Here is a 461,373-nt window from a genome sequence, read left to right on the forward strand (position 1 = left end):
AAACAAGTGCGAAACGACAGCTTTAAGTGTTTGAATAACATCTCTTATATTACTTAACAGTCTCTAAAAAAGTCCGCTTTCCGTGGGAACAACAAATCGCAGGCTTACAATAGCTACCAACTATTACGAAAAAATGATTATACAAAAGAATGCCGCTTAATACTAGCGTCGGAAATGTACGTAGACTCCTGTGGGAACAGCACGGGCTGAAGATCCACTTTGTAAAGTGATCTTTACTTTACGAAGTTAGCTGAAGTCGTGCCCACGGAAAGCGAAGTATATTTCCAAAGCGGTATGTCGCGTTATCATTATCTATCACGTTCGTAAAATCAATCGCAATGTTGCTTAAAAATAAGGAGGATAATAATGACTCAAAAAATAATCAAAAATGGAACAATTGTTACGGCATCAGATACGTATCAAGCTGATTTATTAATTGAGGATGAACAAATTGCTTTAATTGGTCAAGGGTTGGCTATAGAAGGTGCTGAAATAGTTGACGCTTCAGGTTGTTATGTTTTTCCTGGTGGAATTGATCCGCATACGCATTTAGAAATGCCATTTGGTGGAACAGTGAGTAAAGATGATTTTGAAACGGGTACGATTGCAGCAGCTTTCGGTGGAACTACGTCACTGATTGACTTCTGTATTACGAGAAAAGGGGAAACGTTAAAAAATCCTATTAAAGAATGGCATGCTAAATCAAAAGACAAGGCTGTTATTGATTATGGGTTTCATTTAATGATTAGCGAGATTAATGAGAATGTACTAAATGAGTTACCATCTATTCTAGAAGATGAGGGGATTACTTCATTTAAAGTATTTATGGCCTATAAAAATGTGTTTCAAGCAGATGACGGTACATTATTCCAAACATTGAAAACGGCAAAAGAACTTGGAGCACTTGTTATGGTTCACGCTGAAAATGGTGATGTGATTGATTATTTGGTCAATGAAGCATTAGAAGCTGGTAACACAGATCCCATCTATCACGCTTTAACACGTCCGCCTGAAGCGGAAGGTGAAGCAACCAGTAGAGCAACTGAGTTAACGGGTTTAGCTAATTCACAGTTATATGTGGTTCACGTATCTTGCGATGAGAGCGCACAGAAAATTAAAGCAGCCCGTGAAAAAGGTTATGATGTCTGGGGAGAAACTTGTCCACAATATTTAGTTCTTGATCAATCTTATATGGAGAAACCTAATTTTGAAGGTGCTAAATATGTGTGGTCACCGCCGCTTAGGGAAAAGTGGAATCAAGAGAAATTATGGATGGCTTTAAAGAATGGATATTTACAAACGATAGGTTCAGATCAATGCTCATTTGACTTTAAAGGGCAAAAGGATTTAGGTATCGATGATTTCACGAAAATACCAAATGGAGGTCCGATGATTGAGGATCGATTTAGTATTTTGTTTTCAGAAGGAGTGAAAAAAGGCCGGATTACATTAAATCAATTTGTTGATATTACCTCGACTCGAAGTGCAAAACTATTTGGTTTATATCCTAAAAAAGGAACAATCGCTGTTGGCAGTGATGCTGATATTGTTATTTTTGATCCAAATGTAGAAAGAACTATCTCTGTTGATACGCATCATATGGCTGTAGATTATAATGCATTTGAAGGGATGGAAATAACAGGAGAACCTGTTACCGTATTCTCGCGTGGTGAATTCGTTATTCGAGACAAACAGTTTGTCGGAAAGCTAGGGGCAGGAAACTATTTAAAACGGGCACGCTACGGTGATATGTTGACGAATAATAGTGATAAATTAACCGTGTAAATGTATTGCTAATGAAGGGGGTGTTCCTTTTTGTCAGAGTATGAAGAATTTGCTAAAGAAAGAGAGACAATTGACGATTTGTTAAAAAAAGGATATGTCATACTGGGTTTAAAAGATAATTTAGATGGAGCAATGGTTGTTTTTGAAAAAGAGAAAGAAACGCCTGAAAAACTACATGTATTTATGGCTGATACTCGAAAATATGTTTCTAACTTGATTTTTGGGTATCAGCAGATGCCTAAAATATGACTTGTAAAAAAGTTTCGGAGAATAGTAGTTATTCTCTGAAACTTTTTTTATATAGGCAGATTACCTTACAAATCAATCGTAGTCATCTGGAATAAATGTTACAGTAGTACAAAGCTAATAACTGCGATTTAGGCAGGGATATACGTTCTGCAGTTAATCAAAATCAACGATTCGGTGTGGGGGGATTATTATTGGGCTCATTTCAATTAACTGTTAGAGATGTCTTGCAGCATAAGTGTTTTAAGAATGCGAAGGTAATAGCTGGTGAAGATGGACTTGATAATGTTATTCGTTGGGTTCATATTATGGAGGTAACAAATTTTGAAGAATTATTAAATGGTTCTGAACTCATTCTTTCTACAGGTATAGGATGGAAGGATTTTAAAAAAACAAGTGTTGATTACTTGGAACGATTAATTAGAGCTAATGTTTCAGGTCTTTGTATTGAACTTGTAAAGTATGCAAACGAAATACCAGAGAAAATGATTGAACTTGCTAATAAGCATAATATGCCAATTATCGTTTTTTATCAAGAAGTACGGTTTATTGATATAACGCAAGATATTAATACAGAGCTAATGAATAATCAATATAAGATTTTATCTGATTTAGAAGAGTTTTCGAGAAAACTTAACTATACCATGTTGTTACCTAATGCTTTCAAACGTGTGTTGAAACTGATAAATCAATACTTAAATGTACAGGTGATTTATCTAGCGAAAAACACAGAAGAAACTATTTTTGTTCCTTTGCAACATGAAATGGAACAAATAAAATTAATAGAAACAGTGAAAAATTTCAAGGAAAAAAGACTCGTCAATCGAAATAAACAATTTATTGCAGCTAATGGCTCCTATGTTGGTCAACCTGTGCAAGCGCTCGATCATAAGTTTGCTGACTTAGTTATTTTTCCGAAATATAAGAATGCTACTGAGTATGAATTACTTGTTTTAGATCGATGTGCAAATGCTATTTCTCAAGATTTGGTTCGGATACTTTACATGGAAGAACAAAGAAAACAAAAGGAACAGCAATGGGTTTATGAATGGCTGAATGGCGAATATCACGCCGAAGAAATACAACAATATATATCTTCTCTAGATTCTACTTTAAAACCTAACGGTGCTACAGTATGTATTTGTCGATTAAATCAAGTACTTGATGACTCCAAACACTCCTATTTTTTAGCCATCCTTAGAAATGTATTACAAAGTCACGGCTATTTCCTGATATCACTATATGACCATAAGCAGTTTACACTTATTTTTATTAATCAACGTTCCTTAACGGATTGGAAGGAGAGATTGAAAAAAGCTTTGAATCATGTTAATCAAATGAATTTATATGAGATAGAGGCATCTAACCATGCGCTATTTGGCGTTGGTAAGATGATCGTAGACCTTGAAAAAATTCAAGAAAGTTATGACACAGCAAAAGAAGCGCTCCTAATTCAAAATCAAGCAAAACTCAGTGATGAGATTTTTTATGAGGATTTACATATTTATCGGCTAGTTTCAAGTTTAAGTAAAACAATTAACTTACATGATTATATTAATGAATATATCGGGACTGTTATAGAATATGATCAGATGCATAATAGTGAGTTACTCTATACTTTACGAGTATTTTTGGAATCTAATGGGTCAAAAAATGATGCAGCAAAACGCTTATTTGTAGTGAGACAAACGTTATACCATCGCCTAGATAAATTGAAAGAGTTATTAGGTGAGGATTTCATGGATGCTTCTAAGCGATCAACAATCGAATTTTCTCTTCATGCACATCGCTATATGAATCCACCTAAAAAAATTGTTGAAACTACATCGATTAATGCTATTGAAAATTAAAAACATTAACTGAGATTGTGTTTAAAGACACGGTCTTTTTTTTGCGTTCAACAGCACATTATAATTGTGAAATAGATTCTTAAAACCTTTAACGCTTTGTCTAATGATATAGGTATTTGAAAAAATCTATAATAGATGTAATCAGATAATATCTAAGGAGGATGCACATATGTCATTGCTTCAACAAAACCTAGCAACAATAAAAAACTTTGTAGGCGGTAGTTGGATAGATTCGACTACGAGTGATTACCAGGAGGTAATTGACCCCTCTAATGGAAATGGCATCGCAAAGGTTCCTATTTCAACAGAAACAGATATTAATAACGCGGTAGAGATAGCTCATAAAGCTTTCAATAAATGGAGAAAGGTTTCTGTACCTAAAAGAGCGCGGATTCTATTTAAATATCATGAACTGCTAACAAAAAATCATCAACAATTGGCTGAACTAGTCTCAAAAGAAAATGGAAAGAGTTATAAAGAGGCATACGGAGAAGTGTTGCGTGGCATTGAATGTGTTGAATTTGCAACTGGAGCTCCTTCATTAATGATGGGAGAGAATTTATCTACAATTGCAACGGATATAGATTCTCAATTTTTTCGTTATCCGATAGGTGTAGTGGGTGGTATCTCGCCCTTTAATTTTCCCATGATGGTACCGTGCTGGATGTTTCCATTAGCAATTGCGTGTGGGAACACATTTATTTTGAAACCATCGGAAAGAACGCCGCTACTCGCAAATAAATTAGCAGAGTTGTTACAAGAAGCTGGCTTGCCTGATGGGGTATTTAATATTGTTCATGGTGCACATGATGTTGTAAATGGGTTAATTGAGCATGAGCAAATAAAAGCTATATCATTTGTAGGATCTGAGCCAGTAGCGAAATACGTCTATAAAAAGGCAGCAGCTAACGGCAAACGTGTTCAGGCTCTAGCTGGTGCTAAAAATCATCATATCGTTATGCCTGATGCAGATAGGAAAATTGCAATTCAACATATAATAAGCTCTGCATATGGAAGCGCAGGACAACGTTGTATGGCATGTAGTGCCGTAGTTGCTGTTGGTGATAATGCTGATGCATTTATGGAAGCATTTAAAGCTGAAGTTGACCAAGTGAAAATGGGTAATGGCATGGATGAAGAAGTTACGTTAACACCGATTATAAGTAAAGAGAGCGTAAAAAATGCGCTTAGCTACATTGATAAAGGAATTGATGAAGGTGCTGTTTTACTGCGTGATGGAAGAAAAGAAATGGAATTATTCTCTGAAGGGAATTTCTTAGGTCCAACTATCTTTGATTACGTAAAGCCAGAGATGGCCATAGCAAAAGATGAAATTTTCGCACCCATTGTAAGTGTAATGAGAGCGGCTGATTTGGATGAAGCTTTAGAAATCGTAAATAACTCGCGATTTGGAAATTCCGCTACTATTTATACGGATAGCGCTAAGGCTGTAAGACAATTTAGAGAGGATGCAGAGCCAGGTATGTTGGGTGTGAATATTGGTGTTCCTGCACCAATGGCCTTCTTTCCGTTTTCAGGTTGGAAGAATTCATTCTTTGGGGACTTACATGTTAACGGTAAAGACGGCGTTTCATTTTACACACGAAAAAAAATGATTACTTCTAGATTCTAATAGAATGGAGTGAAGAAAATGGTCATAAGTCAAGAAGAAGATCTCTTGCAGAAAGATACCAAAAATGTTTGGCACTCCATGAAAAAGTATGCACCAGAGTCTACCATGATCATTAAAGAAGCAAAGGGATCTTGGATAACAGATGTTGACGGTAAACGTTACATGGATGCAATGAGTGGATTGTGGTGTGTAAATGTTGGTTATGGAAGAGAAGAATTGGCAAAAGCAGCGTATGAACAAATGGTCGATCTTCCTTATTATCCACTGACACAAAGTCATTTACCAGCTATTAAGCTGGCTGAAAAATTAAATGAATGGCTTGATGATGACTATGTTTTTTTCTTCTCCAATAGTGGTTCGGAAGCAAATGAAGCTGCCTTTAAGATAGTCAGGCAGTATCATCATCAAAACAACCAGACAGAACGTTATAAATTTATTTCACGTTACCGCGCTTATCACGGTAATACAATGGGCGCGCTAGCAGCTACTGGTCAAGCTGCTCGAAAATTCCGCTATGAACCACTTGCACAAGGTTTTTTACATGTTGCGCCACCAGACTGTTACCGTAGTTCTCATGCTCCAGATGGTACATGTTGTGCAGAAAGTGCAAAAGAGATTGATCGTGTTATGACTTGGGAGTTTGATAAGACTATTGCTGGTGTTATTATGGAACCGATTATAACCGGTGGAGGGGTATTGATTCCTCATGACAATTATTTAAAAGAAGTTCGAAAGATTTGTGATGATCATGGTGCATTATTAATTATAGATGAAGTAATCAATGGATTCGGCAGAACTGGGGCTCCATTTGGATTTATGAACTATGGGATTAAACCAGACATTATCACAATGGCGAAGGGTTTAACAAGCGCATATTTACCTTTGGCTGCAACGGCAGTTCGACGAGATATCTATGAGGCATTTAAAGGATCAGAAGAATATGATCATTTTCGTCATATCAATACATTCGGAGGGAATCCAGCGGCATGTGCTGTTGCTTTAAAAAATTTAGAAATTATCGAAAGGGAGCAGTTAGTAGAAAGGTCTAAAAAACTAGGTGAAAGATTAAAGTTAGAAATGGATGAATTAAATAATCATCCAAACGTAGGTGATGTTCGAATTAAAGGATTATTAATAGGAATTGAGCTAGTAGAAGATAAACAGACGAAAGTGCCAGTTCAACCTGAAGTTCTTCAAAGGGTAATTAAGAACTGTAAAGAAAGAGGGTTAATTATCGGGAAAAATGGGGATACAGTTGCTGGTTTTAATAACGTTATTACACTTAGTCCCCCACTCAGTATGACTGACGAAGATTTTGAGTTTATGGTCGTAACAGTAAAAGCCTGTATTTGGCTTATTTAATCAAATAGGATAATAAGGAGGCGGCACTCGTGGACATTGGTATCCCAAAAGAAATAAAGAACAATGAAAATAGAGTTGCTATAGTTCCATCAGGTGTGAGTCATTTTACAGAGTCAGGCCACGATGTTTTTGTTCAATCTGGAGCAGGTATAGGTTCTGGATTTACGGATGAAGACTATCAAAAAAATGGGGCAAACATAGTATGGACTGCTAAAGAAGCATGGGATCAGGAAATGGTTATGAAAGTTAAGGAGCCATTGCCTGAAGAGTATCCATTCTTTAAAGAAAACATGATCTTGTTTACTTATTTACACCTTGCAAATGAACCAGAATTAACAACCGCATTACTAAAACGAAAAGTAACTAGTATCGCCTATGAATCAATTCAACTGCTAAATGGCTCTTTACCATTACTTACACCAATGAGTGAAGTTGCAGGTAGAATGGCAACACAGATTGGTGCACAATTATTAGAAAAGATAAATGGTGGTAAAGGAATCTTGTTATCGGGTATTCCAGGTGTTAGTAGAGGGAAAGTTACCATTATTGGTGGGGGAGTTGTAGGTACCAATGCAGCTAAAATAGCAATCGGGCTTGGTGCAGGTGTAACTATACTAGACGTTAATCCAGAAAGATTAAGAGAATTAGATGATTTATTTGGTAACTCGGTTCAGACTATGATTTCTAATCCGATGACGATTGCCGAATCAGTTAAGCAAGCAGACCTAGTTATTGGTGCAGTACTGATACCAGGTTATAGAGCACCAATTATTATAACAGAAGACATGGTTAAGTCTATGAAAGAAGGAACTGTTATTGTTGATGTGGCAATCGATCAAGGAGGAATTGTTGAAACAATTGATCGCATAACAAATCACGATTCCCCGACATATATTAAACATGGTGTTGTGCATTATGCTGTTGCGAATATGCCTGGAGCTGTTCCTAGAACGGCTACGTTAGGACTAACAAATGTAACGACCCCATATGCAATAATGATTGCGAATCATGGTATAGAAAAACTAGTTTCAGCAAATCGAGTTTTATTGAACGGCATTAATACAATGGACGGATTTGTTACGAATCGCGCAATAGCTGAAGTCCATGGTTTAAAATATTATGAAGTGGCAGCATTAATGATGGAGTTAACGTAGTAGTCAAAGCTTTTTCACAAAACTAAAAGTAGAAATCAATTTAACAATTGCTTCTACTTTTAGTTTTGTTTATTTTTGGTCATATTGATAAAAATGAGTGAAAATTTCATAAACAGTTGTTTTTAAAGAGAAAAAGGGTGAGAATAAGGGTTAAATCAAAAACTATTGTAAAAGAAAAAGGAGATTCATTATTATGCCAGGCACGATTCGAAATAATATAAAAATAGGCGCAAAGGTTAGAGTTGTTCAAAAACAGGACCAGTCTTCGGGGAAACTTACTGAGGGCGTTGTTTCAAGATTGCTGACTAATTCGCAAACACATCCACATGGTATCAAAGTAAAATTAGAGAATGGGATCGTTGGTAGAGTAAAGGAAATAGTGTATTAATAGACTATAGTTTATACAAAGTCTCTGCATCTATAGATGTAGAGACTTTTTCTATATCCTATGTAACACTCTATTTATTTTTTCATAGGATATAGAAAAAGAAATAATGGAGTGAATCATATGGTCAATCAAGATAAGTCTAAATTAAAGTTATTAATCCTAATTAAGGATTTTGATAAAATATATCTTAAACATAAAATGAAGTATGAAATGATTCGGGCCTTAGAACAATTCGCAGATGTGTATTACTGGAAACGTGATGGAGATATCTTGGATATTATTAAACAGATCGGAGTTAGACCAGATTTCATTCTACATTATGATATAGGATGGGAGAATTTCTTTTCACCAAAAATAACGAATCTAGATAAAATTGATATTCCAAAAGGTTGTTATGTTATTGATACGCATTGGTATAAGAAAAAAAGAGTAGACTATTTTACTAGTAATAAAATTGACTTAATCTTCTCGGTTACGAAGGACTCCTTTCTAAAGCACTTTCCTACTTTTGAGTCAAAGTTTAGATGGACTCCCTTCTCTATTTCACCTGATGTATTTAAAGATTGGGAGCAGGAAAAGACAATTAAATTTCTACTTATGGGATTAGTATATGATGGAACACGTAGAAGTCCTGCTAAAGGTCAATACAAATTTAGAGAAGAAGTACAGAGGCAAATGGAGAAAGTGGAAGGTTTTAAATTCATTCGACATCCTGGTCATCGCACACGAAAAAATCACATGGTGAATGAAGGGTTTGCTAAAGAACTAAATAGAGCTGAAATTTTCTTTACCTGCGGAGGTGCTAGGCAATATCCTGTTATGAAGTTCTTTGAAGTACCTGGGTGTAGAACACTACTTCTAGCAGAACCAAACCCCGATATTTTAGAACTAGGATTTACCGATAAGGAAAACTTTATCGCTTGTGATTCTAATGACTTATATGAAAAAGCACTCTATTATAGTGAGAATGAAATAGAAAGAAACAAAATAACGGATAATGGTTACAACTTTATTCATCAATACCACACAAATGCAGTTCGAGCGAAGCAGTTTATTAATTTTATGGAAGAATTTATTGAGGAAGGCAAATAATTCGGAAAATGATTCTCACATTTATGGTCATGTCTATCTTCAAGGTAGCAGTGCCTTGAGGTTGTAATATTATAAAAAGTGTAATGTTTTTTCTGACTTTTTATTTTATTGGAGGAATACTGCCTATTTTCGGTTCTGTTGCTATCCATACTAAGCCTAATACAATAACAAAACCACCAACGATCTGTGTAGTTGATATAATTTCATTAAAGAATAAAACACCTGTAGTAGTAGCGGATGCAGGGACAAAATACCGAAAGAAATTCGATTTTGTAGCGCCAACGTTTTTCATGGAAAGATTCCAAATTACAAAGGCAAAAACCGTACAAAAAAGGACATTATAAATTATTGCACCAAAAGTTATAGGTGAGAGTTCACCCCACGGGATGCTATCCCATCGACCAATTGTAAATGGGATTAAAAATAACGAGCCAAACAATATATACCAAGTTGTTACACGCATTGGGGAGTACTTAATCATTAGAGGCATACAAGCTAAATTAAATAACGCACCTATCAAACTAATAAATAGAGCAAGTAGATTCCCAAACATATATTCTGAACTTAAGTCAAAACCAGCCTTTCCACCCAAAATAATAAGTGAGACACCTATTAGAGCAACAAAGCCACCAATTGCTAAACGCACTGTCATTTTTTCTCGAGTAAATAAGGGTGCAAACAGAGCTGCGAAAATAGGCCAAGGTGCCACATTTAATAAGGAAGCATTAGCAAGGGTCGTATATTTAATCGAATACATTAGAAGTAATTCGAGAGTAGTTACGCCAATAAACCCAATAATCGCGATTTTTATAAGATCTTTCTTCATTACACCTACACTGCCTTCAGTAAGTTTTAGAATTATAAATAAAAAAGGCAGTGCTAATCCAAAACGTAACAGTACAAAAATCTCTGCAGGAAAAATATCCATTGCCCAGCGTGAGATACCGAAATTAACTCCCCAAATAATAGCTACTAAAATAAGTCCTATGTAATAAATTAGTTTTGATTGCACTGTAAATACCACCTATTCGTCGATAATATAGCAATTTTAAAATGTAACCGCTGTATTTTATTATATCAGTTGTTGCTTTAAAGAGTGTAATAAGAATAAGATTGTTTAAAAATATAAATTCCCATGTTGTAGAAAAAATTACATTTGTTAAGTTTTCTTTAAGCTTTTATATGTATTATCAGCTTAAGATAACAGGTCAAAAGAAATAATATGTAATGAGGGAGTTTTATAAATGAGCAAAATATCTAGATACATTAAATTATTTATTATTTCAATATGTGCAATGGTTTTGTTTGCGTGTAGTAATGATAATACATCTGAAACGGAAAGTAGCACAGAAACAGAAGTTGCAAGTGCTGTTGTGACGGAAAACGTGAGTGATTTGGTTAGCTATGATGACGATGATTACTTAACTGAATGGGATGAGGATGACGCAACATATATCGAATTAGATGGTAGTGAAATCCAAGCAGAAGGCGATGTTATCATTTCAGATGGATCGATAACGATAAAAACATCTGGAACTTATGTAGTCAGTGGTGAGCTAACTGATGGACAGATCATTGTTGATGCAGAAGATGAGGGTACAGTTCACTTAGTGCTAAACGGTGTAAATATTACGGATTCCAATAGCGCACCTATTTATGTGAAGCAGGCACAAAAAACGATTCTAACCATTCAAGAAGGTACAGAAAATGTGGTGACTGATGGTACAGAATATGTTTATGATGATGAAGAAGCAGAAGAACCAAATGCTGCAATATTTAGTAACGATGATTTAACAATTAATGGTACTGGGACATTGTCGGTACAAGCTAATTTCAATAATGGTATTACGAGTAAGGATGAATTAAAAATTGTTGAAGGTACTATTGATATTGTAGCAGCAGATGATGGATTAATGGGAAGAGATCTATTAGCAATCAAGGATGGTAGTTTTACGATTGATGCTGCCGGTGATGGTCTAAAATCAACACAGGATGAAGATGAAGAAAAGGGTAATATTGTAATCGAAAATGGAACGTTTGATGTTATATCTGGTAGTGACGGTATTCAAGCAATCAATTCCCTCTATATTGTTGATGGTACCTATAATTTTGTTTCTGGTGAAGGTAGCCCAGATACAATTGAAACAGGTGGCGGTATGGAACAAGCTTGGGGTGAAGAGGCAGCAACTACAACAACAGAAACAGAAGAACCAAGTACAAAAGGTATTAAAGCAACGGTTGATATTACAATAATTGGCGGAACATTTACAATGGATACACTAGATGATGCTGTGCATAGTAATGGAAGTGTTACGATCGCGGACGGTTCGTTTACTATTGCAACTGGCGATGACGGGGTGCATGCTGACTCAACAATTGACATATTAAATGGAACGATAAATATTACAAAAAGTTATGAAGGCATTGAGAGCAATATTATAACCATAGAAGATGGCGAAATTAACGTGGTAGCAAGTGATGATGGAATTAACATTGCTGGCGGTGACGCTGCAGCAACAGTAGAAGGTTACTCTGAATCAGAGGCTAATGGTTTAAATATCAATGGTGGATTTATAACAGTAGATGCTGAAGGTGATGGTTTAGATGCCAATGGATCCATTTATATGTCTGCTGGAACGGTGATCGTTAACGGTTCAACTAATGGTGGGAATGGTTCGCTTGATTATGATGGAGAATTTGAAATAACTGGTGGAACTCTCGTTGCAAGTGGTAGCTCGGCTATGGCGTTAGCAACTTCTGACTCATCCACGCAGAATGCGATAATGATGACTTATACGGAAACACAAGTTGCTGGTACAACAGTACATTTAGAGGATGAATCTGGAAATATAATCGTAACGTACACACCAAGTAAGGATTACCAAACTGTACTCATTAGCAGTAAAGATCTAGAGACAGACACAAGTTATACTTTATATACTGGTGGCTCCTCGACGGGTACTAATATTGGCGGTTTGATAACTGATGGTGATAACTATCAAGATGGTGAAGAGGTTGTAACTTTCACCCCAACAGAGACGGTTCAATGGATTGATGAATCGGGTACGACAACTGCTGGAAGCACTGGTGGTATGGGTAATATGGGCGGTAGGGGAGGAGCCGCCGGAGAGAGACCAGAAGGAGATTTTGGTGTGCCCCCTGAAGATGGAATGGAAAGAGGAGAAATGCCAGAAGGTGGATTTAATCCAAATGACACCAGTGAAACGGAAGAGAATACAGAAAGTTAAAAAACAGAAAAAGCCGCTGATAGCGGCTTTTTTCGTTTAAATAATCCCAAACAAGATAAAACCAATTGTATTAATGGCTAAGTTAGCACTTAAGTGAATCATCCATGAAGGATAGATAGTCTTGCTTTTTTCATTTACCCAATTGAATAGTAATCCTGCAATAAATAAACTAATAATTATCAAGATAAATAACAAAGGGGAGAACCAGCTTGTCATTATGGAAACGTGATATAGAGAGAATGCTCCAGCACTAAATACGTAAGCAACCTTTCTACTAGTAACACCTTTAAGTGATAAAAAAGCAAACCCTCGAAAGAAAAATTCTTCTAAAAGTGAATTAATAATAGATATGTAAAGGGCAACAAAAATAAAATTCGATTTTGATACGCCAATGTTGTTCTCTAAGGTTGCAGTTATATTTGAAAAATCAAAATAAGGACCGATGAGTAAATAGCTTCCGAAAATAAAACAATAAACTCCTATTGCTAATAGTATCGGGAATAGTGTCTGTCCCTTCTTTAACTGAAACAGCTTGCAAAAAGATGTATTTTTATCAATTAACGCATAACTGGCAGGGATAAGAAAAAATAGAATAAGTTTAATAGCAGATTTTATTGCGTAAATAGGTGATAGAACACTATCTATCCAAGCCATTATTAAACAGCCTAGAATAACAAGAATGAATATGGAAATTATGCTTTTATTTCTTTCCATGAGAAAAACCTTCTTTAATCTACGGATTTTATAAAGAATATAAATTCAATTTTATCATGTTACCAATATCCTTCATAATAGCTTGTGAAAATATAGTATCACAATCTTTTTTATAATAAATAATTTTCAATTTTAATGATATTACAGACAGATTAATGATAATATGGTTAATATATGCATTTTTAAAAGGAGGTAATGTAACATGAAGACAACATTTAATAACAAACCAAAAGGATTTGGAGAAATTCTTGATCTAACATTCCGAATTATCAAGAACCACTTTTCAAGTCTATTTCTCATTATGATTATATTCATGGGTCCAGTATTTCTTCTTCAGGCGATTAGTCAATTAATTGGTGGGAGAAATTTTTTTAGAGAGTTAGAGACTGGTGGAAATGTATTTGACCAGATTCTTAATTCGTACACGCAAACTGCTCAAGAAGTACCAATAGTAGAGAGTATGGGTACTATATTTATAGGATTACTTGCTATTTTATTCTATCCAGTTGCCTATGCAGCTATTATTATTTTAGTTAAGCGAATTAAAAACGATGAAGCTTATACAGTTGGTTCAGTAATAAGATCTGCATTCACACGTTTTTGGCCACTTTTATGGAGTACCTTATTGATTGGATTAATTGTTTTCGCAATTGTATTTATTCCACTCGTGATAGTTATTTCAATTTTAGCTGGTGTTGCATTTTTTGATCCAACTACTGGTATAGCGCCATTTATTGTTGCGTTAATATTATTTATTATTGTACTAATAGGTATGGGTATCGGACTTGGTTTATTATTTACTAAATGGAGCTTTTACTTGCCAGCTGTAGTCTTCGATAGAGTTGCACCAGGTTTATCGAAAAGTTGGATGTTAACAAAAAATAGAACATGGAAACTATTTGGTTTATATGTTGTACTGAGCTTAATTATAGCTGGTATTTCTATTGCAATTGAAATTCCTGCAAGTTTTTTGGGGATGAGTGTGCTATATAGTATTATCATAAATTTAGCAACATTAATTACATCAATTATCTTTACAGTAGGTTATGCTGTTATGTATTTTGATGCCGAAACACGCAATACAGCTGGTGATTTGAAAGATATGATCGATGAGTATCAAGATGATGTTGATCAATAAGGCAATTGTAATCAGTTAGGGTGAGAAAAATGACAAATATGAAACAAGCTAAAGATTCGATAGAAGAGATTTTGAGCCAACAAGAATATCAAGTTTATTATGAGGACAATAGGAATTTTATTCAAGTTTTGTGGGATGAAATTAAAGATTGGATTGAAGAGTTATTATCAAATTGGTTTTCAACCCTTCAGCCTACAAGCAGTATTGGTGATGCACTCATAATATTAGCATTACTTGTTGTTGTCATTCTTGTGTTGTTAGTTATCTTCTTATTAAGTCGAAATTGGGTTAGAAAGAAACGTTTAAACTACCGTCAACCACTACATCAGTTAAATGAGAAAAATTGGTTAAGTCATGATCATTTAAAGGAAGCGAATCGATTAGAGCAGAAAAAAGCATATAGTGAAGCGACACGTCACCTTTTTTTAACCTTTCTCTTGGTATTACATGAGAAAGAATGGTTGCAAGCCCGGATGTGGAAGACGAATTGGGAATATCACGATGAATTAAGACTGATCAAAAGTGATCTTGCAGATGATTTCTATCAGTTAGCTCTGTTCTTTGAAGAGGTAACATATGGAGAATATAATATTGAAGAAAAGGATTATCAGATCTATCGTGAACAAATTGAAAAATGGTTAGCCGAACTAAAGTCTATTAATTCATCAATAGAAAGAGAAGAGGGGTGAAGATAGCATGCCACAAGGGTATACACAACGGAATATTTGGATTTGGCTTGTTAGTCTGCTCGTTCTTTTTATTCTATTAAGTTTCTTTTTATTTAAAGAAGGTCCAGAAGAATATCCGGCTTATATTTCTGAGTCGCCAGCTCCAATGGGAACAAAAGCATTTTATACGTACTTGAACCAAGAGGGGTTCGATGCAGAACGTTGGATAAATTCACCAGAATCGCTTGCGCAAACTGAAGAAAACGAGCTTTTATTTATGATAGCCCCCCCTTTGTTTGCTGATGAAGTAGAACAGGAAAGCTATCAGACATATATGGAGGCTGGTAATACGATTGTTTTGTTAAGACAAAATCCAGATGGTATGTTTGATCTTGATACATCTTACATAGAAGGTGAATTAACGGAGGAATCTACAACACTTAATGGTATTGGAACATACGAAGCGCTTCTGCAGTCTCCTTTTAGAGTGAAAACAAAAGACGATGATAATGTGTTACTAATGGATGAGGAAGGCGAAGCAATCGCTATTGAACGCGATTATGGTAAAGGTAAATTAATTGTTATTACAGAACCTAATTGGTTAACGAATGAAACAATAACAGAGAACGAACATGTTGATATCGTGTTAAATCTTGTTGATGTTTCTACTTATTCATCAATTAAATTTGATGAGTATGTTCATGGAGCAGGAGAACGAATTTCTATCTTCACATTATATCCTCGTTGGCTTTTAACTTTTACAGTTGAATTAATCATATTGACCCTTTTATGGTTATGGTTAAAAGGTAAACGCTTTGGTCCAGTCATCGAGCCACGTGAAGCGACTGTGCGTTTTAGTGATGAGCGTCTAAAAGCGTTAGCGATTTGGTACATCAAAGGAAAAAGGTATCAAGATGCATTAAGCGTTCAAGCAAGTTACAATAAACAATTGCTACAAGAGAGATATGGAATCCCTTATCGAAAAAGTTGGGAAGATAGTATAGATGCGATTCATCGAGCCTTAACAGATATGTCTAGAAAAGAAATAGAAACGTATATTAACGGATTAAATGAAATCTTGGTAAAAGAGAAAATAACGAAACAAGAGTTTGTAGCTTGGTCTCAAAAAAACGATCGCATACGGAAAGAGGTGGAGGAAGGATGAGAGAACAATTAACATCCTTATTAGAACAATATGAAGCTCGAATTATTGGGCAAAAAACAAATCTTCGACTATTACTAACAGCATTACTAGCTGGTGGTCATGTATTAATCGAGGGTGTTCCTGGAACAGGAAAAACACAAATGGTAAAAACGTTAGCTAAGCTTGTTGGGGGAGACTTTAACCGAATTCAGTTTACGCCAGACCTTCTTCCAAGTGATATAACTGGGAGTACTATTTATAATATGAAAGAAAGTACATTTCAAACGTTAAAGGGTCCTATATTTACAAATGTATTGTTGGCTGATGAGATAAACCGGACACCAGCAAAAACGCAAGCTGCTCTTTTAGAAGCAATGGAAGAACAACAAGTTACTATCCAGGGCGAAACCTATCCTTTGTCAGACATGTTTTTTGTTGCAGCTACCCAAAATCCAATTGAGTTTGAAGGGACATACCCTCTTCCAGAAGCACAACAAGACCGATTTTTATTTAAGTTATTAATTGATTTTCCAAGCTTAGAAGATGAAACAAATGTATTAAAACAGGTGATTGAAGCCCAAATAGAACCTGAAGTGGAATCGTCTATATTTACCCCTGAATCTTTACAAAAGGTAAAACAAGAAGTGAGAAAAATTGTTATACAAGACAGCATTGCTGATTATATTATGCGAGTTGTCCGAAAAACAAGAGAAGTGGAAGCAATTCAATTTGGGGCAAGTACACGTGCTGCTATTGCAATTGGTAAAACAGCACAAGCTTGGGCTTATTTAGCTGGAAGGGATTATGTAACACCGGATGATGTTAAGATTTTGGCGCGCCCAAGTTTACGTCATCGTGTACAATTATCTCCTTATGCAGAATTGGAGGGAACGAACCTTGATGAGATTATTCAAGAATTGGTGGGCTCGATTCCTGTTCCAAGATAGAGGCATTCTTCCAACGTTTAAACTGCTTTTCATTACACTTATTGTGGCAACAGTTATTACATTTTCAGCTATTTGGCAGGTATCTTGGATTTTTATTGGTATTGCTAACGGACTATTTCTGTTAACAACGTTGATTGATTTATTTTTCTCACCTAATCGAAACCAATTAGAAGCGACACGTGTCATTGCACAGGAAATGGAACGCTATGAAAATCAAAAAATAACGATTAAGATTGATAATCAAAGCAAGTTTTCTTGTAATGTACGTTTTGTTGATGGTATTCCAACATCTTTTCAAACAATTTTCCCGGTCGATCAATCAGTTGTTTCTGGTCAGAATGTTATAGATTATAACGTTTTTCCACTTGTAAGAGGAAGTTATAAAATTGATAAACTTTATCTGCGCTATAAAAGCTTATTTGGATTGTGGGAAAAACAAAAGACATTTAAACTTGAGGAAACAATCAAAGTCATACCGAATTTATCAGAAACAAAGCGATATCTAGCGAGTTCCCAACGCTATCTGTTGCATGAAGGGTTGAAAGTGCGTAAACAAAAAACCGGTGTCGGTGAATTTGCTAAAGTTAGAAATTACGTAGTAGGTGACGATCCAAGAAAGATTAATTGGAGGCAATCTGCTAAATTACAAGAAGTTATGACAAATGATTATGAGCCAGAACACGGAAAGTATGTAACAATTCTTATTGATTGTGGAAGAATGATGGGTATTGAGTTACAGCATGGTAATCGCTTAGAGAAGTCAATCGAAGCAGCGATTACTGTAGCTGCAGCAGCATTGAAGAATGGGGATTATGTAGCAGTTGTTGCTTTTTCAAAAGACATTAAAGCTTTTGTGCCAGCAGACAAAGGTTTGGCACATCTAGATGTTATCTTAAAAGCAATTTATCACGTTCAAGTAGATGCTAGTGAATCTAATTACGTAAATGTTTTACAATATTTGCAAACGGTTCAAAAGAAAAGAAGCTTGTTTCTATTATTTAGTGATGTTCGCACGTTCATCCATGAAGACCATACTTTATTGTTTGTTAAGCAAGTGCGAAAAAGGCATTTATTTATGATGATTGGTATTGAAGATGAGCTTTTAAATAGAAAGGTAAAAGCTCATCCGGAAACAGCTGTAATCGCAATGCAAAAAACGGTAGCACAGAAGAATGTACAATTCAAAAAACAACAAATGATTAAGTGGGAAAATCAAGGTATGATAATGCTAGAAGCCCCAGAAGACAGGTTAGCAGTTACAGCTGTTTCACATTATATTGAGCAATTAAATCGTGGTATGCTTTAGGTTGGGCGCTTCTGTAAAAAGAAGTGCCCAACCACCATATATAGAATAAAACCAATTAGTGTTAAAAGTGCAACTACATATTTTATCTCAAGTGATAAATCAGCAGGTGTTATAAATCCTTCAATAATACCAGCAAGAATAAAAATTGGGATTGTACCGAGTAAAAGTTGTACAGAGCGAATTGTTTGAATCTTCAATTGATAGAGTCTTGATAAATTACCGGGCACAAATAATTTATAGCCCATTAATAAGCCTGCTCCACCGGCGATAAAAATCGCTAGTAATTCAATGATGCCATGTGGAACAATATATGCCCAAAATATATATGAATTACCTGAATTCCAAAACAAGGCAGCAAGTGCACCAATAATAACGCCATTATATATTAAGAGATAAATGGTTAAAAGACCAAAAGTGATACCACCAGCAAAGGCGAGAATAGCGACGCGAATATTATTTGTCATAATCTCTGCTGACATTAATGAAGCATTTACTGAACCTGCATTTTCTTCTAACTCACTCGGATCAGCAATACTTTGTGCCATATCATTAGGTAGAATACCGTTTATATGTAAGGGATTATCCAAAACAGATAAAAAGCTAGCTAATCCTCCAAAAAAGAATAACAACATTGCGATAACAATGGGTTTCCATTGATCAAGTAGCAAACCGACAAACTTTGTACTGAAGAAATAGTGTAACTGCTTCCAAGAAGATTGTTGCTTCTGATACAGAACGTTGTGTGCTTTAGAAACCATTCCATTTAGATAACCTGTTACTTCTTCATTTGGATAATAAGTTTGACAATACGATAGATTTTGTGCAGCTTTTTGATAAAGATGATCAAATTTATCAATAGTAGTACTTGTAATTTGGTTTCTTTTTTGTAAATCACTAGTTAATTGCTCAAGTTCTTGCCAATCTTTACGATGCTGCTGAATAAATTGTTTTAATTGCATGTAAACCACACCTACTTTTATAGAGATTGTATTATTTCTATTATATAAGCTATATAGTAAAATGAATAGCCTTTTGGAATAATTTTACTTGGAAGGAGCGAGAATTATGGAACAAGAACAAGTAAGTATAAAAACACCAGAATATGTTTCACTACAATTTTCAATCGCGGGATTAGGAAGTAGATCAGCAGCTTTTATAATAGATCAGTTATTTTTATTTCTATTGAATGGTTTAATCTTTCTAGGTTTATTTTTTTTGCTGGAATCTGATCTGGATCAAGATCTTATACTTTTATTTAATGGTTATGAAACATTCATTGCTGTTATAATCGTTATTATTTTTGTTTTAAACACGGGTTACTATTTATTTCTAGAATATTTTTGGGGCGGTCGTACGATAGGGAAAAAAATAATCGGCCTTCGAGTTATTCAAGACAATGGACACAGTATCACATTGCTTTCAAGTTTTATCCGAAATTTCCTGCGCATAATTGATTCGCTTCCAGCGGCTTATTTTGTTGGCATGTTACTCGTCTTTTTACATCCGAAACATAAACGGTTAGGTGATTTAGCTGCGGGTACAATTGTAGTTCATGAAAATATAACAAAACGTAAAAAGAAGAGAAAAAAATCGATTGAAAAGATAATATCTGCACGTGGTCTATCTAAAGAAAATCTTGTATTAGAAAGTTGGCAACAAAAAGCACTTGATCAAAAAGATTGGCATTTAATAAAGACCTTCTGTGAACGTTATGAAGGTTTGCCTATGCATGAAAAGTATCAACTTACCAACCAAGTGGCAACTATTATTTTCCCTAAAATAGATCGAACAGTTGATAACAAGGATACTGTTTATATAGAAAATACTTTATTTGTTTTATATCTATATATGAAAGACGAATGGGAATTTGAATTGTAAATGTTAATCTGTAAACAAGAAAAACCTATCTCTCAAGAAATTGAGAGATAGGTTTTTAGTTAAATAGAAAGAATCGACAAATGTATTACGACCATAAATATGTTATGCAATCCTTTAATTGATTAATGCTTGGAGTGGAGCAGGAATTCTACCACCACGTTGAATCATTTTTGCGGAACTGAAAGGATTGACACCCATAACAGGTGCACGACCTAGTAGACCACCAAATTCAACAACGTCTCCTTCTGTTTTTCCAATTACAGGAATGACACGAACTGCTGTCGTTTTTTTATTGATCATGCCAATTGCTGCTTCATCTGCTATGATTGCTGACAATGTTTCTGGTGTTACATCTCCAGTAAGTGCAATCATATCAAGGCCTACGGAACAGACACATGTCATCGCCTCTAATTTAGAAAGACTAAGGGAATTATTCTCAATTCCACGAATCATACCGTTATCCTCACTAACAGGAATAAATGCACCGCTTAATCCACCGACATAAGAACTTGCCATTGCTCCACCTTTTTTAACTGCATCATTCATTAATGCTAAAGCCGCTATTGTTCCATGTGTACCAACACTTTCTAAACCAATTTCTTCTAAAATTTCAGCTACACTATCGTTTGTAGCATTTGTAGGTGCTAATGAAAGATCCATAATACCAAATGGTACATTTAGTCGCTCGGCAACAACACGTCCTAACAATTCACCAGCTCTTGTAATTTTAAATGCTGTCTTTTTGATGATGTCGGCAACTTCACCAAGATCAGCATTTGGAAACCGTTTCAATGCATTTAAAACAACGCCAGGACCACTTACCCCTACACTTAATACCGCTTCACCTTCACCGGCGCCATGAAATGCTCCAGCCATGAATGGATTATCTTCAACTGGATTACAGAAAACAACGAGCTTCGCACAACCGATACTACTATTGTCTTTTGTTAATTCAGCAGTTTCTTTAATGATTGTACCCATTTGTTTAACAGCATCCATATTAATACCTGTTCGAGTTGTTGCGATGGATATGGAGGCACAAACACGTTCTGTCACACTAAGTGCTCTAGGAAGTGCATCAAGCAGTGTCTGATCGCCTTTACTAATGCCTTTATGTACTAAAGCAGAATACCCACCAATGAAATCGACACCCAATTTTTTGGCTGCTTTATCGAGCGTTTGCGCTAATTCAACTGCTTGATCAACAGTTGCTTTTCCTAAAATTTCAGCTACAGGTGTAATAGCTATTCGCTTATTAATAATTGGAATACCATATTCTTTTTCTACTTGCTCTGCAATCGGTTTTAGTTGATCCGCATATGAAGTGATCTTATCATATACATTTTGTTTTACTTTTTCAAAGTCTGAATCAGCACAATCTCTCAGGCTAATCCCCATTGTAACGGTTCTAATATCAAGACTTTCCATTTGTACCATCCGAATTGTTTCTTGGATTTCCGTAAAAGCTATTGCCATTATATTGTCACACTCCTTTAGATCCGATGCATTGCTTGAAACACGTCTTCAAGCTGTATGCTAATAGTTAATCCTAATTCTTTTTCAATTTCTTTAAATTGTTGAAGTAGTGCATCTAAATCTTCTCCACTTTCAATTTCTACTAGCATCATCATGGTGAAAAAATCCTGTAAGATTGTTTGGCTTATATCTAGTACATTCATTTTGTTTTCTGCTAATACATTTGTCACTTTTGCAATGATTCCTACTTGATCTTTCCCGATTACACTTACTACTGCACGCTTTTTCATGCAAATCACCTCACTATATAATTTAGAGTTATTTCTATAACCAATTAAAAAAGATTGGAATCTTTCTCCAATCTCAGTGATAATAACAGTAAACATAAAGGTTATGTCTAGTTTCTTCTGTCCTGTTGCCTGAGATTGTGAATCCTTCGGCGTCGTTTAAAAACGATCTCTCCAGAAGCTGCTCCTATTATAGTGTTACCCATAATAATCACTGCGATTATAAAATAAATAGATAAACAGATCGTACCAGTTTAGAACGTGGTCGTCAATATAATCTAAAGAAATTGGAAAGGGGTACCTTTCAGTTGAAAGGTACCCCTAGAATAACTTGCCATTTTCACAAGTAAAAATTTTATTTAATTTCTATTTATCTCATTAAATTGCCGCGGTATCTCCACCTGGAAGTTTTTACTAACCTAAACGATGTAAGCCCTACCTCTCCTACATCCTTACGACTCCAAAGTCGATCCAGTGTGAATAAGTCTTGCTAATTGTATATGGTTCCTTCATACACTTTCAAAAAACATTGGCAGATGCCATAATTTTAACTTGCTTCATTTTAAATTGCTTGGCTAAGCTCTAGAAAATATTTTATTACAAAAGCGTTGATTTGTCAAGTTGGTAGCTTTTTAAATAAGGTTTTGATTCCATTAGTAAGTTATGCACATAGTTATTTTGTAATTAAATTGATGTATTAATAGAATTTTTCAAAAAATTCAATTGCAAGATAAGCTAGCTTGTTATAAGTTTATAGAGGGAGTGAAATAATCCTTTAGATAACTAGTACGGCAGAGTTGCAAGGTAAAGAATTTCAACGTATGATAGAAAGAGGATTTTTAATTAAAAAAGGAGCGAAAATACTATGGTAAAACAACAATTCGGAGTAATCGGTTTAGCTGTAATGGGGAAAAATGTTGCCATGAATGTGGAGAGTAGAGGATATTCTTTATCTGTATATAACAGAACATTCCAAAAAACAGAAGACTTTTTGAAAAATGAAGCAGAAGGAAAAAACTTCTTTGGTGCAAAATCAATTGAAGAATTTGTTGATTCATTAGAAAAGCCTCGTAAGATCTTACTTATGGTTCAAGCAGGTGCTGCTACTGATGCAACAATAGAAACATTGAAACCTCTTCTTGATAAAGGTGATATCTTAATTGATGGTGGAAATACCTTCTTCAAAGATACAATTAGAAGAAATAAAGAATTAGATCAATCAGGTATTCACTTTATTGGTACAGGTGTATCTGGTGGAGAAGAGGGTGCACTTAAAGGACCTTCTATTATGCCAGGTGGTCAAAAAGAAGCGTATGATCTTGTTTCTCCTATCTTAGAGGCTATTTCAGCTAAAGTAGACGGCGAACCTTGTGTCACTTATATTGGGCCAAACGGAGCAGGTCATTATGTTAAAATGGTACATAATGGTATTGAATATGGAGATATGCAATTAATCGGTGAGGCGTACTTCATGCTGAAGAATATTCTTGGTTATGATGCTGATCAATTACACAAGGTGTTCGCTGAATGGAATAAAGGGGAATTAGACAGTTATTTAATTGAAATAACGGCAGATATTTTCACGAAAAAAGACGATGAAACAGGTAAGCCAATGGTTGATATGATTCTTGATACTGCAGGTCAAAAAGGTACAGGTAAATGGACTAGTCAGAGTTCGTTAGACTTAGGTGTTCCATTACCAGTTATAACAGAATCTGTATTTGCTCGGTTCATCTCTGCTATGAAAGATGAACGTGTGAAAGCAAGCAAAATATTAAGTGGCCCTTCAGCTCAGGATGCACCTTATGAAGGTGATAAGGATGAGTTAGTAGAAGCAATTCGTAAAGCACTTTATATGAGTAAAATTGTTTCATATGCGCAAGGTTTCGCACAAATGCGTGCAGCATCAGATGAGAATGATTGGAACTTACGTTATGGTGATATAGCGATGATCTTCCGTGGTGGCTGTATTATTAGAGCGCAGTTCTTACAAAAAATTAAAGAAGCTTATGATCGTGAACCTGCTTTAGCAAATCTATTATTAGATTCATACTTCAAGGGTATCGTTGAGGACTATCAAACATCGTTACGTAAAGTTCTTTCTATTGCGATGGAACGGGGTATTCCTGTACCAGGCTTCGCTAGTGCATTAGCTTATTATGATAGTTACCGTACAGAAACGTTACCAGCCAATTTATTGCAGGCTCAACGTGATTACTTTGGTGCACATACGTATCAACGAATTGATAAAGAAGGTACTTTCCATACAGAATGGTTAAGCTAATAAAAGTGAAAAGAAGCTATTCATCATCATGATGAATAGCTTCTTTTCTTACATTTAATTTAAGTTAAATTGTCCACCAATGAAAACCATCATTTTCTAATAGTTCGTCGGCTGCTTTTGGTCCGTTTGTTCCAGAAGTATAGTTCGGAAACTCATCGGAAGACTTTTCACTCCAAGCTTTGGAGATTATATCAACATATTGCCAAGATAATGCCACTTCATCCCAATGAACAAAATTAGTAGAATCCCCGTGTAAGCAATCATTGATTAATACTTCATAAGCTTCAGGACTATTTGATTTCTCTAATCCATTTTTCTCATATTGCATAACTATAGGTGTACTTGTTGTATCATAATCACCTTTTTTAGCGTTTAAATGAAGTGTGATGCCTTCATCAGGCTGAACACTAATTACCAATAAGTTTGGATCAATTGTGTCTCCTTTATCGGCATAAAGGTTCATTGGTAAGTCTTTAAATTGTACCACGATTTCAGTTGACTTTTTCTTCATGCGTTTGCCAGTCCGAATATAAAATGGAACACCGGCCCAACGGAAATTATTAATTACAAATTTACCAGCTACATATGTTTCTGTATTAGAAACTGGATCAACGCCGTTACTCTCTCTATATCCAATTTGTTCTTCGCCATTTATTTCACCTTTATCATATTGTCCTCGAATAAAGTGATCATCCACTTCTTCTACTGCTAATGGTTTTAGACTACGCAATACTTTAATTTTTTCATAACGAATGTCATCAGGATTTAATTTTGCTGGTGGCTCCATTGCCAATAAGGAAACAATCTGTAACATATGATTTTGAACCATATCTCTAAGCGCGCCAGAACCATCATAATAGCGTCCGCGCTCTTCAACACCTAATATTTCACTGGATGTAACTTGGATATTCGCGATATATTGATTGTTCCATAAAGGCTCAAATAAAGAGTTAGCAAAGCGAATGATTTCAATATTTTTAACCATTTCCTTACCAAGATAATGATCAATGCGGTAAATTTGATCTTCAGAGAACGCTTGTCGTATTTGATTGTTTAGCTTTTGAGCAGTTTCATAATTGTGTCCAAAAGGTTTTTCAATTACGAGTCTAGACCAACCAACAGTTTCTGTAAGACCTTCTGCATTTAAGTTGGCAGCTATTGTTCCAAAGAAATTAGGAGCCATTGCTAGATAAAATAGGCGGTTTCCTTCTGTTTCATGTTTCTCATCTAACTCGTTTATAAAGTTGTCTAATTTCTGATAGTGAGTCAGATCTTCCACATCAAATGGGTTATAATGAAAATGAGATGCAAACTGATCTGGATCAATATTGTCATCTTTAAACTCTGCTATTGACTTTTTAATATTCTTTCGGAAATCTTCATTTGTTAATGGTCTACGTGCGACACCGATAACAGCGAAGTTTTCGGATAATTTACCATTCCGATATAGACGGTATAAAGAAGGATATAGCTTTCGGTTGGCCAAGTCTCCTGTAGCCCCGAAAATAATGATTACTGCTTTTGGCGTATTAAGTGTCATGGACTTTTACTACCTCTCTTTAATCTAATATTTTGTTTAATATACGAAAAGATCCCATGTATATTAATTGAAAGTAAAGCTTCGTTAAAACGTAGGACCTCTGGATGTATAAAGTATTTGTGTTAATAGCTTCTTATACAATATCATGTAAGCTGTTATTGATAAACTATTTTACATTATGTAACGCTAAAGTTTATAATTTACTTTTAGTGTGTATGTACTATATTATCATGTATTCTGAAAATAACAAATAGTTTAATCGGAGGTTACTAATGAAAAAATACAAAGGTTTTTTAATCGATTTAGATGGAACTGTTTATAAAGGAACTGAAAAAATTGACGAAGCAATTCAATTTGTTAAAGAATTAGAAAAACGTAATTTACCATACTTATTTTTGACTAATAATTCTACAAAACATCCAAGAGATGTTGCACAAAAACTACAGGATATGGATGTTCCAGCAACAACTGAACATGTTTTTACAACGAGTATGGCAACAGCGACATATGTCGCTGAAATAAAACCAGGGGCACGTGTATACCCAATAGGTGAAGAGGGTTTGCATCTTGCTTTAGAAGAGCAAGGTTTAATAATTGCGAATGAAGCTGTCGACTTCGTTGTAATGGGCTTAGATCGAGCCATTACATATGAAAAATTAGCAATTGGTGCTTTAGAAATAAGAAATGGTGCTGCTTTTATTGCGACAAATGGAGATGTTGCTTTACCATCTGAACGAGGTTTTTTACCAGGGGCAGGTTCGCTAATTTCCGTTTTATCAGTAACAACAGGTGTAGAACCAAAATTTATAGGTAAACCTGAGGGGATTATTGTGGAACAGGCGTTAGAAGTTTTAGGAACAACTAAAGAAGAAACCATTATGATTGGTGATAATTATGCTACTGATATTTTAGCTGGAATTAATGCCGGCATCGATTCGTTATTGGTTCATACTGGCGTGACAACAAAAGAAGATTTAGTTAAAATTCCAGTTAAGCCTACATATACAATTGGTAGTTTATCTGAATGGACATTAGAATAAATAGTTCGGATTTTTCTAGGAGAGGTGAGGTAGATGGCAGATTTAAATTATGAAATTATTGAAACGATTGGTGTAATATCTGAATCGGCTAAAGGGTGGAACAAAGAGCTGAACCTTGTTTCCTGGAATAAAAGAGAACCCAAATATGATTTACGTGATTGGTCTCCTGATCACGTAAAGATGGGTAAAGGAATTACTTTGACGAAAGAAGAGATGGAAAGTCTTCGAGATTTACTTAATAAGGATTAAATATTTATTAAGCTTTGGTAAGCATCATTGCGTTTCATCTTACGAACTTGATGATAAAAGCAATGTAACTTAGCGCGTTTGAAATATACTGCTGTTCCCACGGAAAGTGAAACTATTTGCTGACGTAGCGAGTAAGACCAGAACGTTACGTCGGAGTCTATAGTTGTTTCGTAATATACTACAATCTTTTAGAAAGCAGCCTCTTCTTAGGATTGTCAAGCAATATGACAGCTATTCGCTAAGCTTAAAACAGTCAACGAGTAGCACTTATGTTTTGTGAGAAAGTTGAGGATTTGGTTAAACGGAAGAAAAGCTTGGACTATTTTTTAGTCCAAGCTTTTTCTTTCATTAGATTACTTTACGGCCTTTTGCAACTTGTTTATCATTTTTAATGAGCGTCCTGTTCCAATTGCTACTGATTCCAAAGGATTTGGTGCAAGATGTACAGGTACGTGGACTTCTTTTTCAAGCCATTCTTGCATACCATGTAATAATGCACCACCACCAGTGATTGTAACACCGCGATCAACAATGTCTCCACTTAATTCTGGAGGACAACTTTCTAAGGTAGCATGTATTGTCGCTAAAATAGATTCTAATGATTCACGTATTGCTTCTTGTACTTGTGTGGAGGTTACAGTGATAACTCTAGGCAATCCTGTCACAAGGTCACGGCCTCTAACTTCCATTGATTCCTCTTTATGGTCAATTAAAGCATGTCCAATTTCTATTTTTACATTTTCAGCAGTTCGTACACCAATTAATATATTGAATTTCCGACGGATGTATTGAATGATTTCCTCATCCATTCTATCCCCACCTGTTCGGACAGATCGACATGAAACCACGCCGCCAAAAGAGATTATAGCAACTTCACTCGTTCCTCCACCGATATCGACAATAACACTTGCAATTGGTTCCTCAACTGGCAGGTCAGCACCAATTGCAGCTGCGATAGGCTCTTCAATTATATGAACTTCTTTAGCCCCATAGCTCTTGACGGCATTATGAATGGCACGACGTTCAACTGAGGTACTACCTGAAGGAGTGCAAACCACAATAGTAGGTTTACGCATGGATACACCAGCCACTTTGCTTACTTTCTTTAAAATTTCTTTTAATAATTGTGCCGTAATATCATAATCTGCTATTACGCCATCCTTCAAAGGCCGAATGGGTACAATATTTCTTGGTGTTTTACCGACCATTTCCTTTGCTTCTTTGCCAACAGCTATTACTTGATTATTTCTAGTATCAATAGCTACCACGGAGGGTTCATTTAAAACAATTCCTTTTGATTTCGTATAAACCAATATATTCGCAGTACCTAAGTCAATTCCAATTTCTGCATTTGAAAACATGATGTTCCTCCAATGATGTTTATATTACTATTCATAGTTATTCTCTTTAATTGCATTTTTTATGGGGGCTAAATCACATGTTTTTATATGAATTTTACTAAAGTGTCATCTAACCTCAATTTAGCTATTGTAACATCTAAGAAATTACATACAAACTAGGATGTTCTCTTATATAAAAAATAATATATAATAAGAATAAAGGATGTGAATAAATTGAAATATCAAATTGTTTCTCTAAATATTGGACAACCCAAAGTTCGTGAATTACAAGGGAAAATGGTTGAAACTGGATTTATTAAGGAACGTGTTACGGAATCTATCTGGTTATCGAAAACAGGTTTTAATGGAGATGGTCAGGCTGATCTGAAAAATCACGGTGGGCTAGATAAAGCAATCCTGCTATATCCTTATGATCATTATGCTTTTTGGGAGGGAAAATATAATCGTAAATTTAATATCCCTGCCTTTGGTGAAAATCTAACAATCGAGGGATTAACGGAAGAAACAGTTTACATTGGTGATGAATTTGAGTTAGGTGAAGCAATTATTCAAGTTTCTCAACCACGACAACCTTGTTTTAAAATAGCTGGTGTACATCAATTAAAGGATATAACAGCTTTGGTTACTGAAACAGGTTATGGAGGTTATTATTGTCGGGTGATCAAGGAAGGTTATGTTTCTTCTAAAGATACTTTAAAATTCAAAAAGAAATATAAAAGGGAATTCTCAATTAAGAGCGTACATAATCTTTTATTCCACGATCGTGAAAACCAACATGCTATGAAAGAGTTGTTGCAGGTTGATTCACTAGCAAACAGTGTTAAGCGTACATTGAGTAAACGTATAAAATAAGTTGAAAATGGTCTTAACCCATGAATAATATGAATAATATGAATTATCTGATAACTAATTCTATTAATAAAATTATAGAAGCTTTTTTTTCTGACAGACTTTATGTATACTTAAACAATAGGAATTACATAAATTGAGATAAAAGGTGAAAATATGACAATATACCCTGTAGACAATGTTTCCATTTATCAAAAGTTAGAGACCTTAATTGAACAGCTTCAAGCTACATCAAATAAGGAAGATATAAAAGAAATCGCACTAAAAATAGAAACGTATTTAAAAACAGGTATACAAAAAACACAAGCGTTAAATGGAGCTGTTAGTGAAGCATTCCGACTGATGATCATTGATCAGAAAGGTTACATTACATACATTGATGATGATTTTTGTGAACAGCTTGGCTATGAGAAGGAAGAATTGTTATACCATCATTATCGGACGCTTCATGCTGGTGTCCATGATGCATCTTTTTATGAGAGTATGTGGATTACAGTTGAATCAGGCAAGGTATGGCAAGGGGATATCTGTACAGAAACAAAGAAGGGTGCGATGGTTTGGTACCGGACGAAATTAGTACCACTAGTTGATCCGACAAACCACACAAAAACGTTTGCTGTATTTCGTACATATATTGATGATATAAAAAAAGATGAAACACAGCTGGTTGAAGCTTTAAATGATGATTATCATAAGGTTTTTCAACAATTGATGAACTTAGTTTTTCGTGTTCAAAAAAACAAACAATCTGGAGAATATCGTTTTTCATTAATTGAAGGAAAATTAACAAAAAAATTAGCTATTTATAATGACTATACATACGATCAACCATTAGATGCTGTTTTTGGAACTACTGATCATGAATGTATTATAGAAAAATTTGATCGTGTTTATGCTGGAGAAGAAGTTACTTTTAAACATCAACATGGATCGCTTTATCTTTATTCTATGCTTTCCCCAATCATGGAAAATGGTGAAGTTATTGAGGTAGTAGGATCTTCAGTTGATATTACCTCATTAGAAGAAGCAGAACAGCAAATAAGACATTTAGCCTTTCACGATCCACTAACAGATTTACCAAATCGAAGTAAATTAAGAGAAGACATGAAATCATTAGTAAAGAAGGCAGAACAGTCAAGTTCTTTTGCAGTCTTGTATTGTGATATCGATCGACTCAAGTACATAAATGATACGTTAGGTGAATTTATTGGAGATCAAGTAATCCAAACGATTGCCAAGCGGTTGGAAAATACAATAGATGATAAAGGTAAACTATATCGTTTTGGTGGAGATGAGTTTGTTGCTTTAATAGAAGGCTCAAAAACTGAGATCAATTTAATGAGTAAAGCATTATTGAACCAAATAAAACAGCCACTAACACTTCATGGTAATGAGTTTTTTGTAACTTGCTCTATCGGTATAAGTTTCTTTGGCGACGATGCAACAACTGCAGATGAGTTAATGAATCATGCAAGTATTGCTGTTCATTATTGCAAAGTCAATGGTAGAAACAGTCGTTTAGTGTATACGCCGAGTATGGATGAAATGTATAATGATATTCTTCTCATGGAGGGTGAAATTCGCAAAGCATTATATCATGATGATTTTCAGTTATACTATCAACCGCAAATTAATGTGGAAACAGGGGAAGTAATAGCTTTAGAGGCATTAATTCGGTGGTCTCATAAAGAAAAGGGGTTTATACCACCTAGTGAATTTATTCCTCTTGCTGAAGAAATTGGTGTAATAATACAACTAGGGGAATGGGTAGTTCGACAAGCATGCATGCAACATGTTAAATGGGTTGAAAAAGGTTATAAGCCCGTTCGAATTGCAGTAAATGTATCTGCAATTGAATTGCAACGATTTGATTTTGCTGATCAAGTAGCCATGATAATTCAGCAAACGAATATGGATCCAAATTACTTAGAAATTGAAATAACGGAAAATAGTGTGATGCAGAATACGGAAGATTGTATTAAAACAATGAATACATTACGTGCTATGGGGATTTCGTTATCAATTGATGACTTTGGAACAGGTTATTCATCATTTGGTTATCTGCGGAAATTCCCAATCAACTATTTGAAAATAGACCAATCATTTGTCAAAAATGCATTGACTGAATCTAGCAGTGCGGAAATTATTAAAGCAATGATTCAAATTGCACACACTTTTGGTTTAAAAGTTGTTGCAGAAGGTGTAGAAGAACAAAAAGTGCTAGATCTATTACAGAATCAAGAATGTGATTATTATCAAGGTTACTTCTTTAGTAAACCAGTACCAGCTGATGCACTTGAAAGATTGTTATATAAAAAAACTTCTTAGTCATATACATATTCAACCAAAAAAACATTTTAAAATATCTTAGATTAAACAAATCCCTCATCCTACTAGTAGGATGAGGGATTTGTTTAATTACATATTTACTGTTTGTTTTTTGGTTCTTTTCTCTTCCTTGATAATTTTTAAGAAATGTTTTGTTTCTGCTATAACAACTCCAGATAATCCAAGCAATCCAATCAAGTTAGGGAATGCCATTAATCCATTCATTATATCTGCAATACCAAAAACCACATCTAAGCTAGCAATTGATCCGACAAATACAAAGACGATAAATGCTATCCGATAATAAGTAATAGCATTATCGTTAAACAAATAGCTAAAACATTTTTCGCCATAGTAGGACCATCCTACAAGAGTAGAAAAAGCAAAAAATATTATACCAATTGTAACAATATAGCCACCTGCAGAACCTAGAAATGCTTCAAAAGATGCAGAAGTTAAGTCACCACCTTCTAAGCCAGTCATATAGAGGTCTCCCATCACAATTGTTACACCTGTAATAGTACAAACAATAATAGTATCTATGAACACCTGTGTCATCGATACAAGTGCTTGGCGTCCAGGATAGTCTGTTTTTGCTGCCGCAGCCGCAATGGGTGCTGATCCAAGACCTGCTTCGTTTGAGAATACACCACGTGCAACACCATAACGTATAACTGAACCTAAAATACCACCACCTAGCGCACTTCCTGTGAATGCATCATTAAAGATAACTTGAAAAGCACTGGGAATTAGTTCGAAATTTAAGATCATAATAATTAGTCCACCAATTACATAGAAAAGTGCCATAATAGGTACAAAAAATGCGGTAACTCGACCAATACTTTTAATGCCACCTAATATAACTAAACTAGTAAGAGCTACAAGAATGATTCCAGTTACCCAAGTTGGCATATTGAATGTTGTTTCTACAGCGCTAGCAACAGATTGAGCCTGCACCATGTTGCCAATTCCAAAAGCGGCAATTGATCCAAAAATAGCAAATAAAACACCTAGCCATTTCATTTTCAATCCGTGTTCAAGGTAATACATTGGTCCGCCTGACATTTCGCCTTTACTGTTGGTGGTCCGATATTTTACTGCCAAGAGTGCTTCGGCATACTTGGTTGTCATACCAAATACAGCAGTGATCCACATCCAAAATACTGCTCCTGGTCCACCGAGTACAATTGCAGTTGCTACACCAACAATATTACCAGTTCCGATCGTAGCGGCCATTGCAGTTGACAACGCCTGATAGTGACTAATGTCACCCTTCTCATCTTTATTCTTTGAAGGAGAGAAAGCTAACTTTAATGCATAAGGTAATGCCCTTATTTGCAAAAATCCTAAGCGAAACGTTAAATAAATACCTGTTCCGACTAATAGGATAAGTAAGGGTGGCCCCCAAACCCAACCGCTGATTTGATTGATTGTATCTAATAGCAAATTATTTTCCTCCTTTTCTTTACTGTTTAAATTTTCTGAAATTTTAGAACGAAAGTCAATAGGTATTTTTGTCGAATTAAACTTTCTTCTATAATTAGGTAAAATTTTAAAAAAACGATATAGTTGCGTATAATAGGAGTAAATCTAATCGATTGGTGGTATATAAAAATGATAAAGGTTTTATTTGTTTGTTTAGGAAACATTTGCAGGTCGCCAATGGCGGAAGCTTTTTTTCGTGATTTAGTTGAAAAAGAAGGACTGGCCAACCAATTTATAATAGATTCAGCAGGAATCGGTGCATGGCATGTTGGGCTACCACCACATGAGGGGACAAGAAAAATGTTGGATGAAAAGCAAATTTCTTATCATGGAATGAAAGCTAGACAGGTTTCTGAAGCTGATTGGCAAGAATTTGATTATATTATTGCGATGGATGAGCAGAATATTCATGACTTGGAAGAAATAAAGAAGAATGCTGAGGGAGTTAAAGTTGCCAAGTTAATGGACTATGTTGATGCGGCAAAGGAAAGAAATGTACCAGATCCATATTTCACGAAGAAATTTGATTACACATATCAGTTAGTAGAAAGTGGTTGTGAGGCTTTGTTAAAAGCAATTAAACAAGAAAAACAAATAAAAGGGGCGTTATAAATGGCAAAAGGATTAATGTATAAAGGTATGTTGTTAGGTGCGATTGTAGGAGGATCAATAACTTTATTAGACCGTACTACACGAAAAGAAGTGATAACTGGACTAAAGAAAACAAAAAATAAAACATTTTATTATCTAAATCATCCATCAGTTTATATGGGTAATTTGCGAATGCAATGTGAATCTGCTACAAATACACTTTTAGATGGTATGAATACGACAATCAAACTAATTAACAAAGTTCAAGAAACGCTGGAGGAAACAGAAAATAAATCAGTAAAATAGATGGTGGGGATAATGTGCAAAATATAATCACATTCGCAAAACAATTATTCAAACGATTTAATGATGATGATGTTATTGGCCTATCCGCACAGTTAGCATATTTCTTTTTATTATCTTTATTTCCGTTTTTGATATTTTTAGTTACCTTAATAGGTTATTTACCATTAGATTACCAGGATATACTAAACTTTATGGCAACGTATCTACCTGCTGGAACTTTTGAACTTATTGAAGATAATATCGAACAGATCGTTAATCAAAGAAATGGTGGTTTGTTGTCTATTGGTATTATTGGTACGTTATGGTCTGCTTCAAATGGAACCAATGCTATAATGAATGCTTTTAATAAAGCTTATGATGTGGAAGAAAACCGTTCATTTATTGTCTCGCGTCTGATAGCGATTGTTTTATTGTTGGCAATGTTGTTAGTTATTATTGTTGCTTTTCTATTACCGATATTTGGTAAGGCGATAGGAGTATATGTATTTTCGTTTGTTGGGATATCAGGTGGATTCCTAGAAGTTTGGGATGCCTTGAGATGGATTATCTCTTCAATGGTTTTCTTTATTGTGTTTTTAGCTTTATATATGTTAGCACCTAATAAACGTATTCATATAAAAGATGCTGTAATTGGAGCGTTATTCGCAACTATAGGTTGGCAAATGGTTTCTTTAGGGTTCTCGTACTATGTAAGTACAATAGGAAATTATTCAGCTGCATACGGTAGTCTTGGTGGTGTTATTGTTTTAATGATTTGGTTCTTTATTTCAGGGGTTATTATTATTACTGGTGGAGAGATTAATGCAATATTAAAACGAAGAAGAGGAGAGAAGAGCTGATTAGTCAGCTCTTCTTTATTTAAACGGAATCTAAAAACTAATTACGTATAGTACAGACGGAATATTTTTTTATAACAGAAAGAATAATTATTGTAATAGTGGGAATAAACTGTTATATTTTTAATCAGGAAATAATTATAACAATAAAAAGTGAGGTATGTTTATGTTTAAAAAGTGGTTTTTGTTAATAATGATAATGGGTTTAATGACCCTTACCGCATGTGGACTTTCAAATGGTGATGAAGATACATCAGAAAGTGTTCCATCTGAATCAACGGCTATTTGGGATGAAATTCAAGAAAAAGGTGAAATTGTCGCTGGAACATCTGGTACTTTAATTGCTGCATCTTATTACCCCGAAGAGTCAGAGGATGTATTAACAGGCTATGATGTTGAGGTTATGAGAGAAATCGGGAACCGACTTGATTTGGACGTAACTTTTGAAATTATGGGAATAGATAGCATGTTACCTGCTGTTAATAGTGGTCGTATTGATGTTGCAGTAAATGATATCGAAGCTACAGATACGCGCAAAGAACAATTTAACTTTTCAGAGCCATACAAATATTCTTATTCAACAATGGTTGTAAGAAAAGATGATTATTCTGGAATTAACAGCTTAGAAGATTTAGAAGGTAAAAAAGCAGGTGGTGGAGCAACAACAATCTACAGCCAAATTGCAGAGCACTTTGGTGCTGAAGTTGTCACATATGGAAATGCTCCAAATGAAGCGTACTTAAGAGATGTTAATAATGGAAGAACAGATGTAATTGTTAATGATTATTATTTATCAAAGTTTGGTGTAGGTGCCTTTCCTGAATTTGATATCATGCTACATCCAAATTTAAAATTCCATCCGACTGAACAGGCTGTTATAATGTCATTAGAAGCAACAACATTGCAAGAAAAGATTAATGAAGTTTTAGCAGAAATGCGTGAAGATGGAACGTTAACCGAATTAGCAACTGAGTTCTATGGAGAAGATGCCTCTCAAAAACCAGAAGGTGAAATTGAAGAAATTGAAGGTCTTGATTTGTAAAGGAGTAGCTAAATGAATTTCATAACGAAGATTTTTGATGTTGAATCAGCGATCGCCAATTTTCTGTTCATTTTAAGTGGTCTACCAATGACAATTGCTGTCTCTTTCTTAGGGATGGCACTTGGTTTAGTCTTAGGGTTGTTTCTTGCATTAGGTAGGAGTTCAAAGCGAAAGTTTTTACGATATCCATCTAGAGTCTATATTTCATTTATGCGTGGTACACCCATCCTTGTGTTTTTATTTATCTTGTATTTTGGTCTACCAGAAATTGGATTGGAATTCACAGCATATCAAGCAGCGGTGCTTGGATTTGGTTTAAATAGCGCAGCATATATCGCTGAAATAAATCGCTCTGCCCTAAATAGCGTAGATGACGGTCAATGGGAAGCGGCTTTAACGCTCGGTTTATCTTATGGAAAGACACTAAGAGGTATTATCTTACCACAAGCAGCCCGAATTGCTATTCCTCCGTTAACAAATATTTTCTTAGATTTAGTGAAAGCAACATCACTAGCAGCCGTTATTACCGTACCAGAGTTATTTCAAAAAGCGCAAATCGCTGGTGGGAGAACATTTGATACGCTAACCATGTATATTGTAGTGGCTTTAATCTATTGGCCTTTATGCATTCTAATTTCAATTTTCCAGGAAAAGCTTGAAAAAAAGTACAGCCGTTTTGTAAACTAGAGTTAGCTTAAAAGAAAGCGGTGTAAATAATGGGAGAACGTGTGGTTGTTTTAGGTAGTTTAAATATGGATATTGTGGTATCAGCAGCACGGAAACCAGAAGTTGGAGAAACAGTTCTCGGTGAAAGTGTTCGTTATGTACCTGGAGGAAAAGGTGCAAACCAAGCTATAGGATTAAAACAGTTAGATGCAGATAAAAAAATGCTTGGTGTAATTGGTGATGATATTTTTGGTGAGAAAATAATGCAACAGTTACATCAGTTGACGATCGATCGTCAACATATTAAGCAAGTAAATGGTACTGCTACAGGAATTGCGACTATTATACATACACCTAAAGATAACAGTATTATTGTTGTTCCAGGTGCAAATACTGCTTGTACAACAGCTTATGTAGATGAGGTAGAGGCTGTCATTGCAAGCGCGGATGTTTTACTTATGCAGTTTGAGATACCATTAGAAACAGTGAAATATGCACTGCAATTAGCCAAAAAGAATAATGTTACTACGATCGTTAATCCTGCACCTGCACAAGAATTGACCGAAGATTTGTTGAGATATATTGACTATATTACACCAAATCAAAGTGAACTAGCTGTTTTATTAGATAACGCAAATGAAGACCTTGAAACAATATTTAAACAATGGAATCGAAAACATACCACGGAGCTAATTGTTACATTAGGTGAAAAGGGTTGCGCTTATTGGGATGGTGAAAATGTAATAAAAATTGCTGCAAAGCAACTAGGTGAAGTCCGTGACACTACAGGTGCAGGTGATGCCTTTAATGCAGGATTAGCTTATGGTATTTCGAAAAGATGGACAATCAGACAGTCCGTTCTTTTAGCAAACACGGTTTCTGGATTAGCTGTAACCAAATTTGGTGCACAAGCAGGTATGCCAACCAAACAAGATGTAAATAGATTTTGGATTAATAAATTGTAAGAAAAAGAGACAGTTACTGTTATGATGCGCGCATAACGTCAACTGTCTCTTTTTTTGATGCAATGGCTAGCATTACAATTAATAATAAAGCTATAATAACATAAAAAAACGATGTATTAGGAAATAATTCAATAAACTTTCCACCGAGAAACGGACCGGTAATACTTCCTAAACTAAAAGCAATACCGCACATAATATTCCCTGCGGGTAATAAGGCTTTAGGTAGTAAATCAGCCATATAGGAGACTCCAAGTGAATAGAGTGAACCAAGGAACATGCCAGCACCTGCAAACGTGACAAATATCCATACAACCGAGTCTTCTAATAGTGCACCAATAAAGAAAATGAGGATGCCACAAGTGATTACTAAAAGTAGCATTCGTTTTCTACCTATTTTATCACTAGCTATTCCTAAAGGAATTTGAGTAATTAAACTAGCTAATGAAAAGAAGGGGATAACGAGAGAAATTAGATTGACATCATGTCCAATTCGTAATCCATAGATAGGGAAAATACCGTGTAAGCTTGCCTCTAAAATTCCATAGGCAAAGGGAGCTAATAAAGCAACCCAAGCAATTTTACCAGTCTTGATAAAACGTCCAATGGAGGACTTCATTTCAACTGTTTCAATCCCATCATTTGTATTTACAAATTCATTTCGAACGAAAAACATTAATGACCAGACGATAAAACAAAGAGTTGCTGCAACAATAAAAGGAAGGCTCTCGTGAATGGTGAGCAATCTTGTCATGGTCGGACCTAGTGAGAAGCCTAGACTAAAAAACAACCCATAATAGGCAATTATTCTACCACGACGCTCAGGTGGTGCAGTCGAGGTAATCCACGTTTGTGTTGCAAAGTGTAACATGTGATCACCAATTCCAACTAATAAACGTAGAATGAACCAGAACCATAGTGCTTGCCAAATTGGAAAGAAAGCCAGTGATGCTACTACTAAAAATCCACCAATTAATATAATTGGTTTATACCCTAGTTTTTGTAAAGGTTTCTCCATGAATGGTGATGCAAGTAAAACACCAATATAAAGGCCTGTAGCATGTAAACCATTTACCGAAGATGATACCCCGTTTTGTTCTAAAATAATCGCAAGTAAGGGTAATAACATACCTTGTGAGAATCCGGAAATTGTAACAAAACTAATTAAAATCCCAAAACGTACCTTAGATGACACCAATTCTTCGTACCTCCGATCTCATCTGAATAAATTATGTAAAAAAAACACGATAATTATAATTTAAAGCTTTTTATGTCAAAGGTCAATTTGAAGTTAATTGCTAAAATACTGTGTAATAGTAATTTAAAAAGGGAACAGACTAATACCATAGTAATAAAGGAGTGGTATAGATGGAATTTCAATATAAGGAAGCTGGAATGAGGGTCAATCTCCCTTATGGTATGTTAAATATTTCAAGCGATGAAGATTTTGGATTTCAACCTTCCGAATTGATGGTAGCGTCAATTGCTGGTAATAGTGCATCTGTATTTATGAAAGTTTTAGAAGAACAAAGGGTAAAAGTAGATGATATATTTATTCGTACTGAAATCACTAGTAATCCAGAGGAAACAGATCGTATTGAAAAAATAAACATACATTATGTTATTAAAGGGAAAAATCTGAGTGATGATAAGTTATATAAGCATTTAGCTGTAGCTAGAAAGAAATGTTCCATGATTCGTTCAGTTGAATCAAGCATTGAAATTGAAGAAAGTATTGAATCGATCGAATTAAGCATATAAACTGAAAGAGCCTATTCATTTCATTTTGGATAGGCTCTTTTTTACATAAGAAGTATTATAAAAAAAGTAATTGATGGGGAGACGAGGAAGTAATGAAGAGCTTTAAAGTTCGTTCAATCTTTTTTTTAGTTGGTATAGTTATTCTATCTTTTGGTATCTCGATGACGATAAAGGCAGATCTAGGAGCTGGGGCTTGGGATGCGTTAAATGTAGGATTATCTAGTGTAATTGGTTTAACGGTAGGAAGTTGGGTAATTATTATTGGTTTGCTTTTAATGCTAGTAAACGCTTGGATTGTGAGAGAACGACCTGATTACTTTGCGATTATTACAATATTAGTGATAGGATTGATGATTGACTTCTGGTTATTGATTGTAATGGAGTCATGGAATTTCTCTGGTCTAATAGAACAATTATTTCTGCTACTTATAGGTATATCTGTATTAGGATTTGGAGTGTCTATCTATTTACAACCAAAATTTTCTCTGAATCCAGTTGATGGTTTCATGGTCGCGTTGAAGAAGAGGTTTCATTTAAGTACAATGGTTGCTAAAACGTTGACAGAGGCTACTGCTCTTGTTATCGCATTTTTAATTGGTGGTCCTATCGGTGTTGGAACATTTATTATATTATTTGGTGTTGGTCCTGCTATTCAGTTATTTGAGCCAACAGCAAATCGTATGGCTACCTATTTAGATAATGGTCAAAAAACCATCTAGTGTATATTTTAGTTAATTAAGAAAAATACTATCCCTAAATGTTTAGGGAAGGAATTGAAAGTATGAGAAATAAGTTGGTAATTTACATGACACTATTAATTGTTTTTAGTTTTCCTTTTAGTAGCGATGCGAAAGACTCTAAATCTAATGAGGAGAACAAATTAGAAATTCCAAATTATGTTTTAACAATATCAAAGGAGAATACGTACCCGAATTCAACTGAAGATGAAGTAACTTTGGAACCGAGTGAATTTGTTGAAGAAATGATAAACGAGTCAGATATACCGATAGATAATCCAGATCTGATTAAGATGCTAAACGAAACAACGATAAAAACCTCACCATTTGCACTTGGTTATCGTGGCAGTATATTTTTAGGACATTGGCCTTTAAATTATAAGTCAGATGAAACAAATGTGAATTGGGAATACCAAAAAATCAATACAAACGAAATGAATAACATTTCCGGTGATGCACAAAAAACAATGAGTTACAATCAACTGGAAAAATCAGATGTAAAAGGCGCACTAACTGCAAAAATAGATAGACCTGATCAAATTAAAAAAATGATGCTACTTGAAGCTAAAAAAAATATTGCATTACCACTCTCCTTTCACACTATATTTGGAAAAGATACAAAAAAGGCAAATACGTATGCAGTTCCGGTTAAAAAGATTGGTTATTTAAATGCATTTGCACCAGCGCTCAGTGAAAAAGGGGAAGTTACTTTTGGTGAGGTATATATAGAACTAAAAGGTTCAAAGAAGAAAATAGTTGTAAAAAACGTGACAAAACAAGGAATTGGTGCTTGGATTCCGATTCAAGATCATGTTTCATTTTCTTTTGAATTGAAATAAAAAAAGGTTTCTGCATATGCAGAAACCTTTTTTGTTATAAACTAGTTTTTATTCGAATTTACATGAACATGTTGTTCAGCCATTTGAATTTGATTATCATACATTGTTTGTGCAATGATTTTTCGTGTTTCTTTTGCAGCGGCAAAATAAGCTAGATCGTGACATAATCCAGTGATAGTATATTGGTAGCCATGATTCTGGTCATTTAAAGAACCAAGCCCAAAGAGAGTAAAAGGCTCTACAGGACTCCCTGTGAGATCCTTTTTTAGATAATCGGCTAGTTCAACATTTAACCTTATACATATATCTTCTAGGATTGTAAAAATCTTCTTTGGATCTTCATAAAAACTGATCGTTACACTTTCTATTACACGCATTTTATTTACATTAAAGTTTTCAATAGTTTCTACTTGTCCATTACTAATTGTCACCAATATACCCGACCATTGGCGTACTTTGACTACCCGAAATCCAATTTCTTCAACAAGACCTTCATAAGTATTGTTAACCTTAATCCAATCCCCTTGCTGTAGTTGCTTTTCATAGAGCATGAAGATACCAGCTAATAAATCCTTGACTAAACTTTGTGCGCCAAAACCAATCACAATACCAAGTACCCCAGCACCAGCAAGCATGCTTGCTGGATTAAATCCAAAAATAGTCAGGACGTAGAAAATGTATCCAATTGTAGCGATATATTTTATAATCGAATTTAACATCGATTCAATGGTTTTTTCCTTTTTATCATCAACAAATCGCGTTCGTTGGAAAAAGGAACGTATTATTTTACGTAAAACAAAAACAATAACTAATAATAAGAAGCCACCAATTATGACTTGGGCTATATCACTTTCTAAAACATTATTTAGAAATACTAAGATGTTATCTAGATCCAATGTCGTTACCTCCAATTACAGAATTCGATACTATTATAGCATGAATTGGACATGTGTTTCTTTTTTTCGTAGTATGAAAAGAGTAAATGAATATATGAGGAGTTATATTATGAATCAACAAGACAAGATTACACAATTAAAATTACAGTTACAAACATTTTCAGATCAATTAGATAATCTAGATCCAAGTAAGACATCAATTGAAGATATTGATCGCTTAATTAATATGATTGAAGAGATGGAAAAAGAGTTAACCTAACAGGCAGCAATCCTTTTAATGAAGGATTGCTTTTTTTTGATCGATCCTTTATCATAGTAAATTGCTATATCGATAAAACTTAGGGAGAGGATAAACATGGCTTGGGTAGTAGTTATTTCTGTGTTAGTTATGATTATATTAAGTTTAGCACGTGTACATGTTATTATTGCAATTCTTACAGCAGGTTTAATTGCTGGTTTAATGGCTGGACTGAATTTAGTTGAGTCGATAACTTTACTTGTTGAGGGAATGGGTGGTCAATCTAGTGCGGCCTTAAGTTATATTCTGTTGGGGGCTTTTGCTGCAGCAATTAGTTACACAGGTATAACGCATTTATTAGTTCGGTATTTAATTCGCGTTTTAACAGGAAAGAGAACAATGCTTGTCCTTGTAATTGCTGGAATTGCTTCTTTATCGCAAAATCTTGTACCTGTTCATATCGCTTTTATTCCAATTTTAATTCCGCCATTATTAAAATTATTTGATCAAATGGATTTGGATCGACGAGCAGTAGCAACGGCTTTAACATTCGGATTAAAGGCTCCATATGTAATGATTCCAGCAGGATTTGGTTTACTATTCCATGAAACTATATTAAAGGGAATGGCAAATAACGGAGTAGATATTTCAACAAATGAGATTGCGTTAGCTTTATTAATTCCTGGTTCTGGAATGATTGTTGGTTTATTGATTGCTGTCTTTATTACATATCGCAAACCTAAAAAAGCTGATAATCAATCATTAAATAGTAAAGAAGATGAATTGGATCCGGTAGTAACATTTAACGGTAAACATTGGCTAACAATTATTGCAATTATTGGTGCATTAGTTATGCAACTTGTAACAGACAATTTAATTATTGGTGCTCTAACTGGTTTGATTCTAATGTTTGCTTTCTTAGTCGTGCCGTTTAAAAAAGGCGATTTTATCATGACAGAGGGTATTACGATGATGGGTACAATTGCTTTTGTTATGTTAATCGCTTCAGGATTTGGTCATGTTTTGAGTGAGACTGGAGCTGTAATTGCTTTGGTTGAAGTATCTTCAGATCTTTTAGGTGATAATAAAGCGCTTATTGCAGTGGTTTTATTATTAGTTGGTCTACTGATTACAATGGGGATAGGTTCATCATTTGGAACAATACCAATTCTTGCTGCATTATATGTACCAATATGTATTGCGACAGGTTTTTCGCCGATGGCAACTGCAGCATTAATTGGAACAGCGGGTGCTTTGGGTGATGCTGGTTCTCCTGCAAGCGACAGTACACTAGGTCCTACTTCTGGACTTAATGCGGACGGAAAACACCATCATATTTGGGATACATGCGTTCCAACTTTTATTCACTTTAATATTCCGTTATTTATTTTTGGATGGATAGCTGCATTGGTTTTATAGAATTTGTATAAATCACTTGGTTTCTTGACAAACTAAAAGAAAAAACAGGGTGATTGCTATGAAAAAAATAATTATGTTACTTAGTTTTTCGTTAGTTTTAATGGTTACTTTAATGCCAACTATCGCAGAGGGTTCAAGTTATGGCTGGGGCTATAAAAAAGGAACCAATCATAACCCTCCAGAAGTTGGTAGTTATGGGCAAATATTAGAGAATAATGGTGGCTACTATCTAGATAAGTCTGGTGATAAAGTTGTCTACCTGACATTTGATAATGGTTATGAAGCTGGATATACAGAGTCCATATTAGATGTACTAAAAAAAGAAGATGTTCCAGCAACTTTTTTTGTGACTGGTCATTATGTTAGAAGTCAACCTGATTTAGTGAAGCGAATGGATGCTGATGGTCATATTATTGGTAATCACTCCAATCATCATTCCGACTTCACGACGATATCAAAGGAAAAAATGAAACAAGAATTAGCGACTTTAGATGAGGCAGTAGGTCTAATTACAGATCAAAAGGATTTACAATATGTTCGTCCACCTAAAGGTATCTTTAATCCAGAAACAATTAAATGGACAAATGAATTTGGTTATATAAATGTATTTTGGTCGTTAGCTTTTGTTGATTGGCAAACAGATCAACAAAAGGGCTGGGAAAAATCGTATCAACAAGTAATGGATCAGATTCACCCAGGGGCAATTATTTTATTGCACACTGTGTCAGAAGATAATGCTGAAGCATTACAATACTTTATCGAAGATCTTCACAAGCAGGGATACACGTTTAAAAGTTTAGATGATTTAGTATTAAAAAACACCATACCAAAAGAATTAATTAGCATGTAAAAATGTGTGACGTAAAAAGACTAACCGTTTAGTACTGCAGTCCAATTTATTGGAAGCAATACATACTTGGTTAGTCTTTTTACTTATTCTTCATCGTCCATTACTTGATAGGCCATATCATAAAGAAGCATTTGACTGTTACAGTCAGCTTCATCAATATTTGCTTTCACATAATAGTAGTTACCATCAGAAGCTTGTTCACGTGATTTAAGATTGTCTTGTAAGGAAATATCAAGAATGTTCTTTATCCGTTCTTTAATCGATGTATCATAAATTGGAAACATTAATTCTACGCGTTTAATCATATTCCTTGTCATCATATCGGCAGATGATAGTAGTATTCTTTCATCTCCATCACTGTGGAAATAATATATGCGACTATGCTCTAAAAAGCGACCAACAATGCTACGTACTCGAATGTTTTCACTAACACCTTGGATACCAGGCTTTAAACAACAAATTCCACGAATGATTAAATCAATTTTAACCCCTGCTTGAGAAGCCTCATATAATTTCGTGATTAAGGGTTTATCAGTTAATGAATTCATTTTAAGCATGATGTGGCCATTTTCTCTTTTACGATGAAAACTAATTTCTTGATTAATATAACGAATAAAGTCTTCTCTAATTGTGTATGGTGCCATTGACAAATGATGAAAATGTGGTTTATGGGTAAAGCCACTAAGGTAATTGAAAAAATTAGTAGCATCAATTCCAAATTTACGTTTGGTTGTAATTAACGACATATCTGTATAAAATGCAGCAGTTTGATCATTATAATTACCAGTTCCTAAATGAACAAATCTTTCTATTCTACCCTCATATTTCCGTACAATCAGTGTGATTTTACTATGTGTTTTTAGAGAGCTCATCCCATAAATAACATGACAGCCAGCTTTTTCAAGTTCTTTTGCCCACTGTACGTTTTTCTCTTCATCAAATCGCGCTTTTAGTTCAACTAAGACGGTTACTTGCTTCCCGTTTTCCGCAGCTTGTTTTAATGCTTTAATAATCGGTGAGTCACCGCTAACACGATATAAGGTTTGTTTAATAGCGAGTACATCAGAATCAATTGACGCATCACGAAGTAACTCCACAACAGCCTCAAAAGATTCGTATGGATGGTGTAGAAAAATATCCTTCCGTTTAGCTGCATCAAAGATACTTTCATCGCTATCAATATCCTGTGATGGTTGTGGTATCAATTTCTGGTAAACAAGGGGTTCATATTCTGTTGCCAATTTATTATAAAATTGAAAGAGAAAGCTTAGATCTAAAGGACCAGATATAACATATAAGTCTTTTTTGTGTATTTCCAGCACATCTAATAAAAAATTCACAACCTGTTGATCATAGGCACCTTCTTTTACTTCTAAACGAACAGCAGCTCCCCATTTTCTTTTTTTTAGTTCTTTCTCAATCTCTTTTAATAAATCACGCGCACCTTCTTCATGGATAGTCATATCAGCATTTCTTGTGATACGAAAGATGGTTTTTGATCGAACATGATACCCTTTGAAAAATTTATAAATAAAGTAAGAAATAACTTCTTCTAATAAAACGTAATGATCGTTATCATCTACTTGAATGAATCGATCTAATAATGCAGGTACTTGTACAATTGCTGATTTAGTAGTTGTCACGTCATCGTCAATTGAATCGGTGTTATCTTCTGCTTCTAAAACTACTGCAATATTAATTGACTTATTAAGTAGCATTGGAAATGGATGATAAGCGTCTATAGCCATTGGCGTTAAGACTGGAAATATATTCTCTTCAAAATAGCGTTCTAATGTCTCTTCTTGTTGATAGGAGAGTGAATCAACAGATACTATTGCAATGTCTTCCTTATTTAATTGCAACTGTAAAGATTGATATATATTATATTGTTCAGATACAAGCACATGGTTTTTTTCGGCAATTTGATCCAACTGTCTCTTGGGTGATAATCCAGATTTATTGTCTTTTTTATTGAAACCAGCTTTAACCTGGTCTTTTAACCCGGCAACCCTAACCATGAAAAATTCATCTAGATTGGAAGCAAATATAGCAAGAAAGCGAAATCGTTCTAGCAACGGATTGGTACTGTCGGAAGCTTCTTGAAGAACTCTTTCATTAAAGGATAACCAGCTTAATTCCCGATTATTATAGTAAGCTGGATTATCCAGTTTTTGTTGATAGTCGGTTAGTATCATTCTTCATCATCCTTTGTAGATCATCTCCCTTTTATCTTAACAAAAAAGAAAGAATTAAGAGAGATATCGACGTAAAGTTTTTGTAAAGTTTACTACTAAGCATATGATGAAAAAAGATGCTTATTCATTTTTAGTTAGAGATGAAGTGAATTTCAATTAATTTGTGCAGAGATTTTTCCAAATGTTTTTTTTGCTTCTCACTTTGATATGCTTCAGGCATCCAGTTTTTATCGCAATAAAAGGTTAGGTGGATAACATCTTCTTTAATAACTAAATCTAGATCTGTTATAACTTGTCTTTTTGTTGCATCAAGGGAAGAAGTGAATTTTAATAACGAACCTAATAATTTCATCTTTTTCCGTTCTTGTTTTAAGAACCAATTCTTATAAGGTCGTATGAATTGTTTAAAGACAGTTTTGTTTTTAAAAGAAGCAATCAGAGCAATTTTCAGACGATCAACATGCATTAATCCATCAATAGTACGATTTGCTAAAAGATAAAAAGTATGCTCGGCACTTGATTCAGAATCAATGTAATCACCTAAATTAAATACTTGGCTGGCTCTTTTTATTAGTTTCCAATCTTGGTTGGAAAGGGAAACTATACCTGTTTCTTTAATTTTATCGAATAATGACTTAGTTAAATATTGTACATGCGAGATATTCTCAGGGTTTAGGTTATAATCATTCATTAATTCCTGAATACTGTCTTCTAATACATTAGGAAATAAAATATCATCGTTTTTAGGAGCTAATAGTTCATAAAAAATGCCATCACGTAATCCTTTTCTACTCAATACAAAACATTCAGCTTCCATGGTAATATATAAACAATGGAAGGCCTCGATTGCTGGCAAAATAATGTCTGAGCGATCCTTTGATAACCCTTCAACTTTTTGTAATTTCTTTAACGAAAGAGATGATAAATAGTTACTAATGCCAACGATATCACTATAATCCATTTTATATTGATGTAAACCAGCTAATGGATAGGCTTTTTGATTCTGATCAATTTGTACTAAGTTTCGTGCACTACCGCCTATTCCAATTAATGGGATGGCTTTTCGAGTAAGCCAGTCCAATGATTTAAATTGATGGAATAAGTATTCCCTTAAATCCTTAAGATTTGATTCAGGAGAGCCTTCTTTCTCAAAAAAAGTTCGAAGGGTTAATGCCCCAAAAGGAAAACTATGAGCATGGATGAGCTGACGATCTTTAAAATACGTAACCTCCGTACTTCCACCACCAATATCTATCGTAATACCTTCTTTGATAGATGTTGAATTAACTACCGCTAGATAACCGTAGAATGCTTCTTCTTGTTCAGATAAAATACGCATTTCCCAATTAAGGTGGTCTTTAACTAACTTCTTTAATGTATATTGGTTTTTGGCTTGACGGATGGTTGCTGTAGCCACACAAACGAAATTGGTTAAATCATATGTTTTTAATACATCTCGAAAGTTTTGTAGGGTATGGATAAGAATATCTGAGCCCTCAGGAGCTAAGTTCTCATCTTGATCTAGATGGTTACGAAGACGGGCGACGGCTTTAACATTTTCAACTTCACGAAGCCTTCCTGCTTTTTCTTGTACATAAATAACTAAACGCATCGTGTTAGAACCAATATCTATAATGGCATAATAGTTTTTTTTCATGTTAGCACCTACCTAAATTTGAATTGTATAATTATTAGTAGTATATCATATGAGAATCATTTGAAGACTTAAAGTAGAGGCAGGTGTAAGTGGAACAAATTATTAAAGGTAGCCAACATATTATCTAGTTGGCCACCTTCTTTTTTGGATATGAAATTGGCTTTAACCATATTTTTGCGTTTGAATAAGTAGGTTTTGATAAGTCTTTGCCTCTGTATGATTGCCTAATTGCTTATATAAATTAGCTAAGGCTTGAATAGCCTGTGTACTATTCGGGCTTAACTCAATTTCCCACTTAAAACAGTCGATTGCCTTCTCAAATTGATTAAATTTTATGTATAATTCTCCAAGAAGAAATTGGTTATCAGGATCATCTTGTAAATTGTTCATTTTAGTTAAAGTTTGTTCAATTGAGAAGTGATGCTCAACTTCATGAAATGGAGTAAACCATTTGCGAACTTCTGAAATACTATAATCCTCCAAAAAGGTTTTTATAAAAGGCGTAATAAGTGTCTCGATTTGTTTTGCTGTAAGATGTTTACTTAATTGAACGAGTTGCTGATTGGAATGATTAAAATAGCTAGATATTACTTTAGGATCTGCTTGTGTTAAATGATCAACAATTTGATCTAATTGATTCTCTTGTGGTTGATAATTGTGTTCCATGATAAAGACAACAAGATCATTGTGGTGAGAAGATCCAATTAATTTATTTGTTAATGCTTTTTCAATATCTGCATGTTGACTTGATTGATATATATCAAATAGAAGCGTAATTTGTTCATTGATAGTGAATGTTTTCAATGATTGCTCAAGAGCGTTCCATTGCATTTCTTCAAACTTATTTTTTAATAAGTGTGTGCGAATAATCAGGGTATCAATCCACCGATTTTCTGTGTGGAGAAGCATCAATAAATAATGCAATGCTATCTTATTTTCCAAGTTGGTAAAACAAGAAGACTCTAAATATAGGGGGTCAATCTTTACTAATTGTTCATAGTCTTGGTATTGGGTTGCATAACGTTGGAATTGCATATTTTCAAGCATATCTTTGGCAAATTGGTTCTTTTGGTCATGTGCTGCCAATAGTTTTAATACTTGAAAAGCCTTAAGCATTTTACCGTTTCGGCGAAAATCATAGAATGTTTTCTTTAGCAACTGTGTAGCTGATCCTTCAGCAGTGAAAGAATCAAAAAATGTAAAGATTAAGGCTGTTTCAATTGGTGAATAGTCTTGTTGAACTTTTTTATATAATTGATTAAAACGTATGAGTGGGAGTTTTTCATTTTTTGTGAGATGGTGGATGATAGGGTGTTCAGCATCTATTCTTATTCCTGACGTAAATGCTTGATGTATATGAGAGTTTAATTTTATATGATCTGTTTTCATGCCATTCATGTAAGTATCTTTATAAAAAACGAGGTAATAGTAATTATTATGTTCATCAAATGCTTCCATGACTTTACTTTGCTTATAAAGGTATAATTGTTTAACTGTAACATTTATTGTTTTTTTATTGGACTGTAATTCAATATACATGTGAACGCCCTCCTTTAATTCTAATTCCATCATAACATATTCCCTGATCAGATAGCTGTGTAAAAGTTATAGAAACTTTTGATTTAGACTATTTTCTAAAAGATTCTTGATCATGAATAATTTTTCATGAAATTCGAAATACCGTTCCTTGCTTTGAATTTACCATCAACTGCGACACAACAGAATTACCTGAACCGCTTCTCAAGTAAAATTGACTCCCTTTCCGCAGGCACGGCTTCAGCTAACTCGGAAACAAAGAACGTTCCGAGTGGATCTTCAGCCCGCGCTGTTCCTGCAGGAGTGTCGCCAATTTCACTTGATACGCTAATATTCATCTTTCCATCACTAACAGAGAGTATAAGTCTGCACATAAAAATGAACTGTTTTAAATCTTGTTTTATGAAATTAGCATGTAACTGATATCATTTGTAAAATTAGAGACCAGCGAAGGAAGCAAATGGATGACACTCCTGTGGGAATAGCAAATGTTTTCGATGGGATGAGTAATCGCAATCCCACAAGTTGAGGATCCACTCGGAAAGAGACCTTTGCTTATTAGAAGAAAGCTTGAGACTGTGCTCACGGAAAGGGAATCCATTTGGGGTGCATTACAATTACTCGCCCCCAGCAAGATCGTTTGCTGACGTAGCAGATAAGGAAGTTTAAGTAAATTCCTTTGCTCAATTGTTAATTACTGATATAATGACATGTAATTAGTACCTACTACTAAAAAAGAAGGGTGACATATGAATAAACAAGAATTAATAGCCCCAGAATATTATAATATTGCAATGGAAATGGAGAAATACGCACAAGATCCCGAGCGTATTGCACTAATTTGGCAGGATGATCAAGGTCAGGAAAAGAAAATCACCTATAAAAAACTATTAGAAAATGCTAATAAAATTGGAAACATATTTTTAGAAAATGGTTTGCAAAAAGGGGATAAAATTCTAGTGATGATGCCCCGTTTAGTTGATACATATGAAGTCTATTTAGCTGCTTTAAAAACAGGTATTATTCTGATTCCTAGTTCAGAAATGTTGCGAACAAAAGATTTACAATACCGTATCACACACGGAGAAGCAAAAGGTATAGTAAGTTATTATCCATTTGCTGAACAATTTAAAGAAATCGAACAATTGACTACTTTGAAAAAATTCACTGTTGGTGCAGAGGTATCCGAATGGACATTTATTGATAAAGAAAAAGAGTTGGCTTCCAATCAATTAGAAATAGTAGATAGTAAAAGTGATGACATTGCCTTTTTACCATATACGTCTGGTACAACCGGAAATCCAAAAGGTGTTATGCATACGCACGCATGGGGATATGCACACTTACGTACTGCTCCAGCTAATTGGCTCAGCATTAAGGAAGGGGATAAAGTTTGGGCTACGGCTGCCCCTGGCTGGCAGAAATGGGTATGGAGTCCATTGCTGTCTGTACTAGGTTCAGGAGCAACGGGTTTTATATACGACGGAAAATTCGATCCGAAAAAGTATTTACAATTACTGCAAGATCAAGAGATAAATGCACTATGTTGTACCCCAACAGAATATCGGTTAATGGCAAAAGTAGATAACCTGTCTGATTATAAGTTACCGAAGCTGCACAGTGCAGTTTCGGCAGGTGAACCGCTGAATCGCGAAGTAATTGATACATTCGAACGTCATTTTGATATAACTGTTCGAGATGGTTACGGTCAAACAGAAAGTACTTTACTATTAGGTTTTCTAAAAGGAATGAAGGTAAAAGCTGGTTCAATGGGTAAACCTACACCAGGTAATGAAGTGGTATTAATCGATGAAGAATGTAACCAAGTACCGGTTGGTGAAGTTGGTGATATCGCAATACCATTGGATACACCTGCTTTATTTAAAGGTTATTATAAAGATGAAGAACGTACGAAAAAAGCGCATCGAGGTAATTATTTTGTTACAGGTGATCAAGCAACAATGGACGAGGAAGGTTATTTTTGGTTCGAAGGCCGTAGTGATGACATTATTGTTAGCTCCGGATATACAATTGGACCCTTTGAAGTTGAAGACGCATTAGTAAAACATAATGCAGTAAAAGAATGCGCGGTAGTTGCTAGCCCGGATGAAATTCGTGGTAATGTTGTAAAAGCTTATATTGTACTTCAAGATAATATTGATAAGAATGATGATAAATTAGTAAAAACGTTGCAGGATCATGTAAAAAAAATGACTGCACCATATAAATATCCAAGAAAGATTGAATTTATAGATGAGTTACCAAAGACATCATCAGGAAAAATCAGACGTATTGAATTACGTAAACGTGAGGAAAAATCATTATAGTGTGTGTGTTGTAAGAAGAGGATCGAGATCCTCTTCTTTTTTATTATTATATTTTTTAAAATAATGAAGCAAAATACTTGAAAGTCAAAGATAGTCAAATTATAATGGTATCAAAGGTCAAAGATAGTCAAAACAATCTTGATCTATTAAAAACTTTACTTACTCTTCTGAAGGAGGAAGATATTAATGAATTGTCAAAACTGTGGAAATCGTCCAGCTAATATTAATGTAGCCCTTAAATATAATGAACAAATGCAACAATTGCATGTATGTGAAACGTGCTTTAAAGAACTTCAACAAAATGCCAAGAATTCTCTAAATAATTTTGGAGGTCAAGGAGGGGCACAAGGTTTTGAAGACTTCTTCTCTGGTGCTAGTCAAAATAGTGAACAACAAGCTAGTGGCAAGAAAGAGGGCTTATTAGATGAATTAGGAAGTAATTTATCCCATGCTGCTAAAGCTGGAATTATTGACCCAGTAATTGGTCGTGAAAAAGAAGTAAAACGTGTTATGGAGACATTAAATAGAAGAAATAAAAATAATCCAGTATTAATTGGTGAACCAGGTGTTGGTAAAACAGCTATTGCAGAAGGTTTAGCTCTAAGAATTGCAGAAGGTAATGTACCATCTAAATTAGTGAATAAAGAAGTTTACTTACTAGATGTAGCATCACTTGTAGCTAATACTGGTGTGCGTGGTCAATTCGAAGAACGTATAAAGAAATTAGTTGCTGAACTTCAAAATCGTAAGAATGTAATTTTATTTGTTGATGAGATCCACCTACTAGTTGGTGCAGGTTCATCAGAAGGTTCACAAATGGATGCGGGAAATATTTTAAAACCTGCATTAGCAAGAGGTGAGTTACAGTTAATCGGTGCTACTACACTAAAAGAGTATCGTCAAATTGAGAAAGACGCTGCTTTAGAACGTCGTTTTCAACCGATTATTGTAAAAGAGCCGTCAGTAGAAGAAGCGGTACTTATTTTGCAAGGTTTACAAGATCGTTATGAAGTGTTTCACAATGTAACATACACACCTGAAGCAATAGAAAGTACTGTAACGTTATCTCAACGTTACTTGCAAGATCGATTCTTACCAGATAAAGCAATTGATTTAATGGATGAAGCAGGGTCTCGCTTGAATTTAGCAAATGAAGATTCTGATAAAGAGTCATTGCAAAAACGAATTGATGAAATAGCCAAAGAGAAACAAGAAGCTGCTGAAAAAGAAGACTATGAAACGGCAGCTAATTTAAGACATAAAGAATTAATGTTAGAGAAAAAAATCAATGATACAACAGAACAAACGAAAGCTTCGGTAACAATTGAAGACATTCAGTTAATTATTGAAGAAAAGACTGGTATACCAGTTCGAAAAATTCAAGCAGACGAGCAATCAAAAATGCAACATTTAGCTGAGAATTTAAGTTCAAAAGTAATCGGACAAGAAAATGCAGTCCAAAAGGTAGCTAAGGCTGTGCGTCGTAGTCGTGCAGGAATGAAATCAAAATATCGTCCAATTGGTTCTTTCCTATTTGTTGGTCCTACAGGTGTTGGTAAAACTGAGCTAACGAAAGCATTAGCTGAAGAGCTATTTGGTACAAAAGAATCCCTAATTCGTGTAGATATGAGTGAATACATGGAAAAACACGCTGTCTCAAAAATAATTGGTTCTCCACCAGGATATGTTGGACATGAAGAAGCGGGACAGTTAACAGAGCGTGTTCGTCGTAACCCATATAGCCTTATATTATTGGATGAAATTGAAAAAGCACATCCGGATGTACAGCATATGTTCCTACAAATCATGGAGGATGGACATCTAACAGATAGTCATGGTCGAACAGTGAGTTTTAAAGAGACGGTGATTATTATGACAAGTAATGCAGGAACAGGTGTTAACAATATCAGTGTAGGATTTAATAGTACGAATAATGAAGCAGTTTCCACATTGGAAACACTAAGTGACTATTTCAAGCCTGAATTTCTAAATCGTTTTGATGCGATTATTCCGTTTAACGAATTAAAACAACAGGATCTAATCCAAATTGTTGATATCATGTTAAATGAATTAGAAGAAAACGTTGAAGATCAAGGATATACAATTACTGTTTCAGAAGACACGAAAAAATTCTTAGCTAACAAAGGATATGATTCAAGATTTGGTGCTCGACCGTTACGTCGTGTGATTCAGGATACAGTGGAAGATGGCATTACAGACTTAATGCTAGATGACGAGAACAATGATATGATCAATATTCAAGTTGAAATTGTCAATGATGAAGTGCAAGTTAAGAAAATAAATTAATATAGCTACATGCGGCATCCATTAGGGATGTCGTATTTTTTATCATAATTTTTAATTTAAATAGCAAAATAGAAGGTAAGATACTTTAATGACTTTGTAAGGAGGTAAGAAAAATCAAAAAATATGTCATTTATCTTCTTATTTTTTGCATGACTTTTATTGGATATACAAATGAGTTAGAAGCAACAGAGCAAGAAATGCTTGTTCATTTTATTAATGTTGGCCAGGGGGATAGTATTTTGATTGAAACACCAAATCAAGAGAATATCTTAATTGATGGCGGTCCACCAGATGCAAGTGAAAAAGTTATTGCTTATTTAAAAGAACAAAATATAAAAGAGATTGATCTATTAATAGCAACACATCCAGATATCGATCATATAGGTGGTCTACTTAAAGTTATTGATCAATTTAAAATTAAAGAGATTTGGGATAGTGGTAAATTTTATTATACAAGAACTTATCATCGCTATTTTCGAAAAATAAAAAATGGGAATATCCCGATAGAAATTGCTAAGGTAAATACAATGAAAACATTAGGAGACAATATTTCGCTGATAGTATTAAATGCAAATTCTATTTTGAAAACAAACAATCAATCCTCACTAGCACTGTCCTTAACCTATGGATCAGTCGATTTCTTGTTAATGAGTGATGTTGAAAAGAAACAAGAAATTAAGTTGATGCAACGAACAGATGTGGAATCAGAAGTATTAAAAGTTGCCCATCATGGTTCTGATACATCAAGTTCATTTGCCTTTTTGCAAGCAGTTGACCCTGAGATTGCAATTCTTTCATATGGGGAAGATAACACATATGGACATCCCGTAGGTACAACAGTTAATAAATTACTCGACGTAGGTGCGACATTATATTCTACTGCAAAAGCTGGTGATATTGTGATAGCGACAGATGGCGAGACTTATCGTATTGATGTATCGGGAGTTGGAAGACTAATCAATAAACCAATTCGTTAAATTCTGGTATAATTAATAGTATAGATATAAAAAAGGGAGGTCGTTCTTGTGGAAATGAGTTCGCGAGGAAATGTAATGTGTGATACAGAATATGGTATTTTAGAAAAAGTGATTGTATGCTCACCAGCCCACATGAAAATCGGTAAAATTATTAATGAAACGCAAAAGCATTATCAAACAGAAAATATTGATACCAAAATTGCAACCGAACAGCATGATGGATTTGTAAATGTATTAAAAGCCCATGATATTGAAGTTATTGATATTACACCGCAAATCGAGCTACATGAACAGGTCTTTACACGAGATATAGGTTTTTGTATAGGTGATACCCTAATTACGGCTAAAATGGGTGATAAAGTGCGCATGCCTGAGGTGTCGCATTTAGAGGATGTTCTACGAGAACAGAATATTGTATACAAGTCATTTGCGCAAGAATCAATTGAGGGTGGGGATGTGATAGTTGATGGTGACAAAGTTTGGGTTGGTATCAGTGAGCGCACCACGTTTGAAGCTGCTGATGCTCTCCAGTCCCTATTACCAAATCATCAAATCATTAAATTACCAATTGCAGATAGAATATTACATTTAGATTGTGCATTTAATTGCTTAGCGCCCAATTTAGGCATTATTTATCCGAAAGCATTCACCGAAATAGATTTACAAAAGATAAAAGAACACTATGAACTAATTGAAGTGAGCGATGAGGAAGAATTCACTCTGGGAACAAATGTATTATCTATTGGTAACAAAAAAGTTATTAGCTTACCAGAGAATAAATTAGTTAATCAACAGCTCCGAGATTTAGGTTACGAAGTGATAGAAGTAGAATTTAATGAGATTATCAAGTCTGGTGGTTCATTCCGCTGTTGTAGCTTGCCATTAGTTAGAAAGTAAAGTTTTTTATCAATGAAAATCAAGTCATACATAATTAGTTCCTAAATGAAGATATTACATATATATCATCATTTAAAGGAGAAAATGTATGGATTATATTTGGGAAGCATTTTTAATGGTTATTTCTGGATTCCTTCTTTTGCGGCTATCTGGCCGTAAATCACTCGCACAAATGACGGTTACTACAACAGTGGTAATGATCTCGATAGGGTCTATTATTGTGCAACCAATTATAGAAGACAGTGTAATGAGGACAATTATAACGATTATTATTTTTATAAGTGTACTAATTTTAATTGAATATCTTCAAGTGAAGTCCAATGCGTTGGAGAAATTAATGACTGGTAAGGCAGTGTCAGTTATTGAAAATGGTCAAATTAATCTAAAGAATCTCAAAAAGCTTCGGTTCACTGTTGATAAACTGGAAATGCAGATGCGACAACAAGGGATTTCAAATATTTCGGACATAAATAACGCAACAATTGAACCAAATGGGCAATTAGGTTATGAATTAAAGGCAGACTCTAAGCCACTTACTGTCGGTGAATTTAAGAAACTGATGGGCTTACTCATACAACAGCAAAATCAATCACCTGATAGTGACGGGAATTTATTCTATGAAGTGATCAACAAAGAACATGTTATGCCTCATCGTGATGATTTGAAATAATGCTGTACGGGCAAGACGCCAGGAACTCCTAACATCAGGAGTTTCTTTTTTTATGTGAAAAGGATTGACTTTACGTATTTATGGTTATATAGTTAATTGCATAAGTAACTAACAAAAGAAGTAAGGTGATAAGATGAAGCATACAATAGATGACAGCAAACCAATATTCCAACAAATTAAAGAGCAAATTGAAGACATGATCATCAATGATACGCTATCAGAAGATGGACGTGTACCTTCAACAAATGAATTTGCGAATCATTATAAGATTAATCCTGCTACAGCTGCTAAAGGTATTAATCAATTAGTGGATGAAGGCATAATTTACAAAAGAAGAGGTGTGGGTATGTTTGTTACCAAAGAAGCGAAGGAAATTGTCTTTCAAAAAAGGAAGGATGCTTTTTTTAAATCTTATGTTATTCCACTGCAGATGGAAGCAAGTAAGTTAAATATTTCTGTTGAAGAACTACAAGAGATGGTAATAAAGGGAGGACTTTCCGATGGAAATTAAAGTGAATAATGTGTCAAAAGTCTATCAAAAAAAACATGCATTAGCTCAGTTGGATTTTTCATTAGATAAACCAAAAATATATGGCCTTCTCGGACGAAATGGTGCGGGTAAAACAACAATTATGCAACTACTTGCTGGCTTTATGCTCCCTACAAAAGGAGAGGTAACAGTTGATGGACAAAATCCATTTGATAATCAAAAGATTATGGAAGCTGTTTGTCTAATTAGTGAAGGAGATAATTTTAAAAAAGATCTAAAAGTTAAAAATGTCTTAATGATAAGTTCATTATTTTATCCAACATGGGATCAAAAACTAGCGGAACAATTACTAGCTGAGTTTTCACTTGATCCAAGTGCTAAGGTTAAAACTTTATCAAAAGGTATGGAATCAGCTTTGGGTATTATTGTAGGACTTTCAAGTAAAGCACCAATAACTATTTTCGATGAGCCTTATATAGGTTTAGATGCCTCATCAAGAACCAGGTTTTATGAATTATTAATTGAACAGTATCAAGAACAGAAACGGATGATTATTTTTTCAACACATTTAATTGATGAAGTGAGTGCCCTGTTTGAGGAAGTATTAATCATGGATGAAGGTAAGGTAATCTTGCAAGAGGAAACAGATAGGCTAAGAGAAAGGTGTTATTCTATTACAGGGTCAAAAGAGAAAGTAGAAAAATTCATAGCGGAGAAACAAGTAATCCATCAAAAAATGTTTATGGGTGAGATGACTGCAGTACTTTTGGAAGATGATAAACAAGCAGCTGTAGCAGAAAATTTTGTGATAGAAAGTGTACCGATTCAACAAGCGATCATTTATTTAACGAGTCGAAAGGGGCTAACCCAGAAATGAAACGTCAACTAAAAGCAATGTTGTATTTTTTTATCACAGATATGCGATATTCCTATTCTATTTTTTGGTCAGTGCTTGGATCCATTATCCTGCTATCATTAGTGGTCACTTACTTGCTTAATAATTTTGAGGAGACAGTAATGTATCTGGCGATATCGATCGCAGTTTATGTCTATGCGGCAATTCTTGGTTTTATAACGGTGAAAGAAAGTCTTTCATTTTCAATAAAAATGGGAGGTACCAGGAAGAATTATTTTGCTAGTATTGGGTTATACTTTATCGGTTTTTCTATTGTGACTGCTTTTATTGAGAGTACATTACATCTAGTGACTGTAACCAGTACTAAATTATTTTCAATTTCAGAATTTAATTTAATTCATCCAGCTGCCTTGTTAGGTGAAGACGGGTCGTTTATTTATCGATTCGCAATTGATGCGATTATAATCTTTTTATGTGTAACACTGTTTTTCTTAATAGGATTAATTTTTTATAAATATAATTTAGTTGTAGGTTTATCTTTGATTGGTTTAATTATCTTAACAATAGTTGGAGCAGCAGCTAGGGGAACACTATTAGACTTAATTGAAAAGTTAGTACTAGAACCAAGTTTCTCTTACTTTTTAGTCACATTAGGTATTAGTTTAATCATCTACTTGCTTTCATGGCCACTGCTATATAACATTACTGTTAAGTCAGCACGTTTGAGTTAAAAAAGAAGCCTTCAATTTTTCTTTGTAAGATAAATTGAAGGCTTCTTTTATGCTAATTCTTTTTTATTAAAGGTGAAAAAGGATAAAAATAGTAAAGCAATTATGAATGTTACAGTAACAAATGAAGTTCCCCATAATGCTGTAGGAATTTCTCCTGTATGCAATAGTTGGCGGATATGGCTACTTAAGCTATTTGGAAACCAAGTTAACTTATGTGAGAAAATACTGTTAATCGCAGACATACTGAGTATGGTCCCAATCGAAAGTGCCCCTATTAATCCAGGTGTTTTGAGCAAAGTGTTATAGAAAATGGTAATGGTCACAACAAGAATTAACCATAATCCATAAAATAAAAAGGTTTGAATAAATGCTAAAATTGTAATGTCCCCAAATAATAAATTGACATAATACCAACTTGCTAAAAGACCGATTAGATAAGCTGTCAGGATGAGCGTTATTTTTGCGGCCCACTTACTTGAAATATAGTGGGAATAACGTACAGGCTTCACTAAAACAAGTTCGACAACACCACTTTTTCTTTCTCCAGAAATAGTTCCCATAGTAAGTAGTACAATAATTAATACGCCAAACATACTAAACTCTTGTAAACTCATCATTAGTGCATCTGCAGCTGCAATATCTGGCATCTCAATTGATGTTCCTTCTGGAAGACCCCCAACTGTATCAAGAATAATAGGCATATAATAAGTAGTTAGTGGATCCATAATTGCGAGTAGAATAAAAACAACGGGAACCCATATCCAACTGAAATTACGCCAGTATTCAAGCATTTCTTTTTTGAAAATTATTGTCCATTGCATTATTTTTTCACCACTTTCATAAATAAATCCTCTAGCGATGTTCGGCTAACTTCAAATTTAGTCAATGGCCAATTCTCTGTTGTAGCTTTATTCAAAATCGTTTCTCTAGCTAGATCAGTATCCTGGACAATACAAACTAATTCATTACGATCAACGATCACATCTGAAATAGATGAGATTTCCTTTAATGCTTGTATGAAGTTTTCGTTAGATTCTTTAAAAGCTATATTAATTTTAGCGGTTTGGTGCTTTTTACGAAGATCATTTAAGGATCCAGATTCGACAATTTCACCTTGATGCATGAGTAATAGTGCATCGCTAATTTCCTCTGCATCACTTAAAATATGTGTTGAAAAGAGAATAGTTGTTAGTTCTTTTAATTCTTCCATCAAGGTAAGCACTTCTCGACGACCAATTGGGTCTAAAGAAGATACTGGTTCATCTAGCATGATCATTCGTGGTCGGTGAATCATTGCCTGGGCAATACCAAGACGTTGCTTCATTCCGCCAGAATACTTTCCGATTCGCTGGTTTTTAGCTTCTGAAATACCAACCCTCTCCAGGTAATAATCAGCAAGCTCGTTTACATTTTCTTTAGCCAAATTTGCTAACTGTCCAACATACACGAGAAACTCTTTTCCAGTCATCCAATTATGAAAAACAGGGTATTGTGGTAGATAACCAATATGCTCACGAATGTCAGCACCGGGTTTCATTCCTTCGAATTCAATCGTTCCACTGGTAGGTTTTAGTAAACCGGAAAGTAACCGTAATGTAGTTGTTTTCCCGGCACCGTTTGCTCCAAGCAATGCTACACAATTTCCAGGACTCAAAGAAAAAGACACGTCTTTAACTACAGCATTTCCGTCAAATTTTTTCGTGAGATTTTGCGTATTAAACATCGGATTAATCCTGTCTCCTTCCAAAGATGAAAAATAAAATAGGTCCAATAATACCAATAACAATTATAACAAATAACCAGAGCCATTTTGATCCATTTGTTTTATCTGTTTTAAACCAAGCAACTATACCTACAATTGCTAAAATACCTTCCAACAATATAATGGGAAATAATATAGGGAGTAAATCTGCCATATACTTCACCTCCAATACAATTATAATAAGTATACGATTCATTTCATTAAAAAGTTTCAATTAGCATTGTTTGATTGATTAAAATTCGTTATACTATCTAAGTACCCAATTTAATAAGGGGCATTAGCTCAGCTGGGAGAGCGCTTCGCTGGCAGCGAAGAGGTCAGCGGTTCGATCCCGCTATGCTCCATATGAAAGAAAAAGCCTGTAACCATCATACTATGATTGTTACAGGCCTTTTTTGTGCTTGATTTTCTTTCTTTTTTCTATATTTTCAATTGTTTCGCCACTAAGTGTATTATAGAGGTGACTCTTTGGTTCGTGTATTTTTTGAGAAGGCCATAATCCATGGTGTCCTGCAAATATGTAACTAACGATACATACAATAAAAAAGTACTGTAAAGCTTCTCCATTAAACATTTCCATTGATAATAAAAAAGCTGCAATTGGTGTGTTAGTTCCACCGCTAAAGGCTGCAATTAAACCTAATGCAGCTAGAAAAGAAAGAGGTAAACCAATATATGTATGTAAAGTGTTACCTAATGTAGCACCCATAAAAAATAGGGGAATAGCTTCACCACCGACAAAGCCTGTTCCGAGGGTGACTGCTGTAAAAACCAGTTTCGCAAGGAAAGCAAAAGGATGAACCTCTTCGATAAAAGATTGTTCAAGTACATGTAATCCACGTCCATTATAATCTTGTGAACCTACTAGTAATGTCAATCCGACAATGATAAGTCCACCAACAAACGCTCTTTTCATATGATTTTTGTTAAATAGCTTCTCTGTCAAGCTTTGTATGCCATGTCTTAATTGGCAGTAGGTAATAGTTAGTAGACTAAAAATGACTGCAACGAAGATAACTTTTGCAAACAAGAGAAGAGAGGCTTCAGGTACGGTTTGAATAAGAAGAGTTTCGTGTTTCACTCCCCATGCTGCTGTTGTCATATAATGCCCAACAAAGCTAGCGACAAGACATGGTACGACTGCTTCGAATTTTATCTTTCCTAACGCAGCCATTTCCATTCCGAAAATCGCTCCTGTTATTGGAGTTCCGAAAGCTGCTCCAAAACCAGCACTTATCCCACTCATCAGCAAAATTTTATTGTCTAGTATATTTACTTTGAAGTAATTATTTACTGTCTGAGCTACACTGGCCCCCATTTGAACCGCTGCACCTTCTCTTCCAGTCGAACCTCCAAATAGTACTGTTATGAAGGTTGCAACATATACAATTGGTCCTGTCCTTCGCAGCATCTTTTTTTCACCATTAACGCTGTCGATTACTAGATTATTTAATGCTGCAGAATCATGTATGGTATCATTTATTGATACTTTCCCCAATTTCATGTATATGTAGCCCACTATGATCCCTGCTAAAGGTAGAAAGAAAATAAGCCAATTATGTTTCTCTTCACGTAATTCACCTAAAGAGTCATTTGTTTCTAATAGTAGTGCAGTTGTAGAGCCTATAAAGATTCCAATAATACTACCCCACAATATCCATTGACCAAGTAGTGAAAATAACGTTTTATAATTAATTTTTGTATACAAAACAGTCAATACCTCACTTCAAATGTTCTGGTGGTTCTTTCAGATGTTTGTTATTTTTAACTTCTTTAAAAATGTCATCTCCTGATTTTTTTTGTTGTGGAACTGTTACGTTGATAGGTGGATTCGTTTGGTTTAACTGAATCATCGCCATAAGTTTTTGAATATCTTCTTTAGTAGCCGGTTGTTTATTGGGTTGTAGCATATATCCTAATTGCCCATTTGTTTCTATAGTTGCCCATTTTACATCACTAATCTTTTGAATATTTTGTTGCCTTAATCTTAATTCAAGCATATCTACGGTTAAGCGTAATTTTTTAAGGTGATTCTCGTTGATTTCTCCATTTTCGACGACCAGAAGTGATTTACCGGAAATAAAAGTTTCAAGTTTATCGGATTTTAAAACGACATATTCAATGAATATAAGTGTCATAACCATTAGGAATGTAATCACTAACGTAATCCATATGTTTCTTTCACTTACTGGTTGGATAATTAGTGAACCAACAGCTACCATCATTACCGTTTGGGCTACTGTAAGTTGTGAGATTGACTTTCTCCCAGCTAACCGAAGTATAAGAACGCCACCGATGACAATAACAATAGATTTCCAAATAAAATGTAAATCCAAAAATATCCCCCCTTGTTCAAAGAACCCATATCCTTATCATGCTTAAGAATAATTTAAAATATGCGTAATGTAGGAGGTAGATTAATTGAATTTAAAATAAGATGACGGTATAGCTAATTCTTACCAGCTGCAAAGAAGTTTAAAAGTAGTTCGTTCTATCAAGACTAAAAGGGAAATTAAAACGAGGAGTGAAAATTCGATGACTAATTTTTCGCAATATAGGGTTGTTCTGACAGATACCGGATGCGAATTAATCCTTTATATAGATACTAATACCGAGTTTTCAAGTGAATTAGGAACTGAGCCAATAGTATATAAGAGTCTGAAAAGCCAAGTGCAATCATTCATCACTTCAAGAAAATTAGCTATGGTGCAAATATCAAGAGTAACAATTATGCAGGATACGATGCTAATCACGTCTTTTAACCCGAATGATTAAGACATAAATAATTCCTTGGATTACAAAGCAAAAAGCAACCGCATATGCGGTTGCTTTTTGCTTTAATTATTTCATTTGTTTGTAAACATTTAAACGATTATTTTCTCCAATTACATCACTACCACCTAAAAAGTTCACTTTCGTTATGTCTGAACTCATGTTATTTGCTATCCAATTAGAGACTGTAGAAGGAAGCTTATCTTTATCAACCAAGATAACAGGTGCTTTTTGTATTGCTGCTAAAGGAGAACCGGATAGTGCATCTACATAGCTCTGCCCACTCGTAAAATAAACATTAGATATGTCGAACTCCGCTTTAAAATTGTTAGCAATCTCAACACTTGTGGCATAGCGATCTGGACCAGAGATTCGATTGACTTGTGAAACACCAATACTTTTTAACTGATCTTGTATATTGGCAGAAACAACATTTTCTCCACCAATAATGGTAACCTTTGCTATGTTGCCATTTTGAATCATTTTTTTTACTTCTGATGTAAGGCTATCCGTCTTTGTTAATAATATTGGAATTTGCTTCATACTGGCATATGGAGCTATGGATAATGGGTCTGGTGAGTTATCTCCTGTGGTTAAGAATATTTCATTTGTTGTACCGACTTCAGTTGCTATATTTGTTGCCGTGGCATAGCGATTTTCTCCACTAATTCTTTTAACATTTATCCCTCTACTTTCTAAATCCTTGACCACAGCAGATGAAATTGCGCTCTCACCACCTAGAACGATTACATGCTTAGGATTGAGACGGCTAATTTCAGTACTAATCTCACTTGGTAGAAAGTCCGTTTTTGTTAATAACAATGGTGAATTATATTTTTTTGCTAGAACACTTCCTGTAAGAGAATCAATCGGGTTGTCTCCTCTTCCTAATACCACATAATCGCTGGTTTCTTCCCAACCACTATTAGATACAGCCACACTCGTACCATATCTAGTTTCCCCTTGGATTTCTCGTACTTGAAGGGGCTTCAATAAGTCAGATTCCATATAACCTCGTGTTCCATCGGTAAGTTTTACTGGATACCAATTTTGATTGATTATCTCACCAATTATTTGTATAATATTACTACTGTAAATCGTCTTTAATATAGGGCCACTTAGTGAAGAGTTTGTCCTCATGTTAGCGGTTGTTGTTGTTAAAGCGATCTTACTATCTGTAACCTGTTCTTCTTGTGGAAGCCAGGTTTTAAAGGCTGGCCATAGCAATTGGTTTTCTTGTCCTAAAGCCCAGTTCCCAGTACCTTTTAAACCATAATTATTTATTAAATTAACTTTTGCCTTTATTGATTGTTCGTTTTCATACCAGATGGTGTAGGTTCCAGGTACCAAAGCTTTATTATTGATATACATAACAGGATCTTCTTGTTTAATTGTTACAGTAGCTTTTGGTGATTGACTCTTTTCGTCAAAAGTTATCGAGCTTTGATATTTGGTTAGCATTTCTTGAATTCTTTGATTGGTAATACCTGTTCCACCAATACTTTGACCTTCTAGCCAATACCTACCATAGTGTGGGAGTCCTAAGACGATCTTTTCATTGGGTACGCCGTTTGCGAATGCGTATTGAATAGATCTATCGACAAAAGAAATACTAGCAACAGGACCTGGGGCACTGCCATACCAACTTTCGTCATAAGCCATAATCATTAGGTAATCTGCATATTCAGCTAACTTTTTATAATCATAAGATCCATGCCAACCTTTTGTCCAATTACTTGGATTTGCTGCCACAGCTACAGAAACTTCTTTATCTTCTGGTAGCTTTTCTCTTAATAAACGTACTAAATCGGTATAATTATCTCTATCTATTTCTGTGACATTTTCAATATCCACATTGACTCCATCAAGGTTATATTTGGCAATTGAATCTGCAATTTGCTGAGCCAATACTTCCCGGTTCTCCAATGCAGCCCTACCAAGTTCTCTATCCCAATGATTACTTAAGAATGGAACAACTTTAATACCACGACGATTCATATCACTGATGAAAATTTCACTTAAATTTGAAGTGTCTAAGCTACCGTCTTCGTATATATCAAAATAACTTGGGGAAGTTTGGTTAATTACACTTTCAGTTTGATCGACAAAAGAAATTTGTGTGTTAGGAGATCCATAGTACAAGTAGCCCATATTAAAGTCAGTTGCAGCTTCTACGTCAGTGGGATAAAGATATAATGTTGTAATAACAACTGTCCCAACCATTACCTTAACTGTTCGAATATGAGCACCTTTCATTTTTTCTTGTATCGTTCTTCTAATAAATTGATGAAGGGACACGGCTTGCTTTTTACTTAATTTATCTCCTTTTAATTCAAGTGAGAATTCACTTAATAAAGGGTCTAATCTTATTGTTAATGTGTTTGTCTTTTCATTAAAGCTAAGATTTTGTAATTCGAACATACAAATATGATCCTTTCCGCTTCTATCTTTAGGCATAGGATTCCCTAAGTGAGAAAAAGTATTTGCATTATTATAGAACGAAATTAGTTTGATGATTTAAATACTCGCATGATAAAAAGGTGATCCTACTATTTCAGAATCTGTCATAAGGTAAGGATAAGTTTTCATCATCTCTATATGTAAATCCGCTGAAATCATTGACGCTTTGTATGCACGTATAAGTAGCATATTATTGGTTCCATTCTTTTTAAGTGGATTTTCTACTAGATGTAGCCAATCATCTTGGCAATATTTTTTTTCAGATAACCAGATTCGTACAGTTTTGGCATTTTCAAACTCTGATTGTATAACACTTAGTTTATCAATAATTTCTTTTGGACCATGCTGATCAAGATCTGCTTTATTAATAAAACAAACGGAATTTATTAATTCGCTTTTTGATAAGATGGTTTCTAGATTTTGTTGAATTTTATTATAGTTCTGATAATTATCAATGATTAAGCAATAACTATTTTTTTCTATACCAGATATAAGGAAAGTAATAACATGATGATAATAATCGTCCAAACTATTATATAAATACAAAATTTTTCCGTTATCAAGACGTTTAAAATGTTCTACTATTTCATACCGCATAAACTCGTTTTGAAGTGTATTCTTACTGAGATTATTTCGAAAGAAAATTATTGGATCAAAATTCAGTGCCGCAGCAATATTGATTGCTACATTGAAACTAGGGTTGCGTTTGCCTGTTTCTATTTGTGAATAATATGCTCTATCGATAAAAGCTCTTGAAGCAACTTGTGCTTGTTTCAAGCCTTGCGATTTACGAGAGTTGATCAACCATTCTCTTTTCATATATCTCCTCCAGTCTAACCAGTTACCATGTATAGAATGCTCAGTTTAAGATTGAATCTAATTCTTAAACTGAGCATTAAAATAATATATATGCATCAAAATCTTTAATAGTTTGGTTTAGGTATACTGCATAAATTCTATCAAATATTGAATCTATGAAGTGTGGCTTGTTGCCACATTTATATACCACTTTAGATATATCCATTGATTTTTATTGAGCAAGTATTAGTATGGAGTATAATTGTCTTGAAGTACTTATATATCTTGATTTTCCTATCCACTTCATTTCAACTCATGGACGACATTTTATATTCAACTACAGAAAAGGAGCGGATAGAATTGGCTCATAGCAAAAAAGAGCAATTAATTAAACAGATTCAGTTGAAACAAGAGGAATTAACCAAAGTTGGTTTATCAAAAGGAGTTAGTCACGAAGATACAATTCTGATAAGTACAGAATTGGATATGTATATATATGAATTGCAAAAAATGGAACTTGCCGATAAATAAAGAAGCTTAGCTTTGGACATAATTACAATATATAAAAAGATCGCGACTATATACGTAGTCGCGATTTTTTTGATCTATACGTTTTAAATAGTAACCAGTTGTCTAACAAGCCGATCACAAAATTGTTTTACGCGAATGTAGTCTTCCCTTTGTGGCATTAATTCTACTTTTAAGGTAACTGCGAGATCTGTGTGAACATAGAGCATATCCCGGAATAACTCTACGGCACCACAATAATAGGGATAGAAACTGTCACCAGTACCAAATATTCCTGTACTAATATGTTTAACTTGCTGTGTTTCAAATGCTGTAAATAGTTCTTCCATCTCAAGCGGAATCTCTCCATTGTCCCATGTATAGGTTCCAACTGCGACGATATCATAATTAGTTAACGTATCATAATGAAAATCATCAATTGCTATCAGTTCTGCTGAAATACCAGATGCATACATTTCTTTATAGACTTGCTCTGCTAGCACATCCGTATTTCCAGTGATAGACGTATAGATAATTGCTGCTTTCATAATAAATGATCCCCTTTATAATTCGTCAAATTCGTTTGAAGAAGAAACTTTCGTATAAGTTCTGGACTTTTGCTCAAAGAAATCTGATTTCGTTTCGTTTAACATTTCATCACTAAATACATGTATCCACGCCATTGGGTTTTCCCGGTCTGGGTAATAGTTATCCAAGCCTATTTGACGCAACCTTTTGTTAGCCAAATATTCAACGTAATCATGAAATTCATCTAGATCAATGCCATCAATATCTTTTAGAATATAATCTGCCCATTCTTTTTCTAACTGAACAGCTTTATCGATTGTTTGATAGACGTATTGAATATTTTTATCTGTATTTAAATCTGGATTTTCCGTTAGTAAAATTCGAACAAATTGAGAGACGAAATAGGCGTGTTGCATTTCATCGCGTTGGATATAACTGATCATCGTACTCGTTTTTAACATTTTTTGTTGACGAGCCAAATGATAGAAAAAGGCAAAACCAGCGTAAAAATAAATACCTTCTAAGTTAATCGAGTTAATTGCTAATTCAAATAGACGTTGTGGAGTTGGGTTCTCGTTAAAAGCATCATAACTGTCTAATATAAGTTGATTCCTTTTTTGTACAACTGGATCCTCTTTGGCTTGATTGAAACGATCGTTCTGTTCGCTTAGTGGCACAATTGAACTTAAAATATAAGAATAGGACTCATTGTGAACTGCTTCTTGTTGTGAGATTACAGCAAAAATTGCTTTGAAACTAGAATCTGTTACGTAGTCCATAACGTTTGTCATCGTAGGTGTTTGCAAGCTATCGAGTGACGCCAATTGCGTGTTGATTCTTAAAAATATATCTCGTTCTGTATCTGTTAGGTGATCCCATTGTTTAATATCATCTTGCATATTAATTTCTTGTGCTTTCCAAAAATTCGATAATAGTGTTTGATATAAATCATACATTTTTGGATAGGCAATATCGTTCCAGTTTAATAGACCAGATGATTGGCCATTAATTAATCCGGTTGATTTATTTGGATATGTTGGATTTAAAAGTTTTATTTTTGATAAAGGTTGATCGATTTGAGTCAACAGATTACCCTCCTTATGAATATATGTAGTATGTCCCCTATTTCTTGCTAGAGAGATAGGGGACTATGAGTTAAGCTTAAGAGTAAGATGTTTCTAGCTATGACAAGCTTCACATTCCTCAATCTGTGTTTGAGATGTGCTTCTAACATAATACGTTGTTTTCAAGCCACTTTCCCATGCAGTTAAGTGCATATTGAGTAATTCCTTTGCTTTAACATCATGGCGTACGTAAAGATTAAAACTGATACCTTGATCAACATGACGCTGTCTAGCAGCATTTTGTTTAATGCTCCATGTTTGGTCTAATTCATGGCGAGCTCGACGGTAGTAATTGTATGTTTTATGATCTAAGTCTGGTGCTGTTACTTTGAATTTAAAGTTTTTCTTTTCTTCAGCAAACTCAACTGCATATATCGGGTCAATTCCATCTGTTGAACCACCAATTTTAGCTGTAGAAGAGTTTGGTGCAACGGCCATTAACCAACCGTTTCTAATCCCTGTTGTTGCTACATCTTCTTTTAGGTCTTGCCAACGTTCGCTATCATAGTTACGACGTTCAAAATAGCGACCCGTTTCCCACTCAGAACCGGCAAATTGGCTATAGGTGCCTTTCTCTTTTGCCAATTCCATTGAAGCTTTAATTGTATAGTATGCAATGTCTTCATAAACTTTATCAGCATATGCTACAGCTTCGTCTGACTCCCAGTGGATATTTTCTAATGCGAGTAGATGATGCCAGCCAAAAGTTCCAAGACCAACTGCGCGGAATTTTTTATTTGTAACTTCCGCTTGTCCAACACTGATTGTATTTAGATCAATTACGTTATCTAACATTCGCACTTGAACACGAATCAATCGTTCTAAAACATCTCCACGTACGGCATTTGGTAAATTAACAGAAGACAGATTACAAACAACAAAGTCCCCTGGTTTACGAACAATTACAATATTCCCATCTTCATCTTGGTACTCACGAACAATGGTAGTAGGTGACATATTTTGAGCAATTTCCGTGCATAAGTTACTACAATAAATAGATGTTCTACCAATTCCACGGCCATGTTTATTTGGATTTGAACGATTTACTTCATCACGGTAAAACATATATGGTGTTCCAGTTTCTAATTGTGCAACCATGATACGTGCCATTATGTCCATTGCACGATATGTTTTTCTTGGTAATAATGGATGATTAACAGCTTCATTGTATTTTTCCGTGAAGTATTTCTCATCAGTCTCATCATAAAAATCTTCTAAGCCAAGCGGATTTCCTTCAGCATCTTTCCAACCCATTACTTGTTTTACTTGATGTGGACAGAAGGTATGCCATTGTCCAATTCCTTTACCAGATTCATCAACGATTTTTAATTGTTGCATAAATAAGTCTGGAATAGAGACACCAGTGAAGATATCATGTGCTTTACGACGCTCATCACCATTGTTTGTTTTCAAATCTAAAAAGCCATTCATAATATCTTTATGGAAGACATCCAAGTAGATTGCTACGGCACCTTGTCGTTGACCAAGTTGATCAACACTAACGGCAGTGTCATTTAATAAGCGAATCCAAGGTACGACACCAGATGAATTCCCTTTAAACTTCTTAATATCAGATCCAAGTGCTCGAACTTTTCCATAATAGATTCCAATACCGCCACCATCTTTACTTAAGCGAGCAATATCCCAGTTGTTTAAATAGATACCATCTAGTGAATCATCAACTGTATCGATGAAACAAGAAGAAAGTTGGCCGTAACTTTTTCCAGAATTAGAAAGTGTCGGTGTTGCAACAGTCATATATAGATTACTAAGCGCCCAGTAGGCCTCTTTAATCAATTCTACACGTTTTTCGGGTGCTTCATTTTGCATTAATGTCATCGCGATTATCATAAATCGTTCTTGTGGTAATTCATAAAGATTCCGTTCATGATCACGAGCTAAATAGCGATCAACTAGTAGAAATAAACCAATATAATTGAAGATTTTATCACGATCGGGCTGAATTTCTGCTTGTAATTGGTCAATTTCATCTTTGGTATAAGCCTCTAATAGACTTGTTGAATAAATACCTTCATCAGTTAATGTAGTAATTAAATTATAAAAATTTCCATATTGTTTTGTTGCATCATATGAACGATTCTCAGCTGCATCTTGATAAATTTGTTCCAAATAAAAATGAGAAGCAACGAATGTCCAATTTGGTTGATCCATAGATATTCGATTTAAGGCGTAAAATAGCGCTTCTTGATTTGGGTCTTTTTCGGAATTAGCAATATCAATAATTCGTTGCTTAATATCGTTAATATCCATCCCATATTTCGCGTTAGCCTCGGTTAGTCCATCTAACACGGTTTGTGTCATGCTTTTTGCTTTAGTAGTCATAAATAAACCTCCTATATAGATACAAAAAACGCTCGAATACTGAGCGATTTAGTTTTACAAGTATGTAATTTAAAAAACAAAAAATACAATATATAGTTATTTTATTAATAAAATAACTATATATTGTATGATATCCTATAACTATAAATTTAGCAATCAATTTGCAAGATAGTTTTTTATGTTTTTCGTTCAAGAAGTATATAATCATTATCGCAATGTTTATGATAAAACGGTATAGGTAAATGATACTATATATCTAATAAATTAGAATGATTAGGAAGAGCAGATGGTTGTAATTTCGACATAATCAGCTTAAAAACGTGTGTGCCTTTATAGGAGAAAGACACACACGTTTTTACATTTATATTATTGATAGACAGCTAATTCTTCTTCAATAGCTACTCTTATTTTAGCAATACAATCGTCAATATCTTTACCTCGGATTCTTCTTCCATTAACAAGTGCGTATGGTTTTAGTCGGCATAACCCACAAAAGCTGAGGCAATCACTTTCTAACACTGCTACCTCTGGATATTCCGATTCAAATAAATTTTCTGTATTTATTGTTTGAAGCAAATTACTCTCACATATTTCTACAATCACGATTCCGATCAGAATCACCTCTTTTATTGCTTTCATTCTATAGTGTATTACCTAATTTGTGAAAGTGTATAACAGTATCTATGATAAACTGCGTGATAAAAGTAACGTTTATTCACAACTTTGTCAACTTTTAATTAAAAAAACAAAGTTTGTTATTTACTTCACAAACTTATTTAAGTAAAATATAAATAAGGGTAGGTGGTGTAGATGGTAAAAGAAATGTCCACTCGGCAAGCAATATTAGAACTTCTTAAGAAGCAGCGAGAATTATCAGTGAGTGGCTTAAAACAGTTTTTAGATATTACCGAAATGGCAGTGAGAAAGCATTTGGTTAAGTTAGAGGGCGAGTATTTGATTACCTCGCGCACGGTTCGACAACCAATGGGAAGACCTGTAATTTTTTATACATTAACTGAAGAAGGAAATAAGATATTTCCAACAAACTATGATGCAATTGCTGTTGAACTTCTACAAGATATACAGGAAAGTATGGGAACAGATGCGATTGATACGCTATTTGAAAATCGGGAAAAACGAATGCGTAAAAAATACATTCGCCAAATTTTTGATGACGATTCCCTAGAAGAAAGAGTAAGTGCGTTAGTTAATGTGCAAAACGAAAGTGGCTATATGGCAGAATATACTGAAGCTGGTGAAAATGAAATAAGTTTCTCGCAGTACAATTGCCCGATTGCTGCAATAGCAGCTCGTTACGATAAACCTTGTGAATGTGAACTAGAGTTATTTAAGCAAGTATTAGGAACAGACCAAATTAAAAGAGTTACGTGTATCGCTAAAGGTGAGAAGAGTTGTCAGTATATTGTAAAACACACAAGCAACGTTGAATCGGAATAATGCTGAAGCTAAAACAATCAAGAGCACTTTTAAACTTATATCTAAAGTAACCCTTGAGAGATAAACTATTCCTCAAGGGTTATTGTGTTAACTTATTATTTCTTGACTAGATGTAGTGTGTCTAAAGTAGCTGTCTTTAGTAATGAAGAACAGGTCATAACTATTTTCTTTCGTTCTGTCCATATTTATAGCCGTATAAATGTGAGGGTACAACGCCATAGCATTTTCCACATAAGGTAACTTTGTGTTCGCTTTTTGTGAACGGATATTTGTCTGCCGTATTTTCATAAATACTTTATCAATTGAAGTAGTAAAAAATAATTCTTGAAAGAAAGATGTTTTTGCAAGTTGATTGTATCCTTTCCCGAAATATTTCGCACCAATCCACGTTGATAGAAAACCGGCATTAGCTTGTATATCAAAAAGACTTATGATACCTATTGGCTGATGGTTATCACTTAAAATTGTTCGTGATATGATTTCACCATTTTGCTCTGCTTCAATCGACTGCTTTGTTAGAAAGTAATATTGATCGAGTGTTTCAGCTTTCTCTCTTACATAAGGAAAGACAGCTGGGTCCTTTACTAAGTCAAAAAGCTGTGGAACATCTTGCATTTCTCTCATCTTTAACACAAAAAACCCTCCATTCATGGAAGGTGATTGCTCTAAGAATTAGGAAGCCATTTCTTGTGCATCACCCTCGAGCTTGGGTGGGAATCGAACCCACTAGAACCAGTGCTTAGATCACTGGTGGCGCACCAATTGCCTTCCTAATATATTATTATGAGATTATTTTAGCTTATTTTTAATCAAAATAAAATCTTTTTTTTGTAAAGTTTTTGTTTAGTTAATTTGGTGATAGATTTCGTCTAGTGCTTGCTCAATTTCTGGATATTCAAATGAATAATGGTGTGCTTGTGCTTTCTTTGGAAAGACTGCTTGCCCATCGACAACTAACATGCTCATTTCACCTAAAAGCGTACGTAAAAAGAAAGCTGGAATAGGTATCCAATCTGGACGATGAAGTTTGTTTGCTAATTGCTTACTAAACACTTTTTGCTGAATAGGGTGAGGAGCCGATGCATTTAATGGGCCATTAATCGAATTATCTTCAATAGCATGAAGAAATAATGCAGCAACGTCTTTAACATGTATCCAGGAAATCCATTGTTCTCCTGATCCTATTTTACCCCCAACAAAGAACTTATAAGGTAATGCCATCAATTCAAGTGTACCTTTCTTACCAAGAACAATCCCCAGTCGCGCGCATACAACACGGACATCTCTTTCTGTAGCTTGATAAGCTACAGATTCCCATTTTTGAGTTACTTCAGCTAGAAAGTCATCTCCACTCTTTGTTGTTTCTTCAGAGAACATTTCCGTAGTTGATGTACCATAAAAACCAACTGCAGATGCATTAATAAGAACTTCGGGCTTTTTCTCCATCCCATCAATTAATTTAATCACACTATCTGTTGCTTTAACCCTACTTGATACAATTCGCTCTTTTTTATCTGAAGTCCAATAACCAAATAAAGATTCACCAGCAAGGTTAATGATTGCGTTACAATCTGTTAGTGATTGCTCTGGAGTATATCTTTCGCTTAACCATCCGACATATCGGATATTCTCTGTTCCCAGATATTTTTCGGGTGAACGTGTTAAAATATATACTTGGTGTCCTTTCGAGACAAGTAAATCTGTTACGTGCTTTCCTACAAATCCTGTTCCGCCTGCAATAGCTATTTTCATAATAATCCTCCAATTTGTTTTTATATTCGTGTTAAAATAATAAATGAGGTGAGACAACTTGCAAAAAATTTCGCGTATTACCGTACAAAAAAAGAATAAAAATCGGTATAATATCTTCTTAGAAAAAGATAAAAATGAAGTCTATGGATTTAGTGTCCAAGAAGATACACTTATTGCTGAACGGCTCCAAAAAGGTATGGAATTAGAGGATACAACAATTGATTCCCTATTAGCAAAGGATACTATACATAAAGGGTATTCCCTTGGATTGAACTTTTTAAGCTACCGAATGAGATCTGTTAATGAAATGGAACAGTATTTAAAAAAGAAAGAAATAGATGAAGAACATATTTCAATTATTATTAAACGTTTAAGCAATGAAAAATGGTTAGATGACGCTGTATTTGCTGAAGCATATGTTCGAACGAAAGTCTTAACGACGAGTAAAGGTCCTTTAATAATAAAAAAAGAGTTACTTGAAAAACGAGTGGCTGTAGATAAGGCGGAAGCTGCACTTGTTCATTATCCTGCAGAAGCACAATTAGAAAAAGTAATAAAATTCATTGAGAAAAGTGCTAGAAAGAGCGCAAAGCAATCCTTTTTTCAACAACAAAATAAACTGAAACAGAACTTAATGCAAAAAGGATTTCCGCAAGCAATTATCCAAGAAGCTTTCAATCAAGCCACACAAGAGAAAGATCAGGAACAGGAGTGGGATGCAGTAGTATTTCAAGGTGAAAAATTATTACGAAGACATGCAAGTAAATTAGAGAAAAGAGAATTAAAACAAAAAGTGAAAGGTGCGCTTTATCAAAAAGGTTTCTCACTGGATGAAATAGAAAAATTCATTGAAAGTTATATTGAACAAGCAGAGGAATAAGGAATCCGAATATTGGATTCCTTTTTGGTTGTCTTAATATAGTTCTTGCCGTTTTAAATCAGATATTGCTTCATGGACATAGTCAACAACCTTCGACGCATGTTTTTTGACATCTGGATGGGCAGAAGAAATGGCGTAACTATGTGGTGTCATTTGTAACATAGAGATATCGTTAAAAGAGTCTCCGATAACAGCTATTTCCTCTGGTTGAATAGCTAATGTCTTGATTAATTTAGTTAAGCCCATACCTTTATTAATACCTTTTGGCACAACATCAACACAGCGCTTATCGGATAAGTAACTATCAATAGCTACATCTAAACGTTTATGTATTACGGTTTGTACGAAAACAATCTTTTCTGTTTCGCCTACGATCATAAATTTGGATGGAAGGATATTTTGACCAATCTCAAAAGAAAAATTATTCTCTATTTTTAATGGAATAAAGAAAAGATGTTCAAATTTCCTCATAAAGGGTGTTAATTCTTTAATGAAGATATCATCAGCTGTGGATACTAAGTAGTCTACTTGTTCTTCTTCGATGAGTTCATATAGTATTTTACTTACTTCATTTGGGAATACGCTAGTATGTATGATTTCATTTTGTTTATTATAAACAAAACTTCCGTTCTGGCTAATGCGGTGTCCTATTTGTTCTACTAGCTTATATATTTCTTTTATCTCATTATCTGCACGTCCTGTTGCAATAGCAAGTTCTACTTGATGTTCTGCTAATTCGTTTAATGCCCTTTTATCTTCTGCTAAGATATGATTGTTTTCTTGTAATAAGGTCCCATCTAAATCAGATGCAAATAATTTAAGCATTGGAAATCCCTCCTCTGTTCTCTTATTTAAATTATACACATGTTTCTTGATGATTGACAAAAAAGTAGCATCTAGTCATTGACTAGATGCTACTTTACTTATTAGGTGCGTTTCTTCATTTGTACTGCAGTGATAATTTCAGCCTGACTTTTTCGAGTCTCTCCATTTACTTGATGGGAGGCATGCTTCGGGTTTGCACGTGGAGATTGAAATGGATTTTTGTCATTTCTACTATGATTACTCATGATAATCCCCCTCAGATTGACGCATACGTTCTTGTGGCTGTGTATTAATTGTTCCATTTGGTCTTAGCGAATGGTTTTCTGCTTTTGCTTTTGGATGGAGATTTTTATTCGTGATATTAGGAAAGTCTTTTTGTTTATTACGCATTATTAAACAACCTCCCATTTTTAATAGGTACACAATTTTCTGTGCGTTATTAGTATGGGATGTGACGGTTAAAAATATGTAGAAAAAAAGAAAAGCCTTTGCTTTTCTTTTTTAAGATAGTGTTGGGCCATCTTCTGTCCATAATTTATCTTGTAATTTTTTCTCTGAAAACACCCAACCCGTATACGAACTGATAATTTTTAAATTATCGTCCATTTGAACAACAGCTACAAATGGGTAATGCCCTTTTGAACGGTAACGAAGATCGACAAAGCGAACCTCTGTGTAATCGTCATATGCATTAATTTCCCAGCGATAAACGGGAGAAAATGATAAAAATGCTGAAATGTTTTTATCTTGTTTTGCGGCAGCAATTAGCTTATTATTTGGTAATGGTATACGTTGAAACTTATCAACAATTTGAATATTACCAGAAATAGCCCGAGCTACATAAAAGCTATCTTCTGTGGTAATTGCTAAGCGCCAAATATTTTGTTTAATCGTTGGAGAAGTAGCAACTTTCTCTACATTTCCATAAAAGCGATGAATTTTCTTAATCAATGCTTTTTTATGCAAGTAACGTTTGATATAGTATAAGATTACAACAAAGTATATGATTACCCATGTGATACCAGGATTTGCCCCGAATAACCATGCAGAAATACCTATAATATGTAATCCGAAAATAATTGGATCGAAAGTATTGATGAATCCATAGGCGACCCACCTATCTGTGAATGGTCTATAAGCCTGTGTACCATAAGCATTAAATATATCAACAAACACGTGTAGAAATACTGCTAAAAATGTCCATAACCATAAGTGTAAGAAATCGACTGATGGTGTAAATGCATATATAATACCTGAAATTAAAATTCCCCATCCTAACATGGCGGGAATGGAATGTGTGATGCCACGGTGATGCCGTAAGTAAACAGCATTATTTCTTAATTTAAGTACCGTATCAAAATCAGGTGCATGGGAGCCTACTATTGTTCCGATCATGATTGCTTGAAAGAGCATTGGGTCTTGTTGGACAGCGGGATCAAGCGTTGCAAGTCCTCCGAGCGCAATCCCCATAGTAATGTGGGTTCCAGTATCCATCTTTGGCACCCTCCTTTGGTGTGTTATTCCGAATCGTCGTTATATTTATATATTTTAAGCCAATTTCATAATTTTTATGTGATAGTTAACGATTTATTCCAGTGCAACCGAGATTGAAGTTTCACTTTGTGGGACGTTATGTGAACTTATATTAATATTGTAACATGAAGGATGAGTAGAAGTGAAAGATATCGATTTAGATGAATTATTAAAAGAAATTAACATAAATGCGTTTCAAAATGATTTAATTAATTGGTTTCAAAACGAACAAAGAATGCTTCCATGGCGAGAGAATCAAGACCCTTATAGGATTTGGGTATCTGAGATTATGCTACAGCAAACAAAAGTAGATACGGTTATCCCATATTTCTTGAACTTTATGGATAAATTCCCCACCATCTCATATTTAGCAGAAGCACAAGAACAAGAGGTGTTAAAAGCATGGGAAGGATTAGGATATTACTCAAGGGCGCGGAACTTACAACAAGCAGTTCGGGAAGTTGCAACTACTTATAATGGAAAAGTTCCAAGTAACCCGAAACAACTTGCTGATTTAAAAGGAATAGGTCCATATACAAAAGGAGCAATTTTAAGTATTGCTTACGATATACCAGAACCTGCAGTCGACGGCAATGTAATGCGTGTATTATCTCGTATCCTACGAATTGAAGAAGACATTGCCAAACCCAAAAGTCGCCGTATTTTTGAGAATATTGTTGTAGAGATTATTTCACAAGATAATCCATCAAGTTTTAACCAAGGTTTAATGGAATTAGGTGCTTTAGTTTGTACACCTAAATCACCATCTTGTATGCTTTGTCCTGTTCAACCTCATTGTAAAGCGTTTCGTGACGGAGTGGAAACGCAATTACCTATCAAGTCAAAGGCAAAAAAACAAAAAAAATTAGCATACTATACGTTTGCAATAAGTAATGAAGATGGCGAATATATAATTGAGCAACGGCCAGAAGCTGGTTTATTAGCAAGTATGTGGCAATTTCCGATGGTGTTAAAAGAAGAGGTTGATGAAGAGCATATCATGACGTGGTTAGAACAAAAATATGGCGTGTCTGTAACATTGGATGAAGTACTAAAACCAATTAAACACGTATTTTCCCATGTGATTTGGGAAATAGATGTTATACATCTACATGTAAATGAAAATAAAGCTGAATTAAAAGATGCACGATTTGTAAATATAAATAAAATAGAACAGTATCCCATTCCTGTACCACATCAAAAATTAATAGAGCAACTTATTGATGGAAAGTAAAAACAACCTTCTGCAATGAATTTTATATTTTTCAAATTTGTTTGGATAACAAAGTTGAAATTGGTTAAATTAAAAGTTGCGGAGGTGATATGAGATGGCTAAAAAACAAAACAATCAACAGCCAAACGAAACTGTTACTGGAACAAATGTTCAAAAAGTTAAGCAACAAAATCAACAAGCGAAACAAGGTCAAGGTCAATACGGAACAGAATTTGCTTCTGAAACTGATGCACAACAAGTAAAAAAACAAAATCAAAAGTCTCAACAAAAGAAATAACATTACCTAACGATTGAAGCAAGACAAAAGGGCGCTCACTGTTAAATGTGAGCGTCCTTTTAATTTATTTAGCTGAAGCCGTGTCCGTGGAAGCGATCGTCTGTAACTGGAGTGAATACACACATTTGGTAAATGTATTGAAAGAATACTTTGAGGGGTTAGAACTAGCAGATATATTTTAACTTAAAAAAGGCCAACGAGTAACACTTATTTTTGATGAGAAAATAGCGTAATTAATAAACGACAGATTTTTTATTTTCTTTTACGTAACAGAAAAGTTATAATACATATAACGATACATAAAAATAAAAGAAAAGCTAGAAAGGAAGATACGATGGCTGGCCTAGAACCAGGTACATCCATGCAAATACATAGTTATAAACATAATGGTCAGCTCCATCGCATATGGAAACAAACCAGTATACTAAAATCAACTAGTACGATGATAATAGGAGCAAATGACAAAACACTTGTTACAGAAAGCGATGGGCGTTCGTGGGTTACACGTGAGCCTGCAATATGCTTTTTTTATACGAAGTATTGGTTTAATATTATTGCTATGCTACGTAATGATGGTATTCATTATTATTGCAATATAAGTTCTCCATATGTATTTGAAGACAACGCGGTAAAATATATTGACTACGATTTAGATGTGAAAGTATTTCCAGATATGACCTATACATTATTAGATGAAGATGAATATGAGTTGCATCATCAACAAATGAATTATCCTGGTGTATTAGATAGGATATTAAAAAGTAATGTAGACTTTCTATTGTATTGGATAAGACAAAGAAAGGGTCCATTTTCACATGAAGCTATTGAACAATGGTATGAATTGTTTTTGACTTATCGTTCATGAAAGACTAGTATAGTTTAAATGGTAAATAGAATGTTTATATAATCGTGTTTACAGATACCCTTGTCTTATAAGACAGGGTTTTTGTATGTCCGTTATAAAAGTAAGATAGCAAAGAGGTGAAAGATTTGGGAAGTATTAAACGCTATATGGAGTTCGTTAAGCCATATAAATGGCGGATCATATTGACCGTAATTATAGGAGTTTTTAAATTTGGCATACCACTATTAATGCCATTAATAGTTAAATATGTAATTGATGATATTATTGGAGCTGAGCAATTAACCCAAACAGAAAAAATAAATGAGTTACTTGTAGTTGTTGGTGGTGCTTTTATAATTTTTGCTGTGTTACGTCCACCTATAGAATATTACAGACAATATTTAGCGCAATGGACAGGAAATAATATTTTATTTGATATTCGTGAAAATTTATTTGATCATATCCAAAAGCTCAGTTTAAAATTTTATTCCCAAAACAAAACTGGTGAAATTATTTCTCGTGTTATTCATGATGTTGAACAAACGAAAAATTTTGTATTAACCGGTTTAATGAATATTTGGCTTGACCTAGTCACAATTATAATTGCAATTGTTATTATGTTGACAATGGATGTATGGCTTACTGTAATATCTATTGCATTATTTCCTTTATATGGTTTGGCTGTGCGATTCTTTTATGGCAAATTAAGAAACTTAACAAAAGATCGTTCACAGGCACTGGCAGAAGTGCAAGGACATCTACATGAAAGAGTGCAAGGTATACCTGTTACAAGAAGTTTTGCCTTAGAAGATTATGAAAAAGAACAATTCGGTTATCAGAATAAGAACTTTTTAGATAAAGCAATTGATCATACGACATGGAATGCGAAGACATTTGCTGTGATGAATACCATTACAGACCTCGCACCATTACTCGTTATTGGCTTCGCAGGTTATTTTGCAATAACGAGTGGTTTAACTGTTGGTACAATTGCTGCTTTTGTTGGTTATATGGATCGTGTGTATAGTCCACTTCGTCGTTTAATAAGTTCATCTACGGTTCTTGTGCAATCAATTGCTTCTATCGATCGTGTATATGAACTTATTGATGAGAAATATGATGTGAAAGATAAACCACATGCAAAAGATATCACTGATATTAGAGGTGATATTAATTTTGAACATGTTACTTTTCAATATGAAGAAGAAGAAGAGTTAGTTCTGAAAGACATTTCACTCGATGTCAAACAAGGAGAAACTATTGCTCTAGTTGGTATGAGTGGTGGTGGAAAATCAACCATTATTAGTTTAATTCCACGTTTTTATGATGTTACAAAAGGTGCGATTAAAATTGATGGGGTTGATATAAGAGATGTTCAAGCAAGATCACTAAGAGATAATATAGGTATGGTATTACAAGATAATATTCTATTTAGTGAATCAATTGCAATGAACATTCGAATGGGAAAGCCAGATGCAACAGATGAACAAGTAATCAAAGCAGCAAAAGAAGCAAATGCACATGGATTTATTTCGAATTTAACTAATGGTTATGAAACATTGGTTGGAGAACGTGGTGTAAAATTATCTGGTGGCCAGAAACAACGTATAGCAATTGCGCGTATATTCTTGAAAAACCCACCTATCCTAATTTTAGATGAAGCAACTTCAGCGCTCGATTTAGAGAGTGAACACCTTATTCAAGAAGCGTTAGAGAAATTAGCATCGGATCGTACAACGTTTATTGTGGCACATCGATTATCAACGATTACACATGCAGACCGAATCGTCTTAATAGAAAATGGTCAAGTTACAGAACAAGGAACACATGAACAATTAATGAAAAAACAAACTGGTTATTATAATTTGTACCAAGTACAACAACTAAACGATGATAATACTAGATCTTTAAAATAAGGAAAAGCAGGCTAAACCTAATAAAACGGTAGCCTGCTTTTTTTATTTACTATAGGAAGACTTCGTTAAAAACTCCAACTTTTCATCTTGATGATACTTTTGATAACTGTGTAAGAGTGTTTGTAAATGTGTTAAGTGATAATGATACTCCATTAATTGTGATGCTAATGGTAAAAATAATAAGCGATCTTCCTCGGTATCTTGATAAAGTTCAATCAGTGTTTCAACTAAATGCGGAATATCTGGTTCTGAAATATCTTGTAATGATTCTCTGTTCTTCTGTTTAATACGTCCCATAAAGCTCAGTAATAATCTTTCATGTGAATGAATGACGATATCTAATTCTTTGACTAAAGCTGTTTGGAAATTAGATGGTATGGATTTAATACTTTCATCTAAATGATGAAATGCTTTTAATACGTCAAAGCTTTTCCGTGTAGTTGCAATTAATTGTCGAAATACAATAATCTTCCTTGCTTTAGAAAAACGATTCTTCTTTAAATAAGTACGTTCTTCGGAAAATAATAAATAGGTATGATCCATGCGACGGATATCTTCTTGAATTCGTCCAATCTCCCCTTTAAGTGATGGGTTATCTGATAAATGTCTAGTTGTAATTCGTAACCACTGCAATATATCAGTAGTGATTCGATCAACTTGAAAAAATAAATTTGTTTCGTATTTTGGAGGGAGGAAAAACAAATTCACTAAAAATGCTGAAAAGATACCTAACATCAATGATGAGAAACGCATTAAGGCAAATTGATATACTTCCATATCAGTTGTCTCCATGACTGCGATAACCGCAATCAATGCGATAGAAACAGTACTTTCCCCCATTTTAAAGTAGCGACAGGCACCAATTACAATTAATGCAGTAAAACCGACAACAAATGGATCATTTCCGAAAGCGTAAACCATTATTGTTGCAAGAATTACACCAATAATGTTTGCTTGTAACTGCTCAATAATCGTTTGAAATGATTGATAGATTGAGGGTTGAATAGCAAATAATGCGGCAATACCTGCGAATACCCCGGAAGGAAACCCGAGTAATGATGCAGCATAAAGTGCTATTGCAATAGCTAGTCCCGTTTTTAACATGCGTGCTCCTAGTTTCATAATCTACATCCTTTTAGTTTACCTAGTTAACCTATAACTATGCTGTTATATGAGAAACATGTATTACTTATAGTAATTATAACAAACTATTTATCTTTAGATGGAACATTATTAATATAGTAGTTTTTTGTATAAAAAAGAACCCCAGCATGAGTTAACATGCATGAGGCTAAGTGTTCATGCTTTGAAGGGAAGTCATACAAAATTGACAATAAAAAGCATGAATTGAAAATAAATAAATTTTCAGAATAATCATATCATATTACTAGGGTGGAATCAATTTAAAATTAAATAATTATTCACAATTTTGCATAATTATTTAATTTCCTGCTAATGTATTAAATGTTGAATCAACAGCCACTAATGTATGGTCGATATCCTCTTCTGTGTGAGCAATAGTTAAAAACCATGCCTCGAATTTTGATGGAGCTAAGTTAATGCCTTGACGTAACATTAAATGAAAGAACTTACCGAACATTTCTCCATCCGTAGCGTTAGCTTGTGCAAAATTTTCTATCTTTTCATTTGTGAAATAGACAGTTAACGCACCTTTTAATCGATTTATTGTTAGTGTAATACCATGTTTTTCAGCTAGTTCTAAGATGCCTGATTCTAATTTTCCCCCAAGCATATCAAGTTTTTCATATGTACCAGGTTGCTTTAATATTTCCAAACATGCGATGCCAGCTGACATGGAAGCTGGATTTCCAGCCATTGTACCAGCTTGATATGCTGGACCAAGTGGTGCAACTTGTTCCATGATTTCTTGTTTACCACCATAAGCACCGATTGGCAAACCTCCACCAATAATTTTCCCTAGCGCCGTCATATCAGGTTCGACACCAACAAGTTGTTGTGCACTTCCGTAAGTAAAACGAAAAGCAGTAATAACTTCATCATAAATAACTAATGCACCTGCATCGTGCGTAAGATCATTTATTTGTTGCAAGAAACCGGGCTTTGGTTCTACAATACCGAAATTACCAACAATAGGTTCAACTAAAACAGCAGCAATTTGATCACCCCAAAGTTCTAGAGCATCTTTATATGCTTGTATATCATTAAATGGAACAGTAATTACTTCTTGTGCGGTCGCTTTTGTCACACCGGCTGAATCAGGATTTCCTAATGTGGAGGGTCCAGATCCTGCTTGAACCAAGACAATATCAGAATGTCCGTGATAGCAACCGGCAAACTTGATGATTTTTTCTCTATTGGTATATGCACGAGCGACTCTTATTGTGGTCATCACTGCCTCGGTTCCAGAATTCACAAAACGCACCTTGTCTAATGATGGGATTGCCTCCTGTAACATTTGGGCAAATTGGTTTTCTAAAGCTGTAGGTGTACCAAATAGCACACCATCTTGTGCCACATTTGTAATTGCCTCGGTTATATGTGGATGTGCATGGCCAGTGATGATAGGACCGTATGCAGCAAGGTAATCAATATATTTGTTTCCATCAACATCCCAAAAGTATGCGCCATCCCCTTTTTTCATATAAACAGGCGTTCCACCACCTACCCCTTTATAGGCACGAGATGGTGAGTTAACGCCTCCGAGAATATGTTTTTGTGCTTCGTTATGTAATGCTTCTGATTTAGAGAACTGCATGTATTTCCCTCCATTAATGTAATATGCCTTATTATAGCACTTGTTGAAGAAGTTAAAAACGTTGTAGTTTTATTAAAAGTTAGCTGTTTTTGGCATTAGATTATTCTTGTTTCGTAAACTAATAGTAAGACAAGTTAGGTGGGGGGGGGATTAGTTTGCTTGCGGTTGTTTCTATTACTATTATTTTAATATTGATGGGAGCGAGTTTATACTCCTTTGTCTTCGAAAAAACATATAAACGTAGTTATTTTTCTTATGAAATTTTTTATGCTTTAATAGCTGTCTACTTAACAGTATTGGTTAGCTTTGGAATGATTTATTTTTTGTTATCCTTTCAAGGCGCCTTGTTATTGGAACACGGAAAATTGGAAAATGTGGATATACTTGAATCGTTAGCGCACTCCCTCTATTTTAGTGGCGTTACACTAATGACGGTTGGATATGGAGATATTACTCCAATTGGTTGGGCGAGACTACTTGCCTTGGTAGAGGCTATGGTTGGCTATATTCTTCCAGCAGCCTTTTTTCTAAAAGTATGGCAACAAGCGAATTTTGAACGTACGAACAAAAAACAAGCAAAGCAAAAAAAGCTTAATAATTTGTAAGTTGGGTTCATTTTGGTTACGCTAAGATAAATAGTTATTAGGAGGCGGAACATATGGCGATGAAAATTGGCGAAAAGGTACCTGATCTTGTTCTAAAGACAAGTGAAGGAAACAAGGTGAAATTAACAGATTACGCTGGAAAAAATATTGTTTTATATTTTTATCCAAAAGATAGTACACCTGGTTGTACGTCAGAAGCATGTTCTTTTAGAGATAATCAAGAAAGCTTTGCCGATTTAAATGCTGTTATTCTGGGTGTTAGTCCAGATTCAGAAGAAAGTCATCAAGCGTTTAAGGAAAAACATGAGCTTCCGTTCACGCTACTGGTTGACGATGAACATAAGCTTGCAGAGAGTTTTGGTGTGTGGAAATTGAAGAAGAAACCAGATCGTGAGTATTTTGGAAATGAACGCTCGACTTTTATCATTGATAAAAATGGTGTCGTACAAAAAGAATTTCGTGAAGTGCAAGTAGAAGGACATACAAATGAAGCGTTAGCCTTTATTCGTGAAAATTTAAACTAATACGTGAACCGTTAACTTTTGAAAAACTAAATTACTTCTAGTCAACTAGGTGATGTTGCTATACAAGATCAGTCACGCAGCATAAAGTAAATAGAAAGCAAATAACCTTCTCTTTCCATCTCAAACAAAAGTCCAAGAATATATTCTTGGACTTTTGTATATTCTTAAACGTTTTTATTTTCAATAGAGGAAAAAAGCGATATCATAGGTAATATGAGACGAATCTTAGGAGGTTTTAAGATGTACGCTTTATCTACTACAAAGTTAACAAAAGAAATCAGAGAACAATTAATTAAAAATTATCCATCTGTTGAATTTGAATTTGTTGAGTCTATTGATCAAGCAGAGACCGCTTTATCAAAAACAGATATCTTATTGACTTATGGAGAAGATCTAACTGCAGCACATATAGAAAAAGCGGAACAATTAAAATGGATTATGGTTATTTCAGCTGGGATGGATGAGATGCCGTTAGAAGTTATTAAAGAAAAGGGTATTCAAGTAACAAATGCTCGGGGTATTCATCAAATACCAATGGCAGAATACGCTATTTCCATGTTATTACATGTTTATCGACAAGCGGATACATTTAGGCGTAATCAATTTGCACACCATTGGTATCGAGGTGTGGGTATACAAGAAATTTCATCTAAGACAATGACAATTGTAGGCGCGGGTGCAATTGGTGAAGAGTTGGCTAGACTTGCTAAAGCATTCCGGATGAGAACTATAGGGGTATCAAATAGTGGAACAGATAAGCCATATATAGATGAAATGTTTCAAACAAATAATATTCATGAAGCTTTAAAAGAGGCAGACTTTGTCATATCAATCTTACCAAGTACAGAGGAAACGTATTACTTTTATAGACAAGCCCATTTTAAATCAATGAAAGATAGTGCGATTTTTCTAAATATGGGTCGGGGTAATGCAGTACAAAGTGAAACATTAATTATGGCACTTGATCAAAAACAAATTGCGCATGCAGTTTTGGATGTATATGAACAAGAACCTTTACCGAACACACATCCACTATGGGATCATCCTAAAGTAACGATGACTCCACATGTATCCGGAAAGTCACCAGATTATATCCCAAGATCTATTACTATATTTGAGGAAAACTTAAAAGCTTATTTAAAGGATCAAAGCCTAGTGGTAAATTTAATTGATCTAGATCGGGGGTATTAAAACTGCGAATCTATACACGATCAGGTGATGATGGTACAACTTCACTTATATACGGAGAACGAGTTGCTAAAAATGACATTCGAGTGGAGGCTTACGGGACATGTGATGAAGCAAATGCAATGGTTGGATTTGCTTTAAGTCATCTAAATGATAATTTAAAATGGTCAATTAAAGAACGTAAAGAATTTCAAGAGAGTGTTGAAATAGTGCAAAACTTGTTGTTCCATGTTGGTTCAGAACTTGCAACACCAAAAGGAAAAAATGTGGCATGGCAGATAAGTGAAAAGCATATAAAAGATCTAGAGGCAAAAATTGATGAGTGGGATAACCAATTAGAGCCACTTAAACAATTCATTCTTCCCTCTGGACATCCAACTGCTGCAGCTTTGCATAATGCAAGAACAATTGTTAGACGTGCAGAACGTATAGTAGTTAGCTTAAACGGGGAAACCTCACCAACTGTTCTCACATATCTAAATAGGTTATCAGATTATTTATTTGTGGGAGCGCGTTATGTAAATAAATTCAGTTCATATGAAGAAACTATTTTAAAGATACAAAAATAAAGATTTTCAAGTCAATTACCATACTTATATTGACAGAATGTTTCTTTAGCGGTTACACTAATTATAAGAATTATAAGATAATAATTGTAGTAGAAGGAAATATTCATACAATTAATCTCTATTGAAAGTGAGGTGCATGACGGTGACTGAGGTTAGAATTCAAGAAGCTGTTGATCGATTGAAGGAATCTGGCGTGCGAATTACACCACAACGTCATGCGGTGCTAGAGTTTTTAATAAGTGCAGAGATCCATCCAACCGCTGATGATATTTATAAGGCGTTGGAAGGGAAATTTCCTAATATGAGTGTAGCCACCGTATATAATAATTTACGTGTTTTTAGAGAAATAGGTATCGTTAGAGAATTAACCTATGGCGATTCTTCCAGTCGTTTTGATTATAATACAACGAAGCATTACCATATTATCTGTGACTCTTGTGGGAAAATAGTTGACTTTCACTATCCTAGTTTGGATGAGGTTGAGTCTCTAGCTGAACAAGTAACAGGTTTTGATGTAAGTCATCATCGGATGGAGATTTACGGAATATGTTCATCTTGTAAAACAAAACACTAAGTTATGTACCCTTTCAAATGCCTTATAAGGTTAGAAGGGGTATTTTTAATTGTCTATAGAATAAAAACGCAATTTATAATTTTAAAAAGGATTTTAGTCTTTTTTGTCGAAATAGTATTTATATAAATAAGAAGTAATTGTTTGGAGGGTGGAGCAATGGAAGATTTATTACGTCCAATTTACCAAGAAAGAGCAAGCCAACCGCACACATTGGGTATATTAATGGTAGAGAAGAAAAAACGGGTGAGTCCAGTAACTGATAATTTTGATGTGATATTATTAGTAATTGTCTCCCAAGCAGATCAATCTTGGTATGTTAAACATTATCAGTTTGAAGAGCAAACAGCAGCAATGCATATTGTTGAAGAAGACCAATTACATCGTTGGATAGATACAAGTTCATATCGACGAGCAGTAGAATGGATCGTAACTGGAAAAATATTATTTGATCGAAATGAGTACATCTCGAATTTAAAAGCAGAGTTAGACAATTTTCCTATTGAAAAAAGACAGCTGAAATTAACTATCGAATTTGCGAAACTTACGCGTAATTACATTGAAGCGAAAGATTTACTTAGTTCTGAGAACGATCTTGATGCGTATAGTAAAGTTTTGAGTTCGTTACATAGCCTCGGTAGGCTTTCAATTATAGAGAAAGGTTATCATCCAGAAGTGGTTGTATGGAATCAGATTAAGCGAATTGATCCGCAAATATATAAGCTATATGAAGAGTTAATTAATAGTCATGAGAATGTTACTAAACGAGTTGAGTTAATGATAATTGCAATTGATTTTTCATTGAGGTCACGTGCTAAAATATCTGCTGCACATCTATTTAAGATTATGCATACCTCTAAAGAGGCGTGGAGTTTTGGTGATTTGAAGACCCATCCAGCTATTCGTGCTTATGCTTTAGATTTAAGTACGATGATTGATTACTTATTAAAATTAGGGCTTTTATCTGTTGAACTCGTACAAACAAAAGGTGAAAAGGTCTTTCATCGTAATTATAGGGTCAGGGAAGACTGAATATATAAGTAGTCTTTTGTATCAGTATTTGGTTATAAAAAGAAAAGCAAGAAGTGTATTGACGTATGTTATAAATACATGATATATTAATATGCGTCGCTTTGAGTGATTCGAAAATTAGTTATTGACATTACATCAGCAAGCATGCTATATTAATTAGGTCGCTTTAAGCGGTTAAACTTTTACAAAAAGAATTTCGTTAAGAAAGTTATTGACTAATTAACTTAGAAGTTATATAATACAAAAGCTGTCGCAAATAAACGGCGAAACAAATTGATCTTTGAAAACTGAACGAAACACACAGTATGTTAAGTAAGTAGAAACAATAAGCTAGTTAAGTATTTGAGCAGCAAGCTCGCATTTTATGGAGAGTTTGATCTTGGCTCAGGACGAACGCTGGCGGCGTGCCTAATACATGCAAGTCGAGCGCATGAAATAAGTGAATCCCTTCGGGGTGAAACTTATGGATTGAGCGGCGGACGGGTGAGTAACACGTGGGCAACCTGCCTGTAAGACTGGGATAACTCCGGGAAACCGGGGCTAATACCGGATAACACTTTTCTTTACCTAAAGGGAAGTTGAAAGGCGGCTCTTTGAGCTGTCACTTACAGATGGGCCCGCGGCGCATTAGCTAGTTGGTAGGGTAATGGCCTACCAAGGCGACGATGCGTAGCCGACCTGAGAGGGTGATCGGCCACACTGGGACTGAGACACGGCCCAGACTCCTACGGGAGGCAGCAGTAGGGAATCTTCCGCAATGGACGAAAGTCTGACGGAGCAACGCCGCGTGAACGATGAAGGTTTTCGGATCGTAAAGTTCTGTTGTTAGGGAAGAACAAGTACCGTTCTAACAGGACGGTACCTTGACGGTACCTAACGAGGAAGCCCCGGCTAACTACGTGCCAGCAGCCGCGGTAATACGTAGGGGGCAAGCGTTGTCCGGAATTATTGGGCGTAAAGCGCGCGCAGGCGGTTCTTTAAGTCTGATGTGAAATCTTGTGGCTCAACCACAAGCGGTCATTGGAAACTGGGGAACTTGAGTACAGAAGAGGAGAGTGGAATTCCACGTGTAGCGGTGAAATGCGTAGATATGTGGAGGAACACCAGTGGCGAAGGCGACTCTCTGGTCTGTAACTGACGCTGAGGCGCGAAAGCGTGGGGAGCAAACAGGATTAGATACCCTGGTAGTCCACGCCGTAAACGATGAGTGCTAGGTGTTAGGGGGTTTCCGCCCCTTAGTGCTGCAGCTAACGCATTAAGCACTCCGCCTGGGGAGTACGGCCGCAAGGCTGAAACTCAAAAGAATTGACGGGGACCCGCACAAGCGGTGGAGCATGTGGTTTAATTCGAAGCAACGCGAAGAACCTTACCAGGTCTTGACATCCGCTGATAACCCTAGAGATAGGGCGTTCCCTTCGGGGACAGCGTGACAGGTGGTGCATGGTTGTCGTCAGCTCGTGTCGTGAGATGTTGGGTTAAGTCCCGCAACGAGCGCAACCCTTGATTTTAGTTGCCAGCATTTAGTTGGGCACTCTAAAGTGACTGCCGGTGATAAACCGGAGGAAGGTGGGGATGACGTCAAATCATCATGCCCCTTATGACCTGGGCTACACACGTGCTACAATGGATGGTACAAAGGGCAGCGAAGCCGCGAGGTGAAGCAAATCCCATAAAACCATTCTCAGTTCGGATTGTAGGCTGCAACTCGCCTACATGAAGCCGGAATCGCTAGTAATCGCGGATCAGCATGCCGCGGTGAATACGTTCCCGGGTCTTGTACACACCGCCCGTCACACCACGAGAGTTAGCAACACCCGAAGTCGGTGAGGTAACCTTTACAGGAACCAGCCGCCGAAGGTGGGGCCAATGATTGGGGTGAAGTCGTAACAAGGTAGCCGTATCGGAAGGTGCGGCTGGATCACCTCCTTTCTAAGGATAAATGAAAAGCGTAAGCACGCGTTTAACGACGTATGAACTGGACTGAACCGAAGGAGATAAAGAAAACACAACGAACGAAAGTGAGTTGATGTTGCCTTATCGTACGGAGGAGAAGGAAGTTTACTAGTCGTTGCGTGCTAGAAGCTGGACATATAGGAAAACATACTGTGTGGTTTGGTTCAGTTTTGAGAGATCAAGTATCTTTCATTTTATGTACCTTGAAAACTAGATAAGAAGTTAGGAAGCGAGAAGGATTGTACTTTGTACAAAACAGAACGTGAGCCTAACATATGACAAGACATCATATCAAAGTAAGAAGAACCAAACGCTTTTATTAACTAATATAGTTAAGTAAGAAAGGGCGCACGGTGGATGCCTTGGCACTAGGAGCCGAAGAAGGACGGGACAAACACCGATATGTCTTGGGGAGCCGTACGTAGGCATTGATCCAGGAATTTCCGAATGGGGGAACCCCCTGCTCGTAATGGAGTAGGACACTTTACTGAATACATAGGTAAAGTGAGGCAGACCCGGGGAACTGAAACATCTTAGTACCCGGAGGAAGAGAAAGCAAATGCGATTTCCTGAGTAGCGGCGAGCGAAACGGAATCAGCCCAAACCAAAAAGCTTGCTTTTTGGGGTTGTAGGACACGCTATACGGAGTTACAAAGAAACGTTTTACATGAATCGATCTGGAACGATCAGCCGAAGAAGGTAAGAGCCCTGTAATGAAAAGGACGTTTCCTCCAGCGTGGATCCTGAGTACGGCGGAACACGAGAAATTCCGTCGGAATCCGGGAGGACCATCTCCCAAGGCTAAATACTCCCTAGTGACCGATAGTGTACCAGTACCGTGAGGGAAAGGTGAAAAGCACCCCGGAAGGGGAGTGAAAGAGATCCTGAAACCGTGTGCCTACAAGTAGTCGAAGCTCGATATTTTCCTTCGGGAAAAAGAATGAGTGACGGCGTACCTTTTGTAGAATGGACCGGCGAGTTACGATTCTTTGCAAGGTTAAGCCGCACAGGTGGAGCCGCAGCGAAAGCGAGTCTGAATAGGGCGTGATAGTAAAGGGTCGTAGACCCGAAACCGTGTGATCTACCCATGTCCAGGGTGAAGGTCAGGTAACACTGACTGGAGGCCCGAACCCACGCATGTTGAAAAATGCGGGGATGAGGTGTGGGTAGGGGTGAAATGCCAATCGAACACGGAGATAGCTGGTTCTCTCCGAAATAGCTTTAGGGCTAGCCTCAAGGAACGTATGTTGGAGGTAGAGCACTGATTGGACTAGGGGCCCTTACCGGGTTACCGAATTCAGTCAAACTCCGAATGCCAATCATATTGCCTTGGGAGTCAGACTATGGGTGATAAGGTTCATAGTCGAAAGGGAAACAGCCCAGACCGTCAGCTAAGGTCCCAAAGTATACGTTAAGTGGAAAAGGATGTGGCGTTGCATAGACAACCAGGATGTTGGCTCAGAAGCAGCCATCATTTAAAGAGTGCGTAATAGCTCACTGGTCGAGTGACGCTGCGCCGAAAATGTACCGGGGCTAAACGTATCACCGAAGCTACGGATTCCAAGAAGTATTGCACTTCTTGGATTGGTAGGAGAGCGTTCTAAGTGCAGCGAAGTCAGACCGTGAGGACTGGTGGAGCGCTTAGAAGTGAGAATGCCGGTATGAGTAGCGAAAAAGAAGTGAGAATCTTCTTCACCGAAAGCCCAAGGTTTCCTGAGGAAGGCTCGTCCGCTCAGGGTTAGTCGGGACCTAAGCCGAGGCCGAAAGGCGTAGGCGATGGACAACAGGTTGATATTCCTGTACCACCTCCTTTCCGTTTGAACAACGGGGGGACGCAGTAGGATATGGAAAGCGCGCTGCTGGTTATGCGCGCCCAAGCAGTGAGGCTGTTGGATAGGTAAATCCGTCCAATGTAAGGTTGAGCTGTGATGGGGAGGGAACTTAAGTACCGAAGTTCCGGATTTCACACTGCCAAGAAAAGCCTCTAGTGAGGAAAGAGGTGCCCGTACCGTAAACCGACACAGGTAGGCGAGAAGAGAATTCTAAGGTGATCGGGAGAACTCTCGTTAAGGAACTCGGCAAAATGACCCCGTAACTTCGGGAGAAGGGGTGCTTCTTTTACGAGAAGCCGCAGTGAAAAGGCCCAAGCGACTGTTTAGCAAAAACACAGGTCTCTGCGAAGCCGTAAGGCGAAGTATAGGGGCTGACACCTGCCCGGTGCTGGAAGGTTAAGGGGATGCGTTAGCTTTCGGGCGAAGCGCTGAACCGAAGCCCCAGTAAACGGCGGCCGTAACTATAACGGTCCTAAGGTAGCGAAATTCCTTGTCGGGTAAGTTCCGACCCGCACGAAAGGTGCAACGACTTGGGCACTGTCTCAACGAGAGACCCGGTGAAATTATACGATGCGTGAAGATGCGCATTACCCGCGACAGGACGGAAAGACCCCGTGGAGCTTTACTGTAGCCTGATATTGAATGTCGGCACAGCTTGTACAGGATAGGTGGGAGCCGTTGAAGCGTGAGCGCTAGCTTACGTCGAGGCGCCCGTGGGATACCACCCTGGCTGTGTTGACCTTCTAACCCAGAACCGTGATCCGGTTCGGAGACAGTGTCAGGTGGGCAGTTTGACTGGGGCGGTCGCCTCCTAAAGAGTAACGGAGGCGCCCAAAGGTTCCCTCAGAATGGTTGGAAATCATTCGAAGAGTGTAAAGGCAGAAGGGAGCTTGACTGCGAGACCTACAAGTCGAGCAGGGACGAAAGTCGGGCTTAGTGATCCGGCGGTACCGTATGGAAGGGCCGTCGCTCAACGGATAAAAGCTACCCCGGGGATAACAGGCTTATCTCCCCCAAGAGTCCACATCGACGGGGAGGTTTGGCACCTCGATGTCGGCTCATCGCATCCTGGGGCTGTAGTCGGTCCCAAGGGTTGGGCTGTTCGCCCATTAAAGCGGTACGCGAGCTGGGTTCAGAACGTCGTGAGACAGTTCGGTCCCTATCCGTCGTGGGCGCAAGAAGTTTGAGAGGAGCTGTCCTTAGTACGAGAGGACCGGGATGGACACACCGCTGGTGTACCAGTTGTTCTGCCAAGAGCATCGCTGGGTAGCTACGTGTGGAAGGGATAAGTGCTGAAAGCATCTAAGCATGAAGCCCCCCTCAAGATGAGACTTCTCATCTTTTTAGAGTAAGATCCCTCAGAGACGATGAGGTTGATAGGTTCGAGGTGGAAGCGTGGTGACACGTGTAGCTGACGAATACTAATAGATCGAGGACTTAACTATAATACTATATGGTGTCTTGTTGTAATTCTTATCTAGTTTTGAAGGTATAATTAATTTTATTCTTTTAAACTCTTGATTTTTTATGAAAAACAGGTATAATACTTGTTGTCATTAAAATTCAAAATACACTTGGATGTATACTCTAAATGATCTGGTGACAATAGCGAAGAGGTCACACCTGTTCCCATGCCGAACACAGTAGTTAAGCTCTTCAGCGCTCATGGTAGTTGGGGCTTTGCCCCTGCAAGAGTAGGACGTCGCCAGGCATATATCCATTATTCCACAGTAGCTCAGTGGTAGAGCAATCGGCTGTTAACCGATCGGTCGTAGGTTCGAGTCCTACCTGTGGAGCCATATGGAGAGCTGTCCGAGTGGCCGAAGGAGCACGATTGGAAATCGTGTAAACCGCTAACGCGGTTTCGAGGGTTCGAATCCCTCGCTCTCCGCCACTTACATACAACTCATTGTATAATTAATTTAGGCCCGTTGGTCAAGCGGTTAAGACACCGCCCTTTCACGGCGGTATCACGGGTTCGATTCCCGTACGGGTCACCAATGGAGGATTAGCTCAGCTGGGAGAGCACCTGCCTTACAAGCAGGGGGTCGCAGGTTCGAGCCCTGCATCCTCCACCATTTTAAACAAGTAATTTTATAGTAGAATTATTTAATTCTACATTATCGCGGGGTGGAGCAGTCTGGTAGCTCGTCGGGCTCATAACCCGAAGGTCGCAAGTTCAAATCTTGCCCCCGCAACCAAATTATTGGTCCGGTAGTTCAGTTGGTTAGAATGCCTGCCTGTCACGCAGGAGGTCGCGGGTTCGAGTCCCGTCCGGACCGCCATTTTTATAAAACTACAATTATTTTACTTGGCTCGGTAGCTCAGTCGGTAGAGCAACGGACTGAAAATCCGTGTGTCGGCGGTTCGATTCCGTCCCGAGCCACCTTTTTTTATTTGGAGGGATAGCGAAGTTGGCCAAACGCGGCGGACTGTAAATCCGCTCCCATCGGGTTCGTAGGTTCGAGTCCTACTCCCTCCACCATTTTTGAATATATTTATATAAGAATATAGGGGTATAGTTTAAAGGTAGAACAGAGGTCTCCAAAACCTCCGGTGTGGGTTCAATTCCTACTACCCCTGCTTTTTTTATTGTGGCGGTCGTGGCGAAGGGGTAAACGCACCGGATTGTGATTCCGGCATACGTGGGTTCAATTCCCACCGGTCGCCCTATTTTTTTACATTGGGCTATAGCCAAGCGGTAAGGCAACGGTTTTTGGTATCGTCATGCGCTGGTTCGAATCCAGCTAGCCCAGCCATCATCTTGCGGAAGTAGTTCAGTGGTAGAACATCACCTTGCCAAGGTGGGGGTCGCGGGTTCGAATCCCGTCTTCCGCTCTCTTTTCATATAGTTTTATTATAATGGCGGTATAGCCAAGTGGTAAGGCAGAGGTCTGCAAAACCTTTATCACCGGTTCAAATCCGGTTACCGCCTCCAAATAACATGCCGGTGTGGCGGAATTGGCAGACGCGCATGACTCAAAATCATGTTCCTTCGGGAGTGCCGGTTCGACCCCGGCCACCGGTATTTAAGTTTTTTGTTCAGGTATGTCAATTAACTGTTAATATTTTGTAATATCAAGTGTTTCCTACATTTTGGGAAACGCTTTTTATTTTGAAAAATGTTCCTTCTAGAATGTGAGTCGAACCTATACCATAGCTATTATAAACATATCATTTAAGCAAGAAATATTAACGTTTCTCAGATTGTGAGAGACGTTTTTTTTATTTTTATTTAACAAAAATCTAATTTTATATTTAATAAATATTTTTTAATCTATCAAAAAATGCTATTCATACGCTGGCAAATGTAATTTAATTAATTTCTCTTTTTTCATTGACATTAATTATGAAAGCGGTATATAATTTATATTATAGAACAGAGTTCCATTATACGGAACGTAAATTAAATCTTTTATATTGAATATTTATTTTATTATTCAATGTATAAAAAATGTACTTACCAAATATAATCATGAGAACATAGATAGTTAGTTCTATATTTTTTGCATACATTTGCAAAAAAGGGCTTCTAAAGAGGCTACTACTATTAGTGAGGAAGATGTTTTATGAGTAAAAGGATAGTTACAATTGGTGAGGCTATGGGCTTATTTGTAGCTGGTGAAGTAGGACGGCTTGAAGATGTAAAGACATTCACTCGATCAATAGCAGGTGCCGAATTAAATGTTAGTGTTGGCTTAGCTAGATTGAATCACGAAGTATATTATACGACCAAAGTTGGCAATGATCCACTTGGAGAATCAATCATAAATTTTATAAAAAAGGAAAGAATCCATAATGATTTTGTCTATCAAAGTAAAAAGGATTTGACTGGATTACAATTAAAGGAAAAATCTATCGAAGGGGATCCGAATGTAGCAAGTTTTCGAAAGAATAGTGCGGCTAGTAAAGTTAGTTTAGCTACCATACAGGAAGTGGATTTTTCTATTTTTGATTTTGTTCATCTAAGTGGCATATTCTTAGCTTTGTCTTCTGAAACAAAAGCTGTTTCTCATTATTTTGCTGAGGAAGGAAGAAGAAACGGGGCATGTATAACCTTTGATCCTAATCTTCGTCCTAATTTGTGGAGTAGTAAGAAAGATATGATTATAAATATAAATGAATTGGCAGCAAAATGTGATATCGTTCTTCCAGGTATTTCTGAAGGGGAAATTCTTACTGGATATAAAGAACCAGAAGATATTGCAAACTTTTATTTAGAAAGGAATGCAAAGTATGTTGTTATCAAGCTTGGTGAAGAAGGTGCATATGTAAAAGGACATGATAGAGAAGGTAAATATATTGAAGGCTTTAAGGTTGATAAAATTGTGGATACTGTTGGGGCTGGAGATGGATTTGCAGTAGGTGTAGTCAGTGGGTTAGCTGAGGGATTATCGATTGAGGAATCTGTTATTCGCGGAAATGCAATTGGTGCTATTCAACTACTTTCATCAAGTGATAACGAAGGATTGCCAACTCGAGTTATGTTAGAAAAATTTTTAAATACATCAAAGCATCAAAAAATTTAAAGTTAAATACAACTATTTTCATAATCTATAGGAGGCTTTAAAAATGGAAAAAAGATATGCAACACATCCAGAACACGCAAAAACATTTGGTACAGAAGAATTACGTCAGCATTATTTGATTGAGGAACTATTTGTGCTTGGGCAAACTAAAATGGTCTATTCGATGGAAGATAGAACAGTTATAGGTGGTGTAACACCTACTGAGGAAGCGATCTCTTTAGAAACAGATGAGGAAATAAAGGCCAATTACTTTCTAGAGCGAAGGGAATTAGGGATTATTAATGTAGGTAATTCAGGCAAAGTTTTAATTGATGGTCAAGAATTTCTGATGGATAATAAAGACTGTTTGTATGTTGGAAAAGGAAATAAAGAAGTTTTATTCTCTAGCACTGTAGCGAGTGAACCAGCAAAGTTTTACTTGTTTTCTGCACCCGCTCATAAGGAATATCCGATTCAAAAGGTTTCTTTTAATAGTATTGACGGTGATCAATTAGGAACAAATGAGAGTGCAAATGAACGTGTTCTTCGCCGTATGATCCATAATGATGGCATACAAAGCTGCCAAATTGTTATGGGAATGACGCAATTAAAATCAGGAAGTGTATGGAACTCTATGCCAACGCACACACATGACCGCAGAATGGAAGCATACTTATACATCGATTTAGACGAAAATGCTAGAATGGTTCATTTAATGGGGCAACCGAGTAATACTAGACATCTTATAATGAAAAATGAGCAAGCGGTAATTTCACCTCCTTGGTCTATCCATTGTGGAGCTGCTACAAGTAATTATACGTTTGTATGGGCTATGGCTGGGGAGAATAAACAGTTCACTGATATGGATCATGTACAGATGGATAAATTAAGATAGTCTAGTAGATGAATAGTAATATAACTAGAAAATAAAAAGAATGGGGTTTGGACCATGACTTTAGAAAATTTTTCATTAGATTTTTTTTCATTAGCAGGTAAAGTTGCGATTGTTACAGGAGGAAATACAGGACTAGGGCAAGGTTATGCAGTTGCTCTTGCTAAGGCAGGCGCAGATTTATTTGTGGTAACATATGGTACTGATTGGGATGAAACGAAAGAGCTTATTGAAGAAACTGGACAAAAGGTTACTTTTTATCAAGCAGACCTTTCAAACAGAGATAGTATTAAACAAGTTGTCGATACATGTGTAAATACCTTTGGTAAGGTTGATATTTTAGTCAATAATGCAGGAACAATTCGTCGTTCTCCATTACTCGAATATAAGTCTGAAGATTGGGATGCCGTGATGGAAATTAATTTGAATTCCGTTTATTTCTTAAGCCAAGAGGTAGCAAAGGTAATGGCGAAGCAGGGTAATGGTAAAATTATAAATATAGCTTCTATGCTTTCCTTTCAAGGTGGTAAATTTGTTCCATCATATACAGCAAGTAAGCATGCAGTAGCAGGTATTACAAAGGCATTTGCAAATGAGTTGGGTGAAAAAAATATTCAAATAAACGCAATAGCGCCTGGATACGTAGCGACTAATAATACAGCTCCTATTCGAGCAGATGAAAAACGCAACGCAGAAATTCTAGCGCGTATCCCAGCAGGACGTTGGGCTCAACCAGCTGATTTAATGGGTGTTGTTGTATTCTTGGCTAGTCAGGCTTCTGATTACATGAATGGGCATATCCTTGCTATTGACGGTGGATGGTTAGCTCGTTAAACTAATTATATATAATTAGAGATGTAGTGCACTATTGGTGTATAAAATGAGTATTATAGGTGAACGATTAGTGAGCGTTAAAATAACCTTATTAATCGTTCATTTTTTTATAGCGTTTCATATTATATTGCTCCTTTCTCCTAAAAATTTATAATTGTGTCATCTTTGCAAAGTTTTCCATATATCTGTAGACCAAATATATAAGTGATGGTAAACTAAAAATAACAACGTTGTTATTGTTGACAAGAATAAGTTTGGAGGGATAATAGTGATAAAAATATCAAAAGAGGTTTTCGAGAAAAAACTTTATCCAGAGCGTGTTTTACAATTTGGAGAAGGGAATTTTATGCGTGCTTTTGTTGATTGGCAAATCGATATCATGAATGAAGCTGGTGTGTTTAATGGAAGTGTTGTTATTGTACAGCCTATCGAGAATGGAATGGTTGATAAATTAAATGAGCAAGATGGGTTGTACACGGTAATTTTGGAAGGTGTTAAGGATGGTTCTATTGTTAGAGAAAAGCGGGTAATTCAATCAATTAGTCGTGGCGTTAATCCATATCAGGATCTTGAAGGTTATCGTGCATTAGCGGAACTGGAAGATTTGCAATTCATTTTCTCTAATACAACGGAAGCTGGAATTGTTTTTAATGAGGATGATCAATTAGATGACCCATTACAAAAGACTTTTCCTGCAAAGCTAACCGCATTTCTTTACCGCCGGTTTTTACACTTTAATGGTGATATAAATAAAGGATTGACTATCATACCCTGTGAACTTATTGATCGTAATGCAGACTACTTAAAAAAATATGTTTTACAGTATGCCTCATTGTGGAAACTTTCGAAAGCGTTTACAAAATGGTTGGATAGTGCAAATAGGTTTTGTTGTAGCCTTGTAGATAGGATTGTACCTGGTTTCCCTAAAGATAGTTCAACTAAAATAGAAAACGAATTAGGATATCGAGATGAATTAATGGTTGTAGGTGAGCACTATCATCAATGGATAATTGAAGGGGCGGAGTCTTTGAAGGAGAGCTTTCCAGCAGACAAGATAGGATTAAATACTATTTTTGTTAGTGATTTAGATCCTTATCGAACGCGTAAGGTGAAAATACTAAACGGTGCCCATACAGCAATGACGCCTGTTGCTTATCTATCTGGTGTTGATACCGTACAAAATGCAGTAGAAGACAAACTCATCGGTAAATATATCGAATCACTTCTCTATCAGGAAATTTTGCCAACAATTAATTTTCCTGAAAGTGAGCTACACACGTTTACCGAGAATGTACTTGATCGTTTTCGAAACCCCTTTATTGAACACTATTTGATAAGTATCTCTTTGAACTCTGTTGCAAAGTTTAAGGCGCGAGATCTACCTACTTTATTAGATTACATTACCTTGAAAAATGAAGTTCCGAAAAAGTTAACTTTTGCATTTGCAGCACTATTTTATTTTTACCGAGGGAAAAGAGGAACGGAATCTATTGATCTAAAAGATGATCCTGAAATAGTAGCATATTTTAGAACACAATGGAATAGTTATGATGGGTCAAGTGACAAGATGGTGGATATTGTCCGTAATATACTAGCAAAACAAGACTGGTGGGGAAGGGATCTTAACAAATGTGTTGGTCTAAGTGAATTAATAGCCACTAATCTTTATACAATGGATAGACAAGGTGTAAGGAAGGCATTGTTAGAACTAATGGAGGCTGAGGCACATGCATAAATTCATTCAATTACAGGAAGATGATAATGTAGTAGTAGCACTGTGTGATTTAAAATCGGGTACTACACTAACGGTTGATAATGTATTAGTCACACTTAGAGAGGATGTGCCACAAGGACATAAGGTTGCAATTTTACCTATTGATAAAAATAAAGATATTATCAAATACGGCTATCCGATAGGACATGCAAAAGAAGCAATTGAAGAAGGCACGCATGTACACACAAAAAATATGAAAACAAACCTAACTGGAATTGAGGATTATACGTATCTACCAAAATTGACAAAGAACCTTTATTCAAATGAGAATCATTTTTTTCAAGGATATCGAAGGCAAGATGGTAATGTTGGTATTCGTAATGAGTTATGGATTGTTCCGACTGTAGGATGTGTAAATGGTGTCGCAGATAGAATACTGGATAAATTTAAAGCTGATGTAGGAGATATTACTCCTTTTGATCAAGTATTGGTGATGTCACATCAATATGGATGCTCACAACTAGGAGATGATCATCAAAATACTAGAAAAATTTTGTCTGATATTGTTCTACATCCAAATGCTGGTGGTGTCCTTGTTCTAGGCCTTGGATGTGAGAATAATGTTGTAGAAGAATTTGAACAAGGACTAGGCAACTATGATCAGAGTCGTATTCGTTTTCTTGTTTCACAGCTTGTATCGGATGAAATAGAAGAAGGTGTCAAGGTACTAAAAGAGATTTACCAAGAGGCAAAACAAGATAAACGTGAATCGATTCCATTATCTGAATTACGTGTAGGTCTAAAATGTGGCGGATCAGATGGTTTATCTGGTATTACAGCCAATCCATTAGTTGGAAATTTTTCAGACTATTTGGTTGCACAAGGTGGGACGACAGTATTAACAGAAGTCCCGGAAATGTTTGGTGCTGAAACGATTTTAATGGAGCGCTGTATAGACGAACAAATTTTTCAAGATACAGTTTCTATGATTAATGATTTTAAGCAATATTTCATCAAAAATGAACAACCGGTTTATGAAAATCCTTCTCCAGGAAATAAAGCAGGTGGAATAACGACATTAGAGGATAAATCACTAGGTTGTACACAAAAAGCAGGAATATCGGTTGTCAAAGGCGTATTGAAATATGGAGAGCGTCTTAAAGAGCATGGCTTAAACTTGCTAAGTGCACCTGGTAATGATTTGGTTGCAGCTTCAGCACTTGCTTCAGCAGGATGTCACCTTGTTTTGTTTACAACTGGAAGAGGCACGCCATTTGGAACTTTTGTACCAACATTAAAAGTCTCGTCCAATACATCATTATTCGAAAGAAAACCACATTGGATTGATTTTAATGCTGGAATATTACTAGATTCTCCAAATGAAGTAGTATTAAATGACTTTGTCAATTATGTAATCGAAGTAGCGAGTGGTAAGGAATCAAATAATGAAGTGAATGGTTACCGAGAACTAGCAATTTTCAAAACAGGGGTGACACTTTAACAATTGGAGGATGGGAAATGAGAGTACTTTATTTGGATTGTTTTTCAGGTATAAGTGGTGACATGACTATAGCGGCACTACTTGATGCGGGGGCAAGTTTGGATTTGTTAGAAAGAGAATTAAATAAGTTAAACATAACTAGTGAATACGAATTAAAATGTGAGAAAGTTATTCGGAATGGGATTACCAGTAGCAAATTTGATGTAATTTTACTGAATGAGAAAAATAATAGTGATAACCATGTGCACACACATACAGAAGAGCATGCGCATGATCATGCTCATTCCCATAATCACGATCATCACCAACGTACGTATAAGGAAATTGTTAAGATGATTAATAATGCGAGTTTGGTTGATCGCGCAAAAGAATATGCACTAGCCATTTTCAAGAAAATAGGAGAAGCAGAAGCTTCCATCCATGGTGTGTCGTTAGAGGAAGTTCATTTTCATGAAGTCGGTGCGGTCGATTCGATTATCGATATAGTTGGCACAGCAATATTGATAGATCAATTAAAGATTGAAAGGATAATAGCTTCATCTGTTCCAGTTGGCTCAGGGCACATTCACATTGATCATGGGATATATCCAGTGCCTGCACCAGCAACCTTAGAAATGTTAAGAGGTGTTCCAATTGCAACTAGTAATGTCCATGCAGAATTAACAACACCTACAGGGGCAGCTATTGTTTCTGTACTTAGTAGTGATTTTGGAACCTTCCCTGAGATGAAAGTTAATGAGATCGGTTATGGCGCGGGCACGAAAATTTTTACTAATCATCCAAATGTATTACGAGTAGTAATAGGAGATAAAGAATAGAATTGAACTAGTCAAACGGAGGGGTAAACATGGAATTAGGGATTTTCTCAGTTATGTCGCTTGGGTTTATTTTAGGAATAAAACATGCAATAGAACCAGATCACGTTATTGCTGTATCAACGATAGCCAGTCGTAGTAAAAAAGTATTGCGTTCGTCATTAGCGGGTGTTTTTTGGGGTATAGGTCATACTGCAACGTTATTTATAGTAGGTCTGATTTTTATATTAATGAAAGGTGAAATATCCACACCGTGGATGATGTCTCTAGAGTTATTAGTGGGCCTAATGCTTGTATATCTAGGTTTTACAACTGTTATTTCCTATAGATATCATAGTCATCACGTACAAAAGAGCGATAAGAACTCTTTTCGTAAATCTATGTTAATTGGATTAGTACATGGACTTGCTGGAAGTGGTGCGATGATTTTATTAACAATGAGTACGGTAGATAATGTCTGGTTAGCAAGTGGATATATTATTATTTTTGGAGTGGGTACGGTGATTGGTATGCTTTTATTTACAACTTTGATAGGGATACCATTTGTCGTAAGTAAAAACAAACAATATCTAAATAAAGTTCTTACACAATTAACTGGGGGAATAAGCGTATTGTTTGGAATCTATTATATATATAATTTAGGTGTCAAAGATGGTTTATTTACTATTTGGATGCAAGCGCTGTAACTTTTTTATAATAGCTTCCATTCAAATAAGGAGGGTCATAATGGGAATAATTGAAGAATACTTAGATAACTTATACAAGGAAGTTTCTCAAAGCAAACCTGTTAAATACGATCCAGTTTTGAAAGATCAGTTGTGTAAAGATGTTTCACGATCCTTAGGACATTTTGATTACGTTTCTAAGGATGTTCAAACCATTTTACTCGAAAAAATAGAAATGGATAGTTACACAAGAATGCGACTACAAATTAAGACTGTTGGTTCACTGCATATGTGTTTTTATTTATTATTACCACAAATAAATGAGTGTAAAAAAATTCCAGCAGTTATGGCTGTACATGGTCACGGTTATGGTAGCAAAGAAATAATTGGTCTAGATCGAGATGGAAATGAATCAGAAGAGCGAGGTATATATAAAGATTTTGCAGTGGAATTAGTGAAAAAAGGTGTGGTGGTAATTGTTCCAGAATTGGTGGGATTTGGTGATCGAAGGCTTGAGGAAGATGAAAGTGCAGATAATTCATGTTATCGAATTGCTAGCCAGTTATTACTTTACGGTAAAACATTAGCCGGACTACGTGTTGCTGAATGTAGAAGGTTACTAGACTACATGGAAAGTCATGATGTGATTGATACAAATAGGATAGGGATCATGGGTTTATCAGGTGGAGGACTTGTTGCTGGATTTACCTCAATTCTTGATCAAAGAATTCAGGCGACCGTAATTAGTGGTTATACAAATACATTTAAAAATGGGATCATGGCTAGAAGGCATTGTCTCGACAATTATATTCCAAACATTTTATCATGTGGCGAATTGCCGAATTTAATAGGTTTAATTGCACCAAGACCGCTATTCATTGAAGCTGGTAAAGCGGATCATTTATTCCCAATTGAAACAGTTAAGACTGCAATGGAAAAACTAAAAAAAATCTATCACCTGCAACAAGCTGATAATAATTTAACAAGTCATCTATTTGAAGGTGGCCATGAAATTAGTGGGGAACTATCCTATCAATGGCTAATAGAACAGTTAACTACTGGATAAGGCTTGCAAGGTATTTTAATATATTAAACAAAAAGCTATTTCTATGCTAATCGATTAGCATAGAAATAGCTTTTATTTGTGCTTATGATCCGTTCTGTACTTTCCTGGTGTAATGCCTTCTATTTTTCTAAAGGAACGAATGAAGTTTTGAGAATTATTATATTGCAAGTTAGCAGCAATTTCTTTTACAGATAAATTGGTCTCGACAAGCCATTCCTTTGCTTTGTTCAGACGATACATTAAAAGGTATTCACTAAAAGAACGCTTAGTTTCTTTTAGGAAAATATTACTCAAATAATTAGGGTTATAGTGAAGTTGTGCTGCAATTGAATCCAGTGAAATATCTTTGTCATAACTGTCTTGAATGATGTGAATTATTTTATCTGATAATGACTTATTATCAGTTTTAGTACGTTTGTCTACTTTTTCAATTATGGGATGTACGAGTTGTTCTTTAAACCAATCTTGAATAGTTTGTAATGTTTTTAAATCGTAAATTTCCATTAAGAAAGGACGATTGTCCAATTCAACTATTTCTATACCTAATAATTGCTTTAGCTCCATTAAGTCATATAAAAACCGTGTGAGAATAACATTATAATAATTATGGTGCATGTCACCATTTGAAATATATGCAAAAAAGTTATTTAGCTCAGTATTTGCTTTTGTTTTATCTGCTAGCTTAATAGCATCAAATAGTTTGTACTTAATGTTAGAAGGATAGTCAATAAAAAATTGATAGTTTCTGTTTAAGTTATCATAAAAAATTATTGACTCTTTCCCGTGTTTTATACGATATTTAAGAGCTTCCTGGCTTTCATTGAAGGCTAATTTTGCTTGTATTAAGTCTGAAAAAGGGCGACTGATTCCGATACTAATAGATAAATGAAAAATATTTTTAATTTCTTTTTGGACCAAAGCAGCTTGCTGGTTAATATAAAATGTATGTTCATTTTCTTTTTCAAAATCAGTAACTAGAACTGTCGCTTGTGTCTGATTAATAACAACAGGCGTTAAGCGGCTTTCTGAATCAATCAAATCTTCAAGGACGTTATTAATTGCAAACAACAAAAGGTCTGTATCACTTTTATTAAAAGTACTATTCTCAAAAGTATCAATTTGTAACGCGAAAACGCTTAGTTGCTTCCAAGATTGTTTGTAATTAAATGATGTCAGTTTAATTGGAATTTCATGATTACCTACTTTACCTTGCAACAATCGTATAATGAATAATTGTTTTAATTGATTTACCTGTCTTTGCATTTTGTTTTCCAAGTCATTATTTTTACTTAACAACTGGTTAATATGTGATTCAATTAATTCAAATTCATTATGTTTTGTTTTCTTCATGTCGCTTTTATCAGGATTGGAATTTCGAACAAGTTCTTGGATGTGACGGATTGGTTTATAAATGTTTCTACTCCCCAATATAGAAAATGTCAGAGTAAGACAAAGAAGAATGGAACATATGACTATTGTTAACCATCGAATCGAGCTTAATTTACTGTTTAAGTCACTAATTTTCACAAAGGATAAGTAGGTCCAGTCGTTATACTCTGAAGTTCGATAGGTGACTTTATAATCGATACCATCAATTTCATTATTAAATTGACCATCCTCAGATGAATTATTTATTTTAGAAATAATAGTTTCAGGAATTTCAAAGTTATTTCCAATATATCCAGGATTACTGTGAGCGATTATTTTGTTTGAATCATCAACTATTACAAAGGATTCTGAATCGATTTTTTCTGCCATAATATTGGTTAAGGAACAACTTGGAATAAAGACAACGACCATTCCAGTTTTATTAGACTGTAGTAAAGGTAGTTTTTTCACTAGATTTATATAGTGAGAACAACTATTCTGGACATTATTTTTAACGACAATCGAATCAAACTCTTCAAGCAACCAGGAAGATTTATCAGGTAATGACATATATTTTATATACATAGCATCGTTCTCTTCTTTACTAATAAAGGAAAGACCATTATTGTTTATTAACCAGTTGTTCTCAAAACTAACTAAAACGATATCTTCAATACCTGTATCTAATGTTTGTATATGATTCAGGTCACTTTTGATTGTTTGATAATTATAGAATACCTCAGCAGACATTTCTTCTCTAATAAATTGTTGGGTTTGTGAAGTTCTAACGAAATAAGTGACCGAGTGATCAATATTTTTTAGAACTTGCTCTACATTTGTTTGGATTTGATAAACATTTTGTACTTTCTCCTGTGTGGAATACTCTTGAATGGCTTCAGCTGATTTCCAAAAAGAAAGTGAACCTGTAATAATGACAGGAACTGTGCTCAGTATGATGAATAAGATTATTAATTTATAATAATGCTGTATAACTCCTTTTTTCATCAAATCGACTCCCCAACATGATTTATATAAATTTTGAAGTAAGTTTCCATGACAACTTTATTTACACAGATATATTTGAATCGATTTGAGAGCGCTGCTTCTTTATTAAATTGTTAAAGGATAGATTGGCAAAGTACATAGTAATATAAGCGCTTACACTAAAACTAAAAAATAAAGTGATACCAGGTACTTTCATAGATGAGTAATAAATGCTTGATAATGCTATTAAAATTGCAATAGTATAAAGAATATTAGTGGCACCAATCATGATGGAATAAGTAATATATCTTCGAATAGATAAATTATAATGTACATAAACCGGCGCTATAAAAACAACTAGGATGAGATATAGAAAACTAGCTATAAATAAGATACCTAAAAATATGTTGTAATAACCACTATCCCTCATAAAACCTGTAAAACGTATGTCAATAAATAAAAGTGAACCTAATATAACAATTATAGCCATGATCCAGTTCGTTTTTAAGAATTCCTTTTTATAAGTAAAAATAAAAGTTTGAAATATTGGAATATCATCTTCTTTCAGAATCCATTTCCTAACAACAGTAAACATACTGATGGTTGCAGGCATGATTCCGAATACTACTAAACCAAGAATCGTCGCAACTATCCAAAGCAAATTAAGGTAAGCCAAACGACTTATTATCACACTCATTCTATAAAATGCTCCCCATAATCCTTTCAATTCCATATTAATCCCTCATTAATTAAGATATTTAATTTCCATTTTATTATAACATGAATGTATAATAATGTAAGAAAGTAATAATAATCATTAGATTAGATATTAATCTATTTAATTATATATAATGATTACTATGAAAATAAATCCAAAATATTTGTTCAATATAACAATTTAATGTTTGGATTTTTAGATGCAGTGAATTTTATTGAATTGCTAAAACGTTTTCTCGAAAGGATGATTTTGTAACAATTATTACGGATGCAACTTATAATTATATTTTAGGATAGTTAGATATCTATATTTAACTATCCAGTTATTGAAGGTATTAGGACATGAGAAAAAACTAGAAATATAATCAGCTATAAAAAATGGGTTGATTGTTTCCTCCATGACTGGATTATGATATCTAGGAATAGAATAATCATTATGTAAGATACTTGATAATATAAAATATGTATTATGCAAAAATAAAAGGCTCAACCTTTTGAATAATGAGGTAATACTTGGGATTTCAAACGTTGTTATTTATATGTAATATTGATTATATACAATTTTTAACTTATGAAATAAGATTGGAGATGCAACAAATAATTGTATATCTATGGAGGTTAGTACAATGAGTATTTGGAGAAAGCTTGGTTTAGTCACATTGTTTTTAGTAGCAGTAGTAGTATTATTTGCATGCAATAATGAAAGCGCTTCCGAACAAGGTGGTGAAGAAGGATCAGATAACACCTCGGATACAGAAAATGGGACATATGAGTTTTCAATCATGGCGAATTTACACACACCTGAGGTGCCATCAGAAAAGGTACTAGAAGAAATTGAGAAATTAACAAACACAGATATTGAGATGCAGTGGATTCCTGATAACAATTATGAAGATCGTTTAAACACTGCATTTGCAACGAATACTTTGCCAGAAGCGGTATTTTTGAAGAACCAAAGCACATTTGTCCAATTTAGGGATGCTATTCAGGATGATCAGTTCTGGGATCTAACGGAATTGATTGATGAATACGAAAATTTAAGTAAATTAAAAGAAAATGTTGTAGATAATACAAGGGTTAACGGGAATGTTTATACATTATATCAAGGGCGACCTTTATCAAGACAAGGTATAATTTATAGAAAAGACTGGGCGGATAACTTAGGACTAGAAGCGCCAACGACAACAGAAGAATTTTATGAAATGGCAAGAGCTTTTACTGAAGATGATCCTGATGGGAATGGAAAGGACGATACATTTGGGATAACTGACAGGAGTGATTTGATTTATGGAGCATTTAAAACTGTCTCTTCTTGGTTCGGTACGCCTAACTATTGGGGAGAACAAGATGGAGAGTTGGCTCCTGAATTTATGTTTGATGAATACGTTGAAACAATGGATTTCTTTAAAGACCTACATGAAAACGGATATATTAATCAAGATTTTCCTGTAACAAGTAAAATTGATCAACAAGAATTTATAAAAAATGGAACTGCTGGTATTTACGTAGGTTCCATGGGTGACGTAGGCAGTCTTTATGATGATGCAGTTGCGATTAATCCTGATCTTGAATATGATGTCCAAAATCATATAGCAGGTCCAGATGGTGAATTTGGAATATGGTCAATTCCTGGTTATGGTAACTTGGTTATGTTTCCTAAAAGCGCAATCGAAACAGAAGAAGAGTTGAAGAAAATCTTGGGCTTTTTCGATCAGTTTATGTCACCAGAAGTTATGAACTTAGCTTATTGGGGAATTGAAGGTGAGCATTATGAAGTGACTGATGGAAGTGCGCTTCCTGTGGATGATGCATCATTATTTGAACGAGAAGTTAAACCATATCAGTCAATTGAAATTGGTGAACCTGCAACAAATGGCCGTTATGAAGGTGCATTTGATTATGATGTCAAAGCTAAGTCAGAGGAATTAAATTTAGATAATGAAAAGTATCTAATTGATGATCCTACTGTTCCGTTATACTCTGAGACATTTGCTCAAGACGGCGCTAGATTGCAGCAAATTATTACAGATGCAACTTATCAGTATATTTTAGGACAGTTAGATATGGACGGCTTTAACGATGCAGTTGAAAATTGGAAGTCACAAGGTGGAGATAACATTATTACTGAATATAATGCGGAGTATAGTGCGAATTAACCTTGTAATTTACTTTATGGCGAAATAAGTTTTTGGAGTGCCTGGTTCCTTCGATTTAATAAGGAGGCAGGCATTTTATTTAATCGTGTTAATTATCATAAAAGATTTTAGTCTTTCTTCTACTTCAAAGCTATATACTTTCAATTGAAAGACGTTCACAACTACATCGTGCTTAACATCTTTCCATCTAGAATTAGAGCATACATCATTTATGATTTTTTGTGCTAATAAAGCCAGTAATTGATGCTAATAGTTTAAAAAAGGTAGAAGGAAAGGTGAGAATTCTATGAATGTAGTAGGTAAACGAATTGGCTATCTTGTAATAGTAGCAATGCTTTTGTTTATTTCTGTTTCTTCTGCAATACAGCCAGTAAAGGTACTTGCAAAAGACGTTGTTGTTTTTCAAACTGATTTTAACGATGATACAACTGGTGATATACCAAAAGATATTGATGTGACGGAAAGTGGGGGAACGGTTCGTGTTGTGGATCTTCCTGACGAAAATAATAAGAGCGCTTTTTTAAATGATATTAGTGATGCAACTAATGTTAGTATCAGTAAATCTTTTGAAGACTTAGAAGGTATAGTGACAGTAGAAATGGCATTTATGCAACCGACGTATACAAGCTCGACAAAGGTCATGAGGGTGAAAGGTGACGCAACGCCAGTTATTATTGAAACGAAGAATGGAAGTATAACTTATCGGACTGGTGATAACTATCAACCTTTAATAGAGTTAGTAGAAAACCAATGGTACAAAATAAAAGTGACTATTAATTTAGATACACAAAAGGCAGATGTCACTATTAATGATGAACTTTTATTAGAAGCGACTTCATTAAATGAAGCGGCGACGAAAGTGAACTTTATTGAGACTTTCACACCAAATAGTAGTACAGATGGGCACTATATCGATGATATCAATATTCAGGGATCCTCATCAGAAGAAGAAGAGGAACCAACAGATCCAGAACCAACAGAACCAGAGGAAGATGGAATTAATGGAATTTATGAAGCTGAATATGCAGCGCTTAATGGGGCAATTGTGGATAATCAACATATTGGTTTTACGGGAATAGGTTTTGTTGATTACAATCCAAATGCTCCTGGTGGAAGTATCGAATGGAAAGTTGATGCTCCAGTAGACGGAGAGTACAATCTTGATTTTCGTTATGCACACGGTGGTACAGATTTACGTCCTGCAGAGATAATGGTTAATGGAAAGGTAGTGAATGAGGAACTAGTATTTGATTCAACTGGCGGCTTTGCAATATGGGATTATACATCAATTAAAGCAGAGTTAAAAGCTGGAGAGAATACCATTGTTGCAAAAGCTACAGGTGCTAGTGGAGGAGCAAATATTGATCATTTAAAAATTTATATGGAAGTTGATGATATTTATGAAGCGGAAGAAGCAACATTAGAGCCTGACACAGTTATTGTTGATAATCAACATATTGGATTTACTGGCACTGGCTTTATTGACTATAATCCAAATACACCTGGAAGTTGGGTTGAATGGACAGTCGATTTACCAATTGAAGGAGAGTATTACTTGGATTTTAGATATGCTCATGGCGGAACAGATTTCCGTCCAGCTGAAATAATGGTAAATGGTGAAGTAGTTGAACCAGAATTAGCATTTGACCCATCTAATGGCTGGGCAACTTGGGTTTATACTTCTACAAAAGCAAATTTAAAAACAGGTGAAAATACTATTCGTGCAACTGGTGTTGGTGCAAGTGGAGGAGCAAATATTGACCATTTGCGAATTCATAATAAAGATGAGGTAGATACCGAAGCACCAGTTGAGGTAGAAGATGCTGAAATAGCAGAAATCGTTAGTGGATTGGAATTGAAGAAACTGAAAGAGTTAGGAATGGTTGTTGATCAAACAGCTACTGATGAGCAATCGATTACTAGAATTGCCTTCATGTCTCTAATTAATGAAGCCTTTGGATACGTAGAAGAGGAGAAATTTAAAAACCTCAGTAACGATACACACGTTTGGGAAGTTTCTCTTGAAGAATGGTATTCTTATGTACTGAAAGTAGCAAAGCAGAAAGGATATATGGACAGTCTAGTTGTGGATGGGAATATTAATCCTGATAAAGAGTTAACAAAACAGGAAGCTCAAGATATTATTGCTACTATTCAAGGAGAGTCAACTAGTTCTGTCGGTGAAGATATATTGACATGGGGAGAAGCAAAAGAATTAGTAGAACCTCTTCGAGAAAGTAATAGTAGTGAACAAGTTAATATTGTTGGGGTTCATGCAGTAGCGACTAATCTTATGGTGGTAACGTTTGACGGCTACTTTGAAACATTTGATGTATCTGATCTTGATGTTGTTATTCCAACAAATGAGTGGGAGCTATTGTCGCCAGGTTTTAAAAATTTACGTATTGATAAAGCTGCTCAAGGAATCAATGAATTTGGGCAAACGGTAGTGGTCTTACGCAGTTTAGATGAGTGGGATGAATATGCGGAATATGAGCAACAAATAGAGGAAGTTAGATTTTCGGGTGATCTTGATCAAGCGATTGAAGAAGCAGATAATCTATTAACTTGGCAAATGGACCACGGTGGTTGGACTAAAAATTGGCCGCAAATATACACACGCCCATGGGATGGTTTAGAGTCCCGTTCGGAATGGATAGAAGATGGTAAAGAATTAGGAACGATTGATAACAATGCCACAATTACAGAAATGTTATATCTTGCACAGGTGTATCAGGAAACAAAAGATTCAAAGTATCAAGACAGTTTAGAGAAAGCTTTGGATTTTCTATTTGAATTACAATATCCAACTGGCGGTTTTGCACAAGTATATCCAGCTAGAGGGAACTACTCTGACTATGTAACTTTTAATGATGAGGCAATGGTCAATGTTTTAGAATTAATGGATCTAGTAGCAGAACGCAAATATCCATTTGATTCTGATTTAATTAGTGATGAGTATCTTGTTAAAGTTAATAGTTCAATTGATTTAGCCGTTGATTATATTCTTCAAGCACAAATCGAAGTTGATGGAGTATTGACAGCATGGTGTGCGCAACATGACCCAATCACATATGAAGCAAAAGAAGCTCGCTCATATGAACATCCATCCATTTCTGGTCAGGAGTCAGTCGGCATTATTCGTTATCTAATGTCTAGGCCGCAAACAGTGAGAATTAATCAATCGGTTAAAGCAGCATTAGAATGGTTAGATGAAGTGAAACTTGAGAACACGCGTTATATTAGTGGGGATCCGAATGATGAATACTTTGTAGAAGATACAAATTCGACAGCTTGGTATCGTTTTTATGAAATTGGAACGAATAAACCAATCTTTTCAGGTCGAGATGGTGTTATTAAATATGACATTATGGAGATAGAAGAAGAGAGACGTAATGGCTATTCTTGGGGTGGTCATTGGGGAACATCGTTACTAGATATTGCACAGCAAACTGGTAATTACACAAATAAAGTATTTGTTCAAGTGGCTGAAACGAAGTCAGTTGACACATTTGGTAGAACATTAGCCGAAGGAAATGTAAAGGAGTTGGAGGGACAAATGAAGAGTTTAGCCGAAATTGATAGCACAATTACAGTGGCACAAGATGGAAGTGGAGATTATGATACAGTGCAATCTGCAATTGACGCTGTACCTAGTAACAACAGTCAAACTGTAATGATATATGTAAAAAATGGGACGTATAAAGAAGTTATTACTGTTCCAGCTAATAAACCTTTCATTACATTAATTGGAGAAGACGAAAAAGAAACGGTTATCACGTATGATAATTATGCTGGTAGAGATAACGGAGTAGGTGGCACTCTTGGCACAAGTGGCAGTGCAAGTGCATACCTTCGTGCTGATGATCTGATTGTAGAAAATATAACATTTGAAAATTCTTTTGATGAAACAACAGATACTACTGGAACACAAGCGGTTGCGTTATACGCAAGTGGAGATCGACTTTATTTTAAAAATGTAAGTTTTATTGGCAATCAAGATACATTGTATGTAAATGCTGGTACGCATTATTATGACAATGTTTATGTGGAAGGAGATGTAGACTTTATTTTTGGAGCCGCTAGAGTAGTATTTGCTAATTCAGTGATACATTCCTTTGATAGGGGCTCTGAGTCTACAAATGGATATGTTACCGCAGCTAGTACTCTGATTTCAGATGAGTATGGCATGATGATTATGAATAGTAAATTAACTAGTGATGCAGCAGCCGGTACGGTTTATCTAGGAAGACCGTGGCCATCCGGTGGAAATCCCAATGCAATTGGAAGTGTTTTGATTAAAAATAGTGAACTGGGCGCACATATCAATCCAGATGGATGGACATCAATGAGTGGTTTGCAACCTGAAGATGCGCGATTATTTGAATATAAAAATACTGGTCCAGGCGCTGTAGTAAATGACTCCAGAAGACAACTAACAGATGAAGAGGCAGCTGAGTGGACAGTTGAAAATGTATTGAAAGGTTGGAATCCAGTTCCAGATCAAGAGGAACCGGAAGATAATCCTGATGTGGAACAACCAGAAGATGATCCTATTGATGAAAATGAAGAACTGGAAGAGAAGGAAGATGAAGCCGTAGATGAAAATCAGCAAGACATAGAAGATAATGAATCTAGTCAGGGTGAAGATTTAGAAAAGGAAAAACAAGAAAGTGCAGTCACTGATAATAACATAGAAGATATTAATTCAAGTGACAAGAATGAAGAAGAAATAAAAGATTCAAAATCTTTGCCAGAAACCGCAACATCGATGTTTAATTGGTTATTGATTGGACTCGTTACATTATTCGCTGGTGTAGTTTTGTATAAGTTGAATCGTAGGAATAAACTAAATTAATTATTAAGGAGCATTCACACATATGAATGCTCCTTTTAAAGTAACGACCTATAACCAACGTGAATATAGGATAATCATTATCTTATATTCACGTTTAAATCATCCTTTCAATAATGTAAACGCATACTTAATTATAGTTAATAACATAATGATTATTTACGTAGTCATTATCTTACTCTACATTGATTGTAAGCAAGGATTGATGGGATAAAGAAAAAATTATAGAAAGGGTTTTGCTAATGGCTAATACAGTAGTAACAGAAGCTAATACAAAAATACCTGTTGATTACAAGAAAAAACGAAGACAAGAATTGTGGAGGCGTACGAAAAAAAATAAAATGCTTTATCTAATGATTCTTCCAGGGATTATTTATTTTCTAATCTATAAATATCTTCCTATGTATGGATTAATCATCTCCTTTATGGATTATAAACCGTATTTAGGTATAACAGGTAGTGAATGGGTGGGGTTTGAACACTTCCGTCGACTATTTTCCAGTCCAGAGTTTTGGAGTATTTTTAGAAATACGCTAGTATTATTTGCTTTACAAATATTCGTATTTTTTCCGATCCCAATTATTATCTCTCTTATGTTAAATGAGGTAAGACATTCATTTTATAAGCGAGGCATCCAGACATTAATTTATATTCCGCATTTTATGTCTTGGGTTGTTATTGTATCTATCAGCTTTGTAATGTTTACTTTGGACGATGGTATTATCAATTCAATGTTAGAAGTTTTTGGATTTGAGAAAATTAATTTTCTGATGAGCTCTGATTGGTTTCGTCCAATGTATATTCTCCAAGTTATATGGAGAGAAGCTGGCTGGGGAACAATTATTTTCTTGGCAGCAATAACAGCAGTGGATCCGCAGTTATATGAAGCTGCAAAAATAGATGGTGCCACTCGTCTTAGGCAAATGTGGCATATTACACTTCCGGCAATTCGAAGTGTCATCATAGTATTACTTATTCTTAAAATTGGTGATGTACTTGAACTTGGTTTTGAGCATGTATATCTATTGTTAAATTCTTCGAATCGAGAAGTAGCTGAAATCTTTGATACGTATGTATATGTCGCTGGTATACAGCAAGGACAATTTAGCTACAGTACAGCCGTTGGATTTTTTAAAGGAGCTGTAGGGTTGGTGATGGTAATATTCGCTAATAAGTTAGCTAAGTTATTTGATGAAGAAGGAATCTATTAATTGGCATAAGGAGTGAAAAACATGACAAAAAAACGAAGAAAAAATAGAGTGTCAGTCGGCAGTAAGGTATTTGATACATTTAATTATATACTGTTGGGACTTATTGGGCTGATAACTATCCTACCATTTATTCATGTATTGGGAAGTTCTTTCGCCACAAGTGCCGAAATTGCTGATACGACGTTTTTACTATTTCCGACTGAATTTAGTTTGAATGCTTATCGTTATATTTTCTCCACTGATACTATTTTTAAAGCATTAGGCGTTTCTATTTCAGTAACGATTGGTGGAACTATATGGAGTATGTTCTTATCAACATTAACTGCTTATGGTCTTTCGCGTAGGGATCTTATAGGTAGAAGGCATATAAATTTTCTTATTGTTTTTACGATGTTATTTAATGGTGGGATGATTCCAACGTTTTTAGTTGTTCAACAGACGGGGTTGTTAGACTCACTTTTGGCACTAATTGTACCTGTTTCGATTAATGCTTTTAATATGATTATTTTAAGGAGCTTTTTCCTTAATCTCCCACAAGGTTTAGAAGAGTCCGCAAAAATAGATGGTGCCAATGACTTTGGTATATTATTTCGAATCGTAATTCCAATTTCATTGCCAGCCATTGCAACGATTTCACTTTTTTATGCAGTTACGTACTGGAACACTTATATGCATGCGATTCTTTACTTGAGTGATGCAGGAAAGTGGCCAGTTCAAGTTCTTTTAAGACAAATTGTGGTACTTGCAAGTGGTATTAGTTATGATGGATCGTCATTTACAGATGTCCCACCACCAGAGGTTACTGTAAAAATGGCAACAATTGTTGTCGCAACAGTCCCAGTTTTATTAGTATATCCTTTCTTACAAAAGTATTTCACCAAAGGTGCATTGCTAGGATCTGTAAAAGGTTAACAAAGAATAGTTGCTTTTCAATATTCAGACTTGATATATAGTACGACGTAGTGAAACTTTCTTAAAGCTATGTCAGTAAACGGATTCCCTTTCTATGCCTGTGGAAAGGGAGCCAATTTAATTTGAGAAGCGTGTAATTTACGTTGGAATATATAACGATTTATGTCATGAACAACAGTCTTTTAGAAAGCGGGTGAGAGGATGTCTACTTACTCAAATGGTTATCTGGGGTTATTAGATAAGATGGATGATTTATTTCCAGATTTGTTTTCTTGGTTAGCAAAGCAATATGATCCAAGTACTGGTGGATTTTATTATGCAAGAAGTTCGAAGACAATCGATGGATTGATCCCAGATATAGAATCAACTGCTCAAGGATTAAATATTTTGATCAGAAATAACTTATTAGATAGTCTATCTGCGGATATGAAAGAACAAATGATTGTTTTCTTTCAAAAGAAACAAGATAGTAAAACGGGCTACTTTTTTGATGACAATCGAGCAATGAGAAATGATGAAGTTATGGTTCACCGTGCTATTAGTTATGCAACAGGTTCATTAAAAAATCTAGGTGCTGGACCTTTGTATCCATTACCAATGGATCAAGATACAGCTCCAGCGTATGTGAAAACAACCGCTTCTTACTTAGAGAAATGGAAAAGTATTGATTTACGTAATAGTTGGCGCGGATGTGACTTATTTGCAAATTCTTGTGTTTATATACGTGAGCTTAAAGAAGAACAACAGCAAGTATATCTAAACCAAGCGGTTTCGTATTTGAAAAGTATACAAGATAAACAAACAGGATTATGGGGTCAAGGTAGTTTATATGTAAGAATTTCTGGGACGTTTAAACTACTGACGTTTTATAATAAATTCCGATTAAAAATGCCTAATCCAGAGTGTATTTATCAAAGTATTTTACAATGTCTTCGTACAGAAGAAGCGGAGGACATGTGTTATATCCGTAATCCTATTAATCTCCTTTCTTACTTGGATATAGCGATACCACCGCCTGATTTAAAAGAGATTATCGAGATAACTATTAATAATATGAAAAAGTTTAAAAAGAAGGATGGAGGATTTTCTAGAGAAATAGTTTGTTCGCCATCTGCACCAAATGTTGCTCAAGTAAAAAGCGGTGAATATTATCCTGATATGCCAGACCCTGTACATTTAGGATTAGGTTTAGAAGAAGGGGATATGAATGCAACTACACAGGCTACATTGATACGCCTGCAACTTTACCAATTGTGTAAAAAAGAGATTCTACCGCTACCAGAAGTGAGTGAATTTCACCATTATCTCAGCAAATATTAATTGAAAGAAGTGCATGAAATAAATGAAAAAATGGAAAATGAATCGAAAGAAGAAATTGTCTTCACAAGCGGTGCAAATTCTATTTAATCATGGGATTTATCAATTTGGAAATTCTTTATCAATTATATTTGTCAATCTATACTTATGGCGCCTTACAAATAGCTTATGGATTAGTGGAATGTACAATTTAATTGCGATATTGGCACAAGCGGTAACAACGATCTTGATAGGAAAGCGTTCTAAAAAAATTGGACGCACGTTGATGTATCGGTATGGAATTTTACTAACCGCACTATTTTATTTATTTATTGTTGTATTACAGGAAAATATAATTCAGCACTTTTATTGGTTCGCATTGATTAAAGGAATTGCTCAGGGTATGTATTGGGTAGCGTATTTCACTATTGTTCATGAATTTTCTTCTGATCAAAATAGGTTTCGTTATTTGGGATGGAACCAAATTGTGATGGGTGGATCTAATTTACTTGGTCCCGCAATTGCTGGTTTTATTATTAGTTTATCAAATGAGCTTAGCGGCTATATGATTGTATTTTCATTAGCATTTTTAATGTTTGTTATTGCTACAATAGGTAGTTTTCAAATTCAAAAGGAAAAGATGCCACACAAGTCATATTATATGAAATATTTAAAATTGATCATTATTCGAGAGCCAAACTTTTTAAAAGCACTTATTGGCTGGTTTGTTCTTGGGTTTCCACAAGGTATTCTCATGTACATTCCACCAATTTTGATTTATAGCATTTTTAATAATGAAAGCGTTGTAGGTTATTTAAACATAGTGTTTTTAAGTTTATCAATCTTATCTAGTTATCTAATTTCTAGATTAGCAGAGATTGAAGCAACAAGAGGATATTTGTTACTTGCTGCTTTAGGGTTTATTTTAGCTAGTCTGTTTTTAATTTGGGATATAAATATGATTACAGTAATTTTGTTTATGTCTGTGCATCATTTGTTTAAACCATTACAAGGAAACGCCTATGCGGCTTTTTACTTCCAATGGATAGATTTGTTGCCACTAAAAGGTGCGTTTCGCGTAGAATCTATTGTGCTTCGTGAAACGTTTATCAATTTGGGTAGGGCGATGGGAATTATTACTTTTATGATTTTTTCAGCAGAGATTGATGGTTCGATTGTAGCCTACGTTATTCTCGCAGTGATGTTGATGCAATTGATCCTTCCTTTCTTTGCAAAGAATAGCCCACATAAATGAGGAGGAATTGTTATGTCGCATATTGGTGAATGGGAAATAGTGGATCCAGGAGTCACGAGAAAGATTCATCCGACTGGTAATGAATTAATGATGATGGAAGTGAAATTTGATGAGGGAGGAGTCGGAAAGATACACAGTCATCCGCATGAACAACTGACATACTGCTTAAAGGGAAAGCTTGAATTTACATTAAATGATTCGATTCATATCTTATCAAAGGGAGAGTCACTGTATATTCCAAGCAATACGGAGCATGGTGTGATTGCATTAGAACCAAGTAGTCTATTAGACACATTTACACCATTACGTGAGGATTTACTTTCTTAGCAATACGTGAAGGGTATAAATAAAGGAGGTCTAAACCATGTATGCTTATAATGTTGTAGAATTTGGAGCGATAAATGATGGTCAAAAAGATAATAGTCTGGCGATTGCAAACACAATAAATGATTGTAGTAAGAATGGCGGTGGGATTGTTTATTTTCCAGCTGGCACTTATAAAACAGGTGTAATTCAGTTAAAAAGTAATATTACTTTGTACATTGATGCTGGTGCAAAGATTTTATTTACGGATGACTTTACTACGTATGATCCTGTACAGACGAGATGGTCTGGCTATCAATGTTATGGATTTTCTCCACTTGTTTATGGAAGAGGATTGAAAAATGTTGCAATTAAAGGTGATGGTGTCATTGATGGGCAAGGGATGGCATGGTGGGAAATTAATAAAGAATTGAAAAATGGTGTCGATTATCAATCTGAAATGACAGATAAAATTAGAGAATTAAATAAGGATTTTACCGAACCAAATGAAACGAATTTAGTTGAGTGGCCGTCACAATTTCTACGACCACCATTAGTACAATTGATTGATTGCGAACAGGTCAAATTAGAAGGTGTTACGTTACAGAATTCTCCTTTTTGGAACACCCATCTAGTATATTGTAATAATGTAACTGTTCGAGATCTGACTATTAAAAATCCATCAGATACCCCGAATGGTGATGGATTAGACATTGACTCATGTTCGAACATAAGAGTGTCTGATTGTCATTTTGATGTTGGGGACGATTGTATCGCAGTTAAATCTGGAATTAATGCAAATGGTAGAGAGATTGGAATACCATCTGAAAACATAACAGTTACTAACTGTACCATGTTACATGGCCATGGCGGAATTGTTATGGGGAGTGAGAACTCTGGAGGAATAGAAAATGTTACTGTATCAAATTGTGTTTTTATTGGTACAGATAGAGGAATTCGGATAAAAACAAATCGTGCGCGTGGTGGCTATATTCGTAATATTCTAGTTAATAATATCGTAATGGAAGATTGTTTATGTCCGATAGCTATCAACGCATTTTATCGGTATGGTGTCGACTTAGATGATCCTTCGATGGTAAAGCCTGAGCGAATACCTGTAAGTGAGAAAACGCCGGTAATTGAACACATTCAATTAAGTAATATAAACGCTAAAAACTGTCGCGCAGCAGCTGGTTTCATTTATGGATTGCCAGAGATGCCTATAAAAGATATTTCATTAAATCAGATAACAATAGAAATGATTACGGATGTAGATGCAGTAGGCGGTGAACCTGATATGGTAAAAGAACAACTATATATGGTTGGTGATGGCATCTATGGAAGATACATTGATGGAATTGAATTAGACAGGATTCGGGTAGAGACAAGGCAAGGATCATCTTTATTATTAGAGAATACCAAAAATGTTGACATAAATAATTTCACAACCAAGACCGTTCATCTTGATACGCCAATTATTCAATTAAATCAAGTCAAAGGTGTAAGTATCACTGGTAGACAATTCACTAATCTATCAAAAAGTTATTTAAAGTTAGTGAAAACTGATCTTGATAACGTAATCTTCTATTAATGAGAAGAAGGAGGAAATAAATGAAAACGTTTAAAAACCCAATAATTGCAGGCTTTTACCCAGATCCATCAATTTGTCTTGTTAACGATGACTACTACTTGGTGACATCAACATTCGAGTACTTCCCAGGAGTTCCAATCTTTCATAGTAAAGATTTAGTTCATTGGAAACAGATTGGCCATGTTTTAGACAGACCTTCCCAACTGAACCTTGATGAAACGCCATATTCTAAAGGTATTTATGCACCAACGATTCGATACGACGATGGTATTTTTTATATGATTACGACTTTTGTAGTTAGTCAAACTGGTGCAAGGAAAAATTTTTATGTTACTGCAACAGATCCAGCAGGTCCTTGGTCTGATCCAAACTGGTTAGTCGATGCTCCAGGAATAGATCCGTCTTTGCTTTTTGATGATGACGGAAAAGTATATTATACCGGTAATCGTCGCCCACCTAACGGCAGTGAATATCCGAAACATAATCAAATATGGTTGCAAGAGCTTGACCTAGAGCAGAGAAAACTAGTTGGTCCAACTTTTGCTTTATGGGAAGGTGCATTGAAATATGCGCATGCGCAAGAAGCACCACATCTATATAAGATTGATAATTACTATTATTTGCTGATAGCGGAAGGTGGAACTGGTTTTACACATGCAGTAACGATCGCACGTAGTGAAAATATAACAGGACCATATGAGTCAACCGAGACAAATCCAATTTTAACTCACCGTCACCTTGGAAGGGATCATGAGATCGCTAATGTTGGTCATGCAGATATCGTTCAAACCCAAACAGGCGATTGGTGGATGGTTTGTCTTGCTTCACGTCCATATGGTGGTTACCGAAACCTTGGTAGAGAAACCTTCCTTGTTCCATTTAAGTGGGAAAACGGTTGGCCAGTAGTTAATCCTGGAAAAGGAATGATTGAATCTGAAATGGCATTTCCGAATTTATCAGAACACAAGTGGCCATCGTTGCCTGCTTGTGACCCATTTGAGAAAGAAGTGCTTGATTTACGATGGAACTTTTTGCGAACACCAAGAGGAGATTTCTGGTCATTGACGGAACGACCTGGTTTTCTAAGGTTAAAGCCAAAGAAGGAAACAATAATGGAAGCTAGTAATCCAGCTTTTGTTGGACGACGTCAACAAGATATTAGTTTTTATGCGAGTACAGTAATGGAATTCAAGCCAGAAGACCCTAGTGAATCAGCGGGATTAGTATTGCTACAAAATGAGGGTTTCCAGTTTCGTATGGAGCGAATTTTAAAAGATAATAAACAATATATTCAACTCGTACGTCGAGAAGCTGGTAAGGATGAATTAATTGCTTGTCAGGAACTAGATGATCTAAAAAAACTGTATCTAAAGGTAGAAGCATATGGTCAAGCATATAGTTTTTATTATGGAACAATAGTAGATGAGTGGAGAGCACTAGCAACTGATCTAGATGGAACAATTCTTAGTACGGATAAAGCGGGAGGATTTGTTGGAGCGTATATTGGCTTATATGCCAGTAGTAATGGAAATACAAGTAGTAATTATGCTGATTTTGATTGGTTCGAATACAAAGGCACAGAGTGAAAAACAACTTGTAAGGAGGCAGAGAAATGAGGGAATATCAAGGGAAAACAGGATTGGGTTGGGCAGAAACAGCTTGTCGTAGTTTAATGGATCGATATGAACCAAACTTCCTTCCACCTAAAAATCGTTGGCATTATCACCAAGGGGTTTTTCTTTGTGGTATGTATGATGTATTTTTGCAAACAAAAAACAAAATCTATTTTGATTATGTAAAAGAATACGTGGATAAGTTAGTTGATGAACAAGGGAATTTTCTTTTTGCACGGGGTGAATTAGATGCAATTCAACCTGGGTTACTATTACTACCTTTGTACCAAGAAACCGGTGATAAACGCTACCAATTAGCCGCTCTAAAGCTAAGAAGCTTATTGAAGACATTGAATCGAACGAAACAAGGTGGATTTTGGCACAAAGACAAATATCCATACCAAATGTGGCTCGATGGCTTATATATGGCTGGTCCATTCGCTATTCAATATGGCCAAATGTTTCGGGAACCTGAATTAATTGATTTAATCATGCATGTGGAAAAATTGATGAGAGAGCATACAATGGATGAAAAAACAGGATTGTATTTTCATGGTTATGATGAAAGTAAAGAAATGTCGTGGGCAACAACTAAGGGCCATGCTCCTGAAATATGGGGACGTGCGCTCGGTTGGTATAGTATGGTGTTAGTTAACCTTATTGAACTTTTGGAAGAAGGACATCCAAAAAAAGAGGAGTTACGTGTAGTAGTGCAACAATTAATAGACCGTTTACTACATTATCAGGATAAAGAAACGGGTTTATGGTATCAGATAATAGATAAAGGAGAACGAGAGGATAACTGGCTTGAGAGTTCATGCTCCAGCTTATTTGTTTATGCGATAGCCAAGGCTGTTAACAAAGGCTATATTAGTGAAAAATATTTTAAAAGTGCAAAAATCGGTTATGAAGGTATTTTGAAACATAAGGTGAGTTTAGATGAAAGCGATGGATTTCAGCTGCATGGTATTTGCATTGGAACGTCTATTGGAGAATATGATTACTATATTAATAGAGAGACGAGCGTTAATGATCTTCATGGTGTAGGTGCTTTTATTCTTGCTAGTGTTCAAATAGATCAACATGATGCTGTCTAATATTCCAACTTTCTCATCAGAAAAAAAATGTGAAGCGTTGACTACTTTATTTAAGTTTTAATTACATCTCTTATGTTACTTGACAGTTTCAAAATAAGCCTGCTTCCGAGTTAGCTGAAGCCGTGCCTGCGGAAAGGGAGTCAATTTCATTTGAGGAGCGGGTAAGAAAGAATGACTACAACGGATTTCTTTAATTTCGTAAGATGAAACGTAATAATAATTACAAAAGGAGCAACAAGTCAATCTCAACTTTGGATTGTGAGACTTTATAGTATTACCATGACTTGAAGGCCTGTTTTGCGACACGAAAGTTGAGTAGTAATATTTAACTAAGGATTTCTAAAGAAGGGCAGGTTGAAGATGATGCAGATTTTTAAACGATGGACAATACTTATAGCTTTTAGCTTCCTATTGGCAGGCTGTGGTGATAATGAGGAACAAGTGGATTTACTGTTTTTTACAGATATCGAAGAGACGGAAGTAGAAAAATTACGCACAACGGTTCAAGGACAACTTGATGATAGTCTAAGTCAATCAATCGATCTAGAAGTCTATTCACCTGTCTATGAACGACTAATTTCAGAGATTGCAACTCATAATGGAGACGTTATTCTAGTGGAAGCAGATATGATTTCACCTGCTGTATTAGATCCTGAAGGTTTGGTTGAGCTCGATGATATCGTTACAGATAGCCAAACATATATAGCAACAAATCCAAAAACTGAAGAAGAACATGTATACGGCATAACTATAAGTGCAAGCGAGTACAGTAGCCATGAGCTTGTAGCACTTATACCAATATATAGTGATTATGCAAAGCAGGCTATTACGGTTTTAGAGAAATTGAGCGAGTAGAGGTAAGGGAGGGCGTGAAAAAATGAACGTATTTTTAGCTGGTGACTCGACGATGTCTTATTATCCAGTAGAAAGATATCCGAGAACTGGATGGGGCCAAGTTTTTCAGGAATATTTTAATGATGACGTAATGGTTATTAACGATGGAGCTTCAGGACGATCTACGAGGACGTTTATTGATGAGGAACGTCTAGATAAGATTGATGGGCAACTTAGAGCAGGAGATTATCTATTTATTCAATTTGGTCATAATGATGCAAAAGCAAATAGTGAGCGATATACAGAACCACAAACAACGTATAAACAGAATTTAACTAAATTTGTTGAAGTTGCTTGGAAACGTCAAGCGAATCCAATCTTGTTAACACCAGTACAAAGAAGAAACTTTTATGCTGATGGTACAGTACTAGATTCGCATGATCAATATGCTATCGCTATTAGAGAACTAGCAGAAGAATTAGACGTTCCTTTACTTGATATAACCAGATCAAGTACGGAACTACTTGAGAAAATTGGTGACGAAAAGTCAAAAAAATTATTCATGTGGATAGAACCAAATCAATATGAATATTATCCTGATGGAGAAAAGGATAATACCCACTTTTCTAGAGAAGGTGCAAAGGAAATTGCTAAATTAGTTATAGAGGCTATTAAACAGCAACAACTTCCATTATGTCATTACTTGAAAAAAACGTGGGATAAACAACAACTACCGACTTTTTCAGTTAATAGTCCAGATATACCTAGTAAACAATTTGATATAACGGAATTTGGTGCAATTGGAAACGGAATTTTTGATAATACAGAAGTGATTAAGAAAACAATTGATGCATGTGTTAAAGCTGGAGGAGGAAAGGTGATTGTTCCTGCGGGTATTTGGCTCACTGGATCAATTCAGTTACAAAGTAAAATAAATTTTCATGTAAAAAGTGGTGCTCTTGTACGATTCACAGATAACTTTAATGATTACCCATTAATAGTGTCTAGCTTTGAAGGTAAGGAGACAGTCCGTTGTCAGTCACCAATAGATGGAGAAGGACTTGAGGATATTGCAATCACAGGAAAAGGTATATTTGATGGGGCGGGTCATCAATGGCGACCAATTAAAAAATGGAAGATGACAGGATTACAATGGAAGGAATTAATTACGTCAGGAGGAGTGATTGATGAACAAGCACAGATTTGGTGGCCTACAGAGAATGCTAAGAATGGGGCAAGGATAGTTGATGAACTGGAAAAAAGATCAAATATAAAGATTGATAATTTCTTGCCTGTACGTGACTATTTAAGACCTAATCTTGTAAGTATAAGAAAATGCACTAGAGTATTATTAGACGGTCCAACTTTTCAAAATTCACCAGCTTGGAATATCCATCCGTGGTTATGTGAGCATGTAAAGATCAAAAATATAAAAGTTAGGAATCCTTGGTATGCTCAAAATGGAGATGGATTGGATTTAGAATCATGTCGTTATGCAATCGTGTCTAAATGTGAATTTGATGTAGGTGACGATGCTATCTGTATCAAATCTGGTAAAGATGAAGTTGGGCGCAAGTTGGCAGTACCTAGTCAAGATATATTAATCGAAAAATGTACTGTTTTTAATGGTCATGGGGGTTTTGTTATTGGGAGTGAGATGTCAGGAGATGTACGAAATATTCAAATAAAGGATTGTGTTTTTTCAGGAACAGATAAAGGTGTTCGTATAAAAACAGCAAGAGGTCGAGGCGGTATTATTGAGAGCATTGTAATTCAAAATATCAAAATGCATGATATCTCTAAAGAGGCAATTATTATACAAATGTATTATGAAAGTGAACAAGTTGGAGATGCACAACCATTTACTGAAAAAACACCTATCATTCGAAACATATGGTTAGAAAAAATTAATTGTTATGCTGCAAAAGTAGCAATTGTCTTAAAAGGGCTACCAGAAAGTCCAATAACCGCAATAACCTGTAAAGAAATGTCGCTCACATCTCAAGAAGGGATAACATGCTTATACACAAGTTCCTTGAGACTAGAATCTTTTGAAGGGAATATTGCTCATGACCCTTTGATTCAATTAGATAATTGTGATCATATCCAGATTAGAAAATTCAGAAACAAAAACAAGGTAAAAACATTGGTCAAATTAACTGGCAAAAACACGGAATTAATTGATTTTTCAGGACTTCTTGATACCGAACAATTAGTTGAGATCGGTAGAGAAGTTGATGTTAATCAAATTGTAGGATCCAATAAATAAAGTTACTCACAAAAATGGTAGGTGATCAAATGGAATTAAATCTAGGAATACGGGCACATGATATTAATTATCATACAGCAGAGGAAATAGCTAATGAAGTGGCGAATAAAGGATTATCAGCAATTCAATTAGCACTTCAAAAATCATTTAATCAACTTTCGTTTGAGAAGGGTTTTTTAAATCCTGGCTTTGCAAAACATATAAATAAATCGTTTCAAAATAAACAAATCGATATCGCTGTCTTAGGTTGTTACATTAATATGATCCATCCGAATCAAGAAGATAGAAGGAAAGCATTAGAGCGATTTAAAGAACATATTCGCTTTGCACGTGACTTTAATTGCAGTGTTGTAGGTACGGAAACTGGGAATGTTCATGCGAAAATGGGTTATACAACTGATAATTTCACTGAAAAACCTTTTCTTGCTGTTGTTGATAGTGTTAAGGAACTCGTCAACGAAGCAGAAAAATTCGGAGTTATTGTTGGGATTGAAGGTGGTGTTAATCATCCAGTCCATACTCCCGAATTAATGAAAGAACTAGTAGACCGTGTTGACTCAAATAATCTACAAGTAATCTTTGATCCTGCGAATTATATTACGATTGATAATTATAAACAACAGGAAAAGTTATTTCAAACAGCAGTAGATTTGTTTGGAGATCGAATCGTAATTATTCATGCTAAAGATTTTATAGTTGAATCGAATCAAATTAAGATGGTGCCTGTTGGAGAAGGGCTACTAGATTATCACCAGATTTTCTCTTGGGTAAAAAAAACCAAACCAGCTATTCATGTTTTATTAGAGAATACTAAAGAACCATATATTGAAGCAAGTATTAGTTATTTAAAACAAACATTTGAGATCAGCAAGTAAATAAAAGAAAGGGGTGTGGAGGAGTAATGGGAATTTTACAAGACTTACTAAAAGATATTCCAATTCCGCAAATGGCAGCAGTAAAGCAAACATTTGCAAATCAGCAAATTGATAATTTGTCTGAGGAACTACGTAGTCGTCTCGATCAAGACGGATTAAAGGAGCAGATAAAACCAGGAATGGAAATAGCGGTGGCTGTCGGTAGTCGTGGTCTTGATCGACTTGTTGAATTAACGAAAGAGACGATTCTTTTTTTACAAAGCTTAGGAGCAAAACCATTCATTGTGCCAAGCATGGGTAGTCATGGCGGTGCAACTGGAGAGGGACAAAAGGCAGTACTTGAACATTTAGGGATAACACAAGAGAGCGTCAACGCTGAAATCCGTTCATCGATGGAAGTAATAGAAGTGGGAAAGTTACCTAATGGATTACCAGTTTATATCGACAAACTAGCAGCAGAAGCAGACGGTATTGTTGTGATCAATCGAGTCAAACCTCATACTGCCTTTCGCGGACCAGTGGAAAGTGGCATTATGAAGATGATTAGTATTGGTTTGGGTAAACAAAAGGGTGCTGAAGCCTGTCATCAACTAGGGTTTAAACACATGGCCGAACATGTACCAGCGATGGCAAAGTTAACCTTAGCAAGTATGCCGATTCTATTTGCTGTTGCAACCGTGGAAAATGCATTTGATAAAATTGCTAGGGTTGAAGTTTGGAAACCAGATGAAATTGAAGAAAAAGAAGCAGGTATGCAAGAATTATCGAAACAGTTGTTACCAAAACTGTTCTTTGAAAAAATTGATGTACTCGTAATTGACCAAATTGGAAAGAACATTAGTGGTGATGGTATGGATCCAAATATTACGGGACGTTACCCTACACCTTATGCATATGGAGGACCAGAAGTAACGAAAATGGTCGTACTAGATTTGACTAAGCAAACTGAAGGAAACGCCAATGGTGTTGGTACGGCTGATTTCACAACTCAAAAACTAGTAGATAAAATGGATCGGGATACAACTTATGCTAATGGCTTAACGTCGACAGTTGTAGGACCGACAAATATATCAACAACACTTCCAAATGATAAGCAGGCAATTCAAGCAGCGATCAAAACGTGCAATATTTTAGATTTTACAAAAGTAAAGCTTGTACGAATTAAAAATACGTTGGATATAGGAACAATAGAAGTATCTGCAGCGTTATTAAATGAAGTGGAACAACATGATAATTTAGAAAAACTAACTGATTTGAAGGATATGAAGTTTAATAGTTTAGATGATTTACTGTGATGAACCATAAATGGAGGGGTATAATGAGTGATTTATTTAATTTAAGTGGTAAAGTAGCGGTTGCAATTGGTGGAAATAGCGTTTTAGGTGGCGCAATAGCCAAAGGTTTTGCTGAACATGGTGCAAAAGTAGCGATAGTGGGGAGGGATTTAGAGAAAGCTGAATTGATAGTGAAAGAGATTATCGCAAGTGGTGGTGATGCAAAAGCATTTCAAGCAGATGTAAGTGATTTAAAAACCGTCGAACAAGTGGCAGAAGAAATAGAGGATTGGAGTGGAGGTTGGGATATCATCCTTAATGCACCAGGGCAAAACAGCGCTACACCATTTATGGAATTAGAACCAGATGAATGGGATAGCATTATGGACGTGAATTTAAGAGGACTTGTATTTTCAACGCAAATATTTGCTAAACGAATGATCAATCAAAAAAGAAAAGGTAGCATCATTAATATATCATCTGTTTCATCTACGACTCCTTTATCTAAGGTCTTTACGTATTCAGCCTCTAAAGCTGGTGTGAACAACATCACCCAATTTTTAGCGAAAGAATTTGCCGCAAATGGAATTCGTGTCAACGCGATTATTCCAGGCTTTTTCCCAGCGGAGCAAAACCGTAAAATTTTAAGCGAGGATCGGGTCAATTCAATTATGAATCACACGCCGTTAAATCGTTTTGGTGTTCCTGAAGAATTAAAAGGAGCTGCAATTTATTTAGCTTCAGATAAGGCTTCAGGATTTGTAACAGGTACATTCTTACGCGTGGACGGTGGATTTGGAAGTATGACGATATAATGGTTGAATTGAAAGCGTTTAAAAGAAGAAACGTTGTTATTGGTGTAGATATTGGTACAACGAGTACGAAAGCAGTATTATTTGATTGCAATGGAGGTTTCATTTTTCAAGCAGAAGAGAAGGTAACAACACTTTATCCTGAACAAGGTTATGCCGAGCAAGGACCTGAAGAAATTGAGCATAAAACAAAACAAGTTTTGCGACAGGTAATTGAGCAAGTTGTCTCTAGAAATGAAAAACTACTAGCGATTGGATTAGCAACAGCAATGCACTCTTTAATTTGTGTCGATGAGAAGAAACAAGCACTATCTAACGCAATTATCTGGTCTGACAGTAGAAGTAGTAAGCAAGCTTCGGAACTGAATAACGATGAAGGGAAGGAGTTCTATTGTAAAACGGGCACACCAATTCATCCAATGTCTCCATTTCTGAATCTAATTTGGATGAAGGAAACAGAGTATTATGCCTATCAAGAGGCTTCCTATTTCATGACAATCAAGGATTATCTGGTATGGAAATGGTTTGATGAAAGATGGATTGATGAAGCGATGGCCTCATCAACAGGATTATACAATCTAAAGAAACATGCTTGGGATCGTGATGCTTTACAGTTAGCGGGCATAACAGAAGCACAATTATCCAAAATAGTTTCGCCAGATACAGTTTTAACTTCCGTCCAGATCGCTAAAGAACTTGGAATAGGAGTAGATATACCATTTATAATTGGGTCTGCTGATGGCCAGTTGGCAAATCTTGGTGACGGCATGATTTTACCTGGTGAAGTTGCAATCTCAGTCGGGACTAGTGGTGCTATTAGACAGTTTATCGACGGTACAGAGGTTGATCCGTTTGAGGAGACTTTTACCTATGCTTTTACAAAGGAGACATCAATTGTTGGTGGTCCGACGAACAATGGTGGAATTGTTCTTCAATGGTTAAAAAATTTATTAGAATTTGAAGGTAGCGACCAGCAATTGATTGCATTGTCAGATGGAGTGAAACCAGGTGCTGATGGTTTGTTCTTTTTACCATATATAAACGGGGAACGTGCACCGTTTTGGAATCAAGATGCAACAGGAAGTTTTGTTGGATTAACAATTAGACATAAAAAAGAACATTTAGTCAAGGCGGTATTGGAAGGTATTTGCTTTAATTTATATCATATCGGTGAGTCATTAGAAAGAGTTGCAGGCGTACCAAAACAGATTTGTGCAAATGGTGGCTTAACCCAATCAGAAAAATGGGTGCAAATTCTTGCTGATGTATTCGGAAAAGAAATTCATCTATCTGAGACACATCATAGTGTTGCGTGGGGAGCGGCTTGGACCGCATTATTTGGTATAAAAGAAGTTGCATCATTTGCAGCGATTAAGGAGAAAAGTGGTCCACAAAAGGTGGTGCAAACAATACGAGAAAACCATCAACAATATCGTCAAATTTATCAAAAATATCGAGACTTAACAAAACTTTTATCGTGAGTTTAAAATTGTAGTTTAACTGAGGTGTTGAATATGCTAGAGGATATTTTACAACAAGTAAAAGCAGGAACGTTAACTGTTAAAGAAGCAAGTAAAAAGCTAGGGTCTTATGAGAATCTTGGTTTTGCGAAAATTGATCATCAAAGACAACAGCGTACAGGATTTCCAGAAATTATTTATGGAGAAGGTAAAACAATTGAACAACTTAGTACGATCATTGAAGCAATTAAACAAAAAAAAAATACCGTTTTAGCTACACGTATTTCGGAACAAAAAGCTACAGCGATTTTAGAGCGTTTTCCGTCTTGTGTCTATGATGCATGTTCACAAATTCTATTTTGGAAAGAAGAGAAAGAAGAGAAAAAAACAAAAGATGGTTATATTGCTATTATTTGTGCTGGTACTTCTGATTTGAAAGTAGCGGAAGAAGCGGCGATCACAGCTGAGGTATTAGGTAGTCAAGTTCATCGAATATATGATGTAGGTGTCGCAGGTTTACATCGATTACTAGATAATTTAGAAGAAATTCAAGGGGCTACCGTTTCGGTTGTCGTTGCAGGAATGGAAGGGGCACTTGCTAGTGTTGTAGGAGGTCTTGTGGCACATCCGGTACTTGCCGTTCCAACTAGTGTCGGTTATGGGGCTAATTTTCAAGGATTATCAGCGCTATTGGCGATGTTAAATTCGTGTTCTTCTGGGATCAGTGTTGTTAATATCGATAATGGTTTTGGGGCTGCTTATAATGCGGTTATGATAGATCGCTTAGCATATTCACATGATTATGCTAAATAAAATATCAAACTTGGAGGTAGCTAAATGGTGAAAAGACATCCCCCTGATCATGAACACGTTGATGACAAAATGATGAAAATGGAGATTAACTTAGACGATACACCGAGTGAATGGCTTGGTTATGTTATGGAACTGCTATTTGAAGCGGGAGCTAATGACGTTTACTATACCCCCATCTATATGAAAAAAAACAGACCTGGAATTCAAGTACAGCTTCTTTGTGCAAGTGATCAGGTTGAACAGATGAAAGAGATTTTATGGAGAGAGACTACTACTCTAGGAATCCGTTATTATCCTTTAACTGTCCATCGTATGGCGCGGAGATTTATTAAAGTAGCTACTGAGTGGGGAGAGATAACAATAAAACAAGGAATAAGAAACGGAGTAGTTTGGCAAAGTGCACCAGAATATGAGGAATGTAAAGCAATTGCTATAAAACACCAAGTACCACTAAAACAAGTCTATCAAGCTGTTTGGGAGAATACCAAAGTTCGAGAAGAATAAATGAGAGTGAGGAGAATAAAAATGCTAGAAAAAAACCGAAAATTAGGAGAAACACTTTGTGAGATGAGACGTGTGCTTGTTGCTTTTTCTGGAGGAGTGGACAGCACATTCTTATTAAAGAGAGCGCATCAAGAATTAGGTTCTGATAATGTTTTAGCAGTTGTTGTAGCATCTGAATTATTTCGTAAAGAAGAATTTAAAGGGGCAGTTAATCTAGCAAAACAAATGAATATTCCTGTTTTAGAAACAGAAATAAAAGAACTGGAAGACGATTCTATCGTAGCAAATTCACCAGATAGTTGGTATTACAGTAAAAAAATGCTATATAATCACCTCAATAAATTAGCGAAACAAAAAGGTTTTCACTATGTACTGGATGGCATGATTGTGGATGATTTAGATGATTTCCGTCCTGGATTAAAAGCGCGAACCGAAGCGGGCGTTAGAAGTATACTTCAGGAAGCTGGCCTTTATAAGCGAGAAATTCGTATCTTAGCAAAAGAACTAGAAGTCCCTGTTTGGGATAAACCAGCATCTTGTAGCTTAGCTTCTCGGATACCTTATGGAACAGTAATAACGAAAGAAAAAATTGATCAAGTCAATCAGGCAGAACAATATATTCAGTCGCTAGGGTTTAGTGTTGTACGTGTACGTCATCATGGGGATGTTGCAAGAATTGAAGCTTTACCAGAAGATATAGAGGCTTTACTTGCGTGTAAAGAAAGGATAGGACAGAAATTACAATTGTTAGGATTTACGTATGTTTCTGTTGATCTATTTGGCTATCGTGTAGGAAGTATGAATGAAGTTTTAGATGAGAAACAGAAACATTCTGAAGTTAGTTAGACGAGGTCTTTATAATAAAAACTAACAAGAGGCGTCTCTAGTAATTATCGAGTAGCGCCTCTTATTATATGTTAGGATAGAATCAATTTTTTACATATGCGCATGAAGATCTCTCTACTAGGGTTGGATTCATTTTTTTTGTAATTGGATTTACCTGTTCTGTGTCTATCAAAGCGATCATTGCTTCAACAATTTCTTTAGCTAGTTCTTCGAGTGACACACCAATTGCTGTTAAAGGTATTTCCAGTGTTTCCATTTGTGGGATATTGTCATAGCTAATCACTGACATATCCTTAGGAATACTAATATTGTTCTCTCTTAAGCAACGGATAACACCGCCACTTATATCATAACTGCCACTCACAATAGCGGTAGGTAATGGATTTATGTTGATTAGTTTTTTAATTGCTGTATAACCATCATACCAATTCAGCCCATTTGTATTTATTACATGACTATTATCAAAGAATAGTTGATGCTGCTTTATCGCAGTTTCAAAACCTCGATACTTTTCCATTTGTAGTGGATCAGTGGGAGAAATATTCCCGATATAAGTTATTTTTCGATGTCCTAATCGATATAAATAAGCAATGGCTCTTTTCATTGCTTGTTCATGATTAGCATCAATTATTGGGTAGGTAGCCTTTTTTTTACTTGATACACCATAAGAAATGAGTGGGATATTCTGTTCACTAATCGCAACGTTGTTATTTTCTTCAAATAATATAATGCCATCAACCTGAAACTTTCTAAATGTTTCAAGAGCTTTAGGAACAGGATCTACTGATAGAATCATTGAATAATCGGTTTTATCGATTTCATTACTAATGTTCGTGACAAGCGTTGATAAAACGGTTCTTTCTATTGTAGGCCATATTAAACCAATTATTTTTGTTTTCTTACTTACAAGCTGTTGGGCGGCAAAGTTGGGCTCATACCCCATTTTATTTGCTAGAGTAACAATTTTTTCTTTTGTTACTTTTTTAACAAGCGGGCTATCATTAAGAGCTTTGGAAACTGTTGAATAGCTAACACCTGCAACACTTGCTATGTCTTTAATTGTTACTGTCATTTTACATCACCTATCGACTTATATTCTTTTATATCGAGTTATACCTATAATGTACCATAACTTTAATGCGTTTTCACTTAAAAAAATATAATCTTAAATTTACTAATAAAAACTGTTGTTGAATCATTTTAAATAGGTTATTATTAAAATAACAACGTTGTTATTTTAAATTATAAAAAGGAAAATCAATTATTTGAAAACGGTATCAATTGGGGGAGTAAAAATCATAATTAAAGGGAGAAGTGGAGAAATGGATTCTTTAGTTACAGTACTTCAAACATTAGCAGAAGGAAAAGTTGCCATCTCGAATGAACAGGTTAAAGTTTATCGCGACTCTTTTACAGAATATAAAAAAGATAAGTTGATCATGGTCAAAGATTTAGAAGCGAAATGGATCTTAGCTGTAGGAGATGGTGTACTCTATGAATCACTAACAGGTGAAACGCTAAAGGGATATGGAAAAAGATGTGCCTTATCTCATGAAAATCGTCTAGTCTTAAATCAGTATTTTCCATACACAGTGCCACAGGCTTTTGGAACTGAAATAGCAACAATGGGATTAGGGGATCGTCTTGGATTAGCCTCACCTGGGCATATTGAAACAATTAAACCGTACCGCGTTAAACCGATTTTAGCTCAACAAAGTATTCGTGAATTAACGCTTACTAATCGATCCATGATAGATATTCTCGATGCAGCTGCCTTTGCCGTTTTTCAAGAAGGTTATAAAGATGGGTATGGTGCAGATGGAGATCATATTAAGCTCGAGAAAGATATTGAATATGCACTATCTTTAGGTATATCGTTTCTTACATTAGATTGTTCTGATCAGATTAGAAACGACCTAGAAACTATATCTGTTAGCGATATAGAAGGAGAATACGAGAAGTTGCCTGCAGCAACAAGGGATTATTACTATGAAACCTATTTTAATAAACAATTCGATGTGAATGGGTTAGAAATTGACTATGATAAAGTAGATGTAATTAAGAATGCATTATTATATGGCGAAGCTTTAGATTATACAGAGCACGTCTATAAAACTTATATTCAAAATGCTGAGAAACAAATAGACTTCGAGATATCAATTGATGAAACCGAAACGATAACCTCACCTGCAGCTCATTTTTTTGTTGCTAATGAGTTAATAAGAAGAGGCGTTAATGTCACTAGCTTGGCCCCAAGGTTTTGTGGGGAGTTTCAAAAGGGAATTGATTATATTGGTGATATTACTCAATTTGAAAAGGAATTAAAAGCACATGCGATAATTTCCCAATACTTCGGTTATAAATTAAGCATCCACTCAGGAAGCGATAAATTTAGTGTGTTCCCTAGTATTGGCGAACATACAAATGGATTACTTCATATTAAAACGGCAGGAACGAACTGGCTTGAAGCAGTCAGAGTTATTGCTGCTATTAATCCTGAATTATATCGAAGAATGCATGTTCATGCCCTAGAACATTTTGAAGAAACACTACAATACTATCATATCACGCCAAACCTAGATACAATTGCGCCGTTGGAAGAGCAAACGGATGAATTGTTACCTGCATACATGAATCATGATGCTGCTCGCCAGTTATTTCATGTCACATATGGTATTTTGTTAACGGAAAAAAATGATCAAGGTAAATTTCTATTTAAAGACGCCTTCTTTCAAACATTAAATGGAAATGAAGACGCTTATCGTCAAGCGCTTGTTAAACATATCGGAAAACATCTTGAATTATTGGGATTATAATCTTAGCGACAGAAAGGAAATGTGGAATGAAGCAGTTTATGGATGAAGATTTCCTATTGGAAAGTGATTTAGCTAAAACGCTATTTAATGATTATGCGAAGGATCTGCCAATCATTGATTATCACTGTCATTTGAGTCCGAAAGAAATATATGAAAATAAGATGTTCAAAAATATTACGGAAATATGGTTGTACGGGGACCACTATAAATGGCGAGCAATGCGAGCAAACGGTGTTGATGAAGCATATATAACAGGTGATGCGAATGACTATGATAAGTTTATTGCCTGGGCAAAAACAATTCCAATGCTGATTGGTAATCCATTATATAATTGGACGCACTTAGAGCTCCAACGTTTTTTTGATATTGATACTGTATTTAATGAAGAAACAGCTCCAGATATTTGGGGAGCGGTTAATAAAAAGTTAACGAGTGGTAAGTTCGGTGCCCGTAATTTAATTGAAATGTCGAATGTAGAAGTGATTTGTACAACGGATGACCCGATTGATGATTTGCAATATCACCAAAGACTACAACAAGATGATAGCTTTTCGGTTAAAGTTTTACCAAGTTTCCGTCCAGATAAAGGATTGGAAATAAATCGAGACGGTTTTCAAAATTGGACGAAATCATTAGAAGAAGTATCTGGCGTTGCGATTGCGTCTTACGATGATTTTTTAAAAGCGCTAGAATCAAGAGTGGAGTTTTTTCATGCTATTGGTGGTCGAGTTTCCGATCATGCACTTGACGCAGTGATGTATAGCGAGTCTACGAAAGAAGAAGTAGAGGCAGTTTTCAAACGTGCTATTAATGGAGAAAAAGTTTCCGAAATAGATGAAGGTAAATTTAAAGCGCAAACACTTTTATTCTTGGGAAAACTGTATACCAAGTTTAACTGGGCGATGCAATTTCATATCAATGCGTTTCGAAATAACAATACAAGAATGTTTAATCAATTAGGTCCTGATACAGGTTACGATGCAATGAATGATGGTTTAATTGCCAGACCATTAGTTAAGTTACTCGATTCGTTAGAAAGAGAAAATGCTCTTCCAAGGACAATTCTATATTCACTAAATCCAAAAGATAATAGCACCATAGCAACAATTAGTGGTAGTTTTCAAAGTGGTGGAATTCCAGGCAAAATTCAATTGGGAACTGCATGGTGGTACAACGATACAAAAGCTGGAATGTTAAGTCAGATGGAAACCTTAGCGAGTATTGGTGTATTCAGCCGTTTTATTGGTATGTTAACGGACTCCAGAAGTTTATTATCCTATCCAAGACACGAGTATTTTAGAAGACTAGTATGCTCGTTAATTGCAAAGTGGGTAGAAAATGGAGAAGTGCCAGAAGACGAGGAATCCTTAGGAAAAATTGTTAAAGGTATTTCTTACTATAATGCAAAGAATTATTTTCAATTTGAGTAATGCCACAATTAATATTTTTTAAGACTCTTGTTTAATAAAAGCAAGGGTCTTTTTTTGTCTTTGAAAGAAAAGAAAGAATATAATCTTAGTGCCATTATGTAGTTATTTTATCCGTAGGTCTGGCTACGGAAATACACTAAGCGTTCCTGGGACATAACCTCAGCTAATTTTCAGAAGAAGATCGCTTCTGAAAATGGATCTTCGGTTCGTGGGATTGCGATTACTCATCCCATCGAAAACATTTGCTGTTCCCAAGGAGTCTCCGTGTATTTCCTTCGCCATGATCATGTTGATTGCTTAAAAAGTAAAACACTAGATGTTAACTCTTCTTAGTTTTTTTGTGATAATTACAAATCAACGGGCAATGATAAAAACAAGTGAACAAGAGAAGGGAATTAACCGTTAAATGAAAAAAATCGCAATTATAGGTGGTTCTGGAACCGTAGGCCAGATTTTATACAAAGGTTTAAGTGAAATACATGATTGTTATGTGTTAGATAATCGTATTGAAATGGATCATGCTCATTTTATTTATGTTGATGCTACTGACTATCAGCAACTCTTAGAGAAGATTCCCTCACAAACAGATGTGATTATAAATCTACTCCGGATGGAAACAGATCATGCAATTGAGAATATCGAAGCATTTGATAAAATGACAGCTGTCTTCTTTCAAGCGAGCTATTATATTTTACAGGCTGCAAATCAATTAAACATCTCTAAGGTCATTTTTGCTAGTAGTAATCATGTATCGGATTATTATGAAGAAGACGGGAATTCGTTATTAAATCGAGAAATTAATGTCAAGGATTACCCGTATCCAAAAGGGTTATACGGTGTTCTAAAGCTAGCTTCTGAACAGCTTGGATTTATTTATTATTTAAATAATGACATGTCAATTATTAATATTCGGATTGGTTCTGTACCTGCTGAAAGTGAGCAAAAGGCTATTGAGGAAAATAGCCGCTTAGAAAAGACAATCCTACACAAGGGGGATTTGATTGACTTATTTTCGGCAGCTATTACAGCAAAAGTTAGGTTTGGAACCTATTATGGCGTATCCGATAATCCAGATAAGCCATGGGATATTTCGAATGCGGTAGCAGAACTAGGCTATCAACCAGAGTGAAACAAATATTCTTACAGACAAAATAGACAGGTGAATATATTTATGTCAGTACATTAATATCCAATTTTATATTAGTGTTCTGTCTTATAAAAGTGCATTTTAATTTATTAAAGATATTGGTTCATACTATCAATGGGTGATGTATATGTTTTGTCAAACAAATAAGGAGTTAGAAGCATTAGTGGAGGAAGCAAGGAGTTACACACAATATGGAAAAGTTGCAGATTATATTCCGGCACTAGGAAAGGCAAATCCAACTGATTTATCAATTTCTATAAATTATCCTGATGGTCGTTGTGTATCAGCTGGAGATGTTCAGAAGAAGTTTACGCTTCAAAGTATCTCAAAAGTGATTAGTTTGGCTTTCGTCCTGATGGATAGGGGATCAAGCGAAGTATTTGAGCATGTTGGAATGGAACCAACTGGAGATCCATTTAACTCTATCGCTAAACTAGAGAAAATGATTCCGGCTAAACCGCTTAATCCGATGATAAATGCAGGGGCGCTTGTTGTGACCCACATGATAAAAGGAAATTCAGTAGAAGATAGATTTAAACGGCTTTTATCCTTTATTCAGGAGTTAGCAAACGATGCGACGATTAGTTATAGTGAGGGGATAGCACAGTCTGAGTTTGAAACAGCTGATTTAAACCGAGCATTATGTTACTTTTTAAAACAACATAATCGATTGGATGGGAGTGTGGATGATCTCATTAAACTGTATACAAAACAGTGTGCAGTTGAAATGAACTGTTTGGATTTGGCTCACATTGGTCTAGTATTTGCAATGAACGGATTTGATCCACAAACCAATAAACAAATTATACCTCAGAATGTAGCACGTATTTGCAAAAACTTTATGGTAACCTGTGGCATGTATAATGCTTCGGGTGAGTTCGCAATGAAAATAGGTATCCCAGCAAAAAGTGGTGTGGCAGGTGGTATTATGGGTGCGACACCTGGAAGATTTGGTATTGGAATCTTTGGACCGTCTTTAGATGAAAAAGGTAATAGCATTGCAGGCATACAGTTATTAGAGATGTTATCAAAGAAATATAGCTTGAGTATGTTTTGAGGGGATCCATACGTTTTCAAGATTATGATAAATAAAAATGAGGCTGGGACAAAACCCAGATAAACAATAAAAAGTTGCACCTTTCCAAATTTATGGTTGGAGGGTGCAACTTTTTTATAAAATTGAAACAATTTAAGTAAGTAAAAAAGGATACCTTCTGATAAAATTAAAGTGACGAAACAATAACTATCGGAGGTATCCTTATGTTTAAAGATTATAACATGAATCAAGTAATTTTGCCGTTAGATTTAGAAATGAAATTGCAAAAAAATGATATTGCCTATACAATCCATGACTTAGTTGAACAAATACCAGATAAAGCTTTTTCTGTTTTCTTACATGAAACAGGTTGTCCTGCTTATCATCCACGAATGATGATGAAGGTTATTTTATGTGCTTATACGCAATCTGTTTTCTCTGGGAGAAAAATTGAAGCATTACTGAAAGATAGTATACGTATGATGTGGTTAGCGCAAGGTTATGAGCCAAGCTATCGTACAATTAACCGTTTTCGAGTCAATCAAGAAGTACAAGACCTGTTACGCCAATGTTTTGTGCAATTTCGATGCCAGCTGGTGAAAGAAGAACTGATTGATGAAGAAGCGATCTTTATTGATGGTACCAAGATTGAAGCAAATGCCAACAAATTTACGTTTGTTTGGCGAAAAGCGATTGAAAAATACAGTGCCAATTTGGTGGAAAAATCAAATCAAATGTATGATGAATTGCTAGCAAACGAAATTATCCCAAAAATCGAACGTGAAAGTATGGAAGAACTAACCACCCAGGAACTCGAAAAAGTTTTGGAGAAACTAGAGAAGACGGTTGAAGCATACGACAAAAAGATCGAAGAAAGTGAAGATGTAAGCGAACGTAAGCAACTTCGTTCTGAACGCAAAACACCAAAACAATATCGCAAACGGTTTAAGGATTATGCAACACGCAAACAAAAATACGAAAATGATATGGCCATATTTGAAGAGCGTAACAGTTATTCAAAGACAGATCATGATGCCACATTTATGCGAATGAAAGACGATTATATGAAGAATGGCCAATTGAAAGCTGGTTATAATGTCCAAATTGCGACAGAAGGACAATATGCACTCGCTTATGATGTATTTCCTAATCCAACCGATGTACGCACATTCATTCCTTTTCTAGATAAAATCGAGGAAAGCTTCTTTGAGCTTCCCAAATATATCGTCGCTGATGCAGGTTATGGAAGTGAACAAAATTACGATGATGTCCTAATTAATCGGGAGCGCATTCCACTAATTACATACAATATGTATCGAAAAGAGAAGACAAAGAAATATAAGCAAGATCCTTTTAACACAAAGAACTGGGAGTATGATGAAGCGACTGATTCCTTCCTCTGTCCAAATGACAAAAAAGTAATGTTCCAGTATCTGTCCAACCGGACAGGTAAAGACAACTTCACTCGAGCGTTTAGAGTCTATGAATGTGAAGATTGTTCGGATTGTCCATTACGCTCACAATGTACAAAAGCAAAGGAAGGAAATAATCGAAAGATATATTACAACGAAAAATGGGAACAACAAAAAGCATACACAAAACAACAACTTTCAGAAAAAGAAACCGGTAAAATCTATGGTAAACGAAAAATAGATGTGGAACCAGTCTTCGGATTTTTGAAGGCTAATTTGCGTTTTACTCGCATGTCGGTAAGAGGCAAAAAGAAAGTAGAAAATGAATTAGGATTCGCGTTCATGGCGGTGAACTTGAGAAAGTACACCGCTAAACATGCGAATGGTACAACAACGCCTGAATATAATCTAACAAAAAAAGGTTCCGACCATCTTTCTATGATGATTGGAACCTTTTTCGTTATTTTTGGCTAGTTATGTCCCAGCCTCTTTTTTATTTAAACTAATGAATTAAAGTGTTCAATAATTTTTCTTTGAGTTGCTTGTGTTGCTTTAGCAGAAGGTGCCCAATCTTTCTCTTTTATAAAGTTACTAATGTAATTCATGTAGGTAGCCTGTTGAACAGCCATATTATAATGAACATGTTTAACATTTTCATTCTTCATCATTAAAGCTGAATTAAAATTTGTATGCGCCATCGATCTTCAGCCACGTATCTAAAAAAAATAGTAACTATACAGCAAACGTTACTTAAAACACACATCCGCGTAATGTTAGAATTATTAAATCTCTAGAGAGTTACTATTTAACTCTCACATAGGGTTTCTTCGTTCGTTTCTTATTTGGTAGCACGTCAAGCGTAGATGAACAATTTGGACAAATAATAGCTTGGTTAGGTATCATTGTACAACAATATGTACACTCTTTTTTAGTCATGGCATCTAATGGACTTTGGTGTGGTTTTTTCCATCGATTAATTTGACGGATTACAAGGAAAACAACAAATAACACAATGACAAAACGAACTGACGCGGTGATAAATAAGCCATAATTAACTGTTGCAATACCAGCTTCCTTTGCGTCAGCCAAGGAAGAATAGCGCGTACCACTTAGACTAATGTACATATTCTCGAAATTCATTCTTCTATATATAAGACCAATAGGTGGGAGTAGGATATCTTTAACCAACGAATCAATAAAACCACTAAATGCAGCACCTAATACTACCCCAACTCCCATATCGACCGCATTTCCTTTCATTGTAAATTGCCGGAATTCGCGCAAGAGTCCCATACTAATCCCTCCTCTTAATAATTCTATGAGTGAATAGGACAGACTATGAGAAAGTCATGCTGCTAATTTAGTTTTTGCTTTTTGTGTAAGGTATGTTTCGTACCCCATTCATGCATGGCTTCTAAAATAGGCTCCAAACTCCGACCATAATTTGTAATAGAATATTCAACTTTAGGTGGAACTTGTGCATAAACAACACGCTCGATAATATCTTCATTTTCTAATTCACGTAATTGTTTTGTTAACATTTTTTGCGTAATTCCTGGCATACTACGTTTTAATTCATTGAAACGTTTTGTGCCATTCTGTAATAAGTGTAATAAGATAACTGGTTTCCATTTTCCAACTAAAATTCCTAATGCATCTTCTACACGACAATATTCTGGTGCCTTGTCCACGTTAACTCCTCCAATAGTATCTTTTTGTATACTATACCACTATAAAGTGCTTACTTACTAAAATGTATTATATATTCTATAATAGTAACATAACATAAAAAAGGATTGATATATATATGGAAAAATATCGGATTGATCAAAGTAAAGGGTTAGAGTTTGGGATATATACGTTAGGTGATCATTTGCCTAATCCATTAACAGGAGAACGAATTTCTGCGGAACAACGGATTCATGAAATAATTGATTATGCGAAGCTGGCAGATCAAGCAGGCATTGATTTCTTTAGTGTAGGTGAAAGTCATCAAGAATATTTCGCAACACAAGCACATGCTGTTGTGTTATCTGCTATTGCTCAAGCAACAGAAAAAATTAAAATTGCAAGTTCATCAACGATCATTAGTACGTCAGATCCAGTACGTGTATATGAAAATTTTGCAACGTTAGATTTAATTTCAAAAGGTCGAGCGGAAATTATTGCAGGACGTGCATCAAGAGTAGGGCTGTTTGACTTATTGGGTTATAACATTAGAGATTACGAAGAGCTGTTTGAAGAAAAATTTGACTTATTACGACAGATTAATGAAGAAAATATTGTTAATTGGAGTGGAGAATTTCGTGCCCCTTTAAGAGACGCACAAGTTCTTCCACGTCCGCAAAGTGGATCAATGCCAATTTGGCGTGCGGTTGGTGGCTCACCTGCAAGTGCAATGAAAGCGGGTTATGCTGGTGTTCCAATGTTTATGGCGCATTTAGGTGGACCGGTTAGTGTTTTCAAACAAACAATTGATGCCTATCGTGGTGCTGCTGAACGTGGTGGTTTTGATCCAACAGAACTACCTGTTTCAACTGCAGGTTTTTTCTATGCGGCAGAAACATCTCAGCAAGCGTTAAAAGATATGTATCCTCATATTAACGAAGGTATGAAACGAACAAATGGACAAGGATTTCCTAAGCAACACTTTGCACAGGGTGTAGATCCACAAAACGTTATGAATATCGGTAGCCCACAAGAAATTATCGAAAAGATGCTCTATCAACATGAACAATTTGGACATCAGCGTTATATTGCTCAAATAGATTTTGGTGGCATGCCTTATGATAAATTAATGAAAAACATTGAAATTATTGGTACGGAAATTTTACCAGCAATTAAGAAACACACTGCAAAAAAGTAGGAGGTTGAGATAATGAAGATTGTAGGATTGTCAGGATCAAATGTAGGGTCTAAAACGCGAACCGCTATGGATTATACAGTTAAATCAATTAAAGAAAATCATTCAGAAGTTGAAGTGACACTAATCGATTTAGCGGACTATGATTTGCAATTTAGCGATGGTCGTAATTATTTAGAATATAAAGGAGATACAGGATATGTTGTACAAACGATAATGGAGGCAGATGCCATTATCATTGGTACACCTATCTTTCAGGCCTCTATTCCTGCTACACTGAAAAACATTTTTGATTTATTACCTGTTAATGCTTTTCGTGATAAAGTAGTTAGTATGTATGCAACGGCTGGTTCACAAAAACATTATTTAATCATAGAACAACAATTAAAGCCGATAGTAAGCTATATGAAAGCTCAAATTGTTCAGTCCTATGTATTTATTGAAGAAAAGGACTTCCAACGAAAAGAAATTATCAATGAGGATGTGTTCTTTCGAATTGATCGTTTAGTAGAAGATACAGTAGTACTTACAGAAACATATAAAAAAATCCGCGAAGCCCAAGAGGCTGCATATGATTTTTAATAGAATAAATAAATAACCTTAACAGTAGTTAAGGGTATTTTAAGGTTTTGCGCTTAGGCTATGATTATAGGAATAATAATCATAGGAGTTGAAAACGTTGAATATTTCATCAGTTGGTATAAATAATAGTACATCACAAAGTACTTCGATTACTTCAGTTAGTGACTTAGAAAAGCAAAAAACACAGCTTCAAAAAGAAATAAATGAAATTAATGCCTCATCTCAAGATGCTGAAACAAAACAAGAAAGCCTTAAGCAATTGCAACAAAAAATGCAACAAATAGAAACTAAAATACAACGTTTAAAAGCAAATACAGAGGAACAGGTTGAAGTAACTAAGAACAAGGATCCCCAAGATACTCTTGAAATTAGTGATCAGGCAAATTCACTATTTCTCGAGTTACAAGGAGCAGATTAATTAATAAACTTTATTCTAAAAGATCGTTGATTTTGGAGAGTAACTTACCTTGCGTCGGAATAACCTTCAACAGCGACACAACTTATACAGTTACTACGCTCTGAAAATCCACTATGCTTTCCGCAGGCACGTCTTCAGCTAACTTCATAAAGCAAAAAACGCTTTATGAAGTGGATCTTCAGATCGCACTGTTCCTGCAGGAGTCGTAGTGGATTTTCATCGCTGGTCGGTAATAAGTTTATTGATGAAGTTACAATATCAACAATTACAGACCTTTTCGGACTTTAAATTCTTTCTAGCGAAGGAAGCAAATGGTTGAGACTCCTGTGGGAACAGCACAAACCGAAGATCCTCTATAGAAGCGATCTTTGCTTCTATAGATAGCTAAGGTTGTGCCCACGGAAAGCGAAACCATTTGCTGACGAAGCGGGTAAGACTCTTCTGTTACGTCACAGTTTCTATCTACTGTGTCTCTTAATAATTTGACAGGGTTTTATAAAAAAGCAGTGGTTTAATAAGCTGTTATAAAAACACAACGTTTACTTATAGCGTTGTGTTTATTATCTATACTTTTAATTATGGTTTAAATAGCTGCGTTTTACTTCTAACTATTTAAAAAAGGCCTCTTACCATTTTAATTACGGGCCCTGCTTGGCTTGCTACGCCCATAACATTTCTAAAACCTTTCCCTACTTTGCCCATATCTAATTTCCCATTTTCATCTGTTATTAATGATCCTAATCCTTGTGTAAAATTGTTTTGACCTTGAAGTTGTTGTCTTTGTGGGGTCATGAAATCTCCTCGAAATGGACTATTGACCTGCCCAAACGGGCTATTATTTTGGAATGGAAAAGCATTTGGTGGTAAAGCTCTTCTACCTTGTCGCTGATTACGATAAGGACGACGTTGTGGTGTGGGTCCTAGCTGTAACATATTATCTCCTCCTTCCTATCTTCAAGTACTTTGATCCCATGGTATGTTTAATCAATTGATAGTGGCACGGTAAAAGAACTAGTTTAAAATTTTGAAATTTGCACCTATTTAACTCAAGTTTTTGATACTATAGTAGTATATGGTATAAAAAGGGAGAGCATAGTATGCAAACGCTATTTATTTTATTTGGTATTTTTATATTAATACAAATTTTTCTTAATATATGGTTGCGCAAAAAATTAGAAGTTAGAAAGAAAGATTGGTTCTCTTATAATCATGTAAATAAGCTACATAAATGGCTTGATTGGTCATTACGACTCGTAATGGTGTTTGTTTTACCAATTAGTTATTTTATACCTTTTACTGTTGAAACGAATGAATACGCTGGGCTACCATTCATTATTCTCATGGTATATTTTATTTTAGACGGCTTGCTAAGAACGTTTATGGAGTGGAAATACTATCCTGGACGAAAAGATTATATTGTGACATTGGTTAATACGATAGTTTTATTTTTCTTTGTATGTATACTTTATATTTGGATTATCTATCAGTTCTAACACTATTTCTTTTATTAAATACTATACATAAGTTTTAAAAAAATCCTCATAGTATAGATATTCCTATACAAAAGAGGAGGACTACCGAAATGGATAATGAAATGTCATACGGAGAAGATTATAAAGCAATTCCTGCTACATCAATAGGTAGTGGTGTTGGAGTTTCTGTTTTACCGGATTTATTTTGTTATACGGTACAGATTGTGAATGTCTGTTTATTTGGTGATGAAGAATCAAATGATTTTGTTTTAATTGATGCAGGTATGCCAAACTCTGCTGAAGAAATTATTAAGATGACTGAAGATCGCTATGGTGTTAATAGTCGACCAAGAGCTATCATTTTGACGCATGGCCATTTTGATCATGTAGGAGCTATTTTGGAATTGATTAACTATTGGGATGTTCCAGTTTATGCTCATGAACTAGAAATACCGTATTTAACTGGGAAAAAGAGCTATCCTAAGCCGGATCCGAGTGTTGAAGGTGGTCTGATTGCGAAGTTTTCTGGACTTTTTCCAAATGAACCGATAAATATAACGGGCCACGTAAAAGCACTACCAGAAAATAACAGTGTTCCTCATATGCCAGGCTTTCGTTGGGTACACACGCCGGGACATACAGCAGGGCACGTCTCGTTTTTTAGGGAAAAAGATAGGGTGCTTATTGCTGGAGATGCGTTTGTAACTGTTAAACAAGATGCATTATATAAAGTCTTCACACAAGAAATAGAAATAAGCGGTCCGCCGAGGTATTTGACACCAGACTGGGAAGCAGCAAGAAGATCGGTTGAGCAATTAGCGAAACTAAAACCATCAATTGTGGTTACAGGTCATGGACAGCCAGTTTCTGGGGAAGAACTAACAAAAGGGTTGAAAAAATTAGTTGATAATTTTGAAACAGTTGCAATTCCTGATTATGGTAAGTATTTAAATTAAAAAAAAGAGGCTGGGACAAAACTCAGATAAACAATAAAAAGTTGCATCTTCCAACGGTAGTTGGAAGATGCAACTTTTTTATAAAATCGAAAATTTTAGTAAGTAAAAAAGGATACCTTCTGATAAAATTAAAGTACCACACAATAACAATCGGAGGTATCCTTATGTTTAAAGATTATAACATGAATCAAGTAATTTTGCCGTTAGATTTTGAAATGAAATTGCAAGAAAATGATATTGCCTATACGATCCATGACTTAGTAGACCAAATACCAGATAAAGCATTTTCTTTTTTCTTACATGAAACAGGTTGTCCTGCTTATCATCCGCGAATGATGATGAAGGTTATTTTATGTGCTTACACGCAATCTGTTTTCTCTGGGAGAAAAATTGAAGGATTGCTGAAAGATAGTGTCCGTATGATGTGGTTAGCGCAAGGCTATGAGCCAAGCTATCGCACGATTAACCGTTTTCGAGTCAATGAAGAAGTACAAGAACTGTTACGCCAATGTTTTGTACAATTTCGATGCCAACTGGTGAAAGAAGAGCTGATTGACCAGGAAGCGATCTTTATTGATGGCACCAAAATAGAAGCAAATGCCAATAAATTTACGTTTGTTTGGCGAAAAGCGATTGAAAAATACAGTGCGAATTTGGTGGAGAAATCAAATCAACTGTACGATGAATTATTGGCAAACGAAATTATTCCAGAAATAGAACGCGAAAGTACGGAAGAACTATCCACTAAAGAACTCGAAAAAGTAGTTGAGAAACTAGAGAAGACCGTTGAAGGATACGACAAACAGATCGAAGAAAGTAAAGATGTCAGCAAACGGAAGCAGCTTCGCTCTGCAAGGAAAACACCAAAAAAATACCGCAAACAGTTTAAAGATTACGTAGCACGCAAACAAAAATACGAAAAGGATAGGCTTATATTTGAAGCGCGCAATAGTTATTCAAAGACAGACCATGATGCCACCTTTATGCGCATGAAAGACGATTATATGAATAATGGCCAATTAAAAGCAGGTTACAATGTACAAATTGCGACCGAAGGACAATATACACTCGCATATGACGTATTTCCCAATCCAACTGATGTACGCACATTCACTCCTTTTCTAGATAAAATCGAGGAAAGCTTCTTTGAACTTCCCACATATATCGTAGCTGATGCAGGGTATGGAAGTGAACAGAATTATGAAGATGTCCGCATTAATCGGGAGCGCATCCCGCTGATTACCTACAATATGTATCGAAAAGAGAAGACAAAGAAATATAAGCAAGACCCTTTTAACACAATGAACTGGGCGTATGATGAAGCGAGTGATTCTTTCCGTTGTCCAAATGATAAAAAAGTGGCTTTCCAGTATCTATCTAATCGAACAGGTAAAGATAACTTCACCCGATCCTTTAAAGTCTATGAATGTGAAGACTGTTCGGATTGTCCGTTGCGTTCCCACTGTACAAAAGCAAAGGAAGGAAATAATCGAAAAATTTATTATAATGAAAAATGGGAACAACAAAAAGCATACACAAAACAGCAGCTTTCAGAAAAAGAAACCGGTAAAATCTATGGCAAACGAAAAATAGATGTAGAACCAGTCTTCGGATTTTTGAAGGCTAATTTGCGTTTCACTCGTATGTCAGTAAGAGGCAAGAAGAAAGTGGAAAATGAATTAGGATTTGCATTCATGGCGGTGAACTTGAGAAAGTACACGGCTAAGCATGCGCATGGTCCAACAAATCCTGAAAATAATCCAACAAAAAAAGATTCCGACCATCTTCCTAAGATGATCGGAATCTTTTTCGTTATTTTGGCTAGTTATGTCCCAGCCTCTTTTTATGATTAACGATCTGCAAATTGTATCCGATGTAAGTTGGCGAAGATACCATCTTTGTTTAATAGTTCTTGATACGTACCTTGTTCTGCAATCCCGTCATTGGTTACTACGACAACACGATCAGCATCACGAATAGTAGCTAGGCGGTGAGCAATAACTAGTGTTGTACGGTTTAGAGCTAGTTGATCTAATGATTTTTGAATTATTTTTTCCGTCTGTGTGTCAAGTGCCGATGTTGCTTCATCCAATATTAAAATTGGTGGATTTTTCAAGAATGTTCGAGCGATAGCTAGGCGCTGTTTTTGTCCACCAGATAGTTTAAGGCCACGCTCACCGATTTGTGTATCATAGCCATTTGGTAGGTCTGCGATTACATCATCTAAGTGTGCTTGATGGGCAGCTAATTGTATTTCTTCGATTGTTGCGTCTCTTTTTCCATATGCGATGTTTTCACTTACTGTTCCAGCAAATAAAAATACGTCTTGCTGCACGATACCTATTTGTGAGCGAAGCGATTTTTTAGTCATATCGCGTATATCTGTCCCATCGATGGTGATTTCGCCTTGATCAATATCATAAAAGCGCGGAATTAAGGAACAAATAGTTGTTTTCCCTGCACCGGATGGACCAACGAACGCAACGGTTTCTCCAGGCTGAATCGCTATATTAATATCTTTCAAAACATTTTTATGTTGGTCATAAGAAAAACCAACCTTGTTAAATTTAATATTCCCTTCAAAAGTTTCAACATCTATTGCATCAGGACGATCTTGAATGTCTGGCTCTTGTGCGATTAGTTCTTGGAAACGTTTAAATCCAGCCATTCCTTTTGGATAAAGTTCTAACAGTGCACTTACTTTATCAATTGGTTTAATTAATACATTCGTATAAAGGATGAAACTAACTAATTCACCGTACGATAGATTATCATTAAAGCTAAGCCATGCCCCAACAACTAATACGAGCAATGTTAAAAGTCGTGTCATCATATAAATACTAGAATGGGTACCAGCCATGACACGGTATGCTTTTATTTTTGCGGTACGAAATAGTCCGTTATCTTTTTTAAAACGTTCAATTTCAAAATCCTCGTTTGTAAAAGATTGGACAACGCGCACACCAGAAACTGCATCTTCTACGCGACTATTCACATCGGCAATTTTCCCGTACATATTATGCCACGCTTTGTTCATTGCTATATTGCAATAAGTAACCAACGCAATAAGAAATGGCACCATTACAAGCGCTATTAAGGCAAGAGTGGGATTAATCGTGAACATGATCCAAAACGCACCAGTAAAAGTCATAATAGAAATAAACAAGTCCTCTGGTCCGTGATGGGCAAGTTCACCAATATCGAACAAATCATTCGTAATTCTACTCATGATATTACCTGTTTTGGTATTATCAAAAAAACGAAAGGACTGTCGTTGAACATGACCAAATAATTCCTCACGCATGTCGGTTTCAATATTAATACCTAACTTATGACCAAGGTAGCTAACGATGTATTGTAACAACGTACTAAATAAGTAGATGACGAGTAATAGAATACTAACGGTCACAATAACATGCCATTTACCTTCGTCTAATAAATCATCGATAAACCATTGGACAGCCAGAGGGAATGCAAGTTCCAATAGTGCGACGATTACTGCACTGCTGAAATCGATGATAAATAAGCGTTTGTGCGGTTTATAATAAGAGAAAAATTGTTTTATCATGTATGTAACTCCTTATCTAATTCAAATCTTACATATTATATCAAAAATTGACGCAAGATGCTTGAATATTGCTATTTTCCTTATTCAAAGATAAGTTCAAATGTTACAATAGTATAGATGTTAAGCGTACAAGGGGAGATAAGGATGTTAAAAGAGAAGTTATTATTAGTTGATGGATTTAATCTATTAAGTAGAGGCTATTTCGCTACAGCATATAACAAATCAGAAGAAGATCTAACTAAAACAAGTGACGGTATCTATACAAACGCACTACGTGTATTTTTTCAAAAGTTGTTTAACTTGATTGATCAACATGATATTAGTCACCTCGCGATTGCTTGGGATGTAAAGCGTGAAGAAACAAGTAGAAGAGTAAAATACGACTTTTATAAGGCTAGTCGTAATGCATTACCTGAGCCACTTATCCAGCAATATGAAACATTAACACGTGTTCTGGAGGCTATTGGCATAACACAACTGGTCGTCCCACCGTATGAAGCGGATGATGTTATTGGGACGTTATCAACAAAATGGTCCAATGATACGGATAATCACTGTCTTATTTATAGTAACGATAAGGACCTGTTACAGTTATTAGATAAACAAACAACGCAAATCATTGCACAAAAACGGCAAGAAACACTCTATACTATCGATCATTTTCAAACGGAATATGGAATTGATTCAAGTCAGTGGATTGATGTCAAGGCATTATTAGGCGATGCAAGTGATAATATTCCAGGATGTCCAGGAGTCGGAGCGAAATCAGCACTTCCGTTAATTCAGCAATATTTAAATGTCGAGCAATTATTTGAGCAATTAGATGGTTTAGATCCAAAATTCAATCGGTATAAGAAGAAATTAACTGACGGGAAAGAATCTGTTTTTATTAGTAAAGAGCTTGCGACAATAGAAAGAGATATTTCTCTATTCGATACGTTTGATTTAAATGAATTGAAGCTTGAAGTGGAACATCATATGGTAGAAGAAGCAATGAAAGGATTGGAATTACGGATTAAATACAAAGGAAAACAAGTGGGATGAATCTTATTAGTAAAGGTTCATATCTAGGGAAATATATACTTCTTTCGGTATATAATATTAATGATCAAGGAGGAAAGAGATGAAACCTGTAACAGTTTATCATTATGATGCATTTAGTTCTGAAAAGAATAAGGGAAATCCTGCAGGAGTGGTGTTAGATACAGAAGGTCTAAAAGAAGTGGATATGCAAAAAATTGCTCTTGAAGTAGGTTTTAATGAAACTGTGTTTGTAGGGCCATCTTCAGTAGCGGATTATCATTTGCGTTTTTTTACACCAGGTCATGAGATGCCTTTATGTGGTCATGCGACGATTGCGTCCATCTATGCTTTACAAACAAAAGGCATCTTGAAAGACAAAGTAGACATTACAATTGAAACAAAAGCAGGTATTTTACCGATTTATATAGTAGATGATCCATCGGCTAAAAGAATATATATAAAGATGGAACAGATAGCACCGAAGTTTAAAGACTTCAATGGTTCAAAACAAGAATTAGCAGAGTCAATGGGACTATTAGTAGAAGATATTGATCACGACTTACCAATTGTATATGGCAATACGGGAACATGGACACTTCTGGTTCCAATCAAAAAGTTAGCTAGTTTTGTAGAGATGAATCCGGATAATAATCGTTTCCCAGCGATTTTAAATGAGATGCCACGTGTCTCTGTTCATCCGTTTTGTTTCGAAACACATGATGCAAAAGCTACAATGCATGCACGTCATTTTTCATCACCTTTTTCAGGAACAAAAGAAGATGCTGTTACAGGTACTGCATCAGGTGTAATGGGTGCATACTATGCTACCTATGTCGCACCAGCTAGCTCTGAATTTAATTTAATCGTCGAGCAAGGATTAGAAATGAATAAAGACGGGCGTGTTCATGTATATGTCAAGAAAAAGCAGGCAGAACTTGCTGTCAGTATTCAGGGGACTGCTGTTTATGTAACAAGCTTTATAGTGAAAATATAACTTGACAAGTATTTCTATTAATCGTATGATGAATTTAATATTAAAGGGGAGTAGCTGCTACAATTATGTCGTCATTACGAGAAGAATCTCCGGCATAGTTGGCAACCGACGTTGTTAGCAAGACCTTTATCGTTTGTGTTTACAAACGGTAAAGGTCTTTTTTTTATTGGTTTTAATCTGCAGTTTTGGTTTAAACTATATCTAATAGGGCTAATGATGGAAATAGCAGTATTTTGGAAAAGGATATTAGAAATAGCAATTTATTAATAGCACTTAACTAAAAGCTAGTAGATTTAAGAGGAGATGATAAAACAAATGGAATTTTATCGTGCAGATAAAGATACTGTTCTAAAAGAAGTTGAAGCAACGGAAGAAGGACTCTCATCAGCAGAAGTAACACAGCGGGTGGAACGAGATGGTTATAACGAATTTGAAGATAAAGAAAAAGTACCGACTTGGAAATTATTCTTAGAAACATTTAAAGATGCCATGGTAATTGTCTTATTGGTTGCAGCAGGTGTGCAGCTGTTACTAGGTGAGGTTGTTGAAACAATCGTCATTGTATTTGTTTTAATAATGAATGCAATAATTAGTGTTGTGCAAACTAAGAAAGCAGAAAGTTCACTCGATGCTTTAAGGGATATGTCTGCACCGGAAGCAAAAGTTATGCGAAATGGAACGAAACAAACTGTTCCAGCTAGGGAATTAGTTCAAGGAGATATTGTATACTTAGAAGCTGGTGATTTCATTCCAGCAGATGGCCGCATTTTAGATAATGGTTCCTTAAAAGTAAATGAAGGAATGCTTACTGGTGAATCAGAAGCTGTCGAAAAAACGGTAGGCGTAATTGAGGAAGAATCCGCATTAGGTGATCGAACAAATATGGTATTTAGTAGCTCCCTTGTGGTATACGGACGTGCAACTTTTGTTGTAACAGGTACAGGCGAGAAAACTGAGATCGGTAAAATAGCAACTTTACTATCTACAGCCGAACAAAAACAAACACCACTTCAGCGTAAATTAGACGTATTTAGTAAAAAATTAGGAATTGGAATCTTACTATTATCCGTTGCCATTTTTGCTATACAAGCAGCACGTATTTGGTTAGGTGATGAAAATGTTGATGTAACAACAGAAATATTAAATGCTTTGATGTTTGCAGTAGCAGTAGCTGTTGCTGCAATTCCAGAAGCGCTTAGCTCGATTGTAACAATCGTTTTATCTGTAGGAACGAATAAAATGGCAAAGCAACATGCGATTATCAGAAAGCTTCCTGCCGTTGAAACACTCGGTTCTACAAGTGTTATTTGTACAGATAAAACAGGAACATTAACACAGAACAAGATGACGATTACAGATTACTTTATTCCTGGAGATGGTGAAAAAGAACATCTTCCTGAAAGTCCAACTAATTGGAATGAATCAGAACGTCTATTAGTTGATATTGCAGTTCTTTGTAATGATTCATACATCAATAATGATGGAAAAGAAGTTGGCGATCCAACAGAGGTTGCGTTAATAAACTTTGCTAATAAGAATAATCAAGATTATCAAGAATTGCGTGATACGTATAAGAGGGAAGCAGAATTACCTTTTGACTCTGATCGTAAACTGATGTCTACACTTCATACGATTAAAGGCGAGAAATTGATGCTAACAAAAGGTGGACCTGATGTTGTCTTCAACCGTGCAAGCTATATCTTAGTTAACGGCGAAGAACAACCACTAACAGACGAATGGAAAGAAAAACTGCATATAGCGAATGAAGATTATTCTAAACAAGCATTGCGTGTATTAGCTTACGGTTATAAACGATTTAATCAAGATAAAGATACAGTAGAACTTGATGATGAATATGATTTAGTTTTAGTCGGTCTTACGGCAATGATGGATCCGCCACGGGATGCTGTCTTTGGATCAATTGAACAAACGAAAAAAGCTGGTATTAAAACGGTTATGATTACTGGCGATCATAAGACGACAGCAGAAGCAATTGGAAGACAAATTGGTCTGATGGATGAGGATGACATTGCCTTAACTGGACAGGAACTAGATGCTTTATCAGAAGAAGAACTGAATGAAAAATTAGAAAAAATTTCTGTTTATGCTCGTGTATCTCCTGAAAATAAGATTCGGATTGTTCGCGCATGGCAGAATAAAGACCAAATTAGTGCGATGACAGGTGACGGGGTAAATGACGCACCAGCTCTAAAACAAGCCGATATTGGTATTGCAATGGGAAGTGGAACAGATGTAGCAAAAGACTCTGCTGCAATGATACTAACAGATGATAATTTTGTATCAATTGTTAGTGCAGTTGGTGTAGGTCGTACTGTCTTTGATAACATCAAAAAAGCAATAGGTTATTTATTTGCTGGAAACTTAGGTGCGATTATTGCTATATTATTTGCTGTTATATTCGGATGGGCAAATCCATTTACAGCGTTACAACTTTTATTCATTAATCTTGTAAATGATTCATTACCAGCAATCGCGCTAGGTATGGAAAAATCAGAACCAGATGTAATGAAACGAAAACCGCGTCGTGTTGATGAAGGGATTTTTGCAGGTGGAACAATGCGGTCGGTTGTGACACGTGGAACCTTGATTGGTATTGCGGTAATAATTTCTCACTTTATTGGTTTACAACATTCCGATGAAATGGGTGTAGCGATGGCATTTACGACGTTGATTTTATCTCGTACCCTACAAACGTTTGCCGCTAGATCAAATACACAAACAATTTTTGGTGTTGGTCTATTAACGAATAAATATGTACTTGGTGCTGTAGCTCTTTGTTTCGCTTTGTATAGCCTAACAATCTTACCGTTCACGCGTGATATTTTCGCTATTCCAACAACATTTGGTTGGAATGATTGGATTATTGCAACTGGACTAGCTATTGGTGCAGTAATTATGATGGAAGTTGTGAAAGTTATCTTTCATAAATTCAAAAAATAATATCAAAAAAATCCTTGGTTAAAAGCCAAGGATTTTTTTTGGTATTTTCAATATACTATAATGTAGTTATCTGATTATTAGTGTTATAATTGATATAGGTAAAAATTACTATTTGAATATTTTTTTATAAAGGGGTTAGCTACTTGAACTACGATCAACTATGTTACCAGGATGTTTTAAATGGAATACAGGATATGGTGTTTGTAATGCGTGTCAGTGACGATCTAGAATATTTTTACTATGAGTTTGTTAATAAGCGAGCGATGTTAATGACTGGTTATAAATCAGACGTAATTGGACAGGAAATAGCTAATGTTAACTCACATAATCTTACAAAATTCTTATACGAAAAATATAGAGAAGTAGTCAAAGGAAGAAAACCACTTACATATGAAGACAATTTCCATTCGAATAATAGAGAAGAAAAAATTAGTGAAAATACCTTAACCCCATTAATTGTTGACGATAAGGTTGTAAGAGTTGTTACTGTAACACGTGATATTACGCAACTAAAACGGGCAGAACTGAATAGAGAAAGATCAGATGAAAAATTAAAGATTAGTCGGCAACGCTATAAATCATTATTTGAACACAATCCAGATGCCATTCTCCATTTAGATTTGAATGGTAAATTAATGCGAGAAAATCATGTGTTTAAACACCTTACTGGAAAGAAACCAGGAAGTTTAAAAGGTATTTCGATGCTTAAACTTATTGCTGAAAAGGATAAAGATAAAGTTAAACAAGCATTTGCTGAGGCAATTAGAGGAAAACCAACTTATTTTGAAACGATCCTATCTACAGCTTATGTGAAAGAGGCGTTTTTACAGGTTAAATTAGCACCTATTATTTTAAAAGATACAATTAACGGCGTCTATGCGATTATAAAGGATATGACAACAGAGCATAGGGCGAAAGAGAATTTAATTGAAAGCGAAGAAAAGTTTCGTCTTATTACGGAGAATTCTTATGATTTAATTACGCTAGTAAATAAGTGTGGGAAGATAATTTATGCGTCACCCTCACATACATTTGTTCTCGGTTTCCCTTCACAAGCTTTTATTGGTAAGTCATTATTACATTTAGTTCATAAAGCTGATGAGCCTCTAGTTGAAAAGGCATTAGCAGAATCTATTAAGGATAAATTTTCATTTTCTATTGAATTTAGAGTAATGAATAGTGAAAAGGAATGGCTTTGGTTTGAACTAAATGGACAACCAGTATTCTCACAAAATGGTGAACTAAAGCATATGGTTGCTGTTGGCCGAGATATTACAGTTAGAAAACGATATGAAGATAGTTTAAAAAGATTAGCATATCGTGACTTTTTAACAAATTTACCGAATCGACGTTTGTTTCAAGATCATTTATATAAACTACTTGCTTCTTATGAGAGAAATGAAAAAGAATTTGCTGTTATGATACTTGATTTAGATGATTTTAAAAAGATAAATGATGAAATGGGTCATGATGCTGGAGATGAAGTGATAGTTGAATTTGGACGTCGTTTGCAATTTTCCACTCGAGAGATGGACATAGTAGCTCGGATGGGCGGGGATGAATTTCTCATTTTATTAACAGAAATAGAAGCGGATAAAAATGTAGTACATGTAGTTGAACGAATCGAATCAGAAATTTCAAAACCTTGGGAAATAGCAGGGCGGATGTTTCACATGAGTTCAAGTATTGGGGTGGTCATTCCAAAGTGTAAAGGCTTTACAGTAGAGGGGTTAATTAAACAAGCTGACCTAGCGTTATATCAAGCCAAAAACACTGGAAAAAATAAGTCAATAATCACTGTTTGTAATAGTAAGTAAAAGTGATTGAAATTATATGGTATCCTTTTTACCATATAATGTGTCATAATATATGGTAACGCTTACTTGTAATATAAATTAACTTGGAGGAAGAAAATGATGAATAAAAGGATTGTATTTATAGGTGACAGTATTACAGAATGGGGGAAAGAACAGGGTCTAGACAATATAGGAACTGGTTACGTAAAATATATTTATGACTATTTGTTAGTAAGCGATCCACAAGATTTCCCTGAAATAATTAATTGCGGAATTGGTGGAGATCGAATTACAGATTTAGCTAACCGTTGGCAACAAGATGTAGTTGATCTTCAGCCAGACATATTATCTATTTCTGTTGGAATAAATGATGTTTGGAGACAACTTGATGAACCAGAAATAGAACAAGTTATGCCAGAGAAATTTGAATTGATTTATCGAGAGCTTTTGCTAAAAACATTAAAAGAAACAAATGCAACGATTATTATTATGGAGCCAACAGTTATTGGAGAAGAAATAAAATCTGAAGGTAATAAAAAACTACAAGCGTATGTACAAATTATTGCTAAACTTGCAACTGAATTTAATCTTATAGTTGTCCCAACACATCAAGCTTTTCTTACTTATTTACAAGCTAACAATGAGCATGAGCTCACAATAGATGGAGTGCATATGAATGATGTTGGTAATCTATTAATGGCAAAAACATGGTTAGAAACATATAATAAATTAAATGCTTAACAAAAGAAAGTGAGCGATCAAGGCATAAAAGATTAAACTTTGATCGCTCAAGACTTTCCTTTATTAAATTCACTATCTACGCAACATTTTGGCAATAAATACAACCAAAGCAATTACTAGTAGAATGTGGACAAGGCCACCTGCAACTTCAAATGCAAACCCAAGTATCCATGCTAGTAATAAAATTCCTATAATAGTCCAAATCATTTATTTTCACACTCCTTTATACTTCATAACTTACCCGTATATACTAAAAGTAAACTATTTGGATATTTTAGTGAGAAAAGTTTTTGTTTGTTTTGGAGAAGTGAATTCTAATAATTGGGCATGCTGAGCACTATTCAAGCGTTCTCGAATTGATGGTAGTTTATCTTTTTTAAATCTAGCAACCCAGAGAAAAAATTCTAAGTCTATTTTCTCTGGACAATCTTTACCCATGTCGGGTCTTGTTTTACCTTGATATTGAATTCTTCTTTTAGTAATACCATAAAGACACCGTAATGTAGAATAGTTGAGAAAGATAACCGTGTCGCAAGCTTGTAGCCGTATATCCATTGTCGCACTATAGTTTCCGTCAATAATCCATCTATCTTGCGTTATAAACCCTTCTTGTAATCTAGCTAGCTCGGATCTTTCAATCGGGTTCCAACCAGGTTTCCAAAAATAAGCATCCAAATGGTAAACTGGTATATCTAGAATTTCTCCTAAAGTTTTAGCGAGTGTAGATTTACCAGAACCACCACTTCCAATTATCATTATTTTTCGCATAGTCTGCTCCTTTTTACTTAAGTAGAGAAGAAATAAGGCCAGCATCTAGTTGGTAGGCTGCTTGTAATGCTCGTGTTATCGATCCAGGTTGTCCATTTCCAATCTCTGTTTGATCTACCTCAACAATTGGCATCACTTCAGCTGTACTACTCGTTAAAAAAACTTCATCTGCATAGGCTAAATCATCCGTTACGAACGCAGTTTCAGCTAATTCCATATCTAAAGCGTGAATGAATGTCTTTATTCGATCTCGCACACATCCATGCAATATTTGATTTGTTTCTGGATGTGTATAAATTATATTGTCTTTTACTAAGTATACGTTCGAAGAGCTACATTCTGTTACGATTCCATCGCGATGTAATATCGCTTCAAAACATCCTTGTTCAAACGCTTCTTGTTTAGCCATAACATTTGGTAATAAATTCAAACTTTTAATATAACAGTTTTGCCAACGGATATCAGGTAATGTAATTGCCTTCACACCAAATTGAAGCTTTTCAACGGGACGTTCTAATTCCTCCACATAGGCATAGAAATTCGCTTCAACTGCTGGGAAAATATGATCACGTTTTGCCGATCCGCGTGTTACTTGCAAATAAATTTTCCCGTTAGTAGTTAATTGATTAACCTTTACTAGTTGTTTTAACTCAATTCGTACTTGCTCTTTGGTGAAAGGTAAAGTTAGCTTAATTGCTTCTGCTGAACGAAATAAACGATCGATGTGCTTTGAAAGCAAATAACAATCTCCATTATAAACGCGAATTACTTCATAAATGCCATCCCCGAATTGTAAGCCGCGTTCTTCGAATGGATAATGCAATTGTGTACTATTTATTAATCCAGTCTGGGTCAGGATCATCGGATTATCAATCATTATTATCAACTCCCTTATTCATTAATTTAGTAAAGTTTATTATAACAAAAATTTATAATAATAGCGTGAGAGTTTACTAACTCTCACGCTTTACGATAGTTTCAATGGTTTTGTATTGTCGTTTCTTTACGTTTCGAACGATTATGCCAAGTTTTAAATAAAATACCATGCTTCGGACTAAAGAAAAAAGCAAGAGCGAATAAGATACCAACTGCTGTTGCCATTGAACCCGCAATCGAAACATTCCAATAGACAGCTCCTAGATATCCTAATAATGCAGATACAACACCAATTACTCCGCTTAGTATTAAGATATTTAAGAAGCGGTCTGTTAACAGATAAGCAGTTGCACCAGGTACAATTAACATGGCAACGACAAGTATTGCACCTACACTATCAAATGAAGCAACAGTCGATAAAGAAACCATTGTCATTAGTAAATAGTGCATAAAGACAACGGGTACCCCGATTAACGTGGCAAACTGTGGATCAAATGTAGAAGTTTTAATCTGTTTATAGAATAAACCGATTAATATGAAGTTTATCACTAAAACACTGCCTAGCATCCAAACTGCTTTGGGCCCATAATCATTACCGTTAATTTGAACAGTATCCCACGGTACAAAAGCTATTTCTCCCATTAAAGCATGTTGTGTATCAAGGTGCACTTGATCACCAATAAAGGAAATAAATACAACAGCTAAAGCGAATAATGTGGTGAAGACAACGCCGATTGCTGCATCGGACTGAACGCCTGAGTTATCCAATGCTTCTACTAAAAATGCGGTTACCAAACCAACAATAGCTGCACCAATCAGCATTGGAATGCCATTTAAGGATTGTGTAATAAAGAATGCACCGACAATTCCTAAAAGGACAGTATGACTAATTGCATCTGCAATCATAGACATTTTTCGTAAGACTAATAAGGAACCAGTTACCCCACAAGTTAGTCCTACAAGGCAGCCTGTAAGAACAATCCAAAATGTATAGGTCATACTATTCTCAACCCCTTTAGTAAAATGCCTTTACGCTTACCAAATAACAAACTAATGAAAAAAATAAAGGAGGCACTTAAAACGATCATAGGTCCAGTTGGTAAGTCACTTATAACTGTACTCATACTTGCACCAACCATCCCGGAGATACCCCCAAATATTCCTGCTAACCAAGCCATAACACTCAGATTTTCAGTCCAATATCGAGCAGCTAATGGAGGAGTAATTAATAAGGCCGCAATTAATACGACACCTACCATTTGAATTCCAATCACAACAATCCCGACAATAAGAAAAAGTAAAACGCCATTAAAGAAGCTTACAGGTATACCTATCCCACGTGCGAATGATGGGTCAAAAATACTTATCTTAAACTCTTTAAAACAAAAAGTGGTAACAATCATTAATAAAAGGGAACTAACAGCAATTAATTGAACGTCGCTTTTAATTAAAGAGGCAGCTTGCCCAAAGATAAATGAATTTAATCCTGCTTGATTCCCACTAGAGTTTTGTTGAATATATGTTAATAAAACAATTCCAAAGCCAAAGAATACCGAAATAATGATACCTATTGCTGCATCTGTCTTTATTCTAGAGTGCTTGATAATAACCTGAATAGCTTGTGTAGCTAGCAAACTTGTAATAGCAGCACCTATTAATAACAATGGCATCGATTTTTCTTGAAATATAATGAAAGCAATACAGACACCGGGAAGTGCAGCATGTGCCATAGCGTCACTGATAAGACTTTGTTTTTTTAACAAAACAAAACTTCCTATCATGCCACTTGCAAATCCCAATAATAAACTGCCCATTAAAACCCATTGAACATTTGCACTTGAAAACAACGAGACAACTTCAGTCCACATCTTACAATCCTCCCTGAAGTACGATTGGAGTCTTTTGTAAGAATGATATTTTCCCGCCATATGTTTGTTCTAAGTTATCTAAGGTAAAAACTGATTGTGTCTCACCGTATGCGATTGGAGTTTTATTAAGCAACAATACGTGATCAAAGTAATCTTCAACTGTTTGTAAATCATGATGGACAACTAGAACTGTTTTTCCTTGATCTTTCCATTCCTTCATTAATTTTATAATTGCCTTTTCTGTTGCAGCATCGACTCCAGCAAAAGGTTCATCCATAAAGTAAATTGTCGCATCTTGAGCAAGTGCCCGTGCTAAGAAAACCCGTTGCTGTTGTCCACCTGAAAGTTGACTGATTTGTCTCTGTGCATAATCTAACATACCAACTTTATCTAGACATGTTCGTGCCCAATCTATTTCTTTCTTTTTTGCTCTTTTGAAGAATCCAATTTCACGATATCTGCCCATTAAGACAACATCCAGTGCATTTGTCGGGAAATCCCAATCAACTTCACTTCGTTGTGGAACGTAACCGATTAGTTGCTTTTGTTGTGCATAAGATTTCCCAAAAACTTGTACATCGCCTGCTTGCATAGGAATGAGGCGTAATATTGATTTAATTAATGTTGATTTACCTGCCCCATTTGGACCGATAATACCTGTAAGTGATCCAACTGGTACACGAAAAGAAACATGTTCAAGTGCGGGTTGTTTATCATACAAGACTTTCAGGCCATTTATTGTTAAAGCATCCATTTTTCATATACCTCCTTTATTTTAGTGCCTCTACAATCGTATCAACGTTATGTTTAAACATTCCTGCATACGTACCTTCTTCAGTTCCAGCTTCACCCATAGCATCAGAATATAATTCTCCACCAATGGAGACATCATGACCTGCTTCTTTTGCGCCTTCAACGACTGCGTTGATAGAACGGTCAGAGACACTACTCTCAACAAAAACACCTTTTACATTTCTATCAATTAATAGATCAATAATTTTTTGGACATCATTCACACTATAATCGGATTCGGTGCTTAAACCTTGTAAACCGACCACTTCAAATCCGTAAGCTTTGCCAAAATAATTAAAAGCATCATGAGCTGTTACTAAAACTCTACTTTCTTCAGGGATTTCTTCAAAACGTTCTTTTGCGTAGATATCTAACGCTTCTAACTCAGCTAAGTAGTCAGCGGCATTTTGACTATAGCTTTCTTCGTTGTCTGGATCGATATTGATTAAATCATCACGTACTGCCTCCACACTATATGACCACATCGATATGTCGAACCAGACGTGAGGATCAGTGATAGTAGGGCTCTCTGGATCACTTAATAATTTACTTTCGGGAATGTTTTCTGACACTGGTGTAGTTGTTTTATCTTGTTCCATTTGTTCAAAGATTTCCCCCATTTGGCCTTCCAAATGAAGTCCGTTATAAAAGATGATATCAGCTTGATCCAGTGTTTGGATGTCTCCTTGAACTGCATTGTATAAATGGGGGTCAACACCAGGACCCATAAGGCTTGTTACATCTACATGTTCTCCTCCAATATTTTCAACTGCATCTGCAATTTGTGCGATGGTGGTGACTACTTTTAGTGGTTCTTCTGATTTATTAATTGTTTCCTCATCTTGAGTAGAGCATCCAAATAGTCCAACTAAAAGGAATCCTATACTAACAATTAAGCGTTTTTTCATTTAAACTCCTCCTTATAAATTAGCTTTGCTTAAATTTTATGTGTTAAACTAAAAAAGTTTCCTTAAGGCAAATTATATTCTTTAAGGAAATAAAGTCAAGAGGTATTCTGGAATTTTACAAAGAATTAATTGTTTAAAGTTAAGCATGTAAATAAACAAATGATAATAATTGTTATTTTACAAAGAAAATAGTCAAAGTTAGCAAGAAGGGGTTGCATTCATAAATTTAGGTAGGTATAATAGAAAACATCATTTCAAACAGCGACAGATTATGTGACAATGAATTTTTGGAGTCCCATTTAAAAATGCGGGTGTAGTTTAGTGGTAAAACCTCAGCCACGAGCATAAGCTTCATGAATTAACATCGAGTTGTCCCGAAGCATGAATCATCACTGAATAAGCTAGAAGATACAGGGACATGATTTGTGGGTATAGATTAAAGAAAAAGAACAATTTATAATGCGGGTGTAGTTTAGTGGTAAAACCTCAGCCTTCCAAGCTGATGTCGAGGGTTCAATTCCCTTCACCCGCTCCATACATATGTGTACAACGCAGTGTTTCGTTGATTTACAACGAAGTATTGCGTTTTTTAATTTGGTGTTACCAAGTGCCTCAACTTTTTCACAGAAAATAAACCGCGACGTAACTTGCTAGACACCTGCTACGTCAATAAAGGCTTTCGCATATATAGTTAATTAGATATATTACTTGATACATGCTTAAGAAAGGTTGTATTCTAAGAGGGCACAATGTATGAGAAGGTGGTTTGAAAATGAAACAATTACAAGAAAAGTTACAACAAATAGATGGTAAAGGTTATAAAGCATATAAATCAATTTACGGGAGATATTCATTTCATCGATTTGAATTATGTGTGGATTATGTTCAAGGAGATCCATATGCTACTCCATCAAAAGTACGAATAATTATACCAACAGCTTACCGGAAAATCAGATCGGACTGGAAGGAAGACCGTAATCGGAAAATATATGTAGAAGATTTGATTGCGCGAAGTTTAGCGAAGTCTATTACTGAAAACACCTTAAATAATAGAGAAAAAGGTTTAATTACTATTGATGAACCAGGACAAGAAATTTTAGAACGTACTGCAGTGTCAGTTGATGCCGAACATGTAACGATTTGCTTAACTGTTAACCTGCCAGCAAACGGTCGTCGAATTAATGGAAAAGAAGCAAAATATCTTTTCTTTGAAATGATGCCCAATGTATTAACAGGATCGATTTTTGCTATTAAAGATGAATCGTTTCAAGAAGTAGTAGAATTATCTGATCAACACCAAGCTATCAGAGCTGAAATGAAGAAGAATAAGTGGATTACCTTTGTTGCAGATAATGCAATTCTGCCGCGGGAAAGTGGTATTAGTAACCGCCCATTAAAGAACGCTGTACCGTTTAAGAGTCCAATTGCTAATCAGGTGAAGATAGACCTGCCAAATCAGGAGGAAGCAATTTCTGGATTGGCGATATCGGAGGGAATTACACTTATCGTTGGCGGAGGATATCATGGTAAAAGCACACTATTACAAGCGATGGAGCGTGGTGTTTATCATCATATAAAAGGCGACGGACGTGAATATGTTCTAACTGATCCTACTGCTGTAAAAGTACGCGCTGAAGACGGCCGAAAAGTTAGTGGTGTGAATATCTCTGCTTTTATTAAGCAGTTACCACATCAGCAACATACAACGAAGTTTACAACAGATAATGCAAGTGGAAGTACTTCACAGGCAACAAACATTATGGAGGCTCTTGAAGCGGGAGTAGGTACGTTGTTAATTGATGAAGATACGAGCGCAACAAATTTCATGATCAGAGACAGACGGATGCAAGAATTGGTTGCGAAAGAAAAGGAACCAATTACACCCTTTATAGATAAAATTAATCAATTAAAAGATCAACTAGGAATATCAACAATATTTGTTATGGGTGGATCTGGTGATTATTTTGACATTGCTGATCAAGTGATTATGATGGATGAATATAGACCGAAAAACGTAACGAAATTAGCGAAAGAAATAGCTAGTAAGTATCCTGCAAATCGTTTAGAGACAAAAGAAACAGATTTTGGCGACATACCAAATCGCATTCTCTTACAAAATAGTATACAAACGTATAAAGGCAAGAAATCAAGAGTACAAGCAAAAGGGCTGTCAACAATTATTGTTGGAAACACAGCTATTCAATTGGATTATCTTGAACAGCTTGTTGATAGTTCTCAAACGAATATGATTGCTATGCTTATTCATTATTTGGATAAAAATCAAATTTTAAAAAGTGAAATGACAATAGCCAACTTATTAGATGAAATAGAAATGCAATTTGAAACAGAAGGTCTTGCTTCATTTGCTCCTTTTGCTGATAAACATCCAGGTGAATTAGCTAGACCACGTCGGTTTGAAATAGCTGGTGCTTTAAATAGAATGAGAACTGCAATAGTAAAATAGCGTTTATCAAGGATAAAGAAAGGAGGTAATATGATGGCTTATGAACAATTAAAAGCAGAAATCATTGCGTATAGTAAAGAGATTGGTATTGATAAGATAGGATTTGCTGCTTCAAATGAATTTTCAGAAATGAAATCCCGTTTGAAGTTACAACAAGAAGATGGCTATCAGTCTGGTTTCGAAAAAGGAACGATAGAAGAGCGAACAGAGCCAGAACTTTTGTTAGCTAATGCGCAGTCAATAGTAGCAATTGCAGTAGCTTACCCCTCCAGATTAAAGAACCCGCCAAATAGTAAAAAAGGAGATCGCCGTGGTAATTTTTGTCGAGCTTCATGGGGAACGGATTATCATACAGTTCTAAATGAAAAGTTAGATAAATTGAGTGCCTTTATTGCGACAAAAATAACAGGATTCCAATTTCGATCAATGGTAGATACGGGTGAATTATCAGATCGAGCGGTAGCAGAGCGAGCAGGTATTGGTTTTAGTGGAAAAAATTCAATGATTATTACACCCGAGTTTGGATCTTATGTCTATTTGGGTGAGATGATAACAAATATTCCGTTTCCTCCCGATCAACCAGTTGATGATAGTTGTGGTGAGTGTACAAAATGTTTAGATGCTTGTCCAACAGGTGCACTAGTTGCACCTGGAAGGTTAAATGCACAAAATTGTATTGCATTTGTTACACAAACAAAAGGATTCTTGCCAGATAAATATCGTGAATTGATGGGCAATCAATTATATGGCTTTGATACATGCCAGTTAGTTTGTCCGAAAAATAAGCAAGTGGATACCCACCTACATCCTGAATTAGAACCTGATCCAGAACTTGTAAAGCCTAAATTACTTCCATTACTCTCCATGTCAAATCGTGAATTTAAGGAGAAATTTGGTTCAATGGCAGGAAGTTGGAGAGGGAAAAAGCCAATTCAGCGTAATGCTATTATTGCATTAGCTCATTATAAAGATGAAACAGCACTAGATGAGTTAACACGCTTAATGAAAGAAGATCCACGTCCGGTAATACGAGGAACTGCCGCATGGGCTATTGGGAAAATTGGTGTAACTTCAGGTTATGATGCAATTCGTGCTGCTCAATTAAACGAAGTGGATGGGGAAGTTTTAGAAGAAATGGAAAAAGGATTAAGATTTGAACAAACAAAAGTGAATGTATAACCTCAATGTTCATGCTCTTCTCACTAAGTTCATATAGATAGTGTAGAGGAGTTGATATAAATGCCATGGACAAAAAAACTTCAACACTATTGGCAAGAACAATTAGCCGTAGATCGTGCTTCAGTAGCCGATAATTGGATTGTATCAAAGAAAAAGTTACATGAACAAAGAGGTAATAAAGTACCGCACATGTATGGGCAAGGTAAAGTTATTAGAAGTAGATCAATAAATCAAAAAGAAGTACAAATTGACTATTTGTTAAGTGTCACGTTCTTAATTAAACAAGAATCAGATTTCTATCAAGAAGAGGAACAATGTGAACATCAATGTTCCTTCTATAAAGGAACGCTAGTAGAGGATAAACCTAAAATTGTAGAAACGACGCCATCAAAGGAAGTAGTTAAGACAGGTGCAGATGAACCGTTGCTAAAGATAAGAGAACAGCGGTTTTCTTATGATCGACGTAAAGCTGTTCAATATGCTGAACGTTGGTGGAACGATTATAATCCAGCATACAAAAAATTTGATGTAGATTGTACCAATTATGTTTCCCAATGCTTACATGCAGGGGGGGCTCCAATGAGGGGGTATTCTAATCGTTCCAATGGTTGGTGGTATCAAAATGAAAATTGGAGCTACAGTTGGGCTGTTGCCCATTCACTTAGGTGGTATTTAAGTGGATCGTCACAAGGTTTGAAAGGAAAAACCATTGAAGAGGCAAATCAACTACTTCCAGGTGATGTTATTTGCTATGACTTTGAAGGTGATGGGAAATGGGACCATAACACGATCGTTGTTAGTAAAGATGAAAGTGGAATGCCTTTAGTAAATGCCCATACAAACAATAGTAGACATCGGTATTGGGATTATCAAGACTCTTATGCATGGACACCAGAATGCAAATATAAGTTTTTTCGAATTGGTGAAGATTAAATGAATTTTATGCTATAATAAGCTAGTTATTATTGTTCTAGAGGTGAAAAAAATGGGCTTGCATGTCGTATTATATCAACCAGAGATCCCTGCCAATACAGGAAATATTGCACGGACTTGTTTAGCAACAAATGCAACATTACATCTTATTCATCCATTAGGATTTTCCACGGATGATAAAATGCTTCGTCGTGCTGGGCTCGATTACTGGCAAGATGTTAAAATTATGTATCATGATTCAATTGAAGAGTTATATGAGAAATTCCCTGTAAGTGAATTTTACTATATTGAGAATTTTGGTAAGAAGTATTACAGTGATTTTGATTTTAGTGATGCAGAAAAAGAACTTTTCTTTGTATTCGGTAGAGAAACAAATGGCATACCGAAATCTTTATTAGAAGGAAAAGAAGATCGCTGTTTACGAATTCAGATGGCGCAAAATGATAAGGTTCGCTCACTAAATCTCTCTAATACTGCAGCAATAATTGTCTATGATGTTTTAAAACAACAAGGGTTTCCAAATATGCATTAATAAAATAAGTGCGATTCATTTAGTGACAGACTAAATGAATCGCACTTATTTTATGCTAACAAGCATTCATTTTCTTTCGTCACCCGACATAGAATAAAAGTATCTAGTGAAAGGGATACTTAGGGAGGCAATTGGATGGACATATTGCGTAAAGTTAGAGAACATCGTGAAGAACAGGAAACATTAAAATGGGAAGGCACATTGGAAGATTATTTAGAACTTCTAAAGGAACGGCCTTATTTGGCTCAATCGGCACATTCACGGGTATATCAGATGATTCAGGATCAAGGAATAGAAGAAATAGATGGCCACAAACAATATAACTTTTTTAAAGATCAAATTTTTGGTTTAGAAGAGTCATTGGAACGGTTAATTGAAGAATACTTTCATCCAGCTGCAAAAAGACTTGATGTAAGAAAGCGAATACTATTATTGATGGGCCCTGTTAGTGGTGGTAAATCAACATTGGTTACTTTGTTGAAAAGGGGACTAGAGGAATATACCTTTACAGATAAGGGGGCAGTGTATGCTATCAAAGGTTGCCCAATGCATGAAGATCCGCTTCATCTAATTCCACATCATCTACGAGCCGAATTCGAACAAGATTATGGAATTAGGATAGAAGGTAATCTATCACCGCTTAATGTGATGCGTTTAGAAGAAGAGTATAAAGGTAGGATTGAAGATGTCTTAGTGGAACGAGTCTTCTTTTCAGAAGATAAACGTACCGGGATTGGTACTTTTAGTCCATCAGATCCTAAATCACAAGATATTGCTGATTTAACTGGTTCAATCGACTTCTCTACAATCGCAGAGTATGGTTCAGAGTCTGATCCGCGTGCTTATCGCTTCGATGGTGAATTAAATAAAGCAAATAGAGGGATGATGGAGTTTCAGGAGATGTTAAAATCTGATGAAAAATTCCTTTGGCACTTATTATCTTTAACACAAGAAGGAAACTTTAAAGCGGGAAGATTCGCACTGATTTCTGCAGATGAATTGATTGTTGCTCACACAAATGAATCAGAGTATCGCTCCTTTATTTCTAACAAAAAAAATGAAGCATTACACTCACGGATGATTGTAATGCCAATTCCATATAATTTAAAAATGAGTAAGGAAGAACAAATTTATCAGAAAATGATTCAAGAAAGTGATATCAAAGATGTGCATATCGCACCGCATACTTTGAAAGTGGCAGCTATGTTTACTACCCTAACGCGTTTAAAGGAATCAGCAAAAGGTAGCATAAGTTTACTTAAAAAAATGTATCTATATGATGGTCAAACCGTTGAAGGTTTTAGTGATACAGATGTACCAGAGTTGAAAAAGGAATTTAATGATGAAGGAATGAGTGGAATTGATCCAAGGTATGTTATTAATCGTATTTCATCTACTATTATAAAAAAAGAGATGAATTCCATTAATGCCTTAGATGTGTTGCGTTCATTAAAAGATGGTTTAGATGCCCATGCTTCTATTTCAAAAGAACAAAGGGAAAGCTATTTAAACTTTATTTCTATTGCGCGCAAAGAATATGACGAATTAGCGAAAAAAGAAGTACAAAAAGCATTTGTTTATTCATACGAAGAATCAGCTAAGACGCTTATGGATAATTATTTAGATAACGTGGAAGCATTTTGTAATAAATCAAAGTTAGAAGATCCTTTAACGGGCGAGGAAATGCAACCAGATGAAAAGCTAATGCGATCTATTGAAGAGCAAATTGGTATCTCTGAAAATGCAAAAAAGGCGTTTCGTGAGGAAATTTTAATTCGGATTTCTGCCTATGCGAGAAAAGGAAAGAAATTTGATTATCAATCACATGAACGCTTACGTGAAGCAATTCAGAAAAAACTTTTTGCGGATCTAAAAGACGTAGTGAAAATTACCACTTCATCGAAAACACCAGATGAACAACAATTGAAAAAAATGAATGAAGTTGTTGCAACATTGATTGATGAATATGGATATAATTCAACGTCTGCAAATGATTTGTTACGTTATGTTGGAAGTCTTTTAAATCGTTAATCCTCCATATGGGGGGATTTTTTTTATTGTTTACAAAAAACACAAAAATTTGGACGAATATCACATTGTTTCCATGAAAAGAATAGGTTATATTAAGAAATAAGAGTTACTTAGAAGACATGGAGGGATTTCACGTGACGAAAAGAGAATCAAAGGAGCGATTCTGGCGCAATATTCATGCTGCTAACAGAAGCTACATCGAAGAACAATATCGCATGTTTTTACAAAACGCTACTAGCGTTCCTACATCCTTTCGTGACATGTTTGAGCAATATGGTGCCCCTAATTGGGCTGACCAGTCTATAAATGAAGAAAATAGAAACGATATATCGTTTGATATGATAAAAAAGGTAACTGCCACCATACAACTTGTTGAAGCCATTCGGCGATATGGACATCTAGCAGCTAAGATCTATCCTGTAGGGAGAAAGAAAAATCGACATTCGACATTAATATTACCTGTGAGCTATGGTTTGACTGAAGAAGATTTAATGGCTATTCCTGCAACACTAATTTGGGAAACACCTCAACTTGGGCTTGAGACAGCACATGATATTATTGAGATGTTAAAAAGCTGTTATTCTAATACGATATCTTTTGAATATGATCATGTAAATCAACATGAAGAGCGGAAATGGTTACAGGACCAGATTGAATTAGGAGATTATAGGGTTCCTTTTTCAGAAAGTAAGAAAAAGAATTTATTAACAAATTTAATTGAAGTAGAGGGATTTGAAAAGTTTCTTGGGAAAACATTTGTTGCACAAAAAAGATTCTCTATTGAAGGTTTAGATGTTATGGTCCCGATGTTAAATTTACTTGTTCAACAATCTTTATATGATGAGACAGAAAATGTCATGATTGGTATGGCCCATCGTGGCCGATTAAGTGTCTTAACACATATTTTAGGTAAACCATTTGATTTATTATTCTCTGAGTTTCATCATGCACAGAACAAAGCATTACTTCCAATTTCTAATACGCATTCTATTACGTATGGTTGGACTGGAGATGTTAAATACCACTTTGGGGCAAAGCGTGATATTGGTAAAGAGAAACCTTCTCCAACTCGAATTACGTTAGCGCATAATCCATCACATTTGGAATTTGTAAATCCAGTGGTAGAAGGTTTTACACGTGCTTGTCAAGATTATCGTTTTCAATCGGGGTACCCAAAACAGGACCAAGATAAAGCGTTTAGTATTCTAATCCATGGTGATGCTGCGTTTATTGGGCAAGGTGTAGTCGCCGAGACACTTAATTTAAGTGCTTTACCGGGTTATCAAACCGGCGGAACCATTCACTTAATTGCTAATAACCAAATCGGCTTTACAACAAATCATGAACAGAGTAGATCGACGCGTTATGCTAGTGACTTAGCCAAGGGATTTGAGATTCCAATTGTACATGTTAATGCGGATGATCCAGAAGCGTGTCTTTCGGCAATGAAATTGGCATGTGCTTACCGTAAGAAATTCCATAAAGATTTCTTGATTGATCTTGTTGGTTATCGTCGCTACGGCCACAATGAAATGGATGAGCCTAGAGCAACGCAACCAGCACTTTATCAAGAAATTGATCAGCATCCAACAGTCACAGCACTTTATGCTAATAAGTTAATAAAAGAATCGATTATAGATGCTGGTGCATTCCATTCTATCCAACAAAAAGTATGGAATGATCTGCAAGAGATATATGAAAACATGAAAGAAAATAATAATGATACGTATGAACCAAAGGCTGCACCAACAGCGTTAGCTTATGGATTGGAACAATTTAATACTGCAGTGCCATTTCAATTACTAGATCAATTAAATAGTAAGTTACTAAATCGTCCAGAAGGTTTTACTACATTTCAAAAGTTGGAAACAATTTTAAAGAAGCGGGCCAGAGCATTTGATGAGAATCAAACAGTTGATTGGGCAAGTGCAGAGGTTTTAGCCTATGCTTCGATTTTGACAGATGGTATTCCAATTCGTTTGACAGGTCAGGATACAGAACGTGGAACATTTGCGCATCGTCATCTCATGTTACACGATGTGCATACTGGCGATCGTTATTGTCCATTGCATGGTTTAGGTAATAGCACAGCATCATTTTCTATTCATAATAGTCCATTATCAGAAGTTGCAGTATTAGGATTTGAATATGGTTATAGTGTTGAAGCACCAAAAACACTGGTTATATGGGAAGCCCAGTTTGGCGATTTTGCAAATGTGGGTCAAGTTATGTTCGACCAGTTTATTTCGTCAGGCCGAGCGAAATGGGGAGAAAAATCAAATATGGTATTTTTATTACCACATGGTTATGAAGGGCAGGGGCCTGAACATTCGAGTGCTCGACTGGAACGTTTTTTATCTTCAGCTGCAGAAAACAATTGGATTATTGCAAACGTCACAACAAGCGCACAATACTTCCATCTATTACGAAGGCAAGCAGCCCTGGTCGACAGTGACGCAGCTCGTCCGCTCATTGTGATGACGCCTAAAAGCTTGTTACGACATGCTGCTGTTGTTTCGCACATCGATCTATTGTCAGAGGGTAGATTTGAAACTTGTATGTCAACTAGTAAAGTAGACGGGGATTATAGTAGCGTTAAACGTATTATAATTGGTAGTGGTAAAGTTATGATTGATTTGAATGAAGCGTTAATCAAATTAGACAATACAGATTGGGTACATGTCATTCGTCTAGAGCAAATCTATCCATTCCCAAAGAGTGAAATTGATTATATTTTCGCTGCTTGTGAAGGTTTAGAGGAAGTGATTTGGATTCAGGAAGAACCAGAAAATATGGGGGCATGGAATTTTGTGAAAGATAGGTTATACCGTCTATTGCCAGAAACAGTCAGACTACGATTTGTTGGTAGATGGGAAAGATCAGCACCTGCTGTAGGTGACTTGTCTATTCATAAAAACGAACAAAAGCATATTATTGAAACTGCTCTAGAAGACAGAACAAGTGCTTTTCAGAAACCTGCATATTTTGTTAAATAATCTTAGGCGGGAGGGTGTCCTGATGATCGAATTGAAAATTCCAGAGTTGGCTGAATCTATTACAGGTGGAACAGTTGTAGAATGGCTTGTAGAAACAGGAGATACAGTAAAAAAAGGAGATCCTGTTTTAGAAATAGAAACGGATAAAATTAATGTAGAAATACCCGCAAATGCTAGTGGTGTCATAACATCTATTCATAAGCAAGTGGAAGAAGAAGTACTAGTCGGTGACATTGTTGCTATCATCAATGATAAGGAAGAATTAACTGGTAATAAACCAGGTAAAGATGAAAAAGAATCTAGATTACGAGAGCGTGCCATTCATACTGGCGAATTTAAAAAGGCTGAGGATTACATTGTAGCAACGCCTTCAGTTAGGAAAAAGGCGCGACAGTTAGCTATCGATCTAAGAGAATTAAATGGACAAGATCACATTAAGAGGATTCAGCATAGCGACATAGAAGCGTTTGCTAAACAAAAAGATTTAATAGTAGGAAATAAATCTCTAACAAACGCTTCTGAAGAAGTAGAAAAACAAGTAACGAATACATTCATAAAAGAACCTACTAAACAGATCGAAAGAGTTAAAATGAGTCCTCGTCGTCGTACGATTGCCAAACGATTAGTGGAAGCACAACAAGAGGCAGCGATGCTAACAACATTTAATGAAATTGACTTATCAGTTGTGATGGAGATTCGTGCCAAACGAAAGGATGCATTTTTAAAGAAACATGGTGTTAAGCTAGGTTTGATGTCATTTTTTACGAAAGCAGTTGTTATGGCACTTAAGGAATTTCCGATTTTAAATGCAGAGCTACAAAGTGATGAAATTTTATTGAAGAAGTTTTATGATATTGGAATAGCAGTATCTACTAATGATGGTTTAGTTGTACCAGTACTTCGCGAAGCAGATAAACTTGGATTTGCTCAAATTGAAACAGAAATAAGCCGATTAGGTGAGAAAGCAAAGGCAAGGAAGTTAGAACTAAGCGATTTACAGGGTGGAACGTTTACTATAACAAATGGTGGGGTATTTGGTTCATTATTTTCAACACCTATTCTAAATGCACCCCAGGTCGGGATTTTGGGAATGCACACCATTCAGAAAAGGCCGGTTGTATTAGAAGACGATACCATTACAGTTAGACCAATGATGTATGTTGCACTTTCATATGACCATCGTATTATTGATGGAAAAGATGCTGTTCAATTTCTGATGTATGTAAAACGATTACTTGAAACACCATATGATCTTTTATTAGAAAGTTAATTCCAAGAGTCACATTAGATGTGACTCTTTATTTTTATGTTAATTAAATTAATTGATTTTTCTAAAATCTTAATCAAAACAATATCTACTGCATATAATAAGAAAACACACACAATAAGGAGGGGATTTACACATGTCTAAAAGTTTCTTGATTTCAGAAGATGACTGGTCACTTCATCGCAAGGGATATGATGATCAAAAGCGTCATCAAGATAAGATTAAAGATGTTCTTAAGCAGAAGCTCCCCGACCTCGTAAGTGAAGAAAGTATTGTTATGTCTAGAGGGAAAAATATTATTCGAATTCCAATTCGTTCATTAGATGAATATAAAATCCGCTACAGTCAGGAGAAAAATAAACAAGCAGGGCAAGGTGATGGTGAAAGTAAGGTTGGTGACACTGTTGCAAAGGGTGGAAAGCCTAAACAAGGTAATGGAACAGGTGAAGGAGCCGGTGATCAACCTGGAACGGATTATTATGAGGCTGAAATATCTATGGAAGAGTTACAAGAAGCTTTTTTTAGTCAACTAGAGTTACCTAATTTACAAGAAAAAGAGAAAGATAATATCGTACTAACTGATGTAACCTTTAATGATATTCGAAAAAAAGGTTTAGAAGGTAATATTGATAAGAAACGTACTTTATTAGAAGCCTACAAACGAAATGCAAGGCAAGGAAGTGCTGTATTTCATCCAATTTATCCCGATGATTTACGATTTAAAACGTGGAATGAAATTGAAAAGCCGCAATCTAAAGCAGTTGTCTTAGCAATGATGGATACGAGTGGAAGTATGGGGCAATTCGAGAAATATATGGCACGTAGCTTCTTTTTTTGGATGACACGTTTTCTTCGGACTAACTATGCAACAGTAGATATTGAATTTATAGCGCATCATACGGAGGCTAAAGTAGTAGATGAAGAAGCATTTTTTTCTAGAGGTGAAAGTGGAGGAACCATCTGTTCATCAGCTTATAAAAAGGCATTAGAATTGATTGAATCAAAATATGATCCTGCGCAATATAATATTTATCCTTTTCATTTATCTGATGGTGATAACCTTACCTCAGATAACAGACGTTGTGTAGCATTGGTAAAAGAACTGTTATCATACGCAAGTTTATTCGGTTATGCGGAAGTAAATCAATATCAGCGTCATTCTACATTAATGCAAGTATTTAAAGAATTTGATCAACCAAATCTTGATCATTTTATTTTGCGAAAAAAAGAAGATGTTTATTATGCGATGCAACACTTCTTTAAAAATGATAAAAAGGAAGTATATGCATAATAGATTTGTAATAATATATCAATTTAAAAGACCAAATCGAACATTGATTTGGTCTTTTATTGATTGATAATAAATAGATAAGTTTCCTATATATATATGCTAAAATAAATTTAAAAGAAAACAAGGGAGAGCGAAAAATGTTAATACATAGGATTGATGGAGAAGTCTCATTGAGAATGTTTAATGAAAGTGACGCTGAAGAATTTTACAATTTAACGATTAGTTCAAAAGACTATCTAAGAGAATGGCTTGGATGGCTTGACTATATTGAAAGTATAGAAGATACTACTCAAAATATCAAAACGAGATTAAAGGCTTTTGCAGAAAATGGTGGCTACCCAAAATCTTTTGCGATAATTTATAAGGGAGATATTGCAGGAACAATTGGATTTAATACTCTTAATAAAAACGATAAAATGGGTGACATTGGTTATTGGTTAGGTAAAGATTTTCAAGGTAATGGTATTATGACAAGGGCTTTTATGTCTATAATTGATTATGGATTTAACGAACTTGGACTTAATAGAATTGAGATAAGCGTCGCTACTGATAACAAAAAAAGTAGAGCTCTTCCTGAACGTTTTGGTTTTAAAGTAGAAGCTGAATTAAGACAAGCAGAATGGCTGTATGACCATTATGTAGACCACGTTATTTATGGACTTTTGGCGGAAGAAATAGAAAAAATCCATGTTTAAAAAATAAAAACGCTCAACGTACTTGAAGAATTCCAAGTGTGTTGAGCGTTTTTCTAGTTTTTAAGGTGTCCAATATGTGTAATCATCGCTTTCCCATAAAGTAAGGAATAAATCATTCCATTCTGTTGCTAATGTAGTATTTTCAATGGAAAAAAGAAGTTCTTGATTTTCTTCACTAGAGTTGTCTGTATAATTAAATGAACCAGCCACTACTGTTGTTTGATCTGCAATTGTTAATTTTAAATGCATTTTAGTTTCGGTATTTATCTTGATTGGAATACCAGCTTCCGAAAGTGAGGTAAAAATCTCCTCACTATCTTCATTCGTTATCTTTTCTTGATCTGTTATTATCTGAATAGCTACACCACGCTGATTTGCCTCAAGTATAGCCTCTGAAATAACTGTATCATCAAGATTATAAATAGCTATATCAAGGCTTTCGGTTGAATTGTTAATGATATCTAGCAATTGTTGTTCGGGATCTCCCTCCAAATTACTGAGAGAATAGGAGATTTTGCTTCCATTTGCATCTATTTCATTTGTATTGTTATCAAAGATGAAATAGACATTTAACAGGATGGAAAGTGCCAAAAAGACACTAAAAATTTTATTCATAAAATGTTCCTTTCTTAGGTGAGATGATATCCTCTACATTACCGATTATAAGATTCATTTCTTAAAAATCCCTTAACTGCCAATAGTATATTTATTTAAAAGATAGTTTTTTCAGAATATTGTATTTACTTTTTGTCAGAAAGTGTTACTATATGTATACTTTACGATTTTAACAGGGGGAAATGGATATGGTAACATTTTTACTTGCATTATTTGCACTTATACTTGGTTATATTTTTTATTCTAAATTTGTCGAGAAAGTTTTTGTAGTAAACGATGAAACAGTTACACCTGCATATAGTAAGCGTGATAATTTAGACTTTATTCCAATGAGTTGGTGGAAGGGAAACTTGATTCAATTGCTTAATATTGCGGGATTAGGTCCAATATACGGAGCGGTTGCTGGCGCTCTGTATGGGCCAGTAGCATTCTTTTGGATTGTGTTAGGTAGTATATTTGCAGGGGGCGTACACGATTATTTTTCAGGAATGATGTCCTTACGTCACGGTGGGGCACAATTTCCAACGCTTGTTGGCCGATATTTAGGAAAGTATATCAAGTCATTTATTAATGTTATTTCACTTGTTTTAATGATTTTGGTTGCAGCAGCATTCACTGCTGGACCTGCACAATTGATTTCGCAAATTACACCATTAAGCTTTTTTGTTGCCTTAGTAATTATCTTTGCTTATTTTGTTATAGCAACTGTATTGCCAATTAATCGTGTTATTGGACGAATCTACCCAATTCTAGGAGCGATCTTGTTAATAATGGCAGCTTCTGTTGGAATTGCCTTGCTGTTTTCAGGAAAACCAATCCCTAATATTACATTGCAAAATTTGCATCCTGGTGATTTACCTATTTGGCCTTTATTAATGGTTACAATATCGTGTGGAGCAATTTCTGGTTTTCACTCGACACAAAGTCCAATTATTGCGAGTACAATGAAAAAGGAAACAGATGGGCGTAGAATTTTTTACGGAGCAATGATCACTGAAGGAGTTATTGCATTAATTTGGGCAGCTGCAGGGATGACTTTCTTTAATGGAACTACTGGATTACAAGAAGCATTAGCCGCTGGAGGTCCGTCAGGTGTTGTTAACGAAATTTCAACGTCATTACTTGGAGTTACTGGTGGGATTCTAGCGATATTCGGTGTAATTATTCTGCCAATAACCACTGGGGATACTGCATTACGATCATCACGAATGATTTTAACAGATATGCTTTCGAATATATTTGATATGAATAATAAAATTAAAGTACTACTTATTGCAATTCCAGTTTCTATTCCTGCATTCTTTCTAGCGACCATTGATTATACATTCTTATGGCGGTATGTTGGCTGGACAAATCAAGTGGTTGCAACAGTAATGCTTTGGACAGCTGCAATGTATCTAGTTGAAAGTCATAAATTTCATTGGATAGCAGCAATACCGGCTATTTTTATGACTGGTGTATCGACAACATACATTTTTTATGCTCCTGAAGGATTGGGACTTGATTATAGTCTTTCTTTAACAATTGGTTTTATTTTAACTTTATTAGTAGTAGCGTGGTATATAATCCAATTAGTTAAATATCAAAGAATTAAAAAAAGAAGTGCACAATTAAACATAGCATAACTAAAAGGTACCTTCTAAAGGTGCCTTTTTAAAGTTAATTTATTTAAATTAGAACTACTAATTTAGAACATATTATGATATTATATTTAAGCAATTATAACTATATACTTTGGCAAACTTATTGAAAAATGAGGACGCAAAGCCACGAATCTAAAGCTTTAGAGCAAAGATAGTCGAGCTGCATTTAGTCATTTAGCACGTATTAAAATGATTGTGAGCCTACAAATGTTTTTGTAGGCTTTTTTGCGTACATGGTATAAAAACAGGGGGAAAGTGTAATGGAAAAGTATAGTATTAAGGTTGATGAAACAAATAAGAAAGTAGACATGATTGTAAGTGGTTCATTTGAGCCTGCAGATGTGGAGCAGTTCGTGAAAGATTATCAAACAAAAATAGGTGCTATTACAACTAATCAATATACATTAGATGTTGATTGTACCACTATGAATATACTGACAAAAGATATGGTGCCGAGTTTAGAAAATTCATTTAAAATGTACAATCAATCAGGATTCGAAAAGATTCTTTTCACAATCAAGAAAAATCCTGTAATAAAAATGCAGTTGAAACGAATTGCTAAAAATTCAGGTTTAACAAATTCTGAAGTAGTCGAGATTGCATAAAACTAATTTAATGATATTGGTTTAAGGTGGGTATTGTTCGTGGAAAACATTAGAATTAAAGGGATAGATATTTATCATCCGGGTAAAATTCTGGATAATGCATATTTCATTAATCATTTTGCTGAGAGAGATAAAGATATAGAGAGATTTTTAACACATATGGGTAGAGATAAGAGATATGTGATTGATAATTCAGAAGAAAATGGATTGACAATGGGAGTCGCTGTTGCACGAAAATTATTAAAAAAACTAAATCTCACTGGTAAGGATATCGATATGATTGTATTTTCAACGCAAGTACCAGAGACTACTTTTCCTACTAATACGATGTTTTTACATGCTGCAATTGAGGCAAATAGTGAGACGATAATATTTGACTCTAATGCTAATTGTGCTGGCATGACAGTTGCTGTAGAACAAGCGTCTTATTATATGAAAGCAAATGCTCGAATAAATAAAACACTTGTTGTAGGCTCTGACTATAATTCGCTTATTAGCAATCCAGAAGATGAGATTACATATGCTAATTATGGTGACGCTGCTGCGGCTGTAGTGTTGGAGAAAACAAAAGAAGATTCTGGTTTCATTGATGCTATCTACCATACTGATTCAGTTAATCGTGATAAAATTATGTATCCTGGAAATGGCTTATCGAATATAAACAGTGAAGAAGATAAATATATTAAATGGCTTCCTTTTAATGCCGATTTGGCAATGCCACCGACTTATAGAATGTTAGAAAGACTATTAGAAAGAAATAATCTAACAACAAATGACATAAAAGCCTATTGCTTATCCCAATTCTCTTTAGCTAATATCTTGAAAATTCAAAATAAATTTGCTTTAGATCAGAAACAATTGATTTATGTTGGAGATCGCTTTGGTTATACAGGTACCAGTAGTCCATTTATTGCTTTACATGAAGCAGTAGAAACTGGCGTTGTAACACGCGGAGATTATGTTGTTTTTTGGACGATAGGTGCAGGTTTTCAACTTGTCGCAATGTTGTTTAAATATTAGTTTAAATGATAGAATGTTGTTAGAGGTGAATTATGTATGCGAGCAGTTCTTTATATATGCCATGGTAGTAAAAACGATCAAACGAATAAACAATTTCAATTAGAATTGGAACAGATGGAACAATACATCAATGCTCCAATCCAGATTACAGCTTTTCTTGAAGCAGAGCCATCAATTATTGAAGGTGTTACAAAATGTTCGGAGCAAGGTGCGACAGAAATTATTCTTGTGCCTATTTTTCTATTACCTGGAGTGCATGTAATAAAGGATATTCCTAATGAAGTGAAAATTGCACAACGCACATTTCCCGAGATACCTATCCATTTAGGTGAACCATTAGGTGCTAGTGAACAACTTATTTTAAATACTCAAAAGCGTATAGTAAATAAGCGTTTGAAGGGTAAAGAAAAAAGAGAAGCAGTTCTCCTTGTTTCACACGGTAGTAGGTATTTAGAAGCAAGTAATACATTTACTTATTTTGCACGTGAATTAGAAAATAGATTGCTAGAATTACCTGTCTTCGAATCTTATTTGAATTCGAACAAACCAAATTTCGAATCTGAATTAAGACGTTTATTGGCAGCTGATTATGAGGTTATTTATCTAGTGCCACACTTTTTTTCAATAGGGTTTTTCCCTGAAAAGATAAAACAAACAGCATCATATGTTCAGGGGAATCAAGAACAGACAGAAGTTATTTATGTAGATCCTATTACGTTTGATCAGGATATTTATGCAAATATCAAAACTAATTATAACAGAACAATTATCCGATAAATGGATATTAGTTCTGTTTTTTTTATATAAACTGAAACGGATCGAACGATTTCTACGTCTAATAAATAACACGTTTTTTGTTGAAAAAATAGAAGGAGGGACGAAAATTAATGAAAAAATATGTTTTCTTGTGTATGATAAGTTTTTTTACACTGATTGGTTGTAAACAACAGGTAGCGATTCCTGAAGGTTATTATGCTTATGAAAATTCGGAAGTAGAAAAAGCTTTAGAGGGACTTTCATTCAATCCTGAAACACCGGAATTCGTCCCTATTCAAGTGGATTTTATTATTTCAGATCAGTATGTAGTTAATGATACAAATCAAGAGGCTGTAGATATTAGTTTTTATTCCCAAGAAAATGATCTTTTAACGTTTCAAGCAGTTGAGGGAGAATTTAAGAATCTTATTGACGGGGATCCGATTAAATTGGAAGGAGAAATAAGCGGCTCTTACATTGATAATAACTTCGCAAAAACACTTCATTGGAGTAAAGCAGGTATATCGTATAAATTAGTTTACCGTTCTGGTATTGTTAAAAAAGAAGAAGTTTCCAATAAAATAACAAAAAGTGAATTAGTAAGAGTGGCAGAATCATTTCAATCATAAAAATATCAGTTCTTTTTTCTAATAGTAATTGTTTCATACATATTTGCGTTCCTTTTATGATAAAATCCGTATAGAGTACTGTGAAAAAAGAGAGGATTTTATTAATGAGTAAAAAGTCTATTGTATTTACTGGTGGCGGAACAGCTGGTCATGTTATGGTGAACATTGCAATTATTCCTACCTTTTTAGAACAAGGTTGGAAAGTTGATTATATTGGATCGAAAACGGGAATTGAGCGTGAGCTAATTGGGAAATTAGAAGGTGTTACATATCACCCAATTTCAACAGGAAAGTTACGTAGATATATGTCTATGGAAAACTTTAAAGATCCATTTAAAGTATTAATAGGTATAGAGCAAGCGTATCGAATTTTAAGAAAAGTAAAGCCACAAGTTATTTTTTCTAAAGGTGGATTTGTTTCTGTACCGGTCTTAATAGCAGCTCGAATGAGACGTGTGCCAGCTGTGATACATGAATCAGATATTACCCCTGGATTGGCGAACAAACTGGCAATGCCGTTTGCTAAAAAAATTCTTGCAACCTTTCCTGAAACGATGCAACATTTGCCTGAGAAAAAAGCTGAATGGATTGGAGCGGTTGTGAGACCAGAGCTTTTGCAGGGAAGCAAACAAAAGGGATTAGCATATGCTGGACTACAAGGTATAAAACCTACACTACTAATTATGGGAGGTAGTGCGGGAGCGCAGCAAATCAACCAAACTGTAAGAGCTGAATTAACGACACTAACCTCAGAATTTGAGATTATTCACATTTGTGGAAAGGATAATGTTGATCACACTATAAGTGTTTCAGGGTATAAACAGTTTGAATATGTCCACGAACAATTAAGTGACCTATTTGCTGCTACTGATTTTGTTTTATCACGAGCTGGCGCCAATGCGATTTTTGAATTTTTAGCATTGCGAAAACCGATGCTTTTAATACCATTATCTCGTCGAGTAAGTCGTGGTGATCAAATATTAAATGCTGATTCTTTTAAGAATCAAGGCTATGCACATGTATTAGAAGAAGAAGAATTAACCGGAGACACGCTAGTAAATGCGTTACAAAAGTTAAAAGAAGAAGGACCGATTTTTGAAAAAAATATGCGCAAGTATGAAAGTCGTCAAGCACGAGACGAAGTAATTACTATCATTAAAACTACAGCAAAATAGTAAGTAAATATAAACTCGCAAACGATTGGTTGCGAGTTTTCTATTTTTTTCATAGGATAAGTTCGATAATTCGTTTTTTTTCTGATAAAATTGTTGTTTATGATTAAATTTTTTTAGACACTGACGTAACATTTCTTGCGTCAAAGTTATCTTCAACTGCGACGTAACCCGCCATGTTGAATTTCGCTTCGGTCAGTCGCTTTCCGCGGGCAAGTCTTTTCGATGGGTCGAGTAATCGCAGACCCAACGCTTCAACTTCCTCGGAAGCAAAATACGCTTCCTGCGGGATTTTCAGCTGTTGCTTTTCCCGCAGGAGTCGACTGTCCTACGCTACACTCAATCAGCATAACGTGAACAACTGTCATAAGCACAATAAAAATTCTGACCAGTAGACGATAATATATTACTTTTAACACCTATCCAGCGGAGCAGTGAAATGGGTGAGACTCCTGTGGGAACAGCACGGGCTGAAGATCCACTTAGTAAAGCGTTTTTTGCTTTACTAAGTTAGCTGAAGCCGTGCCCACGGAAAGCGGAGTATATTTCCAAAGCGGTATGTTATGTCACAGTTTCTCTCTATTTCGATTTAAAATTGATTAAAATTTAAGTGCAAGAAGGTTTTTTGATAGTTAATTGATTTCAGGAAGTTAATTAATTTTTAATAAGTTTAAAAAGATTGTTATAATTAACAGATTGAAGGGAGAAAAGTGATGAAATTAATTATATGTCCATATTGTAAGAAACCAATTGAAAAACGAGACGAACTTGTTACCGTAAGTAACATGTTTCGTATTCGACCTTATCATTATGTTTGTTATCAGAAAGTAGAACTAGAAATAAAGGCTATTTGGAGTCTTTGGACACCTTTAAATGGTATTTCAGGAACTGTCCGATTTATAATATTGTTAGGTATAGCCATCTGGTTACTAACGACTAACAAATTCGGTCTAGGTGGGGAATTATTAGGTTTATTTGCTATGTATAATGTTATTGTGCACATTACTGCTTACTTAATGTATGACCGACGTCTACCAAAGTTATAACTATACTTTAGCTAATAGCTTGTTATATATAAATAAAAGGTGACATGCATAAATATAATATGCATGTCACCTTTTATTTTCTGATTAACTTTTAGTATCCTTTGATAACTAAATCCAACTTACCTGTATGAGGATCTATTACTAACCCATGAACAGGAATATCTTCAGGTAATAGGGGATGACTCTCTATAACGGAAACAGAACGTTTAACGGATTCGTCTACATGACTAAAACCTTCTAACCACTCTGAAGCGTTTACTGGTAATTGTTCTAAATTATCTTCTGTAATTCCTTTTGATTTCATTTTTGTTATTAGTGTCTCTGTGTCTAGGTTATTCATTCCGCAATCATGGTGCGCAACAACAAAAACTTCTTTTGCCTGCAATGCGTGAATAGCAATTAGGATGCTTTTCATTACACTGTCATAAGGATCTGTAAGGATTGCTCCTGCCGATTTAACTATTTTGACATCACCATTTTTAAAGTTTAGTGCTTTTGGTAATAATTCGACTAAACGTGTATCCATGCATGTCAAAATAACTGCCTTTTTATTTGGCAGACTGTCTGTTGCATATTGTTGATAGGATTTACTTTCAACAAACTTTTGGTTAAAAGTAAGTATTTCTTCTAATAACATATTTAGCCCCCCTTTAATTTAACACTCCTTATATAATAGTTGATACAGGCTATATGTTTCAAGTTTTTTGTCTTAAATTCTCATTATGGTGAATTTTTGCAATTTTCATTGACTGAAGAAATAGTTAAGCTTATAATATGTATATTGAATTCATGAGAGGAGGTCATTAAAATGAAAATGCATAAAACTTATTCAGTTGTAGTTTTCACTAATTTTATAAAAAACGTGACCTCCAAAGCGAAATTAGGATTTGATTGAATTGTTTGATCAATTCTATTGAATAAGTAATTGTATTACTTTGGTCACGTAACTAGTCCGTGACTTTATAGGTATTTGTGATAAGCACATACGTCTTCGGGCGTATGTGCTTTTTATATTATGTAAAATTTTTCTAATAATAGGTACAAAACTGGTAATGCAGTTTTTATCATAAATAAACAAAGAAGGAGTGAGGGTAAATGTTTAAATTTATTGGTTTACAACAACATGTAATGGTGAGGAAAGATGGCGGTTGACTAAATTGAATATTGGATGAAACGGGTGATTTTGTGATAGTTGAAAAAGAAAATAAAGAGTTTGTTTTAAATCGACTACTTAAACGATATGTATTGATATGCGTGATTTTCAGAAAAGAAAACCGAATAGGAATAGATAGAATTATTTTTATTATATGTCGAAAATAATAATTACAAAGGAGATATAAGAATGGAAACAGGTCATTTAATAAAAAGAGGAATAACAAAAACAAAATGTTGGAAAGATAGTGGCTAGTAACCCTCAACCATTCTATTTCCCAGGAAATAAATGTCGAAAGTATTATTAATAACTCGAAAACAACAGTCATATTAAGTTTAATCTGTTAATGTTAGAATGAAGCTAGAGTTTGTTAATAATGGGGTGAGACTTTTTGAATGGTGATAAAGACAAATCCGATATGATTGACAAGGATTTATATGAAGACATAGATGAAGAAGAATTAATAGAAATTTTTGATAAAAATCGTAAAGAAGTGAAAGATGATGATGTAGAAGAAAAAAAGACAAAACGTCCTATTCCTAAATGGGCATTTTGGCTAATTGCAGGTTCATTGTTTTTGAATGTAATAGCCATACTTCCCCAAACATTTTCTATACCAGCAATTGAATTTTTGATAACATCAACAAAGTTGTCTGCTGATTCATCTATTAGCACTTATAAAAAGGCAGTCGTTGTAGTAGAAGCTGGTGATAGTAAGGGCACTGGTTTTTCGATTACCTCTGATGGTGTGATTCTTACTAATAATCATGTGATTGATGAAGAAGAACAAATTTCTATTTCATTCCCTGATGAGGGGTTGTTTGCAGCCGAGGTAATTGAATCTTATCCTGCGATCGATTTAGCCGTTTTACAAGTAGAAGCAAAAGACCTACCTTACTTAGAATTAGCTGAGGATGTAGATTTTGAAGTAGAAGAGAAAATTAATTTTATTGGTAACCCGCTCCGCTTTAATGGGATAGCCAATCAAGGGAATATAATCGGTTATACGAATTTGGAAAGTTGGGATCAAGAAGTACTTATGTTAAAAGCACCAGTATATCGTGGTAACAGCGGTAGTCCAGTTATCAATAGTCAAGGGAAGGTTATAGGTGTTATTTTTGCTACTATGAATCATGAGCAACATGGTAAAGTCGGATTAGCTGTTCCAATTGATTATTATAAAAATATAGAAAAAGAGTGAGAAACCCCGCAGACAGCAAGGATAAAATGTCTGCGGGGTTTTAAATGGATAATTTTAGTGTTGTTCTCTATTTATGACTAATTATTTTCATTTAGATGATAAAATAGGTGAATGGCACTATTTTTTGATATACACTTTTAAGAATTTGTAAAGTTCCTGTGATGGTTTCCTTCCTATTTCTCTTGTATCATTTGATTAGATAGAAAATTACTGAGAACAATAATTCGATATAAGTAAACTGGAGTTGAATCAAGATGAAAAACTTAATAGATATGGAAACTGATACATTAGAAAAACAAGTTCATCTTGTACAATTAGGTGACCGTAAGTTACAGAATAAACTATTGAAAGCCTATAAGCCGTATATTGCGAAATGCGTTTCAGAAGTGTGCAAAAGATATATTAATCCTACTAGTGATGACGAGTTTAGTATTGGTCTGTTTGCTTTTAACGAAGCAATGAATTGCTATTCACAGGATAAAGGAAGTTCTTTTTTAAGTTTCGCTAAATTAATTATTAAACGAAAAACAATAGACTATATCAGGAAAGAAAGTGCAAGGTTAAGGGTGACCTCATTAGATGAAAACTTTGACGAAGTAATGGTAGATAAACCAATTGAAATACAAGTTGCTAATGAGATGAATAAATTTAAAGTGGATCAATGGAATTGTCGTAATGAAATTCTTGTGTTTGCAACACATTTAAGTTATTATAACCTATCATTTTCGGAATTAATGCGGATATCACCAAAACATAAAGATGCCCGTGAATCAGCTATTCAAGTTGCACGAACTTTGTATCAAAATGAAAAAATGCGCCAATTTGTTCAAAGTAAAAAGAAGATACCTATTACAAAATTAATGGAATACGTTACGGTAAGTAAAAAGACGCTGGAGCGTAATCGTAAGTATATTTTAGCAATATTTATCGTATTGGATGGGGACTTTCTTTATATCAAGGAATATATAAATGGAGTTGGCTGCTTGAATTAAAAGATAAATAAAAATGGCAATTCCTTCATAAGTTCATGCTATACTGTGCTTATCTATTGATTACAGGAAGGTGAATGCAATGAAAAGGAAAGTTCGTGTTGGTGTAGTTGGGCTGGGAGGAATAGCACAAAAAGCGTATTTACCAATCTTAACGAAACAGGAAGATTGGGATTTAATTGGTGCGTATACACCAAATCAGGAAAAGTTAAAAAGAATATGTACGAGCTATCGTTTACAACCTTTTTCGAGTATGGAAGCTTTAAGTAAGGAATGTGATGCTGTTTTTGTTCACAGTTCAACAGAGACACATTATCAAGTAGTTGATTATTTATTAGATCAAGGCAAGGATATATATGTTGATAAACCTTTAGCATCAAGCATTGAAGAGGCGGAGCTATTAGTAGAAAAAAGTGAGAAACTAGGCTTGAAGCTGATGGTTGGTTTTAATCGAAGGTTTGCCCCAGTTTATCAAGAAGCGAAAGAATTGGCAGGGGATTTTGACGCAGTGCACATTGAAAAGCATCGTCCTTTTGGAATAGGCCCCATGTCTTTTAATGAGACCATGTTAGACGATTACTTACATGTAGTGGATACGGTTCGTTGGTTAGCAGATGATGATGATCTTTTGGTTAAAAATTTTTTCGCCAAGCAAACAGCTCAAAAGGAAATGATATTTGCTAATCACATTTATGAAAGTAAAACTAGTTTATTTACAACATCCATGCACCGTCAAGCTGGTTTGGATTTGGAGAAATTAGAATTTGTATCAGATCGTTCGATTATTCGTGTGTGGAATATGCGTGATTTAGAAATTAATGAAGAGAAGCTCACAAAGAAAAGAACTTCTGGATCATGGCAAACAGTGGGTGATATTAGAGGGTTTGAAGGTGCAATAAAACACTTTATTTCGTGTGTTGAAAACAATACAACGCCAATTGTAGATGGAGTGGAAGCTCTTAAATCACAACGTTTACTGCAACTAATGTTAGATCATGCCAGATAAAAATTTAATTATAAAGAAGGGAAGAATACTTCTCCTGAGTACTCTTCCCTTGTTAATTTTACAGCATCTCTATTTCAGCAATTGGTGTATACCCCATCGCATGATCAATATAATGCAATAAGGAATCATGATCGGTCATGATTTGCTGCTCATTGTGACTATAATGAAAGGCGTGTAGAAATGCCTCGATTTTTTTTGACAAGATATCATCATGGGTGCGTACCATTAGCACTAGTAGATCATCCCACTGGCCCCAAAGCGTAAAGTATAATGCTTTATCATAATCGGGTATTCCCATCATCCGTCACCCCTCTTTCAAGTTTATTCCATGGTATTTGGAACAGTATCTAAAGGGCTACTGTTAGTATGGCTTACTTCTTTAAATTAACGATGCCACATTCTTGGTTCTCTTACCATTTATTAAATCATATGCAGAGAATAAGTATTAAGTGCAAATATTTAGTGTAAGATGAAAGGTTTTACTGTTCGTCATAGATGAATAAAGAAATACTTCATTCACATACTAGTCATGACTCTTAAAAAATAAGGAGGAGTTAAGTATGGAATGGAAAAAAGTAAGTATCGCATTATTAACTGTATCAACGTTAGTTGCTTGTGGTGCACAAGATAATAATGAACTGGGTCAGCGTGGTACAAACAACCTTGAACCCGTTCGTAATGAAAGTACGTTAGATGCGCCGTTCGGAAATCGAAATGTACAAAACGGGCAAATGAACAATGGTACAAATGGTAATAATGGAACTACCTATGATGGTACGTATCAGCGTGGTACAGATTTAACAGCAGATAATGTTAGACAGAATAATACAAACGGAAATCAAAATAACACTAGTAGTAGACATAACACGAGTGGCAATCAACAGGGAAATAATGAATATGAAGTAGCTGACAAAGCTGCAGATCGTATTGCCAAAGAAGTAGATGGTGTTGATCGTGCTTATGTTTTAACGACTAATAATAACGCATATGTAGCAGCTGAATTGAATGAAGGTAATGGAGAAAATGGTAACAACAATGGTGAAGTAAGTGACGAAGTGAAAAAACAGGTTACAAAAGCTGTGAAAGCTGAAAATGATGATATTGATAATGTGTATGTTTCAACAAATCCGGATTTTGTTAATTTAACAACAGGCTATAGAAATGACGTTGAAAATGGTGAACCAATTGAAGGTTTTTTTGATCAATTTGGTGAAATGATTCAACGTGTATTCCCGAATCAAGCAGATTAATTAATATCAGAAAAGTGACTGTTATATACAGTCGCTTTCTCTTTACATACAGCTTATTTCCACGATTGCCTTTTTTGTGTTATCTTATTTCTATAGTAAGATAAATGCTTAAAGGAGCTGAGGAGAAATGGTCGAAAAAATGAATGTAGAAAGTTTTAATTTAGATCACACAAAAGTGAAAGCCCCTTATGTACGTTTAGTTGGTGTTACTACTGGTCAAAGTGGGGATAAAGTATATAAATATGATGTTCGTTTTTGTCAACCGAATAAAGAACATATGGATATGCCAGGCTTGCATTCAATTGAGCATTTGATGGCAGAAAACATTCGCAATAATATAGATGATGTCTTGGATATCGGACCAATGGGGTGTCAAACAGGTTTTTATTTAGCGATATTAAATAATGACAGTTACGATGCTATTTTAGTTGCTCTAGAAAAGACGTTAAATGATGTACTAGATGCTACTGAAGTGCCTGCTTGTAATGAAGTACAGTGCGGTTGGGCAGCTAATCACAGTTTGGAAGGTGCAAAACAGATTGCTTCACGTATGTTAGAACAGAAAAATGAATGGCACATTGTATTTGCTGAGTAAATAATCATAAAAGAAAGAAGAGCTGGTACATGATTGTGCTGCTCTTCTTACGTTTATTATGAAAAGGAAGTGTATGGAACATGACAGAAAACGTCCTACAATATTTAAAAGAAAATAGGGAAGCACAACTAGATGTTTTACATAAATTTTTATCAATTCCTAGTGTTAGTACGGAAAGTTCGCATAAACAAGATGTGAACAAAGCTGCTCAGTTTGTGGCTGATTATTTAAAAAGTATTTCGTTTAATAATGTAGAAGTAAAAGAAACAAAAGGTCATCCACTTGTATATGGAGAGTGGCTTGGTGCTGGTGAAGATGCTCCAACTGTTTTGTTGTATGGTCATTATGATGTGCAACCCGCTGAGCCTTTAGAGTTATGGGAGAGCAAACCATTTGAGCCGGAAGTGCGGGATGGCCGTTTATATGCTCGTGGAGCGAGTGACGACAAAGGACAGGTATTTATGCATTTAGCTGTCTTTGAAGCATTTATCAAGACAGAAGGTGCTATACCAATTAATGTAAAGGTTTGTATAGAAGGAGAAGAAGAAATTGGTAGTGAGAATTTATATGCTATCTTGAAAGAGAAAAAAGAATTGTTTCAGGCTGATTTTGCAGTTATTTCTGATTCCGGAATGGTGGCAAGTGGACAACCTACGATTTTATACGGTTTAAAAGGTTTCACAGGACTTGAATTTACATTGGAAGGTCCATCTAGTGATCTTCACTCTGGATTATATGGTGGTGCTGTAAGGAACCCTGCTATGGCAATGGCTCATCTTTTAGCATCCTTAAAGGACCAGGATGAAGTAGTCCAAGTAGATGGTTTTTATCATGATGTAGAGCCATTGACAGAAGAAGAGAAACTGTTAATTGCGGATGTTCCTGGTGAAGATTATCAACAATCCACCGGTGTCACAAAAACAATATCTGAAAAAGGCTATACTGCAAAAGAACACACAATGGCACGTCCAACTTTAGAATTAAATGGAATATATGGTGGTTATCAAGGTGAGGGAACAAAAACAATAATCCCAGCTTCTGCAACTGCAAAAATTACTTGTCGTTTGGTTCCGGGCCAAGAACCTGAAAAAATTCAAGATTTACTAATTAAACATTTGGAGAAATATGTACCAGATGGAGTGAGATTGCATGTGAAGCGCGAAGCATTATCAGCAAAAGCATATAAAGTAGATCCTAATCATTATCTTATTAAAAAGACGGCAGAAAGTTATACAAAAGCGTTTGGAAAGGAAACGGTCTTTGTAAGAATGGGTGGTTCTATCCCAGTTGTAGAATGGATTGATGCCATTTATAAAATGCCAATTGTTCTATTAGGCTTTGGTACTCCAGAAGATCGGTTACATTCACCGAATGAAAGCTTTCCCCTTGAAAGCTTTGATAAAGGTTTAGAAACGCTTGTGCATTATTGGAATGCAGTGAAGCTAAAATAATGTAAATGTTGGGGTCCTAAGTTAATTTAGGGCCCCTTTTATAACGTAACGCACAGATAAGTTAAAGCAACATAAAATAGGAGGAAAAATCATTTTTATTGACCTTATACCTATAAGGGTATAAAATAAATTACGTATGATAAAGTATTAATAATTGGAGTGATATAATTGATGATACTAGTGGTATTTCTGTTAGTGATTATAGGATATATGCTATATGCTCGATATTATCCTGTCAAAGGTGTGCCGTGTATGGACGAAAAGGAATCAAAAGGTAAAAACGCTAGTATTACTTTAGATATTCGAGATTATAATACTTCATCAAAAGAGTCGTTAAATGATTCAATTTTTATTCCTATAGCATATTTAAAAAGATATCATCATGAAATACCATCCAAGTATATATATTTAATAGCTTCTGATAAAATAGAAAAGAACTTAGGTATTCGATTATTGAGTCAAAGAGGATATCAAGTAATTGGGTATAAGCTAGCTAATTGCAACTGCAAAGATAAACTAAGGAATTTAATATAATCACGGAAAGAGACGGAGGAAATATGATGGAATATACAGATCAAATGAAAAATAGAGTGAAGCGGATAGAAGGACAGTTACGTGGAATTTTAAAAATGATGGAAGAAGGAAATGATTGTAAAGATGTGATTACACAAATGTCTGCTGCTCGTACAGCGATGGATCGTACGATGGGAGTTGTGGTAAGTTCTAACTTAGTTGCTTGTGTTAAAAAGGCTGAGGAAGAAGGAGAAGACACAGCTGAGTATGTTAACCAAGCTGTTAATTTATTAGTGAAAAGTAGATAAAGAAGTATTAATTGCAATCCATTTATAAAAACAAGTCCAACACTCTTCATCATTCATGCCCGCGAATCATATACTGAGGATAATCCAGTCAAAGGGAGCGATCATGAATGAAACAATCAGATCAGAAACAATTGGAATACGCGATTGACGAGATCACAGAAATTGCGAAAGGTTTTGGACTTGATTTTTTTCCTATGCGTTATGAAATTTGCCCCCCCGAAATAATCTATACATTTGGTGCCTATGGCATGCCTTCTCGATTTTCCCATTGGAGTTTTGGCAAACAATTTCATATGATGAAATTACAATATGATCTGGGATTGAGTAAAATATACGAACTGGTAATTAACTCAAATCCCTGTTATGCATTTTTGTTAAACTCAAATAGCCTTGTTCAAAACAAACTAATTGTTGCACATGTTTTAGCACATTGTGATTTTTTTAAAAACAATGCTCGTTTTCAGAATACGCAACGTGATATGGTAGAAAGTATGTCAGCAACAGCAGAACGAATAGATACTTATGAAAAACAGTACGGTGTCCATGAAGTTGAAATTTTTCTAGATGCAGTATTAGCTATTCAAGAACATATTGATCCTTCTTTGATGAAATCAAAATTCGATTGGAAATTAGATGGGATAGAAGAAGAGGAAGAAGTAAAAAGGGAAACTGTTTATGACGATTTATGGAAATTAGATGAATCATCAAAAATTGGAACTGAACCGATTAAAAAGAAAAAAAAGCAGTTACCGCCTAAGCCAGAAAAGGATATCGTTTTGTTTATTGAAGAATATAGCCCTCACTTAGAAGATTGGCAACGGGACATTTTAACGATGATGCGAGAAGAAATGCTATATTTCTGGCCGCAATTAGAAACGAAAATTATGAATGAAGGATGGGCTTCATATTGGCATCAACGAATTCTAAGAAGTTTGGATTTAACAAGTGACGAAGCTGTCGAATTTGCTAGTCTGAATGCAGGAGTTGTTCAACCTTCTAAAACCCAAATTAATCCTTATTATTTAGGAGTTAAAATGTTTGAAGACATTGAAAAAAGATTTGATAACCCTACAGAAGAAATGAAAAAGTGGGGAGCGGTTCCTGGAAAAGGACGAGAGAAAATGTTTGAAGTTAGAGAAATCGAATCAGATATTTCATTCTTACGTAACTATTTAACAAAAGACTTTGTTGAGAGAGAAGATTTATACTTATTCCAAAAACAAGGGAATGACTATAAAGTTAGTGATAAAAATTGGGAAAACGTCCGAGATCAATTAATTTCAATGCGAATCAATGGAGGTTTTCCTTTTATTACGGTTTTAAATGGTGATTATGCTGGTAATGGAGAGCTTTATTTGAAACATAATTATGAAGGTGTTGAGTTGGATATGCGTTATCTTGAAAGAACGATACCATATATTTATCAACTATGGGGAAAATCCGTGCATATGGAAACAGAGTTGGAGGATAAACGCGTTGTATTTAGTTACGATGGGAAAAAGGTAAGTAAAAAACAATTGTAATGTGGAAAATGAAAAGGGAAGCAGTTTGAAAACAACTGTTTCCCTTTTATTCATGTAAAGCATGATCTATAGTTTGTTGTAATGTTTTCATGACATGTTCGTCGTCATGTTCATAATACATTGTTTTACCATCACGTCGATATTTAACTAAACGTAAATTTTTCAAGAACCGAAGTTGATGTGAAACGTTTGATTGCTTTAATTCAAGGCATTCTGAAATCTCGGTAACAGAGCATTCCTTTTTAGAGAGTAAATGTAAGATGCGTATGCGAGTTGGATCAGCTAATGCTTTAAATGTTTGAGAAACAATAAATAAAGTTTCTTCATCAAGACCGTTATAATCCTTCTTTATTAATTCATCCACTACGAACAACTCCTATTTCAATCTAATTACAGCAATCTTCATGATCTTGTATCGCGGAACCTTCTCCTTCAATTTGGATGGTTGTGTGGTTTAATTTAAAATTCTCCAATAATAACTTTGAAGCTACTTGTAAGATCACATCTCTATTGTGGTTTTGATCGACAATTAAATGACAACTAAGGGCAGGGAAGTTAGATGTTATTGTCCAAACGTGCAAATCGTGCATATCTACTACACCATCGATTGACAGTAGGCATTTTTCTACTTGCGTAATATCAATTTGATTTGGTATGCCTTCCATTAAGACATGGAATGAGTCCTTCGTTACGCGCCAACCACTAAATAAAATTAAGCTAGCAACAATTACACTTGCAATTGGATCAGCAATATTCCAATTAAATAATAGGATGAGTATCCCTGCAATAATAGCTCCAACTGATCCAAGTAAATCTCCAAATACATGTAACAGCGCACTACGCATATTTAAATTCTCTTCTGTATCTCCACGCATTAGAATCCAAGCAACTAAAATATTAACCAAAAGACCAATAATGGCAATTATCATCATGCTTCCATCTACATTTGGAGGCTCTAAGAAACGATTATATGCCTCCCAAAAAATATAAACGGAAATGGCTAGTAATGTAATGCCATTGATAAATGCTGCTAATATTTCAAAACGTTTATAACCATAAGTTTTAGTAGAAGTTGCAGCTCTTTCACCAAACTTAAATGCGAATAAACTTAATCCCAAGGCGGCAGCATCGCTTAACATATGCCCTGCATCAGATAATAATGCTAAGCTATTCGTTAGTATTCCTCCGATAACTTCAACAACCATGAAAGTAGCAATGAGAATAAAACTTAATAATAATGCTTTTTTATTTGCATGATGTCCGTGTTGGTGGTCATGTCCATGACTATGCTCATGTCCCATACTTATCTCTCCTATACATTCATATGTTCATGTATTCATACTATAATATTTTAAATTAGAATACAACCGACTTCGGCTAAAATACATTTAATTATTAAAAGGATTTGTTGGTTAAAATGAAAAAGATAATTTAAAATTGATTTAAAAGAAAACCGCCAAAAGCCCCAATTAATACAATCAACCAAGCGGGAAATTTCCAATATACTAACATACTGAATAAAACTGCAGCAAATGCAAAATCAATAGGGGTAATAATCGCAGTTCTCCAAATTGGTTGATAAAATGCAGCAATTAAAATGCCGACAACAGCAGCATTAACACTTATAAATGCTGCTTTCATTTTAGTGTGATTGCGTAGTTGATCCCAGAAAGGCAATGCTCCGAATATTAATAAGAATGATGGCAAGAAAATAGCAACTGTTGCGATCAAGCCTCCTAACCAACCTGATTTTATAGCCCCAATATATGCAGCAAACGTGAACAACGGACCAGGTACAGCTTGTGCAGCACCATATCCAGTTAAGAATTGTTGTTCTGTTAAAAATCCATTGGGTACAAATTCTCTTTCTAATAAAGGCAATACAACATGTCCACCACCAAAGACTAGCGCTCCGGATCTATAAAAACTATCGAACATTGCAATCCAATTGGTTCCAATTACTTCGCGAAGTAACGGTAAGACACCTAACAATCCGATAAATAGTACAAGACAAATGCCTGCAACTTTTTTTGAAATGGCAACAGTAATCAATGTTCTATCTTCTTCTATTTCATTACTAAATAAAAAAAGGCCAGCAAAAGCTGCTAATAGGATAACAACCACTTGTGATAGAGTGGTTTGCCATAAAAGTGTAGTAAGAAGTGCAAGTAATGCAATTAACTTATGGGTGAGTGTAGGTGTTAGTTTTTTCCCCATATTTAAAATAGCATGTGCAACTACCGCGACTGCTACAATTTTCAAACCTTGGATAGCTCCTGATTCTGCGATTGAAAAAGCATTCAAAAAGTAAACAAAAAGAATAAGTGCTATCACAGATGGTAATGTAAAACCAATGAATGAAACAATACCACCTAACATACCGCCTCTAATAATACCGATTCCCATACCAACCTGACTACTTGCTGGTCCAGGTAGAAATTGGCATAAAGCAACCAAATCAGCATAACTTTTATCGTTCAACCATTTTTCCTTTTTTACGTACGTATCGTGAAAATAGCCTAAATGTGCAATTGGACCACCGAACGAGGTTAAACCCAATCGAGTTGATATTTTTAAAATTTCCCATAAGGTTGCAATTTTTGTTTTATTTTTAATCGTAATCACTCCTAATCATTAATTAATAATCTTTTTATAGGTAACGCTTTTCGTTTAAAGTGTAAGGCAGTGCTGGTATTTTATCAATAACAATAATGTAAATTATAATTTATTAAATAAAGCGTAACGATTACTATTTACAATACGTAATGATTACGATATAATCCATATAAAGCAAATATACGGGGGAGAGACTTAAGAAATGAAATTATTAATGCGATTTACATTATTTATGTTAGTTGGTGGACTATTGGTAGCTTGTGGTAGTGAGGAACAAGCGGAGTCTGAGTCAGAAGCAGTATCTGGAACCGATTCAGAAGAGGAAAAACTACAAATTTATACGACCTTATATCCATTAGAATATTTTGCAAACGAAATTGGTGGCTCATATGTTGAAGTAACTTCTATCTTACCCGCTGGAGCAGACGCACATACATATGAACCAACATCGAAAACAATGGTTGATATTGCAACAGCAGATTTATTTATTTACAATGGTGCTGATTTAGAGGCATACGCTGAAAAGATTCAACAAGCTTTAATTGATGAAGATGTAGAAATGGTTGAAGCTGCAGAAGGTTTAGATCTATTAAACTACGAACACGAACATGAAGAAGAAAGCGAAGAACACGCGCACGATGAAGAAGAAAGTGAAGAGCATACATACGAAGAGGAAGAAGCAGAAAGTACAGAGGATGATGGTCACGATCACGGAGATGTTGATCCACACGTATGGCTAGACCCAATGCTTTCCGTTTCGCTGGCAGAAAACATTAAAGAAGAATTAGTAGCAAAAATGCCAGAACAAGAAGAAACTTTTGAAGCGAATTATCAAGACTTAGTTTCAAGATTGGAAAGTTTAGATAGTAATTTCCATGACACGATTGAAGGTTATGATCAAAATGAAATTTTAGTCTCACATGCAGCTTACGGATATTGGGAAAAGGCATATGGAATCGAACAATTGGCGATTTCTGGTATAACTTCTTCAGATGAACCATCACAAAAGGAATTAGAGAATATCATTGAGGAAGTTGAAGAAAATGACATTCACTATTTGTTTTTTGAGCAAAATATCACACCAAAAGTAGCAACTGTTATCCAACAAGAAACTGGTGTTGAGTCATTAGAATTGCATAATCTTTCTGTATTAACTGAGGAAGATATAGATAATAGTGAAGATTACTTTACATTAATGGAACGGAATTTAAAAGCAATTGAAACAGCGTTAGCTGAATAATAAAAGCGTGTATCTTCTTAAAAGTAGAGGGTACACGCTTTTTGTCGAACAAATAGAACTTTGTACCTAATTAAACCTATTTAAGTTAATTTAGCTTGTAGATTACGCCTTTTTTGAACAATTTATGCAAGAAAATTTGTAAATATGATTTTATAATAGGTCATTTTACCTAATTATGTTAAAAGTATTCAAAAAAATTGATTTGAATTATCTTATAATTAGCATTAATGTATAAATATATACAAATTTGTATTTAGATTTTTGATGTATTGTTTCTTATTAAAGTTCAGTATTGGAGAAAATTATATGGTATATGATGGTATTTTATTTGCTATAATTGTTGGATTTATCCGAAAAGGTAATTTAAAGTTTTTAACAGAGCCTTTATTTCGTTGGGGATGGATTTTTCCGATTATCTTAATCATTCAAATTTTAGTTTTTAATTTTCAAAACCAATTACCTATTCTAGGTGAATGGAGCAACACAATATTTATCTTTGTTTATATAGTTGGTTTGTTCTTCCTTTGGCTTAACCGAAAAAATGCCGGTTTTAATCTAATAATGATTGGTGTGTTATTAAATTTCATTGTTATGGCCATAAATGGTGGGCGCATGCCAGTTTCTGAAGAGGCTTCTACAATATTAGATCCAATGTATATGGAAGCAATTAAAAATGGATTCTATGGAAAGCATGCGCTTTTAACAGAATCTACTAGACTAGCATTTTTGGGTGATATTATTCCTATCACATCACCTTATCCAAGAGATCAAGTTATTAGTATTGGTGATGTCATTATGAATATTGGTATTTTCTTCTTTATTCAAGATAAAATGTTGAAGGACAAGCCAACAGAAGAGGAAATTATCTCAATGCAACTTAAAGGAGGTGAAATCAAATGAAAAAAGCTATGCAAAGCAACACTGGAATTAAAATTACTGGAGTAGTAATCAATGCTATTATTATTGGTACACTTTTGGTAGGATTAACGTCAGGATTCAGATTGATTTAAGAGTCATCAATTTTTATATTAATAATCTAATTGAGAGTGGTGTTGAGAGTTGATATCTTTTAAAAATTATACCCATCTATATATTGCTAGTATAGGATTGGTTGGAATTATTGCGTATTTGATGGTAGGAGATATTGGCTTTCAATCGCTCTATGATTGGATTATGGGATACGCCTTGATTGGTGTTACTTTGCTTCTTTTTAAGTATGTTATTGTTTTACCACCAAAAGGAAATTCATTATCTATGGATACTGCAATATTTCTGGCTTGCCTTTTTCTATTTGGTATTGAATTTTCTTTAAATGTGTTGTTATTTAGTAGTTTAATATATTCTTTCTATGAAAAACGAATAAATTGGAGTAAACATCTATTTAATTTCTCAGCGTATACTATTATGTTAATAAGCACTTATTATGTATTTTTATTTTTTAATGGTACTATTGGTTCAATAAACTTCATTAATTTATTTGCATACTTAGCGTCATTTTTGATTTACTTTTTCGTGAATTCATTAATAATATCGACGTACTTTTGGATATCTGATAAAAAGAGTTTAATAGGTGTATTAGATGGCATGTTAAAGGGTACTTTAGAAAGTTATGTTGTCACACTAGTATTATCTTTAGTATTAGGATATTTAATGGATTCTTCAGGGGTTTTTGGGTTGGCGTTATTTGCAGTTATATCAATATTGTTATCGATTGTTTTCAAGCAATATTTCTCTCTTTACGAGTCAGTAAAAACCAAGGCAAATATGGATCACTTAACGGGTCTTTATAACCATGGCTATTTTAAAGAAATACTAAATGAAAAGTTTGAGGAAATGAAACAGATTACTATCAACAAACCGTTATCTATGGCTATGTTGGATATTGATGATTTTAAGATATTTAATGATAGTAATGGACATATGAAGGGTGATCATGTATTAACTTTATTTGGCGAAATATTGATAGAAAAATGTAAAGAGAAAGATTATGTAGTGGCAAGGTATGGTGGGGAAGAATTTGTGATTTTAATGCCCGAAACGACAGAAAACCAGGCTAATGATTTTATTGAGTGCATTAGAAAAGAATTAAATAATACATATGTAGATGGAGTAGAAAGGTTACCATACGGATGTTTATCATTCTCAGCTGGTATTATAGAGTGGAATATAGAAATGTATAATCCGACTGAATTTTTAACGCATGCAGATCAGGCGATGTATTATGCAAAAGAACAAGGAAAAAACAATACACACATATACGGTCACGAATTTGAGCCATTGGAAATTACAGCTTCTTTAGAAGAATTGGAACAGCAGTTAAAATTACTATTAGCAAAAGATATCTATACATATAGACATAGTAAACGTGTATTTAAGTTTGCAGTAGAGTTTGGTAAATATCTATTACTTAATGAGCAAGATAAAAAGATACTTTCCCTAGGGGCACTTGTTCATGATATAGGAAAACTTGAGGTACCTAGAGAAATTATTAATAAAACTGGTAAATTAACAGCTGAAGAATGGAATACTGTGAAACAACATGTTACATGGGGAAGAGAAATTATACAAGTTGATAAAAAAAATGCATCATTAGTACCTTTAGTTGAATTGCACCATGAGCGATTTGATGGAAAAGGTTATCCATATGGTAAAAAAGCTGAAGAAATACCTAAGTTAGCTAGGATATTATGTGTTATTGACTCATTTGATGCCATGACTACTGAAAGACCTTATCAAAAGACGAAATCATATAATGATGCATTAGATGAATTACGTGATTGCGCAGGAACTCAATTCGATCCATTTTATGCTACAGCTTTTATAGATTATTTTAATAAAGAGTATATGCAGGTTGAGGAAGATATAACTACTATATAAGAATGGAAATGTTGCTTGGATTAATTTATCCAGGCTTTTATTATGGGAATAAATCTGTCTTTTTTTGGAATCGTGTTTTGTTTGTCAAAAAATAAATGCTAAATCTATAAATATTATGGTTTAGTTTTTTTAAAACTTTTTCTCAAATATGAACTTTTTGTGACACTTTAATGTAATGTGTTACTTATTTGCGGATAATTGTTAGAATAAGATTTGGCAACACTATTATTTACACTTTGTGTTCATTTAAGTATAATAACTCTTGTTATGTGCAAAAATCTGTAATAGATTACTATTTGGTTGAAAGAAAGGAGAAGATGTAATGAAGCGTATTCGTACTATATTTTATATCACGGCAATACTATTAGCTACATTAACGTTAACTGGTTGTGAATCAACGCTTACGGTTTTTGATCCACAAGGACCAGTGGCACGAAATTTAACTGAATTAATTATATTCTCTATTATTTTCATGCTATTAATTGTTATAGTAGTATTCGTTTTATTTGGTTTCATTGTTTGGAAGTATCGTGCAAAACCAGAAAATGAAGATTATGAACCTCCACATGAGGAGGGAAGTACAGCGTTAGAAATCACATGGTTCTTAATTCCTGTGTTGATCGTTGTTGCTTTAACTATACCAACTATAATTACAATTTCAGATGTTGAAGATATTCCAGAGGGTTATGATGATCAAGAACCTCTAGTTATTCACGTTACTTCTGCAGACTGGAAATGGATTTTTAGCTATCCAGAGCAAGATATTGAAACAGTAAATTATGTTAATATTCCTGCTGATCGCCCTATTCAATTTAAAATGACATCTGCTGGAACAATGCAATCGTTTTGGGTTCCGTCTCTTGCAGGCCAGAAGTATACAATGGCTAACATGCAGACACAACTGTATCTAGTAGCTGATCGTCCAGGTGAATATATTGGAAGAAACACAAACTTTAACGGTGAAGGTTATGCACATATGTCTTTTGAAGTTGTTGCGGAATCAGCAGAAGACTTTAATGAATGGGTTTCTGATGTAAAAAACACGGCAAATGTCTTAACGGAAGATGAATATCGAGAAATTCTTACGCCAAGTATTATTGGACGTAAGACATATAATGAAACACATCTACAATGGATTGACCACGCACATGGTGGTTCAGAAGAATACATTAATCCAGAAGATTATGAAACACATCTTTATGAACAAGAAGGCGAGATAGATGAAGAAGATTCGGACGTATCTATTACAGATACTGAGACTGACGAAGAGCAAGATGAGTCTGAATCAGAACAAAGTAATGAAGAAATGGATATGGATGAATCAGAACATGAAGGACATGATGGACATTAAGTTGGGGGTGAGAAGCATATGAAATTAGATGAATTTTTTGTAACTGGTGATCCGATTATTTTCTTATCCCAAATTGCGATTGGTTTAACAATTATCGGATTGGTTGCACTTATTAGTTATTTAAAAAAATGGAAGTATCTTTGGCAAGAGTGGTTTACTACAGTAGATCATAAGAAAATCGGAATAATGTATATTATTGCCGGTGTGTTAATGTTTTTCCGTGGTGGAGTAGATGGTCTGATGATGCGTGCACAAACATCACGGCCTGGATTGGAACTTTTAGACGGACAGCATTATGATGAGATATTTACAACACATGGTGTCGTAATGATTCTATTCATGGCTATGCCTCTACTGATCGGTATTATGAACGTGGTTCTACCTTTACAAATTGGAGCGCGTGACGTTGCATTCCCGAAATTAAATGCTTTAAGTTTTTGGTTGTTTTTCGGTGCTGCAATGTTATTTAATATTTCTTTTGTAATTGGTGGTTCTCCCGATGCAGGTTGGACAAATTACTTTCCGTTAGCAGGTGTGGAATTCTCACCTGACATAGGAAATAACTTCTATGCAATTGCACTGCAAATTGCTGGTATTGGAACACTTGCAACTGGAATTAACTTTATTGTAACGATTCTTAAAATGAGAGCTCCAGGAATGACATTGATGAAGATGCCTATGTTTACGTGGACTTCATTAGTTACATCGGTTTTAATTGTAGCTGCATTTCCGATTTTAACGATCGCTTTATTAATGATGACACTTGATAGAATGTTTGGGGCTCATTTCTTTACAGTAGCAGCTGGAGGAGACCCAATGCTATGGTTAAATCTATTCTGGCTTTGGGGACATCCTGAAGTGTATATAGTAGTTTTACCTGCGTTTGGTATGTATTCAGAAATTATTGCAACTTTCTCAAGAAAGAACTTGTTTGGTTATAAAACAATGGTAATTTCTATTGTAGCTATTGCATTTTTAAGTATGCTAGTTTGGGTACACCATTTCTATACAATGGGTAATAGTGCAGCAGTAAACTCAGTCTTTTCGGTAACAACGATGATGATTGCGATCCCTACTGGTGTCAAAATATTTAACTGGCTATTCACGATGAGGAAGGGCCGAATCCAATTTACCAACGCGATGATGTGGTCGCTAGCATTTATTCCTTGTTTCACTATTGGTGGGGTAACTGGTGTTATGTTAGCAATGGCAGCGGCTGATTATCAGTATCACAACACAATGTTCTTAGTGGCACACTTTCACTATGTATTAATTCCTGGTGTTGTATTCGCAGTATTTGCTGGTTTATATTATTGGTGGCCAAAAATGTTTGGATTCACTTTGAATGAAAGAATTGGTAAATGGCATTTCTGGTTATTTGTAATTGGATTTAACATGACATTTATGCCAATGTTCTTTGTTGGATTAGATGGAATGTCACGTCGTATGTACACTTATTCAGAGAGTACAGGTTGGGCACCGTATTTAGGATTCTCAGCTATTGGCTCTTTAGTGCTAGCAGCAGGTTTTGCTGCCTTAGTTTATAACATTTATTGGAGTTTCCGTTATGCATCGCGTGATATCGGAGGAGATCCTTGGGATGCGCGTACCCTAGAATGGGATACAGCATCACCTGTTCAAGAATATAACTTTGCTGTAACGCCTGAAGTAACTGAATTAGATCAGTTTTGGAAAAATAAAAAAGAAGGCAAGAACAAGCTGAAGAAAGAGGAGATAAAAGATATTCATATGCCAAGTAACTCAGGAATTCCAATTATCATGAGTGTGGCATTTGGTATTGTCGGTTTCTTCTTAATATTTGAATGGTTTACCTTAGCAGCTATTTTCTCTATTGCGATAATTGCTGGTTTGATTGCTAGTTCATTTGATTATGATGACGGTTATCATATCCCAGCTAAAAAGGTATTAGAAACAGAACGTAAGTGGAGAGGTGATCTATAATGGCATCACAAACATCAACACCGTTAGAGTATAGTACGCATCAAAATGAAATGAATATTTTAGGTTTTTGGTTATTCCTAGGTGCAGAGATTGTCTTGTTTGCTACTCTATTTGCTGGCTACTTTGTATTAGAAGGTGGCACAGCTGATGGACCAACATTAGCTGAAATCTTTGTCTTAAATGACGTATTAATTGAAACCTTTTTACTTTTAACAAGTAGTTTCACAATGGGATTGGCGCTGCATCAAATGCGTCATAACAACCTTAAGGGGATGCTCATTTTTACTGTGATTACCTTGTTACTTGGAGCTGGCTTCATGTATATGGAAATTAATGAGTTCATTCATTATGTGCATGAAGGTGCGACGTTGCAAACAAGTGCATTTACATCTGCTTTCTTTACCTTATTAGGTACACACGGGGCACACGTATCGTTTGGTATTGTTTGGATCACGATGTTAATCATTCAATTGGTTCAAAGAGGTATTACACCAGTGACTTCTCGTAAATTCTTTATAGCAAGTCTATATTGGCACTTTTTAGATGTTGTTTGGATCTTCATCCTTACCTTTGTCTATTTGAGAGGAGTGTTGATGTAAGATGAAAAAACAAACTTTATTTCCGATGAATCACGTAGTTGGTTTTGTTTTGTCAATTGTATTAACAGTCGCAGCAGTATTAGTTGTTTATGAAACTACTTTTGCAGCATCGGTTAAGATGGTCATTATCGGTATTTTAGCTATTTTTCAAGCCTTAGTTCAGCTAATTATGTTTATGCATGTTACTGAAGGTAAATCAGGTGGTATTAACATTATTAATGTTGCATTTGCTATTTTCATGGCGCTTGTTATCGTAGCAGGTTCAATATGGGTCTTAACTACTGGACATGCAGCACATTAATTTAATCAATAACCCGTTGTTATCTCATTGAGATAACAACGGGTTATTTTTTTTGGTCTGAGAAAAAAATCAGTCCACAGACGTAATCTAATTCAAGCTTACTATGGTTTTGAAAGCTATTTATAAACGATACACTTATATTATCAAGAAAAGGAAGGAGGTTAAATCTTTTGTGTAATGTTTATGAATTAGAGAATCAGATTAATGACAGGCGACCGAAGTAGAAACCTAATTTAGGAATGGAGGTACATTGATATGACGGCCGTCATAAATAGGAGTAAATAAAAGCTATTTCCATGTATTATTTGAGGAAATGGCTTTTATTTATTTCTATTTTTAATCGTGATATACTAGTGTGAAAGTATTAAGAAAAGGGACCGATCAAAGAATGGAAGACTTCACACAGGTTATTATTGATATCATTCGAAATATACCAGAAGGAAAAGTTATGTCTTATGGTCAAATAGCACGTGTAGCAGGAAATCCAAGAGCGGCAAGACAAGTATCCCGTATTTTACATAGTATGAGCAAGAAGTACAAATTACCTTGGCACCGTGTGATAAATAGTAAAGGTGAAATTAGTTTGCAAGGAGAAGGTTATGCATCACAAAAGTGGTTACTTGAACAAGAAGGTATTCTATTTCATAAAACATCTAAAATTGACTTAACTGTCTATCAGCATCAGATGGAAGAAAAGATGTAAAGAATGGTTTTATTCTTCATAGTAGGATAAAGTAGTAACTAACACGTTAAAAGGGGAGAGAGAATAGTGGGTCAACAATTCGATACAAAGTCCGTGCATTTAGCTTTAAAAAATAAGAACGTTATAGATAGCAAAGTAACACCAATTTATCAAACAACAGCTTTTAAGTTTTCCGATTTAGATGATTTAGAGGGTTTTTATCAGGGGGAAAAAGACTATTTGTATTCAAGAGTGGGTAATCCGAATACTGATGAACTTGGATCTGCTGTTGCCCAATTAGAAAGTGCACCTAAAGGGCTTGCAACTTCTTCTGGTCTTTCAGCTATTTTAGTCGGAATTTTAGCTATCGCTAAATCAGGGGATCATATTTTAGCATCTACAGATATTTACGGTGGGACTTATCAGTTGTTAGCACATGAATTAGCTGATTTTGGGATAGAAGTTACCTTTGTTAATTTTGAAAAGGTTGATGAGTTGGAACAACATATCCGTGAGAATACGAAGCTATTATATTCCGAGTCTGTAACAAATCCATTACTTCGTGTTGAAGATATAACGTCTCTTGTTAAGCTCGCTAAAAAGAATGATATATTTACCATGATTGATAATACATTTGCTACACCCTATTTATGTCGTCCATATACAGATGGAGTTAACTTAGTTGTACATAGTGCGACTAAATATTTAGGCGGTCATAGCGATGTAACAGCAGGAGTACTTGTTGGTGATGTAGATTTAATTGATAAGGCCAAATCAAAGGTCGTGAATATCGGTACGAACTTAAGTCCGTTTGAGGCTTGGTTAGCATGTCGTGGTATTAAAACACTTAGCGTACGAATGGAACGGCATGTAAAAAATGCACAGGCATTAGCTGATGCATTAGCTAAGAATAATGCTGTTACTAAAGTTTATTATCCTAAAAATGTTGCTACTAATGGAAATGGAGCAATTGTTTCTATTGATGTTACAGGTAATTGTGATATTAATAAGTTCTTTCAATCATTAGATTGGGTAAAGATTGTGCCAACTTTAGCGGGTGTAGAAACATCGGTTTCTTATCCATTGACCACATCTCATCGCGCTTTACCTAAAGAATCACAGGATGAGTTAGGTATCACAGAGGGACTAGTTCGTATATCTGTTGGTATTGAGGATGCAGCAGATATTATTGATGTATTTGAACAAGCAATTAAAGTCTCAAAATTATAAAGGAATGCACCTCCCAAAATTTGGAGGTGCATTTTTAACTGGAAGTTGTTTCACCAAAGTATTACCATTATGTATAATAGAATGAACTAGGAGGTTGAAGGATGAAATATGCAGTTATAACAGGTACTTCAAGAGGCTTAGGAGCGTCCCTCGCTAAACTATGTATTGAACAAGGAATGCATGTATTTGGGATTTCTAGAAAAATGGATAGTAAATTAAAGAAAATGACTGAAAGTTCACCAGGAACGTATGAACACCATGCATGTAATTTAGCAAATGCAGAACAAGTAGAAAAAGTGTTTTCAACAATTGCGGAACAGCTATTTAAAAGAAAGACTGCCTACGTATACCTTATTCATAACGCAGGAGTAGTTAATCCTATTGACACTTCTGATAAACACACAATGGAAGCTATAAATTCCCATATGCATGTTAATTTAATTGCACCGATGATAACGACTAGTTTATTTTTAAATAAAGCCCAAAAAACAGATATTCCACTAATTATTGCTACTGTTACATCTGGTGCAGCAGATCGCTCCGTCTATGGCTGGAGCGCATACAGTGCAAGTAAAGCAGGATTAAATCGTTTTACGGAATCTGTCGCATTAGAACAAGCACAATTGAAAACGAAAAATAAAGTCATTTTATTTGATCCTAGTATTATGGATACAGAAATGCAAAGCGAAATCCGTTTATCAAGTAAAGAAGCATTTCAAGATGTTGAACAGTTTAAGCAATATAAAACCGAAAATCAATTAAGAAATACTGATGCAGTTGCAGAAGTTCTAACTTCGATCTTATTTAAACCAGAACAAGTAATCAATGGTAAATATTATAGTGTAAAAGACTTCCTTTGATTGGTAAATATACCATATAATACGCTTATGAAGGGCTAGAAACGTTTAAAACTAAGTAAAACACCCATTTTTTTCGTTTAGACTTCCATTCTGGGGCTTATTACATATTCTATAAGTGTAATAAACAAAGGAGGGGTTATAAAGATGAGTGCAGGATATAGTTATGGTTCTGGATTTGCGTTGATTGTTGTTTTATTCATCTTACTAATTATCATTGGTGCTTCATGGGGCTTCGGTGGATACTAAATTACCATAAAAGCATCTAGAAAAAAGAGGCTGGGACAAAACCCAGATAAACAATAAAAAGTTGCACCTTTCCAAATTTATGGTTGGAGGGTGCAACTTTTTTATGAAATCGAAAATTTTAGTAAGTAAAAAAGGATACCTTCTGATAAAATTAAAGTGACGAAACAATAACTATCGGAGGTATCCTTATGTTTAAAGATTATAACATGAATCAAGTAATTTTGCCGTTAGATTTAGAAATAAAATTACAAAAAAATGATATTGCCTATACAATCCATGACTTAGTTGAACAAATACCAGATAAAGCTTTTTCTGTTTTCTTACATGAAACAGGTTGTCCTGCTTATCATCCACGAATGATGATGAAGGTTATTTTATGTGCTTATACGCAATCTGTTTTCTCTGGGAGAAAAATTGAAGCATTACTGAAAGATAGTATACGTATGATGTGGTTAGCGCAAGGTTATGAGCCAAGCTATCGTACAATTAACCGTTTTCGAGTCAATCAAGAAGTACAAGACCTGTTACGCCAATGTTTTGTGCAATTTCGATGCCAGCTGGTGAAAGAAGAACTGATTGATGAAGAAGCGATCCTTATTGATGGTACCAAGATTGAAGCAAATGCCAACAAATTTACGTTTGTTTGGCGAAAAGCGATTGAAAAATACAGTGCCAATTTGGTGGAAAAATCAAATCAAATGTATGATGAATTGCTAGCAAACGAAATTATCCCAGAAATCGAACGTGAAAGTATGGAAGAACTAACCACCCAGGAACTCGAAAAAGTTTTGGAGAAACTAGAGAAGACGGTTGAAGCATACGACAAAAAGATCGAAGAAAGTGAAGATGTAAGCGAACGTAAGCAACTTCGTTCTGAACGCAAAACACCAAAACAATATCGCAAACGGTTTAAGGATTATGCAACACGCAAACAAAAATACGAAAATGATATGGCCATATTTGAAGAGCGTAACAGTTATTCAAAGACAGATCATGATGCCACATTTATGCGAATGAAAGACGATTATATGAAGAATGGCCAATTGAAAGCTGGTTATAATGTCCAAATTGCGACAGAAGGACAATATGCACTCGCTTATGATGTATTTCCTAATCCAACCGATGTACGCACATTCATTCCTTTTCTAGATAAAATCGAGGAAAGCGTCTTTGAGCTTCCTAAATATATCGTCGCTGATGCAGGTTATGGAAGTGAACAAAATTACGATGATGTCCTAATTAATCGGGAGTGCATTCCACTAATTACATACAATATGTATCGAAAAGAGAAGACAAAGAAATATAAGCAAGATCCTTTTAACACAAAGAACTGGGAGTATGATGAAGCGACTGATTCCTTCCTCTGTCCAAATGACAAAAAAGTAATGTTCCAGTATCTTTCCAACCGGATAGGTAAAGACAACTTCACTCGAGCGTTTAGAGTCTATGAATGTGAAGATTGTTCGGATTGTCTATTACGCTCACAATGTACAAAAGCAAAGGAAGGAAATAATCGAAAGATATATTACAACGAAAAATGGGAACAACAAAAAGCATACACAAAACAACAACTTTCAGAAAAAGAAACCGGTAAAATCTATGGTAAACGAAAAATAGATGTGAAACCAGTCTTCGGATTTTTGAAGGCTAATTTGCGTTTTACTCGCATGTCGGTAAGAGGCAAAAAGAAAGTAGAAAATGAATTAGGATTCGCGTTCATGGCGGTGAACTTGAGGAAGTACACCGCTAAACATGCGCATGGTACAACAACGCCTGAATATAATCTAACAAAAAAAGGTTCCGACCATCTTTCTATGATGATTGGAACCTTTTTCGTTATTTTTGGCTAGTTATGTCCCAGCCTCATTTTTATGAGTTACTTGGTAATTTTGATTGAGATACACAGACGGTGCCATTCCTGTAACTTTTTTAAAAACACGGCTAAAGTAAAAGGCATTTGAAAAACCTAATTTTTCACTTACCTCCGAAACATTATTTACTTCCGTTTTGAATAAATCCATCGCTTTTTCAATTAATATTTCATTCTGAAACTGTGTAATACTTTTACCTGTTTCTTTTCGAAATATAGTCGATACATAAGCATAATTCATATCCATTGCTTGACTAATTTCTTTACCAGATAGTTTCTTTGAGGCCTGTCTGCATATTTTTGTTAATTGCGCAATTATCCGCTGTGTTCTTGGAAGAACTTTTGATTCCTTTGAGTGCTTATATAAGTTAATAAATAATGCATAAGTCATTTGTGATAAAAGAAGGGGTCTAATTTCATCTTGGCTTTTATCTTGCTCAATTAATTTATCTAATTGCAATGTGTAGAAATCAGGTTGAGTTACGCTACCCTTTTTTGGTAACTGTAGTTGTTGGTTATATGTTTCTTCTGCAATTAATGAGGTTTGTTGGAAATTATGATAATCCTCTAACGGAACTATTACCGTTGGTGGATCATAAAAGTGAATATAATACCAACTTGTCCCTGGAAGATAGGAGCCAGCACCCCAATGAGTTATGTTTTTTCTTAAAAAAAGATAGGATCCAGCTGATAGTTCATAGAAATTATCATCTTCAATTACTTCTATTTTTCCTTTAACAACAAAAATAAAGACATTAATATTATCTAGTTTACGATGGGGATGGTTTAAAACCCCTTTTTCATCAGTCATAAAACCAACTTCTCTAACTAAAGGTAATTGATAGGTAGGTAGTTTTATTGCGTACATATAAAGCCTCCACGTTTCTTTTTAGTATAGCATATAAAAACAAAAATAAGATATGTTTTCTATATTTAGGTGTATTCCAATCATGTATGTTAACACGCATAATAGAAGTAAATTATGGTGTGAGGAGAATAGATATGAATAAGGTCGTTTTAAATAGTGGTCTTTTTAAGCAGTCAGAAGAAAAAGGTAAAAGTTATTTATTATATTTAGATGTTGATCGATTAGTGGCCCCTTGTTATGAGGCGATTGGTAAAGAACCAAAGAATAAGCGATATGGTGGTTGGGAATCGATGGAGATTGCTGGTCATTCAATAGGTCATTGGCTCTCTGCTGCAGCCATGATGTATCATGTAACTGGTGATGAAAAGATGAAAGAGAAATTAGATTATGCTGTCGCTGAGTTATCCTATTTGCAATCATTTGATTCGGAAGGATATGTAAGCGGATTCGCTAAAGATTGTTTTGAAGAAGTATTTACTGGTGATTTTCGAGTTGAAAGCTTTGGATTAGGTGGCTCTTGGGTTCCTTGGTATAGTATCCATAAAATTTATGCTGGTTTAATTGATGCATATCGCCTAACAGGTAATATTCAGGCACTAGCTGTAGTTAAGAACTTATCTGATTGGGCATATAAAGGTTTGTCAAAGTTAACGGATGAACAGTTTCAAAGAATGTTGACTTGTGAATATGGTGGTATGAATGAAGTGATGGCTGATATGTATGAGATTACGAATGATCCTCGATATCTTGATCTGGCTATCCGTTTCTGTGATCAAAGTATTCTCAACCCATTAATTGAGGGTGTTGATCATTTAGAAGGACAACATGCAAATACACAATTTCCAAAAGTGATAGGTGCTGCGAAATTGTATGATGTAACAGGAGATGAAGTTTATAAAAAACTCGTAACCTTTTTTTGGGAGCAAGTGATTAATCACCGCTCATACGTAATAGGTGGCAATAGTAATGCAGAACATTTTGGTCCAATTGATACAGAGCCACTAGGTGTTCTGACAACAGAAACATGTAATACGTATAATATGTTAAAGCTTACCGAGTATTTATTTGATTGGAGTCCAGATAGTAGGTATATGGATTATTATGAAAATGGTCTATATAATCACATTTTAGCTTCACAAGATCCTGATTCTGGAATGAAGACTTATTTTGTCTCAACAGAACCAGGACATTTCAAGGTATATTGTTCACCAGATGATTCGTTTTGGTGTTGTACAGGATCAGGTATGGAGAATCCTGCACGATATACAAAAAATATATATACAAGAAAAGACAATGCACTTTATGTGAATTTATTCATTAATTCTACTATTACCCTAGAAGACAAAGAAATTCAATTAGTACAAGAGACAACTTTTCCAACAGGAAATAAGAGTGAAATTCTAGTTAAAGAGGCAAATGGAGCAGAATTATCAATAAAAATTCGTGTTCCGTATTGGCTAACAGGTAATATGAATACGCGTATAAACGATGAGTTAGTTAATGGAGAAGTTATAAATGGTTATCTTGAGTTGAAACGGGAATGGACTGCAGGAGATCGGATTGTATTCGATTTACCAATGAAGTTACACAGATACGTGTCGAAAGATGATCCGCAAAAACAAGCATTCATGTATGGACCAATTGTTTTAGCGGGTGCGTTAGGAAAGGAAAACTTCCCTGAAACAGATATTGTCGCTGATCATCAGCAATTTAATAATTATAAATTGATAGATGTTCCCACACTTGTAACAGCAGAAGATGATTTAGATAAATGGATTAAGCTGATTGATGATAAAACATTGACCTTTGAGACAAAGGCTATTGGTCAACCTGGATCTGTCATAGTGAAAATGGTTCCGTTTTATGCACTTCATCATGAACGATATACATTGTATTGGAAAGTGATGAATGAAAAAGAATTTGCTTCCTTTGTGGATCACGAAAAAGAAGCAATGGAAAAATTGCGTGCGATCACTGTTGACCACGTGCAACCTGGAGAACAACAGCCTGAAAAGGATCATCAGGTAAAAGCGAAAAACTCAGAAACGGGTTATTTAAATATTGTACATCAAAGCTGGCGTGACGCAAAAGATGTTGGCTATTTTAGTTATCAAATGGCTGTTGACGGTAAGTTGCCAATGTTTTTACTTGTAACGTATTATGGTGGAGATGGTAAGCATTATATCGACGGTAAAGCCTATCAAAGAGATTTCACTATCGAAGTGGATGGTAGTCACGTTGCGAAACAAACATTAATATCGAGTAAAGCTGGTGAATTAATAGATGTTTGTTATCCAATTCCAACTGTGCTAACAAAGAGTAAAGAAAAAGTAGAGGTGAAATTCACTTCTACCGAGGGAAATATTGCTGGAGGTATTTATGGGGTTCGTATAATAAATGCAAATACAGAAATATAATAATAGACTTAAACTGCTGATTGATGCACTTTCATCAATTAGCAGTTTTTTGTGCAAAATGGTCATGGAAATATCTATTTTGTGATAAACTTATTGTAATATTGGATACATAATAGAAATAAGAAAATATGATATAGTAAGTAATGAATGAAAGGGAGTATGAACGATGATCACACGAAAAAGTACAAGAGAGGTAGCTATGATGGAAGAGGCAGGTAAGCTATTAGCATCTTGTCATAAAGAAATAGCTAAAATGATGAAACCAGGTGTCACAACAAAAGAGATTGATGACTTTGTTGAAAAATATCTAGCAGATAATGGTGCAACTCCTGAACAAAAGGGATATAACGGTTATGAATATGCAACATGTGCATCTGTAAATGATGAAATTTGCCACGGATTTCCCCGAAATGAGCCATTAAACAATGGTGATATTGTAACAATTGATATGGTAGTTAATTTAAATGGTGGTTTGGCGGATTCTGCTTGGACGTATGTTGTTGGAGAGGCGGATGAAAAGACAAAACGGTTTTTGGATGTCACCAAAGAGTCGCTTTATAGAGGGATCAAAGAGGCAAAAGCCGGAAATCGTATTGGAGATATAGGACATGCGATTCAGCAATATGCAGAGGCAGAAGGTTATGCAGTAGTACGCGACTTTACTGGGCACGGGATTGGTCCAACTATTCACGAAGAACCACATATTCCTCACTATGGTTTAGCTGGTAAAGGCCCTCGTTTGAAAGAAGGTATGGTGATTACGATTGAGCCAATGTTAAATGAAGGATCTTGGCATAGTAAGATGGATAATAATAATTGGACAGCAAGAACTGTAGATGGAGAAAGATCAGCACAATTTGAACATACAATTGTAGTAACAAAAAACGAACCACTAATTATTACAGAACAAGAATAGTATAAATCTAGGAAGTGAGGTAATAATTACCTTGCTTCTTTTTAAATTTTCAACTGAGCAGTAGATGAAAATTGCGACATAGTGAAAATTCCTTACCCGCTACGTCAGCAAATGGTTTCGCTTTCCGTGGGCACGGCTCATAGCCGTCAAGCTAAGCACTACGGTTTAAAGAACTAGAAAAATACGATACCCTAACGGATAAGAAATAGTTATTTGGAGGGGATGTCGATGTATTTCAAGAAAGAAATGGAGCCATTTATTCAAGGCATTCATCAAGTGTTATCAGTCTCTGAGGTGCGTCAATGGGCGCGTGAAATAGGGTTTGTTCAACGCCAAAATAAATTAAAGCCAGAAGATTTCTTAAGTATTTGTGCCTTTTTAAAAGAAACAGTAGGCTCTAGTGGTTTGGGGAATCTATGTTCAAGTATCACGCGCATATCCGGTGCGGATATATCTAAACAGGCCCTACATCAACGTTTCGATGCGAAAGGTGTTGCCTTTCTCCAGGGGATTTTTAATCAACTAGCTGAACAACAAGCTATTTTTATGCGTCCATTATATATAGATCATTTATTTTCTCGTATCCGTATTTTAGACGCCACTTCTTTTGGTGTACCTAAAAATGATCCAGATCATCCGGATGGTGCCAAAATCCAATTAGAATATGAACTATTTGAAGGGAAATTTCTGCATACATTCCTTTATGACCAAACAAAAAGCGACCAACATGCAGCACGGGAATTGGCAGACACAATTGAACCAGGAGATCTTATCTTGCGCGATTTGGGTTACTTTTCTGGGGAACACTTGAAGAAAATAGATCGTGCAGGTGGCTTTTATATCTCACGTGTCCCTGCCAATATGACGTTTTGGACATGGGATAAAAAAGGGAAGATGATGCAAATCAAACCAGAAGAAGATGCAAAAAAATTGGAACATGGAGAAGCGATAGATTATGGGCACATTCAAATCGGAAAGAAAGGGAAAAACACACTCCAAACACGTCTGGTCGTGCAACAATTAACCGAGGAACAGAAAATGAAAAGAGAGGGGTATTTACAAAAGAGAAGACGGAAAGGGGGTCACACCCAATCCGCCACCAAAAAAAATCAAATCCAAATCCTTGCCACCAATATAACATCGGATCAAGTAGATATGCAAGGGTTATACCCAATCTATTCCTTACGTTGGCAAGTGGAAATTCTATTTAAAACATGGAAATCATTATTTCATATCGACAAGGTGCGCGCAATGAATCCTGAACGATTTTCGTGCCATTTATATGGTACGCTAATTCATATTCTTCTATCATCTATGATTGCTTTTCAATGTCGTTATTACCTCTATCAGAAGCATCAGATCGAAGGCAGTGAGTTCAAATGTATCGACCATGTGAAAAGCGCCATTGAAGAGGATCAAGGCCAAGCGTTGTATCATAGCACTTCCTTTATTACATTGATAAAGAACATCTATCAAAATGTCTACAGGCATGGAAGGAAAGATCATCGTTATCAACATAAGAGTCCTTTTGACATTCTATATCTTACGTATGAACAAACCTTCCAAGCAGTATAGGATTACGTTATACATTTTTTTAAAATAGTAAAGTGGCTTATTATTACGCATACATCTAATTGGAAAATAATTCAACTTTATGTTAGAAGTTAGTTGCGTAATGTTTGTTTTTTCTATAGTTTATCCTTAGCTTGACGGCTATGGGGCACAACCTCAGCTATCTATAGAAGCAAAGATCGCTTCTATAGAGGATCTTCGGTTTGTGCTGTTCCCACAGGAGTCTCAACCATTTGCTTCCTTCGCTTAATAGTGTACCTTTTCGATATGTAATAAATTTATTCTCTTCTAATATTGCAGTGTAATAAACTAGCGGATCAAGTGAAATTGACGACACTCCTGCAGGAACAGCGCGGGCTGAAGATCCACTTGGAGGCGTTCTTTGCTTCCAAGTTAGCTGAAGCCGTGCCTGCGGAAAGGGAGTCAATTTCACTTGAGTAGCGGGTCATTCAGGAGATTCTGTGGTGTCGCAGTTGATGGTTATACCGAAGTGTTTGAGGAAAGTGTCGTGTATTTTTAGAGCCAGGTAAGAGTTTAGTTGGGTATTTTGAGAAAGGTATTATTTTTCACAATTTCACATGGTGCAATAATATGTTAAAGTATCATACATAAAGCAACACAGGGGGTATGGTAATGGCCAAAGTAATGATTGAGCGCCATTCATCACAAAAAATAAAAATGATTCAAAATGGTTTTTTGACTGGTTTACCTATAATGTTCGGTTATTTACCGATTGCGATTACATACGGTGTTCTTGCCTCACAGTCAGGTATGACATTAATGGAGTTAACAGCAATGAGTGTATTTGTTTATGCAGGAGCAGCACAGTTTATGGGCGCTAATATGATTGCGATTGGTGCTGGTTCTATTGAAATCATTATTGCAACATTTGTACTAAACTTCCGTCATTTTGTAATGAGCTTATCTTTTATGAATAGGTCTAAAAATCTTGACTTAAAATGGAAGGCTCCGCTTTCTCTGGGACTAACAGACGAGTCGTTTTCAGTAGCGTCTTTACATACTAAAGAAGCAAACGAAAAGAATGGTGGATACTTCTATGCAAGCTTAATGCTAACTGCTTATTTATCATGGGTGTTAGGGTCTGTTTTGGGTGGTATATTGGGCGATGTTATACCTGAATCTCTAAGTATGAGTATGGGAATCGCATTGTATGCTATGTTTATTGCGCTGTTAATTCCATCAGTTAAGGTCGAAGTGCGTTATGGTGTTATTGCCGTTTTGGCAATGATTTTTAATTATTTGTTTAGTATGCAAATGGATCAAGGTTGGGCCATTGTATGTAGTACATTATTAGCCAGTTTTATTGGTACACTTTTCGTAAAGGTGGTAGAAAAATGATTATGTTTACGATTATTGGTATGGCACTTGTGACAATTATACCAAGGCTGATTCCTGCTTTCATAGTGGATAAAATAATTTTTCCTGGTTGGGTTAACAAATGGCTCAATGTAATACCTTATGCTGCATTAGGGGCATTAATTTTTCCAGGTATTTTAACCGTCATACCTGAAGCACCTTGGATAGGTTTTTTTGGCGGGCTAATTGCGATAGTATTAGCTTTATTTAGATTAAATATAATTCTTGTTATATTGGGTGCTTCAACTACAGTATTTCTATTAACTATCTAAAAAAAGTAACGAGAGATTATCTCCTCGTTACTTTTTTTTAGATGGATAGGGTTCAATATGAATGTGTGCATGTGGTACGTCATGTTTCTCAGATAATAAATCTTCAATTCGATCTGTAATGTGATGACTTTGTTTTACAGTTAATTCTGGATCGACATAGATAGTGATCTCGATTAATGCTTGGTTCCCATGCAAACGTCCTTTCATATCCTTCACTTCTATCACTTCTTCATCACTTATTATACTCGCTCGAATGATATCTAGCTTTTCTTCGTCAAATCCATCCGTTAATGTATGACTTGCGTTTTTAAAAATATCCCAAGCTGTTTTACATATGATGAAACCAACAAGTAGTCCTGTGACAGGGTCAAGCCAATATAAACCAATTTGTGCACCGACAATGCCGATAAATGCACCAATACTAACAAGTGCATCCGCTCTGTTATCTTGTGCAGCGGCATATAATGATGTGCTATTTACCTTTTTTGATAGTTGCAAGTTGTAGTGATAAACACCAAACATGACAAACGCTGCGGTTAAAGCAGTCCAAGCAGTTAACCAACTTGGCTGAGTATAGTTTGTTTCAATTATAGATTGAAATGAACCAATGATAACTTGTAATCCAACGCTGATCATAATAAACGCTGCTACTAGTGACGCAATTGTTTCAGCACGAAAATGACCATAATGGTGATCTTCATCTGGAGGCTTTCTCGATATACGAAGACCTATTAAAACAGCAATTGACGCAATGACATCAGTTGTATTATTTAGTCCATCCGCTCTTAAAGCAGCTGAACCACCAATTGTTGCAATGATCAATTTAGAAGAGGCTAGAGAGAGGTATGCGATGATACTTACCCAAGCTCCTTTTTCTCCTTTTTTATAATTATCATACTGGCTCATGACGTCTCCTCCAATAGTTTCTAACTAGCATACATAGCTTACCAAATATACTATTAATGAGTCTAGAGAAAAAAAGCTTCGGCAGGCAATATCAATTGGGATATAGCAAGGATGTTTGCTTTACGAAACAAATTCCATAACCTATAGCTTTTTTGTTGTTATGGTGAGAGTTTGTATCTTTTTTCATAAAAAATACATGAAATAGATAGGAAGAAAGCATAATAGCTTATAGTAAAACGCATGTTAATATATATTACTTTATAATTAAGATTAGGAAGGGATGACTTTATGGCTCGAAATAAATCGGGAACTGGTCAAGATGAAGTACACGAAAAAAGGTGGGCAATTGTTTCGTTAGCCTCTATCCCCCTTATCATGACATTAGGAAATTCAATGCTTATTCCGATATTACCGTTAATGGAAAAAGAGCTAGATATTTCAAAAATTCAAACAAGCTATATCATAACGGTTTATTCTCTGGTTGCAATTGTACTTATTCCAATAGCAGGTTTTTTATCCGATCGGTTTGGAAGAAAGGCAGTTATTATTCCTTCGTTGTTAATATCAGGTGCAGGAGGATTATTGTCAGGTTATGCTGCTTGGAAAATGGAATCACCATACATGGTCATTATAATCGGAAGGATATTGCAAGGCGTAGGTGTATCTGGTACTGCACCGATTGTTTTACCATTGGTAGGAGATATGTTTAAACGTGAAAAGGACGTCAGCGCGACATTAGGACTTGTAGAAACATCGAATACATTTGGGAAAGTATTAAGTCCAATTTTAGGTGCTGGGTTAGCAAGTTTTTTTTGGTTTTTACCATTTTTATCTATACCGATTTTCTGTGTAATTTCTGCAATTTTAGTGTTGTTTTTAGTGAAAAAACCAAAGAATGAACAAAAACCAGTAGCAGTTAAGATTTTTTGGAAAGATACAAAAAAAGCTTTTAAGAAACATGGAAGATGGCTAATTGCTGTGTACATTATTGGTGCAATCTTAATGTTTATCTTATTTGGAATCTTGTTTTACTTATCGAGTATGTTAGAAGATAAATATGCTATTACGGGTATAAAAAAAGGTTTTTACTTAGCTGGGCCATTAGCTGCTTTATGTTTGGCATCATATCTGACAGGTAAACGAATTAAGTCTCATGTAAAAGTAATGAAATGGACAGTGTTTTTTGGGCTTCTTATATTAGCAACTGCAGTAGTTGCTATATATTTTTCGGATCATTTCATTTATATTTTAATCGTTTTTTTAATTGGAGGAGTTGGAATTGGTGTTGGATTGCCATGTTTAGATGCGATTATTACGGAAAGTATTGATAAAGAAGTGAGAGGAACAATCACTTGTTTCTATAGTTCAGCACGTTATTTAGGTGTAGCAGTCGGACCTCCAGCAACAGCTTTTTTAATGCGCTATGACGTAATTTGGATGGTAATAACATTCAGTGTGTTTATTGCAATTGCAATCTATTTTGCTTTAGTGAAGATAAAACCAAAGCGTAAAAGTTCATTATTTTAATGTTTAATTATTTATATTCTGGGGTAATATTTAAATAAATATTCTGAAAATTGTGCGTTAAACTATTGCATTTAAACCTGAAATCTAGGATAATGGAAAAAAGGGACTAGGAGGCGTGTTCCATGAAGAAGCAAAAAGTGAATTACACGTTGAGAGCATTTAATGGTAAGAAAGACAAACCAATTGAAGCAAAACGAGAAATTTCATTTGAGATCAAACTTGCATCAACATTAATCTTGGATTCATTGGTTTCACAATGGAATAAATCTAATTTAGAGAACAAAATTAATGATTCAATTGACAAGCAGGATAAAGAGACGTTTCTTCATTTAAGCAAAGAATACCAAGCATACTCATGGGAATATTAAAATAGTCAGTCCTTGTCCATTAATGACAGGGGCTTTTTTTGTGCAAAAAAAAATGCTTTAAATTTCCTCTCTCACGAATATTAGAATATGTTATAGTAAGTAAGAATTTAAAATAGTAATCGAAGGGATTTTTAGTATGCGTTTATGGTTATTTCCACTTATTTTATTTAGCCTTTTGTTTATTACTGCGTGTGAAGAGAGTAATAACGAGCAAGAACCTATAACTCAAGATGATACAAATCAAAATGAAACTGTTCAAGAGGAACAAGAAGAGAATACGGTAGAGGAAGAAAACGATAGTATGGAAGAATTAGAAGAAGAGCAAGAAGATGAAGTAAATAAACATATAGCAGAGGTAGAAGATGACACAGGTCTACATGTAGTAGATAATCCGGAAAGTAACCAAGTTTATCTTAATAAACAACGTAAGCTTCCAGATGGTTATGAACCAGCTGATTTAGTTGTTCCAAATGTGCAACATTATGCAGCAGAAGGTGATCCAAAACGTCAAATGCGAGAAGAAGCGGCTAAGGCATTGGAATCATTATTTACCCGTGCTCAAGAACAAGGAATTGAACTAATTGCTGTATCAGGCTATCGTTCTTATGATCGACAGAAACAAATTTATGATAATAGTGTTGCAACTAATGGACAAGAATACGCTGATAAATACTCCGCTAGTCCTGGTACAAGTGAACATCAAACAGGTTTAGCTATGGATATAGGTTCTTCGACCGAAACAGTGGCAACTTTATTAGAAGAATCATTTAAACAAACGAGTGAAGGAACATGGCTAGCAGAAAATGCCCACCAAGAGGGATTTATTATTAGATATCCAGAAGGAAAAAGTGAAATAACTGGATATAATTATGAACCATGGCATATTCGTTACGTTGGTAAGGAAATTGCTACTGAAATTCATGATCAAGATCTTACATTAGAAGAATATTTTGGTTATGACTATTAATTTATAATGAAATCCTTTCTCAAAAATATGAGGAAGGATTTTTGTGTGTAGTTATCAGAGAATAAACACGGTAGAATAGAAAGTAAATAGTGAATATAGAGGGAGTGTTGTTAACGTGGATTACCGGGTAGAAAAAGATACATTAGGAGAGGTTAAAGTACCAATAGATAAATTTTGGGGAGCTCAAACACAACGAAGCATAGAGAACTTTCCAATTGGAACAGAGAAAATGCCAATAGAAATTATTACAGCTTTCGCATTATTAAAACGAAGCGCGGCCATTGCGAATCATAAATTAGGTATATTAGAAGCGGATAAAATGGAAGCGATTGTTTTTGCAACAGATAAAATAATTACCGGCGAGTTATCTGCTCACTTTCCATTAGTAGTATGGCAAACAGGCAGTGGAACGCAAACAAATATGAATATAAATGAAGTAGTTGCCAATGTGGGAAACGAATGGTTACAGGCTAAAGATAGTAAATATACGATTCACCCAAATGATGATGTTAATAAATCACAAAGTTCAAATGATACGTTCCCGACTGTTATGCATATAGCTGCTATTCAACAAATTGAAAACCAATTATTACCTAGTATAGACAATTTAATAACCACATTAGTGGGCAAGATGGAAAAATATCAACACGTGATTAAAATTGGTCGAACGCATTTACAGGATGCAACACCATTAACATTTGGACAAGAGATAAGCGGTTGGCATCTTATGCTCATCAAAACGAAAAAAATGATTGAAGATAGTAGTAGTTATTTATTAGAATTAGCAATTGGCGGTACAGCAGTAGGAACTGGCTTAAATGCACCTGATCAATTCTCGGAAATTGTATGTGAAATTATTAGTGATTACACAAAAATACCATTTAAAGCAGCACCAAATAAGTTTCATGCATTAACAAGTCATGATCAAATTGTACATACGCATGGAGCGCTAAAAGCATTAGCTGGTGATTTAATGAAAATCGCTAATGATATCCGTTGGCTAGGGAGTGGACCTCGAGCAGGTATAGGAGAAATCAAACTTCCTGTTAATGAACCAGGAAGTTCGATTATGCCAGGTAAAGTAAATCCGACACAGGCTGAAGCAATGACGATGATCGTCTCGCAAGTAATGGGAAATGATACAACAATTGGCTTTGCAGCAAGTCAAGGTAACTTTCAGCTTAACGTATTTAAACCTGTAATCAGTTATAATTTTTGGCAATCTGTACGGTTATTAGCTGATGGTGTGTCATCTTTTGATAAACGATGTATCCAAGGGATGGAGCCAATTGAAGCACAAATGGAGGCACATCTAAATAATTCTTTAATGCTTGTTACGGCATTAAATCCTCATATTGGTTATGAGAATGCAGCTAAAATAGCAAAAAAAGCCTTTCAAGACGAATTAACCTTAAAGGATGCGGCCGTAATGTTGAAAATAGTAACAGAGACTGATTTTGATAAATTTGTTGATCCAAAAAAAATGATTTAACCAGTTAAGGTTAATTTTCCAGAAATTGAGTTTAATAAGATTAGCGATTCTGTTTACACTATTTATTGTAGGAGGTGAACAGTTGATATGGCACAAAGTAACCAATCAAATCAATTACTAGTACCGGGAATCGAGCAAGCTCTTGACCAAATGAAATTTGAAATTGCACAAGAATTTGGTGTATCTCTAGGAGCTAACGAAACATCTAGAGCTAACGGTTCTGTAGGTGGCGAAATCACCAAGCGTTTAGTTCAACAAGCAGAACAACAATTTAACACTCCACAACAATAATTAAATAAAATATGGCAGTAAAAAAGGGGCACATTATGTGCCCCTTTTATTTTAAAATTGTTAAAACAAAAAAAAGGTTTTACGTTGACAGTACTTGAAAGAAGTTGATAACTTGTATATGTGTCCTATCTGTAATGGATTAACAAAAATTGATACGATTTGTTCAACATGTGACACACAAATGAATGAGAAAGGTCGTTTAATTGAACAGTTAGGTGATTATGCTCCTTACTTAGATAATGAAGGTATGAAACTCTTTGATGGAGATATTAAATCACAAGCTAATCATACCTGTGTACATGTATTTTTTTGTCCCACGTGTGAGAAAGAACAACTAAAATCGATTCAAGAAGTAATTATATAATGTAGAATAAGAACAAAAACATAACGGATTCGTAACAAACTTTTTACATGAAAAAAAAGCCTCGTTTAATTTAAACGAGGCTTTTTGTTTTATTATTTGATTCGTAATTCTGTTTCTTGATCAAAGAAATGTGCTTTGTGCATATCAAGTGCTAGTTCAATTGTTTCCCCACCATTTATGTCTGTACGAGAATCGACACGAGCAACAAAATCTTGATTAGCTAATTTTGAATAAAGGAATGACTCTGCACCCATTAATTCTGCTACATCAATAACAGCAGATATCTTAGAGTTTGGATTAGCATCAATGAAGATTGGTTCATCATGCATATCTTCAGGACGAATACCTAAAGCTAATTCTTTTCCTACATATCCTTGTTCACGAAGAATTTTCATTTTACCTTCAGGAACATTAATTTTATTATCATCATTTATAGCAAATTGGCCGTCTTCCAATAAACCAGTAAAGAAGTTCATAGAAGGTGAACCAATAAATCCACCAACAAAGATATTGTCAGGTTTGTCATATACTTCTTTAGGAGCACCAACTTGTTGTATGATACCATCTTTAAGGACAACAAGGCGTGTTGCCATCGTCATTGCTTCTGTTTGGTCGTGTGTTACATAAACAGTTGTTGTCTGTAAACGCTTGTGTAGCTTTTGTATCTCTGCACGCATCTGCACACGTAATTTTGCGTCTAAGTTAGACAAAGGTTCATCCATTAAGAAGACTTTAGCATCACGTACAATTGCACGTCCTAATGCTACACGTTGACGTTGTCCACCAGATAAAGCCTTTGGTTTACGATCTAAGTATGCTTCTAAGCCAAGTATCTTAGCTGCATTATTAACACGTTTTTCAATCTCGTCTTTTTTAAATTTACGAAGCTTAAGTCCAAAAGCCATATTGTCACGTACAGTCATATGTGGATACAATGCATAGTTTTGGAATACCATTGCAATATCGCGATCTTTAGGTGCTACATCGTTCATTAACGTATCATCGATGTAGAACTCGCCTGATGAAATTTCTTCCAATCCTGCAATCATTCGAAGTGTTGTTGATTTACCACAACCAGATGGACCAACGAATACTACAAATTCCTTATCTTTTATTTCAAGATTAAAGTTATCAACTGCTTTTGCTGCATCTTTCTCGTAAATTTTATCAATATTTTTCAATGTTAGTTCAGCCATGTGAAACCCTCCTGTTTTTGTAAGCGTTTTATCTTATGTGTATAGTCTACTGAATTAAGGCGTTTACGTAAATGGCAAACATGCACAAAAAAATGATGGCTTGTTTGTGCACGCTTACATACTTTGTTTTAATTTCTTTTTAAGTAAAAGTGTTAAGTACACAGATAGAGCTCCTTCAAATTGTTTCACATCAATATTTGTTTTTTCGATAAATTTATCAATTCGATATTGTAAACTATTCCGATGCATGTACATTTTTTTTGCGGCTAAGGAGGTATTCGAATTGCATTCAAGAAATATTTGAATTGTTTTAAGCAATTCTTCATCTTGATCTGTATCTTGTAAAATGGAATCAATCATCATTATATAGTCAGTCTCTAATAATGAGGCACTTACTAAATAAGGCACAGCTGTAACATAATTCATAACTGTCTTTTTCTCATATTGATGTACGGTATGAAAAGATTTTTTAATCCATTGATAGTAATGTGGACTCTTTTGTAAATCAGTAAAAAAAGGTCCAACATAAAAAAGGATATTAATGTAGAAGTCACTCATAAATACATCAATAATCTGATCGTATGATGTATCCTCTTCCAATGTAGGTTTACTTTCTTCAATAATAACGCCTTCTTGCTGGTTTTCCCAAATAATAGGCACTTGATCTGGAAATAAACCATGTATTGCTTCTTGAAAAGCTAGTGGATCAATTGGTTCAGATAATGTGAAATAAACAAAACGATATGTATCAGGCGGGGCTTCCAATTTTTCTTTGTTATTTTCAAATAGCAATTGTATCCATTGTTTCTCCCTATTTGTGTTAGTAGGGGACTCATTACCGTAGTATGGGGTTAAAAAAGTATCAAGTAATTGCTTTTCTTTTGTATTTATCTCTTTTTTATCTATACCAATTATTTCATTATTATTTGTAGTAAACCAAAGGTATCCTTTTTTAGGGGTTAGATCTTCCTTTCCCCAAAGTAAGGATGGGAATACTTCTTTTAATTTTTCTAACATTTAGATACCTCACTTTCTATATTTGTTACTCTTATTATAACAAATTGAGTGATATAGAGTGTGATAACTTTTCATGTAATTGAATTATCATTATAATGGTACAATATAAACTGAAACTTCAAGCAGCAGAGCTTTTTTTGCTCTACTACAATGTTAACAGCTTCGTTAGGGTTGTACAGCGGATAAAAGTATAATCATTCAGAAGGGAAGTTGGTGCACAATGTCACCCATAGTAATAGTTTTAGTAATGATTGGAATTGGAGCTCTTATTGGTGGTATTACGAATTCCTTAGCGATCAGAATGCTATTTCGCCCACATGAGGCAAAATATATTGGTAAGTTTAAAGTTCCGTTCACTCCAGGCTTGATTCCAAAAAGAAAAGACGAGTTAGCCAAGCAATTAGGAAAGATGGTGGTGGAACATCTCATAACTGTTGAGGGCATACAAAATAAATTATTTCATGCTGATTTTAAAATTCAAGTGGAAAAGTGGTTAGCAAAAGAATTAGATACTTTGATGAATTCAGATCAGACTGTTCGTACATTCGTTAAAAAAGTGAATTTGAATATAGACGAGGTGCAAATAAAACAAAGCTTACAAAACTGGCTACATAGGTATCAAAAGGATTGGATGCACAAAAATGGTTCGAAACAAATGAGTGAAATTATTGGTCAAGATATGCAAGATAAGGTAGAAGATTTCCTCACGGATAGTGCAACAATGATTCAAGAAAAGGTAAATCAATATATTGCAGGAAAAGCTGCTGCAAATAAAATGCAGGAGTTACTCGATACATACTTTGCTGACAAGGGATTTTTCGGGAATATGTTAGCTTCGGTCTTTGGCGGTAAAACAGTTGTGGATAAAATACAACCGATATTCGTAAACTATACAAAATCTGATGATATGTATGAGGTAATTGAGAAGCTATTGCGAAAAGAATGGGAAAACGTGTTATTCCATTCTGCTAATCAAGTCGAAGAAAAAATAGGACAAGATCGAATTACGACTGCGATCGATTACTTAGTTAATAATTATTTCCCAGTAAAAGAAATAGCAGATAAACCGATTCGGGTTTGGTTAAGCTCATTATCTCCTTTTGTCGATCAAATCGTCACAGGTGCTACGACTCAATTCTTACACGTTGTACAAAAAAGACTAGCTCCTTTACTACATACCCTTGGTTTAGAAGAGATTGTTGAAAAGGAAGTTCAAGCATTTCCTTTGAAGAGAGTAGAAGAGCTCGTATTAAATATTTCACGTAAGGAATTGAAATTAATTACGTATTTAGGAGCATTGTTGGGTGGTTTAATTGGATTAATTCAAGGAATTATTATCGTATTGGTTGGATAATTAATATAGGTTTGTTATAGTAAATGAGTGAGTAATAAAGAAGGATCAAACGTAGGAGGATTTTATAAAAATGTCAAATATTCAAGATAGTGCACACGACTTAGAAAACGCAATACGAAACAGTGAGGAATTTCAAGATTTAAAACAGGCATATGAAACTGTTATGGCGGATGAAGTTGCGAAAAAAATGTTTGAAGATTTTCGTAATACACAAATAGAGTTACAAGAAAAACAAATGCAAGGACAAGAAATTACAGAAGAAGAAGTTGAGAAAGCGCGTAAAGTTGTTGAAACTGTTCAACAACATGAGCAAATTTCTAAATTAATGGACCAAGAGCAACGTTTAAATGTTCTAATTAATGATGTTAGTAAAACAATCACGAAGCCTTTAGAAGAATTATACGGTGCACAAGAATAAATATAAGATTAAAAAAACTTGCTGATGACAGCAAGTTTTTTTAATTGAGAAAGTATTGACAGTTTGCATATTTAACTACATTCTATAATACGTAAGATTAAAGCCATAGAAGATAATGTGAAACTTTTTTGAGTTTAGGCCGTATTAATAAGTAGACAGATTTTTAATAAGAGAGGAGAAATGAAATTATGACGTTAAAGTTAGAACGAGTTACTAAAAAGTTTGGTGACTTTACTGCTGTTAATCAATTGTCAATAGAAATACCAGAAAAACAAATTTTTGGTTTTCTAGGAGCTAATGGTGCAGGTAAAACAACTACTTTCCGAATGATTCTTGGATTGATGGACGCTACTGAGGGAAAAGTTAGTTGGAATGGTGAAGCGATAGATTATAGTAAAAGTGATCAAATTGGCTATTTACCAGAAGAAAGAGGATTGTATCCCAAACTCACGGTAAAAGATCAAATTATTTATCTAGGAAAACTTCGAGGTATGCAAAAGAAAGCTATTGTTACTGAATTAGAAAAATGGTTAGAACGATTTAAAGTTCCTGAAAATATCGATAAAAAGATTGAAGAATTATCAAAGGGTAATCAACAGAAAATCCAGTTTATTTCTGCTGTCATACATAAACCTAAATTACTTATCCTGGATGAACCGTTTTCTGGATTAGACCCTGTTAATGTTGAAATGATGGTGCGCGCAGTTACTGATTTAAAAGAGCAAGGTACATCGATTGTCTTTTCTTCGCACCAGATGGAGGTAGTTGAAGAATTGTGTGAACACCTTTGTATTATGCAACATGGTAAACCAATTGTTCATGGCGCGTTAAAAGAAATTAAACGGTCATTTGGTAAGAAGAACTTATTTATTCACGCTGATTTTGATTTAGACTTTCTGAAAGATATTGCGGGTGTTCTCACACTAAAGAAATTTCCAGAAGGTTGTAAATTACAAATCGAAAATGAAGCAGTATCACAAACTGTTTTTGCAGCAATTCAAAATAAAGGCTTTGTTCGTAGGTTTGAGTTAGAAGAACCTTCTTTAAATGATATCTTTATTGAGAAAGCAGGTGAAGCATATGAATAAATTTTGGATTGTCTTAGGACATACGTACTGGACACGATTTAAATCAAAATCATTTATCATTACAACAGCCATTTTCCTTGTGTTTATTATTGGATTAGCCAATGTGCAATCGATTATAGATTTATTTGATAGTGATAATGAGCAAGATGTAGTTGCAATAATTGATGAAACTGAGGAAGTATACAACCTACTTGCTGAAAATATGGCATCAGATGATAGTCTAGAATTAGAGCTATTTAATGGAACAGTAGAAGAAGCGGAAGAAAGCGTACAAGAGGAAGTTTACGTTGGTGTATTAAACATTGAATTGGATCAAGATAATTTGCCAATTGCAACATATCATACTGCGCAGCTATCCAACAATTCCATTCAAATGCAATTAGAAACGCAATTACAGCAAATTAAAGTTGCATTAGCTACTAATCAAGCTGGTATTGATCAAACTGTCTTGGAATCTATTTATTCACCTGTCAGTTTTGATACAGTAGCAATTGAAACAGCAGATGGAACAACAGCAAAAACAGAAGAAGAATTAAGTGGTGCGCGTGGTCTCGTTTATGTGATTCTTTTCTTGTTATACTTTGCAGTTATCACGTACGGCAATATGATAGCGCAAGATATAGCAAATGAAAAATCCTCTCGTGTAATGGAAATATTAATTTCTAGTTCATCACCAGTAAGTCAAATGTTTGCGAAAATAATTGGAATTGCACTACTGGGCTTAACTCAAATTGGTTTGTTTATGGTAGTAGGTTTTGTCATGCTTCAACAAAAACAAGATGAACTAGCAGGTGGTTTTTTTGATGCCTTTGGCTTGTCAGACATTTCGATTGCAACCTTTGTCTATGCAATAGTTTTCTTTTTGTTAGGTTATTTACTATATGCAACTTTGTCAGCAATGCTAGGTTCACTAGTTAGTCGAATAGAAGATGTGCAGCAATTAATGACACCAGTCATTTTACTCATAGTGGTTGCATTTATGCTAGCAATGTTTGGTCTCAGTGTACCTGAATCGACTGTAATTACGGTGACTTCTTATATTCCATTCTTTACACCAATGGTTATGTTTCTACGTGTAGGGATGTTGGATGTGGCATTCTGGGAAGTTGCTATAAGCATTGGAATTATGGTTGTAACGATAGCAATTTTAGCGATTATCGGAGCTAGAGTTTATCGTGGCGGTGTTCTAATGTATGGTCGTAGCGCCTCGTTAAAAGATTTTAAAAAAGCTTTTCAATTATCAAAAAAAGAATAGGTTAAAAAAGCTTGTAACTTTGTTGCAAGCTTTTTTTATTAACTCAATTATCTCAGTTGGCTGATTTAAGCTTGGAGTATACCTACTATATTGTTCGGTAGTCTTAAAATAAGCTGTTTCTAAAAGACTATGTTTTATTACGAAGCATCCATAAAATCCAACATAATGTTCCATGTGTCAGATTTATCATCAACTACGACGTAACAATCTGGTATTACTCGCTACGTCAGCAAATGGTTTCGCTTTCCGTGGGCACAACCTCAGCTATCTATAGAAGCAAAGAACGCTTCTATAGAGGATCTTCGGTTCGTGCTATTCCCACAGGAGTCTCAACCATTTGCTTCCTTCGCTGATTAGTGGATTTATTTTTAAGTGTAAGACAGAATCATGTCGAAATATTTTCAAGAAACTAATGATTAATGTGTTTATTTGTAGTTCATAAAATGTTTAAAGACAAAACTAGCGGATCAAGTGAAATGGGCGACACTCCTGCAGGAACAGCAAATGTTTTCGATGGGATGAGTAATCGCAATCCCACGGGCTGAAGATCCACTCGGAAGCTTTTTTTCTTCCGAGTTAGCTGAAGCCGTGCCTGCGGAAAGGGAGCCCATTTCGCTTGAGGAGCGGGCATAAATTCTGTTGTATTGCAATTTATATAAAGAATGTTATGTCGCAGTTTCTATCCAATTTGCCAGAGGAGTTGCCATGTTGAGTGCGCAAATTAAACTTCAAATTTGGTTTTTGAGATTTTCTTGTTATGTCAACACATATATATAAATTTCACTTTACGAAAGTTGCATATTTATAATAAACGAACGTGCATTCGTTCTGTCTGTCTGCTACAATAAAAGTAAAATTACATGTAAAACTAGAGAGGAATTTTTTTATGCAAGAAAACATTTCTTTTATCCATTGTGCGGATTTACATATAGATAGCCCGTTTGTGGGCCTAAGTTATTTACCAGATAAACTTTTACAAGAAGTGAAAAAGAGTACATTTGACGCATTAAACCGCTTGGTTGAAACAGCTATTGCCAAACAAGTCGACTTTGTTCTAATGGTTGGGGATATCTTTGATCAAACAGTGCAAAGTGTTTATGCACAAATGCAATTTTTGAAAGCATGTGAAGTTTTAGAAAAAGAGAATATTATGGTATATGTTTCATTTGGAAACCATGATTATCTTAATCGTAATTTATTAACTTTCCAATTTCCAGATAATGTTCGATTGTTTACAGAAGAGAATGTTCAATCTTTTATTTTTGAAAGAGACCAAAAACAAGTGGCGACTATATATGGATTCAGCTATTTGCAACGAGCCGTTATAGAGAACAAAACAGAGCAATATAAAATAGTAAGTGATACACCTTATCATATTGCCATGCTTCATGGTAGTGTGGCACAGCAAACAGACCATGATACGTACGCACCATTTCAATTAAGTGAATTGACGGAAAAGGGATTTGATTATTGGGCATTAGGTCATATACATAAACGGCAGCAACTTAAAAATGACCCGCCAGTAGTATATGCCGGAAATACACAAGGACGTTCTAAAAAAGAAACAGGAGAAAAAGGCTGTTACCATGTTGAATTAGGGGAAAACAGTAATTCCTTGACATTTTGCCCACTTCAAGTAATTCGTTTTGAAGATATTGAAGTTGATTTAAAAATGTGTACGAGCTTACAAGCTTTAGAGCAAATTGTTGATGAAGAAGTCCAGCAAATAGCTACTCTATTTGGAAAATCAGTTATTAGGTTGCGTTTTTATAATTACATAGAAGATGTGGAAACATGGTACTACGAAGAGATGTTAACAGATGTGATTGAGTTTATTAATGAGAAAATGATGAGTTATCAAGACTGGGTGTGGATTCAAGAAGTTAAACTATCTAAACAGAATCGTACAGATAAGGAGAAATTGCGTCAAGGCGAGGATTTCCTAGGGGAATTATTGCGAACTTTTGACGAAGATAAGGATTTTGATGAAACAGTTAAATCTGTATGGAAACATCGTCAAGCAAGAAAATTCCTAGAAAAGTTAACAGACGAAGAAAAGATGGAAGTTAAGACAGAGGCAGAAAATCTGTTAATCTATCAACTGTTAAGGAAGGAAGAAAGATGAAAATATTAGAGGCAAATATATTTGGATTTGGCAAGTGGAAGCAAGTTACTTTTGATCTATCAGGTGCTTCTTTTATTGTAATTGCTGGACAAAATGAATCAGGGAAATCAACGTTAAGACAATTTATGCTATTTATCTTATTTGGAATGCCACCTAAACAGCGTAGTCAGTTTCTACCGAAAACTGGAGGGGAAATGGGTGGTACGTTAAAGATTCAGACAAAAGATGTAGGGGTTTTTACAATTGAGCGCATTCATGACCGAAACAAAGCACAGGCAACCTGTTATGATCAAGATGGTATGGTACATGGAGAAGAGTGGTTAAAAGAAAGACTAAGTGGTGTGGATGCACAAACATTTGCTGATATTTTTTCTTTTGATTCTATTTCTCTTCAACGCTTACAACAAATAAAACAAACAGATATTGGCGAAGTATTGCTAGGTGTTGGTATGACGGGAACGGATCAAATATATTGGACAGAAAAATGGTTAGATCAACAATTACAAGATTTGTTTAGGCCACAAGGAAAAAAACCAGCGATGAATCAATTGATTGATACAATGGAAGAAAAAAGAAAACAGTTAGAACAAATGGAACAAGAGACACAACTTTATAAAGAGAAACAAAAAATTAAAGTATCTTTAGAAGAGACAGTAGCAATTTCCCAAGAAAAAAGTGAGCGTTTACGTAAAGAAAAGCAAAAAACGGAACAAAAACTACAGCTACATGAAGTGATTGAAGCTTTTCATCACACACAAAATAAGTTAAGCGATTTACCAGAAGAGATTTCTTTTCCAGAGAATGGCCTGGAACGTTATCAGCAGATAAAAGAACAAATATTACCATTAAAAAGTGAGTTAACCGTAATAAACTTGAATATAGAAAAAGAGACAAAGCAACTCCAAGAGATAAATAATAAACAATTATCTACAGCCTCAATAGATGAATTAGAAAAGCTTAAGGACCAACGTTATGTGTATCATGAGAATTTAAACAAGTATTCATTTAACGTACAAGCACAAGAAGAATTAGCTAGACAGTTAACGCATGAAATGGAACAATTACAGATCGGTCTGACTTTGGAGCAATTATCAGATTTATCCTTACCGTTTGCTACAGAGGATATATGGCAGCATTTAAAAGAAGAACAAGAAGACGTAAGGGCAGGGTTAGCTCAGATAGAAACAGAATTAAAGGAGATCCAAGAGAATAAAGGATTATTAGAAAAAGAACGAGAAACACTTGAAAATAAACAACTCGATCAAGCTACTATCAACGAATTGAACAAACAAATAGAGGATTATCAAAAATCACTGTCTAGCAATCAACAACAGAATAATAATTGGGAAACGCTTAGAAACAAGAGATTGAAGAGTACAAACCGTTTTAGTTTTTATAGTTTAATTCTACTAGTAATAAGCACTATAGCGGGATTTCTATTATCTAATTACTATTTATATGCTATAAGTGCATTTTTTTTAGTAATTGGTTCGATACATCAGGTTTTTACACGTCAATCTATTCAGGCTATGGAACCGCTATTTGATCGTCATAAACAAGTGGATACCAATCATGCTAGTAGTACAGAGAATATTAAGGAAACAGAAAACGTGATAGCCGAACAAGTTGAATTGAACAAAAGATTAACAAAAATAAATGATAGTCTAAGAAATATTCAATTAGCAAAGTTAAAAGCAGATGAAAGAAGACAATTTTTCATACAAAGAAAAACTATCTTAGAATCAAAAAGTAAGGAGCAAATGGAACAATTTCCTTTTCTAAAAGAAATATCAGTCGGTTATTGGTCAAAGCTTTTTAATCATCTAACAAAAGTAGTAGAAAAAGTAGACAACTTGGACAAACTAAATAAAGATATCTTGCAAGCAAGTAAGGATATTAATAATTATGAACAGTGGTTAGCGAATGTTTTTCATTTGAATTATCAAACACAATCACATCAACCTACTAAAATGCTTGAGTTGATAATTGATGAAGTTGATAATCAAAAACACTTAAAACAAAGAGAAAAACTGTTACATAATAATAGAACAAATTTAATAACACAACGAGAAACAATTGAATCAAGAATCAAGCCATACGAGCATGAGATTAATCAATTATGGAATAAGGCAAACGTAAGTGATGAAGAAAGTTATATAGCTAAAGGATATCAAAAGGAAGAATTAGTAAAAAAGAGTACAGATTTAAAGTCGTATGAACGGCAAATTAATACGTTTTTATCTAAAGAAGAATGGGAAAGATTATTAGCAGGAGAGCAAATTCAAAAGCATGAGATAGAAAATGCACTATATCAAATTACAAATAAGTTAAAAGAAGTACAGAGTCAAATCGAAATGAATCAACAACGATTAGCAGACATTCATTCTGAAATAAGGCGGGTTGAAATATCGACGTCATTTCAAGATGAGAAACATCACTATTATGAGTTGAAAAATGAACTACAGGAACAGGCAAAACAATGGGCTACCTATCAATTAGCTAAGGAAAAATTACAAGAGACAAAAAATATTTATCAACGCTCTTTTTTACCGAAAGTATTGGAACAAACAACCGAACACTTTAAAAAATTAACAGACGAAAAGTATAAAAGTGTTTTCCTTACAGATCAAGAGTCAATGTTACAAGTAGAAGATGTTTTAGGATTACGTTTTATCGTGACTGAGTTATCACAGGGAACAAGAGATCAATTGTATATTGCCTTGCGCATTGCTTTAAGTGAAATGATACAAAAAAAACAACAAATGCCATTTTTTATTGATGATGCATTTGTTCATTTCGATCCAAATCGTTTGGATAAGATGTATGCGATCTTTAAGCAACTAAGTACGAAACAACAAATTATCTTATTTACTAGTGACTATAATTGGAGTAGTGAAACAGTCTATGATGGGTATGACTTTCAATTGGTTCGAATTTAACTTATTATTACACATAATTTAATATTTTTATTAAATCATGTGTAAACTATTGGAAAAGTTAGCGTTTGCATTTAAGATAGGTAGTGTCAGATTAAAAATTTTCACATGTTGGAGGAGCAAATAGTGCCAAGTTATCAAGGTAAAGAGGAATGGATAGGTTATGAAGAGATAATGGATAAGTTTATCCAAGTAATAGCAAAGAATATGAATCTTTATGGAATTACACCATCTGTTGGTCGTTTATATGGCACATTATATTTCAATGATGGTCCAATGACTTTGGATGAAATGCGTGATGCCTTAGAAATGAGTAAGACAAGTATGTCAACAGGTGTAAGAGCGTTGTCAGAAATGAAAATGGTTGAACCTGCATTTAAAAAAGGTGAAAGAAAGGATTTATATAAATCTGAAGAAGACTGGTATAAATCATTCACATCTTTATTTGGTAACCGTTGGAGTCACCATACAGAATCAAACATTGAAGAAGCAGAAGAAACAATCCAAGCATTAGAACGGATTCGTCAACAGACAGATGAACAAGATTTAATTGATAAAATCACATTGGATATTGATCGTCTGCGCTATGCTCAAAATTACTATAAATGGTTAATAAGGTTTATTAACGTTGTTGAATCTGGTGAAATTTTTAATTTTATACCAAAAGATGATATTGAGTGAAAAAATAAAGTAGGTAAGGAAAAGGATCCTTAACCTACTTTATTTTTTCAGTGTTTTCATAACGGCTGTCTAAATAATCAACGATGTGTATGATATAACCCTCCATTGTTTGCGGTTGTCTGACCGCAGCTCCCCATTCAGGTAAGCCATGGTGGCAAAGGATACAATGTGACATATTGTGGATTGCCTCAATAGGAACGACTATTTTATCCGTTTCAATTACTTTTGTAAGTAATAAGACACCATAAGGGATATGACCAACGAGAACACCTAATGGGTCCATCGTTATACCGGCCTGTTTTCGGTCTTGTGTAATGCTCATATCCGCTGTCGGATACAAAAAGGAAAATGGATCAAACGATTTACCTGCATAATCATATTCTAATAATTTCCCTATATCATGATATAAAATACTTGTGATTAATAGATCAGCATTAAGTGGTGTTTCATGGTGCTTCATCATTCCTTGCAACATGTGATAAAGGTGGTCAATTGTATCTTTCCATACTGTAGCATGTTGATTGTCTATTTCGTCTTGAAAGTTTGACCATAACTCATTTTTATAGGCCTTTTCCACAACATTAATTAATTTTATCGTTGCTTGAAAAGGATTGGCATCCAATGTTGTAATATAACGTGCAAAACGCATTAACCCAACAGTATGTTTTAATAAGCCCCCTAAATAATTATGATGGTAGCCTTTTGCAGCAGGTGCCATACGAAAGTCTTTCCAAAATCGTCGCAAAGCGGCAAATGCAATTTCCTTATATGGATCGGATAATTCAGATAAGTAAGCAAATAACTCTGTTGTTAAATCTTCTAAGCTCTGTTGTGTGTAAGGTAAAAGCGTAAATGGATTTACTTCTTCTTTACATACTTGTATCTTTTGAATAGTGACCGATTTATTACCTAGGAACGCATCAACAACTCCCTCAATGTCAAATACAGTATATTTTTCTAGAAGAGGTAGGTTCTCTGTGATTGCCCCTTGATTATCCCACATTTTAGCTTGTATCATTCCGTTATTATTACTGAAAGATAAACGTAAATATTGTTTGTTTGTTTTCGTTAACTTCACCTCAAAATCATTTAACAACAAACGTTCTTTTACTTTAGTACCCTGTTCTTCTTCTTGGATATTGAAGAAAGACTCCCCATTAGGCAAATTAGGTGGGGGAAACGATTCAAGGATTTCTTGTTTCTTTTCTGCTGAAATAGAATATGTTATTGGTACAAATTGATAAAAGTATGTTGTATCTTCTGGCATGCTCTATCACTCCATTATAAAAAAAGATCAGTAGTTCATTTTTGTGTTTAAATAAAAGCTAACATTAGAGTGGTTTAACAAAGACTAAACCCTTTTGAATTAGTGTAACTTCATTGTATCGTAATTAGAGACGATTGCGTAGAAAAATTGTAATAAGTAGAAAAAAGACTAGCATCATTTACTCTAATGCTAGTCTTTAGTCTTATAATTATTCTGTAGCAGTTTCTTCTTCAGCTGTAAATAAGTCTTCGAATTCTTCGATTTTAACATCGATATCAGCGTCTTCCATTAATTGATCTAATTTCTCTTGTGCAGCTGTATCGTCAACCTTAGTTAAAGCAATTTCATCGCGAATATCATCACGAATGTCTTCTAAAGGTTCAGGAGCTTCTTCTGCATCACGCTTGTCCGTTACTTGAATGATGTGCCATCCATTAGTTGTTTCTACAGGGTCGCTGATTGCGTCAACTTCCATGCTGTAAGCAGCTTCCTCAAATTCTGCTACCATGTCGCCAGCAGTGAAGTAGCCTAAACTTCCACCTTCAGCAGCAGAAGCTGTATCGGTAGAATTTTCTTCAGCTAATGTAGCGAAGTCAGCACCATCATCTAATTGTGCTTTAATGTCAATTGCTGTTTCTTCATCAGCTACTAAAATGTGACTTGCTTCAATTTCAGTTTGCATTCTCTCATAACGTTGCTCGATTTCTTCATCTGTAACTTCTATATCTTCAATTAAAGCCTCTTGTTGTAAAAGTTGAAGTTTTAAATCTTCACGAAAAGCCTCTTCATCAGCATAACCACTTGATGTTAAGATTGTTTCCCATTGATCGCCGTATTGATCTTTATATACTTGTAATTGTTCATCTAACTGATCTTCATCTACTTCATAGTTGTCTTCTAAAATAGTTTGGGTTACCATCTGCTCTAAAACAGTACTTCCACTAAGTTCTTTTAACTCCTCATAAAAGGCCTCTTGAGTAATGTTACCTGAAGCTGTTTCTACTACTGTTTCGGAATCGTCGGATGAACATGCAGATAATGTGATCATCCCAGCTGCTATAGTTGCTGCGATAGCTAGTTTTTTCATTCTATTACACTCCTAATCTCTATTCTAATTTTATATGGCTAATTAGTGCGCCCATGAGATAATATAACACATTTCAAAAAAAAAAAAAACACTCTACATTGAAATTACTCACTTTTTACATATTTTAAAATCTTTGTCTATATACTACTGTGATCAACTTTAACTAGAGGATAAAAGCGTATGTGATTTAAAAATAGAAAGAGGACACGATAATTTATCGTGTCCTCTTTCTATTTCATTATATAGAGTGATTGTCATGTGTATATGATCTCTATGTACGAAGAAATTAATAAAATCGTAATTAATACATTAATAGTACGAAATACATTTGGTTGTTTTTCATTAGACATTTCCGTCTGTAAACATAAACGATATGTCAAGGAATTGAACAAAAATAATATAAATAACGCAAAAGGAACGAAAAAGAATAACATACCAAAAACCTCCTTTTTCTTGTATAACAACTTTATCAAAAAAAACACGTTTTGAACAGTCTAAAGTATATAACATAAAAAGTGTCTTTCAGTAGAGAAAGACACTTTAGTGATTATTAAACCAAAATATCATAACCTGTTCCATCATTTTCAACCATACATTTTCTAGGTGCGCGGATGAATTTACTTGTATAGATGAAATCGGTATAGGAAATACCAATATTTACTGATGAGAATATTAGAAAATAAGCAAAGTAATCTATAAAAAGATAACTGGCTATAAGACCTGGTAAAGTTAGTAAAACAGTTGGCGCCAATAACGTGATAATAGAAGTTCTTTTAGACATTCTTGCAATAGATAATACAGAAATTATCGGGAATTTCATTTTATTAAATCTAAATTTTAATTTAAACGAACGTTTGGTTAATAATAATGGAATGAAATGAACTACTTTATGAATAATAGGTAATAAAGCCAAACCTAGAATTAAAGGGAATATTCCTTGATCTTTTAATGTATACCCTTGATGAATGGAAGCAAATGGTAAGAACAAAAAGATAAATGATAATACGCCTACTAAAAATGATAGTAAATAAATTCGATTAATGCCTACTTCTTTCTGCACGTTTACAGATTTCCAACAATTCATCATGAAGCCCCCTAAAGCTAGTTAAGATAGTCTGAATATATCCTTCAATGACTATAGTATGATTTAGGAGAAAAGGCAATAGTTTTCATAAAAAAGTAATACAAAAAAGCATAGTTTATGACATTACTATGCCTTTTAAAATTATTTTATAAAAATCACTGGTACTTTGTTTCAGGTTTCATTGATTGAAATGTATCTTTAATAAGTGTTTGAAACGTAATAATGTCAGTAAGTTTTTTTTCTAAAAGGGTGTGAGAATCTGTCACTGACTTTTCCTCATTATTATCTTTTTGTATGTCGTGCGCAATTTCTTCTAATGATTGTAGTTGAGTCGATGCGTGATTAATCCATCTATGAATGTAGACATTCATAAATTTACGATAAAGATTGGGATCTGTTGTATATAAATCTTTACGTACCCCTTTTTTCCAAACACGCTCTACAAGGTTCAGTTCTAATAATGTGCGAATTCCAGTACTAACAGAAGTTTTACTTTTCCCTGATGCTACGCTCATTTCATCAAGAGTCATTGGAGAGTCTTCAATAAATAAGATGGAAAATAAACGCGCTTCAGACGAAGGTATATCAAACATCTCAATAGTTTTTGTGAATTCATTAATGATCAGCTGTTGCTTGCTTTCCTGTGCATTAATATCCATAGTACCTCCTCTAAAATAAGAAGCTACACTAAGATTACACTAAAAGATAAAGGAATGGAAATAGGTGTTTCAGGAGATAATAGCAGTAAAATGGAGAAAAGGTAAGTAAATATTGATACAACTTTGTACAGTTGAAACTGTACGTAAAATACGTACGAAATTAATGGTATTTATCGTTTGAATTTTATATCTTAAAAAGGATATAGTATTAAGGTAGCATATTATGCTCGGAAATGTGCAGTATACAAATACAACTATAAAATGTTCAAATGTGGTTTGGATAGTCATAGTTAAAGGGTACTGTTAATTAATAAGTAAAAAGAGGTGAATGTAATGCCGGTTATATCAGTAGAAGGCTTATCCAAAGTTTTTGGTAAAAATGCGAAAGAATCATTAAAGCTTTTAGATGATGGTAAGTCAAAAGATGAAATCTTAAAACAAACTGGTGATACAGTTGGGGTTAATCGGGTTTCCTTTGATGTGGAAGCTGGAGAGGTTTTTGTTATTATGGGTTTATCTGGAAGTGGTAAATCTACATTAGTAAGATTAATTAATCGTTTGATTGAACCTACTGAAGGAAGTGTATTGGTAGACGGTGAGAATTTAGCAACAATGAATAAAGACGATCTTCGTCGAGTTAGACGTGAGAAATTAAGTATGGTATTCCAAAGTTTCGGTTTATTTCCTCATAGAACTATATTAGAGAATGCTGAATTTGGTTTGGAAATACAAGGTATAGACAAAGAGGTAAGAAAAAAGAAGGCAAAAGAAGCGTTAGAAATGGTTGGCTTAGGTAATTATATCAATCAATTACCAGAGCAATTATCAGGTGGTATGCAACAACGCGTTGGTTTAGCTAGGGCGCTTGCAAATGATCCAACTGTACTATTAATGGATGAAGCATTTTCAGCATTAGACCCATTAATTCGTAAAGATATGCAGGATGAGTTATTAGAGTTACAAGAATCAATGCAAAAAACAATTTTGTTCATTACACACGATTTAGATGAGGCATTACGTATTGGTGATCGTATCGCTTTAATGAAAGATGGTGTAATTGTACAGATTGGTACACCAGAAGAAATTCTGATGAACCCTGCTAATGATTACGTAGAACGATTTGTTGAAGATGTAGATCGTTCAAAAGTATTAACTGCTGAACATATTATGAAACGTCCAGAGACAATAAATATAGAAAAGCATGGACCGCGTGTTGCGTTAGAACGTATGCGTGAAGAAGGACTTTCTAGTATTTATGTAATTGATGGTAAACGTACTTTAAAAGGTTATGTTACCGCTGATGATGCCTCTGAAGCTCGTAAAAACGAGGTTAGAGACATTAAAGAAATTTTGAAGACAGATGTTCCAACAGTAACAAAAGATACACCGTTACATGATATTTTCGAGATTATCCACAATTCACCAGTTCCTATTGCTGTGGTAGAAAATGAAAAGTTACTTGGGATTATTGTAAGAGGTGCTGTTATAGCAGCATTAGTAAGTGATAGTGAGGTGAATTTAGAAAATGCTTGATTTTATTTCAAAAATACCAATAGCCGAGGGAGTTAGTTCATTTACTGACTGGCTTACAAACACATTTGCGTTCCTATTTGATCCAATAAAAAACCAGTTTGGTGATTTTATGGAGTTGGTTGCAGATAGTTTAGCTGCTGTTCCCCCAATTATAGTTATCTTAATCGTTGCTATTTTAGCATTTTTCGTTACTGGAAAAAAATATGGTTTAGCTGTATTTTCTATTGTAGGTTTGTGGTTAGTATATAACCAAGGCTTATGGGAAGAGTTAATGTATACTTTCTCCTTAGTTTTAATAGCAAGTGTATTATCGATTGTCATTGGTGTTCCAATTGGAATTCTAATGTCTAAAAGTAAGATTGCAGAAACAATTATTGAACCAATTCTTGATTTCATGCAGACAATGCCGGCATTTGTATACTTAATTCCTGCGGTTGCATTCTTTAGTATTGGAATGGTCCCAGGTATCTTTGCATCATTAATATTTGCTACACCACCGACAGTTCGTTTTACGAATCTAGGTATTAGACAAGTTTCTAAAGAATTGGTTGAAGCATCTGATGCATTTGGTAGTACTGGTTCGCAAAAGTTATTTAAAGTTGAACTGCCGATGGCAAGAGGAACGATTATGGCTGGGATTAACCAAACAGTTATGTTATCCTTGTCAATGGTTGTTATAGCATCGATGATTGGTGCTCCAGGTTTAGGTCGTGAAGTATTATCTTCACTTCAACGTGCTCAAGTAGGTACTGGTTTTGTTGCTGGTATCGGAATAGTTATTTTAGCAATTATTATTGATCGCTTTACTCAAAACTTGAATAAGTAAAGTAAAATAAGGTAGTTGGATCACTTTTCATTTTGAAGAGTTTACCATAAAAATATACATTAAGGAAAAGGGGATTTTAGAATATGTTTAAATTAACATGGAAACATTTAGGCTTAGCACTTGTACTTATGCTTTCGTTAGTACTAGCTGCATGTGGCGGCGAAGAAGATGAAGAAACTACTGAAGATAGTGGTGATACAGAAGAAGCAACTGGTGCTGATTTAGGTAATGAAGAACTTGAATTAGTTTATGTAGAGTGGGATTCTGAAGTTGCATCTACAAACGTAATTGCACAAGTATTAGAATCACAAGGTTATGATGTCGATGTTACACCGATTGATAATGCAGTAATGTGGCAGTCAGTAGCTTCTGGCGATGCTGATGGTATGGTAGCTGCATGGTTACCTGCAACACACGGTGATTTATTTGATGAATTTGGTGATCAAGTAGAACAATTAGGTCCGAATTTAGAAGGCGCTAAAATTGGTTTAGTAGTACCTGAGTACATGGACATTTCTTCTATTGGTGAACTTGCTGATGTTGAAGGTCTTGACAATACAATTACTGGTATTGAGCCTGGTGCTGGTGTAGTGCAAGCTGCAGAAACATCAGTTGAAGATTATGCTTTAGATGGTTGGGAAGTTCAAACATCTTCTAGTGGTGCAATGGCAACTGCTTTAGGTGAAGCGGTAGATAATGAAGAACCGATCGTAGTAACTGGTTGGACACCACACTGGATGTTTGCTGCATATGACCTTAAGTATCTAGAAGATCCTGAAGAGTCATTTGGTGGAGCAGAAACAATTGAAACAATGGTACGTCAAGGACTAGAAGAAGACAGTCCTGCAGCATATCAAATTCTTGATCAGTTTAACTGGGAAGCTTCTGATATGGAAGAAGTAATGTTAGAGGTTTATAATGGTACGGATATTGAAGAAGCAGCAGCTAACTGGATTGAAGCTAATCCAGATAAAGTTGACGAATGGGTTGCTGGCTTAGAATAATAACTACATTTCGTTTTATAAAGAGCTATCTTTTCATACTAAAGATAGCTCTTTATTTTTTTTGGAAAGGAATTGCTAAAAATGATAAAACGAAATTACGTTGTTGGAATGTTAATATTATTGCTCCTTTTCATAACTGCTTGTGGGGAAGATGAGCAACAAGAACAAACAGTTGGAGAAAAATTGGATTACACGATTACGGGTATTGAACCTGGCGCTGGTGCAACATCATTAGCAAGAGAAGCTTTAGAAGATTATGATAATCTCGCTGGATACACGTTAGAAGAAGCATCAACTGCAGCAATGGTAACAGCTTTAGGATCAGCAATTGATAATGAGGAACCAATCGTTGTAACAGGATGGACACCACATTGGAAATTCGCGAAGTATGATTTAAAATTCTTAGAGGATCCAGAAGGTAGTTTCGGTGGTGCAGAAAATATTAATACAATAACGCGTCTTGGTCTTGAAGAAGAGATGCCCGAAGCCTACAGCATTTTAGATAATTTTATGTGGACAACAGATGATATGGAACAAGTTATGTTACTTACCCAAGATGAAAATCTTTCATTTGAAGAAGCTGCAAAACAGTGGATTGGGGAAAATGAAGCTTTAGTTGCGAATTGGACAGATGGAGTAGAAGAGGTTGATGGAACTAAGATTGAGATTGTATCAACTCCTTGGGATACTGAGCGGGCATCTACAGCTGTTATTGTAGAAGTTTTAACGAGACAAGGCTATGAAGTAACGGATACACCTGTTGATCCATCTGTTATGTTCCAAGCAGTTGCGAGTAATGATGCTGATGCATCTGTTGCCCCGTGGTTACCTGCAACACACGGTGCCTTTTATGAGCAATATAAAGATGATATTGTAGATTTAGGTGAGAATCTTCAAGGTGCAAAAATTGGTATGGTGGTACCGACATATATGGATATTGACTCCATCGCAGATTTAGATCCTGCTAAATAATAAGTAAAAAAACTTGCCCTAGAAACTAGTAGGGCAAGTTTTTTATGCGCGTTTGCTTGTTTGATCTTCTAACTCTTTTAGTCGTTCTTCAATTTGACCTAGATATTTTTGGATATTTTTTTGATGTGGCTCAATTGTATTCTTCCAACTTTCAATCGAGTTCTTTACATCATTCGATAATTCTTTAATTAGGGCTGCGCCTTCTTTAGAAGTATTTGCAATCTGTTCCGTTAACAGTTTCCCATCATCTTTAATTCGATCGAGTGAATGTACGATATCATCACTACGCGTTTTAACATCTTCACGTAATTCTTTACCTGATTTTGGCGCGCTCAATAGTGTGGCAGCTGCACTAACAACCCCACCTGCTAAAAATCCGAATAATAATGCTTTACCATTTGCCATCGCTTACACTCCTTTCCCTTATATTATACTACTTTCTCTTCTTTTATCAGCTTCAAACATAAAAAAAGAATATTTTTTTTATATAAAGTAAAAAGTGCCTTCATATTTTTTATGAAAGCACTTTTATAAGATGTATCAAACAGTAGATATTTGAGAACGTTTCATAATTTTTTGTAAAATAGGATATAAAATGATAGTTAAGACAGTATTAATAACTATCGTTGGTAAGACAACTGTTACGAATAGTACGGAAAATGTACCTGGCATTTGTCCGAGTACAAATATTGCCATAGTTAAAAATATAGTTCCACTTACAGCGGTACCAATCGCTACTAAAACAGGTGCAGTTATATTTTTGTTTACTTTGCTAGGTATTAACAATAATAAAACAAAGAATATGAGTGCTGTAATCGGTTTATCTACTAAATTAGAAATTTGTCCGCCTGGAGCATTTGTCGTCATTGCTGAAATAATTCCAGTAGCAATTGCTAATAAGAAGACATATTGGACCTTTGGAAATAATATGATACCTAAGAACATCATGGTGAGCATGATATCTGGCTTGACCCCAAAAATTGGTGGTGAAACGATGTGTAGTACAGCGCCAATTGCAATAAATAAAGATAATAAAACTAATACTTTTGTCTTCATACATTTCTCTCCTCTGCTCAACTAAGCTAAACTATTATATTACTCCCAGTCGTGCACTATTGCCGAATGCGAAGTATCTAATTATTATAACAAATCTAGTATTGAATAAACAGATTAAATTTACGTTCTTTCGCGAAATTGTTCCTTTTACTATTCGAACTTGATAAAAACTTAGACTTTATTACCCGCTACGCTCCACAAGTAAAATGGGCTCGCTTTCCGTGGGCAAGGCTTCAGCTAACTCGGATAAGCAAAAGTCGCTTTCCGAGTGGATCTTCAACTTGTGGGATTGCAATTACTCATCCCACCCTAAAACATTTGCTGTTCCCGCAGGAGTGTCATCCGTTTTCTTCCTTCGCTGGACAGAACAAATATAATACAAAATACGATATCTACTGGCTCCGAAATTTTTAATACGCTTATGATAGTGTTTAGTTAGAATATCATAAAAGGCCTGTTATCGTTGATGAAGCAAATTCATCAATAAACATATCACCGACTAGCGATAAAATATACGACGACTCCTGCAGGAACAGCGCGATCTGAAGATCCACTTCGTAAAGTGCTTTTTCTTTACGAAGTTAGCTGAAGACGTGCCTGCGGAAAGCGTCGTGTATTTTTAGAGCGAGTAGTAGATGGTAATTCAGAAGCAATTTTTAAGAGTGTAGAGTAGTTATTTGAGGGTGATATCTAATTTAAATACTATTCAGTTCAATTCGGTCTTTATCTCTTGGGGAAATCTTACACGCTTGTGGTCAGGAACTTCGTCGTATTAATAGAAAGAATTAGATAATAAAAATACACCTGAATCAATTCAGATGCATTCCTATAATTAAATATTACTGTTTATATCTTGTGAGATTGCAATAAGATCATCTTGGCTATAAGCATCACCGTTTGTTTTCCAAACCGGGTTAAAGCCGTCGTCTTTTCCATACCGTGGAATTAAATGCATATGTAAGTGAAAGACGGACTGGCCTGCAGCTTCACCGGTATTACTGAGCATATTAATGCCAAGCGGATGAAAGGTCTCTTTAATAGCCTTTGCGATTTTAGGTACACGAGCAAATAGGTCGCCTGCAATCTCATCTGAAGTTTCATAAATATCTTTTGTGTGTGTTTTAGGAATTACTAGGGTGTGGCCTTTTGTAACCTGACCTAAGTCTAGAAAGGCGTATACAACATCATCTTCATACACTTTAGAAGAAGGAATCTCTCCTGCAATTATTTTACAAAATATACAATCAGTATGTTCCATTATATCCTCAGCTCCTTTTTTTGAATTGATCTTTATTTTATCATTGTAAAGAGGAGAATAGCAAAAGACAAAAAACAAGTGGGTTGCCTGTCACAATTAAGCCTACAAAAGACTCTCTTGTTTCTAGACAACCCACCTGCCGAAGGAGTAGGATAGATACTATTTCGTTAAAAAGAATCAGGGGAATGATTCAAACGATTTTGCTAAAAAACAACCAATGTCAACACCTCATTTAATGTTGTTTTACCTTTCGATGGAAAGGGGGGTTAGTTTTAAAAGCGTAGTATATCTTTCACCGACACCTCATTTCGTAGTAAACCACTATTTCATGTTGTGTTGTAAAAGTGTTAATCCTAACTCCTTCTAAAGTCTAGTATGAACATTTTATAAAAAAATATACGATATATTTTTGGATTTATTATAAGAAGATGGTAAAATTTGATTAAGTGATAAATCAATAGATGAACGCCAGGAGGTTAATGGAATTGAATCCGTTATTACATATTGAAAATTTAGAAGGTGGCTATACAAATAAAAACGTTTTACATGGTGTCTCTTTTAATGTTTATCCAAATGAGATTGTTGGTTTAATTGGTTTAAATGGAGCCGGAAAGAGTACAACAATTAAACACATTATTGGGTTAATGCAAGCAAAAAAAGGTAAGGTTGAGATTAAAGGCAAGACATTTAACGATTCACCTGAAACATATAGACAACATTTTTCTTATATACCTGAAATGCCATTATTGTATGATGAATTAACACTTTATGAGCATTTGCGATTAACGGCTATGGCCTATAATATTGATGAGCAAACTTTCGAAAAAAGATTGCAACCATTATTGAAATCTTTCCGCTTAGAGAAAAAACTAAAATGGTTTCCCATCCACTTTTCAAAAGGAATGAAACAAAAAGTAATGATTATGTGTGCATTCTTAGTTGAGCCAGCTCTGTATATTGTTGATGAACCTTTCGTTGGATTAGACCCATTAGGCATCAAAGCATATTTAGAATTAATGGAAAGTCAGAAGAAAAATGGTGCAGGTATATTAATGTCAACACATATATTAGCAACTGCTGAACGATATTGTGATCGATTTATTATTTTACATGAAGGAAAAATAAAAGCACTTGGAACCCTTGACGATCTTCGTGAAGAGTTTGGTATGAGAAATGCTTCGTTAGATGATCTATATATTCAGTTGACAAAGGAAGCAGATTATCATGTTTAATGCTAATCACTTGTTTAGAGAACGTTTCCGTGCGTATCTAAAAGAGACGAGCAGATATATACAATATATGTTGAATGGGCATACTGCGATTGCGATTCTGTTTTTTATTTCTGCAGGTGCATATTATTATCAGCAGATATTAGCAGATTTACCAGCTGACTTTCCAACTGCATGGTTAATGGCGATGTTTTTTTCGCTGGTAGCAACTTACAGTCCTAATCAGACTTTTTTAAAAGAGGCTGATCTTGTCTTTATACTGCCAGCGGAGCATCGAATGGGTGTATATTTTAGAAATGCACTCCTCTATAGTTATATCGTTCAACTTTATCTTGTTGTTCTAGTCCTTGCGGCGTTGGCTCCGTTGTATTTCACTAGCTTTCCTGCGCAAACTGGTAGTACTTATATGTTATTTGTATTGGTACTATTAATAATAAAGGCGTGGAATTTAATAGCAAGTTGGTGGATGTTAAAAATTAGAGATAAAAAGAGTCGTTTAATCGATCATTTCGCTCGATTTTCCGTTCAGCTTGTTTTGTTTTATTTCTTTATTAATGGCGAACATATTTATGCTGCGATTACAACAATAATCCTTTTTGGCGTATTTGCTTATGATTTTTATTTATCAAACAGACAAAATGTCCTGGCATGGGATTTATTAGTGGAAAAGGATCGTATGCGCATGCGGAGCTTTTATCGACTAGCAAATATGTTTACGGATGTACCTCATTTAAAGACACAGGTTAAAAAAAGACATGCCCTTGCCTTCTTCCTTACAAGATGGTTACCCTTTAAACAAGTAAAGACGTATGATTACTTATACCGTATTACGAGTGTCCGCAGCGGCGATTACTTTGGCATGTACGTCAGACTCTTGATTATTGGTGGGGTGGTGCTTTATTACGTTCCAAACCAATGGATGGCAATCCTATTTGGTGTCCTATTTTTATACTTAACAGGACTACAACTTATGGCCATGTGGCGTCATCACCGAACGATACTATGGATGGACTTATATCCGGTAACAAAAGCCGTACGCAAACGGTCATTTATTACCTGGTTATATCAATTAATGGTTATTCAAATAATCATATATGCACTTGTATTTGTTTTGTTAACAGACATTACTAGTATGGTTATGATGTTAGTCGGGGGAGTTGCGTTTTCAATTTTATTTGTACATGGCTATGTTAAAAACAAACTAATATAACAAAAAGTCCAAGTTACGATTTAAATCGCAACTTGGACTTTTATATATTATTGGTATTTTTTTATCAATTCTATAAATGTTTTTGCTGCGATAACCATTGCCCGTTCGTCTATATCAAATTTAGGATGATGATGTGGTTGGAAATCATTTTCTTTTTGAGCTCCAGTAAAGAAGAAGGCGCCTGGTTTTTCTAATAGGTAGTAAGCGAAATCTTCTCCGGTCATACTGGGTTCAACAAGTTCAGCTTTTGTTACTTCTTCCACTTGATTTGCTGCCTCTATTACCATAGTAGCTTCGGTTGGATGGTTAACTACTGGCGGATATCCCTTGTCATATTCAAATGAATAGGTTGCGCCATAACTTTGGCAAGTTCCTTCAGTAATAGTCTCCATTTCATCAATGATTTGGGTTTGTAAGTCCTTGTCAAATGTCCGAACTGTACCTGTAATCGTCGCTGTATCCGCTATAATATTAAATGTATTTCCAGCATGGAATGTACCAATGGTTAATACTGCTGTTTGTAGCGGATCAATTCTTCTGCTAATAATTTGTTGTAAGTTTGTCACTAGCTGAGAGCCGATTACAATGGCGTCTTTGGTTTGATGAGGCATCGCACCATGTCCACCTCTTCCTTGAATGGTAATACTAAAACGGTCTGCGCCAGCCATGAATTCTTTTGGCGCTGTTTGAACAGTTCCGTATGGTGTGTTCGTCCATAGATGCGTACCAAATACGAGATCGACATCATCTAAAATCCCGCTATCAATAATTGGCTTTGCTCCACCAGGTGCTAGTTCTTCAGCATGTTGATGAATGAACACAATTGTACCAGCTAATTCTTCTTGGTAATCTTTTAGTTTTTCAGCTACTGTTAGAAGGGTAGTGGTATGTCCGTCGTGTCCACAAGCATGCATAACGCCAGGTACGTTTGATTTATAAGGTACTTCTTTTTCATCTTGAATCGGAAGTGCATCAAAATCAGCTCGTAAGGCAATAGTCTTTCCGGGTTTCCCGCCAACTAGACGAGCAACAACTCCATTTCCTCCAACTTTTGCTTGATAAGGAATACCTAATGATTCATATGTATTAGCAATAAACTTCGCTGTATTTTCTTCTTGAAATGATAATTCAGGATTTTGATGTAAGAAACGCCTCATTTTTACCATGTCATCATAGTGTTGATCGATGTTATTGATGATATCAGTCCACATAAAAAAACCTCCTATAATTATTACCTTATTATATCATATAGGCATTCGAAATCTTAAAAAGAAAGACCTTCAAAATCTGAAGGTCTTTAACTTAATACACTGATTTAGTTAGAAAAAGCACTATCTTTTAAAAGTCGAGCTAATTCTTCTTTATGTCCTGTCTCGTCTTCAATCATGTCATCTAAATGGATTGCCAATTCAGATAAGCCAAGTTTTTCAGCCTGCTCTTTTCTTTCTTCATAACGTTTAATGGTATCTTCCTCTGCTTTCACGGCAGATTCTAACATTTCTTTTGGATCATTAAATTGATCTACTTTTGCTGGTGTTGTAGTAGGGGTTCCACCAAGAATTTTTATCTTATTTGATAAATATAAGGCGTGGCCCATTTCATCTGTAATCTCACCTTCAAAAAAAGGTTTAAGAATCGGACGATACATTCCTTCAATTACTGAAGCGTTGTACGTGTACATAATAGCAGCTGAATATTCATTGGCTAGGTCTACGTTTAGTCCATTAATTAAATTTTCTAATTCATCGTTTGTTTTCATTTGTCTAACATTGTCTCCCATAAAAAACATCCTTTCGTTTTTTTATAAAAAGCTCGCTCTATAAATACAATTCCCGAATCTACTTTTTTAAAACATCTATACATAGTTCACGTATCTTTAACGTATATGTTGTTAAGGATAAAGATTGTTTCAAAATAAATAACATGAGAAACTATAGTGGAGGTGATAACGTGAAGAAACATAGTAAGGGTAAAATAGTAACATTTTTGTCCTTTCTTATTACTGCTTTGATCGTCTTCTGGGTTACAACGAGTGTTCAATCTAATCGAATGCCTGCAGTAGACAGTTGGTCTGCTCCTATAGTGGAAGAATTAAATCATAATGGTGTGTTCATGTTCTTTCGTTGGATTACAGAATTAGGATCAGGCACATTTGTTAGCCCATTTATTAGTGTATTTGCTATTGTATTTTTTCTATTTACTCGGAACTGGCTTGCTGGTTTAATAATACCATTAGGATCATTCTTAGGTTATCGATTGAATTATTGGATAAAGCTTTTTGTTGAAAGGGAGCGACCTAGTCTATTTCCAGAGGCAGAAGGTGTTGGTTTTAGTTTTCCATCTGGCCATGCGATGGGTGCAATGATCACATATGGTTTAGTTGTTTATTTCTTAACAATTTATATGAAAGAGGGGAACCGTCGATTAACTGTTCAGCTCTTTTTTGTGATACTGATTTTATTAATTGGAATGAGCAGATATATGATTCAAGTCCATTATCTGACAGACGTTGTAGCTGGTTATGGATATGGTTTCTTGTTTTTAGTTTTATGGATTTTGTTGTATCATTTTATAAACAAATTGATAACAAGAAAAAAGCGCATGTCTCCGCCTAAAGTCTGAGACGAAACCAAACTGTCGTAGGTTACCAATCGACAGTTTTTTCTATATAATAAGAAGATAGTGATGCATATTTTATTAAAAATTTAAATTCTAATATAATTAGATAAGGATGATAGAAGTAATGAAAAATAATTTCTTTCGTAATATACTAGCGATTATTGTTATTTTACTAGGTATTGCTTTAATACTAACGAATATCGACGTAGTTACTTGGGAGTTTGCAGAAACATGGTATTATATTTATCCCGCGTTTTTAATCATATTAGGGATAAAATGTTGTTGGGATGGGCTAAAAGGACAAGGTGGTATTAAGTCAGGATCGTTTCTTGTTATTTTCGGTTCGCTATTGTTGCTGGATAGGTTTGAATTGATTAATTTTACATTTTGGGACTTTTATAGATTATGGCCTTTATTAATTGTTTATATTGGATTTAGTTTCCTAGGAACTCCTAATAAAAAAAAGAAAAAGAAAAATTTCCAAATTATATTTGATTCAGACGATCATAAGAATAGTGAAACCATGTACACAGGTAAAAAACAAAAATTTATGATAGGCGATCACAAATTTAACACACCAAATTGGAAAGTAGAACCAATGGAACTTTGGAATGCGGTTGGTGACTATCATATAGACTTTACGAAAGCATTTATACCTGATAAAAATGTACCGATTCAAATCCATGGTTGGGCTGGTGATATTCAAATATTGATGCCTGAAAATATTGAATTCTCTGTAGAAGCAGAGGTTAAAGCAGGTGATATTATCGTATTTGATCAGACATCTGAGGGAATTGGACGCCATCTTTCTTATGAGTCAGAAAATTATCAAGAAGCAACACGAAAGCTAACAATGGATTTTAAATTAAAAGCTGGTTCGATACGAATCGATCGGGTTTAAGAGGAGGGTTGGTTTTGTTACAACAATTGAATTCAATCCGCTATACGTATATTCGATCACATTTACATGCTTTACTATTAACAGCACTAACCTTGTTAGCAATGTTGTTGACGATTCATGTAGTTTTCGATCCTAATTGGTTAAGTACTGCTAGTATATTTATCTTTATTGGTACATATTTTGTCATAGCGTTTCTTTTTTCACTATATGTTGGTTTCAGATCAAGTGGTGATATTAAAACGAGAATGGATTATCTTTCTGTCTTGATTGCGCAAATGTCACGGGGGAATTATACAACAAAAGTTTATGATATTGGTGATGACGAAATTGCCCGGATTGGTGAAGAATTAAATGAACTGGGTCAAAAAATGCAAAGTCAAGTAAAGTCTTTACAGCGACTAGCAGATGAAAAGGCTGAGTTTGCAAAATCAGCACATAAGGCAGCAACCATTGAAGAAAGACAGCGATTAGCGCGGGATCTACATGATGCTGTTAGTCAACAATTATTTGCCTTAGCAATGATGTCACAGACAACTGTACGTTTAGTAGAGAAGAATCCAATAAAAGCTAAAGAACAAATTAGAGAAATAGCTGATACAGCTTTAAAAGCACAAACTGAAATGCGTGCTTTATTATTGCATTTACGTCCTGTTCACCTTTCTGGGGATCGATTGCCAATTGGTGTTAATCAGTTAGTAACAGAATTAGAACAGAAATGTCCAATAAAATTTCAATTACATATTGATGAGATTGATGGGTTATCTGAAACGACGGAAGAGCACTTATTTCGAATTGTCCAGGAGTCCTTATCAAACACATTAAGACACGCAGATGCATCAGAAGTAACAATTGAAATACAGCAACATCAACGCGATGTTTTTTTACATATAGCTGATAATGGAAAAGGTTTTGATCTGGCGGCAGATGAAGATAAAATGGCGTCTTATGGATTGAAAACAATGAAAGAACGTAGTGAGGAAATTGGTGGAACATTTGCAATCCGCTCTAAACAAGGAGAAGGAACGCATATTGATATTCGAATTCCATTGTAACTGAGGAGGATGGTCAGTATGATTCGTGTCGTGGTAATTGATGATCATGATATTGTTCGAAAAGGTATAATTGCTTATTTGGAAACTGAAGATGAACTAGATATTGTTGGAGAAGCTTCAAGTGGAAATGAAGGTGCAAAGATGGTCTTGGAATTAAGACCTGATGTAGTACTAATGGATTTAATTATGGAAAACGGTAATGGTATTGATGCTACTAAAGTGATCATGCAGCAACTATCAGACTGTAAGGTTATCATATTAACAAGTTATTATGATGATGAACAAGTATTTCCTGCTTTAGAGGCGGGTGCTTTTAGTTATATGTTGAAAACCTCTTCTGCGGAGGAAATTGCTTTAGCTATTCATAAAGCCCATCGAGGAGATACAGTGATAGAAGCGAAAGTCGCTAATAAAATGATGACAAGTTTTCGTGGTCAACAAGATAAACCACATAAACAATTAACAGATAGAGAACTTGAGGTATTAATGTGTATTGGAGAAGGATCAACAAATCAAGAGATTGGTGATCAGTTATTTATTGGAATTAAAACAGTTAAAACGCACGTTAGTAATATCTTGAGTAAACTTAGTGTGCACGACCGTACACAAGCAGCAGTTTATGCACATCGAAATGGACTAATTCGCAAATAATTAAATCGCTACACTTTTCATAAACTGATATTTTTAAGATGTCGCAGTAGATAGAAACTGTGACGTAGATTCCTTACCCGCTCCACAATTGAAATGGGATCGCTTTCCGTGGGCACGGCTTCAGCTAACTCGGATAAGCATAATTCGCTTTCCGAGTGGATCTTCAGCCCGCGCAGTTCCCACTGGAGTCTCACCCATTTCAATTGCTCCGCTGGATAGGCGTTAAAAGTGATACATCGTCTACTGGTCATAAATTTTAATTGCGCTTATGAAAACAGCTATTCACGTTATGCTCATTGATTGTAGCGTAGGACAGTCGACTCCTGCGGGAAAAGCAACAGCTGAAAATCCCGCAGGAAGCGCTTTTTGCTTCCGAGGAAGTTGAAGCGTTGGGTCTGCGATTACTCGACCCATCGAAAAGACTTGCCCGCGGAAAGCGACTGACCGAAGCGAAAATCAACATGGCGTTTTACGACATAGCTGATGATAAAAGTGATGTAAGACTCGATATTTGGGCGGAATATATCAAGTTTTTCTAAAAATCAAAAACGTAGAGGTAATCTAAATTACTTCTACGTTTTTTAAAATTGATTTTAGTTTTAATCTTTGTCTTGTTCTCGCTCTTTTTTAACTTCATCCCAATCTACCATTTTATAAGTCGTTCGAAAAGACTTTCCTGCACGATATTTCGGTTTAATATCCTTACCATAATTTTGGTTATAAACATCAGAGTCTCTCCATACTTGATATCTCTGTTCACTATCCCACTGAATAAGAAGAACATACGTGTTTCCATGTAATGGTCGTAATACTCGAAATGCATAAAATCCCGGAACTTTTTCAATTCTATCAGCACGTTGTTTGAATTCAGATTCGAAAATTGGTTTGCCATCATCCGTAACGGGAATGTGATTCATTACGACATAACCATCCTCTTGTATGCTACCTCTGTCGGAAATAACTGTATAGCTTCTAGCTTCTTGAAATATTGGTGCACTTGTATCTTCATAATAAACGGTAGTAGATGTATTATTACGCATGAAATGCATTGTGATAGCAGGATGGTTATCTTTTATTTGTTCTAAATACTCTAATGTACCATTTGTCATATAAGCTTTCACCCTAATCACTCCTAGATAACTTTTCTTACCATTTTAAAACTTTTCTTTTGTTTTGTATACGATTTTGAATTAAATGAGCCAATATATATATATTTCTTTATGTAAAAGTATAACTGTCGTATAATGGTGCGATGATAGCAAGAGTTTGTCGAAATATAGTTATTCTGAAATAACTAAAGAGGTGAAGATATGAAGAAGTATCGATTGAATTTAAAGAAATTTACCGCTAATCCTTGGATCAAGTGGCCATTATTAATCGTCGGAACAATCATTTTACTTGGAATAATTGGATTTTTATTTATTATATATGGAGGTCGATTGGTTGTAGATGAGAAGCAACTTATTTTACCAGCTACAACAACTGTAGAAACAGATGATGGTTTAGTAGTAGGAAAGTTATATGAAGAAAATCGGGAACTTGTATCGATTGATCAAGTACCTACACATGTCCAAAATGCATTTATTGCTGTTGAGGATGTCCGTTTCTTGGATCATGCTGGAGTGGATTTTCAATCTGTTATGCGTGCGGTTTATCGAGACATAATTGCGCTAGATAAGGTCGAAGGGGCCAGTACGATCACACAACAATTAGCAAAGAATTTATTTTTAGCTAATGATAAAACATTTATGCGAAAAACGAAAGAAGTTATGGCATCAATTTATTTAGAAAGACATTTCAGTAAAAAAGAGATATTAGAGTTATATGTAAATAAAATCTATTTTGCACATGGAATATATGGTATCGGTACAGCGGCGGAATATTATTTTGATAAGCCTGTGGAAGAATTGACGGTGTCAGAAGGGGCAATGCTTGCTGGTTTAGTTAAGGCACCCAATAATTATTCACCTTATATAGATGAAGATAGTGCAAAAGAGCGACGTGATATTGTGCTAGCACAAATGGGCAGAGCAGGCATGTTAGAAACAGAGGAAATGTTGACACTTCAAGGTAATACATTAGGTATTACTGAACAAACTACAGAAGAGGAACCATGGTTAGACGATTATCTTGATATAGTCATTCGTGAGGCAGCAGAGAAGTATCAATTAACAACTGCAGAGTTAAAGCGCGGAGGTTATCGTATTACTGTTCATCTTAATGAAGGTGCACAGCAGATTGCCTATGAGACCTTACAGAATGAAGAATATTATAGTGGTTCACAACCTGGTGTAGAGGCATCGTTTGTGTTAATGGAACAAGAGACCGGTGAATTAGAAGCTGTAATAGGTGGGCGTGATTTTCAAATTGGTGACTCTCAACGTGCACTAGTAAAACGACAGCCTGGTTCGGTGATGAAACCATTAGCGGTTTATGGACCGGCGATGATGGATGATTATCAACCGTATGATTTTTTAGAAGATGTTGCACAGGAATATGACGGTTACATTGCAACCAATGTCGACGGTCAGTATAGCCAAGAGGTTACCATGTACGACGCGATACAAGATTCGAAAAATGCTCCAGCTGTTTGGTTATTAGATCAAATTGGCATTCCATATAGTAAGGAATATTTAGAGAAAATGGAAATAGCACTGGAAGATGATGGTTTGGCAATTGCACTAGGAGGATTAGAGACTGGTATTACACCGATGCAAGTTGTGCAAGGATATCGGACATTTATTCATGAGGGATCATTTATTGAAGCACATACTATTGCTGAAATTAAAAATCGAAATGGTGAGGTAATAGGGGAAGCTGATACAGAAGAGACTACAATTTTCTCAAAACAAGTCGCATGGAATATGATACGTATGCTAGAAAATGTTGTAGAGAACGGAACTGCTCAATCTGGGTCTTATCAAAAGGCGTTAGCAGGCAAGACTGGTTCCACACAACATCCCACTGTAGAAGGACAAGTAAAAGATGCTTGGTTTGCAGGGATAACGCCTGAATATGTGACAGCTTTATGGATGGGCTATGATAAAACAGACGAAGCACATTATTTAACAGAAGGTAGTGCAGCACCTACTCGTGCTACAAAGGCAATTTTGGAAAGTTTAGATCAACAACAAGAACTAGCTAGTTCCTTTATAAAACCAAGCGGTGTTGAAGAACTAGAGGATCCTATTTCTTTGCCAACTATTACAAATTTAGAAGGCTCTTATAAAATAGGTGGTTGGTCTCTTGTACAAGGGGAGTTAAATTGGAAAGCTGCGACTGATGATCGTGTAATATATCGTATTTACCAAGTGACAGAAACAGGTGATAATAAAATAGGAGAAGTTACTGGGAAAGGAGAATATTTATTGACAGAGGTCTCTTTATTTCAGTCTTCCACGTATTATGTTGTTCCCTATAATAAGCTTACAAAAAAAGAAGGAGAACCTTCGAATCAAATTACTTTATCATTTGGTAGGTAATCGGGTATAATTACAAGTGTTATTTGTTTATAATAATTATAATTTGGCGATTTAGTGACAATATGTTAAAACCACTATTCAATTAAGAAAGACATCGGTATAGTAGTGTTTGGATGAAGATTACGACTAGAAACACAAGAATTATTGTGATGTAAAGGGTGAAAGTGTAGTGAGAGAAAAGAATGAGACGATTTTAAAAGCGTTTAGGGGAGAAAAAACAGATTATACACCTGCATGGTTTATGCGGCAGGCAGGAAGATCTCAACCAGAATATCGTAAGTTAAAGGAAAAGTATTCTTTGTTTGAGATTACACATCAACCAGAGCTATGCGCTTATGTTACACGTTTGCCAGTAGAACAGTACGGTGTTGATGCTGCAATATTGTATAAAGATATTATGTCACCTTTGCCAGCTATAGGTGTGGATGTTGAGATTAAATCGGGGATTGGACCAGTAATTGATAATACGATTAAATCGTTAGCTGATGTCGAGAAATTAGGTGTAATTAATCCTGAATCAGATGTTCCATATGTATTGGATACTATTCGGTTGCTAACAAAAGAACAATTAGATGTTCCGTTGATCGGTTTTAGTGGAGCGCCATTCACTTTAGCTAGCTACATGATTGAAGGCGGTCCATCAAAAAATTATCATCAAACAAAAGCAATGATGTATCGCGATCCTGCTACATGGTTTGCTTTGATGGACAAACTAGCAGATATGACAATCACCTATGTAAGAGCACAAATCAAAGCAGGAGCACAAGCCATACAAATTTTTGATTCATGGGTTGGTTCACTGTCTGTAACCGATTATCGCTATTACATTAAGCCGATAATGGAGCGTATTTTTACTACACTCAAAGAAGAAAATGTTCCTCTTATATTGTTTGGGGTTGGAGCAAGTCATTTAATCATGGAATGGAATGATCTTCCGGTTGATGTCATTGGAATTGATTGGAGAATCTCAATTAAAGAGGCAAGAGATCTTGGTATTACTAAGCCATTACAAGGTAATCTAGACCCTGCATTCTTATTATCAGATTGGAAAACAATTGAAGCTCGAACAAAAGAAATTATTGATCAAGGAAGAGAAATGCCTGCACATATATTTAATCTAGGGCATGGTGTTACACCTGAAATATCCCCTGCTACATTGAAAAAAGTAACAGATTTAGTTCATCAGTATTCAAAGAAATAGAAAGGGTGCTTTAAATTGACAAAGAAAAAGGTAGGATTACTAATCATGGCGTATGGTACACCATACGAAGAGGCAGATATAGAAAGGTATTACACAGACATCAGACATGGACGTAAACCAACTCCAGAAATGTTACAAGACTTAACGGATCGTTATCGTGCGATTGGTGGTATTTCACCACTTGCAGAAATGACAGAACTACAAAAAGAGGCAATTACAAAAAAAGCGAATGAAACACAAAGTGAAGTTGAATTCGTTCCATACTTAGGTTTAAAACATATTGAACCGTCTATTGAAGAAGCGGTTCAACAAATGGTTGATGACGGAATTGAAGAAGCAGTATCACTTGTACTTGCGCCTCATTATTCAACATTTAGTGTCAAGGCTTATAATGGACGTGCCCAAGCAGAAGCTGAAAAATTGGGTAAACCTGTTATCAATTCTGTAGAAAGTTGGTATGACGCACCTGGTTTTATTGACTATTGGAAGAAAGCAATTTTAGGTGAGTATGCGAAAATGTCTACAGATGAAAAAGACAAAGCAGTTCTTGTTATATCTGCCCACAGCTTACCAGAGAAGATTTTAAAAGACGGTGACCCGTATCCAGAACAATTAAAAACTACTGCAAAATTGATTTCAGAGGCTACCGGAATTGAGAATTATGAAATTGGATGGCAGAGTGAAGGGAATACACCTGATCCATGGTTGGGACCAGATGTACAAGACCTAACAAGAACGTTATATCATGAAAAAGGCTACCGTACATTTGTGTATGCACCAGTTGGTTTTATTGTCGATCACTTAGAAGTACGTTATGACAATGATTATGAATGTAAAGTAGTTTGTGATGAACTTGGAGCAGGTTATTATCGACCACCAATGCCTAATGTTTCTGAACAGTTTATTGAAACATTAGCAAAGGTTGTTGTGAATAAATACAAAAGTACGGATAAGGCATGAGTAAACAGAAAAAAATTGCAATTATTGGTGGCGGAATAACAGGTTTAACCGCTGCCTATTATTTGCAAAAAGAGATTAAAACAAATAATTTACCATATAAGATAGATTTAATAGAGTCTTCTGACAAGCTAGGTGGAAAAATGGAGACTATTAAACAAGATGGTTTTACCATTGAACGAGGCCCAGATTCTTTCTTGATTCGTAAGGAATCTGCAGCACGTTTGGCACATGAAGTTGGAATTGATCATGATCTGGTTAAAAATGGAACTGGTAAAGCTTATGTTTTAGTTGGAGATAAACTTCATGAAATGCCAAAAGGTTCGTTTATGGGAATCCCTACGCAATTGGCACCATTTTTACTATCAAATATGTTTTCTTTAAAGGGTAAGGTTCGAATGTTATCTGATTTCGTATTACCTAAAAGCACGATCCAGTCAGATCAATCAGTTGGAGAATTCTTTCGGAGACGTTTCGGTAATGAGCTATTAGAGAATTTAATTGAACCGCTCTTATCTGGAATTTATGCTGGAAACATTGATCAACTTAGTTTAATGGCTACTTTCCCTCAATTCTATCAGATGGAGCAAAAACATCGTAGTTTAATAAAAGGCTCGCGTGAGACATTACCGAAGAAAAAGGATAGACCAGTCAATAAGACGAGTAAGTTTTATTCACTGCGGGGTGGGTTGCAGTCTTTTATTGACGTAATTGAAAAGGAATTGGATCCGGCTATTGTCTCTATACATAAGGCAACATCGGTTGATCATATTGAGAAAAAAACAGAAGACTATCACTTGTTATTAGATAATGGGGAAGTAAATAAAGCGGATAGTCTGATTCTTACAACCGCATTTCCAGTTGTGAAACGTATTTTCAGTCAATATGACTTTTGGCAGGTTTTTGGTGAAACAAAAGCTACCTCAGTTGCTAATGTTGTATTAACTTTTGATGTAGATTCGATTCCTAGTAATTTAGATGGCACAGGATTTGTCGTATCACGTAATAGTAATTATCGTATTACCGCGTGTACGTGGACACATAAAAAGTGGCCGAACACAACACCTGAGGGAAAAGCAATGTTAAGATGTTATGTTGGTCGCCCAGGTGATGAAGGTGTTGTTGATTTAAGTGATGCAGAAATTGCAGAAATTGCTTTAAAAGATTTGAAAAAAATCATGGGAATATCAGGAAAACCTGATTTTCATGTTGTGACACGTTGGCGAGATGCAATGCCGCAGTATACAGTTGGGCATCTTGATCGACTTAACGATCTAAGAGTTCAAATGGAAAAAGAGTTACCTGGTGTCTTGTTAGCTGGCAGTGGTTATCAAGGAATTGGTATTCCTGATTGTATTGATCAAGGGGAACGAGCAGTCGCAGATATCTTGGAATTTTTACAAAAATAAGCTGTTTTAAAATTTGATGCTGCACCCTTTAAGATAGAGATGAAAACTCTACTTAAAGGGTGTTTTTTTGGCTTGTGATCATTTTAGCTGAAGTTTTACTTTATTAAGTAATTAATGGAATTATGTTACACTATTTTTACCGAATAAAGTTTAGTAGAGGTGACGAAATGAAAGTAACGGTTGTTGGTTTTTGGGGTGCATATCCGGAAATAGGAGAGGCCACGTCTAGCTTTTTGTTAGAAAAAGATGATTTTAGCTGTTTAATTGACTGTGGGAGTGGTGTATTAGCTCAATTACCAAAGTATACGGACCCGATGGAACTAGATGCGGTTATCTTATCTCATTATCATAACGATCATATTGCAGATATAGGAGTCCTGCAGTACAATTGGCTTGTCCAAAATCAAATTCATAATACAAGTGACATTTTACCGATCTATGGTCACACGGATGACAAGACTGCTTTTGAAAAACTTACGCATCATTTTACCGAAGGAATTGGTTATGATCCGGAAAGAACGTTACAGGTTGGACCATTTACGATTACATTTTTGAAAACTGAGCATCCAGTTACTTGTTACGCAATGCGGATTACCGATGGGGACAAGGTTATTGTCTATACTGCGGATTCCAGTTATATGCGACAATTCATTTCATTTAGCAAGAACGCGAATCTGCTTATTGCGGATTGTAGTTTCTATCAAGGACAGGATGGATCAAAAGCGGGTCATATGAACAGTTTAGAGTGTGCCACAATCGCAGAAGCGGCTGGCGTACGTCAATTATTATTAAGCCATCATCCACACTTTGGTGATCGAACGGACTTAGTTAAAGAGGCAAAGCAAAAGTATTCGGGAATTATCGCGTTAGCGCGTTCCAGTTATATCTGGGACGTATAGATTGTAAAATTGCCTTTTTATCAGGAATATTTTACACTAGTAATTAGAAAAAAGGAGGTTGTTCACATGAAATTTATTGATAATGAAGGTGTAACAGATCCACACATTAACTTAGCAATTGAAGAATATATATTAAATAATTTCGGTGAAGAGGATACATATTTATTGTTTTACATTAATAAGCCATCGATTATTATTGGAAAAAACCAAAATACGATTGAAGAAATTAACACAAAGTATGTTGATGAAAAGGGCATTAAAGTAGTTCGAAGATTATCTGGTGGTGGCGCAGTTTACCATGATGAAGGAAATTTGAATTTCAGTTTTATCACAAAAGATGATGGCGATAGCTTCCATAACTTTGCGAAGTTCACGAAACCTGTTGTTGATGCGTTACAGAAGTTGGGTGTTCCGGCAGAGTTGAGTGGTCGTAATGATCTGATTGCTGAAGGACGTAAAATATCTGGTAATGCACAATTTACTACACGTGGTCGCATGTTTAGTCACGGTACATTGATGTATGATTCTGAAATTGAACATGTGGTGTCAGCTTTAAACGTAAATGCAGAAAAAATTAAATCAAAAGGTATAAAGTCAATCCGCAGTAGAGTTGCAAATATTTCTGAATACATGGAAGAAAAATTACCAATGGATGCGTTTAAATCATATATCCTAAAATACATTTTTGATACAGAAAATGTTGAGGATGTTCCACGCTACCAGTTAACAGAAGAAGATTGGAAAAACATTCATCAGCTTTCAGAGGACCGTTATCAGCAATGGGATTGGAATTTTGGTAAATCCCCTAAATTCGACATTCAAAAGTCGCATAAGTTTGATGCAGGTTTAGTTGATGTTCGGATGGACGTATCAAAAGGTATCATTAAAGATTGTAAGATTTATGGCGATTTCTTTGGTATTGGTGATGTGAATATTATTGCAGAACAATTGGTCGACACACGCTATCAGCGTCAAGCGCTAGAAGAAGCACTAGACGACATAGATGTTCCACACTATCTTGGTAAAATAACAAGAGAACAATTAATTGATTTAATTTATTAAATTTAGTAAATGGAAAACTATCCTTATCTTATTTAACAAATGATAGGGATAGTTTTTATATCGAATAAATTGGAGCGGTAAAATGTGAAAAAAATACTCTTGTCTTACTTCGTCTATCTTGTTGTTGTGTTTGGTTATTTTCTTTTTTTGTATCCACTACAGATACTTAGTGAAACTAAGTATGCAGCAATTGCCCATGCGATATTCTTTGGTAAGTTACCACTAATTTTCATCCTATTATATGGTGTTATTACATATGAATGGATTCGTAAGTGGCAGGGAGTATTTCAGTGGCGTAATCACTTCATAGAAACTGGTTTCGTTGGATTGTTCCTCTTATTCATTTATCAATTCATTCAATTACCATTCGATCTCGTTTGGTTTTATGTAACACATGCTGTCGGAACAAGTAATCAATCACTAGTAGATTGGATTTGGGAGTTAACGCTTGATTTATTCTTTTTATGGATAGGTTTAACTTTACTTTTATTAGCATTTCAGTGGTTGGTTAAAAAACGAAAAAAAAGTTGGCCTGTTATTCTGTGGCTTATGACGATTCCTGTGGCTGTCTTTGTTGTGTATATTCAACCGGTATGGATTGATCCGTTATATGAGAATTTCACTCCGCTAGCAGAAGGAGAATTACGTCAGGCAATTGAAGCATTAACAACAGATGCTGGTTTACAGGATGCGACATTGTTGCAAGTGAATATGAGTGAAAAGGTAACAACCTTTAATGCTTATGTAACAGGTATCTTTGGAAATGCTCGTATAGTATTATGGGATACAACATTAGAAGGTATGAATCAGTCGGAGATTTTGTTTATCTTAGCACACGAAATTGGTCATTATGTTATGCACCATGTTTATTATGGTGTTATAGGTTATTTGGTGTTTGCGCTTGTTTTAATTTTATTAATTGCTTATTTTTATCGTCGTATTATGTACCGGAAATTTCGGCAAATGGAACTATTTGATATTCGAGCAATACCAGTTCTTCTTTTTATAACCATGTTCTTCTTAACGATTAGCCAGCCATTGACATTGTTTGTTTCGCGGCAAATGGAGGAACAAGCAGATGCCTATGCTGTTGCACACACCGAAGACTTGGAACCGGCTATTGAAGGGTTTGTTCGTATGTCTATCCAATCTAAAAGTGATATCAATCCAGCTTTTTGGGTGAAGTGGATGCGCTATAGTCATCCTCCGATGCAGGAACGGATTGATAATATCGAACGTGTCATGAAAGAACGTGAATTAGAATAGGTAGTATCTGTTTAGGGGATATCCAAGTTTCAAAGTGGATATTCCCTTTTTGTTGGTTAATTTGGTCGTATATTCGTAATGAGGTTTTCTTCATCGGTTATATAGAATTCTTCATGAGGACGATAATTCAATAGGTGTAGTTTTTCTAATTTATGATAACTTACTTTATGATAAGGGTCACCATGAATAATAGGTAGCTCGTTTGTTTGCTGGATGTACGCATCAACTGCACGTTGGACGTTATCAAAGTACTCAGCTAACTGTTGATCTTGTTCTTCAAATAATTGATATGTTTCGATTGACATGTAGTAGGTTCTGCTAGGTATACCATTTAAAACGGGAGCAAGTAATTCGTAATCAATGCTTAAGTCATCATTTATTAAAATACTTAAAGGAATTTCTTTTGGAAGAGCCATTCCATATTCATGGATGGCATGTTTTAGTTCTGCTAATGAAATATCTATGATTGGATAATGTCTTTTTTTCTTAGGTTCCTGTGCCTGTTTTTTTTTGAATAGATGCCACATAAATTCACTCCTTCCTCTTAATAATTTATATGTTCAGTATAACAAAAGAAGGCTTTGGATACACAAATGTGACAAATTTAGGTACAAATGGCTATTTTAGTACACAAATTTACATTTTGGTAGTATATTCTATTTATGTTTTTGAATAATTGAGATTATTCTTAAACAAAATTGAATAAAGGAGTGGATGAATATGGAGAAGGATTATGAAATTAATCCGGTAACTATAGCTATTATTGCAGAGAAATTGAATGGTATTTATGTTTCTAGAGTGTTAGAAATTAGTGAGGATGCTCCCTATTATATTAAGGGATCACCTTGTAAGTTAATTGATGCTGCTTGTAAATACTTTGGTAGTAGTTTGAAAGGAAGGCAGGAAGGAGCACGTACTGTTTGTGGAATTAAACATAAAGTACCAATATCGATTGATCCTTCAAGTGGTATGTACTTTTTCCCTACTTCTTCACCTCAGAATCCTTATTGCTCATGGATTTCACACACACATATTGACCGCATACGTAAAGCTCCAGATCGGGGGACAGAATTTATTTTTAAGAATGGTATGACTCTCATCTTAGAAGTTTCTTATGGCTCGATGATTAATCAACTACAACGAACAGCACAATTCCGCTACCTACTAGAAAAAAGAATAAACCCAACTCCACCACGACCAGACAAAAGAAAAGATGATGACTTTTTCGTCCTTACTTAATTCAGATTGATCAAGATAGTTGTTTATGTTTCTTGCGTATGAGTTTAATTACGAGACAACCGCCATGTTGATTTTTGCTTCAGTCAGTCGCTTTCCGCGGGCAAGTCTTTTCGATGGGTCGAGTAATCGCAGACCCAACGCTTCAACTTCCTCGGAAGCAAAGTGCGCTTCCTGCGGGATTTTCAGCTGTTGCTTTTCCCGCAGGAGTCGACTGTCCTACGCTACAATCAATCAGCATAACGTGAACAACTGTCATAAGCACAATAAAAATTTTGACCAGTAGACAATATATCACTTTTAACACCTATCCAGCGGAGCAATTGAAATGGGTGAGACTCCAGTGGGAACAGCAAATGTTTTCGATGGGATGAGTAATCGCAATCCCACAGGCTGAAGATCCACTCGGAAAGCGGTTTTTGCTTATCCGAGTTAGCTGAAGTCGTGCCCACGGAAAGCGATCCCATTTCAATTGTGGAGCGGGTAAGGAATCTATGTCACAGTTTCTCTCAATTTCGAATATTGAAAAGCAACAATATTTGCGAAAAGAGGATTAATTTAAAATGTAAACAATGAAGGAACTCATTTAATGATGGGTTCCTTCATTATTTAGTGAAACGGGGATAATTATTAGCTTGTTAGTGTATGGTTTGAAGGTGTATGGACGCTTTCCATCAACTCACGAATTATTTTTTCTACATTTTTCCGAATGGTAGGATTAAAGTAATTCCGCTTCTCTTCTCGTCCTTGGCAAAGGTATAAATAGGATGAGAAGGTATCCGTTTTTTCCAAAGCAATTACTTGTAACTTTTTCTGTACCATATATTTACGTAGTTGCTGTCTTTCTGCTACAGCTCTTTTTTCCATTCTTTGAAGCAATTCCAAATAAGGTTCTTTTATCTTAAATCCTTTTTCCTTTTCAATCTGTACTAAATCCTTTTGTATGACGACAATTGCCATGGATAAGAATAAAAACCGGGATCCTAATGCATATTCTGAATCATGTAAATAGCGCATCTTTGCCCTCCTTTATAGAACGTTTGTTCTTATTATAACCTAATTTAATTGAAATTCAAATGGATAGTTTAAAACTTTATTGGTAAAAAACGAAATAATAGGAAAAATCGGTGTTTTACATTAAGATAGAAAGTGTAAACTAAGTATAAGTAACTGTTTCAATAGAGGAGTCCGTCAACGATGATTTTATTTAATACAATAAATTTGAATATAAATTCTATGCAAGAATTAATTGAAGATAATCAATTCGATACACTTTTAAAACAGCTATTGAAAACGTATGAAAGTTTTGGGCCTTTACCTGGTTTACTTTTACCGTTCATTGAGGCATTTCTTCCTTTCCTTCCATTGGTAGTATTTGTTATAACGAATGCAGCAGCTTATGGTTTATTAGAAGGGTTTTTACTTTCTTGGGCTGGTGCAAGTGCTGGGGCAATAGCTGTATTCTTTATTGTCCGTAGGTTAGGCGATAAACGCTTTTTTGTTTGGATACGTCATAATAAACAAGTTAAACGTGTTACGCATTGGTTAGAACGTCACGGATTCGGTCCATTATTTTTATTGATGTGCTTTCCTTTTTCTCCGTCGGCTATTATTAATACAGTAGCTGCCTTGTCAAAAATCAGTATGTATCAATTTGTCCTAGCTGTGTTGTTAGGGAAAACAGTTATGATTTTTTCTATTGCTTATGTAGGCAGCAGTATCGCATCTTTTGCGCAAAATCCTGTTAAAGCCATTGTAGTAGGTATTAGTATTTCGTTATTTTGGTTACTTGGTAAATTTATTGAAAGATTCCTACATAGAAGAGGAAAAATGGGCGCTAAATAGGAATGAAAAAGGATTAAATTTCCTACCTCCTGGGTATAATAGTATAAGTAATACCTTGGAGGAATCCAGATGAAACGAAAAAAATGGAATCGTTGGATTGTGTTGCGAACAATTTTAATTGCAGTAATCTTTGCTATGTTTTTTCGTTCTTATTTATTTGCAAGTTATGTAGTAGATGGAAAATCAATGGAGCCAACATTGTATGATGGTAATTTAATTATGGTAAATCAAGTATTATATGATTTTTCAGATGTGTCCCGTTTTGATGTTATTGTGTTTCATGCAAATGATAAAGAAGATTATGTGAAACGGGTAATTGGAGAACCGGGAGATCAAATTAGAGTAAAAGATGATAAATTGTATATTAACGAAGAATATGTCGAAGAAGCTTATTTGCAGGCATTTCGTGATCGAGTAACAGGAACATTAACAAAAGATTTTACTTTAGAAGAAGTAACAGGTGAAAATCAGGTACCTGAAGGGAAACTATTTGTACTAGGCGATAATAGAGGGAATAGCTTGGATAGTCGTTATTTTGGTTTTATTGATCAAGAGACAGTTGTGGGAAAAGTTGATATTCGGTATTGGCCTGTTTCCCAAGTAGGATTTCATTTTACAGATTAGGTTAAAGTGTGGACACAAATAGGTGTCCACACTCTTTTTTTTGGGGCAGACATGTTAAAATAGATTTAGTCGATCCAATGATAGGAGAGAAGAAATTATGGGAATACGATTTCTATTAGGGAATGCAACAACTTCAAAGAGCAATCAATGCTTAGCTGAAATAAAAAACAAGTTAAAAAGTGACCCGATGGGCCCAGCAATTATATATTTAGTTCCAGATCAAATGACATTTCAACAAGAATATGCATTAATACAGGATGAAGCAGTTAGTGGAAGCATTCGTGCACAAGTTTTTAGTTTTTCTAGACTTGCTTGGCGTGTTCTCCAGGAAACTGGTGGTGCGACGAAGCAATTTATTAGTTCGATTGGTGTACAGATGATGCTTCGGAAAATTATAGAAGAACGGACAACTGATTGGCAAATGTTTCAGAAGTCAATTGAGAAACAGGGTTTTATTGATCAAATGGAAACAATGATTACGGAGTTTAAACGCTATTGTATTACACCAGACATGCTATCTGTGCAAATAAGCGAAATGGATCGTTTTCACCATCTCGAACCAAATGAAATAGGACTTAAACAAAAATTAGAGGATTTACATTATATTTATGATAAGTTATCAAACGTATTATATGGAAAGTATATTGATAGTGAAGACCAATTAGCTTTATTGGCAGAGAAAATAGCAGAAACAACTTTTTTAGAAGATGCTGTTGTATATATAGACGGTTTTCATCGATTCACGCCACAAGAGCAATTGGTTTTAGAAGCAATTATGAAAAAAAGTGACGATGTAACAGTAACATTAACAATGGATCAGGCTACAGATGAAACAGTCTCCCAATTTGATTTATTTTCTCAAACAAAAGAGACATATCAAACATTAAACCAATTGGCAGATAATCTAGCAATCACAAAAAAAGTTGAATTAGTCAAGCCAAAAGAAGGAGAGATAGCCCCTTACTTTGCCCATTTAGAAAAATATTTCGATAAACGTCCTGCTCCTGCTTATCATGCTGAAGTACCGATTCAAATAGCCCAAGCTGTACATCCACGAGCAGAAGTAGAAGGAGCAGCACAAGAAATTCTTCGATTAGTCAGAGAAGAAGGTTATCGTTATCAAGATATGGTTGTATTAGTTCGAGAAACCGCGATCTATCATGACTTGATTGCTACGATTTTTCAAGATTATCAGATTCCCGCATTTATTGATGAGAAACGAACGATGCTTCACCATCCATTGATTGAATTAATACGTTCTGCATTGGATGTTGTGAGCGGAAATTGGCGTTATGATGCGGTTTTTCGTTTGTTGAAGACGGGGTTAATTCCTGCCCAAAATCAAAAAGATCCCTTAGATGAGAATGCTGTTGATACATTAGAGAACTATGTGTTGGAATATGGTATACGTGGAAGAAAGCAGTGGCTTGGCGAAAAGCCTTGGATTTTCCAACGTTTTCGTGGGTTTGATCATGCGACACAAACAGATCAAGAAAGACAAATGCAGCAACAAATTAACCACTATCGCAAACAAATTATCCAGACAATGAAACCATTAGATGATAGCTTACGAGCAGCAAAGACGATTGAAGAAAGGGCTATCATTTTGTTTGCATGGCTAGAATCATTAGATATTACCAAACAACTAGAAGAAATTCGCGATCAATTAGATGAAAACGGTCAGATTGAAGCAGCGCGTGAGCAAGGACAAGTATGGGATGCTGTTATGCAATTGCTTGATGAAATGGTCGAGATTACAGGGGATGAAAAGATTTCCTTACAGTTGTTCCAACAAAGTTTAGAAACGGGATTTGAAACGTTAAAATTTTCCCATGTTCCACCTAGTATTGATCATGTCGTGATAGGAACAATCGATCGGTCACGGGTAAGTGGAATTAAGTCCGCCTTTTTACTTGGGGTCAATGAAGGTACGTGGCCGATGAAGCCAAGTATTGATGGAATGTTATCAGAAGAGGATCGGAATGCTTTAGAAGAGCATGGATTAAAATTAGCGGATGGAGAAAAGCAACAATTATTAGATGATTGGTTTTATGTTTATTTAGCTTTCACTGTAGCAACAGAGAGGCTATGGATCAGTTATCCACTTAGTGATGCGGAAGGAAAGGGCAAGATGCCATCTTCTTTGGTCAAACGAATAAATGACTTATTTCCTGCAAATTCTGAAAGTATTTTATTACCTGATCCAGAGGAAATGACCGATTCTGATCGATTTGTTGCAACACCAACAAAAACGAGATCAGCTTTAACAGCTCAATTGGCAAAGTATCAACGTGCTTATCCAATTGATCCAATTTGGTGGAGTGTGTTTAATTGGTTTGTTATAAACCATGATCAACATAGTAAAACAAATACGATTCTAAAAAGTTTATTTTATCAAAATAGCACAACGAATTTATCAAAAGAAACTGTTGAAGCATTATATCCAAAACAAATAAAAGCAAGTGTATCGCGGATGGAAATGTATCATCGATGTTCTTACCAACACTTTGCTCAATATAGCTTAGGTTTGGAAGAAAGACGAACATATAAATTAGATGCACCTGATATCGGTCAATTATTTCACGAAGCGCTCAAGCAAATCACCGATTGGATTCAAAAAGAAGGTCGTGGGTTTGTAGATGTTTATCAATCAGAAGCAGATCAATATGCACAGCGAGCTGTGAAGCAACTTGCTCCGATCTTACAACATCAAATTTTACAAAGTTCGAATCGTTACGAATATATGAAAACAAAATTAGAGCGAATTATTTCACGAGCAACGTATGTCTTAAGTGAACAATCGAGAAAGAGTAACTTTTCTCCTATTGGATTGGAAATGGGCTTCGGATTACCCGAAAGTCAATTAGATCCCTTGCAATTAGACTTACCAAATGGACATGAGCTCGTTTTACGTGGAAGAATCGATCGCGTGGACCGCGCTAATATAAAAGATGCCCTTTATTTGCGAATCATTGATTATAAATCAAGTGCTCAAGGGCTGAATTTGGTAGAAGTGTATTATGGCTTATCCCTACAAATGCTTGCATATTTGGATGTTATTTTAGCGAATTCAGAAAAATGGTTAGGAATTCAAGCTACTCCAGCTGGGGTTTTGTATTTTCATGTTCATAATCCAATCATATCAGAAACAAAAGCATTAGATGAGCAATCACTTGAGGAAAATTTATTCAAGAAGTTTAAGATGCAAGGCTTGTTAATCGAGGATGAAGAAGTGGTCCAACTGATGGACACAGATTTAGAAACAGGTATGAGTCCAGTTATTCCAGCAGGATTGAAAAAGGATGGAACGTTTAGAAGTGGTTCCCAAATTACATCCAATGAAAACTTTAGTCATCTACAAGGCTATGTTCGGCAATTAATGACTGAAGCGGGTGTTGATATAACAAATGGTGGTGTTCATTTAAATCCGTATCAACAAAAGCAACAAACAGCATGTAGCTTTTGCTCATTCCGCTCTGTTTGTCAATTCGATGCAACGTTACCAGAGAACAATTATAGAAGATTGCAAACGTATAAAGAAGAGGAAGTATTACAAAAAATCATCACAAAGGGGGAATTCTAATGCCACAATGGACGAAGGAACAAGAAGATGCCATTTACACACATGGTAGCGATACGCTAGTAGCAGCCGCGGCAGGATCAGGGAAAACAGCAGTTCTAGTAGAGCGTATTATTCAAAAATTGTTGAACCAGGATAAGCCTATTGATATAGATTCCCTACTAGTTGTGACGTTTACAAATGCTGCTGCACAAGAAATGCGAAATCGTGTTGCAGAAGCACTTGAGAAAGCATTAGAAGATAACCCTGAATCGTTCCATTTGAAAAAACAATTATCTTTACTACAACAAGCGTCGATTCAAACATTGCACTCTTTTTGTATGGATTTAATCCGTCGCAATTCTTATTTACTGGATATTGATCCAGGTTTTCGAATTGCTGATAGTGTCGAAGGGGATTTGATGCGTCAAGAGGTATTAGAAGATTTGTTTGAGGAGTGGTATGGCAAAGAGCCAGCTGAACAGGATGCATTTTTTGAAGTAATTGATCGTTTCTCTAGTGATCGTAGTGACTTAGAAGTAGAAGCGCTTGTCTTAAAATTGTATAATTTTGCAATGCAAAATCCTTGGCCAGAACAGTGGTTAGACAATCTTGCGGCAATGTACCAAGTTAGTCCAGATACAGATGAGAGTCAAATTAATTGGTTACAGATCTTAAAAAGAGATGTAAAAAGTCAGCTTTTTGCGATGCGTTCAGAGGCGGAGTCAGCTCTTGCGTTAACAAGAGAAAGTGATGGCCCTTACCATTATGCAGATGCAATTGATGCTGATTTGGCTATGATTCAAGAAGCGAGTACTCAATTGGAAATGGGCTGGGACATGGTCCAAGCAATATTTAAAAATTCAAAGTTCACCGCATTATCCCGTAAGAAAGCGGATTTTGATGAAGCTAAAAAGGAAAAAGTGAAAGAAATACGAGCTAAATATAAAAAACGCTGGAATGACCTTGCCACAGACTGGTTTTCGCGAGAACTTTCTAGTTATTTAACCGATATGCAGCACTTGTATCCAACGATGAAGCAACTCGTGATCCTTGTAAAGGAATTTAAACAAAATTATGCTATCTTAAAAAAAGAAAAGGCGCTCGTCGACTTTTCTGACTTAGAACATTATGCTCTAGCGATTTTATTAGCAGAGGAATCAACGGAAGTTGAAGCAAAACCGTCAGAAGTAGCCCATGCGCTACAAGCGAAATTCTCAGAAGTCTTAGTAGATGAATATCAAGATACGAACTTAGTACAAGAAACGTTATTAACATTAGTTACGCAAAAAGATCCTGGTAATATGTTTATGGTTGGGGATGTGAAACAAAGTATTTATCGTTTTCGTCATGCGGAGCCATCTTTGTTTATTAATAAGTACAACCAATTTGCTGCAAAGAGCCATCCAGCACACCGAATTGACTTAGCGCGAAATTTCAGGAGTAGAAAAGAAGTACTGTCAGCAACAAACTATATTTTCAGGCAGCTAATAGATGAAGAAGTTGGCGAGATCGCCTATGAAGATGATGCAGCTTTAATTTATGCAAACCTTATGTATGATGATATTGCTCTAATGGACGCAGATGCGGAAGTTGTAATTATTGATCGTGAAACACAAGAAGATCCAAACGAAGAACAAGCAGAGAGTTTAGAAGACTTAGAAAAAGCACAGATCGAAGCGCGTGCTTATGCAACACGGATTCAGGGATGGATTGGAAATAAAGACACACCACCAATGCAAGTAATTGATAAAGCAACAGGAGCGAAACGAAATATTGAATATCGTGATATCGTGATATTAATGCGGTCAATGACATGGGCATCTACCATAATGGAAGAACTTAAACAACAAGGGATTCCAGTTTATGCGGAGCTAGCAACGGGTTACTTAGAAGCAATTGAAATTAAGATTATGCTTAGTCTATTAAAAGTAATTGATAATCCAAAACAAGATATCCCTCTAGCTAGTGTATTGCGCTCTCCAATTGTTGGACTTAATGAAGAAGATCTTGCCCAAATTCGGTTATCTAAAAAACGAACAAGTTATTATGAAGCATTACAAACGTTTGTTAACCAGACAACTTCAGACGTGAAAAGAGCCCAAATTGAATTGTTTTTGACACAGTTAAAAGATTGGCGTTTGCAAGCACGTCAAGGTGCTTTAGCAGAATTGATTTGGCAGATTTATCGTGACACAGGTTATTATGATTTTGTTGGTGGCATACCTGGTGGACGACAAAGACAGGCTAACCTACGTGCCTTATATGATCGAGCACGCGGGTATGAAGCGACATCCTTCCGTGGGTTATTCCGATTTTTACGCTTTATTGATCGCATGGAAGAAAATGGAGATGATTTAGGTGCAGCACGTGCATTAGGTGAACAAGAAGACGTCGTACGCATTATGACGGTCCATAAAAGTAAGGGATTAGAGTTTCCAGTCGTTATTTTAGGGGCAATGGATAAGCAATTTAATCAACAAGATTTACGTCAGAAATACCTTTTGCACAAAGATCTAGGTTTTGGTAGTAAATATATTGATCCTGAAAAGAGAATCATGTATCCAACACTTGCTTATCATGCATTAAAACAGCAAATGCAGCGAGAGTTATGGGCTGAAGAAATGCGTGTTTTATATGTTGCATTAACACGTGCAAAAGAGAAACTTGTTATGATAGGAACGATAGCTTCTTTTGAGAAAAAACAAGCGAAGTGGCAAGAAATAACAGAACATAGCGAACTAGTTTTGCCAGCACATTATCGTTTGGAAACGAACACGTATCTTGATTGGGTAGCCTCAACATTAATCAGACACCAACAGGCTACGGTCTTACGTGATACTGAATTGAGTGAGAAAATTCCGCTTGTAATTCAAAACGATGAATCAAAGTGGAAAATACAAGTAGAGAATGCCGATGTTTACCGAACAATTGTAGAAAAGAAAGAAACGGCTTCAGTGGATTTGATTGATAAAATCAAGAATTGGCAAACGATTCCTACTACAGATGAAGATTTAGATGTGAAAGTGCGGGATCGTTTGAATTTCACTTATCCCCACAAACAAGCAGCAAGTTATCGTGCGAAACAGACGGTAACAGAAATTAAAAGACAACATGAAGTAAAAGATGATTATAGTGATACCAAGCTAGTTGAAACTTTCCAAACACCAATTATGAGACGACCAGCTTTTATGCAAAAAGAAAAAAAGTTGAGTGCAGCAGAAGTCGGAACAGCAATGCACACGGTAATGCAACATTTTCCATTTACAAAACAGTGGCAAGAAGCGGAACTTGCTGAAGAGGTACAAAAAATGGTCGTAAGGGAAATCTTAACACAAGATCAAGCTGATGTTATTAATTTACCTGCTATTCTTAATTTTTTCCAAACGTCTATTGGTAAGCAAGTAGTAGAGACGGAGACGTCAGCGATGCATCGTGAAGTACCGTTTAGTTTGACTGTAGATGCAAGTGAGATTTATCCTGATTGGAATAAGGAAGAAAAGGAACGTATATTCATTCAGGGTGTAATGGATTTATTGATACCTTTGGATGATGGTTGGATATTAATTGATTATAAAACAGATAAGATCCAAGGAGATGTAGATGAAAAGGTATTACTTGAACGCTATAAAGTTCAAATGAATTTATATTCACGTGCATTAGAAGAAATTTGGAAAAAGCCAGTCAAAGCAAAATATCTATACTTCTTCGATAAAGCAATAGTAATCGAAGTGACATAATTTTAAGCTGATGCGATAATAATGCATCAGCTTTTCTTTTTCAAATTCGCAGTAGATCGAAACTGCGACGTAGTTAGACTTTATTACCCGCTACGCTCCACAAGTGAAATGGACTCGCTTTCCGTGGGCACGGCTTCAGCTAACTCGGATAAGCAAAGACCGCTTTCCGAGTGGATCTTCAGCCCGTGGGATTGCGATTACTCATCCCATCGAAAACATTTGCTGTTCCTGCAGGAGTGTCGCCCATTTCACTTGATCCACTGGTTTTGTCTTTAAACATTTTATGAACTACAAATAAACACATTAATCATTAGTTTCTTGAAAATATTTCGACATGATTCTGTCTTACACTTAAAAATAAATCCACTAATCAGCGAAGGAAGCAAATGGTTGAGACTCCTGTGGGAATAGCACGAACCGAAGATCCTCTATAGAAGCGTTCTTTGCTTCTATAGATAGCTGAGGTTGTGCCCACGGAAAGCGAAACTATTTGCTGACGTAGCGAGTAAGACCAGATTGTTACGTCTTAGTTGATGGTTATTCGGCGATGATCTAGTTGGGTTTATCGTTTTGTTTAATAATTAATTGTTATGTAAAAGTGGGGTTCCCCACTTATTTTATGCGTTACCACTAACTACTTGATCTACGACATCTGGATCAATTGCATTTGTTGCGTTAAAGCCAGTGTTTGTATTGATAAAGTCTCCAGTGTTAAAAGCCCCAGAACCAGCAGCTGTTTTGGAGGCGCTCTTTGGTGCTAAATAAAAACTATCACCGAAATTAATTACACCACCAACTTCGTTAATTTTAATCGGTCCAACAATCGACGGCATTTTGACACACCTACTTTTTCGTGTATTTATCATATCGTATGCATATATTATTTGTTTGTTCCTTGTAGAATCCGAATATGCTTTATCCTTGCCTCAGATTGGATTGATTTTAGATTTCCTACTTGCATAACGGAAGAAGCACTTAGCCCTGTAACGTCAACAGAATTCACTGTAATCATTGCTTTGTGATTGGTTGTTCTTCTTATTACTGGTGTTCCAGGTGTAAATGAAGGGGACGGTCTTTCAAATATAGGGAAATCCGAAAACGCGATTCCTTCATCTGATTGTATGTCACTTTCCCTCTGAATAGCGATCGCTTTACTTGTCTGTTTGGAACGTTTTGCATCACCAATTTCTAGAATAGAAGAATAACCAATAGAATTGACACGTACTAGCTTGACATTACTCGTGTGTAACATTATTTTCTCCAACATCCATTCGACTAAGTGGCAACAATGAGCCAACAATATAGGAGTCTGGTGGTGTATCGTAATACGATTGGAGTTGCATCGAATCATTGTCTCCAACTAAGAAAACGGATGAAGAAGATATTGCTGTGATATCTACATTACCAACGTGTAATTTCCAATTATGCACTTCAAAATTCATAAGAACTAATCTCCTTTATTTGTTTTTTTCTCAAAATAGAGACGTAAGGAATGTGGAATTTCAGCTTGAATTTGTTGCTGAATGTAAGTCTCTAATTGTTGATTATTTTTAATTTGTTGCTTTATTCCTTCCTGTTCATAGTAAGTTACACGTCCTGGTAGTTGTTTTCGAATATCTTCTAAAAGCAACTGTCTGTTAGACTCATCTAGTTGGTACTGATATTCATGAACGAGTTGTTGCAACATCGTATCTCCTTCACGTGTTAGATAATTATCTAATTCATGGATTAACTGTTGATGATTTTGTTTTTGACTGCGAAGTGGAAGTGAAAAATTATCCATTTTAGTGAAGTCTTCTGGTGCTAAACCAATATGCAATGTGCCGTCCATCCGTTCAATTTTTAATTGATCGAAATGATATTCTAACTTTTCAATTGTAGTTTGTTGGTTTGTGGGTTGTTGATATTCCATTTGATCAAGTCTTTCTGTAAGTGTTTGAATTTTTTTATCTTGTTCTATTATATGTTGATGCAGTTGCTGAATGTATTCATACCATGCGGGATCGTTCACACCTTACCCCTCCTCGCTACAAGTCAAGTGTATAGTTATCTTCTACTAATATATGTGTCAGTAGCCCAATTGTGCTTACGATGGGGGAATAAGTGGTACTAGTGGTGTATCTACACCAGGCTGTAATTCAGCGGGTTCAGCGAGATCTTGGTATTCACCTGTGTTATAGAGCTGGGATGAGGCTTGGATTGATCCAGCGCTTCCAATTTGAAGAACAGAAGAGTTTGAAATACTGCCGATCTTCAACATATGAATAGCTATTGATTGATGAACGGTTAAATCCACTTCTCACACCTCAATCTTTATAAACTCGATATCACTTGATCGAATTTGTCTTGGTCATTTATTGTTGTATTCGTTTGATCTAACTGAATGGTAATACCGTCTCCAGTGTTAAAGGAACCACCACCTGCAAAAGTTTTTGCACTAGAATTGGGTTGCATCATGTAAACATCACCTATATGAAAAATACTTGATGTACCAATCGTTATTACTTTCACAGCGCCGACTATAGCAGGCATTTTAACTCCTCCTTTTTTAGCAGTTTATGAAACTGATTCAATTCTGTGTCATTTTCCTATACAATAGAATGTATGACAGTTTAGATGATTAGGGAGAGGCGATTTTATGAATCAACAGGTATCACCTTTAACAGAAAAAAAGCGATTAACCTGGATTGATGCAGCAAGAGGATTTGCTATTCTTGGAATATTTATGGTCAATGTACCTGCTTTTAATGCTCCTTATTTTTTGTATGGTGGGGAGGATACCTTTTGGACATCTGGTATCGATCAAAGCATTCAAGTATTTATTGATATTTTTTTTCAGGCTAGTTTTTATACGTTATTTTCCTTTTTATTTGGATTTGGAATTCAAGTAATAGTTGAAAATATCAAACGAAGAGAGCAGCCTGTTAACAAACTGATTTTTCGACGTTTAGTCATACTAATTGGTTTCGGTTTGATTCATGCGTTTTTAATCTGGCATGGGGATATTCTGCTTACATATGGCATTATTGGTATGTTTCTGTTTTTATTCTTTAAAAGATCGAATCGGACATTGATTGCCTGGGCAATTAGCTTATTAACCATTCCGACGTTGTTATACACGTGGGCTTTGTATCCTTTTCGTGACCAATTGGGTGGCTATAACCTCACTGCGATCGAAGAAGCAGTTAATCGCTATGGATCAGGAAGTTTACTAGATATATGGGCACAGAATTTGCAAGATTGGTCTTACAGCAATGGTGTTTTCACTTACTTTATCTTAGCATGTAATCTGTTACCGTTATTTTTACTAGGAATGGTAACAGCTCGAAAGAAATGGTTGCATAATGTTGAAGCACACCAATCATTTTTGCATAAAGTCTGGTTCGTTTCCTTGGTATTGTTTGTTGGCATAAAAGCAGGATTATATATATGGGGGAATCCAGCATGGTTATCCATGATTCAAGATAGTATTGGTGGGTCAGCATCAGCGATCTTTTACTTGACGACAATTACATTAGCGTATCAACGAACATTCTGGCAAAAAGTATTTAAGCCATTTACGTATGTAGGTCGAATGTCATTATCGAATTATATCTTCCAATCAATTGTATGCTTTTTCTTGTTTTATTCGACTGGATTTGGGTTATATGGTAATATAAAACCACTTGGAAGTATCGGTATCGTATGCGCAGTTTACCTTGTTCAGATCTTGCTCAGCAGTATCTATGTGAAACGCTATCGTTTTGGTCCAATTGAGTGGGTATGGCGTCGTTTCATGTACATGGAGAAGTTACCGAACAAACGATAAATCTATAGTATAGGAGGAAAAAAGAAATGATTCATTTACACATCACAGCATGGGTTCTAGCACTTATTTTATTTGCAGTTACCTTTTCATTCTACAAAAACAAAAAACAAAAAACAAAAACCAGCGAAAATAATGCATATGATTACAAGACTTACCTATCTATTAATCTTATATTCTGGAGGCGACTTATTCTATAATTATATTGTCTCAGGTACTTGGAATAGTTATATGGCGGAGTTGATTATCAAAGCTGCTGCAGGACTATGGGTAATCGCTTGCTTGGAAATCCTGTTAGTTCGATATGCAAAAGGGAAACCGACGAAAGGATTCATGGTCCAATTAGCTGTCTCATTAGTAATTGTGCTTGCATTAGGGTTTGGCCGATTACCATGGGGATTTTTACCCTTATAAGATTGGAAGAAGAGAGAGTTTTACTCGTATTATATGAGTGGAACTCTTTTTATTTTGTTTCTATTAATTTTTCTGAAAGGTGCATATAATTTGCGGAAGGGATCATATATTTCGCTGAAGGACGCATATAATTATCTAACGGCTCATATATTCCTTATTTAGATAATTATGAGCCTTTAATAGTTGGCACATTCCCCGCCGCCCATCATATAAATAGACATAAGATTTATTTTTCAATATGCGAGAGGATGTGGTGATCAAATTATGTGCGGTATAACAGGATGGATTGATTATCAAAAGGATTTAACTAAGTCCGAGCAAACAATAAAAAATATGGCAAATGCCTTGCAACATAGAGGGCCAGATGAACAAAAAGAGTGGATCGATACACATGTAGCGTTTGGACATAAGCGTTTGGTTGTTGTTGATCCTGCTGGTGGAAAGCAACCAATGCATTGTCTAAAAGAAGATAATGATTATGTGCTTGTTTATAACGGAGAACTCTATAATACCGAGGATATCCGAACTGAATTACAAACACGCGGGTGGCACTTTGATTCACATTCTGATACAGAGGTATTGTTGAAAAGCTATATCGAGTGGAAGGAAGAGTGTGTAGAGAAATTTAATGGGATCTTTGCATTTGCTATTTGGGATTCTAAGAATGAAAAACTTTTTCTCGCTCGTGATCGTTTAGGTGTTAAACCATTATTTTATACCGAAAAAAATGGTTCATTTCTTTTTGCTTCGGAAATCAAAGGACTACTAGCACATGAAGACGTAAAAGCCGTTCTAGATCAAGATGGAGTGAGTGAACTGTTAGCTCTTGGACCATCTAGAACACCTGGTAATGGCGTCTTTAAGGGTATTAATGAATTAAAAGCTGCACATGTTGGTATAGTCGACCGTAACGGTTTTCGTACAAAAAGGTATTGGAACGTTAAAAGCAAAGCCCATAAAGATAGTCTTGAGGAAACGGCAAAGCAAATACGTTTCTTACTTACAGATGCAGTAGAACGCCAACTCGTTTCTGATGTTCCAATTGGGACTTTTTTATCTGGTGGTGTTGATTCAAGTGCAATTACAGCAATTGCAGCAAATTATCTAAAAAAAGAAAAGCAGCAAACTCTCCCAACTTTTTCAATCGATTATGAAGATAATGCACGTTATTTTAAGAAAAGCACCTTCCAGCCAAACAGTGATGCAGATTTTATAGGGAAAATGGTTGATGCATGCAAAACAGAACAGCATACGTATGTACTCGATAATGAAACGCTAGCCGACTTATTAAAAAATGCAGTTGAATACCGTGATCTTCCTGGAATGGCGGATGTTGATAGTTCACTGTATTGGTTCTGTGGAAAAACAAAAGAAGAGATAACAGTTGCGCTTTCCGGAGAATGTGCGGATGAGATATTTGGTGGGTATCCCTGGTTTTACAGGGAAGAAGATTTAGATCGTGAAGGCTTCCCTTGGATTCGATCAGCAGATGTTCGAACCGGTTTACTAACAAAAGAATGGCAAGATAAACTAGACCTACATGAATATATGCTCGCTCGTTACCAAGAAACAGTTGACGAAACACCTGTTTATGATGGTGAAAGTGAAATCGATAAGAAGAGAAGACAAATGTTCTATTTGAATATGCATTGGTTTATGCCAACATTATTAGATCGAAAAGATCGTATGAGCATGGGGGCAAGTTTCGAAGCGCGCGTCCCGTTTAGTGATCACCGTTTAGTTGAATATGTATGGAATATTCCGTGGGAAATGAAGACATATCAAGGTAGAGAAAAGGGCATTCTAAGAAAAGCTTTAGAAGGGTTACTTCCAGATGAAATTTTATATCGAAAGAAAAGTCCATATCCGAAGACACATCACCCTGCTTATACAGCTGCGGTTGTAGGATGGATGAATCAAATTATTGCTGATCCAAATGCGCGATTATTTGATTTATTTGATAAAGAATCAATTAAAAAACTTGTCGCTAGTGAAGGAAAAGAAATTGATACACCATGGTTTGGTCAACTTATGCGAGGGCCTCAATTACTAGCTTATTTAGGGCAAGTAGATTACTGGTTACGGAAATATGATATTGAAATAGAAAAGTAAAAGAAGCAGAGGATTACTCCTCTGCTTCTTTAGTATAAACAAATGATTTGCGGATCCAAACTTTTGAACGCCACCGACCAAGCATTAAAATTCCGCGAAGCCATTCGTCAGCAATAAAGCCAATCCAAACACCGACTAGTCCAAGCTCTAAAAATATTCCGAAAAACCATGCGAAAGTAACACTGACTCCCCACATAGATAAAACGCCAACAAATACAGGGAATTTAACATCACCAGCTGCACGCAAGGAATTAATCACAACTAAATTAAAAGCACGTCCTGGCTCTAGAATGATTGTTATGAGTAGGAGCAATGCACCTGATTCAATAATAGAGTCATTATTAGTGAAAATACCGAGTAAAAAATCACTAGAAAAATAGACAACAACGGCTGCAAAAGTACTTACTACAATCGCAATTTGGAGACTTCTAATTCCACGTTTGTATGCAGAATCAATGTCACCCGCACCAATCATATGACCAATTAATATTTGAGTTCCTTGCCCGATTGCAATCGAAAACAAGAGAATAAACATCATAATATTTTGGACATATACTTTCGTTGTAATTGCTGCTGTACCGAGCTGTGCGATGAAATAAGTGATTACCATTTGGCTACCATTATAAGATAATTGCTCTCCAGCTGAAGGAATACCAATGTTTAATAAGTGTCTCACGTTTGCTTTTTCATATTTATAAAAGGATTGAAACGGTAAGGTTCCTTTATTTCGTTTCACTAAAATAACAAGTAGTAGTAGAAATCCTAAAAATCTACTAATGATCGTGGAATAGGCAACTCCTTCCACGCCAAGAACTGGGAAATCAAACGGTCCAAAAATCACAAAATAATTTCCAATAATATTAATGATATTCATACCGATTGTTACGTACATAGTATCCTTAGTAAATCCGTAACTACGCAAGATTGCAGCAACGGTCATAATCAAAGCTTGCACAAAGATTAAACCACCAACAATATTCATATAGGCATCTGCATCGGCCATTAACTCATTAGGTAAGTCCATAAGGTTAAGTAACGAGCGGCTAAATATAAATAAGCCAAGACTTAATAATAAGGAAAAAATTAAATTAAGGCTAATTGATGTGACTGCAATTTTGCCAGCGACAAGTGCATTATCAGCACCAAGATTCTGTGCAATCAGTATTGCAGCACCAGCCGCAACAAAACCAAACATAACAATCACAACAGATAATATTTGATTTGAGACGCCGACTGCTGCAACAGCATTATCTGAGTATTGACTGAGCATTAAGGTATCAGCGTTTCCCATCAACATATGAAGTAGAATTTCAATGAAAATTGGCCAGGTTAAAGCGTATAAGGTCATTTTTTGAGGTGTATTCGATTTATTCAAAAAATCACTCCTTTTCCGTAAAAAAAATAAAAAGTTAACGTTTTCATAAAACCACACGATAATAACTTTACTTCTCCATGAAGGAAAAGGCAATCTTTTTTTAAGGTTTTTGCAAACAACGTTGCTTTCACTATTCGAATTTGAGAGGAACTCTGTCGTAAGATGCATAAAGTTTTAACTCGCTCCTCAAATGAAAGTGACTCTCTTTCCGTAGGCACGGCTTCAGCTAATTCGGTAAAGAAAACCGCTTTACAGAATGGATTTTCAGCCCGTGGGATTGCGATTATTCATCCCATCGGAAACATGTGCTGTTCCTAATGGAGTCTCGTCAATTTCATTTGATATGCTAGTATTGGTCTATAACTGTATGACAGGTTATCCTTTTTCGAACTGAGTTGAAATCACCAGCAACTTTTTACTAATTCTAAATATTGCTCTTTTCAACGAAGGAAGCAAAGGGTTGAGACTCCTGTGGGAACAGCACAAACCGAAGATCCTCTATTGAAGCGAACTTTGCTTCGATAGATAGCTGAGGTTGTGTCCACGGAAAGCGAAACCCTTTGCTGACGCAGTGAGATCAAACACGTTACGTTAGAGTATATGTTAATTTAGTCATAAACAAAAATTTCCAAACGACAGCCTTTTTAAAAGAAAAAGCAGGACTCCAAAGGAATCCTGCTTCTAATCAGCCATTTACGATAACGCCACCATTAACGTGAATCATTTGTCCAGTTACATAACTTGAATCTTTGCTAGCTAAATATACATAAGAAGGTGCAAGTTCATAAGGTTGTCCAGGTCTGCCCATTGGGTTGTTAGCACCGAATTTACCAACTTTTTCAGCATCAAAACTTGATGGGATAAGCGGTGTCCAAATAGGTCCAGGTGCTACGGCATTGACACGAATTTCTTTAGGAAGTAAAGATTGCGATAATGATCGGGTGAATGATGTTATTGCACCCTTTGTACTTGAATAATCGATCAAATCTGCAGCCCCTTTATATGCAGTGATAGATGAGCTGTTAATGATAGAACTACCTGCTTTCATATGAGGAATAACTGCCTTTGATAGATAGAAAAAAGAAAAAATATTTGTTTTAAATGTTTTTTCTAATTGTTCGTTACTAATATTCAAGAAATCTTCCTGCGGGTACTGAACAGCAGCATTATTTACAAGAATATCTATTTTACTGAATTGCTTGATGACTTGGTCAATTGCGGATTGACAGAAGGTCGAGTCACCTAGATCCCCATTAATCAGTAGACAAGTTTGTCCTTCTTTTTCAACAGCACGCTTTGTTTCCTCGGCATCGTCATGTTCGTCTAAATAAATAATTACCACATCAGCACCCTCTTTGGCATAGTGGATACTTACTGCTCGACCAATCCCACTATCACCTCCTGTGATAACAGCAAGTTTGTCTTGGAGCTTTCCACTAGCCTTATACGTACCGTTATCAAAAATTGGACGTGGATACATTTCAGATTCTATTCCAGGTTGCTTCGTTTGATGTTGCTTTGGTTGTGCATTTTGTTGTTTATTTGACATATTCATTCTCCTTCTATAGCGAGTTATCGTATGTTTACCCGGAAATTGAATTCATATGTAAGAAAGTTGTAAAATAGGAAAAAAGTTTGATAAAAAAGCTATTCCAGATTAGCTGAAATAGCGGTGTTATTCATATAATAAGATATAATGTCCTTTTATTTGTACGTGTCATTTAAGAAGAATAATGCAATAGTCCCTGGTCCGGAATGTGCACCAATTGTCGATCCGACCATATTAATATGGATATCTTTCGTATGGAATCTTTCTTGTATCATATCAGCAAGTTCTTTTGCTGTATCGTATACATCACCATGGGTAATGGCTATGCGTTGATTTGTTAAGTCTTGGCCACGTTCTTCCATAATATCGAGCATTCTTTTCCAAACCTTTTTAGAACCACGAATTTTTTCCAGAGGGATTAATTGTCCATCTTCCACGTGTAGGATAGGTTTAATTTTTAAAAGTGTTCCAACAAAAGCGGCAGATTTGCTTACACGCCCACCTCGATATAAATATTCAAGGTCATCGACAGTAAAGATGTGTTCCATATGGTCTGCATGATACTGACTGACTTCAGCTATTTCTGCTAATGCTTTACCTTCTTTAGCTAGTTCTGCAGCACGCATAACGACTAAACCATATCCGAGTGATGCACACTTGGTGTCAATTATGGTGATTTCCCAATTTGGATATGTGTTTTTTACTTCTTCCTCAGCTATTTTCGCGGATTGGTATGTACCCGAAAGTGCTGATGAAAAAGATAGATACAAACAAGGCTTATTCTCTTTTGCATACTTTTCAAATAGTGTAGTAAAAGCCTGTGGTGAAACTTGAGAAGTCTTAGGTGCCTTTCCATTACGCATCGCATCATATATTGTTTTTGCGGAAATAGTTTTACCATCCTCATAGTTTTGGTCATCTAGTTGGACTGTTAACGAGACACTGTCTACTTGAAAGTATTCAAAATCCTCTTTTGATAAGTCACTAGCAGAGTCTGCAATAATTTGAACTGACATGCTACTCACCTCCATTTAATTAATAAGATGTCGTAAACAATATAGACATCCATTGCAACGTAACTACTTCTAGTTTATAGTTACGTAGGGTATTCGTCAAAGTAAATATAGTCTGTTCTCTCTATATAAGATTATCCACTTGATATCTAGGGTATGTAAAGAGAACAAAAAGTAAAAGCTATAATCAAAAGTTTTAAGTAAGGAGTTGTAAGTATTTATGTTCATATTTGAAGCAAAACGTATTTTTGTTGTTATCATAGGTGCATTGCTAAACGCTTTAGCCTTGAATTTCTTTCTAATTGGCGCTGACGTTTATGCAAGTGGATTTACCGGGATGGCACAGTTATTATCAACCGTTTTTTCTGATTACTTTGGAATAGATTTTATTAGTACAGGTATATTACTTTTGCTATTAAATATTCCAGTTGCTATATTAGGTTGGTTTAAAGTTGGTCGTTATTTTACTGTATATAGTTTTATTTCCGTTGCATGTACAACGTTATTTCTTGAAATTATTCCAGTTATAAGTTTCTCAAGTGATATTATGTTAAATGCTGTATTTGGCGGTGTAATCGGTGGTGTAGGTATTGGGATTTCATTGAAATGGGGTGCTTCAACAGGCGGTTCTGATATAGTAGCAATGGTGCTGTCACGGATGAAGGACCGTCCAATTGGAAGTTATCTAATGATTATAAATGGTGTTATTATCGTGTTAGCAGGTTATTTAAATGAACCTGAAAACGCACTATACACACTGTTAGCACTTTATGTTACAACACGTGTAATAGATACCTTACATACACGACATGAAAAAGTTACAGCTATGATTGTCACCAAGAAAACAGATGAACTACAACAAGCAATACATGATACGATGGTACGGGGTATTACCATTTTACCAGCTCGTGGTGCTTATTCAAAAGAAGATAAGTCGATGTTAGTCCTAGTTATTACCAGATATGAATTGTATGACTTAGAAAGAATTATTCATGAGGTCGATCCACATGCATTCACTAATGTTGTTCAAACAACTGGAATTTTTGGTTTCTTCCGAAAAGGTGAATAAAAGAATGGCTGTGTTAAACAAGTTGTTTAACACAGCCATTTTTTAATAACCGTATTTATTTAATAAACTTTCTACTTGTGAAAGAAGACCATCCCATTCAACATCAATTTTTTTATTAACTGTGATGAAATGTTGATAACCGAATACGTTGTCTACACCTTCAAGTGCCATTAGCTCATTCATTACTTGATAATCACTTGTTTGACCAGGCATAACAGAGATACTGCTATTTCCTTCAAAAATTAATGAATCAGTTGAAAACTTCATTGCGTTTGGATTTGGTGTTGCTTCTACTATAACGCTCATACTTTTTCCTCCTAAATCGACTACTTCCATATCATTTTAGCAAATTTTTAGCAATTAAAAAAGAAGAAAAAGATATTGCTTCCCATAGACAGATACTTTACGATAGATAGAGATGAAAAAAAGACTGGTTAAAGGGTATAATAAATAACGAATATAGCATTGATCCTGTTTGGAGTGAAAAGATAATGAAGGAATATCAAATCATCTTTATGAAACGCTACATACATATACTAGAAAAATGGAAAAAACGTGAAGTGATAAAGAATGATGAGATTCAACAGTTATTAAATGACATAAAAGATACGGCAATGCATATAGAACTACACCACTTGGAAGAAATAGCAACATCCTTGTTAGAAGAAATGAATAAGGAGAGAAAAGCTGATTGGACAGAGGAAGAGTGGAGTAACTTTATTCAACCACTCGTATTGCTATTTGACGAGCAGACGGTTGAAAGAAGTAGTAAGTTAAATAAATCACCAAAACGTATTACAGCATTATTATTAGATAATGAAGTAGGTTCAGTGTATCAAATTAAAGAAGAATTAGAGAAGCTAAATTATGAAGTGTTAATTGCAACCAAAGTCAAACGAGCCATTGAATTATTTTATGATTACCATCCAGATTTAATACTTATCCATACATCAATGGAAGAGACTGTTGTCTTATATGCTTTGTCTAAATTAAGTGAAAGAGCAATTGAGTCATTCATTCCAATTTTCGTAATTGGTAATTCAAATGAACCTTCCTTAAAGATTAAAGTATATGATGCTGGTGCAACAGATTATATAGATAATGCGATTGAATACGATGTGTTAGATAGTCTAGTTGCCAATCGAATGAGACAGCAAGCTTATTTTAAGAAAAGTGTTCTATTTGATGAATTAACACAAGCATATAATAGAACGTTTTTATCTAATGTTTGGAAAAACTTAATAAAAAGATACAAGGAACGTGAGCAGATTTTTAGTTTAGTTTTAATTGATTTAGACTTTTTTAAACAAGTAAATGACAGGTATGGACATGCGGTAGGGGACGTTGTCTTGAAAAATTTCTCATCTTATATGTTAAAAGAAAAACGTCCGTCAGATTTCTTTATTCGTTATGGTGGAGAAGAATTTATTTTAATTATGCCAGAGATAAATCAAATAGAAGCGCTCAAGTATACCAATGCGTTACTAGAGAAGTTTATCAAAACGGGGCACCATACGAAAGACGGCGAAATTTTCCTCAGTTTTACAGCTGGTATTTCTGAGATGGGAGAAGGCATTGCAACTATTGATCGTTTAATTGAGAAAAGTGATAAAGCTTTATATTATGGTAAGGATCAAGGAAGAAAACGAGTAGAAGTTTATCGATATGATTTGGAGAAAGACCCACTTGCTGAAGGTGGAGAGGTGACTTTGAAAATTGCTATTGTAGATGATGATCGTTTTATTCGACGTTTACTACAAGATAAGTTAGCGAAACTTCAAATTGAACCATATAGAATGGAGATAGCTTCATTTCACGATGGGGAGATATTTCTAGAATCTAATTGGTATAAGGGCAGAGAGAAGAAAATCGTCTTATTGGATGGCATTTTACCTAATCTTGACGGGTTAGATATTTTGAAATATTTAAGACAAACAGTAAATGAATCTGAAATTGGTATAATGATGTTATCAGGAAGACAAAAGAATAGTGATATGGTTAAGGCCTTAGAATTAGGTGCAGATGATTACATTACAAAACCATTCAGTTTAGAGCAACTAGAAGCGCGAATAAAACGATTAGTACATCGTCTGTTTAGTCGATGAATTGAATTATGTATAAAAGAAAAACTAGGTGGTTATCTAGCATAAACGCTAAGTAACCGACCTAGTTTATTTAACTTGTTTTGTAAAAAGGAGTCTTAATCTAATGCTTGTTCATCACTTAAATGAACTTCTAACTGTTGTAATTCTCTTTGTTCTTCAGGGGTAGCCTGTGCATAGGCAGCTTGAACAGCTTTAGAAGCAGCTTGCTTGTCTTCTTCTGTATAATTTGTTCCTGATGTTACACGTTGCATCGCGTCTTTTGCTTGCTGAAATAAATGATTTGCCACAATAGTTTCCTCCTACAAGTTGTTTTTTGTTGCGTCTGTGTCTATTAAGCGTTCGTGGTAAGGAAAGCGTTCATCATGTTTTTTTACTACATCTGCCCCTTGTGCAGTAAAACGTTTTGATTTACTTTTTTTAGACATATTTTTCCCTCCTATACCAATAAGAAAAAAGCCTGCACTCTAATTGAATGCAAGCTTAGTTTAAATCAAATTCAATTTTTTATACCTGTCGATAATTAGGCATCGACCTTTAATTTTAAATATGTTTCTAAAAATTCACCTATACCATCTTCTTCATTCGTCGCAGTAATATGATTAGCAAGATCTTTTAATTCATCTATGGCATTGCCCATCGCAACGCCAGCACCAGCATACTCAATCATTTCATTATCATTATCTTCATCGCCAAAAGCGATAACATTTGCTTGAGGAATATTGTAATAATGTGCAATACGTTGTAAACCAACAGCTTTATTCATACCTTTACGAACAATTTCAATCACATTCCATGGGGCGCCCCATTTACGATGTTCAATTACTTCAGCATGATCAAGATCTAATTGCTCGCGCAAAGCTACAATGTGGTCTTCACGTGGATGAATTAATAAAGAAGTAGGATCTTCCTTTAATTCATTCTTTAAGCTACCAATTACAATTGGATTTTTTTCTCTATCTGTATGCAAAATGGTCATTAACTCTTCATCATATCGATCTAAGTAAACATCATCAGTAACTTCAGCCATAATATTGTTCACTTCTAGATCGTAGCAAGTTTGAACTATTTTTAAAGCTGTCCGTTTTGGAAGTGGACTATGTAATGCTTTCCATTTAGAATCTGTAGGGTGGTGAATAAGTGCACCATTAAAATTAACCATCGGTGTATCCAAGCCTAATTCATGATAGTAATCAATACTAGCTCGATGTGGTCTACCAGTAGCAATTACGACGATGTGACCTTCTTCTTTTGCTTTTAAAACAATTTTTTTTGTACGTTCACTAATTACTTTTTTGTCAGTTAACAATGTTCCATCAAGATCTAAAGCAATTAGATGTCGTGTCTTTGTCATTAAAATCACCTCTTATTAGTAAGTACAGTTTAAAGAAGAATTTTACTTCTGTAAAGAATTTGTTGTATAACGTTTTAATTTTGCATCTGAGTATTGGAAAATATATGATAGTAATACTACTATATATTAATGTTAGAGAGGAAAAACTAATGATACATATTGAAAAGGAAATTTGGCATGAAATTCCGATTTTGGTTATTGTAGATAGTGAAAAGAAAGAAGAGCCTTTACCAGTATTAACTTATATACATGGATTTACAAGCGCAAAAGAACATAATTTACCACTTGCATATCTAATGGCTGAAAAAGGTTATCGTGTTTTGTTACCGGATTGTTTTTTGCATGGTGAACGGGTAATAAATCTTGATGAAAAACAACGTCAAATGAAATTCTTTGACATTATAAAACAAAATATACTGGATCTAAAATTAATAAAAGAAATATTAGATCAACGCGGATTATTATTGGATAATCGTTTTGGATTAGCTGGGACAAGTATGGGCGGTATTACAACTGCGGCTGCTTTAACACAATATCCTTGGATTAAATCGGCAGCAATTTTAATGGGTACACCTAAAATCACGATATACGCGCGCCAGATAATTCAAGAAATTCAAAAGCAAGGCGTCAATCTCCCAATGTCAACAGAAGAAATAGAGAAGATGCTCGAGAGTTTAAATGCAATTGATTTATCGATGCAGCCTGAAAGATTAGATGGAAGGCCTTTATTCTTCTGGCACGGTGAAAAAGATATGGTTGTACCATTTGACCACGCTCATAGCTTTCATCAACAAATTCTAGGTGAATACAAGAACCAAGAAAGTATTCGATTTATACCTGAAATTGGTGCTGGGCATAAGGTAAGTCGCTTAGCTATTTTAGAAACAGTGAAATGGTTTGAATTGCAATTATAGAAATCGTGATATAGATCATTTTATTTTTAATACTTTTATGTTTATAATATAGTATACGTAAATAAAGGAGGAAATATTATGGAGGAAGCGTTACAAGAGAATCTAATGGGTGCTTTGGAGAATGTAATTGATCCCGAGCTTGGAATAGATATAGTTAATTTAGGTCTTGTTTATGGCGTTAATTTAGAAGATGATGGCCTTGCTGTTGTCACGATGACTTTGACAGCAATGGGCTGTCCATTAGCTGCGCATATTGAAGAAGACGTCAAGAGTGTTCTTGCAGATCTTCCTGAAGTAAAAGATACAAGAGTTGATATTGTGTGGAGCCCACCTTGGGGTAAAGAACGCATGTCACGTTATGCGAAAATAGCACTTGGTATTCCAGATTGATAAAGCCTTTTAAAAAACGTCCCTTAATTTAAGGGACGTTTTTAATTGTTAAATAATAAATGATTTAACAATTCCTTGTTTATAAGTAATGCACCGTTCTGATGCTTCTTAATAGTTTGTTGTTTTTTTAACTGAGACAATGTGCGGCTGACTGATTCTCTACTTGAGCCGATCATATTTGCAAGTTGTTGATTAGAGAAAGGAGTTTGCAGAACAAACCATCCGTTTACTTGTTCTTCGCCATGTGTTTCAGTTAGACGTAATAACAACATAATGATTTGTTCATAGGTATTATGTAAAATTTGTTCCTCTAATCTATTCTGTAAATCAATGATTAACCCACCTAATACGTGAATTAATTTGATGCTAATCGAAGGGTTAGTAATTAAAAAGTTTTCAAATGTTTGGATTGGTAAAGAATATATTTCTGTCTCTTCAACAGCTTGGGCATGTGCCGGGTAGTTACCTTTCCTGAAAAATCCTTGATGTGGAAACATATCCCCTTTGGTCAACAAATTCACAATTTGTTCTTTACCATGAATATCTGTTTTGTAAATGTTTATACTGCCAGTTTTAATAAAGAAGACAGTTGTTAAAGGTTCCCCCTGCATGAAAACATGATTGCCACGTTGATATGTATGTGACTTCATTAGTGACAAAATAGGCTCAAGTTCTGCTGGTGCTAAATCTTTGAACAATGGTATAGATTTAAATAATTGAATGGTTGATTCATCTCTCATAAACAATTCTCCCTTCATTGTTTATTCATTCTAAAAAGTCTCTTAGCAGTAGATAGAAACTGCGACATAACATACCGCTTTGGAAATATACTCTGCTTTCCGTGGGATTGTGATTACTCATCCCATCGAAAACATTCGCTGTTCCCACAGGAGTCTCAACCATTTGCTTTCTTCGCTGGATAGCGTAATTTTCCATAGTGCATATTGTTGATCATTTTTCCTAACTTGAGAAGCGGGTCAGGGGACTATATTGTGTTGCAGTTTATTAGGTTTTTAATTAATTGTACATAACACGATGGGGCAGTTTTCACAGTTTATTTCTGTTTTTAAATAATCTAAATCAAAAATAGTGATTTTGCCTTTTTCCATTCCGATAATGTTAAGACGTTTTAATTCATTTAATAAACGATTAACACTTTCACGAGAGGTTCCGCAAAAATTTGCTAGTTCTTGATTTGTAAGATTAATTTCTAGTAATATGCCTTCCTTTTTCTTCTCTCCATAGCTATTGGAAAGTCGAATTAGTGTTGAATATAAAGCACCTTTTTTCCCATGAGAAACTAGATCTCTGAATTTTGTTTGATCACGTCGATAGTTAAGATTCATTATTTTTAATAACTCAATCGACAGTTTGGGATTCGTTAGTATTTTTTCCTCTAATGTTTTTCTTTTAATTACGCCAACTTCTCCGTCTTCGGTTACTTTGGCATTTAAAATGTACTTTACCTCTTCATTATCTAATGTAAGTTCCCCAACAATGTCATCTTTGGAGCAAATGCGTAAAAATAGTTCTCGACCGTCCGATGAAATTTTACCGATTTGTATGCTACCTGATTTAATAATAAAGAGGTCAGATACTTCTTCGCCTTGTTGGAAAAGGTACGTATTTTTTTTTATTGGTAAAGTATAATCGATTGCTGACAAAACAGTTGCAAGTTCTATTGATGTGTTTTGTGATACAGGAATTTTTTTCACATTTTTCAGCTCCCCATAAGACAATTTTTGTCATACTAATTTATAACAAAATAAAAGCGATGAATCCTGCAATAAAGCAATAAATAGCGAAATATTTTAAATTTCCACGAGCCATAACGTTCATAAACCATTTTAAAGAAAAATAAGTTGCTACAGCAGCTGCAATAAAAGCTAATAAATAAGGGATCCACATGGTTTTTAATTCTGCAGTAAATAAATCGTCAATTGATAACAAAAATGTTCCGAAGCTAATTGGAATGAAGAGTAGGAAAGAGAATCGTAACGCTGTCTCTTGCTTCATTCCAAGTAACATAGCAGCAACAATGGTTGCACCAGAACGACTAATGCCGGGGATTAATGCGACTGATTGAGCTAATCCAACTATAATGGCATCTTTCAGTGTTAGTGCACCGTCATTTTTACGACCTCTAATGTTTCGAATAATCCATAAACCTATACCTGTAATAATTAGCGTAATACCAATTTGTTGTGGTTTGCTAAAAATCAAACCAATTTGTTCCTCAAATAATAACCCAATTACACCTGCTGGAATTGTTGCAACAATAAGATACAAAATGAAATCAAAGTCTTCTTTAGCATCTCGTTCTCTTTTTACAATAAAACGCAAACCGTTTTGAATTAAACGAAGAATGTCATCCTTATAAATAATTAAAACAGCAATCAGTGAACCAAAGTTAACGAGTATCTCAAAAGACAAATTATCCAACTTTAGTCCAAACAAATTTTGGACAATGACAAGGTGCCCACTTGATGATATCGGAATTGGTTCGGTAAACCCTTGTACTAATCCAAAAAAAACATACTTTAATAACAAACTAAAGCTCTCATATAATTCCATTTCTTTTCCCCCAATTAATCATTTATCAGTTCCGCGTTTGTCACAAATAAAACCATAAAAGCATACGTTATGAATGAGAAAGGGAGGTTATTTTAATGCATCAGCCCAATCAACATCAACATATGCACGACTTATGTAAAAATCACATGCATAGCTATGTATTACTAGAAATATCAGATGGATCCGTAATTGATGGTATTATCACAGATGTCGATGAAACCCATGTTCATGTCGCTGTTCCTAATGATTTAGGGACAGAAAATGATGAGCGCTTCACTCCATATGGTTATGGTTTTCCACAAGGGCCAAGACCACCATATGGATACGGGCCATACCCATATCCAGGACCTGGACGTTTTAGACGCTTAGTCTTACCCTTAGCAGCTCTAACCGCGCTAAGTGTTCTTCCATGGTATTAGAAGCAGTTAGAAACTGTTTGGTAACAGTGATAAACCCTTGCCAATAGGTTTGACAAGGGTTCATCACCTAACTATTCGACTGTTTCATTTGTATCAGGAGTAATAATGAAATCCCCAACAATCGTAACGATTATACTGAATGTTACTGTTAAGACAATAACAGGTCCAAATGCAAATTGATCACCAGTCATGCTTGTTAAAACATAAGCAAGTAGCGTACCAAGGACAAAGGACCAAAAAACAACACCTAGAAAACGCATAGTTTCACCTCTATTTATACATTCACCTATCTTATTTTATACTACCAAATAAGAGCTTGAAAATAAAGTGAATTTTTTGTGCCATCCGTATACTTTTAACAAATGAATAAAACTTATGCAGTTCATAAGTGACTACTAAACGTTTCTATCGTACTTAGTAAGAAAGGAAGAGAATAAATGTACATCATAATAGGTTGTTTTAATTGGATTGGCTATCATTTAACAGATGCATTATTAGTAAATGGAGAAAAGGTTGTCGGAGTAGATCATTTAGGGAATCCCAAAAAAGAAGAATTAGCATTAAATATAGGAAGAAATGCTAATTTCACACTATATGAAAAAATAGATGCTAGCAATTTAAAGGAATTAGATCCTAAAGCTATATTTGTCTTTGATGCTAGAGTAGATTCTAATTGTACGTATTCTTTCGACGGTAGATGTTTTATTTGCACGAATGAAGGTGTTGCGAAAAATAATATAATAGAAATAACTCCACCACTTTTATATGGCGAATGGATGGAACGAACGGCAACTGGATATTATCAAGATCATACATTTATTAAATTTAATAGTGATTTATTTAATGATAAAGCAATTTATATTAAAGATTTTGTATATGCAATGGTGCAATTAATTGATGCGAGCGTATTACCTGATTCAATTACGTACTATACTCCTACACAAACAATGAATAAACCGACGTATAAGGATGAATTATTCATTTTACCTAGTATGCCTAATAAAAAAAGATTGGCTAAAGTAGATGATTTTTATCATATGAATAGTGATTTTCAGTAATGTAATCAAATTGTAATCTGATTTTACGTATACGTAATTCGTTTAAAAAGGTAAAATAAAGGTACAAGTCTCTTATGCGGAGGAGTGCCACTTTTTGAAAAAAGCAATTTTCTATTTATTTATTTTATTATTAATTACCATCCCATTACTAACTAGTTGTAGTTCTAATGGAGAGATTGAAAAGGTAGGTATGCTTGTAGAACATTCTGTTAATGATCAGACATGGGGATCAGAAGGGTATCAAGGTTTATTGCAAATTAAGGATCAATTCAATGTTGATGTTTATTTCAAAGAAGGAATACAAACACAATCAGACGTTAATCGCTCTGTTGAGGAGTTTGTTCAGCAAGGTGTGAATATAATATTTGGACATAGTAGTATTTATGGTAAATATTTTGATGTGATTCATACTTCTTATCCAGATGTGCAATTTGTCTATTTTAATGGTGGTTATGAAGGTGAAAACTTAACAAGCCTAAACTTTAACTCAAATGCGATGGGCTTTTTTGCAGGTATGGTTGCTGGAAAGATGACGAAAACAAACGAGGTAGGAATTATTGGCGCATATGAATGGCAGCCAGAAATTGAAGGTTTTTATGAAGGAGTTAAATATCAGAATCCTGATGCAAATATTTCAATGAATTTCGTCAATGACTGGGATAATGTTGACCGTGCCCTTGAGATTTTCTCTGTGATGAATGAAGAAAGTGTAGATGTTTTTTATCCTGCAGGTGATAGTTTTAGTTTAGAAGTTATTAAAGAGATTCAGGAACACAATAAATATGCTATTGGATATATTATAGATCCTTCCGATATAGTAGGGGCAACTGTTTTAACTAGTACATTACAACATGTTGATAAATTATATTTATCTGCGGCAGAACTTTTTGATAAAAATGAATTAAGTGGTGGTATATTTACTTATGATTTTCAGGATGATGTCATCTCTTTAGGAGAATTTAGTCCTGATGTGCCAGATGCATATCGAAAGAAAATTGAACAGGAAATAGAAGCATACATAAACACTGGTTTATTACCAAATGAAAAAGATTAAAGCAATTGCTTTAATCTTTTTTTGGTGTTATATATAAAAATAGTTTGTTATGATTTCTATTCTAATGGAGAAAGTAAAACTTGATTATATATAAAAATTCTATTATATTAGTACCAAGTCCTAATAATTGATTATAAAATTAATTTTTCTGAGAGGTTGAATAAAATGCGTGCAGGTATCATTGGAGCAGGACATTATGTCCCAGATAAAATAGTTACAAATGCCGATTTAGAGAAAATTGTAGATACAAATGATGAGTGGATTCGTACAAGAACTGGTATTGAAGAGCGCCGGATAGCAGAAGATACTATGGATACATCCGATATGGCCTATGAGGCTGCAATTCGCGCAATGGAAGATGCAAACATTACAGGTGCTGACATTGACTTAATCCTAGTTGCTACGGTAACTCCGGATATGCCTTTTCCTACAGTATCTTGTATGTTGCAAGAAAGATTAGGAGCAACAAAGGCAGCGGCAATGGATCTAAGTGCTGCTTGTGCAGGATTTATGTACGGAGTAGTTACGGCGAAACAATTCATTGATACGGCTGTATATAAAAATATATTAGTTATTGGAGCTGAGAAGCTTTCTAAAATAACAGATTGGTCTGATAGAAATACGTGTGTTTTATTTGGAGACGGTGCTGGAGCAGTTGTTGTCGGTGAAGTAAGTGATGATAAGGGGATTCTCTCCTTTGAATTGGGAGCTGATGGAAGCGGTGGAAAGCACTTGTATCAAGATAATGATTTTATTAGTATGAACGGAAGAGAAGTATTTAAATTTGCTGTTCGTCAAATGCCAGAATCATCGCTTCATGTGGTCGAGAAAGCAGGATATGCAAAAGAAGATGTTGATTATTTAATCCCACACCAAGCAAACATTCGTATTATGGAAGCTGCAAGAAATAAATTAGATATACCAGTTGAAAAAATGGCAACATCAGTTAAAAGATTTGGTAATACGTCATCAGCATCCATTCCAATTGCTTTATCAGAAGCGGTACAGAATGGCGATGTTAAAGATGGAAATCTTATTGTATTAGTTGGTTTTGGTGGCGGATTAACTTGGGGAGCAATTGCAATGAAGTGGGGAAGATAATTGTTTTAACCAGTTTAATGATTGAGACTAGATAGATTCGATTAAAGGAGGAGAATTGCATGGAAAAAAAACGTGTTGTTGTTACCGGCCTAGGAACCGTTAGTCCATTAGGGAATACAATAGATTCGTTATGGGACAATCTAATTGAAGGTAATTCTGGAATTGATTATATTACGAAAGTCAACAAAGATGAATTTCCTGTTAAAGTTGCTGCGGAAGTTAAAGATTGGGATGCATCCATTTATATGGATAAAAAGGAATCGAAACGTATGGATTTATTCACCCAATACGCTGTAGCAGCTGCTAAAATGGCAGTAGAAGATGCGAAACTAGATATAACAGATGAAATAGCACCACGTGTTGGTGTGTGGATTGGTTCTGGAATTGGTGGTATGGGTACCTATGAAGAACAGTTCAGAAAGTTTCTTGATAAAGGGTATCGAAGAGTTAGTCCGTTTTTTGTGCCGATGTTAATTCCAGACATGGCTGCTGGTCAAGTTTCTATTCAGTTAGGTGCAAAGGGGATTAATTCTTGTACAGTGACAGCTTGTGCTACTGGTACAAATTCAATCGGAGATGCTTTTAAAGTGATTGAGCGTGGTGATGCAGATGTTATGATAAGTGGCGGTGCAGAAGCTCCACTAACAAACATGGCCTTCGCTGGTTTCTCTACTGCGAAAGCATTATCTTTTAATGATGACTTAAAAACTGCAAGCCGCCCGTTTGATAAAAATAGAGATGGATTCGTTATGGGTGAAGGTGCTGGTATTCTTATATTAGAGTCATTAGAATCAGCAGAAGCACGTGGTGCAAAGATCTATGCAGAAATAGTAGGATATGGTTCAGCTGGTGATGCCCATCATATCACAGCACCTGCACCTGAAGGAGATGGTGCTAGCCGTTCGATGCAACAAGCTATTGATGACGCGGAAGTCGATGTGAGCGCAATTGATTATGTCAATGCACATGGGACAAGTACTCAATTAAACGATGCATTTGAAACAAAAGCTATGAAGACAGTTTTAGGTGAACATGCTTATAATGTTGCGATTTCATCTACAAAATCGATGACTGGCCACCTTTTAGGAGCAGCTGGTGCAGTGGAAGCAATTGCATGTATTAAGGCAATTGAAGATAGCATTATTCCGCCAACGATAAATTATGAAACGCCAGATACTGAGTGTGATTTAAATTATGTACCAAATCAAGCTATAAAAAAAGAAGTGAATGTTGCGTTAAGTAACTCATTAGGATTTGGTGGACACAATGCAACACTAATATTCAAAAAATATTAATCGCATGCTGTTTGATCAAATAACTACTGGCTTTGAAGTTTTTAATAAATTAAGACATAATTTCCTTAAGCCAGAGTTACCATCAACTGCGACTTAATAGAATTTCCTGCCCCGCTCCTCAAGTGAAATTGACTCCCTTTCCGCAGGCACGGCTTCAGCTAACTCGAAAACTAAGAACGTTTTCGAGTGGATCTTCAGCCCGCGCTGTTCCTGCAGGAGTGTCGCCAATTTCACTTGATACGCTAGTATAGTACACTGTAATATTAGAAGAGCATAAATTAATCACATGTCGAAAAGGTGCGCTATCAAGCGAAGGAAGCAAATGGATGACACTCCTGTGGGAACAGCAAATGTTTTCGATGGGTTGAGTAATCGCAATCCCACAAGTTGAAGATCCACTCGGAAAGCGATCTTTGCTTATCCGAGTTAGCTGAAGCCGTGCCCACGGAAAGCGGAGTATATTTCCAAAGCGGTATGTTACGTCGCTGTTATATAAATAAAAGATTAAAGCCTTAGCTGTGTTTTACAGCTAAGGCTTTTTAATTTCATAAATCATTATTTATGTTAGATAAACATATAGTTAATCTAAAGATGGACAGGCCAAAGAGGTGATAGATACATTGTTTTATTTACTTTTATTTTTAATAGGTTTTGGACTAGCTGTTGCAGGAGGCGTAACAATCATTTTGTATTTAAATTTTATTCCGGCGGGATTACCATGGATAGACTATTTTATGTTCATACAAACTCGAGCTGAGTGCTATCTTTTTTTGATAGGAATTATCATGATTACACTGGCAGTTCCGAAGCTACCTCGATTGTTCAAATGAATATTTTTTTCTAAATTGGTCATACTGATTGCTAAATCAAGATTCGTTCATCTCTTTATAACGAATTAAAGCAGATGATGACTGGGAGTGTGTTACATATGCAATATTTACATGATGTATGGGTGAATTGGTTTGAAGGTGAAGAGAATGGATATAACGTTTGTGGCTTTCATGAATGGCGTAAACATGACGGGATTGAGATACTAGATCAGATCCCTGTTATTTATGTAAATCATACATTGTTTGATTTAATTGAAAATGATTTAGCCGACTTGCCGCAGAAAATGTTAGATCACATTAAAAACCGAGCGTACTTACGCAAAAATCAGGAAAGAATTCCATTAGAGTTTGCTTGTATAATCACAGACTCAAAAGCAGTACTTGTCTTGGATACAATGGGTTATAATATACCAATTCGGAAAAGCAGGTTAATACCCCGACAAGAGCGACTTGTTTATGAGATGATTGATGAAAAAGCCAAACCAACATTTTCAATTGATACAAAAAAATCAGAAAAAGCGTATCATATTTTATCCTTACCACCAAAAGAAATGGTAGGTTTAACAAGAAGGGAACGACAATTAAAACAGCTATTAATGATGGCACTTGATCAATTAGAGCGAACGAATAATAAAGAAGAGTTACAATACTGGTTAACCGAGTGGGCTCCACAACGTTATCAAGCCATCCGGAAGATGAATGAGGATACTGCATGGCATATACTGTACCAAGAACTTGTAAATGGTTGGTCAATTGGTCATGAAGTCTTTTGTAAGAAGATTATTAAAGGACAACCATTTTTCGAAAAAATATGGGAACTGGAAGAGAGCGAACCCAAAAATCAAACCTATAAAAGAATTTTATAATGAAAATGGCGTAGGAGCATTAGCCCTACGCCATTTTCATTAAGTACTTTTTTTAACTCTAGCTAGTCCCATTGCTTTTTTTGCTTTTGCTAATGTTTTATTAGCAGTTAAGGCAGCTTTTTCTGCACCCTTATCTAAAATCTGATCTAATTCAGGTGAAGCAATCAATGCTTGATACCGTTCTTGAATTGGTTGTAATGCCTCAATAACAACATCAGCAGTAGATTGTTTAAATGGACCGTAGCCTATTCCTTCAAATTTATTTTCTATAGCTTCAATGGAATCACTTGTAAAGCTTGCATAAATAGTTATTAAATTACTTATTCCTGGTTTGTTTACTTTATCAAACTTAACGATACCTTCAGAATCAGTAACAGCACTTTTAATCTTTTTCTCTATTTTCTTTGGATCATCTAGCATGAAGATAGATGCTTTTTGGTTTTCATCTGACTTACTCATTTTTTTAGTTGGTTCTTGCAAAGACATGATCCGAGCACCAACTTTTGGAACACTAATTTCAGGTAAAGTAAAGATATCATTGTATTTTCGATTGAATCGCTGTGCTAAATTTCGTGCTAATTCTAAATGCTGTTTTTGGTCATCACCGACAGGTACAATATTCGTATTGTAAAGTAATATATCAGCTGTCATTAATGGTGGGTATGTTAACAGTGCAGCAGAAACACCTTCCTTACCAGAAGACTTGTCTTTAAATTGTGTCATTCTTTCTAGTTCACCAATATAGCTGACTGTTTGCATCATCCATCCTAATTGTGTGTGCGCAGGAACTTCAGATTGAATAAATAAAGTAGATTTGTCTTGATCAATTCCCGATGCTAAATAAAGAGCTGCTAATGACCGAATATTATCGCGAAGTTTTAAGCGATCTTGAGGTACGGTAATCGCATGTTCGTCTACGATACAAAAATAGCACTCATGATCTTCTTGTAAATCAACAAAGTGTTTCATCGCTCCTAGATAGTTTCCAATTGTTAGCATTCCACTTGGTTGAATGCCCGAAAAAATTGTTTTCATCTGTTATCACCCTTCTGTTTATAAACATAAAAAAATCCCATAATCCTAATACTAAGGGACGAATAAACCGCGGTGCCACCCTTATTATCTCAGGAACATGAGATCACTTTTAGACAAAATGTCACAGATAACGCCTGTTAAACGGTAAGTGATAATTCACTCACAAGCTCTAAAGCCCCAGTTTCACTAATCCTTGGTATCTGTTCACAGCTTCTCAGACTCTCTACAAACCAGAGGGATTAAATCCTATGCTTTATCAACGCTTTATTAATATCAAATTATATCTAAAACCAAATAAATATGCAAGTTTAGAAATAGTAGATGATAAGTAAGATGAACATGATAATTAATAGGTATAGCCCTTGTTTTAAAAGAAATGCGAGAAAAGAGTCGCCAACTTTAGCTGAGGGCATAGGCTTGTCCTCCCAATCATCAAATGCTAGCTTACGTAATACCCCATTTCCAACTTTTCTAAATCCATAGATGACACCATCAAAAAAACGTCCTTTGATCGTAAAGAAAATCATCCAACATAACAAATAAGTTAAGCTAAAATAAAAGATAATATCTATATAGTAAATTAAACGAAGACTAGGTGAAAATAGTAGAAAAATTAAAAAGGTAACAAACAAATTAATTAGTAACTGAAAAAAAGTGTTTCGCAAGATTCGCAAAATTAAATCACAACCTTCACTTATTTTGACAACAAGTAGTATAGCATATTTTTAATTAAATGGAGATAGTGGATTTTGATGACGTGTAAAAGATGACAGAATTACGGAATTAATTTATATTATAGGTAATTAGAACTATTTTTTGTTATAGAAATGTTAAGTTTATGGGATTTGTGTGTGATTGTGAAAAAATATTGTAAAAAAATAATGCAAAATTGTTAGAAAACTTGTATAATTCAATTTGTGAGTTAAATTACTCGCAGAATAATTAGAGAATTTAAAATATGGGGAGGTCATTTTATAATGAGAAAGTCGAATTGGTTGTTGCTAGTTCTTGCACTAGCATTAAGCATGTTCTTGGCTGCATGTTCTGGTGGAGACGATACATCAGAAACTGACGATACAGAAGGAACAGAAGAAAGTTCACCTGAACAAGTACTTAATTTAATCGAGGCATCACAGATACCTACGATGGATTCATCAATGGCAACAGACGCTGTTGCATTTCAGTTCTTAGGTGAAAGTATGGAAGGACTATATCGTTTAGATGAAGATGTAGTGCCACAACCTGCAATTGCTGCTGGAGAGCCTGAAATCAGTGAAGATGGTTTAGAATGGACAATCACATTACGCGATGATGCTGTTTGGTCAAATGGTGACCCAGTAACAGCGAATGATTTTGTTTTTGCTTGGAGACGAGCTGTTAACCCAGAAACAGGATCTGAGTATGGTCCATTTATGATGAATGGCGTAATTAAAAATGCTGAAGCTATTAATAATGGCGATTTAGACATAGAAGAGTTAGGTGTTGAAGCAGTAAGTGATACAGAATTACTTATCACTTTAGAGAAAGCTATACCATATTTCCATAGTTTATTAACTTTTGGAACGTTCTTACCGCTTAATGAAGCGTTTGTTACAGAACAAGGCGAAGATTATGGTTTATCTTCTGATAACTTACTATTTAACGGACCATTTACATTAAATGACTGGAACCCAACAGGGGATAATCCTGATCAATGGTCACTAGTTAAAAATGAAGATTACTGGGACGCAGAAACTGTGCAACTTGAAACAATTAATGTAAGTGTTGTAAAAGAAACAAGTACAGCAGTTAATCTTTATAACACAGGTGAGATCGATCGAGCTGGTTTAACTGCTGAGTTTGTTGAGCAATATGCAGGACAAGAAGATTATGTAACGCTTCCTGAGCCAACATTATTCTACTTGAAATTAAACCAAGCTAATGAAGCTCTTGCTAACCAAAACATTCGTAAAGCGATCGCAATGTCAATTGGTAAACAAGATCTTGTAGATGTTATTCTTGCAAATGGATCTGTTGTATCAAATGGAGCAGTACCACAAGATTTCACTACACATCCTGAAACAGGAGAAGATTTCCGTGCTATTAATGGAGATTTACTTACTGAAGATAAAGAGACAGCACAAGAGTATTGGGAAACAGGTTTAGAAGAATTAGGTGTAGATTCAGTTGAATTACGCTATCTTGGTGGAGATACTGATTTATCACAAGATATGGATGCATACATTATGGACCAGTTACAAGAAAATCTTGAAGGTCTTACAATTGATATTTCAGCAGTGCCTTTTGAAGAGCGTATTTCACGTGATGAAGCAAGTGATTATGATATTCAAAACTCTGGTTGGGGTCCAGATTATATCGATCCGAACACATGGTTAGAAATGTGGACATCAACTTCACCTTATATGACAATGAATTATGAGAACGAAGAATTTGATGCATTAATTTCTGAAGCAAATAACGAATTAATAACAGACCCAGTTGCACGTTATGAAAACTTCTTAGAAGCAGAGAAAATCCTAATGGATGATGCAGCAATTGCACCAATCTATCAGCGTTCACGTGCTTATCTATGGAGAACATCTGTTAAAGGTGTTATATTTAACCCAATGGGTGCTGACTTCTCATATAAGAATGCATATATTGAGTAAATAGAAATACAGTAAAGTTGGAAACCAAGATGAGAAACTCTTGGAAAGAGAGTGTAATGCCTAATGGGCATATGCTCTCTTTTTCCATTTACGAATGATTTTTGAATTATTTGAACATTTGATACGATTACATGATAGGAGGGTTTATAATGGCAAAGTATATATTACAACGTTTTGGATACATGCTTGTAACGTTAATTATTATCGCCACATTTTCATTTATCCTCATGAAAATGCTTCCCGGATCTCCTCTGACAGCAGAACAAAAGGTTACAGAAGCTCAAAGAGAAATTATTTTAGATAAATATGGATTAAATGATCCAGTTCCAATTCAATATCTAAGATACATGGGTAACTTAGCACAAGGCGATTTAGGAATTTCATTTCAAATGAAAAATCAACCTGTTACAGATATCTTATTAAGTAGGATTCCTGTATCAGCCCAATTAGGTTTACAAGCACTATTAATTGGAACATTTTTAGGTATGTTATTAGGTTTAGTTGCTGCAATTAGAAATAATTCATGGATGGATTATAGTGCAAATATTATTTCAGTCATTGGTATATCTATACCATCGTTTATATTTGCTGGTTTAATGCAGTATTTCCTCGGGGTTCGTTTTGGTCTGTTACCTGTTGCTTTTTGGGGAAGTTTTCAACAAACGATCATGCCAACTATTGCGTTAGCCATTTTTCCAATGGCAATTTCTGCTCGTTTCTTACGAACAGAAATGATTGAAGTATTAGGATCTGATTATATTGTTACAGCAAGAGCAAAAGGTGTGACAAAAGCTGGTATTTTATTTAAACACGGCTTGCGAAATGCACTAATTCCATTGGTTACTGTAATGGGGCCGATGGCTGTAAGTTTGATGACTGGAACACTTGTAATTGAACAGATCTTTTCAATTCCAGGAATTGGTGAACAATTTGTTAGTTCTATCATGACAAATGACTTTGCTATAATCATGGGAACAACGCTGTTCTTTGCCTTTTTCTTCATTTTTATAATTTTAGTAATCGATATTCTTTATGGAATTATTGATCCAAGGATTCGACTAGCAGGAGGGAAAGATTAATGGATAAGGAAAAACTAAACAAAGATTTATTTGTTCCTGCAAAAATGGACGAAGAGAAAAGTGAAAAAATAAGTCGTCCAAGTCTATCATATTGGCAAGATGCTTGGATCCGATTGCGCAAAAATCCTGGTGCGATATTTGGTATTATAGTGATCATTATAATCGCAATGATGGCATTGTTTGCACCATTGATGACTAGTCACGGATTAAATGATCAAGAGTTAACTCTTTCAAGATTACCACCTAAAGTCCAAGGTCTAGAAGAAATTGGATTTTTACGATTGGATGGAACAAAATCTGAAGTTTTTGAAGCTTCAACAGTAGAAGAAGCAAAACAGTTAGCATTAACACGTTTCACACAAACAGATTTATCAAATATGGAATTTGATGTGAAAGATGAAGGGGACGGTTCTCCTGAATCAGCAAAAGTTGTCGGTTATTTTGATGCTTATGCAGATAAAAATATTACAGAATATTATTGGTTTGGTACAGATACATTAGGACGTGATATATTTACACGTGTTTGGATAGGTACTAGAGTATCCTTATTAATTGCACTAGTTGCAGCTATGATTGATATGTTAGTAGGTGTAGCATATGGTGGTATCTCAGCTTACTTTGGTGGACGTGTAGATAACTTTATGCAACGAATCATTGAAGTGTTAGTTGGTATTCCGAATTTAGTTGTTGTTATCTTAATGATAATGGTATTAGATCCTGGAATAATGGCGATTATAATTGCCTTAACGATAACCGGTTGGACAGGGATGGCCAGGATTGTTCGTGGACAAGTACTGAAACTCAAAAATCAGGAGTTTGTCTTAGCGTCAAGAACGCTTGGTTCATCGCATACACGTATTTTAACAAAACATTTAATACCAAATACAGTTGGTATGATTATTATAAATACAATGTTTACAATACCTAGTGCTATATTTTTCGAGGCGTTTTTAAGCTTTATCGGACTAGGATTACAGGCACCAGATGCTTCTTTAGGTACATTAATAAATGAAGGATTTAAAGCATTACAAATTAATCCTCATATAATGATTTTCCCAGCTATTGTTATGTCCTTAGTTATGATTGGCTTTAACATATTGGCTGATGGTCTTCGTGATGCATTAGATCCAAAAATGCGTGAATAGGGGGTAGTGTAAGAATGGATAAAATATTAGAAGTAAATAATTTACATGTTTCCTTTGATACGCATGGAGGAGAAGTGAAAGCTGTTCGAGGTGTTACCTTTGATCTAAAAAAGGGTGAAACATTAGCGATCGTAGGTGAGTCGGGTTCTGGAAAGTCCGTGACAACTAGAGCACTTACTCGGCTTATCCCTTCACCTCCTGGACGTATTAAAGAGGGCGAAATATTATTTGATGGAAAAGATTTAGCAAAATTAAGTGAGAGACAAATGCAAGCAATTCGTGGGAAAGATATTTCAACGATCTTTCAAGATCCAATGACATCTCTAAATCCTACGATGAAAATAGGATCGCAAATTATGGAAGGTTTGATGAAACATCAAAAGATGGGTCGTTCAAAAGCCAAAGAGCGAACGATTGAATTATTAGATTTAGTAGGTCTTCCAGATCCAAAAGAGCGTGTGGATCAGTATCCACACCAATTCTCAGGGGGACAAAGACAGCGTGTCGTTATTGCAATAGCATTAGCATGTAACCCGAAAATTCTAATTGCAGATGAACCAACAACAGCTCTAGATGTAACGATTCAAGCACAAATTTTGGAGTTAATGAAAGATATCCAGAAAAAAACAGATAGTTCAATTATATTTATCACACATGATTTAGGTGTAGTTGCTAATGTCGCAGATCGCGTAGCAGTTATGTATGCTGGTAAAATTGTTGAAATAGGAACTGCGGATGAGATCTTTTATAATCCAAAACATCCATATACATGGGGATTACTTGCGTCAATGCCAACTTTAGATAGTACGGAAGAAAGTCTAGTGGCTATTCCAGGTTCACCACCGGATATGTTAAAGCCACCTAAAGGAGATGCATTTGCACCTCGTAACGAATATGCTTTAGAAATTGATAAAGAAATGGAACCACCTATGTTTAAGATTTCAGATACACATTATGCGGCAACTTGGTTATTACATGAGTATGCACCACATGTTGAACCACCTGCTCCAGTACAACGTAGAATGAAGGGCTTTGCTAAAACAGGTGCCTCTAGTTCGAATGAGGGGGAGGATAAGTGATGAGCCAGGAAAAATTGTTAGAAGTACAAAATCTAAAACAGCATTTTAAAACAGGCAGACATAGTGTTGTAAAAGCTGTAGATGGCATCACTTTTGATATCTATAAAGGTGAAACATTTGGACTTGTTGGAGAGTCTGGTTGTGGTAAGTCAACAACGGGACGAAGTATTATACGTTTATATGACGCAACAGATGGTAATGTTAAATTCAATGGTATAGATGTGCACGGAAAGAAATCTAAATCGAATTTAAAATTATTTAATCAGAAAATGCAAATGATCTTTCAAGATCCATATGCTTCTTTAAATCCAAGAATGACGGTAATGGATATTATCGCAGAAGGATTAGATGTGCACGGATTAGTAAAAAATGTTCAAGAGCGTAAAGCGAGAGTAGAAGACTTATTAGAACGTGTAGGTTTAAATAAAGAGCACGGAAATCGTTATCCACATGAATTTAGTGGTGGGCAACGTCAACGTATTGGGATTGCGCGTGCTTTAGCCGTTGATCCAGAATTTATTATCGCTGATGAACCTATTTCGGCACTAGATGTTTCGATTCAAGCACAGGTAGTTAATTTATTAAAAGAGTTACAAAAAGAGCATGGTTATACGTATTTATTCATTGCACACGATTTATCAATGGTTAAATATATTAGTGATCGGATTGCTGTTATGTATTACGGGAAAATTGTTGAACTAGCGGACAGTGATGAGTTATACAAAAATCCGTTACACCCGTATACTAAATCATTATTATCTGCAATTCCTTTGCCAGATCCTAACTATGAGCGAACTCGTGTTAGAACAGCTTATGATCCAACAGAACATGACACAAGTGAAGAACCAGAATTTCGAGAAGTTAGTCCGAATCATCAAGTTTTATGTACGACTAAAGAATTTGAAGCTTATAAGAAACAACTCGTTAAATAATGTTAAGAATGCTACCATAACTAATATGGTAGCATTTTTTTCAATTGATGGAAAAAGATGCAAAAATAAATTGTTGGAAATCGTATTATTTTGTCATGATTTCTTATATAATAAGGGTAAATAAATAATTGGGGAGTTTGATGAAATGGAGAATAAACAACAGCGGACTTTACTTATCAGTATGTTTCTACTTCTCGGTTTAGTGATACCTACTACTACATATGGTGCACCAGATACTGAAGTAATGATGGCAAGCGAAGTTGCAACAAAAGAAATTAACCTAGTATCCTTAGATGGCACGAAGCGACTAGCTCGTTTTTCTTATGACTCAGGTTTAACGTTTACATATCCAGATGCCGTTAGAGGGATCTATGTAACAGCTCATTCCGCAGGCGGCAGCAGATTCAACACATTATTAGATTTAGTCGATTCATCAGATCTAAATACTATGGTAATTGATATTAAAGATGATAATGGTAATCTAACTTTTAGACCAGATGAAGATTCACCATATTATGACATTGCGAAAAATATGATAGATGATCCAAGGGAAATGTTAGAAGTTCTTGAGGAAAAAGAGATATATCCTATTGCACGAATTGTTGTGTTTAAGGATAGTGTCTTAGCAAAAGAACGACCTGATTTATCTTTCACGGAAAACGGTAAGGTTTGGACTAATAATAAAGGCGAATCATTTGTTAACCCTTTTGAGAAAGAAGTTTGGGAACATAATGTAGAAATCGCAAAAATGGCTGTAGAATTAGGTTTCCAAGATGTTCAATTTGACTATGTTCGTTTCCCGGAAGGTTTCGAAACTCGAGATGAAGAATTATCCTACACGCTTGGTGATTATAAAGATGTTGATATGAATAACATAAAAAAACGTGTACAAGCTGTAACAGATTTTGTTGGTTATGCAAGAGAAGAACTTAACTCATACGGTGTTGATGTATCCGTAGATATCTTTGGCTATGCAGCTACAATAGAAGAGACACCAGGAATTGGACAGAATTTCTCGAAAATATCGAATAATGTAGATGTTATCTCATCAATGATTTATCCGAGTCATTGGACGCCATACTTTGGAATTGACTTTCCTGATAAAGAACCGTACGAATTGGTTAAAGCGTATGCTGAAGTTGAGAATGAAGTATTAGGTGCCTTAGAAGAATCGCCAGTTTCTCGGCCATGGATTCAAGATTTTGAGGCACCTTGGTTATATAGTGGTGCAACAAAACAGTATGGTGTAGCAGAGGTTGAAGCACAAATTAAGGCATTAAACGAAAACGACATTACAGAGTTTCTACTTTGGAATGCAGGAAACACTTACACAGAAAATGTGGATTACACACCTTTAGACTAATTGATATGAAGCAAAAACTCCTTTTCGGCAGTGAGAAGGAGTTTTTTTGACTATGTTATGCTAATGCAGTATTAGTAATCAAATATAAGGGTATACATAGACAGAGAGCTGTTAAATCGATTTAACAAAAGTCTGACTTTTCGTTATAATATATAAGGCAGACATTTTATAAAAACAAAAAGATAAAAAACACAAGGGAGTAAATTCATGAATTGGTATGAAAAATTAAATGAGTACTTTCCAATAGAAGAAATGAAATCTAGAAAACACATGGAAATGTTACTTAAAGAAAAAGGCGACGTGTATTATAAAGATGAGGGACCAGATCATGTATTAATGTACGCGGAATTTGAAACTTTTATTTTTATCGACTATGTATATGTATCTTCTAAGTCTAGAGGACAGGGGCTCGGACATAAATTAATTAGTAAATTAAAAAAGAAGGAAAAACCAATCATCTTAGAAGTGGAACCAGTTGATTACGATGAAACAGATTCTGAAAAGAGATTACGTTTCTATCAACGTGAAGGTTTCAAACATGCACAATCGATTGGTTATAATAGACGTTCTTTAGCGACGAATGAAGAAATTCCGTTAGAAATTCTATACTGGGCTCCATCTGATGAAGATGAAGAAATGATTTATGAAAAAATGCGAAAAATGTATGAGGATATTCATACTTATAAAGATGAGCAGATTTATGGAAAAGCTTATCAATCTGCAGAAGAAGTTTTATCATATGATAAAAAAAGAGAAACAGATGATATTTTTGATGTATTGAAAGAGAAAGCTTAAGAAAGAAACCTTCTCCACAAATTGGGGGAAGGTTTCTTTTTTCAATTACATGCTACGTATTGAAAATACATTGTGCAGGAATGGACAAAAAGTGTAAAGTATATTAAAAGTATTGAAATTAAGATATCTTACTTAAATATGATAAGATAATAAAAGACATAAAAATAAGTTAATTACTTAATAGTTTGAGAAAGCCTTGTACAATAGGGGAAAATATTTATTTAAAAAAGGTTTAACTCCATTTTTAAATGGGAATAATACTGTTTAGAGACAGCGTATAAGTTTGAAATGTGTAATTTCTAAGTAAAAATATATAATACTATATCGTAATATTGACAACTATAGTATACTAATATTATAAGAGTTATTTAAAGTAATTTTAATGTAGTAAGTTTTTTAAAGTCAAATTCTAATGAGTAAAAATAAAAATCATTTATTGAGGAGTGAAGTACTATGGTAACACTTTATACCTCACCAAGTTGTACATCTTGTCGGAAAGCAAAAGCATGGTTAGAAGAACATGACATTCCATTTTATGAAAGAAATATCTTCTCCGATAACCTGACCCTGGATGAGATCAAAGAAATTTTACGTATGACTGAAGATGGTACAGATGAAATAATCTCTACAAGATCAAAAGTATTCCAGAAATTAAAAATTGATTTTGAACAAATGGCATTAAAAGATTTATTCGATTTAATTCAGGAGAATCCTGGTATTCTTCGCCGTCCAATTATTATAGATGATAAACGGCTGCAAGTTGGATATAATGAAGATGAAATCAGAAGGTTTTTACCTAGAAAAGTACGCACTTTCCAGTTACGCGAAGCACAACGTATGGTGAATTAACTAAAAAACGCAGAACCTGTAAATAGGATCTGCGTTTTCATTTATTTAATCATTAAAAATGACAAACTATCTAATGTACGTTACTATATAATTTCATTATTATTGAGAAGAATGAGTGCATAAGTGACAAAAGTAAGAAATTTTAAATTTATAGGCATTTCTATTTTCAATTTAGAGTGTTTTATCATAAAATAGAAGTATGCTTTAATAACAATATAATGATGGTTAACTTGCTATAAATAAGGGTAAGGTATAATAGGTGAAGATATCCCTTCCACCTAATTATATTCAGAAGGGAGAGGAATCAAATGGAAATAGAAAGAATTAATGAAAATACAGTTAAATTCTATGTATCCTACAAGGATATTGAGCACCGTGGTTTTAATCGAGAAGAAATTTGGTATAATCGAGAAAAGAGTGAACAACTCTTTTGGCAAGTTATGGACGAAGTTAATTATAGTGGTGATGAATTTAATATAGATGGACCACTTTGGATCCAAGTACAAGCGCTAGACAAAGGTTTAGAAATCGTTGTAACAAAGGCACAAATTTCTAAAGACGGTCAAAACTTAGAATTGCCATCTGAAAATGATAGCTCATTTGACCTTCCAATGGATGAGAAGATCGAATCGTTATTAGATGAGAAATTTGGTAATGATGAAGAAGAGGAAGATGACGAAGATGCAATTCAAGCAATAGATGAAGATTTGACCTTTATTATTGGATTTGCGGATTTTGAAGATGTTATTCAACTAAGTTATCAGACAAAAGCAGTAGAAGGAATTAACGATAAATTATATCATTATAAAGATCGTTACATTTTATTAGTGGAATTTGATGATGTTTTTCTAGATGATGATCAACAAGATAATATCGTGAGTCAATTATTAGAATTTGGCCGCCAAACTAATGCAACAGAACATATGTTACGTGAATATGGTAAAGTTATTTTTGAAGATGATGCATTAAAACAAATTAAAAGCTATTTTCCACAAAAGTAAAGCATTCCTAATTGGGTGCTTTTTTTTATCTAAAAAGAAGGAATTTATAATTTATTGTCGAAAATAATTATCAAATATATTTTTAGGGGGGATAAAAACTTGCTACAAGCAATTACACAAGATGGACAGCTAATTATACTAGCGTCGTTAGCAAAAGGGGAAATTAGTGAATATAAGCAACAGTATCTCTTTTATTGTCCTGTTTGTAAAGAACAAGTTATTGTTAAAAATGGGTATAAAATGATTGCTCATTTTGCGCATAAAAAAAACGCAAAATGTCTTGGTAAAGCTGGAGGAGAAGGTACATACCACGAGCAAGGTAAATTGGATTTATATCATTGGTTGAAAAAACAGGGATTAGTAGTTGAGTTAGAAAAGTATTTGCCAAATCTAGAACAAAGACCAGATATTTTTATTAGAATTGGCAAGAAACAAATTGCAGTTGAATATCAATGTGCTACTATTCCTATAAAAACATTTCTTAAACGAACACATGGTTACTTAAATGCCAATATAATACCACTTTGGATATTAGGTGGTAACCGAATGAAACGAACAACTAATACAAGCTTAGATTTAACTTCGAGTGATCTCCACTTCTTTCATCAATTTAACACATCAATGGAAACTAGAGCTTTTTTTTATTGTCCTGATAAATTGCAATTTGCTATTTATAAAAACGTATTTATGACAGGTCGAAAACGAACGATTGGTCATTTAGAATTCAAACCATTAAAGAACCTATCTTTTATGGATTTGTTTCATTCAAATCAAGTTGAAAATGATCAATTCTATTCTTTTTGGTTAAAAGAGAAGAGGCGATTACGTTTACAACCACACTATTCGATACAAACAACGGAAGGACAATGGCGGCAGTGGTTATATGTGAAAGGTTTATCACCAAGTAATATATCTGCTGTTATTCATCTCCCAGTGTTAAGTCAATGGAAGATGAAGGTAGCTCCATGGAACTGGCAAAGTCGACTTTGTATTGATTTCTTTGAAAGAAGACCGACATTCACGCTACAAGATTGTCAGGCATATTTACAAGCCTATATAGAATCAAGCAATGCATATCCACTAATTTTCCCCTCATGCAATCCCATAAAGGAATACATACATCAATTGGAGCAACTTCAAGTTATAAGAAGAATTTCAACATCATATTATCGATTACAAAAACAAATTAAAGTTTATTCTTCAGTCGATGAAGCAATGAAAGCAGACATAGAAATCGTTCGACAATTAGATAATATGAGCAGGATAACACATGAAAAATAGATAGTACGCTATAATAGTAAATAGAGACCATTATAAGTGTAATTAGATTAGAGGAGGTAATTGCGTTGGCAAAAGCAAACCAAAAGTTACAAACGAGAGATGAAGTAGCAATTGAAAATACGTGGAGATTGGAAGATATTTTTATTACAGATGAAGAGTGGCAAGCAGAGTTAGAAGCACTTAAGAAAGTTATTCCAAAGTTTACTGAGTATCAAGGCAAACTTGCTGCATCAGCAGACCAACTATACAGCTTATTAATTTTACAAGATGAAGTGTCGGAACGAATTGGTAAGCTTTATACATATGCGCATATGCGCTATGATCAAGATACTACAAATTCAATTTATCAGGCGATTAATTCAAAAGCTGAGAATTTGATAACGCAGTTTTCTAGTGCTATGAGTTTTATTGTTCCTGAAATCTTAGATATGGGTGAGAAGACGCTTGAAACTTTTTATGAAAAGAAACCTGAATTAAAGCATTATCAACACGCATTAGGAGAGATCACAAGACAAAAAGAACATATTTTAAGCGAAAAAGAAGAAGTGTTACTTGCTGAGGTATCAGAAGTAACTGGTAATGCTGCACAAACGTTTGGTATGTTAAATAATGCAGATTTAAGATTCCCAATGGTTAAAAATGACGATGGGGAAGAAGTAGAATTAACACATGGTCGCTATATTAACTTTTTAGAGTCGGATAAACCAAAAGTAAGACGTGAGGCATTCAAAGCTGTATATGGTACTTACGGAAGTTATATCAACACGTTTGCTTCAACTTTATCAGGAGCAGTTAAAAAACATAATTTTAATGCAAAAGTTCGAAATTATGACTCAGCTCGTCAAGCTGCATTGGATAACAACAATATTCCCGAGACAGTATATGATAATCTAGTTGAAGCTGTAAATGATCGACTTGATTTAATGCATCGTTATGTTGCATTAAGAAAGCGTGTGCTTAAATTAGATGAATTGCATATGTATGATTTATACACACCGCTCGTTAAAGATGTTTCAATGAAATATAGCTATACAGAAGCACAAGAGCACATCTTAAAAGGTTTGGCCCCATTAGGCGAGGAATATGTCGGACGCATACAAGAAGGGTTCACAAACCGCTGGGTTGATGTTGAAGAGAACAAAGGCAAAAGAAGTGGAGCCTATTCTTCTGGTGCATATGGAACCAATCCGTATATTCTAATGAATTGGCAGAGTAACTTAAATAATCTATTTACATTAGGTCATGAGCTTGGTCACTCGTTGCATAGCTATTATACAAGAGAAAATCAAGCTTTCCGTTATGGAGATTATTCAATTTTCGTTGCAGAGGTTGCTTCAACATGTAATGAGTCGTTACTGAATGAATACATGATTGAACAAACAAACGATGATAAAGAGAAATTATTCTTACTGAATCATTTCCTTGAAGGATTTCGTGGTACTGTATTCAGACAGACAATGTTTGCTGAATTTGAACATATAATTCATCAGCTAGATCAAAAAGGTGAAGCGTTAACTCCAGATAAGTTAACGGAAGAATACTATGCTTTAAATAAAAAATATTTTGGCGATGAAATTGTATCTGATGAAGAAATTGGTTTAGAGTGGGCTAGAATCCCTCATTTTTATTATAATTACTATGTTTACCAGTATGCGACAGGGTATGCTGCTGCACAGTCATTAGCTTCACAAATTCTTAAAGAGAAACAGCCAGCGGTTGATCGTTATCTTGATTTTCTGAAAGCTGGTAGCAGTGACTATCCGATTGAAGTTCTGAAAAAGGCTGGGGTAGATATGACGGATAAGCAACCAATTTTACAAGCATTAGATGTTTTTGAAGCGAAATTAAAAGAGATGGAAACATTGTTAGACAAAGTGGAATAAATAAAATAAAGCCATTCACATCATCAGATGTGAATGGCTTTATTTAAATCCTCTAAAAGTACGTTTGTGTGTAAATGAAAACAGAGTGAAATAAATTGAAATGAATAATAAAGGTAAGGTAAGAAGCATTGGAATAATATCCATTAGTGCAAATATGTTTAGAATAAAAGCACAACAAGCGATTAATAAAAACATAAATGGATAATATCGTCGCATAAAATCTCCTCCTTAATAAAAGCTACTACAATATTATGTACTAGCAGATGAAATTAGAAGTATGACAGTTTTGTGAAAATATGAACAAAACTATTGCTTATAACTTTGTAGGTTGTTATATTTATATTGTGAGATGTTTAACAAACAAACCCCTTTGTTTGACCTGAAACTTTCTCCCATCCCCCCTTGTCTAGTAATAGACTTGGTGTAAGATGATGTCTTAAGACATCATCTTTTTTTAAATAGAAAAAAGGAGTTTACTGTATAATTTCGTACAGCACTCCTTTTTATTTCAACCTATATATTTCCAAAAATATCCGTGTTTTACAGGTACTTGTTTTACTAGCCGTTTTAATTGTAACTTTTTCATTTCCTTTAAAGCTTTCTCGTTTGACCAATCATAAACGACTGCAACTTCCTTTGTAGCAAAAAATTGGAAATGTGCAGAAAAGGCTTCTAAACTAGGCTTTTCAGATGCTTTCACATCCTTTTGAAGCATTTGTTGTAGTACATTTACATATACTTCATAAGAATATTCGCCTGATAATTTCAATCCCTCTTCATTTTCCGTCTCATTAAAAAACACTATAGAAGGAATATAATCTACTTCCATCTCATTGGCTAATTTCAAATCGCATTGTAGCGCTTTTTTTGCTGAATTGGAATATAAGTCTTTTTTGAATTCATCTAGATCCAATTCTGCCTCTTCGGCACAGGCGAGCAGATTTCTTTCTTTAGATATATCCTTTTTGTTAATAAAAGCATGTTCTTGGATTTTTCGTAAAAATTTCTTACCTGCTTTTTTCCCCTGTAGTTCAGCTGCTTTGATTGCGATGGAAACGATGGAGGGATATGTTATTGGATCTTCTAACCACAAATCACCATCACAACACATTCCGGTACGAGAGGAAGTCTTTTCCCATACTTCTTTTAAATAGTTGTGTTTTTCTATTGCATCTTGATTTGCTGATGTCAACTGTCCACTTAAAATTGGCCTAATCGTAAATAAACGTCCATATTCCAATGTTAGTTTCTTTATAATTGGTTCTAAGGCCCAACATTCAGGGCAAAGAGGATCAACAAAGAGGTAGATTTCTACAGGCTTTTTCAGAAGATCAAAGTATCCAAATTGTTTCTTTACTTCAAGATCCTGAACGTTGGATGATGGCCCATTTGAATTCCAGCTCACAACGATTCTCCTTTCGTTCTCTCAGGTGTATTCATCATATGGTGTGCTGTTTTCGTTAGTCTTTCATATATGATTGTTCGATAGGGTTCTTCTATATTAACTTCTTCTAACGCTTCGTTCATACAAGCTAACCAAGCATCTTTTCTTGTTGGGGTTATAGTAAAGGGTAAATGTCTTCTTCTCAGCATGGGGTGTCCATGTTCTTCATTATATAAAGAAGGACCTCCAAAAAATTGAATTAAGAATTGTGTTTGTTTTCTAGCTGTTTCAGTTAAATCTTCTGGAAAAATTGGAATCAGATCAGGATGCTTACCGACACGACGATAAAAAGCATGCACCAAATTCTCTACTTTAATATGTCCACCAATTGCTTCATATATGGAATTAGTGTTTGTCATGTCTTTGAACCCTCCTTGTCTTCTTACTATTACCTCTAATATGTTATTCTAACAGCGTTCTACATATTATGGCAACTTATCTGTTTTCTAATGAGTGATAAAACCGCTCAATTTTATTTGGCGTTGGTTTCTTAGTGATATGAAATTGATTTATAAGTTGGTGTAATAATTTTTCGCTTTTTTCCTTTGTATCCGATTCAATTTCTAATTCATAATCGAACATATTGTTATATATACTATAATCTATGACAAGAAGGGCTTGTTTATACGGTAATTCAGTTCGATGTGTTGTTAATGAACCACCGTAAGAAAGTGCTTGGAAGTCGATTCCTAAGCCATCTAATTGTTGTTTAACTGCAGGTTTTGCAATTAGTTTATTATTAATCCATGAATTTGCTTCCTGTTCAGTTAAGTTATCATGTGTTTCTAATAAGCCATCTTGATAAGGCTCTTTTAATGTAAGTTGCCATTTATCTTTCTTTTTACGAATTCTTAAAGCGGCCCCTTTGTTTTTTAACTGAAAATCAGGTGTCTCAAAATAATGATTTGTTTGTGAATGTGCATCTTCTTTACGCAGTTCAAAAAAATCTAATAACGTGTTGTATTCCATTTCCGTTAATAAATTTTTACTTTCCATTTCGATTTCTTGTACCAAATTGATGACCTCCCTGATTCATAAATAGAAATAAAAAAAATATCTGTTAAAATAAGTATAGTCCAATAAACCCAGATAAGTCGAATAATATGCAAATCAATTTACCATGTCTAGTTAATGAATATAGATGAAAGATTGTAGCTTATCAAATGGATAAATTGCATATTGTGTTACAATAGGAATGAAATAAGGAAGAAAGTTTGGAAAGATGTTTTATAAGGTGGTGTCTATTGTGAATTGGGAAGCTTTTTTGGCCCCTTATGTGCAAGTCGTCGAAGAACTAAAAGTGAAATTAAAAGGTATAAGAGCGCAGTATGAATTTGAATCGAAACATTCACCCATTGAATTTGTAACCGGTCGAGTAAAGCCAGTAACAAGTATTATTGAAAAGACGCGTAGTAAAAACATGTCGTTTGATAAAATAGAAGAAGAGATGCAAGATATTGCTGGAGTTCGCGTTGTTTGTCAATTTGTTGATGATATTTATGGTATTGTTAGAATGCTACAAGCTCGAAATGACTTTAAAATTGTAGAAGAGAAAGATTACATAGAGAGAGAAAAAGATAGTGGTTATCGATCCTATCATATGATTATTCGTTATCCTGTCGCGACACTGCGTGGAGAGAAACAAATAATTGCAGAAATTCAAATTCGTACACTTGCGATGAATTTCTGGGCTACAAATGAACATTCATTAAATTATAAATATGATGGACAGATACCAACCGATGTAAAAGCTCGATTAAAACGAGCTGCTGAAGCTGCATTTAAATTGGATGAAGAAATGGCCAAGATAAAAGATGAAGTACAAGAAGCACAACGTATTTATCATAGAAAAAGAGTTTACATAAAAAATGAAGAAGGAGGCCAATCGTAACTCATGAAGTTTTCGATCACATCTAAAGGTGACCATAAGTCAGAAAGTATTAAAGCTTTAATGTGTCAGTACTTAGCAGATTTTGATTTGGAATATGATGATAGAGAACCAGATTTAGCAATCTCAGTAGGTGGAGATGGGACATTCCTACAAGCCTTCCAAACATATAGCACACGATTAGATAAAACAGCTTTTATCGGGGTCCATACTGGCCATCTAGGTTTTTATGCGGATTGGGTACCTGAGGAAATAGAACAATTAGTAATTGAAATAGCTAAAAACCCGTACCAAATTGTCGAATACCCGTTATTATCCATGCTGATTCATTCTGAGAATGGAACAGTTGAACGCCACTTAGCTTTAAATGAAACGTCAATAAAAAAAGTAGAAGGTTCTGTTGTCTTGGACGTTACTATTAAGGGAGAGCATTTCGAACGATTTCGCGGTGATGGATTATGTATATCGACACCATCGGGTAGTACTGCCTATAATAAGGCATTAGGTGGTGCTATTATCCATCCATCATTACCATCTTTACAGATCACGGAGATGTCATCCATTAATAACAGGGTTTATCGTACAATTGGTTCTTCCTTAATCTTACCGAAGCATCATATATGTGAGTTTTTACCTGTTGAAGATAACCAGAGTTTCTTAATTACAATTGATCATATTACGAAAAGTGTGATGAATATTAAAGCAATTGAATGTAAAGTAGCCAAAGAAAAAATTCGGTTTGCAAGGTATCGTCCTTTTCCATTTTGGAAACGAGTACGTGATTCGTTTATTTCAGATGATCGTTAAAGGTAATAGGCATGTAATTGTATAGAAAGGTGATATATAAGCGTGAAATGGTATGTTAAAAAAGATGAGAATCAAATGCTTTTACGAGAATATTTAAGAGACGTACAAGGTTTTTCACGTAGAATTGTCAAAGGGATAAAATTTCAAGGTGGAACCCTTTTAGTGAATGGAGAATTTGTTACAGTTAGAAAGGTGTTAAAACAAGGTGATCTTGTAGAAGTTTCTTTTCCACCAGAACATCACGGTATGTATTTGAAACCTGAACCAGTACCGCTTCATATTATCTATGAAGACGATGATGTTATGGTGATTGATAAAGATCCAAATATTGCAACGATCCCATCGAATCATCATCCAACTGGAACGGTTGCCAATGGGATTTTACATCATTATGCAATGCACAACATTAACTACACGGTACATATTGTAACGCGTTTAGACCGTGATACATCTGGTCTATTACTTGTAGCGAAGCATCGATTAAGTCATTCGGTTTTGGCAGACGGTCAAAAGCGAGGGGATGTTGCACGAAGATATCAGGCAATTATTCCTGGACATATGGTAATAAGAGAAGGAACTATCGATCAACCAATCGGTCGTAAACCTGGCTCTATTGTAGAACGAATAGTAGATGAAAATGGAAAGCCGTCGATAACGCATTATCAAGTGCTTGAGGAAACAGCAGCATATACACTTTTACATGTTGCTTTGGAAACGGGAAGAACACATCAAATCCGTGTCCATTTTGCCCATCTGGGTCATCCTTTACTAGGAGATAAATTATATGGAGGAGATACTAAACTAATGAAAAGACAAGCATTGCATTGTGTTTCATTAGCTTTTAATCACCCAATAACAAAAGAGAGACACACATTTACTTCTTCGTTACCAGAAGATATGAAACAAATAATCCAACAAGAAAAGTCATGACGATGACCTATCTTGTTGGATTATTTTTTGATTATACCCGCTATGAAATAGACGCTAGCTCATTAAGTTTTACATCAACTCTTGCATATCGCACACTACGCCAGAATTATCATCAACTGCGACTTAATAGGATTTCTTGACCCGCTACTCAAGTGAAATTGACTCCCTTTCCGCAGGCACGGCTTCAGCTAACTCGAAAACAAAGTACGTTTTCGAGTGGATCTTCAGCCCGCGCTGTTCCTGCAGGAGTGTCGCCAATTTCACTTGATACGCTAATATTCATCTACCTATCGCTAACAGAGAGTATAAATCTGCACATAAAAATGAACGGATTTAAATCATGTTTTATTAGTTGGAAATTAGCATGTGAATTATAACTTCATCCAGTTTAATTCATCTTTTCTATTCAAACTGATATAGTTTGTAATCAGGCACCAGCGAAGGAAGCAAATGGTTGAGACTCCTGTGGGAACAGCACAAACCGAAGATCCTCTATAGAAGCGATCTTTGCTTCTATAGATAGCTGAGGTTGTGCCCACGGAAAGGGAATCCATTTGCTGACGTAGCGGATAAGGAAGTCTCACTAAGTCGAAGTTTCTCTCTACTGCGTCGTGTAGAAACAATATAGTACAGGTTTTGTTTTTATTTTTCATTCGAAATATTTAAATTTTTCTTCGATGTAGGGTTGTTGTGATGGTACTGCTGTTAATGTTTCTTCTGGTAAACGAAAAGCAGTTAATTTATTACCGAACACGCAACCTGTATCGATATTTATTGTTTGATTGATTCTTCGTGCTTCTTTGACAGGCGTATGGCCATAAACAATCCAACGATCACTATGGTAATCTTGAGCCCAATCTCTTCTTTCAGGTCTTCCATCATCATGACTCTTACCAGTTATATCACCATATAAAACAAAGACCGCAGTTTCTTTATCCTTGCGACCAATTAGATCTTCTCTGATGCCGGCATGGGCAACAATTGCATTAACTTCTGGTATTGATTCATATAAATCAGCCTGTTCATAAAGTTCGACAAATTGTTTTTTTACTTGAGCTTGTCGATCCTTTGATAGTGCTTGGAATTCAGCAACAGTTGTTTCTAATCCATGCGAAATTTGTACATTATTGCCTAGGAAATAACGATATAATTTATTGCAATGATTTCCTGGTACATAGCGGCCAACTTTTTCTTCCATTACAATACGATTGACAAAGTCAATTGTTTTAATTGATTTTGGGCCTCGATCCGTAATATCCCCTAAAAATACAGGTGTTCGCTTGTCAGGATGATAAGGTATACCATTTTTCCTTTCATAACCTAAGTCTGTAAATAACGCGTGTAGTTCATCATAGCAACCGTGAACATCTCCAATTACATCAAATTTCATCTAGTAGCCTCCTATTCTGCGAATACTTGGTTTAAGTAGTATAAACCAACAGTTTAGGAATCAAACATAAATACTTTTGTTCTATAATGGATATTTAAAACAATACCTATTGCAATTAAATAGGTTAAGGTAGAACTTCCACCATAACTAATAAATGGTAGTGGAAGACCAGTAATAGGAAGTAGTTTAATTGTCATACCAATATTTTGGAAAATTTGATAGGTAAACATACCAATAAACCCTGTAATGAGATAACTTCCAAATGGATCATTACTTTGCAAAGCAATATGAATTAGTCTGTATACTAATAAGAAAAGCAAGGTAATTAAAATACTTGAACCGATAAAGCCAAATTGTTCGGCAATAGAAGTGAAAATCATGTCAGTGTGCCTTTCTGGAATATTGGAAACTTCAAATTCCCCAATTCCTTTCCCGCTTAATTGACCAGATCCTATTGCAAGCATTGCACGGATTAACTGATACCCACCACTTTGTCCATTAACCTCAGTATCTAACCAACCAGTAAAACGGCTTTCTACGTGTTCAAATGGAGTATCTGCTATTACGTCATCCACAGCTTCTGGGAATGTAATATAGATAAATATTAACGCAAATACTGAAATCAGCATTACACTTAAAAGCGAGAAAATAATCTGCCAACGTACACCAGAGACAAGGACCATACAAACTACTATAGAAGCTAATACTAAGAAACCACCTAAATCTGGTTGAAGCGCAATTAGTCCCATCGGAGGTATTGCGACAATCATGATTTTTAATAGTAACCAACAATCACTTTTATTCATATGTTCTTTAAATTTATCATTGTGCATGACAATTAAATGTGCAAGTGCAATAATTAAGAAGACTTTCATAAACTCTGCTGGTTGTAGTGTTCCAAATCCTGGAACTTGAAACCACCCCCAAGCACCGTTTACTTTAATTGCAGGTGGGAGGTGAAAATGAAGCATAATTAACATAATCATACCGAAGCCATAAAAAATCCATGAGACCTGTCTCAATCGGTCATAATCAATTAACATAATGACACCTATAACTATTGCTCCAACGATATACCAGACCAATTGTTTAATGTAGTAAGTATCGTCTAAATAGGGTTGTATCGTATATAAAGAAAAAATACTGATAATCGCTAATAAAATAATAATCGAAATTAACACATAATCTATATTTGCTGTTCTTGTTTTTGATTGCATAATATACCTTTCTTTCTATATATATCTTTTTGGAATTTTATTTTACATACTAGTTATTAGTTTACCTTACTTTGTTACTTTTTTTAAGCAAAGTTTTCAAGTTGTTGATAAAAAGATTGTAAAGAGACTTTCATGTAAAATTGATAGGGTAATTTAATTGACAAAAAAGCATGTGGCGATTACGATAATACGGTCTAGGCGATAAGGAGGCGACCGTTTATGGAACATTTAGATAAACAAGAACGTATACAACTGTGGGAGAAAGTGCAGGACACACTTGTAAATGAACAAATTGATCAATTTCGTGCTGAATTTTTAGAAATTCATCCATATGATCAAGCGAAAATATTTGAAGAACAAATAGAAGAAATACGTTTCCTTATCTACACATATCTATCGCCAGGAGAAATAGCGGATGTGATGGAACAAGTGGATGATGATCTAGTGGAAGAGTTTATCACTGAGATGCTTCCATCATTTTCTGCTCAAGTACTAGCAAATATGGCTACGGATGACGCGGTAGATATTTTAAATGAGATGGATAAAAATAAAGTCGCGAGCTTTTTAACAATTATGGAGAAGCAAGCGTCAGATGAGATAAAAGCTTTACTGCATTATCAAGAGAAAACAGCCGGAAGTATTATGACTACCGAGTTTGTTGTTGTAAATACGGATCAAACCGTTAAAGAGGCAATGCGCCACTTGAGAAAAAAGGCTCCAGAAGCGGAAACTATTTATTATATTTATGTGATTAATCATGAACAAGTGTTAGTTGGTGTTATTTCTTTACGTGATCTGATTATTGCAGAAGGTGATTGGTTAATTTCTGATGTGATGAGTGAGCGTTTAGTAGCCGTTTCTGTTGGTGAAAATCAAGAAGATATCGCACATATGATGCGAGACTATGACTTTCTAGCTTTACCAGTTGTAGATTTCCAAAATCATTTGTTGGGGATTATCACTGTCGATGATATCATGGATGTTATGGAAGAGGAAGCAAATGATGACTATTCTAAATTAGCTGGTGTGTCAGATATGGACGGTCCAGATGACAATGCATTTGTATCTGCAAAGAAACGTCTACCATGGCTAATCATTTTGCTTTTCCTTGGTTTATTTACAGCAAGTATTATCGGACGCTTTGAAGCAACATTAGATCAAGTTGCTATTCTAGCCGTCTTTATCCCGCTAATTGCAGGAATGGCCGGTAATTCTGGAACACAAGCATTGGCTGTAGCAGTTCGTGGTATTGCTACTGGTGATATAGAAAAACAAGGAAAGTGGAATATCTTGGTGCGTGAAGCTACAACTGGTATGATTACAGGTCTAAGTTGTGGTATTTTAATTACTGGTATCGTGTATATTTGGCAAGGTATGTTTTTCCTAGGTCTTCTTGTTGGTATATCGATAACAGCTACTTTATTTGTAGCAACGATTGCTGGTGCGTTAGTACCATTGCTTATGGATAAATTAAATATTGATCCAGCTGTTGCCTCTGGGCCATTTATTACCACAATAAATGATATTATTTCTGTGTTAATATATTTTGGATTAGCAACTGCGTTTATGAACTTATTATTATAAAAGAGAGAAGGAATATAAGGGAGGATATATAAAATGGAGCATGCTGAGTCTGTTAGCTCACTTTTAATCGTTATTTTAGCAGCTTTTCTAACGCCAATACTCATGCACCGACTGCGGTTAAATATGATTCCAGTTGTAGTTGCTGAAATTATTATTGGACTTATTATTGGTCAGAGTGGATTTAATTTAGTTAATGAAAGTAATTGGTTAGAAACATTGTCTACACTAGGTTTTATTTTTCTAATGTTTCTTAGTGGTTTAGAAATAGATTTTAGTCTTTTTTCTAGAAAGAGAAAGAAAGAAAATAAAGCATCGAACATGCCGAATCCAGTTGTAATTGCAACGATTGTCTTTGTAGGTATTCTGCTATTATCATTAGTACTTTCTTATTTATTTGTGCTTGCTGGCTTCATTGATAATGTATTTCTAATGACGTTAATTATTTCAACTATTTCATTAGGTGTAGTTGTGCCGACGTTAAAAGAATCACAAGCAATGAAAACGCCGATTGGGCAAACAATTTTATTAATTGCCGTTATTGCAGATTTAGTAACAATGATTCTACTTGCCGTGTTTGTTTCCTTTTACGGAGAAGGATCAGGAAATATGTGGTTACTACTGATTTTGTTTGGTGTTGGTATTTTGCTTTACTTTGTTGGAAAACATTTTCGCAATCAAACCTTTGTCGAAACAATGTCAAAAGGAACAATTCACATTGGCACACGTGCTGTTTTTACGTTAATTATTTTTCTAGTAGCAGTATCGGAATCGGTTGGAGCAGAAAATATTCTTGGTGCCTTTTTAGCTGGTGCTTTAGTTTCCTTATTGGCACCTAATCAAGATCTTGTCCAAAAGTTAGATAGCTTTGGATATGGATTTCTAATTCCAATTTTCTTTGTGATGGTTGGTGTTGAAATTAATCTTTGGTCATTATTTGAAGATCCGAAAGTATTAGTATTGATCCCGTTGTTATTTATAGCTTTACTACTTTCGAAATTGTTGCCAGCTATTATATTAAGAAAATGGTATGATACACGTACTGTTGTTGGTGCTGGAATGATACTAACGACAACATTGTCACTTGTAATTGCAGCAGCAGCAATTGGTGAACGAATGGGTGTAATTGATAGCCAAATGGAAGGTGCGTTAATTTTAGTTGCAGTTTTAACTTGCTTAATTACACCACCAATTTTCAAGAAAATGTATGTTCATCAAGAGGAAGAAATTCCAAAGCAAGTCATTTCCTTTGTTGGATCTAACCAGGCAACATTGCCTGTTGTGAGAGAATTGGATCAAAATCTATTCAAGGCGCATCTCTATCACACAAGATTAGAGAAAATTGATGAGAAAATCACACGGTCTGTTTTTGATATAAAAGAACTAAAAGACTATGAAATTGAAAACATGGAACAATTGGGTGTTTTTGATGTAGATATAGTAGTCGTTTCAACAGGTGATGAACTTAAGAATGCTGAAGTCGCTTGTTATGCTAAGAAAAAAGGGGTCGGACGTGTTATTGCCAGAGCAGAGATGAAAAGCACGGATAAATATCTCAAAGAAAATAATGTGGAAGTATTTTCTGTTATGCTTTCGACCAAAACTTTGTTAAAAGCAATGATTGAGTCACCAAATGTAGTTGATATATTAACAAACCAAGAAAGTGCACTATATGAGATTAATATGAATAATTCGATCTATGATGGGATTATGCTGCGAGAGTTTCCGTTTACAGGTGATGTAATTATGGTTCGTATATTTAGGGATGATGATTCAATTGTTCCACATGGTGATACGAGATTACGTTTAGGGGATCATCTAGTAGTTACAGGTTCGTCTGAGTATGTAGAAGAATTACAAAGTATATTAGAGTTTGGATAATTGAATCGAAGTTGAAACAGTCTGCAGTTAATTGCGGGCTGTTTTTTATTAATAAAATTATAAATTGAGTTTCAAGTGAATCTAAGCTAAAATAGTAGTAGGTACTAATAACAACTTATAATATCTATATAGGAGGATTACAAAATGAATTTTTCACTTAAAGGTCGTACATACGTAATTATGGGCGTAGCGAATAAACGAAGTATTGCTTGGGGTATTGCTCGTTCCTTACATGCTGCTGGTGCACGTCTTATTTTCACCTATGCTAGCGAGCGTTTTGAAAAGCCGGTAAAAGATTTAGTTGAAACGTTAGAAGGACAAGAGGCACTTTTTTACGAATGTGATGTTACAAGTGATGAAGCGGTACAAACAGCATTCGATCAGATTAAAGAAGATGTTGGCATCATTCATGGTTTAGCACATTGTATTGCATTCGCTCAGAAAGAAGATCTTAAAGGACAATTTGTTGATACAAGTCGCGATGGCTATTTATTAGCACATAATATTAGTGCTTATTCGCTCCTAGCAGTATCAAGGGCTGCCCAGCCATTAATGACAGAGGGTGGCGGTATCGTAACATTAACCTATCTTGGTGGAGAACGAGTTGTACAAAACTATAACGTGATGGGTGTCGCAAAGGCGAGTTTGGATGCTACGATGAAGTATTTAGCAAATGATTTAGGTCAACATGGCGTTCGTGTAAATGCAATTTCAGCTGGTCCAATTCGCACGTTATCTGCGAAAGGTGTTGGAGATTTTAACTCGGTTTTAAAAGACATTGAAGAAAAAGCACCATTACGTCGTACCGTTACGCAGGAAGAGGTAGGCGATACGGCATATTACCTACTAAGTGATTTATCGCGTGGTGTTACAGGTGAAATTATACATGTTGATTCTGGATTTAATATCTTAGGATTATCATAATGACGACAAGCGAGCGCAGTTACAAACTGTGCTCGTTTTTTTACACAAAAAAAGTTAAGTATTTTAAAGCGATGGGCACAACTCTAAAAAGCGTTTCATATAGTAACGTAGGCAAAGGAGGAAACCCATTTGAGTAGAAAAAAGAAGAGATATGCTACACGTCCTGTCCTTTATATTCAACAACCGGATTTTAAGGCAGTTCCAGCTTCCATGCAGACAGATTATTTCACACCTAAAGTGGAAAAGGAAGCTCCTGTTTCACAGGCCTCAGTTCCAACTGAAGCACAAGCACGTACAAGAAAGTCAAAAAAGAAAACAAAAGTTATACCGGAATTAGAAACGCCTCTGGAAGATTCAGAAAAAGAGAAAGATGAAGAAGAAAAACGTGAATTAAATGAAGAGGAAAAAGACGAAGAATTAGTTCAAGAAGTTGAGGCTGCAGATAAAGAAGAGGAGGTGGAGCCTCAATCGAAGAATATCCCTACGAAAAAACCATTTTCTGAAATGACAATAGAGGAGCAAGTGGATTATTTAGCAACAAAACCCGCCCATATACCAAAGATGAAGTGTGAAATTATAGCAAAAACGGCTAGATATAGAGGCATTATTACAGCATTTGATGATAATATCGTTCAAATTGAAACATTTAAACGTCCAAAGTTTCATCAAGTAGACATGGAAGAAATTGAATCGATTCGATTATTAGGATTTTAGATTTAACAAAAAAGAAGGGCTGCACGTTGATGTGCCAGCCCTTCTTTTTAAAATATTATAGTGCGCTAATTGCAGGTAGACAAGTGATGTGACAGAAACAATCTAAATCTACTGTGATACAAACGCCAGTTACTTCTAAGTCACCTGTTTTTTGTTCAACTGGAGAACATGGGTCGTCGTGTTGATCGTTAACATCGCGAAGCAATTCTATAACGGCACAGTTGTCTTCAGCAACTTCTTTCACTCGGAAATAAAAGCTACCAAATACATCTTTTAAGTCCTCAACTGGAACACCAAATCCTTTAAAAGGTTTGCAGTCTCCTTTGCAATACAAAATAAATGGTACTGTGTCTAGATTGTTGGCTGATGGTGAAGTATCCCCCAATAAATCAGCAATTGATTGTTCACAGCTTGTTGTACAATCGCTTAATAAATCTGATTGTGCATCTGCAATTTCCCGAAGAATATCTGCTACACAATTACCTGAATCAAACTTTTTTCCACATGTCATAATAATATCCCCTTCCGTTTTTTGTTGACTTGTTCGTCACTTATAACCTATGTAATCTGTTACCTGTTGTGTGGGCAAACATCTTCATGAAAAAAAATATCTTAATTCTTTTTATTTATTATAGATATTCGGACAAAACCGGGCGCTTGTCACTTCCAAATCAGCATTTGTTACATAGACTAGTATCGATTAAGTTTTACACATAAGGAGTGAATAAAAGAATGTCAGAAGAAAAAAAGCCTGAATCGAAAAAAATTATTCATGTTAAGGACTTAGTAATTAAAGCAGATAATGTATATTTCGAGCCACCACATCAACAACACCGTCCGGAAGAACGTCCACGTCCATTTGATGCTTTCTTTGGAAAAAGAAGAGAAGAGGAAGCTGTGCAAGCAGATCATGTAGAGGAAGTACATGATGAGGAAGTAAAAGAAGACAAAGAAGAAATACTTGAAACAGAAAAAAGAGAAGAGAGACGTCCATTTTCATGGTTGTAATTTTTCAGGGGTAGCATTAACTTGTTATCCCTTTGTTTTTAACTTTTTTATAATGTGTTACTAATCAAACTTATAAGATAGGCGGGAGATTTTAATGCAAATACAGCGATTGATTCAACATATTGGGATTATTGGAAAGCACATAGAGAAAAACGAAAAATACTTTCGCTATCCTGAGAAAAAAGCTCAACCAATTATTGTCGATATAGAAAGCCAAATGAATCAATTAGAAAATGAGATGTTGCGGTGGGAAAAATTATTGGAATAGAAGAAAAGTATGTGCATAAAATTCTGAAAAGAGGGTATAGGATATATATAGAAAGGGAGGAATGACTTATGGGTTATGTACTTCCAGTAGACACAAACCAATATCAAAACTATCATAATCGGGTGACCCAACCTGAAAGGGATCCATATCCTATTGAAAAAATATATCCAGCACAGTTAGATATGGACTATCAAAAAGCACCAGACAATAATGATTCGGATATGTCAGAATGGAGTGGGACTGCTAAGAGAAACCAATCTGTCGCAATCCCTCACTATACGATGCCAGGACCAGCAGATGAGATTTATGCTGAGATGACTGGTATTGGTCAGAATATTAATAAAATGATCTAATCAGGATAAGAGGAGAAGCTCACATCGTTTGCACGAATAGAACTTCTCCTCTTATGTATTCTGCATAAAAAACATCTTTATAGGATGATACATTTTGCAGTTTTAATTCATTTTCCAACCATGCTTGATCTTGATTTATTTCTCTCAAATTATCTTTTATTATTTCACCATCATTAATTAAAGAGATCGACAATCTAACGTCTTCTGGATTTAAATTTAAGTCTAAACGAGTAGGCGTTTGAGCGTGTGATGATTTTAGTACGGAAACAGTTCCATCTGTTTCCAATATCGCATATTCTACATCGCGAATAGAGAAAACATCTTTAGAACGAAGTAGATGAAGTAACTGATTCATATCAAGCTTTGCTTTGGCCATTACTTCACGTTGTAATTTGCCACTATGAATGATAAGAGAAGGTCTACCCTCTAACAATGAGCGTGTACGTTTGAATTTTTGTGTTGCTAATTCTGTTGTATAAAGCAAAAAACCCCATAAAAATACGGCAAAGGCAATCTGCGTTATACCTACCTCATCATCAAACAAAGCATTTCCGACTAATTCGCCAAGAACAAGTGCTGAAATAAAATCAAAAGCAGTTAATTGTCTGATTTGCGATTTCCCTAATACTTTTGTAATAATAAATAAGCATAAAAAACCAAAAAGTGTTTCAATGAAAATAGAGCCAATATCTTGCATGAATATCCTCCCCCCATACAACCTGCATACTATCTACATGATGGACAAGGGGAGCAATTTTTATACTAGGAATATATTTCCGCAACCTATGTTAAGACTAATTCTTTTTCCATTGTGACGTGTGGCATGTTAGCGTCGAGAAAAATATCTGAAACGGTACGGTAACCTAGGGCCTGATAAAAACGTTCTGCATGTGTTTGTGCATTTAATTTCGCTGTATAAATGGATTTATTAACTAATGTAGATTCCATTGCTCGCATTAAGTCTTTTCCTAACGCTTTCCCTCTAAATGACTTCAAGACACAGATTCGTTCAAATTTCCCATAATCATTCATAATCCGAAGCCTACCGGCAGCGACAGGTTTGTCGTCTATATAGCCAACAAAATGATACGCTGCTTGATCTAAATCATCATGCTCTAATTCTTTTGGAACCCCTTGCTCTTCTACAAAGACTTCCTGCCTTACCGTATAGGCATCTTTTAATTGTTCACTATTATTTGTTACGTCTTTGATATTCATTTTATATACCCCTTCGATTGTGAAAATTTTATAATAGCATTATTATATCACTTTTCTTTTTATGCTTTTTATTAAAAAATGTAGAAATATGTCGATAATAAAAGTAATCAGATTCTTTAGGGGGAAATATATGAAATGGGGACGCTTTCAAATATCAAGTATTGCAACTAAATTAATGCTATTAATTATTACTATTATTGTAGGTACAGGTGGAATTATTGGTGGGACAAGTTATTTCATGGCTAAAAGTCAGCTTTTAGATGCAGGAAAAAGAGATTTGCAAAGTATAGTGGAAGGGGCATACGCTTCACTAGAATTGCTAAATGAGGAAGTGGAAGCTGGTGATTTATCTTTAGATGAAGCAAAAGATAAGGCACGAATTATATTAAACGGTCCACTTGAAGATGGTGAGTATGCGTATGAAAATTCACACTTCACTTATAAAGAAAATGGCTATGTCTTAGCATATGACGCGGATCTAGTATTGCAGATTCATCCATCCAAAATTGGCGGTGCTCCTGCTGATGAACAAAATAGCAGTAATCGTGCGCGTATTGTAGCAGGTGGAGTTGCAGGTAATGAAGAAGATCACTTTGTAACATATTCTGATCAGCAGTCAGATGGTTCGTTTCGAGATAAAACGGCTTATGTTCAATATTTTGAAGCGTGGGATTGGACAGTTGGTATAGCTGTATTCGAAGATGAATTTTATGAAGAGTTGGACGTTTTAAGATATGTTATTTTGGGTGCGACAGTAGCTATTATTCTGATAAGCTCACTTATTTTTTATGTAGCGATACGTAAGAAAGTAGCTATGTTAAAAGATGTGGCAGAAGCATCTACACAAATAGCTGATGGCAACGTACAAGTAACGAATCTACCTGAATCAAACGATGAAATTGGACAGCTAGCACTGGCTTTTAATAAAATGTCACTGCAGTTACGTGAATTAATAGAGAACGTACAAAATACGAGTGATCATCTACTAGATTCGGCTAATGATTTATCAGCAGTGTCTGAAGAAACATCAGCTAGTAGTGAAGAAATCGGTAATGCTGTCTCTGAGGTTGCGACAGGTACGCAGGAACAAGCAAATGACCTTGAGGACATTAATTACCGCGTAGAAATTCTAACGAAAGCAATTTATGCAATGAATGATCAAAGTAAGCAAATGAAAAATGTTACAACAAATGCTGAGGAAGTTTCTACAGAGGGGATAGCAATTGTTGGTCAATTACAACAGTCTAACGCTGAATCATTGACTTCATCAGAAGAAATAAGTACGGATATTAAGAACTTGTATGAGAAAACAAAAGAAATATTCCATATTATGGAAACGATTGAAAGTATAGCAGGGGAAACGAACCTTTTAGCGCTTAATGCGAGTATTGAAGCAGCTAGAGCAGGTGAACATGGTAAAGGATTTGCCGTAGTTGCCGATGAGATTCGTAAATTGGCTGAGCAATCGAAGGATGCAACATATCAGGTTCGAGAAGTTGTAACAGCTATTACGAGTGAAACAGAAAAGACAGTTGAAACAGTAGGAAGCATAACCCAAACATCACAAAAACTAAATGAAGATGTTTTACAAACACAAAGTAAGTTTAATCAACTATCGATGTCCATTAAGGAGATTGGATCTGCATTACTAGTACTAGATGGTGAGATAGATAAGACAACATCAACTAGTCAAAAAATTAGTGAAGGTATTGAGAATGCATCTAGTGTATCTGAAGAAACTGCTGCATCTGTTGAAGAAATAACATCTTCTGTGGATGAGCAAATTAATGCGATTGCAAATGTTGCAAATTCTGCAGAAAAACTAACTGACTTGAATCAGGAACTAAGTGATTTATTAAAACGATATACAATCTAATTAAAAACACCTTAATCCAGCTTATCCAGATTAAGGTGTTTTTATTGTTTATACGTCGTTTGTGGAGTTATTTTGCGAAGCGATGATTACCTATTGTAATAGTTACTTCTCGAGATAGAATCCAGTTACTTTCTGCTGTTCTTGGATTATAAAAATAAATCGAGCCTTTTCCTTGTCCTCGATATGCAAGTGCTTCTTTGACTGCACGTTTTGATTCGGCATCTGCAGCTTGATTGATCGTACCATTTTGGACTGGTGTAAACGCGTAGTAGCCACCAGCTGAGCGTTCATATATAACACCACTTACTGTATTTGGGAAATCTTTATGATCGACACGATTTAAAATGACTGTTGCAACCGCAACTTTACCTGCATATGATTCACCCTTAGCTTCAGCTTGCACCATTCTTGCCATTAAATCCTGATCACTACTAGAAAGAGTAGATGGAATTATGATAGATTGACCTGGGTAAATCATAGTTCCAATACTGTTATTAGATTGTTGTAAGCTTGCAAGAGAAACACCATAGTTATTTGCAATTTTCCATAACGAATCACCAGATTTAACCGTATAGGATGATGCTTCAACTATAGATGGGATTGTTAATAGCCCCAATGATAAACCAAAAGTTATTGCTAGCTTTTTTATTTTATTCATTTGTAGCCCTCCTTGTAATCTATTGCTCTATTAGAAGGCTACCAGTTGTAACATATATTTTCATGAACCAAAATATTACTATTAATCTAATTTACTTGAAAGGGTAGAATTGGTCTAGGTTTCTAGTTAAGAAGGAAATGTTTACTATATGTGTTTTTTTGGAGGAAGATGGGTGTATTAGAAGGGATAGGTACGATTATTGCAGCATGATGTCAAGCATATATCAGGCACAAAATAGTTGGATATTGACAAACACCAACGTACAGTATTATGATATAAATTGGTAGTGAGGACTATTAAAATAGTACGTCTCGTTAGCTCAGCGGGAGAGCACTTGCTTGACAGGCAAGGGGTCACTGGTTCAATCCCAGTACGGGACATTAAAATGTTAAAAGCTGAAATTTCTTTTGTTACGCCACATGCTAAATGTGTTGCGCCAATTGGAATTTCAGCTTTTTTAAACTGGTGCATATATAGTTTAAGCTATGAAACGCGTTTCATAGCAAATTAATTTTTAAAATAGATAAGGAGTTTAAGCATAATGTTTAAGTATTTCCTATTTTGGGCGTATACTATTGCTACATCATAAATATAGTGGTAAAGGAGTAGTTCGCTATGTACATATATTTTTTAGCAAATGCATCTAACCGAGAGGCTGACGATCATGTTTTTGAGATGAAAGCGCGAGATAAATCGCTCTACTTACTTGAAACGGAAACGTTGATTGAAGAACTAGGTGAGAATGATAAGGCTTATCACGTTCTTGACGCGGAACTTGATCTTAAGGATAATACGTATGCTGTGTGTAATAATATTCCTGTAACGGAAGATGGTAAAGCTGAATTTGAACAAAGATTTCAAAATCGGGCTCGAAAAATTGAAAATGAGCCAGGATTTGCAGGTATTAGAGTCTGTCGACCACTTAATTCTGATACGTATGTCATTCTTACATTATGGGAAACAGAGGAAGACTTTCAAAATTGGAAACAATCAAATGCATATAATCACGCACATAAGAAACGTGGAACTGAAAAAGGGCTAGATAAGCAGAAGCCACAAATATTCCCTAGACCCTCTTATGTCGAAACTTATCTAGTGAATGTATTATAAGCTGTTACTTCTATTAATTACGTTCTTTAATTGTCTGTGCTCACTTATTGTGGGCACTTTGTTTATTTGGTAGCCTTTTGTTTACGACGCCTATTGCAATCAGCTACGTTATGCGTTATTCTTCATTCTTAGTACGTTTTATGATAGGAGGGGCATGATGGATCAATTTGATCAATCCCTTGAAATATTTATTGATGGAGCAGGATGGTTGGCTCCGGTTCTTTTTGTTCTTTTACATGTACTTCGACCAATTTTTTTCATACCGGTTATTGTTATTTGTATCGCTGGTGGCGTGTTATTCGGATTTATTGAAGGTGCAATTTTATCATTTATTGGTCTCTCTTTAATGAGTCTCATTTCTTATAAATTAGTTAATCGATTCCCGAAATTCAAGAAAAACCTTACGCGTTTAAAAAAGAAAATATTTCGTGAACGGACGATGTCTGTTGCGCAAGTTATGGTACTAAGACTTATGCCATTTATCCATTTTCACTTACTTTCGTTTTATTTAATGGAGATGACCAAGACTTTTAGGGAATACATGTATTATTCTGTTTTAGGACTTATTTTACCTGCTATTATATATACTGCCTTTGGCGAAGCAATTACAGATTTCCCTTGGTATGTTTCAATTTTATTCATCGTTTTCTTAATTGGTTTATATGTTTGTATTGATAGATGGAATAGGTCTCATAACAAGCCAGTTTGAATTTTGATTCTAAAAAGTAACCACCAATTTTAGGAATTGACTTCTTTTGAATCTAGATGCATTTATCGATCATATGAAGCAAGTGATTAAAGATAAAAGCATATCTTAATTAAAAAGGTTATAACCATTTGATGAGTGGTTATAACCTTTTTATTATTTGATGGATTCTTTTACTTCTATTTCTTCATTTAGTACAGTGTCGATATAATTTCTTCCCCAATTATACATCGAATCTAAGATAGGCATGAGACTTTCACCATTTTTGGTTAAGGAGTATTCTACTTTAGGTGGAACGACAGGATAGACTTCACGATGAATAATTTCATCTTCCTCTAATTCTCTTAATTGATTGGTTAACATTCTTTGGGTGATACCAGGTATTAATTTTCTTAACTCACCAAAGCGTTTTGTTCCTGTTTTCCCTAAATGCCACAAAATGAGCATTTTCCATTTACCACCTATGATATGAAGTGTTAATTCCTTCTCACAGTTAAAAACCTTGTTTTCAATCCGTGCCACTATTAATCCCTCCATATTAGAACAATTTTAATCGTTCCCTTATTATAAGTGGCTTTCTTAGTATAAAAAAGTAATTCGCTCAAAAAAGCCGTGAAAGTTAATGAAAACTTCACGGCCTCTTTGTATTGTCTATTCTAAATTAGCATGGCGACCATACATGTTAGCAGAATCTAAACCTTTTCTTTCCATGAACCGAAGGATAACGGCATCGAACAACAAGAAGAGGGACTGTTCAAATAGCGAACCCATTGGTTGAATGGTTTGATAATTACCTGTTGTTTGATCTTTAGGTGAGCCAGGCATTTGTATAGCAAGATCAGCTAGTTGTGCAATAGTAGAATCTAGATTTGTTGTTAGAGCAACGATTTCTCCAGCAATTGCTTGAGCCTTTTCAGCAATAGAAACAACGTTTTTCGTTTCTCCAGATCCAGAATTAATAATAAGCATATCACCTTTTTCGAAGTTTGGTGTGATCGTTTCACCTACTACGTAAGGGTATAGTCCAACGTGCATCATTCGCATCGCAAAAGATTTAGCTGCTAAACCTGACCGACCACCACCAGCGACAAAAACTTTGTTCGCATTAAGAATACCAGTAACTAGATTTTCGACCTGTTCATCTGATATGACTTCGATTCCCTGCTCTAATTCCTTAATGATTTTCTTAAAGTATCCAGTCGTTTGCATAATGGATTACCCTTTAATTAGTTGTTGCATTTCTTTTGCTACTGCTGCTTTGTCATCTACACCAGTAATGCCGCCACCAACAATAATAAGATCTGGGTTTGCTTTAATTACTTCTGGTAGTGTTTCTAGTTTAATGCCACCAGCTACAGCAGTCTTCGCGTTTTTAACCACGCCTTTGATGGTCATAAGTTGTGCAAATGAGTTCTCACCTGCTGCCTGCAAATCATAACCTGTGTGTACGCAAATATAATCAACTCCAAGTGCATCAATTTCTTTTGCGCGTTGTTCAATGTTTGGTACATTCATCATATCAATTAGAATTTTATTGCCGTGCTTTTTAGCTTCTTCAACTGCACCAGTGATAGTTGCGTCATTTGTTGCACCAAGAATAGTAATAATGTCTGCACCTGCTTCAGAAGCTTTCATTACTTCATATCCACCAGCATCCATAACTTTAAGATCAGCCAATACTTTCAATGATGGAAATGCCTCTTTCATAGCTTTTACCGCATGAAGACCTTCATTAATAATTATTGGTGTACCAATCTCTACTATGTCAATGTATTCTTCGACTTCTTTTACAAGTTTAATTCCTTCTTCTGTATTCACTAAATCTAATGCTAATTGTAGTTCCATTTATAAACGACTCCCTTTGTTTTATTTGTACAGATTCATTTTAGTACGTTATTTATGACAATATAAGTACGCACTTTAAAAGAACATAGGCACAAAAAGTATACGAAGGACCAAGAAAGTAACTGAAAAGGAAGCAAAATTACATGGACATATTTTTAACCGGAGTGGATAAAAATAAGGATTGTATTGAAAATAAACAGTGGGGTCACGTCAGCTATAAAAAATGGTATAATGAGAAGAATATATTGTACATAAGGAAGTTGGGAAATGATGGCGAAGAAAAGAAATGAATCAGAGAATGGACAACAGTACACAGTAAAGGAAAGAATAGAATTGTTGCCATTTCTTTTGCAAGTAATCGATCGAGGAAGAAATCATGTAAAAGCTGTTCTAGCCCGCGGTCAAGTATTAGTAGATGATGAGGTTCAAACAGCCTTTAACTTACAGCTTGATCAAGGACAAACAGTTACCATACTAAAACAGGCTGTTGAAAAACAAGCACTTATAGGGCTGACGATTATGTATGAAGATGATGCTGTGATTGTTGTTAATAAGAAGGAAGGATTACTATCCGTTTCTGCACCAAACGAAAATGAACTAACAGCTTATCGACAGCTTACAGCACATGTCCGTCAGAAAAATCCGAAGAATAGGATTTTTATCGTGCACCGACTTGATCGAGATACATCAGGTGTGATGTTATTTGCAAAGACTGAAGAAGTGAAGCATAAATTGCAGGATAACTGGAAAGATGTGGTCAAAGAAAGAACCTATATTGCGCTTGTAGAAGGTAAAGTGAAGAAAGAAGAAGGTACGATTTCTACATGGTTAAAAGAGAGTAAAACTCATAAGATGCATTCAAACAAGGAACCAAATGGCGGTCAAAAAGCAGTAACGCATTTTAAAACACTTGCAACTAATGCGAAGTTTTCATTATTGCAAGTAGAACTTGAAACAGGTAGAAAAAATCAAATTAGAGCACATATGGAGGACATTGGCTTTCCGGTAGTTGGAGACAAAAAATATGGTGCTAAAACAAATGAAATTGGCAGACTTGGTTTGCATGCAAAAGTGCTGGCTTTTACACATCCGATAACGGGAGAAGATGTACGTTTTGAAGCTGATGTACCTAAATCTTTTTTCAATAAATCTAGATAGAAGGTAGGGTGATAAGTGTGTATTTGACGATTAAAGAAACAGCTGATTATTTGGAAGTAGACGAAGCACAAGTGAGACAACTTATATATCAAAAACAAATTCGAGCGTTACACGATGGTGAGAAGTATTTGGTTAATGATGAGCAATTCAATACGCATTTTGAACAAATCGAAAATTATAGACAGTTGGTACAAGAAATATTTGATGAACCTATTCCAGAAAGTGTGGATGTTAAAGACGAAGATTAAAAAAACTAGACCCCTATTGTGTAATAGGGGTCTAGTTTTAACGGCGTCTAAAACCTTCTTGTTCTAGATAATTTATTGCGCCGTTATAAGTAGCGTAAGTAGCGTCTAGTAAATCACCTGCATAAATGTTCCATGAGTCGAAGTCATTAATAATTTTCAGTGTTTGGTTTTCTGCGTTAATCCATGTTTCTTCAAATGGTTCTTGTTCAGATAGTGAATCAATTGCTTGGTTAATAACTTTGCGCAATGCTTTTTCGTTAAAATCACGGATATTAACCATTCCATTATTATCTAAGTTATAATCTTCATCAATTAGCTCTGCGAAAACATAGCCATTGCCGTTCGGATGTAAATGATAGACAACATTTTCCTTGTTGATTACACTTTCTTCAAATTGAAAATTGACACGACCAAGCGATACATCTTTGCGTTTTAACATAGGGTAAGATTCAATAATTGCAAGTTTTTCTTCAAATGTAAGCATGGTACCTCCATATAGATTGTTTTTTTTGATTCTTTTCATAAAACTAAGTTGCTATTAACGATACAATTGATTGAAAATGTGATGTAACATACCGCTTTGGAAATATACTTCGCTTTCCGTGGGCACGGCTTCAGCTAACTTAGTAAAGCAAAAAACGCTTTACTAAGTGGATCTTCAGCCCGTGCTGTTCCCACAGGAGTCTACGTATATTTCCGTCGCTAGATTAAAATAATTTTTTCGTTAATTAAAAATTACATATCAGAGAAAAATAAGCTCTCTTACTTTTTTGCAAATTGGTGCTACTTAGAAAAAATCTAGCGTATCAAGTGAAATTGGCGACACTCCTGCAGGAACAGCGCGGACTGAAGATCCACTCGGAAAGCGCCCTTTGCTTATCCGAGTTAGCTGAAGCCGTGCCTGCGGAAAGGGAGCCGATTTTGCTTGAGAAGCGGGTTAGAATATTCTGTGAGTCAGAATGTATGAATTTTTGTACCAACAGCAATCTGCTTGTAATGGGTCATTTTTTAAGATGCAGTTCATATTATAACACTTGTATTTTGAAAAATACTACTTTCTTAAAGATAATTCTACTAAAAACGAGTTTTCTCTATTTTTTCAAGTTATAATGAATATATTCCGATTTTGCATATGCTAATTCTCTTTAGAGAATCCTATATAGAAGTCGAACATACAAAAAGGTGAGGTTAATACATGAATGAAAGAAATTTCAAAGATTATGAATTAAGTGAAGAGATCACGCGCGCACTTGGTGTTTTGAAATATAAGACGCCTACAGAAGTGCAAGATAAAGTAATTCCAACTGCATTAGAGAACAAAGATCTTGTCGTGAGATCCGAGACAGGTAGTGGAAAGACAGCAGCATTTGCGATACCAATCTGTGAACAGATCGAATGGGAAGTGAAGAATCCACAAGTATTAGTACTTACACCAACACGTGAGCTTGCTGTTCAAGTACGCGATGATATTACGAATATTGGAAGGTTTAAGCGTATTAAAGCTGTAGCGGTTTATGGGAAAGAACCTATCGCCAGACAAAAAGAAGAGTTAAAACAAAAAACACATATCGTTGTTGGTACACCAGGACGTGTGATTGATCATATTGACCGAGAAACATTGAATTTGGATGAAGTGAAATATTTAGTAATTGATGAAGCGGATGAAATGCTTCACATGGGCTTTATTGACAAGGTAGAATCTATTATTAAACAACTTCCTAAAAATAGAGTGACAATGGTGTTTTCAGCGACATTACCTCAAGATGTTGAGAAGTTATGCTACAAGTACATGATTGACCCAGTCAATATCGAAATTGAGACAAATGGTATTACAACGAGTACAATTGAACACCGCTATATCGAGGTTAGAGAGGATGATAAACTCGCCTTACTTAAAGATGTAACAGTTGCTGAGAATACGGAGAGTTGTATCATTTTTTGTAAAACAAAAGAGCATGTTGATACAATCTATACCGAATTAGAAGCGGAAGGCTATTCGTGTGAAAGACTTCATGGTGGTTTAGAACAAAAAGATCGTTTTGCTATTATGGAAGGTTTTAAATTAGGGAATTTCCGTTATCTCATAGCAACTGATGTAGCAGCTCGAGGTATTGATGTTGATAATATAACACTAATTATTAACTATGATATCCCGTTAGAGAAAGAAAGTTATGTTCACCGAACTGGACGAACTGGTCGTGCTGGTAACAAGGGGAAAGCAATTACTTTTGGTACGCCTAATCAAGGAAAATATCTTGGCTCTATCGAACGCTATATTGGCTTTAAATTACCAGTAATGGATGCGCCAAGTGAACAAGAAATTGTAAAAAATAAAAAAGCTTTTAAAGAAAAAATGAATAACCGTCGTATTGTGAAAAATAATAAGACAGAGCGTATCAATAAAGATATTATGAAACTGCAATTTAATGGCGGGAAGAAGAAAAAGATTCGTGCACTCGATTTTGTTGGAACGATTACGAGTATTCCTGGTGTAGAGTCTGAGGATATAGGTATTATAACGATTAAAGATAGTTTATCCTATGTAGATATTTTAAATGGTAAAGGCTCATTAGTGTTACAAGCAATGGAGCACACGACTGTTAAGAATAAACAATTAAAAGTAAGTATAGCAGAATAATGAATTAAAATAGAACGTAAAAAAGACAAGCCATCATCTTTGTGGCTTGTCTTTATCTATATGTTAATCCAATTAAATTTAGGTTAGCCACGTCTTCCCCCTCTACCGCCTTGTTTTGATTCCTTGCTGCGTTTTAGGGTAGAAAGATTTTCTTCACTACTCTTTAAGAAGCTTGCCATTTTGTCTTCAAAGCTTTCTTTAGGCTTAAAATTACTCTTTGCGCGACCGTTTTTACCATTTCTGTCGTTTCCGCCTTGACGCGGTCGACGTGTGTAAGAAGCGCTTTGACCTTCGGGTTTATCGATTGCCTTTTTAATAGACAAGGCAATTTTTCCATCCTTCTCACTAATTACTTTAACTTCAATTTGGTCCCCTACTTTAAGGTGATCATTCACGTCTTTTACATAGCTATCTGCTACTTCACTGATATGCACAAGTCCTGTTGTGCCACCGGGTAATTCTACGAATGCTCCAAAATTAGTGATACCAGTTACTTTACCTTGAACCTTGCTACCTATTTCAATTGACAAAAAAATTTCCCCCTCAATAATTTTAAAACCAACTCATTATAACAAATATATCAAACAAAATCAAATGTGTTTCGTTAATGTAAACAAGTATTAATTGTACTAAAACACCATTGTTGTCCAATCTTCACAGTTCCAAATGTCTGTAACAAGATCTTGATAGAAATCAGGTTCGTGTGAGATAAGTAAGACACTACCTTTGTAATCACTTAATGCGCGCTTTAACTCGTCTTTGGCATCACGGTCTAAGTGGTTTGTTGGCTCATCTAGCACAAGTAAGTTGGTTTCTTTATTTATTAACTTGCACAATCTTACTTTAGCCTTTTCGCCACCACTTAAAACTTTTATTTTACTTTCAATATGTTTTCTTGTTAAACCACATTTCGCTAAAGAAGAGCGTACTTCTTGTTGCGTTAGGTGCGGGAACTCATCCCATATCTCATCTAGACATGTTTTTTGGCTCACGTCATTTGGCTCTTGCTCAAAATAACCTATATGCAAGTGCTCGCCTAATTGAACACTGCCTGATACTGGTTTGATTTCTCCAAGGATACTGCGTAATAAAGTAGTTTTACCAATTCCGTTTGCTCCAGATAAAGCTAGTTTTTGTCCGCGTTCCATCGCTAAATTAAGTGCGCGAGATAGAGGTTCATCATAACCAATTACAAGTTCATTTGTTTCGAATAAATATTTTCCAGATGTTCGAGCCGGTTTAAAACGAAAATGCGGTTTTGGTTTTTCAGCGTCTAGTTCAATTACTTCCATCTTGTCGAGTTTTTTCTGACGAGAGGTAGCCATCTTACTTGTAGCAGCATTAGCCTTATTCCGTGCAACAAAGTCTTTAAGGTTTGCAATTTCCTTTTGTTGTTTTTTATGTGCTGATGCGAGTTGTTGTTTTCTCATGTCATAAACACGTAAGAATTCATCATAGCCACCTGGATAACGTGTTACTTGCTGATTTTCCATGTGATAAATTAATGTAACAACACTATTTAAAAATGGAAGATCGTGTGAAATTAAAATAAATGCATGATCATAGTTTAGTAAATAATTGCGCAACCACTCAATATGTTCAACATCGAGATAGTTTGTCGGCTCATCTAGTAGTAAAATGTCTGGTTTTTCAAGTAATAGCTTAGCAAGCAGTACTTTTGTACGCTGCCCACCACTCAAATCGTGTACGTCAGTTTCTAAACCAAATTCATCTAATCCAAGGCCGTTCGCAATTTCTTCCACTTTTGCATCGATCATGTAGAAATCATTGTTTGTGAGCGCATCCTGCATTCGACCGGTTTCTTCAAGAAGTTTCTCAAGATCTTCTGGACCAACTTCTCCCATTTTGCCGAATAAACCATTCATCTCTTCTTCTAAGTCATATAGATACTGGAAGGCGGTTCTTAGTACATCGCGAATCGTCATTCCTTTATTTAATGAAGTATGTTGGTCTAAATAACCAACTCGGGTATGCTTCGTCCATTCTACTGTGCCAGCGTCTGGCTCTAGCTTTCCGGTAATAATATTCATAAATGTCGATTTACCCTCGCCATTGGCTCCGATAAGACCGATATGCTCTCCTGCTAATAAACGAAATGAGACATCTTCGAAGATTGCTCTGTCACCAAATCCGTGACTTAAATTTGAAACTGTAAGTAAACTCATAATGTAAACACCTTTTCTCTTATAGTTAATGCTTTTTTATTATAAAGGTGATTCGCCTAAAGTGATAGAGCTAGGAAGAAAAAAATTAAAAAGGAGTTGAGGTAATTTATGTTACAGAATTATAAGTAGTTTTATATTCCACCTAAACAGTAAAGACGATACTGTAAAAACAAGGGTATAGCGAATAAGGAAGTAATTAAATCTCCTCTTTTGATTGCGAGCATAATTTATCCTATTATTATGCTCTATGTTACTATATTAAAAAGAGAATTTGAAAAACACTGATAAAGGTTGATAAAAATGAAACATTTACATATACAACATGCGTGGGTTGGGAGATTAATAGCCTCTGATCCAGGAAGAAAGAGGTTGCAACAAGCTTTTAAGGCAACGACAAGTTTAATGATTGCAATAATGACGATGTTGCTAATTTTACGTGTTTCCAATAGTACTTTATTTACGCCAGTTATTGTCGCGGGTATGCTAGGAATGATTGGCATAATGGTTGTGATGGACGATACAAAGAAAAAGAAGCAATTCACAACATTATTATTAGCTGTTTCAGCTTCTGTTAGCATTACAATTGGTACATATCTAGCAGACAATCCTTATTATGTTGGGATAGCGATGGTGTGTATTATTTTTGGGGCGTTTTACTTTTCTAAATTTGGGTCGCGTTATTTTTCGCTAGGTATGGTAAGTTTTATGACTATTTATATATCTTCTGTATTACAACTTACACCAAATCAATTTGGCTGGTTTTATGTAGCTATATGTGTTGGTGTGATGAGTGCATTCCTAGCAAATTTTATTATATTTAAAGATTCGGCTCATGTCTTAAGAAGAAGCATGCGCTCGTACCATATTCAAGCTAATTTGACACTGACTATTTTAATTAATCTAATGGAAGATCCGATAAATAGTAAGAGGCGAATAAATAGTTTGGAGAAGAATGTTCGCAAATTGAGTGAATATGCACAGAATGTATCAGGTGATCTTAAAGAACAAGATGTTGCGAGTATTTGGCCAGGACTTAAAGCGACGCATTTACGATTATATGTTTTTGATACAGCAATGCTGATTGAAACATTGACAGATTCTATCAAACAGTTAAAAAAAGCAGAAGGACTAGAAATGGAAGAAGTAAAGCGGATGCTTGTTTGGGTAGTCAAAACCATTAGGGACGCTGAAGTTTTAGCACAAAATTATACAACAGAACATTTAAAGGAAGCAGAAAATGCGGTACAAGGACTCTCTCTTATTTTAAAAGACTTACAAATGGAGACGGCGGAAAAAGAAACTAGAAAATGGTTGTATTTAATCCGGAGAATCGAATCAATTGCAAATCATGTCGTAACAAGTGCTGCAACAATTCAAGAATCGCTACGTTACGAGCAGCTTGTTATTAATGAGGGGAAGATAGACACAGAAATAGACAGTAAGCTTACAGCAGCGACTGATCTAAAAGAGAACGGGTTAAAGCCGACTACAAAAAAAGCTTATCAAGCGATGGTGGCAAGTATATTAGCACTTTTGGTTGGTCACTGGATTTCGCCCATTCAACCTTATTGGGTTATTCTTACCGTTTTTCTCGTGTTACTTGGTACAGAATCAGTTGGTCGAACGTATATTAAAGGGCTTCAACGCTCATTAGGAACAATATGTGGTGCGATCATTGGTTTTCTACTTGCACAACTTGTATCTGGTCATACGCAAATAGAGGTTGCCTTATTATTTATTGTTGTCTTCTTTACTTTTTATTTCTTGACGGTTTCTTATACACTAATGAGTTTATTTATGACGATTCTGATTGCTTTTATGTATGATATTATCCTTGGTGGAATTAGTTATCAATTATTAGGTATACGGGTAATTGATACAATATGTGGTGCCATTATAGCGCTTGGTGTATCTACTTTTATATTTCCTACTAAAACGGTTGATAAGGTAGCCCAATCTTTTGTCGATTATTTAACGATATTAAATCCATTTCTAATAGATTATGTGAGGGGCTTTAGAGAAGACGTTGATGTTAAAGGTCTCTCAGGTAATGCATTTGATATGGATCTCAACTTACAAGTAATAAAAAATGCTGCCCAATCATTACTTCAACGCCCTGGTAGTATGGTTGATAAGAAAATCCCTCGTTGGATAACGCTTTTTACAGCAATCAATTATTATGCAAAACATCTCGTTGCATCCTCTTATCAGAATGAATTTTATTTACCAGAAGAAATCAAGGCTGACTTTAGGGAAATGGAAGAAAAGCTACAACATAACATGGAATTATTAAGTGAATTAATTAGTGGCAATCAACACCAAGGCGTTGTGTATCATTTAACGGAGCAAAGAGAGCGAATCGAAAGACTTACTTTAAGTGAAGAAAAAAACAAAAATGACTTAACGCATCATCTCTATTACGTATGGAAAATTAATGAAGCGATTGTTCTGTTAGCAGTTGGTTTAGGTGCACAGGAAGCTTCTACTAGTGAAATGCTACCTTTTAAATAAGGTGCAAAAGGTGTATTATGAAAGAGGAATAAGTTGAAGGAGGGAACATAATTGGTGAAACAGTCGAATCATAATTTATCCGACAAAGAAAAAGTAGAACTGTATCATCAAGTTGTTGAGTACGCCCTGGAGACGACGATTATTCATTCAAATCAGAAGGTTTTATACATAAATGAACCAGGTGCCAAGTTCTTAAAAGCAAACCAAAACGATCTTATCGGAGCAAATGTGGTTGATGTTTTTACGGAGAAATATAGAGATTATATTGTAGAGCGAATACGTAAGGGAACAGAGGAACGAACGGTTAGTGAACTAGTTGAAACAACGATCTATCGTGCAGATGGAACAACTGTTGATGTTGAGTTGTTTTGTCATCCAGTAATGTACGGTGAACTCGAAGCAATTCAATCTACGATCAGAGATTTAACACCACAAAGAGAAGCTGAAGCAGAGCTTGAACAAATGATGCGTGACGTAGGGACACCTATTGTACCTGTGCATGATGGGATTGCAGTTATTCCGCTCATTGGAGATTTGAATGAGGTTAGGACAGAGGAACTAATCGAGATCATTCCTGAGAAAATACAAGGATATGATTTGGACTATTTAATTATTGATCTCTCTGGTATTTATAATATAGACGAAGTGGCAGTACAGTTTATCTACAGAATAGATGAAATCATGCAATTACTAGGCTTAACTTTAATCTTTACAGGTTTTAGACCTGAATTAGCTAGAAAATCAATAGAAGCTAGCCTGAGTAAGGGAACATTACGAACAATGTCAAATGTTAAACAAGCGTTACATCAGTTAGTTAAATGATTTAAATACTATTATTAGAAGAGGTGCTTGGGTTGGGTCGAAAAGAAAAAAGACAAAAGAATAAAAAAAATAGATGGTGGAAAATAACATTGCTAGTTGTTGGGTTGTTTGTATTAATAGGTGGTGGATATCTTATTTCATTCTATATGAATGTAAAAGATACCGTAAATAATGATCTTCATGAATCTGTTACGGCTATTGATAATGATGTAACGAAGGAGAAGATGGCAAGCAATTCACCACTTAATATTTTATTGTTAGGCGTCGATGAACGCGAAAATGATAGAGGTCGTTCTGACACAATGATTGTGTTAACACTAGATCCGAGTAATGAGCGCATGCAAATGGTAAGCATTCCACGGGATACAAGAACGGAAATTATCGGTCATGGAACAGTGGATAAAATCAATCACTCTTATGCATTTGGTGGTAGTAATATGTCGGTGGACACGGTTGAAAACTTTTTAGATATTGAAATTGATTATTATGTACGTGTAAATATGGAAGGTCTACAACAACTCGTAGATTCGGTTAATGGCGTATCGGTAACAAATACACTGGCATTTACAAATGGTAGTTATGAGTTTCCAGAAGGTGAACAGGAGTTAGACGGCAGAGAAGCATTGGCTTATGTTAGAATGCGAAAAGATGACCCTCAAGGAGATGTCGGACGAAATGAAAGACAACGACAAGTTATTGAAGGTGTTATTAGTAAAGGTGCGAGTTTTAGTGGGGTAAGTAAGATTAATGAGATTCTATCGGTTCTAGGTGAAAATGTGAGTACAAACATGGACTTCTCAGATATGAGTGTAATGGTTACAGACTATAGAGGTGCGCGCAAGGATATTGAAACCTATCAGATTACTGGAGAGGGTACGACAATTGATGGTATTTGGTACTTGCAAGTTCCAGACGAAGAAGTTCAAAAAACACATGATTTGATTGAAGACTTCGCAAACGGAATATAATAATAAATGCAACTTTCGAAGCGTGAAACAGGCATTTAAGTTTGGATGAAGCTAGAAACTTTTAAAAAATGTTCATTACTGAATAACCATAGACTCTGAGGTAACTGCCCTGTTGATTTCCGCTACAGGCAGTCGCTTTCCGCGGGCACGGCTCATAGCCGTCAAGCTAAGCACTACGGTTTAAAGAACTAGAAAAATACGATACCCTAACGGATAAGGAAAATTTATTTGGAGGGAGTTTCGATGCGTTTCAAGAAAGAAATGGAGCCATTTATTCAAGGCATTCATCAGGTGTTATCAGTCTCTGAGGTGCGTCAATGGGCGCGTGAAATTGGCTTTGTTCAACGCCAAAACAAATTAAAGCCAGAGGATTTTCTAAGTATTTGTGCTTTTATGCAACAAACGGTTGGCTCTGAACGATTGAGTAAGTTATGTGCAACGATCACGCGCTTATCTGGCGCAGATATATCTAAACAAGCCTTACATCAACGTTTCAATGAGAAAAGTGTAGCCTTTCTCAAGGGGATTTTTTATCAACTAGCTGAACAACAAGCTCTTTTTACGCGTCCATTATATATAGATCATTTATTTTCTCGTATCCGTATTTTAGATGCCACTTCTTTTGGTGTACCTAAAAATGATCCAGATCACCCGGATGGTGCCAAAATCCAATTAGAATATGAACTATTTGAAGGGAAATTTCTGCATACATTCCTTTATGACCAAACAAAAAGCGACCAATACGCAGCACGTGAATTGGCAGATACAATTGAATCAGGAGATCTTATCTTGCGCGATTTGGGTTACTTTTCTGGCGAACATTTGAAGAAAATAGAGCGTGCAGGTGGCTTTTATATCTCACGTGTTCCTGCCAATATGACGTTTTGGACATGGGATGAAAAAGGGAAGATGATGGAAATCAAACCAGAAGAAGATGCAAAAAAATTGGAACCTGGAGAGGCGATAGATTATGGACACATTCAAATCGGAAAAAAAGGAAAAAACACACTTCAAACGCGTCTTGTCGTGCAACAATTAACCGAGGAACAGAAAATGAAAAGAGAGGGGTATTTACAAAAGAGAAGACGGAAAGGGGGTCACACCCAATCCGCCACCAAAAAAAATCAAATCCAAATCCTTGCCACCAATATAACATCGGATCAAGTAGATATGCAAGGGTTATACCCAATCTATTCCTTACGTTGGCAAGTGGAAATTCTATTTAAAACATGGAAATCATTATTTCATATCGACAAGGTGCGCGCAATGAATCCTGAACGGTTTGCGTGCCATTTATATGGTACGCTAATTCATATTCTTCTATCATCTATGATTGCTTTTCAATGTCGTTATTACCTCTATCAGAAGCATCAGATCGAAGGCAGTGAGTTCAAATGTATCGACCATGTGAAAAGCGCCATTGAAGAGGATCAAGGCCAAGCGTTGTATCATAGCACTTCCTTTATTACATTGATAAAGAACATCTATCAAAATGTCTACAGGCATGGAAGGAAAGATCATCGTTATCAACATAAGAGTCCTTTTGACATTCTATATCTTACGTATGAACAAACCTTCCAAGCAGTATAGGCTTACGGTATACATTTTTTTAAAATAGTAAAGTGGCTTATTATTACACATACATCTAATTGGAAAATAATTCAACTTTATGTTAGAAGTTAGTTGCGTAATGTTTGTTTTTTCTATAGTTTATCCTTAGCTTGACGGCTATGGGGCACGGCTTCAGCTAACTTCGTAAAGCACAAAATGCTTTACGAAGTGGATCTTCAGCCCGTGCTGTTCCCGCAGGAGTCGACTGCCCTACGCTACAATCAATCCGTATAGTGTGAACAACTGTTGTAATAAGCATAATAAAATTTTATTACCAGCAGATAACGTTTTACTTTTAAAGTCTGTCTAGTGATAGAAGTAAATGAGTGCTATTCTAGTAGGGAAAATGCGAACTATTGCTGCAGGAGTTTCAACTATTTCGCTTACTCTGCTGTTATTTGTGATACAGCCTCGGTGCTGCTGTGCCTGAACTATTTGTATAGGGTTCCATTAGACCACCTTTAACGATTTCCTGTATTACAAACTAATTCGAATAGCTATTCAAAAAAAACGAGATGCTTCTTTGTATGCAGTTCATTTAATTTTTGCTAACTTCTATTTTAATTACAAATAACAAGCATTTTATACGATTCTTAATTTGCGTACTCACACTAGCGGATCAAATGAAATTGATGAGACTCCTGTAGGAACAGCACGGGCTGAAGATCCACTCGGAAAGCGAACTTTGCTTATCCGAGTTAGCTGAAGCCGTGCCTACGGAAAGGGAGTCAATTTCATTTGAGGAGCGTGTAAAAACTTCTTTATATCTTACGACGGAATTTCTCTCAAGTACGTCAGATAAACGCACTGATGATTACCAAAGTAGCGTGAAGTCAACTTCGATAAAAAAACAATCACTTAGAAAACAGACTTTTTAAAAGACTATCAAGCAAGATAAAAGCTTTTGCATAACCTAAATGTTTCAGACGTGTTCTTTAGTGGAAAACTGTAATAATAAAGCTTAAATTAAACGAAAATGGTATAAACTAATTTTAATGTTTGTATTTGAAGGGAAATAGAAATGACCTACTTACTACTTATTATAGGATTTGTCTTATTAATAAAAGGTGCTGACTTCTTTGTTGATGGTGCTTCAAAAATAGCCCAGACGTTACATGTTTCCCCTTTGTTAATCGGTTTGACGGTTGTCGCATTTGGAACAAGCTCACCAGAAGCTACAGTGAGTATTGTTTCAGCTTTAGAGGGTAATGCAGGTGTAGCAATGGGGAATGTGGTCGGAAGTAATATCTTTAATATAACGATTGTTGTTGGTATAACCGCACTATTAAATCCATTACAAGTAGAAAATGAAACAATTAGAAAAGAAATACCATTTGCTATGTTAGCGAGTGTTGCTTTATTGATTCTCATTAGTGATATAACTTTACAATCAATGGGTGCTAACTATATTACTAGAGGTGACGGTTTTGTCTTGTTATTATTCTTTGCTGTGTTTTTGTACTACATTTTTGAAGTAGCACGTAAAAGCCGTGATAAGGCAAAACAAGAACAAACGAATACCGGAGAGAAACCATTATGGACAAAGAATATTATACTTACAGTTGGTGGTCTCTTAGCAATAATCTTTGGTGGAGAACTAGTTGTAACAAATGCAACAGAAATTGCCCTATTGTTTGGTATGAGTGAAACATTGGTAGGATTAACGATTGTAGCAATCGGTACATCTCTACCAGAATTGATTACATCCATTACTGCGGCAATCAAAAAACAAAGTGAGATTGCCTTAGGAAACATCATAGGCAGTAATATATTTAATGTATTCTTTGTTTTAGGTTCTGCATCGATTATCTCACCGTTAGCCGTAGAAAATAAACTAGTACTTGATGTACTTATTATGATCGTAATGACAATATTATTACTTATTTTCTCACGGACGCATTTTAAAGTTGGAAAACTAGAAGGTGTCATATTAGCTGTTTTTTATATATTGTACATGATTTATATTATTATCAGAAATTAGGGGGATTAATAGATGGTACAAGGCGTGAAACAACGTATTAGAAATACAAATAATTATTTGCGGAAACAAACTATACACGAAATTATGGAACAGTTTGATGAGCAAATTATGCATTTAAGTAAGGCTAATCGACGTGTCAAATATACGAAAATGAAAAAAGATGCGTATAGTTTTTTCCGTGGGAGTATCTATTTATTCTATTATGATGTAACTAAAATTCCTTTTTCTTATCATACGACTGATGATAAACCTGCATGGATAATGGGTGATTTACATTTTAACAACTTTAGCGCTTTTCAAAATGAGGATCAAGCGATCATCTTTGATGTAGATGATTTTGATGAAGGCTATTTCGGTTCTTACTTATATGATGTGTTACGCATGGTCGTAAGTATTCGATTGATTGCAGACGAGCAAGGGATTGCTGAAGAGGAGCATGACAAGCTTGTAGAAATCTATTTGAAAGCTTATTATAAAGAACTGAAAAAATTTGCTGAAGCTGAAAAAGATCCAGTTACAAGACAATTTACAACAGAGAATACGAAGGGTGCGATTTCAACGACATTAGACAGCTTAATGGATAGAAAAGAAACACATGCACTTGAAAAGCAAACATATATAAATGAAGATGGCGAGCGCAAGTTTGATCGTAAAAAAACAAAATTTGATGATGTGACAAATAATGAGTATAAGGAAATTAATAAAGTATGGGATGACTATTTAGATAGTATAAAGCGTGATGTTTTTAAAGGGAAAGAGCATTACCAAATAAAAGATATTGTTAAAAAAAGTGGAGCAGGAATTGGTTCTATAGGGTTGAAACGCTTTTATATATTAATTGCGGGTCAAGAGGAAGACATTATCTTAGAAGCAAAGGAAGCCCGTACACCAGTCCCTGCATACTTCTGTGCGTATAATGAAACGTTTTGGGAAGAAAATAATCATCAAGGAAAACGCGTAATTAACACCCAACAATCTATGCATCATAAAGCAGATCCATACTTAGGTTACTTTACCATGCAAAACCGTCATTTTTATGTAAGAGAACGATCCGCGTATGAAAAGGATTTAGATACAACTGAACTGCATGAGTTTAAAAAAATGAAACAAACGTTAAAAACGATGGGGAAAATATCCGCGAAGATTCATGCACGTGCTGATGCAGATATTGAACACGGAATTCTAGATTATCACGGTGAAGATGAGATCTTAAAAGCCATTGGTGATGATAAAGCTGGTTTTAAAAAAGAGATGATCGTTTGGTCTAAGTTTTATAAAGAACGAGTTCAAACGGATTATGACTTGTTTAATGAATGGTTAAAAGAATATTACTATAAAAAGAATTAGGAAGCAATGGCGATGAACTATAAAGCACTATAAAAAAGAGGCTGGGACATAACTAGCCAAAATAACGAAAAAGATTCCGATCATCTTAGGAAGATGGTCGGAATCTTTTTTTGTTGGATTATTTTCAGGATTTGTTGGACCATGCGCATGCTTAGCCGTGTACTTTCTCAAGTTCACCGCCATGAATGCAAATCCTAATTCATTTTCCACTTTCTTCTTGCCTCTTACTGACATACGAGTGAAACGCAAATTAGCCTTCAAAAATCCGAAGACTGGTTCTACATCTATTTTTCGTTTGCCATAGATTTTACCGGTTTCTTTTTCTGAAAGCTGCTGTTTTGTGTATGCTTTTTGTTGTTCCCATTTTTCATTATAATAAATTTTTCGATTATTTCCTTCCTTTGCTTTTGTACAGTGGGAACGCAACGGACAATCCGAACAGTCTTCACATTCATAGACTTTAAAGGATCGGGTGAAGTTATCTTTACCTGTTCGATTAGATAGATACTGGAAAGCCACTTTTTTATCATTTGGACAACGGAAAGAATCACTCGCTTCATCATACGCCCAGTTCATTGTGTTAAAAGGGTCTTGCTTATATTTCTTTGTCTTCTCTTTTCGATACATATTGTAGGTAATCAGCGGGATGCGCTCCCGATTAATGCGGACATCTTCATAATTCTGTTCACTTCCATACCCTGCATCAGCTACGATATATGTGGGAAGTTCAAAGAAGCTTTCCTCGATTTTATCTAGAAAAGGAGTGAATGTGCGTACATCAGTTGGATTGGGAAATACGTCATATGCGAGTGTATATTGTCCTTCGGTCGCAATTTGTACATTGTAACCTGCTTTTAATTGGCCATTATTCATATAATCGTCTTTCATGCGCATAAAGGTGGCATCATGGTCTGTCTTTGAATAACTATTGCGCGCTTCAAATATAAGCCTATCCTTTTCGTATTTTTGTTTGCGTGCTACGTAATCTTTAAACTGTTTGCGGTATTTTTTTGGTGTTTTCCTTGCAGAGCGAAGCTGCTTCCGTTTGCTGACATCTTTACTTTCTTCGATCTGTTTGTCGTATCCTTCAACGGTCTTCTCTAGTTTCTCAACTACTTTTTCGAGTTCTTTAGTGGATAGTTCTTCCGTACTTTCGCGTTCTATTTCTGGAATAATTTCGTTTGCCAATAATTCATCGTACAGTTGATTTGATTTCTCCACCAAATTCGCACTGTATTTTTCAATCGCTTTTCGCCAAACAAACGTAAATTTATTGGCATTTGCTTCTATTTTGGTGCCATCAATAAAGATCGCTTCCTGGTCAATCAGCTCTTCTTTCACCAGTTGGCATCGAAATTGTACAAAACATTGGCGTAACAGTTCTTGTACTTCTTCATTGACTCGAAAACGGTTAATCGTGCGATAGCTTGGCTCATAGCCTTGCGCTAACCACATCATACGGACACTATCTTTCAGCAATCCTTCAATTTTTCTCCCAGAGAAAACAGATTGCGTGTAAGCACATAAAATAACCTTCATCATCATTCGCGGATGATAAGCAGGACAACCTGTTTCATGTAAGAAAAAAGAAAATGCTTTATCTGGTATTTGGTCTACTAAGTCATGGATCGTATAGGCAATATCATTTTCTTGCAATTTCATTTCAAAATCTAACGGCAAAATTACTTGATTCATGTTATAATCTTTAAACATAAGGATACCTCCGATTGTTATTGTGTGGTACTTTAATTTTATCAGAAGGTATCCTTTTTTACTTACTAAAATTTTCGATTTTATAAAAAAGTTGCATCTTCCAACTACCGTTGGAAGATGCAACTTTTTATTGTTTATCTGAGTTTTGTCCCAGCCTCTTCTTGTTAGTTATTACCATGCTTCAAAATGTGCATTGTTATTTTTGGCTTCTTGTTCGGCTATTGTTTGGACCGCATTCGTTGGTTGAACTTGGGATTGTGAATTGTTAAATGCATTGCTAATTTTTTCTGGTAACTGTTGAAGTGTACCGTTTTGCATACCTTTTCTAATACCGTAAACTGCTGCACTTGCCGCACCTATTGTTAAAGCTTTATTCATCATACCCATGGGATTAATCATCCTTTCGTATTTATTATCAGGAGCATTTATAGTTTTAAATAAAATGCGTTTCCTATACAACAATTCATTTTCCATGTCTTTTGCATATGGTAAAATAGTACAGAAGCTAAGGATGTTTTAACAAAGAATGGGAACAGTAAAAATAAAAAGGTGGTTCTACTGTGAACGTCAGAATGGAGTTAACCTATCGAACAGCAAAAGGAACAGAAACGAGATTTAGTTCAGATCAAATGCGTGCTGCAAAAGCAATGTTAATTGCAGATGATTTCGATAGAACGGGTCGGATCAAAGCGATAGAATTTATTGATGAACGAGATATTAGTTGGACAATGAAAGAAATGAAAAAATACTTAGAAGAAATTGAAACAGAGCCACATGATGTGAAGGTTTATTTTGATGGTGGTTTTGATCATAACACGAATAGGTCTGGTTTAGGCTGTGTCATATATTATCAACAAAATAAAAAATCATTTCGATTACGTAAAAACGCATTAGTAGAAGAATTAAATACAAATAACGAAGCAGAATACGCAGCTTTTCATATGTGTGTAAAAGAATTAGAAGGATTAGGTGTACACCATTTACCTGTTGTCTTTGTAGGTGATTCGCAAGTGGTAATTAAGCAATTAAATGGAGAATGGCCATGTGTGGAGGAAGAGTTAAACAGATGGGCTGATCGAATTGAAAATAAATTAGACAAGTTAGGAATCACGCCAGCATATAGAGCGGTTTCTAGAAAAGAGAATCGAGAAGCGGATCAATTAGCTTCACAAGCTTTAAAAGACATAGAGATTATGAGTACGCTTGAGCTGACAAAGGAGTAGGTTGAATAATGATTATCCACGGACATCATGTTGAGGGGAACGTTATTGATAGTCAAACACGCTGTTCACATTATCATCAAATTGAGGATGTTATTGCGATTAAGTTTAAGTGTTGTCAGACGTATTATCCCTGTTATAAATGCCACCAGGAGAAAGCGGATCATCATGCAATATTGTGGACTGAAGAGGAATTTGATACGGAAGCAATTTTGTGTGGTGTTTGTGGTAAGACTATTTCCATTGAAACGTATTTAGGTGGAAATTCAACTTGTCCACAATGTGAAGTAGCTTTTAACCCTGGATGTAAAATACATCGTCATCTATATTTTGAATAAGAATGTATAATTTAATTTTATAGGAGAATTATATAGATGAAATAGGAGGTTATACTTATGGATGAAAAAAGAGCACAAGAAATCGTGTCTTCACCAGAAATGGTAGGCGTTAATTATAATGGTGGAAAAGTCTATATTGAACATGTCGATCAAGGAACTGGAAATGCAACAGTCCATCCTCTTGATAATCCCGATATTAAACAAAGTGTGAAGGTAAATGAATTAGAAGAAGAATAATGGTTAGAAAGCATCGCACATTTGCGGTGCTTTTATTTGTACTAAATAAACTTTCTCAGAGTGAAACAGGAAAATATGTCTTGGTAAACTTGAGAGAAATTGCGACGTAACATAACGCTCTGGAAATATACTCCGCTTTCCGTGGGCACGGCTTCAGCTAACTCGGATAAGCAAAGACCGCTTTCCGAGTGGATCTTCAGCCCGCGCTGTTCCCACAGGAGTCTTCGCATATTTCCATCGCTAGCAAAACGTAATCCATTGTTATTGTTCATAAAAGTGGTTTGAAATCATGCGAATAACGAGCATTTATAAGTGAATTGAATCTACCTATGGGAGCATAAATCCCTTCTTGCATGAGCTGAAAATTGCAATTAAGAAAAAGACAATCTCATTATTGTTATAATGTTTGCAAAGTTATTTTTATTGATATGAAAAACCAGCCTGTGGAAAGGGAGTCAATTTCATTTAATACGCTAGCATGAAACGTACTGCATAATGATTGTGTATGGAAGTTAATTACACTTTAGCTACAAACAAGCTTATCAATTGTTTATATGCTACATTATATTTGTTCTTCAGAGCGGAGGAAGCAAATGGTTGAGACTCCTGTGGGAATAGCACGAACCGAAGATCCTCTATAGAAGCGTTCTTTGCTTCTATAGATAGCTGAGGTTGTGCCCACGGAAAGCGAAACTATTTGCTGACGTAGCGAGTAAGACCAGAATGTTTCGTCACAGTTGATGATAATTTCGACGCAAGGAACGCTACGTCGTAGTTTAAGTAATTCAGTCATAAACAACAATATTTTTAAATACTGTTTTAAATATTGTCAATCTATATAGAGACTCCAAGCTCATAACAGCCAACGAATAGTACTTATTTTTTATGTGTTAAAGTAATATTTAAAAACAAAATCTATAACAAGTATGATATAATAGTGATATCACATTAGTATCATTAATTTGTAGAGGAGTTTTTATATGACGGAAAAAAAAGCAAGTGTTTCAAACGGTTTTTTAGCTATCGTGGTAATGACAGCTATTCTAGCAGGAGGAGTCTTTCTGTTAGTTAGCGAACTAACAGATGTGAATCCTAGTTCGGCAATGATTGTAGTAAGCATTATATTGATACTTGTTGCACTTATTATGAGCACTGGTATTGTTTTAGTAAAGCCTAATGAAACAAGAGTGGTGTTATTTTTCGGTAGATATTTAGGAACACTTAGGGAAAGTGGTTTATGGTGGACAACACCATTAATCACGACACAGGTTATTAGTATTAAGGTTTTTAATTTCAATACACCAAAATTAAAAGTAAATGATGTAGATGGAAATCCGATTGAAATTGCCGCTGTTATTGTATACAAAGTTTTAGACACTGCAAAAGCTGCATTTGATGTAAATAGTTATACTAAATTTCTTGAAACACAAAGTGAATCTGCGCTTCGATATATCGCAAGTCGCTATCCATATGATCGAGAGAATAATGAAGAACATTCCTTACGTGGTGATTCAGAAAAAGTTTCGCAAGAATTATTAGAGGAAGTGCAAGAGCGACTTAAAGCAGCAGGTGTCGAAGTAATTGAAGCACGGCTCACACATCTGGCTTATGCACCGGAGATCGCTTCTGCAATGTTGCAACGCCAACAAGCTGCTGCTATTATTGCGGCACGTGAAAAGATTGTTGAGGGTGCAATTGGAATGGTACAATCAGCTATTGAGAGGTTAGAAAAGGACTTCGAGTTAGATGAGGAGCGTAAGGCAGTTATGGCGAATAATTTGATGATCGCCATTGTATCTGACAGAGGTACACAACCTGTCATCAACACTGGATCACTATATAACTAAATAGGACTGATTTAATGGCTAAAAAAAAGCAATATCCACTCAGGATCGATCCAGCACTTTATGAAATATTAGAAAAGTGGGCACAAGACGATTTACGAAGTGTTAATACCCATATTGAATATTTGCTAAGAGAAGCAGCAAAAAAAGCAAAACGACTGAAATAGAAACAAAGAACAGTCTAAAGCTGTGGGAATACGATTACTCACCTCATTGAAAAGACTTGCCCACACAAATGGCTTTTACAGAAAGGTGGAGTAGTGTGAGCAATAAAGAAGATTTACAACAAATGCTTAGAGATGGAGCATCGCAGGAAGCTGCATTTCAATTATTTGATGCACTTGAAGTGGTTAATTTCGAAACGATGTGGGGATTGTGGAAAGGATCGGAAATTACGACAGGTCATCCACTCGAAGGGTTATTAACAGCAGCCGGTTGGTATGGGAAGCGGTTTGAAAATCCTGAATCTGTCTATCCGTTAGTTTTTCAGAAACCAGATGGTACATTGTTTACCGGGAATCCAGCATTGCTTCCATTAAACCTGCCATTTGATAAAGTTCCTTTAAAAGCAATCTCTATCGGAATGAAAATGGTACGTCCCTTTTTTTCAACGGAGAAAAGTAGTGCAAGGCTTCGAATAACTGATTATCGGGGTAAACCAAGTGCCAGTATGGTTTACGATGCGAAAGCAATTATCGATGTATTTAGGAAAGTTGATGAGACGACATTAATGGGTGTAATGGATATAAAAAACATTCAACATGGAATATCCTACTTTTTTGTACTGCAAAAAATAAGGTGAAGAAAGGAATGAAATAATATGGGTTCAATTGCTATTGTGACAGGAGCTTCATCAGGTATTGGCAGGGAAATAGTTAAACGTATTGATCGTGATTATCCTGCTATTGAAGAAGTATGGGTGGTTGCCCGAAGAGAAGATAGATTAGTCGAATTAGCTAAAGAAGTTTTCATTAAGTTAAAAATACTCCCTTTAGATGTGGCTCGTCCAGAGAGTATTGAAACCTTAAAAACAGAATTAGAAATTACGAAATCAAATGTAAAATTGTTAGTTAATGCGGCAGGTTATGGTAAATTCGGGAAAATCGGTTCCCTTCCATTAGATGAAGAGGTAGGTATGGTTCGGCTGAATGTTGAAGCTATGACAGCTGTCACAAGCACTGTCTTACCTTATATTTTATCTGGAGGCAAAATCATTCAAATTGCTTCAAGTGCGGCTTTTGCTCCGCAACCGAACTTTGGAATATATGCAGCTACCAAAGCTTTTGTTCTTTCTTACAGTCGCGCATTAAACGAAGAGTTGAGAGAAAAAAACATTACTGTTACTGCGGTTTGTCCTGGTCCAGTTAAAACAGAATTTTTTGATGTGGCAGAGACGTCGAATCAGATTTCATTTATGGATGTGTTACCTAAAACAAATCCCAAAGATGAAGCAAGACATGCATTAAAAGATAGTCAAAAGGGAAAGGCCATTTCTACATATGGGTCTGTCGCAAAAGGATTCCGAATCGCTAGTAAATTACTGCCTGTTGGAGTCATATTGCTAGCTACCCGTTACTATATGAAAGACTAATCTAGTAATTAATCCGTAAGTGATGATACAAAACTTACGGATTTTTTTGGCTGAATTTTTTAAGCTATCAATGCACAGTATCGTTCGTGTTATCGATGTACAATGTTCCATCCTTCTGTACAGCAGCATAAAAGACCTCATCAATAGAACCCACACCAGCACTTTCTAATTGTTTCATTACCCAATCTTTATTTAAATGAAGTTTTTCTAAATTATTGTTATCTATTTTACCATCGGATACGATCATCGTTGGAGTCGGAAACACATTTGCTTTATTTTGAATTTGAAGATCCGTCTTTGCCAAAGGTTTTACTTTTTCCTTCTTATCTACAGAGAGGCTTCCGTCAGTTTCAAAAATAGCATAATCGACATCATTTATTGCAAAAATATTTTTCTTACGTAGCAATACATTTAAAGCGTCTATGTCTAGACGAACCTTTCTTAATTCTTCTTCCATTATTTTACCTTCTTTAATCACAACTCGAGGCTGTCCTGCAACTGCATAACGAAATTTTGTTGACTTAAGGTCAATGATGCCAATAACTATAGTTATCGCGCTCCACACAGCTAAAGCGTACACGCCATTTCGAATACTTAGCGTTTGATCAATTGCGAGTGAGGCACCTATTGTACCAATTGCTATTCCAGAGACAAAGTTAAAAAAAGTCATTTGTGATATTTCTTTTCTCCCCGTCATTCTTGTTAAAATTAATAAGGTTGCAAAGGCTATAACTAGCCTGATGGATAGTGTGGAAATAGACATGATGTTAGCTCCTTTTTTATAAAAATCTTAATTAATAATATTCTCTTTATAGTTGAGACTATACAAAAAAGTAAATTTGTTTATTATGGTTCATTAATCCAAGCCTTACGTATTGTTTTTCATAAGTTAATATGTAAAGGAGGGATTCTATGAGTCAAGACATGTTCAAAAATGTAGAAAAAAAGACCGGAGTAGATATGAAGAGTATTGCTAAGGTTGCTGGTGCATACAGTGGGAAGAACCTTAAAGATGAGAAAACTATAAGGCAGTTAATTAAACAAGTTAGTCAATTGGCTGGGAAAAGAGTAACAAAAGAAACAGAAGATAATATAGTCAAAATGTTAGTAAGTGGTAAGAAAATTGATGAATCAACAATTAAAAAAATGATCAAGTAAATTAAAAAGACGTTCAACATTTCTGTTGAGCGCCTTTTTGATGAATTAGTGTAGCTGAAATCAATTAATAATTTCTACCACACCATCTTTAAATAAGCAATCCGCTTGTAAACTGTTTGTTGGGAAAATAAATGTCCATGGCATACTGGTTTGTTCGGCAACAGTTGAAGTCGGAGAATTGAAGGTATGCTTGCCCTTGATTTGCTTCTTTTCTGTGTATTGAAGTGTTTTACCGTGAAAATGAAAAGACTCTTTCGTAAAATTATGAATTAATACCGTTACTAACAATTCTCCTTTATGATTTTTAGCAACGGTTACTGGTGCTAATGTTATCGCATTATCTTGATGGTGCTTTGTTTCTGAGAATATTCTTTCGATTCTTTTTCGGTCTTGATCAGCTATTGTCTTATCCCAAGCTGATTCAAATTGTAGTTGTTGCATGGTTGATTGCTCCTTTTTACGTTATAATTATGTTAAGTATAACAGAAGTAGTTCTAAGGAGGATGAAACTGCAGTGCAAATTAAAACGGTTTCGATTATTGGTTTAGGTGCGTTAGGTATTATGTATGCTGCGCATTTTACGAAGAGATTACCAAGGGAGAATGTAAGAATAATTGCCGATCAAAAGCGAATTGACCGCTATCAATCGGAGGGTGTGTATTGTAATGGAGAATATTGTGATTTCCATTATGTAACACCAGAAGAGTCCGTAACACCAGCTGATTTAATTATTTTTACTGTAAAATATAGTGGTTTGTCAAAAGCTATTAATGCTGTTTATAACCAAGTTGGTAAGGATACAATCATTTTATCGGCATTAAATGGTATCTCAAGCGAAGCAGAAATTGGAAACGTGCTAGGTCATGAAAAGGTATTGTATTGTGTAGCACAAGGTATGGATGCTATTAAAGAAGGAAATAAGTTAACTTATCAGAATAAAGGCATGCTTTGTTTCGGTGAAGGAAGTCAGGAAAAAATAGATACAGTTGCTCACTTTTTTGATCAAGTTGATTTACCTTATCAGGTAGTTGACGACATGATCCAGCGACAATGGGGAAAGTTTATGCTAAACGTTGGTGTAAACCAAACTGTTGCTGTCTATCAAACAAACTTTAAAGGGATACATGAAGACGGGGCAGCACGTGACACGATGATCGCTGCGATGCGCGAAGTAATGACACTATCAGAAAAAGAAGGCGTCTATTTAACGGAAGCAGATTTGACTTACTGGTTAGATATCTTATCCACCTTAAATCCAGAAGGTAAACCTTCTTTGCGTCAAGATACAGAAGCAAAGCGGTACAGTGAGGTTGAACTATTCTCTGGAACTGTCATTCGCTTAGGGGAAAAACATAATATTGCAACACCTGTTAACCGATACTTATATCAACAGATAATAGACATGGAGAAACAGTATTAAAAAATATCATCTCGGTATCGTGCCGAGATGATATTTTTTAATCGTTCATTATTGCGAATGATTTTGTCTTTAAATTATCAAATATCGAATCTAAATAGTCTAATAAAGTGAGATAAACTAGACCGTTTCCTTCAAATTTAGCTGAATATCCGAGCGGTAGTGTTCGCCTAATTAATTGGGCATAGAGTTCTGCTTCGGTAAGTTCTCTTTCAAAACTAGTTGTGGTAATATTTTTGATCAGAGCTAGAGCGCCTGCTATATGTGGAGTTGCCATTGAAGTGCCAGAAAGGGTTGCGTAGGTACCATTCAAATAAGTTGATGTGATTTCTTCGCCTGGTGCAACAATATCTACTTCTCTATTGGTATTTGAGAAATCAGATGATCTTCTATCTAAATTAACTGCACCAACACTAATAACCTCATTGTAAGAACCTGGATAAGCGCGTTCCACAGTTTCTTCCTTTCCATCTCCTTCATTTCCTGCAGCACAGACAACTGGAATGTTATGTTCCGTTACGGCTTTTTTTATAACAGTGTGCAATGCTGGAACTTCGGTTGGACCGCCAATAGACATGGAAATGATGTCAACTCCTTGATTAATTGCGTATTGAATCCCATCAATAATCCATTGATAGTTTCCACTCCCATCCTTATCAAGAACTTTAATTATGAGGAGGTCTGCTTTTGGAGCAACTCCTACTACTCCTTGCTCGTTTTGTTCAGCTGCAATGGTTCCAGCCACATGTGTACCATGTCCGTTATAATCATTAAATGCCTCTGGATTCCCTTCATCATCTTCGGTGAAATTCCGTCCACCGATAATACGATCTTTTAATTCTGGATGGGTAGGATCGCATCCAGTATCTAGTATCGCTATTGTAACACCTTCTCCTTTTGTTTGATTCCATATTTCTGGAGCTTGAATTAATGTCACGCCCTTAGGTGTTTCAGTCGTTTCTTCCATCTGTTTTAATACTTTGAATTCACTAAGACGAACGAAATGCTGCATATTATCTCCTCCTTGTCATTTTTAATACTAATACACTTTAATCGTAGCAATATTCAGATTAATTAAAAGGTATATTTGTAGGAGTTTTAGAAGATTTACCGTGGAATTCAATAGATAGAAAGAGGTTGTTACTACTACTTAATACAGCTACAATAATAGTAAAGAAGAATTGGAGAGGTGAATGAATTGAATACATATCCAAATATAACAGAAACGAAACTGTTAATAAAAGAGCTTGTGTCCATCCCAAGCCCATCAGGTAATACAAAAAATGTTATCGGATTTGTCGAGAATTTACTGCAAGATTTACAGGTGCAAACAAAACGCAATCGTAAAGGTGGATTAATTGCCACGATTCCTGGTGTAAATGATAAAGAACACCGTATGTTGACGGCTCATGTTGATACACTTGGCGCAATGGTCAAAGAAATTAAACCAAATGGACGATTAAAGTTAGATTTAATTGGTGGCTTTCGTTTTAATGCAATGGAAGGTGAATACTGTGAAATAGAAACTTCTAGTGGAGCAATTATCACAGGAACTATTTTGATGCATGAAACTTCTGTTCACGTCTACAAAGATGCTGGAAAGGCAGAACGGAATCAAGAGAATATGGAAGTCAGAATTGATGCAAAAGTAGAAAGTGAAGATGATGTTCGCGCAATTGGGATTGAGGTGGGTGATTTTATTTCACTCGATCCACGTGTTGAAGTAACGGATAATGGTTTCATTAAATCACGACATTTAGATGATAAAGCAAGCGTAGCTATTTTACTACAGCTTATTAAACGGCTGAAAGAAGAGGAGATCAAGCTTCCTTATACGACACATTTCTTAATTTCCAATAATGAAGAAATCGGATATGGTGGAAATTCTAATATCACACCAGAAACAGTCGAATACTTAGCAGTTGATATGGGTGCGATGGGTGATGGACAGACAACAGATGAATATACGGTTTCCATTTGTGCAAAAGACTCAAGTGGTCCATATCACTATGGTTTGAGAAAAAACTTAATTGGTTTGTGTGAGGTAAATAAAATTGGTTACAAAGTTGATATCTATCCATTTTATGGTTCAGATGCCTCTGCAGCAATTGGATCTGGTCATGACATAGTCCACGGTTTAATTGGGCCTGGTATTGATTCTTCTCATGCCTATGAGCGTACACACGAATCATCTTTAGAGCAAACGGAACAGCTTGTTTATCATTATGTGCAAGCAAACTTAGTGAAGTATTAATATTTTAAGAAGATTGTCAGCTAAGAAACGTTACTAAGTAGCGTTCCTTAGCTTTTTTTATTGAAAAGATTTACTTTTACTATTGTTTTGTAAATATTTTACGTTGACTTCTTTTTGACATCTTAAAGGACTATGCTATTTTTTGTAACAAATTAAATAAAATAATTTTCTATTGAAGAAAGGATGGAAAAAATGAAGAAGTGGATTATTGTACTAGTGATTATTGTGCTTGTTATTGCTGGAGGAACAACGACATACGGTTTTATTAATAGTAATGAAGAAATAGAAAACAATGCAATGGCAACAACACAAACTGCGGTTGCTGAGCTTGGTAATGTGGAAGTTAATATTAGTGGTACAGGTAGTATTTTAACAATGAATGAACAAACAATTACGTTTGATGACAATAACGCTGTAATTGAAGAAGTTTTAGTAGAAGTTGGTGATATGGTAGAAGAAGGAGATGAATTGATCACGTTTGAAGATGATGCATTCGATGCTATTGAGGCTCCTTTTTCTGGTGAGATTACGATATTAAACGTTGCAGCTGAAGATACAGTTTCGATGGGAACAGAAATGATTGAAATAACGGATTATGATAACTTGCAAATGGTAGTGAATATAGATGAATTGGATATTGCACAAATTGAAGTTGGACAAACTGCTGTAATTGACGTTAGTGCGATTACGGATAATGATTTTACTGGAATCGTTACAAATGTTGCAAAAGAAGCAAATGATTCAGAGAGCAGTGTTGCGCAATATGCTGTCGAAGTGACAATTAATGAACCAGAAGGTATTAAAGTGGGAATGACTGCTGAAGCAACAATTACTACAGAAAGTAAAGAGAATGTATTAACTGTACCGATTGAAGCGATTCAAACACAAGGTGATCAATATTATGTGTTAATGGAAGATACATCAGCTGAAGAAGAGTCTAGTGAAACAACGACAGAAGAAGGTGATTTAGCTTCAGAACAAGTAACGATTGAAGTTGGTTTGCAAAATGAAGAAGTTGCTGAAATTACTAGTGGTCTTAGTGAAGGTGATGTAATTCTTATCGAAGCAGTGCAAGCAACTGATGATACTGGAGAAGCAACAATGGAAGAAATGTTCCAAGGCAGTTTTGGTGGAGGAACGGGTGAGAGGCCTAGTGGCGAAATGCCTGCAGGTGGGATGAGACCAAATGGTAATTAAGGAGGCAATGAAAATGATTGAGAATCAACGGATTGTTGAGATTAACAACCTAAGTAAGCATTATACACTTGGCGGAGAGACAGTAAAAGCATTAGATAATGTAAGTTTCTCAGTCAATAAAGGTGATTTCATTGCAATCATCGGTCCATCTGGTTCAGGGAAATCTACTTTGATGAATATGATTGGTTGTTTAGATATACCGGACACAGGTGAGTATTTTTTGGATGGTAAGAATGTTTTTGGATTAAAGCAAAGGCAATTAGCAGAAGTGCGTAATCAAAAAATCGGGTTTATCTTTCAATCTTTTAATTTATTAAAGAAACAATCGGCATATGAAAATGTAGAATTACCATTGATATATCGTGGATTAAGTAAAAATGAACGGAAAGAAATTGTGAGGAATGCGTTAGAAAAAGTTAACATAGCAGATCGTGCTAGCCACCGGCCAACTGAATTATCGGGAGGTCAACAACAAAGAGTTGCTATCGCGAGGGCACTTGCAGGTCATCCGCCAATTTTACTCGCAGATGAACCTACAGGTGCGTTAGATAGTAAAACTGGTCTTGAAGTGATGGATTTGATTAAAGATTTGAATAGGCAAGGACATACGATTATTTTAATAACACATGACTTGGATATTGCTAATCAAGCAAAGCGTGTTATTCATATCGAAGATGGTCGAGTAGTTGAAAAAGAGGAGGTACGGATACTGTGAAGTTTGGTCAGGTGATTAAAATTGCATATAAGAATATCGTATCAAATAAACTTAGAACATTTTTAACGATGCTAGGTGTGATTATTGGTGTTTCAGCTGTTATTGCGCTAATTTCCCTCGGACAAAGTGCATCGTCATCTGTATCAGAAGATGTCTCTTCTTTAGGAACAACTATGGTGAGCGTGAATATACAAGGGAACACAACGACAGAAGAGGTAGTTGATTATGAGGAAGTGCTCGCATTTTCTGAATATGATGAAGTTGAAGCTGTTTCTCCAACTGTATCTGGAACAGGGACAATCACAAATGGAACAACTAGTATGGATAGTGTATCTATTACAGGTGTAACACCGGGTTATCTAGAAGTTCAAGATGCCTCAGTCAGTTCTGGTCGATTTGTACTTGATATAGATCAAGATAATCGAAATAAGGTTATCTTGTTAGGATCTAATGTAGCAAGTGAATTATTTGGTTTCAGTAATCCAATAGGAAATGATGTGAAGATAGACGGAAATACATTTACTGTCGTTGGTGTACTTGCTGAACAAGGGGAAGAGTTACAAGGTTCTGTAGATGATACCGTATTACTTCCGTTTTCAACTGCACAACGATTTCTAGAACAAACAGTAGTGAATACTGTTGATGTTAAAATGGCATCTGAAGAAGAAGTTGATTTAGGAATGGCTAAAATTGAACAGTTTCTTTATAACCAATTTAGCGGGGATGATTCCAGTTATAATGTTCGAAACCAATCAGATGTATCAGACGCCTTAACTTCTATAACGGAAACAATGACACTATTATTAGCAGGAATTGCTAGTATTTCGTTGCTAGTTGGTGGAATTGGGATTATGAATATTATGCTAGTCTCTGTAACGGAACGGACGAATGAAATTGGAATTAGAAAAGCAATTGGCGCGAAGAAAAAAGATATTCTTATTCAATTTTTAATTGAAGCTACACTCCTAAGTAGTCTAGGTGGACTTATAGGAGTTGTAATCGGAATAGGAAGTGCAGAACTCCTGTCTTCTATTTTAGACATGAGCATAGCTATATCATGGGTTGCAGTCGCAATTTCCGTTAGTTTTTCAATTGTAATTGGTATTGGATTTGGTATTTTTCCAGCAAATAAAGCAGCCAATTTAAGCCCTTTGGAAGCTTTAAGGCATAGTTAAGTTTCAAGTAGTAGAGTTTGACAAGAACGTATTGTCAAACTCTATTTTTATAGATTGCTAGAATAAATTTAACTAAAGAGGTTATGTAATGAAAACAATATTAGTTGTAGAAGATGAAAAACCAATCTCACTTGTTCTGGGAGCTTATTTAGAAAAAGAAGGATATAATGTCGCCTATGCATATGACGGTGTGGAGGCAATACAAGGAGTCGATGAAGTAAATCCAACGCTCATATTGTTAGATGTTATGTTACCTGAATTAAATGGTTGGACTGTACTAAAAAAAATTAGAGAGAAAAATTCTTGTCCAGTTATTATGCTAACCGCGATTTCTGGAACAGAGCATATGATACAAGGATTTAATGAAGGTGCGGATGACTATATTACAAAACCGTTTGTGGCAGAAGAGGTAATCGCGCGAGTGAGTGCCGTTTTACGTCGTTCTCCTCAGTTAGAAAGAGCGGACAAGATTAAGCTGTTTGGGACATTAAAAATTAATCTGCTTTCCAATCAAGTTTTTTTAAAGGGAATAGAAATTAAGTTCACTCCAAAGGATCTAGCTTTATTTTTATTTCTAGTGCATCATCCAAACCAAACGTTTACAAGAGAGCAACTGATTGAGAATGTTTGGGGGTATGATTACGAAGGAAGTAATCGTGCCGTTGATCTTGCCGTGAAACGAATTCGCAAATTATTAAGTGGATGGGATGTACATTATGGAGAAATTAAAACGTTACGGAACATGGGTTACCAATTTTATATTAAATAGAAGGAATAAGAAACCATCTCTACTGTATTATTGGACGAAGCGATATTTAGTTACATTAGTAATCGGTTTACTCATTATTGGACTTGTGTCGATATTTTGGATAAGACATAATACGATTGAAAACAGGTTAGAATTAACGAAATTACTAGCTCAAGAACTTGCTGATAGAGTTGTAGATGAAACCTCTGGTGAAGAAATAACATTGTCGCGTCTTCCTTTTATATTAGAAGAACGGGAAAGCCTTTTAAATAATCAAGTACCATTACAGGTTTATATAAAAACAAATGATGGTGAATTATTTTCTCCTAATCCAATGCCAAATCGTTTTGACAATAGAACAGAAGAGTTAGATTGGCTAGAAACAATTGCAATCTCTGATCAATTGGTAGTAGAGAAGATACCATTTGGAGACAATAATACTAGCTATGCAGTAATCTCGCCAATTGTAGACGACGGAGAGGATATTGGTGCAGTAATTATTATTCAGCGAATGGAAAGCATTGCTAGTATGAATAAGGAAGAATACCAACTGTTAGCGATGTTACTTGTCAGTATGGCTATACTCGGATGGTTAGTTATTTATTTTTTATCAAAAAAACTTGCTAAGCCTATTCAAGAAGTTGCTGTAGCAGCTGAAAAATTGCGCAACGGAGATTATACTATTCATTTAAACGAGAATATTCAAGAAAAAGAACTACATCAACTCGTGATATCATTCAAAGAAATGGCAATAAAATTGCAACAATTAGAAGGACTTAGATCTGAACTATTAGCAGGGGTGACCCATGAATTAAAAACGCCGATTACTTCAGTAAGTGCACTTATTCAAGCAGTTCAAGAAGATGTAGTAGATGAGAGAAGGAAAAAAGAGTTTTTACAAATGGCATTAAAAGAAGCTCAGAGACTACAAAACATGGTAGAAGATCTGTTGGATTTTAATAGTTTCACAGCTGGTTCCATTATAGTGAATGCAGAAAAACTGAATATAAAGCAGACAGTAAAGGAAATTATCTATCAATGGGAAATTGTCCATGAGAAACAATTAAAGGGTAAAAAACTTATGTATAATTTTAGTGAAAACCAACTATGTGCTATAGCGGATCCGATTCGCTTGCAACAGATTATAACGAATCTACTGAATAATGGTTTACATGCAATAAAAGGGAATGTGGATGGCCATTTAATTGTAGAGATTTATCAGCAAAAAGAGACTATTTTGATAGAGGTAAAAGATAATGGGAGTGGTATTCCAAAAGAAGAACAACCTTTTATTTTCGAACGATTTTATCGAGGTGAAGATAAGAAACATGTCGAACATGGTTTAGGGCTTGGTTTACCATATAGTTTACTCTTAGCCAAAGCACAAGCTGGCGATTTATTTTTAAAGAAAAGCGTATATGGCGAAACGATTTTTGTAATAGAGCTCCCACCTAAAGACTAGGGTTAGGTGGGTGATTATTCTTTTGCTTTTTTAGACAATGGATAGATTCCTAAACTCTGAATCACTAGGGATAACAATACAACCGCAAAGGATAAAGATACGACCCAATCCAGTTCGGCACTATTTGTATCTTCCGCATAAAGGGTGAGAATAAGGAAAATTGACATCGTTCCTTTCAATCCAGCCCAAGAGATAAGGAAAGATTCCATTATACTGGTCGAATGACGCCAACGTGGAAAAATCTTTGTTGTACCTAGGATAAGTAAGAAGCGGATCACTAGTGCAACAAGAAATATAATAATAGCGAAGATCCATCCATCAAAGATAAGATATCCAGCAGCCTCAATACCGATTACTAAGAATATTAAGGAGAGAATGGAAAGTTCTACAATGCTCCAAAATCCGTTAAGTGCATCTTTAAAATGCGCTTCTTTGATTGTGCGACCATATTCAAATGCTAGCATCATTCCAGCAGATACGGTGGCAAGTACTCCTGAAACGCCAATAAATTCAGCAATATGAAAAATTCCGTAAGCTAAGACAATACTGAGCATCACTTGATATTCCTTATGGTGCGTATAGTGCACCCCTTTACTCATAAGCCAGCCAAAACCAATTCCGAGCAATGCCCCACCAATTGATACAAATAAAAACTCTCCGATAAAGGAAAGGGTAGAGAATGCATGTTGATCAATAAACATGCTAGTTAGCACAGTAAAGACAACAATACTTGTTCCATCATTTAACATCGATTCCCCTTCTACAAGTGTTGCAATTTTTTTATCACCCGATGATTTTTTTAGTATCGGCACAACGGATACAGGGTCAGTCGGTGTTAAAACCGATGCAACAATTAATGCAGCTAGAAAAGACAAAGAAGTAAAGATGCTACCTAATAAATAGATCGTAACCCCCAGTACAGCAACGGTAATAAGTAATCCACCAGTTGCAAGGAATAAAATAATCCAAGCATTTTCTTTAAATGCTTTTGGTGGAAACTGATAAGCAGAAATAAATAATAGTGCTGGTAAGAAAATATGATAAATCATGTCAGCCGTCACATTGATAGATGAAAAATAAGGTATAAAAGATAACACAATTCCCAGTAGAACTAATACAGTAGGGACAGGAAAATTCTCTTGCCTTTTATCAATTGTGAAGATAATAAATCCAATAAATAAGAGCCAGATAATTTGACCGATCTCCATGATTGACACCTCCCGCATAATTTTTGTTAGTATGCGTATCTATAGCCTTAAATAAGCAGAATTAAACTGATAATAGTTTGGACGGCTCATATAAATTGCTGAAGGGTGCATATATTTTGTGGAACGTCCCATATAAATTGCTTAAGGGCGCATATATGCTGATAAATGCTCATTAATCATGCTTAACGGCTCATATCTGATAGAAATTTGATTATATGAGCCATTCAAGATATGAAACCTTTTCCTGTATTCACACGTAAATTAGTATACAAAGACTATCAAAGCATATAGAAAGGTAGGTGTCTCCAATTAATTACATTTTGATAATACTAGGCGTATATGTTGTATTCTCTCTTGTGATTACACCTATTCAATACAATTATTATCTTGCAATAAAGGAATTGGAAGACAAGCAGAAGAAAAAAGGCAAGACACAAGCACAAATGTATGAAGAGATGAGTTTTGAAGAAGATTATCTGCACTACAACGCACAATCAAATGCTTTTTTCTTGCTTTCAAATATATTTGCTGCCATTTACTATCGAATGAAACATCCAAAACATAAATAATCCTACTAAAAAAAACGCTCGGGATGCAGTGCAACCCAAGCGTTTTCAATATTTAATCTTTAATCTTTAATAGGCGTAGGCTGTTTAATGTGACAATTAATGTAGCACCCATATCAGCAAATATCGCGATCCATAGTGTTAGCCAACCTGGAACAACGAGCAGCAATGCGATTACTTTAATTACTAATGAAAAAGTAATATTTTGCTTGATAATGGCTAGTGCTTTGCGACTTAATTTAATCGTATAAGGTAATTTATGTAAGTCGTCAGACATGAGGGCGATATCAGCTGTTTCTAACGCTGTATCTGTTCCAGCACCGCCCATTGCCACGCCAACGGTTGATGCAGCAAGTGCTGGGGCATCATTCACGCCATCACCTACCATCGCTACATGTTGATGTTTTTCGCGTAATTTTTTAATGAAATCAAGTTTATCTTTAGGAAGTAAGTCCGCTTGAATAGTTGAAACACCGATTTGTTTACCTATTGCTGCTGCAGTTCTTCGATTATCCCCAGTCAACATAACCGTTTCGATGCCTAAGTTAGCTAATTTTTGGATTACTTCGTTTGATGAATCTCTGACTTCATCTGCTACTGCAAGTAACAATAAAATTTCTTTCTCTGTTCCTAATAACATGACAGTTTTACCTTCTGTTTGCATATGTGTGATTTTTGCTTTGATATTACTATCAAATGTTTGGTGTAGTTCTTCAAAAAGAGTTGGGTTTCCGACATAATATAATGTGTTATCAACCTTTGCTTTTACACCTTTACCCGTAATAGATTGGAAGTCCTCGATCACCACATCCTTGATGTTCAAACCTTTATCATATGCCTGACCAATAATTGCAGATGCAAACGGATGCTGGGATGATTTCTCAATTGCTACAGTGATTGTCAGTAAGTCATTTTCGTTTCCGCCAAAACTATCTAGATCTGTTACAGCTGGGATACCTTTTGTTAATGTTCCGGTCTTATCAAAAGCTATTGCTTTTAGAGCGCCTGCTTCTTCTAAATGAATCCCACCTTTAATCAAAACACCACTTTTTGCTGCATTCCCGATTGCAGTAACTACTGCTACTGGTGTAGAGATTACTAATGCACATGGACAACCAACAACAAGCACAGCTAATCCTTGATAGACCCACTCATTCCAACTAGCTCCAAAAAATAATGGCGGAATAATAGCAATTAGAAAAGCAAGGATGACAATTGCTGGTGTATAGTATTTCGCGAATCGATCAACGAAGGCCTGAGAAGGTGCACGTTCAGCTTGAGCTTCCTCGACAAGATGAATGATTTTCGCTAGTGTCGTATCTTCCACACGTTTTGTTACTTTAACCTCGAGCAATCCTTCTTCATTCAATGTTCCTGCAAAAACTTCATCATCAATTGATTTCGTTACTGGTACACTCTCACCAGTAATTGCTGCTTGGTTTACCGTTGACTTGCCATATATTATTGAACCATCCATTGCGAGCTTATCACCAGGTTTTACGATCATAATGTCATCCACTTGAATGTCTTTAACAGGGATCAGCAATTCTTCATTCTGGCGTCGAATTAAAGCTTCTTTTGGTGCAATATTCATTAATGATTCAATCGATTGTCGCGCTTTATCCATTGAATAACGCTCTAATACTTCACTGATTGCAAAAAGAATAACGACGGTCGCACCTTCACTCCATTGACCAATTAGTGCGGCACCGATAACTGCAATTGTCATTAATGTTTTCATATCGAAATTTAACTTGCTTAGATTTTTTAATCCTTTGTAAAATAAAGAATATCCACCAATTATAATCGATGAGGCGTAACCAATTGTAGGAATAACATGTGCTTCTCCGTAATGCTCACCTAAAAACCAACTAATTACCAATAGAATTGCGGATAGATATACTTTCCGATTTTCTTTTTGCTTCCAAAAAGGTTCTTGATTAACAGGTTTTTCATTTTCATTTCGTATCTTTAAATTTTCAAAAGCACCTGCTTTTTCTAAGTCTACTATTGTTGTATTGCCTTCGACAGTTAGTTTAGAAGCACCAAAGTTCACTTTTGCATTTGAAACACCATCCAGGTGTCGAACGTTCTCTTCGAACGTTTTAGCACAGCCTGCTCAGGTGAATCCTTGGACACGATAGGTCGTTTCTTCGTTTTTAGACATGTGCAAGCACATCCTTTTCATGGGATAAAGCCATAACCATAACTTGCTTAATTACTTCATTATCTAAAGAATAAAAAGCTAATTTCCCAACTTTTTTATAGGTCACGATTCCTTGCTTATGCAAGCTTCGTAAATGGTGAGATGCTGTTGCGACAGTAGATCCAATAATATTAGCAATGTCACAGACGCATAATTCTTCCTCTTGGCATAAAGCAAAAGAAATCTTTGCTCTGTTTTCATCTGCAAGTGCTTTGAAAATCTTAGCAATACCAGCTATATCTTCTTTTTGTATTTCATTTTGTATACGTTTAACTTTTGGTTCGTCATAACAATAGATGTCACACGTATCTTTTTTTGCCATTATAAAGGCTCCTCCTAAATATTCAAATGTCTATTTGAATATAGTATAAACTATTCGTATTTCTTATTCAAATGAATGTTTGAATATTATCAAAAAGTTATAATTTAATTGATGGGTGAATGTGTTAAAATTAAAAAAACTTGTTTTAAGAAAGGGGATGATGAATCATGAAAGAACATCAAACAGCAGGCTTTTGGATAAGATTAGGAGCTAGAGCGTTGGATGGCATTATTATCACTACTGTTTTTGCTTTGGTATATGGTTTAATAATGGGGAAGATTCCAATTGATTTAACACAAGAGTGGACTTGGCAAATAGTCATTACAGCTTATGCAACTATCTTACCAGTATTATGGTGTGGCTATAGTATTGGTAAAAAGATATGTCGGATAAACATAAGACGTTATGCGGATGATGGGCAGGTCACCTTTTGGAATATGTTTTTGCGTGAGGTAGTTGGTTATCAACTTCTTTCAATCGTTACATTTGGCGTCTCCATAATCATCAGTGCTTTCATGGTAGCTTTTTTAAAAGATAAACGTGCGATTCATGATTTTATAAGCGGTACGTACGTTAAGAGAGATTAATAAATTATTTTTATAAAAAGAGGGGATGCATGAATGTCTAATCAAAATGTATTGTTGCATGAACCACTATATCCTGATGTGGGAGCCTCTTCCATTGAACTGGCATTGTTTGCAAGTCGTCCGTTAAGGCGTCTAAAACATCTTGCACATTTTGGTGCGGGTTCTTTGATATCTTCTGTTGTTCATTCGCGTTTTGAACATACAGTTGGTGTCTGGAAATTGACTGCTTATTTCTTTCCGGAAAATATTGAGTTACGTATAGCTGCTATTTTGCATGATATTGGTCATTTGCCATTTTCTCATGCTGTAGAAAAGATATTAGATTTTAACCATCATCAGTTAACGGTGCAGTATATAAAAGAAAAAGAAATCAACTCTATCTTAATTAATGGAGGCATTGATCCGGAACAGATAATAAATTTGTTAAATATGGACTCAGCCTTAACTGGTATCGGTAATAATTTAGGGATTGACCACTTAGATAGCTTCTTACGAGATACATATATGGCTGGTAAGCTAGATGTACTGCCAAAGAATGTTTTAAAAAAGCTCGCTTGTTCACAACATGGAATAGAGACCGATGAAGAAACTGGGCTCTATCTACTTCAATTAATTTTAGCAGATCATCAACTTTTCTTATTCCCTAAAATGGTTGGGATTGATCGTCTTTTAGCTGAAGCGATTCGGTGCCATTGGAAAGAAGTTGGATCGGAAACAGATAGATTTGATTTTACTCGAATGATCGATGCTGACGTAGTTAATATATTGAAAAAATCACCTTCTACGAAAGCAAATAAAATCATTAATATAGTAAGCTATCAACCAAATAGAATTATAATATACCCCAAGCAATCAGGAAAAGGTTATCCAATAAGGGTTCGGAAAATGTATCGAAAGTCACCATTATGTAATGGTAGACTTTTAGCTGATTATAATGAACAAGCTCAATATATAATCGATAAGTTAACCTCACTGACTTTTGAAATGGAGGTCGCTTTTGATTGAAAGATACGAAAATAAAAAAATTAGTTTGCTTCGGTGATAGTATTACGGCTAGGCATGAGGGATTCGATGAGCCGATGCTAACAGTTAAGCTAGCAGCAAAGTTAGCGAACTATCACGTTATTAACGCAGGGATCTCTGGTAATAATACAGTAGACGCAATAAATCGCTTAGAAGCGGATGTCCTTTTAAGGGAGCCAGACTTGGTTACCGTTATGTTTGGCGCTAATGACGCGGCTTTTCACAAAATGATAGCTATAGATACATATCAAGAGAACCTTTTTAAAATTGTACGAACGATTGGTCCTAAGAAGACAATTTTAATCACACCTAGCCCTGTCGATGAATCGATTCAGTTTGCGCGAACGAATACTGTACTCGCTACGTATGCAGCTGTTGTTAGAAATGTTGCAGAAAAGACGGGGGCTGGTTATATTGCTTTATTCTCTGAGTTGTTGGCATGTGAGAAATACCAACAAAAATTAAAAGGAATAAGAAATGATGGACTCCATTTCGGTGAAGCAGGCTATGATTATTTAGTAGATTTAATTATAAAAAAGCTGACGGAGGAATACAGATGGCATCAATAGACGATTTCAATAAATTAGATATACGGATAGGGACAGTCTTGCAGGCGGATGCATTTCCAGAAGCACGCAAACCTGCAATAAAGCTTGAAATTGATTTTGGAGAACTGGGGATCAAAAAGTCTTCTGCACAAATTACCAAAAGATATGAACCAGAACAATTAGTAGGTCGACAAGTTGTTGCAGTAGTAAACTTTCCAGCTATGCGTGTTGCTGGCTTTAAATCTGAAGTGCTTGTGATCGGAGGTGTACCTGGTGCAGATGATGTCGTATTGTTAAGTCCAGACGAAAAAGTAGCGAATGGGACGATAGTATCGTGAAAAGTTAATGTTTATTCCCCTTCCTTGTTGGGAACGGTTAAGAAGAACTTACTTTGGAGGGGAAGCGTAGATGGATGATGAAACTAGGCGAAGTTGGTATGCTACAGGTGTAGAAGATCTCAAAAAAAGATTAGATACGAATATAGATGAAGGTTTAACGAAAGATGAAGCAAAAGCGAGACTAGAAAAAGAAGGAAAAAACAAGCTCGATGAGGTAAAGAAAGAGTCTACGTTAAAGAAAATTATCAAACAGTTTAATGATGTAATTATCTATGTGCTAATTGCTGCTACGATAATTACATTTTTAATTAACCAGTATATTGATTCAGCCGTGATCGGTACAGTTGTGATCGTTAACGCATTAATTGGTTACTTACAAGAAAACAAGGCAGAAAAAGCGTTAGATAGTATCCGTAATATGTTATCGGCCGAAGCTACAGTCAAACGTGGTGGTCAACGAATTGAAATAAATGCAGAAGAGATTGTTAAAGGTGATATTGTTTATTTATTTCCTGGCGATCGGGTGCCTGCAGATCTTAGGATTATTGATACAGATAATTTGAAAATGGAAGAAGCGGCCTTAACAGGTGAATCAGATTCGGTAGAAAAACAAATCGAAGCTTTACCTGCTGACACCGTATTAGCAGACCGTATCAATATGGCATTTTCCAGTACATCCGTTACTTCTGGCACAGGTGTTGGTGTCGTAGTAGAAACAGGTAATGATACTGAAATTGGTAAAATCAATGAAAGCATGACAGAAGTAAAAGAAATGGAGACACCATTAACAAAACAAACGGCTACTTTTGGTAAGAATATTACGATTGCTGTTGTCATAATAGCAATTGGATTTTTTGCGTTTGCATACTTTTTCCGGGATTACGAAATAGGTGAGTTATTCTTATCTGTTATCGCAATGGTAGTAGGATCGATCCCAGAAGGATTGCCTGCCATTATGTCAATGATCCTAGCCATTGGTGTGCAGAAGATGGCGAAACGAAATGCAATTGTAAAAAGTTTACCCTCTGTCGAAACACTAGGATCAGTAACGGTTATTAACTCAGATAAAACGGGAACTTTAACTAAAAATGAAATGACTGTAAAGTCGGTTGTGACAGCGGAAAATACTTATAAAGTTTCAGGTGAGGGGTACGCACCTGTAGGAGAAATACAAGCAAACGCTGATAAAGAAGATCCGCTACTCGAAAAGTTTCTCCTTGCAACGAAAACTGCAAATGAATCCTCCTTAACAAAAGACGAAGAAGATCGCTGGGCTATTAGTGGTGAACCAACGGATGGCTGTTTTATTACGTTAGCAGAAAAAACAGCGCTAACTTTACCAGAAACAGAAGAAGTTGATAAAATTCCATTCGACTCTGACTATAAATACATGGCGACACTATCTGACGTTCCAAATGATGGACGCTATATATTCGTTAAAGGTGCGCCTGGTGAACTATTTAATATGGTCGAAGATATGGAAGGATTTGATCGTAACTATTGGGAAGATCAGATGGAACAATTGGCTAAACAAGGTCAACGTGTCATTGCGGCTGGCTATAAAAAAGTAGCTGATGACGTTGAAGCACTGTCACATGATGACTTATCCACAGATATTACGTTTCTAGGGTTAGCTGGTATTATTGATCCACCGCGTGAAGAAGCAATTAAAGCTGTTAAAGCCGCACACTCGGCTGGAGTCCAAGTTAAAATGATTACAGGTGACCATCCAGAAACTGCGCTCGCAATTGGTAATAAAATTGGTCTACATACAAATGACCAAGCAATAACAGGTAAAGAAATCGATAAAATGACTGACGAAGAACTAGCTTCTGTTATTAAAGATTATGCTATATTTGCTCGTACAAGTCCGGATAATAAATTACGCATTGTTACAGCATTGCAAGAAAATGGTGAAGTAACATCAATGACCGGAGATGGTGTTAACGATGCACCAGCACTTAAAAAAGCTGATATAGGTGTAGCGATGGGAATTAAAGGAACAGAAGTCGCAAAAGATGCCTCGAATATGATTCTGACAGATGATAACTTCAAGACAATTGTCGATGCAATAGAAGAAGGTCGTCGCGTTTATGATAATGTGAAAAAGACGATATTATTCCTGTTACCTACTAGTGCAGCAGAAGGATTTATCGTTATGGCAAGTATTTTGCTGGGAATTTCCATGTTGTTAAGTCCTGTTCAACTATTGTGGATTAATATGGTTTCGGCCATCACTATATCTTTTGCATTCGTTTATGAACCTGCTGAAAAAGATGTGATGATTCGTAAGCCAAGAGAAAAGGGAACACAATTGTTAAGCAAGTACTATGTATTTCGAATCTTTTATGTGGCAGCACTTGTAGCTGGTGGTGGTTTGATTGCTAATGCAATAATGGTAGATAATGGTTATGCACATGCAGTAGCTAATACAGTGACATTAAATATTGTTGTATTTGGTAAAATGTTTTACTTATTTAATGTTAGAAACGAACATGGATTTGCGCTAAACAAAAGCTTTTTCACGAATAAAATTGCATTTATTGTTTGTGCGATTTTAATTCTACTTCAGCTTGCGATTACGTATTTACCATTTATGCAAACTATTTTTGCCACAGCAGCACTAGATATTGGACTCTGGTTAATTCCGATTGGAGTCGGATTAAGTGTATTTATAATAGTAGAAATAGAGAAGTATTTGAAACGAACATTTTTTAATGGCAATAAAGCCTAAGAGTTTTCATGAAAAAGCACTGTATCTCCATTGAAGATACAGTGTTTTACTATTTTTTATGTCATTCACAACCAATACCATCGCCATCTCGGTCTAAATGTGTACCATAACCAGGATCTCCTTCTGAAATAGGACTAGCATTTGCTTCAGCTACTGCCGTACAATTTTGATAGTAAACATCTGAGCTTGTTTCATCTATATCGACTGTTGTAAAACCATCTTCAGTTACATAACCATCCTCACTCCAGATGTTAAGATCAGCTGCTTTTGCTTTAGTTTCGGCTTCCTTTAGTTGGTCGGAATGTGTGTAAGGCGGATCATATTCATAGGCGTAACGTGCGAATCCCTCTTCCAACAACATTTCATTAAAAAGTTCACCGTCTATCCATATATATGCTAACAGTCGGTCATACTTATCTCGCTTTGGACCATCATATTCGAGCTGAATTTGAGTGCCTTCTGTCAATTTTTCTTTAGCAAACTGACTCGCTTGTTCTCCGTAGGGTTGGACTGGCAGGTTAGGATGTTTTGTCTCAGGTGTATCAACTAGTAAAAGTCGAACACTTTCCTCTTCACCATCCAAGATAATATGGACCGTATCGCCGTCGACAACACGATCCACAGTTGCGGAAGGAAGATCCGAATCTGTTTGTGTTTCCCTGTTTAGATCAGTTTGAAGACCACAGCCAGTTAATAAGGTTAATATGATTAGTAATAAGCCTAGTTTTTTCTGTAATAAAGTTGCCATTATTCTATGATGTCCTCCTTGTTTTTAGCAACATTCATTTTAGCATAGATAAAAAAAGAAGGCTTCCGATTTTTCGGAAACCTTCACGTATTATTTTTCTTCGGGAATGCCACATGAATCATCAGTACAAAATTCTGTTTTAGAAGTTGAAAGATCCGTAAATTTTGGCTTTGGATTTTCTTCTTCCCAAACTGTATTTAAGGCATCTTTAAATGTTTCTACTGGTTGAGCACCAGAAATTGCATATTTATCGTTAATTACAAAAAACGGTACACCAGTCACACCGTATTGTTGTGCCAATGATTCGTCAGCTCGTACGTCATTAGCAAAAGCTGTTTCATCTTGAAGAACTTCTATTGCTTTTGTTTTCTCTAGCCCAGCATCTTCTGCAATCTTAACTAATGCATCTGTTTCACTTAGATTAACAGAATCGGTAAAATAACCATACAATAGTTTCTCTGTCAAGATTGCTTCTTTACCAATACTTTTGGCATATTTTGCTAAGCGATGCGCGTTAAACGTATTAGTCGGTTTCATTGTTTCGAAATGGAATGTCAAACCAACACTTTCAGCTTGCTGACCAAGTCCAGCGTTTGTCTCTTTCGCTTGTTCGATTGGCATCCCATACTTATCAGCAATTGCTTCATGAATGCTCTTACCTGCATATACTGCTGCATTTGGATCTAATTCAAAGCTTTTAAATTCTATTTCAACACTATCTTTTTGCGGGAATTGTTCGAGCGCTTGTTCTAGGCGACGTTTCCCAATATAGCAAAACGGACAAACAAAATCAGACCATACATCTATTTTCATTAGAACACCTCAGTTATTTAATTAATCTTTGCATGTTTATTGTGCCATAATAAGTAGAAAAGATGAAATCATTTGCTTATGTATAGACTGAATAGTAAAGAAAAATGACTAATGATGATGAAATAGTACTTGAATATTAGTCGAATCTATGGCAAAGTTGGTAGTGTAATTAATTAAATAGCACGTTTCAATGTAGGGGGACCAGTTTGGCTGGTTGAGATCGTATCCGTTATAGATACTGACCCTTGGAACCTGATCTGGCTGAGACCAGCGTAGGGAACATATATGAACACGAATAGAAGTGACTATATATGCGCCCAGGCTAATGCCTAAGCGTATTTTTTTTCGTGAAAAAGGATATGTTCCTCCACAAATAAAAGGGGGATTTTAAGATGAAGAAAGTATTATTTTTATTGGTTACACTTGGATTTATTATTACAGGGTGTGCAAATGACGAACAAGCTAGTCAAGAATTGGAGAAAGTAACGATGGTGCTAGACTGGACACCAAATACAAATCATACCGGGCTTTATGTTGCGCAAGCTGAAGGTTTTTTTGAAGAAGAAGGCTTAGATGTAGAAATTACATTGCCAAGTGAATCTGGTGCAGATCAAGTTGTAGCAGCGGAAAAAGCTGATTTTGGAATTAGTGCACAGGAAACAATTACAGAGGCTCGGACACAAGATATACCGATTGTATCTATTGCAGCAGTTATTCAGCATAATACTTCAGGATTTGCTTCTCCAGTAGATAAAGAAATTACATCACCTGCAGATTATGCCGGTAAAACGTATGGTGGTTGGGGAGCACCAGTTGAGGCAGCAGTAATTGACTCACTAATGAAACAAGAAGACGCTAGTGTGGAAGATGTGAACATAATCAATATGGGAAATACTGATTTCTTCACGGCGGTAGAACGTGATATTGATTTTGCTTGGATATATTATGGGTGGACAGGTGTTGAGGCTGAGCTTCGTGGTGTTGATCTAAACATGCAGTATCTAACTGATTACTCAGAGAAATTAGATTACTACACACCAGTCATTACAACGAATGAAATGATGATCGATGAGAATCCAGAAACAGTTGAAAAGTTCTTAGCGGCTGTAGCAAAAGGGTATAATTATGCAATAGATAATCCAGAAGAAGCGGCAGATATTTTAATTGAAGCTGTACCTGATTTAGACCCAGAACTTGTGAAGGCTAGTCAAGCATGGTTATCACCAAAATATCAGGATGACGCAGCTAAATGGGGTGTCCAAGATGTTGAAGTGTGGGAAAATTACGCAGATTGGATGTACGAAAATGATTTATTAGAGACAGAACTTAATGCGAATGATGCATTTACGAATGAATTTTTACCTGAAGATTAAAAGGGAGGCTCTCGAAAAATTGCTAATGCACTTGTAAGTATTCAAATTATCCCAAAAACAAAAAATGGCGAAGATGTCATTCCATATGTTGACGCAGCAATCGCAGTAATCGAAGCATCTGGTGTGAGGTACCAAGTTAATCCACTCGAAACGACAATGGAAGGTGAATTAACGGAGCTATTTCAAATTATAGAAAAAATGAATGAAGAAATGGTCGCTCTTGGTTGTCCGAGTATTATTTCCCAAGTGAAAGTCTATTATAAGCCTGAAGGGGCATCAATGGATGTGTTAACAGAGAAATATCGTTAAGAAAAAAGGGAGGGATGGCGGTGTCAGTTTTGACGTCGCCTTTCTAATATGAAAAAATTTACAACAAAAACGATCAGTCCAATTATCGTCATTGCTGTTCTTATCGTATTATGGGAAACGATTAGTCACCTTTTTGATATCCCAGCATGGCTATTACCGGCACCAACTGTAATTGTTCAAGAAGGAATCGCGGGTTGGAGTGGCTATCAGCATCACCTTATCTCTACAACGAAATTATCAGTAATTGGATTTGCCATTGGCGTATCAGTGGGACTTATGGTGGCGATTAGTTTGCATATATTACCAACGTTTAAAAAAGCATTTTATCCGTTATTGATTTTATCACAAAACATTCCGATTATCGTACTTGCACCACTGCTCGTTATTTGGTTTGGATTTGGGGTAATGCCTAAACTTATTGTCATTACACTCGTTTGTTTCTTTCCAATCGCGGTTTCGACATTAGATGGTTTTCGCCAAACAAGTCACGAATTGTTGCATTACATGCAGATGGCCGGTGCATCCAAACGGCAGATCTTCACGAAACTAGAATTACCACATGCGCTACCATCAGTTTTTTCGGGCTTAAAAATCGCTGCAACCTATAGTGTAATGGGCGCAGTTATTTCCGAATGGCTTGGAGCAAATCAGGGAATTGGCGTCTATATGACATTAGCTCAGTCCTCTTTTCGAACGGATCGTGTTTTTGTTGCTATTTTCTTTATTATGCTCTTATGCATGCTCTTCTTTGGAATTATTGTTGGCTTAGAAAAGATATTTATTAAAGGACGTGTGAAGGAGGAAAACAATTGAGCGAACTTGTCGTTAAACAAATCGGAAAGTCATTTGTAGATCAAGAAGTGCTAGCTGATCTATCTTTTTCAGTCAAAGATGGTGAATTCGTTTCTTTACTAGGTCCGTCTGGAAGTGGAAAAAGCACACTATTTCATTTGATAGGTGGCATGTACACACCTGACACTGGTGACTTTTACCTTGATGGAAATAAGATTACTGGTAAACGCGGAGCAATCAGTTATACACCACAAAGTCCGTCGCTATTTCCATGGCGAACGATTTTAGAAAATGTTGTTTTAGGTGCAGAGATTCAAGGTAAACCTGATTATCAAAAAGCACGATCTATGTTAGCTAAAGCTGGACTGTCTGGTTATGAAGATACATATCCATATGCGTTATCAGGAGGGATGCGTCAACGCGTTGCTTTCGTTCGTGCATTGTTAAGTCCACAAGATTTCATTTGTTTAGACGAGCCGTTTTCCGCTTTAGATGAATTCACCCGATTGGAAATGCAGAAATGGCTATTAAAAATTTGGGAAGAGAATCGTCAATCAATTCTTTTTGTTACCCATAACATTGAAGAAGCACTTTACTTATCTGATCGGATTATTGTTTTATCAAGCAAACCAGCTACAATAAAAAAGGAGTTCAACATACCATTTGAACGTCCGCGTGATCCGAATCTTTTTTTGACGGAAGAATTTTTGCAATGGAAAAAATCTATTTATCAAGAGTTGCAGGGGGCAATCTAATGTTTCCGATTATTGATGCACATATTCATTTGGATTTATATGCAAGATCTGAACGTCTGAAAATACTAGCTGAGTTGGAACAAGTGAAAGTAGAGGCACTGATCTGTGTTTCCAATGATGTTCATTCGGCAGAAAAAGTAATGAAGCTAGCCAGAAGAGATGCTCGAGTTAAGCCGGCAATAGGTTTTCATCCAGAACAATTCTTACCAACCTCAACTGAGTTGGAAATGATACTGTCTCAAATAGAACAGTATCAACATGAGATAGTTGCTATCGGCGAAGTAGGTTTGCCTTTTTATAAACGGCAGAAAGAACCTAATTTGGATTACGAACCTTATGTCGAATTACTAGAACAATTTATTAAACAGGCTGCACGTCTGGACAAGCCAATTGTTTTGCATGCTGTCTATGACGATGCTCCAATTGTTTGTGATCTGTTAGAAAAACACAATCTAAAAGATGTGCATTTTCATTGGTTTAAAGGGGATCAGCATACAATTGATCGAATGATTGACAATGGCTATTTTATTTCGATTACACCAGATTGTCTCTATGAAGAAGAAATACAAACACTTGTTACAAGCTATCCCCTCAATCAAATGATGGTTGAAACAGATGGACCATGGCCGTTCGAAGGTCCCGTTTCAAAAGAGAAAACCCATCCGAAAATGATTCATCAATCAATCGCAAAAATTGCCGAACTGAAGCAATTACCAATCAGCGAAGTCTATCAGCAGTTATACAACAACACAAAAACGTTTTACCGCTTAGAAAACTAGTATTTACTAGTTTTTTTATTTTGATTTTTCGCAAACAGTGTTGCTATTCACTATTCAGACTTGAGAGAAACTGCGACGTAGTGAAACTTCTTTATCCGCTACGTCAGCAAATGGTTTCGCTTTCCGTGGGCACAACCTTAGCTATCTATAGAAGCAAAGAACGCTTCTATAGAGGATCTTCGGTTTGTGCTGTTCCCACAGGAGACTCAACCATTTGCTTCCTTCGCTGGAATCTAATTATAAACGATATCAATATGGACAGAAAAGATGGATTAAACTAGATGAAAATAATAATTTACGTGTTAATTTCCAGGAAACAAAACGTGATTAAAATTAGTTCATTTATATGTAAAGATTTATACTCTCTGTTAGTGATGGGAAGGTGGATATTAGCGTATCAAGTGAAATTGACGACACTCCTGCAGGAACAGCGCGGGCTGAAGATCCACTCGGAAACGTACTTTGTTTTCGAGTTAGCTGAAGCCGTACCTGCGGAAAGGGAGTCAATTTCACTTGAGTAGCGGGTCAGGTAATTCTGTTACGTCGCAGTTGATGGTAATTCGGACTTAATTTATGTTGTGTTGGAATTTGTGGAAATATAGTTTTTAATTTAAACTTTTAAAAAACAATTTTAAATGCATCCATTTTCTTCCTAATAGTATAGCTTAGAGGGTCAGGCGTATGCTATACTTACTATGCAATGCAGAATTATATCTTGTGAGAATAAGATATATAGACTTTTTCTATAGATAGTTAAATAGATTAGAAAGATATGTTAGGGAGGAAAAAGTCTTATGAAAGAAACGGCGATAGTTTATTGTGAAAGTAATTTCGGTTCAAAGGATGGAAAGACAGCCAATGGACTGGTAAGAAGCTCAAGAAAGTTTGAGATTGTGGGTGTTATTGATAGTACGAAGACTGGAATGGATACAGGTGAAATACTTGTTGAAGAAAAAAATGGCATTCCAATATTTGAGAACTTAACAGATGCAATCGAAAAATTAGATAAAGTACCGAATCAATTTATATATGGAATTGCTCCTTCTGAAGGATTTTTAAAGGAAGATGAAAGAGGTATCGTTTTACGAGCAATGGAAAAAGGGATTAATATTATCAATCCACTACATGAATTTTTCACAGATGATAAGGAATTCACCACTGTGGCGAAGCAATATGGTATTTCCATTCTTGACGTTAGAAAACCTGCAGCAAAAAAAGATTTACACTTATTTTCAGGTCGAATCTTAAATATTAACACACCTGTCGTTGCAGTACTGGGTACTGATAGTGCAAATGGAAAGCGAACTACTTCTGTACTACTTGAAGATGCCTTGCATGCAAAAGGATTAAATGTTGCGTTTATTGCAACCGGACAAACTGGTATCATACAAGGTGCAAAGTATGGTGTTGCTATTGATGCTATTCCATCACAGTTTATGACTGGTGAAATTGAACATCAAATCATGCGTGCTTATGATAATGACAAACCAGATATCATAATCGTTGAAGGCCAGGGCTCGTTAAGCCACCCTGCATATATCAGTTCAGGTGGAATTATTAGAGGATCCAGACCTGGAGCAATTATTGTTCAGCACGCACCTAAACGAGAACGCACAGGCGACTTCAGTTATGAGAAAATGCCTACGATAGAAAGCGAAATTAATCTGATCGAGACATTCTCTAAGTCAAAGGTAATCGCAATAACGATAAATCATGAAAATATGACGGATGAAGAACTAAATACGACAATTTCAGAGTATGAATTAAATCATAAACTACCAACAACAGATACACTTAAGTTTGGCTGTGACAAACTAATTACGAGTATTTTTGATGTTTTTCCAGAATTAAAAAGCAAACAAACAGTTGGTTTATCTAAATAAACAGTTTTGATATAAACTAAAAATGGTAATCTACCTATCCTTATATACATGGATAGGGATTTTTGGTTTCTAAGGGAAAACAACTAATTTTTGTACTATGTATAGAACAAAAATTCCAGCATAATATGAATATCTATTAGTAGAATAAAGTGGAGCGAGCTTTGACGGATTAAAGGGTACATAAAGTAATTGTAGAATGGGATTGATAAGCATGGAAGACTGGTTAATGACAGTGATGAATAGTTATGGTTATCTAGGTATTGTTTTTTTAATTGCAATTGAGAACATTTTCCCACCGATTCCATCAGAGGTTATTCTTACATTTGGCGGCTTTTTAACGATAACAACAACAATGTCGGTAGTGGGGGTTATCATTGCATCAACAGCAGGATCAGTGATAGGTGCGATCGCGCTCTATTTTATTGGTTGGTCGATATCCACCGAAACGTTAAAAAAATTCATAGCAAAACGTGGTCATATACTTCGTCTAAAAGAAACTGATGTTGATCGGGCAATAGGTTGGTTTAATAAATATGGTGGTTGGAGTGTTTTCTTATGTCGTTTTGTTCCGCTTATTCGTAGTTTAATATCCATTCCAGCAGGCTTGGCCAAAATGAGAGTGATTCCGTTTCTTCTATTAACTACATTAGGATCTCTGATTTGGAATAGTGTACTTGTCGGACTGGGTGCTTATGTAGGTGAATCATGGCATGATATAGTTCGTATTATGGAAAGTTACTCGACGGTATTATATGCTCTACTTAGTATTATGGTTGTCATAGGTGTATTGATTTTTATAAAAAAAAGAAAATAACCTGACTAAGAAAAGTGATGTTAGGGAATACATACTTAGTAGGTGCTTTTCACAAATTATTTTGAGTTATAGTATTATATAGAAGGAAGTAGATCTTATTTCTCAAAATCGTTTAGTTAATTCTAATTTGTTATTTACAACGTAAAAGATTGTATGGTATATTGAAATCTATTGCTTTTTCGAGGCGATAATAAATAAGTTTAAGTTAATAAATTTATTGTTGACTTTATTTTAAACCGTGTTATAATTATTTAGCTGACGAAATAACATTGGCCATAATAACATTGTTTTTATAACATGATTGTTTGAACGAAAAAAAGTATTGACGTAACATTATGTAGATGTTATGATTTATAAGTTACCTTAAAAAAGGATAATAAAAAATTGATCTTTGAAAACTGAACGAAACACACAGTATGTTAAGTAAGTAGAAACAACAAGCTAGTTAAGTATTTGAGCAGCAAGCTCGCATTTTATGGAGAGTTTGATCTTGGCTCAGGACGAACGCTGGCGGCGTGCCTAATACATGCAAGTCGAGCGCATGAAATAAGTGAATCCCTTCGGGGTGAAACTTATGGATTGAGCGGCGGACGGGTGAGTAACACGTGGGCAACCTGCCTGTAAGACTGGGATAACTCCGGGAAACCGGGGCTAATACCGGATAACACTTTTCTTTACCTAAAGGGAAGTTGAAAGGCGGCTCTTTGAGCTGTCACTTACAGATGGGCCCGCGGCGCATTAGCTAGTTGGTAGGGTAATGGCCTACCAAGGCGACGATGCGTAGCCGACCTGAGAGGGTGATCGGCCACACTGGGACTGAGACACGGCCCAGACTCCTACGGGAGGCAGCAGTAGGGAATCTTCCGCAATGGACGAAAGTCTGACGGAGCAACGCCGCGTGAACGATGAAGGTTTTCGGATCGTAAAGTTCTGTTGTTAGGGAAGAACAAGTACCGTTCTAACAGGACGGTACCTTGACGGTACCTAACGAGGAAGCCCCGGCTAACTACGTGCCAGCAGCCGCGGTAATACGTAGGGGGCAAGCGTTGTCCGGAATTATTGGGCGTAAAGCGCGCGCAGGCGGTTCTTTAAGTCTGATGTGAAATCTTGTGGCTCAACCACAAGCGGTCATTGGAAACTGGGGAACTTGAGTACAGAAGAGGAGAGTGGAATTCCACGTGTAGCGGTGAAATGCGTAGATATGTGGAGGAACACCAGTGGCGAAGGCGACTCTCTGGTCTGTAACTGACGCTGAGGCGCGAAAGCGTGGGGAGCAAACAGGATTAGATACCCTGGTAGTCCACGCCGTAAACGATGAGTGCTAGGTGTTAGGGGGTTTCCGCCCCTTAGTGCTGCAGCTAACGCATTAAGCACTCCGCCTGGGGAGTACGGCCGCAAGGCTGAAACTCAAAAGAATTGACGGGGACCCGCACAAGCGGTGGAGCATGTGGTTTAATTCGAAGCAACGCGAAGAACCTTACCAGGTCTTGACATCCGCTGATAACCCTAGAGATAGGGCGTTCCCTTCGGGGACAGCGTGACAGGTGGTGCATGGTTGTCGTCAGCTCGTGTCGTGAGATGTTGGGTTAAGTCCCGCAACGAGCGCAACCCTTGATTTTAGTTGCCAGCATTTAGTTGGGCACTCTAAAGTGACTGCCGGTGATAAACCGGAGGAAGGTGGGGATGACGTCAAATCATCATGCCCCTTATGACCTGGGCTACACACGTGCTACAATGGATGGTACAAAGGGCAGCGAAGCCGCGAGGTGAAGCAAATCCCATAAAACCATTCTCAGTTCGGATTGTAGGCTGCAACTCGCCTACATGAAGCCGGAATCGCTAGTAATCGCGGATCAGCATGCCGCGGTGAATACGTTCCCGGGTCTTGTACACACCGCCCGTCACACCACGAGAGTTAGCAACACCCGAAGTCGGTGAGGTAACCTTTACAGGAACCAGCCGCCGAAGGTGGGGCCAATGATTGGGGTGAAGTCGTAACAAGGTAGCCGTATCGGAAGGTGCGGCTGGATCACCTCCTTTCTAAGGATAAATGAAAAGCGTAAGCACGCGTTTAACGACGTATGAACTGGACTGAACCGAAGGAGATAAAGAAAACACAACGAACGAAAGTGAGTTGATGTTGCCTTATCGTACGGAGGAGAAGGAAGTTTACTAGTCGTTGCGTGCTAGAAGCTGGACATATAGGAAAACATACTGTGTTGTTTGGTTCAGTTTTGAGAGATCAAGTATCTTTCATTTTATGTACCTTGAAAACTAGATAAGAAGTTAGGAAGCGAGAAGGATTGTACTTTCAGTACAAAACAGAACGTGAGCCTAACATATGACAAGACATCATATCAAAGTAAGAAGAACCAAACGCTTTTATTAACTAATATAGTTAAGTAAGAAAGGGCGCACGGTGGATGCCTTGGCACTAGGAGCCGAAGAAGGACGGGACAAACACCGATATGTCTTGGGGAGCCGTACGTAGGCATTGATCCAGGAATTTCCGAATGGGGGAACCCCCTGCTCGTAATGGAGTAGGACACTTTACTGAATACATAGGTAAAGTGAGGCAGACCCGGGGAACTGAAACATCTTAGTACCCGGAGGAAGAGAAAGCAAATGCGATTTCCTGAGTAGCGGCGAGCGAAACGGAATCAGCCCAAACCAAAAAGCTTGCTTTTTGGGGTTGTAGGACACGCTATACGGAGTTACAAAGAGACGTTTTACATGAATCGATCTGGAACGATCAGCCGAAGAAGGTAAGAGCCCTGTAATGAAAAGGACGTTTCCTCCAGCGTGGATCCTGAGTACGGCGGAACACGAGAAATTCCGTCGGAATCCGGGAGGACCATCTCCCAAGGCTAAATACTCCCTAGTGACCGATAGTGTACCAGTACCGTGAGGGAAAGGTGAAAAGCACCCCGGAAGGGGAGTGAAAGAGATCCTGAAACCGTGTGCCTACAAGTAGTCGAAGCTCGATATTTTCCTTCGGGAAAAAGAATGAGTGACGGCGTACCTTTTGTAGAATGGACCGGCGAGTTACGATTCTTTGCAAGGTTAAGCCGCACAGGTGGAGCCACAGCGAAAGCGAGTCTGAATAGGGCGTGATAGTAAAGGGTCGTAGACCCGAAACCGTGTGATCTACCCATGTCCAGGGTGAAGGTCAGGTAACACTGACTGGAGGCCCGAACCCACGCATGTTGAAAAATGCGGGGATGAGGTGTGGGTAGGGGTGAAATGCCAATCGAACACGGAGATAGCTGGTTCTCTCCGAAATAGCTTTAGGGCTAGCCTCAAGGAACGTATGTTGGAGGTAGAGCACTGATTGGACTAGGGGCCCTTACCGGGTTACCGAATTCAGTCAAACTCCGAATGCCAATCATATTGCCTTGGGAGTCAGACTATGGGTGATAAGGTTCATAGTCGAAAGGGAAACAGCCCAGACCGTCAGCTAAGGTCCCAAAGTATACGTTAAGTGGAAAAGGATGTGGCGTTGCATAGACAACCAGGATGTTGGCTCAGAAGCAGCCATCATTTAAAGAGTGCGTAATAGCTCACTGGTCGAGTGACGCTGCGCCGAAAATGTACCGGGGCTAAACGTATCACCGAAGCTACGGATTCCAAGAAGTATTGCACTTCTTGGATTGGTAGGAGAGCGTTCTAAGTGCAGCGAAGTCAGACCGTGAGGACTGGTGGAGCGCTTAGAAGTGAGAATGCCGGTATGAGTAGCGAAAAAGAAGTGAGAATCTTCTTCACCGAAAGCCCAAGGTTTCCTGAGGAAGGCTCGTCCGCTCAGGGTTAGTCGGGACCTAAGCCGAGGCCGAAAGGCGTAGGCGATGGACAACAGGTTGATATTCCTGTACCACCTCCTTTCCGTTTGAACAACGGGGGGACGCAGTAGGATATGGAAAGCGCGCTGCTGGTTATGCGCGCCCAAGCAGTGAGGCTGTTGGATAGGTAAATCCGTCCAATGTAAGGTTGAGCTGTGATGGGGAGGGAACTTAAGTACCGAAGTTCCGGATTTCACACTGCCAAGAAAAGCCTCTAGTGAGGAAAGAGGTGCCCGTACCGTAAACCGACACAGGTAGGCGAGAAGAGAATTCTAAGGTGATCGGGAGAACTCTCGTTAAGGAACTCGGCAAAATGACCCCGTAACTTCGGGAGAAGGGGTGCTTCTTTTACGAGAAGCCGCAGTGAAAAGGCCCAAGCGACTGTTTAGCAAAAACACAGGTCTCTGCGAAGCCGTAAGGCGAAGTATAGGGGCTGACACCTGCCCGGTGCTGGAAGGTTAAGGGGATGCGTTAGCTTTCGGGCGAAGCGCTGAACCGAAGCCCCAGTAAACGGCGGCCGTAACTATAACGGTCCTAAGGTAGCGAAATTCCTTGTCGGGTAAGTTCCGACCCGCACGAAAGGTGCAACGACTTGGGCACTGTCTCAACGAGAGACCCGGTGAAATTATACGATGCGTGAAGATGCGCATTACCCGCGACAGGACGGAAAGACCCCGTGGAGCTTTACTGTAGCCTGATATTGAATGTCGGCACAGCTTGTACAGGATAGGTGGGAGCCGTTGAAGCGTGAGCGCTAGCTTACGTCGAGGCGCCCGTGGGATACCACCCTGGCTGTGTTGACCTTCTAACCCAGAACCGTGATCCGGTTCGGAGACAGTGTCAGGTGGGCAGTTTGACTGGGGCGGTCGCCTCCTAAAGAGTAACGGAGGCGCCCAAAGGTTCCCTCAGAATGGTTGGAAATCATTCGAAGAGTGTAAAGGCAGAAGGGAGCTTGACTGCGAGACCTACAAGTCGAGCAGGGACGAAAGTCGGGCTTAGTGATCCGGCGGTACCGTATGGAAGGGCCGTCGCTCAACGGATAAAAGCTACCCCGGGGATAACAGGCTTATCTCCCCCAAGAGTCCACATCGACGGGGAGGTTTGGCACCTCGATGTCGGCTCATCGCATCCTGGGGCTGTAGTCGGTCCCAAGGGTTGGGCTGTTCGCCCATTAAAGCGGTACGCGAGCTGGGTTCAGAACGTCGTGAGACAGTTCGGTCCCTATCCGTCGTGGGCGCAAGAAGTTTGAGAGGAGCTGTCCTTAGTACGAGAGGACCGGGATGGACACACCGCTGGTGTACCAGTTGTTCTGCCAAGAGCATCGCTGGGTAGCTACGTGTGGAAGGGATAAGTGCTGAAAGCATCTAAGCATGAAGCCCCCCTCAAGATGAGACTTCTCATCTTTTTAGAGTAAGATCCCTCAGAGACGATGAGGTTGATAGGTTCGAGGTGGAAGCGTGGTGACACGTGTAGCTGACGAATACTAATAGATCGAGGACTTAACTATAAAAAAGAAGCGTAAGCGTCCGTTTAGCAACGCAGTGGATGGAATGAATTGACTGAGATAAAGGAATCACGATGAACGTAAGTGAATCGATGATGACTTATCGTAGGGAAATTGATGAAGCCACCCAGTTGCTGGACGCTGGAGCTGGATTGATATATGTTGTCTTGTTGTAATTCTTATCTAGTTTTGAAGGTACACTAACTTCAAAATGGTTTAGTGACAATAGCGAAGAGGTCACACCTGTTCCCATGCCGAACACAGCAGTTAAGCTCTTCAGCGCTCATGGTAGTTGGGGCTTTGCCCCTGCGAGAGTAGGACGTCGCTAAGCCAGAATTTTTTAATATAGTAGGTTATATAATCTACATTATCGCGGGGTGGAGCAGTCTGGTAGCTCGTCGGGCTCATAACCCGAAGGTCGCAAGTTCAAATCTTGCCCCCGCAACCAATTTTCTTATCAGACAATATAAATACGATTTAGTGACAATAGCGAAGAGGTCACACCTGTTCCCATGCCGAACACAGTAGTTAAGCTCTTCAGCGCTCATGGTAGTTGGGGCTTTGCCCCTGCGAGAGTAGGACGTCGCTAAGCAAACAAAAGCAACTTTTTCTCCAGTATTGGAGAGAAGGTTGCTTTTTTCTTGAACAATTTTAAAAAAAATTTTTAAACTTTACTAAGATACTACTAGTATGTGGGCCATCCACTACTATCCCAATATAAATCATTTATTAATAGCCTTGGTAAGCCATTGTTTTCTGCATCATACGCATGGCGTACTAAAATATTGTTATTATAAACATCTTGCCCGCCGGGACCGATCCATTTTTGATTGCCAGCGTCTAAAATAGTTCCGCCTCCGTCTAGCATATTAATCCCATTTTTATCATAATAAGGACCTGCAATGTTTTGAGAACGTCCGTAGGCTATTTTATATGTGCTGTTTACCCCTTGGCAACACTTGTCGAAGGAAACAAACAAATAGTAATAACCGTTGTTGTAGGTGATGCTTGGTGCTTCAATTGCATGATCTGGAGTAAGTGGTCGTGCTGCGATAGAATAAATTTGACCAGTCGGTTTCATCGTATTACTATCCAAACGTGTCAACTTAATACCACTCCAAAAGGATCCAAAAGATAACCACGGATCACCATTTGCATCAATTACTAAATCGCCATCAATCGCATTATAATTATTTGAACTTGTTGACCGAACTACTAAGCCGTCATCGCGCCAATTTCCTGAACTGATACTGTCTGTTGATAATAAACCAATTAATGAGTTGTTTGAACCAAATGAGGATACAGAGTAATAGACCCAATAGCGACCATTATAATACTTCACATCAGGAGCCCATTGAGCACTTACATGATTTGGTACATAGTTTGACCACCAACTTGCTGGTTGTGGAAAAATGGTTGGCGCAACATTCCAGTTTGCACCATTCGTTGACCATAATACACGCAGTCCGTTCCCATCTGCTTCTCCTGTACCAAAAGCCCACCATGTATTACCCTCTTTTACAAGTGAGGGATCATGAAGCATAGGATCATCTGCAATTTCCCAAAAATTTGCGGAAACACTAGTTCGAATTGTAAAAAAGAAAACGATAGCTAAGAAAGGCACAATCCATTTTTTTGATTTGCGCATCTTATACAAAACCTCCTTTTTATTATTAAATTTAGTATACAGTTTATTCAATGTAAACGCTATCAAATATATTAATAAACATAAAAATATTGAGATGTATACGAATCAAAAACTATAGCTTTCGTGCCATTAGACTAAAAACTATAGTTTAATTCAAGTGTTTATTTTCTTTTTACTATTTTTCCCTATCAGTAGTTAGTGGTGGTTCTTCCAGCCATTTATTTTTAATGAGTATGTTCATGCCATCTTCCGTATATTTAACCATTTCAGCTACTAGTCTTATGTAATGCGCTACTAAGTCTGCACGTTGACATGTACCGATAGCAACACCATAAAAACCAATGGTTGTAGAATTAAAAAGCGCTTTATGAAATATCATCAGGCGATCAGAAAATGGTGGTATGATTGAATCTGTAATTTCTGAATCACTTGTTTTTGGATGTGGAAGTTGTTCTTTTAATAATACAGATTGAAAAATTTCAATATGCTTAGAATACATTTCGGAACCGCGCCATAAAAAATTTCTTACTTCTTCTGATTTAGCTACTTGGGAGAAAGCCATTGTAAAAGCTTTACTTAAATAAATTTTCTTAAAATCCCAAAAAAGGTGGCTGAGTTGTAGATCGTGTTATTTTGAACTTGAATTCGTTTGTTCTATCAAGTATACCCCCCTATTTTAATTTTTCTTTGCTAATTCGTCGCGATCAAGTGAACGTGGTGGTTCTTCCATCCATCCATGCTTAATCATCATTTTTGCTCCATCATTTGCATATTTTAAGACTTCAGCTATCAGACGGCCATACATAACGCCAATATCATGTCTTGGGCTAAGCGCTATACTCGCACCATAAAAAGCTGTACTAATGCCAGTTAGAGCAGTTACATAGAATAGCATCTTTCTATCAGAAAACGTGTATTTTGTTGAATCTGTTACCTCTGTGTCCCAGGTAGCTGGGCTTGATAGATCGTTATCTTTCAAAAAAGACCCCAATATTTCACAATGCTTTTGAGCTATTTCTTTTCCTTTTTGAATAAATGCAGCAACATCTCTTTTACTAGCAACTTGACTATAACCTATCATAGTAGCTGAACCTAATGCATTTCTTTTGAAATTCGCATAAAGATTAGTGATTTCTGTCCCTATCAACGGCCTTTTTTCTCCAAAATAACCTGCAAGAAAACTTTTATTCTCTACAAAATTAAATTCATCAAGTGAGGGTAAATATGGTGACTTGTCATATAAGCCCTTAGACAATAGTAAAGTATTAGATCGTTTAATTAAATCATCTGATTCACGTAGACATGTACTAAAGAAAGTATACACATCTTCTCTAGTGGCAAGAGGTAAAGCCATACTATATGCTTGTAAGCCCATTTTTCCCAGTTGATTGATATTTAATAAAAGATATGTGTCGGAAAATAATCTGGGTGCTGTGACTGAAACATCTTCATCTAACTTAAATCCATGTGGAATCGGATAATTTTCCTCATTTAATATGTTTATAATCGTGTTAATATGTGATTCGGATATAGTAAGGGCAGCTTGTAGTAACGCTTTAATTTCCTTGTCTGCAACATTATTTAATTCATGATTTAGATGACAGATGGTTCCGCTGTCGTTCATATAAGCAGTCCACAAGTTCGATATTTCAGCAGAAGTTAACTTCAATTCAATCTCCTCCAATTAAACTTTTTTTTAATTTACCCTTTATTTAAAAAAATATTAGCTAAAAATATCTTGTTAGTATTATTTTTCTTTTCCTACAAACAATAGAAAGAAGCTTTTTTTTGGAAAAGGAGAATGAGCGATGTTTGAAAAAAGGGACACACTAAATAAAAAGAAATCATCCTCTAAATCGATTGAACTAGATATTGAAAAAAACGTCCAAGAATTAAAACAAATATTCGAAAAAAGTGCAGATTTCTCGTATAGAGATATCGAGCTTTATAACCAAAAATCTATAAATGTATTTATATGTTTTATGGATGGATTAGTAAAGGAAGATAGTATAAATTCATATATTGTAAAACCGTTGATGGAACCAGACTTTTTTAATGAAAAACAACAGACTGTAACGAATAATGATGTTTTTAATGCTGTAAAGAAAACATTATTAAGTACATCAAACATGAAGGAAGTTGAAACAATTTCTGAGGTTGTAGAAGATGTTTTAGAAGGAAAGACTGCTGTGTTTATTGATGGTTACAAGAAAGCTTTTCTTATTAAAATGCTAGGTTTTGAGTCTAGAAATGTGGAAGAACCACTTACAGAAGCAAACGTAAGAGGACCACGAGAAGGATTTGTAGAAGTACTGAGTGTTAATACGGCATTAATTCGAAGAAAAATAAATAGTGTAAACTTATTATTTGAGGACATGAAAATAGGAAAAGAGACCAAAACAACTATTAGAATTAGCTACATTAAAGATATTGCCAATCCAGAAGTTGTCGAGGAAGTGAAGCAGCGTTTAGAATGTATTGAGACAGATGCCATATTGGAATCGGGATATATAGAACAGTTTATTGAAGATAACCCATATTCTATTTTTCCGACGATTGGAAATAGCGAAAGGCCGGATAAAGTAGCAGCGAAAATTTTAGAAGGAAGAATTGCAATCTTAACGGATGGTACACCATTTGTCCTAACTGTACCACAAGTGTTTATTGAAACGCTTCAAGTTCCAGAAGACTATTATTCTCGACCTTATTTATCATCGCTGTTACGGATATTTAGAATATTAGCGTTGTTTTTAACAATAGGTACACCAGCTATTTTTGTTTCCGTTTCAACATTTCACCAAGAAATGATCCCAGCACTTCTTCTTACAACGATGGCAGCAGCTGCGGAACAAATTCCATTTCCAACTTTTATAGAAGCAACATTTATGACAATAATTTTTGAGTTATTGAGAGAGGCTGGTGTTCGACTACCACGCCCAGTAGGTTCTGCGATTAGTATTGTAGGAGCGTTAGTAATTGGAGAGGCGGCTGTACAAGCTGGATTAGTAAGTGCACCAATGGTTATTGTTGTTGCACTTACTGCTATTACTGGATTTATTGTTACACCTCTAAATGATGCGGTTATCATCATGCGCTTCTTCTTACTTATCCTTGCTGGAGCTTTCGGGTTTTACGGTATGTTAATAGGAACCTTTTTCATCATTGCTCATTTAAGTTCCTTACGATCATTTGGCACACCTTATTTAGCTCCGATTGCTCCAGTTATTTTGAATGAGTGGAAAGATGGTGTGGTTCGCTTACCATTATGGTTATTAAAGTCAAGACCACAGTCAATTACTTGGAAAAAATCAAAAAGACAAGGACCCAGCAATAAGCCAAAACGACCTAAAGCATGAGGAAAGGAAAGAGCTAACCTTGAAAAAAATAATCATGATTATCTGTTTACTCGTATTAACTGGATGTTGGGATAGAAGGGAACTATCTGATCTTGGAATTGTTGCGGGAATGGCGATAGATAAAGATCCAATTACGGGTGAGTATGTGCTTACTTCACAGTATATACGTCCAGCAGCTGAAAGTACGCAAAGTCCAACGCCAGAAGAGCCGAATTTGGTTGTTTCCACGACTGGAAAATCGCTAGCTGAAGTGATGCGAAAGAGTAATAAAACAATAGATCGAAAAAGTTTTTTTGCGCATAATAAAATAATTATTATAAGTGAAGAATTAGCTAGAGATGGCTTAATTCCAATTATTGATTCCTTTCAACGCGGTAAAGAAGTCCGGGGGCATGTTTGGTTCTCGATTGCAAAAGATATTGAAGCGAAGGAACTGTTGCAAATCAAAAAAAATGGTATTTCACGTGTCCCAGCTAATTCGCTACATGGTCTATTCGAAAATGCGGAACATGATGCGGTCGCTACGAATATGCTTACGTATTATAAGCAAGTATTAGAAGCAGGTGAAGACCCAGTAGTAGGGGTACTTACTCGTGAAGAAACAGAGATAAAGCCTTTCGAACAAGTTGAACTTTCGGGGGGGGCTGTTTTTAAAGAAGATAAATTAGTTGGTTTTTTAAATGAAAGTGATACGAGGGGATACAACTGGATAAGAGAAGAAGGACCAATGAATGATAGGGGGACTATGTCATTACCTTCTTTATTAGAGGAAGGTAAGTTAGCAACCATTCTTCTCCAACAAGCCAGTTCTTCCATCACAGCAAAGGTGGGGAGTGATAATCAAATCACATTTACAATCGATGTGGAGCAAAAGGCAAGAATGACAGGGCAAGAAGCTACAGAAGCAATTAAAACGAGAAAGGAAATCACTGACTATTTAAATGATTTACAGGTAGTGGCTGAAAAAGAAATTGAAACAGAAATCAGAGAAGTAATAGATAAAGCGCAAGAGGAGTTTCAATCTGATATCTTTGGTTTTGGTGATATATTACACAAGCAATATCCAAAAGTCTGGAAGAAAGAAAAAGACAATTGGTCCGATACATTTGTAGATGTTGCCTATACGGTAAATGTAAAAGTGAATATCACTAGTTCTGGTCTAATACAAGGACCTTTTAAACCAAAAGAATAAAGAGATAGTTTTAGCGTTTAAATAGTAAAACGAAGGTGTAGTAGAAAATATATAATAGTAAGATTATAAAATAGATACTTCCTCCAGCTAAAAGGAGAGTTAATAGTGGATCTGCTTTCAGTAATGTTAAGCTAATTGGCATTATTATTCTCCTTTCTAGCGGTTTTTTTCTTCAGAAATATAATAAAAACTAATAAGACTGGAAGAAAAGCAAAGAGTAGAAGGATAGGTATACTTTCGTCCCCTTTCCATCTTTGAACATCTAACCCAGTAAAGCGATAAGTTGCAAATAAAGGTAAAAGTAGTCCAAAAACAGTAATCGACCATTTCGGATTACTTCCATTAAAAAACCACGTAATTGCTAAACAAAACCCCATAAAATGAAGAGTTGCTTTAAAAAAACCGCCAATAAACAATAGAAAGACAGCAATACTATCTAAATTCGTAATGATATTTGCAATATTAATCGATAGCAAGGTCTCTAATATTGGAAGTTCGGTATTTGCCGTTAACTCTGGTCCTAATACAGCAATCATAATGATTAAATTCATTATAATTAATAACGCTGCGCTAGCGACTGCCAAAAAGGTTGTTTTCCGAATAAGACCTTGCTTGTTTACATAGTGCCAAAACATAAGGAAAACGATCATTTCACCAAATGGAAACCCTATTAATATAGGTAATTCTTTAATTACAGGCAATATCCCATTTCCTAACACAGGTAATAGGTTAGTCAGTTCAAATGTATCAGAAAAGAAATTCACAACAAAAGTAACAATTAAAAAGACAAGTAAATAGGGAAGAAGTATTTCGCTAGTACGTGCCAGTACTTCAAATCCTAAATTAAGTGTGTATATCGTAATAAAGATAGATAAATATAATATAACTAAAAGCGGGGTTTGCGGTAATGCAGCCAAATTGATTAGCATGCTAAACGCATAGAAATTATGGATTGCTTGATTTAAGAAAAACAAACCATATAAAAGTAGGAGTGGTTTGGCCATTTTAGTTCCTAAGGTAGCGTCTAAGATTTCAGAAAAGTTTTTGTCAGGAAAATAATTCGGAAATTGGGTGTAAATCCATAGAAGGATCAAACTTATAACGAAGGCTAATAAGACCACAAGCCATGCATCTTGTTTGGCTCCAATCCCCAATGCAAACAAAGTTGTACTCCCAATTTCAAAAGCGACTATTAAAGTGTATAATTGGATACTTGAAATACGTTGCATATGAAAGCTCCTTAGAAATTCAATCGATAAGTCACCTAGTATGAGTTGTTTTCTTCTTTAAAAAAATAATGATTACTAATAAAATAGGAAGAACAGAGTACACCAAAATACTGTAAATACCACCTTCTTGCCCCTTCCACCGTTGATCCTCTAAGCCAGTGAAACGAAAAGTAGCAAATATCGGCAATAATATGCCGGAAATAGTAATGGTCCACTTTGGATTGTCTCGATCAAATAACCACGTAAATGCTAAACAAAACCCCATAAAATGAATCGCAGTTTTAAAAAAACCACCGATAAACATAAGAAAGACAGCGACACTATCTAAGTTTGTTATGATCTCTGCAATATTAATAGAAAGTAGCGTCTCGAGTAATGGTAGTTCTGTATTGGATGTTAGTTCAGGTCCTAAGACAGCTACCATGATAATTAGGTTTAACATCAATAAAACTGCTGAAAAACCAACAGCAAGGAAAGTTACCTTACGAATAGAAACTTTATCTTTTAGTTGGTGCCAAAACATAAGAAAGACGACCATTTCGCCATATGGAAAAGAGATAACACTTGGTAACTCATCTAATATTGGTCTTATACCGTTCCCTAACACTGGTAGTAGATTACCTAGTTGAAATGTTTCTGAGAACAGATTGACGATAAAAGTAAGGATTAAAAATGCTAACAAATAGGGAAGTAAGATTTCACCAGTTCTAGCCAAGACTTCGAACCCTAAACTTAAGACGTAAATTACGACAAAGATAAATAAATATAAAATAACTATAAACGGTGTTTGTGGTAATGCAGTTAGATTAATTAGCATGCCAAATTCATAAAAATTATGGGTTGTTTGACTTAAAAAATATAGTCCAAATAAAAGTAATAAAGGTTTGGCAATTTTAGTACCTAAAGCAACATTTAAAATTTCAGAAAAATTTTTATTAGGATAATATCGTGGGATTTGCGTGAAAGCTACTAATAAAATCGTACTTAGTAGAAATGAAATTAAAATCACGAGCCATGCATCCTGTTTTGCTCCAATTCCTAGAGCGAACAAGGTTGTACTCCCAATCTCAAATCCAACGATAAGCGTGAATAACTGTATGTTTGAAATACGTTCCATTTTGAATAACTCCTTAGAGTTTCATTTTAGCCATAATTAGTTACCAATAAACTGTACTTGCTTTAAATTTTGTCTGTTTTATATAAAAACCGTAATAGAATGTATCTAATGATAAATCCAGTCAGTATCCCAAAGGGCAAAGCTAACATCGGTAACCACATTGGTCCGATCAATGTATCATTTATCTTAAAGTATGGAGAGTAGATAAGTCCTACTGTAACGAAATATGCGGAAAAAACAAATGGAAGAAAAGCTAAGGGTGATTTGTTTCCTTCTGCATTTTGGAATCCATCCCAAATAGCAAAAAAATACAAACAGGGATAGAACATTAACCATTGATAATTTGTTTCTGCAATTGCTTCACCTATTTGTCCGTTAAAACTTCGTATAATTATCTGATTAAAATTAGCTTGGATATTAATGAAAATTTCCAACCCAATAAAAAGTATGCCTTTAATCAGTTGTTTGTTCAGAATTTGAGCAAATCCTGGTAAAGCAATACTCCATAAGACTTTTTCCAGTTCATCTTTTGAGACCATCTGTTATCACTTCTATCTTGTAAAATTTGAAGATAGGATTATCATTCCCAATTTTCTTCAGTTAATTTTATTTTCTTTATAAAACAGTAAAATATTCGAGTTTGTAGAATATTTGCTGATTTTCAGCACAACATAAAGGAAATTGAAAATAAGGAAGAAGATTAAAATCTACAATCTATAATAAGCTTGTATAAGCTCAGATAGAAAGAAAAATGGCTTGAAAATATTAACAGACTGGAAAAAAGGAGATCAATAGAGCATGGTGAAATTAAGCGCATCTTAAACAACTAATTTAATGAAATCATACATGACAAAAACGATGGCATCAGTCGTTACTGCTTGCCCAAAATATGGCATGAATATATATGGGATAGGTCTCGCTACAGCGATCGACAAAAATGTTCGAGTTTTCTATAAACGATTGTTAAGTAATACTGCAGAATTAGCGGATCAATGTATTGATTTTATGCTTCATAATGGTTTACATCAACCAGTCATTTAATTAGCCAAAAATAAAACATCAGAAAAAATTTAAGAACAAACTTATTTTGGGAAAATTTTTGATAAGGAACGGTCGTTAAGTTCTCTAGAGATTTCTCAACTTACAAATAATTATCAGTCAACAGAGTTATTTCACGAGATTCTTCGTTCTTTTATACATACAAAAAACAATGAAATTCGCAAACATTTTGAGCGTGGAAAGGATATGTGCTAATCAATTAAATACAATACAGGATAAATTAGAGGAGGAATTGCCACAATTACCAATGTGGGAAGCTGAAATTGATAGGGAACTACCATCGCCTTTTTCAGCACAGTTAATGTTATTTAAAGTTGCATTATTAGCTGGTGCAACAACAGGTCAATATGGTGCTTCTGCTTCATCCATGTTTCGGCGTTTCTTTTATAAAGATGATGAGTGAGATGATGTTGTTTGCGGAGGATACAGGTAATCTGCTCGTCAAGTACAACTTGTTAGATCAGCCACCATTGGTGAAAAAGAAAGAGTAGAGAAGACCTGGCTAGATAAGGTCTTTTTTTTATGAGATTTGTTTGCGTGTTCGGATGTGAAGAAGTATTTTTTCGAACAAATGACCAATAAAGGAAAAGGCAATACCAGTAAGTAATCCGGAAAATACAGGGCTTGCTAAAAAAGAAAACGACCCTATTGTAGAAAGAAAAAAAACGTGCCAATAAATGCCTAAGTTCATACCAAATACTCCACCAAAGAAGAAACCAGTAAGATAGATTTTCTTGTTTTTTCCCTCATTTAAATAGTGATTAATCGAAATGGATTTATTGTATGCATGCCACATCGAGAATGCCCAAATGGATGGATAATACATTCCCCATTGATAATTAATGACGTCATGTCCAAGTTGAAAATCACCGTGAAAACTATAAAATATAGAAATGTTTAGTAAAGAGTATTGATTAATAATTAGTTCCAATAACACTAAGATAATCCCTAATACTAGTTGACCATTGTAAATTTGTCCGAAACCAGGTAAGGCAAATGACCATACTAGCGCGGCGACTGGGTGTTTGTATTCCAACTGTTTGTTTTTTCTACTCATCATTAGCGTTCCTGTCTTGGATGAATGTATTATTGAAAAACCATATAAAAAACTTTCTTGAGAGAAGAAATGTGAGAAACAATGTAATCCAGGTCAAGTACCAAGACCACTGTAAATAATCAATTAAATCTGTGTATTGCACCAAAAATATTTCGGTAATTGTCAATGCTGAACAAAAAACAGTAAAAAAGCCGAGCCTATATAAAATACTTTTTGAAACTGGATAGAATACATTGAAAACAGCACACACAATAGGATATAGGAAAAACTCGTATGAAAAACTAGCGCGATTGACATCAGCAAATAATCTTATCGGATATGCGATTAAATCAAATTGCACTACAACCGATCCAAACAATAATGTAATAACCTGTTTAAATAGAAATGCTACAAGTGCTAGTCGCCTTTTATTTTTAGGGATGATAAAAATTAAAGCGATCCCAATAGCCCAGACAATAACTAATATAATCCATTCCAATTTCATTGTAACATCCTCTCTTCATTTTCCGAAAATGAATACTCCTTATGAAACCAGTGGTATAGATAATTGGTTAGCATAAACATAATAAAAAAAGCGATCCATTCTAAATACCAAGCATAATGAATGTATACAACCAAGTTTGTGAAATGGACCAATATTAATTCTAGTCCAACTAATCCAGAAACCACTACGAGTAAATAGATAAACCGAAGTAAGAAATGTTTCTTCGGTTCATGAATAATATATAGTGCATAAAGTATGGGATATAAGAAGTATTCTGTCGCAAAAAGAACATCCGTAGCTCTAGGAAATTCCCGAATAGGGAAAGCAATTAACTCCAGTTCTAAATGGATCAAGGAATTCAGCCAAGTAATAGATTGAAACAGAAGAGCCGCAAATATAAACCTTTTTTTTTGCTGTTTAGTAATGAAGAATATACTAATAAATGCACCAATAATCCAAATAAAAATCAGTATTACATAATCAATGGACATTATAATCCCCCTTTAGTTAATAGTTAGTATTATGCTTTCCTTATTTGTAAAAGATATTCGATCTTATATAACAGTTAGTCAATTACTCAACTTCCGAGTGGATATTCAACTTGTTCTACATGATTAAGAAGGGCTGATGATCCACTCGAAAGTGTTCTTTGGCCCAGCGATTACTCGGGGAAATAACTCTCCTTACGTCGGAATATATAGTTGTTTCGTAGTAGCCTACAATCTTTTAGAAAGTAGGTTTTTTAAAAGATTGTCAAGCAATATAATAGCTATAATATAAACTAAAAAGAGTCAACAATTAGTATTTATTTTTTGATGGGAAAGTAGAGTCATTTTAAATAAAGAATTTATAATTCACACTGCTATGTTTAATAATTAAAATAGAGGGGAACAACATTTTCTGACAAGTAATTGGTAGTTTTATTCTTTATGGAGGTTTTTTTATGAATAAGAAAGGCAGATTGATAGATTATAAAATATTTGCACCATCGATCCTTATTGTTATTGCAATATGTGTTCCTTTTTCGATGTATGAATCAGAATCACTTGCATTATTAAATAATATTTTTGATCAAATTGTTCACGTATTTTCATGGGGGTACATATGGTATGCAGTTATATTGGTTGCTGCTGGCTTGTATTTATCTTTTTCTAAATATGGGGATGTTGTTTTAGGTAATCCAACAGAGAAACCGCGGTTTAATTTGTTTGAGTATGCTTCGATTCTGATCGCGATGGGCTTAGGCTCAACAATTATGCGCACAGGCATGGTGCAGTGGGCAAAAGTTGCAGAGGATCCACCGTTTGGTGTGGAGCCAGCGTCAGCAGAGGCGTTATTATGGGGTAATTCTTACAGTATGTTTATGTGGAGTTTCCAAGTATTTGCGATTTTTGTAATGGCCGCTCCTGCAATGGGGTACATTTTACATGTGCGCAAGAAGCCACTTATGCGTATTTCAGAAGCATGTAGAACGATTTTTGGTGATGCATTCACAGATGGAATTGGTGGAAAAATACTTGACATCATTTTCCTAGTTAGTATTCTTACTGGTGCGGCGGTTACCTTAGGTTTAGGGGCGCCAATTGTAACATACAATATAGCTGAAATATTTAACATGGAACAGTCCTTTGGTTTAACTTTATTTGTGACCATCGTCTGGGTCTGCTTGTTCTCCATTAGTGCATACTTAGGTATTGAAAAAGGGATCAAACGATTAAGTACGTTTAATATGTACTTGGCTGGTGCATTTGCATTCTTTATAATGCTGGCCGGACCTGGAATTTTTATTCTTAATTATTTCACAGATAGTGTTGGTTTCTTATTCTCAAATTATATTAATATGTCGCTCTATACCAATTCATTAGGAATGGGCGGAGAGACTTATATAGAAAGTCAAACAGTATTCTGGTTTGCATATAGTGCTACGTGGGCAATGTTGCATAGTGTATTTGCTGCTAAAATATCACGAGGTAGAACAATAAGAGAAATGATCTTAACTTATTTATTAGCACCGACAATGATCTCATGGGTTGCAACTGGTGTATTAGGTGGCCTTGGTGTGGATAGATTTCTAAATGGAACTGTTCCGGTATTAGATATTGTTAGTGAAGACGCAATGGCTGCTATCCCGGCGATTCTTACAACGTTACCATTTTCTACGATTGTGCTTGTAGCCTTTATTGTTGTTGCAATGATATTCCTAACAACAACATTAGATTCAACAACGTATACAATTGCTTCTTACACTGGGACAAAAAACATGAGTGAAGAAGAGCCATCAAAGATTTTACGAATAATAGTGGCAGCTGTAATAACAGTAATTTCACTTATACTAATGCGAATAGGTGGTCTTGCACCACTAGAAGTGCTCTCAGGTATAATGGGCTTGCCGATCATCATCATCCAGTTCTTAATGCTATATGCAGCTAAGAAAATGATGGATGAGGATAAAGCTTGGATTACGAATGTTAGGAAAAAAAGTGAGTGAGCAAGCAAAGAGTAAAGCCCCTGTGGCTTTACTCTTTTAAATATTGTAGGTAGAATAAGGGATATAAAGAATTAATGGAGAGGGTGTTTGTAAATGAGAGATACATTGAAAAAAGGAATGGCGTTAGGACTAGGTTTAGCTGTAACTAGTAAGGAACAGGCAGAGAAGATGATTGATGAATTAGTTAAAAAGGGAGAATTAACTCGCCAAGAATCAAGCGAGTTTATGGATGATCTATTGAAAAAAGGAAAAGAATCGCAAAAGGATCTAGATGAAAAAATCCAAAAAAGATTCAACCAGCTATTTGATAACTTACATGTTGCAACAAAAGAAGATGTCAAAGCATTGGAGCAGCGTGTCATTGCATTAGAAGAACAATTGAAAAAATCAGAATAAACGTTAAGGAGGGGAGGAGTTTCTTATTTTCACAAGAAGAATACGCTATATCCAACGTTATCGCGATATAGCTATGGCTTTTTCACATAACGGCTTTGGCTTCATCGTTAAAGAACTAGGATTATATGAACTCCTTTCTTTACCGAAACGCTTAGTCGTCCGAAATTATCAAGAACCGCATAAAAAAACAACGGGAGAGCGGATCCGCTTATTTTTAGAAGAGTTGGGTCCGACCTATATAAAAATGGGGCAACTGGCAAGCACGCGCTATGATTTAATTCCAGCAGAAATTATCCAAGAGTTAGAAAAGCTACAAGACCATGTGCCTGCATTTTCATATGAGGAAGTGAAAGGCATTATTGAGCAAGAGCTTGGTATGGAAATGGATCAAATCTTTGATTCATTTATTCAAACACCTCTTGGATCAGCATCAATCGGACAAGTGCATTATGGTGTTTTAAAGACAGGAGAACAGGTCGCTGTTAAAGTGCAACGACCGAATATTGAACGAACGATTAAAACAGATTTAGAGATTCTTCAACAATTAGCAGTCCGAGCTGAGCATCGATTAGATTGGGCAGCCAAATACCAAATAAAAGCGATTATTGATGAGTTTTCTAAAGCACTTCTTGCTGAACTAGATTACGGTGTGGAAGGCCGCAATGCAGATAAAATAGCAAAACAATTTATCGATAATCCGAATATTTATATTCCTAGTATCTATTGGGAATATTCGACTAAAAAAGTATTAACAATGGAATATGTAAAAGGAACGAAATTAAATCAATTAGAAGCGATTGAACAAGAAGGATATAATGCGAAAGTGTTGGCTGAGCGTGTGGCCCATGCTATTTTTCAGCAAATATTAATAGAGGGGTTTTTCCATGGCGATCCACATCCAGGGAATGTTGCGGCATTACCTAATGATGTGATTTTATTTATGGATTTTGGTATGGTAGGTCGCCTTACACCAGCGATGCGAATGCATTTCTCAACTTTAGTTATTTCGATGATGCGCCAAAGTACAGATGGTGTTATTAAAGCATTATCTGAAATGGGCACCTTGCCTGATGACGTTGATATGGAGAATTTAACAATGGATGTTGATGAATTAAGAGATACATATTATGACGTTCCCTTAAGTAAAATTAGTCTAGGAGAAGCGGTAAATGACCTATTATCCGTAGCTAATCATCATCGTATTCACATTCCAACTGAACTAACCTTAGTTGCGAAAGCACTTATAACAATGGAAGCAATGGTTGAAAAGCTTGATCCAGATATCAGTATTATCAAAGTAGCCGAACCATTTGGTCGACAGTTGCTTAAGGAACGATTCCATCCTAAAAGGTTGGCAGATAAATTTTTCAATCAATGGAACGAATTTGAAGAAGTAGTCACCGATCTTCCAAAACAGATACATCAATTCGCTTCGATAGCGAAAAAAGGCAACATTCCAATCGAAGTGGATATTCCAAAAGTTGAAATGATCTTAACCAAGCTTGATAGAGTCAGTAACAGGCTATCTTTCAGTATTGTTTTACTAGCCTTTAGTATCATTATGGTTGGATTAATTGTCGGTTCAGCAATAAGTGGACAAGCATCACTTCTTTGGAACATACCAGCAATAGAAATAGGATTTATTATAGCAATATTAATGTTTATATGGTTACTATTTTCTATCTTTAAATCAGGCAGATTTTGACTGGAGCAAATTTGTGGTTTGTAAGCTCGAATCGGGCGAACGGAAAGTGGAATCGAGCGGAAATCTAGATAATTGAGCGAACTTAGCTGGAATCGGGCGATAAACTGATTAGTCGAGCGAACGCAGCACATAATCGGGCGAAATTACGAATAATCGAGCGAACATAAAATATAAGTAAAAAGCACAATCGATTGCGATACAGCAAAATCGATTGTGCTTTTTATACGGTTAAGATATAATTTGTAGCTCTTTTGGATAGTTCGTTAACGTTTCACAGCCATCTGCTGTAATAAGCACATCATCTTCAATACGCACGCCACCTAGTCCTGGAAGGTAGATTCCTGGTTCGATTGTATAGACCATTCCAGCTTTTAATATGCCATCATTTAAATGACTCATGGACGGAAACTCGTGCACGTTTATTCCTAAGCCATGTCCGATACGATGTGGAAAGTAGTCTCCATAGCCAGATGCAGTGATGATATCTCGCGCAACTTGGTCTAAATCTCCAACACGATTACCAGGCTTACTGATAGCTAGTGATGCTTGCTCCGCCTTTAAAACAGTTTGATAGATTTCTTTTTTCTTATCAGTGACTGATTTATAAGCAACTGTCCGCGTTATATCGGAACAATATCCGTCTAGTACAACACCTAGATCGAACAATACCATATCACCAGCTTTTAATGTCCGATCACCCGGATTGCCATGCGGATCACCAGATTTCTCTCCAAAAAGAACCATCGTTGAAAATGACATTTCACGAATCCCTTTTTTCTTGAGTTCAAATTCAATTTTCGCTAAAACTTCCATTTCACTAATACCCTCGACAAGTGCATCCACACCTACTTGCACACCAAAGTCAGCCATTTTTGCAGCCTGTCGCATCACAGCAATTTCATTCTCGTCTTTTACTACACGCATTTCATTTAACTTATCTTCAGCAGAAACTACTTGCACCTGAGAAAATAACTCCAAGAATGCTTGACTACGACCATAAGTGAGTACTTCCTTTTCAAACGCAACTGTTTCAACTGTTGGAAGCTCTTTTGTTTGGACAGCGTTTTTAATGAACTCCCACGGATCCTCATGATCGGAATAGCCAATAATCTCATAATCCCAACCGGCACTTTTCAATTGTCCGACCTCCATTGCAGGTAAGACAAATAAGGGCTGTCCATTCTTAAATAAGAAAATCCCCATTAGCCGTTCATGCGGATCGGTGTAGAAATTAGATAAGTAATAAACATTTTCCGTTGAATTTAAAAAAGTAACGTCAATATTTTCATCGTTCATCCAAGCTGTTACTGCTTTTAATCTCTCCTGCATCTGTTAACACTCCAATTGTAAATGATTAACTATCTCTAACTATCATACGTCAAATTGATCACCACTGAAAGCAATTAGCAGCAACCGCTGTTTGTGAAAGGGTCTCTAATAGACACTTAATCGAGCGAAACGCAAGCGTAATCAAGCGAAAAACTGATTAATCGAGCGAAACGCAAGCATATTCAGTCGAAAAATTAGATAATCGAGCGACCACCGTTAAAATAGAATTTATTGTTTACAAGCAGCACTTTTTGTATTTTTTACCACTACCACATGGGCAAGGCTCATTTCGCCCGATTTTCTTATAGCTTCTTATGTCAACTACCTTTGAACGCTTTTCTTCCTTAGTAGGTAAAGGTTTTAACTGTTTTTGTTCGGCTGGTTTCAACTCAACTGAAGTATGTCCCTTTAACATCCACATCCGAATATTATTATAAACTTCGATAATTTCCGCTGTCATCTGTTGGACAGACTCAAAGGATGGCAAGGTAATATATGTTTGTAAATATGATAACATTTGTGCAGGAGACGCATCTAAATTGGTCATGTTTACAAATTGACGCGCCACATCATCCGTTTGTTTAGCATTAAGTTTATATTCTTTTTGTAGAAGCTTTAAAAAACGTTCCATAGCAGGTGTTTTATCAATAAAGTTTAGCTCACCAGCTTTTAGTAATTGTTTTTTTGTGAAAGGATAATAATCTATATTGCTTCTTGTTTGATGGTCTTTAATAATTTGTTTGGGATCGGATACGCGTTGATCACTAAAGCCATAGAAATCAGAATTTATTTGTTGATAATAATCACTTGCACTGTTGATAACTTCAAAATAGCTGCTAGTATCAATTTCCTGATTGGTGAGTGCTTCTACCTTTTCTATTATTGCAGTATCTAATACACCATAATAATAAAGTAGCCCATGAGTAAGTTTAATCCACTCTTCGTTTCGCTTTAAAACAGGTTGAAGTTCTGGAACATCAAGCTCTTTAAAAAGCTCGATTAATTCAAGTGGCATGGTTAATACTTTTTGATCATTATATAAACCTAGGAAAATAATGCCATACTCTAACAGTGATTCAATCTTTGCGTAAGAAAAGTCATCAGAGATTACTACCATTCCCGTGTTGGCACTTATTTGTTTGATTAAATCATAGCGCTCTAGGTCGAACGTATGCAAAATCTGCTCCATCTGTAATGGGATTAATCTGCCGAGTTCTTCTACAAGCTCTCCTTTATTTAATGAACTAAGCCCTTTAAGGTCAAGCGTCTTACGAATAGTATCCAATTGCTGTTTCGTTAACATATACAATAGATCAGAAAAACGACTAGGGACGTCAATTTTCTTCCATACCTTGCTGTCTAACTGCTTACTTACATCTTTTGTTTTCTCCATTTTAATTCTTCCTTTTCTAAATATATTGTAGTTTTAATTATGTATTAATCCAAAAACCTACTCTTTTTTCATTTTAACAAAAAGAATACGAAAGTGACATAGCGTCTCAGAGGTAGTTTTGTCGAAAGCGGGTTTAATAGAGATTTAGTAGAGAGAAACTTCTTCTCAGAGGACATTTTAGAAAAAAGTCGTAACCGTTTCAACTAGTCACGACTAAAACTTAATTTAATAATAAGTTTTAATTTCTACATTGCATATATAAGCGAATAGTTATATAATAATACACAAATAGAATGGTGGTGTTTATGAATGTTAAAAACTGTGATTGAAATGGATAAAGCAGCAATGATATTAAAGTTATTAGGTGATAAGACGCGTCTAACAATGGTAAAGCTACTTGATACAGATGATTGTTGTGTTTGTGAGCTTGTTGAAATCTTTGAAATGAGTCAACCATCGATCAGCCAACACCTTCGTAAATTAAGAGATGTTGGAATTGTAAAGGAGAAGCGACAAGGTCAATGGATTTTTTACTCCATTAATAAAGAAAATGATTATTATGGCTTTATCGAACAGATTATTAATCAACTACCTGATCAAACAGAAAAATTAAAAGAACTAGAAGAAAATGGTACACGAATTACATGTTGTTAGTAAGTAAACAAGGAGGACTATTTACATGAGTTTTTTTGAACGATTTTTAACGGTATGGGTATTGGCTTGTATGGTTATAGGTGTATTAATTGGGAATTTCATACCAGCAATTCCTGACATGTTAGGACAATTTGAATATGCGGAAATTTCGATTCCTATTGCAATTTTAATTTGGGTTATGATTTATCCAATGATGATGAAAGTAAACTTTCAGAGTGTGAAAAATGTAAGTAAAGATCGTAAAGGATTATATATCACATGGGTTGTGAATTGGTTAATCAAACCATTTACCATGTATGGAATTGCGGCATTTTTCTTTTATGTTGTGTTCGGTAATATCATACCGGATGATTTAGCACAAAGCTACTTGGCTGGTGCTATTATCTTGGGCGCTGCGCCTTGTACAGCAATGGTGTTTGTCTGGAGTCATTTAACAAAAGGGAATGCTGCCTATACAGTAGTTCAAGTTGCGACAAATGATTTGATTATTCTAATTGCCTACACACCGATTGTTGCATTTTTACTTGGTGTTAGTGGTGTAACTGTACCTTGGAATACGTTGATCTTATCGATTGTGTTATTTGTAGTTGTTCCTTTAGCAGCAGGAATTATTACGAGGGTTATGATGATTAACCGTAAAGGACTAGACTATTTCGAGAATAAATTTTTACCTAAATTTAATAATACGACAATTATTGGTTTATTACTGACGTTAATTATCATTTTCTCATTCCAGGCGGAAATTTTATTAGGGAATACGTTACACATTCTGTTAATTGCAATTCCATTAACGATTCAAACATTCTTTATTTTCTTTATTGCTTATTTAGCAGCAAAAAAATTGAAGCTAAATCATACAATTGCAGCACCAGCTGGAATGATAGGTGCTTCCAACTTTTTTGAATTATCACTTGCCGTTGCGATTGCATTATTTGGTGCATCATCACCAGTTGCATTAGCAGTTATTGTAGGTGTGCTCGTTGAAGTGCCAGTTATGTTGATTTTGGTGCGAATAGCAAATAAGACTAAACATTGGTTTCCAAACAAAGAAGTTAAGTCTAATTAAATAATAAAAAAGGAGTTTTCATAATGAGTAAAATTGAAATTTTCGACCCGGCAATGTGTTGTTCTACTGGCGTTTGTGGTCCTACCGTAGATCCTAATTTAACACGTGTCGCATCAGCAGTTTATTCACTCGAACAAAAGGGCAATAACATTACACGTTTTAATTTAGCAAATGATCCAGCTGCTTTTACGAATAACGAAACAGTCAATCAGGTGCTTAATGAGAAGGGTGCAGATGCACTGCCTGTAACACTTTTAGATAATGAAATTGTAAAAGTAGGCGAATATCCAACAAATGAAGAATTTTCAAAATGGCTTAACGTTGATGCAGAGGAATTAACGCAAAAACCACGCATCCGGTTGAATCTTAACTAGGAGATGGCTATAAAAATGTATCCTGTATATAAACCAATCGAACATGTAGAAACACCATATTTATTTTTCACTGGAAAAGGCGGAGTTGGAAAAACATCGGTAGCTTGTGCAACGGCGGTAACACTTGCCGATCAAGGAAAAAAGGTATTACTTGTTAGTACGGACCCGGCCTCCAATTTACAGGATGTGTTTGGTTTGGAACTGAATCGCCAGCCTATTGAAATCCCAAGTGTAAAGAATTTATTTGCAAGTAATATTGATCCTGAAGAAGCAGCACGTGTATATCGTGAGAATACGGTTGGACCGTATCGTGATAAACTGCCAGAGTCTGTGATTAATCAAATGGAGGAACAGCTTTCAGGCGCTTGTACGGTAGAAATTGCAGCATTTGATGCTTTCTCACACTTACTAGCCGATGATGCTATTTTTAGCCAATATGATTATGTCTTATTTGATACAGCGCCAACTGGACACACACTTCGTCTATTATCGTTACCAACTGCTTGGACGGGTTTTCTAGATGAAAGCACGCATGGCGCTTCTTGTTTAGGTCCATTATCAGGACTTGGTGAAAAAAAAGATATGTATCAAAAAGCAGTTCAATCGCTTTCTAATCCAGAAAAAACGATGTTAATTTTAGTCGCAAGACCAGAAGAATCAACATTAATAGAAGCGAATCGAGCATCGATAGAATTAAGAGATATTGGGATAGAAAATCAACTACTTCTAATTAATGGACTATTTCTGTCAGGTAATTCCAATGACGAAATTGCAACTGCTTTTTATAAAGGGCAAGGAGAAGCATTAAAACAAACACCAGAAGAACTGAAACAAATTAAGACAGTATCATTACCTTATGTTTCTTATTCATTAACTGGTATTGCGCACCTTCGTCAACTTGTTAGTGAGAATCGGACTATTGAAACAGAAATGAAGGAAGATGAAATAGCGCTTGAGCCACTATCCGACCTGAAAGATATGATTGAAGATTTTTCAATAAATAATACGCGTGTTATTTTTACAATGGGTAAAGGTGGCGTCGGTAAAACGTCAATTGCAGCAGCGATCGCAGTTGGACTTACAGAGAGAGGACATAAAGTCCACTTAACAATGACAGATCCAGCTGCTCACCTGGATTATATGTTTAAAAACAGTGCGATCAATCAGGATTTATCGGTTAGTAGCATAAATCCAGAAGAGGAAGTTGAAAAATACAAAAAGGAAGTGATTACAGCAGCTGGTGATTTAAGTGAAGAAGAACGTGCTTATTTGCAAGAAGACCTTGCGTCACCATGTACAGAAGAGATTGCAGTCTTTCGTGCTTTTGCAGCTGTTGTGGAAAGATCTGAACAGGAAATTGTCGTAATTGATACAGCACCAACAGGACATACATTACTCTTACTTGATTCATCTGAAGCGTATCACAAAGAGATGAGCAGATCGACAGGATATGTTCCAACAAGTGTTAAAAACTTGTTGCCACGATTACGTAATCCTAAAGAAACAAGTGTCGTTATTGTTACCTTACCAGAGGCGACGCCTGTTTTTGAAGCCGCTCGGTTACAAGAAGATTTAAAGCGTGCTGATATTGTACCGAAATGGTGGGTTATTAATCGAAGTCTGTATCGAGCAGGAACAAGAGATAAAGTTTTAATGGCACGGGCAGCATCTGAAAAACAATGGATAAAGAAAGTACAAGAAGAATTAGCACAAAAGCGTGCGTTAATACCTTGGATGCAAGAAGTGAAAATTGGTTATGACCAATTGAAGGAATTTGTTCAATCCTAAAATGACGAGGAGGAAATGGAATGATAATAACCGAGAAAGCTAAAACAAAATTACAAAATATTTTTACAGAAAAAGGTGTCGATAGTATTCGTTTTTATGCGATGGAAGCGGGTTGTTGTGGACCACAATTAGGAATTTCGTTAGATCCTGTACAAGCAACCGATACTATTGAAGAAATTGATGGGATTAAAGTGGCAATTGATCAGGATGTTAAAGATGCAGTAGCAGGTTTAACATTGGATGATGAAGAAACTGCAGATGGAACACAATTCGTGCTATTAGGTATGGACCAGTGTTGTTAACTCTTAATTAATAAATAAGCGTTAATCTTTGGCTTGGATTATATTTACACTAATACGTGACATTTTTAAAAGGTCTGCTTTCTAAATGAGTGTTGTCAATGACTTAATGAGTTTCCATAGACTCTGCGGTAACTGCCCTGTTGATTTCCGCTTCAGACAGTCGCTTTCCGCGGGCAAATGTTTTCGGCGGGACGAGTAATCGCAGTCCCAACGCTTCAACTTCCTCGGAAGCCGTGCCTGCGGAAAGGGAGCCCATTTCGCTTGAGAAGCGGGGCATACACTTGTTATATTGCCATTGATATGAAGAGCGTTACCACAGAGTTTCTCTCAAGTGCGTAAGATGAAACATACTTCAGAAAAGACTTTAAAGCATTTAGTTTTGAATTACGAGGTTTCCTTGTTATCTCAAAACATAATTGCCCGTTTACACTGCGAAAGCTGTGTTGTTAAGTAATACTTAGATAGAATAATAGTGGAGGTTAAAAGATGAAAATACTTATTATTGGTTCAGTTGCGGCTGGAACGTCTGTCGCCGCAAAAGCAAGAAGAAACGATGAAAATGCTGAAATAACCTTATATAATGCAGATTATGATATTTCTTATTCAATCTGTGGAATTCCTTACTTTTTAGGTGGAGAAGTAGATGAGTTGGAGACATTAACACCGAGAAGCGCGGCATGGTTCAAAGCACGTTATAATGTGGCTATACATACCCGACATGAGGTAACAGAGATTAACGCAGAAGAGAAAAGAGTAACTGTTAAAAATTTAGATACCAATGAGATCAAAGAAGATAGTTACGACACATTAGTATTTGCAACAGGTGCAACACCAACAACACCCAATATTCAAGGAATCGAACATGATCATGTCTTTCATGTACGCACGATTAGGCATGCAAGCATCATCGAAACCTATATGAATGAGAAAAAACCGAAGAAAGTTACCATTATTGGTGCTGGATTTATTGGTCTTGAGATGGCAGAGCAATTAACTCATAAAGGATTAGATGTAACAATTGTCCAAAGAAGTAATCAAATCATGCCGCATTTGGATAAAGACATGGCATATAGAGTAGAAGAACACCTAAAAAAACACAACGTAAGTTTATTGCTAAATGAAGAAGTAACTGCTATTTCAGAAACAACGGTAGAAACAGAAAAGGGACAGTTAATCGATACAGATATGGTAATTCTAGCAACTGGTGTAAAACCTAATTCAGAACTAGCTGCATCTATTGGTGTCGAATTAGGTGCTTCCCGGGCAATTAAGGTTAATAACCTAATGCAAACGAACATTCCTTCTGTTTATGCGGTTGGGGATGTTGCGGAAAGCTTTTCAATTATAACTGGAAAATCTATATACCGTCCGTTAGGCTCAACTGCAAATAAAATGGGGCGTATTGCTGGTGATGTTATTACAGGTGGAGATTTAGAGCATCGTGGTATTTTAGGAACTGGTATTTTAAGAGTATTTGATTTAGCAGTTGGTTATACGGGTCTAAGTGAAAAAGAAGCGATCGCTGAAGGCTTTGATCCAGAAGTGCTTCATAATATTAAACCTGCCAGAGCAGAGTATTTAGGTGGAAAAGAATTGGTAATTAAAGCAATTGCCGATCGAAAAACTAGTAGAGTTCTTGGTGTGCAAATCATTGGAGAAGATGGCGTCGATAAGCGAATTGATGTATTCGTAACTGCAATCTCATTTAACGCAAAAGCAGAAGATCTATTCCATCTAGATTTAGCATATGCACCACCATTTAGTACAACGAAAGATCCAGTTATGTATACAGGAATGGCGTTACAAAACGCGATAGATAAGAAAAACAGATTAATAACGCCACAAGAATTAACTGATAGAACGGAAAATGGCGAAGTATTTCAAGTTATTGATACACGAGCACCTAAACAATTTGAAGTTGCTCATGTAAATGGTGCAATTAATATTCCATTAGCTAAATTACGTTCTGGCGTTAAAGAGCTTGATCCTAATTTACCTACAGTCACTTATTGTAACAAGGGTGTTACAGGTAACGCCGCACAAAATGTCTTACTAAATATGGATTTTAAAGATGTATTTAATCTTTCTGGGGGAAATAAGAATTATCAAAGCTATCATAAAGGAAAATAAATGAAGGAGGAGAACCGACTGACACGTGTTAGTGTATGGTAGTGATGTAAGCGCAATATCTTGTTTTGCTAAACTATAAAGCTATAAAGGTGGGCTAAACAATGAAACGATTAAAATGGGGGATTTTGAGTACAGCAAATATAGGCCAAGAGCAAGTGATTCCAGCAATTATGCGATCAGAAAATGGTACAGTTGAAGCGATTGCGAGTCGTGGAAAGAAGGCAGTAAGTGTTGCTGAAAGGTTAGAAATCCCAAAAGCTTATACGAGTTATGAGGAATTATTAAAAGACCCAAATATTGACGCCGTCTATATTCCTTTACCAAATGGCTTGCATAAGCAATGGGTGATAGAGGCTGCAAAACACGGAAAACATGTATTATGTGAAAAACCGGCTGCGCTTAATTATAATGAATTAAAAGAAATGATAGATGCTTGCAAGGAACATAGCGTAAGATTTATGGAAGCATTCATGTATCAATTCCATCCACAACATGAATTGGTTAAAGAAATAATCGCCTCTGGAAGAATTGGTGACGTTTCCTTTATGCGTGCTAGCTTTTCATTTGTTTTAGATGATGATTCAAATATTCGGTTAGATAGTGATCTGGGTGGTGGTTCACTTTATGATATTGGAAGCTATACATTGCATTCCATTTGTAATCTGTTAAATGAACAACCAACAGCAGTTTATGCCAATGCGAGAATCCATCCTAAATATAGCGTAGATACAACAGTAGCAGGCATATTATCTTTTGGAAATGGAGTCCAAGCTTCATTTGATTGTAGCTTTGATGTAACAGACAGACAAGCTTATCAAATAGTTGGATCAGAAGGAACAATAGACGTTTTATCGGCTTATCGACCCGATATTAATGAAAATGGTGAGGGTCAGATCATTATAACAAATGCAACTGGTAAAGAAACGGTTGGTGTTGCTGGTGATCAATATAAACTACAAGTTGAGCACTTTGCCAATGCAATTATCGAGGATAAAGAACCAAGTTATTCAAATGAAAAAATGTTACAAAATATGAAAGTTTTAGATGCAGCTTATCAATCAATTAAAGAGGGAAAGTGTGTGGAATTAAGTTAAAAGAATTAAATGAGGATAAAGCTTTATAAAGGTAAAAGCCGCAACTAAATTAAATTAATATTTAGTTGCGGCTTTTATTTTAAATATATCTGCCACGATAGGGAAAACGACTTTTCTTGTTTAATCAATACTTTTAGAGGTTTTGGTGACAAATTCTAATGCCCGCTCAAATCGATCGGTTCCTTTAACAATAACTGCGATTTTTTCTGATCCAGAAATGGCAGCCCCTTGAAAAATCGTACTATCAGTTATATTTATGCCATAAAGGTGTTCGGTATTATCATCCTCGGTTTGATCATATAGGAGGCGATCCTTACCTGCAACTTTAAGGGCTTCGGATGAGATATCATCTAAACTTAAAAAAGATCCGTTACTTACTAATATGTCAAATTGGTGTGCATCAACGATTAATACATCGGGTGATGATTCAGTAAGTATTGTCTGACTTTTTACAGCTGCTCCTAAATCCTGTTGTGAATTTGTTTCTCTAGGTGAATAAAGTAAATCTACCTTAATACGATTCCATTCTGCAAACATAGCTGTCAAATTGTTTTGAAAAGGTGAAAGGTCCTCATTAATATATTCACCAAATAAAGTTACATTAAGTGCTATTGGCGTTTGATCAGCAAGTTCAGCCTGTTTACTTTTGCTGTCGACTACGCTATTGATGAGAGAAATAACCAATATAATTACAATAAATAAACCTAAAGCAGGGTATTTATAGTAGTAAAAGTAGTGTTGGAAGTTACTTTTGAAAGATTTTTTCCAAGAAACTTCAATTTTATCATTCATTTCATTTAGTAAATAAGCTCGCAAAACTGTATAGGCTTCATTTGTTTGATCCGAATTTATTTGTTCAATCGTATTTTCATCTTTTTTAAGATAGTTTAATGTTTGTTGTTTTTTAATTAGAATTAAAAATCTTTTTTCAACATCTTCAATGGTTGCGCCTTCTTGAAGACCTAATATTTGATATGCCGTCTTTATGTCCATTTGATCACATCCCTTATGTCTTGTAGCTGTGCATAGCATACCATGTATAACATCACAAATCAGAAATACATAAAAAACTGTTCTTAATTAATTTATAATTCGAATTCCTCGTAAATAGTTTCAATTATGTGTGAATCCAAAAACCTACGCTACTATCATTTTAACAGTAAGAGTACGAAAGTGACATAGCGTCACAGAAGTAGTTTGGTCGAAAGCAGATTTAATAGAGAAGTATAATAGATAGGCGCATAGAAGAGTAATACTAGACAATCTGAGCGGTCCCTACCTACCAGAAATCAATTATGATTAATTTACCATTATGTAACGAAAAAAGCATATAATATTTTAATAACTATTCTTGCGTTGTCTAGGAGGAAAACACATGCATTTATGTAAAATGGAAAAAATTCATTTATCTATTCTATTTATCTGTTCAATTATCTTCATCTACTCATTTATAAAGACTAGAGATTTAATAAATCTAGCCTTTATGTTAATCGTTGTAGCATATCTTGTTCGGTTAATTATAAATAAAATAAGAAGAAGTAATAATGACTAACACTCTATGAATTACACTAAAAATCCAATCGTAAATTTAATAATTTCAATTTTACTTTTCTCTTTTTTAAATTTAGTGATTTTTAATGGAATCTTAGATAAAAATGTAGCAACATGGGAGTATATAGGTTTAGTGATTTTTTATTTGATTACTTTAACTGCAATTACTTCCCGAATAATAAAAATAATTTCAAATAAAAAACACAGAAATGACTTTGACGAGTCAGAGGAGACTAGACAAAAAGATACGATTGACGGAAATAAACGAAGAAAGTAAACTAGCTATCAATTTTTAGTCGGTTTGCTTTCTTTTATTTAAATCTGATTCTAAGTTAATTAAACTAACTAAATAAATACGTTTAGATAACTGATATGTATGTTAAAATAACTAGATACTAGCATGTACATAACTAGGCGGAAATAAGTGATGTCTAGATAAAATAGAGGAACAAGGACGGGATACAATGTCAGATCAAACAGCCATTTCGCGGATTTTTGAGTATTTACTAGCAGTGCAAAATTTAAATGAAAAAATTCCTCTTAGAATCACAGCCTATCAAAAAGTGTGGTGGCAAGAAGATTTACCAAATATTGAGGGGTGTTTCTTAAATGGAACAGGTTCGATAGATGTAGCGTGGATGGAAATACATAAACAAAAAATTCCTGTAGCACCGACGCCTCCTGCACGTATTATTAACTGGATTGAGAATTGGGAGGAACCTACGAAACAACCCACAACAGCTGAGACATTTCAAGATAATAAAGAGCGAACCAAGATCTATAACGAATGGTTGAACAAGAAATGGGTGCCGTGGTCAGAAGAAGCAGCTAGTAAACTAGTTATTCAATCTGTATATGATTACCTATTTGCAATTTATCAAGAAATCCAACGAGAAGGCGACGATTTAGAAATTAACTGGGGGCATGGCCTCTTAAATTGGCAAATAGAAAATGAAGCGATTCAACGCCATTTAATCGTGACAAAAATGGAGCTTCAATTTGATCCGAAAAAAGGGATATTTGCGCTTGTTCCAACTAGTAAAGGTAAACAGGTCGAGACAGATATGTTCGCAAACGTGCCAGTTCCGAATAGGACACGAATTTTAGAAAAGACCTCCGAGCTAATGGACGCCGAGTTAGATCCATGGGATGAGCAGTCTATCGAGCCTTTATTTGAAGAAATTGTTCAAACAATGAGTTCAGATGGTAGATACAGTAAGGAGACCGCGAGACCGACATTGCTAGAAGCGGAGCCACTGATCACATATAGTCCGGCTATCTTTATCCGTAAAAATGGTGGGCGATTGTGGGTAAATGAACTGACTACTGCTATTGAGAAAATAAAGGATGGCTATCCTGTCTCACATATAATGAAACAATTAACGACGATTGAGGAAGATGTAGACCATTCTGAACGTGAGGCTAGCAAGAGAGAATGGGAACATGTAGGTGGGAATCTCTTGTTTCCTTTAGAAACGAATAATGAACAACGGCTGATCGTTCAAAAGCTTGCGAATAATGATGGTGTCCTCGTACAAGGACCTCCTGGTACAGGCAAAAGTCACACGATTGCAAACCTGATCAGTCACTTACTTGCTCATGGAAAACGTGTGCTTGTAACAAGTGAAAAAGAACGGGCATTACAAGTGATTCGAGATAAAATTCCTGAACAAATTAGAGCATTATGCGTGAGTGTACTCGGTGGTGATGCTAGGTCGGTAAAAGAGATAGAAGAATCAATTAAACATATCGCTGAGAGTTTAGATAACAAGCAACCAGAGATTTTAGAGAAGAATGTTAGAGATTTAACGAAGGAAATAGACACAACCAAACGAAAAATCGAAAAATTTGATAACTTAATAAATGATATTGCCGAAGCGGAAAATACGACAATTGAATTAGGTTCTGACCTATTCACACCACTTGAGGCTTCCCTTTGGTTAACAGAACATCAAGCACATAACTGGTTACCTGACCCGCTCGATCTTACTACGGCTTTTCCACTTACAGAGCAGGAAAGTAAACTTTTCTTTCAATTGCTCGGGGAGATTACGCAGCAAGATCAACAATCATTTGCCATGTATCGTCCTGCAACAGACGCTTTAGTGGAACCACCAGTTTTTGATCGTGCTGTAGCTGCTGTTGTTTCGATTGAAGAAGAGGCAACAAAGTTAGCGCCGCATATAGAAAATTGGGAATTAAACGATCTCACTTATAGCTTTTCAATTGATGAGAAACGAAACCTGACAAGGGACGCAATAAATAAGTTGACCTATCTGCAAGAATCGTCGTGGCGTGCCTTAATTTTGAATGAAATAGTAACAGACCCGACGCGATTAACAGCTTGGAATGACTTCTACTTGGAAACAGCTGAACGGTTAGCAACGATTGAAAAGCTTACGAATGCAATAATAGAGGATGATATTGTTGTCCCAACTGATCAAAATATCAATCTAGTACTAGAGGACCTACAAGCGATTGAGACTCGATTAGATGAGGACAAATCGATCGGATGGTTGTTCCAAAATATCTTTGGACGAAAATATCATTATCTATTTGAGACAATCAAGATAAATGGTTTACCGATGCGTTCCAAAGAAGACGTCGTGAAGATACGAAAGCACGTTGAGAATAACATGCAGATTAAAAAACTAGTCTTAAAATGGAATAGAAGCCTAAGTGGATATCAAGGGCCATCAATTGCAGAAGACCAACCGCGATTGCCTGTTACGGTAAAGCTTTTATTAGAAGACATCTGTACAATACTAAGCTGGGATAAGGAAGTCATTAGAGAGCTTGAGCTAATTCAAACAGAAATGGTTATACCAGCAAAGCCTGTCTGGGATTCTCTTGAGTGGTTTACCTTCTTAGAAAAGGGCTTAACGGCTATTCATTTCAAACAGAAGTTACATGAAGCGGAACAGATTTTCGAGCAAACGACAGACCATTTGAATAAAGAGAGTTTACATGCAAATACCCATCCATTGCTTGATGCATTATGGAATGCTTGTCAAAACAAGCATTCGACTGAATGGAAAAATGCCTGGAATGAACTAAGACGTTTGGAAAACCTTAAAAATCGTTTTGAGCTGTATCAAGCGTTAAAAGAAAAACTACAAGAAGCTGCGCCAGTTTGGGTAGAACAGCTAGAAGCGCTAGGTGGACATGGTAAAGTTGTAACAGCCCCACATGATCTTCAGCTTGCTTGGAAATGGCAACAACTGACTTCATGGATCGAAGGAATTCATGATCGACCGAAGTTAGAAGAAATTGAAGAAAACTTGCAATTAGAAAAGAAGAAAGAAATACGATTAATCAAAGAACTTGTTGCTACATCAACATGGAAAGCGCAGATCGAACGGACAACAACAGAACAAAAGAGAAGTCTATTTGCATGGATGAAGGCAATTCAACGTATTGGTAAAGGTACAGGTAAATACGTGGATATATATCGCAAAGAAGCAAGTAAAGAAATGGCAATAGCGCGAGGTGCCATTCCAGTTTGGATTATGCCAATTAAAAGTGTGATTGAGAATTTGGCTTTAACTGAGGATCAGTTTGATGTGGTAATTGTCGATGAGAGCTCACAAAGTAATCTATTTTCTTTAAGTGCTCTTTTGCGAGGGAAAAAGGTAGTAATTGTTGGTGATGATAATCAAATCAGTCCGGAAAGCGTTGGAACAGACATTAGTGATGTGCACGAACTGATCGAAAAATATCTTGCGGATGTACCTAATAAACTTCAGTTTGAAATGAAAACGAGTCTTTATGATACAGCAAGTCGCGTATTTGATAGTAAAATCATTCTAAAAGAACATTTCAGATCTGTGCCTGAGATCATCGCGTTCTCCAATGACTTTATGTATGGTGGAATGATTGATCCATTACGCTTGCCACTTGGTAAAGGAGCCTTAGATCCGCCAGTACGTGCTGTTCATGTCAAAGAAGGCTTTCGAAAAGAAAAAACTAAAAAAGCAATCAACGAACCAGAAGCGCAAGCAATCGTAGAAGAAATCGCAACTATTTGTCAGGATAAACGCTATCAAGGTAAAACACTAGGAGTAATTTCCTTACAGGGACATGACCAAGCAAAACTAATTGAAAATAAATTGCGTGCTGTGATTGGTGAAGAAGAAATGGTCAAACGCAAATTAATTTGTGGGGATGCTTATTCTTTCCAAGGTGATGAACGAGATGTTATCTTTTTATCGCTCGTTGCAGCACCGAATGTCCGGATTAATGCAATGACTTCTCGCTCTGCTTACCAACGTTTTAACGTAGCTGCCAGTAGGGCACGTGATCAAATGATATTATTTCATTCTGCTGATTTAGACGATCTAAATCCAGAAGGTGTTAGGTATAAATTAGTAAAGTACTGTAAAGATCCACTAAAAGCACAACATAAGATAGAAGAAGTAAACGATAACTTCGACTCGAAACTGGAAGAAGACGTTTTTCATATTATTAAAGAAAAAGGTTACCGTGTCGTTCCGCAAGTTCAGGTAGGAACTGTCGGTAAAAAAATTGATCTCGTGGTCGAAGGCATGCGCAACCGTCTTGCGATCGAATGTGACGGCGATCATTGGCACGGTCTAGATAAATGGAAAGATGATATGGACAGACAACGTGTTCTCGAACGCGTAGGTTGGACATTTTGGAGAATAAGAGGCAGTGACTTTTATTTAGACAAAGACAAGTCATTAGAAACATTATGGCTGAAGTTAGACGAGATGGGAATTGAAAAAGCAGAATAATAGAAGAAAGCCTCTACGTTTGGTGCATAACGTAGAGGCTTTCTTTGTATCTTTTAAAACATATTTTGATCACGAAGCTTTTTCATGCTCTTCTATCTTTCTAGTTGGCCATCTATTTGCAACAAACGTAATGGTGAAAGCTAATACAAAAGGAACAAGCATGGCAATAATAAACCCAACTGGGTTATTCGCAAGTAAAGGTGCGGTGAATGTTGGTACATACGCTGTTCCACGTACATCAAAGAGACCAACTAATGCACCACCAACGCCACCTGAGAATAATGCCCCTGCAAACACCCATTTACTAGAGAACATAAATGGATAAGCAGATTCAACAAATGTACCAAAGCCCATATTAATCGCAAAACCAGGAGTAGCAACGGCTGCTTCCCCTTTATCACGAGGACTGATAATATTGGCTAAGTTAATACCTGCAGCAACCATCACCAAACCTACCATATCGACTGCACCTAGAAAACTATTACCCGTTTTCTCCATTTCCAATAAAACAATTGGAAGAATAGCTGCGTGATACACGCCACCTAGAATTGCTGGCCAAATTAATAAGCCTGCAATTAATCCAGCAATAATGGGGTTAAAAGCTACGGTTACTTCGATTAGATCCTTAATTAAATCGCCAAATGTCAATGCAATCGGACCGATGAAATAGTAAACTAATAGTCCAGCGATTAAACCAGCGAATCCTCCAGAGGCAATGTTGACAGTGGTCATCGGAAACCGCCATTTAACAAATTGTTGAAACAGCACTCTAACGAGTAAACCTGCAATAATACCACCAATCATTCCACCGATAATACCACCATCTATAGAAAGTACCCCTGCTATGACACCAGCAACAATCGATACTTCATCTAATTCGGACACTTGTTTGGCTGCAATAACCGCAATGATAACTGGTAAAGCACCAATTAGTACATCAAACACATCTCCCAACATGCCAAAACCTGGTACCTTACTTAAAGCTAGAATAAGTGCCATTGCAATAAATCCAGGCAAAGCGGCCATCATAATCCCACGGATGTTGACATTTTTAAGTCCAGATCCATTCGACATATCTCTATTATTATCTGCTTTTCCTAGTAGAGGGCGATAGGAAATACCAAAGTGATTCGTAAGTGAGGTAACAAAGGAAACAGCTCTTGTTCGATTTGTTGTACCAGTAGTACCGGAAGTAGCAATGACTTTTGCACCCATTGAACTGATCAAAGCCATTGATGTACCACCAGTTCCAACGATTGGGATGCCACTTTCAATGGCAGCTTTTACTACTTGTTGGTTTGTTTCTTTGGGATCGCTGCTCATTACAATTAAACCGTCAATATCGCCGTCGGTTATTTTTTTGCGAGCTTTTGATCTACTAAACGCGCTTGTTGATTGATTTCTGTTAAAGTTGTTTTACTAGTTTGATGAAATTCACCCGAATTATCTAGTGTCCATAACGAAGCGGATGTTGAATCTTTAGCAACATCCATAGATTCATTAGCTGAAATAAATTGAATAGCTTCAATCTCTAATGCTGTACTAGCAGTTTGATTAACTATCTCATTTAATAGCTTTTTTGGATCTTTCCCACCTAAATTATATAAGTTGCCACCACTGCTTCCTATAATCGCAATCTTTTTCATGTTTTAAAATCCCCCGATACTATTCTCTATTTTCTATTTTCAGTATAAACGAAAAAGATTTATTACACTACTGTAGTAAAGCGATAAAGCGTGAAATCAGTATAAAATATATAAAACTTATTTTCATGAAATGAGATTGGTGACTTATGTTAAACTTATTTCACAAAGCTTAAAAGGAGAGAAAAAATTATGGCTCAAAACCTAATCTTTGATATGGATGGTACGCTTTTTCAAACAGATAAGATTCTAGAATTAGCTCTGGACGATACGTTTGAGTCGTTACGGGAACAAAATAAATGGGATTGCAAGACGCCTATTGGTACATACCGTAAGATTATGGGTGTGCCTTTACAAAAAGTATGGGAAGAATTACTACCGGATCATTCTAATGAAGTAAGGGCACAAACAGATGCTTATTTTTTAGATCGATTAATGGAGAACATAAAAAGTGGAAAAGGCGCTTTGTATCCATATGTGAAAGAAGTTTTTCAAAAATTAAAAGAAAACGATTGTGCAATTTACATAGCAAGTAATGGCTTAACTGACTATCTAAATGCAATTCTTAGCTACTATAAATTAGATAATTGGGTAACTGAAACATTTAGTATTCAACAAATAGATTCTTTGAACAAATCAGACTTGGTTGAGGTTATTATGAAAAAGTATAAGATTACACATGGTGCTGTAATCGGAGATCGGCTTTCAGATATAAAAGCAGCGAAAGATAATGGGCTAATTGCAATAGGTTGTAATTTTGACTTTGCAAGAGAAGATGAACTTTCTCAAGCCGATATAGTAATAGATAACCTAATGGAATTAGAAACGATAGTACCTACATTACATAAATAACGAGATAAGCAGTCGACTTTAACGTGGGAGGGTCATCTATGCATTGTGATCGTGTGTTGCATCAAATTGAAGTAGCTGTTAAAACAGTAATTAAAATAGTAGATACATTAGAGGAAGAAGATTTACAGAAAAAACCAACCGCTAATAAGCATTCAATAGGGCAATTATTAGAACATATAGCAGTAATTTGTAAAGCGGATTGGCTTATTTCTAATCAAGCAACGCAAGCAGAAATGGAATCCTTTTATTCAACTATATCGTATCAAACGTTAGACGCTATTAAAGAAGGTTTGCTTACTAATTTCGATTCACTTAAAAAGAATTATATGGCTTTATCTAAGGAAGAACTTCAATCTGAAACGACTTCGCATTGGGGTTTGGTATATACAAGGTATGAATGGCTATTAGAAATAGTAGCACACATCTATCATCATAGAGGACAACTACATGCTATGCTTGTGCATTGTTATGATAAGGATCCAGAGGTTTTGCTATTTGAATAGTTTTTAATTAAATAAAAGAAGAGAATGGATCCGTTTATATGAACGGTTCCATTCTCTATTTATGCGTTTACTTTTTGCATTTGTTTAGATGTCGATGGTTTAATGTATTTCGTTAATAGTGAACGCGCAATTGGTCCAACAAGTAGTAGCTGTGCTGGAAGTGCTACTATAATGTTTAACCCAACTGTTTTAAGGTACGCAATGAAAATTGAACCTTCAATACCTGTTGTTAAGGCCATTAAGATCAGTCCGTATCCTGACATAATAATAACCATTGTCGGTACCATACAAAGTGATATTGCGATAATAATGTTTAATTGTTTCGATTTATCATATGGAAAAGACAAGGCGAGTTTGCGTGCTCTTGGTTCAACTACTGATTCTACAGCGAAAGCGACGACAAATGTTATCGCAAATTGAATGATTGCTCTCCCAAATGTGAATGATGCAAAACCGTGTAACATTGTATTGTATACCGTCATAATTAAAACCATTCCCGTACACATAAAAATAGCGAAAATGATCCCTTCTCTTTTATTACTTGGCAAATAAAAACATCCCTTCTCTATAAACATCTCTGTAATTATATCTGTTTAAAATTTTTATCATAAGTGACGATTTTGTGAACATTTAATTAAGTTAAATTACGTATTTTATAAAAAACTCTTGATTTTTAGAATGAATTAGTTACCAAGCTACAGGTTTGCATATTATCATTTCTGTTGGCTGATAAACATATAATATAACTTATTATATAGAAGAGAGGTGGTAGCTGTTGAATCAATATGGCATACCTGAAGTATTTGAAGCTGATGCGCATGGGATTGTGAAAGAGGTTTATCAAGATATTAAATATGTATTAAAGGTCCCTATTGTCAATTTTTTGTTTAGAGCATTAGCGAATTATCCCGAATTTCTGGTTCATGCATGGCAACAAGTGAGGCCAAACATGCTTAGCCTCAACATGGAATCTATGGCGAATGATTTACGATTTCCTCTATTAAATAAAAGCATACCCACTTATGATTTAAAAAAAGATTATTCCTCAAGCACTTTAAGTCATATTAACTATGTGGTTGCTACTTTTCAGTACGTTAATCCTAAACTACTTCTTATTGCGAGTGCTTGGATGGAAAGTTTGGCTGAAAGACCGATTGTGTCACAGAAGGTGGTGAAAGGAATAATTCAACCAGGCTTTTTTAATATGCCACCTATTGAAATGATAAAGGTAGAGACGGCGCCGTTATATGTAAAGCAACTTTTGTTAGAAGTTGCTAAAGAACATGCTTCATTTGATGTGGCAAGTGATTATAGAGCGTTGGCGTGTTACCCACGTTTTTTCGAAATGATGTGGCGAGATCTTAAACCATATATAAGCTCTAATGAATATACATTGCTTAGATCGAATTTGCTAAATCAAGCGATAAAACGTGTGCGTGAAGAAATGCCGTATCCGATCACACTAAACAGTCATCAGTTAGAACATATTTATGAACCCGCGCAAATAGCAGGAATTATGGGGATAGTCTCTTACTTTCATCGTTTTCTACCAGGCTTAATTATCGAGAATGAGTTTATCAGAAGATACCTTCTTGGGGAAAGTTAGTTTTGAAAGAACGAGGAAATCAGCAGCACTTGTGTCCTGTCTCAATTTGTAACAGAGCCCTTTCTGAATTAATTAGCTGTTAATTAATATTTCAGGGAAGTTTACACTAGGTATTCACCTATATCTAACAGATGCATATATTATGTTGAGATCAAATAATTTGGTGTAATAAAGATGGATGCTTTATTAATGTGTGTTGTTGAAATACTCCAATTAGATAACTTCATTTTATTAGGTCATTCTACTGGTGGTGCTATAGCAATTCGATATATGGCGCGTTATGAAGACCACCGGGTATCTAATCTTGTGCTTCTTGCTGCTGCGGCCCCTACAGGATTTTCACCAGAAACTGCTAACAACCTAATTAAGGAAGCATTAAATGACCGTCCTAAGATGATGCATGGAATAACAAATACTTTTTTCTTTCAATATATTTCTCGTCAGTTTTCAGATTGGTTTCAGCAAATAGGCTTAGAAGCTGCTAGTTGGTCTACTGCAGCAATAATTGTCACACTAAGAAACGAAAACTTAGATGAGATATTCAAAAAATAAATGTCCCTACTTTAATTGTTCATGGAGTTCATGACAAAGTTATACCATATCAAAGTGCTCAGAAACTAAATCAAAACATTAAAGGATCAGTACTTGTTCCGTTTCAATATAGCGGACATGGTGCTTTTTGGGAAGAACGTGACAAACTAATTGAAACAATAATAAAATTTGTATAAATCGCATTATCATTTATCCTTTACGAAAATGCTTTTAAGAGGACAGTGATGAATATTGTGTGGTATAGTAAAGTCAGTAGATTACTAAAGTAATCATACTAATAGTTTTATATATAAATATTTTCATTGACTTTGTGTTTCAATATGTTATAGTTATTTAGCTGTCGAAAAACAGTGTTTATGTAATAGCAATTTTGCCTTGTTGGCATAAGATATTGTTTTTAAATAAACTATTGACTTATTGATTTACAAATGGTATAATATTTCAGCTGTCGAAATAAAAGGCAGTGCAATTGATCTTTGAAAACTGAACGAAACACACAGTATGTTAAGTAAGTAGAAACAACAAGCTAGTTAAGTATTTGAGCAGCAGGCTCGCATTTTATGGAGAGTTTGATCTTGGCTCAGGACGAACGCTGGCGGCGTGCCTAATACATGCAAGTCGAGCGCATGAAATAAGTGAATCCCTTCGGGGTGAAACTTATGGATTGAGCGGCGGACGGGTGAGTAACACGTGGGCAACCTGCCTGTAAGACTGGGATAACTCCGGGAAACCGGGGCTAATACCGGATAACACTTTTCTTTACCTAAAGAGAAGTTGAAAGGCGGCTCTTTGAGCTGTCACTTACAGATGGGCCCGCGGCGCATTAGCTAGTTGGTAGGGTAATGGCCTACCAAGGCGACGATGCGTAGCCGACCTGAGAGGGTGATCGGCCACACTGGGACTGAGACACGGCCCAGACTCCTACGGGAGGCAGCAGTAGGGAATCTTCCGCAATGGACGAAAGTCTGACGGAGCAACGCCGCGTGAACGATGAAGGTTTTCGGATCGTAAAGTTCTGTTGTTAGGGAAGAACAAGTACCGTTCTAACAGGACGGTACCTTGACGGTACCTAACGAGGAAGCCCCGGCTAACTACGTGCCAGCAGCCGCGGTAATACGTAGGGGGCAAGCGTTGTCCGGAATTATTGGGCGTAAAGCGCGCGCAGGCGGTTCTTTAAGTCTGATGTGAAATCTTGTGGCTCAACCACAAGCGGTCATTGGAAACTGGGGAACTTGAGTACAGAAGAGGAGAGTGGAATTCCACGTGTAGCGGTGAAATGCGTAGATATGTGGAGGAACACCAGTGGCGAAGGCGACTCTCTGGTCTGTAACTGACGCTGAGGCGCGAAAGCGTGGGGAGCAAACAGGATTAGATACCCTGGTAGTCCACGCCGTAAACGATGAGTGCTAGGTGTTAGGGGGTTTCCGCCCCTTAGTGCTGCAGCTAACGCATTAAGCACTCCGCCTGGGGAGTACGGCCGCAAGGCTGAAACTCAAAAGAATTGACGGGGACCCGCACAAGCGGTGGAGCATGTGGTTTAATTCGAAGCAACGCGAAGAACCTTACCAGGTCTTGACATCCGCTGACAACCCTAGAGATAGGGCGTTCCCTTCGGGGACAGCGTGACAGGTGGTGCATGGTTGTCGTCAGCTCGTGTCGTGAGATGTTGGGTTAAGTCCCGCAACGAGCGCAACCCTTGATTTTAGTTGCCAGCATTTAGTTGGGCACTCTAAAGTGACTGCCGGTGATAAACCGGAGGAAGGTGGGGATGACGTCAAATCATCATGCCCCTTATGACCTGGGCTACACACGTGCTACAATGGATGGTACAAAGGGCAGCGAAGCCGCGAGGTGAAGCAAATCCCATAAAACCATTCTCAGTTCGGATTGTAGGCTGCAACTCGCCTACATGAAGCCGGAATCGCTAGTAATCGCGGATCAGCATGCCGCGGTGAATACGTTCCCGGGTCTTGTACACACCGCCCGTCACACCACGAGAGTTAGCAACACCCGAAGTCGGTGAGGTAACCTTTACAGGAACCAGCCGCCGAAGGTGGGGCCAATGATTGGGGTGAAGTCGTAACAAGGTAGCCGTATCGGAAGGTGCGGCTGGATCACCTCCTTTCTAAGGATAAATGAAAAGCGTAAGCACGCGTTTAACGACGTATGAACTGGACTGAACCGAAGGAGATAAAGAAAACACAACGAACGAAAGTGAGTTGATGTTGCCTTATCGTACGGAGGAGAAGGAAGTTTACTAGTCGTTGCGTGTTAGAAGCTGGACATATAGGAAAACATACTGTGTGGTTTGGTTCAGTTTTGAGAGATCAAGTATCTTTCATTTTATGTACCTTGAAAACTAGATAAGAAGTTAGGAAGCGAGAAGGATTGTACTTTGTACAAAACAGAACGTGAGCCTAACATATGACAAGACATCATATCAAAGTAAGAAGAACCAAACGCTTTTATTAACTAATATAGTTAAGTAAGAAAGGGCGCACGGTGGATGCCTTGGCACTAGGAGCCGAAGAAGGACGGGACAAACACCGATATGTCTTGGGGAGCCGTACGTAGGCATTGATCCAGGAATTTCCGAATGGGGGAACCCCCTGCTCGTAATGGAGTAGGACACTTTACTGAATACATAGGTAAAGTGAGGCAGACCCGGGGAACTGAAACATCTTAGTACCCGGAGGAAGAGAAAGCAAATGCGATTTCCTGAGTAGCGGCGAGCGAAACGGAATCAGCCCAAACCAAAAAGCTTGCTTTTTGGGGTTGTAGGACACGCTATACGGAGTTACAAAGAAACGTTTTACATGAATCGATCTGGAACGATCAGCCGAAGAAGGTAAGAGCCCTGTAATGAAAAGGACGTTTCCTCCAGCGTGGATCCTGAGTACGGCGGAACACGAGAAATTCCGTCGGAATCCGGGAGGACCATCTCCCAAGGCTAAATACTCCCTAGTGACCGATAGTGTACCAGTACCGTGAGGGAAAGGTGAAAAGCACCCCGGAAGGGGAGTGAAAGAGATCCTGAAACCGTGTGCCTACAAGTAGTCGAAGCTCGATATTTTCCTTCGGGAAAAAGAATGAGTGACGGCGTACCTTTTGTAGAATGGACCGGCGAGTTACGATTCTTTGCAAGGTTAAGCCGCACAGGTGGAGCCGCAGCGAAAGCGAGTCTGAATAGGGCGTGATAGTAAAGGGTCGTAGACCCGAAACCGTGTGATCTACCCATGTCCAGGGTGAAGGTCAGGTAACACTGACTGGAGGCCCGAACCCACGCATGTTGAAAAATGCGGGGATGAGGTGTGGGTAGGGGTGAAATGCCAATCGAACACGGAGATAGCTGGTTCTCTCCGAAATAGCTTTAGGGCTAGCCTCAAGGAACGTATGTTGGAGGTAGAGCACTGATTGGACTAGGGGCCCTTACCGGGTTACCGAATTCAGTCAAACTCCGAATGCCAATCATATTGCCTTGGGAGTCAGACTATGGGTGATAAGGTTCATAGTCGAAAGGGAAACAGCCCAGACCGTCAGCTAAGGTCCCAAAGTATACGTTAAGTGGAAAAGGATGTGGCGTTGCATAGACAACCAGGATGTTGGCTCAGAAGCAGCCATCATTTAAAGAGTGCGTAATAGCTCACTGGTCGAGTGACGCTGCGCCGAAAATGTACCGGGGCTAAACGTATCACCGAAGCTACGGATTCCAAGAAGTATTGCACTTCTTGGATTGGTAGGAGAGCGTTCTAAGTGCAGCGAAGTCAGACCGTGAGGACTGGTGGAGCGCTTAGAAGTGAGAATGCCGGTATGAGTAGCGAAAAAGAAGTGAGAATCTTCTTCACCGAAAGCCCAAGGTTTCCTGAGGAAGGCTCGTCCGCTCAGGGTTAGTCGGGACCTAAGCCGAGGCCGAAAGGCGTAGGCGATGGACAACAGGTTGATATTCCTGTACCACCTCCTTTCCGTTTGAACAACGGGGGGACGCAGTAGGATATGGAAAGCGCGCTGCTGGTTATGCGCGCCCAAGCAGTGAGGCTGTTGGATAGGTAAATCCGTCCAATGTAAGGTTGAGCTGTGATGGGGAGGGAACTTAAGTACCGAAGTTCCGGATTTCACACTGCCAAGAAAAGCCTCTAGTGAGGAAAGAGGTGCCCGTACCGTAAACCGACACAGGTAGGCGAGAAGAGAATTCTAAGGTGATCGGGAGAACTCTCGTTAAGGAACTCGGCAAAATGACCCCGTAACTTCGGGAGAAGGGGTGCTTCTTTTACGAGAAGCCGCAGTGAAAAGGCCCAAGCGACTGTTTAGCAAAAACACAGGTCTCTGCGAAGCCGTAAGGCGAAGTATAGGGGCTGACACCTGCCCGGTGCTGGAAGGTTAAGGGGATGCGTTAGCTTTCGGGCGAAGCGCTGAACCGAAGCCCCAGTAAACGGCGGCCGTAACTATAACGGTCCTAAGGTAGCGAAATTCCTTGTCGGGTAAGTTCCGACCCGCACGAAAGGTGCAACGACTTGGGCACTGTCTCAACGAGAGACCCGGTGAAATTATACGATGCGTGAAGATGCGCATTACCCGCGACAGGACGGAAAGACCCCGTGGAGCTTTACTGTAGCCTGATATTGAATGTTGGCACAGCTTGTACAGGATAGGTGGGAGCCGTTGAAGCGTGAGCGCTAGCTTACGTCGAGGCGCCCGTGGGATACCACCCTGGCTGTGTTGACCTTCTAACCCAGAACCGTGATCCGGTTCGGAGACAGTGTCAGGTGGGCAGTTTGACTGGGGCGGTCGCCTCCTAAAGAGTAACGGAGGCGCCCAAAGGTTCCCTCAGAATGGTTGGAAATCATTCGAAGAGTGTAAAGGCAGAAGGGAGCTTGACTGCGAGACCTACAAGTCGAGCAGGGACGAAAGTCGGGCTTAGTGATCCGGCGGTACCGTATGGAAGGGCCGTCGCTCAACGGATAAAAGCTACCCCGGGGATAACAGGCTTATCTCCCCCAAGAGTCCACATCGACGGGGAGGTTTGGCACCTCGATGTCGGCTCATCGCATCCTGGGGCTGTAGTCGGTCCCAAGGGTTGGGCTGTTCGCCCATTAAAGCGGTACGCGAGCTGGGTTCAGAACGTCGTGAGACAGTTCGGTCCCTATCCGTCGTGGGCGCAAGAAGTTTGAGAGGAGCTGTCCTTAGTACGAGAGGACCGGGATGGACACACCGCTGGTGTACCAGTTGTTCTGCCAAGAGCATCGCTGGGTAGCTACGTGTGGAAGGGATAAGTGCTGAAAGCATCTAAGCATGAAGCCCTCCTCAAGATGAGACTTCTCATCTTTTTAGAGTAAGATCCCTCAGAGACGATGAGGTTGATAGGTTCGAGGTGGAAGCGTGGTGACACGTGTAGCTGACGAATACTAATAGATCGAGGACTTAACTATAAAAAAGAAGCGTAAGCGTCCGTTTAGCAACGCAGTGGATGGAATGAATTGACTGAGATAAAGGAATCACGATGAACGTAAGTGAATCGATGATGACTTATCGTAGGGAAATTGATGAAGCCACCCAGTTGCTGGACGCTGGAGCTGGATTGATATATGATGTCTTGTTGTAATTCTTATCTAGTTTTGAAGGTACACTAACTTCAAAATGGTTTAGTGACAATAGCGAAGAGGTTACACCTGTTCCCATGCCGAACACAGCAGTTAAGCTCTTCAGCGCTCATGGTAGTTGGGGCTTTGCCCCTGCGAGAGTAGGACGTCGCTAAGCTAAATAAAAGAAGCACTTTTATCTCATCTGAGGTAAAAGTGCTTCTTTTTTATGCTTAGATGGTTCTAAGTCTTGAATCCAATATTTAGCTACTGATTTAATTTAAATTATTCGTTAAAAATGTTAAAGGACAGTGAATCTCGGGTAAACATAAAAGACTCTTCAATAAACACTAGTTATTATGGAAAAAGATAATAAATTAAACTGCTAAATAAGCGAAGGAGACAGAAAATACTTGACGCATAAAAATTCACGAACAGAAAAAAAGAAAAAACGACAAAATAATCAATCAAAAAAGAAGAAATCACTACTTTTTAAAATATTAGTTACTTTAATATTGCTAATGATTGCTGCCATACTAACTGGGGGGAGTTTATTCGCATATTATGCGAGTCAAGCACCTACACTTAATAAAGAAGACTTAATCGATCCAATTGCATCAGAAGTGCTGGATAAAAATGGAGATGTTATCACGAGGCTTGGCACAGAAAACCGTGAACTAATAGATTATGAAGATATTCCACTAATAGTCGAAGAAGCAGTACTTGCTACAGAGGATATTAGATTTTATGATCACTATGGCGTAGATCCAATCCGATTAGGTAAAGCTGTATTTGCTAACATTACAGAAGGATTTGGTTCTGAAGGAGCAAGCACCATAACACAGCAAGTTATTAAGCAGTCATTTCTAACATCTGAGAAATCTTTGGAACGTAAAGCTCAAGAAGCATGGCTAGCGTTTAAGTTCGAACAGGACTACAGTAAAACCGAGATTTTGGAAATGTATCTTAATAAAACGTATTATTCAGACAGTATTTATGGAATAGAGACAGCGGCTAACTATTACTTTGATAAAAGTATTGACGAATTGTCACTTTCAGAGTCTGCATTGTTAGCTGGGATACCACAAAGTCCTAATAATTATAATCCATATGATTATCCTGAAAAAGCAACAGAAAGACGTAATACGGTACTTTATTTAATGAACTATCATGATCAAATAACAGTTGAGGAAATGGAGCAAGCACAACAAGTAGCAATCACAGACGATGTTGTAGAGCGTGATCAGGAAGAACGCGCGCAATTAACAAACAACCAAGGCGACAAAGCATTTATTGATTATGTGGTTGAGCAACTAGATGAAATGGGAAATTATAATATTTTTGAAGACGGACTTACTATTCATACAACCCTAGATCCAGATGCACAGAGTAACTTGGAAGAAATTCTGAATTCAGATGATATGATCGATTTTCCTGCTGATAAAAATGGCGAACCTTTTCAAGCGGGTGTTACCTTATTAGATACACAATCTGGTGCTATTCGTGCAATTGGTGGCGGTAGAAACTATGGGTCAGAGGTGCAGAGAGGTTTCAACTTTGCAACAGATATTAGCAGGCAACCCGGATCTGTAATTAAACCATTATTAGATTACGCTCCTGCTATTGAAAATAATCAATGGTCAACTGCGCATATTATAGAAGACGAAGCATTTGAATATGAAGACGGTGGAGAGCCAGAAAACTGGGACGGTGAATTTAAGGGTGAAATCTCTATACGTGAGGCGCTCTGGGATTCACGGAACATTCCTGCCATTAAAGTATTTAATGAAGTCGGACATGAAAATGCTGTTGAATTTATAAATGGACTTGGTTTTAATTATGATGAGGAAGAAGTGTATGAGAGTTCAGCAATCGGAGGCGGTTCAGGAACAAACCCGACGGAAATTGCTGGTGCTTATGCAGCGTTTGGAAATAAAGGTGTATATAATGAACCTTATGCTATTACTAAAGTTGAACGAAGAGACGGCTCAGTAGAGGAATTTTCCTATGAAACGAATGCCGCGATGAAAGCATCAACGGCTTATATGATTACGGATATGTTAAAAGAAGTAATTGAAAATCCACAAGGAACAGGAACTACTGCGGCAGTTTCAGGACTAGAAATTGCCGGAAAAACTGGTACTACTAACTATACAGATGATTTTAAGCAGGCTAATAACATTGATTCTGGTGGTGCTCCTGACTCGTGGTTTGCTGGCTACACAACGCAATATACTGCAGCTATCTGGACAGGTTATAAAGATCGATCAAACCCTTTATCACAAACTGAAAGAAAAACTGCACAGAAGCTGTTCAGTAGCTTAATGAGTGAAATTTCTGGGGAGGACATTGCTAATTTCGAACGTCCTGATAATATACTAGAAATTGAAGTGGAAAAAGGATCAGATCCAGTGGAACGTGCTAGTGCATACACGCCTGTGGATCAAATATCAGCGGAACTATTCCTTGAAGGTCATGAACCATCTGAGGTGTCGGATCAGTTTGTTCCCGACTTGTCACCACCATCAAACTCTACAAATGAAGAAGATGATGATGGGGACTCAACTGAGTCTGATTCTAACTCAGCTAGTGATTCCGAAGAAGAAGAAACGGAAGCTAGCAGTGAAACAGATGAAGAGGAATCCACGGAAACAGAAGAAGAATCTAATAATTCCAATGAAGAGGAAGAGACGACCGAAGAAACAACCGAAGAAACAGAACCCAGTAGTGATACAGAGGGAGAAGAATCGACGGAAACAGATGATGGTTCTAATAGTTCTAATGAAGAGGAAGAGTCAACTGAAGAGACCGAAGAGGAATCCACTGGTACTGGTGAAGAAACTAGTGATGAGACAGAAGAGCAACAGTCATCGAACGAAAATGAAACGAGTAGCGAAACAGCTGAAGAGGAGACAGCAGACACTGATAATGAATCCGGTGAAGGGGATCAACAAGATCAACCATCTACTGAATAGCTAAAGCTAACCAACCAATTAGATTTGTTTCTATAATAACTGCATCATTTTTGGCTTAGTGGATAAACTAATATAAAAAATAAAAAGGGGAAGTTTTAATGGCTGAAGTAACAATTTTTGTAAAGGAAGCAGTTGATGGTAAGCCGATACAAGAAATCGAAAGTATTTTAACACAAATGGATGGCATGGAAAGAGTTCTAATAGATACTTCAGATGGAGAAGTAAAGGTCCAATTTAATGAAGAAAAAGTTACTGCGGAACAAATTGCAACTACGTTAAGGGAACACAATTATCATTATAATGTCTAATGATTAACGGATTGGAAAATTGGAGGAAATAGAATATGGCTAAAGAAGAAAAACTAAATGAAGAAGCTGCATTAAATAATAATTTGGGATCTTCCACTTTACAAACACAAGATGCGATCAAGAAATTACATCAAGAGCCAAAAGAAAAGAACAATAGAAAAGATTAAAAATACAATCGATAAAAATAAGGAGCAATAAAAGTAGTCTTAATGACCTTTTATTGTTCCTTATTTTAATTTTAAGCGATTTGAGATTTGTAGGTAATTACCTAATCATAGTACTATTAATGAGTAAAGCGATTAAGAAGTTAATGTTACACGAATACATACAAATGTGATGGTGGTTCTTGTGGAAAAGGGTATTACTAAAAAAGTACATATTATAGGTTCAGTTGGAAGTGGAAAGACTACATTGGCGCGAATGCTGTCTGATAAGCTTTCTATACCACATTATGAATTAGATAATGTTGTCTGGAAAAGGGCGGAACCTTCGGATATAAGAAGAAGTGAACAGGACAGAGATAACTATTTAAAAGAGATAGTTAATTTAAATAGTTGGATTATCGAGGGTGCTCATTATGAATGGGTATCATCAAGTCTACAACATGCAGACTTGATCATTTATTTAGATATTGCTGTTTATAAACGAATTTACCAGATTATAAAGCGATTTTATTTGCAAAAAGTCGGTGTTGAAAAAGCAAATTATAAACCAACAGTAAAAATGTTATGGAAGATGTTTGTTTGGACTTACCACTTTGAAAAAGAAGGTAAACAAAAAATAGCAGTGATATTAGCTTCTTATAATCAAGGACAAACATGAGATTAATATGTACATTTAGGACGAGTACTTGTTCGAATCAAGTCATATTCTCAAAAGGAACATTGGGATAATATAAGAAAAGCACCAATAATGACTAGTAAAGTAATAAGCTTAGTGAGGCAACCACCTTGCGCTAATCCACCTAAATCACCTGTTGCTGAGCGGTTAATAGAATCTGAAAAGTTACCCATTGGATTTTTACTGAGTTCTTTTAAACGCTTTCGTTCTTGATCATTCTGGTTCATAAAACCACTCCTTTTACTTTTCATTATCACTTTCATTTTTATCTTCGTTATCTTTCTCAAACTTTTTCCTTCGTTCAGCTAAATCTTTTTGAAGAAATGGATTATCATCTCCGATTACACCACTATAACTACCGAATCTAATCACAAAAAAGAACCCTGCTAAAACAGTAAGAACGACTAAAACAATTATAATAATTTGAATAATTTGAATTAACAACTGAATCACCTTCAATTAAATTGTCGGGTAACATGCTATATATAATTCCTTATTATTAACATACGATCGAAATAGGAAAAAGTTTCAAGAGAAGGTGACAGTGTGTATGAATTATCCTTGTTTGCTACTAATCTAATATTTTAGATCTTTAGTGACTAATCATAGTTTGCTGTTGACTATGGCAAATAGTATTGTGAAATTAGCATATAGTAATAGGATATAAAAATTTAGTAATAGGATATAAAATAATAGGAGATTTACGATAACTTCTCGTTAGTAAATGTAGCTGAGATGGAATCCACTTCAACTACTCCATTCACAACGAAAAAAGAAGAAACAAAACAAAAAGAAAAGAAAAGAACCGTCGGATGTTGCTGATGGATTGAGTACAGTTGATAGTAATAGCCAACTTATTCTCGTAACGACGAATGGTACAAATACAAGTAATGCGACCATTCAAACATTTGAAAAAGATGGAAATGGAGATTGGCAGCCTGTATTGAACACAACTGGATATGTTGGTAAGAATGGACTTGCCTCTAATAAGGTGGAAGATGATAAAAAGACGCCGATTGGTAAATACACGATTGTAACAGCCTTTGGTACAAAAGGAAACCCTGGTACAAAACTACCGTTTCGGAATATCACGGATGATGATGTTTGGATAGACGATTCAGATTCTTCACTTTACAATACGTGGAAATTCAAAAGTGAAACACAAGGACAATCGACAAGCGCGGAGAATATGAATATAAGGGGCTTATTATTCAAACACCTGCTCAAAATTTAATAATTACTAATAATAAAATCTACATAGGACAAGTTCCTTTATGGATTTTTTTGTAATATTTCAAGAATCATTTTAAGGTTATGTTACAATTTTATTGTGAGTAATTGTTCTTAAACCCAGCAGAAAAAATTAAAGTAAGCTAATAAACTGAAGGGAAGGATAGAATGGTTGAAACAGAATGGGATATACATGATGTTAAGCGTTTGAAAAAAATTCAATTAGTCCAGGGTAATCTTTTTATGCTTTTATCTTACGGTCTGCTTATTTATCTTCTAATGAACATAGATACTGTCGTTGTTATTGGTCTAGTTTGCATACTTCTCTGGATCTATTTAACGACTATTCTCTATACTCTAAAAACAGGAAAGACATTCGGTACAAAGATTAGCAGGCATGTACAGAAATTTGATGAATACCGTTTAGGGAAGAAGCGATGGAAGCGAAGAAAAATAATAGAAGCTGTCATAATTAGTATTTGTAGTATGGGTGTTACAGTATTATTATTTGTTTTGGATGTTAACTATCTAAGATTTGACTTTATCAATGGTCTCCCGTTAATTGGGGGTTGGATAGGCTATAATATAGGTGAAATTGTCAGAATAACTGATTTGTAAAAGAAGTTGTTTATCATGGTGAAAAAAAATAGAGCAATTACGAATCATTTTCTTTAGCGAACCTAGTTATGTTATACTGACTATAATAAAAAAAGAAGGGACGATGGCTGACCAATGAAAATCTAATCTTATTTTTGAAGTTTGAAATTTTATATTTCAAATCACATGAAATAGGATTAGTCTGCCATTTTCTAAAAACGGATCAATAGCTTATTCAGAGAATGTATTGCTATGACTAATCCTTCCAAATAAATTGGGAGGGTTTTTTTGTTCTCCCTATCGAGAGAGGGAATTTTGTATGAAAGAATTAGTGAAATTGCAACAGGTTCATTATGAAATAGTTGATCAGACGATTTTTGAAGATATAAATGTTAGTGTCCAAAAAGCTGATGTTGTCGGTGTTATTGGAAAAAATGGTGCAGGGAAGTCAACCTTATTACAACTAATTACGGGAGCGTTGTTACCGACAAAAGGAAGCGTAGAATCGATAGAAAAGAACCTCACAACCGTTTTTGTCGAACAAGAAACCGAGTCACACGCTCCAAAAGAAGTGACAACACGTGAAAGTAGCTTACTTCACAAATGGCACGTACCAGATCATGCTTTTGCTAGATTAAGTGGTGGAGAAAAGTTAAAAGCACGACTTGCACATGGATTTGCAAAAGAGGCTGACCTTTTATTATTTGATGAACCGACGAACCACCTTGATACGGAGAGTACGGCTTTGTTAATAGAGGAAATCAATAGACACAAAGGTGCAATTATAGTTGTATCGCATGATCGTTATTTTTTAGATGCTGTCACAACAAAGATATGGTCTATTGAAGATAGTGAATTCATCGAGCATAAAGGCAATTATTCGAGTTATATGGCATTTCGTGAACAGAAACGCCTGACCCAGCAACATGAATATGCGAAACAACAGAAAAATGTGGAACGAATTGAAAACCAAATGAAAGAGCTCACTTCTTGGTCGAGTAAAGCACATGCTCAATCGACAAAAAAAGAAGGCTATAAAGAACATTATCGTGTCAAAGCAAAGCGTATGGATAAACAAATAAAATCAAAACAAAAGCGTTTGGATAAAGAACTCGAAAAAGCAAAAGTAGAGCAGGTGAAGCCAGAATACGATGTGCAGTTTTCAATTAGAGCGAACACAAAGGTTGGGAAACGATTTTTAGAAGTGAAAGGTTTAACAAAGAGATTTAGCGATCGAACGCTATTTAAGAATGTAAATTTCACAATTAAGCACGGGGAGAAAGTTGGATTAATTGGTCCGAATGGTAGTGGCAAGACAACCTTTTTAAAAATACTGGTTGGTGACGAGCTGTCTGAGGGCGAGGTATGGCTTTCACCTGCTGCGACGATTGGTTATTTAACACAAGAAGTCTTTGACCTACCACTTGAAAATACGCCAGAACAGCTATTTTTTAAAGAAACGTTCGAAGCAAGAGGAAAAGTACAGAATTTAATGCAGCATTTAGGCTTTACTGCTTCCCAATGGCGAGAACCAATCCTTCATATGAGTATGGGCGAACGTGTGAAGTGCAAATTAATGGTCTATATACTAGAGGAAAAAAACGTACTAATTCTCGATGAGCCAACCAACCATCTTGATTTACCATCACGTGAACAACTTGAAAATACATTAGCAGATTACGATGGTACACTACTCGTTGTATCACATGATTCGTATTTTCTCGATAAAACAACAAACGAGAAACTTCTTTTTTCAAACGAAAGTATTGTGAAACAATCGAAAGAAGCAAGCAATCGTCAAGAAAGTGAGCCAGATAAATTGCGTCTAACACTCGAAACGGAAAGACAAGAAGTGTTAGGGAGGCTCAGTTTCATGACGCAAAAAGATAGTGAATATCAAGAACTTGATGAAAAATTTAATCAACTTACAAGTCAAATCAATAATCTTTTATCCTAATTGAATCGTCCGTAAGACTCTTGGATAGCAATTGCTATCCTTTTTTTATTTCGATTAAAAGGCATTTGCTGAAAAAACAGAAATTTCTCACCTATCCAGTCTTTCTAATAATTGAATAATTTCTTTGTTATGCTACAATTTGTAGATCACTATTCTTTTTCATTTGATAAATCCATTTCAAAAGGAAGATTATTGCTAAAGGAATCCCAATATATAAAACAAAAGTAACAAATAAAACAAATATGTTTATCATAGAATCACCCCCAAGTTAAAACTATTGTTATAAGATCCTATCTACATAGTGAATTAAAAACAATCGAGTCGTCAAGTATTTTTGAAAAGGAGATGCTCGCTGTTTGATATGCCAGTCTATATAAAAAGAGCGCCCACTTGGGACGCTCTACTAGCTTATTTCCAAATATCCTTCGATACATCTACAATATGCTTCAACTTGTTCCATTGCTCTTCTTCTGTTAAAAGATTACCATGGTGTGTCGAAGCAAAGCCACATTGTGGACTGATACATAATTGATCAAGTGGTACGTATTTAGAAGCTTCTGCTACTCTAGCTTTTATTACTTCTTTATCTTCTAGTTCACCAGTTTTAGATGTGAAGACGCCTAAAACGACACGTGGTCCATCGTTTGGAACATTTTCTAATGGTGCAAAACTACCAGAACGCTCATCGTCATACTCTAAGAAGAAGCCATCTACCGCTTCATTAGCTAAAAGCTTAGGAGCAATCAGATCATAACTTCCGGTGAAAGCCCATTTTGAACGGTAATTTCCACGGCATAAATGCGTTGTAACTACTAAATCTTCTGGTTTTCCTTCTAATACACTGTTAACTACGTGTAGAGCCAAGTCAATTAATTTTTCTCTTGAATGGATTCCTTCATTAAATGGGATATCTGGTGAAGAAAGTCCTGCAATGTAAACATCATCTAACTGTAAGTAACGAACTCCTGCATCGTAAAAGGCATTGATTGCATCACGGTAGGCTGCAATTACGTCTGCTGCGTAGTCGTCGATATTAGGATAAATACTTTCATTTAGAATTCCGGCATTGAATAATTGATTTGGACTTGGAATTGTTAATTTAGCAACTGCACGTCCACCAACAATCTCATTAAAAATTTTGAATTCCTCGATATGTGGGTGGTTGGGATTAAATGCAACTTTTCCAACTACACGTACGTCATAGCGCTCTGTTTCTTCGCCTTTAAATTGGAAGCCTTGGTCAGGTACATAACCTTCAACACCAATTAAGTGCTCTAAGAAGTCTGTGTGCCAGAATCTACGTCGGAATTCACCATCTGTTACAGCTTCTAGTCCAACCTCGATCTGCTTATCAACAATACGTTTGATTTCCTTGTTTTCTATTTCGTGTAAATCTGCTTGACTAATTGTTCCCTCAGCAAGTTGCTTACGTGCTTGATGAATACTCTCCGGTCTTAGTAAACTTCCTACATGGTCTGCTCTAAATGGTGCTTTTGTTGCTGTTTTTGTCATTTTAATTCCCCTCTTCCGAATTGTTTTAAGATGACAAACAAACTTGATCCATACGCGACATTCCTTAGGAAGAACGTTAAATAAAAAGTAAAAACCCCTTCTTGTGAAAAGAAGAGGTTTGAATTAACGATTTCTCCTCTTATCTTCAGCAATACGCTTCTGGATTTAGCACAGTACTTGTTAGTCTGCTGCTGAAGCTTCAAAGGGCCAGTCCCTCCACTTCTCTGGATAAGATTTATTTGTTTGTAAATATCTTAATTTTGAGAATACTATTGTTTGCGATACTTGTCAAGATGAATTTTTAAAGATAAAGGAAAAAATTAGAATACCTAGGAAACTAAACGTTTGATTAAAAATTCTGATAGTTTATGCTATGCTGTAATAGTAACAAAAATGGAAGCAGATTTTTAAAAATCCTGGAAGAGAAATTAGTGTGAGAGAATGCTGGAAAAATAATAATGCAATTTGAAAGGAGATGCAAATATGAATAAAAAATTTCTGGATTTACTTGCTCAAAGTTATGATAGCGAAGAAAAAGTGGTAACCGAAATTATTAATCTGGAAGCTATTCTTAATCTTCCAAAAGGGACAGAGCATTTTGTGAGTGATTTGCACGGGGAATACCAAGCCTTTCAACACGTATTACGAAATGGTTCAGGCAGGGTCAAAGAGAAGATAAAAGATCTATTTACCGATCAATTATCTGAAAAAGAAATCAATGAGTTTGCTGCATTAGTTTACTATCCAGTAGAGAAATTACAGTTAATCAAGAATAACTTTGACAACGATGAAGCATTACATAGATGGTATCGAGAAATAATTGAGGATATGATGGAACTTATTGCTTATGCGTCTTCTAAATATACACGTTCGAAGTTACGAAAAGCATTGCCTAAACAGTTTGTTTATATCATAGAAGAACTCTTGTATAAGACAGATGAATTCATCAACAAGAAAGAGTACTATACAAAAATTATTCAACAAATTATCTCCCTTGGTCAGGCTGATAAACTAATTATTGGTCTTAGTTATACGACACAAGAACTCGTTGTTGATCATTTACATGTAGTCGGGGATATTTATGATCGTGGACCAGAACCAGATAAAGTGATGGATACACTAGTTAACTATCATTCTGTCGATATTCAGTGGGGGAATCATGACGTACTATGGTTAGGCGCTTTCGCTGGATCGAAGGTTTGTCTTGCTAATATTATTCGTATTAGTGCGCGGTATAACAATTTAGCGATTATTGAAGATGTCTATGGGATAAATCTTAGACCGCTACTCAATCTTGCGGAGAAATATTATCAGGATAATCCAGCCTTTAGACCAAAAGTAGATGCTGGGGATAAACTATCGGATCATGAACAATTACAAATAACCATGATACATCAAGCGATTACAATGATTCAGTTCAAACTGGAGAGTCCGATCATCAAGAGACGTGCCTACTTTGACATGTCAGAAAGACTGTTGCTTGAGAAAGTAGATTATGATAAGGACGAAATAACAATTCAAGGAGAGACTTATCCACTGGAAAATAGCTGTTTTGCAACAGTTAATCCAGATAAACCGGATCAATTGTTAGCAGAAGAAGAAGAAGTGATGAACCGCTTATTATTTTCTGTTCAGAAGTCAGAAAAGTTTGCCCGCCATATGCGCTTCTTGATGAAGAAAGGTAGTCTCTATTTAAAATATAATGGAAATTTATTAATTCATGGCTGTATTCCATTAGATGAAGAAGGAAATATGGAGGAAATGGTTATTGAAGATAAGACCTACGCTGGTCGTGAACTGTTTGATATTTTTGAATATTACCTACGTGATGCGTTTGCTCATCCTGAAAAGACAGACGATTTGGCAACGGATATGGTCTGGTATTTATGGACAGGTGAACATTCATCCCTCTTCGGAAAAAAAGAAATGACAACCTTTGAGCGGTATTTCATCACGGATGAGGTAACGCACAAAGAGAGGAAGAACGTTTACTACCATTTACGTGAGAACGAGGATACATGTCGAAAAATTTTAGCGGAATTTGGACTTAATCCAGACCATGGCCATATTGTAAACGGGCATACACCAGTAAAAGAAATTGACGGTGAAAATCCTGTTAAGGCAAATGGCAAACTGATTGTAATTGACGGAGGCTTCTCCAAAGCATATCAATCAAAAACAGGAATAGCAGGATACACGTTATTATATAATTCGTATGGGATGCAACTTGTTGCCCACAAGAAATTTAACTCAAAAGAAGAAGTACTAGCAAATGGTGCAGATGTGTTATCCGTTAAAAGATTAGTAGATAAAGAATTAGAGCGAAAAAAGGTAAAAGAAACGAATGTTGGAGCGGAATTGTTACAGGAAGTCGAAATGCTTCATAATTTGATGGCTGACCGTTATATGAAGTGATCGAATAGGTGGAAAAAGAAGAAGGGGACAAGAAGAAATAAAACCTTGTCCCCTTTGTATTATATGTGGGTCAGAGTGTGTCTTAATTAATTTTTAAATCAATTGCGGACGTGTCCACTTTGTCTCCAAACCATTCTTTTAGCTTGTCTTTTGCTTTTAACTTAATTGGGTCGTCGATATACATAGCTACTTGGAATAAAGCAAATCCGAGTGCACCAAGATCATCTGTGTAACCAACGCCGGTAAAAAAGTCTGGAATTAAGTCTAAGGGTAAAATAAAGTAACCTAAAGCACCAATAATGACAGCTTTTACTTTGGTAGGTACTTCCGGTTTCTGAAGCGTATAATACAACAGTAATACAGCATAAACGACAGAAGAACCAGCCTTCTTAGCAAACTTCGCTAACTTCCCCCAAAATTTATCATCAGAATAATGTTCACTGTTTTTTTGTATTTCTTGTTCTATATTTTCAATTGTTGGTTTCATCGTTTATTGCCCCTTTAAGTACAGTATACGCTATTATTTTACCTTTGTGAAGTTCATTATAGTTGAAGAAAAACAAGCTAAGTATGCTACAGAATATTTTTTACCGTTGTTGAAAAAGAATGAGTAAAATATTGAATAAATATATAACCCTATGCTAAACCTAAGACAAAATATCTTAGGAGGAGATTATATGCCAGAAAAATCAGCAATTACGTCATCTGAATTAGGTGTATTATGGCTTACATATCAGGAAAAAACAATGATATTACGTATGTTAGAATATTTTATAGAGAAAGCCGATGATGAAAAAGCCAAGGACATTATGAATAATCTATATGAAGAGATTGACAAATATGTTGGTATCTTAACAGAAACGTTACGAAATGAAGGGGCTGTAATACCAATTGGGTACACTGCTCAAGATGTTAACAAAGAGGTACCGAAATTATATGATAATGGTTTTGACATCATGTTTGTTCGCCTATTACAAGAAATTAGTATGGGGCTTCACTCATTAAATATAACTATGTCTTATCGGGAAGATATTGTACTGATATTAATAGATCTAACTGCCATTACCCAAAAGTATTACAACCTTTGTACACAATATTTGCTTGAAAAAGGCTTACTTGTTAAATCTCCTCATGTTACAATGCCAAAATCAGTTGAATTTGTTAAAGATAAGCACTACTTGAGTGGATTCTTAGTTAATCCAAATAGCGGCAAACGTTCATTAAATACAGTCGAAGTTGCACAAATTCATCATTCGATTGAAGCAAATATCACTGGGCTTCAAATGATTACAGGTTTTGCTCAATGTGCAAATAATGTAGAAGTTAAAAACTACTTTAATGATGGTGCTGAACTTGCTAAAAGTATGGTAAAGGAATTAAGTGAAGTCTTACTGCAAAGCGGTGTACAATCTCCTCAAACTGCAGGTGGTAATGCCACCCGTTCAAGAATAGCACCATTTTCCGATAAGTTGATGATGTATTGCACAAGTCTTTTTTGCAGCTTTTCTATGGGAAGTGGTTCAATAGGTACTGCTTTTAGTTTACGAAATGATTTACCAGCTAAAATGACTATTTTTATGAAAGATATATTTGAATATGCTCATAAAGGTGGAAAAATTATGATTAAAAATGGTTGGATGGAAGAACCACCACAAATGGAAGAACGGAACCAATTGTTGAAGTGAGTGATATATGGTGAAGGATTTAGCTTTATCCAGAGTTCGATTAGTTTCTAAATAGAAGTTTATGTAACAGTTGTGTATTCCTTTTTTTAGAGATTAAAGTTACTCTTTTAAATAATTTTAATTTAGTGATTATACATTTATTTACAATAGAAATATAAAGAGCCATTGATGTTACAAACATCAATGGCTCTTTATTTCAGAACATAGTTTCTTCGTTTCGTCTATAATATGTCTATTGGCCATGGCGAACAGATTCGAGATGCCCAGTTTTCCGCATCATATTCAAGTAGCGTGAAATCTTAGATTGAGAAGCTTTTGCTTTTTCTTGAATATCACCGACACAAACGCCACCCTCAATACATACCTCCTTTGGAAGATGAGCCTGTTGTTTTGGGAAATGCTTCTCCGGCTCCTTCAACCACTGTAAAATGTTAAGCCGTGTTTCATTTGACAATACTTTAAATAATTCTATTTGTTTCATAGGCGTATTATATATCGAACTATTTCGATATGTAAATCATTGGACTTGTTCCTGAGTTCTATCTTAACCCCAAAGTCCTCACTTTGTTCATTACAGGATATTGGTTAGAAAGCAAATATGATTTGTGTAAAGTGTTTGATATCAGCTGGGATGGAACAGTATTCTTTGATATGATATTGTTAAATGCAATTAAGTGAAGGGAAATTTACCATCTTAAACATAGATCATCTTTTAACCAGGAATGGAATAAACATATCTCTAGATTAGTGAAAATAAAAGGGGGCTAGCTGATGAATAAGAACATAAATAAATATGCGGTGGAAGCAACTAATCTCACGAAAATATTTGGGAAAGATCGTGCGGTGGACAGAGTTAGTTTAAAAGTGCCAAAGGGAATTGTTTATGGTTTTCTTGGACCAAATGGTGCTGGAAAAACGACCATGATTCGCATGCTTGCAACATTATTGAAACCTAATGAAGGGAAAGCTAAAGTGATGGGCTTTGACCTCAATCAGGAATCGGATTCTGTTAGACAATCAATCAGCTTGACTGGCCAATTTGCTTCTGTTGATGAGGAGTTGTCGGGGAGAGAGAACTTAATTTTTATCGGTCGTTTAGTAGGTTTTACGAGTAAAGAGGCTAAAAAACGAGCGGATGACTTATTAAAGGCTTTTAAATTGGAGGATGCTAGTAAACGTCAGGTCAAGAAATATTCTGGGGGAATGCGTCGTCGAATTGATATTGCTGCAAGTATTGTTACATCACCAGACCTGCTTTTCTTAGATGAACCAACAACTGGACTTGATCCTAGAAGTCGTAACCAAGTGTGGGATATTATTCGTGCTTTAGTAAAAAACGGTACGACTGTTTTTTTGACAACACAATATTTAGAAGAAGCGGATCAATTGGCTGATTTAATTGGTGTAATTGATCAAGGTAAATTAATTGCAGAAGGAACGAGTAAAGAATTAAAAGCTTCTATTGGTGCTGGAAGCTTAACGGTACATTTTGACAATGGTAAAGAATTAGAAAAAGCTAAAAAGATCTTTGAAGAACAGCTTAATCAATCTCCAGAAGCAAACTTGAGAGAAATATCTTTAACAGTTCCTATAAATGAACACGCAAAAGCTACAAAAGCGATAGGGGAATTGGCAAATGCTGCTATTCAAATTAAGGAATTCTCAATGAGTCAACCTAGTTTGGATGAAGTTTTCCTCACTTTAACTGGAAAATTACGAGAGAGCGAAGTAGGGGACGAAGCAAATGGACAAACATGATCCAAAATCTTTTGAAGAAGGAATAACCAAAATAACACGCCCAAAAAAACCGAGTGCGATTAGCGCTTCGATTACTTTTGCTTGGCGGGCGTTATTACGGATTCGCTACGTACCTGAACAACTATTTGATGTGACGATATTCCCTGTCATTTTTCTACTAATGTTTACCTATTTATTCGGTGGGGCGATTTCCGGTTCTACTGGTGACTATTTAGACTTTGTCCTACCTGGAATTCTTGTTATGACTGTGTCGATGATTACGATGTACACCGGACTGGATCTAAATAAAGATATTGAGAAAGGCGTTTTTGACCGCTTTCGTTCCTTACCGATCTGGAGACCAGCCGTATTAGTAGGTGCACTGGCCGTTGATGCTGTTCGCTATTTAATTGCGTCCACGATTATGATCACGCTTGGATATATTTTAGGTTTTAGACCAGAAGCTGGATTTATCGGCGTTGTCTTGGGTGTTTTGTTGCTGCTTTTCTTCGCATTCAGTCTTTCTTGGATTTGGACGATGCTCGGAATTGTCGTACGTACTGAAAAAGCGCTTATGGCAATGAGTATGATGATCTTATTTCCATTAACTTTTTTAAGTAGTGTATTTGTAGACCCAACAACTATGCCTAACTGGTTACAGAAATTCGTTGAAATAAATCCAATTACCTTTGTCGTTGATGCCGTACGTAGTTTAATTCATGGTACGGTTGCAATAAACGACATCTTGATGGTGATGTATATTTCAATTGGATTACTCCTTGTGTTTGGACCTTTAACGATGTACTTTTTTAGAAACAAGAATTAATACTTACTAACGTATTGCGAACAGTGCAAGTCACGTTCGCAAATTAGTGTAAATTGAATTATATAATAGCTTAAATAAAATTAAGAAGGTGGGCGACTAACATGACAAAGAGTAATAAAAAGGAATTGTCACTAGAACAACGTCAAGAATTACTGAGCATACTGAAAGATCGGTTTGAGAAAAATATGGATCGTCATAAAGATCTTGAATGGGAGAAAATTCATGAGAAGCTTGATGCTAATATTGAAAAGCTCTGGTCGCTTAATGAAATGGAAGCAACTGGTGGGGAAGTCGATGTTGTAGGGTTTGATAAAGGTAAGGATGCATATATCTTTTTTGATTGTGCAGTAGAAAGTCCTAAAGGTCGCAGAAGTGTTTGTTACGACCTTGAAGCCCTGGAGTCAAGAAAAAAATATAAACCCGAAAATAACGCTATCGATATGGCAAATGCCATGGGGATAGAACTTTTGACTGAGGAAGAATACCGAGAGCTACAGAAACTTGGGAATTTCGATATGAAAACGTCTAGCTGGGTGAAAACACCTGCGAATATTAGAAAGCTTGGCGGAGCTATCTTTTGTGATCGACGTTATGATACTGTCTTTATGTACCACAATGGCGCAGATTCCTACTATGGTGCAAGGGGTTTCCGTGGCTCACTAAAGGTTTAAATTTTGTGTAAATAGATAAAATTAAAATGGAAATCCTCCTAATACTGATGTAAGAAGCGTCATAATTTGGAACGAAATCCTTTATAATCGAGTAACAGCCAAAGAGGAGTTATGGAAATGATAGAATGTATTGTGGAGAATGAAAATGATGCACGAATAGCAGAAGAATTAGGGGTTGATAGACTCGAGCTAGTCTCAGCTATTCAGTTGGGTGGTTTAACTCCATCGTATGGAACAATTAAAACAACGCTAAAAAATGTGCGAGTTCCGGTTCAAGTTATGATCAGGCCGCACAACTATGGTTTTATTTATAGTCCAGCCGATAAGGAAGCAATGAAGGAAGATATTGCTATGTTATACGGTATGGGCCATTACCGAATTGTGATTGGGGCACTTGATCAGCATAAAAAAATAGATACAGATTTTCTTACTGACATATTTAAAGAATTTCCAGATCTAAATGTAACATTTCATCGAGCATTTGATGAAGTTGAAGATCAATTGGAAGCTTATCAAACATTAGTGACTTATCGGAATAATATTAAGAGAATATTAACTTCCGGTGGTGCAGATAGTTGTGTGGAAGGCATTGGCTCGTTACAAAAATTAGTTCAATTCCAACAGCAAGTAAATGGTCCGACAATACTGCCAGGAAGTGGTGTGAAATTAGACAATTTGCCAGCATTGCATGATGCAATAGGAGCTGATGAATACCATTTTGGTAGCGGTGTTAGAAAACAGCATTCATTTGAAGCAGGTTTTGATGAGACGGTCATTGAAGGCATTAAGGGGGTACTATCTGGTAGATAAATATATGCAGTTGTTAATTATAACACTGCTCATGTTATAATTAACAACTTAAGCTAATGATAATGGAACGGACGCCAAGAAAAGCCTCCGTCTAGTAAAATATGGAGGTGTAAGAGAATGAATAAACGATGGACAATTGATAAAATTAAGACATTTGTTGAGAACAATTCAGATAATAAGTTGTTAACAACGGAATATCAGGGTTTTTCTCAAAATTTACTATTCACATGTGCTTGTGGTAACAATTTCGAAAAAAACTTCACTAAATTCAAAAATAAAAATCAACGTAAATGTGACGTATGTCAACCGCCAAAAGCGCCACGCTAAACGAATAGCTAATAAAGAAGTACCGATTTCTATTAATTAGAAGTTGGTACTTTTTTATGATAGGAGTAATAAGTTAAATGTAGAATAAGAGGGTGGAATTATTTAAAGTAGAATACTGAGAGAGCTTAATAAGATAAAAGAATTTATATAGCATTCAAATTATATAATATATGATAGGAAAATATTCTTATAATGCTATATGGTTATTCTCTCGAACATAGATACATCCATCTAAGTAATATTAACTGTTTTAGAAAAAAGAGTTGTGATACATTATCTCTTTAGATATTCTTACTTAAGCGGGTTTATTTAATAAAATGCAAGAAAAAACAAATAGAAAGGATAGATTATTACCATTAGATATAGGATCATTTTAAAAAAGGAAGTGATAGAATGAATAAAAAAATTTGGTCTTTATTTGTATTTTTATTAATTATTCTTTCAGGCTGTAGCCTTTTAAGTGCTACAGATCCTGAATTCTCGAGAGAAAAATATGATGAATGGTATGAAAAAGAACAGTATGACTTAGCTTTAGAAGATGTCAATCAACGATTGGAAAGATACCCTGAAGATCCAATACTGTATAATGAGAAAGGGTATGCTCTAAATTTTATCGGGCAATATGAAGAAGCCATCCAATCACTAAACAAAGCAATTGAACTGGATAACCAAATGGATGGTGCATTTAATAACATGGCTTTGTCATTAAATGAACTAGGCGAATACGAACAAGCCATTGTTGCTGCACAAAAAGCAATAGATATTAGTGATAAGGAACCAGAGCAATTTATTAACATGGGAAATGCTCATTATATGCTTGAAAGATATGAAAAAGCGCTAGATTATTATAATAAAGCCTTAGCAATTGATGATAGTGCACCTTATGCTCTATATGGAAAGGGCGTTTCGCTTTACTACTTATACGAAGATGAAAAAGGAATCCCTTATTTAGTACAATATATAAAGACATATCCCGAAGATATCGACGCATTATGGTATCTGGTCTACCTCCATGATTCGTTAGGGGAATATAGTGATACGATTCCTTATTTAAACAAGATTATGGAGCTTGAGTCAGAACAATCTTTAAATGCTTTAGATTATAAAGGCTTAATGCTTACATATGCAGGTAATTTTAAAGAAGCTGAGGAAGTCTATAACACTTTTATTGAGCAATTTCCAAATGAAGCAATTGGATATTACGGAAAAGGTGTGGCACTTGTGCAACAAGGAGAGATTGATCACGGATTGGAGGAATTAACTAGATCGATAGAATTAGATAATACATTGAGGGATACAGCATACAATGATCCACTATTATCCACCATTTATGATGATGAGACATTTATTGAGTTGACAGAATATTAATTAAAGTAAATTATTTCTTATTGTACTAAGGTCACGTTTGTTGAATGCATAGTACAAAAATTGAATAGGTTATGCTTAATTGGACAATAAAGTTAAGTTCATAACTTATTTCAAATACAAACTAAAATTAAAGGGAAAGGGTAAATTCATTGAATCTAAAATAGATACGTATATTGCTTGATGTCAAAATGCAAATATAAAAGACATACGGTTCAATTCTCATTTGATCAAGAATGAGACTGTAAGAAAACCATATGCCTCGGTTATTTCACGTCATTAATAGCAAATTTTGGATCATTTAAATATTCCTTTCTAATAAATGGATGAGGGAATACATTTCGAAAGTAACGACCTTTTACATAATCCTTGTAATGATTAATGAGAGGAGACTTTTTCATTAACTCATCCTATTTTATTTTCTCCTGTTTACGTATTTAAATAGAAAATGTATAGTAAAATAAATTATGATGAAATTTAAATAGATAAGGAAGATCTGCGCATCCCAAATTATTCTCCCTTTAGAAAATAGATTAGGAATAATAAATGTAGCGCCATTCTCACTATATAAAGTGAAAAAATGAAACGGAAAACCATATGAATAAGCATATTTCCATGTGTGTAGATGTGTAGGAGACATATCTGGAATTACTACTGTAAAGAGAACAATTAATATAAAAGTAATTAAAAGGATTAATTTATTATACTTCTTACCCCAACCTTTCTTTTTATAGAGAAGACAAGTAATAATAAATGCAGCAATTATTGCAATCGACCTATATATTTCAGCAGTTAAACCAATCATTAATAAAATAAGGTCAGTTATAAAGCCTAAAATGAGCATAAGTATAGTAAATATTAAGATAAACCGAAGTGATTCCCAAACTATCTTCATTTCTTCTCCCCCTAAGATAATGATTCCTAATTTTAATTCAACAACTCATGTAACCGTATTCTATCATATATTTGTATTTTTTTGTATAAAATTTCCTGTTATAATTAAGTTAGTTATTAGGATGCAATCAATTAATAAGTATGATTGTAAAGAGCTAAAGAGAAGGAGAATCCGAATGGAAAGTCAGAAAGAATTAGAAAAACATATGTATTCTTTAGAAACGGCTTTACTAAAGGGCGAGGTTCGTAAATCTGCTGTACGATTAAACGAGTTAATAGCAGATGATTTTATTGAATATTCAAGCACAGGGAAAATCTATAATAAAGAAAATATATTGAACCGTTTACCAAGTGAAGATAATCCTCGAATTACCATGAGTAATTTTCAATTGAGATACCTTTCACCGACAGCTGTCCTTACTACCTTTAAAGTATATATAGAAAGTAAACAAAAGTACTCTTTAAGAAGTTCAGTCTGGAAATTAAATAATGGAAAATGGCAAATGACCTTTCATCAAGGGACTATCACAGGCAGCTAAAACAACAGAACACTTAAACAGATTTAATAAGTCGTGAGAAATAGTAAATCCCACGACTTGAAGTTTACTTTAATATCGATAAGCACCTTCACATGTATCTGGAAGGGGTTCATAATAACAATGTTGTTTATACTGTCCTGTAAGTGGTTGACCGTACCATGTTGGAGGACATTCACCATAAGGATTGAAATACCAAAGCGCATACTTGGAAGGATGTTCTCGCCAATATTTCAAAGTTTGTTCGGCCAATCTTTTTTCTACTCCTCTTGCTCTATTGTAAAAAACATTTCCTTTTTGCACTGCTTCAAATGAATAATTTCCACCCTGAATTTGAAAAATCACATCACGTATGTTCCTTAAATCTTTAAAGTCTAAACAATCAGCTTTTGCTCGATTTACAATTACATTGCCAACCATAAGCATTCCTTGTTTCCCTTCACCCTCGGCTTCAGCTCGCATCATCCTTGCGATTAAATCAACGTCACTGTCTGTATATTTTACTCTTGTCACTTTTTATCACCTCTATAAGAATTATATTTCACTGGAACACTAATAGTCTCTCTGTTTTAGCATATGAAACCACCTAGAAAACCGTACCAGAATTTATCCGCAAGAGCCTGTAATAAAACAAAACGTAAGCCTTTACATTATCTTGATAAAATGATATATTAAAATCAAAGATTATATATTAACTTATGGATTGTTACTGATTAGCAGGCAAAACCTAAGGTGCTTTGAGTAGTTGGAAGTAATTTCTTCTGATTTCTTAAGTAACTTAGGTTTTTTTATTGCCATAAGTTTATATATAATATATTCACTTATTTCATCACATAATAGGTGAAAGCTTGTAGATCAAATAATTTTATGAGGTGATAAAAATGTCAAACGTATTTCCAAAAGGATTTTTATGGGGTGGCGCTACTGCTGCAAACCAATTTGAAGGCGGATTTCATGAAGGTGGTAAAGGACTTAATTTAGCAGATGTACTACCTGGTGGGAAAGAAGCCAGAATCAAGCTATTATCAGATACAGGCTTTGATTTCGAAATGGATACAACCAAATATACTTATCCGAATCACGAGGGTATTGATTTTTATCACCGTTATAAGGAAGATATTGCTTTATTTGCAGAAATGGGATTCAAAACATTTCGTATGAGTATTGCTTGGTCTCGTATTTTTCCAAATGGTGACGAATTAGAGCCAAGTGAAGAAGGATTAGCATTCTATGATCGTGTCTTTGACGAACTTGCAAAACATAATATTGAGCCATTAGTTACGATAGCACACTATGAAACACCACTACATTTAATAAAAGAATACGGTGGATGGAGAAATCGTAAACTGGTTGAATTTTTTGAGCGTTATGTAACGGTTCTTTTCAATCGCTACAAAGATAAAGTGAAATATTGGTTAACATTTAATGAAATAAACGGTGCTACACACATGCCGTTACTTGGACTAGGTTTTTCACCTGAAAACGAAGAAACACGTCTTCAAGATAGCTTCCAAGGACTTCATCATCAGTTTGTCGCAAGTGCAAAAGCAGTACAATTAGCACATGAAATTATTCCTGAATCACAGGTTGGTTGTATGCTGATCTATGCACCAGTTTATGCGTTTGATTCTAATCCAGAGAATGTTACGTTTGCACAGGAAGAAGCACGTATATTCAATAATTTCTGTGGAGATGTACACGTGCGCGGTGAATATCCTAGCTTTATCAATCGTTATTTTGAAGAAAATGAGATAAAATTAGATATCCAAGATGGAGATTTAGAGTTAATTAAAGAAGGTACAGTAGATTTCATTTCATTCAGTTACTACATGTCTCGTACTGATAAGAAAAACAAAACACCTGAAGAAATCGGTCAAGGGAATTTAATTGGTGGTGTTAAGAATCCGTTCTTAAAAGCAAGTGATTGGGGATGGGAAATTGATCCAGAGGGCCTTCGTATTGCCTTAAATGAATTATATGGCCGTTATCAAGTACCGCTATTTATTGTAGAAAACGGATTAGGTGCTTATGATAAGGTCGAAGAAGATGGATCGATCAACGATGATTATCGTATTGACTATTTACGTGGACACATTAGTGCAATGCGTGAAGCGATTAAAGATGGCGTCGAAGTGATGGGTTATACATCATGGGGATGTATCGACTTAGTAAGTGCATCTTCCGGTGAGATGTCTAAACGTTACGGTTTCATTTATGTAGACAAGCATGATAATGGCAGTGGATCGTTAGAACGTAGTAGAAAAAAATCATTCTTCTGGTATCAAAATGTAATTGCTACAAATGGAGAAGAACTGTAAGTTAGATGTTAAAATAGATTTAACTATAAAGTACCTGTTACTTCCAATAGTGGAGTAACAGGTACCTTTATTATGTGGAAATTCACGAAAAAACAAACATTTGTTCTTTCGTGTTGTTTTTTTATGGCATAATTTAGAAGGATAATATTCTGTTAAGGAGAGGTCGGCTAACCCCACTCGAAAGGGGGTGATGCCTATGGGTATGTATGAGAGTTTTATGGTGCTGTTTGGTTTTGGCACCTTCTTGATTACACTGCTCGCATTGATCGTAACGCTGATCAATAGAAAATAGACCTCCCTATTTACCGACAAGTGACTAGGTGAGGTCTATCAAAACCGATAGCTGATCCCACTTTAGGAGAACCGCTTATCTATAAACCATAGTTGACGCTGTGGTTTATTAGTATATGATTATCTTAATCAAATTATAACATATTAAATTAAAAATGGGAATATGAAGGATTAAACCTGGAGTGAACAATTTTGCTAGTGGATATAAAGTAGAAGAGCTGTAATCACACGTTGGATTAGATCTAAAGATAAAGGTACCTGACAATTCAAATTAACAGATATTCTTTGAACGTATTGGGTACTTTTTGTGTATAAAAGGAAATAAATTGAAGAAATTCACGAAATCAAAAGCAAACATTCGTTCCTTGTTTTTGTTTACTTATGGTATAATATAGAAGGATAATGTTCTATTAAGGAGAGGTCGGCTAAATCCTCAAGTGTTAGGGGGTGATGCCTTTGGGTATGTATGAAAGTTTTATGGTGCTGTTTGGTTTTGGCACCTTCTTGATTGCACTACTCGCATTGATCGTAACGTTGATCAATAGAAAATAGACCTCCCTATTTACCCACAAGTGATTAGGGGAGGTCTATCCGAAAATGCGATAGCCGATCCCACTTTAGGAGAACCGCTTATCTATAAACCACAGTTAGCGCTGTGGTTTATTAGTATATGATTATCTTAATCAAATTATAACATATTAAATTAAAAATGGGAATATGAAGGATTAAAGCTAGAGTGAACAATATTTCTGATAGGTTCAAATGGACCTCACCTGAACAA

Annotated in this window: 427 protein-coding genes, 18 tRNA genes, 10 rRNA genes, 4 pseudogenes, 4 riboswitches and 1 other annotated feature; of the genes and pseudogenes, 320 read left to right on the top strand and 139 right to left on the bottom strand. The window is 35.7% G+C overall.

All coding sequences use genetic code 11. The features are described 5' to 3' along the window. The first annotated feature begins 366 nt into the window (after positions 1–366). From hydA to DM447_RS03375, 8 genes are all read left to right on the top strand, one after another. Positions 367–1,785, top strand: a complete 1,419-nt coding sequence (gene hydA, locus DM447_RS03340; protein ID WP_112179894.1) for a dihydropyrimidinase — start codon at positions 367–369, stop codon at positions 1,783–1,785. A gap of 30 nt (positions 1,786–1,815) precedes the next feature. Continuing rightward, the gene (locus DM447_RS03345) at positions 1,816–2,034 is read left to right on the top strand and encodes a hypothetical protein (protein WP_112179895.1); all 219 of its coding nucleotides are present in this window, start codon (positions 1,816–1,818) and stop codon (positions 2,032–2,034) included. 191 nt (positions 2,035–2,225) lie between these two features. Then, a complete protein-coding gene (locus DM447_RS03350; protein WP_162632554.1) occupies positions 2,226–3,881 on the top strand; it encodes a PucR family transcriptional regulator in 1,656 nt (551 codons plus the stop codon). A gap of 169 nt (positions 3,882–4,050) precedes the next feature. Next, positions 4,051–5,514: a CoA-acylating methylmalonate-semialdehyde dehydrogenase gene (locus DM447_RS03355; RefSeq protein ID WP_112179897.1), complete on the top strand. Its 1,464-nt coding sequence runs from the start codon at positions 4,051–4,053 to the stop codon at positions 5,512–5,514. 18 nt (positions 5,515–5,532) lie between these two features. Beyond that, positions 5,533–6,876, top strand: coding sequence for an aspartate aminotransferase family protein (locus DM447_RS03360; RefSeq protein WP_112179898.1), 1,344 nt, complete (start codon positions 5,533–5,535; stop codon positions 6,874–6,876). Positions 6,877–6,905: 29 nt separating this feature from the next. Further along, positions 6,906–8,030, top strand: coding sequence for an alanine dehydrogenase (gene ald / locus DM447_RS03365; protein ID WP_112179899.1), 1,125 nt, complete (start codon positions 6,906–6,908; stop codon positions 8,028–8,030). 193 nt (positions 8,031–8,223) lie between these two features. Then, positions 8,224–8,418, top strand: coding sequence for a YwbE family protein (locus DM447_RS03370; RefSeq protein ID WP_112179900.1), 195 nt, complete (start codon positions 8,224–8,226; stop codon positions 8,416–8,418). A 120-nt stretch (positions 8,419–8,538) separates the two neighbouring features. Next, positions 8,539–9,510: a glycosyltransferase gene (locus tag DM447_RS03375; protein ID WP_112179901.1), complete on the top strand. Its 972-nt coding sequence runs from the start codon at positions 8,539–8,541 to the stop codon at positions 9,508–9,510. A 100-nt stretch (positions 9,511–9,610) separates the two neighbouring features. Here the strand turns inward: DM447_RS03375 and DM447_RS03380 are convergent, their stop codons facing one another. After that, positions 9,611–10,522, bottom strand: coding sequence for a DMT family transporter (locus tag DM447_RS03380; protein WP_112179902.1), 912 nt, complete (start codon positions 10,520–10,522; stop codon positions 9,611–9,613). Between the two features lie 232 nt (positions 10,523–10,754). Between DM447_RS03380 and DM447_RS03385 the strand changes: the two genes are divergently transcribed. Continuing rightward, positions 10,755–12,758 (top strand): carbohydrate-binding domain-containing protein, encoded by a 2,004-nt coding sequence (locus DM447_RS03385; protein WP_112179903.1) that lies wholly within the window; start codon positions 10,755–10,757, stop codon positions 12,756–12,758. A gap of 36 nt (positions 12,759–12,794) precedes the next feature. Here the strand turns inward: DM447_RS03385 and DM447_RS03390 are convergent, their stop codons facing one another. After that, a complete protein-coding gene (locus tag DM447_RS03390) occupies positions 12,795–13,472 on the bottom strand; it encodes a CPBP family intramembrane glutamic endopeptidase (RefSeq protein ID WP_112179904.1) in 678 nt (225 codons plus the stop codon). Between the two features lie 202 nt (positions 13,473–13,674). Between DM447_RS03390 and DM447_RS03395 the strand changes: the two genes are divergently transcribed. The 5 genes from DM447_RS03395 to DM447_RS03415 are packed head-to-tail and all read left to right on the top strand — an operon-like array spanning position 13,675 to position 18,675. Beyond that, on the top strand, positions 13,675–14,610 hold the full coding sequence (locus tag DM447_RS03395; protein WP_112179905.1) for a DUF7847 domain-containing protein: 936 nt from the start codon (positions 13,675–13,677) through the stop codon (positions 14,608–14,610). Between the two features lie 29 nt (positions 14,611–14,639). Next, a complete protein-coding gene (locus DM447_RS03400) occupies positions 14,640–15,299 on the top strand; it encodes a DUF4129 domain-containing protein (protein ID WP_112179906.1) in 660 nt (219 codons plus the stop codon). 7 nt (positions 15,300–15,306) lie between these two features. Next, on the top strand, positions 15,307–16,443 hold the full coding sequence (locus DM447_RS03405; protein WP_112179907.1) for a DUF4350 domain-containing protein: 1,137 nt from the start codon (positions 15,307–15,309) through the stop codon (positions 16,441–16,443). Then, entirely contained in the window at positions 16,440–17,369 is a 930-nt protein-coding gene (locus DM447_RS03410) for an AAA family ATPase (RefSeq protein ID WP_112179908.1), read from the top strand. Before DM447_RS03405 ends, DM447_RS03410 begins: the two co-directional genes overlap by 4 nt. Continuing rightward, positions 17,323–18,675 carry a DUF58 domain-containing protein gene (locus DM447_RS03415; RefSeq protein WP_112179909.1) on the top strand — a complete coding sequence of 451 codons (1,353 nt, stop codon included), beginning with the start codon at positions 17,323–17,325 and terminating at the stop codon, positions 18,673–18,675. Before DM447_RS03410 ends, DM447_RS03415 begins: the two co-directional genes overlap by 47 nt. Here the strand turns inward: DM447_RS03415 and DM447_RS03420 are convergent. Further along, entirely contained in the window at positions 18,672–19,634 is a 963-nt protein-coding gene (locus DM447_RS03420; protein WP_112179910.1) for a stage II sporulation protein M, read from the bottom strand. The genes DM447_RS03415 and DM447_RS03420 overlap by 4 nt on opposite strands. A gap of 106 nt (positions 19,635–19,740) precedes the next feature. Between DM447_RS03420 and DM447_RS03425 the strand changes: the two genes are divergently transcribed. Then, the gene (locus DM447_RS03425) at positions 19,741–20,553 is read left to right on the top strand and encodes an RDD family protein (RefSeq protein ID WP_112179911.1); all 813 of its coding nucleotides are present in this window, start codon (positions 19,741–19,743) and stop codon (positions 20,551–20,553) included. 114 nt (positions 20,554–20,667) lie between these two features. On the opposite strand, the gene DM447_RS03430 is transcribed toward DM447_RS03425, so the two are convergent. Both DM447_RS03430 and DM447_RS03435 read right to left on the bottom strand, forming a co-directional pair. Further along, entirely contained in the window at positions 20,668–22,029 is a 1,362-nt protein-coding gene (locus DM447_RS03430; protein WP_112179912.1) for a PFL family protein, read from the bottom strand. A gap of 17 nt (positions 22,030–22,046) precedes the next feature. Next, positions 22,047–22,319 carry an ACT domain-containing protein gene (locus DM447_RS03435; protein ID WP_112182640.1) on the bottom strand — a complete coding sequence of 91 codons (273 nt, stop codon included), beginning with the start codon at positions 22,317–22,319 and terminating at the stop codon, positions 22,047–22,049. 107 nt (positions 22,320–22,426) lie between these two features. Beyond that, a riboswitch (glycine riboswitch) is annotated at positions 22,427–22,504 on the bottom strand. A gap of 677 nt (positions 22,505–23,181) precedes the next feature. On the opposite strand from DM447_RS03435, the gene gndA reads away from it, so the two are divergent. Continuing rightward, positions 23,182–24,600 carry an NADP-dependent phosphogluconate dehydrogenase gene (gene gndA, locus DM447_RS03440; RefSeq protein ID WP_112179913.1) on the top strand — a complete coding sequence of 473 codons (1,419 nt, stop codon included), beginning with the start codon at positions 23,182–23,184 and terminating at the stop codon, positions 24,598–24,600. A gap of 64 nt (positions 24,601–24,664) precedes the next feature. On the opposite strand, the gene zwf is transcribed toward gndA, so the two are convergent. Further along, complete coding sequence (gene zwf / locus DM447_RS03445) at positions 24,665–26,140, bottom strand: glucose-6-phosphate dehydrogenase (protein WP_112179914.1); 1,476 nt, start codon at positions 26,138–26,140, stop codon at positions 24,665–24,667. A gap of 272 nt (positions 26,141–26,412) precedes the next feature. On the opposite strand from zwf, the gene DM447_RS03450 reads away from it, so the two are divergent. Next, complete coding sequence (locus tag DM447_RS03450; protein WP_112179915.1) at positions 26,413–27,180, top strand: TIGR01457 family HAD-type hydrolase; 768 nt, start codon at positions 26,413–26,415, stop codon at positions 27,178–27,180. Positions 27,181–27,213: 33 nt separating this feature from the next. Beyond that, a complete protein-coding gene (locus DM447_RS03455) occupies positions 27,214–27,429 on the top strand; it encodes a YdbC family protein (protein WP_112179916.1) in 216 nt (71 codons plus the stop codon). 353 nt (positions 27,430–27,782) lie between these two features. Here the strand turns inward: DM447_RS03455 and mreBH are convergent, their stop codons facing one another. Further along, the gene (mreBH, locus tag DM447_RS03460) at positions 27,783–28,790 is read right to left on the bottom strand and encodes a rod-share determining protein MreBH (RefSeq protein ID WP_112179917.1); all 1,008 of its coding nucleotides are present in this window, start codon (positions 28,788–28,790) and stop codon (positions 27,783–27,785) included. Between the two features lie 213 nt (positions 28,791–29,003). Between mreBH and DM447_RS03465 the strand changes: the two genes are divergently transcribed. After that, positions 29,004–29,642: an MOSC domain-containing protein gene (locus DM447_RS03465; protein ID WP_112179918.1), complete on the top strand. Its 639-nt coding sequence runs from the start codon at positions 29,004–29,006 to the stop codon at positions 29,640–29,642. Positions 29,643–29,795: 153 nt separating this feature from the next. After that, positions 29,796–31,967 carry a sensor domain-containing protein gene (locus tag DM447_RS03470; RefSeq protein ID WP_112179919.1) on the top strand — a complete coding sequence of 724 codons (2,172 nt, stop codon included), beginning with the start codon at positions 29,796–29,798 and terminating at the stop codon, positions 31,965–31,967. Between the two features lie 90 nt (positions 31,968–32,057). Here DM447_RS03470 and DM447_RS03475 read toward each other — a convergent pair whose 3' ends face one another. Then, complete coding sequence (locus DM447_RS03475) at positions 32,058–33,413, bottom strand: alanine/glycine:cation symporter family protein (RefSeq protein ID WP_112179920.1); 1,356 nt, start codon at positions 33,411–33,413, stop codon at positions 32,058–32,060. A gap of 168 nt (positions 33,414–33,581) precedes the next feature. On the opposite strand from DM447_RS03475, the gene DM447_RS03480 reads away from it, so the two are divergent. The 6 genes from DM447_RS03480 (at position 33,582) to DM447_RS03505 (ending at position 37,858) form a co-directional block, all read left to right on the top strand. After that, positions 33,582–34,064: a low molecular weight protein-tyrosine-phosphatase gene (locus DM447_RS03480; RefSeq protein ID WP_112179921.1), complete on the top strand. Its 483-nt coding sequence runs from the start codon at positions 33,582–33,584 to the stop codon at positions 34,062–34,064. After that, positions 34,065–34,349, top strand: coding sequence for a hypothetical protein (locus DM447_RS03485; RefSeq protein WP_112179922.1), 285 nt, complete (start codon positions 34,065–34,067; stop codon positions 34,347–34,349). Between the two features lie 14 nt (positions 34,350–34,363). Further along, positions 34,364–35,188, top strand: coding sequence for a YihY/virulence factor BrkB family protein (locus DM447_RS03490; RefSeq protein ID WP_112179923.1), 825 nt, complete (start codon positions 34,364–34,366; stop codon positions 35,186–35,188). 163 nt (positions 35,189–35,351) lie between these two features. Then, positions 35,352–36,227: a transporter substrate-binding domain-containing protein gene (locus tag DM447_RS03495; protein ID WP_112179924.1), complete on the top strand. Its 876-nt coding sequence runs from the start codon at positions 35,352–35,354 to the stop codon at positions 36,225–36,227. 12 nt (positions 36,228–36,239) lie between these two features. Next, positions 36,240–36,914, top strand: coding sequence for an amino acid ABC transporter permease (locus DM447_RS03500; protein WP_112179925.1), 675 nt, complete (start codon positions 36,240–36,242; stop codon positions 36,912–36,914). A gap of 29 nt (positions 36,915–36,943) precedes the next feature. Further along, the gene (locus DM447_RS03505) at positions 36,944–37,858 is read left to right on the top strand and encodes a ribokinase (RefSeq protein WP_112179926.1); all 915 of its coding nucleotides are present in this window, start codon (positions 36,944–36,946) and stop codon (positions 37,856–37,858) included. A 19-nt stretch (positions 37,859–37,877) separates the two neighbouring features. On the opposite strand, the gene DM447_RS03510 is transcribed toward DM447_RS03505, so the two are convergent. Beyond that, on the bottom strand, positions 37,878–39,053 hold the full coding sequence (locus DM447_RS03510) for an MFS transporter (protein WP_112179927.1): 1,176 nt from the start codon (positions 39,051–39,053) through the stop codon (positions 37,878–37,880). A gap of 170 nt (positions 39,054–39,223) precedes the next feature. Here DM447_RS03510 and DM447_RS03515 point away from each other — a divergent pair, with 170 nt between their 5' ends. From DM447_RS03515 to DM447_RS03525, 3 genes are all read left to right on the top strand, one after another. Further along, positions 39,224–39,616, top strand: coding sequence for an OsmC family protein (locus DM447_RS03515; RefSeq protein ID WP_112179928.1), 393 nt, complete (start codon positions 39,224–39,226; stop codon positions 39,614–39,616). Positions 39,617–39,708: 92 nt separating this feature from the next. Next, entirely contained in the window at positions 39,709–40,335 is a 627-nt protein-coding gene (locus DM447_RS03520) for a YczE/YyaS/YitT family protein (RefSeq protein ID WP_112179929.1), read from the top strand. Positions 40,336–40,421: 86 nt separating this feature from the next. Beyond that, positions 40,422–41,192, top strand: a complete 771-nt coding sequence (locus DM447_RS03525; protein WP_422385907.1) for a YfkD famly protein — start codon at positions 40,422–40,424, stop codon at positions 41,190–41,192. A 41-nt stretch (positions 41,193–41,233) separates the two neighbouring features. Here DM447_RS03525 and DM447_RS03530 read toward each other — a convergent pair whose 3' ends face one another. Next, the gene (locus DM447_RS03530) at positions 41,234–42,088 is read right to left on the bottom strand and encodes a mechanosensitive ion channel family protein (protein WP_232824162.1); all 855 of its coding nucleotides are present in this window, start codon (positions 42,086–42,088) and stop codon (positions 41,234–41,236) included. A 109-nt stretch (positions 42,089–42,197) separates the two neighbouring features. Between DM447_RS03530 and DM447_RS18425 the strand changes: the two genes are divergently transcribed. The 3 genes from DM447_RS18425 (at position 42,198) to pdaA (ending at position 44,595) form a co-directional block, all read left to right on the top strand. Next, positions 42,198–42,347: an SE1561 family protein gene (locus DM447_RS18425; protein WP_198663142.1), complete on the top strand. Its 150-nt coding sequence runs from the start codon at positions 42,198–42,200 to the stop codon at positions 42,345–42,347. A gap of 96 nt (positions 42,348–42,443) precedes the next feature. Next, complete coding sequence (locus DM447_RS03535; protein WP_112179931.1) at positions 42,444–43,745, top strand: Na+/H+ antiporter family protein; 1,302 nt, start codon at positions 42,444–42,446, stop codon at positions 43,743–43,745. Between the two features lie 58 nt (positions 43,746–43,803). Beyond that, positions 43,804–44,595 (top strand): delta-lactam-biosynthetic de-N-acetylase, encoded by a 792-nt coding sequence (gene pdaA, locus DM447_RS03540; protein WP_112179932.1) that lies wholly within the window; start codon positions 43,804–43,806, stop codon positions 44,593–44,595. 83 nt (positions 44,596–44,678) lie between these two features. Here pdaA and DM447_RS03545 read toward each other — a convergent pair whose 3' ends face one another. From DM447_RS03545 to DM447_RS03555, 3 genes are all read right to left on the bottom strand, one after another. Next, a complete protein-coding gene (locus DM447_RS03545; RefSeq protein WP_112179933.1) occupies positions 44,679–46,790 on the bottom strand; it encodes an RNA degradosome polyphosphate kinase in 2,112 nt (703 codons plus the stop codon). A 130-nt stretch (positions 46,791–46,920) separates the two neighbouring features. Beyond that, positions 46,921–48,447 (bottom strand): Ppx/GppA family phosphatase, encoded by a 1,527-nt coding sequence (locus tag DM447_RS03550; RefSeq protein ID WP_112179934.1) that lies wholly within the window; start codon positions 48,445–48,447, stop codon positions 46,921–46,923. Positions 48,448–48,609: 162 nt separating this feature from the next. After that, a complete protein-coding gene (locus tag DM447_RS03555) occupies positions 48,610–49,986 on the bottom strand; it encodes a hypothetical protein (protein ID WP_157967344.1) in 1,377 nt (458 codons plus the stop codon). Between the two features lie 746 nt (positions 49,987–50,732). Between DM447_RS03555 and mbcS the strand changes: the two genes are divergently transcribed. The 8 genes from mbcS (at position 50,733) to DM447_RS03595 (ending at position 59,238) form a co-directional block, all read left to right on the top strand. Continuing rightward, positions 50,733–52,310, top strand: a complete 1,578-nt coding sequence (mbcS, locus tag DM447_RS03560) for an acyl-CoA synthetase MbcS (RefSeq protein WP_112179935.1) — start codon at positions 50,733–50,735, stop codon at positions 52,308–52,310. A gap of 186 nt (positions 52,311–52,496) precedes the next feature. Next, positions 52,497–54,617 carry an ATP-dependent Clp protease ATP-binding subunit gene (locus DM447_RS03565; protein WP_112179936.1) on the top strand — a complete coding sequence of 707 codons (2,121 nt, stop codon included), beginning with the start codon at positions 52,497–52,499 and terminating at the stop codon, positions 54,615–54,617. A gap of 149 nt (positions 54,618–54,766) precedes the next feature. Then, positions 54,767–55,594, top strand: a complete 828-nt coding sequence (locus DM447_RS03570) for a ComEC/Rec2 family competence protein (RefSeq protein WP_112179937.1) — start codon at positions 54,767–54,769, stop codon at positions 55,592–55,594. Between the two features lie 54 nt (positions 55,595–55,648). Continuing rightward, positions 55,649–56,491, top strand: coding sequence for a dimethylarginine dimethylaminohydrolase family protein (locus tag DM447_RS03575; protein WP_112182643.1), 843 nt, complete (start codon positions 55,649–55,651; stop codon positions 56,489–56,491). A gap of 88 nt (positions 56,492–56,579) precedes the next feature. Beyond that, a complete protein-coding gene (locus DM447_RS03580; protein WP_112179938.1) occupies positions 56,580–57,161 on the top strand; it encodes a DUF421 domain-containing protein in 582 nt (193 codons plus the stop codon). A gap of 133 nt (positions 57,162–57,294) precedes the next feature. Continuing rightward, the gene (locus DM447_RS03585) at positions 57,295–57,672 is read left to right on the top strand and encodes a GntR family transcriptional regulator (RefSeq protein WP_112179939.1); all 378 of its coding nucleotides are present in this window, start codon (positions 57,295–57,297) and stop codon (positions 57,670–57,672) included. Continuing rightward, positions 57,662–58,528, top strand: coding sequence for an ABC transporter ATP-binding protein (locus DM447_RS03590; RefSeq protein ID WP_112179940.1), 867 nt, complete (start codon positions 57,662–57,664; stop codon positions 58,526–58,528). Before DM447_RS03585 ends, DM447_RS03590 begins: the two co-directional genes overlap by 11 nt. Next, positions 58,525–59,238: a hypothetical protein gene (locus DM447_RS03595; protein ID WP_112179941.1), complete on the top strand. Its 714-nt coding sequence runs from the start codon at positions 58,525–58,527 to the stop codon at positions 59,236–59,238. Before DM447_RS03590 ends, DM447_RS03595 begins: the two co-directional genes overlap by 4 nt. Positions 59,239–59,285: 47 nt before the next feature. Here the strand turns inward: DM447_RS03595 and DM447_RS03600 are convergent, their stop codons facing one another. Genes DM447_RS03600 through DM447_RS03610 form a run of 3 tightly spaced genes read right to left on the bottom strand, consistent with a single transcriptional unit; the run spans position 59,286 to position 61,154 of the window. Beyond that, positions 59,286–60,059 carry an ABC transporter permease gene (locus DM447_RS03600; protein WP_112179942.1) on the bottom strand — a complete coding sequence of 258 codons (774 nt, stop codon included), beginning with the start codon at positions 60,057–60,059 and terminating at the stop codon, positions 59,286–59,288. Beyond that, positions 60,059–60,961 carry an ABC transporter ATP-binding protein gene (locus DM447_RS03605; protein WP_112179943.1) on the bottom strand — a complete coding sequence of 301 codons (903 nt, stop codon included), beginning with the start codon at positions 60,959–60,961 and terminating at the stop codon, positions 60,059–60,061. The genes DM447_RS03600 and DM447_RS03605 overlap by 1 nt, the downstream gene beginning before the upstream one ends. Before the next feature lie 4 nt (positions 60,962–60,965). After that, entirely contained in the window at positions 60,966–61,154 is a 189-nt protein-coding gene (locus DM447_RS03610; RefSeq protein WP_112179944.1) for a PLDc N-terminal domain-containing protein, read from the bottom strand. Positions 61,155–61,271: 117 nt separating this feature from the next. Between DM447_RS03610 and DM447_RS03615 the strand changes: the two genes are divergently transcribed. Beyond that, a tRNA-Ala gene (locus tag DM447_RS03615) sits at positions 61,272–61,344 on the top strand. Between the two features lie 38 nt (positions 61,345–61,382). Here the strand turns inward: DM447_RS03615 and DM447_RS03620 are convergent. After that, a complete protein-coding gene (locus tag DM447_RS03620) occupies positions 61,383–62,708 on the bottom strand; it encodes a chloride channel protein (protein ID WP_241964556.1) in 1,326 nt (441 codons plus the stop codon). Between the two features lie 13 nt (positions 62,709–62,721). After that, positions 62,722–63,336, bottom strand: coding sequence for a DUF421 domain-containing protein (locus tag DM447_RS03625; protein WP_112179945.1), 615 nt, complete (start codon positions 63,334–63,336; stop codon positions 62,722–62,724). A 199-nt stretch (positions 63,337–63,535) separates the two neighbouring features. Here DM447_RS03625 and DM447_RS03630 point away from each other — a divergent pair, with 199 nt between their 5' ends. After that, positions 63,536–63,775: a hypothetical protein gene (locus tag DM447_RS03630; RefSeq protein ID WP_112179946.1), complete on the top strand. Its 240-nt coding sequence runs from the start codon at positions 63,536–63,538 to the stop codon at positions 63,773–63,775. Positions 63,776–63,841: 66 nt separating this feature from the next. Here the strand turns inward: DM447_RS03630 and DM447_RS03635 are convergent, their stop codons facing one another. Together DM447_RS03635 and DM447_RS03640 are read right to left on the bottom strand one after the other, a co-directional pair. Beyond that, the gene (locus DM447_RS03635) at positions 63,842–66,193 is read right to left on the bottom strand and encodes a cell wall-binding repeat-containing protein (RefSeq protein WP_112179947.1); all 2,352 of its coding nucleotides are present in this window, start codon (positions 66,191–66,193) and stop codon (positions 63,842–63,844) included. Positions 66,194–66,289: 96 nt separating this feature from the next. Beyond that, positions 66,290–67,051 carry a helix-turn-helix domain-containing protein gene (locus DM447_RS03640; protein ID WP_112179948.1) on the bottom strand — a complete coding sequence of 254 codons (762 nt, stop codon included), beginning with the start codon at positions 67,049–67,051 and terminating at the stop codon, positions 66,290–66,292. A gap of 339 nt (positions 67,052–67,390) precedes the next feature. Between DM447_RS03640 and DM447_RS18235 the strand changes: the two genes are divergently transcribed. Continuing rightward, the gene (locus DM447_RS18235) at positions 67,391–67,561 is read left to right on the top strand and encodes an aspartyl-phosphate phosphatase Spo0E family protein (protein WP_157967845.1); all 171 of its coding nucleotides are present in this window, start codon (positions 67,391–67,393) and stop codon (positions 67,559–67,561) included. 83 nt (positions 67,562–67,644) lie between these two features. Here the strand turns inward: DM447_RS18235 and DM447_RS03650 are convergent, their stop codons facing one another. From DM447_RS03650 to DM447_RS03665, 4 genes are all read right to left on the bottom strand, one after another. Then, positions 67,645–68,085 (bottom strand): flavodoxin domain-containing protein, encoded by a 441-nt coding sequence (locus tag DM447_RS03650; protein ID WP_112179950.1) that lies wholly within the window; start codon positions 68,083–68,085, stop codon positions 67,645–67,647. Between the two features lie 15 nt (positions 68,086–68,100). Beyond that, on the bottom strand, positions 68,101–69,150 hold the full coding sequence (locus tag DM447_RS03655) for a ribonucleotide-diphosphate reductase subunit beta (RefSeq protein WP_112179951.1): 1,050 nt from the start codon (positions 69,148–69,150) through the stop codon (positions 68,101–68,103). Between the two features lie 93 nt (positions 69,151–69,243). Then, a complete protein-coding gene (locus DM447_RS03660) occupies positions 69,244–71,532 on the bottom strand; it encodes a ribonucleoside-diphosphate reductase subunit alpha (protein WP_112179952.1) in 2,289 nt (762 codons plus the stop codon). Between the two features lie 366 nt (positions 71,533–71,898). Continuing rightward, entirely contained in the window at positions 71,899–72,144 is a 246-nt protein-coding gene (locus DM447_RS03665; protein ID WP_198663145.1) for a YuzB family protein, read from the bottom strand. Between the two features lie 198 nt (positions 72,145–72,342). Between DM447_RS03665 and DM447_RS03670 the strand changes: the two genes are divergently transcribed. Continuing rightward, complete coding sequence (locus tag DM447_RS03670) at positions 72,343–72,990, top strand: helix-turn-helix transcriptional regulator (protein ID WP_112179953.1); 648 nt, start codon at positions 72,343–72,345, stop codon at positions 72,988–72,990. An 87-nt stretch (positions 72,991–73,077) separates the two neighbouring features. On the opposite strand, the gene DM447_RS03675 is transcribed toward DM447_RS03670, so the two are convergent. Both DM447_RS03675 and DM447_RS03680 read right to left on the bottom strand, forming a co-directional pair. Further along, positions 73,078–73,614, bottom strand: coding sequence for a GNAT family N-acetyltransferase (locus tag DM447_RS03675; RefSeq protein WP_332871741.1), 537 nt, complete (start codon positions 73,612–73,614; stop codon positions 73,078–73,080). 219 nt (positions 73,615–73,833) lie between these two features. Further along, a complete protein-coding gene (locus DM447_RS03680) occupies positions 73,834–74,742 on the bottom strand; it encodes a TIGR01777 family oxidoreductase (protein WP_112179955.1) in 909 nt (302 codons plus the stop codon). Positions 74,743–74,800: 58 nt separating this feature from the next. Here DM447_RS03680 and recX point away from each other — a divergent pair, with 58 nt between their 5' ends. Continuing rightward, positions 74,801–75,622: a recombination regulator RecX gene (gene recX / locus DM447_RS03685; protein WP_112179956.1), complete on the top strand. Its 822-nt coding sequence runs from the start codon at positions 74,801–74,803 to the stop codon at positions 75,620–75,622. A 33-nt stretch (positions 75,623–75,655) separates the two neighbouring features. Here recX and DM447_RS03690 read toward each other — a convergent pair whose 3' ends face one another. From DM447_RS03690 to DM447_RS03705, 4 genes are all read right to left on the bottom strand, one after another. Further along, positions 75,656–76,447, bottom strand: coding sequence for an HAD family hydrolase (locus DM447_RS03690; RefSeq protein WP_112179957.1), 792 nt, complete (start codon positions 76,445–76,447; stop codon positions 75,656–75,658). Positions 76,448–76,548: 101 nt separating this feature from the next. Continuing rightward, entirely contained in the window at positions 76,549–76,692 is a 144-nt protein-coding gene (locus DM447_RS03695) for a YpzG family protein (RefSeq protein WP_112179958.1), read from the bottom strand. Continuing rightward, positions 76,685–76,837: a small acid-soluble spore protein K gene (gene sspK, locus DM447_RS03700; RefSeq protein ID WP_112179959.1), complete on the bottom strand. Its 153-nt coding sequence runs from the start codon at positions 76,835–76,837 to the stop codon at positions 76,685–76,687. Before sspK ends, DM447_RS03695 begins: the two co-directional genes overlap by 8 nt. Before the next feature lie 111 nt (positions 76,838–76,948). Next, positions 76,949–77,941, bottom strand: coding sequence for a metal-dependent hydrolase (locus DM447_RS03705; protein WP_112179960.1), 993 nt, complete (start codon positions 77,939–77,941; stop codon positions 76,949–76,951). Between the two features lie 181 nt (positions 77,942–78,122). Here DM447_RS03705 and mutY point away from each other — a divergent pair, with 181 nt between their 5' ends. The 4 genes from mutY to DM447_RS03725 all read left to right on the top strand — a co-directional run bounded on the left by mutY (position 78,123) and on the right by DM447_RS03725 (position 82,251). Next, positions 78,123–79,214 (top strand): A/G-specific adenine glycosylase, encoded by a 1,092-nt coding sequence (gene mutY, locus DM447_RS03710; RefSeq protein ID WP_112179961.1) that lies wholly within the window; start codon positions 78,123–78,125, stop codon positions 79,212–79,214. Between the two features lie 94 nt (positions 79,215–79,308). Continuing rightward, complete coding sequence (locus tag DM447_RS03715; protein WP_112179962.1) at positions 79,309–79,491, top strand: gamma-type small acid-soluble spore protein; 183 nt, start codon at positions 79,309–79,311, stop codon at positions 79,489–79,491. Between the two features lie 334 nt (positions 79,492–79,825). After that, complete coding sequence (gene ntdP, locus DM447_RS03720) at positions 79,826–80,356, top strand: nucleoside tri-diphosphate phosphatase (RefSeq protein ID WP_112179963.1); 531 nt, start codon at positions 79,826–79,828, stop codon at positions 80,354–80,356. Positions 80,357–80,481: 125 nt separating this feature from the next. After that, the gene (locus DM447_RS03725; RefSeq protein WP_112179964.1) at positions 80,482–82,251 is read left to right on the top strand and encodes an ABC transporter ATP-binding protein; all 1,770 of its coding nucleotides are present in this window, start codon (positions 80,482–80,484) and stop codon (positions 82,249–82,251) included. Positions 82,252–82,293: 42 nt separating this feature from the next. Here the strand turns inward: DM447_RS03725 and DM447_RS03730 are convergent, their stop codons facing one another. Both DM447_RS03730 and DM447_RS03735 read right to left on the bottom strand, forming a co-directional pair. After that, positions 82,294–83,373 carry an FUSC family protein gene (locus DM447_RS03730; RefSeq protein ID WP_112179965.1) on the bottom strand — a complete coding sequence of 360 codons (1,080 nt, stop codon included), beginning with the start codon at positions 83,371–83,373 and terminating at the stop codon, positions 82,294–82,296. Positions 83,374–83,692: 319 nt separating this feature from the next. Beyond that, positions 83,693–84,988, bottom strand: coding sequence for a glutamate-1-semialdehyde 2,1-aminomutase (locus DM447_RS03735; protein WP_112179966.1), 1,296 nt, complete (start codon positions 84,986–84,988; stop codon positions 83,693–83,695). Between the two features lie 155 nt (positions 84,989–85,143). Here DM447_RS03735 and DM447_RS03740 point away from each other — a divergent pair, with 155 nt between their 5' ends. From DM447_RS03740 to DM447_RS03890, 31 genes are all read left to right on the top strand, one after another. Beyond that, positions 85,144–85,593, top strand: coding sequence for a potassium channel family protein (locus DM447_RS03740; protein WP_112179967.1), 450 nt, complete (start codon positions 85,144–85,146; stop codon positions 85,591–85,593). A gap of 53 nt (positions 85,594–85,646) precedes the next feature. Then, positions 85,647–86,117: a thioredoxin-dependent thiol peroxidase gene (gene bcp / locus DM447_RS03745; protein WP_112179968.1), complete on the top strand. Its 471-nt coding sequence runs from the start codon at positions 85,647–85,649 to the stop codon at positions 86,115–86,117. A gap of 240 nt (positions 86,118–86,357) precedes the next feature. Then, complete coding sequence (locus tag DM447_RS03750) at positions 86,358–87,308, top strand: D-2-hydroxyacid dehydrogenase (RefSeq protein ID WP_112179969.1); 951 nt, start codon at positions 86,358–86,360, stop codon at positions 87,306–87,308. Positions 87,309–87,310: 2 nt separating this feature from the next. Next, the gene (locus tag DM447_RS03755; protein WP_112179970.1) at positions 87,311–87,874 is read left to right on the top strand and encodes a cob(I)yrinic acid a,c-diamide adenosyltransferase; all 564 of its coding nucleotides are present in this window, start codon (positions 87,311–87,313) and stop codon (positions 87,872–87,874) included. 142 nt (positions 87,875–88,016) lie between these two features. After that, positions 88,017–88,448: a peroxide-responsive transcriptional repressor PerR gene (gene perR / locus DM447_RS03760; protein ID WP_369974634.1), complete on the top strand. Its 432-nt coding sequence runs from the start codon at positions 88,017–88,019 to the stop codon at positions 88,446–88,448. 156 nt (positions 88,449–88,604) lie between these two features. Beyond that, the gene (locus DM447_RS03765) at positions 88,605–89,477 is read left to right on the top strand and encodes a nucleotidyltransferase-like protein (RefSeq protein WP_112179972.1); all 873 of its coding nucleotides are present in this window, start codon (positions 88,605–88,607) and stop codon (positions 89,475–89,477) included. A gap of 361 nt (positions 89,478–89,838) precedes the next feature. Further along, positions 89,839–91,406: ribosomal RNA gene (locus DM447_RS03770) — 16S ribosomal RNA — on the top strand. Positions 91,407–91,760: 354 nt separating this feature from the next. Continuing rightward, positions 91,761–94,707 (top strand): 23S ribosomal RNA (locus DM447_RS03775). A 150-nt stretch (positions 94,708–94,857) separates the two neighbouring features. Next, a 5S ribosomal RNA gene (gene rrf / locus DM447_RS03780) occupies positions 94,858–94,973 on the top strand. Together the 16S, 23S and 5S rRNA genes with 14 tRNA genes alongside form the textbook arrangement of a ribosomal RNA operon. A 13-nt stretch (positions 94,974–94,986) precedes the next feature. After that, a tRNA-Asn gene (locus DM447_RS03785) sits at positions 94,987–95,061 on the top strand. Positions 95,062–95,064: 3 nt separating this feature from the next. After that, a tRNA-Ser gene (locus tag DM447_RS03790) sits at positions 95,065–95,156 on the top strand. A gap of 31 nt (positions 95,157–95,187) precedes the next feature. Continuing rightward, positions 95,188–95,262: transfer RNA gene (locus tag DM447_RS03795), tRNA-Glu, on the top strand. Between the two features lie 2 nt (positions 95,263–95,264). Beyond that, positions 95,265–95,340, top strand: a tRNA-Val gene (locus DM447_RS03800). A gap of 46 nt (positions 95,341–95,386) precedes the next feature. Next, positions 95,387–95,463, top strand: a tRNA-Met gene (locus DM447_RS03805). Positions 95,464–95,470: 7 nt separating this feature from the next. After that, a tRNA-Asp gene (locus tag DM447_RS03810) sits at positions 95,471–95,547 on the top strand. A gap of 28 nt (positions 95,548–95,575) precedes the next feature. Continuing rightward, positions 95,576–95,648 (top strand) — tRNA-Phe (locus tag DM447_RS03815). 13 nt (positions 95,649–95,661) lie between these two features. Further along, positions 95,662–95,747: transfer RNA gene (locus tag DM447_RS03820), tRNA-Tyr, on the top strand. A 27-nt stretch (positions 95,748–95,774) separates the two neighbouring features. Beyond that, positions 95,775–95,845: transfer RNA gene (locus tag DM447_RS03825), tRNA-Trp, on the top strand. Positions 95,846–95,859: 14 nt separating this feature from the next. Beyond that, positions 95,860–95,932, top strand: a tRNA-His gene (locus tag DM447_RS03830). 14 nt (positions 95,933–95,946) lie between these two features. Then, positions 95,947–96,021: transfer RNA gene (locus DM447_RS03835), tRNA-Gln, on the top strand. A gap of 7 nt (positions 96,022–96,028) precedes the next feature. Further along, a tRNA-Gly gene (locus tag DM447_RS03840) sits at positions 96,029–96,100 on the top strand. A 26-nt stretch (positions 96,101–96,126) separates the two neighbouring features. After that, positions 96,127–96,200 (top strand) — tRNA-Cys (locus DM447_RS03845). A gap of 8 nt (positions 96,201–96,208) precedes the next feature. Then, positions 96,209–96,290 (top strand) — tRNA-Leu (locus DM447_RS03850). Between the two features lie 541 nt (positions 96,291–96,831). Continuing rightward, on the top strand, positions 96,832–97,791 hold the full coding sequence (locus tag DM447_RS03855) for a sugar kinase (RefSeq protein ID WP_112179973.1): 960 nt from the start codon (positions 96,832–96,834) through the stop codon (positions 97,789–97,791). A gap of 43 nt (positions 97,792–97,834) precedes the next feature. Beyond that, positions 97,835–98,665, top strand: a complete 831-nt coding sequence (kduI, locus tag DM447_RS03860) for a 5-dehydro-4-deoxy-D-glucuronate isomerase (protein WP_112179974.1) — start codon at positions 97,835–97,837, stop codon at positions 98,663–98,665. Between the two features lie 54 nt (positions 98,666–98,719). Next, complete coding sequence (gene kduD / locus DM447_RS03865; RefSeq protein WP_112179975.1) at positions 98,720–99,496, top strand: 2-dehydro-3-deoxy-D-gluconate 5-dehydrogenase KduD; 777 nt, start codon at positions 98,720–98,722, stop codon at positions 99,494–99,496. Between the two features lie 268 nt (positions 99,497–99,764). Next, complete coding sequence (locus DM447_RS03870) at positions 99,765–101,231, top strand: tagaturonate reductase (RefSeq protein WP_198663174.1); 1,467 nt, start codon at positions 99,765–99,767, stop codon at positions 101,229–101,231. Further along, a complete protein-coding gene (locus DM447_RS03875) occupies positions 101,224–102,711 on the top strand; it encodes a UxaA family hydrolase (protein ID WP_112179976.1) in 1,488 nt (495 codons plus the stop codon). The genes DM447_RS03870 and DM447_RS03875 overlap by 8 nt, the downstream gene beginning before the upstream one ends. Before the next feature lie 17 nt (positions 102,712–102,728). Then, complete coding sequence (gene larC / locus DM447_RS03880; protein WP_112179977.1) at positions 102,729–103,529, top strand: nickel pincer cofactor biosynthesis protein LarC; 801 nt, start codon at positions 102,729–102,731, stop codon at positions 103,527–103,529. A 29-nt stretch (positions 103,530–103,558) separates the two neighbouring features. After that, positions 103,559–104,212, top strand: a complete 654-nt coding sequence (locus DM447_RS03885; RefSeq protein WP_112179978.1) for an urease accessory protein UreH — start codon at positions 103,559–103,561, stop codon at positions 104,210–104,212. 40 nt (positions 104,213–104,252) lie between these two features. Beyond that, positions 104,253–105,257, top strand: coding sequence for an alpha/beta hydrolase family protein (locus tag DM447_RS03890; protein ID WP_162632556.1), 1,005 nt, complete (start codon positions 104,253–104,255; stop codon positions 105,255–105,257). 72 nt (positions 105,258–105,329) lie between these two features. Here the strand turns inward: DM447_RS03890 and DM447_RS03895 are convergent, their stop codons facing one another. Together DM447_RS03895 and DM447_RS03900 are read right to left on the bottom strand one after the other, a co-directional pair. Then, positions 105,330–107,630: an AraC family transcriptional regulator gene (locus tag DM447_RS03895; RefSeq protein WP_112179980.1), complete on the bottom strand. Its 2,301-nt coding sequence runs from the start codon at positions 107,628–107,630 to the stop codon at positions 105,330–105,332. A 61-nt stretch (positions 107,631–107,691) separates the two neighbouring features. Further along, complete coding sequence (locus DM447_RS03900; RefSeq protein WP_112179981.1) at positions 107,692–108,342, bottom strand: YesL family protein; 651 nt, start codon at positions 108,340–108,342, stop codon at positions 107,692–107,694. A gap of 610 nt (positions 108,343–108,952) precedes the next feature. Between DM447_RS03900 and DM447_RS03905 the strand changes: the two genes are divergently transcribed. From DM447_RS03905 to larE, 19 genes are all read left to right on the top strand, one after another. Further along, entirely contained in the window at positions 108,953–110,482 is a 1,530-nt protein-coding gene (locus DM447_RS03905) for an extracellular solute-binding protein (protein ID WP_199286611.1), read from the top strand. Between the two features lie 286 nt (positions 110,483–110,768). Then, on the top strand, positions 110,769–115,340 hold the full coding sequence (pelA, locus tag DM447_RS18430) for a pectate lyase (protein WP_198663172.1): 4,572 nt from the start codon (positions 110,769–110,771) through the stop codon (positions 115,338–115,340). Between the two features lie 239 nt (positions 115,341–115,579). Further along, complete coding sequence (locus DM447_RS03930) at positions 115,580–116,548, top strand: ABC transporter permease (RefSeq protein ID WP_112179982.1); 969 nt, start codon at positions 115,580–115,582, stop codon at positions 116,546–116,548. A 21-nt stretch (positions 116,549–116,569) separates the two neighbouring features. Continuing rightward, entirely contained in the window at positions 116,570–117,460 is an 891-nt protein-coding gene (locus DM447_RS03935; protein ID WP_112179983.1) for a carbohydrate ABC transporter permease, read from the top strand. A 201-nt stretch (positions 117,461–117,661) separates the two neighbouring features. Continuing rightward, positions 117,662–118,780 (top strand): hypothetical protein, encoded by a 1,119-nt coding sequence (locus DM447_RS03940; protein WP_112179984.1) that lies wholly within the window; start codon positions 117,662–117,664, stop codon positions 118,778–118,780. 22 nt (positions 118,781–118,802) lie between these two features. Then, the gene (locus DM447_RS03945; protein WP_112179985.1) at positions 118,803–120,011 is read left to right on the top strand and encodes an MFS transporter; all 1,209 of its coding nucleotides are present in this window, start codon (positions 118,803–118,805) and stop codon (positions 120,009–120,011) included. Positions 120,012–120,023: 12 nt separating this feature from the next. Continuing rightward, the gene (locus DM447_RS03950) at positions 120,024–120,338 is read left to right on the top strand and encodes a cupin domain-containing protein (RefSeq protein ID WP_112179986.1); all 315 of its coding nucleotides are present in this window, start codon (positions 120,024–120,026) and stop codon (positions 120,336–120,338) included. Positions 120,339–120,375: 37 nt separating this feature from the next. Then, positions 120,376–121,905 (top strand): glycoside hydrolase family 28 protein, encoded by a 1,530-nt coding sequence (locus DM447_RS03955; protein WP_112179987.1) that lies wholly within the window; start codon positions 120,376–120,378, stop codon positions 121,903–121,905. 20 nt (positions 121,906–121,925) lie between these two features. Then, complete coding sequence (locus DM447_RS03960; protein ID WP_112179988.1) at positions 121,926–123,491, top strand: glycoside hydrolase family 43 protein; 1,566 nt, start codon at positions 121,926–121,928, stop codon at positions 123,489–123,491. 26 nt (positions 123,492–123,517) lie between these two features. After that, the gene (locus DM447_RS03965; RefSeq protein WP_112179989.1) at positions 123,518–124,615 is read left to right on the top strand and encodes a glycoside hydrolase family 88/105 protein; all 1,098 of its coding nucleotides are present in this window, start codon (positions 123,518–123,520) and stop codon (positions 124,613–124,615) included. A 360-nt stretch (positions 124,616–124,975) separates the two neighbouring features. Continuing rightward, positions 124,976–125,470, top strand: a complete 495-nt coding sequence (locus DM447_RS03970) for a hypothetical protein (protein WP_112179990.1) — start codon at positions 124,976–124,978, stop codon at positions 125,468–125,470. Positions 125,471–125,492: 22 nt separating this feature from the next. Then, a complete protein-coding gene (locus DM447_RS03975; RefSeq protein WP_112179991.1) occupies positions 125,493–127,718 on the top strand; it encodes a glycosyl hydrolase family 28 protein in 2,226 nt (741 codons plus the stop codon). Between the two features lie 29 nt (positions 127,719–127,747). Continuing rightward, positions 127,748–128,593: a sugar phosphate isomerase/epimerase family protein gene (locus DM447_RS03980; RefSeq protein WP_112182649.1), complete on the top strand. Its 846-nt coding sequence runs from the start codon at positions 127,748–127,750 to the stop codon at positions 128,591–128,593. Positions 128,594–128,619: 26 nt separating this feature from the next. Further along, complete coding sequence (locus DM447_RS03985; RefSeq protein WP_112179992.1) at positions 128,620–129,888, top strand: nickel pincer cofactor-dependent isomerase, group 22; 1,269 nt, start codon at positions 128,620–128,622, stop codon at positions 129,886–129,888. 23 nt (positions 129,889–129,911) lie between these two features. Further along, positions 129,912–130,682, top strand: coding sequence for an SDR family oxidoreductase (locus tag DM447_RS03990; protein WP_112179993.1), 771 nt, complete (start codon positions 129,912–129,914; stop codon positions 130,680–130,682). Further along, a complete protein-coding gene (locus DM447_RS03995; protein ID WP_112179994.1) occupies positions 130,682–132,160 on the top strand; it encodes a gluconokinase in 1,479 nt (492 codons plus the stop codon). Before DM447_RS03990 ends, DM447_RS03995 begins: the two co-directional genes overlap by 1 nt. 33 nt (positions 132,161–132,193) lie before the next feature. Further along, positions 132,194–132,952, top strand: a complete 759-nt coding sequence (gene larB / locus DM447_RS04000; protein ID WP_112179995.1) for a nickel pincer cofactor biosynthesis protein LarB — start codon at positions 132,194–132,196, stop codon at positions 132,950–132,952. A 24-nt stretch (positions 132,953–132,976) separates the two neighbouring features. Continuing rightward, a complete protein-coding gene (larC2, locus tag DM447_RS04005; protein ID WP_112179996.1) occupies positions 132,977–133,456 on the top strand; it encodes a nickel pincer cofactor biosynthesis protein LarC2 in 480 nt (159 codons plus the stop codon). 21 nt (positions 133,457–133,477) lie between these two features. Further along, the gene (larE, locus tag DM447_RS04010) at positions 133,478–134,302 is read left to right on the top strand and encodes an ATP-dependent sacrificial sulfur transferase LarE (RefSeq protein ID WP_232824248.1); all 825 of its coding nucleotides are present in this window, start codon (positions 133,478–133,480) and stop codon (positions 134,300–134,302) included. Between the two features lie 82 nt (positions 134,303–134,384). On the opposite strand, the gene DM447_RS04015 is transcribed toward larE, so the two are convergent. Further along, positions 134,385–135,374 (bottom strand): LacI family DNA-binding transcriptional regulator, encoded by a 990-nt coding sequence (locus DM447_RS04015; protein WP_112179998.1) that lies wholly within the window; start codon positions 135,372–135,374, stop codon positions 134,385–134,387. 250 nt (positions 135,375–135,624) lie between these two features. On the opposite strand from DM447_RS04015, the gene DM447_RS04020 reads away from it, so the two are divergent. The 5 genes from DM447_RS04020 to DM447_RS04040 all read left to right on the top strand — a co-directional run bounded on the left by DM447_RS04020 (position 135,625) and on the right by DM447_RS04040 (position 142,617). Then, complete coding sequence (locus DM447_RS04020; RefSeq protein WP_112179999.1) at positions 135,625–137,118, top strand: tagaturonate epimerase family protein; 1,494 nt, start codon at positions 135,625–135,627, stop codon at positions 137,116–137,118. 26 nt (positions 137,119–137,144) lie between these two features. After that, entirely contained in the window at positions 137,145–138,548 is a 1,404-nt protein-coding gene (gene uxaC, locus DM447_RS04025) for a glucuronate isomerase (protein WP_198663171.1), read from the top strand. A gap of 406 nt (positions 138,549–138,954) precedes the next feature. Continuing rightward, positions 138,955–139,677, top strand: a complete 723-nt coding sequence (locus tag DM447_RS04030; protein ID WP_112180000.1) for an NAD-dependent epimerase/dehydratase family protein — start codon at positions 138,955–138,957, stop codon at positions 139,675–139,677. 145 nt (positions 139,678–139,822) lie between these two features. Continuing rightward, positions 139,823–140,752 (top strand): glutaminase A, encoded by a 930-nt coding sequence (gene glsA, locus DM447_RS04035; protein ID WP_112180001.1) that lies wholly within the window; start codon positions 139,823–139,825, stop codon positions 140,750–140,752. Positions 140,753–140,955: 203 nt separating this feature from the next. Beyond that, positions 140,956–142,617, top strand: coding sequence for an IS1182 family transposase (locus DM447_RS04040; RefSeq protein WP_241964557.1), 1,662 nt, complete (start codon positions 140,956–140,958; stop codon positions 142,615–142,617). Positions 142,618–142,640: 23 nt separating this feature from the next. Here the strand turns inward: DM447_RS04040 and DM447_RS04045 are convergent, their stop codons facing one another. The 3 genes from DM447_RS04045 to DM447_RS04055 form a co-directional block, all read right to left on the bottom strand. Next, positions 142,641–142,841, bottom strand: a complete 201-nt coding sequence (locus tag DM447_RS04045) for a hypothetical protein (RefSeq protein WP_112180002.1) — start codon at positions 142,839–142,841, stop codon at positions 142,641–142,643. A 103-nt stretch (positions 142,842–142,944) separates the two neighbouring features. Continuing rightward, positions 142,945–143,436, bottom strand: coding sequence for a large conductance mechanosensitive channel protein MscL (mscL, locus tag DM447_RS04050; RefSeq protein ID WP_112180003.1), 492 nt, complete (start codon positions 143,434–143,436; stop codon positions 142,945–142,947). A gap of 62 nt (positions 143,437–143,498) precedes the next feature. Beyond that, positions 143,499–143,834 carry a winged helix-turn-helix transcriptional regulator gene (locus DM447_RS04055; RefSeq protein WP_112180004.1) on the bottom strand — a complete coding sequence of 112 codons (336 nt, stop codon included), beginning with the start codon at positions 143,832–143,834 and terminating at the stop codon, positions 143,499–143,501. A 116-nt stretch (positions 143,835–143,950) separates the two neighbouring features. Here DM447_RS04055 and DM447_RS04060 point away from each other — a divergent pair, with 116 nt between their 5' ends. The 3 genes from DM447_RS04060 to DM447_RS04070 all read left to right on the top strand — a co-directional run bounded on the left by DM447_RS04060 (position 143,951) and on the right by DM447_RS04070 (position 146,006). After that, positions 143,951–145,009 (top strand): LLM class flavin-dependent oxidoreductase, encoded by a 1,059-nt coding sequence (locus tag DM447_RS04060; protein ID WP_112180005.1) that lies wholly within the window; start codon positions 143,951–143,953, stop codon positions 145,007–145,009. Positions 145,010–145,021: 12 nt separating this feature from the next. Then, a complete protein-coding gene (locus DM447_RS04065; protein WP_112180006.1) occupies positions 145,022–145,588 on the top strand; it encodes an NADPH-dependent FMN reductase in 567 nt (188 codons plus the stop codon). Between the two features lie 97 nt (positions 145,589–145,685). Beyond that, a complete protein-coding gene (locus DM447_RS04070; RefSeq protein ID WP_112180007.1) occupies positions 145,686–146,006 on the top strand; it encodes a hypothetical protein in 321 nt (106 codons plus the stop codon). 612 nt (positions 146,007–146,618) lie between these two features. Here DM447_RS04070 and DM447_RS04075 read toward each other — a convergent pair. Continuing rightward, positions 146,619–146,939 (bottom strand): YppG family protein, encoded by a 321-nt coding sequence (locus DM447_RS04075; protein WP_112180008.1) that lies wholly within the window; start codon positions 146,937–146,939, stop codon positions 146,619–146,621. A 164-nt stretch (positions 146,940–147,103) separates the two neighbouring features. Between DM447_RS04075 and DM447_RS04080 the strand changes: the two genes are divergently transcribed. The 3 genes from DM447_RS04080 (at position 147,104) to DM447_RS04090 (ending at position 150,287) form a co-directional block, all read left to right on the top strand. After that, the gene (locus tag DM447_RS04080) at positions 147,104–147,499 is read left to right on the top strand and encodes a DUF4181 domain-containing protein (protein WP_112180009.1); all 396 of its coding nucleotides are present in this window, start codon (positions 147,104–147,106) and stop codon (positions 147,497–147,499) included. 89 nt (positions 147,500–147,588) lie between these two features. Then, the gene (locus DM447_RS04085) at positions 147,589–148,434 is read left to right on the top strand and encodes an MBL fold metallo-hydrolase (RefSeq protein ID WP_112180010.1); all 846 of its coding nucleotides are present in this window, start codon (positions 147,589–147,591) and stop codon (positions 148,432–148,434) included. Between the two features lie 164 nt (positions 148,435–148,598). Continuing rightward, the gene (locus tag DM447_RS04090; RefSeq protein ID WP_112180011.1) at positions 148,599–150,287 is read left to right on the top strand and encodes an IS1182 family transposase; all 1,689 of its coding nucleotides are present in this window, start codon (positions 148,599–148,601) and stop codon (positions 150,285–150,287) included. On the opposite strand, the gene DM447_RS04095 is transcribed toward DM447_RS04090, so the two are convergent. Further along, positions 150,284–152,002 (bottom strand): ABC transporter ATP-binding protein, encoded by a 1,719-nt coding sequence (locus DM447_RS04095; RefSeq protein WP_112180012.1) that lies wholly within the window; start codon positions 152,000–152,002, stop codon positions 150,284–150,286. The genes DM447_RS04090 and DM447_RS04095 overlap by 4 nt on opposite strands. A 144-nt stretch (positions 152,003–152,146) precedes the next feature. On the opposite strand from DM447_RS04095, the gene DM447_RS04100 reads away from it, so the two are divergent. From DM447_RS04100 to DM447_RS04120, 5 genes are all read left to right on the top strand, one after another. Continuing rightward, positions 152,147–153,046, top strand: a complete 900-nt coding sequence (locus tag DM447_RS04100; protein ID WP_112180013.1) for a 5'-3' exonuclease — start codon at positions 152,147–152,149, stop codon at positions 153,044–153,046. 79 nt (positions 153,047–153,125) lie between these two features. Next, positions 153,126–154,019 carry a PhzF family phenazine biosynthesis protein gene (locus DM447_RS04105; protein ID WP_112180014.1) on the top strand — a complete coding sequence of 298 codons (894 nt, stop codon included), beginning with the start codon at positions 153,126–153,128 and terminating at the stop codon, positions 154,017–154,019. Between the two features lie 315 nt (positions 154,020–154,334). Continuing rightward, positions 154,335–156,980: a cation-translocating P-type ATPase gene (locus DM447_RS04110; protein WP_112180015.1), complete on the top strand. Its 2,646-nt coding sequence runs from the start codon at positions 154,335–154,337 to the stop codon at positions 156,978–156,980. Positions 156,981–157,123: 143 nt separating this feature from the next. Next, positions 157,124–158,797: a sensor domain-containing diguanylate cyclase gene (locus DM447_RS04115; RefSeq protein WP_112180016.1), complete on the top strand. Its 1,674-nt coding sequence runs from the start codon at positions 157,124–157,126 to the stop codon at positions 158,795–158,797. Positions 158,798–158,893: 96 nt separating this feature from the next. Then, complete coding sequence (locus DM447_RS04120) at positions 158,894–159,517, top strand: SGNH/GDSL hydrolase family protein (RefSeq protein WP_112180017.1); 624 nt, start codon at positions 158,894–158,896, stop codon at positions 159,515–159,517. Between the two features lie 72 nt (positions 159,518–159,589). Here the strand turns inward: DM447_RS04120 and DM447_RS04125 are convergent, their stop codons facing one another. The 7 genes from DM447_RS04125 to DM447_RS04155 form a co-directional block, all read right to left on the bottom strand. After that, entirely contained in the window at positions 159,590–159,724 is a 135-nt protein-coding gene (locus DM447_RS04125; protein ID WP_112180018.1) for a lmo0937 family membrane protein, read from the bottom strand. Positions 159,725–159,778: 54 nt separating this feature from the next. Next, positions 159,779–160,285 (bottom strand): DNA topology modulation protein, encoded by a 507-nt coding sequence (locus tag DM447_RS04130; protein WP_112180019.1) that lies wholly within the window; start codon positions 160,283–160,285, stop codon positions 159,779–159,781. A gap of 13 nt (positions 160,286–160,298) precedes the next feature. Continuing rightward, the gene (dat, locus tag DM447_RS04135) at positions 160,299–161,162 is read right to left on the bottom strand and encodes a D-amino-acid transaminase (protein ID WP_112180020.1); all 864 of its coding nucleotides are present in this window, start codon (positions 161,160–161,162) and stop codon (positions 160,299–160,301) included. 101 nt (positions 161,163–161,263) lie between these two features. After that, positions 161,264–162,160 (bottom strand): metal ABC transporter permease, encoded by an 897-nt coding sequence (locus tag DM447_RS04140; RefSeq protein WP_112180021.1) that lies wholly within the window; start codon positions 162,158–162,160, stop codon positions 161,264–161,266. Beyond that, positions 162,157–163,029 carry a metal ABC transporter permease gene (locus tag DM447_RS04145; RefSeq protein ID WP_112180022.1) on the bottom strand — a complete coding sequence of 291 codons (873 nt, stop codon included), beginning with the start codon at positions 163,027–163,029 and terminating at the stop codon, positions 162,157–162,159. The genes DM447_RS04140 and DM447_RS04145 overlap by 4 nt, the downstream gene beginning before the upstream one ends. A gap of 1 nt (position 163,030) precedes the next feature. Continuing rightward, positions 163,031–163,783 carry a metal ABC transporter ATP-binding protein gene (locus tag DM447_RS04150; RefSeq protein ID WP_112180023.1) on the bottom strand — a complete coding sequence of 251 codons (753 nt, stop codon included), beginning with the start codon at positions 163,781–163,783 and terminating at the stop codon, positions 163,031–163,033. Positions 163,784–163,799: 16 nt separating this feature from the next. Beyond that, positions 163,800–164,729: a metal ABC transporter solute-binding protein, Zn/Mn family gene (locus tag DM447_RS04155; RefSeq protein WP_112180024.1), complete on the bottom strand. Its 930-nt coding sequence runs from the start codon at positions 164,727–164,729 to the stop codon at positions 163,800–163,802. Between the two features lie 461 nt (positions 164,730–165,190). Between DM447_RS04155 and DM447_RS04160 the strand changes: the two genes are divergently transcribed. The 10 genes from DM447_RS04160 to DM447_RS04205 all read left to right on the top strand — a co-directional run bounded on the left by DM447_RS04160 (position 165,191) and on the right by DM447_RS04205 (position 178,117). Further along, positions 165,191–165,264 (top strand) — tRNA-Gly (locus DM447_RS04160). 237 nt (positions 165,265–165,501) lie between these two features. Then, the gene (locus tag DM447_RS04165) at positions 165,502–167,193 is read left to right on the top strand and encodes an ABC-ATPase domain-containing protein (RefSeq protein ID WP_112180025.1); all 1,692 of its coding nucleotides are present in this window, start codon (positions 165,502–165,504) and stop codon (positions 167,191–167,193) included. Between the two features lie 33 nt (positions 167,194–167,226). Continuing rightward, a complete protein-coding gene (gene queG / locus DM447_RS04170) occupies positions 167,227–168,372 on the top strand; it encodes a tRNA epoxyqueuosine(34) reductase QueG (protein WP_112180026.1) in 1,146 nt (381 codons plus the stop codon). Between the two features lie 60 nt (positions 168,373–168,432). Then, positions 168,433–169,305 (top strand): amidase domain-containing protein, encoded by an 873-nt coding sequence (locus DM447_RS04175; protein ID WP_198663170.1) that lies wholly within the window; start codon positions 168,433–168,435, stop codon positions 169,303–169,305. 52 nt (positions 169,306–169,357) lie between these two features. Continuing rightward, on the top strand, positions 169,358–169,837 hold the full coding sequence (trmL, locus tag DM447_RS04180) for a tRNA (uridine(34)/cytosine(34)/5-carboxymethylaminomethyluridine(34)-2'-O)-methyltransferase TrmL (RefSeq protein WP_112180027.1): 480 nt from the start codon (positions 169,358–169,360) through the stop codon (positions 169,835–169,837). A 135-nt stretch (positions 169,838–169,972) separates the two neighbouring features. Further along, entirely contained in the window at positions 169,973–171,868 is a 1,896-nt protein-coding gene (locus tag DM447_RS04185; protein ID WP_112180028.1) for a PrkA family serine protein kinase, read from the top strand. Positions 171,869–171,987: 119 nt separating this feature from the next. Next, the gene (locus DM447_RS04190; RefSeq protein ID WP_112180029.1) at positions 171,988–174,864 is read left to right on the top strand and encodes a 2-oxoglutarate dehydrogenase E1 component; all 2,877 of its coding nucleotides are present in this window, start codon (positions 171,988–171,990) and stop codon (positions 174,862–174,864) included. A 22-nt stretch (positions 174,865–174,886) separates the two neighbouring features. Further along, positions 174,887–176,134, top strand: a complete 1,248-nt coding sequence (odhB, locus tag DM447_RS04195; RefSeq protein WP_112180030.1) for a 2-oxoglutarate dehydrogenase complex dihydrolipoyllysine-residue succinyltransferase — start codon at positions 174,887–174,889, stop codon at positions 176,132–176,134. Between the two features lie 133 nt (positions 176,135–176,267). After that, a complete protein-coding gene (yhbH, locus tag DM447_RS04200; RefSeq protein WP_112180031.1) occupies positions 176,268–177,422 on the top strand; it encodes a sporulation protein YhbH in 1,155 nt (384 codons plus the stop codon). 137 nt (positions 177,423–177,559) lie between these two features. Next, entirely contained in the window at positions 177,560–178,117 is a 558-nt protein-coding gene (locus DM447_RS04205) for a GNAT family N-acetyltransferase (RefSeq protein WP_112180032.1), read from the top strand. A gap of 60 nt (positions 178,118–178,177) precedes the next feature. On the opposite strand, the gene DM447_RS04210 is transcribed toward DM447_RS04205, so the two are convergent. Beyond that, positions 178,178–178,732, bottom strand: coding sequence for a phospholipase D-like domain-containing protein (locus DM447_RS04210; protein WP_112180033.1), 555 nt, complete (start codon positions 178,730–178,732; stop codon positions 178,178–178,180). 188 nt (positions 178,733–178,920) lie between these two features. Between DM447_RS04210 and DM447_RS04215 the strand changes: the two genes are divergently transcribed. The 7 genes from DM447_RS04215 to DM447_RS04245 all read left to right on the top strand — a co-directional run bounded on the left by DM447_RS04215 (position 178,921) and on the right by DM447_RS04245 (position 185,603). After that, the gene (locus DM447_RS04215) at positions 178,921–180,357 is read left to right on the top strand and encodes a carbon starvation CstA family protein (protein WP_112180034.1); all 1,437 of its coding nucleotides are present in this window, start codon (positions 178,921–178,923) and stop codon (positions 180,355–180,357) included. Between the two features lie 101 nt (positions 180,358–180,458). Then, positions 180,459–180,543, top strand: a riboswitch (cyclic di-GMP riboswitch). Positions 180,544–180,635: 92 nt separating this feature from the next. Further along, entirely contained in the window at positions 180,636–180,980 is a 345-nt protein-coding gene (locus DM447_RS04220; RefSeq protein ID WP_112180035.1) for a hypothetical protein, read from the top strand. A 39-nt stretch (positions 180,981–181,019) separates the two neighbouring features. After that, positions 181,020–182,000: a ketoacyl-ACP synthase III gene (locus DM447_RS04225; protein WP_112180036.1), complete on the top strand. Its 981-nt coding sequence runs from the start codon at positions 181,020–181,022 to the stop codon at positions 181,998–182,000. 36 nt (positions 182,001–182,036) lie between these two features. Then, positions 182,037–182,777, top strand: coding sequence for a sirohydrochlorin chelatase (locus tag DM447_RS04230; RefSeq protein WP_112180037.1), 741 nt, complete (start codon positions 182,037–182,039; stop codon positions 182,775–182,777). 110 nt (positions 182,778–182,887) lie between these two features. Continuing rightward, complete coding sequence (locus DM447_RS04235; protein WP_112180038.1) at positions 182,888–183,385, top strand: hypothetical protein; 498 nt, start codon at positions 182,888–182,890, stop codon at positions 183,383–183,385. Positions 183,386–183,489: 104 nt separating this feature from the next. After that, a complete protein-coding gene (locus tag DM447_RS04240; RefSeq protein WP_112180039.1) occupies positions 183,490–184,560 on the top strand; it encodes an undecaprenyldiphospho-muramoylpentapeptide beta-N-acetylglucosaminyltransferase in 1,071 nt (356 codons plus the stop codon). Positions 184,561–185,270: 710 nt separating this feature from the next. Then, positions 185,271–185,603: a hypothetical protein gene (locus tag DM447_RS04245; protein ID WP_112180040.1), complete on the top strand. Its 333-nt coding sequence runs from the start codon at positions 185,271–185,273 to the stop codon at positions 185,601–185,603. Positions 185,604–185,694: 91 nt separating this feature from the next. Here the strand turns inward: DM447_RS04245 and DM447_RS04250 are convergent, their stop codons facing one another. Continuing rightward, positions 185,695–186,240: a beta-class carbonic anhydrase gene (locus tag DM447_RS04250; RefSeq protein ID WP_112180041.1), complete on the bottom strand. Its 546-nt coding sequence runs from the start codon at positions 186,238–186,240 to the stop codon at positions 185,695–185,697. A 907-nt stretch (positions 186,241–187,147) separates the two neighbouring features. Here DM447_RS04250 and DM447_RS04255 point away from each other — a divergent pair. The 3 genes from DM447_RS04255 to DM447_RS04265 all read left to right on the top strand — a co-directional run bounded on the left by DM447_RS04255 (position 187,148) and on the right by DM447_RS04265 (position 189,952). After that, complete coding sequence (locus tag DM447_RS04255) at positions 187,148–187,957, top strand: S1C family serine protease (protein ID WP_232824244.1); 810 nt, start codon at positions 187,148–187,150, stop codon at positions 187,955–187,957. Between the two features lie 254 nt (positions 187,958–188,211). Then, positions 188,212–188,949 carry an RNA polymerase sigma-I factor gene (sigI, locus tag DM447_RS04260; RefSeq protein ID WP_112180042.1) on the top strand — a complete coding sequence of 246 codons (738 nt, stop codon included), beginning with the start codon at positions 188,212–188,214 and terminating at the stop codon, positions 188,947–188,949. Positions 188,950–189,028: 79 nt separating this feature from the next. Next, positions 189,029–189,952 (top strand): Gfo/Idh/MocA family protein, encoded by a 924-nt coding sequence (locus DM447_RS04265; RefSeq protein ID WP_112180043.1) that lies wholly within the window; start codon positions 189,029–189,031, stop codon positions 189,950–189,952. A 58-nt stretch (positions 189,953–190,010) separates the two neighbouring features. Here the strand turns inward: DM447_RS04265 and DM447_RS04270 are convergent, their stop codons facing one another. After that, positions 190,011–190,250 (bottom strand): YhdB family protein, encoded by a 240-nt coding sequence (locus DM447_RS04270; protein WP_112182653.1) that lies wholly within the window; start codon positions 190,248–190,250, stop codon positions 190,011–190,013. Between the two features lie 262 nt (positions 190,251–190,512). On the opposite strand from DM447_RS04270, the gene DM447_RS04275 reads away from it, so the two are divergent. The 6 genes from DM447_RS04275 to DM447_RS04300 all read left to right on the top strand — a co-directional run bounded on the left by DM447_RS04275 (position 190,513) and on the right by DM447_RS04300 (position 195,592). Next, positions 190,513–191,202, top strand: coding sequence for a YhcN/YlaJ family sporulation lipoprotein (locus tag DM447_RS04275; RefSeq protein ID WP_112180044.1), 690 nt, complete (start codon positions 190,513–190,515; stop codon positions 191,200–191,202). Between the two features lie 127 nt (positions 191,203–191,329). Then, the gene (locus DM447_RS04280) at positions 191,330–191,797 is read left to right on the top strand and encodes an S-ribosylhomocysteine lyase (protein WP_112180045.1); all 468 of its coding nucleotides are present in this window, start codon (positions 191,330–191,332) and stop codon (positions 191,795–191,797) included. Positions 191,798–191,877: 80 nt separating this feature from the next. Further along, positions 191,878–193,248 carry a dipeptidase gene (locus DM447_RS04285; RefSeq protein WP_112180046.1) on the top strand — a complete coding sequence of 457 codons (1,371 nt, stop codon included), beginning with the start codon at positions 191,878–191,880 and terminating at the stop codon, positions 193,246–193,248. 168 nt (positions 193,249–193,416) lie between these two features. Further along, positions 193,417–193,782, top strand: a complete 366-nt coding sequence (locus tag DM447_RS04290) for a sulfurtransferase (RefSeq protein ID WP_162632558.1) — start codon at positions 193,417–193,419, stop codon at positions 193,780–193,782. A 26-nt stretch (positions 193,783–193,808) separates the two neighbouring features. Further along, positions 193,809–194,069 (top strand): metal-sensitive transcriptional regulator, encoded by a 261-nt coding sequence (locus DM447_RS04295; RefSeq protein WP_112180048.1) that lies wholly within the window; start codon positions 193,809–193,811, stop codon positions 194,067–194,069. Positions 194,070–194,176: 107 nt separating this feature from the next. Beyond that, positions 194,177–195,592, top strand: a complete 1,416-nt coding sequence (locus DM447_RS04300; protein ID WP_112180049.1) for a SpoVR family protein — start codon at positions 194,177–194,179, stop codon at positions 195,590–195,592. A gap of 46 nt (positions 195,593–195,638) precedes the next feature. On the opposite strand, the gene DM447_RS04305 is transcribed toward DM447_RS04300, so the two are convergent. The 3 genes from DM447_RS04305 to chrA all read right to left on the bottom strand — a co-directional run bounded on the left by DM447_RS04305 (position 195,639) and on the right by chrA (position 198,208). After that, positions 195,639–195,956, bottom strand: coding sequence for an ArsR/SmtB family transcription factor (locus tag DM447_RS04305; protein ID WP_269813839.1), 318 nt, complete (start codon positions 195,954–195,956; stop codon positions 195,639–195,641). Between the two features lie 22 nt (positions 195,957–195,978). Beyond that, the gene (locus DM447_RS04310) at positions 195,979–196,899 is read right to left on the bottom strand and encodes a cation diffusion facilitator family transporter (protein ID WP_232824249.1); all 921 of its coding nucleotides are present in this window, start codon (positions 196,897–196,899) and stop codon (positions 195,979–195,981) included. A 124-nt stretch (positions 196,900–197,023) separates the two neighbouring features. Then, positions 197,024–198,208: a chromate efflux transporter gene (gene chrA, locus DM447_RS04315; protein WP_112182655.1), complete on the bottom strand. Its 1,185-nt coding sequence runs from the start codon at positions 198,206–198,208 to the stop codon at positions 197,024–197,026. A gap of 202 nt (positions 198,209–198,410) precedes the next feature. On the opposite strand from chrA, the gene DM447_RS04320 reads away from it, so the two are divergent. The 12 genes and pseudogenes from DM447_RS04320 to DM447_RS04375 all read left to right on the top strand — a co-directional run bounded on the left by DM447_RS04320 (position 198,411) and on the right by DM447_RS04375 (position 211,453). Continuing rightward, positions 198,411–199,448 carry a metal ABC transporter solute-binding protein, Zn/Mn family gene (locus DM447_RS04320; RefSeq protein ID WP_112180051.1) on the top strand — a complete coding sequence of 346 codons (1,038 nt, stop codon included), beginning with the start codon at positions 198,411–198,413 and terminating at the stop codon, positions 199,446–199,448. A gap of 306 nt (positions 199,449–199,754) precedes the next feature. Next, positions 199,755–200,348: a DUF5317 domain-containing protein gene (locus DM447_RS04325; protein ID WP_112180052.1), complete on the top strand. Its 594-nt coding sequence runs from the start codon at positions 199,755–199,757 to the stop codon at positions 200,346–200,348. A gap of 231 nt (positions 200,349–200,579) precedes the next feature. Next, entirely contained in the window at positions 200,580–202,325 is a 1,746-nt protein-coding gene (locus tag DM447_RS04330) for a diguanylate cyclase (RefSeq protein ID WP_112182656.1), read from the top strand. A gap of 322 nt (positions 202,326–202,647) precedes the next feature. Continuing rightward, positions 202,648–203,676: a cytochrome aa3 quinol oxidase subunit II gene (gene qoxA, locus DM447_RS04335; protein ID WP_112180053.1), complete on the top strand. Its 1,029-nt coding sequence runs from the start codon at positions 202,648–202,650 to the stop codon at positions 203,674–203,676. Positions 203,677–203,694: 18 nt separating this feature from the next. Then, positions 203,695–205,638, top strand: a complete 1,944-nt coding sequence (gene qoxB, locus DM447_RS04340) for a cytochrome aa3 quinol oxidase subunit I (RefSeq protein WP_112180054.1) — start codon at positions 203,695–203,697, stop codon at positions 205,636–205,638. Further along, positions 205,638–206,237, top strand: a complete 600-nt coding sequence (gene qoxC, locus DM447_RS04345; protein WP_112180055.1) for a cytochrome aa3 quinol oxidase subunit III — start codon at positions 205,638–205,640, stop codon at positions 206,235–206,237. Before qoxB ends, qoxC begins: the two co-directional genes overlap by 1 nt. A gap of 1 nt (position 206,238) precedes the next feature. Further along, positions 206,239–206,538 (top strand): cytochrome aa3 quinol oxidase subunit IV, encoded by a 300-nt coding sequence (gene qoxD / locus DM447_RS04350; RefSeq protein WP_112180056.1) that lies wholly within the window; start codon positions 206,239–206,241, stop codon positions 206,536–206,538. Positions 206,539–206,926: 388 nt separating this feature from the next. After that, positions 206,927–207,241 carry an MGMT family protein gene (locus DM447_RS04355; RefSeq protein ID WP_112180057.1) on the top strand — a complete coding sequence of 105 codons (315 nt, stop codon included), beginning with the start codon at positions 206,927–206,929 and terminating at the stop codon, positions 207,239–207,241. 66 nt (positions 207,242–207,307) lie between these two features. Continuing rightward, complete coding sequence (locus DM447_RS04360) at positions 207,308–208,450, top strand: trans-sulfuration enzyme family protein (protein ID WP_112180058.1); 1,143 nt, start codon at positions 207,308–207,310, stop codon at positions 208,448–208,450. A 101-nt stretch (positions 208,451–208,551) separates the two neighbouring features. Further along, positions 208,552–209,310 carry a (S)-benzoin forming benzil reductase gene (locus DM447_RS04365; protein WP_112180059.1) on the top strand — a complete coding sequence of 253 codons (759 nt, stop codon included), beginning with the start codon at positions 208,552–208,554 and terminating at the stop codon, positions 209,308–209,310. A gap of 144 nt (positions 209,311–209,454) precedes the next feature. Beyond that, entirely contained in the window at positions 209,455–209,556 is a 102-nt protein-coding gene (locus DM447_RS04370) for a YjcZ family sporulation protein (protein WP_112180060.1), read from the top strand. 188 nt (positions 209,557–209,744) lie between these two features. Continuing rightward, a pseudogene (locus DM447_RS04375) lies at positions 209,745–211,453 on the top strand (IS1182 family transposase). Here DM447_RS04375 and DM447_RS04380 read toward each other — a convergent pair. Beyond that, entirely contained in the window at positions 211,407–212,294 is an 888-nt protein-coding gene (locus DM447_RS04380) for an AraC family transcriptional regulator (RefSeq protein WP_112180061.1), read from the bottom strand. The pseudogene DM447_RS04375 and the gene DM447_RS04380 sit on opposite strands and share 47 nt — an antisense overlap. A 134-nt stretch (positions 212,295–212,428) precedes the next feature. On the opposite strand from DM447_RS04380, the gene DM447_RS04385 reads away from it, so the two are divergent. The 5 genes from DM447_RS04385 to DM447_RS04405 all read left to right on the top strand — a co-directional run bounded on the left by DM447_RS04385 (position 212,429) and on the right by DM447_RS04405 (position 218,848). Further along, on the top strand, positions 212,429–214,711 hold the full coding sequence (locus tag DM447_RS04385; RefSeq protein ID WP_112180062.1) for a glycoside hydrolase family 127 protein: 2,283 nt from the start codon (positions 212,429–212,431) through the stop codon (positions 214,709–214,711). Positions 214,712–214,877: 166 nt separating this feature from the next. Continuing rightward, positions 214,878–215,627 carry a type I methionyl aminopeptidase gene (gene map, locus DM447_RS04390; protein ID WP_112180063.1) on the top strand — a complete coding sequence of 250 codons (750 nt, stop codon included), beginning with the start codon at positions 214,878–214,880 and terminating at the stop codon, positions 215,625–215,627. Positions 215,628–215,855: 228 nt separating this feature from the next. Then, positions 215,856–217,202, top strand: coding sequence for an IS4 family transposase (locus DM447_RS04395; protein ID WP_162632560.1), 1,347 nt, complete (start codon positions 215,856–215,858; stop codon positions 217,200–217,202). Between the two features lie 630 nt (positions 217,203–217,832). Next, positions 217,833–218,558 carry an AzlC family ABC transporter permease gene (locus tag DM447_RS04400; RefSeq protein ID WP_232824336.1) on the top strand — a complete coding sequence of 242 codons (726 nt, stop codon included), beginning with the start codon at positions 217,833–217,835 and terminating at the stop codon, positions 218,556–218,558. After that, positions 218,555–218,848: an AzlD domain-containing protein gene (locus DM447_RS04405; RefSeq protein ID WP_112180065.1), complete on the top strand. Its 294-nt coding sequence runs from the start codon at positions 218,555–218,557 to the stop codon at positions 218,846–218,848. The genes DM447_RS04400 and DM447_RS04405 overlap by 4 nt, the downstream gene beginning before the upstream one ends. Positions 218,849–218,875: 27 nt before the next feature. Here DM447_RS04405 and DM447_RS04410 read toward each other — a convergent pair whose 3' ends face one another. Continuing rightward, on the bottom strand, positions 218,876–219,754 hold the full coding sequence (locus DM447_RS04410) for a cation diffusion facilitator family transporter (protein WP_112180066.1): 879 nt from the start codon (positions 219,752–219,754) through the stop codon (positions 218,876–218,878). A gap of 288 nt (positions 219,755–220,042) precedes the next feature. Here DM447_RS04410 and DM447_RS04415 point away from each other — a divergent pair, with 288 nt between their 5' ends. The 6 genes from DM447_RS04415 to DM447_RS04440 all read left to right on the top strand — a co-directional run bounded on the left by DM447_RS04415 (position 220,043) and on the right by DM447_RS04440 (position 224,763). Then, the gene (locus DM447_RS04415) at positions 220,043–221,281 is read left to right on the top strand and encodes an MFS transporter (protein ID WP_112180067.1); all 1,239 of its coding nucleotides are present in this window, start codon (positions 220,043–220,045) and stop codon (positions 221,279–221,281) included. A gap of 122 nt (positions 221,282–221,403) precedes the next feature. Continuing rightward, on the top strand, positions 221,404–221,649 hold the full coding sequence (locus DM447_RS04420) for an IDEAL domain-containing protein (protein ID WP_112180068.1): 246 nt from the start codon (positions 221,404–221,406) through the stop codon (positions 221,647–221,649). A 136-nt stretch (positions 221,650–221,785) separates the two neighbouring features. Further along, entirely contained in the window at positions 221,786–222,616 is an 831-nt protein-coding gene (locus tag DM447_RS04425) for a M15 family metallopeptidase (RefSeq protein ID WP_112180069.1), read from the top strand. 115 nt (positions 222,617–222,731) lie between these two features. Further along, a complete protein-coding gene (gene fumC, locus DM447_RS04430) occupies positions 222,732–224,108 on the top strand; it encodes a class II fumarate hydratase (RefSeq protein ID WP_112180070.1) in 1,377 nt (458 codons plus the stop codon). Positions 224,109–224,195: 87 nt separating this feature from the next. After that, entirely contained in the window at positions 224,196–224,399 is a 204-nt protein-coding gene (locus tag DM447_RS04435; protein ID WP_112180071.1) for an alpha/beta-type small acid-soluble spore protein, read from the top strand. Between the two features lie 181 nt (positions 224,400–224,580). Further along, positions 224,581–224,763, top strand: a complete 183-nt coding sequence (locus DM447_RS04440; RefSeq protein ID WP_157967417.1) for a hypothetical protein — start codon at positions 224,581–224,583, stop codon at positions 224,761–224,763. A 92-nt stretch (positions 224,764–224,855) separates the two neighbouring features. Here the strand turns inward: DM447_RS04440 and DM447_RS04445 are convergent, their stop codons facing one another. Together DM447_RS04445 and DM447_RS04450 are read right to left on the bottom strand one after the other, a co-directional pair. Further along, on the bottom strand, positions 224,856–225,959 hold the full coding sequence (locus tag DM447_RS04445; RefSeq protein WP_112180073.1) for an ABC transporter ATP-binding protein: 1,104 nt from the start codon (positions 225,957–225,959) through the stop codon (positions 224,856–224,858). A 114-nt stretch (positions 225,960–226,073) separates the two neighbouring features. Further along, a complete protein-coding gene (locus DM447_RS04450; protein WP_112180074.1) occupies positions 226,074–226,976 on the bottom strand; it encodes a PucR family transcriptional regulator in 903 nt (300 codons plus the stop codon). A gap of 220 nt (positions 226,977–227,196) precedes the next feature. Between DM447_RS04450 and DM447_RS04455 the strand changes: the two genes are divergently transcribed. From DM447_RS04455 to DM447_RS04485, 7 genes are all read left to right on the top strand, one after another. Further along, entirely contained in the window at positions 227,197–228,330 is a 1,134-nt protein-coding gene (locus DM447_RS04455) for a DUF445 family protein (RefSeq protein ID WP_112180075.1), read from the top strand. A gap of 70 nt (positions 228,331–228,400) precedes the next feature. Further along, complete coding sequence (locus tag DM447_RS04460; protein ID WP_112180076.1) at positions 228,401–228,748, top strand: YlbF/YmcA family competence regulator; 348 nt, start codon at positions 228,401–228,403, stop codon at positions 228,746–228,748. 188 nt (positions 228,749–228,936) lie between these two features. After that, a complete protein-coding gene (locus tag DM447_RS04465) occupies positions 228,937–229,836 on the top strand; it encodes an ABC transporter ATP-binding protein (RefSeq protein WP_112180077.1) in 900 nt (299 codons plus the stop codon). After that, a complete protein-coding gene (locus tag DM447_RS04470; protein WP_112180078.1) occupies positions 229,829–231,091 on the top strand; it encodes an ABC transporter permease in 1,263 nt (420 codons plus the stop codon). The genes DM447_RS04465 and DM447_RS04470 overlap by 8 nt, the downstream gene beginning before the upstream one ends. A gap of 886 nt (positions 231,092–231,977) precedes the next feature. Further along, on the top strand, positions 231,978–233,216 hold the full coding sequence (locus DM447_RS04475) for a metallophosphoesterase family protein (RefSeq protein ID WP_112180079.1): 1,239 nt from the start codon (positions 231,978–231,980) through the stop codon (positions 233,214–233,216). Further along, positions 233,213–236,155 (top strand): ATP-binding protein, encoded by a 2,943-nt coding sequence (locus tag DM447_RS04480; RefSeq protein WP_112180080.1) that lies wholly within the window; start codon positions 233,213–233,215, stop codon positions 236,153–236,155. Before DM447_RS04475 ends, DM447_RS04480 begins: the two co-directional genes overlap by 4 nt. 171 nt (positions 236,156–236,326) lie before the next feature. Beyond that, positions 236,327–236,833 carry a GbsR/MarR family transcriptional regulator gene (locus tag DM447_RS04485; protein ID WP_369974649.1) on the top strand — a complete coding sequence of 169 codons (507 nt, stop codon included), beginning with the start codon at positions 236,327–236,329 and terminating at the stop codon, positions 236,831–236,833. Positions 236,834–236,867: 34 nt separating this feature from the next. On the opposite strand, the gene DM447_RS04490 is transcribed toward DM447_RS04485, so the two are convergent. From DM447_RS04490 to DM447_RS04510, 5 genes are all read right to left on the bottom strand, one after another. Then, entirely contained in the window at positions 236,868–238,100 is a 1,233-nt protein-coding gene (locus tag DM447_RS04490; RefSeq protein ID WP_112180082.1) for an HD domain-containing protein, read from the bottom strand. A gap of 208 nt (positions 238,101–238,308) precedes the next feature. Next, a complete protein-coding gene (locus DM447_RS04495; protein ID WP_112180083.1) occupies positions 238,309–239,187 on the bottom strand; it encodes a peptidylprolyl isomerase in 879 nt (292 codons plus the stop codon). Positions 239,188–239,441: 254 nt separating this feature from the next. After that, positions 239,442–239,621, bottom strand: a complete 180-nt coding sequence (locus DM447_RS18470) for a hypothetical protein (RefSeq protein WP_112180084.1) — start codon at positions 239,619–239,621, stop codon at positions 239,442–239,444. A gap of 116 nt (positions 239,622–239,737) precedes the next feature. Continuing rightward, positions 239,738–240,271, bottom strand: coding sequence for a DUF3267 domain-containing protein (locus DM447_RS04505; protein WP_232824331.1), 534 nt, complete (start codon positions 240,269–240,271; stop codon positions 239,738–239,740). Positions 240,272–240,426: 155 nt separating this feature from the next. Beyond that, positions 240,427–240,930, bottom strand: coding sequence for a GbsR/MarR family transcriptional regulator (locus DM447_RS04510; protein WP_112180086.1), 504 nt, complete (start codon positions 240,928–240,930; stop codon positions 240,427–240,429). Between the two features lie 333 nt (positions 240,931–241,263). Between DM447_RS04510 and DM447_RS04515 the strand changes: the two genes are divergently transcribed. From DM447_RS04515 to DM447_RS04530, 4 genes are all read left to right on the top strand, one after another. Further along, a complete protein-coding gene (locus tag DM447_RS04515; RefSeq protein ID WP_112180087.1) occupies positions 241,264–242,463 on the top strand; it encodes a quaternary amine ABC transporter ATP-binding protein in 1,200 nt (399 codons plus the stop codon). Then, entirely contained in the window at positions 242,456–243,289 is an 834-nt protein-coding gene (locus DM447_RS04520; RefSeq protein ID WP_112180088.1) for an ABC transporter permease, read from the top strand. Before DM447_RS04515 ends, DM447_RS04520 begins: the two co-directional genes overlap by 8 nt. Before the next feature lie 83 nt (positions 243,290–243,372). After that, complete coding sequence (locus DM447_RS04525) at positions 243,373–244,293, top strand: glycine betaine ABC transporter substrate-binding protein (protein WP_112180089.1); 921 nt, start codon at positions 243,373–243,375, stop codon at positions 244,291–244,293. Between the two features lie 81 nt (positions 244,294–244,374). Then, entirely contained in the window at positions 244,375–245,265 is an 891-nt protein-coding gene (locus DM447_RS04530) for a glycine betaine ABC transporter substrate-binding protein (RefSeq protein WP_112180090.1), read from the top strand. Positions 245,266–245,307: 42 nt separating this feature from the next. On the opposite strand, the gene DM447_RS04535 is transcribed toward DM447_RS04530, so the two are convergent. The 3 genes from DM447_RS04535 to DM447_RS04545 all read right to left on the bottom strand — a co-directional run bounded on the left by DM447_RS04535 (position 245,308) and on the right by DM447_RS04545 (position 247,579). After that, entirely contained in the window at positions 245,308–245,670 is a 363-nt protein-coding gene (locus tag DM447_RS04535; protein ID WP_112180091.1) for a YtxH domain-containing protein, read from the bottom strand. Positions 245,671–245,805: 135 nt separating this feature from the next. Beyond that, on the bottom strand, positions 245,806–246,321 hold the full coding sequence (locus DM447_RS04540; RefSeq protein WP_112180092.1) for a tryptophan transporter: 516 nt from the start codon (positions 246,319–246,321) through the stop codon (positions 245,806–245,808). Between the two features lie 832 nt (positions 246,322–247,153). Next, positions 247,154–247,579, bottom strand: a complete 426-nt coding sequence (locus tag DM447_RS04545; protein ID WP_112180093.1) for an HIT family protein — start codon at positions 247,577–247,579, stop codon at positions 247,154–247,156. 485 nt (positions 247,580–248,064) lie between these two features. Here DM447_RS04545 and DM447_RS04550 point away from each other — a divergent pair, with 485 nt between their 5' ends. Then, positions 248,065–248,811 carry an ABC transporter ATP-binding protein gene (locus DM447_RS04550; RefSeq protein ID WP_112182658.1) on the top strand — a complete coding sequence of 249 codons (747 nt, stop codon included), beginning with the start codon at positions 248,065–248,067 and terminating at the stop codon, positions 248,809–248,811. After that, positions 248,804–250,018 carry an ABC transporter permease gene (locus DM447_RS04555; RefSeq protein WP_112180094.1) on the top strand — a complete coding sequence of 405 codons (1,215 nt, stop codon included), beginning with the start codon at positions 248,804–248,806 and terminating at the stop codon, positions 250,016–250,018. Before DM447_RS04550 ends, DM447_RS04555 begins: the two co-directional genes overlap by 8 nt. 47 nt (positions 250,019–250,065) lie before the next feature. Here DM447_RS04555 and DM447_RS04560 read toward each other — a convergent pair whose 3' ends face one another. Beyond that, positions 250,066–251,229 (bottom strand): M20 metallopeptidase family protein, encoded by a 1,164-nt coding sequence (locus DM447_RS04560; RefSeq protein WP_112180095.1) that lies wholly within the window; start codon positions 251,227–251,229, stop codon positions 250,066–250,068. A 104-nt stretch (positions 251,230–251,333) separates the two neighbouring features. Further along, positions 251,334–251,798 (bottom strand): ferritin-like domain-containing protein, encoded by a 465-nt coding sequence (locus DM447_RS04565; RefSeq protein ID WP_232824318.1) that lies wholly within the window; start codon positions 251,796–251,798, stop codon positions 251,334–251,336. Positions 251,799–251,968: 170 nt separating this feature from the next. Between DM447_RS04565 and DM447_RS04570 the strand changes: the two genes are divergently transcribed. The 4 genes from DM447_RS04570 to DM447_RS04585 all read left to right on the top strand — a co-directional run bounded on the left by DM447_RS04570 (position 251,969) and on the right by DM447_RS04585 (position 255,241). After that, a complete protein-coding gene (locus DM447_RS04570; protein WP_157967406.1) occupies positions 251,969–252,640 on the top strand; it encodes a phosphatase PAP2 family protein in 672 nt (223 codons plus the stop codon). 121 nt (positions 252,641–252,761) lie between these two features. Beyond that, positions 252,762–253,538 (top strand): cell wall-active antibiotics response protein LiaF, encoded by a 777-nt coding sequence (gene liaF, locus DM447_RS04575; RefSeq protein ID WP_112180097.1) that lies wholly within the window; start codon positions 252,762–252,764, stop codon positions 253,536–253,538. Positions 253,539–253,552: 14 nt separating this feature from the next. Next, complete coding sequence (locus DM447_RS04580; RefSeq protein ID WP_112180098.1) at positions 253,553–254,590, top strand: sensor histidine kinase; 1,038 nt, start codon at positions 253,553–253,555, stop codon at positions 254,588–254,590. 18 nt (positions 254,591–254,608) lie between these two features. After that, positions 254,609–255,241 (top strand): response regulator, encoded by a 633-nt coding sequence (locus DM447_RS04585; RefSeq protein WP_112180099.1) that lies wholly within the window; start codon positions 254,609–254,611, stop codon positions 255,239–255,241. A gap of 599 nt (positions 255,242–255,840) precedes the next feature. Here DM447_RS04585 and DM447_RS04595 read toward each other — a convergent pair. Then, entirely contained in the window at positions 255,841–256,362 is a 522-nt protein-coding gene (locus tag DM447_RS04595) for an antibiotic biosynthesis monooxygenase family protein (RefSeq protein WP_112180100.1), read from the bottom strand. 189 nt (positions 256,363–256,551) lie between these two features. Between DM447_RS04595 and DM447_RS04600 the strand changes: the two genes are divergently transcribed. The 7 genes from DM447_RS04600 (at position 256,552) to DM447_RS04630 (ending at position 265,517) form a co-directional block, all read left to right on the top strand. Further along, positions 256,552–258,723 carry a transglycosylase domain-containing protein gene (locus DM447_RS04600; RefSeq protein WP_112180101.1) on the top strand — a complete coding sequence of 724 codons (2,172 nt, stop codon included), beginning with the start codon at positions 256,552–256,554 and terminating at the stop codon, positions 258,721–258,723. 169 nt (positions 258,724–258,892) lie between these two features. After that, positions 258,893–259,924 carry a uroporphyrinogen decarboxylase gene (hemE, locus tag DM447_RS04605; RefSeq protein ID WP_112180102.1) on the top strand — a complete coding sequence of 344 codons (1,032 nt, stop codon included), beginning with the start codon at positions 258,893–258,895 and terminating at the stop codon, positions 259,922–259,924. Positions 259,925–259,939: 15 nt separating this feature from the next. Then, complete coding sequence (gene hemH, locus DM447_RS04610) at positions 259,940–260,884, top strand: ferrochelatase (protein ID WP_112180103.1); 945 nt, start codon at positions 259,940–259,942, stop codon at positions 260,882–260,884. Next, positions 260,881–262,290, top strand: coding sequence for a protoporphyrinogen oxidase (gene hemY, locus DM447_RS04615; RefSeq protein WP_112180104.1), 1,410 nt, complete (start codon positions 260,881–260,883; stop codon positions 262,288–262,290). The genes hemH and hemY overlap by 4 nt, the downstream gene beginning before the upstream one ends. 167 nt (positions 262,291–262,457) lie before the next feature. Then, positions 262,458–263,189 (top strand): MBL fold metallo-hydrolase, encoded by a 732-nt coding sequence (locus DM447_RS04620; protein WP_112180105.1) that lies wholly within the window; start codon positions 262,458–262,460, stop codon positions 263,187–263,189. A 66-nt stretch (positions 263,190–263,255) separates the two neighbouring features. Continuing rightward, entirely contained in the window at positions 263,256–264,251 is a 996-nt protein-coding gene (locus tag DM447_RS04625; protein ID WP_112180106.1) for a lipoate--protein ligase, read from the top strand. Between the two features lie 84 nt (positions 264,252–264,335). Beyond that, complete coding sequence (locus DM447_RS04630; protein ID WP_112180107.1) at positions 264,336–265,517, top strand: M48 family metallopeptidase; 1,182 nt, start codon at positions 264,336–264,338, stop codon at positions 265,515–265,517. A gap of 56 nt (positions 265,518–265,573) precedes the next feature. On the opposite strand, the gene DM447_RS04635 is transcribed toward DM447_RS04630, so the two are convergent. Next, positions 265,574–266,044, bottom strand: a complete 471-nt coding sequence (locus tag DM447_RS04635; protein ID WP_112180108.1) for a DUF3939 domain-containing protein — start codon at positions 266,042–266,044, stop codon at positions 265,574–265,576. A 193-nt stretch (positions 266,045–266,237) separates the two neighbouring features. Here DM447_RS04635 and DM447_RS04640 point away from each other — a divergent pair, with 193 nt between their 5' ends. Continuing rightward, the gene (locus tag DM447_RS04640) at positions 266,238–266,756 is read left to right on the top strand and encodes a competence protein ComK (RefSeq protein WP_112180109.1); all 519 of its coding nucleotides are present in this window, start codon (positions 266,238–266,240) and stop codon (positions 266,754–266,756) included. Positions 266,757–267,383: 627 nt separating this feature from the next. On the opposite strand, the gene DM447_RS04645 is transcribed toward DM447_RS04640, so the two are convergent. After that, entirely contained in the window at positions 267,384–267,770 is a 387-nt protein-coding gene (locus DM447_RS04645; protein WP_112180110.1) for a YhjD family protein, read from the bottom strand. 219 nt (positions 267,771–267,989) lie between these two features. Between DM447_RS04645 and DM447_RS04650 the strand changes: the two genes are divergently transcribed. The 4 genes from DM447_RS04650 (at position 267,990) to addA (ending at position 276,521) form a co-directional block, all read left to right on the top strand. Then, a complete protein-coding gene (locus DM447_RS04650) occupies positions 267,990–268,598 on the top strand; it encodes a TVP38/TMEM64 family protein (RefSeq protein WP_369974650.1) in 609 nt (202 codons plus the stop codon). Positions 268,599–268,667: 69 nt separating this feature from the next. Beyond that, positions 268,668–269,222: a signal peptidase I gene (lepB, locus tag DM447_RS04655; protein WP_112180112.1), complete on the top strand. Its 555-nt coding sequence runs from the start codon at positions 268,668–268,670 to the stop codon at positions 269,220–269,222. 97 nt (positions 269,223–269,319) lie between these two features. Beyond that, positions 269,320–272,805: a helicase-exonuclease AddAB subunit AddB gene (addB, locus tag DM447_RS04660; RefSeq protein ID WP_112180113.1), complete on the top strand. Its 3,486-nt coding sequence runs from the start codon at positions 269,320–269,322 to the stop codon at positions 272,803–272,805. After that, complete coding sequence (addA, locus tag DM447_RS04665; RefSeq protein ID WP_112180114.1) at positions 272,805–276,521, top strand: helicase-exonuclease AddAB subunit AddA; 3,717 nt, start codon at positions 272,805–272,807, stop codon at positions 276,519–276,521. Before addB ends, addA begins: the two co-directional genes overlap by 1 nt. Positions 276,522–277,138: 617 nt before the next feature. Here addA and DM447_RS04670 read toward each other — a convergent pair. From DM447_RS04670 to DM447_RS04695, 6 genes are all read right to left on the bottom strand, one after another. After that, positions 277,139–277,354, bottom strand: a complete 216-nt coding sequence (locus DM447_RS04670) for a spore germination protein (protein ID WP_112180115.1) — start codon at positions 277,352–277,354, stop codon at positions 277,139–277,141. Positions 277,355–277,401: 47 nt separating this feature from the next. Then, positions 277,402–277,773: a spore germination protein GerPE gene (locus DM447_RS04675; protein WP_162632562.1), complete on the bottom strand. Its 372-nt coding sequence runs from the start codon at positions 277,771–277,773 to the stop codon at positions 277,402–277,404. Further along, positions 277,757–277,963, bottom strand: coding sequence for a spore gernimation protein GerPD (locus DM447_RS04680; protein WP_112180117.1), 207 nt, complete (start codon positions 277,961–277,963; stop codon positions 277,757–277,759). Before DM447_RS04680 ends, DM447_RS04675 begins: the two co-directional genes overlap by 17 nt. A 5-nt stretch (positions 277,964–277,968) precedes the next feature. Continuing rightward, positions 277,969–278,532, bottom strand: coding sequence for a spore germination protein GerPC (gene gerPC, locus DM447_RS04685; RefSeq protein ID WP_112180118.1), 564 nt, complete (start codon positions 278,530–278,532; stop codon positions 277,969–277,971). A gap of 75 nt (positions 278,533–278,607) precedes the next feature. Next, positions 278,608–278,817: a spore germination protein GerPB gene (locus DM447_RS04690; RefSeq protein ID WP_112180119.1), complete on the bottom strand. Its 210-nt coding sequence runs from the start codon at positions 278,815–278,817 to the stop codon at positions 278,608–278,610. A gap of 17 nt (positions 278,818–278,834) precedes the next feature. Continuing rightward, on the bottom strand, positions 278,835–279,053 hold the full coding sequence (locus DM447_RS04695; RefSeq protein ID WP_112180120.1) for a spore germination protein: 219 nt from the start codon (positions 279,051–279,053) through the stop codon (positions 278,835–278,837). A gap of 106 nt (positions 279,054–279,159) precedes the next feature. Here DM447_RS04695 and DM447_RS04700 point away from each other — a divergent pair, with 106 nt between their 5' ends. From DM447_RS04700 to asnB, 3 genes are all read left to right on the top strand, one after another. Further along, the gene (locus tag DM447_RS04700; protein WP_112180121.1) at positions 279,160–280,329 is read left to right on the top strand and encodes a DUF418 domain-containing protein; all 1,170 of its coding nucleotides are present in this window, start codon (positions 279,160–279,162) and stop codon (positions 280,327–280,329) included. Between the two features lie 132 nt (positions 280,330–280,461). Then, positions 280,462–280,740: a DUF1516 family protein gene (locus DM447_RS04705; protein WP_241964559.1), complete on the top strand. Its 279-nt coding sequence runs from the start codon at positions 280,462–280,464 to the stop codon at positions 280,738–280,740. A 264-nt stretch (positions 280,741–281,004) separates the two neighbouring features. Next, positions 281,005–282,852 (top strand): asparagine synthase (glutamine-hydrolyzing), encoded by a 1,848-nt coding sequence (gene asnB / locus DM447_RS04710; protein WP_112180122.1) that lies wholly within the window; start codon positions 281,005–281,007, stop codon positions 282,850–282,852. A gap of 13 nt (positions 282,853–282,865) precedes the next feature. On the opposite strand, the gene DM447_RS04715 is transcribed toward asnB, so the two are convergent. The 3 genes from DM447_RS04715 to DM447_RS04725 form a co-directional block, all read right to left on the bottom strand. After that, positions 282,866–284,200 (bottom strand): MATE family efflux transporter, encoded by a 1,335-nt coding sequence (locus DM447_RS04715; protein ID WP_112182660.1) that lies wholly within the window; start codon positions 284,198–284,200, stop codon positions 282,866–282,868. Positions 284,201–284,912: 712 nt separating this feature from the next. Next, positions 284,913–285,776, bottom strand: coding sequence for an SDR family oxidoreductase (locus DM447_RS04720; RefSeq protein WP_112180123.1), 864 nt, complete (start codon positions 285,774–285,776; stop codon positions 284,913–284,915). Positions 285,777–285,931: 155 nt separating this feature from the next. Beyond that, positions 285,932–286,792: a DegV family protein gene (locus tag DM447_RS04725; protein WP_112180124.1), complete on the bottom strand. Its 861-nt coding sequence runs from the start codon at positions 286,790–286,792 to the stop codon at positions 285,932–285,934. Between the two features lie 217 nt (positions 286,793–287,009). On the opposite strand from DM447_RS04725, the gene DM447_RS04730 reads away from it, so the two are divergent. After that, positions 287,010–287,858 carry a YitT family protein gene (locus DM447_RS04730; RefSeq protein WP_112180125.1) on the top strand — a complete coding sequence of 283 codons (849 nt, stop codon included), beginning with the start codon at positions 287,010–287,012 and terminating at the stop codon, positions 287,856–287,858. A 42-nt stretch (positions 287,859–287,900) separates the two neighbouring features. Here the strand turns inward: DM447_RS04730 and DM447_RS04735 are convergent, their stop codons facing one another. Next, positions 287,901–288,164 (bottom strand): NifU N-terminal domain-containing protein, encoded by a 264-nt coding sequence (locus DM447_RS04735; protein ID WP_112180126.1) that lies wholly within the window; start codon positions 288,162–288,164, stop codon positions 287,901–287,903. 185 nt (positions 288,165–288,349) lie between these two features. Between DM447_RS04735 and DM447_RS04740 the strand changes: the two genes are divergently transcribed. Next, the gene (locus DM447_RS04740; RefSeq protein ID WP_112180127.1) at positions 288,350–289,963 is read left to right on the top strand and encodes a GGDEF domain-containing response regulator; all 1,614 of its coding nucleotides are present in this window, start codon (positions 288,350–288,352) and stop codon (positions 289,961–289,963) included. Positions 289,964–290,058: 95 nt separating this feature from the next. Here DM447_RS04740 and DM447_RS04745 read toward each other — a convergent pair whose 3' ends face one another. From DM447_RS04745 to DM447_RS04755, 3 genes are all read right to left on the bottom strand, one after another. Further along, entirely contained in the window at positions 290,059–290,250 is a 192-nt protein-coding gene (locus DM447_RS04745; protein ID WP_112180128.1) for a DUF3813 domain-containing protein, read from the bottom strand. 12 nt (positions 290,251–290,262) lie between these two features. Then, positions 290,263–290,388: a competence protein gene (locus DM447_RS04750; RefSeq protein WP_112180129.1), complete on the bottom strand. Its 126-nt coding sequence runs from the start codon at positions 290,386–290,388 to the stop codon at positions 290,263–290,265. 95 nt (positions 290,389–290,483) lie between these two features. Beyond that, complete coding sequence (locus tag DM447_RS04755; RefSeq protein WP_112180130.1) at positions 290,484–291,314, bottom strand: Cof-type HAD-IIB family hydrolase; 831 nt, start codon at positions 291,312–291,314, stop codon at positions 290,484–290,486. 149 nt (positions 291,315–291,463) lie between these two features. Between DM447_RS04755 and DM447_RS04760 the strand changes: the two genes are divergently transcribed. Both DM447_RS04760 and DM447_RS04765 read left to right on the top strand, forming a co-directional pair. After that, positions 291,464–292,228 (top strand): prolyl oligopeptidase family serine peptidase, encoded by a 765-nt coding sequence (locus DM447_RS04760; protein ID WP_112180131.1) that lies wholly within the window; start codon positions 291,464–291,466, stop codon positions 292,226–292,228. A 78-nt stretch (positions 292,229–292,306) separates the two neighbouring features. Next, entirely contained in the window at positions 292,307–292,618 is a 312-nt protein-coding gene (locus DM447_RS04765) for a metal-sulfur cluster assembly factor (protein ID WP_112180132.1), read from the top strand. A 41-nt stretch (positions 292,619–292,659) separates the two neighbouring features. Here the strand turns inward: DM447_RS04765 and DM447_RS04770 are convergent, their stop codons facing one another. From DM447_RS04770 to DM447_RS04780, 3 genes are all read right to left on the bottom strand, one after another. Next, positions 292,660–293,358 (bottom strand): Crp/Fnr family transcriptional regulator, encoded by a 699-nt coding sequence (locus tag DM447_RS04770; RefSeq protein WP_112180133.1) that lies wholly within the window; start codon positions 293,356–293,358, stop codon positions 292,660–292,662. Positions 293,359–293,631: 273 nt separating this feature from the next. Then, positions 293,632–294,324, bottom strand: coding sequence for a Crp/Fnr family transcriptional regulator (locus DM447_RS04775; RefSeq protein ID WP_232824329.1), 693 nt, complete (start codon positions 294,322–294,324; stop codon positions 293,632–293,634). A gap of 49 nt (positions 294,325–294,373) precedes the next feature. Continuing rightward, positions 294,374–295,192, bottom strand: a complete 819-nt coding sequence (locus DM447_RS04780) for an undecaprenyl-diphosphate phosphatase (RefSeq protein WP_112180134.1) — start codon at positions 295,190–295,192, stop codon at positions 294,374–294,376. 95 nt (positions 295,193–295,287) lie between these two features. Between DM447_RS04780 and DM447_RS04785 the strand changes: the two genes are divergently transcribed. After that, a complete protein-coding gene (locus DM447_RS04785; RefSeq protein WP_112180135.1) occupies positions 295,288–295,611 on the top strand; it encodes a hypothetical protein in 324 nt (107 codons plus the stop codon). A gap of 71 nt (positions 295,612–295,682) precedes the next feature. Here DM447_RS04785 and DM447_RS04790 read toward each other — a convergent pair whose 3' ends face one another. Continuing rightward, positions 295,683–295,871, bottom strand: a complete 189-nt coding sequence (locus tag DM447_RS04790; RefSeq protein ID WP_112180136.1) for a DUF2929 family protein — start codon at positions 295,869–295,871, stop codon at positions 295,683–295,685. A gap of 177 nt (positions 295,872–296,048) precedes the next feature. On the opposite strand from DM447_RS04790, the gene DM447_RS04795 reads away from it, so the two are divergent. The 6 genes from DM447_RS04795 to DM447_RS04820 all read left to right on the top strand — a co-directional run bounded on the left by DM447_RS04795 (position 296,049) and on the right by DM447_RS04820 (position 301,815). Further along, on the top strand, positions 296,049–296,669 hold the full coding sequence (locus DM447_RS04795) for a Rossmann-fold NAD(P)-binding domain-containing protein (RefSeq protein ID WP_112180137.1): 621 nt from the start codon (positions 296,049–296,051) through the stop codon (positions 296,667–296,669). A gap of 94 nt (positions 296,670–296,763) precedes the next feature. Continuing rightward, entirely contained in the window at positions 296,764–297,723 is a 960-nt protein-coding gene (locus DM447_RS04800; RefSeq protein WP_232824328.1) for a BMP family ABC transporter substrate-binding protein, read from the top strand. A 165-nt stretch (positions 297,724–297,888) separates the two neighbouring features. Further along, the gene (locus DM447_RS04805) at positions 297,889–298,824 is read left to right on the top strand and encodes a beta-ketoacyl-ACP synthase III (RefSeq protein WP_112180138.1); all 936 of its coding nucleotides are present in this window, start codon (positions 297,889–297,891) and stop codon (positions 298,822–298,824) included. A gap of 59 nt (positions 298,825–298,883) precedes the next feature. Further along, positions 298,884–300,119, top strand: a complete 1,236-nt coding sequence (gene fabF, locus DM447_RS04810; RefSeq protein WP_112180139.1) for a beta-ketoacyl-ACP synthase II — start codon at positions 298,884–298,886, stop codon at positions 300,117–300,119. A 608-nt stretch (positions 300,120–300,727) separates the two neighbouring features. Beyond that, positions 300,728–300,949, top strand: coding sequence for a YuzI family membrane protein (locus DM447_RS18905; protein ID WP_479684903.1), 222 nt, complete (start codon positions 300,728–300,730; stop codon positions 300,947–300,949). Between the two features lie 98 nt (positions 300,950–301,047). Next, a complete protein-coding gene (locus DM447_RS04820) occupies positions 301,048–301,815 on the top strand; it encodes a YjbA family protein (RefSeq protein ID WP_112180141.1) in 768 nt (255 codons plus the stop codon). A gap of 39 nt (positions 301,816–301,854) precedes the next feature. Here DM447_RS04820 and trpS read toward each other — a convergent pair whose 3' ends face one another. Both trpS and DM447_RS04830 read right to left on the bottom strand, forming a co-directional pair. Further along, complete coding sequence (gene trpS / locus DM447_RS04825) at positions 301,855–302,850, bottom strand: tryptophan--tRNA ligase (RefSeq protein ID WP_112180142.1); 996 nt, start codon at positions 302,848–302,850, stop codon at positions 301,855–301,857. Positions 302,851–302,901: 51 nt separating this feature from the next. Then, positions 302,902–303,119 (bottom strand) — a binding site (T-box leader). A 39-nt stretch (positions 303,120–303,158) separates the two neighbouring features. Continuing rightward, positions 303,159–303,515, bottom strand: a complete 357-nt coding sequence (locus DM447_RS04830; RefSeq protein WP_162632564.1) for a DUF3899 domain-containing protein — start codon at positions 303,513–303,515, stop codon at positions 303,159–303,161. A 312-nt stretch (positions 303,516–303,827) separates the two neighbouring features. Here DM447_RS04830 and DM447_RS04835 point away from each other — a divergent pair, with 312 nt between their 5' ends. The 11 genes from DM447_RS04835 (at position 303,828) to pepF (ending at position 316,905) form a co-directional block, all read left to right on the top strand. Beyond that, on the top strand, positions 303,828–305,498 hold the full coding sequence (locus DM447_RS04835; RefSeq protein ID WP_112180144.1) for a peptide ABC transporter substrate-binding protein: 1,671 nt from the start codon (positions 303,828–303,830) through the stop codon (positions 305,496–305,498). A gap of 149 nt (positions 305,499–305,647) precedes the next feature. Next, a complete protein-coding gene (gene opp3b, locus DM447_RS04840; RefSeq protein ID WP_112180145.1) occupies positions 305,648–306,577 on the top strand; it encodes an oligopeptide ABC transporter permease in 930 nt (309 codons plus the stop codon). After that, positions 306,577–307,722, top strand: a complete 1,146-nt coding sequence (opp3C, locus tag DM447_RS04845; RefSeq protein WP_112180146.1) for an oligopeptide ABC transporter permease — start codon at positions 306,577–306,579, stop codon at positions 307,720–307,722. Before opp3b ends, opp3C begins: the two co-directional genes overlap by 1 nt. A 14-nt stretch (positions 307,723–307,736) precedes the next feature. After that, the gene (locus tag DM447_RS04850; RefSeq protein WP_112180147.1) at positions 307,737–308,801 is read left to right on the top strand and encodes an ABC transporter ATP-binding protein; all 1,065 of its coding nucleotides are present in this window, start codon (positions 307,737–307,739) and stop codon (positions 308,799–308,801) included. After that, positions 308,801–309,733, top strand: a complete 933-nt coding sequence (locus DM447_RS04855; RefSeq protein ID WP_112180148.1) for an ABC transporter ATP-binding protein — start codon at positions 308,801–308,803, stop codon at positions 309,731–309,733. Before DM447_RS04850 ends, DM447_RS04855 begins: the two co-directional genes overlap by 1 nt. 145 nt (positions 309,734–309,878) lie before the next feature. Then, positions 309,879–311,096: a putative glycoside hydrolase gene (locus tag DM447_RS04860; RefSeq protein WP_112180149.1), complete on the top strand. Its 1,218-nt coding sequence runs from the start codon at positions 309,879–309,881 to the stop codon at positions 311,094–311,096. Between the two features lie 207 nt (positions 311,097–311,303). Further along, positions 311,304–311,891, top strand: a complete 588-nt coding sequence (locus DM447_RS04865; protein ID WP_112180150.1) for a GNAT family N-acetyltransferase — start codon at positions 311,304–311,306, stop codon at positions 311,889–311,891. Between the two features lie 453 nt (positions 311,892–312,344). Beyond that, the gene (gene spxA / locus DM447_RS04870; RefSeq protein ID WP_112180151.1) at positions 312,345–312,740 is read left to right on the top strand and encodes a transcriptional regulator SpxA; all 396 of its coding nucleotides are present in this window, start codon (positions 312,345–312,347) and stop codon (positions 312,738–312,740) included. 308 nt (positions 312,741–313,048) lie between these two features. Beyond that, on the top strand, positions 313,049–313,741 hold the full coding sequence (mecA, locus tag DM447_RS04875) for an adaptor protein MecA (RefSeq protein WP_112180152.1): 693 nt from the start codon (positions 313,049–313,051) through the stop codon (positions 313,739–313,741). Positions 313,742–313,840: 99 nt separating this feature from the next. Then, entirely contained in the window at positions 313,841–315,022 is a 1,182-nt protein-coding gene (locus DM447_RS04880) for a competence protein CoiA (RefSeq protein WP_157967413.1), read from the top strand. Between the two features lie 65 nt (positions 315,023–315,087). Continuing rightward, positions 315,088–316,905, top strand: coding sequence for an oligoendopeptidase F (gene pepF / locus DM447_RS04885; RefSeq protein WP_112180154.1), 1,818 nt, complete (start codon positions 315,088–315,090; stop codon positions 316,903–316,905). Between the two features lie 39 nt (positions 316,906–316,944). Here the strand turns inward: pepF and DM447_RS18240 are convergent, their stop codons facing one another. From DM447_RS18240 to DM447_RS04900, 4 genes are all read right to left on the bottom strand, one after another. Then, complete coding sequence (locus DM447_RS18240) at positions 316,945–317,121, bottom strand: hypothetical protein (protein ID WP_157967412.1); 177 nt, start codon at positions 317,119–317,121, stop codon at positions 316,945–316,947. Positions 317,122–317,413: 292 nt separating this feature from the next. Continuing rightward, positions 317,414–318,310, bottom strand: coding sequence for a ClpXP adapter SpxH family protein (locus DM447_RS04890; RefSeq protein WP_112180155.1), 897 nt, complete (start codon positions 318,308–318,310; stop codon positions 317,414–317,416). Continuing rightward, positions 318,307–318,708 carry a globin domain-containing protein gene (locus tag DM447_RS04895; RefSeq protein ID WP_112180156.1) on the bottom strand — a complete coding sequence of 134 codons (402 nt, stop codon included), beginning with the start codon at positions 318,706–318,708 and terminating at the stop codon, positions 318,307–318,309. The genes DM447_RS04890 and DM447_RS04895 overlap by 4 nt, the downstream gene beginning before the upstream one ends. A gap of 76 nt (positions 318,709–318,784) precedes the next feature. After that, complete coding sequence (locus DM447_RS04900) at positions 318,785–319,363, bottom strand: CYTH domain-containing protein (protein ID WP_112180157.1); 579 nt, start codon at positions 319,361–319,363, stop codon at positions 318,785–318,787. Positions 319,364–319,595: 232 nt separating this feature from the next. On the opposite strand from DM447_RS04900, the gene yjbM reads away from it, so the two are divergent. The 3 genes from yjbM to DM447_RS04915 are packed head-to-tail and all read left to right on the top strand — an operon-like array spanning position 319,596 to position 321,974. Continuing rightward, on the top strand, positions 319,596–320,240 hold the full coding sequence (gene yjbM / locus DM447_RS04905) for a GTP diphosphokinase (protein WP_112180158.1): 645 nt from the start codon (positions 319,596–319,598) through the stop codon (positions 320,238–320,240). 3 nt (positions 320,241–320,243) lie between these two features. Beyond that, a complete protein-coding gene (locus DM447_RS04910) occupies positions 320,244–321,044 on the top strand; it encodes an NAD kinase (protein WP_112180159.1) in 801 nt (266 codons plus the stop codon). Positions 321,045–321,086: 42 nt separating this feature from the next. Then, positions 321,087–321,974 (top strand): RluA family pseudouridine synthase, encoded by an 888-nt coding sequence (locus DM447_RS04915; protein WP_232824330.1) that lies wholly within the window; start codon positions 321,087–321,089, stop codon positions 321,972–321,974. 649 nt (positions 321,975–322,623) lie between these two features. On the opposite strand, the gene prpE is transcribed toward DM447_RS04915, so the two are convergent. Further along, positions 322,624–323,364, bottom strand: coding sequence for a bis(5'-nucleosyl)-tetraphosphatase PrpE (prpE, locus tag DM447_RS04920; protein ID WP_112180160.1), 741 nt, complete (start codon positions 323,362–323,364; stop codon positions 322,624–322,626). A gap of 53 nt (positions 323,365–323,417) precedes the next feature. Continuing rightward, the gene (locus DM447_RS04925; RefSeq protein WP_112180161.1) at positions 323,418–324,581 is read right to left on the bottom strand and encodes an FtsW/RodA/SpoVE family cell cycle protein; all 1,164 of its coding nucleotides are present in this window, start codon (positions 324,579–324,581) and stop codon (positions 323,418–323,420) included. Between the two features lie 219 nt (positions 324,582–324,800). On the opposite strand from DM447_RS04925, the gene mgtE reads away from it, so the two are divergent. The 4 genes from mgtE (at position 324,801) to DM447_RS04945 (ending at position 329,681) form a co-directional block, all read left to right on the top strand. Next, positions 324,801–326,165, top strand: coding sequence for a magnesium transporter (gene mgtE, locus DM447_RS04930; RefSeq protein WP_112180162.1), 1,365 nt, complete (start codon positions 324,801–324,803; stop codon positions 326,163–326,165). A 33-nt stretch (positions 326,166–326,198) separates the two neighbouring features. Continuing rightward, the gene (locus DM447_RS04935; protein WP_112180163.1) at positions 326,199–328,043 is read left to right on the top strand and encodes a monovalent cation:proton antiporter family protein; all 1,845 of its coding nucleotides are present in this window, start codon (positions 326,199–326,201) and stop codon (positions 328,041–328,043) included. Between the two features lie 144 nt (positions 328,044–328,187). After that, complete coding sequence (gene fabI / locus DM447_RS04940) at positions 328,188–328,967, top strand: enoyl-ACP reductase FabI (RefSeq protein ID WP_112180164.1); 780 nt, start codon at positions 328,188–328,190, stop codon at positions 328,965–328,967. Positions 328,968–329,096: 129 nt separating this feature from the next. Continuing rightward, on the top strand, positions 329,097–329,681 hold the full coding sequence (locus DM447_RS04945) for a CotO family spore coat protein (protein WP_112180165.1): 585 nt from the start codon (positions 329,097–329,099) through the stop codon (positions 329,679–329,681). 55 nt (positions 329,682–329,736) lie between these two features. On the opposite strand, the gene DM447_RS04950 is transcribed toward DM447_RS04945, so the two are convergent. Next, positions 329,737–330,192 carry a CotY/CotZ family spore coat protein gene (locus tag DM447_RS04950; protein ID WP_112180166.1) on the bottom strand — a complete coding sequence of 152 codons (456 nt, stop codon included), beginning with the start codon at positions 330,190–330,192 and terminating at the stop codon, positions 329,737–329,739. A gap of 221 nt (positions 330,193–330,413) precedes the next feature. Here DM447_RS04950 and DM447_RS04955 point away from each other — a divergent pair, with 221 nt between their 5' ends. The 3 genes from DM447_RS04955 (at position 330,414) to DM447_RS04960 (ending at position 331,310) form a co-directional block, all read left to right on the top strand. Further along, entirely contained in the window at positions 330,414–330,689 is a 276-nt protein-coding gene (locus tag DM447_RS04955) for a hypothetical protein (RefSeq protein ID WP_112180167.1), read from the top strand. 94 nt (positions 330,690–330,783) lie between these two features. Further along, positions 330,784–330,957, top strand: a complete 174-nt coding sequence (locus DM447_RS18245) for a hypothetical protein (protein WP_157967402.1) — start codon at positions 330,784–330,786, stop codon at positions 330,955–330,957. Positions 330,958–331,025: 68 nt separating this feature from the next. Then, positions 331,026–331,310 carry a hypothetical protein gene (locus DM447_RS04960; protein ID WP_112180168.1) on the top strand — a complete coding sequence of 95 codons (285 nt, stop codon included), beginning with the start codon at positions 331,026–331,028 and terminating at the stop codon, positions 331,308–331,310. 19 nt (positions 331,311–331,329) lie between these two features. Here DM447_RS04960 and DM447_RS04965 read toward each other — a convergent pair whose 3' ends face one another. Beyond that, positions 331,330–332,007 carry a DUF421 domain-containing protein gene (locus DM447_RS04965; RefSeq protein WP_112180169.1) on the bottom strand — a complete coding sequence of 226 codons (678 nt, stop codon included), beginning with the start codon at positions 332,005–332,007 and terminating at the stop codon, positions 331,330–331,332. An 86-nt stretch (positions 332,008–332,093) separates the two neighbouring features. Then, positions 332,094–332,528 carry a GNAT family N-acetyltransferase gene (locus DM447_RS04970; protein ID WP_112180170.1) on the bottom strand — a complete coding sequence of 145 codons (435 nt, stop codon included), beginning with the start codon at positions 332,526–332,528 and terminating at the stop codon, positions 332,094–332,096. A 130-nt stretch (positions 332,529–332,658) separates the two neighbouring features. Here DM447_RS04970 and DM447_RS04975 point away from each other — a divergent pair, with 130 nt between their 5' ends. Then, on the top strand, positions 332,659–334,404 hold the full coding sequence (locus tag DM447_RS04975) for a methyl-accepting chemotaxis protein (RefSeq protein ID WP_112180171.1): 1,746 nt from the start codon (positions 332,659–332,661) through the stop codon (positions 334,402–334,404). Positions 334,405–334,471: 67 nt separating this feature from the next. Here DM447_RS04975 and DM447_RS04980 read toward each other — a convergent pair whose 3' ends face one another. Next, positions 334,472–335,062, bottom strand: a complete 591-nt coding sequence (locus tag DM447_RS04980; protein WP_112180172.1) for a cell wall hydrolase — start codon at positions 335,060–335,062, stop codon at positions 334,472–334,474. Positions 335,063–335,370: 308 nt separating this feature from the next. Between DM447_RS04980 and DM447_RS04985 the strand changes: the two genes are divergently transcribed. The 3 genes from DM447_RS04985 to DM447_RS04995 all read left to right on the top strand — a co-directional run bounded on the left by DM447_RS04985 (position 335,371) and on the right by DM447_RS04995 (position 336,881). Next, positions 335,371–335,442: transfer RNA gene (locus tag DM447_RS04985), tRNA-Val, on the top strand. 235 nt (positions 335,443–335,677) lie between these two features. Next, positions 335,678–336,172 carry an antibiotic biosynthesis monooxygenase family protein gene (locus DM447_RS04990; protein WP_112180173.1) on the top strand — a complete coding sequence of 165 codons (495 nt, stop codon included), beginning with the start codon at positions 335,678–335,680 and terminating at the stop codon, positions 336,170–336,172. 157 nt (positions 336,173–336,329) lie between these two features. Next, positions 336,330–336,881 (top strand): TVP38/TMEM64 family protein, encoded by a 552-nt coding sequence (locus DM447_RS04995; protein ID WP_112180174.1) that lies wholly within the window; start codon positions 336,330–336,332, stop codon positions 336,879–336,881. Between the two features lie 153 nt (positions 336,882–337,034). Here the strand turns inward: DM447_RS04995 and DM447_RS05000 are convergent, their stop codons facing one another. From DM447_RS05000 to hxlA, 3 genes are all read right to left on the bottom strand, one after another. After that, positions 337,035–337,400, bottom strand: a complete 366-nt coding sequence (locus tag DM447_RS05000) for a winged helix-turn-helix transcriptional regulator (protein ID WP_112180175.1) — start codon at positions 337,398–337,400, stop codon at positions 337,035–337,037. A gap of 129 nt (positions 337,401–337,529) precedes the next feature. Further along, a complete protein-coding gene (gene hxlB / locus DM447_RS05005) occupies positions 337,530–338,087 on the bottom strand; it encodes a 6-phospho-3-hexuloisomerase (RefSeq protein WP_112180176.1) in 558 nt (185 codons plus the stop codon). Between the two features lie 6 nt (positions 338,088–338,093). Continuing rightward, entirely contained in the window at positions 338,094–338,723 is a 630-nt protein-coding gene (gene hxlA / locus DM447_RS05010) for a 3-hexulose-6-phosphate synthase (RefSeq protein WP_112180177.1), read from the bottom strand. Between the two features lie 143 nt (positions 338,724–338,866). Here hxlA and DM447_RS18250 point away from each other — a divergent pair, with 143 nt between their 5' ends. Genes DM447_RS18250 through DM447_RS05020 form a run of 3 tightly spaced genes read left to right on the top strand, consistent with a single transcriptional unit; the run spans position 338,867 to position 340,129 of the window. Beyond that, complete coding sequence (locus DM447_RS18250) at positions 338,867–339,013, top strand: hypothetical protein (RefSeq protein WP_157967403.1); 147 nt, start codon at positions 338,867–338,869, stop codon at positions 339,011–339,013. Next, a complete protein-coding gene (locus tag DM447_RS05015) occupies positions 338,994–339,881 on the top strand; it encodes an RluA family pseudouridine synthase (RefSeq protein WP_422385912.1) in 888 nt (295 codons plus the stop codon). Before DM447_RS18250 ends, DM447_RS05015 begins: the two co-directional genes overlap by 20 nt. A 17-nt stretch (positions 339,882–339,898) precedes the next feature. Next, on the top strand, positions 339,899–340,129 hold the full coding sequence (locus tag DM447_RS05020) for an excisionase family DNA-binding protein (RefSeq protein WP_112180179.1): 231 nt from the start codon (positions 339,899–339,901) through the stop codon (positions 340,127–340,129). Between the two features lie 37 nt (positions 340,130–340,166). On the opposite strand, the gene DM447_RS05025 is transcribed toward DM447_RS05020, so the two are convergent. Continuing rightward, positions 340,167–340,613: a hypothetical protein gene (locus tag DM447_RS05025; RefSeq protein WP_112180180.1), complete on the bottom strand. Its 447-nt coding sequence runs from the start codon at positions 340,611–340,613 to the stop codon at positions 340,167–340,169. Between the two features lie 711 nt (positions 340,614–341,324). On the opposite strand from DM447_RS05025, the gene DM447_RS05030 reads away from it, so the two are divergent. Further along, complete coding sequence (locus DM447_RS05030) at positions 341,325–342,767, top strand: DEAD/DEAH box helicase (RefSeq protein WP_112180181.1); 1,443 nt, start codon at positions 341,325–341,327, stop codon at positions 342,765–342,767. A gap of 83 nt (positions 342,768–342,850) precedes the next feature. On the opposite strand, the gene DM447_RS05035 is transcribed toward DM447_RS05030, so the two are convergent. Together DM447_RS05035 and DM447_RS05040 are read right to left on the bottom strand one after the other, a co-directional pair. Then, positions 342,851–343,297 carry a S1 domain-containing RNA-binding protein gene (locus tag DM447_RS05035; protein WP_112180182.1) on the bottom strand — a complete coding sequence of 149 codons (447 nt, stop codon included), beginning with the start codon at positions 343,295–343,297 and terminating at the stop codon, positions 342,851–342,853. Between the two features lie 99 nt (positions 343,298–343,396). After that, positions 343,397–344,953 carry an ABC-F family ATP-binding cassette domain-containing protein gene (locus DM447_RS05040; RefSeq protein WP_112180183.1) on the bottom strand — a complete coding sequence of 519 codons (1,557 nt, stop codon included), beginning with the start codon at positions 344,951–344,953 and terminating at the stop codon, positions 343,397–343,399. A gap of 300 nt (positions 344,954–345,253) precedes the next feature. On the opposite strand from DM447_RS05040, the gene DM447_RS05045 reads away from it, so the two are divergent. From DM447_RS05045 to DM447_RS05070, 6 genes are all read left to right on the top strand, one after another. Further along, a complete protein-coding gene (locus DM447_RS05045; protein ID WP_112180184.1) occupies positions 345,254–347,464 on the top strand; it encodes an FUSC family protein in 2,211 nt (736 codons plus the stop codon). A 54-nt stretch (positions 347,465–347,518) separates the two neighbouring features. Then, positions 347,519–348,286: a PAS domain S-box protein gene (locus DM447_RS05050; RefSeq protein ID WP_241964560.1), complete on the top strand. Its 768-nt coding sequence runs from the start codon at positions 347,519–347,521 to the stop codon at positions 348,284–348,286. Between the two features lie 32 nt (positions 348,287–348,318). After that, the gene (locus DM447_RS05055) at positions 348,319–349,254 is read left to right on the top strand and encodes an LCP family glycopolymer transferase (RefSeq protein WP_112180186.1); all 936 of its coding nucleotides are present in this window, start codon (positions 348,319–348,321) and stop codon (positions 349,252–349,254) included. A gap of 243 nt (positions 349,255–349,497) precedes the next feature. Continuing rightward, positions 349,498–350,844 (top strand): IS4 family transposase, encoded by a 1,347-nt coding sequence (locus tag DM447_RS05060; RefSeq protein ID WP_112180187.1) that lies wholly within the window; start codon positions 349,498–349,500, stop codon positions 350,842–350,844. A gap of 1,042 nt (positions 350,845–351,886) precedes the next feature. After that, a complete protein-coding gene (locus tag DM447_RS05065) occupies positions 351,887–352,846 on the top strand; it encodes a calcium/sodium antiporter (RefSeq protein ID WP_112180188.1) in 960 nt (319 codons plus the stop codon). Positions 352,847–352,858: 12 nt separating this feature from the next. Then, positions 352,859–354,193, top strand: a complete 1,335-nt coding sequence (locus tag DM447_RS05070) for a DUF2252 domain-containing protein (RefSeq protein ID WP_112180189.1) — start codon at positions 352,859–352,861, stop codon at positions 354,191–354,193. A gap of 17 nt (positions 354,194–354,210) precedes the next feature. On the opposite strand, the pseudogene DM447_RS05075 reads toward DM447_RS05070, so the two are convergent. Together DM447_RS05075 and DM447_RS05080 are read right to left on the bottom strand one after the other, a co-directional pair. Beyond that, a pseudogene (locus tag DM447_RS05075) lies at positions 354,211–355,906 on the bottom strand (IS1182 family transposase). A gap of 171 nt (positions 355,907–356,077) precedes the next feature. Beyond that, entirely contained in the window at positions 356,078–356,305 is a 228-nt protein-coding gene (locus DM447_RS05080; protein ID WP_162632566.1) for a hypothetical protein, read from the bottom strand. Positions 356,306–356,466: 161 nt separating this feature from the next. Here DM447_RS05080 and DM447_RS05085 point away from each other — a divergent pair, with 161 nt between their 5' ends. The 7 genes from DM447_RS05085 to DM447_RS05115 all read left to right on the top strand — a co-directional run bounded on the left by DM447_RS05085 (position 356,467) and on the right by DM447_RS05115 (position 361,136). Next, positions 356,467–357,129: a ribonuclease H family protein gene (locus DM447_RS05085; RefSeq protein ID WP_112180192.1), complete on the top strand. Its 663-nt coding sequence runs from the start codon at positions 356,467–356,469 to the stop codon at positions 357,127–357,129. Positions 357,130–357,137: 8 nt separating this feature from the next. Further along, positions 357,138–357,464: a CHY zinc finger protein gene (locus DM447_RS05090; protein ID WP_112180193.1), complete on the top strand. Its 327-nt coding sequence runs from the start codon at positions 357,138–357,140 to the stop codon at positions 357,462–357,464. A gap of 57 nt (positions 357,465–357,521) precedes the next feature. Next, positions 357,522–357,701: an H-type small acid-soluble spore protein gene (locus DM447_RS05095; RefSeq protein ID WP_112180194.1), complete on the top strand. Its 180-nt coding sequence runs from the start codon at positions 357,522–357,524 to the stop codon at positions 357,699–357,701. A 980-nt stretch (positions 357,702–358,681) separates the two neighbouring features. Further along, positions 358,682–359,548, top strand: a complete 867-nt coding sequence (locus DM447_RS05100) for an SPFH domain-containing protein (protein WP_112180195.1) — start codon at positions 358,682–358,684, stop codon at positions 359,546–359,548. A gap of 14 nt (positions 359,549–359,562) precedes the next feature. After that, the gene (locus tag DM447_RS05105) at positions 359,563–359,712 is read left to right on the top strand and encodes a type II toxin-antitoxin system antitoxin (RefSeq protein WP_112180196.1); all 150 of its coding nucleotides are present in this window, start codon (positions 359,563–359,565) and stop codon (positions 359,710–359,712) included. 95 nt (positions 359,713–359,807) lie between these two features. Then, positions 359,808–360,347 (top strand): DUF4334 domain-containing protein, encoded by a 540-nt coding sequence (locus DM447_RS05110; protein WP_232824311.1) that lies wholly within the window; start codon positions 359,808–359,810, stop codon positions 360,345–360,347. An 18-nt stretch (positions 360,348–360,365) separates the two neighbouring features. Beyond that, positions 360,366–361,136, top strand: a complete 771-nt coding sequence (locus tag DM447_RS05115; RefSeq protein WP_112180198.1) for an SDR family NAD(P)-dependent oxidoreductase — start codon at positions 360,366–360,368, stop codon at positions 361,134–361,136. Positions 361,137–361,203: 67 nt separating this feature from the next. On the opposite strand, the gene DM447_RS05120 is transcribed toward DM447_RS05115, so the two are convergent. Then, positions 361,204–361,899, bottom strand: coding sequence for a DUF421 domain-containing protein (locus tag DM447_RS05120; RefSeq protein ID WP_112180199.1), 696 nt, complete (start codon positions 361,897–361,899; stop codon positions 361,204–361,206). A 149-nt stretch (positions 361,900–362,048) separates the two neighbouring features. Between DM447_RS05120 and DM447_RS05125 the strand changes: the two genes are divergently transcribed. After that, positions 362,049–362,294, top strand: a complete 246-nt coding sequence (locus tag DM447_RS05125; RefSeq protein ID WP_112180200.1) for a stage VI sporulation protein F — start codon at positions 362,049–362,051, stop codon at positions 362,292–362,294. Between the two features lie 60 nt (positions 362,295–362,354). On the opposite strand, the gene DM447_RS05130 is transcribed toward DM447_RS05125, so the two are convergent. Further along, positions 362,355–362,735: an SLAP domain-containing protein gene (locus tag DM447_RS05130; RefSeq protein ID WP_112180201.1), complete on the bottom strand. Its 381-nt coding sequence runs from the start codon at positions 362,733–362,735 to the stop codon at positions 362,355–362,357. Positions 362,736–362,808: 73 nt separating this feature from the next. Here DM447_RS05130 and DM447_RS05135 point away from each other — a divergent pair, with 73 nt between their 5' ends. Continuing rightward, positions 362,809–363,714, top strand: coding sequence for a ketopantoate reductase family protein (locus DM447_RS05135; protein WP_112180202.1), 906 nt, complete (start codon positions 362,809–362,811; stop codon positions 363,712–363,714). A 37-nt stretch (positions 363,715–363,751) separates the two neighbouring features. On the opposite strand, the gene DM447_RS05140 is transcribed toward DM447_RS05135, so the two are convergent. Beyond that, entirely contained in the window at positions 363,752–364,723 is a 972-nt protein-coding gene (locus DM447_RS05140; RefSeq protein ID WP_112180203.1) for a S8 family peptidase, read from the bottom strand. A 186-nt stretch (positions 364,724–364,909) separates the two neighbouring features. On the opposite strand from DM447_RS05140, the gene DM447_RS05145 reads away from it, so the two are divergent. From DM447_RS05145 to DM447_RS05170, 6 genes are all read left to right on the top strand, one after another. Beyond that, a complete protein-coding gene (locus tag DM447_RS05145) occupies positions 364,910–365,965 on the top strand; it encodes a M42 family metallopeptidase (protein WP_198663202.1) in 1,056 nt (351 codons plus the stop codon). Between the two features lie 192 nt (positions 365,966–366,157). Then, complete coding sequence (locus DM447_RS05150; RefSeq protein ID WP_162632568.1) at positions 366,158–367,162, top strand: efflux RND transporter periplasmic adaptor subunit; 1,005 nt, start codon at positions 366,158–366,160, stop codon at positions 367,160–367,162. 13 nt (positions 367,163–367,175) lie between these two features. Continuing rightward, positions 367,176–367,877, top strand: coding sequence for an ABC transporter ATP-binding protein (locus DM447_RS05155; RefSeq protein ID WP_112182667.1), 702 nt, complete (start codon positions 367,176–367,178; stop codon positions 367,875–367,877). Further along, positions 367,874–369,052: an ABC transporter permease gene (locus tag DM447_RS05160; RefSeq protein WP_112180205.1), complete on the top strand. Its 1,179-nt coding sequence runs from the start codon at positions 367,874–367,876 to the stop codon at positions 369,050–369,052. Before DM447_RS05155 ends, DM447_RS05160 begins: the two co-directional genes overlap by 4 nt. 88 nt (positions 369,053–369,140) lie before the next feature. Further along, complete coding sequence (locus DM447_RS05165) at positions 369,141–369,821, top strand: response regulator transcription factor (RefSeq protein ID WP_112180206.1); 681 nt, start codon at positions 369,141–369,143, stop codon at positions 369,819–369,821. Continuing rightward, positions 369,769–371,262 carry a sensor histidine kinase gene (locus tag DM447_RS05170; protein WP_162632570.1) on the top strand — a complete coding sequence of 498 codons (1,494 nt, stop codon included), beginning with the start codon at positions 369,769–369,771 and terminating at the stop codon, positions 371,260–371,262. Before DM447_RS05165 ends, DM447_RS05170 begins: the two co-directional genes overlap by 53 nt. A gap of 14 nt (positions 371,263–371,276) precedes the next feature. Here the strand turns inward: DM447_RS05170 and DM447_RS05175 are convergent, their stop codons facing one another. Continuing rightward, positions 371,277–372,470, bottom strand: coding sequence for a cation:proton antiporter (locus DM447_RS05175; RefSeq protein ID WP_112180208.1), 1,194 nt, complete (start codon positions 372,468–372,470; stop codon positions 371,277–371,279). A 320-nt stretch (positions 372,471–372,790) separates the two neighbouring features. Here DM447_RS05175 and DM447_RS05180 point away from each other — a divergent pair, with 320 nt between their 5' ends. After that, positions 372,791–373,039: a DUF3949 domain-containing protein gene (locus DM447_RS05180; protein ID WP_241964561.1), complete on the top strand. Its 249-nt coding sequence runs from the start codon at positions 372,791–372,793 to the stop codon at positions 373,037–373,039. Between the two features lie 52 nt (positions 373,040–373,091). On the opposite strand, the gene DM447_RS05185 is transcribed toward DM447_RS05180, so the two are convergent. Continuing rightward, positions 373,092–375,215, bottom strand: a complete 2,124-nt coding sequence (locus DM447_RS05185) for a heavy metal translocating P-type ATPase (protein WP_198663204.1) — start codon at positions 375,213–375,215, stop codon at positions 373,092–373,094. Then, positions 375,196–375,564, bottom strand: coding sequence for an ArsR/SmtB family transcription factor (locus DM447_RS05190; RefSeq protein WP_112180210.1), 369 nt, complete (start codon positions 375,562–375,564; stop codon positions 375,196–375,198). The genes DM447_RS05185 and DM447_RS05190 overlap by 20 nt, the downstream gene beginning before the upstream one ends. Positions 375,565–375,731: 167 nt before the next feature. Here DM447_RS05190 and DM447_RS05195 point away from each other — a divergent pair, with 167 nt between their 5' ends. The 5 genes from DM447_RS05195 (at position 375,732) to DM447_RS05215 (ending at position 380,794) form a co-directional block, all read left to right on the top strand. Then, positions 375,732–376,151: an RDD family protein gene (locus DM447_RS05195; protein WP_112180211.1), complete on the top strand. Its 420-nt coding sequence runs from the start codon at positions 375,732–375,734 to the stop codon at positions 376,149–376,151. Positions 376,152–376,184: 33 nt separating this feature from the next. Then, on the top strand, positions 376,185–377,156 hold the full coding sequence (locus DM447_RS05200; protein WP_112180212.1) for an HD domain-containing protein: 972 nt from the start codon (positions 376,185–376,187) through the stop codon (positions 377,154–377,156). Continuing rightward, on the top strand, positions 377,153–377,743 hold the full coding sequence (locus tag DM447_RS05205; RefSeq protein ID WP_232824307.1) for a DUF459 domain-containing protein: 591 nt from the start codon (positions 377,153–377,155) through the stop codon (positions 377,741–377,743). The genes DM447_RS05200 and DM447_RS05205 overlap by 4 nt, the downstream gene beginning before the upstream one ends. Continuing rightward, positions 377,731–378,060, top strand: a complete 330-nt coding sequence (gene csaA / locus DM447_RS05210; RefSeq protein ID WP_112180213.1) for a chaperone CsaA — start codon at positions 377,731–377,733, stop codon at positions 378,058–378,060. Before DM447_RS05205 ends, csaA begins: the two co-directional genes overlap by 13 nt. A gap of 70 nt (positions 378,061–378,130) precedes the next feature. Further along, positions 378,131–380,794: a cation-transporting P-type ATPase gene (locus DM447_RS05215; protein WP_112180214.1), complete on the top strand. Its 2,664-nt coding sequence runs from the start codon at positions 378,131–378,133 to the stop codon at positions 380,792–380,794. Positions 380,795–380,855: 61 nt separating this feature from the next. Here DM447_RS05215 and DM447_RS05220 read toward each other — a convergent pair whose 3' ends face one another. Further along, positions 380,856–381,542, bottom strand: coding sequence for a thermonuclease family protein (locus tag DM447_RS05220; protein WP_112180215.1), 687 nt, complete (start codon positions 381,540–381,542; stop codon positions 380,856–380,858). Between the two features lie 90 nt (positions 381,543–381,632). Next, on the bottom strand, positions 381,633–382,355 hold the full coding sequence (locus DM447_RS05225; protein ID WP_112180216.1) for a DsbA family oxidoreductase: 723 nt from the start codon (positions 382,353–382,355) through the stop codon (positions 381,633–381,635). A 184-nt stretch (positions 382,356–382,539) separates the two neighbouring features. Continuing rightward, positions 382,540–382,651, top strand: a riboswitch (TPP riboswitch). A gap of 96 nt (positions 382,652–382,747) precedes the next feature. On the opposite strand from DM447_RS05225, the gene DM447_RS05230 reads away from it, so the two are divergent. The 12 genes from DM447_RS05230 (at position 382,748) to rrf (DM447_RS05290) (ending at position 394,992) form a co-directional block, all read left to right on the top strand. Further along, positions 382,748–383,728: an ABC transporter substrate-binding protein gene (locus DM447_RS05230; protein WP_112180217.1), complete on the top strand. Its 981-nt coding sequence runs from the start codon at positions 382,748–382,750 to the stop codon at positions 383,726–383,728. An 18-nt stretch (positions 383,729–383,746) separates the two neighbouring features. Continuing rightward, on the top strand, positions 383,747–384,037 hold the full coding sequence (locus tag DM447_RS05235; RefSeq protein WP_112180218.1) for a thiamine-binding protein: 291 nt from the start codon (positions 383,747–383,749) through the stop codon (positions 384,035–384,037). Between the two features lie 48 nt (positions 384,038–384,085). After that, entirely contained in the window at positions 384,086–384,850 is a 765-nt protein-coding gene (locus DM447_RS05240; RefSeq protein WP_112180219.1) for an ABC transporter permease, read from the top strand. Continuing rightward, positions 384,847–385,584, top strand: a complete 738-nt coding sequence (locus DM447_RS05245; RefSeq protein WP_112180220.1) for an ABC transporter ATP-binding protein — start codon at positions 384,847–384,849, stop codon at positions 385,582–385,584. The genes DM447_RS05240 and DM447_RS05245 overlap by 4 nt, the downstream gene beginning before the upstream one ends. Further along, on the top strand, positions 385,584–386,363 hold the full coding sequence (locus DM447_RS05250; protein ID WP_112180221.1) for a TatD family hydrolase: 780 nt from the start codon (positions 385,584–385,586) through the stop codon (positions 386,361–386,363). The genes DM447_RS05245 and DM447_RS05250 overlap by 1 nt, the downstream gene beginning before the upstream one ends. Before the next feature lie 794 nt (positions 386,364–387,157). Then, entirely contained in the window at positions 387,158–388,246 is a 1,089-nt protein-coding gene (locus DM447_RS05260; RefSeq protein ID WP_112180223.1) for an N-acetyltransferase DgcN family protein, read from the top strand. A gap of 211 nt (positions 388,247–388,457) precedes the next feature. Next, positions 388,458–389,060 carry a DedA family protein gene (locus tag DM447_RS05265; RefSeq protein WP_112180224.1) on the top strand — a complete coding sequence of 201 codons (603 nt, stop codon included), beginning with the start codon at positions 388,458–388,460 and terminating at the stop codon, positions 389,058–389,060. A 472-nt stretch (positions 389,061–389,532) separates the two neighbouring features. Next, positions 389,533–391,100 (top strand): 16S ribosomal RNA (locus DM447_RS05270). Between the two features lie 356 nt (positions 391,101–391,456). Further along, positions 391,457–394,403, top strand: a 23S ribosomal RNA gene (locus DM447_RS05275). A gap of 212 nt (positions 394,404–394,615) precedes the next feature. Further along, positions 394,616–394,731 (top strand): 5S ribosomal RNA (rrf, locus tag DM447_RS05280). Between the two features lie 40 nt (positions 394,732–394,771). Continuing rightward, positions 394,772–394,848: transfer RNA gene (locus DM447_RS05285), tRNA-Met, on the top strand. Between the two features lie 28 nt (positions 394,849–394,876). Then, positions 394,877–394,992, top strand: a 5S ribosomal RNA gene (gene rrf / locus DM447_RS05290). Positions 394,993–395,085: 93 nt separating this feature from the next. Here rrf (DM447_RS05290) and DM447_RS05295 read toward each other — a convergent pair. The 3 genes and pseudogenes from DM447_RS05295 to DM447_RS05305 form a co-directional block, all read right to left on the bottom strand. Next, on the bottom strand, positions 395,086–396,048 hold the full coding sequence (locus DM447_RS05295) for an arabinan endo-1,5-alpha-L-arabinosidase AbnA (RefSeq protein ID WP_112180225.1): 963 nt from the start codon (positions 396,046–396,048) through the stop codon (positions 395,086–395,088). A gap of 175 nt (positions 396,049–396,223) precedes the next feature. After that, a pseudogene (locus DM447_RS05300) lies at positions 396,224–396,649 on the bottom strand (DUF3231 family protein); the annotation flags it as partial. 75 nt (positions 396,650–396,724) lie between these two features. Then, positions 396,725–397,717, bottom strand: a complete 993-nt coding sequence (locus tag DM447_RS05305) for a DUF3231 family protein (RefSeq protein ID WP_232824295.1) — start codon at positions 397,715–397,717, stop codon at positions 396,725–396,727. A gap of 139 nt (positions 397,718–397,856) precedes the next feature. Between DM447_RS05305 and DM447_RS05310 the strand changes: the two genes are divergently transcribed. Next, positions 397,857–399,404, top strand: coding sequence for a spore germination protein (locus DM447_RS05310; protein ID WP_112180228.1), 1,548 nt, complete (start codon positions 397,857–397,859; stop codon positions 399,402–399,404). 19 nt (positions 399,405–399,423) lie between these two features. Next, on the top strand, positions 399,424–400,596 hold the full coding sequence (locus DM447_RS05315; protein ID WP_157967399.1) for a Ger(x)C family spore germination protein: 1,173 nt from the start codon (positions 399,424–399,426) through the stop codon (positions 400,594–400,596). A gap of 131 nt (positions 400,597–400,727) precedes the next feature. On the opposite strand, the gene DM447_RS05320 is transcribed toward DM447_RS05315, so the two are convergent. The 3 genes from DM447_RS05320 to DM447_RS05330 all read right to left on the bottom strand — a co-directional run bounded on the left by DM447_RS05320 (position 400,728) and on the right by DM447_RS05330 (position 403,481). Further along, positions 400,728–401,825 (bottom strand): GerAB/ArcD/ProY family transporter, encoded by a 1,098-nt coding sequence (locus tag DM447_RS05320; protein ID WP_112180230.1) that lies wholly within the window; start codon positions 401,823–401,825, stop codon positions 400,728–400,730. A 31-nt stretch (positions 401,826–401,856) separates the two neighbouring features. Further along, positions 401,857–402,942 (bottom strand): GerAB/ArcD/ProY family transporter, encoded by a 1,086-nt coding sequence (locus DM447_RS05325; protein WP_112180231.1) that lies wholly within the window; start codon positions 402,940–402,942, stop codon positions 401,857–401,859. 62 nt (positions 402,943–403,004) lie between these two features. Beyond that, on the bottom strand, positions 403,005–403,481 hold the full coding sequence (locus DM447_RS05330) for a hypothetical protein (RefSeq protein WP_112180232.1): 477 nt from the start codon (positions 403,479–403,481) through the stop codon (positions 403,005–403,007). 295 nt (positions 403,482–403,776) lie between these two features. Here DM447_RS05330 and DM447_RS05335 point away from each other — a divergent pair, with 295 nt between their 5' ends. The 3 genes from DM447_RS05335 to DM447_RS18255 all read left to right on the top strand — a co-directional run bounded on the left by DM447_RS05335 (position 403,777) and on the right by DM447_RS18255 (position 404,404). After that, complete coding sequence (locus tag DM447_RS05335; RefSeq protein WP_117161789.1) at positions 403,777–403,983, top strand: YvdQ family spore coat protein; 207 nt, start codon at positions 403,777–403,779, stop codon at positions 403,981–403,983. 90 nt (positions 403,984–404,073) lie between these two features. After that, entirely contained in the window at positions 404,074–404,196 is a 123-nt protein-coding gene (locus DM447_RS18805; RefSeq protein ID WP_422385913.1) for a hypothetical protein, read from the top strand. Continuing rightward, entirely contained in the window at positions 404,177–404,404 is a 228-nt protein-coding gene (locus tag DM447_RS18255; RefSeq protein ID WP_162632572.1) for a YvdQ family spore coat protein, read from the top strand. Before DM447_RS18805 ends, DM447_RS18255 begins: the two co-directional genes overlap by 20 nt. A gap of 117 nt (positions 404,405–404,521) precedes the next feature. On the opposite strand, the gene DM447_RS05345 is transcribed toward DM447_RS18255, so the two are convergent. The 3 genes from DM447_RS05345 to DM447_RS05355 are packed head-to-tail and all read right to left on the bottom strand — an operon-like array spanning position 404,522 to position 406,033. Further along, positions 404,522–405,058 (bottom strand): hypothetical protein, encoded by a 537-nt coding sequence (locus DM447_RS05345; RefSeq protein WP_112180234.1) that lies wholly within the window; start codon positions 405,056–405,058, stop codon positions 404,522–404,524. Then, positions 405,051–405,542, bottom strand: a complete 492-nt coding sequence (locus tag DM447_RS05350; RefSeq protein WP_112180235.1) for a CBO0543 family protein — start codon at positions 405,540–405,542, stop codon at positions 405,051–405,053. The genes DM447_RS05345 and DM447_RS05350 overlap by 8 nt, the downstream gene beginning before the upstream one ends. Beyond that, complete coding sequence (locus DM447_RS05355; protein WP_112180236.1) at positions 405,539–406,033, bottom strand: CBO0543 family protein; 495 nt, start codon at positions 406,031–406,033, stop codon at positions 405,539–405,541. Before DM447_RS05355 ends, DM447_RS05350 begins: the two co-directional genes overlap by 4 nt. 452 nt (positions 406,034–406,485) lie before the next feature. On the opposite strand from DM447_RS05355, the gene DM447_RS05360 reads away from it, so the two are divergent. The 3 genes from DM447_RS05360 (at position 406,486) to DM447_RS05370 (ending at position 410,131) form a co-directional block, all read left to right on the top strand. Next, positions 406,486–408,030 (top strand): BCCT family transporter, encoded by a 1,545-nt coding sequence (locus DM447_RS05360; RefSeq protein WP_112180237.1) that lies wholly within the window; start codon positions 406,486–406,488, stop codon positions 408,028–408,030. Positions 408,031–408,123: 93 nt separating this feature from the next. After that, positions 408,124–408,426, top strand: coding sequence for a phasin family protein (locus DM447_RS05365; protein WP_112180238.1), 303 nt, complete (start codon positions 408,124–408,126; stop codon positions 408,424–408,426). Positions 408,427–408,499: 73 nt separating this feature from the next. Next, positions 408,500–410,131: an ABC1 kinase family protein gene (locus tag DM447_RS05370; RefSeq protein WP_112180239.1), complete on the top strand. Its 1,632-nt coding sequence runs from the start codon at positions 408,500–408,502 to the stop codon at positions 410,129–410,131. 228 nt (positions 410,132–410,359) lie between these two features. Here the strand turns inward: DM447_RS05370 and DM447_RS05375 are convergent, their stop codons facing one another. Together DM447_RS05375 and DM447_RS05380 are read right to left on the bottom strand one after the other, a co-directional pair. Then, positions 410,360–411,460 carry a M24 family metallopeptidase gene (locus tag DM447_RS05375; RefSeq protein ID WP_112180240.1) on the bottom strand — a complete coding sequence of 367 codons (1,101 nt, stop codon included), beginning with the start codon at positions 411,458–411,460 and terminating at the stop codon, positions 410,360–410,362. Between the two features lie 235 nt (positions 411,461–411,695). Next, on the bottom strand, positions 411,696–412,853 hold the full coding sequence (locus DM447_RS05380; RefSeq protein WP_112180241.1) for a YecA/YgfB family protein: 1,158 nt from the start codon (positions 412,851–412,853) through the stop codon (positions 411,696–411,698). A 309-nt stretch (positions 412,854–413,162) separates the two neighbouring features. On the opposite strand from DM447_RS05380, the gene DM447_RS05385 reads away from it, so the two are divergent. The 7 genes from DM447_RS05385 to DM447_RS05415 all read left to right on the top strand — a co-directional run bounded on the left by DM447_RS05385 (position 413,163) and on the right by DM447_RS05415 (position 420,261). Then, a complete protein-coding gene (locus DM447_RS05385) occupies positions 413,163–413,507 on the top strand; it encodes an ArsR/SmtB family transcription factor (protein ID WP_112180242.1) in 345 nt (114 codons plus the stop codon). Positions 413,508–413,532: 25 nt separating this feature from the next. After that, entirely contained in the window at positions 413,533–414,573 is a 1,041-nt protein-coding gene (arsB, locus tag DM447_RS05390) for an ACR3 family arsenite efflux transporter (protein WP_112180243.1), read from the top strand. A 23-nt stretch (positions 414,574–414,596) separates the two neighbouring features. Then, positions 414,597–414,947 carry an arsenite efflux transporter metallochaperone ArsD gene (arsD, locus tag DM447_RS05395; protein WP_112180244.1) on the top strand — a complete coding sequence of 117 codons (351 nt, stop codon included), beginning with the start codon at positions 414,597–414,599 and terminating at the stop codon, positions 414,945–414,947. A 15-nt stretch (positions 414,948–414,962) separates the two neighbouring features. Beyond that, entirely contained in the window at positions 414,963–416,735 is a 1,773-nt protein-coding gene (gene arsA, locus DM447_RS05400) for an arsenical pump-driving ATPase (protein WP_112180245.1), read from the top strand. Between the two features lie 20 nt (positions 416,736–416,755). Further along, positions 416,756–417,037 carry an adhesin gene (locus DM447_RS05405; protein WP_112180246.1) on the top strand — a complete coding sequence of 94 codons (282 nt, stop codon included), beginning with the start codon at positions 416,756–416,758 and terminating at the stop codon, positions 417,035–417,037. Between the two features lie 486 nt (positions 417,038–417,523). Next, positions 417,524–419,167 (top strand): FAD-dependent oxidoreductase, encoded by a 1,644-nt coding sequence (locus DM447_RS05410; RefSeq protein WP_112180247.1) that lies wholly within the window; start codon positions 417,524–417,526, stop codon positions 419,165–419,167. Positions 419,168–419,268: 101 nt separating this feature from the next. Beyond that, positions 419,269–420,261: a Gfo/Idh/MocA family protein gene (locus DM447_RS05415; RefSeq protein WP_112180248.1), complete on the top strand. Its 993-nt coding sequence runs from the start codon at positions 419,269–419,271 to the stop codon at positions 420,259–420,261. A gap of 120 nt (positions 420,262–420,381) precedes the next feature. Here DM447_RS05415 and DM447_RS05420 read toward each other — a convergent pair whose 3' ends face one another. Continuing rightward, positions 420,382–421,254, bottom strand: a complete 873-nt coding sequence (locus DM447_RS05420; RefSeq protein ID WP_112180249.1) for a hypothetical protein — start codon at positions 421,252–421,254, stop codon at positions 420,382–420,384. Positions 421,255–421,636: 382 nt separating this feature from the next. Between DM447_RS05420 and DM447_RS18260 the strand changes: the two genes are divergently transcribed. From DM447_RS18260 to DM447_RS05430, 3 genes are all read left to right on the top strand, one after another. After that, complete coding sequence (locus DM447_RS18260) at positions 421,637–421,813, top strand: hypothetical protein (protein WP_157967400.1); 177 nt, start codon at positions 421,637–421,639, stop codon at positions 421,811–421,813. A gap of 6 nt (positions 421,814–421,819) precedes the next feature. Beyond that, positions 421,820–422,089, top strand: coding sequence for a hypothetical protein (locus tag DM447_RS05425; protein ID WP_112180250.1), 270 nt, complete (start codon positions 421,820–421,822; stop codon positions 422,087–422,089). A gap of 187 nt (positions 422,090–422,276) precedes the next feature. Next, complete coding sequence (locus DM447_RS05430) at positions 422,277–426,566, top strand: AAA domain-containing protein (protein ID WP_112180251.1); 4,290 nt, start codon at positions 422,277–422,279, stop codon at positions 426,564–426,566. Positions 426,567–426,635: 69 nt separating this feature from the next. On the opposite strand, the gene DM447_RS05435 is transcribed toward DM447_RS05430, so the two are convergent. Next, a complete protein-coding gene (locus DM447_RS05435; RefSeq protein WP_241964562.1) occupies positions 426,636–427,889 on the bottom strand; it encodes a PTS sugar transporter in 1,254 nt (417 codons plus the stop codon). Positions 427,890–427,918: 29 nt separating this feature from the next. After that, complete coding sequence (locus tag DM447_RS18480) at positions 427,919–428,212, bottom strand: hypothetical protein (RefSeq protein WP_241964563.1); 294 nt, start codon at positions 428,210–428,212, stop codon at positions 427,919–427,921. Positions 428,213–428,401: 189 nt separating this feature from the next. Between DM447_RS18480 and DM447_RS05440 the strand changes: the two genes are divergently transcribed. Continuing rightward, complete coding sequence (locus DM447_RS05440) at positions 428,402–429,061, top strand: HAD hydrolase-like protein (protein ID WP_112180252.1); 660 nt, start codon at positions 428,402–428,404, stop codon at positions 429,059–429,061. Positions 429,062–429,099: 38 nt separating this feature from the next. Continuing rightward, entirely contained in the window at positions 429,100–429,564 is a 465-nt protein-coding gene (locus DM447_RS05445; protein WP_112180253.1) for a DinB family protein, read from the top strand. A gap of 59 nt (positions 429,565–429,623) precedes the next feature. Here the strand turns inward: DM447_RS05445 and DM447_RS05450 are convergent, their stop codons facing one another. Then, positions 429,624–430,112, bottom strand: a complete 489-nt coding sequence (locus DM447_RS05450; RefSeq protein WP_112180254.1) for a DUF2798 domain-containing protein — start codon at positions 430,110–430,112, stop codon at positions 429,624–429,626. A gap of 227 nt (positions 430,113–430,339) precedes the next feature. Between DM447_RS05450 and DM447_RS05455 the strand changes: the two genes are divergently transcribed. The 10 genes from DM447_RS05455 to DM447_RS05490 all read left to right on the top strand — a co-directional run bounded on the left by DM447_RS05455 (position 430,340) and on the right by DM447_RS05490 (position 441,403). Then, complete coding sequence (locus DM447_RS05455; protein WP_112180255.1) at positions 430,340–431,170, top strand: halocarboxylic acid dehydrogenase DehI family protein; 831 nt, start codon at positions 430,340–430,342, stop codon at positions 431,168–431,170. A gap of 174 nt (positions 431,171–431,344) precedes the next feature. Next, positions 431,345–431,722: an alpha/beta fold hydrolase gene (locus DM447_RS05460; protein ID WP_369974660.1), complete on the top strand. Its 378-nt coding sequence runs from the start codon at positions 431,345–431,347 to the stop codon at positions 431,720–431,722. Positions 431,723–431,763: 41 nt separating this feature from the next. Further along, positions 431,764–431,898, top strand: a complete 135-nt coding sequence (locus tag DM447_RS18810; protein WP_369974661.1) for a hypothetical protein — start codon at positions 431,764–431,766, stop codon at positions 431,896–431,898. A gap of 381 nt (positions 431,899–432,279) precedes the next feature. Next, positions 432,280–433,847: ribosomal RNA gene (locus DM447_RS05465) — 16S ribosomal RNA — on the top strand. Between the two features lie 354 nt (positions 433,848–434,201). Next, positions 434,202–437,148, top strand: a 23S ribosomal RNA gene (locus DM447_RS05470). A gap of 212 nt (positions 437,149–437,360) precedes the next feature. Further along, positions 437,361–437,476, top strand: a 5S ribosomal RNA gene (gene rrf, locus DM447_RS05475). Positions 437,477–437,711: 235 nt separating this feature from the next. Beyond that, complete coding sequence (locus DM447_RS05480; protein WP_112180256.1) at positions 437,712–440,273, top strand: transglycosylase domain-containing protein; 2,562 nt, start codon at positions 437,712–437,714, stop codon at positions 440,271–440,273. 98 nt (positions 440,274–440,371) lie between these two features. Beyond that, on the top strand, positions 440,372–440,581 hold the full coding sequence (locus DM447_RS05485; protein ID WP_112180257.1) for a hypothetical protein: 210 nt from the start codon (positions 440,372–440,374) through the stop codon (positions 440,579–440,581). A gap of 35 nt (positions 440,582–440,616) precedes the next feature. Then, complete coding sequence (locus tag DM447_RS18625; protein ID WP_269813827.1) at positions 440,617–440,748, top strand: hypothetical protein; 132 nt, start codon at positions 440,617–440,619, stop codon at positions 440,746–440,748. A gap of 181 nt (positions 440,749–440,929) precedes the next feature. Further along, positions 440,930–441,403 (top strand): P-loop NTPase family protein, encoded by a 474-nt coding sequence (locus DM447_RS05490; protein WP_241964564.1) that lies wholly within the window; start codon positions 440,930–440,932, stop codon positions 441,401–441,403. Between the two features lie 50 nt (positions 441,404–441,453). Here the strand turns inward: DM447_RS05490 and DM447_RS05495 are convergent, their stop codons facing one another. Together DM447_RS05495 and DM447_RS05500 are read right to left on the bottom strand one after the other, a co-directional pair. Beyond that, a complete protein-coding gene (locus DM447_RS05495) occupies positions 441,454–441,648 on the bottom strand; it encodes a DUF6366 family protein (protein WP_112180259.1) in 195 nt (64 codons plus the stop codon). A gap of 13 nt (positions 441,649–441,661) precedes the next feature. Next, positions 441,662–441,865: a hypothetical protein gene (locus DM447_RS05500; protein WP_112180260.1), complete on the bottom strand. Its 204-nt coding sequence runs from the start codon at positions 441,863–441,865 to the stop codon at positions 441,662–441,664. Positions 441,866–442,247: 382 nt separating this feature from the next. Between DM447_RS05500 and DM447_RS05505 the strand changes: the two genes are divergently transcribed. From DM447_RS05505 to abc-f, 3 genes are all read left to right on the top strand, one after another. After that, positions 442,248–442,655, top strand: a complete 408-nt coding sequence (locus tag DM447_RS05505) for a hypothetical protein (protein WP_112180261.1) — start codon at positions 442,248–442,250, stop codon at positions 442,653–442,655. Positions 442,656–442,819: 164 nt separating this feature from the next. Continuing rightward, positions 442,820–443,269, top strand: coding sequence for a hypothetical protein (locus DM447_RS05510; RefSeq protein ID WP_112180262.1), 450 nt, complete (start codon positions 442,820–442,822; stop codon positions 443,267–443,269). A gap of 298 nt (positions 443,270–443,567) precedes the next feature. After that, positions 443,568–445,205 carry a ribosomal protection-like ABC-F family protein gene (gene abc-f, locus DM447_RS05515; RefSeq protein WP_112180263.1) on the top strand — a complete coding sequence of 546 codons (1,638 nt, stop codon included), beginning with the start codon at positions 443,568–443,570 and terminating at the stop codon, positions 445,203–445,205. A gap of 127 nt (positions 445,206–445,332) precedes the next feature. Here abc-f and DM447_RS18630 read toward each other — a convergent pair whose 3' ends face one another. Both DM447_RS18630 and DM447_RS05520 read right to left on the bottom strand, forming a co-directional pair. Then, positions 445,333–445,458, bottom strand: a complete 126-nt coding sequence (locus DM447_RS18630) for a hypothetical protein (protein WP_277871498.1) — start codon at positions 445,456–445,458, stop codon at positions 445,333–445,335. 155 nt (positions 445,459–445,613) lie between these two features. Continuing rightward, positions 445,614–446,717: a 5-methyltetrahydropteroyltriglutamate--homocysteine S-methyltransferase gene (locus tag DM447_RS05520; protein ID WP_112180264.1), complete on the bottom strand. Its 1,104-nt coding sequence runs from the start codon at positions 446,715–446,717 to the stop codon at positions 445,614–445,616. A gap of 136 nt (positions 446,718–446,853) precedes the next feature. Then, positions 446,854–446,952, bottom strand: a riboswitch (SAM riboswitch). A gap of 248 nt (positions 446,953–447,200) precedes the next feature. Between DM447_RS05520 and DM447_RS05525 the strand changes: the two genes are divergently transcribed. Continuing rightward, complete coding sequence (locus DM447_RS05525) at positions 447,201–449,132, top strand: fructose-1,6-bisphosphatase (RefSeq protein ID WP_112180265.1); 1,932 nt, start codon at positions 447,201–447,203, stop codon at positions 449,130–449,132. Between the two features lie 82 nt (positions 449,133–449,214). On the opposite strand, the gene DM447_RS05530 is transcribed toward DM447_RS05525, so the two are convergent. Further along, positions 449,215–449,619 (bottom strand): YkvA family protein, encoded by a 405-nt coding sequence (locus DM447_RS05530; protein ID WP_112180266.1) that lies wholly within the window; start codon positions 449,617–449,619, stop codon positions 449,215–449,217. 190 nt (positions 449,620–449,809) lie between these two features. Here DM447_RS05530 and DM447_RS05535 point away from each other — a divergent pair, with 190 nt between their 5' ends. After that, positions 449,810–450,817 (top strand): DUF3231 family protein, encoded by a 1,008-nt coding sequence (locus DM447_RS05535; RefSeq protein WP_112180267.1) that lies wholly within the window; start codon positions 449,810–449,812, stop codon positions 450,815–450,817. Positions 450,818–451,052: 235 nt separating this feature from the next. Here DM447_RS05535 and DM447_RS05540 read toward each other — a convergent pair. Continuing rightward, positions 451,053–451,298: pseudogene (locus tag DM447_RS05540) on the bottom strand (ArsR/SmtB family transcription factor); the annotation flags it as partial. A gap of 290 nt (positions 451,299–451,588) precedes the next feature. Between DM447_RS05540 and DM447_RS05545 the strand changes: the two are divergent. From DM447_RS05545 to DM447_RS05570, 6 genes are all read left to right on the top strand, one after another. Beyond that, positions 451,589–452,575 carry an ATP-binding cassette domain-containing protein gene (locus DM447_RS05545; RefSeq protein ID WP_112180269.1) on the top strand — a complete coding sequence of 329 codons (987 nt, stop codon included), beginning with the start codon at positions 451,589–451,591 and terminating at the stop codon, positions 452,573–452,575. Beyond that, positions 452,562–453,380: an ABC transporter permease gene (locus tag DM447_RS05550; RefSeq protein ID WP_112180270.1), complete on the top strand. Its 819-nt coding sequence runs from the start codon at positions 452,562–452,564 to the stop codon at positions 453,378–453,380. The genes DM447_RS05545 and DM447_RS05550 overlap by 14 nt, the downstream gene beginning before the upstream one ends. A 101-nt stretch (positions 453,381–453,481) precedes the next feature. Beyond that, entirely contained in the window at positions 453,482–454,051 is a 570-nt protein-coding gene (locus DM447_RS05555; RefSeq protein ID WP_112180271.1) for a DUF4256 domain-containing protein, read from the top strand. A gap of 117 nt (positions 454,052–454,168) precedes the next feature. Continuing rightward, positions 454,169–454,861 (top strand): copper homeostasis protein CutC, encoded by a 693-nt coding sequence (locus tag DM447_RS05560; protein ID WP_112180272.1) that lies wholly within the window; start codon positions 454,169–454,171, stop codon positions 454,859–454,861. Between the two features lie 117 nt (positions 454,862–454,978). After that, positions 454,979–455,188, top strand: coding sequence for a hypothetical protein (locus DM447_RS05565; protein WP_112180273.1), 210 nt, complete (start codon positions 454,979–454,981; stop codon positions 455,186–455,188). A 393-nt stretch (positions 455,189–455,581) separates the two neighbouring features. Then, entirely contained in the window at positions 455,582–456,556 is a 975-nt protein-coding gene (locus DM447_RS05570) for a tetratricopeptide repeat protein (protein ID WP_112180274.1), read from the top strand. A gap of 263 nt (positions 456,557–456,819) precedes the next feature. Here the strand turns inward: DM447_RS05570 and DM447_RS18635 are convergent, their stop codons facing one another. Next, positions 456,820–456,954, bottom strand: coding sequence for a hypothetical protein (locus DM447_RS18635; protein WP_277871499.1), 135 nt, complete (start codon positions 456,952–456,954; stop codon positions 456,820–456,822). 14 nt (positions 456,955–456,968) lie between these two features. Then, entirely contained in the window at positions 456,969–457,448 is a 480-nt protein-coding gene (locus DM447_RS05575; protein WP_162632573.1) for a hypothetical protein, read from the bottom strand. 175 nt (positions 457,449–457,623) lie between these two features. Between DM447_RS05575 and DM447_RS18265 the strand changes: the two genes are divergently transcribed. Continuing rightward, complete coding sequence (locus tag DM447_RS18265) at positions 457,624–457,986, top strand: nuclear transport factor 2 family protein (RefSeq protein WP_162632575.1); 363 nt, start codon at positions 457,624–457,626, stop codon at positions 457,984–457,986. Positions 457,987–458,055: 69 nt separating this feature from the next. On the opposite strand, the gene DM447_RS05585 is transcribed toward DM447_RS18265, so the two are convergent. Beyond that, on the bottom strand, positions 458,056–458,496 hold the full coding sequence (locus DM447_RS05585; protein ID WP_112180277.1) for a cell wall hydrolase: 441 nt from the start codon (positions 458,494–458,496) through the stop codon (positions 458,056–458,058). Positions 458,497–458,864: 368 nt separating this feature from the next. On the opposite strand from DM447_RS05585, the gene DM447_RS05590 reads away from it, so the two are divergent. The 3 genes from DM447_RS05590 to DM447_RS05600 all read left to right on the top strand — a co-directional run bounded on the left by DM447_RS05590 (position 458,865) and on the right by DM447_RS05600 (position 461,144). After that, positions 458,865–460,301, top strand: a complete 1,437-nt coding sequence (locus tag DM447_RS05590; protein WP_112180278.1) for a glycoside hydrolase family 1 protein — start codon at positions 458,865–458,867, stop codon at positions 460,299–460,301. 202 nt (positions 460,302–460,503) lie between these two features. Continuing rightward, the gene (locus DM447_RS05595; RefSeq protein WP_277871509.1) at positions 460,504–460,593 is read left to right on the top strand and encodes a putative holin-like toxin; all 90 of its coding nucleotides are present in this window, start codon (positions 460,504–460,506) and stop codon (positions 460,591–460,593) included. Positions 460,594–461,069: 476 nt separating this feature from the next. Beyond that, the gene (locus DM447_RS05600; protein ID WP_232824271.1) at positions 461,070–461,144 is read left to right on the top strand and encodes a putative holin-like toxin; all 75 of its coding nucleotides are present in this window, start codon (positions 461,070–461,072) and stop codon (positions 461,142–461,144) included. Positions 461,145–461,373: the final 229 nt, after the last annotated feature.

This window comes from Paraliobacillus zengyii, from assembly GCF_003268595.1.
Classification (GTDB): Bacteria; Bacillota; Bacilli; order Bacillales; family Amphibacillaceae; genus Paraliobacillus_A; species Paraliobacillus_A zengyii.

What these genes read in the sequence shown, in the direction of transcription:
- hydA (WP_112179894.1), top strand. Translation starts at nt 367, where the DNA reads ATGACTCAAAAAATAATCAAAAATGGAACAATTGTTACGGCATCAGAT.
- DM447_RS03355 (WP_112179897.1), top strand. Translation starts at nt 4,051, where the DNA reads ATGTCATTGCTTCAACAAAACCTAGCAACAATAAAAAACTTTGTAGGC.
- DM447_RS03360 (WP_112179898.1), top strand. Translation starts at nt 5,533, where the DNA reads ATGGTCATAAGTCAAGAAGAAGATCTCTTGCAGAAAGATACCAAAAAT.
- DM447_RS03370 (WP_112179900.1), top strand. Translation starts at nt 8,224, where the DNA reads ATGCCAGGCACGATTCGAAATAATATAAAAATAGGCGCAAAGGTTAGA.
- DM447_RS03375 (WP_112179901.1), top strand. Translation starts at nt 8,539, where the DNA reads ATGGTCAATCAAGATAAGTCTAAATTAAAGTTATTAATCCTAATTAAG.
- DM447_RS03385 (WP_112179903.1), top strand. Translation starts at nt 10,755, where the DNA reads ATGAGCAAAATATCTAGATACATTAAATTATTTATTATTTCAATATGT.
- DM447_RS03390 (WP_112179904.1), bottom strand. Translation starts at nt 13,472, where the DNA reads ATGGAAAGAAATAAAAGCATAATTTCCATATTCATTCTTGTTATTCTA.
- DM447_RS03395 (WP_112179905.1), top strand. Translation starts at nt 13,675, where the DNA reads ATGAAGACAACATTTAATAACAAACCAAAAGGATTTGGAGAAATTCTT.
- DM447_RS03400 (WP_112179906.1), top strand. Translation starts at nt 14,640, where the DNA reads ATGACAAATATGAAACAAGCTAAAGATTCGATAGAAGAGATTTTGAGC.
- DM447_RS03405 (WP_112179907.1), top strand. Translation starts at nt 15,307, where the DNA reads ATGCCACAAGGGTATACACAACGGAATATTTGGATTTGGCTTGTTAGT.
- DM447_RS03410 (WP_112179908.1), top strand. Translation starts at nt 16,440, where the DNA reads ATGAGAGAACAATTAACATCCTTATTAGAACAATATGAAGCTCGAATT.
- DM447_RS03415 (WP_112179909.1), top strand. Translation starts at nt 17,323, where the DNA reads ATGAGATTATTCAAGAATTGGTGGGCTCGATTCCTGTTCCAAGATAGA.
- DM447_RS03420 (WP_112179910.1), bottom strand. Translation starts at nt 19,634, where the DNA reads ATGCAATTAAAACAATTTATTCAGCAGCATCGTAAAGATTGGCAAGAA.
- DM447_RS03425 (WP_112179911.1), top strand. Translation starts at nt 19,741, where the DNA reads ATGGAACAAGAACAAGTAAGTATAAAAACACCAGAATATGTTTCACTA.
- DM447_RS03430 (WP_112179912.1), bottom strand. Translation starts at nt 22,029, where the DNA reads ATGGCAATAGCTTTTACGGAAATCCAAGAAACAATTCGGATGGTACAA.
- DM447_RS03435 (WP_112182640.1), bottom strand. Translation starts at nt 22,319, where the DNA reads ATGAAAAAGCGTGCAGTAGTAAGTGTAATCGGGAAAGATCAAGTAGGA.
- gndA (WP_112179913.1), top strand. Translation starts at nt 23,182, where the DNA reads ATGGTAAAACAACAATTCGGAGTAATCGGTTTAGCTGTAATGGGGAAA.
- zwf (WP_112179914.1), bottom strand. Translation starts at nt 26,140, where the DNA reads ATGACACTTAATACGCCAAAAGCAGTAATCATTATTTTCGGGGCTACA.
- DM447_RS03450 (WP_112179915.1), top strand. Translation starts at nt 26,413, where the DNA reads ATGAAAAAATACAAAGGTTTTTTAATCGATTTAGATGGAACTGTTTAT.
- DM447_RS03455 (WP_112179916.1), top strand. Translation starts at nt 27,214, where the DNA reads ATGGCAGATTTAAATTATGAAATTATTGAAACGATTGGTGTAATATCT.
- mreBH (WP_112179917.1), bottom strand. Translation starts at nt 28,790, where the DNA reads ATGTTTTCAAATGCAGAAATTGGAATTGACTTAGGTACTGCGAATATA.
- DM447_RS03470 (WP_112179919.1), top strand. Translation starts at nt 29,796, where the DNA reads ATGACAATATACCCTGTAGACAATGTTTCCATTTATCAAAAGTTAGAG.
- DM447_RS03480 (WP_112179921.1), top strand. Translation starts at nt 33,582, where the DNA reads ATGATAAAGGTTTTATTTGTTTGTTTAGGAAACATTTGCAGGTCGCCA.
- DM447_RS03485 (WP_112179922.1), top strand. Translation starts at nt 34,065, where the DNA reads ATGGCAAAAGGATTAATGTATAAAGGTATGTTGTTAGGTGCGATTGTA.
- DM447_RS03495 (WP_112179924.1), top strand. Translation starts at nt 35,352, where the DNA reads ATGTTTAAAAAGTGGTTTTTGTTAATAATGATAATGGGTTTAATGACC.
- DM447_RS03500 (WP_112179925.1), top strand. Translation starts at nt 36,240, where the DNA reads ATGAATTTCATAACGAAGATTTTTGATGTTGAATCAGCGATCGCCAAT.
- DM447_RS03505 (WP_112179926.1), top strand. Translation starts at nt 36,944, where the DNA reads ATGGGAGAACGTGTGGTTGTTTTAGGTAGTTTAAATATGGATATTGTG.
- DM447_RS03515 (WP_112179928.1), top strand. Translation starts at nt 39,224, where the DNA reads ATGGAATTTCAATATAAGGAAGCTGGAATGAGGGTCAATCTCCCTTAT.
- DM447_RS03520 (WP_112179929.1), top strand. Translation starts at nt 39,709, where the DNA reads ATGAAGAGCTTTAAAGTTCGTTCAATCTTTTTTTTAGTTGGTATAGTT.
- DM447_RS03525 (WP_422385907.1), top strand. Translation starts at nt 40,422, where the DNA reads ATGACACTATTAATTGTTTTTAGTTTTCCTTTTAGTAGCGATGCGAAA.
- DM447_RS18425 (WP_198663142.1), top strand. Translation starts at nt 42,198, where the DNA reads ATGAATCAACAAGACAAGATTACACAATTAAAATTACAGTTACAAACA.
- DM447_RS03535 (WP_112179931.1), top strand. Translation starts at nt 42,444, where the DNA reads ATGGCTTGGGTAGTAGTTATTTCTGTGTTAGTTATGATTATATTAAGT.
- pdaA (WP_112179932.1), top strand. Translation starts at nt 43,804, where the DNA reads ATGAAAAAAATAATTATGTTACTTAGTTTTTCGTTAGTTTTAATGGTT.
- DM447_RS03545 (WP_112179933.1), bottom strand. Translation starts at nt 46,790, where the DNA reads ATGATACTAACCGACTATCAACAAAAACTGGATAATCCAGCTTACTAT.
- DM447_RS03550 (WP_112179934.1), bottom strand. Translation starts at nt 48,447, where the DNA reads ATGAAAAAAAACTATTATGCCATTATAGATATTGGTTCTAACACGATG.
- DM447_RS03555 (WP_157967344.1), bottom strand. Translation starts at nt 49,986, where the DNA reads ATGTATATTGAATTACAGTCCAATAAAAAAACAATAAATGTTACAGTT.
- mbcS (WP_112179935.1), top strand. Translation starts at nt 50,733, where the DNA reads ATGAATAAACAAGAATTAATAGCCCCAGAATATTATAATATTGCAATG.
- DM447_RS03565 (WP_112179936.1), top strand. Translation starts at nt 52,497, where the DNA reads ATGAATTGTCAAAACTGTGGAAATCGTCCAGCTAATATTAATGTAGCC.
- DM447_RS03570 (WP_112179937.1), top strand. Translation starts at nt 54,767, where the DNA reads ATGACTTTTATTGGATATACAAATGAGTTAGAAGCAACAGAGCAAGAA.
- DM447_RS03575 (WP_112182643.1), top strand. Translation starts at nt 55,649, where the DNA reads ATGAGTTCGCGAGGAAATGTAATGTGTGATACAGAATATGGTATTTTA.
- DM447_RS03580 (WP_112179938.1), top strand. Translation starts at nt 56,580, where the DNA reads ATGGATTATATTTGGGAAGCATTTTTAATGGTTATTTCTGGATTCCTT.
- DM447_RS03585 (WP_112179939.1), top strand. Translation starts at nt 57,295, where the DNA reads ATGAAGCATACAATAGATGACAGCAAACCAATATTCCAACAAATTAAA.
- DM447_RS03590 (WP_112179940.1), top strand. Translation starts at nt 57,662, where the DNA reads ATGGAAATTAAAGTGAATAATGTGTCAAAAGTCTATCAAAAAAAACAT.
- DM447_RS03595 (WP_112179941.1), top strand. Translation starts at nt 58,525, where the DNA reads ATGAAACGTCAACTAAAAGCAATGTTGTATTTTTTTATCACAGATATG.
- DM447_RS03600 (WP_112179942.1), bottom strand. Translation starts at nt 60,059, where the DNA reads ATGCAATGGACAATAATTTTCAAAAAAGAAATGCTTGAATACTGGCGT.
- DM447_RS03605 (WP_112179943.1), bottom strand. Translation starts at nt 60,961, where the DNA reads ATGTTTAATACGCAAAATCTCACGAAAAAATTTGACGGAAATGCTGTA.
- DM447_RS03610 (WP_112179944.1), bottom strand. Translation starts at nt 61,154, where the DNA reads ATGGCAGATTTACTCCCTATATTATTTCCCATTATATTGTTGGAAGGT.
- DM447_RS03630 (WP_112179946.1), top strand. Translation starts at nt 63,536, where the DNA reads ATGACTAATTTTTCGCAATATAGGGTTGTTCTGACAGATACCGGATGC.
- DM447_RS03635 (WP_112179947.1), bottom strand. Translation starts at nt 66,193, where the DNA reads ATGTTCGAATTACAAAATCTTAGCTTTAATGAAAAGACAAACACATTA.
- DM447_RS03640 (WP_112179948.1), bottom strand. Translation starts at nt 67,051, where the DNA reads ATGAAAAGAGAATGGTTGATCAACTCTCGTAAATCGCAAGGCTTGAAA.
- DM447_RS03650 (WP_112179950.1), bottom strand. Translation starts at nt 68,085, where the DNA reads ATGAAAGCAGCAATTATCTATACGTCTATCACTGGAAATACGGATGTG.
- DM447_RS03660 (WP_112179952.1), bottom strand. Translation starts at nt 71,532, where the DNA reads ATGACTACTAAAGCAAAAAGCATGACACAAACCGTGTTAGATGGACTA.
- DM447_RS03670 (WP_112179953.1), top strand. Translation starts at nt 72,343, where the DNA reads ATGGTAAAAGAAATGTCCACTCGGCAAGCAATATTAGAACTTCTTAAG.
- DM447_RS03675 (WP_332871741.1), bottom strand. Translation starts at nt 73,614, where the DNA reads ATGAGAGAAATGCAAGATGTTCCACAGCTTTTTGACTTAGTAAAGGAC.
- DM447_RS03680 (WP_112179955.1), bottom strand. Translation starts at nt 74,742, where the DNA reads ATGAAAATAGCTATTGCAGGCGGAACAGGATTTGTAGGAAAGCACGTA.
- DM447_RS03690 (WP_112179957.1), bottom strand. Translation starts at nt 76,447, where the DNA reads ATGCTTAAATTATTTGCATCTGATTTAGATGGGACCTTATTACAAGAA.
- DM447_RS03695 (WP_112179958.1), bottom strand. Translation starts at nt 76,692, where the DNA reads ATGAGTAATCATAGTAGAAATGACAAAAATCCATTTCAATCTCCACGT.
- sspK (WP_112179959.1), bottom strand. Translation starts at nt 76,837, where the DNA reads ATGCGTAATAAACAAAAAGACTTTCCTAATATCACGAATAAAAATCTC.
- DM447_RS03705 (WP_112179960.1), bottom strand. Translation starts at nt 77,941, where the DNA reads ATGGATACTGGAACCCACATTACTATGGGGATTGCGCTCGGAGGACTT.
- DM447_RS03715 (WP_112179962.1), top strand. Translation starts at nt 79,309, where the DNA reads ATGGCTAAAAAACAAAACAATCAACAGCCAAACGAAACTGTTACTGGA.
- ntdP (WP_112179963.1), top strand. Translation starts at nt 79,826, where the DNA reads ATGGCTGGCCTAGAACCAGGTACATCCATGCAAATACATAGTTATAAA.
- DM447_RS03730 (WP_112179965.1), bottom strand. Translation starts at nt 83,373, where the DNA reads ATGAAACTAGGAGCACGCATGTTAAAAACGGGACTAGCTATTGCAATA.
- DM447_RS03735 (WP_112179966.1), bottom strand. Translation starts at nt 84,988, where the DNA reads ATGCAGTTCTCTAAATCAGAAGCATTACATAACGAAGCACAAAAACAT.
- bcp (WP_112179968.1), top strand. Translation starts at nt 85,647, where the DNA reads ATGGCGATGAAAATTGGCGAAAAGGTACCTGATCTTGTTCTAAAGACA.
- DM447_RS03750 (WP_112179969.1), top strand. Translation starts at nt 86,358, where the DNA reads ATGTACGCTTTATCTACTACAAAGTTAACAAAAGAAATCAGAGAACAA.
- DM447_RS03765 (WP_112179972.1), top strand. Translation starts at nt 88,605, where the DNA reads ATGGAAGATTTATTACGTCCAATTTACCAAGAAAGAGCAAGCCAACCG.
- DM447_RS03855 (WP_112179973.1), top strand. Translation starts at nt 96,832, where the DNA reads ATGAGTAAAAGGATAGTTACAATTGGTGAGGCTATGGGCTTATTTGTA.
- kduI (WP_112179974.1), top strand. Translation starts at nt 97,835, where the DNA reads ATGGAAAAAAGATATGCAACACATCCAGAACACGCAAAAACATTTGGT.
- kduD (WP_112179975.1), top strand. Translation starts at nt 98,720, where the DNA reads ATGACTTTAGAAAATTTTTCATTAGATTTTTTTTCATTAGCAGGTAAA.
- DM447_RS03875 (WP_112179976.1), top strand. Translation starts at nt 101,224, where the DNA reads ATGCATAAATTCATTCAATTACAGGAAGATGATAATGTAGTAGTAGCA.
- larC (WP_112179977.1), top strand. Translation starts at nt 102,729, where the DNA reads ATGAGAGTACTTTATTTGGATTGTTTTTCAGGTATAAGTGGTGACATG.
- DM447_RS03885 (WP_112179978.1), top strand. Translation starts at nt 103,559, where the DNA reads ATGGAATTAGGGATTTTCTCAGTTATGTCGCTTGGGTTTATTTTAGGA.
- DM447_RS03890 (WP_162632556.1), top strand. Translation starts at nt 104,253, where the DNA reads ATGGGAATAATTGAAGAATACTTAGATAACTTATACAAGGAAGTTTCT.
- DM447_RS03895 (WP_112179980.1), bottom strand. Translation starts at nt 107,630, where the DNA reads ATGAAAAAAGGAGTTATACAGCATTATTATAAATTAATAATCTTATTC.
- DM447_RS03900 (WP_112179981.1), bottom strand. Translation starts at nt 108,342, where the DNA reads ATGGAATTGAAAGGATTATGGGGAGCATTTTATAGAATGAGTGTGATA.
- DM447_RS03905 (WP_199286611.1), top strand. Translation starts at nt 108,953, where the DNA reads ATGAGTATTTGGAGAAAGCTTGGTTTAGTCACATTGTTTTTAGTAGCA.
- pelA (WP_198663172.1), top strand. Translation starts at nt 110,769, where the DNA reads ATGAATGTAGTAGGTAAACGAATTGGCTATCTTGTAATAGTAGCAATG.
- DM447_RS03930 (WP_112179982.1), top strand. Translation starts at nt 115,580, where the DNA reads ATGGCTAATACAGTAGTAACAGAAGCTAATACAAAAATACCTGTTGAT.
- DM447_RS03935 (WP_112179983.1), top strand. Translation starts at nt 116,570, where the DNA reads ATGACAAAAAAACGAAGAAAAAATAGAGTGTCAGTCGGCAGTAAGGTA.
- DM447_RS03940 (WP_112179984.1), top strand. Translation starts at nt 117,662, where the DNA reads ATGTCTACTTACTCAAATGGTTATCTGGGGTTATTAGATAAGATGGAT.
- DM447_RS03945 (WP_112179985.1), top strand. Translation starts at nt 118,803, where the DNA reads ATGAAAAAATGGAAAATGAATCGAAAGAAGAAATTGTCTTCACAAGCG.
- DM447_RS03950 (WP_112179986.1), top strand. Translation starts at nt 120,024, where the DNA reads ATGTCGCATATTGGTGAATGGGAAATAGTGGATCCAGGAGTCACGAGA.
- DM447_RS03955 (WP_112179987.1), top strand. Translation starts at nt 120,376, where the DNA reads ATGTATGCTTATAATGTTGTAGAATTTGGAGCGATAAATGATGGTCAA.
- DM447_RS03960 (WP_112179988.1), top strand. Translation starts at nt 121,926, where the DNA reads ATGAAAACGTTTAAAAACCCAATAATTGCAGGCTTTTACCCAGATCCA.
- DM447_RS03965 (WP_112179989.1), top strand. Translation starts at nt 123,518, where the DNA reads ATGAGGGAATATCAAGGGAAAACAGGATTGGGTTGGGCAGAAACAGCT.
- DM447_RS03970 (WP_112179990.1), top strand. Translation starts at nt 124,976, where the DNA reads ATGATGCAGATTTTTAAACGATGGACAATACTTATAGCTTTTAGCTTC.
- DM447_RS03975 (WP_112179991.1), top strand. Translation starts at nt 125,493, where the DNA reads ATGAACGTATTTTTAGCTGGTGACTCGACGATGTCTTATTATCCAGTA.
- DM447_RS03980 (WP_112182649.1), top strand. Translation starts at nt 127,748, where the DNA reads ATGGAATTAAATCTAGGAATACGGGCACATGATATTAATTATCATACA.
- DM447_RS03985 (WP_112179992.1), top strand. Translation starts at nt 128,620, where the DNA reads ATGGGAATTTTACAAGACTTACTAAAAGATATTCCAATTCCGCAAATG.
- DM447_RS03990 (WP_112179993.1), top strand. Translation starts at nt 129,912, where the DNA reads ATGAGTGATTTATTTAATTTAAGTGGTAAAGTAGCGGTTGCAATTGGT.
- DM447_RS03995 (WP_112179994.1), top strand. Translation starts at nt 130,682, where the DNA reads ATGGTTGAATTGAAAGCGTTTAAAAGAAGAAACGTTGTTATTGGTGTA.
- larB (WP_112179995.1), top strand. Translation starts at nt 132,194, where the DNA reads ATGCTAGAGGATATTTTACAACAAGTAAAAGCAGGAACGTTAACTGTT.
- larC2 (WP_112179996.1), top strand. Translation starts at nt 132,977, where the DNA reads ATGGTGAAAAGACATCCCCCTGATCATGAACACGTTGATGACAAAATG.
- larE (WP_232824248.1), top strand. Translation starts at nt 133,478, where the DNA reads ATGCTAGAAAAAAACCGAAAATTAGGAGAAACACTTTGTGAGATGAGA.
- DM447_RS04015 (WP_112179998.1), bottom strand. Translation starts at nt 135,374, where the DNA reads ATGACAGTAACAATTAAAGACATAGCAAGTGTTGCAGGTGTTAGCTAT.
- DM447_RS04020 (WP_112179999.1), top strand. Translation starts at nt 135,625, where the DNA reads ATGGATTCTTTAGTTACAGTACTTCAAACATTAGCAGAAGGAAAAGTT.
- uxaC (WP_198663171.1), top strand. Translation starts at nt 137,145, where the DNA reads ATGAAGCAGTTTATGGATGAAGATTTCCTATTGGAAAGTGATTTAGCT.
- DM447_RS04030 (WP_112180000.1), top strand. Translation starts at nt 138,955, where the DNA reads ATGAAAAAAATCGCAATTATAGGTGGTTCTGGAACCGTAGGCCAGATT.
- glsA (WP_112180001.1), top strand. Translation starts at nt 139,823, where the DNA reads ATGTTTTGTCAAACAAATAAGGAGTTAGAAGCATTAGTGGAGGAAGCA.
- DM447_RS04040 (WP_241964557.1), top strand. Translation starts at nt 140,956, where the DNA reads ATGTTTAAAGATTATAACATGAATCAAGTAATTTTGCCGTTAGATTTA.
- DM447_RS04045 (WP_112180002.1), bottom strand. Translation starts at nt 142,841, where the DNA reads ATGGCGCATACAAATTTTAATTCAGCTTTAATGATGAAGAATGAAAAT.
- mscL (WP_112180003.1), bottom strand. Translation starts at nt 143,436, where the DNA reads ATGGGACTCTTGCGCGAATTCCGGCAATTTACAATGAAAGGAAATGCG.
- DM447_RS04060 (WP_112180005.1), top strand. Translation starts at nt 143,951, where the DNA reads ATGGAAAAATATCGGATTGATCAAAGTAAAGGGTTAGAGTTTGGGATA.
- DM447_RS04065 (WP_112180006.1), top strand. Translation starts at nt 145,022, where the DNA reads ATGAAGATTGTAGGATTGTCAGGATCAAATGTAGGGTCTAAAACGCGA.
- DM447_RS04075 (WP_112180008.1), bottom strand. Translation starts at nt 146,939, where the DNA reads ATGTTACAGCTAGGACCCACACCACAACGTCGTCCTTATCGTAATCAG.
- DM447_RS04080 (WP_112180009.1), top strand. Translation starts at nt 147,104, where the DNA reads ATGCAAACGCTATTTATTTTATTTGGTATTTTTATATTAATACAAATT.
- DM447_RS04085 (WP_112180010.1), top strand. Translation starts at nt 147,589, where the DNA reads ATGGATAATGAAATGTCATACGGAGAAGATTATAAAGCAATTCCTGCT.
- DM447_RS04090 (WP_112180011.1), top strand. Translation starts at nt 148,599, where the DNA reads ATGTTTAAAGATTATAACATGAATCAAGTAATTTTGCCGTTAGATTTT.
- DM447_RS04095 (WP_112180012.1), bottom strand. Translation starts at nt 152,002, where the DNA reads ATGATAAAACAATTTTTCTCTTATTATAAACCGCACAAACGCTTATTT.
- DM447_RS04100 (WP_112180013.1), top strand. Translation starts at nt 152,147, where the DNA reads ATGTTAAAAGAGAAGTTATTATTAGTTGATGGATTTAATCTATTAAGT.
- DM447_RS04105 (WP_112180014.1), top strand. Translation starts at nt 153,126, where the DNA reads ATGAAACCTGTAACAGTTTATCATTATGATGCATTTAGTTCTGAAAAG.
- DM447_RS04110 (WP_112180015.1), top strand. Translation starts at nt 154,335, where the DNA reads ATGGAATTTTATCGTGCAGATAAAGATACTGTTCTAAAAGAAGTTGAA.
- DM447_RS04120 (WP_112180017.1), top strand. Translation starts at nt 158,894, where the DNA reads ATGATGAATAAAAGGATTGTATTTATAGGTGACAGTATTACAGAATGG.
- DM447_RS04125 (WP_112180018.1), bottom strand. Translation starts at nt 159,724, where the DNA reads ATGATTTGGACTATTATAGGAATTTTATTACTAGCATGGATACTTGGG.
- DM447_RS04130 (WP_112180019.1), bottom strand. Translation starts at nt 160,285, where the DNA reads ATGCGAAAAATAATGATAATTGGAAGTGGTGGTTCTGGTAAATCTACA.
- dat (WP_112180020.1), bottom strand. Translation starts at nt 161,162, where the DNA reads ATGATTGATAATCCGATGATCCTGACCCAGACTGGATTAATAAATAGT.
- DM447_RS04140 (WP_112180021.1), bottom strand. Translation starts at nt 162,160, where the DNA reads ATGACCTATACATTTTGGATTGTTCTTACAGGCTGCCTTGTAGGACTA.
- DM447_RS04145 (WP_112180022.1), bottom strand. Translation starts at nt 163,029, where the DNA reads ATGTGGACTGAAGTTGTCTCGTTGTTTTCAAGTGCAAATGTTCAATGG.
- DM447_RS04150 (WP_112180023.1), bottom strand. Translation starts at nt 163,783, where the DNA reads ATGGATGCTTTAACAATAAATGGCCTGAAAGTCTTGTATGATAAACAA.
- DM447_RS04155 (WP_112180024.1), bottom strand. Translation starts at nt 164,729, where the DNA reads ATGAAAAAACGCTTAATTGTTAGTATAGGATTCCTTTTAGTTGGACTA.
- DM447_RS04165 (WP_112180025.1), top strand. Translation starts at nt 165,502, where the DNA reads ATGAAACAATTACAAGAAAAGTTACAACAAATAGATGGTAAAGGTTAT.
- queG (WP_112180026.1), top strand. Translation starts at nt 167,227, where the DNA reads ATGGCTTATGAACAATTAAAAGCAGAAATCATTGCGTATAGTAAAGAG.
- DM447_RS04175 (WP_198663170.1), top strand. Translation starts at nt 168,433, where the DNA reads ATGCCATGGACAAAAAAACTTCAACACTATTGGCAAGAACAATTAGCC.
- trmL (WP_112180027.1), top strand. Translation starts at nt 169,358, where the DNA reads ATGGGCTTGCATGTCGTATTATATCAACCAGAGATCCCTGCCAATACA.
- DM447_RS04185 (WP_112180028.1), top strand. Translation starts at nt 169,973, where the DNA reads ATGGACATATTGCGTAAAGTTAGAGAACATCGTGAAGAACAGGAAACA.
- DM447_RS04190 (WP_112180029.1), top strand. Translation starts at nt 171,988, where the DNA reads ATGGAGGGATTTCACGTGACGAAAAGAGAATCAAAGGAGCGATTCTGG.
- odhB (WP_112180030.1), top strand. Translation starts at nt 174,887, where the DNA reads ATGATCGAATTGAAAATTCCAGAGTTGGCTGAATCTATTACAGGTGGA.
- yhbH (WP_112180031.1), top strand. Translation starts at nt 176,268, where the DNA reads ATGTCTAAAAGTTTCTTGATTTCAGAAGATGACTGGTCACTTCATCGC.
- DM447_RS04205 (WP_112180032.1), top strand. Translation starts at nt 177,560, where the DNA reads ATGTTAATACATAGGATTGATGGAGAAGTCTCATTGAGAATGTTTAAT.
- DM447_RS04210 (WP_112180033.1), bottom strand. Translation starts at nt 178,732, where the DNA reads ATGAATAAAATTTTTAGTGTCTTTTTGGCACTTTCCATCCTGTTAAAT.
- DM447_RS04215 (WP_112180034.1), top strand. Translation starts at nt 178,921, where the DNA reads ATGGTAACATTTTTACTTGCATTATTTGCACTTATACTTGGTTATATT.
- DM447_RS04220 (WP_112180035.1), top strand. Translation starts at nt 180,636, where the DNA reads ATGGAAAAGTATAGTATTAAGGTTGATGAAACAAATAAGAAAGTAGAC.
- DM447_RS04230 (WP_112180037.1), top strand. Translation starts at nt 182,037, where the DNA reads ATGCGAGCAGTTCTTTATATATGCCATGGTAGTAAAAACGATCAAACG.
- DM447_RS04235 (WP_112180038.1), top strand. Translation starts at nt 182,888, where the DNA reads ATGAAAAAATATGTTTTCTTGTGTATGATAAGTTTTTTTACACTGATT.
- DM447_RS04240 (WP_112180039.1), top strand. Translation starts at nt 183,490, where the DNA reads ATGAGTAAAAAGTCTATTGTATTTACTGGTGGCGGAACAGCTGGTCAT.
- DM447_RS04245 (WP_112180040.1), top strand. Translation starts at nt 185,271, where the DNA reads ATGAAATTAATTATATGTCCATATTGTAAGAAACCAATTGAAAAACGA.
- DM447_RS04250 (WP_112180041.1), bottom strand. Translation starts at nt 186,240, where the DNA reads ATGTTATTAGAAGAAATACTTACTTTTAACCAAAAGTTTGTTGAAAGT.
- sigI (WP_112180042.1), top strand. Translation starts at nt 188,212, where the DNA reads ATGAAAAACTTAATAGATATGGAAACTGATACATTAGAAAAACAAGTT.
- DM447_RS04265 (WP_112180043.1), top strand. Translation starts at nt 189,029, where the DNA reads ATGAAAAGGAAAGTTCGTGTTGGTGTAGTTGGGCTGGGAGGAATAGCA.
- DM447_RS04270 (WP_112182653.1), bottom strand. Translation starts at nt 190,250, where the DNA reads ATGGGAATACCCGATTATGATAAAGCATTATACTTTACGCTTTGGGGC.
- DM447_RS04275 (WP_112180044.1), top strand. Translation starts at nt 190,513, where the DNA reads ATGGAATGGAAAAAAGTAAGTATCGCATTATTAACTGTATCAACGTTA.
- DM447_RS04280 (WP_112180045.1), top strand. Translation starts at nt 191,330, where the DNA reads ATGGTCGAAAAAATGAATGTAGAAAGTTTTAATTTAGATCACACAAAA.
- DM447_RS04285 (WP_112180046.1), top strand. Translation starts at nt 191,878, where the DNA reads ATGACAGAAAACGTCCTACAATATTTAAAAGAAAATAGGGAAGCACAA.
- DM447_RS04295 (WP_112180048.1), top strand. Translation starts at nt 193,809, where the DNA reads ATGGAATATACAGATCAAATGAAAAATAGAGTGAAGCGGATAGAAGGA.
- DM447_RS04300 (WP_112180049.1), top strand. Translation starts at nt 194,177, where the DNA reads ATGAAACAATCAGATCAGAAACAATTGGAATACGCGATTGACGAGATC.
- DM447_RS04320 (WP_112180051.1), top strand. Translation starts at nt 198,411, where the DNA reads ATGAAATTATTAATGCGATTTACATTATTTATGTTAGTTGGTGGACTA.
- DM447_RS04325 (WP_112180052.1), top strand. Translation starts at nt 199,755, where the DNA reads ATGGTATATGATGGTATTTTATTTGCTATAATTGTTGGATTTATCCGA.
- DM447_RS04330 (WP_112182656.1), top strand. Translation starts at nt 200,580, where the DNA reads ATGGTAGGAGATATTGGCTTTCAATCGCTCTATGATTGGATTATGGGA.
- qoxA (WP_112180053.1), top strand. Translation starts at nt 202,648, where the DNA reads ATGAAGCGTATTCGTACTATATTTTATATCACGGCAATACTATTAGCT.
- qoxB (WP_112180054.1), top strand. Translation starts at nt 203,695, where the DNA reads ATGAAATTAGATGAATTTTTTGTAACTGGTGATCCGATTATTTTCTTA.
- qoxC (WP_112180055.1), top strand. Translation starts at nt 205,638, where the DNA reads ATGGCATCACAAACATCAACACCGTTAGAGTATAGTACGCATCAAAAT.
- qoxD (WP_112180056.1), top strand. Translation starts at nt 206,239, where the DNA reads ATGAAAAAACAAACTTTATTTCCGATGAATCACGTAGTTGGTTTTGTT.
- DM447_RS04355 (WP_112180057.1), top strand. Translation starts at nt 206,927, where the DNA reads ATGGAAGACTTCACACAGGTTATTATTGATATCATTCGAAATATACCA.
- DM447_RS04365 (WP_112180059.1), top strand. Translation starts at nt 208,552, where the DNA reads ATGAAATATGCAGTTATAACAGGTACTTCAAGAGGCTTAGGAGCGTCC.
- DM447_RS04370 (WP_112180060.1), top strand. Translation starts at nt 209,455, where the DNA reads ATGAGTGCAGGATATAGTTATGGTTCTGGATTTGCGTTGATTGTTGTT.
- DM447_RS04380 (WP_112180061.1), bottom strand. Translation starts at nt 212,294, where the DNA reads ATGTACGCAATAAAACTACCTACCTATCAATTACCTTTAGTTAGAGAA.
- DM447_RS04385 (WP_112180062.1), top strand. Translation starts at nt 212,429, where the DNA reads ATGAATAAGGTCGTTTTAAATAGTGGTCTTTTTAAGCAGTCAGAAGAA.
- map (WP_112180063.1), top strand. Translation starts at nt 214,878, where the DNA reads ATGATCACACGAAAAAGTACAAGAGAGGTAGCTATGATGGAAGAGGCA.
- DM447_RS04395 (WP_162632560.1), top strand. Translation starts at nt 215,856, where the DNA reads ATGTATTTCAAGAAAGAAATGGAGCCATTTATTCAAGGCATTCATCAA.
- DM447_RS04400 (WP_232824336.1), top strand. Translation starts at nt 217,833, where the DNA reads ATGGCCAAAGTAATGATTGAGCGCCATTCATCACAAAAAATAAAAATG.
- DM447_RS04405 (WP_112180065.1), top strand. Translation starts at nt 218,555, where the DNA reads ATGATTATGTTTACGATTATTGGTATGGCACTTGTGACAATTATACCA.
- DM447_RS04410 (WP_112180066.1), bottom strand. Translation starts at nt 219,754, where the DNA reads ATGAGCCAGTATGATAATTATAAAAAAGGAGAAAAAGGAGCTTGGGTA.
- DM447_RS04415 (WP_112180067.1), top strand. Translation starts at nt 220,043, where the DNA reads ATGGCTCGAAATAAATCGGGAACTGGTCAAGATGAAGTACACGAAAAA.
- DM447_RS04420 (WP_112180068.1), top strand. Translation starts at nt 221,404, where the DNA reads ATGAAGAAGCAAAAAGTGAATTACACGTTGAGAGCATTTAATGGTAAG.
- DM447_RS04425 (WP_112180069.1), top strand. Translation starts at nt 221,786, where the DNA reads ATGCGTTTATGGTTATTTCCACTTATTTTATTTAGCCTTTTGTTTATT.
- DM447_RS04435 (WP_112180071.1), top strand. Translation starts at nt 224,196, where the DNA reads ATGGCACAAAGTAACCAATCAAATCAATTACTAGTACCGGGAATCGAG.
- DM447_RS04440 (WP_157967417.1), top strand. Translation starts at nt 224,581, where the DNA reads ATGAATGAGAAAGGTCGTTTAATTGAACAGTTAGGTGATTATGCTCCT.
- DM447_RS04445 (WP_112180073.1), bottom strand. Translation starts at nt 225,959, where the DNA reads ATGGCTGAACTAACATTGAAAAATATTGATAAAATTTACGAGAAAGAT.
- DM447_RS04450 (WP_112180074.1), bottom strand. Translation starts at nt 226,976, where the DNA reads ATGTTAGAAAAATTAAAAGAAGTATTCCCATCCTTACTTTGGGGAAAG.
- DM447_RS04455 (WP_112180075.1), top strand. Translation starts at nt 227,197, where the DNA reads ATGTCACCCATAGTAATAGTTTTAGTAATGATTGGAATTGGAGCTCTT.
- DM447_RS04460 (WP_112180076.1), top strand. Translation starts at nt 228,401, where the DNA reads ATGTCAAATATTCAAGATAGTGCACACGACTTAGAAAACGCAATACGA.
- DM447_RS04465 (WP_112180077.1), top strand. Translation starts at nt 228,937, where the DNA reads ATGACGTTAAAGTTAGAACGAGTTACTAAAAAGTTTGGTGACTTTACT.
- DM447_RS04470 (WP_112180078.1), top strand. Translation starts at nt 229,829, where the DNA reads ATGAATAAATTTTGGATTGTCTTAGGACATACGTACTGGACACGATTT.
- DM447_RS04475 (WP_112180079.1), top strand. Translation starts at nt 231,978, where the DNA reads ATGCAAGAAAACATTTCTTTTATCCATTGTGCGGATTTACATATAGAT.
- DM447_RS04480 (WP_112180080.1), top strand. Translation starts at nt 233,213, where the DNA reads ATGAAAATATTAGAGGCAAATATATTTGGATTTGGCAAGTGGAAGCAA.
- DM447_RS04485 (WP_369974649.1), top strand. Translation starts at nt 236,327, where the DNA reads ATGGATAAGTTTATCCAAGTAATAGCAAAGAATATGAATCTTTATGGA.
- DM447_RS04490 (WP_112180082.1), bottom strand. Translation starts at nt 238,100, where the DNA reads ATGCCAGAAGATACAACATACTTTTATCAATTTGTACCAATAACATAT.
- DM447_RS04495 (WP_112180083.1), bottom strand. Translation starts at nt 239,187, where the DNA reads ATGAAAAAACTAGCTATCGCAGCAACTATAGCAGCTGGGATGATCACA.
- DM447_RS18470 (WP_112180084.1), bottom strand. Translation starts at nt 239,621, where the DNA reads ATGTTATTCTTTTTCGTTCCTTTTGCGTTATTTATATTATTTTTGTTC.
- DM447_RS04505 (WP_232824331.1), bottom strand. Translation starts at nt 240,271, where the DNA reads ATGAATTGTTGGAAATCTGTAAACGTGCAGAAAGAAGTAGGCATTAAT.
- DM447_RS04510 (WP_112180086.1), bottom strand. Translation starts at nt 240,930, where the DNA reads ATGGATATTAATGCACAGGAAAGCAAGCAACAGCTGATCATTAATGAA.
- DM447_RS04515 (WP_112180087.1), top strand. Translation starts at nt 241,264, where the DNA reads ATGCCGGTTATATCAGTAGAAGGCTTATCCAAAGTTTTTGGTAAAAAT.
- DM447_RS04520 (WP_112180088.1), top strand. Translation starts at nt 242,456, where the DNA reads ATGCTTGATTTTATTTCAAAAATACCAATAGCCGAGGGAGTTAGTTCA.
- DM447_RS04525 (WP_112180089.1), top strand. Translation starts at nt 243,373, where the DNA reads ATGTTTAAATTAACATGGAAACATTTAGGCTTAGCACTTGTACTTATG.
- DM447_RS04530 (WP_112180090.1), top strand. Translation starts at nt 244,375, where the DNA reads ATGATAAAACGAAATTACGTTGTTGGAATGTTAATATTATTGCTCCTT.
- DM447_RS04535 (WP_112180091.1), bottom strand. Translation starts at nt 245,670, where the DNA reads ATGGCAAATGGTAAAGCATTATTATTCGGATTTTTAGCAGGTGGGGTT.
- DM447_RS04540 (WP_112180092.1), bottom strand. Translation starts at nt 246,321, where the DNA reads ATGAAGACAAAAGTATTAGTTTTATTATCTTTATTTATTGCAATTGGC.
- DM447_RS04545 (WP_112180093.1), bottom strand. Translation starts at nt 247,579, where the DNA reads ATGGAACATACTGATTGTATATTTTGTAAAATAATTGCAGGAGAGATT.
- DM447_RS04555 (WP_112180094.1), top strand. Translation starts at nt 248,804, where the DNA reads ATGTTTAATGCTAATCACTTGTTTAGAGAACGTTTCCGTGCGTATCTA.
- DM447_RS04560 (WP_112180095.1), bottom strand. Translation starts at nt 251,229, where the DNA reads ATGTGGACTGATATCATCAATAACATCGATCAACACTATGATGACATG.
- DM447_RS04565 (WP_232824318.1), bottom strand. Translation starts at nt 251,798, where the DNA reads ATGGGAGACAATGTTAGACAAATGAAAACAAACGATGAATTAGAAAAT.
- liaF (WP_112180097.1), top strand. Translation starts at nt 252,762, where the DNA reads ATGAAAAATAATTTCTTTCGTAATATACTAGCGATTATTGTTATTTTA.
- DM447_RS04585 (WP_112180099.1), top strand. Translation starts at nt 254,609, where the DNA reads ATGATTCGTGTCGTGGTAATTGATGATCATGATATTGTTCGAAAAGGT.
- DM447_RS04600 (WP_112180101.1), top strand. Translation starts at nt 256,552, where the DNA reads ATGAAGAAGTATCGATTGAATTTAAAGAAATTTACCGCTAATCCTTGG.
- hemY (WP_112180104.1), top strand. Translation starts at nt 260,881, where the DNA reads ATGAGTAAACAGAAAAAAATTGCAATTATTGGTGGCGGAATAACAGGT.
- DM447_RS04620 (WP_112180105.1), top strand. Translation starts at nt 262,458, where the DNA reads ATGAAAGTAACGGTTGTTGGTTTTTGGGGTGCATATCCGGAAATAGGA.
- DM447_RS04625 (WP_112180106.1), top strand. Translation starts at nt 263,256, where the DNA reads ATGAAATTTATTGATAATGAAGGTGTAACAGATCCACACATTAACTTA.
- DM447_RS04635 (WP_112180108.1), bottom strand. Translation starts at nt 266,044, where the DNA reads ATGTGGCATCTATTCAAAAAAAAACAGGCACAGGAACCTAAGAAAAAA.
- DM447_RS04640 (WP_112180109.1), top strand. Translation starts at nt 266,238, where the DNA reads ATGGAGAAGGATTATGAAATTAATCCGGTAACTATAGCTATTATTGCA.
- DM447_RS04645 (WP_112180110.1), bottom strand. Translation starts at nt 267,770, where the DNA reads ATGCGCTATTTACATGATTCAGAATATGCATTAGGATCCCGGTTTTTA.
- DM447_RS04650 (WP_369974650.1), top strand. Translation starts at nt 267,990, where the DNA reads ATGCAAGAATTAATTGAAGATAATCAATTCGATACACTTTTAAAACAG.
- lepB (WP_112180112.1), top strand. Translation starts at nt 268,668, where the DNA reads ATGAAACGAAAAAAATGGAATCGTTGGATTGTGTTGCGAACAATTTTA.
- addB (WP_112180113.1), top strand. Translation starts at nt 269,320, where the DNA reads ATGGGAATACGATTTCTATTAGGGAATGCAACAACTTCAAAGAGCAAT.
- addA (WP_112180114.1), top strand. Translation starts at nt 272,805, where the DNA reads ATGCCACAATGGACGAAGGAACAAGAAGATGCCATTTACACACATGGT.
- DM447_RS04670 (WP_112180115.1), bottom strand. Translation starts at nt 277,354, where the DNA reads ATGCCGTCGATTGTTGGACCGATTAAAATTAACGAAGTTGGTGGTGTA.
- DM447_RS04675 (WP_162632562.1), bottom strand. Translation starts at nt 277,773, where the DNA reads ATGTTACACACGAGTAATGTCAAGCTAGTACGTGTCAATTCTATTGGT.
- DM447_RS04680 (WP_112180117.1), bottom strand. Translation starts at nt 277,963, where the DNA reads ATGAATTTTGAAGTGCATAATTGGAAATTACACGTTGGTAATGTAGAT.
- DM447_RS04695 (WP_112180120.1), bottom strand. Translation starts at nt 279,053, where the DNA reads ATGCCTGCTATAGTCGGCGCTGTGAAAGTAATAACGATTGGTACATCA.
- DM447_RS04700 (WP_112180121.1), top strand. Translation starts at nt 279,160, where the DNA reads ATGAATCAACAGGTATCACCTTTAACAGAAAAAAAGCGATTAACCTGG.
- DM447_RS04705 (WP_241964559.1), top strand. Translation starts at nt 280,462, where the DNA reads ATGCATATGATTACAAGACTTACCTATCTATTAATCTTATATTCTGGA.
- asnB (WP_112180122.1), top strand. Translation starts at nt 281,005, where the DNA reads ATGTGCGGTATAACAGGATGGATTGATTATCAAAAGGATTTAACTAAG.
- DM447_RS04715 (WP_112182660.1), bottom strand. Translation starts at nt 284,200, where the DNA reads ATGACCTTATACGCTTTAACCTGGCCAATTTTCATTGAAATTCTACTT.
- DM447_RS04720 (WP_112180123.1), bottom strand. Translation starts at nt 285,776, where the DNA reads ATGTCAAATAAACAACAAAATGCACAACCAAAGCAACATCAAACGAAG.
- DM447_RS04725 (WP_112180124.1), bottom strand. Translation starts at nt 286,792, where the DNA reads ATGTCAGTTCAAATTATTGCAGACTCTGCTAGTGACTTATCAAAAGAG.
- DM447_RS04730 (WP_112180125.1), top strand. Translation starts at nt 287,010, where the DNA reads ATGTTCATATTTGAAGCAAAACGTATTTTTGTTGTTATCATAGGTGCA.
- DM447_RS04735 (WP_112180126.1), bottom strand. Translation starts at nt 288,164, where the DNA reads ATGAGCGTTATAGTAGAAGCAACACCAAATCCAAACGCAATGAAGTTT.
- DM447_RS04740 (WP_112180127.1), top strand. Translation starts at nt 288,350, where the DNA reads ATGAAGGAATATCAAATCATCTTTATGAAACGCTACATACATATACTA.
- DM447_RS04750 (WP_112180129.1), bottom strand. Translation starts at nt 290,388, where the DNA reads ATGTCTAAAAAAAGTAAATCAAAACGTTTTACTGCACAAGGGGCAGAT.
- DM447_RS04755 (WP_112180130.1), bottom strand. Translation starts at nt 291,314, where the DNA reads ATGACAAAGACACGACATCTAATTGCTTTAGATCTTGATGGAACATTG.
- DM447_RS04760 (WP_112180131.1), top strand. Translation starts at nt 291,464, where the DNA reads ATGATACATATTGAAAAGGAAATTTGGCATGAAATTCCGATTTTGGTT.
- DM447_RS04765 (WP_112180132.1), top strand. Translation starts at nt 292,307, where the DNA reads ATGGAGGAAGCGTTACAAGAGAATCTAATGGGTGCTTTGGAGAATGTA.
- DM447_RS04770 (WP_112180133.1), bottom strand. Translation starts at nt 293,358, where the DNA reads ATGAGAGATGAATCAACCATTCAATTATTTAAATCTATACCATTGTTC.
- DM447_RS04780 (WP_112180134.1), bottom strand. Translation starts at nt 295,192, where the DNA reads ATGGAATTATATGAGAGCTTTAGTTTGTTATTAAAGTATGTTTTTTTT.
- DM447_RS04785 (WP_112180135.1), top strand. Translation starts at nt 295,288, where the DNA reads ATGCATCAGCCCAATCAACATCAACATATGCACGACTTATGTAAAAAT.
- DM447_RS04790 (WP_112180136.1), bottom strand. Translation starts at nt 295,871, where the DNA reads ATGCGTTTTCTAGGTGTTGTTTTTTGGTCCTTTGTCCTTGGTACGCTA.
- DM447_RS04795 (WP_112180137.1), top strand. Translation starts at nt 296,049, where the DNA reads ATGTACATCATAATAGGTTGTTTTAATTGGATTGGCTATCATTTAACA.
- DM447_RS04805 (WP_112180138.1), top strand. Translation starts at nt 297,889, where the DNA reads ATGCGTGCAGGTATCATTGGAGCAGGACATTATGTCCCAGATAAAATA.
- fabF (WP_112180139.1), top strand. Translation starts at nt 298,884, where the DNA reads ATGGAAAAAAAACGTGTTGTTGTTACCGGCCTAGGAACCGTTAGTCCA.
- DM447_RS04820 (WP_112180141.1), top strand. Translation starts at nt 301,048, where the DNA reads ATGCAATATTTACATGATGTATGGGTGAATTGGTTTGAAGGTGAAGAG.
- trpS (WP_112180142.1), bottom strand. Translation starts at nt 302,850, where the DNA reads ATGAAAACAATTTTTTCGGGCATTCAACCAAGTGGAATGCTAACAATT.
- DM447_RS04835 (WP_112180144.1), top strand. Translation starts at nt 303,828, where the DNA reads ATGAGAAAGTCGAATTGGTTGTTGCTAGTTCTTGCACTAGCATTAAGC.
- opp3b (WP_112180145.1), top strand. Translation starts at nt 305,648, where the DNA reads ATGGCAAAGTATATATTACAACGTTTTGGATACATGCTTGTAACGTTA.
- opp3C (WP_112180146.1), top strand. Translation starts at nt 306,577, where the DNA reads ATGGATAAGGAAAAACTAAACAAAGATTTATTTGTTCCTGCAAAAATG.
- DM447_RS04850 (WP_112180147.1), top strand. Translation starts at nt 307,737, where the DNA reads ATGGATAAAATATTAGAAGTAAATAATTTACATGTTTCCTTTGATACG.
- DM447_RS04855 (WP_112180148.1), top strand. Translation starts at nt 308,801, where the DNA reads ATGAGCCAGGAAAAATTGTTAGAAGTACAAAATCTAAAACAGCATTTT.
- DM447_RS04860 (WP_112180149.1), top strand. Translation starts at nt 309,879, where the DNA reads ATGGAGAATAAACAACAGCGGACTTTACTTATCAGTATGTTTCTACTT.
- DM447_RS04865 (WP_112180150.1), top strand. Translation starts at nt 311,304, where the DNA reads ATGAATTGGTATGAAAAATTAAATGAGTACTTTCCAATAGAAGAAATG.
- spxA (WP_112180151.1), top strand. Translation starts at nt 312,345, where the DNA reads ATGGTAACACTTTATACCTCACCAAGTTGTACATCTTGTCGGAAAGCA.
- mecA (WP_112180152.1), top strand. Translation starts at nt 313,049, where the DNA reads ATGGAAATAGAAAGAATTAATGAAAATACAGTTAAATTCTATGTATCC.
- DM447_RS18240 (WP_157967412.1), bottom strand. Translation starts at nt 317,121, where the DNA reads ATGCGACGATATTATCCATTTATGTTTTTATTAATCGCTTGTTGTGCT.
- DM447_RS04895 (WP_112180156.1), bottom strand. Translation starts at nt 318,708, where the DNA reads ATGACAAACACTAATTCCATATATGAAGCAATTGGTGGACATATTAAA.
- DM447_RS04910 (WP_112180159.1), top strand. Translation starts at nt 320,244, where the DNA reads ATGAAGTTTTCGATCACATCTAAAGGTGACCATAAGTCAGAAAGTATT.
- prpE (WP_112180160.1), bottom strand. Translation starts at nt 323,364, where the DNA reads ATGAAATTTGATGTAATTGGAGATGTTCACGGTTGCTATGATGAACTA.
- DM447_RS04925 (WP_112180161.1), bottom strand. Translation starts at nt 324,581, where the DNA reads ATGCAATCAAAAACAAGAACAGCAAATATAGATTATGTGTTAATTTCG.
- mgtE (WP_112180162.1), top strand. Translation starts at nt 324,801, where the DNA reads ATGGAACATTTAGATAAACAAGAACGTATACAACTGTGGGAGAAAGTG.
- DM447_RS04935 (WP_112180163.1), top strand. Translation starts at nt 326,199, where the DNA reads ATGGAGCATGCTGAGTCTGTTAGCTCACTTTTAATCGTTATTTTAGCA.
- fabI (WP_112180164.1), top strand. Translation starts at nt 328,188, where the DNA reads ATGAATTTTTCACTTAAAGGTCGTACATACGTAATTATGGGCGTAGCG.
- DM447_RS04950 (WP_112180166.1), bottom strand. Translation starts at nt 330,192, where the DNA reads ATGACATGTGGAAAAAAGTTTGATTCAGGTAATTGTGTAGCAGATATT.
- DM447_RS04955 (WP_112180167.1), top strand. Translation starts at nt 330,414, where the DNA reads ATGTCAGAAGAAAAAAAGCCTGAATCGAAAAAAATTATTCATGTTAAG.
- DM447_RS18245 (WP_157967402.1), top strand. Translation starts at nt 330,784, where the DNA reads ATGCAAATACAGCGATTGATTCAACATATTGGGATTATTGGAAAGCAC.
- DM447_RS04960 (WP_112180168.1), top strand. Translation starts at nt 331,026, where the DNA reads ATGGGTTATGTACTTCCAGTAGACACAAACCAATATCAAAACTATCAT.
- DM447_RS04965 (WP_112180169.1), bottom strand. Translation starts at nt 332,007, where the DNA reads ATGCAAGATATTGGCTCTATTTTCATTGAAACACTTTTTGGTTTTTTA.
- DM447_RS04970 (WP_112180170.1), bottom strand. Translation starts at nt 332,528, where the DNA reads ATGAATATCAAAGACGTAACAAATAATAGTGAACAATTAAAAGATGCC.
- DM447_RS04975 (WP_112180171.1), top strand. Translation starts at nt 332,659, where the DNA reads ATGAAATGGGGACGCTTTCAAATATCAAGTATTGCAACTAAATTAATG.
- DM447_RS04980 (WP_112180172.1), bottom strand. Translation starts at nt 335,062, where the DNA reads ATGAATAAAATAAAAAAGCTAGCAATAACTTTTGGTTTATCATTGGGG.
- DM447_RS04990 (WP_112180173.1), top strand. Translation starts at nt 335,678, where the DNA reads ATGTACATATATTTTTTAGCAAATGCATCTAACCGAGAGGCTGACGAT.
- DM447_RS04995 (WP_112180174.1), top strand. Translation starts at nt 336,330, where the DNA reads ATGGATCAATTTGATCAATCCCTTGAAATATTTATTGATGGAGCAGGA.
- hxlB (WP_112180176.1), bottom strand. Translation starts at nt 338,087, where the DNA reads ATGCAAACGACTGGATACTTTAAGAAAATCATTAAGGAATTAGAGCAG.
- hxlA (WP_112180177.1), bottom strand. Translation starts at nt 338,723, where the DNA reads ATGGAACTACAATTAGCATTAGATTTAGTGAATACAGAAGAAGGAATT.
- DM447_RS18250 (WP_157967403.1), top strand. Translation starts at nt 338,867, where the DNA reads ATGGACATATTTTTAACCGGAGTGGATAAAAATAAGGATTGTATTGAA.
- DM447_RS05015 (WP_422385912.1), top strand. Translation starts at nt 338,994, where the DNA reads ATGGCGAAGAAAAGAAATGAATCAGAGAATGGACAACAGTACACAGTA.
- DM447_RS05025 (WP_112180180.1), bottom strand. Translation starts at nt 340,613, where the DNA reads ATGCTTACATTTGAAGAAAAACTTGCAATTATTGAATCTTACCCTATG.
- DM447_RS05030 (WP_112180181.1), top strand. Translation starts at nt 341,325, where the DNA reads ATGAATGAAAGAAATTTCAAAGATTATGAATTAAGTGAAGAGATCACG.
- DM447_RS05040 (WP_112180183.1), bottom strand. Translation starts at nt 344,953, where the DNA reads ATGAGTTTACTTACAGTTTCAAATTTAAGTCACGGATTTGGTGACAGA.
- DM447_RS05045 (WP_112180184.1), top strand. Translation starts at nt 345,254, where the DNA reads ATGAAACATTTACATATACAACATGCGTGGGTTGGGAGATTAATAGCC.
- DM447_RS05060 (WP_112180187.1), top strand. Translation starts at nt 349,498, where the DNA reads ATGCGTTTCAAGAAAGAAATGGAGCCATTTATTCAAGGCATTCATCAG.
- DM447_RS05065 (WP_112180188.1), top strand. Translation starts at nt 351,887, where the DNA reads ATGACCTACTTACTACTTATTATAGGATTTGTCTTATTAATAAAAGGT.
- DM447_RS05070 (WP_112180189.1), top strand. Translation starts at nt 352,859, where the DNA reads ATGGTACAAGGCGTGAAACAACGTATTAGAAATACAAATAATTATTTG.
- DM447_RS05080 (WP_162632566.1), bottom strand. Translation starts at nt 356,305, where the DNA reads ATGATTAATCCCATGGGTATGATGAATAAAGCTTTAACAATAGGTGCG.
- DM447_RS05090 (WP_112180193.1), top strand. Translation starts at nt 357,138, where the DNA reads ATGATTATCCACGGACATCATGTTGAGGGGAACGTTATTGATAGTCAA.
- DM447_RS05095 (WP_112180194.1), top strand. Translation starts at nt 357,522, where the DNA reads ATGGATGAAAAAAGAGCACAAGAAATCGTGTCTTCACCAGAAATGGTA.
- DM447_RS05100 (WP_112180195.1), top strand. Translation starts at nt 358,682, where the DNA reads ATGACGGAAAAAAAAGCAAGTGTTTCAAACGGTTTTTTAGCTATCGTG.
- DM447_RS05105 (WP_112180196.1), top strand. Translation starts at nt 359,563, where the DNA reads ATGGCTAAAAAAAAGCAATATCCACTCAGGATCGATCCAGCACTTTAT.
- DM447_RS05115 (WP_112180198.1), top strand. Translation starts at nt 360,366, where the DNA reads ATGGGTTCAATTGCTATTGTGACAGGAGCTTCATCAGGTATTGGCAGG.
- DM447_RS05120 (WP_112180199.1), bottom strand. Translation starts at nt 361,899, where the DNA reads ATGTCTATTTCCACACTATCCATCAGGCTAGTTATAGCCTTTGCAACC.
- DM447_RS05125 (WP_112180200.1), top strand. Translation starts at nt 362,049, where the DNA reads ATGAGTCAAGACATGTTCAAAAATGTAGAAAAAAAGACCGGAGTAGAT.
- DM447_RS05130 (WP_112180201.1), bottom strand. Translation starts at nt 362,735, where the DNA reads ATGCAACAACTACAATTTGAATCAGCTTGGGATAAGACAATAGCTGAT.
- DM447_RS05140 (WP_112180203.1), bottom strand. Translation starts at nt 364,723, where the DNA reads ATGCAGCATTTCGTTCGTCTTAGTGAATTCAAAGTATTAAAACAGATG.
- DM447_RS05150 (WP_162632568.1), top strand. Translation starts at nt 366,158, where the DNA reads ATGAAGAAGTGGATTATTGTACTAGTGATTATTGTGCTTGTTATTGCT.
- DM447_RS05155 (WP_112182667.1), top strand. Translation starts at nt 367,176, where the DNA reads ATGATTGAGAATCAACGGATTGTTGAGATTAACAACCTAAGTAAGCAT.
- DM447_RS05165 (WP_112180206.1), top strand. Translation starts at nt 369,141, where the DNA reads ATGAAAACAATATTAGTTGTAGAAGATGAAAAACCAATCTCACTTGTT.
- DM447_RS05170 (WP_162632570.1), top strand. Translation starts at nt 369,769, where the DNA reads ATGGAGAAATTAAAACGTTACGGAACATGGGTTACCAATTTTATATTA.
- DM447_RS05175 (WP_112180208.1), bottom strand. Translation starts at nt 372,470, where the DNA reads ATGGAGATCGGTCAAATTATCTGGCTCTTATTTATTGGATTTATTATC.
- DM447_RS05190 (WP_112180210.1), bottom strand. Translation starts at nt 375,564, where the DNA reads ATGGCAAAAAAAGATACGTGTGACATCTATTGTTATGACGAACCAAAA.
- DM447_RS05195 (WP_112180211.1), top strand. Translation starts at nt 375,732, where the DNA reads ATGAAAGAACATCAAACAGCAGGCTTTTGGATAAGATTAGGAGCTAGA.
- DM447_RS05200 (WP_112180212.1), top strand. Translation starts at nt 376,185, where the DNA reads ATGTCTAATCAAAATGTATTGTTGCATGAACCACTATATCCTGATGTG.
- csaA (WP_112180213.1), top strand. Translation starts at nt 377,731, where the DNA reads ATGGCATCAATAGACGATTTCAATAAATTAGATATACGGATAGGGACA.
- DM447_RS05215 (WP_112180214.1), top strand. Translation starts at nt 378,131, where the DNA reads ATGGATGATGAAACTAGGCGAAGTTGGTATGCTACAGGTGTAGAAGAT.
- DM447_RS05220 (WP_112180215.1), bottom strand. Translation starts at nt 381,542, where the DNA reads ATGGCAACTTTATTACAGAAAAAACTAGGCTTATTACTAATCATATTA.
- DM447_RS05225 (WP_112180216.1), bottom strand. Translation starts at nt 382,355, where the DNA reads ATGAAAATAGATGTATGGTCTGATTTTGTTTGTCCGTTTTGCTATATT.
- DM447_RS05230 (WP_112180217.1), top strand. Translation starts at nt 382,748, where the DNA reads ATGAAGAAAGTATTATTTTTATTGGTTACACTTGGATTTATTATTACA.
- DM447_RS05240 (WP_112180219.1), top strand. Translation starts at nt 384,086, where the DNA reads ATGAAAAAATTTACAACAAAAACGATCAGTCCAATTATCGTCATTGCT.
- DM447_RS05250 (WP_112180221.1), top strand. Translation starts at nt 385,584, where the DNA reads ATGTTTCCGATTATTGATGCACATATTCATTTGGATTTATATGCAAGA.
- DM447_RS05260 (WP_112180223.1), top strand. Translation starts at nt 387,158, where the DNA reads ATGAAAGAAACGGCGATAGTTTATTGTGAAAGTAATTTCGGTTCAAAG.
- DM447_RS05265 (WP_112180224.1), top strand. Translation starts at nt 388,458, where the DNA reads ATGGAAGACTGGTTAATGACAGTGATGAATAGTTATGGTTATCTAGGT.
- DM447_RS05295 (WP_112180225.1), bottom strand. Translation starts at nt 396,048, where the DNA reads ATGCGCAAATCAAAAAAATGGATTGTGCCTTTCTTAGCTATCGTTTTC.
- DM447_RS05310 (WP_112180228.1), top strand. Translation starts at nt 397,857, where the DNA reads ATGTTTGAAAAAAGGGACACACTAAATAAAAAGAAATCATCCTCTAAA.
- DM447_RS05320 (WP_112180230.1), bottom strand. Translation starts at nt 401,825, where the DNA reads ATGCAACGTATTTCAAGTATCCAATTATACACTTTAATAGTCGCTTTT.
- DM447_RS05325 (WP_112180231.1), bottom strand. Translation starts at nt 402,942, where the DNA reads ATGGAACGTATTTCAAACATACAGTTATTCACGCTTATCGTTGGATTT.
- DM447_RS05330 (WP_112180232.1), bottom strand. Translation starts at nt 403,481, where the DNA reads ATGGTCTCAAAAGATGAACTGGAAAAAGTCTTATGGAGTATTGCTTTA.
- DM447_RS05335 (WP_117161789.1), top strand. Translation starts at nt 403,777, where the DNA reads ATGAAATCATACATGACAAAAACGATGGCATCAGTCGTTACTGCTTGC.
- DM447_RS05345 (WP_112180234.1), bottom strand. Translation starts at nt 405,058, where the DNA reads ATGAGTAGAAAAAACAAACAGTTGGAATACAAACACCCAGTCGCCGCG.
- DM447_RS05350 (WP_112180235.1), bottom strand. Translation starts at nt 405,542, where the DNA reads ATGAAATTGGAATGGATTATATTAGTTATTGTCTGGGCTATTGGGATC.
- DM447_RS05355 (WP_112180236.1), bottom strand. Translation starts at nt 406,033, where the DNA reads ATGTCCATTGATTATGTAATACTGATTTTTATTTGGATTATTGGTGCA.
- DM447_RS05360 (WP_112180237.1), top strand. Translation starts at nt 406,486, where the DNA reads ATGAATAAGAAAGGCAGATTGATAGATTATAAAATATTTGCACCATCG.
- DM447_RS05365 (WP_112180238.1), top strand. Translation starts at nt 408,124, where the DNA reads ATGAGAGATACATTGAAAAAAGGAATGGCGTTAGGACTAGGTTTAGCT.
- DM447_RS05370 (WP_112180239.1), top strand. Translation starts at nt 408,500, where the DNA reads ATGGCTTTTTCACATAACGGCTTTGGCTTCATCGTTAAAGAACTAGGA.
- DM447_RS05375 (WP_112180240.1), bottom strand. Translation starts at nt 411,460, where the DNA reads ATGCAGGAGAGATTAAAAGCAGTAACAGCTTGGATGAACGATGAAAAT.
- DM447_RS05380 (WP_112180241.1), bottom strand. Translation starts at nt 412,853, where the DNA reads ATGGAGAAAACAAAAGATGTAAGTAAGCAGTTAGACAGCAAGGTATGG.
- DM447_RS05385 (WP_112180242.1), top strand. Translation starts at nt 413,163, where the DNA reads ATGTTAAAAACTGTGATTGAAATGGATAAAGCAGCAATGATATTAAAG.
- arsB (WP_112180243.1), top strand. Translation starts at nt 413,533, where the DNA reads ATGAGTTTTTTTGAACGATTTTTAACGGTATGGGTATTGGCTTGTATG.
- arsD (WP_112180244.1), top strand. Translation starts at nt 414,597, where the DNA reads ATGAGTAAAATTGAAATTTTCGACCCGGCAATGTGTTGTTCTACTGGC.
- arsA (WP_112180245.1), top strand. Translation starts at nt 414,963, where the DNA reads ATGTATCCTGTATATAAACCAATCGAACATGTAGAAACACCATATTTA.
- DM447_RS05405 (WP_112180246.1), top strand. Translation starts at nt 416,756, where the DNA reads ATGATAATAACCGAGAAAGCTAAAACAAAATTACAAAATATTTTTACA.
- DM447_RS05410 (WP_112180247.1), top strand. Translation starts at nt 417,524, where the DNA reads ATGAAAATACTTATTATTGGTTCAGTTGCGGCTGGAACGTCTGTCGCC.
- DM447_RS05415 (WP_112180248.1), top strand. Translation starts at nt 419,269, where the DNA reads ATGAAACGATTAAAATGGGGGATTTTGAGTACAGCAAATATAGGCCAA.
- DM447_RS05420 (WP_112180249.1), bottom strand. Translation starts at nt 421,254, where the DNA reads ATGGACATAAAGACGGCATATCAAATATTAGGTCTTCAAGAAGGCGCA.
- DM447_RS18260 (WP_157967400.1), top strand. Translation starts at nt 421,637, where the DNA reads ATGCATTTATGTAAAATGGAAAAAATTCATTTATCTATTCTATTTATC.
- DM447_RS05425 (WP_112180250.1), top strand. Translation starts at nt 421,820, where the DNA reads ATGAATTACACTAAAAATCCAATCGTAAATTTAATAATTTCAATTTTA.
- DM447_RS05430 (WP_112180251.1), top strand. Translation starts at nt 422,277, where the DNA reads ATGTCAGATCAAACAGCCATTTCGCGGATTTTTGAGTATTTACTAGCA.
- DM447_RS05435 (WP_241964562.1), bottom strand. Translation starts at nt 427,889, where the DNA reads ATGAGCAGCGATCCCAAAGAAACAAACCAACAAGTAGTAAAAGCTGCC.
- DM447_RS18480 (WP_241964563.1), bottom strand. Translation starts at nt 428,212, where the DNA reads ATGAAAAAGATTGCGATTATAGGAAGCAGTGGTGGCAACTTATATAAT.
- DM447_RS05440 (WP_112180252.1), top strand. Translation starts at nt 428,402, where the DNA reads ATGGCTCAAAACCTAATCTTTGATATGGATGGTACGCTTTTTCAAACA.
- DM447_RS05445 (WP_112180253.1), top strand. Translation starts at nt 429,100, where the DNA reads ATGCATTGTGATCGTGTGTTGCATCAAATTGAAGTAGCTGTTAAAACA.
- DM447_RS05460 (WP_369974660.1), top strand. Translation starts at nt 431,345, where the DNA reads ATGGATGCTTTATTAATGTGTGTTGTTGAAATACTCCAATTAGATAAC.
- DM447_RS05485 (WP_112180257.1), top strand. Translation starts at nt 440,372, where the DNA reads ATGGCTGAAGTAACAATTTTTGTAAAGGAAGCAGTTGATGGTAAGCCG.
- DM447_RS18625 (WP_269813827.1), top strand. Translation starts at nt 440,617, where the DNA reads ATGGCTAAAGAAGAAAAACTAAATGAAGAAGCTGCATTAAATAATAAT.
- DM447_RS05495 (WP_112180259.1), bottom strand. Translation starts at nt 441,648, where the DNA reads ATGAACCAGAATGATCAAGAACGAAAGCGTTTAAAAGAACTCAGTAAA.
- DM447_RS05510 (WP_112180262.1), top strand. Translation starts at nt 442,820, where the DNA reads ATGGTTGAAACAGAATGGGATATACATGATGTTAAGCGTTTGAAAAAA.
- abc-f (WP_112180263.1), top strand. Translation starts at nt 443,568, where the DNA reads ATGAAAGAATTAGTGAAATTGCAACAGGTTCATTATGAAATAGTTGAT.
- DM447_RS18630 (WP_277871498.1), bottom strand. Translation starts at nt 445,458, where the DNA reads ATGATAAACATATTTGTTTTATTTGTTACTTTTGTTTTATATATTGGG.
- DM447_RS05520 (WP_112180264.1), bottom strand. Translation starts at nt 446,717, where the DNA reads ATGACAAAAACAGCAACAAAAGCACCATTTAGAGCAGACCATGTAGGA.
- DM447_RS05525 (WP_112180265.1), top strand. Translation starts at nt 447,201, where the DNA reads ATGAATAAAAAATTTCTGGATTTACTTGCTCAAAGTTATGATAGCGAA.
- DM447_RS05530 (WP_112180266.1), bottom strand. Translation starts at nt 449,619, where the DNA reads ATGAAACCAACAATTGAAAATATAGAACAAGAAATACAAAAAAACAGT.
- DM447_RS05535 (WP_112180267.1), top strand. Translation starts at nt 449,810, where the DNA reads ATGCCAGAAAAATCAGCAATTACGTCATCTGAATTAGGTGTATTATGG.
- DM447_RS05545 (WP_112180269.1), top strand. Translation starts at nt 451,589, where the DNA reads ATGAATAAGAACATAAATAAATATGCGGTGGAAGCAACTAATCTCACG.
- DM447_RS05550 (WP_112180270.1), top strand. Translation starts at nt 452,562, where the DNA reads ATGGACAAACATGATCCAAAATCTTTTGAAGAAGGAATAACCAAAATA.
- DM447_RS05555 (WP_112180271.1), top strand. Translation starts at nt 453,482, where the DNA reads ATGACAAAGAGTAATAAAAAGGAATTGTCACTAGAACAACGTCAAGAA.
- DM447_RS05560 (WP_112180272.1), top strand. Translation starts at nt 454,169, where the DNA reads ATGATAGAATGTATTGTGGAGAATGAAAATGATGCACGAATAGCAGAA.
- DM447_RS05565 (WP_112180273.1), top strand. Translation starts at nt 454,979, where the DNA reads ATGAATAAACGATGGACAATTGATAAAATTAAGACATTTGTTGAGAAC.
- DM447_RS05570 (WP_112180274.1), top strand. Translation starts at nt 455,582, where the DNA reads ATGAATAAAAAAATTTGGTCTTTATTTGTATTTTTATTAATTATTCTT.
- DM447_RS18635 (WP_277871499.1), bottom strand. Translation starts at nt 456,954, where the DNA reads ATGAAAAAGTCTCCTCTCATTAATCATTACAAGGATTATGTAAAAGGT.
- DM447_RS05575 (WP_162632573.1), bottom strand. Translation starts at nt 457,448, where the DNA reads ATGAAGATAGTTTGGGAATCACTTCGGTTTATCTTAATATTTACTATA.
- DM447_RS18265 (WP_162632575.1), top strand. Translation starts at nt 457,624, where the DNA reads ATGGAAAGTCAGAAAGAATTAGAAAAACATATGTATTCTTTAGAAACG.
- DM447_RS05590 (WP_112180278.1), top strand. Translation starts at nt 458,865, where the DNA reads ATGTCAAACGTATTTCCAAAAGGATTTTTATGGGGTGGCGCTACTGCT.
- DM447_RS05595 (WP_277871509.1), top strand. Translation starts at nt 460,504, where the DNA reads ATGTATGAGAGTTTTATGGTGCTGTTTGGTTTTGGCACCTTCTTGATT.